This is a genomic window from Bacillus sp. B.PNR1, from assembly GCF_030386235.1.
GTDB lineage: Bacteria > Bacillota > Bacilli > Bacillales > Bacillaceae > Bacillus > Bacillus stercoris.
Window position 1 is genome coordinate 344,433 of sequence record NZ_JANYMN010000001.1, and the last position, 456,243, is coordinate 800,675.

A 456,243-nucleotide genomic window follows, 5' to 3' on the forward strand; every position below is an offset into this window, starting at 1 on the left:
TGATGGCGGAGCTGATGAATCCGCTAATCACAATAACAGCGAAGCTGAGTGCGTATTCCTTAATTTTAATGCTGATCGGCAGCACTTTGCTTACGGTTGCTGCATGCAATAGCGTGACGAGCACCATGCCTGTAACAATGGCCAATGCCGCCCCCATAATGCCAAGAGACGGCCTTGTGGCTAGGACAAAAATAAGACCTGTTTTGACAAGCGCTCCGATTAAGCTGTTCATCATCGCAGCTCCTGCCAAATTAAGCGCCTGCAGCACAGCTTGAAGCGGGCCTTGGAAATAATAAAGCAAAAAAAACGGGGCCATCACTTTTATAAATACAGCTGCGCTTGAGGAACCGTACATCACTCTCATCAGTTCATCCGCAAATACAAATAAAATAACAACTGAAATGCCTCCGCTGAGCAGACAGAGACGCATCGCCTGTTCCAAGCGGTATTCCACCACCTGCAATTTTTTCTGCTCCATTCCTTCACTGATCGCAGGAACAAGCGCGGTCGACAAAGAATATGTAATAAAGCTGGGCAGAGTCAGCAGAGTCATGGCAAAGCCGGTAAGTTCACCGTATTGCTTTGTTGCGGAAATTGTCGCCACACCTGCAATGGCAAGGCTTTGAGCGACGACAATCGGCTCGAAAAACCAAGAAAGGTTTCCGATAAAGCGGCTCCCGGTAGTTGGAAGGGATACGCTCATTAATTGGGTAAAGGTTTGTTTTCCATTTTTAATTGACTGGAAAAAATGCTTTCTGATTTTAATTGTTTTTTTATACTTAAAGCAAACGAATAAATAAAGAAGGGATGCCAGCTCACCTGCCACTGAGGATAGCATGGCCCCCGCTGCAGCATATTCAATTCCGTAAGGGAGAAAAATCGTTGTGCAGACAGCAACGAGTGAAATACGGACGACCTGTTCAAGGACTTGTGACATAGCGAGCGGGTTCATATTCTGTTTTCCTTGAAAGTACCCCCTCAGCACACTCGATATAGCAATAATCGGCACAACCGGCGTAATGGCCAGAAGCGGGTACAGTGTTCGCTTATCTGTCAGCATCGTTTCAGCCATAACCGGGGCGAAAAACAGAAACAGCGGTGTAAAGATGAGGCTGAGCACTCCCGTGATGGTCAGAGACATGACTAAAATGTTTTTCGTTTTTTGATGATCTCCGCGCGCACTGGCTTCAGCGACAAGCTTGCTGATCGCGACCGGCAGACCGAATTGAGTTAATGTAGTGGCCAAGAAAAAGGTAGGCGCCGCCATCATGTAAAGCCCGACCCCCTCTTCACCGATAAAACGAGCGATAACCACCCGGTTGACAAACCCGAGCATTCTTGTAACCATTCCTGCTGCGATAAGAATAAGAGTGCCCTTTAAAAACGTCTGTTTCGCCATTTTTACCCCCTGCCTTCTCAAACTACCTGGAATCATATACAATAAAGATATGCGTATATATCGTCCAAGCATGACAAGTCTTCATGAAAAACAATAAAAAAGGAGCGTGGAATTCATGGAGAAGCATCCCGCAGATCTATATAAAGACCACGTCAGGCCGTTTCTTTACAGCAAACTGGAAGAGTTTAAGATTCTCGGGTATGATGATGTTGAACTTGAAAGTTTGTGGTCATACTTAACAAATAAGAAGTGGAAAAAGAAAATGGAACTGAGCATTTATGAACTGGCGAGTGATATTTTATCAGTGAAAATTGGCGAATTTATGAATTATGCAACCGTTGAGTCATTCAAAACGTCTAATTGGCTGGGCAGTGAAGAAGGACAGGAAGCATTGGAAGAACTGCTGAGATAGCAGATTGATTCGCACAGGTTTAAGGGAGGATATACATAATGAAAAAAGGACGCTTGATTGCGTTTTTCCTTTTCGTTTTATTGATCGGCACGGGCTTGGGCTACTTTACGAAGCCTGCCGCGAACAATATTACGTTAGGATTGGATTTGCAAGGCGGATTTGAGGTGCTGTATGATGTACAGCCTGTAAAAAAAGGTGACAAAATCACAAAAGACGTTCTGGTCAGCACAGTAGAGGCGTTGAACCGCCGGGCCAATGTTCTCGGTGTCAGCGAACCGAACATCCAAATTGAAGGAAATAACCGGATTCGCGTTCAGCTCGCTGGGGTGACAAACCAAAACAGAGCGCGTGAAATTCTGGCAACTGAAGCGCAGCTTTCTTTCAGAGATACGAATGACAAAGAATTGCTGAATGGCTCCGACCTCGTCGAAAACGGAGCTAAACAAACATATGACGCCAAAACAAATGAACCGATTGTCAGCATTAAACTGAAAGATGCTGATAAATTCGGCGAAGTGACCAAAAAGGTCATGAAAATGGCGCCAAACAACCAGCTTGTCATTTGGATGGATTATGAAAAAGGGGATTCCTTTAAAAAAGAGGTTCAAAAAGAGCACCCTAAATACGTATCAGCTCCAAATGTAAGTCAAGAATTAAACACAACAGACGTTACAATAGAAGGGAAATTTACGGTTCAAGAAGCGAAAGATTTAGCCAGCATTTTAAACGCAGGTGCACTTCCTGTGAAACTGACTGAAAAGTATTCGACATCAGTAGGCGCACAATTTGGACAGCAGGCTCTCCATGATACAGTGTTTGCCGGTATTGTCGGTATCGCAATTATTTTCTTATTTATGCTTTTCTATTACCGTCTGCCGGGATTTATCGCGGTGATTACGCTATCCGTTTATATCTACATTACACTCCAGGTCTTTGACTGGATGAATGCCGTACTTACGCTTCCGGGAATTGCCGCTCTCATTTTAGGTGTCGGGATGGCTGTTGACGCCAACATTATTACCTATGAGCGGATTAAAGAAGAGCTCAAGCTAGGAAAGTCAGTCCGCTCTGCCTTCCGTTCAGGAAACAGACGGTCATTTGCGACGATTTTTGACGCGAATATTACAACCATTATTGCAGCGGTTGTGCTCTTTATCTTTGGGACAAGCTCTGTTAAAGGGTTTGCGACAATGCTGATCCTATCGATTTTGACAAGCTTTATCACTGCCGTTTTCTTATCGAGATTTCTACTCGCTCTCCTTGTGGAAAGCAGATGGCTTGATCGGAAAAAAGGCTGGTTTGGCGTTAATAAGAAGCATATTATGGATATTCAGGATACGGACGAAAATACAGAGCCGCATACGCCGTTCCAAAAATGGGATTTCACGAGCAAACGCAAATATTTCTTTATTTTCTCCAGTGCGGTCACGATTGCCGGGATTATTATCCTGCTTGTGTTCAAGCTGAATCTTGGCATTGACTTCGCAAGCGGTGCACGGATAGAAGTGCAAAGTGACCATAAGCTGACGACAGAGCAAGTTGAGAAGGATTTTGAATCTCTGGGTATGGACCCTGATACTGTTGTTCTGTCGGGTGAAAAGAGCAATATCGGTGTTGCCCGTTTTGTTGGAGTGCCTGATAAAGAAACGATTGCCAAAGTAAAAACGCACTTTAAAGACAAATACGGAACAGAGCCGAATGTCAGCACAGTTTCACCGACAGTCGGCAAAGAGCTGGCAAGAAATGCGCTGTACGCAGTTGCTATAGCTTCTATTGGCATCATCATTTACGTTTCAATCCGATTCGAATACAAAATGGCGATTGCCGCAATCGCTTCACTGCTATATGACGCATTCTTTATCGTCACGTTCTTCAGTATTACAAGGCTGGAGGTAGATGTTACGTTCATTGCGGCCGTCTTGACGATTATCGGGTATTCGATTAACGATACAATTGTTACATTTGACAGGATTCGCGAGCATATGAAAAAGCGCAAGCCGAAAACATTTGCCGACCTGAACCATATTGTAAACCTAAGCCTGCAGCAAACCTTTACACGTTCAATCAACACGGTATTAACTGTTTTGATTGTTGTTGTGGCATTGCTGATCTTTGGAGCATCTTCTATTTCTAACTTCTCAATTGCTTTATTGATCGGGCTGTTAACAGGCGTTTATTCCTCTCTCTACATTGCCGCGCAGATTTGGCTTGGATGGAAAGGAAAAGAATTGAAAAAAGATCCGGCGCAATAAAAAAACAAAACAGGCTGTCCTCTGGGGGACAGCCTGTTTTTTGAAGTTTCATTGAACTTAAAACAGGCATTTGCTATAATGACATACGCTTACATTTAAACATATATATGGTGTTAAACGTGTTTGTGACTGGTTTTCAGATATGTAGGAGGGTTTATATATGAGGGTTCGCGAATCAGAGCTGCCGGGCATAGGACAAAAAGTTGAAATGGTTACTAGAAACCGTGATAAAATTTCAATTATCATTCATCATGACGGACGGAGAGAGCTTTACTATTTTGACGAAAACGACCATGAAGAATGTGTTGCCTCCATGCAGCTTGATGACGCTGAAGCAAGGCAGATTTCTGCAATTCTTGGCGGAATGGCATATAAACCGAAAGCAATAGAACAGGTTGAGTTAGCCCTTGATGATTTCATGATAGAGTGGTGTAAAGCGGAAGCAGGAGCGCCTGCCATTCATCAGACGATTGGTGATTTGGATGTGGGGCAGGAATATCATGTGACGGTCATTGCAATGATTAAGAAGAATCAGGATAAACAACTAAATCCGAGCTCTGAAACAATCATTGATGAAGGCGATACACTTGTCATGTCCGGTGAGGGAAGCGGACTGAAGAGGCTGATCCGGGAAAAATTGACCGCAAACATGGCTTAACCTAGTGTTAAGCCATGTTTAAAACCAGTCTTGATAGGGAAAGTTACCTCAATAAAAAGTTTGGGGGAAAGAGAATGAATAAACAATGGACCATTATTTTCGCACTTATTTTTACCTTAATTGTCGCTATTTTTGCAGTCATTAATGTTCGATCCGTAGAAGTTGATTACCTGTTTGGCAGGTCAGAATGGCCGCTTATTCTTGTTATTTTAGGCTCGGTTTTAATGGGAGCGCTCATTGTATTTTCTGTCGGCATTTTTCAGGTGATGAAATTAAAGCGGGAAATCAAAACACTGCGGAAAGAAAATAGAACTGCAATCCATAAACAAGAGGATACCCAGCTTGCTGATCAGATCGACACACAGGATGCTTCAGCCATGATTGAGAAAAAAGACTAGTTTTCGAATATTATTTGAAACCCTTCAGCCTGCTCTAGTATAATAGGGTGGTTGAGGGGTGAATTTATGTTAGCGTCAAAAATGCGATGGGAAATCCAGCGACCAGATCAGGATAAGGTCAAATCACTCACAGAACAATTGCATATAACACCTCTTGTTGCGTCCCTGCTTGTAAAAAGAGGCTTTGATACGGCAGAAAGCGCTAGGCTGTTTTTACATACAAAGGATGCCGATTTTTATGATCCTTTTGAAATGAAAGGCATGAAAGAAGCGGCAGATCGAATAAAACAGGCGATTTCACAACAAGAACAGATTATGATATATGGCGATTATGACGCCGATGGGGTTACCAGTACGTCAGTGATGCTTCACACGCTGCAAAAACTATCGGCTCAAGTTGATTTTTATATACCTGACCGTTTTAAAGAAGGCTATGGACCTAATGAACAGGCGTTTCGTTCGATTAAAGAACGGGGCTTCTCTTTGATCATTACGGTTGATACAGGAATTGCCGCTGTGCATGAAGCGAAGGTGGCGAAAGAACTCGGGCTGGATGTCATCATTACAGATCATCATGAACCGGGACCGGAGCTTCCGGATGTCCATGCGATCGTCCACCCGAAGCAGCCGGGCTGCACTTACCCGTTTAAAGAGCTTGCAGGGGTCGGAGTCGCGTTTAAGCTAGCCCATGCTTTATTGGGTGAACTTCCGGATGAACTGCTTGACCTGGCGGCAATCGGCACCATTGCTGATCTTGTCCCGCTGCATGACGAAAACAGATTAATTGCAACACTAGGACTTGAAAGGCTTCGACGGACAAATCGGCTCGGCTTAAAAGAGCTGATTAAGCTGTCAGGCGGAGACATCGGAGAAGCGAACGAAGAAACAGTCGGATTTCAGCTCGCACCAAGGCTGAATGCCGTCGGAAGAATCGAACAGGCGGATCCCGCTGTTCATTTGCTTATGTCAGAGGATTCGTTTGAAGCGGAAGAGCTTGCCGCAGAAATTGACCAGCTGAACAAAGAGCGCCAAAAAATGGTCAGTAAAATGACGGATGAAGCGATTGAAATGGTTGAACGGCAAGGGCTCGATCAAACTGCAATTGTCGTGGCAAAAGCCGGATGGAACCCGGGAGTCGTCGGGATTGTGGCCTCAAAGCTTGTGGACCGTTTCTATCGCCCTGCTATTGTGCTTGGCATTGATGAAGAAAAGGGGATCGCTAAAGGTTCGGCCCGAAGCATCAGGGGATTTAATTTATTTGAGAGCCTTTCTGAATGCAGGGATATTCTTCCTCATTTCGGCGGCCATCCAATGGCGGCGGGGATGACGCTGAAAGCCGAAGATGTGTCGGATTTGCGAAGCAGGCTGAATGAAATAGCGGACAATACGCTTACGGAAGAGGATTTTGTTCCTGTACAGGAAGTCGACCTTGTCTGCAGCGTCGAGGACATTACAGTTGAAAGCATCACAGAAATGAACATGCTTTCTCCTTTTGGCATGCTGAACCCGAAACCGCACGTTCTCGTAGAAAACGCAGTACTGGAAGATGTCCGCAAGATAGGGGCAAATAAAACTCATGTCAAAATGACGATTAAAAATGAGTCGTCTCAGCTTGATTGCGTCGGTTTTAATAAAGGCGAGCTCGAAGAAGGCATCGTACCGGGATCAAGAATTTCCATTGTCGGTGAGATGTCAATCAACGAATGGAACAATCGGAAAAAACCGCAGCTTATGATAAAGGATGCCGCTGTTTCTGAATGGCAGCTGTTTGATTTAAGGGGAAAACGGACGTGGGAAGATACAGTTTCCGCCCTTCCATCTGCTAAACGGGCCATTGTCTCTTTCAAAGAAGACTCAACAACACTTCTTCAAACTGAAGGCCTTCGTCAAGAAGTGCAGGTCATCAGCTCAGAAGATCAAGCAAAGGCGTTTGACCTCGATGGTGCATATATTGTATTGCTGGATCCGCCGCCTTCGTTGGACATGCTCGCACGTTTGCTGGAAGGAAAGGCGCCTGAGCGGATATATTTTATTTTTCTCAATCATGAGGACCACTTTTTATCGACTTTTCCCGCAAGAGACCACTTTAAATGGTATTATGCGTTCTTGCTGAAAAGAGGCGCTTTTGATGTGAAAAAACACGGTTCAGAGCTTGCAAAACATAAAGGCTGGCCCGTTGAAACAATCAATTTCATGACAAAGGTGTTTTTTGATCTCGGTTTTGTTAAAATAGAGAATGGTGTGCTGTCTGTTGTGAGCGGAGCAAAGAAACGCGACTTAACAGACTCACAAACATATCAGGTGAAACAGCAGCTGATGGAACTGGATCAAAAGCTGAATTATTCTTCTGCTGAAGAGCTGAAGGAATGGCTGAATAAGCTGATGAAACAAGATTCAGAGGCTTATGAAAGTACGAGGAGGACATAAAACAGATGGATTTAAAACAATACGTAACAATTGTACCGGATTACCCGAAAGAGGGCGTGCAATTTAAAGATATTACAACACTGATGGATAAAGGCGATGTATACCGCTATGCCACAGATCAAATTGTTGAATATGCGAAAGAAAAGCAAATCGATTTGGTCGTTGGCCCTGAAGCGCGCGGCTTTATTATCGGCTGTCCCGTTGCTTACGCGCTTGGCGTAGGTTTTGCGCCGGTCCGCAAAGAAGGCAAATTGCCTCGTGAAGTAATCAAAGTGGATTATGGCTTGGAATACGGAAAAGACGTATTAACGATCCACAAAGATGCGATTAAGCCTGGTCAGCGTGTGCTTATTACAGATGACCTGCTTGCGACAGGCGGCACAATTGAAGCGACAATCAAACTTGTTGAAGAACTTGGCGGCGTTGTTGCTGGTATCGCTTTCTTAATCGAGCTTTCTTACCTTGACGGCAGAGATAAGTTGGAAGATTATGACATCTTAACATTAATGAAATACTAAGGATAATCGCATAACGAAAAAAGCACTCCATGTCAGGGTGCTTTTTTCCTATTGTTTTGCATTTATTTTATATAATATTTGGCTAATTGAACTTCTGCTCTTTACATCTTTCGTTTTTTTCTTGATAATAAACTACAATACAGTTTACATTTTAAAAAAGGTGATTCCATGGCGAACGAACAAGTATTGACTGCCGAGCAAGTTATTGATAAAGCGCGAAGCTATCTATCTGATGAGCATATCGCATTTGTCGAAAAAGCATATCTGTACGCTGAAGATGCTCACCGCGAGCAATACCGCAAATCGGGCGAGCCATATATTATTCATCCGATTCAGGTTGCGGGGATTCTCGTCGATCTTGAAATGGACCCTTCCACAATTGCGGGCGGATTTTTGCACGATGTGGTGGAAGATACAGATGTGACGCTCGATGACCTGAAAGAAGCATTTTCCGAAGAAGTGGCAATGCTTGTAGACGGCGTAACAAAACTCGGCAAAATTAAATATAAATCTCAAGAGGAACAGCAGGCGGAAAATCATCGCAAAATGTTTGTCGCTATGGCTCAAGATATCAGGGTCATATTGATCAAGCTGGCGGATCGTCTTCACAATATGCGGACACTGAAACATCTGCCTCAAGAAAAACAGCGAAGAATCTCCAATGAAACGCTGGAAATTTTTGCTCCTTTGGCGCATCGTCTCGGGATTTCAAAAATTAAATGGGAATTGGAAGATACGGCGCTCCGTTATTTGAATCCTCAGCAATATTACAGAATTGTCAACCTCATGAAGAAGAAACGCGCAGAACGTGAGCTCTATGTCGATGAGGTTGTCAATGAAGTGAAGAAACGTGTCGAAGAAGTGAATATCAAGGCTGACTTCTCGGGACGTCCGAAACATATTTACAGCATTTATCGAAAAATGGTGCTGCAAAATAAGCAATTTAATGAAATTTACGATTTGCTGGCTGTCCGTATTCTTGTGAATAGCATAAAGGACTGCTACGCGGTGCTCGGCATCATTCACACATGCTGGAAACCGATGCCCGGAAGATTCAAAGATTATATCGCAATGCCGAAGCCGAATATGTATCAATCGCTTCATACAACGGTTATCGGCCCTAAAGGCGATCCGCTGGAAGTGCAGATCCGCACCTTCGAAATGCATGAAATCGCTGAATACGGGGTTGCGGCTCACTGGGCTTATAAAGAAGGGAAAGCAGCCAATGAAGGCGCAACCTTTGAGAAAAAGCTTTCTTGGTTCCGTGAAATTTTAGAATTTCAAAATGAATCGACAGATGCAGAAGAATTTATGGAATCGCTCAAAATTGATTTGTTTTCTGACATGGTGTATGTCTTTACGCCAAAAGGAGATGTAATCGAACTTCCGTCCGGTTCTGTTCCGATTGATTTTTCTTACCGGATTCACTCTGAAATCGGTAATAAAACAATCGGTGCCAAAGTGAACGGAAAAATGGTTACGCTTGACCATAAGCTTCGGACAGGTGATATCGTTGAAATTCTCACTTCTAAGCATTCCTATGGTCCGAGCCAGGATTGGGTGAAGCTTGCCCAAACATCCCAAGCGAAGCATAAGATCCGTCAATTCTTTAAGAAACAGCGACGTGAAGAAAATGTCGAAAAAGGCCGTGAACTGGTCGAAAAAGAAATAAAAAACCTGGATTTTGAATTGAAGGATGTCTTAACACCGGAGAATATTCAAAAAGTTGCTGACAAATTTAATTTCTCAAATGAAGAAGATATGTACGCAGCGGTCGGCTACAACGGCATTACAGCTCTCCAGGTGGCAAACCGCCTAACAGAAAAAGAGAGAAAACAGCGCGATCAGGAAGAACAGGAAAAGATCGTTCAGGAAGTCACCGGGGAACCTAAGCCATACCCTCAAGGAAGAAAACGGGAAGCTGGTGTTCGCGTCAAGGGCATCGACAACCTCCTTGTCCGTTTATCAAAATGCTGCAATCCTGTGCCGGGTGATGATATTGTCGGCTTTATCACAAAAGGCAGAGGGGTTTCGGTCCATCGCGAAGATTGTCCGAATGTCAAAACGAATGAAGCCCAAGAGCGGCTGATCCCGGTAGAGTGGGAACATGAGTCACAGGTTCAAAAGCGCAAGGAATACAATGTTGAGATAGAGATTCTTGGGTACGACCGTCGCGGATTGCTGAACGAGGTGCTTCAGGCAGTGAACGAAACAAAAACAAATATTTCATCTGTCTCTGGCAAATCGGATCGCAATAAAGTGGCAACCATTCATATGGCGATTTTTATTCAGAACATCAATCACTTGCACAAAGTCGTCGAGCGTATTAAACAGATTAGAGATATCTACTCTGTGCGCCGCGTCATGAACTAAAGGGGTTAGAAAATGAGATTAGTTGTTCAGCGAGTAACAGAAGCAAGCGTTACAGTGGACGAAGAGGTCGTCGGCAAAATTGGACAAGGCCTCATGGTGCTGGTCGGCATCACTCACGATGACACAGAAGAGGATGCAGCTTATTTAGCCGATAAAGTTGTCAATCTCCGTATTTTCGATGACAGTGAAGGAAAAATGAATCTGTCTCTTTTAGATATAGGAGGAGAAATTTTATCTGTCTCACAATTTACGCTTTATGGAGATACGAAAAAAGGGCGCCGGCCGAACTACATGAATGCGGCCAAACCTGATAACGCTTTAGGTCTTTATGAAAAATGGAATGACCTGCTTCGTGAAAAAGGAATCAAAATAGAGACCGGAACGTTTGGAGCCATGATGGATGTTCAGCTTACAAATTCCGGACCGGTCACGCTTATAATGGATTCAAAATAAAAAAAGCTGCCAAGAGGCAGCTTTTTTTATTGGAAGTACTTCTCTAATCCGCTTTCGATCCCATCTGTTACTTTTTCTTGGTATGAATTGCTATGTACAATGGCTTCTTCCTGCGGATGGCTTACATATCCCAGCTCATACAGCATAGCGGGCTGTCTGTTTTCCCGGAGCACATAATAATCCCCGAATAACACGCCGCGATCTGGAATGGAAGACCGCTTTACCACTTCAGAGTGTACATCTGATGCGAGTTCCTGATCTTTGGCAGGGCTGTAGTAGTAAGCAGTACTGCCTCTTGTAGAGGTATCCGCATAGCTGTCATAGTGAATGCTGATAAAGGCGTCAGCGTTGCGATAGTGAGACGTGGAGACCCGTGACTGCAGGCTGACAAAGGTATCATCCTGGCGTGTCACATACACATCTGCCCCAGCCGATCTAAGTTTGCTGGCGAGCAGTTTTGCCGTTTTGATCGTCAGGTTTTTCTCGAATTTCCCCGAATACCCGATCGTTCCGCTGTCTTTTCCTCCGTGTCCCGGGTCAACAATAATCGTTTTATTGTTGAGAGAGCCGTTTCCAGACGGAGAATCAGAGACTGGCGGTTCACCTGCTTCTTCTGCGCTTTTAGATGTTTGGACTACCCAATTGGCTACATAAGCAGTCTGCCCGTTATCAAGTTTGATTTCATACCAGTTTCCCTTTGAACCGGTAATGGCGTATGAATCTCCTTTGGCAGCACGCTCAACGATCGAAGCTGATGTTGACGCATCGCTTCTTAGATTCGTTCCTCCGTACATAATATAGGCTTTTTTAGCGGAGGACGAACTGCCTGCATTTGCCGAATTCTCAGCTGGATCAGAATTAGTCAAAAGGTAATGGCTTGCAACCCAGCCTTTCAGCCCATTCACCTCAATGTGAGCCCAGCCATTTTTCTCGTTGAGAACCGTCAGTTTCGTTCCGCGGTCAAGTTTTGTTATAATTGCCGCGTCATGTGAGGCGGAGGCTCTTACATTTAGTGAAGAAACACCGACTGTGCCCGTGGTTGACGCACCGGAATCCTCGGTTTGGTCACTCTCATTAGATGCTGAACTGCTGCCTCCTGACGTGACATACTCAGATGACACCCATCCGGTGGCATTTTGATAGGAAATCTTGATCCAGCCCGAATCTTTATCAATGACAGATGCTTGGCTGCCTTGCGGGAATTTGCCGATGACTTCGTATGAAGTACCCGGGCCGGTTCTCATCCGCAGATCGGGGTCTGTTGATGTCACAGTGTCACTGCTTCCTGAAGAGCTTGTGCTGGCCTGGTTTTCCTTTGTAATTAGCCAGGAGACTACCCAGCCCTTTTCTCCGGAACCAAGCTGGATCTGCACCCAGTCCCCATCTTCCTTTAAAATGGGATAGCGTTCTCCCTTTTTTACTTCCGCTGTAATGCCGTAGCTAAGCCCCGGGCCGCTTCTGACGTTCATTTCATTTGTTGCGATGACTGCTTCTCCTTGAGCGGCTGTAACGGATGAAAATGTCGGGAAAAGCGCTCCGGTGAAAATAATACATACAATAAGGACAAAGTATTTCTTGCTCATTGTGTCCTCCTTTCAGATGATCATTAAAAAAGCATTCTTGTTTAATATCGTAAAGTCCTTTCTGATTTTTAAATAAAAATAAAATGATTTGTTTATACTAAGCGTAAATACAATCAAAAAGGTGTGCAAATCATGAAATATCATCCAAAAATGGGACGGGCATTTCAAGACGGTGAAGCAAATCTGCATTACAGCGATCACGCAGATCCCGATACGACTGGTTATCTAACGGAAACAGCATCTGAATTTGGTCTTATGTCCAAAGAAGCAGCGCTGAGGAAAAACAACCGGAATAAAGCTTGACAGAGAACCCCAATCCCATTATTATAATAGAAATTGAGTACATAGCAAATGATGAAAGATTTGAACCAATAATGGAGAAGAGTAGGTCAGATTGCATGGCTAGAGAGGAACCCGCCCCAGGCTGAAAGCGGATCCCATTGCGTCTTTCTCGAAACAACACTCCGGAGGTTTCCTGCTGAACGCGTGAATAACGCCATTAGGCAGCGAACGTGAACCTGCGTTAAAGGATCGAGCGGGAATATGAACATATTCCAACTAGGGTGGCACCACGGGTATAACTCTCGTCCCTACTATCATGTATAGTAGGGGCGGGAGTTTTTTTCATTTTCATCATGAACGACAATTGTATATTTTAAAAGGAATACATAAGGAGGTCTACTTATGGGATATAACATTCCAAGAGGAACACAGGATATTCTGCCTGGAGAATCAGATCGCTGGCAGTTTGTTGAACAAATTATGAGAGACACTTGCCGCACTTATCAATATAAAGAAATCCGCACACCGATTTTTGAGCATACAGAACTGTTTGCCAGAGGTGTCGGAGAATCAACAGATATCGTACAAAAAGAAATGTATACCTTCGAGGACCGCAAAGGCAGAAGCCTGACGCTTCGTCCGGAGGGAACAGCTGCGGCGGTTCGCGCTTTTAATGAAAACAAGCTGTTCGCGAATCCTGTACAGCCGACAAAGCTTTATTATGTAGGGCCGATGTTCCGTTATGAACGTCCTCAGACGGGCCGTTACCGCCAGTTTTATCAGTTTGGAATTGAAGCGATTGGCTCGAAAGACCCAGCAATAGACGCTGAAGTGATGGCGCTTGCGATGAGTATTTATGAAAAAGCAGGTTTAGAAAACGTTAAGCTTGTCATAAACAGCCTCGGCGATCAAGCTAGCCGCAAAAGCTACAGAGAAGCGCTCGTGAAACACTTCGAGCCTCGCATCGAAGAATTTTGTTCAGACTGCCAGTCACGGCTGCACACAAATCCGCTTAGAATTTTGGACTGCAAAAAAGACCGTGATCATGAGCTTATGAAATCGGCACCTTCGATTTTGACATATTTAAATGAAGAATCAGCCGCTTATTTTGAGAAAGTGAAACAATACTTAAACGATCTTGGCATTTTGTATGAAATTGATCCGAACCTTGTGAGGGGGCTGGATTATTACAACCACACCGCATTTGAAATTATGAGCAATGCGGAGGGCTTCGGCGCGATTACGACACTTGCCGGCGGCGGACGCTACGACGGACTTGTCGAACAGATCGGAGGGCCTGAAGCACCGGGCATCGGATTTGCGATGAGCATCGAACGCCTGCTTGCCGCAATTGATGCTGAAAAAAGAGAGCTGCCTGTTGATAAGGGAATCGACTGCTATATCGTCACACTCGGCGAAAAAGCAAAGGATTATTCTGTTTCATTGGTGTACAAACTGAGAGAAGCAGGCATTTCCAGTGAAATCGATTATGAAAATAAGAAAATGAAAGGCCAGTTTAAAACAGCTGACCGCTTGAATGCGAGATTTATTGCGATTTTGGGTGAAGATGAGCTGGCCCAAAACAAAATCAATGTAAAGGATGCACAGACGGGCGAACAGATTGAAGTGGCACTTGATGAATTTATACATGTAATGAAGGCAAACCAAAAGGGATAAGGAGTGGAACACATTGTTTGGTAGAACATATTATTGCGGTGAAATAACTGAACAAGCAATCGGTGAATCTGTAACGCTGAAAGGCTGGGTCCAAAAAAGACGGGACCTCGGCGGATTGATTTTTATTGACTTGCGTGACCGTACGGGAATTGTTCAAGTCGTTTTTAACCCTGATGTGTCAAAAGAAGCGCTTGCTATTGCGGAAGGCATCAGAAATGAATACGTGCTTGATATTCAAGGAAAAGTGGTGGCGCGTGAAGAGGGAACAGTTAATCCGAATTTGAAAACAGGCGCGATCGAAATACATGCTGATGGAGTGAACGTATTAAATGCTGCAAAGACACCTCCATTTGCGATTTCTGATCAAGCAGAAGACGTATCAGAGGATGTTCGTTTAAAACACCGTTACTTAGATTTGCGCAGACCAGCTATGTTCCAGACGATGCAGCTGCGCCATAACGTGACGAAAGCTGTTCGCAGCTTTTTAGATGAAAACGGGTTTCTTGATATTGAAACGCCGATTTTAACAGGAAGCACGCCTGAAGGCGCACGTGACTACTTGGTGCCGAGCCGTGTGCATGAAGGTGAGTTCTACGCGCTGCCGCAGTCCCCGCAGCTATTTAAACAGCTTCTGATGGTATCAGGCATTGAACGATATTATCAAATTGCCCGCTGTTTCCGCGATGAAGACTTGCGCGCGGACCGCCAGCCTGAGTTTACGCAAATTGATATTGAAATGTCCTTTATGAGCCAGGAAGACATTATGTCATTGGCTGAGGAGATGATGGCAAAGGTTATGCGTGAAACAAAAGGTGTGGAACTTAAGCTTCCTCTCCCTCGAATGACGTATGACGAAGCAATGAACAAGTACGGTTCTGATAAACCGGATACGCGTTTTAACATGCTATTGACGGATGTGTCTGACATTGTAAAGGATACGGAATTTAAAGTGTTCTCATCAGCTGTAGCAAACGGCGGCGTGGTCAAAGCCATCAACGTAAAAGACGGTGCTGGCGACTACTCCCGAAAAGACATCGACGCTCTTGGCGCTTTTGCTGCAAACTACGGGGCAAAAGGGCTTGCCTGGGTGAAAGTTGAGGCAGACGGAGTGAAAGGCCCGATCGCTAAATTCTTTGATGAAGAAAAGCAGTCTAAGCTGATTGAAGCACTTGATGCTGCTGAAGGTGATTTGCTGCTGTTCGGAGCGGATCAATTCGAAGTTGTGGCCGCATCACTCGGCGCCCTGCGCTTAAAGCTTGGGAAAGAACGCGGACTGATTGACGAAAAATTGTTCAATTTCTTATGGGTCATCGACTGGCCGCTATTAGAGCATGATCCGGAAGAAGGCCGTTTTTACGCAGCGCACCATCCGTTCACAATGCCTGTCCGCGAAGACCTTGAGCTGATTGAAACAGCGCCTGAAGACATGAAAGCACAAGCCTATGACCTCGTTTTAAACGGCTATGAGCTTGGCGGCGGTTCAATCCGTATTTTCGAAAAGGATATTCAGGAAAAAATGTTTGCGCTTCTCGGCTTCTCACCAGAAGAAGCGGCTGAACAGTTCGGATTCCTGCTGGAAGCATTTGAATACGGCGCTCCTCCGCACGGCGGAATCGCACTCGGCTTAGACCGTCTCGTTATGCTTCTAGCTGGACGTACGAACCTGAGAGATACGATTGCATTTCCGAAAACGGCAAGCGCAAGCTGCTTGATGACAGAAGCGCCAGGCGAAGTAAGCGATGCTCAGCTTGATGAGCTTCATCTTTCTATCAAGAAAAAAGTTAAGAACTGAATGTGCAGTTCGATTCTTGAAAATCAAAATCGTCTGTGATATGATTTTGACAAGTTAAATAAAGTCCTGATGTGTTAGTTGTACACCTAGTTTTGACCGAACATTTTTTTGATTTGGGAGCCCGCATTTTTAAATGGCGTACATGCCTCTTTTCATTCGGTAAAGAGGACTTACAAGATTTAAAAGAGGGCACCCACCTGCTGAGAGCGGGTTCAAAACAAAGGAAAGCTGCAACGGCACTATTGGGACTTTATTTTTTGTGCGCAGAAAAACGGCTGCCCATGAATCAGCCATTTTATAGATGAAACCAGAATACGAATGTGGAGTGAGGTTCTTGTTACACCAGTTTTCACGCAATGAATTAGCTATCGGAAAAGAAGGCCTTGAAACGCTGAAAAACAGCACGGTGGCTGTACTTGGGGTTGGCGGAGTCGGATCGTTCGCGGCGGAAGCGCTCGCGCGGTCAGGCGTCGGCCGCATTCTGCTTGTCGACAAAGATGATGTGGATATTACAAATGTAAACCGTCAGCTTCACGCGCTGCTTTCAACTGTCGGACAGCCGAAAGTTGATTTAATGAAGGAGCGGATCGCTGACATTAATCCGGAGTGCGAAGTGATCGCGTTAAAAATGTTCTATACGGAAGAAACGTACGAGCAATTTTTTGACTATAATCTCGACTATGTCATTGACGCGTCAGACACGATTCATTATAAAATCCATTTAATGAAAGAATGTCTGAAACGGGATATTCCGCTCATTTCCAGCATGGGTGCCGCGAACAAAACGGACCCGACACGCTTCCAAATCGCAGATATTTCAAAAACGCACACTGATCCAATTGCGAAGGTCGTCCGTACGAGATTACGCAAAGAGGGCATCAAAAAAGGCGTTCAAGTGATTTTTTCTGATGAAAGCCCGATTGTCATTCGGGAAGATGTCAGAAAAGAAGTGGGAAATGACGAAGCGAAAATCCGTAAAGCGAAAATGCCGCCATCCTCTAATGCGTTTGTGCCGTCAGTCGCAGGCTTGATTATGGGTGGACATGTTGTCATGGATCTTTTGAAAGACATTGAAATCAAACGCGTAAAGGATAAATAACGCATAAAAACAGCCTTGAAGAGCAAGGCTGTTTTTATTTTCTTTTCATTAATTTGTCGTACACCTGCTTTAAGGCGGATTCGAACTTTCCTGTCTGTTTCGGCTTGTAGTATTGCTTATTCTTTAAAGGATCAGGGAGATATTGCTGTTCGACCCATCCATTGTCGTAATTGTGCGGGTATTTATAGTCGATTCCTCTTCCTAATTCCTGAGCTCCTTTATAATGCGCGTCCTTTAAATGCTTCGGTACATCACCGATTTTTCCGGCTCTGATATCAGCCAGAGCCTCATCAATTGCCAGAATGGCTGAGTTTGATTTCGGTGAGAGGCAAAGCTCAATGACTGCGTTGGCCAGCGGGATTCGCGCTTCGGGAAAACCGACTCGCTCAGCGGTCTGAATAGCGTGCAGCACTCTCGGACCGGCTTGCGGGCTTGCTAAGCCGATATCTTCATAGGCGATGACGAGCAGGCGTCTTGCGATGCTCTCCAGATCACCGGCTTCAATTAATCTTGCCAAATAGTGAAGAGCAGCGTTGGCATCAGAGCCGCGGATCGATTTTTGAAAAGCGGACAGCACATCATAATGCGCGTCACCATCTTTATCGTGAGAAAAGCTCTTTTTCTGCAGACATTCTTCCGCAGTGTCTAATGTAATATGAATCACACCGTCTGCTGACTCCTTCGTTGACAACACGGCCAGCTCAAGTGCATTTAAAGCGGAGCGGACATCTCCTCCGCATCCGTGAGCAAAATGCTCCATCGCCTGGTTATCAATGGTTACAGAATATGTGCCGAGGCCTCGATGTTCGTCATGAAGGGCCCTTTCCAGCGCTTGTTTGATCAGTTCAGGTGTTAACGGCTCAAGCTCAAAAATCTGGGTCCGGCTTCTGATCGCCGGATTAATGGCATGATACGGGTTAGCCGTGGTTGCTCCGATCAAAATGATCATCCCATTTTCTAAATAGGGCAATAGAAAATCTTGTTTTCCTTTATCCAGCCTGTGGACTTCATCCAGAATCAAAATCACCTGGCCTGACATTTTGGCTTCCTGGGCGACGATTTCCATATCTTTTTTATTGTTAATGACAGCATTCAGCTTTCGAAAAGCAATACTTGTTGAACCGGCGATTGCTGTGGCGATTGATGTTTTTCCAATTCCGGGCGGCCCGTACAAAATCATGGATGACAAATGTTTTGCCTGGACCATTCTGCCGATAATTTTATCTTCAGCCACCAAATGCTGCTGGCCGATAATATCCTCTATTTTTGTCGGACGCATTCGATATGCCAATGGCTTCATCTATCATCTCTCCTTACTTAATTACAGGGTAACGGAAAACCGTACATTAGAAAAGGGGAAAGGCCCGTTTCCTTTTGCCTCAATGAAAATTCGCTGAAGGTATGTTATAATAACAGTTGGTCTATTAGATAATAAACGGACGAAACATATAGAAATTACCATTATAAATGTGAAAAATCATGAAATAACAGAGGTGTTCATGTTGAAAATATCAACTAAGGGAAGATACGGGCTCACCATTATGATCGAGCTTGCAAAAAAGCATGGTGAGGGCCCGACTTCATTAAAAAGCATCGCACAGACGAATAATTTGTCCGAGCATTATTTGGAGCAGCTGGTATCGCCGCTCCGTAATGCCGGTTTAGTGAAAAGCATCAGAGGCGCATATGGCGGATATGTATTAGGCAGTGAGCCGGATGCCATTACGGCGGGAGATATTATCCGTGTGCTAGAGGGGCCGATCAGCCCTGTTGAAGTGCTGGAAGATGAGGAGCCTGCCAAGCGTGAACTTTGGATTCGCATCCGAGACGCTGTAAAAGAGGTTTTAGACAGTACAACATTAGAGGATCTTTCCAGCTATACAGACGGAGAGCAAGAAGCTTATATGTTCTATATTTAGATCAGAGGTGTAAACATTATGGAACGGATTTATTTAGATCATGCCGCAACATCTCCGATGGATGAGCGCGTGCTGGAAAAAATGATACCGCATTTTTCAGGAAGTTTCGGTAATCCATCCAGTATTCACTCATTTGGCAGAGAATCTCGAAAATGGGTGGATGAAGCAAGAGCGCAGATCGCAGCAGAAATCGGAGCGGCAGAGCAGGAGATCATTTTTACAAGCGGGGGCACGGAAGCTGATAACTTGGCGATTATGGGAACCGCGCTTGCACGTAAAGATCTGGGCAGACATATCATCACGACAAAAATTGAACATCATGCTGTGCTTCACACATGTGAAAAACTTGAGGAAGACGGATTTGACATAACGTATCTGGACGTTGACCAAAATGGAAGAGTCAGTGCAAAACAGGTGAAAGAAGCACTGCGTGATGATACAATCCTTGTGACAGTGATGTATGGAAATAATGAAGTCGGAACAGTGCAGCCGATCGATGAAATCGGTGAGCTGCTGAAGGAACACAAAGCGTATTTTCATACCGATGCTGTTCAGGCGTTCGGGTTGCTGCCAATTGATGTGAAAAACAGCCATATTGATCTTCTGTCTGTTTCTGGGCACAAGCTCAACGGGCCAAAAGGGACAGGCTTTTTATATGCGAGTAAAGATGTGAAGCTTTCACCGCTATTATTCGGAGGAGAGCAAGAAAGAAAACGCCGTGCCGGAACAGAAAATGTTTCGGGCATTGTCGGGCTGAAAGAAGCGATTAAGCTGTCAAGTGAAGAACGGGACGAAAAAAACGAGAAGTATCAATCGTTTAAAGCAATCTTTGCCGACACGCTTAAAGATGCAGGTGTGGCATTCGAGATCAACGGGGACAAAGAGCATAGTCTGCCGCATGTTTTGAATCTTTATTTCCCCGGTGTGTCAGTGGAAGCGCTGCTGGTCAATCTTGATATGGCGGGTGTCGCTGTCTCAAGCGGTTCAGCGTGCACGGCCGGTTCAGTCCTGCCGTCACATGTTCTGACTGCTATGTTCGGGGAAGAGAGTGACAGGCTGACGTCCTCTATTCGAATCAGCTTCGGTCTCGGCAATACGGCTGAGCAAGTGAAAACTGCTGCCAAACATGTGGCCGACGTTGTCAAACGACTGACACAATAAGGTGGCTTAGTTATTGGAGTGAATGAAATGGAAAAACGGCCGGAGGATACAAGAGTCGTCGTCGGCATGTCCGGCGGAGTAGACTCATCTGTGGCGGCCCTGCTGTTAAAAGAACAGGGCTATGATGTAATCGGAATCTTTATGAAAAACTGGGATGACACGGACGAAAACGGTTTTTGCACGGCGACAGAGGATTATGAAGATGTGATCCGCGTCTGCAACCAAATCGGAATCCCGTATTATGCCGTAAACTTTGAAAAGCAATATTATGAGAAGGTATTCCAATACTTCCTTGATGAATATAAAGCAGGCAGAACACCAAACCCGGATGTACTGTGCAACAAAGAAATTAAATTCAAGGCCTTTTTGGAGCATGCATTGTCACTTGGCGCTGACTATTTAGCGACTGGCCACTATGCAAGAGTAGACAGAAGCGGTGGAAAAGTCAGAATGCTGCGCGGCATTGATGAAAACAAGGATCAAACGTACTTCTTGAATCAGCTGACAGAAGATACGCTGAGCAAAGTCATGTTCCCGATCGGCGAACTTCAAAAAAGCCGTGTGCGTGAAATCGCCAAAGAAGCAGAACTTGCAACGGCGACGAAAAAAGACAGTACAGGCATCTGCTTTATCGGCGAGCGTAACTTTAAAACGTTTCTCAGCCAATATCTCCCTGCGCAGCCGGGCGATATGATGACGATGGACGGCGAAGTTAAAGGCCGCCACGACGGGTTGATGTACTACACGATCGGACAGCGTCACGGCCTTGGCATCGGCGGAAGCGGCGAGCCGTGGTTTGCGGTAGGGAAAGATCTTGAAAAGAACATCCTCTACGTAGATCAAGGGTTCCATAACCCGCTTTTATATTCCGACAAAATCACAGCAACAAATATCAGCTGGGTACGTTCGGATATCATGAAGGGCGAAGAGATTTCCTGCACGGCTAAATTCCGTTACCGTCAAGAAGATCATAAAGTGACGGTGCGCATGACTGGCGAAGGTGAAGCGGAAGTCATCTTTGATGAACAAGTCAGAGCTGTAACGCCGGGACAAGCCGTTGTCTTCTATGACGGTGAAGAATGCCTTGGCGGCGGGACAATTGATGATGTGTACAAAGACGGAACAAAATTGTGGTACGTATAAAAGATGAAAAACCTCAACACTGAGTTGGGGTTTTTTAGTGAAAGGAAGATGATCGGTGGATTATAATCAACTCGGTATAGAGGCGATGCAGGAAGGCGATTACGAGAAAGCGGCAGAGGCATTTACAAAAGCGATTGAAGAAAATAAAGAAGACGCGATTCCGTATATCAATTTTGCCAACCTGCTTTCATCCGTAAACGAGCTGGAACGGGCGCTTGCGTTTTATGATAAAGCGCTTGAATTAGACAATAGCGCAGCCACTGCTTATTATGGAGCAGGAAATGTCTATGTTGTAAAAGAAATGTACAAAGAAGCGAAAGACATGTTTGAAAAAGCGCTTCGTGCGGGGATGGAAAACGGCGACCTGTTTTACATGCTCGGAACGGTTCTTGTCAAGCTCGAACAGCCTAAGCTTGCACTGCCATATTTACAAAGAGCGGTTGAGCTGAATGAAAACGATACGGAAGCACGCTTTCAATTCGGGATGTGCTTAGCCAATGAGGGCATGCTGGACGAAGCGCTCAGCCAGTTCTCAGCTGTAACAGAGCAAGATCCCGGGCATGCAGATGCATTTTATAATGCCGGTGTCGCTTATGCTTATAAAGAAAACCGAGAAAAAGCGCTGGAAATGCTGGACAAGGCGATCGATATCCAGCCAGATCATATGCTTGCGCTTCATGCTAAAAAACTGATCGACCCATCATAACAGGCACAGGAGGAGGGACAGCTCGTGCAGCAGCATCCGGATCAGCTTAAACTGGAGGAAGAGCCCTATTTAAAAGGGACAGTTAACACAGTCATCTATCATAATGACACCAATTTATATACGGTTCTGAAAGTGAAAGTCACAGAGACCTCCGAAGCCATAGAAGATAAAGCCGTATCCGTGACGGGCTACTTCCCTGCGCTTCAAGAAGAAGAGACCTACACGTTTTACGGAAAGATCGTAACACACCCGAAATTCGGGCTCCAATTTCAAGCGGAGCATTTCAAAAAAGAGATACCGACGACTAAGGAAGGCATCATACAATATTTATCGAGTGATTTATTCGAGGGAATCGGCAAAAAAACAGCTGAAGAAATTGTGAAAAAGCTGGGCGACAGCGCCATTAACAAAATATTGGCTGACGCTTCAGTGCTTTATGATGTTCCGAGGCTCTCAAAAAAGAAAGCAGACACGCTGGCCGGTGCCTTGCAGCGGCATCAGGGGCTGGAGCAAATCATGATTTCCCTGAACCAGTTTGGCTTTGGCCCGCAGCTGTCCATGAAAATCTATCAAGCCTATGAATCCGAGACGCTTGAAAAAATTCAAGAAAATCCTTATCAGCTTGTGAAGGACGTAGAAGGCATCGGGTTTGGGAAAGCGGATGAGCTGGGCGGCAGAATGGGTCTTTCGGGTAACCATCCTGAGCGGGTAAAAGCTGCGATTCTGTACACGCTTGAAACGACTTGTCTGTCAGAGGGGCACACGTACATAGAAACGGAGCAGCTGATCATCGACACCCAATCACTGTTAAACCAGTCAGCAAAGGAAGATCAGCGCATCACAGAAATGGATGCCGCTAACGCGATTATTGCTCTTGGAGAAAATAAAGACATTGTCATAGAAGATGGACGCTGTTATTTCCCATCGCTGTTTTACGCCGAACAAAACGTTGCAAAGCGTGTAAAACATATCGCAAGCCAAACCGAATATGAGAACCAGTTTCCCGAATCAGAGTTTTTGCTCGCTTTGGGGGAATTGGAAGAACGGATGAACGTTCAGTATGCCCCCAGCCAGAAGGAAGCGATTCAAAAAGCCCTTTCCTCGCCGATGCTTCTTTTAACAGGCGGACCGGGAACAGGGAAAACGACGGTTATCAGAGGGATTGTCGAACTCTACGGAGAGCTTCACGGTGTGTCACTAGACCCGTCAGCTTATAAAAAGGATGAAGCTTTTCCGATTGTTTTGGCCGCTCCGACAGGGAGAGCAGCAAAACGAATGAGTGAATCAACGGGACTTCCTGCAGTCACGATACACAGGCTGCTTGGCTGGAACGGCGCTGAAGGCTTTTCCCATACAGAGGATGAGCCGATTGAAGGGAAGCTGTTAATAATCGATGAAGCCAGCATGCTTGATATATGGCTGGCGAACCATCTGTTCAAGGCGATCCCTGATCATATCCAAATCATCATTGTCGGAGACGAAGACCAGCTGCCTTCTGTAGGTCCGGGCCAAGTGCTGAGAGACCTACTGGCATCCCAGGTGATTCCCACGGTGAGACTGACAGACATCTACCGCCAGGCTGAGGGGTCATCAATCGTCGAGCTTGCCCACCAGATGAAAAATGGATTGCTGCCGAACAATTTGACTGCCCCCACAAAGGACCGATCCTTTATTCGCTGCGGAGGCTCGCAAATTAAAGAAGTTGTTGAAAAGGTTGTCGCCAATGCATTGAAAAAAGGCTATACGGCAAAGGACATTCAGGTCCTCGCTCCGATGTACAGAGGAAAAGCCGGCATCAATGAGTTGAATGTGATGCTGCAGGATATTTTAAATCCTCCTAAAGAAAAACGGAGAGAATTGAAGTTCGGGGATGTTGTCTACAGAACCGGAGATAAAATTTTGCAGCTTGTCAATCAGCCGGAAAACAATGTATTCAACGGAGATATTGGCGAAATTACGTCGATATTTTATGCAAAGGAAAATACAGAAAAAGAAGACATGGCCGTCGTTTCTTTTGATGGCAATGAAATGACGTTTACGAAAAAAGATTTTAATCAATTTACCCATGCGTATTGCTGTTCTATTCATAAATCGCAGGGAAGTGAATTTCCGATTGTGGTTTTGCCTGTTGTGAAAGGCTACTATAGAATGCTCAGAAGAAACCTTCTTTATACCGCGATTACAAGAGCGAAGAAATTTCTCATTTTATGCGGGGAAGAGGAGGCGCTGGAGTGGGGCGTGAAAAATAATGATGCAACTGTCAGACAGACCTCCTTAAAAAACAGGCTGTCCGTACAGGTTGAGGAAATGGATGCCGAGCTTGAGGCTCTCCAAAAAGAGCTCCCATTCAGCGTACACGACGCCAACATTGGCATGGAAGGCATTACACCATTTGATTTTATGAAAGAAGAACAGCTGTAAACATGCTCCCGTGTAAGCGGGAGTTTTTTCATTTGCAGTGGAATTGATTTCATCGTATGAGTCTAAGGCGCAAAGCAAAACCTAAGCCTGTTCAACAAAAGGTGGTTGATCACACTTTGAGAACATGCCATGAAGTAGAAGGATTCCCAGTATACTCAGAACGAACTTCTTGTTATCTCGGGGCAATTTCTGATATTTGTTTTTCTCTGCAGGGAGATTGTCTCGGGTTTATTCTTGCACAAAAACGGTTTTTGCATCATCATCATGCGCTATTACGAGCGTGTGATATCTCTTCCGTTCTTGATGACCGCATATTGGCTTCGGTCAGTTCAGAACAGCTTCTGCCTCTTCCGAAATCATGCTTCACATACGAACAGATGAAAATGAAGCTTGTGAAATCGCAAGAGGGGGATATATTGGGGATGCTGGAAGATGTATACTTTTGTTTGGACAGGGGCATAATCGTAGCATATGAACTCTCGGACGGTTTCTTTTCTGACCTGGCGGGAAGCAAGCGCCAGATCCAAAGAGCGGATTCGCTTGTCGAGGTGCGGAAAGACGAGATCGTTCTGAACGGATAGAGGTGTGAGATATGCTTATATGCCCGAATTGCAAAAGTAAGGATATCGGGAAAATCGGCGTGAACCAATATTATTGCTGGGGCTGTTTTATTGAGCTGACTGTGGCGAAAGGGAAGATTGCAACTCATCAGGTGGAAGAAGACGGAACGTTAAGCAGCTTGGATGATTTGTTTTCTGAGGATGAACGCAGCATCAATTTTTAATCATGAAAGGAGATGCGCAGGATGAATCGGACGATGACTTCTCTTTTGGCAATGGGAGCCGGAGCTCTCGTGTACCGAATGGCGACTCAATCTGACATGCTGAATAATCGAAGCATGAAGCGGATGAGAAGAAGAATGATGAAAATGTTTTAATGCAAAAAGGATACTCTCTAAAGAGTATCCTTTTCTATATTTGCCGGACTGAAAGGGAGTAATTGACTGCCACATACATAAGGCGCCGTAAGTAAATCGAAAAAAATAACCGCCGTCTGATCAGTTCGGGCAAAGCTAAGCAATCACAACAGCAAGCGATGTATCTAATGGGCGGAACCATGCAGCGAAGCGCTTGCGGCATGAAGAACAAAGTCAGTGTAGCTCAGCCCGGTGGAGCACGACGCTTCTATCAGCCGCTTCTGTAATTTCAGATAGCATAGCGGATTTAAAAACACACTAAACGATCTGAAAAAATGTCCACGACTTAGGACTGGCTGAAAACATAAAAGAATAATTCTGTGTAAACCTCAAAAGATATAGGTGAGGTGAAAGCAGATGCTTCAAAAACCGGTGCAGCTTTTGTTATGGGTGGCCATTTGTTTGCTGGTTCTGTTAACAGTCTACGTCTTTTTTATGCTTGATATGTTATGGACACCCTTTTGGTACGTCATAAAAACGATCTTTATTCCCTTGATTATTTCCATTTTTATATCTTATTTATTGCTTCCGGTCACAGAATGGCTGCATGGCAAAGGATTGCCTAGGACTTTGAGCATCTTGGTTATTTATGTTCTTTTTTTTGGCGGGATTGGCTGGGCGCTGTATAAGGGGGTGCCTGTTCTCATCGTGCAGCTGACGGAGTTGTCAGAAAATATACCGATGTTTGCCGAAACGTATAACGTGCTCCTTCTTCATGTGCATAATCATACGGATGATTGGCCTGATGGTATGCATCACCGTATAGATAAAATGATCAGCCAGACGGAGGCGTTTTTTGCTGGAACGATCGAGGGTGCGATCAGCGGAATCCGAAACGTGCTTGATTATTTCTTAATTGCGGCAACGATCCCTTTTCTTGTATTTTATATGGTAAAGGACATTGAGCTAATGAAAAAGACGGTATGGTACCTGACTCCGAAGTCGTGGAGAAAGCGAGGCAGCGCCTTTTTGCGCGATGTGGATGACTCTCTTGGAGATTACATCCGCGGGCAGCTTTTGGTCTGCCTGATTCTCGGCGTGATTGCTGGCTTTACGTTCTGGGTATTTGGGCTTCCGTATCCGCTGATACTCGGCCTTATCTCTGGGATCACGAATGTCATTCCGTATTTTGGCCCTTTCATTGGAGCTGTTCCTGCATTGTTAATTGCGATGACAATCTCAGTGAAGGCGGTTCTTGTTGTGGTGATTACGGTGTTTATTCTGCAGTTTATGGAAGGCAATATCCTTAGTCCGTTCATTGTCGGCAGAAGCCTTAAAATGCATCCGGTCGTAATCATGCTTGCGCTCCTCGCCGGAGGGGAGCTTGCGGGAATCGTCGGGATGATTCTGGCTGTTCCTGCGACGGCTGTTTTAAAAGTGATGATGATCCATTTTTTGCGAATGAGGACAGAGCATTGACATTGGCGTGCCGCTTGTCTATAATTTCTCGTAGAATACATACGAATCTCGAGTGACGGATCTGAGTACGCCGAAGCCCTGTTAAAGAGAGAAGCTCCATAAGCTGAAAGGAGCTTTAGCAGAAGATCGGAGGAAGCTAATCCTGAGTGCAGTTAATCACTGCCGCACATCCTGCGTTACAGGGTTTAAGGTGACGGGCGAATGAAGCCCGTAATCAGGGTGGTACCGCGAGACAGCTCTCGTCCCTGTGTAAACGTTGGTTTGCATAGGGGGAGGGCTTTTTTGCTGTCACTGAAGAGAATTTCGATTTTTATAGAGGAGGAAATACAATGAAACACTTAACTTCTGCGGAAGTGCGTCAAATGTTTTTGGATTTCTTTAAAGAAAAAGGGCATGCGGTAGAGCCAAGCGCGTCATTAGTGCCTCATGAAGATCCCTCACTGCTTTGGATCAACAGCGGTGTTGCGACGCTGAAAAAATATTTTGACGGCCGTGTTGTTCCGGAAAATCCTAGAATCGTAAACGCTCAAAAAGCGATCAGAACAAACGATATAGAAAACGTAGGTAAAACTGCGCGCCATCATACTTTCTTTGAAATGCTCGGAAACTTTTCCATCGGCGATTATTTCAAAGAAGAAGCCATTACATGGGCTTGGGAGTTTTTAACGAGCGATAAGTGGATCGGCTTCGACAAAGAGCTTCTTTCTGTTACGGTTCATCCTGAAGATGAAGAAGCGTATGAGTTTTGGGCGAAAAAAATCGGTATTCCTGAAGAAAGAATCATCCGTCTGGAAGGGAACTTCTGGGATATCGGTGAAGGGCCGAGCGGACCGAACACGGAGATTTTCTACGACCGCGGTGAAGCATATGGTAATGATCCAGAAGATCCGGAGCTTTACCCAGGCGGAGAAAACGACCGTTACTTAGAAGTATGGAACCTTGTGTTCTCAGAGTTCAACCATAACCCTGACGGCACGTACACACCGCTTCCGAAGAAGAACATTGATACAGGCATGGGACTTGAAAGAATGGTATCTGTCATCCAGAATGTTCCGACAAACTTTGATACCGATTTGTTTGTTCCGATCATAAAAGCAACAGAATCGATTTCTGGTGAAACATACGGCAAAGACAATGTGAAGGACACTGCGTTTAAAGTGATTGCCGACCATATCAGAACAGTTGCCTTTGCTGTCAGTGACGGGGCGCTGCCGTCAAATGAAGGCCGCGGCTATGTATTAAGACGCTTATTGCGCCGTGCCGTCCGTTATGCCAAAACGATCAACATCCACCGTCCGTTCATGTTTGATTTAGTGCCGGTTGTCGCAGAAATCATGGCTGATTTCTATCCTGAAGTAAAAGAAAAAGCGGATTTCATCGCAAAAGTCATTAAAACCGAGGAAGAACGATTCCATGAGACCCTTAATGAAGGGCTTGCGATCCTGTCAGAAATGATCAAAAAAGAAAAAGACAAGGGCAGCAGCGTCATCTCAGGTGCTGATGTGTTTAAACTGTATGATACGTATGGATTCCCGGTTGAACTGACTGAAGAATACGCAGAAGACGAGAACATGACGGTTGACCATGAAGGCTTTGAGGAAGAAATGAACCAGCAGCGTGAACGGGCAAGAAACGCCCGCCAGGATGTCGGCAGCATGCAGGTGCAGGGCGGCGCATTGCGCGACGTGACCGATGAAAGTACATTTGTCGGCTATTCTCAAACCAAAGCTGATGCCAATGTCATTGTGCTTCTTCAGGACGGCCAATTAATCGAAGAGGCTCATGAAGGCGAAAGCATTCAATTCATTCTTGATGAAACACCGTTCTATGCAGAAAGCGGCGGTCAAATCGGCGACAAAGGCTATCTCCGCAGCGAGCAGGCAGTTGTGAGAATTAAAGATGTCCAAAAAGCGCCGAACGGCCAGCATGTGCATGAAGGTGTTGTGGAGAGCGGTACTGTTCAAAAAGGCTTGCATGTTACTGCTGAAGTTGAAGACCATATGAGAAGCGGCGTCATTAAAAACCACACGGCAACGCATTTATTGCATCAGGCTCTAAAAGATGTTCTTGGAACTCATGTCAATCAGGCGGGCTCTCTTGTAACTGAAAACCGTCTTCGTTTTGACTTCTCACACTTTGGCCAAGTGACAAAAGAAGAGCTTGACCAAATTGAAAGAATCGTAAACGAAAAAATTTGGGCGAGCATCCCGGTCAATATTGATTTGAAACCGATCGCTGAGGCAAAAGAAATGGGTGCGATGGCTCTGTTCGGCGAAAAATATGGCGATATTGTCCGTGTCGTTCAAGTTGGGGATTACAGTTTAGAGCTGTGCGGCGGCTGCCATGTCAGAAATACAGCAGAAATCGGCTTGTTTAAAATCGTTTCTGAATCTGGAATCGGGGCAGGCACAAGACGGATTGAAGCTGTGACGGGGCAAGGCGCTTACGTCGAAATGAACAGCCAGATTTCTGTATTGAAGCAGACTGCTGACGAGCTGAAAACAAATATCAAAGAGGTGCCGAAACGGGTCGCGGCTCTGCAGGCTGAGCTGAAGGAAGCACAAAGAGAAAATGAATCTCTTCTTGCGAAACTAGGCAACGTGGAAGCAGGAGCGATCCTGTCGAAAGTAAAAGAAGTTGGCGGCGTAAACGTGCTTGCGGAAAAAGTTAATGCAAAAGACATGAACCATCTCCGCACAATGGTTGATGAACTCAAAGCAAAGATTGGCTCTGCGGTGATTGTGCTTGGTGCGGTACAAAACGATAAAGTAAATATTTCTGCCGGAGTCACAAAGGACCTTATTGAGAAAGGCCTTCATGCCGGCAAGCTGGTTAAACAAGCTGCGGAAGTTTGCGGCGGAGGCGGCGGAGGCCGTCCGGACATGGCGCAGGCAGGCGGCAAACAGCCGGAAAAATTAGAAGCAGCTTTGGCTTCTGTAGAAGATTGGGTGAAATCCGTTTTATAATTCGCCCATGTAGTGTAGAATGATGGTAAGATTAGGACCCCAGGCTGAACTTTGCCTGCGAATTTGGGAAAGAGGTGCAAAACGGTGAGCTCGTTTGATAAAACGATGAAATTTAATTTCTCCGATGATTCTGCTGAGACTAACGTAAATGAGGTGCTGATTACTGTGTATGACGCGCTTCAGGAAAAGGGCTACAATCCAATCAACCAGATTGTCGGATACTTGCTGTCAGGTGATCCCGCTTATATTCCTAGGCATCGTGACGCTCGCAATTTAATTCGCAAACTTGAAAGAGACGAATTAATCGAGGAATTGGTGAAGTCTTATTTAGAACAGCATAAAGAGGCGTAAATAAAGAATGAGAATATTAGGACTCGATTTAGGAACCAAAACACTCGGTGTAGCTCTGAGCGATGAAATGGGCTGGACTGCTCAAGGCATTGAGACCATAAAGATAAATGAAGCGGAAGGCGATTATGGTTTATCTCGTTTATCTGAACTGATAAAGGACTATACTATAGATAAAATCGTGCTCGGCTTTCCTAAGAACATGAACGGAACAGTCGGCCCGAGAGGCGAAGCCAGCCAAACATTTGCTAAAGTGCTTGAAACAACGTACAATGTTCCTGTTGTGCTGTGGGACGAGCGTCTTACCACAATGGCGGCTGAAAAAATGCTGATTGCAGCTGACGTAAGCAGGCAAAAACGAAAAAAAGTCATTGATAAGATGGCGGCTGTCATGATTTTACAAGGATATCTCGACAGCTTAAATTAGAGCCAGAGGTGAAAAAAATGGAACACGGCGAAAAAAATATTACAATTGTTGACGAGCAAGGAAATGAACAGCTTTGTGAAGTGCTGTTTACATTTGAAAACGAAGAGTTTGGCAAGTCTTATGTATTGTACTATCCAATCGAATCAAAAGATGACGAAGAAGTAGAAATTCTTGCTTCCAGCTTCACGCCAAACGAAGACGGTGAAAACGGTGAGCTATTCCCGATTGAAACTGACGAAGAATGGGATATGATCGAAGAAACACTAAACACATTCTTAGCGGACGAAGACGAAGAGTAAAACATCGTGCCAAATCAAAGCCGGAGCTATACTGCTCCGGCTTTTTTGTGCTTGATGCAGGCCTCTTTTTGTAATAAATTGCCGAAATACAATGAATCATGTAGTATAAGAGCTGATGGGAGGAGACCTAATGTATATCAATCAGCAAAAAAAATCGTTTTTTAATAAAAAAAGAATCATACTGTCTTCCATTGTTGTGCTGTTTCTCATCATTGGCGGGGCATTTTTATATGGGAAATCATTGCTTGAACCTGTTGAAAATGACAGTAAAACGGCAGTGAATATTAACATTCCGAGCGGTTCGTCTGTTTCAGCCATCGCATCGATATTAAAGAAAAATGATGTCATAAAAAGCGAGAAGGCATTTCAGTACTATGTGAAATATAAAGGTGCTTCCGGGTTTCAGGCCGGATTCTACCATCTGAATAAAGGAATGGATTTAGATGCCATTATTCAGAAGCTGACAAGCGGGGCTACAGGCTACGCTTTTCAAATCACAGTGACTGAGGGAGCACAGCTGACCCAAATCGCAGCTGCTATTGCTGATGAAACGAAATACTCGAAAAAACAAGTCATAGCGAAGCTGGACGATGAAACATTTATCAATCAGCTGAAGAAAGAATTCCCGGACACTGTGACAAACGATGTTTTCAATCAAAACATTAAGCACCCGCTTGAAGGGTACCTATTCCCGGCTACATACCCTTTTAACGATCCGGACACATCACTTGAAGACATTATCAAGGCAATGATCAAGCAGACAAATTCTTATGTGGAAACATATAAATCAGAAATGAAGAAAAACAAACTTTCTGTGCATAAGCTGCTGACGATGGCTTCTTTAATTGAAGAAGAAGCGACAGAAAAAGCCGACCGCCATAAAATTGCGAGCGTCTTTTATAACCGCCTGAAAAAGAAAATGCCGCTCCAAACAGATCCGACCGTCCTGTACGCGGCAGGCAAGCATAAAGATCGGGTTCTTTATAAGGATCTGGAAATCGATTCACCATACAATACGTATAAAAACACAGGACTGACGCCAGGACCGATCGCCAATGCCGGCATGTCGTCATGGGAAGCGGCGCTGCATCCGGATAAAACGGACTATCTGTACTTCTTGGCCAAATCAAATGGTGAGGTCGTATTTACAAAAACGCTAAAAGAGCATAATAAAGCAAAAGAAAAATACATTTCCTCAAAAAATGAGAAATAAAAGGAGAGCAAAAAGCTCTCCTTTTGTTCGCTTTCCGCAAGGTTTTATGATAAAATATATCGGGTTGTTTACCGATGTATCATGATGTATTCAGAGAGTGTCCTGTGCATAAGACTGGGGCACTCCTTTTTAGAACGGGAGGCTGTTTGTAGTGACTGACCGGTATGAACAAATAAATGACTATATAGAAGCATTATTAAAGCCTCGGCCGGATAACGTGAAGAAGCTTGAAGCATATGCAGAAGAACATCATGTCCCGATCATGGAAAAAGCGGGCATGGAGGTGCTGCTTCAAATTTTGTCTCTGAAACAGCCGAAAAAAATACTAGAAATCGGAACGGCCATTGGTTATTCTGCCATTCGAATGGCGCTGGAGCTGCCGTCTGCTGAAATATATACAATTGAACGCAATGAGAAACGGCACGAAGAAGCGGTAAACAATATCAAGGAATTTCAGCTTGATGACCGGATTCATGTTTTTTACGGAGATGCGCTTGAATTAGCTGACGCCGTTCATGTAACTGCGCCTTACGATGTCATTTTTATTGACGCTGCAAAAGGTCAGTATCAAAACTTTTTTCATTTATATGAACCGATGCTTTCACCGGACGGGGTGATTTTAACGGACAACGTGCTGTTTAAAGGTCTGGTGGCAGAGGATTACAGCAAAATAGAACCGAAGAGAAGGCGCAGGCTTATAACAAAAATTGATGAATATAATCATTGGCTGATGAATCATCCGGATTACCAAACTGCGATTATTCCTGTCGGGGACGGACTTGCGATTAGTAAAAAGAAGAGGTGAACGTCATGAAAAAACCAGAGCTCTTAGTGACGCCGACAAGTACGGCTGACATTTTGCCGCTCATACAGGCGGGAGCAACTGCGTTTTTAGTTGGGGAACAGAGATACGGCTTGAGATTGGCCGGAGAGTTTTCTCGTGAAGATGTAACGAAAGCCGTAGAGATTGCCCACAAAGAAGGGGCAAAAGTATACGTTGCTGTAAATGCAATTTTCCATAACGATAAAGTGGGTGAGCTTGGCGAATATCTGGCTTTCTTAGCGGAAGCCGGTGTCGATGCAGCGGTATTCGGCGATCCTGCCGTGCTGATGGCTGCCCGTGAATCTGCGCCTGATCTGAAGCTTCATTGGAGTACAGAAACAACAGGCACCAACTACTATACATGCAACTACTGGGGACGCAAGGGCGCGGCGCGTTCTGTGCTTGCCAGAGAATTAAACATGGATAGCATTGTCGAAATGAAAGAAAATGCTGAAGTCGAAATTGAAATCCAGGTGCATGGAATGACGTGCATGTTCCAATCGAAGCGTTCTTTGATTGGAAACTATTTTGAATATCAAGGAAAAGTCATGGACATTGAAAGAAAGAAAAAAGAATCTGGCATGTTTTTGCACGATAAAGAACGTGATAATAAATATCCGATTTTCGAAGATGAAAACGGCACTCATATTATGAGCCCGAACGATGTGTGCATCATTGATGAGCTCGAGGAATTGATAGATGCCGGAATTGATTCCTTCAAAATTGACGGTGTCCTGAAAACGCCTGAATACTTAATAGAAGTCACCAAAATGTACAGAGAAGCAATTGATTTGTGCGTGGAAGACCGTGACGAATACGAAGCGAAAAAAGAAGACTGGATTGAACGCATTGAAAGCATCCAGCCAGTGAACAGAAAAATCGATACCGGATTCTTCTTCAAGGAAACGGTTTATTAATCAAAAGGAGGTTAAGCTATGACTGCCGTAAATGATAAAATATCCACAATCGTCAATGGTAAACGTGTGATTACGAAAAAGCCGGAGCTTCTCGCACCTGCGGGTAATCTTGAAAAGCTGAAAATCGCTGTTCATTACGGAGCGGACGCGGTCTTTATCGGAGGACAGGAATACGGGCTGCGCTCGAATGCCGATAACTTTACGATCGAAGAAATTGCAGAAGGCGTTGAATTCGCAAAGAAATATGGCGCGAAGATCTATGTAACAACGAATATTTTCGCTCATAATGAAAACATGGACGGGCTTGAAGACTATCTAAAAGCGCTTGGAGACGCCAACGTTGCCGGCATCATTGTGGCGGATCCGCTTATTATCGAAACATGCCGCAGAGTGGCGCCGAATGTTGAGGTTCACTTGAGCACACAGCAGTCTCTTTCAAACTGGAAGGCTGTCCAGTTCTGGAAGGAAGAAGGTCTTGATCGCGTCGTGCTGGCACGTGAAACAAGCGCTCTTGAAATCAGAGAAATGAAAGAAAAGGTAGATATCGAAATCGAATCCTTCATTCACGGCGCAATGTGTATTGCATATTCCGGCCGCTGCGTGCTGAGCAATCACATGACAGCGCGGGATTCCAACCGCGGAGGCTGCTGCCAGTCATGTCGCTGGGATTATGATCTCTACCAAACAGACGGTGCCAACGCCGTTGCTTTGTATGGTGAAGAAGATGCACCATTTGCGATGAGCCCGAAAGATTTGAAGCTGATTGAATCCATTCCGAAAATGATTGAAATGGGAATAGACAGCTTAAAGATTGAAGGCCGCATGAAATCTATTCACTATGTAGCAACTGTTGTCAGCGTATACCGCAAAGTAATCGATGCTTATTGCGCTGATCCAGAAAACTTTGTGATTCAAAAAGAATGGCTTGAAGAGCTCGATAAGTGCGCCAACCGGGACACTGCGACAGCTTTCTTTGAAGGAACGCCAGGCTATGAAGAGCAAATGTTCGGCGAGCACGCCAAAAAAACGACATATGATTTTGTCGGCTTAGTGCTGAATTATGATGAAGACACACAAATGGTCACGCTTCAGCAGCGCAATTTCTTCAAAAAAGGCGACGAAGTGGAATTTTTCGGTCCGGAAATCGAAAACTTTACACATACGATTGAAACCATTTGGGACGAAGACGGAAATGAGCTAGATGCTGCCCGCCATCCCCTGCAAATTGTCAAATTCAAACTAGACAAAAAGATTTATCCGAGCAACATGATGAGAAAGGGGAAGTAACAGCCCATGGGTAAGAATCCAGTAGTCATTGGAATCGCAGGAGGTTCCGGTTCAGGAAAAACGAGTGTCACACGGTCCATTTATGAACAATTTAAAGGACACTCGATTTTAATGATCCAGCAGGACCTTTATTATAAAGACCAAAGCCATCTTCCGTTTGAAGAAAGGCTGAACACAAACTATGATCATCCGCTTGCGTTTGATAATGACTATTTAATCGAGCATATTCAAGATCTATTGAATTATCGCCCGATTGAAAAGCCGATCTATGATTATAAGCTGCACACCCGTTCAGAAGAAACGGTTCACGTAGAGCCAAAGGATGTCATTATCCTTGAAGGCATTCTTGTTCTTGAAGACAAAAGGCTTCGTGATCTGATGGATATCAAGCTTTACGTTGATACGGACGCTGACTTGCGTATCATCAGACGGATTATGAGGGATATTAATGAGCGCGGACGCTCTATTGATTCTGTCATTGAACAATATGTGTCAGTGGTCCGCCCGATGCATAATCAATTCGTCGAGCCGACCAAACGATACGCTGATATTATTATCCCGGAAGGCGGACAGAATCACGTCGCAATTGATCTGATGGTCACAAAAATTCAAACCATTCTTGAACAAAACGCGATTTTGTAATACCATAGCATAGACATAAATAACTCTGACCATATTATGTATAGGCAGGAAGGGAATGTGCGAATTCCCTTCTTTCCCTGTTTATAAACGCGAAATATTTGCAGAACGACAAGATTCAGTTTAAGATAAACAGTACCTATATGGGAGAGAAGAACGAGGACTGCCCTGTGTTCTCATTCTTGTATTTTTTAGTTTATGCTCTCATACATAATCGAAGATGTTGAGGGACAACCAGAAGGAGTGAAGGGACATGGCACAAGAGAAAGTTTTTCCTATGACTGCAGAAGGAAAACAGAAACTTGAACAAGAATTAGAATATTTGAAAACGGTTAAACGAAAAGAAGTAGTAGAGCGCATCAAAATTGCGAGAAGCTTCGGAGACCTTTCCGAGAACTCTGAATACGATTCAGCGAAAGAAGAGCAGGCATTTGTAGAGGGCCGCGTGACGACTCTTGAAAATATGATTCGCAATGCGAAAATCATTGAAGATGACGGCGGCTCTAACGTAGTCGGCTTGGGTAAAACCGTCACTTTCGTCGAACTGCCTGACGGTGATGAAGAATCATATACGATCGTCGGAAGCGCCGAAGCTGATCCGTTTGAAGGGAAAATCTCAAACGATTCACCGATCGCAAAAAGCCTTTTGGGCAAAAAAGTAGATGAAGAAGTCACAGTTCAAACACCGGGCGGAGAAATGCTCGTGAAAATTGTGAAAATTTCATAATATCTGTTTAGCAGCGAAACACCTCGTCCACAATGTGGGTGAGGTGTTTTTTTATGATGATATCGAAACGAATGAAGCTGGCAGTCATCGCTTTTTTGATTGTATTTTTTCTGCTTCTGCTGAGGCTTGCAGAAATCCAGCTGTTCTTCACAGAATCATTTTCTAAAAAGAAAATCAATTTGATTCAAGAAAGTGTGAAACAGCGGACGGAGGAAGTGCTTATTTCAGATGGAAGAGGCTCTTTTTTAGATCGGAACGGGCGGGCGCTGACAGGCCAAAGCGAGCCTGCGGTTGTTTTGTTCCCTTTTCTGCTGACACAGGATTGGCCGATCAAAAAAGTTGCGGACATCCTCGGCATGTCTGAAGACGATTTGCGCCAGACACTAGGTAAGGCAAAAAAACCGGTCATTTTGCAGCAAAAGAAAATCAAAACACTTTCAAAACAATCTATCACAAAAATCAATTCTTTGAAATATCCCGGCATTTACGGCGTATATATGGAGAATGAAGACAAGCCAAGCCTTGCTTCACATACGATAGGGAGCACGAATCAAGATCCGGCGCTGCTCCGAAAGAAATATCCTGACAAGGAGAACCTTCCGATTACGACAGAAATCGGAACAACCGGTTTAGAACGGACATTTGATGAATTTTTGCTTCCGGAACAAGACACAAAGCTTTTATATCATGTGGACGGAAAGGGAAACCCTTTGTTTGGCATGGACGTCAAATATACAGCTGAAGCCAATACATTTTATCCGCTCCAGGTCAAAACAACGATCGATCAAAGCATTCAAAAAGCGATGGAGGAGGTATTGGATGAACAGGGGCTGAAAAAAGGAGGAGCTGTGCTGCTGGACATCGAAAATAGCAGCGTTTTGGGTATTGTAAGCAAACCTAATGCGGATGTGTCCCGGCAAAACACACTTCAAAATTATATGCTGACGCCAATCTATCCCGGATCAGTTTTTAAAACAGTTATTGCAGCGGCAGCAATCGAGAATAATACGGTGAAGCCGAGCAAAACCTTTAATTGCAATTTAAACCTGTACGGGGAACCGGGGGACGACAAAGGAACCTTGTCTTTTGATGAAAGTTTTGCCCAAAGCTGCAATTACACATTTACGAGTCTTGCAGAACAATTAATGAAAAAAGACAGCTCGGTTATTGAAGATATGTCTGAGAAGCTGGCTCTCACTGATCGGGCAGGCTGGGAGGGAAAGCTGTACCACGAAACCGATTTCCGTCAGCTGTATAACGAAAAAAGCGGCGTGATATGGGGGGATGAAAAAGACAAATCAGTCAAAAAAGCCATTGCGCAAACAGCGATTGGGCAGAAAAATGTAAAGGTAACGCCGCTCGAGGTAGCCAATATGATGGCGACAATCGCCCGCGGCGGAGAAAAACGGCAGGTGAAAATTGCCGAACAAATTGAGTATAAGAATGGCACAACGCTCGTTACGTTTAAAGATCAGAAGCTTAAAGGAGAAACGATAGACAAATATACGTCACAGCAGCTTCAAAAAATGCTGCGGCGGGTGGTAGAATCTCCTTCCGGAACGGGCAGAAGGTTTCAAGATCTTCCGTATACTGTAGCAGGGAAGTCGGGCACAGCCCAGACAGGCAAGCTTTCAAAAGAGAAAGAAACGCTTTATGAAAAATGGTTTGCCGGATACTTTCCCGCGGATAAGCCGAAATACGCTCTTGTTGTTTTACACATGGATACACCGGGAGATAAGGCTCTGACAAATTCAGTGTTTTATGATATTGTTAAAAAAGTACACGAAATTGAAATCAATCAGAAATAGAACAACTTCTCAGCACATGTTAAAATATATGCTGAGCCAAGAGGGATAAAGGAGTGCAGAATTATTGAGCAATAATCAATCTCGTTATGAAAACCGTGATAAGCGCAGAAAAGCCAATTTAGTGCTTAACATTTTAATCGCAATCGTATCCATACTAATTGTCGTAGTAGCAGCGAATCTCTTCATTAACAGTCCTTCTAGCAAAGATGTCAGCAAGGATTCTGAAACGACACAAAAACAAGAATCTCCGGCTTCAGGAAAGACGGAAAAGAAATCGGATGAGGATATAAAAGACAGCAAGAAAGATACTTCTGACAGCGAAAAGGATTCTGAGAAGTCTTCAGATTCTGATTCAGATTCCAAAAAAGATGATTCTTCTTCTAAAAAAGATGACTCTGACTCAGATTCAGCAGGTGACGGGCTTAAAGATGCAAAAGTTACAGAAGGCGGCTCATCAAGCGATGTGGAAAAAACGTATGAAAATTCCGACTGGAAAGCAGTTGGAACTGAGCAGACAGGCGAGCATGCCGCTACTTATGATTCAAGCTCACAAGACTGGGCTGAGATGCTAAAAGCCATTTCATATGCAACAGGTGTCTCAACAGATAACATGACGGTGCTCTGGCTTGGAAATAACGGCAGCCCTCAGGATGCCAAAGGCAAGATTTTAGACAAGGCGACTGGGAATAAATATCAAGTCACGATTACATGGGTTGATAAAAAAGGCTGGAAGCCGACAAAAGTAGAAAAGCTAAAATAAACAAAAGCAGCCGGGCTACAACCGGCTGCTTTTGTTTTAGGCTTCTGCTGCGAAATGAACCACCGCGCTATACAATATTCTTCCTTCTGCCACAGCAGTTTGGTGTGAAACAGATTTCACCCGGAGCATGATGGCTTTATTGTTTTCAATTTGTGTATTGATTTTCTTTTCAAGCTCCTGCAATGAAGCCGCTTCAAAAAATTCCACTTTGTCTTTAATCAGATCTAATTGAAAATTCATGTCTTGCCCCTCCAGCTTTCACAAGTCATATGAAGTATAAGCTTTTTTGCAGTCTTTGCGCAATATGAGATGGCATAAAATACACAAAGTGTTTTAGTACCTGCTTTTCAGAAGATGTGGTATGATAGGAACTGTTCCATCGTTAATTCATAGTATACTTATAGGAATTATTAAATATGGAGTGTGACAAATATGGGACGTGAATTTATCCCTCTCTTTGAAGATTGGGCAGCAACTTATGATCAAACAGTACAAGGCTTTGATATTCAGTATAAAGAAGCGTTCAGAGGCTACGATCATATCCTTGATGCCATCGTCAGCAAATCTGGAATGCACGTGTTAGAATTTGGCCCGGGGACCGGGAATTTGACAGCAAAGCTGCTTGATGCGGGCAAAACTGTATTTGGAATCGAACCTTCTCCAGCAATGCGTAAACTGGCTTCTGACAAGCTTTCAGGCAGAACGGAAATCGTAGACGGAGACTTCTTGACATTCCCTAAGCCGCCATTTCAGGCTGATACCATCGTCAGTTCATACGCTTTTCATCATTTAACCGACAAAGAAAAGCGGGCCGCCATAAAGCAATATGGCAAATACCTTCATTTGCATGATAAAATAGTGTTTGCCGATACCGTCTTTGAAGATGCGCAAGCGTATCAACAGGCTATCGATAAAGCCCGTTCTCAAGGCTTCTATCAGCTTGCAAATGATTTAGAGACAGAACATTATCCTACATTGGATGCGTTGAAAGAGATGTTTACAGCTGAAAGTTTTGCAGTCCAATTCACTCAGCAAAACGACTTCGTGTGGATAATGGAGGCGATCAAACGGTAAAATGAAGGGAATGTGAATAGATGAAACTAGCAGTCATCGGAGCAATGGAAGAGGAAGTTACCATCCTAAGAAACAAACTTGAAAATGCAAAAACAGAAACAATCGCACACTGTGAATTTACAACTGGCGAATATGAAGGAACTGAAGTGATTCTTCTAAAATCAGGAATTGGAAAAGTGAATGCTGCTATCAGCACGACGCTTTTGCTTGACCGTTACAAGCCTGATTATGTGATTAACACAGGCTCAGCGGGCGGATTTCATCATACATTGAATGTAGGAGATGTCGTCATTTCCACTGACGTTCGCCACCACGATGTAGACGTAACGGCTTTTGACTATGAATACGGGCAAGTGCCAGGTCTTCCGGCTGCTTATCCGGCGGATGAAAAGCTGATCAGCATCACGGAAGAAGCGGTTTCCGAACTTGACGGCATTCAGGTTGCAAAAGGAACGATTGCAACAGGCGATTCTTTTATGAACGATCCGAAGCGGGTTGAAGAGGTGCGTGCGAGATTTTCTGATCTATACGCGGTTGAAATGGAGGCTGCGGCAGTGGCTCAGGTGTGCCATCAATTTAAAACGCCGTTTGTCGTCATCAGAGCGTTATCAGATATCGCAGGAAAAGAATCACATGTTTCATTTGACCAATTTTTAGAGCAGGCGGCTGTCAATTCAACAGAGCTTGTGTTAAAGGTGATCAAACGAATTCATTAAAACGGAGGCATGTTCTCCTCCGTTTTTCTAAAAACAACCTCTAATAAGGAGGAGGACATACATGACAGTGATTACGGACATTACCGAGCTGATTGGGAATACACCGCTTCTCCGCTTAAAGAACTTTGATGTTCCAGAAGGAGTCGCGGTGTATGCCAAGCTTGAAATGATGAATCCCGGCGGAAGCATCAAAGACAGACTGGGAGATATGCTGATTCGTGACGCGCTCGATTCAGGCAAGGTGAAGCCCGGCGGAGTGATTATAGAAGCGACGGCAGGCAATACAGGGATCGGCCTTGCGCTAAGTGCCAGAAAATATGGGTTGAAAGCGATTTTCTGTGTCCCGGAACATTTCAGCACAGAGAAGCAGCAAATTATGCAGGCGCTTGGAGCATCAATCATTCATACCCCGCGTGAGGACGGAATGCAGGGCGCCATTCAAAAAGCCATGCAGCTGGAGACTGAGATTGAAAATTCTTATTGTGTTTTGCAATTTAAAAACCGAGTAAATCCATCGACTTACTATAAGACGCTTGGACCTGAAATATGGGAAGCGCTTGACGGGAATATTCATACGTTTGTCGCCGGGGCAGGATCAGGGGGCACGTTCGCAGGAACAGCTTCCTTCTTGAAAGAAAAAAATCCAGCAGTCAAAACGGTGATTGTTGAACCGGAGGGTTCGATTTTAAACGGAGGAGAGCCTTACGCTCATAAAACTGAGGGCATCGGCATGGAGTTCATCCCCGATTATATGAATAAGAGCCACTTTGATAAGATCTATACCGTAACAGATGAGAATGCGTTTAGACTTGTGAAAGAAGCGGCAGAAAAAGAAGGTCTGCTGATCGGAAGCTCTTCAGGTGCAGCGCTTTTTGCAGCATTGGAGGAAGCGAAAAAAGCATCCGCGGGAACTAACATTGTTACTGTATTTCCTGACAGCAGCGATCGATATATCAGCAAACAAATATACGAAGGAGGCATCTGATATGAAGAAAAAAACAATGATGATACATGGCGGAATCACAGGTGATGAGAAAACAGGCGCAGTTTCCGTGCCCATTTATCAAGTAAGCACGTACAAGCAGCCGAAAGCAGGGCAGCATACAGGCTACGAGTATTCAAGAACGGCCAATCCGACTCGAACCGCTCTCGAAGCACTTGTGACAGAACTGGAAGGCGGGGAAGCAGGTTATGCCTTCAGCTCAGGAATGGCTGCCATTACAGCAGTTATGATGCTGTTTAACAGCGGAGATCATGTCGTGTTGACTGATGATGTGTACGGCGGAACATACCGCGTGATGACAAAGGTGCTTAACCGTCTTGGCATTGAATCAACATTTGTCGATACGAGCAACAGAGAAGAAGTTGAAAAAGCAATTCGTCCTAACACAAGAGCCATTTATATTGAGACACCGACAAACCCATTGCTCAAAATCACCGACTTGACGCTCATGGCGGATATCGCAAAAAAATCAGGAGTTCTGCTTATCGTAGACAATACCTTTAACACGCCTTATTTTCAGCAGCCGCTTACTTTAGGCGCTGATATCGTGCTTCATAGTGCGACAAAATATCTTGGCGGACACAGTGATGTCGTCGGAGGTTTAGTTGTAACAGCCTCGAAAGAGCTTGGAGAAGAGCTGCATTTTGTGCAAAACTCCACAGGCGGTGTGCTCGGCCCTCAAGATTCCTGGCTTTTGATGAGAGGAATCAAAACGTTGGGACTCAGAATGGAAGCGATCGATCAAAATGCGCGGAAAATCGCAAGCTTTCTTGAGAATCACCCTGCTGTCCAAACGTTATATTATCCCGGTTCTTCAAATCATCCCGGACATGAGCTTGCAAAAACGCAAGGATCTGGCTTCGGCGGCATGATCTCCTTTGATATCGGCAGTGAAGAACGGGTAGATGCGTTTTTAGGAAATCTGAAACTGTTTACCATTGCTGAAAGCTTGGGGGCGGTTGAAAGCTTAATTTCTGTTCCGGCTAGAATGACACATGCCTCTATTCCGAGAGAACGCCGGCTTGAGCTCGGCATTACGGACGGGTTGATCAGAATTTCTGTGGGAATTGAGGATGCGGAAGATTTGCTGGAAGATATCGGCCAAGCGCTTGAAAATATATAACAAATGGATAGAATTACTTTCTCTGTAAGCCGCCGGATTATATTATAATAGTCGTATACTATGAATCTGGCAGGTGATTCTTTTGAATAAAAATAGAATGAAATCTTTAAAAGAAGACTACAAGCATTTTGCTTTTACATTGCTTGCAGTCAGCACTTTTTTATATATAGGCGCAGTTCTCCCTGATCAAGGCTTAACATTAGGCCAGAAATCGACTATGTTTTTAGCGGATTGCGTATTTTTAGCCGGTGCCTTCTTTTGCGCTGACCGTTCACTTATTTACAAGAAGCGTTTGGAGGAAGCCGACGAATAAAAAACAGCCATCATCGCGATGGCTGTTTTTTGTTATTTTTCTCGGAGTTCTTTTCCCATGCCTTTTAAAAACTGAAGGCCGAAGCCGACGGCTCTGTTGATGTCAGGATCGTTCATTGCTTTTAACAGGTCGAGAATCCCGACTTTCTTGTCTTCTTTTAAAAAGCTTTGTGCCTGTTCAGTCCCAGCCATTACGCTTTCTAAAAGCTTTGCTGTAAACTCAGGGTCGGCTTTTGTCAATGCGCCTCCGGCGGCCATCATCGTGTTGATGAGGTTGGTGACAGGCTCACGGGAAACCTGGCCAAGCGCAATCTTGGCAATGTCTTCCTTCGCTCTGAGCATGCTTGTTGCCGCGTCAAAAATTCCTAGATCATTGAGTTCATTCATTAAAGTCATCGTTTTAGAGACGGCGTCCTCGTTTTCCGCCAGCAGCTCTTTCAGTTCTTCTATTTTTTCAAGCTTCATTTGCTCGGCTGTTTTTGTTTCTTTTTTGATCGTCGTAATGGGAGTGGCCATTCGTTTTCCTCCTATCGGTTAATCAGTCAGTCAGATGGACATAGCCCGGGCGGTTCCATTTTCTTTCTGCTTCGACTCCGTTTTGCGGGTGCCGTTTTTTGTTGCGCGGATTTGTTTTTGGAAGCGGCGCTGTTTCACAGCCGCCAAGCAGTTCCATCCGGACCTTTGTCTGTTTATAAGCAGGCGTGTTCGTCCGTTTATCAGCTGCAGGTCCCGTCAAGAAGTTAATCGCTGACTCCTTGTCTGTCGAGTTCATTGGCAGATAGAGTTCATTTTTCCGTACCCGATCTGTGATCAGCGCGTTCAATTTGACTGCTCCGAACGGAGAAACGAGGCGTACAAGCGAACCGTCACAAACACCTCGCTCTTGTGCAAGCTCAGGTGAGATTTCAACGAATACATTCGGCACTTTAGCTTGGATGCCTTTCGATTTATTTGTCATGTTTCCTTCGTGGAAATGCTCCAGCATCCGGCCGTTATTGATATGAAGATCATATTCCTCCGGAAATGCCGCTGGCTCAGTCCAATCAGAAAGGGCAAAGCGGGCTTTTTTGTCAGGGAAATTAAATCCGTCTTCATACAGAAGCGGTGTGCTTTCACCTGTGAAGCTGCCCCATAGGAAGCTGTTCCAGCCTTCTAGCACCTCATAGCTTGCTTTGGCAAACAGAGGAGAAAGGCTCGCCATTTCAGAGAAAATGTCACTTGGATGGCTGTAATTCCAATTCGCTCCTAAACGGTTTGCCACCTCTTGAATAATCCACCAGTCCGGCTTTGCGTCACCAAGCGTCGGAAGCGCCTGATACAATCGCTGCACACGGCGTTCTGTGTTGGTAAATGTTCCGTCTTTTTCAAGTGAAGGAGTGGCCGGCAAGACGACATCGGCATATTGAGCTGTTCTTGACAGGAAGATGTCCTGTACCACGAAGAAATCAAGGCTTGATAAAATATCATGCACATGGTTCGCGTTTGAATCGACCAGTGCCATATCCTCACCGACAAGATACATGGCCTTCATTTTGCCTTCTTCAATGGCATGAAGCATTTGAATATTATCTAAACCAGGCTTTCCTTCAATCTCGACACCATATGCCTCTTCAAATTTAGCGCGGGCTTTGTCATCTGTAATATGCTGATATCCCGGCAGCCAGCCAGGCAATGTTCCCATGTCACAAGCGCCTTGCACGTTATTGTGTCCGCGCAGAGGATAAGCGCCTGCACCCGGACGGCGATAGTTGCCCGTAGCGAGAAGCAGGTTTGATATGGCTGCTGATGTATCAGAACCGCCTGTATTTTGTGTGACACCCATTCCCCAAAGGACACAAGTGCCGTCAGCATCACGGATCATTTCAGCGATTTGAATGATGTTTTCTTTTGAAAGGCCTGTGATGCGTTCTGCATAATCAAGCGTATACGTTTTAAGGGTTTCTTTATAATCTTCAAAGTAATTGACGTTCTCATCAATAAACGCCTGATCGTGCCAGCCTTGGTCGATCATATATTTCGTAACAGCCATCAGCCAAACTTGGTCTGTGCCTTGTTTAGGGCTGATGAACAGATCAGATCGCTCAGCCATCTCATTTTTACGCAGGTCGGCAACAATCAGTTTTTGACCGTGGAGCTTGTGTGCCCGTTTGACGCGTGTTGCGAGCACTGGATGTCCTTCCGCCGGATTGGCGCCGACGATGATGACGAGACCGGCTTTGGCGATATCTTTAATCGTGCCGGCGTCACCGCCCATACCGACAGTGCGGAACAATCCGTCTGTGGCAGGAGACTGACAGTAGCGTGAACAGTTATCGACGTTGTTTGTTTCAAATACCTGACGCGCTAGCTTTTGAATGACGTAGTTTTCTTCATTCGTAATTTTAGATGAAGAGATAAACCCGACAGAGCCTTTACCGTACTGCTCTTTAATTGATCCTAGTCTGCTTGCGACAAGATCGAGGGCCTCTTCCCAAGAAGATTCCACAAAAGCTCCGTTTTTACGGATTAAAGGCTTTGTGATCCGCTCTTCAGAATTGACGAAATCCCAGCCGAATTTCCCTTTGACACATGTGGAAATCGCGTTAACCGGAGCATCAGAAACAGGCTGGATCTTTAGAATATCCCGGCCTTTTGTCCATACTTCAAAAGAACATCCGACACCGCAGAACGTACATACAGTTTTTGTTTTTTTCGTTCTCGTTTCTCGCATTGCCGCTTCAACTTCAGAAATGGCAAAAATGCTGCCATACCCCGGCTCAACATTTTTCACGAGGTCAATCATCGGTTCCATGACATCCTCTTTAATGCCTGTCATAAAGCCAGCCTGCCCGAGCATTGATTTTTCCATCAGTGCATTACATGGACATACTGTGACACACTGACCGCAGCTGACACAAGAAGATTCATTGATCGGAACGCCCTCATCCCAAATAACGCGAGGGCGTTCGCGTTCCCAATCGATTGAGAGTGTTTCATTTACCTGAAGGTTTTGACAGACTTCAACACACTGGCCGCAGGCAATACATTGGTTTGGATCATAGCGATAAAAAGGATGAGACATATCAACCGCGCAAGAAGGATCTTCTTTTGGCGTATATGGGTATTTTTGATGCTCAATCCCCATCATTTCCGCTGTATTGTGCAGCGTACAGTTCCCATTGTTGTTATCGCAAACCGTACAATACAGCAAATGATTTTCAAGAAGGCGGTCCATCGCCTCGGTTTGCGCTTCTTTCACTCGATTTCCCGAAAGATCAATTGACATTCCGTTTTCTGCGACCGTCGCGCATGAACGAACCAGCTTGCCATTTGCTTCTACAATGCAAGTATCACAAGTTTGAATCGGATCAACCTCAGGTACGTGGCAAATCTGCGGGTATTCAATTCCGTTTTCATTTAAAATATCTAAAATTGTGGCCCCTGCTCGTGCTTGAATTTCTGTTCCGTCTACACGGATACTGATCGACTTACCGTCCATCATATTCATATTCCCCTCCATCTTTCTTTCACGAAGTCAAAAAAAGCCATGTATAGATACACCTGTCCTTAATTCTAAGAAGGTGTAAACACACATGGCGGAATAGTTCACTAGCAAGTCTTACTAACAGACCAATCCTTGATTTTTATAAAACGATAGACTCATAACAAGATCCTATTACAAATCCATCAACACTGCTTTTATTATAAAGTGATATTTATTATAATACAATATGGCAGGAAAATTTTAACCAAGTGAAATGTCCTAAGGGGAACCGGGAAAAGCCTTTATAAGGCAATATCGGAAGGGGTAATCAGCATGTCTAAAAAAATTCACGAATTCAATGATATCATTCGAAAGCTTCGCAAAGAATTGTTCGGAAAAGGGCCTGAGCGAATTCATACTGTATTTGTAGAAAACATGGCAGTTTCAACGCTATACGGAAATCTGAGTGCAAGCGAGCAGTTTATCGCCCGTACGCCTGAAGGAAGAGAGATGGTGCATGCGGCTCGGACAAGCCTGATTCAAGACCTTTATTCCAAACAAACGCCAGAAGGGATGGAGGAACTTATGGGAGCTAAGCTAGTCCATTTGTTTTCTGATATTAAAATTGAGGAAAACATCGCTGTATCTGTATTTGTTTTTGACCGAAAAATAGATGATCAAAAAGAAGCTGTGCAAAGCTAGCATATTTGCCATTGACACAAATTTGTCACATTTGATATGATGTTGCTACAGTTATAGAAGGCTAAAGCAATGGAATGTATGCACGAACTGTATATATTCTCTTTCAATATCTTACATACTGCTTGATATTGTTGTATGGGTATGCATACAAGTTAGGCAGCATTCAAACGCCTGGTTTGACACAGGTTATTTGAGTGCTGTCTTTTTTATTGCCTTTCTTGCATAACTGTTAGAAAAGAAGAAGTATGGAGGCGTTTTATTATGGCTTTTCGAAAACCGGATGAAATAGCGGAAGCAGCAATAGAAGCAGGGATGAAAAAAATAAAGCTCCCGCTGCCGTCACTGCTTGTGCTGGGGTTTTTAGGCGGTGCATTTATCGCACTTGGGTATTTGCTTGATATCAGGGTGATCGGTGATCTTCCGAAAGAATGGGGGAGCCTGTCCAGTTTGATCGGTGCAGCAGTATTTCCAGTCGGTCTGATCCTTGTCGTTCTCGCTGGCGCTGAACTGATCACAGGAAATATGATGTCAGTTGCGATGGCGTTATTTTCGAGAAAAATATCAGTAAAAGAGTTGGCGATTAACTGGGGAATCGTCACAGTTATGAACTTAATCGGCGCATTGTTTGTTGCGTACTTTTTCGGGCATTTGGTTGGATTGACTGAAACAGGTCCTTATTTAGAAAAAACGGTTGCCGTTGCCCAAGGAAAACTCGATATGAGCTTTGGAAAGGTTCTCATTTCCGGCATCGGCTGTAACTGGCTTGTATGTCTTGCAGTGTGGCTTTCTTTCGGCGCCCAAGACGCAGCAGGTAAAATCCTTGGCATCTGGTTCCCAATTATGGCTTTTGTGGCTATCGGATTTCAGCACGTTGTCGCCAACATGTTTGTGATCCCTGCTGCCATTTTTACAGGCTCGTTCACGTGGGGGCAGTTTATCGGAAACATCATTCCTGCTTTTATCGGCAATGTCATCGGCGGAGCTGTATTTGTCGGACTCATTTATTTTATTGCATATCATAAGAAAGACCGCTCCAGAAAAGAAATGAAGCAGGTATCATGAGCAACGGGCAAAACCATTCGATGATTTGCACAATTTCAGTCCATTTTTAGAAAAAGATGTTTACAAAATGGAATTTGGTGGATATACTTACAAAGTAAGAAAAAAGAGCAAAGGAGGCTGAACCAAAATGACAATGAGACAACGACGTCAACCTGTACGTGATACACAAGGAAAAGTTCATGGTTTATTCAGCCTGTGGAAGAGTTCGTGTCCTTCCTTAACCGATGCTTATCGCACGCATTAAATTCGGAATAGTCGGACATACGCAACTCCCCGCAGGCAGTAGAGGCATTGGTGTCTTCTTTTGTCTGCGGTTTTTATTTGCCCGCGGCAGAAGGATTGATGCTGCGGGCTATTTCGCTTGGTGCGGACTTTGAAAGGGGGTGAGCTTATGACGATTAACCTATTCTTTTTAACGTTAACGATAAAAAAACGGTTTAAGAGCCTGGAAGAATTCGAACGAGAACAGCAGATTGAGCAGATTTATGATGAAATGAAGGAGTCTCAGTTAAAGCATCTTTATTTAACAAACTGGCGCTAAAAGCAATAAAAAAACTGAAGGGGGAATGGCATATGCTTAGAATGGAATTATTGATGCATTATACAATGGAGAAGGACCAAGTTTAGCGAAACAGCTGTCAAGAAAATGCGCACCTGCATATAGTAAATCAACGTTATTGTGAGGCAGGTGATGGCATCATGAACGATGATCAAAAAAGGCTGCCGTCGATTGGCCATGGTTATGCGTCCATGCCGCATTCCTTCAAACATGGCTATGGAAATCCGTTCCGACAGCAGAGGCTGATGGCAATGCAGCAGCAAAGGCTGTATGTATTCCCTTATCATTGGCATTAGAAAGAGGGCAGAAAACATTTTGTTTTCTGCTTTTTTTGCGGGAAAAATGAAAAAGTTTAGTTCTATCGAAACGTTTTTAGACACATTGCCGTCTAGTTGGTACCTTCCTTCCCTTTTAGAAAAGAAGATGATGTTTATTTTTCGAATATAATAAATAAACATAGGAAACCAAAAGCAGGTGTTTAAAATGCTAGAAAATAGACTCTATAAACGATCGAATCTTTGGAAATTATTTTCTCGGAAATATAAGCAAATTAAAACCATTGAGCATATGATGATTGACTCTATAGATATACAAGGAAATGACAGAATTTTAGAAATTGGAATCGGAAATGGCACTGTTTTTAAAAGCATAGCCAAGAAACTAGACAAGGGGAGCTTAAAAAGCATTGATCCTTCAAAGCGAAAGGTAAGGCAGATATCCCGTGCGAATCGAAAAAACATGGGGAAAGGGGAGGTTTTTCATGGCTTTCCAGAGAACCTTCCCTTTGATGACCGTATCTTTAATAAAGTGTTTTCTTTACATACGGTTCAGAGCTGCACCGATATTAGGCTTGCATTAAGAGAAATTTACAGGGTGCTTCAAATTGACGGCCGGTGTTACATCAGTATTGATGCAAATACCGGTGAAAAAGAAAGAACGTATATTCAACTGTTGAAAGACCAGCATTTCAGGGAACTTTCTGTCATCAGGCGTGATTCCTGTTTATGTATTGTGGCTGTTAAATAAAAAATTTCTCGGGAAATATATCCAAGGTCCTTACATTAGGGATTGGGTATATTTTCTTAATTTTTTATTTTTTGCATATACTTTATATTAAAAAAAGTTTTTTTCATATAAACTTATAACAGAAGAAAGAACAAAGAGGTGATATCAGATAGGGCAGATATTATTTATGAACAAAAGGAATGAATATTCATTCCGCAAACGAATCGGAGGTTGCATTACATGTTATCCGAATCCAGCAGTAAATACGACATGATTATGAAAGCGTCGGTCTCGCTTTTTACAGAAAGGGGTTTTGACGCTACCACTATTCCTATGATAGCTGAACGTGCTCATGTGGGGACAGGGACGATCTATCGTTATTTTGACAGCAAAGAAACACTCGTCAACGTACTGTTTCAAGAAAGCATTCAGCGATTTACAGAAAAGCTGAAGGGAGACATTTTGGAACTGCCTGTCAGAGAAGGCTTCCATCACGTATTTAGCTGTCTCGTTCAGTTTACGAAAGAGAGTGACTATGCGCTTTTTTTTCTTGAAACCAAAAAAGACGCTCATTACTTAAATCATACAAGCAAAAAAATGATAGAAAATCTGACTCAAATGCTTGATGACTATTTTAATAAGGGAAAAGCGGAAGGCGTGATTCGCAGCCTGCCCTCTAATGTGTTAATCGCGATTGTATTAGGGGCGTTTCTCAAGTTATATCAGCTCGTCCAAACAGGTGATATAGAGATGGACACTGGTTTAATTACTGAATTGGAACAGTGCTGCTGGGATGCCATTAAGCTTCAATCATCACAAAAATAGGAAAGGGAGATGTCAATGAAACAGGCAAGCGCAATACCTCAGCCCAAAACATACGGACCTTTAAAAAATCTTCCGCATCTGGAAAAAGAACAGCTTTCTCAATCTTTATGGCGGTTAGCTGATGAATTGGGACCGATTTTCCGTTTTGATTTTCCGGGAGTATCCAGTGTTTTTGTCTCAGGCCACAATCTTGTGGCTGAAGTGTGTGATGAAAGCCGCTTTGACAAGAACCTTGGCAAAGGTTTGCTAAAGGTGCGCGAGTTCGGCGGAGATGGCTTATTTACAAGCTGGACGCACGAACCGAACTGGCAAAAAGCCCACCGCATTTTGCTGCCGAGTTTTAGCCAAAAAGCGATGAAAGGCTATCATTCTATGATGCTGGATATCGCAACCCAGCTTATACAAAAATGGAGCCGCCTTAACCCCAATGAAGAAATTGACGTAGCGGACGATATGACGCGTCTGACGCTTGATACGATTGGGTTGTGCGGGTTTAACTATCGATTCAACAGCTTTTACCGTGATTCGCAGCATCCGTTTATCACCAGCATGCTCCGTGCCTTAAAAGAGGCGATGAATCAATCAAAAAGACTGGGCCTGCAAGATAAAATGATGGTGAAAACGAAACTGCAGTTCCAAAAAGATATAGAAGTCATGAACTCCCTTGTCGATAGAATGATAGCGGAGCGAAAGGCGAATCCGGATGAAAACATTAAGGATCTCTTGTCTCTCATGCTTTATGCCAAAGATCCAGTAACGGGTGAAACGCTGGATGACGAAAACATAAGGTATCAAATCATCACATTTTTAATAGCTGGACATGAGACAACAAGCGGGCTGCTTTCCTTTGCGATTTATTGTCTGCTTACACATCCGGAAAAACTGAAAAAAGCTCAGGAGGAAGCGGATCGCGTGCTAACGGATGACACGCCTGAATATAAACAAATCCAGCAGCTCAAATACATTCGGATGGTGTTAAACGAAACCCTGAGACTGTATCCAACAGCTCCGGCTTTTTCTCTATATGCGAAGGAGGACACTGTTCTAGGCGGGGAATATCCGATCAGCAAAGGGCAGCCTGTCACCATTTTAATTCCGAAGCTGCACCGGGACCAAAACGCTTGGGGAGCGGATGCGGAAGATTTCCGTCCGGAACGGTTTGAAGATCCTTCAAGTATCCCTCATCATGCGTATAAGCCGTTTGGAAACGGCCAGCGCGCTTGTATCGGCATGCAGTTTGCTCTTCAAGAAGCGACAATGGTTCTTGGTCTTGTATTAAAGCATTTTGATTTGATAAATCATAATGGCTATGAACTAAAAATCAAAGAAGCATTAACAATCAAGCCGGATGATTTTAAAATTACTGTGAAACCGCGGAAAACAGCGGCAATCAATGTACAGCGAAGAGAACAGGCAGACATCAAAACAGAAACAAAGCCAAAAGAAACCCAACCTAAACACGGCACACCTTTACTCGTTCTTTACGGTTCAAACCTTGGGACAGCTGAGGGAATAGCCGGTGAACTGGCCGCTCAAGGCCGCCAGATGGGCTTTACAGCTGAAACGGCTCCGCTTGATGATTACATCGGCAAGCTTCCTGAAGAAGGGGCAGTCGTCATTGTTACGGCTTCTTATAATGGGGCGCCGCCTGATAATGCCGCCGGCTTTGTAGAGTGGCTGAAAGAGCTTGAGGAAGGCCGATTGAAAGGCGTTTCCTATGCGGTTTTCGGCTGCGGAAACCGGAGCTGGGCCAGCACGTATCAGCGGATTCCCCGCCTGATTGATGACATGATGAAAGCAAAGGGGGCAACGCGTTTAACAGCGATTGGGGAAGGTGATGCGGCCGATGATTTTGAAAGCCATCGCGAGTCTTGGGAAAACCGCTTCTGGAAGGAAACGCTGGACGCATTTGATATTAACGAAATCGCCCAGAAAGAAGACAGGCCTTCATTGTCGATTACTTTTCTCAGTGAAGCGACGGAAACGCCGGTTGCCAAAGCATATGGCGCGTTTGAAGGGATTGTATTAGAGAATCGAGAGCTCCAGTCAGCTGACAGTACGCGTTCGACCCGCCATATTGAATTGGAAATTCCGGAGGGTAAAACATATAAAGAAGGCGATCATATCGGAATCCTGCCGAAGAACAGCAGGGAGCTTGTTCAGCGGGTTCTCAGCCGATTCGGTTTGCAGTCCAATCATGTAATACAAATAAGCGGAAGCGCTCATATGGCTCACCTGCCGATGGACCGGCCGATTAAAGTAGCGGATTTACTGTCGTCCTATGTAGAGCTGCAGGAACCGGCTTCAAGGCTTCAGCTTCGCGAGCTGGCTTCTTATACAGTCTGCCCGCCGCATCAAAAAGAGCTGGAACAGCTCGTTTCAGATGATGGCACTTACAAAGAGCAGGTGCTTGCAAAACGTCTTACCATGCTTGATCTTTTAGAAGATTATCCTGCCTGCGAAATGCCGTTTGAACGGTTTTTAGCACTTTTGCCATCACTAAAACCGAGATACTATTCCATTTCAAGTTCACCGAAAGCCCATGCAAATATCGTGAGCATGACGGTAGGAGTTGTGAAAGCCTCAGCCTGGAGCGGCCGAGGTGAATACCGGGGTGTCGCCTCTACTTATTTAGCAGAATTGAATACAGGTGATGCAGCAGCCTGCTTCATTCGTACGCCGCAGTCCGGATTCCAGATGCCGGATGACCCTGACACGCCTATGATTATGGTTGGTCCGGGTACAGGAATTGCGCCATTCAGGGGCTTTATTCAGGCAAGATCTGTTTTGAATAAGGAAGGAAGCACGCTTGGTGAAGCACTTTTATACTTCGGCTGCCGGCGCCCGGATCATGACGATCTTTACAGAGAAGAGCTGGATCAAGCGGAACAGGAAGGTTTGGTCACAATCCGCCGATGCTACTCACGCGTCGAAAACGAATCAAAAGGATATGTCCAGCACTTGCTCAAGCAAGATTCACAGAAATTGATGACACTCATTGAAAAAGGAGCCCATATTTACGTATGCGGTGATGGATCGCAAATGGCTCCTGACGTAGAGAAAACTTTGCGATGGGCATATGAAACTGAAAAAGGGGCAAGTCAGGAAGAATCCGCCGATTGGCTGCAAAAGCTGCAAGACCAAAAACGTTATGTAAAAGACGTTTGGACAGGAAATTAATAAAAAATAAAATCCCGCCAATCTGATTGGCGGGATTGCTTTGCATGTGAGAAAACCGGCACGATAATGAAATCTACTGAAAAGGATGTTATAGGGAGTATCGCGCCGGCCTTATTATTCATATCGTCATATAGAGACAAAAGTTTAGTTCTTTTTACCTTATTTTTAAAAATAAATAGTCTAAAAGTCTTGTTTTTGATTTTCGACTCAGGCTTTTGGCATTTTGTTCTTTCTTATTCCTTAAGATCAGTCATCTGTTGAAGATTGATGCTTGAATTGCCGTTCTACATGTTTACGGTAATGAAAGTCATGAATCAGCCGAATGGTCGGCCTGATTAACAGCAGCAAGCTTCCGACCGCAAACAGCCATATCCCTGCAGACTTTAACTGGTCATAGAAAAAGAAAAAGCTTCCAACGAGAAACAAAGCACCGATGATAAAATCGTTTACTGTATAAAGAATCTTATATCGTTTTTTGAAAAAAAGCTCATATCGTTTCAGCTCTTTTTGGATATCATGTTCTTCATTTCCTTTCATTATCATCCCTCCATTCAATTTTGGCTTACCCTTACGTAAACGGCATGTAAACATAAGGGCTGCCTTGCTGAAAGAAGACATAATCAACGATCAGAAACTAAAGTAAAAAAGTGATCCGTATAGGATCTCTTTTTTACGATTTCATCGCCTGAACAATAAGAGCAGTCAAAGCTTTTGCCCCTTTAGGAACCAAGTGAACACCATCAGGGGTAAAATATTCCGGATGCTGAAGGGCTTCTGTATGCCAGTCAACTAACGTAACATTTTGATGTGCGCTTGCCTGGTGCTGTAAAGATTCATTAACTTTGCTTTCCCATTGGCGGGGAACCCGTGTATTGACGAGATAGATATGGGCTTTTGAGAAAGATTGAAGCAGTTGTTCGATTTGGCTGTTTGTAAAGTAGCCATTGGTTCCAAGCTCAATGATGACAGCCTTGTTGGGCTGATTAAAAGACTTGTATTCCTTTGCGAGTTCCAAAGCTTGAGACATTTGTCTTCCCACCTTTCCATCAATCGTCACATTTGAAAGTGACTGATGCAGGTGTGAAGAAATATCAAGCATGACGGAATCGCCTATAGCTAACACTTTTTTCGCAGTGTCTGCGGGTTCTTTCGACTGTTGAGATTGCGTGTCTTTCTTTTTATGAGTCTCTTGCCCATTATTTTTATTTTCCTTTTGTCCTTGCTTGGAGCCTGGTGTTTTTTGTTCAGGATTGTGTTTTTTATCTGCTGCAGCATCCTTTTCATCCCCAGAAGCTTGGCTGGTGTCAGCATTTGTTTCTTGTGAGCTATAGGTCCATTTGGTAGGGTGCTTTTGCTCTCCGGCTAGCCCAGACAGCCCTCCTGCAAAAATAAGTATAGCGAAAATGACGAAACCAATTGACATTTTGCTAATAACAGATGTCGTTTTCCATTCCTTGATTCTATGTATCAAAATACCGCTGAAAAATGTTCTAAATCCCTGTGTCCGTATCGGCTTCTCAATAAAATGATAGGAAAGCTCGGCAAGTATACATGTCACAATAATCTTCAGCACGATATGCCAAAACACAGGGTTTCCGATTTCTTGAACTGGTGTGCTCAACACAATAACAGGGTAGTGCCAAAGATAAATACCGTAAGACCTTGTTCCAAGCCACCGAAGCAGCCTCCATGAAAGGAGCTTGCCTAAAAAGCTGCTCGGATGGCAAACACATGCGATAAGGATTGCGGCAGTGATGCTAATGAATAGCATTCCGCCTCTGTAAAGAAAAGGTTCGTATTCATCTGTGAAATAGACACATAACACTAAAATACAAAATGCCGAAAATTCAGTCGCGTGCAAAGTGTGCTTCAGTTTGCTTGGCAGCCTGTTGGAAGACAGCCTTTTCATCGGCCATACCAAAGCCAAGGCGCATCCGATGAGAAGGTCAAACGAACGAGTGTCTGTGCCATAGTAGACGCGGCTCGGATCTCCGCCAGGTTCATACAGTATGCTCATCATCATGGCTGAACAAAGCGCAAGCAACGATATTACCGCAGCCAATCTGGCACGGCTTTTCAATATGTACATTCCAAAAACGAAAAACATTGGCCATATGATATAAAATTGTTCTTCAATCGCCAGCGACCAAAGGTTTTTTAGAGGTGATGGGGAACCGAAACTATCAAAATATGATAGCTTGTGAAAAATAAACCACCAATTGCTCATATAAAAGAGAGAAGAGATCGCATCCCCGCGTACGGTGTGCAATAGTTCCCGGTCAAACAATACGACCCAAACAACAGTGGAAAAGATCATAAGGTAAGCCGCTGGCAGAAGCCGCCGAATGCGGCGCACCCAAAAGTCCCGAAAATCAAGATTAATATCATTTCCATATGCCGGCAATAGAATGGAGGTAATCAAATATCCGGATAAAACAAAAAAGATATCAACTCCGATAAAGCCTCCGTTAGCCCAATTGAAATTTAGGTGATAAGCGATAACGGACAGGACGGCAAAAGCCCGAAGGCCATCAAGTCCAGGGATGTATCGATGATGCTGTGTCTTGTGATACATGGGTATTCCTCCAATAGTATGCAAATATTCTCGTTTGTTTTTGATAGCGAGGTTACGACCTCAAATAGAAAAGAGAGAAAACATCCATAATCTAAAATGGATGTTTTTTTATTTTATCGAATATAACGTTCTCCCACGAGCAAGTTTGAAATGACGCTGGTTGGAATTTTAAACTCGGTAACGCCCATATAGCCGGGGGCGACTTCATATTCGTCAAATGAGATCATAAGTTTATGGTCCTCAGTAATGTAAAACGTTTGATCAGGAAGAATCGTTTTGAACGGTTCAGCATCTTCATCAGTGAGCCAATATATTTTATTAGGATCTTCCTTCATTTGCTGTTTCATTTGCTCTTTGATGTTTTGACTGATGACTTTGATATAGCGATCATCTTTGAATAAGCTTTTTAATGTAAGTAAAATATCATTCTTTTTGTCAATCGTAATATAACGGCTTTGTGTGTAGGAAGATGCTTGTGTTGTTTCAATATTGCGCCGGATCGAGAGCAAATCTGGCGTGTCTGTGACCGTCTCGTAATCACTGTAGATGCTGAGATGCCCTTTTTTGTTTTTGGATGTGGATTGTATAAACTCTTTATACAGCTGCTGGCTTTCTTTCAAGTATTTCTCGTTAATGCTGTTTTCAAGCTCTTTATTAGAAAGTCCGGACAAAGCAGGTGTTTTGACATCAATGCTTGATTGGTCTTTTTCCTCTTTGATTTCAATAAAGGTGATCGCTTTGACGATTTTGCCGATGACAGGGATCTTAGACATAGCGTGAGCGGCGTCAGGGTTGATATTCACAAGCGCAGTGAATAAAATAGCTGCAGCGATTGCTGCTGATGTCGGCCACATGACGATTCTTTTCTTTTTTGGTTCTTGCTGAAGGGCTTTTTCAACAATGACATCCAATTCTTTAGGAATCGGAACATTTTTATATTCTTCTTTTAATTGCTGTAATCTCTTATCCATTAAGAAAGATCCTCCTTCGTCAACTGAATGCGCATCAGCTTCAATGCTCTGTATAGGCGCGTTTTGACGGTATTCGTGTTTTCTCCTGTAATTTCCGCAATTTCTTCTAATTTGAGGTCTTCAAAAAAACGTAAAATAATAATGGTTTTATAGCGGTAAGGCAATTCGTCAAGCGCTTCATGGAGATCAGTATCCTTGTAATGGTCTTCTTTTCCCTTGCTTAAAAATTCTATCGTTTCGTCGTCCATCACTCTTATCTTTTTTTGTTTGCGCAAAAAATCAATAGCTGTCCGCACCAAAATTTTATAAAACCAGCTTTTTATCGTCTCGGGGTTTCTGACCGTTTCAACTGAGCTCAGCGCTTTTTTTATAGATTCCTGAACAATATCTAATGCGTCATCTTGATTTTTCACATAACTGAAAGCCAACCTGTAGAAATCTTGCTTATGATCAGTTATGCATGCGACAAGCAACGCTTTTGTTGTTTGTTTTTTCTTCATTGCAATAAAGGGCTCCTTTTTGAATATACGTATATCGTAGGCTGTTACCTAGGATAGACGCGGCAGGCTGAAAAATAGTTTGCGCAGAATCACATTTTTTTAAAGAAGTAAATCAGCATGGGGAAGTTTTTATGCATAAAAAAACAAGGCTTATTTCGTACAAGCCTTGTTTTTGGTGTAAACGATGCCAAACGCTATTCCAAGTAATGTTTTTTGAAATCTGAGTGGATAGAAAATTTACGGCGCAATTGAATGAGGTTTTTCCCAAAGCTTTCTTCCAAAAGCTCTCTATGCTTTTTCAGAATTTCCATAAGGTACAGATCATGAATGATCACTTCAGTAATAGGCATGACTAAACCTACATGCATCGTCCATGCGGCACGGCTGTCGTTGCCAAGCGAGACAATGCCCGCAACTACTTCTGAATCATCTCCGCTATAGACAAGCCACCGTCCATCATACTCTTCTGTAATTTCACTGCTCATATCATGCAGGTAAATATTAGCGAAATCAGATACGATGTCTCCGTAAGCAATAATGGTGACAATAACGCCTTGATCTGCCGCCTGTTTGAGCTCTGATTCTATCTCTTCAAAATCCTCTTTCCATATTTCTAAGAGGATTCTTTTTTTGGCGGATAAGATACAGGCCTTCACCTTTTCAAGAATTTCACTGCGGCCGGTGATATTCCAGATGTTTTCCCGGTCATTTGCGGTCTGCTCGAACTTTTCAAAATATTTTTCAGCCTGATCAAAATGTTCTTCCGCTTTGAGCCGGCGGTTTTTAATCAGTTCTTTCGCGGGGACAGGAACATACTGAGGCGTATTTCCATGACTGACAAAAACATCTCCTCTGATCACAAGGCTTTCCAGGACTTCATAAATTTTAGAACGGGGCACTCCGGATTTTTTGGCAACGGCGTAGCCTGTTAAAGGTGATTCTTGCAATAACGCCAAATAAGCTTTCGACTCATATTCTGTAAAATTGAGGTTTTTCAAAATGTCTAACATATTTTCCTTCATATATCCTCCAATATAAAGAGCAATCACTGCCTTTGTAATCGCTATTTTAACAAACCATATTGATTTATTCCAAACGCATTGATACAATTTTTATAAGTAGTTACTTTTGTAGTCACTATATGATTGAGGGGATTTTTAAAGGGGGAGAGAACAATGCACAGCTTACTCGCATACATACCGATCGCTGCCATGATGGTTATCATGCCGGGTGCAGATACGATGCTTGTGATGAAAAATACGCTTCGATATGGCCCGAAAGCCGGACGTTATAACATTCTCGGATTGGCAACTGGACTATCCTTTTGGACGGTGATTGCCATTTTAGGATTATCGGTGGTGATTGCAAAGTCAGTGATTCTTTTCACAACGATCAAATATTTGGGAGCGGCGTACTTAATTTATTTAGGCGTAAAAAGTTTTTTTGCAAAAAGTATGTTTTCGTTAGATGACATGCAGTCCCAAACAAAAAATATGACAAGTTCTCCGAAACGTTATTATAAAACTTCCTTTATGCAGGGATCACTCAGTAACATTCTTAATCCTAAAACTGTTTTGGTGTATGTTACAATCATGCCCCAATTTATCAATTTGAACGGAAATATCAACCAGCAGCTCATTATTTTAGCTTCAATCCTAACCTTATTAGCGGTGTTGTGGTTTCTGTTTCTTGTTTATATTATTGATTACGCGAAAAAATGGATGAAAAACTCGAGGTTCCAGAAAGTGTTTCAAAAAATAACCGGAATGATATTAGTAGGTTTCGGCATCAAAACTGGTTTGAGTTAACACTTAAATGAAGTGAATGAAATTTAAAACTTAGTGTTTGGCCATAAAAAAGACAAGGGAGTGAGTATCCCTTGTCTTTTTTTTTATTTCATCTGATGTCCTCTGCGGGTCTGCACTTTATACAAAATAATCAACAAAACAAACCAGACCGGGGTGACAAACAAAGCAACACGTGTATCATTCGCCAGTGCCAATATGACAAGAATGAATGCAAGAAATGCAAGTGTTAAATAGTTGGATAATGGATAAAAAGGCATTTTAAATTTGTTTGCTTTCGCTTCATGCTGTCTTGTTTTTCGATATTTCAAATGGCAGATCACCGTGATGCCCCAAATAAAAATGAAGCATATTGTAGAAACACTTGTAATCAGTGTAAAGACTTGCTCAGGCATTAAATAATTCAGACTAACGCCAATCAGAATGGCGATGGTTGAAAAGAACAGCGCATTGCTTGGAACGTTAGAAGAAGTCAATTTCTTTAATAGTCCAGGTGCGTGATGATCCTTTGCGAGTGAATAGACCATTCGGCTTGTGCTGAATAAAGCGCTATTGGCAGCTGATGCGGCTGATGTTAATACAACAAAATTGATCAGACTGGCGGCCACAACGATGCCCACAGCAGAGAAGACCTGAACAAATGGGCTTTCGTTTGGATTCAACACATTCCAAGGATAGATACACATAATCACGAAAAGTGCGCCTACATAAAAAAGTAAAATCCGGACAGGGATTTGATTGATGGCTTTAGGGATCACTTTTTGGGGATTTTCTGTTTCACCAGCTGTCAGTCCAACAAGTTCAATACCCACGAAAGCGAAGACGACCATTTGGAACGATAGGATAAACCCATGCCATCCATTTGGGAACATGCCGCCATGGCTCCAAAGGTTGGTAAGGCTGGCAGGGCCGGAAGCTGCGGAAAAACCTTTCACAATCAGGAAAATGCCAGTTACGATCAGGGCCAGTATGGCAATGACTTTGATCAATGCAAACCAAAATTCTAATTCTCCGAAAAGTTTAACGGTGGCAAGATTCATGATCAGCAGGATAATAAGCGCAAGAAGGCCGGGCAGCCATTGAGGCACATCGGGCAGCCAATATTGCGTATAAATGCCGACCGCCGTTAAATCAGCCATCGCGAGGGAAATCCAGCAGAACCAGTAGGTCCACCCAGTAATAAATGCTGCCATGTTTCCTAAATAGTCCCTTACAAAATCCACAAAAGAGTGGTATCCCGCATTTGATAAGAGCAGTTCTCCGAGCGAACGCATAATGAAAAAGCAAAATACGCCGGTGATCAAGTAAGCAAATAAAATGGATGGCCCTGCAAAGTGGATGGATTTACCTGACCCTAAAAATAAACCTGTACCGATTGCACCTCCAATCGCCATTAATTGTATATGCCTGTTTTTAAGGCCTCTAGACAATTTCTGTTGCTGGCCAAAATTGTCTTTGCTAGAATTGCCTATCAATTTTATTTTCCTCCAATAATAAAAAGATGAGTAAAGTTTTAACGGATATTATAACATTTAAAAGAGGAGATGCTTTTATTTTTAAATTTTAAAACTATTTTGAGTTTATGAATAAAACTTGCAGTTCTATTGAATAACAGAATAAACAGGACCGTCATTTGGACGATCTGATAGGCTATTTTTTAATAGGCATCGATTTGAACCATTGTATGCCCGCTATAATGGTGGCCTGCAGGGGATATCGGAGATTTTTCTATCCTAGGTGAATGGCTGTAAGACATCATCATTGCTGATAAGTTTACCGAATCATTAACTTTCCAGATGTATTGTAAAAATGAAGAATTTTTGCATATCGTGCTACTGTGGCGAACACATAGAGTGACCGCCCTTTTTAATTGTGAATAAATCTCCCGGGGGTATTTAGGAAATTTGTCCTGAGCTATAAGGTTCATTTTTTGTCATTGATGATTTTGACATCATTACATTCCTCAAGAATGATAAACTGTTTACTGATTATTACTTTTGAAGGGGACTTGCCCTCAAGAACTGCGAATCTATCATACTAAGATGAGATTCAAATGGTTCAAAATGTAAACATATACGCATAAAAATCAGCTTTGTCAATCTGCTATAGAGACCTTTTTGAACGAAGCAGATCATCTCAAGGCGGACAATAAAATTCGGAATATTCTTGTTAAAGGCTTATCTAATAAGGACAAAGGATGATAGATGTGAAAAGAATAGATAAAATATACCATCAGCTCATGCATAATTTTCATGATTCAACCTTAGATCATCTTTTAAAAATACAAGGGAATTCAGCAAAGGAAATTGCTGAGCAGTTGAAAATGGAGCGGTCCAATGTCAGCTTTGAGCTGAACAATCTTGTCCGGACCAAAAAGGTCATCAAAATTAAAACGTTTCCTGTGCGCTACATCCCAGTCGAGATAGCAGAAAAGGTATTCAGCAAGAAATGGGATACAGGGATGATGGAAGTGAAAGACCTTAAGGTGTTTTCTGGGGATTTAAAACAGAATCATCAACACATTTCCACGAATCCTCTAGAGCTTATGATTGGGGCAAAAGGGAGTTTGAAAAAAGCGATCTCCCAGGCAAAAGCAGCTGTCTTTTATCCGCCTAACGGTCTGCATATGCTCCTTCTAGGGCCGACTGGTTCCGGTAAATCCCTTTTTGCGAACCGAATTTACCAGTTTGCCATTTACTCTGACATTTTGAAGGCCGGCGCACCATTTATTACATTTAACTGTGCAGATTACTACAACAACCCTCAATTATTGCTTTCTCAATTATTCGGACACAAAAAAGGTTCATTTACAGGTGCCGCCGAGGATAAGGCAGGTTTAGTTGAACAGGCCAATGGGGGCATTCTGTTTATGGATGAAATCCACCGTCTCCCTCCTGAGGGACAGGAGATGCTGTTTTATTTTATTGACAGCGGTTCTTATAACAGGCTTGGAGAATCTGAACATAAACGAACATCGAACGTATTGTTTATTTGTGCGACTACAGAAAATCCGAGTTCTGCCCTATTGAAAACATTTTTGCGAAGAATCCCAATGACCATTCATATTCCTTCGCTTGAAGAGCGATCGCTTAAAGAAAGAGTGGAGCTGACAACGTTTTTATTAGGGAAAGAAGCAGAGCGGATTAAGAAGAATCTCAGTGTGCACATCGATGTCTATAATGCGCTTATTCATTCCGCGAAATTTGGGAATGTCGGACAGCTGAAATCAAATGTCCAGTTAGTTTGCGCACACGGTTTTTTGCATAACCTTGACAGAAATGAGGTTATTGAACTGACGGTTCGGGATCTGCCTGATGAAATCAAGCAAGAATGGATGTCCAGCAGCAAAAACATGCAAAGAAGCAAAGCCATTTCAGAATACGTCAATATTACAACGATTATCTCTCCGATTGTAGAAGATGAAACAACAAAAATTGACGAAGACCTCTCCTTTAACTTATATCATTTGATCGAGGAAAAAGTAAAAACGCTTATGAAAGAAGGTTTATCCAAAAAGGATATTAACCAATACATCTTGACTGATGTCCATTTGCATGTCAGAAGTTTTTTTCATCATCAAGCCTTTCAAAAGGACAGCCTGCTGACATTCGTTGAAGATGACGTGATTCAAATGACAAAACAGTTAAAAGAAATAGCTGAACATGAGCTGGATTGCACATTTGACCGTAAATTTATTTATTTCTTGAGTATGCATATTGACGCATTTTTAAAGCGCGGAAAGCAAATTGATGTCTTAAATACACAGGAGACGGATGAAATTCGTGATACGCACGTGAAAGAATATCGGGTGGCGATGATTTTTAAAGATAAAATGCAGGAATATTTTAAAGTGGCTATTCCTGAAATAGAAGTCATCTACTTAACGATGTTAATTCATTCGATCAAATCGTTAAAAGAGAACAAAAGAGTCGGTATTATCGTTGCTGCTCATGGAAACAGCACGGCGAGTTCAATGGTTGAAGTTGCGACAGAACTGTTAGGGAGCACGCCGATTGCAGCAGTTGATATGCCGCTTTCTGTTTCACCTTCGGACATTCTTGAATGCGTAGCAGAAAAAATGAAACAGGTTGATGAAGGCGAAGGTGTGTTAATGCTGGTAGATATGGGCTCGCTTGCGATGCTGGAAAGCAGGCTGGAGGAAAAGACAGGCATTGCCATCAAAACGATCAGCAATGTTACAACCTCAATGGTGCTGGATGCTGTCAGAAAGGTCAACTATTTGAATTTGAATTTGCATGCGATCTATCAATCGGTTACGAAGGATTTTATCGAGTTATGGGAGCGCCAGCCAGCGGCAGCCGGCAAAAAGAAGGCTTTGGTATCCATCTGTACGACAGGCAGCGGAACGGCCAAAAAGCTGGAAGACATTTTAACCACGATCGTAAACAAGGCCTCTGATACCCCGATTCACATATTGACCGTATCATCGATTAAACTGGCCAACAGCATAAAAGAAATCGAAAAAGAGTATGAAATCCTTGCCACAGTCGGAACGAAAGACCCTAAAATGAATGCTCCGCATATATCCTTAGAAGTGTTAATTGAAGGGGAGGGAGAGAAGCTGATTCAACAGGCGATTACAAATGGAAGCATTCCCTTGAGCAATGGATTAAATGAAGCAAATATTATTGTCAGGGAGCTTTGCGAGGATAGCTTGAAAAAGTATCTTGTCTTCTTAAATCCCCATCATGTAACCGAAATGTTAGTAGAGTGGCTGCAAACCGTTCAAGATGAGCTGGGTGTCATTTTCAATAATGCCGTTTTGATCAAAGTCATTATGCATACAGCTTTCGCCTTTGAAAGGGTAATTAAGCAGAATCCGATCGCTTTCTCGGAGGAAGAAGAAATTAATGATCAGATGAAGGAAATGGTGAACGTCACAGAGCGGACACTAGTCCCTTATGAAGAAAAGCTCGGACTTCGCATAAGTGATGATGAAAAATTATTTATAGCCGCCATATTTGCTGAAGAAGTGCATGGCCATCTGTTTTAAAACCAGTTTTTTCATATGAACCTGTATTAAATGGAACACCATTTTAATACAGGTTTATTTTTTTCGTTTTAAGTGTTTCAACAACAAACTGCGATTGGCTGAAATATCAATGAAAACGCTTAACACAAATGTGTTGGCACGATCCTTGCATTATATATGGATGTACAAAACAGGAAAGGAGCAATAGATATGATTTCAGTTATTATCAGTGGTCATGGAGATTTTCCCATAGCATTAAAAGAGTCTTCAGGGATGATATTCGGTGAAGAAAACAACCTGATTGCAGTGCCGTTTTTTAAAGGGGAAGGGATTCAAACGCTGCAGGAAAAATATCATCAGGCGCTCAAGGACATTCCGGAAGAACATGAAGTGCTTTTTTTAGTCGATATTTTTGGAGGGACGCCATATAACGCGGCAGCTTCCATCATTGCTGAGGATCAAAGAATGGATATGGCAGCCGGCGTAAACCTGCCGATTCTGCTGGAGGTATTAAGCTTGAGAGAACATCTGGCTCTCAAAGCTTTGCTGAACAACTTAAAAGCAATGAGTCAGCAAAGCTTTCAAGTGTGCAGTGAACATTTAGAAAAAGTAAAAACAGCCAATCAAGATACAAGAGAGGATGAATTATGATGAACATTGTGTTAGCAAGAATTGATGACCGCTTTATTCACGGCCAAATCCTGACAAGGTGGATTAAAGTACATGCGGCCGACCGAATCATCGTTGTCTCCGATGATATTGCTCAGGACGAAATGAGAAAAACGCTGATCCTATCTGTTGCGCCTTCAAATGTAAAGGCGAGTGCCGTCTCTGTTTCTAAAATGGCAAAAGCCTTTCATAGTCCGCGCTATGAAGGAGTAACAGCCATGCTCTTGTTTGAAAATCCGTCCGATATCGTATCCCTCATAGAAGCAGGCGTACCGATCAAAACCGTAAACGTCGGGGGAATGCGTTTTGAAAATCAACGCAGGCAAATCACAAAATCAGTCAGTGTCACAGAGCAAGATATAAAGGCATTTGAAACATTAAGTGACAAGGGCGTGAAACTGGAATTAAGGCAGCTGCCTTCAGATGCCAGTGAAGATTTTGTACAGATATTACGGAACGTAACAAAATAATCAAGGGGATGAGAATATGTCTTCATTACAAATTATTTTGTTGTTAGTCATTGCAGCAATCACCGGAATCGCAAGTGTATTGGATGAAGGGCAGACACACCGGCCGCTTGTGGCCTGCACGCTAGTTGGCTTGGTGCTGGGGGACTTAAAAACGGGGATTATCCTTGGAGGCACACTGGAGCTGATGGCGCTCGGCTGGATGAACGTCGGGCTTGCCATGGCGCCTGATACGGCGATCGCCTCTGTCATCTCAACCATTTTAGTTATTACCGCTGATCAGGGAATTGGCGAAGGGATTGCTGTCGCTGTTGCTTTGGCAGCTGCGGGTCAGGCGCTGACGATTTTTGTTCGGACGATCACTGTCTTTTTCATTCACCGCGCTGACAAATATGCAAAAGAAGGAAATATAAAAGGAATTGAAATTATGCATATTACCGCAATGGTGTTTCAAGCTTTGCGCGTCATGATTCCTACATTGATTGTTGCTTTAATTAGTGTCAGCGCTGTTCAGGCATTCCTGGGAAATATTCCTGATGTCATTACAAAAGGACTGCAAATAGGCGGAGGCATTATTGTGGTTGTCGGGTATGCCATGGTGATCAATATGATGAATATTCCTTATTTAAAGCCATTTTTCTATATCGGTTTCTTATTAGCGGCGTTTACCGATTTTAACTTAGTGGGATTCGGAGCCCTTGGTCTTTGTCTGGCGCTTTTATATCAGCAGGTGATACAAAAACAAAGCGCTCACGGAGCAGTCGCGGCCGCATCAGACAGTGGCAGTGTTGCTGTTTATGATGACGATGATGACGATCTTGATGCCTAAACAATGAGGGGGGATGAAAAAATGGAGAAAGAAAAACGATTAACGAAAAAAGAAATTTTCAGCATGTTTATTCGTTCAAATTTTTTGCTCGGTTCCTTTAACTTCGAACGTGTGCAGGCAATGGGATATTGTTATGTCATGATACCGGCGATCAAAAAATTGTACGCTCCCGGAGCGAAAAGAAACGAAGCCCTGCAGCGCCATTTGGAATGGTTTAATACACACCCGTGGCTGACAGCGCCTATATTTGGCGTGACGGCAGCCATGGAAGAAGAAATGGCGAACAATAAAGGAATTGATGGAAAAGCGATAAGCGGAATGAAAATCGGTTTGATGGGACCAATAGCGGGCGTAGGCGACCCCATTTTCTGGGGAACGATTCGCCCGGTCTTAGCTGCCTTAGGAGCCTCTCTTGCTTTAGGAGGAAACATTGCCGGTCCTTTGCTATTCTTTTTCTTGCTGAATGCTATAAGATTAAGCACAAAATATTACGGATTAAAGTATGGCTATGTGAAAGGAATGGAGATTCTTCAGGATTTAGCGGGGAATCGCATTCAAAAGCTTACAGAGGGTGCTTCGATTCTCGGGTTATTTGTTATGGGGGCCCTCGTGTCCAAATGGACCACCATCAACATTCCAATCGTTGTATCCAGGATTAAGGATGAAAGCGGCAAAGTAGATGTTCAAACGGTACAAAATGTGTTAGACAGCATTATGCCGGGTGCGCTGCCGCTCGGATTAACGTTATTGGTGGCTTGGATGCTGCGCAAAGGAGTGAACCCTCTTCTCATTATTTGCGGCATCTTTATCATCGGGATTCTCGGGTATTGGGCTGGATTCTTAGCATAAGCTGTGTGAATGAAGAAGAGAGAAACTGCAGCAGTCTTTTAAGATATAAATGATTCGGATAACAGCGAAACAGAAGAGAATTTCCAGAAACGGACCAGCTTGCGCAGCAGTCTCTCTTGAAAGTGTTTAAACATGAAGAGAGGAGCGAAGGAACAAATGAAAAAGAGACTTATTCTAGTCATGATCATGTTCACCCTGCTGTTGACTATGGCATTTTCGGCGGATGCAGCCGATTCAAGCTACTATGATGAGGAATACCGTCCTCAATATCACTTCACACCGGAAGCAAACTGGATGAATGACCCAAACGGAATGGTATATTATGCGGGGGAATATCACTTGTTCTATCAATACCATCCTTACGGGCTTCAGTGGGGGCCAATGCATTGGGGGCATGCCGTCAGCAAAGATTTGGTTACATGGGAGCACCTTCCTGTTGCGCTGTATCCGGATGAAAAAGGCACGATCTTTTCTGGAAGCGCAGTTGTCGATAAAAATAACACAAGCGGTTTTCAAACAGGCAAAGAGAAGCCGCTTGTGGCCATTTATACACAGGATCGGGAAGGCCATCAAGTGCAAAGTATTGCCTATAGCAATGACAAAGGCAGAACATGGACGAAATACGCAGGCAACCCTGCCATTCCAAACCCGGGTAAAAAAGATTTTCGCGATCCAAAAGTCTTTTGGTATGAGAAAGAGAAAAAGTGGGTGATGGTACTGGCAGCTGGTGACCGAATTCTCATATATACATCAAAAAATCTGAAGCAGTGGGCGTATGCAAGTGAATTTGGACAGGGACAAGGAAGCCATGGGGGAGTATGGGAATGTCCGGATTTATTTGAGTTACCGGTAGATGGCAAACCGAATCAAAAAAAATGGGTCTTGCAAGTCAGTGTCGGAAACGGAGCGGTTTCGGGAGGATCAGGCATGCAATATTTTGTAGGGGACTTTGATGGAACTCATTTTAAAAATGAAAACCCGTCAGACAAAGTTCTTTGGACGGATTACGGCAGAGACTTTTACGCAGCTGTATCCTGGTCCGATATTCCATCCAGAGACGGCCGGAGGCTTTGGTTAGGTTGGATGAGCAATTGGCAATATGCGAATGATGTTCCGACATCTCCATGGAGAAGTGCAACGTCTATTCCAAGAGAGTTAAAATTGAAAGCGCTTACTGAAGGGGTTAGAGTAATCCAAACACCAGTAAAAGAGCTGGAAGCCATTCGCGGGACCTCTAAGAAGTGGAAGAATCTGACCATATCGCCTGCAAGTCATAATGTGCTATCGGGGCTATCTGGAGATGCCTATGAAATAAATGCAGAATTTAAAGTAAGCCCTGGTTCAGCTGCTGAATTTGGTTTTAAGGTCCGAACAGGAGAAAAGCAATTTACGAAAGTCGGCTATGACCGAAGGAACGGCAAACTGTTCGTTGACCGGAGCAAGTCGGGCAACGTCACCTTTAATCCGGCCTTTGACACCGGAAAAGAAACAGCACCGCTGAAGCCGGTAAATGGAAAGGTTAAGATGCGCATTTTTGTTGACCGCTCCTCGGTTGAAGTATTTGGGAATGACGGACAGCAGGTCATAACAGATGTCATTCTCCCAGATCGATCAAGCAAAGGGCTTGAATTATATGCTGCAAATGGAGATGTAAAGATAAAATCTTTAAGGATTCACCCTTTAAAAAAGGTATGGGGCACGTCACCTTTTATGTCCAATGTAACCGGCTGGACAACGGTAAATGGCACGTGGGCCGACACAATTGAGGGAAAACAAGGGCGGTCGGATGGCGATTCCTTTATCTTGTCTTCAGCATCCGGGTCAGACTTCACTTATGAATCTGATATCACCATAAAGGATGGAAACGGAAGAGGGGCGGGAGCACTCATGTTTCGCTCTGACAAAGATGCCAAAAACGGTTATCTTGCCAACGTGGATGCGAAGCATGACCTGGTGAAATTCTTTAAATTTGAGAACGGTGTTGCTTCTGTCATTGCTGAATACAAAACGCCGATAGATGTTAATAAAAAGTATCATCTAAAAACAGAGGCCAACGGTAATCGTTTTACAATTTATTTAGATGATCGTCTTGTGATTGATACCAATGATTCCACATTTTCAGAAGGCCAATTTGGTTTGAATGTGTGGGACGCGACTGCTGTCTTTCAGAATGTAAACAAGGAGTCTTAATTTTTAAGAAGGCACAGACCTGAATAATCTGTGCCTTCTCGTTATTTCAACAAATTAATGATTCGCGGTTACATGCTTCCAAATCATCTTAGAAAATCCGTATCAACGTTAATCTGTTTACACTCATGAGGCCCGAAAGATGAAAAACACTGTTCATAGCGACTTGAACAACAGAAGCTGAGGAGCAGTTTTGGTCTATCAATACTGTTCCTCAGCAAATCAGTCATTGTATGTTAAAGGGTTGGCAATTGAATCGCTGTATCAATATTTTTCAAATGCAGCTTGACTTGTTCGTCAGTATTCCAAGGATGGTACCAGCCTTTTTCCATCATATAGCTTGAGAGTTGTTCATGCATATCGAGTGCTTCTTCCAAATGGCGGATAAGGACCTCTTTTACTTCAGGCGTTCCGGCTTCAGTGGCTGCCATCGCATAATTTCTGACTCCGTTTTTTGCTGAAATTAATAAGTCCATAGCAATGATTTGGTCTGTCAGAACGTTCATGCCTGTTAGATATTCAATGATAGGATTCATTTTTCACTCATCTCCTCAACTTGCTTTGCATTAGATAAAATAGCGGCAAATTCCTGCAGCTGTCGGGTTGTGATGTCAACGTCTTGCTGCATGATTTCTTTAAGCTTCGGATCAGATACCAATGCTTTCATTGTTTTAGATTTCGTCAAACAGAGGGTCTTGAAAGCAGTCATTTCCTGGACCTCAAGCACTTCATGTAAGGCGTATTCCATTTCTGTCACCTCCGTTTTTTAAGGCTTTAACACAACTTTTATACAATCATCCATTTTTGCATCAAAAATGTCATAGCCATGCTTGGCTTCACTAAGCGGCAGAACATGGCTGACAACATCTCCCGGGTCAATTTTGCCCGTTGATACGAGCTCAAACATGTACGGCATATAGTGGATCACAGGAGCCTGTCCAGAGCGTATATTGATGTTACGCTGCATGATATCTCCTAACGGAAAACCGTTATATCTGCCCCCGTACACACCTGTAATTTGTATGGTTCCTCCTTTGCGAACAGCCTGGGAAGCAATGACCAATGCACTCATCGTTCCCCCATGAAGCTTTAACCCGCTGGCTAGGAACTCGAGGTCGCTCATTTTCCCATCCATCCCAACAGCGTCAATGACTACATCCGCTCCGCCTTTCGTAATTTCCTTTAAATAATTCCCTGTATTCTCATGGTCTTCAAAATTAACGATTTCTACTTTGTTTGTACGTTTCGCATGCTGTAAGCGATAGTTTACATAGTCAACTGCTATGACGCGTTTTGCGCCTTTTAGCCAACAAAACTTTTGAGCAAACAGGCCGACTGGTCCGCAGCCGAGAACGATTACAGTATCGCCTTTTTTTACGCCGGCATTGTCAACACTCCAAAAGCCGGTGGTCATGGCATCGGCAATCACGCTTAATTTCTCATCGGGCTCCTCACAAGATTCAGGAATTTTAAAATGGGTAAAATTCGCAAAGGGCACTCTTAAATATTCAGCTTGGCCGCCCGGATAACCGCCAGTTTGCCCTGAATAGCCGAAATAAGCACCCATTTCCCCATTGTCATTAGACTGATCACATTGGCTTTCCAGCTGGTTTTTACAAAAAAAACATTCCCCGCAGGCGATTGTAAAAGGGATAATGACGCGGTCACCTTTTTTGACCTTTGTAACCCCTGGCCCAACTTCTTCAACGATTCCCATCGGTTCATGGCCGATGACATAGTCTTCTTGCAGATTAGGAATGAATCCATGGATTAAATGTAAATCTGATCCGCAAATGGCTGTACTGGTGACCTTTATAATCATGTCATCGGATTTTTCAATCTTTGGATCGGGGACATCTTTGACCACAACATTTTTAATGCCTTGATACGTTACTGCCTTCATGCTGTCAAACCTCCAGTATTAGTGTTCATCAGGTGTCCGGTCAAACATCCCTTTTCGATTTGTTTCATCAGGAAAGAGGTTCATATTGCCGACCATGATTGTGTTTTTTGCAGAGAGCTGATCCAGCTTATACTGTTCGCTCAGCTCATATGGATGGAACCATTTTTTGCTGATCATCAGTTCTGTAATCTCTTGGTGCATCGCAATTCCTTGCATCAGCTGTTTCCGCAGCAGGGCTCTTACATCTGGTGACGCGGTTTCTGTCAAAGCTACAGCAGTATTCCGTACGCCTTCCTTAGCTCGTATGAGAAAATCCATCGCGAATGTAGTATCTGCAAGTTCAGGCACATTCAGCGAATTAATAGGGTCTAAATGATCATTATTCAAAGAGGCCTACCTTCCTTTCAATTGATGATTGGCGTTGGGCGGCTTTGAGGGACAGGGGCCTGAAATGAGGCACGCTCATAAACCGCTTGTAATTCAGTAAGGTCTTGAATGGATTGCTGCACATCTTTTTGCATCAAGTCCTTCAGTTCTTGGTCAAACACAAGTCCTTGCATTAACTTTGATTTCGCTATACAAAGTGTTTTAAAGTTCACGATTTCATGTAGGTCTACAGCCTCGTGAGCTGCTAATGTTTGCTGATCCATATTGATGCAACCTCCTTTTATCAACGTTACATTTCCCGAAATGAAGTTGAAGCATACAGAAAGAACACCTTGGTATCATTTTTTGTTGATGTAGAAGCGCTGTTTTTGCTCGTTAGCGTAATTTCTCATGACATATAATAAACTGCACCTTAAATGGTAAGTATATTTTGAACCTAAAAGACGAGTGAAGTTTTTTTATGGAAACTTGACATCATGCTGTCAGGTTTCTTTTTGTATCATTAAAATGTATGACCAGTAAAAAGTATGTTTTATGGGAGGCACACAATATGAAGCTGCTGCAAATTAGACTTTTGGTGAACGATTTTAAGAAAAGCGTCGATTTTTATAAAGATTCATTAGGACTTCCGATAAGTTGGTTAGAGAATGAAATGGAATATGCACTCTTTGATAATGGGGAGACGAAAATAGAGATATTATCTCGAGAAACGATGGCTGAAATCATTGGAGAGGAAAAACAATCTTTGGAAGGAGAAACTCAATCAAAATTTTTGCTTCAGTTTCAGGTAGAAGATGTTGATAAAACGTATGACGATTTACACAAAAAAGGAGCGAAATGTGTGAATAAACCTCATGATCGCAAGGAATGGAGTGCCCGAGTCGCTCACTTCAGAGATCCAGATCATAACCTGATTGAAATATATAAAATGCTATGATTTTTCGACTTGCAAAATGATAGAATCAGCCTTTGATAACGTACCTTGTCCTTTTTATATACGTTCTAGAAAAGAAAACAAAGCCATCACACCCTTTGGACACTGAACTTACAGCATTTACGCTGGTATGTTTGGTGTTCGTTTTTGGTTAGATGAAAAAGGAGAAGTATCCACGAATCGAGGAGAAGCGCGGATACAAGGCAGCAGTACACGGATAGAGTTAATTGGTGGAAATGAACCGCATGATCCAAGTCCTTAATATTAAGCCTGACTGCTATTTATTTTGTATTTTTAATTGTCGAAAACATAGGAATAATTCCACTTTTGAAAGATCTAGTTTATGGTACATTGGTACATATATGGGAGGGGAGGGGGCCTGTGTTCTAAAAGTAGATCCTTAACTGGATGGAAGTAAGTTAAACGTACGGCATTTATAAGGGGAGGGTATAAGGTGAATAAGCTAAAGAGACTAGGTATGCTAATGGTAATGATCGCATCATTGTTCGTTTTTTCTAGTCATGCACTTGCGGCTCAGTATTATACGGTTTCAACAAGCAGCGGTGCGCCTGTAAATATGCGCAGCGGCCCAGGTACAAGTTGGGGAATTGTAACGACCATTCCAAGCGGAACCCGCATCCCGATCTATTGCTACAAAACCGGTACAACTGTAACTGGAAAGTATGGGACGAGTAATATTTGGAATTACACAGAGCGGACGCTTGCAAGCGGCGAGATCGTTCCTGGTTTTGTCTCTGATACTTATATGTATACAGGCTCAGACGGTCCGGTTGTTCCTAAATGCAGCTGGTAGCATTGTTCTATCGATTCTCAAAATGAAGAAATTGAAGAAAGAGGGATGACATTGACTAAACTGAAAATGCTCAGTATGTTAACCGTTATGATTGCATCATTATTCATTTTTTCCAGTCAAGCGCTTGCCGTTCAGTACTTTACTGTCTCAACAAGCAGCGGTGCGCCTGTAAATATGCGCAGCGGTCCAGGTACAAATTATCCTATTATGCTTTCCATTCCGAGCGGCTCCCGTGTTCCTTATTATTGTTATGCTTATGGAACAACAGTGACTGGGAAGTATGGAACGAGTAATATTTGGGACCAAATCCAATGGAAAGATTCCCGGGGGATCGTGAATATTGGATATGTGTCTGACACGTATGTGTACACAGGCTCAGATGGCCCAGTCGGTTACAAATGCAACTAGCGATATACGGATCTCCCTTTTAAGGGTCTATCAGAGAGAAACCATACCAATCACAATAGTTGGTATGGTTTTTGCTATGCTTGCGTCTTCTATTCCTGCATTTGTGGTGATTTTCAAAGTAGCTTCATGATGTTAGACACTGGTTGTTGGTGAGGACAAAATAACCAGCCGCATTAGGGTTGTATCTAATGCTCTAAAATACGAAATTAAGATAGGGAACATCTCACATTGCCGTTCTCGTTATTGAAAAGTTCTCTTGGTCCTTTTATGAAAATTTTAATCAATCCTTAACCCGTATGTTTATTTTTTTCTAACATGTCGTGTAACCTCTCAGAAAATTCTTTATGATGCATGGTGTACCCCGTATGATTTCCGGGGAATTCAACCAATTCTGTTTCCAATTGTTCTGCTAGGGCGTTCGCGCAGCGATAAGGAAAAAGCTCCCGTGAAGCACTTCCGCCAGCTGGGATTATCTTCACCGATGCAGATGTAAACACAGTTTTTAATGCTTCGATATCTAATGTATAGTTGAGAATTCCTTGAATTTCATAATCAGTGAAATACGTTGAATTGCTGAGGAGCCGTTTTGTCAGGACATTCTTTGATTGTTCGTCAATCTCTAATCTTGCTATTAACTTCGTGACTTCACCTCGATGATTTTTCTTAAGGTCCTCCATGAATTGCTCGGCTTGTTTCAGCTCATTTCCATGCAGAAGCTGCAATAGGATTGGTTCGTGCGGGATCATGACACGTACTTGTTCAGGGTGGCGTATGCACAGATCAAGCCCTATAACAGCACCGGAGCTGCTTCCAAATACATAGGCCGGCTTATTGGTGATTTTAGCTAGAAGACGGTGAGCATCGTCGCTGTGTGTTTCCACACGGTAATTCTCAACCTGATGGGCGAGATTGCTGCGGGAATGGCCGCGGCGATCGTAAGTAACAACCGTGTACCAGTTAGCCAGATGATTGGCAACATGATGGAACTTGTCGGCATCACCGCCTCCGCCGTGGACCAAAAGAATGATTGGACCTGTGCCCCGCACCTGATAGTGGATGTTGGCGCCGGGTACTTGCAACGTTCCATTGTATATCGTCATTTGTAAAACCTTCCTTTCTTCTCATCTCCCTTAATTTTACACAATGAGCCAATGGAATCATATGCAGGAAATAACTAAGAAACAAACTCGCCATATAAAAAGCACTGATTATATTTCATCAGTGCTTCCGTTTGGTTTATTTAGAGTAGACAATTTTTTTTATTGTTTCATCAGAGAGGTGATATTCCTCACATAATTGATGAATGGTTTTGCCGTTTTTAAATGCTTTTTTAATAGAAGCGTTTCTGTCATCGATCAGCTTTCTTGTTCCTGAACACGCGCCCCATTTTTGATGAGAGGTTTCAGGTTTAGGGATATATATTGTTTCTCCTTGGACATACTTTTGAATTTCCGATATCAGCTTTTCAGGTAAAATAGCGGTTGCTTTTACATATGCCATTTCTGCCAGCTCCTTATTTTTTATGTTAAATAAGGTGCAAAGCCACTATATCAGAAAAGCTTACTTGGGCGATCTTTTAGAAAGTCTACCCCATGCAAAGTATCGCCTTCCCAATAATAGGCTTTGCATGGGACGTTGCGGAATCTGGCATTCTCATCTTGCTTGCCATTTACATCACCTCCTTACCTATTTTCGATGATCATTTCCATTATAAATTAGAGTAAAGCTTTATGGCATCTTGAAAAGAGTAACATTCAAGTTATATTACTTTGGATTCAAAATATTGACAAAACAATGTATTTTCAACAATAAGACAGTCTCTTCATGTATACTAAGTCTGGATTTACAATATTTAGAAGGAGGCAATAAAATGAATATCAGTTTGAAGAAAAAAGCGGGCTTCTGGAAAAAGGCAGCAATCTCATTACTTGTTTTCACCATGTTTTTTACCCTGATGATGAGCGAAACGGTTTTTGCGGCGGGACTGAATAAAGATCAAAAACGCCGGGCGGAACAGCTGACAAGTATCTTCGAAAACGGCACGACGGAGATCCAATATGGATATGTCGAGCCATTGGGTGACGGGCGAGGCTATACATGCGGACGGGCAGGTTTTACAACGGCTACCGGGGATGCATTGGAAGTAGTGGAAGAATACACAAAGGCAGTTCCGAATAACAAACTGAAAAAGTACCTGCCTGAATTGCGCCGTCTGGCCAAGGAAGAAAGCGATGACATAAGCAATCTTAAGGGCTTCGCTTCTGCCTGGAAGTCGCTTGCAAATGATAAGGAATTTCGCGCTGCCCAAGACAAAGTAAATGACCGTTTGTATTATCAGCCTGCCATGAAACGATCGGATAATGCCGGACTAAAAACAGCATTGGCAAGAGCTGTAATGTACGATACGGTTATTCAGCATGGCGATGGTGATGATCCTGACTCCTTTTATGCCTTGATTAAACGTACGAACAAAAAAGCGGGCGGGTCACCAAAAGACGGAATAGACGAGAAGAAGTGGTTAAATAAATTCTTGGACGTACGCTATGACGATCTGATGAATCCGGCAAATCATGACACCCGTGACGAGTGGAGAGAGTCGGTTGCCCGTGTGGACGTGCTCCGCTCTATCGCCAAGGAGAACAACTACAATCTAAACGGACCAATTCAGGTTCATTCAAAGGAATACGGTCATTTCGTAATCAAATAAGCATTGAATAAAGCGGCATCGTTTCTTGCCGCTGCATTCTCCCCATGATGTGAAAAAGACAAGAGACAAACAAGCTCTTGTCTTTCCTATATATGATCGTTCAGCATAAATATTTTAGAAAAATGTCAGTATCAAGTAATGAATGTATCACCAGGCGTATGCTTCAGGTGTCTCTCCTCCAGGTCCGTTAAAGATACTGTGTGTATTCGATCGACCATCAAACGGTTGCCTGAAAAGTATCGAGAGGCGCTCGAGTTAACTGAATATCAGGGGTTATCACAAAAAGAGCTGAGTGAAAAGCTCGGCATTTCTTACTCGGGAGCAAAATCAAGGGTACAACGCGGAAGGGGAAAATGAAAACAGCTGCTTGAGGGATGCTGTCATATTGAAGCGGATCGATATGGAAATATCGTAGACTTTCGTATTGTAAAGGAATAACTGATGAACAAAGTCAGTTTTCTAATTTAAATGGCCATCCGCTGCCAGATACGATTCTGAAATAGGTAGATGAAGTTCCCGTTGATGTAGGCAAGAGATAGATGTATAATATAAATCGTAACGTTTTCGATTTAATAAAAAGGAGTGTTGGAATGAAGATTTTATTTGCAAAGAGGCTAGGTATATTAACTATAAGTTCATTACTCGTATTGGCAGGATGTCAGACTTCCGATTCATCTAAAGGTGAGTCTAATCAAACAACATCATCCTCAGCAGCTGAAGAAAACTCTTCCAAAGCGCAAGAGCACACATCTGAAAGTCACACACATGAACATTCTCACGATCATAGTCATGCGCATGATAAAGAAACAGAAAAAATGTATGAAGGCTATTTTAAAAACAGTCAAGTAAAAGATCGCCCACTTTCTGATTGGGAAGGAGATTGGCAATCTGTATTTCCATATCTGCAAGATGGTACTCTTGACGAAGTGTTTTCATATAAATCAGAACACGAAGGCGACAAGACAGCTAAAGAATATAAAGAGTATTATAAAAAAGGTTATCAAACAGATGTTGACCGTATTGTAATCCACAAAGATATTGTAACCTTCTTTAAAAATGGAAAAGAATATTCTGGTAAGTATACGTATGACGGGTATGAAATTCTAACATATGATGCGGGCAATAGGGGGGTAAGATACATATTCAGACTAGCTAAAAAAGCGGAAGGGCTTCCTCAGTATATCCAGTTTAGCGATCATAGTATTTATCCGACTAAAGCTAGTCATTACCACCTCTATTGGGGTGATGATCGTGAAGCTTTACTTGATGAAGTCAAAAACTGGCCTACCTACTACCTGTCAAAAATGGATGGGCACGATATTGCCCATGAGATGATGGCTCATTAAATGATGATTATTCTATGAAGTATGGTGCTTTTTTATCATAAAGTATGGAATGAAATGTTTATACGCCCCTGTATTAGCTGCTGACCCTTCGCCAGCAGCTTTTTGTCCTCTTTAGTTTTTGGCGTTTCTTCTCTCCGCTGACGGTGAGTTCTAACAAAATAAAGGTGGTCTATAAGCCCGACAGCATCCAATTAAAAGTCAAGGGAAAATAGTGTGCTGCCCTGATGTTACTAGTTATCATTTTCTCATTTTGTTGAAATAGAAACAATAAATGAATATAATATGGCTAGTGCACCAACTGGTGGGAGGGCAGGCCATGAATAAAGAAGAACAGCTCATATTGAATTTCAGAGACTTATTTAACAAGATGGTGTTGCTTAATAAGTCTAAGATGGAAGACAGTTTGAAGGGGTACAAGCCTTCTGAAGTACATTGTATTGAATCCATTGGGAAAAATGCTGATAGCAATGTGAGAAAACTTGCGGAGTCCCTTTATATGACGAGAGGTGCCATAAGTAAATTAACTAAGAAACTGATAAAAAAAGACCTTATTGAAAGCTACCAGAAGCCGGATAATAAAAAAGAAATTTATTTTAGGCTTACTGCGCAAGGCAAAGTAATTTATAACATCCATGAGGAACTCCATAAAGAGTTTCGAGAACGGGACAAAGTCGTTTTTGAACAAGTTACCGAAGAACAATTTGACAGTATGCTTAGCTTCGTGGAAAAGTACAGTAGGCATTTGGATACTGAAATAAAGAAACAGGGAATAGCTGTTAATTAAATCGGATAAATAGAATAAAGAAACCAAAGTCAGCCCAACTCTATTGTGAATGGGCTGTCTTTTTTTATTCTTAATTTTGTTGACAAGGAAACAATATGGTGATATCTTTTTGTTGACAGGGAAACAAAATGGTTTCTGAGAGGAGAATAATATGTCAAAAGATCAAATAAAGAAATCAGGCTTATCGAAAGAAATTCTCTCGGCTGCCTGGGCAATTGCACTTGGAGCAATTGCTCCAATGCTTGATTCAACTATGGTAAACATTTCCATTGACAAATTAAATAAAGATTTCAGCACGACGTTGGATACCATTCAATGGTCCATTACAGGTTATGTTTTAGCCCTTGCTATTGCAGTTCCTGTATCCGGATGGCTTATGAACAAATTTAACGGAAAGAAAATCTTAATCGGTGCAGTCATAGCCTTTGGTGTAACTTCTGTTTTTGCTGGGGTTAGTTGGAATATTTCTAGCTTTATCTTATTCCGTTTACTTCAAGGGTTTAGCGCTGGGATTATTACCCCGCTTATGTCAACGCTATTGGTTAAAACAGCAGGCCGAGAACATATAGGGAAAGTGATGGCTATTGTCAGCACACCAATGATTTTGGGCCCAATCTTAGGACCTGTAATCGGGGGCTTCATCGTCCAAGCTACATCATGGCATTGGATTTTCTTCATCAACGTGTTCATCGTTTTGATTGCTGCACCACTGATGATGAAAACTCTTCCAGACTTTGAGCCATTCAACAAAAATAGCAAACTTGATATTTTTGGAATTATCAATTTATCCTTAATGAGTGCAGCAATGATATACGGAATTACGAAAGCAGCGGACCATGCATCATTTAACAATAGCGAAACAATCCTATGGACGGGCATCGGCCTCGCATTAGCTGTAATTTACATCGTATATAACCGAATCAGAAAAAATCAAACCGTACTCCCCATAAATTTGTTTGCGCACAAAAACTTCTTAGCATCCAGCGTCGGGTTATTATTAGCGAATATTGCCGTCATGGGACCCATGTTAATACTTCCATTGTTCTTTCAAAACTTCCGTCATTTCACGGCAATCGAAGCTGCGCTAGCATTAATCCCCCAAGGAGTCGGGATGCTTATTACTCGGCCAATGATTGGAAAAATGATTGATCGGGTCGGTGCGAAATACGTCGTTATGGCCAGTCTTGTTCTTTCGCTTATCGGGTCTATTCCACTTATCTTTATCACCGATAAAACGAGTATGATTTGGATTTCCATCATATTATTCATCCGGGGGACCAGTTTTGGAGGAATTATGCTTCCATTGACGAGTGATGCTTATACAGGGCTTGGCAGCAAACAACTTCCAGAAGCAGGTGTCGGTATTCATATTATTGAAAATCTTGGTTCGAGCTTTGGTACGGCTGTTATCGCCACTGTGGTCGCAACTGTCATGCAAGGATTACAACCAACGATTGCGAATGGCTTAAAAGGTTACCATGCTGGGTTCTTAGTATCCACCATTGTCCTTGCTGTAATCTTCATCCCAAGTCTATTCCTCACACATAAAAAAGCTAAATAGAGAAATAGAAATTGTTGGATTGGTGTGTTTGTATCATATTTAATGTGCTGGAAGCGTTTATGAGACTGAATAATCTTTCGCGGTAAGAGGTTAGCAGAAGCAGCGCCGTTACCCAGCCTAAGATACAAAGAAAAAAGAGGCCTGGTTATAGACATTCCAAGCCTCTTCATACTTTTACTCCCTTCACATGTAACATCTCATCTTTTCCGATTTAGTACATTGATCTAGCTATTTTGATATGAAGGTGTCGTCCTTTCTAATAATTGAGTGGATTTGCTCAAAAAAGATCTTAAGGGTAATAACCAGTTGATACTGGCGTAGTGTGCTTATGACAATCTGAAATGGAACCAAGCTAGATGTTAAGTATTTGAGCTTTAATCCATTCAATTTTAAATTTTCAAAAAACGGTAGACAAACGCTTTCAGGAGTTGTATAGTGTTCTCATAAGTTACTTGTAATACAAGTGAACAAGTAACTGAGTATTCGTGTTTCTATCTTAATAATGACTGAGGTGATCGGAGTGAAAGAAATAAGTATTGCGGAACTCCAAGAGAAAGCCATTGAGCTTAGGAAAACAGCGGTAACAATGATTTACGAAGCGCAGTCCGGGCATCCAGGAGGTTCATTATCTGCTGCTGATATCATCACAGCCCTTTATTTTAAAGAAATGAAAATAGATCCCAAAAATCCCAAGTGGGAAGACCGGGACCGTTTTGTCTTATCGAAAGGCCATGTGGCGCCTATTCAATACGCTGCTTTAGCGCTGCGAGGCTTTGTCCCTTATGAAAGCGTATACAAATTAAGGCAGTACGGCTCGCCTTTTCAAGGGCATCCTGATATGAAGAAATGTCCAGGGATCGATATTTCAACTGGCTCACTAGGCCAAGGGCTTTCCTGCGGTGTCGGTATGGCGCTTGCAGGAAAACGAGACGACAAAGATTACCGGGTGTTCGCTATGGTAGGTGACGGAGAATGCCAAGAAGGACAAATTTGGGAAGCGGTTCAAACAGCAGTGAAATACAGCCTTGATAACTTAATTGTTTTTGTCGACAATAACCGTCTGCAAATTGATGGATTCTGTGATGAAGTAATGCCACTTCAAGACATCGAGAAAAAGTTCGAAGTATTTGGTTTTGAAACAAAGCGAATTGATGGACACTCGATGGAAGAGATTGTAGAGACATTAGACATCGTAACAAAAACGAAAAATGGAAAGCCGAAATGCATTGTAGCAGACACGATTAAAGGCAAAGGCGTGTCTTACATGGAAAATATCTGCTCATGGCACGGAGTAGCGCCAAAGGAGAAAGAATACGAACAAGCATTAGAGGAACTGGCAGGAGGTTTAAGATCATGAGCCAAACCGAAAAAGCATTAATCACGAAAAAAGCGACGCGGGAAGCTTTCGGTGATGAAATCGTTCAATTGGGAAAAGAAAATAAAAATATTTACGTAATCGATATCGATATCGGCAAGTCATGCAAAACAGGAGAATTCATAAAACAGCTCCCCCATCAGCATGTGAACGTCGGGATTGCGGAACAGAACGGCGCCGGCCTGGCAGCAGGTTTGGCGACAACAGGTAAAATCCCATTTGTAAGCACTTATGCCGTCTTCGGTTCGCTGCGCATGGCGGAACAAATTCGCCAAGAAGTTTGCTATCCAAATTTGAATGTGAAAATCGCCTGCTCACACGGCGGACTAACGCCGGGCAACGATGGCGGGAGCCACCAGGCGATTGAGGATATGGGCGTCTTAAGATCATTCCCAAATATGACTGTGATCATGGGTGCTGACTACCACTCAACTAGAAAACTGATCAGGCGGGCAGCGAATACGTACGGCCCAATGTATCTGCGTTTTACCCGAGACGCAGTGCCGGTTATTTACGACGAAAATGAAGAATTTATCATTGGAAAAGCCAAACGATTAAAGCACGGAAAAGATATCGCAATCATTGCGAATGGGGATACAGTATATCTTGCCTTAGAAGCGGTCAAACAGCTGGAAGAGCAAGGGATTTATGCAACACTTTTAGACATGCATACAATCAAGCCTTTGGATAGAGAAGCCGTGGTAGAGTGTCTGGATATCGGCAATATCGTGACTGTAGAGGATCACAACATCCTGAATGGGCTGGGAAGTGCTATATGTGAAGTAGCAGCGGAAGAAGGGAGGGGCCGAGTCAAACGAATCGGAGTGCAGGACCGGTTTGGAGAATCAGCTCCTTATGAGAAGCTGCTGGAAATCAACGGCATTACCATTGAAAATATTATAAAAACGGCTAAGGATATGCTTAGAAGATAAAATATGAAAGTGGGAGAACGCCATGTTTACATTAAATGATCAGGTAGCTATCGTGACAGGAAGTGGGTCTGAAAAAGGAATCGGCAGAACCATTGCATTAACTCTTGCCAAACAGGGAGCTTCAATTGTAGTAGCAGATATGAATCAGACAGGTATTCTAAAAACAGTAGAAGCTATCACAGAAAGCGGAGGGAGAGCGGTTGGTGTAGAAGTTAATGTAACGAATAAAGAATCGGTTGACCATATGATAGCCAAAACACTTGAAGAGTTCGGGCGCATTGATATTTTAGTGAATAACGCAGGAATTTCTCAAAAAGTAACGGTACAGGATATGACATTGGAAGATATGACAAGAGTATTCAACGTCAATATGTTTGGGCTGTTCTTGTGCACACAAGCCGTTTTAGAAACAATGAAAAAGCAGCAATATGGCCGTATTATCAATCTTTCTTCTGTATCTGCAAAAAGGGGCGGCGGCGTTTTTGGCGGTGCCCATTACTCCGCTTCCAAAGCAGCCGTATTAGGCTTTTCTAAAAACCTTGCCCGTGAAGTAGGGAAGGATGGTATAACTGTGAATTGCGTAGCGCCTGGCCTTATCAATACCGACATTTGGAAATCACTTTCTGAAGAAGATGCGAAAAAAGTCATTGATAATATCCCCATGGGTCGCCCGGGTGAAACAGAAGAAATTGCCGCCGCAATTACGTTTTTGGCTACTAAGGAAGCAGCCTACATCACAGGAGAAGAAATTGATATTAATGGCGGTTCACACATGGACTAGTGGATCTATGCATAGCAGGTATGTTAAACATGCCTGACCCACTTCTATCAAAGACGAAACAAAACAAGAGAAAAATGTAAGCGTTTAACAAAGAGAGGAGAACTTTTGTTTTTGAAGAAAATGTGATTCTTTTATCTTTGGACAGGGCAGCACCTAGAAGGACAAAACTAGGGTTAAGGGGGAGTCTTTTTGGATCAATTAGCATTAGAGCGTTCAACCACTCGTAAAGTAACAATCCGGTTAATTCCATTTTTATTCTTATGTTTTATTATCGCGATTTTAGACCGAGTTAATATCGGTTTTGCAGCTCTCCAGATGAATGAGGATCTAGGGTTTTCAAATGCTGTATTTGGACTGGGAGCAGGGATCTTCTTTCTTGGTTATTTCATTTTAGAAGTTCCGGGTAGTGCTATCATGACAAAAATCGGGGCGAGAAAATGGATCAGCCGGATTATGATCACGTGGGCCATCATCGCGATATTAATGGCTTTTGTACAAGAACCATGGCAGTTTTATACTGCGCGGTTTTTATTAGGTGCTGCGGAAGCTAGTTTTTATCCATGTATGGTCTTTTATTTGAGTGGATTTTATCAAACGAAACACCATGCTAAAGCAATTGCTGGATTTATGCTGGCCATCCCCGGGGCGAATGCATTGGGTTCTCCGCTTTCTACATTTCTCTTAGGAATTGAATGGCTTGATATATCTGGATGGCAGTGGCTATTTATTTTAGAAGCGATTCCTGCACTTATACTTGGTGTAATTGCATTTTTTTACCTAGATGACAAAATCGAAGATGTGAAATGGCTGAATAAAGATGAAAAGCGGTGGCTTATTAACGTAACAACAAAAGAAAGGATGGAAAAAGAACAGGTAAAGCACTATACATTTGCTCAAGCCTTAAAAGATCGGGATGTGTTAATTCTATCGATCGGCTATTTTTGCTGGATGATTGGATATTACGGCATTAATATGTTCTTGCCGACGATCTCACAAGGATTATCTGAAACGATTTCCCTAAGCACACAGGGGATGGGCTGGCTGTTAGGCGTTATGTATTTCTGCGCTATGGTGGTTATGATTTTCGTTGGAAATCATTCTGACAAGAAAAACGAAAGACTCTGGCACGTAGCTGCTTGTTTAACTGTCAGTGCTGTTGCAATGGTCATTAGCAGCTATGTAGCAAATTCAAGTGTTATATTAGCATTTGTATTTTTAACAATTGCGTTATGCGGCGCTTTTGGTGCCTATTCTCCTTTTTGGGCAATTCCGCCTTCTTTCTTAACAGGAGCTGCAGCGGGTGGTGCGATAGCATTAATCAACAGTATCGGAAATCTTGGCGGATTTTTCGGTCCATACATTGTCGGTTATATTAAGGATATGACAGGTTCTTTTAATATAAGTATGATTTTCTTAGGCCTAAGCATGATCCTAGCTTCTCTAATTCTTGTATTTCTGGTGAAACAGTCTGGAAAAGCGCTTAAAGTAAAAAATGACACATATAAATCCAGCATTGAAAAGTCTAGTTGAAAAAGGTTTGTGATTAAGAGCCAATGGGTGATGTTCATAACGACAGTCATTTTTTGAATATAGAAAACTCAAAATCTTGCAAAGTGTCCATAAAATTAGGGCTAATCAGCGAAAGGATGATCCAGGAATGAATACTGTCATTCGGGCTGTGGTCACAGACGTTGTGGGGAAGCGGCCATCAAGCCTTGATTTGATGAGGGCATTTGTGAAATAAAAATGATTGGAGGCAATAAAACCATGGTACAGAAATCAAAAGTGCAACAAGATACGATTGTATGCCAGGTGTGTGAAAAAGTGATCGATACAGTTTATAGTTCTGAAGGTGTTAAAGTCTTATATGGTATTTGTCAAAGATGTTTAGGACCAGAAGACCAAAAAGGAGAATAGGTAGGTAAAGGCGTATAGAAATGGAGGTCATATTGTAGCCACTATACGCCAGATTTTTTTTAATAAAGGACTTGTTCTAACAGAGTTTAGCTTTTCCAATATCGTTCATATAAGTTCTGCATGTGGGCAGTCATTCGCTCAACAGCTTCTTTTTCGTTACGGTCTTCAATTGCTTTAATAATCAGTTTATGTTCCTGAAAATTCACTTCGCGGTATTCTGAACGAGTAACGGTTCGGTCACGGATAAACCGCCACATTTCCTGCTGCTTCATAGCATTCGTGATAGCGGACATGAAGGTAATAAATAAATCATTATGTGATGCTTTCGCAATCCCCATATGCAATTGTTCGTCAGTTTCAGGAACGTACACACCAGACATCGTTTCTTCTTCCATTTTTTTTATTGTCTTCCTAAGCTCCTGAATATCATCGTCAGTCGCTCTCAAAGCCGCAAATTTTATAATTAAAGGCTCAATGTGCATTCTTGCCTCCACAATATCTTCCGGAGATGCTGACTCCATGGAAGCAGAAATCCCATTGGTTATTGTGGTATTTTTAACAAACACGCCTTCTCCCTGGCGCGAATAAATGACCCCATTCATTTCCAAGGCACTCAAAGCCTGCCTAACCGGCGCGCGGCTGACACCAAACTGCTCACATAATTCCCTTTCTGAAGGCAGTTTATCACCTACTTTAAAAGAACCTAACTGAATTTCCGAAAGGATCTGATTATAAATTTGTATGTATAATTTTTTATTGGAAACAGGATTGAATTTAATAAAAATCATTCCTTTCAATTGTCATACAAGTATATTTATTATATACCTTTCAGATTTGAAGGGCAAAATAATTATTCCTTAAAATGTTCCTGTAATCGGGAACTAAAAGCCTCTGTGCTTACTAATACTACGGAAATCAGAGGAGAATTAAAGCAAAAGAAGATTGATTAGAAGAGATGCCCGTCCAATGACTTTTATCCCTTAAGAGAGCGGTATGCATAGTAGACAACTGTAAAAAACAAATGATGAGAATGTAAAGGGGAGCCTTAATTTTTCGCGCTTATCACGTAGTATGTAGCTGAAAAGAAGGTGAACACAGACAAGTGATTCGTTTTAAAAAGAACCGCCTTCGATCTTAATACGTTGAAGCAGTTTTGCTGTTCAAACAGTTAGCTGTCTTGGCTACCGGGCGGGCTGCTTACCAAAGCTAACTGTTAAATTGAAATAAAAAAAGGGCCTTTTAAAGCCCCTTTAAAGCCCATTGCCGCACTGGTTGCTCAACATGTTTTAATTTTTCACAACGGACAAACTGACACTGTTGCCTGATACTGTTACTTTAGCGAAATCTTGAGTATCAATCACAGGTGTTATTGCTTTGTTGTCGATGGTGATGTTTGTAAAAGATGTTGAAAAATTTGATTTGATAGATTGGCGTGAACCTGTTGTTGCAACTGTAGCGAGCGCTTTCCACTTCGAGATGGAGCCGACATTTGTTTTGCTGATTTCTGAAATAAGACGGCCGTTGTATCCCGCATTGTTCGTGCCCCAGTAGGTAGCGCGGGTATTGCCGTTAAGATTTTTGTAGATGGTAAGTTGTACGGTGCTGCCTGGACGGAAACCTTTCGTATTCGTGAATTGGCTTCCACCTTCGAGGTACTGAACCTGATCCTGTCCTTTTGAACCAACTTTCATATATGGTTTCCATACATTATATTTTTCACTGTACTGAAGCCCGATATCGGATTCTGTGCCTCCGCTAAAGCCAGAGTAGATGTAGGCTGTCCCATTTGAAACTTGAACGGAGCTAGGAAGCTGGATTTTCGTAACTAGAATGGCACCGGTGCTGTTCAAGTAAGCCCTCCCGCCGATTCCATCAGTTAGCTGTGATGCAGCTTCTGCGGTTTTGGGGCTAATAATACCCGGCACATCTACTGCACATGTGCCAAAAAGCACGGTTGCCGTAAGCACACCCGCAAGCAGTCCTTTTTTCATCATCATTGTTTCCCCCTATTATTATAATTAGAAAACGCTATCATCTAGTATTATAAAACATTATGAAAAAAATTCCATAATAAACATGCAAATAGACACAGAATTTACACATTATGACTTTATAGATCTGGCAAACGGTTGATTCGTAATCTCAAATAATGCCCTATGAAGTGTACATTTAACTATAAATTTCTAATGTACTTGTGCTTAAAAGAAATTCAATATAAAAAAGGGGGAGAGAAAAGAGAGGGAAAAATATAAACATAAAAGGGTAATGAAGTGGGCTTTTGAAGCCCACTTCTTAGTTCATATTTCCCTTCAGGAGACTGTCTTTATCATTTTGTACATTTACTGAAAACCCATAATTTGCATTGTTTATAACCAGGAGCCCTTACATTCAATGTCCAACATGACTCCTTTGATTTTCATCTAATATTTCAAACAATGTTTTGTACTTTAATACGATTTCGTGGTCATCGAATTTATGGCCTGAATTGAAAAAGGTGATTGAGCCCGATCCTTTACCAAGCTGGTTACGCTCTGCAAGTATTTTCTTCAACTGTTTTGCAGTACCGACGCTGCCTGAAATAATATCAACTTTTTTTCCAAACAGTTTTTCAAAACTGTTTTTGAAAAACGGAAAATGAGTGCATCCTAACACAATGGTTCCGTATTGTTTCAAATCAAAAGAAGATAGTTCATTCTTTAGATATTTAATGATCTTGTCTTCATTAAAATCAAAGTTCTCAGCAAATTCAACCAGCCCTGGAAGAGCTAAGCAATCAACAAGGTCATGGTGATCAACTTCTTTTACTAGATGATGAAATTTCTCTTCTTTAAGCGTCAAATGAGTAGCAACTACGAGAACTCTTTTTCTTTCCTCCTCACAGTTTTTTATAGCAGGTTTTACAGCAGGCTCTATTCCGATTATCGGAAAGTCGAAGTTTCTCCGAAGATCTTCTATAGCTATGCTAGTAGCTGTATTACATGCAATAACAAGAGCTTTGATATTTTGACTGGCTAGAAATTCAACTGCATTAAAAATATATTCTTTCACTTCTATCTTTGATTTTTCACCGTATGGAACATGTAAAGTGTCCGCATAAAAAATGTAATCTTCATAAGGAAGAACTTTTATGGCCTCATACAATACAGTCATTCCACCTATTCCAGAATCAAAGAAACCTATTTTCATAACTTTTCACGCTTTCTATCTAATCTTTTTTTATCATATGACTTCATATCATTTGAATCAAATGAAAAAGGCTGATTTTAATATTCGAGTTAAATATGGGAGCTATCGATTTTTTGAATAGGCAGCAAAACTTGAGAAGAGAGAGAAGACCAATAGTGAAAACTTGGTGATGTAAATGTGGCGAAACATCAAGATCGCACCAACCAGTCAAGTTTTCGGATTCTGGGCTAGATTCTGGATGATTTTACGGTTCAGGATGCGAAATCACAAAAAAAAGCAAACTGCCTGTCGGAGTTTGCTTGTTGGCTCTATCCAAACAATGAGCTGCACCTATATTTTTATATCCTCTGGGCAAAGCTTATGTAAAAGCTGCTTAACCGACATTTCCTCAGTTAATGATCGTATCCCTTGACCTGCCCATAAAGACATCTGATCATGGTTATTTTGAAGTGAAGCCTGCTGTCTCATTGCCTTTGTTAGTGTATTTTGATAAGGATACGGAAGGGTTTGTGTCTCATACTGTTCTTTTTCTTCCATCCATTTATTTACGATTCCTCTGGCCTCTTTACCTGAAAATAGTTTCGTAAGCTTTGTATCTGCTTCGTTTGCCTCTCGTATTTTCTGTTTATGCACTGGATGTGCGCTGCTCTCGTGACAAATTAAAAAGGCAGACCCAATTTGAACGCCTTGGGCTCCAAGAGTTAAAGCTGCTTTTACTCCTCTGTGGTCTATAATTCCCCCAGCAGCTATGACAGGTACACTCAATGCATCTGCTGCTTGTGGAATCAGAGCCATTAAACCTATGGCAGATTCACCTTTGGAAGGTAAAAATGCTCCGCGATGTCCACCGGCTTCGCTTCCTTGAAGGACGACGATATCCATTCCCCGTTCCTCCATTAACAATGCTTCTTCCACTGTTGAAGCGGTTCCAATTAAACAGCATCCAGCAGTTTTTAGCTCCTTGACTGCGTCTTCCGGAGGCAGATCAAAAGTGAATGAGCAAGCCTTTACCTTGTATCTTAAAATCATATCAATTTTTTGATAGAAATCATCCCACTCTTCTTGCACAGGTGTGAATTGATTTACTTGATTCGCTAACGGTATGTTTTCTTTCCACTTTTTAACCTGGTCTTCTGGCGGCATTTCTAGACCGAGCGGAACAAACACATTAATTTGAAAAGGAGCGTCTGTCAGCTCAAACATTTCTTTTATTTGTTGTTCTAGCAGTTCTGGCTTAAGGTACCCCGATGCTAAACTACCAAGAGCACCTTGATTTGAAACAGCAGATGCCAGTCGAGGCTTTGTAATGCCGCCAGCCATTGGAGCTTGAATAATCGGTTTTGTTAAGGAAAGCTTCTTCATAAATTCATTCATACCGAATCCCCCCGTTAAGACATGACTTTTGAAAAAGTGTCATTTCTCATTTTCCTCAAAACTCGTATTCGCTTAAATATATCGTTTTCCTTCTTTTTGTCAACCAATGTTTTTCTGAAAATGATCTCTCATATTCGTTAAAAAAGCAGTTAAAGCAGGGGTAATGAAAGTGTCTTTTCGCCTGATAAACATGGTTGATACTAAGGAATATTTGTCAGAGATCGTGTGGCTGCGGATGCGGCCTTGTTTTTCGTGCGAAGCAATGATTGAACGAGGCAGCAGCGAAATACCTAAGCCGGCGCTCACACAGCCAATGATCGCTTCAAGAATGCCAAATTCCATTAATTTTAGGGGTAATAAACCTTCTTCTTGCAGGATATGATTGAGCTTTGCTCTGTAAGAACAACCTTCACGCAATACCAGCATTGTTTGTGTTTGAACATCCTGAATGGAAGAAATCTCAGGGTGTGAAGCACTTGTAACAAGAACCAGCTCTTCATCCAATATCTTTTCTTGAACTAAATCAGGGTGTTCAATAGGCCCGGAAATAAAAGCGCCATCTAACTCGTAATGCAAAACTGCTTGTATTTGCTGTTCCGTTGGACCGGTTACCAGGTTAAAATCAACATTTGGATAGAGGTTATGATAATGTGCAAGGAGTTGCGGAAGCCAAACGGCAGCCGTTGTTTCCATTGAGCCAATACGCAAAGGTCCAGAAGGCGCAGATGATTCGCCCATGGCTGCTCTAGCTACTTCAATTGTATGTAGAATTTTTTCTGAGTAAGAAACAAGAATTTGCCCAGAGGGAGTAAGTGTGATTCCTCGACTATGGCGATAGAATAATGTTGTCTGTAAATCGTTTTCTAGCTGTTGTATTTTATTCGTTACGTTCGATTGTGCATAATTTAAAGTCTGGGCAGCCTTGGAAATACTGCCTTCACGAGCAGTAGTGAGAAAAACCTGTAACAACTGAATATTCATATAATCCTCCATGGCTGATATCTGTTTTTGAGATGTCTTTCATCTTAATTTCGAATTATATATGATAGGAGAACTTCATGTAAACTAAAGAGAAGACTAAATCATTTCGTGAGTGGCTCATATACATAAGGTTGTAAATGACGTGCACAAAAATAACACGGTGATATGGATGACAACTTACATAATATTGGAAGGTGAAACTGACAACCATTGATAATGAAAAATCTTTATTTCATAATAAAATCAATAATCGGTTTTAGTGTTAGATGTTAGGCTGTATAAAGAAAAGTCTGGAACGGAGGAATACATGCAATGCGAAGTGAACAGGAAATGATGGATATGTTTTTAGACTTTGCTTTGAACGATGAGAGAATCCGATTGGTCACTTTAGAAGGGTCACGTACAAACAAACATATTCGCCCCGACAACTTCCAAGATTATGACATTTCTTATTTTGTAACTGATATAGAATCTTTTAAAGAAAATGATCAGTGGCTTGAAATCTTTGGGAAGCGTATTATGATGCAAAAACCCGAAGATATGGAGCTTTTCCCTCCCGAATTAGGTAATTGGTTTTCATACATTATTCTTTTTGAGGATGGCAACAAAGTAGATCTAACCCTTATTCCAATTCGTGAAGCAGAAGATTATTTTGCTAATAACGATGGTTTGGTTAAGGTCTTGCTCGATAAGGATACGTTCATCAGCTATGAAGTGACCCCAAATGACCGCCAATATTGGACGAAAAAACCGACTGCAAGGGAATTTGATGATTGCTGTAATGAGTTCTGGATGGTTTCGACTTACGTAGTCAAAGGATTAGCAAGAAATGAAATCCTTTTTGCCATTGATCATTTAAATGAAATCGTCCGTCCTAATCTATTGAGAATGATGGCTTGGCATATCGCATCCCAGCAAGGGTATTCATTTAGTATGGGGAAGAACTATAAGTTTATGAAACGTTACCTTTCAAATAAAGAATGGGAAGAACTCATGTCTACCTATTCTATGAGTAGGTATCAAGAAATGTGGAAGTCTTTATTTACTTGCTATGCATTATTTAGAAAGTATTCAAAAGCTGTATCAGAAAGTCTTGCATATAAGTATCCTGATTACGATGAAGGTATCACTAAGTATACGAAAGGTATTTATTGCTCAGTAAAGTGATAAGAATAGAGATCGTCTTCATATGATATTTGATTCTGGCTGATATGTAGAATTGCAGTATGATTATCATCAGTTCCTGTTTTTATTTCACTCATCCTATACTCTTCTATTCTTAAATGGCTTCACGAGCTTATCAGCATGTTAGTGTAAGCATGGAGATTTTCAGTGATTCATTTACTAGGCAGCACGCTTGTAAAATTTTTGTTCTTTTTAACGAAATGGTGCATTATAATAAACCTATAGATATAGAAAAAACAAAAGAATAAAAAGGAGGATTTTTGTGTTTCAAACCTTAGAGCATTTTTTGAAATCTTGGGAGTTCGAAGCAGATGCTACACAGAAACTATTAAATAGTCTGACTGATGAATCACTTAAACAAGAAATAACTTCACAAAATTGGACTCTAGGCCGTATTGCTTGGCATACCGTTGCTGCCATTCGCATCATTACCTCAAACACAGACTTAACGTTCCAAGCCCCAGCTGAAGATTATCCTGTTCCAACTTCTGCTCAGTTTATTGCTGACAGCTATCATCAAGCCAGTAATGCATTTGTACAGGCATTAAAAACCCAATGGACTGACCATACACTTCAAGAAAATATCAACTTTATTGGACAACAAATGCCCAACGGTTCACTTTTGATGTTTTTGATTCAACATCAAAATCACCATCGAGGACAAATGACTGTTCTCATGAGACAAGCAGGTTTAACTGTTCCAGGTATTTATGGTCCAGCAAAAGAAGAATGGACAAAATTTGGTTTGGAAGCCCCGGAAATGTAATCAAACTTTTTATAAAAAAGTTACGCTATGACAACATATAAGAAGATGTTTTGATCATTCTCTTATCAAAACATGTTCTTTTTTTGTGCGTTTATCAACAATATTTTCCAAACACTTCAAATAACAATGACCTTTCATACCAATGATTTAGGTATGATTTTTCATGCTGTCAAATCTTCTAGATATACATATCTCTATAGATTCCTCTAACAAAATCCATGTCTTTTTTTAACTGCCCGATATGATGTTGGAAGGCAGGTTATTACCGCATCACCACCTAAATTCATACAAAGAGTAAAGCCTCCCAGCGAGAAGCGAGGTCAACATAGTCATTACTTCGTTCGACAAATTCTGCAAATCGTAGACAACCTCCTGATTATTTGGATAATTAACTGGATAGGAGGGGGAAAGTTGTTATATTTCATTATACTTATCATCGTTCTATTAATCGGAGCATTGGTAACTGCAGCAGTCGGTATCATCTCTTCAAAAATGGAGGTAACCTCGCCGAAAACCACAATTGAATCTAAAGAGGAAGAACAGAAAAGTTTTTATACGCTGAAATAAAGGAGAGAAAGAGCATCTCCTACGGGGGTGTTTTTAATAGAGGAGTTGGAAAAACTGAATCAGGCTAATTTACTTTTAAGATTCATCCTTGAAATCGCTGCACTAATCTCCATAGGAGTGTTTGCTTGGATAAGCTTTGATGGTTATTTTAAATATGTTTTAACTTTGGTTTTACCTATTGCAGTTATGATTGTCTGGTCTGTATTTGCAGTACCTCATGATCCTAGTCGAAGTGGACAAACTGTAATACCTGTAAACGGGATAACAAGGTTAGTTATTGAATTATTGATCTTTGCAATGGCTGTTGCAGCGCTTTATTTTAGTCACTTCAAACCAGTTGGCATTATCTTTTTATGTCTTATCATACTGCACTACATCATTTCAGCTGAGCGTATCAAATGGCTTCTAAATCAATAGTCTTTCATTTCAGCACTCCTTATGAGAGTGCTTTTTATTATTCTCTGTCGATTCAGTGGTTCGCAGAATAGATTATTGGCGGTTAATAGCTTGGACACAGTTGCAGTTTAGAACGCATTTTCCAATAAGGAAGGCGCTCATGAAATTCACCATTAAACAATTGTACAAAAGTAAAATTTGTATTTAAAATGTAGTAATAAATAGAAATTCTGCGTAGGAGGGTATCTTGTGGAAGAAAAGAAAAAAGCTTTAATCATTGTGGATGTACAAAAAGCCTTCGATGATAAAAAATGGGGGGAACGAAATAACGTAGAGGCGGAAGAAAACATTAGTAAAATACTAAAATTATGGAGAAAAAAAGGATGGACAGTCATATACATACAACACACTTCTGATAAACCTCATTCTTTATTCCATCCAAAGAATGAAGGGTTTGTTATAAAGGAAATAGTTAAGCCTATGGATGAAGAAGTCATTATAACCAAGAAAGTAAATAGCAGCTTTATTGGTACGAATTTAGAAGAATACTTAAAATTAAATGGAATAACAACTGTGGTAATAACTGGTTTAACCACGCCTCACTGTGTATCAACAACCACAAGAATGAGTGGTAATTTGGGGTTTGATACATACCTGATTTCAGATGCAACAGCAGCCTTCGGAATGAGAGACCAAAATGGTACATATTATGATGCGGCGACTATTCATAATATATCTCTAGCTACATTGCATGATGAATTTGCCACAATAGTAACAACTGATCAATTAATAAATGATGTTATAAAAACTCACTGATGAAAACATTTAATAATAAAGCGGCAGGCGCCTTTCCAATAGGAAGGGCGCTCTGATTCGAATTCCCGCTTTATTTGCTCAACGGAACTATTAACCTCAGGCAGCACAATTTCTGTCCAAACCGCATTTCCACAGTACACAGGCACAAATAGCCAGCCCTTCGCCTTGATTGGCTCATTCATTAAGATATATGGGATGGCTGGGACAATTAAACCCCTTCTGTAGCGCCTGCAAATCTCAGGAGAAAAGCATATGAAGATGTGATGCGTGAACATGGAAGACAGCCTATTACATATGAAGTGTCATTTCATGAAGACTACCAGAACATCATTTCAAAACTATTCGATGAACAGCCTGCAGTTGACGGAATTTTTGCCAGTGATGATATCATGGCTGCCGGAGTCATTACAGAAGCCAAAAAACGTGGAAAAGACGTTCCAGGTCAATTAAAAGTGATTGGTTATGACGGTACAGAAACCATTCAGGCTATTCTGCCGGAATTGACTACAATCCAACAGCCGATTGAATTAATTTCCAAAACAGCCATTGAGATTTTAGAAAAACAAATTGAAGGCGAATTTGATGATTTACCACTTGAAACGTATTTGCCCGTACAGCTTTTCGAAGGCAAGACGACGTAATGAACATGGCAGAAGAGTTCCACGGAGTTAGATGATCTCTTTTTATAGATGGCCTTTTAACGCTTCTAATTGATTTGCTTGTTCTATATTTGATACACATAAAATTAGAAGTAAGAGAAATTGAGAAGGATCATTTGCAGAGGATCTATATCAAGAAGAAAACATACCAAATTGATTTTGGTATGTTTTTATTTATGTATTGAATCTCTTAAAAGCATCCATACATGCTCCCAATGCTGTGTGCGTGTAAGGTACCCGAGACAAACATAGCATCACCAAGTTAGAGGAGTAAACCTTGAGTTTGCTCCTCTTTTTATATGCTAACGATGATTCTTGTGAAGCGATATGGGGAAGATTAAAGACTAATCTGGAATTTTCATAAAAAATATTTTGACATTTCAATGTAAAAAACTTATATTCATATATGAGCATACATTCATATAATTATTTTGCATCACGTTAGAATGCTCAATAACAGATGTAACATCATAACTACATATGTATCAACAAACTTTCGTTAAGGAGGAGATTTTTATGGGTCATAATCATACCGAAGGAGCCAATAAAAAAGTTTTATTGTTCTCTTTTATCATCATTACAGGTTATATGATGATAGAAGCTATAGGCGGATTTCTAACAAATAGTCTGGCGCTTTTATCAGATGCAGGCCATATGCTGAGTGATTCAATCTCATTAATGGTTGCCCTGATTGCTTTTAGATTAGCTGAAAAGAAGGCAAGTCACAATAAGACATTCGGATATAAACGATTTGAGATTCTCGCCGCGGTGATAAACGGGGTTGCATTAATTCTTATTTCCCTTTACATCATTTATGAAGCAATCGAACGTTTCTCTCATCCACCGGAAGTTGCTACAACTGGCATGCTTACGATTAGTATTATCGGGTTAATTGTGAATGTATTGGTTGCATGGATTATGCTGAGAGGCGGAGACACAGAGGGTAACCTGAACATAAGAGGAGCTTATTTACATGTGCTAAGCGATATGCTCGGCTCTGTAGGCGCCATTTTAGCTGCCGTACTTATCATCTTCTTTGGGTGGGGCTGGGCAGACCCATTGGCGAGCGTCATTGTGGCTATTCTTGTTTTAAGAAGCGGTTACAATGTGACTAAAGATGCTATTCACGTATTAATGGAAGGAACACCAGAAAATATCGATGTCACTGACATTATTCATACAATTAAAGAGACAGAGGGAATTCAAGACATTCATGATTTACACATATGGTCTATCACAAGTGGATTAAATGCTCTTTCCTGCCACGCTGTTGTTGCCGATCAACTGACCATTTCAGAAAGTGAAAATATTTTACGCAAAATTGAACATAAGCTTGAGCATAAAGGCATTACGCATGTAACCATACAAATGGAAACCGAAGCGAATCATCACGATAATACGATCCTTTGTCAGGCCAAAATTGAGAAGCCTCTTGACCACCATCACCATTAAATTTTTTCTCTCATTATATAGTGAGGAGATCAATAGCATTTTGCAGATTTTGTCTACTGACAATATAAAATTGATGGAGGGCTTAATATGTACGACACTATCGTAATCGGGGCTGGTCAAGCAGGAATCTCAATAGGGTATTATCTTAAGCAGACCGGCCAAAAGTTTCTCATCTTGGATAAAAGCCATGAGGTTGGGGAGAGCTGGAAAGATCGATATGACTCATTGGTTTTATTTACTTCTCGAATGTATAGCTCATTGCCTGGAATGCATCTTGAAGGAGAAAAGCATGGATTTCCTTCAAAAAATGAAATTGTTGCTTATCTAAAGAAATATGTTGAAAAATTTGAAATCCCAATCCAATTACGGACAGAAGTAATAAGTGTCCTAAAATCAAAGAATCATTTCTTAATAAAAACCAATAAGGAAGAATATCAAGCGAAGAATCTTGTCATTGCTACAGGTCCTTTTCATACCCCTCATATTCCATCAATATCAAAGGATTTAGCCAGTAATATTCATCAATTACACTCGTCACAATATAAGAATTCAAAACAATTGGTAGATGGAAATGTACTAGTAGTTGGTGGGGGGAATAGTGGTGCTCAGATAGCTGTTGAATTATCCAAAGAAAGAGTTACATATTTAGCTTGCAGCAATAAACCAGTTTATTTCCCTTTATTGATTGGAAAAAGAAGCATCTTTTGGTGGTTTGATAAATTAGGAGTTTTACATGCAAGTCATACATCAATATTAGGAAAATTCATTCAAAAGAAAGGAGATCCAATATTTGGGTTCGAATTAAAACATGCCATAAAACAGAGGGAGGTCATCTTAAAAACAAGAGTCATAGGGGGAAAGGAAAATGAAATCGTTTTTAATGATGCATCTTCATTAGAAGTAAATAATATTATTTGGGCTACAGGTTTTAGGAATCCCCTTAGTTGGATAAAAATAAAAGGTGTTTTGAATAAAGAAAATCGAATCATACATCATAGAGGTGTTTCACCTATAGAGGGATTGTACTTTATTGGTTTGCCTTGGCAGCATAGGCGAGGTTCAGCATTGCTTCAAGGCGTTGGAAATGATGCTGAATACATTGTAAAACAAATGAACGGTGAATAAATTGAGTAGAGCAGTAACTCACAAGTTTACTGCTCTATTTTTTTGTGTGAGTAAGTGTCGTTATGTTACGGTGTAAAGCCGCAAAGGTATCGCTGTTGTATCTCTTGACATATTAATAAGAGGTACCTTGGTTCACTGATTGTGCAACCTTCTGCCGTACTTCCCGTGCTAAATGTGTAGCACGTAAGGTTGCCTCCCAAATAGTAGGATGAACTGAAGAATGACTGACTGATAATGCCCGTTGTGTGTATGGGACCATTAGTCTTAGGAGACTTTCTGCCTCGTCTACCGATGACGCGTATTGTTGACCAGATGCTCTTCGCAGGTCTGCTATAGCTGCAGGGAAGTTTGACCATAGGCGAAGTATCGAATTCATGCAGCCTACCATAAGAGGGAAATGAGGAGCGCGTCCTTGTCCGGAGGCTAGAAGCTCTGCTGCACCTAAGGCAGAATAAACGTGATAACTCAATGGAGTAAGGTATTTCGCGTGCACAATATGAAGTTCACGTAATCCCCAGGTATCTGGAAGAAACCTGAATTCTGAACTCATGCCGCATCCTAGAGCAAGCGCCCTGCTAACAACTCTCAAGTCTTTTACCACTGTAGCCATTGACTCTTTGAAGGAGGAGGAGTGTATTGGAATGTGGTGAATAGTAGATAAAAGGCTTCGCATTTCATTATTTGCTTGACTTAAATCAGGGTGTTGACGAAAATCGTAAGAATCATCATACGGTTTGGATTGAAAATGCATATCTTTACCCCTTTCATTGAAGACTTTTAGGCAGGATATGCACCTAGCTTGCTTATTGATCAAGGCAATCGCCCAGATTTAGATGATAAAAGATTACATGCTTACTTGTGAATAAAAAAATCCATCATATATAGAAAGCTTCATGCGATAAGAGCATCCCTACCTTTTATGATCATACACTTTCACTTTATTAAGGGACTCTTTAGTATATGTAAAAAGCGATTTTTTAAATCGCTTTTTTTGCGCAAAATCATGTTAACCTCTAACTTCTTTATCAGTAAGAACTTTTAAAGCATCTCTTACTTTTAATGCGAAGTTGATAGGTTTATCAATTGATTCGAAATGAATATACATCAGTCTTGGTTTATCAAACAACCAGTGATTATGAAGTGACGTGACAATCAGATCATGTTCCCGAAGCACACTAATAAATGGATTGATTTCTTTTTGGAGAATCACGGTTTCACCACTGCAAAGAGCGCGGCCATCTTTTGTCATTGATTCAAATGAAAACAACTGAGGAATGAGTAAAAATGATCTTCCTGGTCTTCCCAGTACTTCTGGTTTTATATTCGTTCGTGATCTCATCACTGTGCAAATTCCATTTTCAAAAGTATGCATGGTTCCACCTAGAATATCGTTGAATTCGTCACAAAGACCATGCTGTTGAATCATTTCACCATCAACTTTTGCTTCCGCACGGACGGTTCTCTTGATAAGAACTTTCATAGCCTCCCTTACTTTTCTTGCAAAGGTGAGAGGTTCGTCTATTGATTCAAAATGCATAAACATCAGACGTGGCTTATCAAACAGCCAATGGTTATGAACGGCAGTTACAATAATACCAAATTCGCGTAACTCACTCATAAACGGATTCACTTCTTCTTGAAGTAAAACAGTCTCACCTAGACATAAAGCTCTGCCATTCCGATCCATGCTTTCAAATGAAAAAGCTTGAGGAATAAAAGGAAATGCTTCTGCTCTTCTTCCAAGTACCACTGGATGAATGTTGTTTCGAAATCTTGTAGCCGTACATACACCATTTACGACACTAGGTGTTGAATTGAGAATCCTTGCAAATTCCCTACAAAGTTGGGATGGCTCCATGCCCATTTCTTCCACTGAATATCTCCTCCTGAATAAATTTACACCTTACTTTAAAGATATGTGGAGATGGAAAAAATGTAACACGGCATGAGTCTATATAGGAGAAATTCAATTGTTATTTAAGTTACAAAATGATCAATATTCCTCTGAAAAAATGAGTAGCCTAATGTCGTATGGTCCAATAATAGTTTTTTTAATATGACAGTATAAAATCTTTTGAGTAAAGAAACCTAATGGAAAAGGTTCGCTGAAAGGAGGAAGAGTATGTGGGGAAGAAAAAAATTGAAAACAAAACATCCTTAGTCTGGAAAATGGCTATTGCATCTGCTGTTTCTTGGGAAGCGGCAAAACTAGTGGGCTCTAAACACCCGTATTTAGCACCTCTATCTGTTATATTATGTTTGCAAACGACCATCGATAAGTCGATTCGATTTTCTTTTCACAGGATTGTGGGAACGGCAATCGGGGTCATGTTAACAGCCTATCTTGTTAGTCATTTACATATGAATGGTTGGATATTGGGTCTTTTAATGCTAGGCGGGACCTACATTGCAAAGTGGTTAAGATTAGATGAAACGGTTTTACATCAGGTTGCCCTCACCATTTTATTAGTATTTACGTTTGAAAGAACATCTAAAGATTATGTGATAGATCGGATCATCGATACGATTATTGGAGTCATTATCGCTATTTTGATTCATATGTTACTTTTTCCGCCAGACTTTACAAAAAAGGCAGCCGAAACTTTTCAAACATTAGCTCATCAGCTTTCTGACATACTTTTAGAACTGTCCAAATGGGTTCAATTAGAGTGGGGACAAGGAAAAGGGAACTTAATGGAGTATAAAATGAACCATCTCCTACAGGAGCTGCATGCGACAAAAGAAATGTTACAAACGGCTTCTCAGAGCGTAAAATTCAACCCAATCAGAAAAAAGCATAAAATCATTCTTTCAAGATATCAAATACAGATGCAAAAGATGAATGCAGGATATGAGTATGTATCAAATATCGCGAAAACGTTAAAAGAATGGGAAAAAGAAGGGACTTTATCTTCAAGTGACAAAATGGAGTTGAGCAATGATTTAAAAATGTTAAGTGAATTTTTTGAGGAATTTAAAGGAATACAACAGGGGCAAATAAACGATTGGAAACACAACATGCTATTGGAATCTCTTCGTTCAAAACTGATGTTGTATCCACCGCCTAATCATAAGGTCTATAAAGACTCTTTTTTTTTAGAAACGACGAAATTGCTGAAAAACCTATAATATTTTTTTAAAAAAAGAATATGGATATACAGATGTAGATGTAATGAGGTAAAAGCGGGGGAATAAAATGGATGATATACACCGGATTTTGGATGCAGTCGCCAATTCTAAGAATGCTATGGTATTGGCTACCATAATTAAAGTAGAGGGGTCCGCTTATAAAAAAGAAGGGGCCTCCATGTTAATTTTAGGGGACAAAACAAGAGTTGGCATGTTATCTGCCGGTTGTTTAGAAGAGGATCTTGTTGAAAGGGCAGAGCAAGTTTGGACTACAGGAGAGCCCTTGATTGTTCATTTTGATATGAGTGAAGAGGACGATTTATCGTGGGGACAGGGAGTTGGCTGTAATGGTGTTTTGACGGTTTTACTCGAGCCTGTAAAAGGGGAATTAGAAAGAAATCTTAGGACAGTAAAGAAATGCTTAGATGTAAAAAAGTCTGTTACTCGAATGAAACGATTCACTAAAAGGTTAGAGCCAAGGGAAGATATGTATATCGTTGAAGATGGCAGCGTGTTTGGAACTGGGGATGTTAAGGAGCTAGGCTGTATTCAAAAACTGAGAAATCAGAATCCCCTTTATGATACAGAAAAGGGAATCAAAAGAGATGAATATACGTCTGATTTATTTTTTATCCATCAGATGGTTCCAAAACCTTGTTTATATGTCTTTGGAGCAGGGGAAGATGCGAAGCCATTAGTTTCTTTGGCAGCTGGTATAGGCTTTCATGTCACAGTGATTGATTGGCGTCCTTCTTTATGTCATAACGGCCATTTTCCTAAAGCCGACGATTTGATTGTAGGAGTACTGGAAGAAGTAATGGAGGGTCTGAGCATTACAGAAAGGGATTTTATCGTCATAATGACACACAGCTTTCAAAAAGATCAGACCATTTTACATAAATTTAAAAATATGGATGTGTTTTATAAAGGTGTATTAGGCCCTAGGAGGCGAACGGAACGACTATTAGGCGGGGCTCAGATTCCAGAAGATATTCATTCCCCCATTGGACTTCCCATTGGGGCACAAGGCCCCGAGGAAATTGCTATAAGTATTGTTGGCGAGATGATTAAAAACATGCGAAAACAAAGGTCTACCTCATGAAAACAGCAGCCATATACTTGGCAGCTGGTACAAGCAGACGTATGGGAACAGATAAGCGAAGTTTATTTCTTAATGGAGCCTCCCTAGGAAGTATGGCTCTTAAAAATGCCTTGTTATCTAAATTAGACCATATTTTCGTTATTACGAGAAAGGGAGATTCACTGCATTGGCTTTCGGCTTTTTTCTTTTTATATCCTATGTCAAATAAATGGAGTCAGGTGGAATGTGAGCAAGCGGGTAAGGGCCAGGGCCACTCCATACAATGTGGTTTAAAAAGAGCAGTAGAGTATGAGGCTGATGCCGTTATCATTCTTCTTGCAGATCAGCCATTTGTCACCACAGATATCATCAATACGTTAATTGATTCCTATCAAAGAGAGCACCACTATTCATTTATAGCTGCTGAAAATCAACATCTGCCTATGCCCCCTATCTTATTTTCAAATCAATGTTTTCCAGTGTTACATCAGTTAAAGGGAGATCAAGGCGCTCGGTATGTCATCCGTGAACGTATTTTAAATACGGGAAAAATGATTAACTTCCAAGACCCTTTGCTTTTTTATGACGTAGATACAGTTGAAGATTACAATTTACTACTGAATAAATTCGGGGAGTGAATGAGTTGGAGTATATCGGGAAAAGTGTTATACGAAAAGAGGCCCTTGAAAAAGTGACAGGAAAGGCGAAATATACAAATGATTTTCAAGAAACAGGGACATTACACGCAAAAATGTTGGTTAGTCCGTATGCTCATGCGAATATTGCTTCTATAGACTTTTCAGAAGCTTGGAAGATTCCTGGAGTGAAAGCGATATTGGGTGATGAACCTTTTCCGCTTGTAGGTGAAGAAATTAAAGACAGGTCGCCGATTGCTTATAAAAAAGTTAGATACCATGGTGAGCCAGTTGCTGTAGTTGTTGCGGAAAATCCAATCATAGCTCAAAAGGCGGCGGATGCCATCAAAGTGTTATATGAACCTCTTCCTGTCGTAAATTCCCCCCGTGCGGCCTTCCAGAAGAATGCTCCTCTCGTCCATGAACATTTGGACCGCTATGAGAAGAAGGAAGGTGTATACCCGGTTCCAAAGACAAATATCGCAAACCTAGATAAAATCAGAAAAGGAAATATAGAAGACGGGTTTAGGGAAAGTGATGTGGTAGCAGAGTTTCAAATTTCCTTTAATCCTTCTGATCACGCTGCTATGGAAACAAGATGCTCGATTGCTGAAATTCGAGCGGATGGAGAGATTATCATCACCACATCCTCTCAAGCTCCTTTTGCCATTAAAAAATTAATGGAGTGGTATTTTGGAATTGAACCTGGAAAGGTTATCGTCAAAACCCCTTTAGTAGGAGGGGCGTACGGGGGAAAAGCAGCAGTTCAGTTAGAGGTTATTGCATATTTGGCATCAAAAGCAGTTGGTGGCCAGCCCGTAAAATTATTTAATTCAAGAGAAGAGGATATGATCACATCTCCTGTTCATATCGGATTGGATGCCATCGTAAAATTAGGAGCAACAAAAGATGGCATCTTAAAGGCGGCAGACATTCAGTTTTTATTTGACGGCGGAGCATACTCCGATAAAGGAGTTGACGTCAGTCGAGCTGGAGTGGTTGATTGTACGGGTCCATACGCGATCGACCATATATGGTGTGATTCATATTGTATGTATACGAATCATCCATATCCCAGTGCATTTAGAGGCTATAGTCATGCTGAAGTTTTATTTGCCTTTGAGCGAACAATGGATGTATTGGCAGAAAAGCTGAACATGGATCCATTAGAACTTCGCTATAAAAATGCCATTCGTCCTGGTGATACTACACCTACTCAAGTTCTTCTCAATTCAAGCACGGTCGGAAATGTACCAAAATGTATTGAAAGATTGAAGGAATTAATGAATTGGGATGAGGGACAGAGAATTGAAATCGGTGATCGGAAGATACGGGCAAAGGGGATCAGCTGTATTTGGAAAACGTCAACATTTGATACAAATGCAACGTCCGGGGTTATTTTAACCTTTAATCCTGATGGAAGCATTAATTTGATGTCAGGGGTAGTGGAAATTGGAACAGGGACAAAAACAGTGTTAGCCCAAATCTTAGCGGAACGAATGAAAATGGACATAAGCAAAATTCATGTAAAAATGCTTATCGATACCCAAACAACACCTGAGCATTGGAAAACTGTAGGCAGCAGAGGGACTTTAATGGGAGGAAGAGCTGTACTGAATGCAGCGGAGGAAGCCATTCGAAAGCTTAAGGACGTGGCATCTTGTGTGTTAAGAGTTCCTGTTGAGGAATTAGAGGTGGCTGATGGAAAGGTTTATTTTTTAGATAATCCTAATGTGAATGTTGAAATAAAAGACATTGCTTACGGATATACATTTCCAAATGGAAATACCATTGGCGGCCAAATCATTGCGAGCGGCAACTACACATTAACCCGGATGACGAATTTAGACCAAGAAACAGGAAAAGGAAAGCCGGGACCCGAGTGGGCTGTAGGCGCTCAGGGAATTGAAGTTGAATTAGATAAACGGGATTATACGTATCGAATTACAAAAGCCTATTCTGTTGTGGATATAGGAACTGTACTGAATGAAAAAGCGGCAAGGGGTCAAGTGATGGGGGGGATGAGTATGGGAATTGCATTTGGAGGAAGAGAAACCTTTGTATTTGATTCATACGGCAGAGTATTAAATCCTCAGCTTAGAACATACCGCCCCCTTCACTATGGAGAGCAGCCTGAATATATCATTGAATTTGTTGAAACACCGCATGTGATTGCGCCTTATGGAGCGCGCGGCGGCGGGGAACACGGACTGTTGGGGATGCCGGCAGCATTGGGAAATTGCCTTTCCACTGCTTTAGGTGTCCAATTGAATCAACTTCCTCTGATTCCTGAACATTTATGGAGGACGCAAGAGGGGTGGAAAGATGATACCGTTTGATTTCGACTATTTTAAACCGAAGACCATTCAAGAAACAACCCGCCTGTTTCACTCTCTTGCGGCCGAAAAGAAAACACCAATGTATTATTCCGGCGGCACAGAAATCATAACATTAGGAAGGTTGAATCTCATCTATACGGATGCAGCTATAGATATTAACGCACTTCCGGAATTTCATACCATCCGTTTTCATGAAAAGTATCTAGTGATGGGAGCAGGTGTGTCATTAACGAAAGTGGAGGAAGAAAATCCGTTTCCGTTATTGAGTAAAACAGTAAGTGAAATCGCGGACCGGACGGCTCGAAATAAAATCAGCCTGGGTGGAAATATTTGTGGGAACATCTATTACCGTGAGGCAGTCTTGCCGTTGTTAATTTCCGATAGTTTGGTAGGAGTCGCAGGGAGAGCAGGGCTTCGTTACCATCCTATTAATAAAGTATTTAACAGGGAAATACAATTACAAAAAGGGGATTTTTTATTTCATATCCTTATAGATCGAACGTATATAGAATCGCCATTTGTAAGTATAAAAAGAAGACAACAGTGGAATGTTGGGTATCCATTGGTGACAGTTTGTGCACTGAAAAAAGATGAAGAGGTTAGAATGGCCTTTAGCGGCGTATGTCCATTTCCTTTTCGTTCTATTGAAATGGAGAAAATGTTCAACGATAAAAGCTATTCATTAGAAGACAGAGTGCGCAGGTCTTTACAGTATCTGCCCAAACCCATTCTTGATGATGTAGAAGGCTCAAGTGAATATCGAATATTTGTCTTGCAACATGCAATCTTGGATGCCTTACATGAATTAGAAGGAGGCCCAAATGTCTAACCCTATTACATTAAAAATAAATGGCAAGGAAAGACGGATTACTGTCAGACCAGCCGATACTTTGTTATATGCCCTTCGTCTTCGTCTTGGATTAACTGGTTCAAAGCCAGGCTGCTTAAATGGCGATTGTGGCGCCTGTACGGTATTAATAGATGGAGTACCGATGAAATCTTGTTTGATGCTTGCAGTAGAAGGTGAAGGTAAGGATATTACTACAATTGAAGGACTTATAAATACGCCAATCCAAAAGGCTTTTATTGAGAAATTTGCGTTTCAATGTGGCTATTGTACCCCAGGTTTTCTAATGAATTGTCATGCTTTAGTGAATACTGAGCCGAACGCTGGCGATGAAACGATAAAAGATTGGCTGCAGTCCAATATTTGCAGATGTACTGGTTATAGGGAGATTGAAGAAGCAGTTAAATCTGTTTTACATACAGAGAAAGGGAATCATTAGCCCGGCATAACTGATTACCAAATATCACGTAAGATTTTTTCTTCTAATGAGATCCTTAAAGCCTGAGATGAACTGAATGTTTCATCCAGGCTTTTTTTAGGTATAACATAGCTTATCCTAGGGGTAATGTATATAGGCAATGATGAGTCAGCTTCCTGTAATGATGAAACGTTTCTTAGCAAACGAAGAAGTGCTTGGAAAACCTACAGCTCTTTCACCATGACTTTTTCGCCATTAAAATCGAGTTCACCATTAAAGTGAAAACCAAACCTTTGATAAAGGCGAAGAGCATGAATATTATTTTCAAATATACTTAAATAAATTCTCTTACATTTATATAGCTCAGCAAGGTGCTGAATGAGAGCTTTAAGCATTTTCTTCCCTAATCCTTTTCCCTGATAGTGTTCGTCGATAAAAAATCGGTCAAGCCAAACTCGTCCATTTTTATTATCTTCATCATACTCAGGAAACAATCCATACATTGCAAAACCGACTAGATCTCCTTCAGAGTAAAGCCCGACAGGTTTATAATAGGGGCATTCTTTCGCATCCTCTAAACATACTTTTGCAGATTCAATATATGATAGTTGATTCTGGCTGACATGCAGATCAAGAATGGCAGCACGATTATCATCAGTTACTGCTTTTATTTTTATACTCATACTACATTCTCCTTATTTTTCTTATCACCCGGTTAGGCTGCGGCTTAAGGTGATGGCAGATGGAATTGATATTGCTAAAACTCTGCATAACTATATTCACGTCAAGCAACATGTAGCCTATCAAATTAAGTACCTTATCTTATTGTGCCTAACCAGGGGCATTCCCTGCAGCCAAATGACTTGACTTTATAGAGAATGAATTAATTCAAAGCTGCAGCATCATTCTTATTTTCTTTCCAAACCATTGTAAGACCAAGGCCGATCACCATAACGAAACCTGCAAATAGGAAAGGGAAATGAATGTTAAGATCAAATAGGATACCGCCTAGAGCGGGGCCAAATATATTTCCCAGGCTGGTGTATGTGGAGTTCATGCCTGCTACGAAACCCTGCTGGTTACCGGCCATATTGGATAAATGAGCAGTTAAGGCCGGACGTAGCAAATCGAACGCCAGAAAAATAAAACAAGTTACAAGCAAAACAGTTAAAAATCCTGACATAACAGTAGACACGAAAGCCAAGATCGCTCCGGTTATTAAGCATAGCTGAATGATTCTTTTCTCTCCAAGTTTGTTGACCAATTTCCCGAAAAGTAAAACTTGAATAACTACCGCCACAATGGAACTAATCGTAATAATGGTTGCAATATCTTTTGGTGTGAAGCCAAATTTATGATCAGAAAACAAGCTGAATACCGTTTCATAAGCTGATAAACCAAAAGCCATTACAAAGACGATAATAAATGCAATGAAATAGACAGGATGAATGGACCTCTTCAAGTCTTTAATGAAATTTGATTCCTTTGTATGAGATGAGAGTTGATGGCGTTCTTCTATTGACAATGACTCTTTTAGTATAAAAACGGAAGTGACAGCTGCTATTAATGCGATGGCGGAGGCGAAGAAAAACGGCATGCGGATGCCAAAGCCGGCAATAAATCCACCCGCACCAGGCCCAATGATAAAGCCTGTGCTAATTGCAGCAGAAACATACCCCATAGCTTTTGACCTTTCCTTTAGGGTTGTCATATCAGCTACATATGCTGTTACCGCGGTCATGATAAAAGCCGCACTTATGCCACCCAAAATCCTCGAAACATAAAAGATTGAAACATGGGTCCCTAATCCGAAAATCAGCTCTGATAAACTGAATATAAGCAACCCGAGAATAATCATTTTTTTTCTCCCGAAACGGTCAACCCATCTTCCCGCAAAAGGTGACGCAATTAACTGAGAAATGGCAAAAGCCGCAACAAGATAACCCATAGTGCTGCCGGATAAATGCATGATTTTCATAAAAGAAGGCATAACCGGAATAATTAAACCGATACCAAGAAATGCTACGAAGATGTTGCTCAATAGTATAATGAAAATCGTTTTTTGCTCACTTATTGATTTTTTCATTTAAATTCCCCTTTACTCAATTGAACCCTTTTACCTATCCTTTTCACTTGAAGCTTTTTTCAAGTACAATCAAATCATAAGGTATATGGTTACCGTATAGTCAAGGAGGTTTTTATGGGCGAAGATGTTAGGAAGTATTTCACAACAGGGGAGTTTTCAAAGCTCTGCCGTGTAAAAAAACAAACCTTATTTCATTATGATGAGATTGGTCTATTCTCACCGGAAATAAAAAAAGAAAATGGGTATAGATATTATTCCTATCATCAATTTGAGATTTTTCAAGTCATCAGACTATTTAAAGAGCTTGGCGTTCCGTTAAAAGAAATAAAGTGTCTAATAAAAGGGAAAACACCAGACAAGATCCTGCATGTTCTAAAAGAAAAATCTGTTGAGATTGATAAAAAAATAAATGAGCTTAAACAGTTGCAAACGATCTTACATACAAAAGTGGCGCTTACTGAACAAGCACTTGAGACTGATTTTTCCTCAATTTCTTTTGAATATTTACATGAAGAAACATTCATGTTAAGCCGAAACACATTAAACTTACGAGAACGAAAATATGTGGCTGCCATTTCAGAACTCATTCATGAAGTTCAACAATATGAATTAGATGAAGGATATCCGATAGGCGGGATCTTTGCACGGGAACAAATATTACAAAAAGACTTCTACAATTACAGTTACTTTTATATAAAAGTAAAAGATGGGATAGAGAACATAAATTATCATGTGCGGCCAAAAGGCCTTTATGCAGTTGGATATGAAATAGGTGGAAACACTGAAGAGGCGTATCGCAGAATCATTGAGTTCATTGAAAAGAATGGAATGCAAATAGGGGAAAATGCATATGAGGAATATATGCTGGATGAGATGGTAGTTGACGGGTATGAAAATACATACGCCAAAATCCTCCTTCAAGTTAAGGAGGTGTAAGATTACGAGATGTTGATATGGAAAAATTGTTATTTTTGTGTGCCCAAGAAGAATATAAACTGGTTACATAAAAGCGAGCCCACAGCCCTACTTCAAAAGCTGCACCATTGAATAAATAGCAATGTCTGTCTTTATTCGCTGGCATAATTATTTGTAAAGTTTTAAAAATTCTAGGCTAGTGAAATTCAACATCCATAAAATGATGAAAAAGTCGGTGATAAATTATTCATCCGTGAATCAAACGGTGATCGAACATTCCATTTTTGTGTTTAATATGAGTTTTCTTGTTAGCACACTCCCTTAATAAATGCATAGGATACTATCACAAAAATTTATAATTGTGGGGATCAAAAAATGTACTATAACCCTTTTTCGCCTCAATGTTATTACTATGTGACTGTACCGATGTATAACGATGGAAGATCTGTTTATTGGACTATTCCAAATGAGATGGAGCGCGTACACAGATGTGCCGATTTGCGCTCTTCATATGAAGATAGAAACCTTCTCTTGAAGGATTATGGACCAAATCCATTTGTTGTAAATATCAATAGAGCCACAAAACAAAACAATACGTTCCGTACGGCTTTATGGACAGGAAAGCATTTTCAAGTTACTTTGATGAGTCTTGGTATTGGAGAAGATATTGGTTTGGAAATCCATCCTAACGTCGATCAGTTCTTACGAATTGAGCAGGGGCGTGGGATTGTCAAAATGGGAAAGAGCAAAGATCATTTGAACTTTCAAAGAAATGTTTATGATGATTCTGCCATTGTTGTACCTGCCGGCACTTGGCACAACGTGATGAATACAGGGAATACGCCATTAAAACTTTACTCCATTTATGCTCCTCCTAACCATCCATTTGGTACAGTTCATGAAACCAAAGCAGATGCAGTGGCTGCGGAAGGTTAGCACAGATATTCACAGAATTCTATGTAATTGGAGTCACATCCAGCATGAAACATAGGGAACCAGTACCTAAGAATTGTTTTTATGTAAATGAAACCCAATGTAATATCCAAGCAGTCTTGTGCTAATTTTAAAAGTAATTGATAAAATAAAGTCGATTTAATAAAATCGGCTTATTTCTTTATTCGAGTCACTTTTAGCAGAATTGGCATTATCGAAATGAATCTATCAACTCAAAGAAAGTAACTTTCACACTTGACTATATACCTATGGGGGTATATTATTGTTTTGTGAATAACAAAGAGTTAATAAGGTGGTGTAAGTCGTATCAATTATTTAGTTATTGCATTCCTGCTTATTTTTGTGATTATCATTGCAACGTATAGACGTTATTATCCTATAACCGGAATCTCCTGTATCCATAAAGATAAATTAAAGCCTATGGACATGACAATATTAGATATTCGCCATTATAACGATGTACCCAATTTTTCGGATGATATTATTTTAAACATCCCATATGCGTATCTAAAACGTTTTTATTTAGAGATTCCACGTGATAAAATACACATAATAGCTCGTGATCGGGTGGAATTAAATTTAGTAGTGCGTTTTCTAAAGCGCAAAGGTATCCATGTAAACAGTTATGAGCTGGCAGCATGTAAATGTGAAAATAAATGAAAGAAAGGATTTCATTGATATATGGAGTATGATCAAAAGATTAAAAACCGTTTACGACGGATAGAAGGACAAATTAAAGGTGTATTGACTATGATGGAACAAGGAAAAGATTGTAGAGAGGTTGTGACCCAATTAGCAGCTTCCCGTAATGCTATCGATCGAGCGATGGGTTTAATTGTGAGCACAAACCTTGAACATTGTGTTCGTGAAAGTTTAGAAAAAGGCGAAGACACACAAAACTTAGTAAAAGAAGCAGTCGACTTGTTGGTAAAGAGCCGATAAAAATTCATCAACCTATATTTAAGGTTGACGAATTTTTATATGCGTAATATTATACCCCTGCCGGTATTTTAAAGAGTTGAATAATAGCAGATCTTTCGAAAAAATTTTTCGGCTTTAATATACCCGCGGGGGTAATTAGTTGGGGGAATAAACATGACAGAACAAACAAAACGCACAACAATTGTTTTATTTAGCGGGGATTATGATAAAGCAATGGCAGCCTATATTATTGCAAATGGTGCAGCTGCCTACGATCATGAAGTGACGATCTTCCATACTTTTTGGGGATTAAACGCTTTGCGTAAAGAAGAACCTGTTCCAGTGAAAAAAGGGTTTCTTGAAAAAATGTTTGGAAAGATGATGCCTCGTGGTGCTGATAAGATGAGCTTATCTAAAATGAATTTTGCAGGTATGGGCCCTAAAATGATTAAAAATGTGATGAAAAAGCATAATGCATTAACATTGCCTCAGTTAATTGAGATGGCTCAAGAACAGGGGGTAAAGCTCGTAGCCTGTACGATGACAATGGATCTTCTTGGTTTACAGGAAAAAGAACTATTAGATGATATCGACTATGCTGGTGTAGCAGCTTATTTGGCAGATGCTGAGGAAGGCAGTGTCAACTTATTTATCTAATGTTACTCATTGCTAAATAAATGAAGGGAGGTTATAGCACTATGGAATGGATAATGGCGTAATGTTCAATATCTTACTCATTTTATTTTTACTATGGTTCGTATTTCGACGTTTTTTATCATTGCAAGGTGTTAGACAAATAACAACTGCTGATTTAAAGTCAGAGCTGAAAAATAAAGACATACAGTTTATAGATGGGCGAACACCTTATGAGTTTCGTACAAGGCATATTAAAGGGTTCAAAAATATTCCCTTGACTAACTTGCCTCATCTAACTAATCAGCTTTCGAAAGACAAAGAAGTTTTTGTTATCTGTCAAAGCGGAATAAGAAGTTTAAAGGCAAGTAACATATTGAAGAAACAAGGATTTAAAAACATCACAAATATAAAAGGGGGTATGAATACATGGTATTAACTTCTAGGGAGAACCTTTTTGCATATTTATATACCCCCACCCCTATATGAGAAAAGGAGGAAAAAATGATGAAAGCAAATATTGTACTAGACGCTAAAGGTTTGGCGTGTCCAATGCCTATCGTAAAAACGAAGAAGAGTATGAAGGATTTAAAAGCTGGTGAAGTATTGGAAATTCAAGCGACAGATAAAGGTTCTACAGCAGATCTGGAAGCATGGGCAAATAGTACAGGCCATGAATATCTAGGTACTGAAGCAGAGGGGGAAATACTTCGTCATTTTCTTCGAAAAGGAGGAGAGCTTTCAGCAGAAAATGCAGCTTCAATTCCTGAGATTTCATTAGAAGCTTTCAAACAGAAAGTGGATAGTGACGAGTCTCTTAACATTTTAGATGTACGAGAGATAGAGGAGTATGAAAATGCTCATATTCCTGGAGTTGTGCATATCCCTCTAGGTGAAGTGGAAAAGCGCTCTAACGAATTAAACAAAAATGATGAAATTTATATTATCTGCCATTCGGGAAGAAGAAGTGAAATGGCGGCCCACACCATGAAAAAACAAGGTTTTAAAAAGGTTATTAATGTTGTCCCCGGTATGCGGGATTGGACTGGTAAAACAGAAAAAGGAGGTATGTAAACATGACCGTTCAAGCACTTACCGCAAAAGAAGTCACACAAAAAATCTTTAACAAAGAATCTTTATTTATTCTGGATGTGCGTAATGAAAATGACTTTAACGATTGGAAGATCGAAGGACATTGTTTTGACTATTTAAATGTACCGTATTTCGATCTTTTAGATGGCGTAGAAGGTATCTTGGAGAAAATTCCTTCTGATAAAGAAGTGCTGGTTGTTTGTGCAAAAGAAGGTTCATCCGTCATGGTATCCGAAATGCTTTCTGAAGCAGGTCATTCTGTATCCTATCTTAAGGGTGGAATGAAAGCATGGAGCGAACATTTAGAGCCGGTAAAAGTCGGGGATTTAAAAGATGGCGGTGAGATGTATCAGTTTGTTCGAATCGGTAAAGGCTGCCTGTCATACATGGTCATTTCCAATGGTGAAGCAGCGATTATTGATGCGACACGTATGGCAGATATTTTTATAGACTTTGCGAAAGAGAAGGGTGCGGAGATTACTCACGTATTTGATACACATCTTCACGCAGACCATATTTCAGGCGGCAGAGTCATTGCTGAAAAAACAAAAGCAACCTACTGGTTACCGCCTAAAGATGCTGAAGAAGTGGCATTCGATTATCAGCCGTTGGAAGAAGGAAATGACATGATCATTGGAAATACAAAGATTAAAATTCAACCGATTTATTCTCCGGGGCACACGATTGGGTCCACTTCTTTCATTGTCGATGATCTGTATCTTCTTTCAGGTGATATTTTGTTTATTGATTCAATTGGCAGACCAGACTTAGCCGGTATGGCAGAAGATTGGGTAGGAGATTTAAGAAAAACGCTTTATAGCCGTTACAAGGCGTTATCAAAGGATTTAATTGTATTACCTGCACACTTTATGATCATTGACGAGCTAAATGAGAATGGAAGTGTTGGTAAAAAACTAAGCACGTTATTTAGCGAGAACCATGGTTTGAACATTGCGGATGAAACAGAATTTAGACACCTAGTAACAGATCATTTGCCTCCGCAGCCAAATGCATACCAAGAGATTCGAGAAACAAACATGGGGAAAATCAGCCCAGATGAAGAAAAACAGCGTGAAATGGAGATTGGTCCAAACCGCTGTGCAATACGGTAACACAAGTTTCTATTAAAAAGAGGAGAGATGAACATGAAATCAGATAAAGTATTAGACGCAAAAGGCCTGGCATGCCCAATGCCAATCGTTAGGACAAAAAAAGCGATGAATGAACTGGAATCAGGTCAAATATTAGAAGTGCATGTAACAGATAAGGGAGCTAAAAGTGATCTTGCAGCTTGGTCTAAATCAGGCGGGCATGACCTTTTAGAGCAAACTGATGAAGGCGATGTATTGAAATTCTGGATTAAAAAAGGCTAATGAATGGAAAGGGTATCGAATAAAAAGATACCCTTTTCCTTTGAAAGGAGGAAACCAAAGTGGATATTGCCTTTATCACAACTCTTTTCACTATAGGGTTTATTGGTGCCTTTATTTCTGGAATGATTGGTATTGGCGGAGCAGTTATTAATTATCCAATGTTATTATACATTCCTTCTTTAGTGGGAGTGATGTCATTAACTGCCCATGAAGTGTCAGGTATAGGGGCTATTCAAGTTTTCTTTGCGACACTTGGCGGTGTTTGGGCTTATCGTAAGAGTGGTCTTCTAAATAAAGCATTAATTCTTTGCATGGGAAGCAGCATCCTTTTAGGGAGTGTATTGGGGAGTTACTTTTCTCATTATATATCTGAAAAAGGAATTAACTTTATATACGGTATTCTGGCTATTTTAGCAGTTATTTTAATGTTTATACCTAAAAAAGGACAAGAACAAAGCGAAGACAAAGAAGTGATATTTAATAAATGGTTGGCTTCGTCCCTAGCGTTTATCATTGGTGGTGTATCGGGTGTTTTAGGAGCTGGCGGCGCCTTTATCCTGGTCCCCTTTATGTTATCAATTTTAAATATTCCTGTTAGAATCACAGTCGCTTCATCTCTTGCGATTACATTTCTTTCATCTATTGGCGCAACAGTTGGAAAAGTAATCACGGGCCAGGTTCTTTTTGTACCGGCTCTGGTTCTTATGATTGCCAGTTTAATTGCTTCTCCTATTGGCGCATCAGTTGGGCAAAAAGTAAATACAAAATTCCTGCAATGGATTTTAGCGCTATTAATAAGTGCGACAGCTATTAAAATTTGGTTAGAGCTGATATGAGTCAGCGGGTAAAATGAAAGATTAAAAGATTCATCACTCGTTGGTTTCTTATTAATGTTATGACACTTGGCCATGTTCAATAGATGTTCCAAGTATTTGATGAAATTCATTTTGATAATGGTGACTTGGACAAGTCTTGATTATAGTACCTTGAAATGCATTTGACTTAGTGGCGTCCAGTGGAATTAGGACAACATTAAGAAAATAAAAAAAACCATAACTTCACCTTTGATCATTTTTTTAAAACGTTTTAATCCTGATTGGTTTAATGGGTATTAATGAGTTAATATAAATTATGTCTATTTTGTATAATAGGCTGTATGGCATGATTTCAAATGCTTGAAACGGCGTGCTTTTGTAACTGATAATATACTACTTTTGTTGAGGGATTCGAACTAAACAGAAGATGCCAAACTATATGGGTATCTTTGTTTGCTTTAGAGTTATTATATTTGAATATCATGACATGGCACCAATGGCAAGTTTGTGTAGCTGCCCTGCTAGTTATACTCAATAGATACGAGAAAGGTTTGTTTTCTCGTTTCGCTTTTTCAAATGCTTCTTCTCCCCAAGGGAACCAGTTTACACGGTTGTGAGCATGTTGAAGTAAGTAAGGAGACTTCTCAGCATTGGGTCTATTGTGCGGGCATGGGATCACCTTCTTTCTTTATGATTTATTATCGAGTATGATTTTCTTTATTTGGTATACCGCAAGCTATATCTTTATAGCATTGTTCTGTGGACTTCTAATCTATTTGTGAATAAAGCAACTACTTATAGGGTACTTCAGATGGAGTCAATATAACTTACCAACAACACATTTGGCGTTTTTTTATTTATCCTACCTAGTGAAGGTCATCTCATTAGGACAAACAGCTGTTACATAGCATTGCCAAGGGGGGATGCACATTCTATGAGGTGATAATCATAAGAGGGTCCGCAAGCTGAACAATGTTATTAACGATGGCTATTATTGAAAATGGAAATGTTGTAAGGGTGTCGTGTAAGCACAAGCGATCAAGAGGGCGAGCATCGACAGCCAGACCGGAGCCTGCATGAAGAAAGCAGGAACGAGGATGCTCTGAAGTTTGACAATGAATGCTTTTCTGGAGAGCTGTTAGAACGTCCGGCTTTGAACTGCTTAAGGGAGGGTGTCAGTAAGGCCCCATAAGCCAAATCATCTGCTATGATCCAGACTGTCTTTCTCGGAGAGCATATCAGTGATGACAAAAATGATGTTCCCCTTCGCCTTCTTCCGCTTTTTCCTTCTCTGCCCGATAAAACTCATGAAACATCTTCATCAGCGCCCGCTTTTCAATCCGCGATACATTTCGGCTGTCCAAGCATATGTTATAAGTTCCGCTGTGTTTAAGTGCGAAGCATGTAACAGGTTTAAATGAAAGCCTGATGTCTAAAGCTTCGGCAATCCGTTCAAAATTAATTTGTTCAGGCTCTGTCATATCAATCTTCCTGTATAAGTTTTCAATCCAATCCTCTAAATGACTGTTTGTATACCTCAAGATGAAAAACCTCTTTAAAGACGACAATCTAAAAATTGGATTCGCTTAAATATTATAGGGAAATCAAGACTTTTTTTCATAGGAAATGCGTCCAAGTAGATGGGGAATGAATCCATTTAATAAGGACTGTTTTCGTAAGTATGATGATTTTAACACGCATCTGGATTTCTCTAGAAAAGTAAAGGTCTTTAGGGATTTATGTCAAAATGATAGTAAGTACCTTATGCAACAAACAGGGAGTTTGGTTGCTTAATAAGGAGGGGGAAGTATGAAAAAAAATATTCACATATTGGGAGCCTCTGGTGCCGGAACGTCAACATTAGGTGCTGCATTATCAAAGCGTTTGCCTCATACGCATCTTGATACTGATAATTACTATTGGTTAGATAAATTCACTAAAAAAAGAGAAATTCCTGAAAGAAGAAAGTTGCTTGAAACAGACTTAACAATAAATGAGAAATGGATTCTTTCTGGTGCAGTGTGTGGCTGGGGCGATAATCTAAAAAGTTATTTTGACCTTGTCGTCTTCTTATGGATTCCACAAGAAATACGGCTTGAGAGATTAAGGCATAGGGAATTTCAGCGTTATGGAAATGAAGTGTTAGCCGGTGGCAGTAAATATGAACAATCAAAAACATTTTTAGAGTGGGCTTCTTTATATGACACTGCTGGAATGGAAGTTAGAAGTAGAGCTTTGCATGAACATTGGATGGCAGATTTATCTTGTCCAGTGCTAAAGATTGAAGGCGATCACTCAGTCAATGAAAGAGTTGACCGTGTCTTGGATTATTTGAATTCTAATTAAACTAACGAATAGCGATTGAAAAAGAAGAACACGCAGCAGATTCACTTGTTCTTGTTGGGGGGCAAATGCTGACAACCCTATTGCTGGTTTAATTAAAGAAGAAGTATAAAACCTGTATTAAAGATGTTACTAGATATCTATGACACAGGTTTTATATTTAGGTAACTAATATCCTTATATATTTAACTTTGCATTTTTTTTATGCAATAGTTCACTCTATTTCTGCTTTCAATTTTTCGAACCACTCTAAATTTACCAAGTGATGTGAACGGGAATTTTCGTTCATACGGCGAAAGTAATCGATTGTGCCGGGAATTTCTTGAGTGATGGACAGGTATTCATCAAGGAGCTCGATTCGAGTTTTAGTCTGATCGATTTGTGATTGGATCAGATCCAGTAATTTATTTTTGTCGAATTCATCGGCAAAGAGTAACGCCCCATAAAATTGCAGGTTCACATATTCCGATTTGGTGCCGTATTTGATCATTAATTTTTCGAATTCTGCCCTTCCCGAATCTGTGACTTTAAAGTTACGGATTTCCCGCCCGCTGGTTGAGTGTTTCTGCTGAATCTGTTCAATCAAACACTTTTCTTCAAGTTGCTGCAGATTGTAATAAAATGAACCTTTGGTGAAGTTAACGATGTACTTGTAATGACGTTTTTCCATTAAGGCCAGAAGTTCATAGCCGTGAGCTCCGGGGTTTTGGATGAGCAAGCCAAGGATAAGTAAGGGAATCATGGTTTCATCACCTTCGCCATCCGCGCCTCAAATTCCGCGTACGTGATTTTACCCGAAGCCAAATCCATACTATGAAGGTAAATCTGTTCTGTTTTAGAATAGTTACCATTCACTTTCAGTGATTGCTCCTCTCCCGAAATGGGTTTCAGGATAGGGTACTTTTTCGAAAAAGCCTCGAAATAGCGGTAACCGAATTTGCGTTGTGAAACTGCGTCTAAATGAATGCCATCAGGATTCGCAGTCAGACCTGCCGCAGTAACAAAATAACAATTCTGTTGTTCATTAGCAAAACGCAGCAATTGTTCATTAACCTGTCGAAATTCAGTCGCGTGCTGTCCAAAACCAGTCTTCCCAAGAAAGTCACCAAGCCCTCCAATTATCAACGGTACCTCATCAAGTTTCAACTCGTTTCTTAGCGTCTCGATGATAAGACTTAATTTCTCGTAATAAGTTTTATGTAGCGAACGATAACTGTCACTCTCGCCTTGGTGCCAAAGGATTCCGCAAATTTGACTGGACCGGAGGGCGAAGCGGGCTTCGGACAAAGCATGCTGAAAAAGGATGCCTTCCGGATGCCAGTCATTCAATGAACTGCCACCTTCCGCACAAGGAATCAAGCCAATTTCTTCATCGGGATGAGCTTTCGACCATGCATCTGCAAAAGATGCCGCCAGGCCAACGCCGGAAACCGGACGGTCGTAATTAATCGGCTCTGTCATCATCTGCCACTGTCCATTGCGCAGCATTTTTATTTTTTCATTATAGATAGGGTCTACTTCATTCAAAAATCCACGGCCCGCCATATTCGACTGCCCCAACATTAAAAAAGACTTTATCATCTTATTTTTCACTTCTTTACATCAATATTTTAGTCTAATTAGACTATAGTCAATTCAGTTTGTCTTGTAAAGTTTTAATAATGTTTTACTTTTATTATTAGTATGTATGAAAAACAAACTAACATTGAACATTTGGTGGATGTATTTTTCTTATCCAACTATCGGGGGCTTTAGTTCAATAACGATATCCCACAATCGGGCGCGATTATTGAACAAGAACTAAAGAAGTGATACATATTAGTCATGTATAATATGTATCACTCTCTATTTTGCATTTTTCATAGGAAATACGTTCAATGATGGAGGTGTATTCCAAATGAAATGGATTGTTAAAAAGGGAGGGCTATGTTGAAGGGGTTAAATATCAATAAAAAATTATTAAAAAGGTTAGCGATTGTACCAATTCTATTCATTTGTTATGTTTTATTTTTAAATCCTGAAGTTATACTTGAAGAGAAATGTCCTAATAAGCCTTATAGTTTAACAATCGTAAAGCACGGGACAGGTATATTTGATAAGAAAATTGTTCTAATATATTACAAGATCCACGGAAAAACAGTAGCTGTTGGGGATTTGGTGTTTTTTGAGAATTTCGGCAGGGATATAGATGTTATTTGGGATACGAATACTGATGATGGAACTTGGTGGATAGATAAAAACGTATATTTAACCATGACCTATGCTAAAAATGTTAAGGGGGAATTAGACAAGAAAGATATTGATTTTGATTATGGTATTGTCCAATAATAGTGGAGTGAAATAGGAATATACACTAAAAGAACCTCCAGTCGCGGTTCTTTTGTGTTTAGATTTAAACGGTTTTAGGAGCAGTTTTTTCTTTCCTTGCAAGTAGCATGATTCCAGAAGATTATCATAAGTATTGCTGGCATTAAGTAGAACAAATCAATACATAACTTGACAACTTAGTAGTAAAACTCGTTGCCATGAGAAAGGTCGAAGTTCTATTCCTTGATGACTTATTTAAACCAATAAACGGTCAACCAAGGGCAACCGACTGGCAGGTTCTTAAACTACCGATATTTAAATCACAAGCCTTTGCTGATTTCTTCGGAGTTAACAATTAATGAGATTTTGGATATAGACGAGGATCTTGGTTCAAGAATTCACCAGATGTGTCGTGATTACATAGTGATTATTAAAGGCGATCGAATGCAATTAAATCATAGGTTAGGTGAATGGGAATGAAGGAGAAAACGAATATAAAAGCAGCTGATGGACTTTATATATTTGGACCTCTAAGTCCTACAGAAGGTAAAGATCTTATGCCAACTATCCGTTTACTTGAGGAAAAAATAAAGCAAATGGAGCGGATGCTGTGTGCTTAAAGCAGTCGTGTCTCTGCTGTTAATTTTACTCTCTGCACCGAGAATAGAAAAAAATTCAACTATGGGAACAGCTTGACGGGAGGTAAGGCCAGTTGGATTGCATTAAGTTCACTGTTTATGGTGTGCCAGTCGCACAGGGGCGGCCGCGTGGATCAATACGAAATGGGAAGGTGCATATGCGTGATCCAGCGAAATCAAAGTATTTCAAACAGTATGAAGCTTTGGTTGCGTCTCAGCATCGACCAGAAACAATTATTACTGGTCCTGTCTCAATGGATGTCAAAGTGTACAGACCAATGCCTAAGTCAGTTTCAAACTCAAAAAAGAATAAAGACAAAGCTGAAAATGGTCTTCTGCGGACTACTACAAAGCCTGATGTTGATAACTATGTAAAGGGTGTAAAAGATGCCCTGAATCATCTTATTTACAAAGATGATAGCCAAGTAGTGGACCTGAAAGTTAGCAAGTTTTATAGTGAAGAGCCGCGAGTGAAAGTCATGATAAAAGAGGTTTCTGCCTGAAATAAAAAAACACCGAAGCGCTTAGCCTCAGTGTTCTAGATATGAACTGGTACTTCTATCAAAACATAGGGGGCGCTTTGAGTTTACAATCCAAGAGAAATAAACATCAAAAAAGACTTCACTATTCAGTAGAAAATGGGGCTGTCAGATGAGGGAAAGGAAGAGATTGGAAGATAAGCCTTAGTAAACATGGAATAAAGTAGTATAATATCCTCCATTATTTGAATGGGGGATTATTATGACAGTACTCTTCAGTCTCTTGTTTTTTTCATATCTATTAGATATTCACATTCCACCAGCTGAATAATTAAGTTTATATCATCGGTTTTAAATTCTAAATTTATTACCAGTGCAATTACCTCTTGGCCGTTAGCCATAGTAATAATTGCACTTTCCTTCAAAAAAGGAATTATAGAGACTCTAAAAAATAGGAAAGTTCAAGTAGAAGCGGGAGGAGGAAACGGGATTAAGGTCGTTGTAGATGAGTTATTAGAAACTACAAAAGTTAATTTAAAAGAAGCATCTGAAAAAGTTGTAAAAGGTGATAAAGCTGTTATTGAAATTCCTGTATTTACAATGTTAAATAATCAACAAATATTAGAAGTTGTAATCAAAAAAGCGCTAATAGATCCAGTAAGAACTATTGAAGATATTTGGAGTGATTTCTTAAAAGGTTTAGAAAATATTACAACTTTTATAGAAGAAAATACTGATTTGAAATTAGAAGGCGATACTTTTCACGTTATGGATGTTTTGTACGAAAATAGAAAAATTTCAAAACAAGCTGCGGATGCTATAAAAGGGTTATTTATCATTTCTCAATCAGTACAAAATGATAGTATGAAAGTAAATATAAATGAAAGAACCATATTTGCAAATAAGGCAAGAGACTATTACGTTCTTTGTGCGGAGTCGCTCGAACAACTTCGTACTGAGTTATCAAAAACACTTGCAGAAGACCTTCAAGCATAGAGGACTTTTTATTTTGGAAGGAGGTGAACAAAATGCCAAGAGAATTGGTAAACGCAAAAATCACACATGTTTCTTATGTCGACAAGGCTGCTAATCAAAAGCAGTTCTTTTTTATGAAGTCAGAAAAACAGCCGGACTTTCAAAAGGAAATCAGAATCCTTGCGAACGAGGCAGACGAGCAAAAACTTGTTTACGGCATTGTTTGTGAACCGGATACAGTTGACGCTCACGGGGATTTCATGACAGCCGCAGAAATTGAGAAGGCAGCTCATGGATTCCTGAAAGATGCCCGTGAAATTGATAAGCAGCATGACTTTAAGGGCGGTGTTGGCGCGGTGGTGGAATCCTACGTCGCGCCTGCAGACTTTGAAATGAATGGGGAAACCATCAAAAAAGGATCATGGGTCCTTATGACAAAGGCTTCTGAAGAAATATGGGAGCAAATCAAAAAAAGGTGAAATTACCGGTTATTCAATGGCAGGGACTGCTGAGACAATTGAAAAACAAAAAGAAAAGCCCGTTTCTCAAGAGAAAACAGATGAGAAAGGGCTTTTTAATTTGCTCAAAAATTTTTTTGTGGGAAAACAACAGCAATCATATGAAGAGCCAGTTACAAAGGCGGGTAGAAAATTTTCCGCTTCAAACCTGCAGGAAATTAAAAATGCTCATGCTGCTCTCGATAACTTGCTGAGCCAGGTTGAGACAGAAGAGGGGGAAGGAGAAATGACTTCGGAGGAAGTAACAAAATCCATTCAAGAAGCTTTAGAGCCAATTGAGAAGCGGCTGACAGAATTAGAAAAAGAATACTAAAAGCAAAGATAAAGAAAAAACAGAAGAAGAGATTGAAAAAGAGGCGAGAAGTTGAAAAAGGCAATAAGCTGTTCAACCGCTTGTTGATCGTATTGAAGCAATCGAAAAAAGCCGCGGAACATCTAAGCAAACTGAAGAATCGGGTTCTGAACAAGTTCAAAAATCAATCTGGTCAGGGTTGTTTTAATGTATAAGGAGGATACGAATGAGAAATCAAGAGGTTATTAATAAAGCAGAAATGACGCTTTCTACTTTAGAGAGTGGCGGGATTATGAATCCTACTCAAGCTTCAACTTTTATTCGAATGGTTCAAGGTACGCCAACTATTTTAAGAGATGCGCGAGTTATTCAAATGGATCATGACACACAGAAAATCGAGAAGACCGGTTTTGGTCAGCGAATTTTAAGGGCAGCTCAAGGGGAGTTGCGCTAACTAAAGATCAAAATTCCATCAACTAGCACAGTTAACTTAAGCACAAAAGAAGTAATTGCTGAAGTTAACATTACCTATGACACCCTTGAAAACAACATCGAAAAAGATGGTCTTCAAAATACAATTATGCAAATGATAGCTGAGCGTGCTGCGGTTGATATTGAAGAGTTGCTAGTAAACGGAGATACCAGTTCGTCAGAATCATACTTAGCTCAGCTTGACGGTATCCGTAAACAAGCTACATCTCATATTGTCGATGCTGCAGGTGAGGAACTGACACGCCAAACGTTCAAGCGAGGATACAAAGCTGTACCTCCAAAATATTTGCGAATTCCACAGGAGTTCCGTTTCTATACATCGCCTGGTATTGAGGTCGAATGGAAAGATCGCGTAGCTGATCGTCAAACAAATTTAGGGGATGCAGCTGTTCAAGGTGGCCTTTCATCTGCTTTTGGTGTTCCGATCAAAGGTATTGCAAATTTACAACCTTATACGATTGGAGAGGGAGATACAGCCACTGACGTTTCTGATATCATCCTTACTCATCCGAAGAACATTATTCTCGGATGCTCTCGTAATATTCGGATTGAAGTAGATAAAGACATTCGCCGTCGTATGTTTATCATTGTTTTGACAGCGAAATTGGATAGTGTTTTTGAAAAAGAGGACGCCGTAGCCAAGATCGTGAAAGTGAAGGAGGGACGAAAGGAACAAATGTCAGACAAGTTCAAAATGCTCTTGCTGCTCTTTATTTTTAACCGGATAAAGGGGCGAAAAATAACGGCATTGATAGCGTTTACGGTCCGAAAACAGCAAATGCAGTCAAGCGATTCCAGTCAATGAATGGTCTGACTGCTGATGGCATTTATGGTCCTAAGACAAAAGCGAAAATTGAAGAGAAATTGAAGGATAACAGAAATTGAGAATACCCTTTATAATCCTATTGTGTCAAATTTATGAAGTTTGATCTAGGTGGGAGGATTTGTTAAATGAAGACGAGTATTATTACAGTGACTTAAATTTAAAAGGGGGAAATGTGAAATGAAAAAGTCGTTAGTATCAATGTTTTTTGTTCTGATTTTAATGTTTACTGCTATGGGAAGTGCTTCAGCTTATGAATTTAAAGGTATGCTACCTCTTAATGACAAGGTAAGTGGATCTTTTGCTGATGCCGCTGCTGCTAAAGAAGGGCATGAGTGGCAATTCCATCCGGGATCAGCCACAAAAGTAAAGTTTTATTTGTCCAAAGATAGTACAACAACTCCATTAAAAGTTAGTATTTACAAAACGGATGTAAATGGTGGTGGGACAACTTTTGTGAATTCTTATGATTCCTCAGAATTATCGAAATATACTATTGCAGTCAGTAAAAGCTATACTTATAGCATGAGGGTTGCTGGATATAGCACTGCAAAAACTGGCGGATCATACACATTGGAAAGTTCTGTAATTCAGTGAACAAAAGGGAGCGATGGCTCCCTTTTAAAGTTACTACATCAGGGTAAACAGCAGGAACAATGATTCCTCGTTTGCTATTGTTCTCGTCATGAATGTACCAATTCTCATCTTCTAACAACTCTTCATCGTAGCGAGTTTCATCAAACTGTCCTTCTAAATAATCTTTTGGGAACTTTACTTGTAACAGGTTTTCTACTTCAATAATTTCCTCGTTACTAACAGGATGCTCTCCGAAATCCCATTGAACCATTTTAATAAACTCCTTTTATCTGTATTTGGAACCTCCGCCCCTTGTTTTTTTGCCTTTTGAAATCTGTTTTAACTGCATTTCTGTAAAGTGTTTTTTCAACTCTGGATTTTTATTAATTTCTTGCTGTAACAGTTCAGTAGCTTTTTTAAATTGTACAGTATCTTTCTGTAGATATAATGATTTATCAATCTTTACTTCGGCAACTGGATCAAAAATTGGGAAGCCATCTTTATCATAAAGTACTCCGGTTACAGGGTGAACATCATTTTTTAAATGTCCATTTTTTAAGTTGGTTGTGACAGTGTTGCCGAATGCATCTTTATGCGTATATGGTGCAACTTGGACGAATTGATCTTGTTTGGCTTGAATCTCTTTTTTAATATAGATGTATTCTTTACATTGTAAGTGTTCTCTATATCTTCAGCTATTCCTATAAGAGCTAGTTCATCTTTATTTTCAGATAAGGATTTGATGTATTTTTTTCCTTTAGAGATTCCTTTATTTACATGGTTAGTTGCTGTCTTTTCTCTAGCTTCCAAAACTTTATCTACCTTAGTTGCGCCAGTTTTGGCGATCTTACTAGATACTTTTACAGCAGATCCTGCGCCTTTTAATCCAACTAGATTGCCGATTACATAGGTAACATAGTGTGCCTTTGAGTAAGTATAAATTTATCATTCTATGAATAAGCTATATTTTTCCATATGATTTTAGCATATGAAGGTGTATTCAACACAGTACTAATTGTTGTGGCAACTTTTTGCTTATCAGAGAGTTGGGAGAATTCCCGGGCGCCGACAGCTAAGTCTTTTAAACCAATTACAGTATCTTTTCCAACATCATAAAGACCGACACCGACTCCTTTGAAGCCCTCAGTGAGTTCATGTGTGTTTTCAATCTGTGTGAAATACCTTTGCTGATCCTCTGTTAGGTTCTCGTAACCAATAGTTTTAGCCATTGAATAGAATTCATCTGAATCAGCATAGTCGTAATTTATCAGTCTTACTTTCAGTTTTTCAATTTCCCGTTCTTTTTCTTCTTTCTTTTTAAGCGTCAAATAAGCTTCTGTACGTTTCTCAATATCGCCTTTTTTCTTATGTATATCACTTTCACGGTATGCCTTGGCGTTGTAGTGGATGGGCGTAGCGTTTTTGCCTTTGCCAGTTGCTTCTTGGAGCTTTTGGAAATCTGACTTGATGAATTGTTCATTTGGTTCTGACATAGCATATTCTGTCAGTAAATCTTCGTCAAGGTCACCTAGTTTTTCAATTGTTTTTTTGAGTTTATCATTGGCATCTGCAAGCTCATCTTTGAAGGTTTCTGTTGAAAACAAGTCGAGCGGGAGGATGTTGTCGATGTCGTTGAGGATATCTTTCATGGCTTTTTTCTGTTCAGACATGATTGACTTTGATTTTTTATGGGCGTTAGCCAGTTCATGTTCTAAAAAAGACTCTTCAATATAAGCATCAGGGAGGCCCTTGTCCTCGACAGCTCCGGCAATGCTGTTAAAGAATGCGATTTTCATGTCAATGTAGTCGATCCATTGATCAGTGACACCAACATGATCGTGATAGAATGCTTTAATGTTATTAGCGCCTTTACCAGAGAATTCGCTGTCGTCAAGTTCAGCGACGCTTTGTAAAGCTTTTCTCAAGTTGACCATTTGCGTCCTTAGTTCTTTATATTCTTTGGCGCGGTCTGCAGCTTCAGACATAAGTGTTTTAGCTTCAAAAAACTTTCATCATCATACTCTCTCATTTAATTGTATAACGAAATATTACCATGGGATAAAGAGGAAGATAACTTAAATTTATCTTGATAGACCATATCAAAGATACTGAATAAAAAGTTTGCGGTTTTTTTGCGGTCATACATATTTTTGGAAATGTTAGAATATTACATAAAAAGGTATATAAGGAGGGGTCTTGTGAATCCGGTTTTATCATCGTCAGAAGTTGGCGTAAAGATCAATGAATGGTATAAAATGATACGTCAATTTAGTGTCCCGGATGCAGAGATTTTAAAGGCAGAGGTGGAGCAAGAGATCAATCAGATGGAGGAAGATGAGTATTTACTTATTTACTTCTCTCTAATGAAATTCCGTCATCAGCTTATGTTAGATTATTTGGAACCAGTTACAACAAGAATCAGGCCAACTATTGACGAACTTCTTGAAAAAATTGAGACTTCAAATAAGGGTATATCTGGCCTGTTGTCGTATTATTCTTTGTTTTTCAGAGGGATGTATGAGTTTGACAAGAAGCAATACATGAAAGCTATCTACTATTATAGAGAAGCTGAAAAGCAGCTTATACATGTCCCTGATGAGATCGAAAGGGCAGAGTTTCATTTTAAGTTAGCTGAAGCATATTATGGTATGAAGCAAAGTCATGTGTCTATGCATCACGTTAAACAAGCATTGGATATTTATAATCAATATGAACTTTATAAGGTGCGAAAAGTTCAATGTATGTTTGTTATCTCAGGGAATTATACTGATTTTAAACATTACGAAAAAAGTCAGCCGCATCTTGAAAAGGCATTAGAGTTATCTAGGGAATTGAATAACAAAAGGTTGATTAGTTCTGCATTATATAATTTAGGCACTAATTTTGCTGACAGTGGTGATTACGAGCAGGCGGAAGTATTCATGAAGCAAGCAGTGGAGATTACAGAAAAAGAAAAGCTCACAAACTTGCCACATTCTTTATTTTCTTATGCAAAAATCCTTTTTAAACAAGGAAAAATGAATGAGGCTATCCAAGTAAGTAAGAAAGGTTTGTCAGCAGCTCTTTATCAAGGTGATGAGCTTTTCGCAAAATTACAGGGATATTTAAAATCTCTTTATGTCGATGCAGTGGACCAACAAGGTGTTAATAAAACAATAGAATACTTAGAAAAAAATAAGAACTATTCATATATTGAAGACATTGCCTGTGAAACCGCAGCTGCTTACGCAAACTCAAAAGAATTTGAAACATCCTATGTATATCATCAGAAAATGCTTGAGACTCAAACACAAATTCAAAGGGGAGAATGCCTGTATGACTTTTAAAAAGAAGGTATGCCTAATCCTGGGTTTGTCACTTGTTTTAGTGTGTGGTTTCGGATCCAACTTAACAGAAAATCAAACTCAAAACACATATCATATTGCCTCTGATCGTTTTCAAACTTGATAATATTACATTCAACCTCCTAATAAATGGAGGTTTTTTATTTGATATCAACAGAAACAATGGAATCCAATGCGATATAATTAGTATCCCCTTTTAAATCCTTGAGGCTTGAGGCATAACCTTACTTTTTTGGGAGAGAAAAAGGCAATAGGGCACGGGACTGACCCCTGTTTTTGAGACAGGGATCAATACACCTTTAAACAGCATTATTACCTTCCTCTGATAATGAAATATAAAAAAGTTACCAGCAACTCTCTGCGGCATCTCGCCGTGTTCAATTGTTTAGTCCTTTTTTTCATAATCTTTACAAATCTGAAAAAGTCATCATCATCCGGCAGGGGCTTGTCATCTTCGCGTCCATTGCGATGCATGTGCGGATCAGAGTGATGTTCATTGTAAAACTCTACGATATGGAATCCACACTTATTCACATAGAAGTTGATATTTCGTTTTTCAAAATAAGGTGTCACGGTTTCCCAAAGCACAGTATCCGGATACTGTGCTTCAATGGCTTTCCAAGCAGAAAGACCAATCCCTTGGCTGTGATATTCTGGAGACACATAGAATAAATCTAGCGAATTATGATGTGTTTGGCTGTTGATACGTACTACTGCACCACCGACCTTCTTACCATCCTGAAGAATATGATATACCACTGCACCGGGAGCATTGAAAGACTCCTGAACATCATTGTCCGATGGAATCGGTCCATCTTCGCAATCACCGAACGTTTCAATCACGGCGAGCGCAAATGCTTCTTGTAATTTTTTTTGGAATTCTGGCAGATCAGACTCCTTTGCTAGTTCCAGAATAACTTTAGGTTCCTTTTTTGTTTTCATGATTGCTCACTCCTTCATTTGCTAAAATATCGAGTCAAGTCGTTCAGTAGAAACATTCCAGCTATTCTACGAGCCCTTTTCACAAAAAGTTTCTTCCGCGGGATTAGTCATTCTTTTCAAATTTTCTCTATCACAAATCACAAAAATAGTCGAATGTGTCGCCGACTATAGGAATGCGCAAAAGATTCATTTTAGATTCGATCTCGACCTATGCAAATTGAGTAAAATCTGGCGAAATTTCTGTCTGGTTTAGCCCAAAGAAGCACTTAATGATATAAAAATAACCAGTCCATACTATTCAAATCTGTCCGTTTAATACCCACTTCCGTCAACAACTAATTTGAAGTCCGTGCAATCTGGGAAAAGGGGTTATTTCTGAATTGATTTTGCCGCATGTGGAGTTGCTTTGGAGCGCTCGCTTACTTTGCCGTACGTCAGCTTGCGCCATATTAATTCCATCGGACCGTACTTAAACCGTCTCAACCACAATGTACTAAAGATCATAAGCACGAAATACACGGCCAGGCTGAACATGAACGTGCCGGCGGATTGAATATGATCCGCAAGACCGAATCCGTACCTGAGGAACAGAACTGTTCCAATGATAGAGTGAAGCAGATAACAGGTCAATGACATCCGTCCAACTTTGGTGAATATCATCATAGGGCCTCGCAGCTGAGGAACGTATAGAAACAGCATTGCAAAAGTGCTCATATAAAACATACTTCCGGTTAAGCCGCCATTTTGACCCAAGACAGAGGAAATGTCCGAAAAATTAAACATGTCTAGCAATATACTGCTTTGTGTTATTAGAAAAGCGATTGTGCTAATGATCCAGATACGCTTCCATATAGGCTTTTTCGCTTCCATGTCTTTGAAAAATTCCATCTTAACAAAGTACACGCCCAGCAGAAACATGAGAAACATGGAATAGATCATAGGGAAAGAGCTGGCAGCCATCGTGACCATATCTGTCCACCGAGTGCTGATGGATTCCATGTAGGTAAGGCTGCTGTGGCTAAACAAAGTAAACTCTGAAAAGTTCGGGTTTTTTGACCCTGCAGTATTGATGACATTGTACAACATTGTGAAAACAGGAGTCAGGAATTGAAACACGATAAGTGCGATAATCCATCTAAGCACCGTTTTGGCCGTGCGTTTATAGAAGGCGAGTAACAGGAAGCCACTTACGGCGTAAAAGGCCAATATGTCACCGACCCAAACAAATGTGATGTGCAAAATGCCAAATCCCAACAGGATAGATAACCTGCGGGCAAACAGCTTGTTGGGACTATCTACCTTCTGTGCGGCTCGATCCATAAAGATCATAAACCCGACTCCGAACAGGAAGGAGAATAACGTAACGAATTTCCCTTCGGCAAACCAGGAAACCAGCGTGTGCAGTACGTCATCGGAAGTCCTTTCGAATCCCTTTACTGAATCTACGATCAGAAAATAATTGACGACAATAATGCCAAGCAAGGCAAATCCGCGTACGATGTCCAGAAAATGAACCCGTTCCCGCAGACTCACCGGTTGCCCGTGTCCTTCTTTTTGTACAGTCATATCAATGCTCCTTTTCCATTTATCATGGCAATGTGTGGTTCGGATCTGAAAATCCTGAGCCTTACAATGGATAAATATAAAGACTGAACCTTAACAATTTATGAAGAGTCATCATTTTTTTAGAAAATGTGATAAATTTGTGGCAGACATCAGCTTTCATAAATTGTTAAGGTTTACGTAGTATCTTAGTAACGTACGTGTTACTTATGAATGATATATAGTAAGGACACACGAGAATTAACATCAAGAATCATGAGGTGAGAGAGACATGACCCATCGAATATTAGTCGTAGAGGATAATGAGGATATTTGTGAACTTTTGGAGGAATCCCTTACGCGTGCAGGCTACGAGGTGCTAAGAGCCAAGGATGGAAAGCGAGCATTGCAACTTGTGGATGATTCGCTTGATTTGGTTGTTTTGGATATTATGATGCCAGGCATTTCGGGAATTGAAACATGTCAGCACATCAGGAAAACCTCTAACGTCCCGATTCTGTTTCTGACGGCCAGATCGAGTACACTCGATAAAACTGAGGGATTACTCGCCGGCGGCGATGATTATATGACTAAACCCTTCTCGGAAGAGGAACTTCACGCTAGAGTGATTGCTCAATTACGCAGATATACTATCTATCAGGAAAAGAAGGAAGAGGAAGAAACATTTCTTATCGGGGGCAAACTAAGAGTGAGCGAAGAATTTAATGAGGTCTGGAAAGAGGAGCAGCAAATCAAGCTTTCAGATCTGGAATATCGTATCCTGAAACTGCTGATGAGCAAACGCAACAAAATATTTTCTGCTCAAAATATATATGAGAGTGTGTGGGGACAGCCTTATTTTTACTGTTCCAACAATACGGTGATGGTGCATATTCGAAAGCTGCGCTCCAAAATTGAGGATGATCCGGCACGTCCGGTTTATATAAAAACTGAATGGGGAAGAGGATATCGATTTGGCGCATCGTAAATTTACGCTAACCAAAAAACTGGCTTTGCTGATCATGGTTGCTGCGATTGTGAGTGGTGTGATCTTTCTGACGTTGCAAAAGATTACAGATGACCTGATCGAGGGATACCTGAGTTCGGATGAGTATTATCACAAGGAGTCAGCGAGATACATTCAAAAATTCAGTCAGTACGTTTCAGAAAATGAGTTGTCTACATCGGATAGAAAAGCGTTTGGCGAGTGGGTCAAAAAAGAAAATTACATTAACCTCACCATATTCAAGGATCAAGAGCTGCAATATGATTCCATTTATTCCGAATCGGATTATGGAAAGGAAAAGCTGACTCAGTATGCTCAAAATCATTCACATCCGGTCAAGTTTAGCGATGGTGAAGGACGAGTCATTATCGACGGTTTCTACTCTTCCCGATATTATGATCTGGCCTTTACATTGGAATTGCTCGGTGCAACTCTCATCTTTTTAATCATTGTTCTCTTCGGCATTCGCCAAAGTCTTCGCTACCTTAAAACGCTTCACCAAGAGATTCATATTCTTGAAGGGGGCCAGCTGGATTACGAGATGACGATAAAAGGGCATGATGAATTAGCGATGATTGCAAAGAGCATTGAGGATCTGCGGAAAGCTTTCTTGGACAAACTTAAAGCTATCGAGGAATTGCAAGCAGAGAGCCGCAGTCTGGTTACCGAAATGTCGCATGATATGCGCACACCGCTGACGTCGCTGATCATGAATCTGGAGTTTGCCAAAAAAGAAAGAGGCGAAGCGGGGGCCAGCAAAGATCGGTATGTAGCCAATGCTTATAGTAAAGCACTGCAATTAAAAAGCTTGTCTGACAATCTGTTTGCGTATTTCCTGCTGGACAGGGAACCTGGGGCCGACCTGGAGACCGTTGCAGTGAAAGAAGTGATCTACGATCTAATATCAGATCAGATTGCCATCCTTCATCAGGAGCATTTCCGGGTCCATATTTCAGGCGAGCTGCCGGAAACCTATATTAACGTGAATGTGGAGGAGCTTGGTCGTGTATTTGATAATGTGATGTCAAACTTATTTAAATACGCAGATCCGAAAGAAGAAATCAGCATCACGTTTGTATCGGATCAAGAAATATTCGAGATTCATGTTAGCAATACGATTAAACTTGCGGATGTAACACCGGAAAGCAACGGACTCGGTGAAAGAAGCATTGCGCGAATGATGTCCCGCATGCAGGGGCAGTTTCACAGTATACAAAAGAATTCTAAGTACTACATTGTGCTACGATTTTGGAACACCAAGATGTAGGCTGAGAATAAAAACCGAATATATTGAAATTAGGAGACAACATGATGAGATTTTCCAACAAATTCAAAAAGGTGCCTTACCTGTTACAAGCGCTTCTCAATGTCTGTCTGTTCTTCCTGGCGTTAGCCTTAAGCGCACTTCTGATCAGCGAGACTTGGTACATTGTGCTATTCGTATACAAGTCACTGTTCAACAAAGTGGACAGCTATTATGAGATGCTTGGAGAACTGCTTATATTCTTCATGTACTTTGAGTTCATTGCTTTGATTATCAAATACTTCAAATCAGACTTTCATTTCCCGCTTCGCTACTTCATTTATATAGGCATCACAGCTGTCATTCGTTTGATTATCATCGATCATGATCAAGCGATCTCAACGTTCTGGTGGGCGATGGCCATTCTTGCAATGATTTGTGGATTCTTTATTGCCAATAGACGAAATTCTGTTGTTGAACATTAATAAATTAGTTCACTTTATGCCGATACGCCGCCGAAATGTCCTAATTGTGAATGGGAACTGGAACAGAATAAAAAATTGATAATCGGTATTTATAACTCTAGCTGTTTTAAGCTCAGAAATCTATAGTGGATCAAATTGAATTGTACTTGTAAGTGGATATCTGAATCTATTTATTGGCTACTTTAACAGACATGTTCCAAATGATATAGCATTAACTGTATGGAGATGAAAATCGTTCTTTATTTTACAAGGAAGAGGTTAAAATTCTTAATAAATAAGATGAAAAAGTTTTGAATGGACATTTATTGTTTTTTTGTTTTTTACTATAATTATACAAACATTTAAAAATGATAACAAATGAATATAGAATGTGTAATGAAAATAAGCTTTCATAACCAATGAGATAGATTTACTATATTGAGGGCCCAGTGATATAGAAAACAGATCGATGGTTCAAGCCATCGGTTTTTTGTTTTCATACTGAAAATCACCTCATTTGGACAAACAGCTGTTACATAGCATACCCAAGGGGTGATGCATTTTATGAAGGTGATAATCATCGAGGGACCGCAAGCTGACAAATGCAATAACGATTGCTATCATTATTTAATAAAACTTTATAGGAAGGAGATCCAGGGTGATAGCAATATATGTAAGGGTATCGACCGAGGAACAAGCGATCAAGGGATCCAGCATTGACAGCCAGATCGAGGCCTGCATAAAGAAAGCAAGGACTAAGGATGTGCTGAAGTATGCCGATGAAGGATTTTTTGGAGAGCTTATCAGTGATAACAAAAATGATGTTCATAACTCTTTCATATATTCTTTCTCTATTTCTTTTAAAGAACTTTAAAAAAATAGAGAAAGCCGGAACATGAGATCCGGCCTCTTCTGCATTATTTCCCCTTCGCCTTCTTCCGCTTTTCCTTCTCTGCCCGATAAAACTCATGAAACATCTTCATCAGCGCCCGCTTTTCAATCCGCGATACATAGCTGCGCGAGATCCCGAGTTCTTTGGCAATCTCACGCTGCGTTTTTTCCTTCTTCAAATCAAGTCCAAATCGCCCGACAATCACTTCCTTTTCACGGTCATCTAAAATGTCAATGTATTGTTTCACTTTTTCAAGCTCCATATTGAGCTGGATCGTATCAATCACATCTTCGTTTTCAGATTTCAAAACATCAATCAGGCTTATTTCATTCCCTTCCTTATCCTGCCCGATCGGATCGTGAAGGGACACATCTTTTTTTGTTTTTTTCAATGCGCGCAAATGCATGAGGATTTCATTATTCATTACAAAAGGGGGGTGCACAGGTTTTCCGTAACTGTTTGATTAAATAAATGTTGAGTCAGTTTCCTGTAATAAATGCTCAAACGTTTCTTAGCAAATGAAGGGGATACCTTAAATAACCAAGCTACATTTTCAATTGCATGTGATTGTATGTACGAAAGATTAATATTACGCAACATGAAAGTTGGAATGCAAAAGTGATATGTAAAATAATTGGACTGCCATTCTAAATAATCAGTCCAAGTTGTTGGCATTGTTTTTTTATCACCTTCATGTCTATATATATGGCAAAATTCATGAGCGAAATCATACCATTGTTCAGTTCGGCTTTTTCGGCTGTCCAGGCATATATTATAAATTCCGCTGTGTTTAAGTGCGAAGCTTGTAACAGGTTTAAATGAAAGCCTGATATCTAAAGCCTCGGCAATCCGTTCAAAATTAATTTGTTCAGGCTCTGTAATATCAATCTTCCTGTATAAGTTTTCAATCCAATCCTCTAAATGACTGTTTGTATACCTCAAGATGAAAAACCTCCTTAAAGACGACAATCTAAAAATTGGATTCGCTAAATATTATAGGGAAAACTAAGACTTTTTTCATAGGAAAATGCATCTAAGGTGAGGGTATATGAATCTGTTTAATAATGGCTGTTTTCGTAAGTATGATGATTTTAACACGCATCTTGATTTCCCTCGAAAAGTAAAGGTCTTTAGGGATTTATGTCAAAATAATAGTAAGTATCTTATGCAACAAACAGGGAGTTTGGTTGTTTAATAAGGAGGGGGATGTATGAAAAAAAATATTCACATATTGGGAGCCTCTGGTGTCGGAACTTCTACATTGGGTGCTGCATTATCAAAGCGTTTGCCTCATACGCATCTTGATACTGATAATTACTATTGGTTAGACAAATTCACTAAAAAAAGAGAAATTCCTGAAAGAAGAAAGTTGCTTGAAAAAGACTTAACAATCAATGAAAAATGGATTCTTTCTGGTGCAGTGTGTGGCTGGGGCGATAATCTAAAAAGTTATTTTGACCTGCTCAGTCAATGAAAGAGTTGACCGTGTCTTGGATTATCTGAGTTCTAATTAAACTAAAGGATAGCAATAGCTGCATCAGAAAATAAATCCAAAAATCAAAGACAGTTCCAGTATGGCATTTAATGAGCTGTTTTTTTATACCACTATCAGTTTGCCTACTATTTTTGGTAGCATCCCCACAACAGAGAAGAGAAGGAAGTTTTTGGTTCAGTTGCCCTAAACCCTGAAACCTGTCCAGCTAGTACTTATGCTGGTTACCATTGAGTGAAAAGCCCTTGCCGATCTTTTTTGTTGGTGTAATCATTAAGTGAATTATTACAATTGCAAATGATAGGGGCAAGGGAAATAAATGGACTTCAAAGGAGTTTAATCATGAAAAATAATGATAAGAAGAAAGAGGTTCAAAGAAAATACAGAGAAGAGATTAAAAAAAAGAAACAAGAGAATGAAGATAATAAAAATTTTATTAAAGAAACAATTATTGTTGTTACGATAATTGTATTGTTTATTTTTTTCACATACACTTTGCAAGGTTTTTAACAAGAAGCCCTCTTTTCCTATTTCGATACTCTGCAATTTCCCTCACAATAAACGCTCAATTTTTTTACATGAGAATATAAAAGAAACATAAATGAAAATATAAATGAGAAAAACAACAAAAAACCCTTGTCATGTAAGGGTTTCTAAAGGGTTCAAAAATCACTTTATAAATGAGGATTTGATTGAGATATAAATGAGAATCTAAATCTTATTAGTAAACAGAATTAAACATAATAAACAGAAATAAATAATAATAAACTAACTGAGTTTATTAATCTGATTTCCGTCTTTCCTTTAATTGCTCCGTTATAATCTCCAAAGCAGCTTGTAAGATTTCATCAGTTATTTCTCCGTCTTTTGCTGCAAGGAAAGTTTCAGGATCGTTTAACACTTTTTTTGCCTCATCCTGAAATACTTTTTCATTGCTTTCTCCTTTAAGAAGATAATCCAAAGAAACATCAAGTATGTTTGAAATATTAATTAAGGTTTTATAGTCAGGCTCACGACTACCTAGTTCATAGGCGGTGTAGGCAGGCCGAGTAATTCCAAGTTTATCAGCCATATTTTGTTGGGTTAGTTTCTTTTGTTTTCTGCACTTTTTCAAGTTTTCGGAGAACATTTTAATCACCTGACTTTTGTTTTTATTCTATATCTCATTGTAACGTAACAAAGAGTTACATATAAGTTTTAGTAACAAAACGATACTTTTTTATGAAAATGCGTTGACAATGTAACGAATCGATACTATTATCTAAGTAACGAAACGTTACATTTTCTGATTAAGGGGGTGAAACCTGATGAGAAAATGGCTTAAGAAAAACCGCTTAGAAAAAGGGTTTACTCAAGAAGAAGTTGCCAAAGCTGCACAGATTGGTAGAGCATACTACACCATGATAGAAAATGGTACTAGGAAGCCTAGTGTTATCGTCTCAAAAAAAATAGGAGAGAAATTAGGCTTTGATTGGACTATTTTTTTTGATGATGTATGTAACGAAACGAAACATAATTCTAAGGATTCAGCATGATTGGAATTTACAAAGGAGGCCTTTTAATTATGAAAGTCATCTTAAAAAAAGGACCGCTGTTTGAACAGGCAGAGGCCAAAGCTTACAAATACCTCAGAGGCATACTTGTTCAGCGCATGAATGAACACCAAGAGAAGCTTGCACAACAAAATAAAAAGGAATCAGCCTAAGTCATATAAACAGCATGGTCTTTTAACTTCAATTTTAAAACTGAAAACTCACTATATCAGGAGGCAAACATATGGAGAACAACCCATACAACATGCGGAATTTACCGCAGATTATGCGTAGTGCCCGAAAGGCTGCAGGTCTTTCCCAATACCAAATCGGCAAGTTACTCGGAGGTAAGGATCAAAGGTATGTTTCAGACGTTGAAAATGGACTTGCCAAGCTCACTCCAGAGTTATGTATTAAGTGGTTTGAGAAGTGCGATGCCTATGAACATATTGATCTTGTCCATTACTTATTTAAACTTCATCCCACAGCCGCTGCTCCTATTGATCCGGCACTTAATGAATGTGCAAGTAATGCGGTGATTAATATGGTTCACCAATTGGAGGAAGCATTACAAGCAACCAAACATTTAGCCCGTTGGCTTACGGATAACCGGCCAGGTAAAACAGAAGAGCTGCCAATGGCAGATATTAAGCAGATTTTTGATTTGATTGCGGCTAACAAAACATTAATTTATTCACTTGTTCGTACTCACGGGTTGAAAATGCAGGAGCTTGCAGATAGGTGGACACGGAAAGCTTTAGTTGATCAAGTTGCTATGGCAAAACAAGAAGGAAGGCAGGCGGTTTCAGTATGAATACAAATCATTTCTTGAAGGCAGATGTTCCTATCGCAAAAAGAAAAATCGAATCAGCAGAAGAGTTAGCAATCATGCTGTCAGAGGCATTGCGTGATGGTGATTATGAAGAAGCGATTAGTCTCGCTGGAAGCATCAAGGTTCTTACTGAGGATATTAGCCGGCTGGCAAACAAAGGACGACTTTATGAAACGGCATTGAAAATGCAACAGCAAGGTATCAACTTAACTGTAGTGAGCAGGTGTATAGGATGATGGTTCATTTTGTTCATAAACCGGCAACTGCTCTGGAAGTTCGTAAATGGTGTGCGATGATTCGTAACAATAGTGAATTCCATCTGTTATGGGATAGACGTGCAGACAAATTCAGAGAGGAGAAAATGAATGGTCGAAAACCCAATGGTCATAAACAACTGGCACGATAAGCTGACCGAAACTAATGTGCAAATATATTTTTACGGTGATGAAGTAACTCCAGTTGATGATTATGTAATTGATGGCGGCGAAATCATTCTCAGAGAGAACTTGGAAAGATATCTAAGGGAGCAACTTGGTTTTGAATTTAAAAATGCGCAATAAAAAAGCCCACTCGGCAAAGTGGACTTCTTTAAAGGCTATCTAAAAAACTCATGTGCAAATATTTTATCAGATAGCCTCAATAAACACAATGGGGGTTAGGATTATGACAAGAAGAGCTGAGGTTCTTGCTAAGACTTCTAAAATGAGCCGCGATGAATGGCTTATTGAAAGAAGAAAAGGAATTGGCGGCTCAGATGCATCTGTTATCTTGGGGTTAAACAAGTGGAAGACACCTTTTGAATTATGGTTAGACAAAACAGGACAGGTCCCTGTAAGTGAATCGCAAAGTGAAGCTGCTTACTTTGGATCATTGCTCGAAGACATTGTTGCAAAAGAATTTGAGATACGTAGTGGCAAGAAGGTTAGACGTAAAAAAGCAATACTCAAACATCCAGAACATGATTTCATTTTGGCTAATGTAGATCGGATGATTGTTGGTGAAAAAGCGATCCTTGAATGTAAAACAACCTCAGCCTACAACTTTAAAGAATGGGAAGACGAAGAAATTCCAGAGAGCTATATCGTTCAGGTCCAGCATTATCTGGGTGTGCTTGGACCTGAATATCGGAAAGCTTATTTTGCTGTGCTGATTGGCGGGAACAAATTTGTCTGGAAAGAGATTGAGCGAGACGACGAGTTAATTGACATGATCTTTAAAGCAGAGATTGAGTTCTGGAATGACAAGGTCTTAGGCGGACAAGCTCCTGCTTTAGATGGTTCAAGTGCGGCGGAGGAATATCTCAAAAAACGATATGCCGAAACGGAAAATAACAAAGCTATTGATTTAACAGCGGCTAATCGAGAACGTATCCAACAATACTTGCTTCTTAAAGAACAGATCTCAGAGCTTCAAAGCCAAGCAAAAGAATTAGAAAACCAGATCAAACACGAAATGAAGGATGCAGAGTATGGGTTTATCGGAAACTACCAAGCTTGCTGGAAGCCTGTTATCTCAAATCGAGTTGACACGAAAAAGCTGAAAGAGCAGTTTCCGGAAATTTACGAGAAGGTCAAAAAGGAAACTCATTTCAGACGTTTTGGAATCAAGGAGGTTAGTTGATTATGGCTACTAATCAATCAATTAAAAACAACATCCAAAAGAAACAAAAAAGCGCACCTGTGCAACAGCAAGGAGCAACCATGAAGGGTTTACTTTCCTCACCATCTGTTATTAAACGATTTGAGGAAGTGTTAGGGAAAAGGGCTACACAGTTTACTGCCTCTATCTTAAGCCTATATAACAGCGAGCAGATGCTGCAGAAAACAGATCCTATGAGTGTCATCTCATCTGCAATGGTAGCAGCTACACTCGACCTTCCTATAGATAAAAACTTAGGGTATGCCTGGATTGTACCTTACGGAGGAAAGGCTCAATTCCAGCTAGGATACAAAGGATATATACAGCTAGCCTTACGAACAGGCCAATATAAATCCATCAATTGCATACCCATTCATGAAGGCGAATTGCAGAAGTGGAATCCGTTGACTGAGGAGATCGAGATTGATTTTGAAAAACGAGAATCAGACGCGGTAATTGGTTATGCAGCTTATTTTGAGTTGATAAATGGCTTCCGAAAAACTGTGTACTGGACAAAGGCACAAGTAGAGAAACACAAAAAGAAATTCAGTAAGTCTGATTTTGGATGGAAAAATGATTGGGATGCGATGGCTCTTAAGACTGTATTAAAAGCAGTTTTGAGTAAGTGGGGGATTCTCTCTGTGGAAATGCAAAAAGCCGTTATTGAGGAAGATGAAACAAGGGAACGGATTGACATTACCAATGAGGCAGACAGTTCAGAAATTATCGATTCCGAGCCTTCAGATAAAGAAGAAACAGAAAAAACAACCTCGCAGGAAGCAGATCCTTTTTGACGGCAAGCCTGTAAATATAAAACAAGATGAACTTCCGTTCGATTGAGGTCGGCATCGTGACATAACTGCACTCTGTGAAAGGAAGTAGGTGATTGACTTGGACATCAAAGCAATGGGGTATGTGGTCATACCCCGACTACCATTCAAAGAGTTTAGAGATGAAAAAATCTATGACCACTTGTTCAAAAGAGCTGAATACAGGGCAAATCAAGAGCTAGAACTTGGGCAGACCATTATCAAAATTGTGGAACTTGCAAAAGATTTTAACTGGTCAGCTGCACAGATCAAATACTCACTAGACCGAATGGAGAAACAGGGATATATCAAATTGCACCGTCTTCCGCAAAAAAGAGGATTCATCGTCACTATACTTCATTATGCAGACTACATACAGCTAGGAAATTACATGAAGAAAAAAGCTTTGGAACCAGCTGAGATTGAACACCAGGAGGTCGATGACAAAATGAAAAATGCCTTTGAGCTATATGAAAACAAAGTTGCTCGGTCAGTCGGCCCGATTGAGGCACAGCGAATTGGATACATGGTCGACGATTATGGTGAAGAAAAAGTGATGGAGGCTATCAAGACAGCGTTTCAATTAAAGGGGAAAGCTGCAAGTTTGTCATATGTTCAAGCCATCTTATCAAATCCATTCACTCAAAAGAGAAAGGAGAAACAATATGGCTATAAACAAAGCAGTCAGTATAGACACCGCATTTCAAACGATCATGCAGGAACTTCGGGAAAAGTCAGCCCGCTTTTTGGGAACAAAACAGGCCGCATCCGAAGAAAAGGCTGAATTTGATTGTCCTTATTGTAAAGACTGTGGAATTGTCGTTTATCGGGTTCATAAGGACACTTCTTGGCATTTAGATGAACAGTTAGACCTTATGGTTCCTAACGAAATGGTACCTGAAGATGATTTTCTGTTAGGTAAGGTTTGTACGCCGGATAAAGCTAGCGAATGGAAAGATACTTATTCAAAGCAGTGCGAGTGTGTGAGACGAAAGAAAATAGCCAGACTCATGGCAGCTAGTGGCATTACAGAAGAGTTTGAAAAGCTTCTCTTTGGTAGCTTCATCACGGATGGTAAACCTGACATGATCAAGGACGCTTATGAGTGTGCAGTGGAATACTATAAAGATTTTCAAAAGATCAAAGGAGAAAGGCAAAACAGTATCGCATTACTTGGACAGCCAGGCAGTGGCAAAACTCATTTGCTCACGGCAATAATGAATAATCTGATCAAGAAAAAATCAGTACACTGCATGTATTTCCCTTATGTAGAGGGCATGGGTGATTTGAAAACTGACTTTGACAATTTAGAAGCCAAACTGGATGCCATGAGAAAGGTCGAAGTTCTATTCATTGATGACTTATTCAAACCAATAAACGGTCAGCCAAGGGCAACCGATTGGCAGGTTGAACAAATCCAGTCAGTCTTAAATTATCGTTATTTGAATCACAAGCCTATGCTGATTTCTTCGGAGTTAACAATCGATGAGATTTTGGAAATTGACGAGGCTCTTGGTTCACGAATTCACCAGATGTGTCGTGATTACATAGTGATTATTAAAGGCGATCGAATGCAATTAAATCATAGGTTAGGTGATTGGGAATGAAAGAGAAAACGAATGTAAAAGCAGCTGATGGACTGTATATATTTGGACCTCTAAGTCCTACAGAAGGTAAAGATCTTACGCCAACTATCCGTTTACTTGAGGAAAAAATAAAGCAAATGGAGCGGATGTTGAGTGCTTAAAGCAGTCGTGTCTCTGCTGACAATTTTACTCTCCGCACCGAGAATAGAAAAAGAAATTCAGCTATGGGAACAGCTTGACGGGAGGTAAAGAACAGTTGGATTGCATTAAGTTCACTGTTTATGGTGAGCCAGTCGCACAAGGACGGCCGCGTGGATCAATACGAAATGGTAAGGTGCATATGCGTGATCCAGCGAAATCAAAGTATTTTAAACAGTATGTGGCATTGGTTGCGTCTCAGCATCGCCCAGAAACAATTATTACTGGTCCTGTCTCAATGGATGTCAAAGTGTACAGACCAATGCCAAAATCAGTTTCAAACTCATCAAAGAAGAAAGAAAAAGCTGAAAAGGGTCTTCTGAGGCCGACTACAAAGCCCGACGTTGATAACTATGTAAAGGGTGTGAAAGATGCTTTGAATTATCTGATATACAAAGATGATAGTCAGGTTGTGGATCTGAAAGTTAGCAAGTTTTATAGCGAAGAGCCAAGGGTGGAGATCAAGATAAAAGAGGTTTCTGCCTAAAAATAAAAAACACCGAAGCGCTTAGCCTCAGTGTTCTTGATATGAACTGGTACTTCTATCATAACACAGGGGGCGCTTTGAGTGTACAATCCAAGAGAAATAAACATCAAAAAAGACTTCACTATTCAGCAGAAAATTGACCCAGGAAAAGTTCAGATCATTGTTTTAGATGGGAATCAGGGAACTGCACATGTCTTAGAAGCTCCTGAGCATGGTAAAACTGTGATCCAGACGGTAAAGGGCAGTTTTGCGCGGGTGGATCATGAGATAGGGTTTAAGGTAAAATAAAAAAGCAGTATAATTCTGCTTTTTTATTTTGTTTTTTAATTTAAGAATTTCTAATCAAATTGGGCTCTGTCACTAGGATTCGGAGCTTTACCAGTAAAACGACAAATAAATCCAATCAGTTGTAAATCATCTATATGCAATCCTTCATTATCGAAATGCCAACTTGAACGTCCATTAGCTTCATTACGTGAGTAGTTACCACCAATTGAAAATGGTCCCCAACCTATGCTACCACCGGAATTCAAGTGGTTTTCGTAAGTACTCCTATCGCTTTGAAATGAATTTGAGTTGATTAAAACTTTACGAACAAACAAGGCTGCAGTAGGATAAGCTACTAGTCGTCCACTCGGAGGAATTTCTCCATTTGAAAGATTTTCCCCTGTATATTCACCAGACCATTTCCAACCCTTTCCTATTATAAAACCTGGATCAAACCATCCTCTTGCTATAGGTACTTGAGTTATTTCAAATTTTATTGTAAATCCGTTACTATCAAATGATGCATAGCTTGAAGCGGTGCTTGAGTTCATATTGCCTCCAGAAGACCAAAATCCTAAATCAAAACCGGCATTTCCTTGCCATGCACTAGAATCTTCTCGACTATAGGAAGAATAACTCCCCTCAGAAAATTCAAATTTACTCCAACCTGTTGAATTCATAAAGTCACCTGGAATCACACTGGTATAATAGAAATCACCATTAGACCCTGTTTGTAGTCCTGCTCTAAATTTATCTTGTATATCAGCTTTTATGGATGCCATATCTCTTTGTGTTACTTGGTCTATATAAGCAATCATTTGTTCGACTTCATTTTTATAACCGTTTGTCACCCAATCATCATATGCAGTTCTTACAGCTTGTCTCAATTCGTTTCCCATGAATCTAAATTCATTGACTGCTTCAGTAGATTCTGCATTATTGAAGGAAATTTGTGCGCTTTTATATTTAAACGCTGCTGCTAAATACGCTTGCTGCTTTTGTTTGTATGCTATATATACTGGACCATCTTCAGTTACTTGTTGTTTTTCACCAGTCACTAAATTTTCCTTTTCTTTTTTCACTGACAGGAGATTTCGGTATCTTTCTACCTTAGCTTTTTCTTCCTCGCTCAATTGCGCAACAGCTACTTTACTCATTCTTAATGTTTCATCAAAGATATTCCAAAGAAGTTCTTGAGAAGTGTGGTAAATGGCTTGTCTAAAGTCAGGTGACATTAATAAGGGCTGTCCAGAAGGCACAAAGTTAGAAAGTATAGCCCAGGCATTTGCATTATCAGCGTAACGTCTTGCTAAGGAAGCACGATCTTCAGCTGATGCACTTGTTATAGGAAGGCTTGCAAAATCAAAAAAATCTTGTTTGAAAGGGATACCTGGTGTTATCCATGTTACATAATTGTCATTATCTACAGGCATATCCTCAATACTTCCAGTGATCACTTCGTACAATTTATTAAGTAGGGATTGCATTAACTTTTTTGGTTCAACAGTTGGCATAATAATTTCTCCTTTATTTTCAAAATTGTTTATTATTAGTTTATCTATCCTATCAATTCCAGATTAATGACGGAGCAGGATTTGGTATTTTCGGTGTTTGTTGTACCAAATAAGCCATCAACCTGACATCAGAATTAGAATGAGTTTCCTCAGTAGATAAGGGATTTGTCCCTGTTGTGGTTGACTCTGGAAGTATAACAGGTCTTAGGTTATTATAATTATTTATAAAATCACGAACGTGATCACTATTGATTAGTTCCAAAATATTATCTGGTCGTAATTCAGGGAATGTTGGGTCAGTGAATCTTTCTTGGATAAGCTTTATCAAATGATCTCCTTCAATTGCCCGAATTAATATTGGTTCCCCTATTTCTTTTAAATCGTCAGTTTTAACAGCAAAATTTCCTATAATACCAAAGGAATTGTTAGAGCTCGTAGAAGGGGGGGATTTCCAACTGATGTATATATTACGAACTAAAATAAGACCAATAATATATCCAGGCAATGTACCATTTGGCCAAGGGATAGCTCCATCCGAAATTAGGGGCTGATCTGGATTACTAAATTTCCACGAACGACTTTTAAATATTTCTGGATGTAGCCAAGAACGTTCAATATCAATTCGAGCAATTTCCATACTAACTTTATCTATTTCGCCATCAACCACTATATTATTGTTTAAAGTAGATTGCATATTTTTAATTTTGTCCGAGGCACTTTCAGCCAGTGACTGAACTTCACTTCCAGACAATGTGAATTTTAACCATCCCTCTTCGTTGTTATACAAATTTTTAGGACGATAGCCAGTCGGCCAAAAAGATCCTAGGGTATCGTTTTGTTGATTAATGGTACTAAAATCGTTTTTCCATGTTGTCCAGCGATATAAAGAACTACTTGTATATTCTGCAGTGAGTATTAATAAAGCAGCTTCTATTTCACCCTTGTACCCGAAACTAATCCATTCTTGTTCAATTTCAGATAATTGTCTTGTTAAATTATTGCAGTTTTCCATAGCTATTTCTTTTAAAACAGAATCTGTAGTACTCATATGTGTTAATTTTGCTTGGTTAAGTTTATCTTCTATGTGGCGATATTTATCTTGATATTTCTTATATACTTGATATTTTTTGGATGGTTGGCTCGGTGAACCAATAATCCTTTTAGAATTAGTCAACCGTGTTTTTTCCTTATTGGTATTCGGTAAATCAGCTAAAGAAACCCTACTTTCAAGGATTTCTTTATAAATATCCCATAAATAAATATCAGTACTACCCCAAGTATCGCTTCTTGTCGGTATTCTGTTAACTCGTCTTGAAAAATTGCCACAAAGATCGGTAATTTCTCTGGCTGAAATTCCTGTCATCGAAGTAGGGAGTTCAAAAGCTAATTCTTGCATATTCCAGCTTTCTGCAATGGGCAAAAAACTTGTTACTTGTCTATCCAGATAGTTTGAAAATATTTGGTCTATTTTAGACAATATAGCAGTACCTAACATTGTAAATGATTTCACCTTTCTAATTAAATTGAATAAGCTAAAATTATTATTAAACGAAAGAATCTCAACTATACTTATTTTTAAAGTAATTATTATTTAGTTGTGTTTAAATACGTTAAAATAAAACAAGAATGTAAAAATACTTATTTTAGTCCAAGATGGAAAGCCTGCGGACACTGAACTTATAGCACTTACGCTGTTTGTTTGGTGTCCGTTTTTTAATTGGAAAAGGAGGACACAATCGTGAGTCGAAAAGAAATTGAAAATCTAATCAATAGCTATCACTGGATGGTGAAAGAAGTTCATCGTTTGCAGAAGGTACTCTATGGTTCGGTAATTCCAATGAAAAATTGGGGTGTTGCTCAATATGGATTAGAAGCTGCTATGCCAAAAGGAAGTCCTGGGAAAAGTCAGGCTGAGCTAAGGCAAATGGATGTGAGAGAGGAACGTCTTTTCAAACGTCTTAAGTATTATGAAGAACTAGTATATGTGGTGGAGTTAGGTGCTGAAAAGATCAAAGGGGAAAAACATAAAGTCATCTATGATTGCATGATGGAGGGGATGAGTTACCGTGCAATAGGTCTTCATCTTGGTATTTCAAGGGAAACTGTACGCAAAATGAAAGACGAATTGATCAGCCAATTATGCCAAGATTGCCACTTTGAGCGTTTGTTGAATCCGAAAAAATCTGTAGTGTAAAATGGGAGGCAGGTCGGCGCTGCAGGTTCTCATCCCCCCCAATATAGTGACAAAGAAAGTTACTGTAACACTGAAGGGAAATCTTCTTTCATGTCGAAATATATGGAGAAAAGAAGATTGGGGGATAAGTATATGAACAATAAGAATTTTAACTTTGAAAATTCTGAAGAAATGTTAAATTTCGCAACTAAGTATGTTAAAGAAAAAGGATTTCAATTGAAATTGTTTCCAGGTCATACTACTGAAAACTCTGATGGTGTTGACGTAACAATAGGTACTTCAGGATTTGTAACTAACAGTAAGAGTCATACTTTCACATTATACTTTGGGTCAAGTGAAGATATAAAAAGGCAAATAGACGAAGTTATAAAAAGTATTGAATAGTATAGCACCCACTGGGGTGTTTTTTATATTCTCTGTATACTGGGTTCAATTAATGTAGGAGCTGATCAAATTGACTAATAGTTTTTCGTTCGACAAATTCTGCAAAATATTCTTTGTCATAATCTCTTGCCGATATTAAGGTAGGAGGTGAAAACATGACAAGAACAATTAATGTTAATCAGCAACATTTGTTAGAACAGTTAGCAGGCGGATCGGTAAACCGTCAATGCACAATAGAAGCTCTAATTGATATTCTCATCGATAAAAAGGTGTTTACCGAAGAAGAATTCGTTAAATATCAAATGCATCATTTAGAACATTCAGCAGATGAGCACTCTGCGGAGCTTTTAGGGATCAGTAAGGAAGATTACATAAAGAGCAGAAGATCATGAGGCATCCTTAGGATGTCTTTTATATTGGTTCAAACGAAGATAATATCGGGTATTAAGAACCAGTACTTATTATTCGAATAATTTGATATTGAAGTATCAAGGAAAAAAACGCCTAAAAACCAAATACTTAGTGTAAAATGATAACAATATCATCTGTTTAAGGGGGGGCACTTATGGAATTGGTAGCTCTTTTTAAAGTATTAAAAATTATATTTGCTGCTTTGCCATGGTTGATAAGTGTAGGAGCTCTCCACCAATTTTTATATAATAAATTTCCAAAGTATTATTTCTTCTTCGTTAAAAAATTTAAAAAATGGAGAGATACGAAGTGGAAATTAACTGTCAGCTTTGATGTGCGTAAAGATGTTGATTTTTTTAGGTCTCTAGAAGGCGTCATCGATGACATTTATAAAAGAAAGCACAGAGTTTTTAATCTGAAAAATAAAAAACAGTATGAATTTTCCGATTATACATTGACTGTTCAATATGATTTGGACTGTCGTGAAGGTGAGTATGTAACTGTTGACCTGTTATTCGGTAATATAACAGCTACAAAGTCAACTGCAGTTGAGAAGCTTAGAAGTTTACGTCGCTTTTTTAGCACGCTCAGTAGTAGGGTTGATTTAAAAAATGAAAACTACAGCATGAAGATCTATTTCATAACTATGAAGAATCCATTTTTCGGTTTAATGATACAAAGGCTTGGACCAGAGCATATAAAATATTTTCACTGTTCCTTTCCGATAAATACGTTATCACAAAAAGCCTTCAACCAGAGAGTAGAACAACAAGAAATCGATCAAGAATTAACAGTTTATAAGGACTATATATCTATAAATCACCATAATTATGATACAATAGAAGATGTTACAAGAAAATGTCTATTGTTGGAGGGGTGATTACATGAGTATTATTAGTATAAATATTTACGATAAACTCAATGATACTGGAGAAGACGAGGAACTTGAGGTATTTTCACACGAAAAGAGAGAAATTATCAATGGTTACAATGAAGAACTAAAGACCTACATACTCATTAATAATATTTCTCCTACTGGATATCAAAATATCCAGATTATTAATGATGAGGTATTTGCTCAGACAGTTAGAGTTAAAGGCGAAGTGGTTCATCAAGTTATAAAACAAGATATGTACCAGGCGTATATTAAAGTGAAAAACAAAAGACAAAGAGGAGTTGGGAATCTTGTTACTCTTTGTAGAAAAGACAGTTCATTAAAGGCAAAAGAAATTCTGGAAGAGAATTTCAATGTCGAGTATGAACAGCACAAATTTGACATACTCAAGATAATAGATGCAGCATCTGACGTTAGAAATGCACGATTTAAAGTAAGAATAGAAACTGTTAGTTCAGTAAGTATGGGTGGGACTAGGGTTCATGATACCCAATACTATTCAGAGATGCTTAGACGCGGACAGTTGTCAGCAGTAATTATAAATTATGACATGCCTCAGCAAGCAGTTACAATTAGGATAAACGTTGATGGAACAGTTCTTTTGTATAATTCTCTTACTGATTTTGAGATACTAGATTTAGTTGAAGACTTGTTAAGTATTGAATAAAAGTTAAACTGAACGCTCTCCTATATTAGGGGGCGTTTTTTTGTCCAGTTTAAAAAATTGATTTTAACATTATGAATAAAATTAAGAGATTACCAAAACAACTTAATCTTTAAGGAGGCGGCAGTGAATGTAGATGGTTGAAAAGCACATACAGGCGTATAAGGATTATGTCAAAGGTATGAAATACAAGGACCTTGCTGAGAAATATGGTGTGTCTGTAAACACAATCAAATCATGGAAACAGCGGCATGGTTGGCAAAGAAAAAAGTGTGCACCCTCTAAGAAAAGTGTGCACACAAAAAAAGTTGGTGCACCGCTTGGTAACAAAAATGCTTTAGGGAATAAGGGCGGCCCACCAAGGGGAAATCAAAACGCTGTGACTCATGGATTCTTCTCGAAATTCCTGCCAGAAGAAACTCTCTCCATCATGGAAGAGATTCAGGAATGCTCACCTGTCGATATGATATGGGATCAGATACAGATTCAATATGCTGCAATTATAAGGGCACAAAAAATCATGTTCGTTTCTGATAAGGAAGAAATGATTAAGGAACAGAAAAAGAAAAAATCTGTCCTATCTGAGACACACGAAGTCGAAGAGGAAGAGTATGAATTCCAATTTTCTTGGGACCGTCATGCAACGTTCTTGAACGCTCAATCTCGGGCAATGGCAGAGCTCAGGAACCTAATTAAACAGTTTGATGAATTAGCCCATGCGGAAGACGAACGACGCTTTAAATTGGAGCATATGCGTTTAAATATCAACAAGAAAAAATTAGAGATTGAAGAGCTTACGGAAGAAGATAAACCTTTTGAGATCACTATTGTAAACAAGAGTGATGACAATGATTAAACAAGTAAATCCCCATTTTAAAGAATTTCTCTTTGATTGGAATCAAAAGTTTCAGTTTCTCGTGGGTGGTTATGGCTCATCTAAAAGTTATCATGTGGCACTCAAGATTGTTTTGAAATTGCTTATAGAAAAGCGGACTGCTCTTGTTATCAGAGAAGTGTATGACACACATAGGGACTCCACATTTTCTCTTTTTGATGAAATTGTAAGTGATCTGAAATTAGATCATATTGTTAGGTGTGTTGCATCCCCTATGCAGATTCGATTTTCAAATGGAAGCAGAATCATCTTTAAAGGGATGGATAAGCCAGCTAAACTAAAATCAATCAATAATATTTCACTCATTTGGATTGAGGAATGTTCTGAAGTGAAGTATGAGGGATTCAAGGAGCTGTTAGGACGTCTTCGTCATCCGACATTGCCGCTCCATATGATTCTCTCAACAAATCCAGTAGGAGAAGATAATTGGACTTTTAAGCATTTCTTCAAGGATGATAGGGAGAAACGCTTTGTGTTAGATGACAAGGAGCTTTATGAAAAGCGGATAATCGTTAGCAACGACACCTATTATCATCACTCAACGGCAGATGATAATCTTTTTCTGCCAGAAAGCTATGTCCAGCAACTTGAAGAATTGAAGGAATACGATCCAGACCTTTACCGAATTGCGCGGAAAGGTCATTTTGGCGTGAATGGAATACGGGTACTGCCGCAATTCGAAGAGCGACCGCATGAAGAGGTTTCGAAGGCTATCGCAGATATTAACCGCCCGCTTAAACGAGTTGGTATGGACTTTGGTTTTGTGGAGTCGTATAACGCTGTTGTTAGGGTTGCTGTGGATCATGAAAAGAAATATCTCTATATCTATTGGGAGTATTACAAAAATGGACTGACGGATGATAAGACAGCCGAAGAACTCAAGGAATTTGCCGAGACTAAAGAATTAATCAAGGCGGATTCAGCAGAGCCAAAGACAATCCGTTATTTTCAGCAACACGGTTTCAATATGGTGGGCGCCCGTAAGTACCAAGGATCACGCCTCCAATACACAAAGAAGATCAAACGGTTCAGGAAGATTATTTGCTCTGATCGTTGCGAGAACACGATTTATGAGCTTAAGCCGCTTACTTATGCTACTGATAAGCTGGGGAACATCATAGAAGACGAGTTTACTATAGACCCGCATACACTATCAGCTATCTGGTACGCTCTCGATGATTATGAGGTAACTGATCTGAAAGAAGAATCAAAAGGAAGACCGCAAAGATCAAGACCAGGAAGGAGGTAAAGCATGTCAAAACAATCTGTTAAAGTACGAGTGATCAAAGCCTCTCCACCTACTGAATCAACTAAACAAATTTATGAAGATGAATTTGCTGACAGCTATGACAGCAATATTTTGCCTCCTCCGTATAACCTAAAGGAATTAAAAATGATTGCTGAGTATTCAACAATCTTACAGCAATGTGTTGATGCCTACAGGACAAATATTGTGGGCTTTGGATTTGATTTTGAGTATTCGTTTGATGTGAATTCGCCAGATGTGACAAATGAAGAAAAAATAGAAGCTGAAAGTGAATGGACAAAGCTTGAAGAGTTCGTTAAATATCTTCACTTTGATGAGTCAGCTGAGACTTTACTCGGATTTGTTATTGAAGACCGAGAAAAGACGGGAAATGGCTTTATTGAGGTCATTCGAAACGGTGAAAATAAGCCAGCTGGTATTGAATATATGGATGTTCAAAATGTTCGGGTTTGCAAACTGTCTGAACCAATCGAAGTTGATTTTACGTACTTCGAACAAGGACAAATGAAATCAATCAAAAGAGAGAAACGATTTCGTAAGTATGTTCAGATGATTGACGGGCGTATGGTTTACTTTAAGGAATACGGCGACCCACGAGTCTTAAATTTAGAGACAGGCCAATATGATGCACAAACTCCATTCGAAAAACGAGCAAATGAAGTGGTTCATTTCAAGATAGGAAGCGGTACTTATGGAAAGCCCCGATGGATCGGTCATATTGTTAATTTGTACGGGGCTCGTAAAGCAGAAGAGCTAAACTTCATGTACTTCAAACAAGGTAGACATATTCCCGCTGCCATTACAATTGAAAACGGAATGTTGTCGGAGGACTCATACACACAATTGCAGGATTACATGAATGGGCTTGAAGGGGTGGAGAATGCTCATAAGTTTCTTTTGCTTGAAGCGGAAGGCATAGCGAAGGGGAAAAACATTCATGGTGATGAAGAGATTGCTCCAGTGAAAGTTGATATTAAATCACTTGCTGAAATCCTTCAAGAGGATGCCTTGTTTCTTGAATATGACCAAAAGAGCAGAGACAAAATTAGATCGGCTTTTCGTTTGCCTCCACTTTATACAGGTGAAGCTCAAGATTACAACAGAGCAACTGCAGATACAGCAAGAAAGATTACTGAGGAACAAGTCTTTCAGCCTGAACGAAAGTTAATTACAGGTAAACTGAACGCTTTATTTCTAAATGATCTTGAGATTCATAAGGTTCGTCTTATGTTGAAAGGGCCTGACTTTAGAGACCCACTTGAGATCGCTAAGGTTTTAACACCGTTTATAACTGCAGGTGCAGTTTCTCCGAATGATTTACGTGATTTGGCTGGACGGGTACTCGGTAAGACGCTTGAAGAATGGCCAGAGGAAGAATACAATAGGCCGCTTGGTAAGAATAGCAATGAGCCCGCTTCTGATCCTTTAGCTACGCTGTTTAAATCTAAGGCCGGTATTCCTGATATGATTGGGTTATTAAAAGATATGCGGGATGTTCTGGAGGATCTGAAGAGATGAACAAAACAGATAAGCTGTTGGAAAATTTAAACGTATTTATTCAAAAAGCCGAGGAAGATGAGAGGAAGAATCTAATGGAGAGTGTACCTGATTTCCCCGGCCTTTCTAAGATACCCAACTTTGTTGAAGAATATGAAAAAGGAATAGCCAAATTGCTCAGACGCCAGCGTAAGAAGTTTTTAGATGGTCTGAATGGTTTTGTAAGCAAAGATTCGAATGAGAGGTTAGAGGCCCTTTTGGTGTTTTTTACTCAGAACCTATTTGCGGAGGATGATTTCGAGGAAGAATTTCAGGAACTGACCGAAGGGTTCTTGCGGCAGACCATTAAAGAACTGGCCGAAGCAATCATGGACTCTATAGATCCAGAAGTGCCTTTTAAAGTCTTATCCAATCGTACGATTAATTGGATTAAGGATTGGTCAAAGAAGTTGGCTGGGATCATGAAGTTAAACACTCATGAAGCTGTGGAGAACACTCTGACAGATGCCATCGAGAACGGTTCATCGATTCAGGACATTGAGTTGACCCTCAAAGACATGCCGCAATTTGATAGGGAGCGAGCTCGTACAACGGCCATCACTGAAGTGCTTGCCGCTTCCTCAGCTGCTCAGCATGAATCATATGCACAATCGCCGGCAGTAAAGAAAAAGAAATGGCGGCACAGCGGAGGGAAGAAGAACAATCCTCGTGAAAATCACATTGATCTTGACGGCACAGTCATTGGAGTAGAAGAAGAGTTTCAGATACCAGGTAGCAGCGAGACTTGTATGTTTCCGAGGGATCCTAAACTATCAGTAGGTGAGCGTGTTCATTGCCATTGTGTTTTATCTCCTGTTGTAGATAAAGAGATTTTAGGATTGTCAGCTGAGGAAAAAGAAGAGATTCGAAGAGAAGCCTTAGCAAACATGGAATAAAATAGTATAATCTCCATATGAAAATAGATTGGAGAATAATATGGATATCGTTAAAACAATACTAACGTCTTGGCCTTTAGCCACAGTAATAATCGTGTTTGCTATCAGGGGAAGTTTGAAAAAAATAATCGAGAATAGACTCTTCAGTTTAAAAGTGGGGAATGTTGAAATCGCCTTTGATAAGCTTATAAAGGAAGCTGACGAGGGACTCAATCACTACGATAAAAATCTACAAGAAAAAATACAATCTAAGAGCGATAAAACTGATGAGGAGCACGGAGATGAACAAACCGAGGCTGATCAAAATGATGATGAAAAAATGCCGCTATTGACACTTAATGAACTGAAAGAAATTAAAAAAAATACAAAAACCCCTAAAGAGGCAATACTTTATTCATGGTTTTTGGTTTCATCTGAATTGAGGGACTTTGCAAATTCAATTGGTGAACAAAATCTTGAAGATGACGTCGATATTATTATGACATTATGGGTTAAGAGAGCTATAACGGATGATTTGGCCAAAGCACTTAATACTTTGAATGAAATATATAATGAATTTAAAGTAGTGAAACTGAAAAAATACCAAGCAAATGAGTTTCTTAAAAAATGTCTTATAGCAAAAAAACAATTACAAATTGCGAAAGAATTTTGGCTTGGAAGGGGGTGAAGACATGCCAAGAGAATTGGTAAACGCAAAAATCACGCATGTTTCCTACGTGGACAAGGCTGCTAATCAAAAGCAGTTCTTTTTTATGAAGTCAGAAAAACAACCGGACTTTCAAAAGGAAGTCAAGGTCATTGCAAAAGAAGCAGATGAGCAAAAACTTGTTTATGGAATCGTATATGAACCAGATACAGTGGACGCCCATGGGGATTTCATGACAGCTGCAGAAATTGAAAAGGCTGCCCATGGATTCCTGAAAGATGCCCGAGAAATTGACAAGCAACATAATTTTCAGGGCGGTGTTGGTGAGGTGGTTGAGTCCTATGTCGCACCGGCAGACTTTGAAATGAATGGGGAAACCATTAAAAAGGGATCATGGGTCCTTGTCACAAAGGCTTCTGAGGAAGTATGGGAGCAAATCAAAAAAGGTGAAATCACCGGTTATTCAATGGCTGGTACCGCCGAGACAATTGAAAAGCAAGAAGAAAAGCCCGTTCCTCAAGTGAAAACAGATGAGAAAGGGCTTTTTAATTTGCTCAAAAACTTTTTTATGGGAAAACAACAGCAAGTATATGAAGAGCCAGTTACAAAGGCGGGCAGAAAGTTTTCCGCTTCAAACCTACAAGAAATTAAAAATGCTCATACTGCTCTCGGTAACTTGCTGAGTCAGGTTGAGACAGAAGAGGAGGAAAAAGAAATGACTTCTGAGGAAGTAACGAAATCAATTCAAGCCGCTTTAGAGCCGATTGAGAAGCGGCTGGCAGATCTAGAAAAAGAAGAAGATCCTAAAAAGAAAGATAAAGAAAAAACAGAAGAAGCGGCTGAAAAAGAAGCTGAGAAGTTGAAAAAAGCTATTACTGATGCTGTTCAACCGCTCGCTGATCGTATTGAAGCAATCGAAAAAAGTCGCGGAACATCTAAGCAAACTGAAGAATCAGGTTCCGAACAAGTTCAAAAATCAATCTGGTCAGGGTTGTTTTAATGTATAAGGAGGATACGGATGAGAAATCAAGAGGTTATAAATAAAGCAGAAATGACGCTTTCTACTTTAGAGAGCGGCGGGATTATGAATCCTACTCAAGCTTCAACTTTTATTCGAATGGTACAAGATACGCCAACTATTTTAAGAGATGCGCGAGTTATTCAAATGGATCATGACACACAGAAAATCGAGAAGATCGGTTTTGGTCAGCGAATTTTAAGGGCAGCCCAAGAGGGAGTTGCGTTAACTAAAGATCAAAAATCAGTTCCATCAACTAGCACAGTTAACTTAAGCACAAAAGAAGTAATTGCTGAAGTTAACATTACCTATGACACACTTGAAAACAACATCGAAAAAGATGGCCTTCAAAATACAATCATGAAAATGATAGCTGAGCGTGCTGCGGTTGATATTGAAGAATTGCTTGTAAATGGAGATACATCTTCGTCCGACTCATATCTTGCACAATTAGATGGCATCAGAAAACAAGCTACATCTCACATTGTTGATGCTGCAGGTGAGGAACTGACACGCCAAACGTTCAAGCGAGGATACAAAGCTGTACCTCCAAAATATTTGCGAATTCCACAGGAGTTCCGTTTCTATACATCGCCTGGTATTGAGGTCGAATGGAAAGATCGCGTAGCTGATCGTCAAACAAATTTAGGGGATGCAGCTGTTCAAGGTGGCCTTTCATCTGCTTTTGGTGTTCCGATCAAAGGTATTGCAAATTTACAACCTTATACGATTGGAGAGGGAGATACTGCAACCGATGTTTCTGATATCATCCTAACTCATCCGAAGAATATCATTCTCGGATTCTCTCGTAACATTCGGATTGAAGTAGATAAGGACATCCGTCGCCGTATGTTTATTATTGTTTTGACAGCGAAATTGGATAGTGTTTTTGAAGAAGAAGACGCAGTAGCCAAGATTGTGAAAGTGAAGGAGTAGGTGGTTTGGTGTGTACACTGCAAAGCTTATTAAAGGCAAAACATACAATGTCATGGGAATAACCTTTCGAGCAGGTGTCAGTCAAACAGTATCAAAAAAACTCTATGAGTATTTAAATGAAAATCCATATTTTATGCTAGTTAAAAACGTTAATAATCAAAAGGATGATCCGATAAATTATACTGAATCGGAATTGAAAGGTATGAATAAAGCAGAGCATGAATCCATTATTTCTAATCTTGGTGGCAATCCGTCTGACTTCAAAAACGCAGATGAAAGAATTGCCTACATCCTTAACCAAATAGATAATAAAGGGGAGTGACCTATGCTGTTAATCACTCCCGATGAATTAAAGAGTTATTCAGTTTTTGAATCTGTAAAGACCAGACCTGACGAGTTGTTAAAACAGGATATACTAGAGGCAACTGCCGATATCATTCTTAAAGTTGGACATGATTTTTCAGATGCAGAGTATATTCCGTTGCCTGAAACGGTTCGACTGGCCCTATTAAAGTTGTCTCAGTTTTATGCTCTTATAAATGGCGACGAGTCAATTATTAAAGGATATACAACTGAAAAAATTGGTGACTATTCTTATACTCTAGGGGATGGCAGTTCTCTTCAAAAACCTGATGTGTATGCATTAATAAAAGATTATGTGAAACCGGCTGACCCTGATATAGAAGGGATTGAAGCGAAAGTGCGGATGAGATCAATATGAGTTATCAATCCTTATTGACTCACAGATGTGACATTTACCATCTGCAGGAGAAAAAAGAAAATAGAAAGCAAAAATTCGGGGTGCCGGTTGAAGATGTTCAACCGGTTTTTTCGTACCCTGATGAGCCGGACATAGAAAATCAGCCGTGTTATTTTACAGAAAAGAGTCAGTCCATTATCCAACAAGAACCGAATGTAGCTATTTATCAATCATTCTTTGTGCATTTCCCTGCTACTGCTGATATTCGAGTAAATGACAGGGCGGTTTGGGGTGGTACTGCTTATAAATTACAGAAGCCCCGCAAAATCAGGAATCATCATTGGGAAGTTACGGCAGTACGAGAGGTTGAATATCTGTGAAGATAAAAGGTCTTGATCAGTTCATTCAATCATTAAACCGTGCTTCTCGTGGAGGATTGAAGGGGAAGTACGAGAAGTGGCTTGAAGCTATGGGTTTTGAGTTCCTAGACATTATCCAAGATGAAATTATCAGGACGAAGACGGTAGACACACGCCGCTTGCTTAATTCCTTTCAGAAAGGTGACCAGGATAATATCTTTTCAATGACAAAAGGCAGCTTAAAGTTGGATGTTGGAACAAATCTGGAATACGCCTCATACGTCAATGATGGTCACTTTACTATCGATCCGTCTAAAAATCAGGATAGACGGTGGGTTCCAGGGCGGTGGAAAGGCGACCGTTTTGAGTATGACCCTGCTGAAAGAAATTCCGGAATGATGCTAAGGTTCCAGTGGATCGACGGTTCTGGTTTTTGGGATAACACCATGGCTATTTTTCAGTTGATGTTTGAGAGAAGCCTTGAGCGGAAGCTGCAACAATGGATCGATGAAGAATTTTAAGGCGGTGCTGCCATGAATCAAGAAGTAGGTTCAATTATGGGCTTTCTATACAAACTGTATCCTGTTCAAGTGTATGAAGAAGAAATACCGCAGGACTTTGCTGTTCCGTCTCTTTACTTTCCACCGGCTTCCACGGTCGATGGGGTAGACACCGTATCCACGTTTCAGAAAGCCTATATTTTAAACGTAAAACTCTTTCACGAAAATGCACAGAAGGCTCATAACGAAGCAGAAAGGATTGCAGATACACTTAGAAGCAAAAGGGGCATGATTCCGCTTATACAAGAATCTGGCGAGGATACGGGGGATTTTATTCGCCTATCTCGAATAGAAACGCGGGTATCAGATGATTACGCGACCATTGTCTTAAACTGGACAAGCCGCTATTGGTATGAGCGGGAAGAACAGCGTTCAATGGATGGTTTTAAATTTAAAAGTGGGGTGAAATGATGGCCACTAAAAAAGAGAAAGCAGAAAATGCTTTTTATATTAAGGATTTGCGAGAGCACAGTCGAGAGCTCTTTGGGGTAAAACCCGAGGTGTTTGAGGGTGCTCTTTTTCATGTTCATAAAACGAGTATTACAAAATCGGAAGCGAAGAAGTTGATTACTCAGTTTCTTCAAAAGGAGGTCAAATAGATGAACGGCGGAACTTTCACACCTGGCAAAGAAAAAGAGCGAGCCGGTATTTACTTTAACTTCAAAACGACCGCGGAGAATCGTGTTTCTGCCGGAGAACGTGGAACAGTTGCGCTGCCGGTAGCGTCCAGCTGGGGTGAGGTTAAGAAATTCATTTCTATTTCTTCAATCGAGGACTTGAATAAAAAAGTGGGGTTGAACATTGATGATCCTTCGTTGTTGCTTTTACGTGAGGCGATGAAAAAGGCAAGTACAGTCTTACTTTATCGTCTGACGGAAGGTCTTCGTGCTTCAGCAGACATTAGTGAAGGTGTAAAGGCTACTGCTCTTTATGGCGGCACTAAAGGTAATGACATCATTATTAGTATTACGGAGAACGTTATTGACTCTTCGAAAGTTGATGTCACTACCTACCTTGATCAGTCAGAAGTGGATAAACAAACAGTGTCTAAAGCTGAAGAGCTTAAACAAAATAACTATGTCACGTTTACGGGGAAAGGGGATTTAACAGTCACTATTCCGTTAACCGGTACGGCCCCTGAAGACGTTAGCGGGGCTCTTTCGGCATCTTCCGGAATCCGCTTGTCAGGCGGGACAGACAAAACACCGACAAATGCCGATTATACAGCTTTCTTGGAAGCAGCTGAAACGGAATACTTTGACACAATCGCTTTACCTGTAGAGGATAACGAGCAATTAAAAGCAACGTTTGTTGCGTTTATCAAACGGCTGAGAGATAACCAAGGGCAAAAGGTTCAAGGTGTTCTTTCAAATTACAAGGGAGACCATGAGGGTATTATCAATGTAACAGGTGGTGTCCTGCTTGAGGATGGAACGGAGATCACTCCTGAAAAAGCTACGGCTTGGGTTGCCGGCGCAAGTGCGGGGGCTACATTTAATCAATCACTTACATTTGTAGAATACGAGGGGGCAGTAGATGTCCTTAACCGAATTGACAACGATGAAATCGTTGAACGATTGGCAAACGGGGAATTCCTATTCACTTATGATTCACGTGATAAATCAGTTTCGGTTGAGAAGGACATTAACTCACTCACAAGCTTAACAGCAGAGAAAAATAAGATGTTCCAAAAGAACAAAATTGTCCGTGTGTTGGATGCAATCAATAATGACCTGACATCTCAATTGAAAGCATTGATCAAGTCTCGTAAAGCAAGCGGCAGTGACGTTCCTGCTACAAATGACGGACTGCAGTTTGTAAAAACGCTGATTACTCAATACTTGAGTGTTCTTCAAGATAACGGGGGCATTACTGATTTTGATTCAGAGAATGACATTACAATTGCTCTGAATAACGATCGTGACGGCTTCCTGATTGATCTCGCTGTTCAACCCGTCGATGCAGCTGAAAAATTCTACTTTAATGTTGAGGTGAAATAGGAATGGCATTAAAAGCGCAAAACACCATTTCAGGTAAAGAGGGCAGGCTGTTTCTTGATGGAGAAGAAATGGCCCATATCAAAACTTTTGAGGCCAATGTGGAGAAAAATAAATCCGAGGTCAATATCATGGGCCGTCGGATGACGGGGCACAAAACGACTGGAGCAAATGGAACGGGAACAGCCACTTTTTATAAAGTGACTTCTCAATTTGTTCTTATTATGATGGATTATGTGAAAAAGGGAAGCGATCCTTATTTCACGTTGCAAGCTGTACTGGATGACGCATCTTCCGGTCGAGGTACTGAACGTGTCACTTTATATGATGTAAACTTTGACTCAGCGAAAATCGCCGGACTTGATGTGGACTCTGAAGCATTAGAGGAAGAAGTACCATTTACTTTCGAAGACTTTGATGTTCCTGAAAAGCTTAAGGAAACTTTTTAAGAATCAACTGTAATGCATTTCAATTCTTCTTGAAAAATTTTAGAGGAAACTCGTATAATCTAGGGAAAACTAGTAGAATCTAATACATAACCACTTGATAACGTTGTGGTAAAGTGGTTAAAATAGTATTATCAATACTATAGGTATTTCACGAATACCTATGTAATGCATTTCATTTCTTTTAGTTTTCCGTGTATTTCTTTCCAAAGAAATGCATAAAATAAAAGAGACCCGGTTGCCGCCGGGTCAGTATAAATGTTGGCCCATCAAGAGGGCTGGCTTAACAACTTCATGAAAGTATTTAGGATAGACTTTACCCTTTAACTTTGCCGAGCTCAAGGGGTGGGTCTATTTCTTCTTTATATAAGTCAACAGGGCAATTATAAATGACCCGAAAGCAAGCATAAGCATTAATGCTTGAAATGTTGACACGTGCATCACCCCCTTTCATGAGGGAGTGTGCCAGACCGCCCTTGAGATGTTGAAAGCCAATATTCATTTATACTAAACCATATTGTACCATAACACTTTCATAATCAGAGGGTTTTTAATAAAAGAAAAAGGGTTAAGGCTTCTATGATCAGGTCGTTTTGAACTCATAGATAAAAAAAGTAACAAATAAAAGATACAAATAATTATATAATCAATATATATTCATGTTATAATGGTGCCAAGCAAAAGTATTGCAATTAATCGCGTAAGTTTATAGGTAGCACTAAATTGCAACAATACAACTTGTTAACGTGTATTTCTTTCTTGAGAAATGCATAAAATAAAAAAAGATAGAGTGCTGCAACACTCTATCTTTTAGGATTTGCTATTTAAGCATCCGTTTGTTTTGGACACTCATTGCTAGCCGCAGGGGTGTCTTTCTTTTTAAATGTGAAAATAAAGGTCAAAAAAGCCAAAACCACAGTCACAACACTGCCAAGTAAATTGGCAAAGTTTATAATGACCATAAATGTTTCATAGGCAGACATATGAATTCACCTCCCTTTTAACGAATATAAATTAAGCAATGATTGTATGGAGGGACTTACATGCTGCATAAGGCAGCTTATCTAGTATTATAACTGAAATAATTGGAAAGGCATATTTTTTATAGAAAATATGCCTTTTTTATTTCCATTTTTGAAAAGGAGCTAATAAACATGAGCGAAAAACAAAACGAAAAAACATATGATCTTTCATTCTTTATGCCAGGAAAAACAATCGAAGCTGAAGAGGTTGAAGTGCCTATCTCAAAGCGGTTTGTAGATAAGCAAGGAAAGGTGATTCCGTTCGTATTCAAAGCTATTACGACAGAACGCATTGATGAGTTGGAGAAAGAAAACACGACATACAAAAATGTAAAAGGCCGAGGTCGCGTAAAGGAGTTGGACAGCCAACGCTTTTATGCTCGTATTGCGGTTGAAACGACTGTTTATCCGAACTTTAAAGCTAAGGAACTACGTGAGGCCTACAAAACAGAAGATCCAGTGGAAGTCGCCAAACGTGTTCTTTCTGTCGGCGGTGAGTATGCAAACTGGCTGAACAAAGCAATTGAAATCAACGGCTTTGATGATGATCTCGAAGACCTTGAAGAAACAGCAAAAAACTAGTAAAGGACGGGGACAAAGAGGCTGTATATCTTTATTACGCGATGCATGAGCTCAAATACGCCCCGTCAGAATTAAGAGAACTATATGAGGCACCGCGACAATTCAAGGCGCTCTTATATGGGTTTATCAGTTATAAGCTTGAGCTGTTAGAAGAAGAAGCGAAGAAGGGAGGTAATTAACTATGGCTAAACTAACAGCCACGTTTGAATTACATGATAAGATTTCCCGCAAGCTTCGAATGATACAAGGCAATGCTGAAAGACTTAAGAGGGCCGCTAATGGCCCTCTTATTTTTGACGCTGAAGACCGGACTGAAAGAGTTATGCGGCGAATTGACCGATCTGCCAACCGTTTGACCGGTCGGGCTCGATCGATTGAAGTGGATTTAGATGATCGAGCTTCAAATGGCTTACATTCTATACGTCAGCAAGCTGAGGATCTTACCGAGAGCCGCCATGAGGTGACGGTTTCCGTAAATGATCTAGCTACACCGCGTTTTCGCTTAATCCGTGGAGGTCTGTCTGATTTGAATCGCTCGCACGCTGAGCCAACTGTTTCAGTTCGTGATCGAGCTTCAAACCAATTAGATGAGATCCGTCGTCAAGTGTCCGATGTAGATAGCGAACATGCAGAGCCAACTGTTTTAATTAAGGATAGAGCTTCAGCGGCTCTTGATGCAATTGAAGCGAAAATAGACAGCTTGAAGGATGCTACCATTACTCTGGCAGTTGCAGGTGGTTTTTCTGCAGGTTCAATTATGGGTTCTGGTAAAAGTACAATGTCTCAGGATGCTTATGTGTCAGCAACTTCAAACGTTAATAAGAAAGATGTTGCAAGAATGACGGATCAGATCTATTTCAATAATAAAGCGGGCAGTTCTCGTGAAGAAGTCAGTGTATCTTTGAGAAACTTATCGCAACAGACAGGAGCATCTAAAAAAGCTCTTGCTGAATTGACTGAGTCGTCAAGTAAGATTGCCCAGCTCATGAATGCTGATCAGGCAGAGGTAGATCGTGCTTTCAGTTCAATGTATAACAACTTGAAATTGTCTGGGAAACAAAGCGGAGACTTAATTGCTTATGTATACCGGAATGCCGGTGACCAGGCTGATGATTTATTAGACACGATGAATGAATACAGTTCCACCTTTAAAGACTTGAAGCTCACAGGCGGGCAGATTGCAAACGCCATGATAAAAGGAACAAAGGGTGGCGCCAGAAACTTCGATAACCTAGCCGATAGTATGCGTGAATTTAACATCCGCCGAACCGAAATGTCTGATAGCCAAGTGGACGCATTTAAAACGCTGTTCGGAGCCAAGGAAACTAAGAAAATGTTCAAGGGCTTCAAAGATGGTTCAATAAGCGGAGAGGAAAGTTTATTTAGGGTGGCAAAAGCACTTTCTAAAGTGAAAGACAAAACAAAGCGGGCTGCTATTGCGACTGAGCTTATTGGAACACAATATGAAGACCTCAAGCAACCGATTTTAGATATGGCTGAGGGTATTGGTACAAGTGCCAAAACAAGCGGTGAATTGGAACGCAGCTTTACGAAACTTCGGGATAATAACCCGATGACACCAGTTAATGATGCAATGAGAGATTTTGAAAGCATATCTAAGGATATGGGAACATCTCTGCTAACTGGATTAGGACCGGCCTTTGATAAAATCAGCTCCTTCATTAACAGTAAAGAAGGTCAGGAAAAACTTAAAGAGATCAAAAAAGATATTGCCGATCTTGGTGAGGAGATAGGTGATAAGTTAAACGTCGCCATTGAGTGGAGCGTCAACCATTGGGATGATTTGAAAACAGCGATTAAAGTTGTGATCCCTTCTTTAATTGGGTTGATTGGTTATTTGAAAATACTACGCCCGCTGTTAAAAGGCATAGGTACTGTCGGGAGTGATGCAGCAGGCGTGATCCGAAAGTTAATTCCAAAACGTACTCCTGAAGCTGGCGCTAATACGCGAAGTGAAAGGAGGAACAGAAACAGTAATCGTAATGCCAGCACAAGGGGCAGAGAATCTAAAACTGCCACAGGTCCAACGAGTTTACCTCGAAGCGGCAGCTTAACATGTTGCTGTTGTAGCGATGGAGGTAAAAATGATCGCATTCGTAGAAGACGAGGGAAAAGAGTTTTAGGTCGACGCGGTAATCCAAACCGAATGAACCCTTCCGACAGTTCAATTGTTGTGTCATTTGAACGGTTGGAGAGAAGGCGTTCCGGTAGAACTGTAGGTACTAATCCAACCAGAGGATCAAGACCAGCAATAACCACTACGAGATCGGAGCTATACACAGCTGGTAGAGCTGCAGGCGGTACATCGAAGTTCGGGAAAGTCTTAAGTCCTCTGAAAAGTGTTGGGAAGTTTGCAAAGGGAGTCCCTCTATTAGGAACAGCGTTAGCGGCAACAGATTTACTTGAGATGAATAAAGACAATGTTGGTGAAAAAATTGGATCAGCTGGCGGTGGTCTTGCTGGAGCTGCTACAGGAGCAGCTATTGGCAGCGTTATTCCTGGAGTGGGAACAGCCTTTGGTGGAATAGTTGGTGGTATAGCGGGCACCATGGGTGGTTCAAGTTTAGGTAAAGCGTTTGATGGTTCAGAAGTAAAAAAGAAACTAGACAGTACATTATTTGATCAAAAATGGTGGTCTGAAAAATGGTCCGGCATTAAGAGTAATGCGAAGACTTCTCTCAATGGGTTAAGTGATACATGGTCTCATGTAAAAGAAAAGGTGAAGTCTACTTTATTTAATAGTGAATGGTGGTCTGAGAAGTGGTCTGGTGTTAAAAGCTGGGCACAAGACAAATGGAATAGTGCATCATCTGTTTGGGAGTCCGTAAAGCGAAAAATAAAATCCACTTTATTTAGTGAGAAGTGGTGGTCAGGAAAGTGGGAAGGCGTAAAAGGTTGGGCTCAAAGTAAATGGGACAGCGCGTCTTCTGTTTGGCAATCTGTTAAAGGAAAACTGAAATCCACTTTATTTAGCGAGAAGTGGTGGTCAGGAAAATGGGAAAGTGTAAAAAGCTGGTCCAAAAATAAATGGGACAATGCTAAATCAATATGGAAAAGTGTTAAGAGTTCCATCTCAGAAACCCTTTTTAGTAAGAAGTGGTGGTCTGAAAAGTGGCAAAGTGTAAAGGAATTGGGAAGCAGTATTTTGGGCGGAGTAAAAGAAGTCGGTGGGAAAGTAGCTTCAAGTGCGAAAAAAACTGCTGGTAAAGCGTGGGGATATGTGAAGAGTGGCGTAAATTATTTATTTGGTACGGGAAAAGAAAAGCCAAAGAAACATGCTACTGGTGGTTACATTACGAAGCCAACAATATCTTGGATTGGTGAAGCAGGTAAAGAGTTTGTTATTCCTGTTGAGAATAATAAAGGTCGCGGCAAAATGCTCCTTTCTCAAGCTGCTTCGAAATTAGGGATGAGTGTAGTTGATGATATAGCGTCTGCTTCATCTGCAGGAGGTGAACCAGCAACTTCCCCGCTAATCCGTAGAGCGGCGGTGACTGCTTCTGTATCTCCTATAATTGACACATCCAGTTTTGATGAACAAGCGACTTCATTTGGTCAACAGTTCACTAAAGGCTTTGATCAAGGAATTGGAGAGAATGTTGTTTCTATGGACGCTTGGAAACAGAAAAACGTTGGCCAGCCAATGAACAATTTAATCTCTTATTCTCCGAATTACGGAAAGCAAGTGGTCAATGGTTATGCTAAAGGTCAGAACAGCACTTCAACCGGTACAGATGGCTTCTTACAGACGAAGGTTAAAACACCATTCCAGAACACCGTAAATAAATCCTCTTCATGGGGAAGTGGAACGGTCAAAGGGTTTGCTTCTGGCCAAAATAGTTCACAAACTGGTACTGATCAATACGTCAGCACTCATATTAACAAGCCGTTTATCCGTTCTAAAGAATCATCAAACGGATGGGGAAGCGGTATGATTGGTAATTTTGTTTCAGGCATGACTTCTAAGGCAAGTGAAGTCCATGAAGCTGCCAAGGAGCTGGCGAAAAAAGTTGAGAAGGCATTTCGTGAAGAGCTTGATATTCATTCACCTTCACGTGTCATGATGAGTCTCGGTCGTTTTGCCTCTATTGGTATTGTAAAAGGTCTGGATTCTGTTGATGTGAAAAAGTTTGCTGAAAAACAAGCAGGCTCACTAGCTGCTGCTTATTCCGGAATGGGCGCAGTAAGCGGGAATGTAAAGCAATGGCTCATGGCTGCTATCATGGCTACAAAGACACCGATGAGCTGGCTCCCAGGGCTAATGACAATTGCTCAGCATGAGTCAGGCGGTAATCCGAAGGCAATCAACTTATGGGATAGTAATGCGAAAGCAGGACATCCATCTCAGGGGCTCATGCAGACAATCCCAAGTACCTTCAACGCACACAAATTGCCGGGCATGAATAACATTCTTAACCCGATTCACAACGCTGCTGCTGCGATTGGCTATATCAAAAGCAGATATGGATCAATTAATAATGTACCAGGCATTAGAAGCATGAGACACGGAGGCCCATATGTTGGCTACGCTAACGGTGGACTTATTACCAAAGAGCAGATTGCACGTGTCGGTGAAGGAAACAAACGGGAATGGATCATTCCAGAGGAGCGAGGCATCCGTGGACGTTATTTATTAGCCCAAGCAGCTAAGGCACTCGGAATGGAAGTCACCGACCCATCTCAAAAAGGTCAAACTGAACTATCTTCCGGTCAAGTAACAGCAGCTACAACAGGTAGTCAGCAAACAACTGTTATAGCATCAGGAGGTAAAGAGGTTATTATTCAGTTTAATGGCGATCAGCATTTTCACAATGATCAAGACATGAACAGTCTTGTAGCTAAGATTAAGCAGGCCCTTGTCGATGAGCTTGAACAGGATATCAACATTGGAACGAAGGGAGTCGTTGCTTTTGACTAAATCCATATATGAATTCTGGATTTCACAAGGGAAGGACAAGCTGCGGCTTCCTGTCCTCCCTGAACAAATTGATATATCCAACACAATTCAAAATGAATCAGTAAAAGTGGCCAGTTTTGGAGAGATCACTTTTATAGATAAACCGGGAGCGAAAGAGATTTCGTTCTCTTCTTTTTTTCCAAAGAAACACAGTCCGCTTGCTGAGTATAAGGGATTTCCTTCTCCTGAAAATGCTATTGCAAAGATCGAGAAATGGGTGAAATCTAAAAAGCCGGTTCAATTCTTAATTACTGGAACGAAAATTAATTTAACTTGCAGTATCGAGGTTTTTTCTTATAGCGAGGGCCAAAAAGATATAGGTGATCGTGATTATGAAATAAAGCTGAAGGAATACAAAACTGCTTCGCCGCGGAAGATCAAGCAGAAGAAAAAGACGAAGAAGAAACGTCCGTCGAAGGCTTCTCCTAAAACGTACACCGTTAAGAAAGGCGATACACTGTGGGACCTTGCCGGCAAATTTTATGGAGACAGCACAAAATGGCGCAAGATCTGGAACGTAAATAAAAAGGCTATGATCAAACGAAGCAAACGGAATATCAGGCAGCCAGGGCACTGGATCTTTCCTGGTCAAAAATTAAAGATACCGCAGTAAGCAGGTGATGACATGATAGAACTTTACGTCATTAAAGAAACGGAATGGCTTGAGCTGGTAACTGAAAATGTTTCTCTTGAGGGACAACGGTATCAGGCACCCCGATCGATCACAGCAAAGATCATAACGAAACAAGGAACCCATTCATATTACAGCGTATCAGAAGGGGATACGGTTCTGTTTAAGTGGAAAGGGAAAGAGCTGTTTCGAGGTATTGTGTTTTCTCGCAATCCGGAAGAACATGGGCTGACCTTTACGGCTTATGACATGCTGCAATATCTGGTTAAGAACAAAGATGTTTATGTGTTCTCCAATAAGCGTGCAGACGAGATTATTAAGCGCCTGGCAAGAGATTTTCAAATCCCAACGACATCTATTGCAAATACGGGTTACACCATTAAATCATTAGTGTTTAAAGATGATACGAGCCTTTATGACATGATTCTGAAAGCCTTGAAACAAACGAAAAGCCAAACCGGAAGGAATTATCAATTATATTCGGCGAAGGGGAAGCTTGGCCTTCGCGCTTGGCCAGATCCGTCTGAAGTATGGGTGTTGGAGACGGGTGTGAACATCACCGGCTATCAATACAGCACTTCAATTAATGACACGGCCACAAAAGTAAAGCTCCGCCGGCAGAAAGACAATAAAACATACACAGCCACTGCAAGTGACAGCTCAGGCATCAGTAAATATGGTGTGCTTCAGTATGTCGAAACGGTTTCTGATAACATTAACCAGGCGCAGCTTCAGGAGCGTGCGAAAGTCAAACAGGCACAGAAAAAAGGTGTTAAAAAAGAACTCAAGAGTATTCAAGCGATTGGCATTCCGGATCTTCAGAGCGGCTTGCCCGTCTATATCTCAATTCCGGAAGTCGAGGTTAAGAAAACATACTGGATCGATACAGACAAACACGAATTTAAAGGATCGACACACACGATGACCATTGATGTGGTTGAGAAAAATTCTATCCCTGATGGTGTTTCCTCATGAGATTAAGTGAAGCAATCAAACATTTGGCTGTCCGTGCAGTTGATTCTGAGTCGCCAGTGGATATTCTACCGGCTGAAGTGGTTTCCGTTTCCCCTGTTGAAATAAGGCTTAATGAAAATGACAAATTAATAATACCTGCTGATTTGATTATTGTTCCAAAGCGGCTGCGGGCCGGTGAAGAAGAAGCATTAAATACAGGTGAGCGTGTGATGATTGTCTCCTTAAAAGGCGGGCAATCATTTTTTATTCTCGACAAAATATAGGAGGTGTTTGGAATGGCTTTGTCTCCGGAAATTGAGTTTGAGGATATAGAAGATGACAGCGAAGTCATAGAGACCTCGCAAACCTACAAAATAGATTTTGAAAATGGCCGTATCACAAATGAAAAGATTACTGGCCTTGAAGCAATCAGGCAGTTTGTATATTTATCTCTTCATACTGAGCGATATGCATATTCTGTTTACAGTCATGACATTGGAAATGAGCTTCAAGAAGTGTTGGCAGATAACGAAACAACAGACGCATATAAGAAAATGGAGATCCCGCGGCTGATAGAGGAAGCACTGATCTATGACGATCGGATTTCTGCTGTTACAGATTTTGAAATAGAAAAACAAGGCGAATCGTTCCGTGTCTCCTTTACAGTCGAGACTGACGAAGGAACATTGGAGATCAAGGAGGTGCTTGGCGAAGATGTTTGAAGATCAAACCTTTGAAGTGATTATGGACCGTATGTTAAACAGCATTTCAGCGGACATTGATACAAGGGAAGGAAGCGTGATTTATAACGCGTTAGCTCCTGCAGCCGCAGAATTGGCCAAGTCTTATATTTGGCTCGATACTGTGCTGGAACTTGTCTTCTCGGACACAGCACAAGGAGAATTTTTAGATCGTCGGGCTACTGAAGCCGGCATCGAGCGAACGGCTGCCACGAAAGCAGTCCGGGCAGCGGAGTTTACTGAAGGAGTAACCATTCCAGTGGGTTCCCGCTTTTTTGTAGATAACCTGTATTTCCAATACACAGCTGACGGGACGTTGGAATGTGAAACAGCGGGGGAAGCGGGGAACGCAAATATTTCCGGCCAGAATCTATTGTCATTAGACACCATACCAGGACTCCAAAAAGCGATCGTGAAAGAGATTCTAATCCCTGGTCGAGAAGAGGAGGATGATGACAGTTTAAGAGCTAGATATTTTACCCGCGTGCGTCGGGAAGCTGTCAGTGCCAATAAAGCTCACTATAAACAATGGGCTGAAGAAGTAGACGGAGTAGGGAAGGTAAAGGTCTTTCCGCTTTGGAACGGGGACGGTACAGTCAAAATTGTCGTGACCAATGCTAACTTGGAACCTGCTTCCGATATTTTAATATCAAAGGTGAAAAACTATATAGATCCTGAACCCGGACAAGGTGAGGGACAAGCGCCAATAGGTGCCTTTGTCACAGTGGAGAGTGCGGTATGGAAAGAGGTTGAGATTTCAGCCGAGGTACTTCCCGAGGTCAATAGCTCTATCGATCAGGTAAAGCAAGAAATCGAATCAGGTGTTTTAAATCTTTTTAAAAAGATTGCCTTTGAAGATAACGTCATCCGTTTATCGCAGATTAATAATATTGTCTACAATTCACCTTCAGTAAGTGATTACGCAAATATTAAAATCAACGGCGTGGCCGAAAATTTGGTTCTGAGTGACGTCGAAATCCCTAAATTGGGGCAGGTGAACATCATTGAGCAAACTCGATGAAATGACTGCTTACCTGCCGCCGTTCCTTACCAAGTTAAAGGAAATGGCTGAACTTCTTAAAGCGGAAGCTCCGGAATTTGAGAAGCAAAATCACAGCATCTTTGATCTGACAGATCAGCTGTTTGTTACTACGGCAACCTGGGGGCTTGAACGATGGGAAAAGATTTTGAACGTACCGCGGGAATCAGGTGACACCGATGAGATCCGCCGATTGCGTCTAATCTCTAAAATGTCCAATATACCGCCCGCAACATATAAGGCCATTGAACAGGCATTGAACCGGTTCCTGAAAAATCCGTCAGCTCAGGTTCGGCTACTTCCTAGAGAGTATCGTTTCAATGTTGATATTGATATAGATGATATGCAGCATATGAGCGAGCTCATAGAAACATTGGAGAATTTGAAGCCAGCTCATTTGGCATATACCTTGCGAGCTGCTTTAAATGAGCCACTCAAGATAAAAGATACTGTCATTTTGAATAACAGAAGGTATCGAAAAGCAAGTGAGCTAAAGGTAGGTTATTCCGTCACGCTCAATAATAACGAGGTGGTCCTTGTATGATTACACAGCTTTATAGAGAGCGTACAGCTGCAGATTTGAAAAATAGAATATCGAAAGTGCTGCTGAATGGAAATGAAACAAAAATTGTGGAACTCACCATTCAGGGTGCCGTTGTCACGGTACTTACTCAACGAGAGGAAGACATCAAACATATTAAGAGTGTTCAGATACTTGATGAACAAAACAACGTAATTACGGAAAGAACAACAAATTTAGACGTCAGTAATAATAGAACGCTAGATTTTAGGATTACTTTTGAGGTGGTGTGACAATGGCTTATGATGCAAAAACAGATTGGCTTCCGGACGATCCGATTAATGAAGATGATGTAAACCGTTGGGAGAAAGGCATTCAAGACGCGCATAAAGATTTAGCAGTACATAAAAATGATATGAACAACCCTCACAATACAACAAAGGCGCAAATCGGGCTAGGGAACGTTGATAATGTACAGCAAGCTTCGAAAAAAGAATTTGAAGAGCATCATAATGATTTACAACGGCACATAACACCAGTAGAGCGGGAGAATTGGAATGCGAAAGAAACAACTGCCGGAGCCCAGGAAAAAGCGGATAAGGCTTTATTGTATGCAAAACATTACGTGGATACCAACTACAAAAATAACAATCTGACGTTAATTACTGGAGACAATGCTATTCAAGATGCAAGAACAGGAGGGGAAGAATATCCGTTAGGACTGACATTAATGGACATTGGTCAGGGAAATACTACAGGCTACCCCTTGGGTTATGGCATTGTCAAAAATGAAAAATATAATAATTACCGATTTACGCAATATTTTTATGGAACAGGAAATGAGTCTGGGACTTACTACGACAGTACAGGAGTTTGGATTAGACACTGGTGGAGTGGTTCAGGCTGGACATCTTGGCAAAAGATATCGGGGTTCGCTCATGCCAATATTGGAACAACAGGCAAGCAACTTCTTATCAAAGGAGAAAAGCAAAAAATTCGTTTTAATCGAAAGATAAAGGACAGTCATAATGCCTTTGACATTAATAATTGCCGGTTTATCTGTCCAAACAGCGGAATGTTTCTAGTCAATGCCGGTGTATATATTGAAAACGTTCAGAGATATGCCAACTATGAATTAGAGATTTACTTAAACGGAACGATTTATAAGAACATAGCACATTATAGAAATAGTCCTGCTAGCCCGTCTGATACCACAGATTTCAATGTAGGAGTATATGGAGCAGCCAATGTTCCAGCTGAGAAGGGGGACTATATAGAGATGTACCTTTATGTGGGTTATGACGGTAATACTTCACGATATATTTCTGATAACTCAGGGTGGTATAACTACTTTGATATCACAGAAATCGGCGGCAGAAATTACCCGAGATTTTAGGAGGTGCTTCTATGATTTTGTATGATGCGATTATGTACAAGTACCCTAACGCAGTACCGAGAAAAGATTTTGAATTACGGAATGACGGGAATGGCTCATACATTGAGAAATGGAATATCAGGGCGCCGTTACCGACTCAGGAAGAATTAGAGGCCTGGTGGGAGGAGTCACAGAAAAAACTGTCTTATGAACCTCCCAATCAGATTGAGCTACTCGCGAAAGAGTTATCTCAGGAAAAGCTAGCTCGTAAACAGCTTGAAGAATTAAATCAAACTTTGGGAAGCGAGCTCTCAAAAATAAAGTTGCAGTTACTTACTCTACAAGGAGGGAGAGATTCATGAATTATTGGGTGCTGGCTTTGCATTATAACTGGGCTTCGTCTGAAATGGTGAAACAGGCAATTCATCTCAAAGATTGCTCGCCCGAAGATTTACAGGAAGGAATAGAGAAAAAACTCATTACAGCTGAACAGTATAAAGAGCTCACAGGGGAAGCCATTTAGGGCTTTTTTATTTTGCCTTAAAGGGGGTGGTTCCGTTGTAAACCCATGCTCACCACTAATGATCTACAATAGCAAGGAGGATTTTTAATGGCATCATATAGTTTTCAATTTCCAACAGATGCAACCGGTAAGCCTGGAGCGGCTAAACCTTACAGGGAAGGGAACCGGGATTTTATAGTACCCGTCGCGGCTATTTCAGGTAATGCGGAGCTGCTGACGAACGCAGTTTTAAAAGCCACTGAAGTATACACGCAATATGGGCAAGATCGATTAGGTCAGGTTTTAATTTCAAAAGTAAAAGGTCATGCTTATTCTGATCGTGAAGGTACCTTATTCATTGAAGAAAGTAACGATATGAATTCATGGACCACAGTCTCTTCATTGGTCGTTAAAGCAAATGCGCTTGGCGAGACTGAATGGGTTCACTTAACTAAACGTTATTTCCGTTTCAGATACGCAAATGGTAACCTGCAGCAATCTGAATTCTTACTTTACCAGTCATTGGGCGCAGGTGAAGAGGATATAAACATTAACCATACTGTTCCTATTACAGCAGTTGCTCCGTTCTCAGTCCAGTTAGATAAAAGCGGGTTAACTAATGATGGTCGTTTAAAAGTTCAGACTGAAGGCCTGAACTTTAGCTCATTAGACACTCAATCAAAAACAATGGATATTGTCTTTCACGATAAAACAGAAACCATAGGTGAGGGTAACCCATTCACCGTTGGATCATTCAAAACGTTACTCATTGAGGTTTATGGGACGGGTGAGACAAGTGAATTGAAGTTCTGGGGTAAATCCTTATCGGGAACAAAAAGAGCCCTTAGAGGGCAGAAAGTGGATGATGGAACGTTTGCCACTAGCACAAAAGGAAAATCTGAAGCCTGGTCTTTTGACATTACTGGTTTTAAAGAAATTGTTATGGAGCTTACATCTTTAACAAATGGAAACTTTTCAGTTAGAGGGACGGCCGTCTCATAAGATCCGGCTGTCCTTTTTTATTTGCCTCGGAGGAGGTGATTAGAAATGGAGGAGACAAGTTTGTTTATCAATTTTGAAACATTAGATTTAGCAAGAGTATATTTATTTGGAGGGGTGAAGTACCTTGATTTACTTCTAGTTCTTAGCATAATTGACGTTTTAACAGGAGTAATTAAGGCATGGAAATTCAAAAAGCTGCGAAGCCGGAGCGCATGGTTTGGATATGTCCGCAAACTACTTAATTTCTTTGCGGTCATTTTAGCAAATGTTATTGATACAGTCCTCAATTTAAACGGCGTCCTAACCTTTGGTACCGTTCTTTTTTATATCGCTAATGAAGGCTTGTCAATAACTGAAAACTTAGCACAGATCGGTGTTAAAATCCCTTCAACAATAACAGATCGATTACAAACAATTGAGAACGAAAAAGAACAGAGTAAGGATAACGCAGACAAAGCTGCTGGCTAAGCCAGTGGCTTTTTTATTATGTAGACAGAAGGAGAGAGGATATATGCCAATCAAAGTTGTTAAAAATCTAGTTTCTAAATCAAAATATGGATTGAAATGTCCTAATCCAATGAAAGCTGAATACATCACTATTCACAACACTGCGAATGATGCTTCAGCAGCCAATGAGATTTCTTACATGAAGAATAACTCTAGCTCAACGAGTTTTCACTTTGCAGTAGACGATAAACAAGTCATTCAAGGGATTCCAACGAATCGTAACGCTTGGCACACAGGAGATGGAACAAACGGTACAGGGAATCGTAAGTCGATTGGTGTCGAAATTTGTTATAGCAAGTCAGGAGGGGCACGATATAAGGCAGCGGAAAAACTCGCTATTAAGTTTGTGGCGCAGCTACTGAAAGAACGCGGATGGGGTGTTGATCGTGTCCATAAGCACCAAGACTGGAACGGTAAGTATTGCCCGCACCGTATTTTGTCAGAGGGAAGATGGGACGAGGTTAAGGCTGCCATTGAAAAAGAATTGAAAGCGCTAGGTGGGAAAACAAGCACAAGTAAAACAAGTACAGCTAAAAAGAAAACAACAAAATTAAGCAGCAAAAAAACGTCATATGCGCTGCCTTCCGGTATTTTTAAAGTGAAGAACCCAATGATGAGAGGCGTGTCTGTCACGCAGATTCAGAAAGCTCTAGCGGCTCTTTATTTCTACCCGGATAAAGGAGCGGAAAATAACGGCATAGACGGCTTTTATGGTCCGAAAACGGCGAACGCGGTTAAACGATTTCAGTTGATGCATGGGCTTTCTGCTGATGGGATTTATGGACCTAAGACTCGAATGAAACTTGAAGCATTATTGAAATAAAAAAAGCCCTCAAGCGAGGGCTTTTTTTATTTTTGGTTCAATACCTTATCAGAAGGTTGATACTTCAGTTTTTTAACTAATTTATCATTGATTGATACTTCATTTCCATCCACAACACCTGAAAACGTAACTTTTTTGTTAGAAGGATCGTAGTGAAAAATGTAATAGTTGTTTTTGTCAGTTTCGTTCTTTACATAAACAGTTTTAAAGAATCCTTTAGGTGCGCTCAAAGAATTAAACATAGGGTAATCCTCTGAGTTAATCTCTTTTTTGGGAATACCATAATCAGCAATATACTGGTCGATCTTATCTTCAGCTACTTTTCGATTGTTAAAATGAACAATTAGGGTGATGCCTCCGATAATAATGATTAGAGCTAAAAGAACAAGAGCTATTTTTTTCATATTATGCTCCTCCAATTTAATATCTATGTACTAAAGATGGTCTATACTTTGATGTGAAGTCATTATTGATTAAATTATAAGGCATAACATACCCTGAACGTTTAACCAAAACACTAGCTGAACCAGAACCATACCAATAAGCATCATAAACCAACTTAGAACAATAACTAGGTGACACACTATAAAGATGTGGCGTTAATTTATAAGCAATATGTATATTCTTTGTAGCAGCTCCTTTAGTAGACCAATAATGTCTATCAGCATATTTCGCTACTTTAGCTGCTAAACTACTATTTTTTAATCTGTAAACCTTTATCCAACCCTTATTATATTTAGACACCCATTGTGAGACAGTTAGTTGTCTATTATTATCGTTTTTGTTTCCATAACCAGGCATATCTAGAATGTGATTGGAGCCATTAGCAATAGCAGAGTGGCCTAAGATACCAGCAGCAGAAGTCGAATTTGTTATGAATATATCTCCGGGTTTAACCTTAAAACTAGATAGTTGGGAAACTTTAACGCTTGTTTTCTTTGTTGATAGTAGCGATACAGCAGGGCTTGAGTTAGATTGTTCACTTAACGTATAAGATGTAAAATCGATATTTTCGTCTTTAGGTTCTTGACCATAATTATTTAATTTAATCCATTCTGCATAGCTTAGCGAAGGCTCTAAAACATTCTGCTCGATACCGGCATCGTATACTTTTTTAAATTCTTTATTTTCCTTTAACCAGTCATCATAACTTAACTCCTGTTGATTAATAACTCCCTCTTTAATTGCTTGATTATAAATTGCGTTATAATCGATTTGCTCTTCTGCCTTTATGTGCATTGGTATTATACCAGAGCAAATGGTTACCAGCATTAAAATTAGAATAATACTGCTTTTTTTCATACTTATTACCTCAATTCTATTTTATTTCTATTACTGCAAACCCTAATTTGTAAGGGTCTAAAGTAACAGAAATAACGATACCATATTTTTGCTATCAATTTCCTTAAAATTCCCTTAACAAACTAAAATAATAATTAAGAAAAGTTTTTTAAGGAAAACAGGCTTGTAGGTATGGGAGAATACTTTATTCGAATGATGAAATAAATAAAACGACAGATTATTCTAAAACATTAGTTAGAATAAAATAATGGAGGACATAGTTTTCGATGGGAAAAATAATTGTAGATGGGAAAGACTTTGAAAATAAAGAAGGATTACATGATGCATTAAAATATAAATTAGACTTCCCAGACTACTATGGGAAAAATTTAGACGCTTTATGGGATTGCCTTACAGGGTGGATAGAATTGCCGCAAACTTTAGTTTGGAGAAATTTTGAGTTGAGTAAAAAGTTTTTAGGTTCATACGCTGATGATGTATTAGAAGTTTTACAAGAGGCTCAAGAGGAATTAGAAGGTGAGTTTAAAATAATAGTAGAGTAGACTTTCTTTTTTAGTTTTGTGAATTTGAAAAGAGTACCTTAGGCTGTTCAAGAATGCTGCTGAGTATTTTATTGACATTAAAAATGTTTATTGAGTAAGTAGGTACCCATAATAACATTTTACGATTCTAAAACTAAGGCGAAACTTGAAGCATCTTTGAATTAAAAAGGCCCTCTCATAAAATGGGGGCCTTTCATTGTACTCCCTGATGGTATAGCCGGCATGAGGTCTCTATTCAAGCAGGTATTATTTATTGCGCTCAATTAATTATATTACATACAAAAAAGCACTTGATACCTTAAATGCATACAAGTGCTTATCTTGAAATTAACTCTATTCAACCGGCCCCATAAATTCTGTAATAATAAGAATATGTTCTCTTATTTTTACCTTTTTTAGATTTTCCACTTTTTCAGATCCACCTAGACCTAGTAAGGGAGTGTATCCGAAACATTCGTCATAATCAGGTCTACCATATTTACTGCAAGCTTCAGGATATGGTGCCCACATTAATTCATCATTCATAAAATCATTATCCTTTAAATCATCAAGAAAGAAATCAAAGCCCGATGAAACAACGTGAACGAATCCTTTCCTAAAGTTCAGCAAGTTAACATATTTATCTTTTTCCCACACTATAATATCACCCATTGAGGTGGTGAAAATAGGAATTGCTTGCTCGTACCTTATATAACACCTTTCTAAAATATCCAAATACTCATCTGGATTAATTACTTTTAAAAAACCGTTTAATAATGTTCCAAAACCATATTTATTCCATACTTCTATCAGTTCTCCAGGAAGTTTATCTTTATACTTTAAGATAATCCTTTCATCAACTGTATTGTGTTTTATAAAGTTCTTAAAGGTATCCAATTAAAATGCCCCCTTTATTTATTGGCTCAACTTTACATTCAAATAAGTATTCTTTATTTCTTCAGGTGACATATTCTTTGCCATTTCCCTAATTTGCTCATCAACAATATCAATTCTATATTTCCATTGTGATCCCAAGGAGGAATTAACTCTTTTATCTCCTAAACCACCAATATTGTCTGCCCTTCCTCCTGCTATTTGATCTGGATTGTGAAGCGCAGCTTGTGTATCCATCCATTCTGAAGCCTGCTTAGTCGCATCGGCTCTTGAAAGTCCTTGCTTTCGTAGTTCAGCAATTTTATCTTTAAGTGCTTCTTGTCTAGCCATTTTTTGAGCAGCATTTCCTTCAATAGCTCTACCTTCAGCAATATATCTTTCTCTATTTCTCAAATATTCGTCAACTGTTAATTCGTTCATCCCTTTTTCTTGGTCTTTTAGTTGTCTTGCAAATTCTTCAGGATCATGTTTTATATTTCTTTTAAAATTAACTTCAACTTCTTTTATTCTCGGCACATCATCTAAATGCCTTACATTACCCGTACCCTTATTGTTAGAACGTTCAGATCTTCTGAGAACACTCTCTTTTTTATCTTCCGCAATACTTTTTAGTAGTGGAGTATTTTTTACATTAATGGTATTCTCAGCATCTTGAAGGATTCCTTCTAATGCAGGAGTATACCGGTTAACAGGAGATTTGACAAACTGTTTTACAGACTTTCCACCTTTCTTAATTGTATCACTAGCTGTTTTCCCAACTTTAGCAAGATCCTTCGAGCCTGTTGAGACAGAGGACTTTCCACCTTTCAATAACAGAAGACTTCCGCCCAAATAAGTAACATAGTGCAGCCGTGTGTATGCATCCCCGTGAATCATTTTTGTATCCCAATTATCCTTCAATGTGTCGACCATACTTTGAAAGGCAGCTTGATAGTCGTATTCCAGAACTGTATCCAGCACTTTTTGAGGATCCTTGTTTAAGTTGTCAATTGTCCAACCGATATTCCATCCGAATTGAATGGCTCCTTCACCGGTATCCTTGGCAAGATCATATACACCAACAATCGCACCTTTGGCGCCATCACCTATGATTCGTAACACTTCTTTTCCGTTATCCATGAAAGCTTTACGCTGTTCAAGAAATGAAACAAATTCAAGCTGTGCAGGGGTAAGATTCTCATAGCCGACCTTCTTGGCAATTTTTAAGTATTCATCCGGGTCAGTCACTCCGTCAGCTAGCTTTTTCTTTAAATCTTTAATTTCCCGTTCTTTTTCTTCTTTCTTTTTAATCGTCAAATAAGCTTCCGTTCGCTTTTCAATATCGCCTTTTTTCTTATGTATGTCGCTTTCACGGTATGCCTTGGCGTTGTAGTGGATGGGCGTAGCGTTTTTGCCTTTGCCCGTTGCTTCTTGGAGCTTTTGGAAGTCTGACTTGATGAATTGTTCATTAGGTTCTGACAGGGCATATTCTGTCAGTAAATCTTCGTCAAGATCACCTAGTTTTTCAATTGTTTTTTTGCGTTTGTCATTGGCATCTGCAAGCTCATCCTTGAAGGTTTCTGTTGAAAACAAGTCGAGCGGGAGGATGTCGTCGATATCGTTTAGAATATCTTTCATGGCTTTTTTCTGTTCAGACATGATGGACTTTGATTTTTTATGGGCGTTAGCCAGTTCATGTTCTAGAAAAGACTCTTCAATATAAGCATCAGAGAGGCCTTTGTCCTCGACAGCTCCGGCAATGCTGTTAAAAAATGCGATTTTCATATCAATGTAGTCGATCCATTGATCAGTGACACCAACATGATCGTGATAGAATGCTTTCATGTTATTAGCGCCTTTACCTGAGAATTCGCTGTCGTCCAGTTCAGCAACGCTTTGTAAAGCTTTTCTCAAGTTGACCATTTGCGTCCTTAGTTCTTTATATTCTTTGGCGCGGTCTGTAGCTTCAGACATAAGTGTTTTAGCTTCAAAGACTTTCATAATCATACCCTCTCATTTAATTATATAACAAAATATTACCATGGAAGAAAGAAGAAACGAACTTAAAATTATCTTGATTGACCATATCAAAGATACCGAATAAAAAGTTTGCGGTTTTTTTGCGGTCCAAACACTTTTTAGAAATGTTAGAATATTACATAAAAAGACATAAAAGGAGGGATCATGTGAATCCGGTTTTACCTTCCTCACATGTAGGGGTTAAGATTACCGAATGGTATAAGATGATACGTCAGTTTAGTGTTCCGGATGCTGAAATTTTAAAAGCGGAAGTTGAAAGAGAAATTAAACAGATGGAAGAGGATGAGTATTTACTAATATATTATTCACTCATGAGCTTTCGACACCAACTTATGCTCGACTACTTAGAGCCAGAAAAAAAGTATAGAACAGCACGTCCAACCATCTCAGAATTACTTGAAAAAATTGAAGCTCCCCAAAAGAAATTAACCGGTCTCCTGAAATATTACTCACTATTTTTCCGCGGTATGTACGAATTTGATCAGCAAGAATTTGTGGAAGCTATAAACTATTACCGTAAAGCTGAAAAAGAACTTTATGCTGTTACTGATGAAATCGAACAAGCTGAATTTCATTTTAAAGTAGCAGAAGCTTATTACAACATGAAACAAACCCACGTTTCCATGCATCACATTTTAAAGGCACTAGAGATTTATGATCAGAATCCGCTGTATACTGTAAGGAAAATTCAAAGCTTGTTTGTAATCGTAGGTAACTATCTCGATTTTAAACATTATGAAAAAGGGTTAAAACATCTTGAAGAAGCCCTGAAGCTTTCTAAGGAATTAGGGCACGACAGACTAATAAGTTCTGCTCTTTATAATTTAGGCGAATGTTATCATTACATGGGACAACCAAGTAAAGCCGAGGGATATTTGAAAGAAGCAGCAGAAGTTGCAGAAAAAGCAAATTTAAGAACACTCCCTCACACGCTCCATTCTTTGGCCACTGTTTTATTTAAACAACAAAAGTTCAGTGAAGGACAGAAGGTTCTGCAGCAAGGGATTCAAACAGCACAAAAATTTAATGATGAACTTTTCTTATCAATGAATAAGTTTCTGAATGCCTTATATATTGAGTCTGTTGATAAACAGGGTATCCTCAATATATTGAATGATCTTAATGAAAGTCACATGTTCTCATTTACGGAACACATAACGCTGCTAACTGCAGAATATTATAGAGAAGGCGGAGAATTTGAAGAATCCAGTTTTTTCTATGATAAAATGGTTGAAGCGCAGCTTCAAATTCAGCGAGGTGACTGTTTATATGAATATTAAAAAAGGTGTTTGCGTATTTCTCTCTGCTGTTATTGTAACTACTGGTTTATTTGCGTTTACTGCGGCTTCTGAACAATCTAACCAGCATAGTGAGGCCCATAAGACTAATGCTGAAATGCAAATGGCAGGTATCAGATTACAGACTTAATCTATAAAAACCCTCTCATACTTGAGAGGGTTTTTTGGAAAAATGCAAGTTAAGGGTGAAGTTATATTAAAAATAAAATAACTTTATAATATTTTGAAACTAAAAACAACATAATTATCTTTTTGTTCAAAGTCTGTAAGGTAGGTAATTACAATATTAACTTTACGCCCTGTATATTGTTTTGTTTTCGCATCCCATTCTTTTAAAGTGATCTTATCGCCTAACTGAAAATTCCTATCATTTTTTCTAATTTCAAATGTTTTAATTTCTTTAATTACTGGATTAAAGTACTCTTTATTAATTTTAAGATTATGATGCATTCTCTTACCTCACCCTTTGAAGAAAAACATTTTAATCAGTTATAAAATTAATTAAATCAATTAAAGGTTTATCTTCATTATATATAAATAGTTTTATTTTTTTATTACGTGAATATTCTTTTGCTCGTTTTATCTCACATTTTTGAAGTTCCTCGATCAATTCAAGTGAATAACTTAAATTATCCCTAGATAGAAGGCGCTCTCGAATAATTGAAGGACGGTGTTGTACAAGGATAATTTTTGTCATTTTAGTATTTTCGAAAGTACTAAGAGGTAAAGGGAATATAACTTTGTTTTTATTTAATAAGCAAAAGTGTCCATCCAACAACAAAAATGTTTTTTTTAGATTTAGCTTATACAATTCATTTTTCCATAACTCCTGGTTACCAGAAATACCAGCTGTGTTTTTTTCAGATATCGGTATTTTTTTCCCGGCTCTTCTAATTAGATCACTAATTGAAATACATTCAATGTCAATTAAACTTTCTAGTTTTGAAGCTAGGGTTGATTTTCCAACACCGTGTACTCCTGCTAAGAAAATATAATCCATCAAAGTCCTCCTTCTGTGTAACAAAAGGATTGTGGAGCTACTTTTATTTTATTATCGAATTCATTTAAATCCAAAGGCATGTCATACTGTTTAAAATTTTTAATTTGAATTGCGAAACCAGTTCGTTTTCCCTTGAAATAATTTTTGAAATATTTATATGTTATTCCTGAATAGTCCTTTGTTTTTGTCCATATAATATCTGGGTTGTCAATTAAAATAGTCTCAATATCAAATTCACCTACGACTTTCCCAAATGGTTTAGTAGCATAGACTACTACCGAAGAGATATCATCTCTTTTAAAAATTTGTTTTCTATATTCGAATTTTTTTTTACCAGAAACAATTTCATCAACAAATTCTGGTTTAATTGATAATAAAACTTTCATTAATTTCACCTAACTTTAGAATCTTTTCAAAGGCTTGATCAGTAAGTTTAATAAAGCCAGCATAAGCGTTTCTCTCAATTATGCCGTTAGTAATTAAATGATGTCTAATAATACGTTTGGGTAGTGAAATATTATAAAGCATTTTAATTATATATGGATACTTTTTTGTATACCAAAATTTTTCTAAATCTTCTTTACTAAATATGGTTCCTTTCCCACAATAACTAATGAACTCTTCCATGGTATTAAACTCATGGATATTTCTATTCTCAATAACTGTACAGATTGAAGTAGCCACAGCAGAAAACTCTGCTCTCTTTCCACTTTCTGCAGTTCTATATATAACGATTAGATCACCGCGGGTAAGCTCATCCAGTCCCTTCATGCCAGATAAGTAAACTTTTTCGATTGTATTAGTAAAAGAAAGATCTTCAATTTTATGATTCCGTTCTGTATTTAACTTGGAATTGGGGAATAACTTCGTATGCCATATCGGATATATAGATAATATATATTTATTTTTATTTTGTGTATCGATACGTGGAAAATCCATAAATATATCATTCGTTTTTTCTAATGTTTTTATGTATATCAATTCACCATTATTTTTCCTACCCCATAAAGTAAACCCGAATTTTTCAAATAACTTTATTAGTGGTTTTTGTTTCTCAAAAACTGTAACATAACATTCTGAGTAGTGCTCATCTATCATTTTTTTAAGTATTATTCCAATAAAACGGTGTCCAAGAACAGTGCCATGTGCTTCTATTTTAAAAGTACCAATTTTGAGACGTCTTTTTTTTTCAAAAATAGGATTGATTGTTTCATCAGATTCAAACTCTTCTTTCAAGTATAGAAAACCTAACAACCTATCTTCTTTAAGTATATAAGCTTTTTCCCCTTGCATTGCTTTTTTTTGAAACCACTTTTCAAAGCCAACGTAATCTTCGATAAGGCTGGAGAAAAAGGGATCATAAACATCCAACTCTGAAAATTGAACATATTGAATAACATCGTTAAACATAAATCCTACCTCCTATAATAAATCAAGACAATCCCGTATTCAAACAAACGTTCTCATTCGGGTGGTTAATTATGTTAAATTATATCATTATTTGACGACTAAGATTAACCCAATTTTAATCATAAAAGGTCATCATTTGGACAAACAGCTGTTACATAGCATTACCCAAGGGGTGATGCATTTTATGAAGGTAATAATCATCGAGGGATCGCAAGCTGACAAATGCATTAACGATTGCTATCATTATTTAATAAAACTTTATAGAAAGGAGATCCAGGGTGATAGCAATATATGTAAGGGTATCGACCGAGGAACAAGCGATCAAGGGATCGAGCATCGACAGCCAGATCGAGGCCTGCATAAAGAAAGCAGGGACTAAGGATGTGCTGAAGTATGCCGATGAAGGATTTTCTGGAGAGCTTTTAGAACGTCCGGCTTTGAATCGCCTGAGGGAGGATGCAAGCAAAGGACTTATAAGTCAAGTTATTTGTTATGATCCTGACCGTCTTTCTCGGAAATTAATGAATCAGCTTATCATTGATGATGAACTGCGAAAGCGAAACATACCCTTGATTTTTGTAAATGGCGAGTATGCCAATTCTCCAGAGGGTCAATTGTTTTTCGCAATGCGCGGGGCAATTTCAGAATTTGAAAAAGCCAAAATCAAAGAACGGACTTCAAGCGGCCGACTTCAAAAAATGAAAAAAGGCATGATTATTAAAGATTCCAAACTATATGGCTATAAATTTGTTAAAGAGAGAAGAACTCTTGAGATATTTGAAGAGGAAGCCAAAATTATTCGAATGATTTTTAACTATTTCACCGATCATAAAAGCCCTTTTTTCGGTAGAGTAAATGGTATTGCTCTACATTTAACTCAGATGGGGGTTAAAACAAAAAAAGGCGCCAAAGTATGGCACAGGCAGGTTGTTCGACAGATATTAATGAACTCTTCTTATAAGGGTGAACATAAGCAGTATAAATATGACACTGAGGGTTCTTATGTTTCAAAACAGGCAGGAAACAAATCTATAATTAAAATTAGACCTGAAGAAGAGCAAATAACTGTGGCAATTCCAGCAATTGTTCCAGCTGAACAATGGGATTATGCTCAAGAACTCTTAGGTCAAAGTAAAAGAAAACACTTGAGTATTAGCCCTCACAATTACTTGTTATCGGGTTTGGTTAGATGCGGGAAATGCGGAAATACCATGACAGGTAAGAAAAGAAAATCACATGGTAAAGACTATTATGTGTATACTTGCCGGAAAAATTATTCTGGAGCGAAGGACCGCGGCTGCGGAAAAGAAATGTCTGAGAATAAATTGAACCGGCATGTATGGGGTGAAATTTTTAAATTTATCACAAATCCTCAAAAGTATGCTTCTTTTAAAGAGATTGAACAATCAAATCACTTGTCTGATGAATTAGAACTTATTCAAAAAGAGATAGAGAAAACAAAAAAAGGCCGCAAGCGTCTTTTAACGCTAATCAGCCTAAGTGATGACGATGATTTAGATATTGATGAAATCAAAGTACAGATTATTGAGCTGCAAAAAAAACAAAACCAGCTTACTGAAAAGTGTAACGAAATTCAATCAAAAATGAAAGTATTAGATGATACAAGCTCAAGCGAAAATGCTCTAAAGAGAGCCATCGACTATTTTCAATCAATCGGTGCAGATAACTTAACTCTTGAAGATAAAAAAACAATTGTTAACTTTATCGTGAAAGAAGTTACCGTTGTGGATTCTGACACCGTATATATTGAAACGTATTAAAGAGGGGGGTATGCACCCCCCTTTTGTAATTACAATCTCATTTTCAATACACCTCGCAGCATACGTCGCCAGCTTTGTCCCTTTACCAGCGGAATAGCTTTCAATTCCTTTTATCAGCCCGATCGTTCCGATGGAGATTAAGTCCTCTGCATCCTCACCTGTATTTTCAAATTTTTTTACAATATGGGCGACCAAGCGAAGATTATGCTCAATCAGCATGTTTCTGGCATGTTCATCCCCTTTAGCCATGAGCTCTAAGTATTTTTTTTCCTCGCTGCTTGAGAGCGGTTGTGGAAAGGCATTGTTTTTCACGTAAGATACTAAAAAGACAAGCTCTTTAACAACAAAGCCGAGCGCTGCGAAAACACCTGTCACCATCGTCACCTCCACAAAAGTATGTAGGCAAAAGCCTATATGTAAATGTATGTGGGCGGGAGGCTGTCTGTGTCTGTACCGGGAAATTTCTCGCAGGGGAGCCTGGCTTTTGTAAACAGCATACTACCTTCAAATTTTAAAAATAATCTATATCATGCGCCCATACATTGAAATGAACAAATGTATGGGGGGATGGGAATGAAAAAATGGATGGCAGGCTTGTTTCTTGCTGCAGCAGTTCTTCTTTGTGTAATGGTTCCGCAGCAGATCCAAGGCGCTTCTTTGTATGACAAAGTGTTATATTTTCCGCTGTCTCGTTATCCGGAAACAGGCGATCATATTAGAGATGCGATTGCAGAGGGACATTCTGAGATTTGCACCATAGATAGAGATGGAGCAGACAAAAGGCGGGAGGAATCATTAAAGGGTATTCCGACGAAGCCGGGCTATGATCGGGATGAGTGGCCGATGGCGGTCTGCGAGGAAGGCGGCGCAGGAGCTGATGTCCGATATGTGACGCCTTCTGATAATCGCGGGGCCGGCTCATGGGTAGGGAATCAAATGAGCAGCTATCCTGACGGCACCAGAGTGCTGTTTATTGTGCAGTAGTAAAGAAGAGGCTCTTTCTTGAGCCTCTGTTGTTACAACCCTTCGCCGTGCTGAATGTTCGGGGGATAGGTTTCTGCTTTTCGCCAATATTGGCGTGTGCCCTCGTCCCGTACAACAATGCCCAATTGTGCCAGTTCGAGGCGGAATTCTTCAATATCGTCTTTTTCTTCGTCCTCCAGCGCTTTGTGCCGAGCTTTTAATAAGGCATGGGCGCCTTGCGATAGGTCAGGTGCATCAGGAATCCATCGGCGAAATTGATCTGTAAACGGATCACCATCTGCTGCCCATTCGTAATGATGCTGTTTAAAGGCCTTCTCAACGTTTACTGGTTTTTCATCAATTTCTTCCCGTACCAATTCATATCCGGCTGTTCCTAGGAGGACAAGCTGTTTGTGATCCATAAATACAAGAGCGATGTCACCGGAATGAATTGATTGCACTTTTTTTCCTTTCATGAATTCCACTGTGTGATCTGTAATCTTGACAGACAGCAGCATTGCAATAACAGAATGAGCGAACCAAATCCCTGCAGTCATACCGAGAAGAGCAGTGATAAATGCAGCTGTTGATCCCTGAAAAGAGGTGATGAGCCGAAGCGGTCCTTCAAAAGGAATCCACGGGAGGGATAATGCCCATTTCGCAATCTGCGGGATAAAATACCCGATGGTAAGACCGATCATTGCAAATGCAGCGTATAAAAGGAATATAGCGGTTTTCGTAACACCAATAAGAGTATAAGATTGATTCTGCAACATGACACCTTCTTTTACTGAAAATTCTCTTCCCATATTTTAACTCAATGAGATGGTAAATCAAGGATAAAGTAAAAATTATGGATTTAAAGAGGGTTCTGAAATGGAACTGGCAGGTACAGCAGGTCATGAAAAACATATTAAAATGGGCAGAAGATGTAGTTTCATTTGTTTTCCTGCGTATCAAATACAAAGGGAACATAAAAAGTAAAGGCTTTTGACAATCAGGAAGAACAGGCATGAAAATCGGATTAATCGGCTTAGGGAAAATAAACATAGGAAAGCAATTCATAGAGATGATGCAGTTTTGCGTGATGTTTGACCTTTATTAAGAAAAGTCGATATGATTATCGTTAAAAAGAATCGATCTACCGCTACAATTAAATGAAAGAAGCGGTATCCATTATCTCGATGCCGGTACGGCGGGCGGAATGAAGGCGCAACATGGAGCCTGTTTTATGGTGGGGGGTGATCATAAAGCATGGGAGATTGTAGAACTGCTTTTTCGGGACACCGCCGTCGGAAGCGGGAAGCGGACATTTTTGAAAAATGATCCATAGGTGAAGGGAAACGGACGGCGAAAACCACGCTTGATCTGCAGACCGCAACTCCTGTGGTCGCACGTCGCTGCCCCTCGAAATAAATTTGGAAGCCATGCGACGGAAAAAAAGTAAGGGGGCGAACAAGCCTCCTTATTTTTTTGGCACCTTCAGAAGATGAGGGAACTTTTTATATATGACCAGCATGATGATCAGAATGTACGCACCGTAAATGCTGATAGACAATAATTTATTGCTGGTGAAGTTGGCACCTGCAATGGTGACAACAACAATATTGGGGATTTTCCCTATGAAAGATGCAAAGAAAAAAACATGCCAGCGAACCTGACTCAGTCCGCAGATCACGTTCATTATAAGGGAAGGTATGACCGGTATCAGCCTTCCTAATAAAACAGCGGTAAAAGCATTTTTGTTGAAGGAAGCCTCGTAGCTTTGTATGGCAGGATATGCCTGAACTTTTCTTCTGGCCCAATCCCTAAAACTGTACCTGGCGAGAAAAAACAGCAATATTGTACCAAGCATTGAGCCGGTCAGTGTAATCCAAATTCCATTTGCCGTCCCGAACACAGCGCCATTTAAAGCAGCAACTAAAGCAAACGGCACTATTGGGAAAAAAACATCGACAGCAATCAGCAGCATACTAAATAAAACGGAAAATATCCCCCCTGCTTTGATTGCATCAAGCCAAGCTTCTTTTTGAAAAAAACCGACTGCAATGATAGCGATAATCACAAGTATACCTATTCCCTTTTTTAACATAGTCTATGTCACTCCCAACTTAGATGATGTCAGGAGCCAAAATCTCCGTCATCTAAATTAGTATAACTGGTGTCATTTCAGCCGTTCAACTGAAAACCAGGTTAAGAACATAATTCTTTTTAGTTCATAAAAAAGGCTGTCCGTCTATCTCTCTGTTTTCTTAACATAGGGGAGATAGAAAGGGTAACCATAACCTTAAGGGATAAGCTGTATCTTAACGTATTTATTTCCTTTGGTTTGTGTGTTTTTCAGATTAGAGAGAAGGGAATTTAAAAATAAAAAGTCATCTGCTGCGCCGCAATGAAAGCAGAATGATATTCACTGAGGGGGACACGTTAACTATAGGAAAAAACAGTGTTAGCAAAAAAACTCTTCGTTGAACGAAGGGAAACAGAGGTATAACATTAAGGTGAGGCTTTTGGGGGTGTAAAGATGAAACATTTTATCATCCTTTTCCTTCTGTTGTTCGTTACAGCAGGGTGCGAGGGAATGGGATACGAAGACGTTGTAGCATTTGGTGACAGCAATACGCGTGGCTCTAATTGGGATTATCGCGATTATCCAAAAGCACAGCAGTGGGTCAATATACTTAAAACAGCTGAACGCGGTAACCTTGATATACTCAATGCGGGAATCGGAGGACAGACGACAGAGGATGCCCGTCTTCGGTTTCAGACAGATGTGCTGGATCAAAAACCGAAGTATTTGTTTATTATGTTCGGCACAAATGACGCCGCCATACTGACTGAGGGAAAACCGAGAGTGTCGAAGCAGCGTTTTAGAGAAAATCTGGTTTATTTTATTGAAGAAAGCAGAAAACACGGGATCAAGCCAATCTTAATGACGTGTATTCCGATTATAGAAGGTAATGGGAAGCATCATCTGTTTTACTATTCCAGATATAAAGCAGCTGCTTTTGAACCAAAAGGCGGAGCAAGGAAATGGCACGACTCATACAACGATATTACAAGAGATGTGTCGAAGCGCCTGAATGTCCCTCTTGTAGATAACTGGAAGCATTTTATAGAAGCAGACGGCGGAAAAGCAACTGATGAAGCGCTTATCCAATCCGGTCTTATAGATCCTTCAGGCAATCATATGACACCTAAAGGGGCAAGGATCGTATATGAAGGAATACAAGATGGGCAGATTCTGCAGCGTTGAGCCGGACAACCGCCTAGTCCGATTTATTTCTCCTACATAGGCTGTTATAAAACCTTATTAAGGAGGCGCTTCACATGTATGGCGCAGGCAGAGCATATGGATACGCTTTTATTGTTGTTTTAGTTGTTGTTCTCCTGGTTGTGGGCGGCATATACTGGTTAGCATAATAACCGGCCCTTTAAAACACTCTTTTTAGGGGTGTTTTTTGCTGAAAATAGTAGTAAAGCGCGCAGCCGAAGTGATATAATATCAGTCATCTGAGTAAAAAAAGGAAATACGCCCGGAAAAAATAGACAAATTCCTATTAAGAAGATACGGAAATAATATGTCCGAGCGATCTTCTTTTTATTTCGTTTTCAATTAACTCGATAAAGTCACGGTTTAAATTCATCTCGGTGGCTTTGAAATAAGATTCTATTAGTAATTCATCAGACAGTTTTCTCATGCTAGGAACCCAATTAATGGGAGAGGCACCTCCTTAAAAGTTGGAATCATTCATGATCTTAACGCATACAATGATAAGTTGCGTTTATCTGAGGTTGAAGTTATCTTTAATCTACCATGAAATGAATATAAGAACAATCGTTCTGTTATCCACACCAAAAAGTGGATAACTTGTGAGTATCGTGTTTATAATTTGTCTAAAGAGTGATGTAATAAGAGTGGATAGTGTGTGTAAATTTATCCACACCTGGTGAAGAAACCCAATTTTTGTCGAAATTTTTTTGCTCAGTTTTTCTTTAGGCGCAAGTTCGATTTTTTTCGACAATCATATTAAGGAGAAAGAAAAGGGAAGGGTGCGGGTTTTGTTAAAAAAGTTTTTTTTACCTGACGAGTTTGTAAAAAATATTTTTCATATTACACCTGAAAAATTAAAGGAACGAAATGTAAAAGGGATTATTACTGATCTGGATAATACGCTTGTTGAATGGGACAGGCCGAACGCGACGCCGCGCTTGATCGAGTGGTTTGAAGAAATGAAGGAACACGGCATTAAAGTGACAATCGTCTCTAATAATAATGAAAGAAGAGTGAAACTTTTCTCTGAACCGCTTGGAATCCCATTCATCTATAAAGCAAGAAAACCGATGGGTAAAGCCTTTAATAGAGCGGTGCGCAATATGGAGCTGAAAAAAGAGGACTGCGTGGTCATCGGAGACCAGCTGCTGACCGATGTACTCGGGGGAAACCGAAACGGCTACCATACGATTTTGGTCGTGCCTGTCGCTTCCTCTGACGGATTCATTACGCGCTTTAATCGCCAGGTTGAACGCAGAATACTGAGTGCTCTCAAACGAAAAGGGCACATTCAGTGGGAGGAGTAAGAAATGGAAAAGGTTGTTTGTATCGGATGCGGAGTTGCAATCCAAACCGAGAACAAAACAGGTCTGGGGTACGCGCCGCCTGCATCGCTTACGAAAGAAAATGTGATTTGCCAGCGTTGTTTCAGACTGAAAAACTACAATGAAATACAAGATGTTTCCTTAACGGATGATGATTTTTTGAACATCCTTCACGGTATTGGGGAAACGGACTCTCTTGTCGTAAAAATAGTTGATATTTTTGATTTTAACGGCAGCTGGATTAATGGGCTGCAGCGCTTGGTGGGGGGGAACCCTATCTTATTAGTTGGCAATAAAGCGGATATTTTGCCTAAGTCACTGAAAAGAGAGCGTCTGATTCAGTGGATGAAACGTGAAGCGAAAGAGCTTGGCTTAAAACCTGTTGACGTATTTTTGGTCAGTGCAGGACGCGGCCAGGGAATCAAAGAAGTCATTGATGCGATTGAGCATTACCGCAACGGCAAAGATGTCTATGTTGTCGGATGTACAAATGTAGGGAAGTCCACCTTTATTAACCGGATTATTAAAGAAGTGTCAGGTGAAGAAGATATTATTACAACATCCCAATTTCCTGGCACAACCCTTGATGCGATTGAAATTCCGCTGGATGACGGCTCAGCGCTTTATGATACTCCGGGAATTATCAACAACCATCAAATGGCGCATTATGTCAATAAGAAGGATCTGAAAATACTATCCCCTAAAAAAGAGCTGAAGCCTCGCACTTTCCAGCTTAATGATCAGCAAACACTGTATTTTGGCGGACTTGCAAGGTTCGATTATGTGTCTGGGGAAAGATCTCCTTTTATTTGCTATATGCCAAATGAGCTGATGATTCATAGAACAAAACTTGAAAATGCAGACGCGCTTTATGAAAAGCATGCAGGGGAATTGCTCACGCCTCCGGGTATAGATGAAATGGATGAGTTTCCGGAATTGGTCGCCCATACGTTTACGATAAAAGACAAAAAGACAGATATCGTTTTCTCTGGGTTAGGCTGGGTTACTGTCCATGACGCCGATAAAAAGGTAACTGCATACGCTCCAAAAGGCGTTCATGTATTTGTTCGGCGCTCATTAATTTAAGAAAAGGGGAGAGGAGTATGAAAAAGCTGTACGGGGTTATCGGAAATCCGATTGGCCATTCCATGTCACCTGATATTCATAACGCATCATTGAAAGATCTTGGGCTTGACGGGCATTATCATGCCTTCAAGGTGGAAGAGAATGATCTGGAGGATGCGGTAAAGGGAATTAAAGCTCTAGGCGTACAAGGAATCAATGTGACTGTCCCGCACAAGGTTTCTATTATGGATTATTTGGATCATATTGATGAGAGTGCAAAAGTGCTTGGTGCCGTAAACACGGTCAGAAGAGAGGGAGACAAGCTTGTCGGATACAATACCGACGGGGAAGGCTTTGTAAAGTCATTAATGAAGATATTAGACAAGCCCATCTCTGAACTGTCATTTTTAATGATCGGCGCGGGCGGAGCGGCGAGAGCCATCTTTACAACAATTGTCCGTAATAGCCCAAAAAAATTTGACATTTGCAACCGGGCGCTGGAAAAAGCAAAGCGGCTTACAGAATCCACTCCCTCGTTTCACAATAAAGAAGTATTAAGCATAAAAGAAGCAGAAGAACGTCTTGAGCAGTATGATGTGATCATCCATACAACATCAGTGGGCATGTATCCGAATGTGGATGAAGTGCCGCTTTCATTACAGCGTGCCGCAAGCAGTGCTGTCGTATGTGATATCGTGTATAATCCAATTCAGACGGCCCTTTTAAAAGAAGCAAGCCAGAAAGGCTTAAAAACACTCGATGGTGTGGGCATGTTTGTTGAACAGGCGGCATTATCCTTTCAATTATGGACTGGACAAGAGCCTGATATTGAAAAAATGAGATCAATTGTAATAGGAAAATTAGGAGGAACAGAATGTTAACAGGTAAACAAAAACGTTTTTTGCGTTCAAAAGCGCATCATTTAACGCCGATTTTTCAAGTAGGTAAAGGCGGAGTAAACGACAACATGATTAAACAAATTGCTGAGGCACTTGAAGCGAGAGAGCTGATTAAAGTCAGTGTTCTCCAGAATTGCGAAGAGGATAAAAATGATGTGGCGGACGCTCTTGTAAAAGGAAGCCGCTCTCAATTGGTGCAGACAATCGGCAATACAATTGTGTTATATAAGGAATCAAAGGAAAATAAACAAATCGAGCTTCCTTAAAGGTGGTTGAAATGAAGAAAATCGGAATTTTCGGAGGCACGTTTGATCCTCCGCATAATGGTCACCTCTTAATGGCGAATGAGGTGCTGTACCAGGCGGGGCTTGATGAAATTTGGTTTATGCCCAATCAAATTCCGCCGCATAAACAGGACGAAGACTATACCGACAGCTTTCATCGCGTGGAAATGCTGAAGCTTGCGATTCAATCCAATCCGTCCTTTAAGCTGGAGCTTGTGGAAATGGAAAGAGAAGGGCCATCATATACCTTTGATACCGTTTCTTTATTGAAGCAGCGTTATCCAAATGATCAGCTGTTCTTTATTATCGGTGCTGATATGATTGAATATTTGCCGAAATGGTATAAGCTGGACGAGCTGCTGAACCTCATTCAATTTATTGGAGTAAAGCGCCCCGGTTTTCATGTTGAAACCCCTTATCCGCTTCTCTTTGCAGACGTTCCGGAATTTGAGGTATCATCAACTATGATAAGGGAACGGTTTAAAAGCAAGAAGCCCACTGACTACTTAATCCCTGATAAAGTGAAGAAGTATGTAGAGGAGAATGGTTTATATGAATCGTGAGGAGGCACTTGCATGCGTGAAACAGCAATTGACCGAACATCGATATATCCACACGATTGGCGTGATGAACACGGCGATCGAACTTGCGGAGCGTTTTGGAGCCGATTCTAAAAAAGCGGAAACAGCGGCGATCTTTCATGATTATGCCAAATTCCGCCCAAAAGAAGAAATGAAACAAATTATTGCGCGAGAAAAAATGCCTGCGCATTTATTGGATCATAATCCGGAGCTCTGGCACGCTCCGGTCGGCGCGTATTTGGTCCAAAGAGAAGCGGGTGTCCAAGATGAAGACATTCTTGACGCCATCAGGTATCATACCTCAGGGCGCCCTGGCATGACACTTTTAGAAAAAGTCATTTACGTTGCCGATTACATTGAGCCTAATCGGGCATTTCCCGGTGTCGATGAGGTGCGTAAGCTTGCTGAGACAGATTTGAATCAAGCGCTGATTCAGTCCATTAAAAATACAATGGTTTTTCTTATGAAAAAAAATCAACCGGTTTTTCCAGACACATTTTTAACGTATAACTGGCTTGTGTCTGGCAACTGAACAGGAGGAATTTGTGAATGAACCAAAAGGCCATTTTAAAGCTCGCAGCTGCGGCATGCGACGATAAACGGGCAGAGGATATTTTAGCACTGGATATGGAAGGCATTTCTCTAGTTGCTGATTATTTTTTGATCTGCCACGGAAATTCAGATAAACAGGTGCAGGCGATTGCCCGTGAAATCAAGGATCAGGCTGATGAAAACGGCATTCAAGTCAAAAAGATGGAAGGCTTTGATGAAGCAAGATGGGTGCTCGTTGACCTTGGCGATGTGATTGTTCATGTCTTCCACAAGGACGAAAGAAGCTACTATAACCTTGAAAAGCTGTGGGGAGACGCTCCGCTCGCAGATCTTGACCTTGGAATGAACCAATGATTTATCAAGGCTTTGCAAGCGTGTATGACGAGTTGATGTCACACGCGCCTTATGATCAATGGACAAAATGGATTGATGCATCTCTCCCGGAAAAAGGCCGTGTTCTTGATCTTGCATGCGGCACGGGAGAAATCTCCATCCGGCTTGCCGAAAAAGGTTTCGAGGTTATAGGCATCGATCTCAGCGAGGAGATGCTTTCCTTCGCCCAGCAAAAGGTATCTAGTAGCCAGCCTATTCTATTTCTTCAGCAGGATATGAGAGAGATTTCCGGCTTTGACGGTCAGTTTGATGCTGTTGCGATATGCTGTGACTCATTAAATTATTTAAAAACAAAAAATGATGTAATCCAAACCTTTAAAAGTGTGTTTCGGGTGTTAAAGCCTGGAGGCATTTTGCTGTTTGATGTACATTCATCTTATAAAATTGCAGAAGTTTTTCCGGATAGCACATTTGCTGACCAGGACGAAGATATCAGCTATATTTGGCAGAGCTTTGCTGGAAGTGAAGAGCTTTCTGTCATTCATGATATGTCGTTTTTTGTTTGGAACGGAGAAGCATATGACCGCTTTGATGAGACACACGAGCAAAGAACGTTCCCAGTGGATGAATACGAAGAAATGCTGAAGAACACCGGCTTTCAGCTCCATCACGTGACAGCTGATTTTACGGATTCCGAGCCATCAGCACAATCAGAACGCCTATTTTTCAAGGCGCAGAAACCAAAAACCATCGTTTCCTAAAACGATGGTTTTTTAAAATGCTTTTTTACGCTTTTGCAGTACAGACAAAAGTATGACATACTCGCCTACACATGAAACTGCTTTTTCACTGCGGAAATATCCTCCTCGTACTTCATATGAGTATTTTGAAATACCCGATGAAACATATCCTGCACACCGCTTTCCAGCGCTTTAATGCCTTCTCCCGTTACGCCGCCTTTAACGCAAACCTTTTCCTGTAATGCAGGCAGGGTGTACAATTCGGTTTCTAACAGTTTTCCCATTCCGACAAGCATTTCCTTACACATCAAAATCGCGTCCTGTTTAGACACTGACGTTTCCGAAACAGCTGCATCTATAAACCGCTGAATCAGATAGCTCATAAAAGCGGGGCCGCAGCTTACGATGTCTGATGCAACTCTCGTAATGTCACTTTCAATTTGCAGCGGATGAGAAATATGCTGCATCAACTCATTGATTTTCGCTTTTGCAGATTCGCCGCAGCTTGTGCCGAAAGTGACGAGAGAAACACCTGCCAGCGCCCTGTTCGTAATACTTGGGATCACTCGCGCCACTTGACACGGCACATATTGTTCGAGCTGTTCGGTTTGAACGGGGCTTGTAATTGAAATGAGAATATGATCTTTTCTTAAATAAGGTAACGCTCTTGCCAGTAAAGGATATATATCAAGCGGCTTAACACAAATAAAAATCATCTCGTTTTCAGAAACGAGCTTTTCGAGACTTTCGGTAACGTTGATGCTGTTGTAGCGATTTTTTATGTGCAACGCTTTTTCAATTGTGCGGTTTGTGATTGTCATGTTTGAGGGATCGGCTGCTTTTGATTCAATAAATGATTCTATAAGGATCGTACCCATATTTCCTGTGCCGATAAAGCCTATCTTCAATGGTTTCCCCTCCTTTGAGCTATTATCCTCTAAACCATATGTGTTATGAAAATAAAATATGACGAAAGCGGGGAACATGCACGATGAATTGGTTGAATCAGCATAAGAAAGCAATGATTTTAGCGGCTTCTGTAGCTGTTTTCACAGCAATTATGATCTTTCTAGACAGCGGGAGAAACAAAGAGCCGGTGAAGCAGGCTGTACCAACTCAGACAGTAAATACAGAGGTAAAGCAGGAAGCAGGCAAAGATGAGCCAAGCGAAGCAATTGTGATAGACATCAAAGGTGCTGTTCATCATCCTGGCGTTTATGAAATGCGAACAGGGGACAGAGTATCTCAGGCAATTGAGAAAGCAGGCGGAACCAATGAGCAAGCAGATGAAGTGCAAGTGAATTTGGCGGAGATTCTGCAGGACGGGACAGTGGTGTACATCCCGAAAAAAGGAGAGGAAACAGCAGTGCAGCAGGGTGCCGGAGGAGCTGTCCAAAGCGGTGGAGGGAAGGGGATGGTAAATATCAATACAGCCACCTTAGAGGAGTTACAAGGCATCTCAGGGGTGGGGCCATCCAAAGCTGAAGCTATTATTGCATACCGGGAAGAAAATGGGCGTTTCCAGACTATTGAAGATATCACGAAGGTTTCAGGAATAGGCGAAAAGTCATTTGAGAAAATAAAGTCTTCCATTTCAGTAAAGTGATTTGACGGTCATGCATTATGATAGGTAAACTAAAGGTCAGGCAACACAACATATGGAGGGAACAACGTGGAACGAATTTCATGGAATCAATACTTTATGGCTCAAAGCCATTTATTGGCGCTGCGCAGCACCTGTCCGAGATTATCTGTCGGCGCTACTATAGTCAGAGACAAACGCATGATTGCAGGAGGCTATAACGGGTCGATCGCGGGCGGTGTACATTGTGCCGACGAAGGGTGCTTAATGATAGATGATCATTGTGCAAGAACGATTCACGCTGAAATGAATGCGATTCTACAATGCTCTAAGTTTGGGGTACCGACTGATGGAGCGGAGATTTATGTGACGCATTATCCGTGCATTCAATGCTGCAAATCTATTATTCAAGCGGGTATCAAAACGGTTTATTATGCTGAGGATTACAAAACAAATCCGTATGCGCAGGAATTATTTGAACAGGCGGGTGTAACTGTTGAACAGGTTGAACTCGATGAAATGATCGTTGATTTGAAAAACAGGGAAAAGCTTTCATTTGTAGCGGGTCTTATAGGGAAATTGGCCGATGCCGGTTTAGCGGAGGAAGAATTGAAAAAGATACATGAACAGGCGAATACACTTTTCACGAGCTACGTGTGATGAATGCGTAATTCGCGTTTGTTATTGCCTTTGGCGGCAGCTTCGGCAACGGCTGGAATTACTGCCGCCGCTTATTTCCCCGCTACTTTTCTATTCATCCTCTTTCTCCTCATCATTTTAATCAAAACGAGGCACGCTTTTCTCATTATTGTTTGTTTCTTCTCTTTTATATTGTTTTTTGTACTGTATGCAGTCACAGATTCTCAGAATGTCTCTTCCTATCGGCAGGGAACCTATCATTTCAAGGCAGTGATTGACACTATTCCCAAAATTGACGGCGACCGTATGTCTATGATCGTTAAGACACCTGATAAGGAAAAATGGGCTGCTGTGTATCGCATTCAGTCAGCTGATGAAAAAGAACAGCTGTTATACATAGAATCAGGAATGTCATGTGAGTTGACTGGTACATTGGAAGAACCGAATCACGCAACTGTGCCGGGTGCATTTGATTATAACGAGTATCTTTATCGGCAGCATATTCATTGGAACTACTCTGTCACGTCTATCCAAAACTGCAGCGAACCTGAAAATTTCAAGTATAAGGTGCCCAGCTTGAGAAAACATATCATATCATTCACAAACAGCCTTCTGCCTCCTGATTCGGCAGGAATTGTACAGGCACTTACAGTTGGTGACAGATTTTATGTGGAGGACGAAGTGCTTACCGCGTATCAAAAGCTTGGTGTTGTCCATCTCTTGGCGATTTCAGGGCTCCACGTTGGGATTTTGACAGCGGGATTGTTTTTTATCATGATCCGTGTCGGTATAACAAGAGAAAAGGCGTCAATTCTGTTGCTATTATTTCTGCCGCTCTATGTGATGTTGACCGGCGCTGCTCCTTCAGTGCTTCGCGCCGCTTTAATGTCAGGTGTTTACTTAGCTGGAAGTCTCGCCAAATGGCGTGTCCGCCCGGCAACGGCAATCTGTCTCTCATATATCGTCCTGCTGCTCTTCAATCCTTATCATCTCTTTGAAGCCGGTTTTCAGCTATCGTTCGCCGTCAGTTTTTCTTTAATTCTTTCCTCTTCTATTTTTCAGCAGATAAAAACCTCCTTGGGTCAGCTGGCAATTGTATCACTCATCGCTCAGCTCGGATCGCTTCCGATTCTCCTGTATCATTTTCATCAGTTTTCAATCATCAGCATACCGATGAATATGTTGTTGGTTCCATTTTATACGTTCTGTATTTTGCCGGGGGCTGTAGCAGGTGTTCTTCTATTAAGTCTTTCCTCTTCATTTGGCAGATTGTTTTTCAGTTGGTTTGATTTCTTGATAAGCTGGGCCAATAAGCTGATCACAAAAATCGCAGAAATTGATGTGTTCACGCTTATCATCGCACGTCCCGCGCCTGTTCTTCTCTTTTTATTCACAGTGACGATCATCCTATTGCTGATGTCGATTGAAAAACGCTCCTTTTCTCAGTTGATGGTAACCAGCGGCATTTGCTGCTCGGTGCTGTTTCTTCTCTTTGCATCTCCGCGTCTTAGTCCCGAAGGAGAAGTGGATATGATTGATATTGGGCAGGGCGACAGCATGTATGTAGGTGCTCCGCATCAGCGGGGACATGTCTTAATCGATACTGGCGGCACTTTGTCTTACTCGTCAGAGCCTTGGCGTGAAAAACAACATCCGTTTTCACTGGGAGAAAAGGTGCTGATTCCGTTTTTAACTGCTAAAGGAATCAACCAGCTTGATGCTTTAATTCTGACGCACGCTGACCAAGATCATATCGGAGAGGCGGAGACCTTGCTGAAGCACCACAAAGTAAAGCGCCTCGTGATTCCGAAAGGGTTCGTTTCTGAACCTAAAGATGAAAAAGTGCTGCAGGCAGCCAAAGAAGAGGGAGTGGCAATTGAAGAGGTGAAGCGAGGCGACGTGTTGCAAATAAAGGATTTGCAGTTCCATGTACTGTCGCCTGAAGCACCTGATCCGGCAAGCAAAAATAATTCATCTCTCGTTCTGTGGATGGAAATGGGCGGTATGAGCTGGATCTTGACGGGTGATCTGGAGAAAGAAGGGGAACAAGAGGTGATGAAGGTGTTTCCGAATATAAAAGCAGATGTGTTAAAGGTGGGGCACCATGGGAGCAAAGGCTCTACCGGTGAAGAATTCATCAAACAGCTTCGGCCGAGTACGGCCATTATCTCAGCCGGGAAAAACAATCGGTATCACCATCCTCATCAAGAAGTTCTGCAGATATTACAGAGACATTCTATCCGTGTGCTGCGTACAGATCAAAACGGAACGATCCAATATAGATATCAAAACAGAGTTGGAACCTTTTCTGTCTATCCTCCATATGATACATCAGATATAACAGAGACGAACTAAAAAAAGACTGCCGAGAAATCAGCAGCCCGGGCAGTCGCTGTTATGAACCAACCAGGTGAATAACCGTTGCCATGACAAACAAGAAGGCGAAAAATCCGAAGGACACAACAAAACCAACAGCTGAGTCTACAGCATCATTTCGTTTGCTTTGAACGTTTTTTTCAAAATCATTCAACTTTATCCCTCCTGACTGATTTAAGTATAATCGAATCGTTTTGAAAAATCTAGAAGCTTAGGTAACGTTTTCTGTTCTGGTGATTATCGCCTTTTTACAAGCTGTCCCGGGGGCTTGCGAACAGGCGTTTAATATAAATGGGGAAGCAGCAGTCAGGCTTCCTCTTTACTATTTTGTAAACTCAATTTAGGATAGAAGGGGATGATGAAAGAGAGGAAGTCGTACAACAATGGTATTTGATGTGTGGAAAAGCCTGAAAAAAGGAGATGTCCATCCGGTTTATTGCTTATACGGAAAAGAGACATATCTGCTGCAGGAAACCGTCAGCAGGATCAGACAGACGGTCGTTGATCAGGAGACAAAGGATTTCAATCTATCCGTTTTCGATCTGGAAGAGGACCCGCTGGATCAAGCAATTGCAGATGCTGAAACGTTTCCGTTTATGGGGGAGCGGCGTCTTGTCATTGTGAAAAATCCATATTTTTTAACAGGTGAAAAGAAAAAAGAAAAACTGGAGCACAACATAAGTGCGCTTGAATCGTATATACAATCGCCTGCGCCTTACACAGTTTTTGTCCTGCTTGCTCCGTATGAAAAGCTTGATGAGCGGAAAAAGCTGACGAAAGCGTTAAAGAAGCACGCGTTTATGATGGAGGCGAAGGAATTAAACGCAAAGGAGACAACAGACTTTACTGTCAACCTTGCAAAAACAGAGCAAAAAACGATTGGCACTGAAGCAGCGGAGCATTTGGTTCTGCTTGTGAATGGACATCTGTCATCGATTTTTCAGGAGATTCAAAAGCTCTGCACGTTTATTGGAGACCGTGAAGAAATTACGCTGGATGATGTGAAAATGCTTGTTGCTAGAAGCCTTGAACAAAATATTTTTGAGCTGATCAATAAAATCGTCAACCGAAAACGAACTGAGAGTCTGCAAATTTTTTATGATTTGCTTAAACAAAATGAAGAACCGATCAAGATCATGGCGCTTATTTCGAACCAGTTCCGACTGATTCTGCAGACAAAGTACTTTGCGGAACAGGGGTACGGACAAAAACAAATCGCTTCTAATCTAAAAGTTCACCCATTTCGGGTAAAGCTGGCGATGGATCAAGCGAGGCTTTTTTCAGAGGAGGAGCTCCGTTCTATCATTGAGCAGCTTGCCGTCATGGACTATGAGATGAAAACCGGTAAAAAGGACAAGCAGCTCCTGCTCGAACTGTTCCTTTTACAGCTGTTAAAAAGAAATGAAAAAAACGATCCCCATTATTGAGGATCGTTTTTATATTATGCAGAAAGTCCGTTCACTTTTTTCGCTAGTCTTGATTTGTATCGAGCTGCGGTATTTTTGTGTACAAGACCTGTTTTCACTGCTTTATCAATACGTTTAGCTGCTTCAGTAAGAGCAGTTTTCGCTTTGTCAGCTTCGTTGTTGGCAACAGAAGCTTCAACTTGTTTGATTGCAGTACGCATAGCAGATTTGATTGTCGCGTTATGAACGCGGCGTTCGTTGTTTGTTTTTGTACGTTTAATCGCTGATTTAATGTTTGGCATGTGTTTCACCTCCTAAGATACAACCTGTAGCACAGTGTCTTAAGGTTAAATCTTCTTCACAATAGAACAAATTGTATTCTATCAAACACATCTTTAGATTGCAATATAAATGTAAAGTATTTTTCATTGAAGGCTCTCTTTTTAGCATGATTCATTCAGCAAATGGCAACAATATAGGTACTTAATGTGAAGGAGGCCCCTGTATGAAAAAGAGTGAGCTGGATGTGAATCAGTATTTGATACGTACCGATTTGGCAGTGGAAACGAAGGAAGCAATGGCCAATCAGCAGGCTGTGCCGACAAAAGAAATTAAAGGATTTATTGAAAAAGAGCGTGATCACGGCGGCATTAAAATCCGCACAGTTGATGTTACAAAGGAAGGCGCGGAGCTTTCGGGAAAAAAAGAAGGGCGCTATTTAACGCTGGAGGCACAGGGAATCAGGGAGAATGATTCGGAAATGCAGGAAAAGGTCTCTGCTGTCTTTGCAGAGGAATTCTCGGCTTTTCTTGAAAACCTTAATATCTCAAAAGATGCGAGCTGTTTGATCGTTGGACTCGGCAACTGGAACGTGACACCTGACGCGCTTGGGCCGATGGCTGTAGAAAATCTGTTGGTAACAAGGCACTTATTTAAGCTTCAGCCGGAAAACGTACAGGAAGGGTATAGGCCTGTCAGTGCATTTGCACCGGGTGTCATGGGGATTACAGGAATCGAGACAAGCGACATTATTAAAGGTGTGATTGAGCAATCGAAGCCTGATTTTGTCATTGCTATTGACGCATTGGCGGCACGGGCGGTGGAAAGGGTCAACACAACCATTCAGATATCGGATACAGGCATTCACCCAGGATCTGGGGTGGGGAATAAACGAAAAGATTTAAGCAAAGACACACTTGGTGTTCCGGTGATTGCTATCGGTGTTCCGACAGTAGTTGATGCCGTGACAATTGCCAGCGACACGGTGGACTACATATTAAAACATTTTGGCAGAGAAATGAAGGATAACAGTCCGTCAAGATCACTTGTTCCAGCTGGCATGACGTTTGGGAAAAAGAAAGTGCTCACTGAAGAAGATCTTCCAGATCAAAAGCAGCGCCAATCGTTTCTGGGTATTGTCGGAACCCTTCATGAAGATGAAAAACGGCAGCTTATTCACGAGGTGCTTTCGCCTTTAGGGCACAACTTAATGGTTACGCCGAAGGAAGTCGATTCATTTATCGATGACATGGCAAATGTTTTGGCGAACGGATTAAACACAGCGCTTCATGAAAAAGTATCACAAGAAAACAAAGGCTCCTACAATCACTAAACAGTTCTACTTCCTCTAGCTTGTTCATAGAGTAATTACTAGACAAGCGCTGGAGGGATTCAATGAGAAATAAACGCAGAAACAGACAAATTGTTGTTGCGGTAAATGGGGGGAAAGCGGTAAAAGCCATCTTTCTATTTATCGTAAGCCTTATCGTGATTTTTGTTCTATCCGGTGTGCTGACGTCTCTCCGGCCGGAACTCAGGCCGTCGTCCGACTCTTTTTATGGGATTGCTGAAGAATTGCCGGGTGACGTGTTTGCACACTTGCTGCGGATGGAAAACCATTATTTTGCTTCTGACCTTTCTGAAACCGACAGCTCATTTCATCTTTCGCGTCTATCTTTAAAGCTGGCGACGAGCATTAACCTCGAAGATCCGCGGAGCTTTCTCGGCCGGGAGCTGCCGGGGTTTGCACAATTTGATACCGAGATTCTGTTAGCTGGACAAGGCACGGATTATACGAATATGCCTGCGGAATCGCCGCCGCCGTCTAAGGTGATGGAAGAAGAAAGAGAAGCGAATTTGGCAGAGATTGAAAAACAGCAGACGCAATCAGACAATGGGCAAAAAGATCCACCGAAACAAACAACAGGTGACAAAAAGGTCGTGTTTATCTATCATACGCACAATACGGAATCATATCTCCCTCTATTAAAAGGCGAGACTAATCCTGATATGGCGCGCCATTCTAAAGCCAACGTCACGCTTGTAGGAGATATGTTCGGAAAAGCGCTTGAATCCCAAGGTATCGGAGCCACAGTGAATAAAACCGATATACAGTCGAAATTGAATAAAAAAGGCTTAAACTATGCAAGGTCTTATGATGAATCAAGACCGGTCGTGAAAGACGCTCTCACTACAAATAAAAATCTGCAATATATCATTGATATCCACAGAGACTCACGACGCAAAAAAGACACGACCGCAACGATTAAAGGGAAAAGCTATGCCAGGGTATCCTTTGTCGTCGGGAAAAAAAGCAAAAACTTCGAAGAAAACTATAAAATTGCGAGCGAGCTTCATAAACTGATGGAGAAAAAATACCCTGGACTAAGTACAGGTGTCTTTTCCAAAGGTTCGCCAGGCGATAACGGTGTTTACAATCAAGATTTAACCGACAGAGCGCTTTTGCTCGAATTTGGCGGAGTAGATAATAATCTCGAAGAGCTGCAGCGTGCGGCTAACGCGGCAGCGGATGTATTCAGCGAAATGTATTGGGATGCTGAAAAGGTCAACGCGAAGAGCGGTGAGACGAAAAAACAATAAGAAATAGGTGGTTGATTTGATTGCATACTTTGGAAAGTGCTTACTGCTTGTTACGATCATGTTTTTAGGCGTTCTGTTTGGCATGCAGCAGGCAAACAATGGAATGCTGAGTATGAAAGGCTATCATGACCCTTCATTGAAGGGGGCGTTTACGCTCACCGACGGAAAAGGGAATGAAAAAGAAGCCTCGATTCTAGGAGAAACAGTCACAGCAAAAGATTTAGAAGAAAAACAAAAAGAGCTTGAACAGGTGGAAACATTCAATATGTTCTCAAAAGCCGGAAAAGCGCTTTCGGATACCGTAACCAATACTGCCCAGTCAATGTATGAATGGATACGGGATATGAATCAATAGGTACGTGGAAGAGAAAAGCAGCCCAGATATGACGGGGGACTTTTCTCTTTCTTGTTTTACATTGAATCTTTACAATCCTATTGATATAATCTAAGCTAGTGTATTTTGCGTTTAATAGTAGGAGTGATAGATTGTGACAGATAAAGAAAAGCGTTTAGAGAGGCAGTCGAGAATACGGAATTTCTCTATCATTGCCCATATTGACCACGGAAAATCGACCTTAGCGGATCGTATTTTAGAAAAAACGTCGGCAATCACTCAACGAGAAATGAAAGAACAATTGCTCGATTCTATGGATCTTGAACGTGAGCGGGGCATAACCATTAAGTTAAACTCTGTTCAGCTTAAATATAAAGCAAAAGACGGAGAGGAATATATTTTTCATCTGATCGACACGCCGGGACACGTCGACTTCACGTATGAAGTATCCCGAAGCCTTGCTGCCTGCGAGGGAGCGATTCTAGTCGTGGATGCAGCCCAGGGGATTGAAGCGCAGACGCTCGCCAATGTCTACTTAGCGCTTGACAACGATCTTGAAATCCTTCCGGTCATCAATAAAATCGACCTTCCGAGCGCCGAACCGGAACGCGTACGCCAAGAGGTAGAAGACGTTATCGGCCTTGATGCGTCAGAAGCCGTGCTTGCTTCCGCAAAAGCAGGAATCGGGATCGAGGAGATTTTAGAGCAAATCGTAGAAAAGGTGCCCGCTCCGACCGGAGATCCAGAGGCACCGCTAAAAGCGCTGATTTTCGACTCGCTTTATGACGCCTACCGCGGTGTCGTGGCGTATATCAGAGTTGTAGAAGGAACGGTAAAGCCGGGTCAAAAAATCAAAATGATGGCAACCGGCAAAGAATTCGAAGTAACAGAGGTCGGCGTGTTCACGCCGAAAGCGACTCCGACAAATGAACTGACTGTCGGTGATGTAGGCTTCCTGACTGCATCAATTAAAAATGTCGGTGACACACGTGTCGGTGATACGATAACGAGCGCTGCCAATCCTGCAGAAGAAGCGCTGCCGGGATACCGCAAGCTAAACCCGATGGTGTACTGTGGTTTGTATCCGATTGATACAGCGAAGTACAATGATTTAAGGGAGGCCCTTGAAAAGCTTGAGCTGAATGATTCCTCCCTTCAATATGAAGCGGAAACTTCGCAAGCGCTTGGATTCGGGTTCCGCTGCGGATTTTTAGGCATGCTCCACATGGAGATCATTCAGGAGCGTATTGAGCGTGAGTTCAATATCGACCTGATTACGACAGCGCCAAGTGTTATCTATGACGTGTATATGACAGACGGCGAAAAGGTCGTTGTCGACAACCCTTCCAACATGCCGGACCCTCAAAAGATCGAACGGGTTGAGGAGCCATACGTAAAAGCGACGATGATGGTGCCGAATGACTATGTCGGCGCTGTAATGGAGCTTTGCCAAGGAAAACGCGGCAATTTCATTGATATGCAGTATTTAGACGCAAACCGTGTCAGCATCATTTATGATATGCCATTAGCGGAAATCGTATATGAGTTTTTTGACCAGCTGAAATCAAGCACTAAAGGCTATGCGTCCTTTGATTATGAACTGATCGGCTACAAACCGTCTAAACTTGTCAAGATGGACATTATGCTGAACGGAGAAAAAATCGACGCCCTTTCTTTTATCGTGCATCGCGATTACGCGTACGAACGCGGAAAAGTAATTGTAGAAAAACTGAAAGAGCTCATTCCGCGCCAGCACTTTGAAGTACCGATTCAAGCGGCGATCGGCCAGAAAATCGTGGCCCGCTCTACCATAAAAGCAATGCGTAAAAACGTATTGGCTAAATGTTACGGAGGGGACATCTCGCGGAAACGAAAGCTTCTTGAAAAACAAAAAGAAGGAAAACGCCGAATGAAGCAGGTCGGCTCAGTTGAAGTGCCGCAAGAAGCATTTATGGCGGTCCTGAAAATGGACGACAGTCCGAAAAAATAATAGAAGCCGCCGCAGTCCTGTACTGCGGCTTCTTTCTGTAAAGAAGGTGAATCCGTTGAAATCAGCTTATATCCATATTCCATTTTGTGAGCATATTTGCCACTACTGCGATTTCAATAAATATTTTATTCAAAGTCAGCCTGTCGACGAGTATTTAAACGCACTCGAACAGGAAATGATAAATACAATAGCAAAAACTGGGCAGCCAGACCTCAAAACAATCTTTATCGGAGGAGGCACGCCGACCTCCCTGTCTGAGGAACAGCTCAAAAAGCTGATGGACATGGTCAATCGCGTGCTGAAGCCATCAAGCGACTTATCGGAATTTGCTGTAGAAGCGAATCCGGACGACTTGTCCGCAGAGAAATTAAAGATATTAAAAGAAGCAGGCGTAAACCGCCTCAGCTTTGGTGTTCAAACATTCGAAGACGATCTGTTAGAAAAAATCGGCCGAGTGCATAAGCAAAAAGATGTATTCGCCTCTTTTGAAAGAGCGCGGGAAATCGGTTTTGAGAATATCAGTCTTGATCTAATGTTCGGGCTCCCGGGGCAAACCCTCAAGCATCTGGAACATTCCATAAACACTGCTTTATCACTGGATGCCGAGCATTATTCCGTATACTCCCTTATTGTAGAACCGAAAACGGTATTTTATAATTTGATGCAAAAAGGGCGGCTTCATCTTCCGCCGCAGGAGCAGGAAGCTGAAATGTATGAGATGGTGATGAGCCGGATGGAAGCTCACGATATTCATCAATATGAAATCAGCAACTTTGCTAAGGCGGGCATGGAATCCAAGCACAATCTGACGTATTGGAGCAACGAACAATATTTCGGTTTCGGAGCAGGGGCCCACGGATATATCGGCGGCACACGAACAGTGAACGTCGGACCTGTTAAGCATTACATTGACCTGATTGCTGAAAAGGGTTTTCCGTACAGAGATACACATGAAGTGACAACAGAAGAACAGATTGAGGAAGAAATGTTTTTAGGTTTGAGAAAAACAGCCGGAGTCAGCAAAAAACGATTCGCAGAAAAATACGGCCGTTCCCTGGATGAACTTTTCCCAAACGTATTAAAAGACCTCGCTGAAAAAGGGCTGATTTACAATTCGGAGTCTGCCGTTTATTTGACCCATCAAGGGAAATTATTAGGCAATGAAGTTTTTGGCGCTTTTTTGGGTGAGTTATAATTGACATTTTTCTTGTGGTTTGATACTTTTGTTATAGAATTAGCACTCACTTATTGAGAGTGCTAACAGAGGTGATGATGATGTTAACAAATCGTCAGCTGCTGATCCTTCAGGTTATAATCAACGATTTTATTAAATCGGCACAGCCGGTAGGATCGAGAACTCTTTCGAAAAAAGATGAAATCACATTTAGCTCTGCAACAATTAGAAACGAGATGGCTGACTTGGAGGAATTGGGCTTTATTGAAAAAACCCATTCATCCTCAGGGCGTGTTCCGTCAGAAAAAGGGTATCGGTACTATGTTGACCATTTGCTGTCACCCGTTAAACTGACGAAAAGCGACCTGGACCAAATCCACTCGATCTTCAAAGAGAAAATTTTCGAGCTGGAGAAGACAGTTCAAAAATCAGCGCAAATTTTGTCCGATCTGACGAATTACACATCCATCGTACTCGGGCCGAAGCTGAGTGAGAATTACCTTAAACAGATTCAAATCATACCGATTCAGCCTGATATGGCGGTAGCGATTCTCGTTACCAATACGGGGCATGTGGAAAACAAAACGATTAACTTTCCGGCCAAAATGGATCTGTCTGATATTGAAAAACTGGTAAATATACTGAACGACCGTTTAAGCGGCGTTCCAATGGATGAACTGAATGAGCGCATATTTAAGGAAGTTGTCATGTACCTAAGACAGCACATTAAGAACTATGACAATATACTCGATGCGCTTCGATCAACCTTTCATTCCACAAATCACGTCGAAAAGTTGTTTTTTGGCGGAAAAATCAATATGCTAAATCAGCCGGAGTTCCATGATATTACCCGTGTTCGGTCGCTGCTTTCATTAATTGAGAAGGAACAGGATGTTCTTAAGCTGGTTCAATCCCCGCACACGGGAATTTCGATTAAAATCGGAAAAGAAAACGACTATGAAGAGATGGAAAACTGCAGTCTGATTACGGCATCTTATTCCGTTGACCAGAAACAGATCGGCTCAATTGCGATCATCGGTCCGACCCGCATGAATTATTCCAGGGTTGTCAGCCTGCTTCAGCATGTGACTTCGGACTTGTCAAAAGCATTAACAAATTTGTATGATGAATAAGGGAATTTTGGCAAATTTTATCGAAGGGCAGCACCTGTCCTTCTCCTTATACTTTGAGGGAGGTGAACACAATGTCAGAAGAAAAACAAACCGTTGAACAAAACGAAACAGAAGAGCAAGAAATCATTGAAGAACAAGCTGCCGCCGATGAACAGCAAGAGGAAACAAATGAAAGCGAACTTCTTCAAAATCAAATTAACGAATTGCAAGGTTTGCTTGAAGAAAAAGAAAACAAACTTTTGCGTGTTCAAGCAGACTTTGAAAACTATAAACGACGCAGCCGTTTAGAGATGGAAGCGTCCCAAAAATACCGTTCTCAAAATATCGTGACTGATTTGCTGCCGGCTCTTGACAGCTTTGAACGAGCGCTGCAGGTTGAAACCGACAATGAACAGACGAAAAGTTTGCTCCAGGGAATGGAAATGGTCCACCGTCAGCTCGTAGAAGCCTTGAAAAAAGAAGGCGTCGAAGCCATCGAAGCTGTAGGGCAGGAATTTGATCCTAATCTGCACCAAGCCGTTATGCAGGCTGAAGACGAAAATTACGGCTCCAACATTGTTGTTGAGGAAATGCAAAAAGGCTATAAGCTGAAGGATCGCGTCATTCGCCCTTCCATGGTCAAAGTGAATCAATAATTACATAGCAGGAGGTTATTCAAGTGAGTAAAGTTATCGGAATCGACTTAGGAACAACAAACTCATGTGTGGCAGTGCTTGAAGGCGGCGAGCCTAAAGTTATTGCTAACGCTGAAGGAAACCGCACAACGCCATCAGTTGTTGCATTCAAAAACGGCGAACGCCAAGTAGGGGAAGTGGCTAAACGCCAATCTATCACAAACCCTAACACAATCATGTCTGTTAAACGCCATATGGGTACTGACTATAAAGTGGAAATTGAAGGAAAAGATTACACTCCTCAAGAAGTGTCTGCTATCATCCTTCAACACCTTAAATCATACGCTGAAAGCTATCTTGGCGAAACAGTATCAAAAGCAGTTATCACAGTTCCTGCTTACTTTAACGATGCTGAGCGTCAAGCGACAAAAGACGCTGGTAAAATTGCAGGTCTTGAAGTAGAACGTATCATCAACGAACCTACTGCAGCAGCGCTTGCATACGGACTTGATAAAACAGATGAAGATCAAACGATCCTAGTATACGACCTTGGCGGCGGTACATTCGACGTTTCAATCCTTGAACTTGGCGACGGTGTATTCGAAGTTCGTTCAACTGCCGGTGACAACCGTCTGGGCGGGGACGATTTTGACCAAGTCATCATCGATCACCTTGTATCTGAATTCAAAAAAGAAAACGGCATTGATCTGTCAAAAGACAAAATGGCGCTTCAACGTTTGAAAGACGCAGCTGAAAAAGCGAAAAAAGATCTTTCCGGCGTATCTTCTACGCAAATTTCTTTACCGTTTATCACAGCTGGAGAAGCAGGACCGCTTCACCTTGAACTTACATTAACTCGCGCTAAATTTGAAGAGCTTTCTTCTCATTTAGTAGAGCGCACAATGGGTCCTGTCCGTCAAGCGCTTCAAGATGCAGGACTTTCTGCAAGCGAAATCGACAAAGTCATCCTTGTCGGCGGATCAACTCGTATCCCTGCCGTACAAGAAGCAATCAAAAAAGAAACTGGAAAAGAAGCGCATAAAGGCGTAAACCCGGATGAAGTTGTAGCGCTTGGTGCTGCGATTCAGGGCGGCGTTATCACAGGTGACGTAAAAGACGTGGTTCTTCTTGACGTTACACCGCTTTCTCTCGGTATCGAAACAATGGGCGGCGTGTTCACAAAACTGATCGACCGCAATACGACGATCCCGACAAGCAAATCTCAAGTGTTCTCAACTGCTGCTGATAACCAAACAGCTGTTGATATCCATGTTCTTCAAGGTGAGCGCCCAATGTCTGCCGACAACAAAACACTCGGCCGCTTCCAGCTTACTGATATCCCGCCAGCACCGCGCGGCGTACCGCAAATCGAAGTTTCTTTCGATATTGACAAAAACGGTATCGTAAACGTAAGAGCGAAAGACTTAGGCACAGGAAAAGAACAAAATATTACAATCAAATCTTCTTCAGGTCTTTCTGATGATGAGATCGAACGCATGGTAAAAGAAGCGGAAGAAAATGCTGACGCTGATGCGAAGAAAAAAGAAGAAATCGAAGTCCGCAACGAAGCAGATCAGCTTGTTTTCCAAACTGAGAAAACATTAAAAGATCTTGAAGGCAAAGTGGATGAAGAACAAGTGAAAAAAGCCAATGATGCCAAAGACGCTTTAAAAGCGGCGATTGAGAAAAACGAATTTGAAGAGATCAAAGCGAAAAAAGATGAGCTTCAAGCAATCGTCCAAGAGCTTTCTATGAAGCTTTATGAAGAAGCTGCTAAAGCACAGCAAGCTCAAGGCGGAGCAAGCGCTGAAGGCAAAGCGGATGACAACGTTGTCGACGCTGAATACGAAGAAGTAAACGACGACCAAAACAAAAAATAAATTCTTTTTAAAGTCAGTCCCGCTTCCGGGGCTGACAGAAAAGAACACATTTCATAATCTGATTCAATGATTAGAAAGTCAAAGTCAGGCATCTCTTGGCTTTGACTTTTTTTCTTGCCCGGGATAAAAGGAATTGAAAAATCATAATTCAAAATGATACAATCTAATTTATGTGAGAAATTCGGGAGAGTGAAGCGAGATGAGTAAGCGTGATTACTATGAAGTGCTGGGAGTAAGTAAGAGCGCTTCAAAGGATGAAATTAAAAAAGCTTATCGGAAGCTGTCAAAAAAATATCATCCTGATATTAACAAAGAAGCCGGATCAGATGAAAAATTTAAAGAGGTAAAAGAAGCGTACGAAGCGCTGTCAGATGACCAAAAACGTGCGCATTACGACCAATTTGGGCATACTGATCCTAATCAGGGCTTCGGCGGCGGAGGTTTTGGCGGCGGCGATTTCGGCGGCTTTGGTTTCGATGATATTTTCTCAAGTATTTTCGGCGGAGGAACAAGACGAAGAGATCCAAACGCTCCGCGCCAAGGTGCCGATTTACAATATACGATGACCTTGTCGTTTGAGGATGCCGCTTTCGGTAAAGAAACAACGATTGAAATTCCGCGCGAGGAAACGTGCGACACATGTAAAGGCTCAGGTGCGAAACCTGGAACAAACCCGGAAACGTGCTCCCACTGCGGAGGCTCCGGCCAGTTAAACGTGGAGCAAAATACGCCGTTTGGAAAAGTCGTGAACAGACGGGTCTGCCACCACTGTGAAGGTACGGGCAAAATTATTAAAGACAAGTGTGCGGATTGCGGCGGCAAAGGAAAAATCAAAAAACGCAAAAAAATCAACGTGACAATTCCAGCCGGTGTAGATGACGGACAGCAGCTTCGTCTCTCGGGACAGGGTGAACCAGGAGTAAACGGCGGCCCTGCCGGGGATTTATTTGTCGTGTTCCATGTGCGCGCCCACGAGTTCTTCGAGCGTGACGGCGATGATATTTACTGTGAAATGCCGTTAACGTTTGCTCAGGCTGCTCTTGGAGATGAGGTAGAAGTTCCGACGCTGCATGGAAAAGTGAAATTGAAAATTCCAGCCGGTACACAAACGGGAACGAAATTCAGATTAAGAGGAAAAGGCGTTCAAAATGTCAGGGGCTATGGACAGGGTGACCAGCATATCGTCGTCCGCGTCGTTACGCCGACAAACCTGACAGATAAACAAAAAGACATTATCCGCGAATTTGCCGAGGTCAGCGGAAACCTGCCTGATGAACAGGAAATGAGTTTCTTTGACAAGGTAAAACGCGCATTTAAAGGCGATTAATTATTGGATGAGGAGTTGGTAGTTTTGAAATGGTCCGAATTAAGCATTCACACAACACATGAAGCGGTCGAACCTATCTCAAATATATTGCATGAAGCTGGTGCAAGTGGGGTTGTGATAGAGGACCCGCTTGATTTAATTAAAGAACGTGAGAATGTGTACGGGGAAATCTACCAGCTCGACCCCAATGATTATCCTGATGAGGGTGTCATTGTCAAAGCATATCTGCCGGTTAACAGTTTTCTAGGCGAAACTGTAGACGGCATTAAAGAAACGATTAATAATCTCCTTCTTTACAATATTGATTTGGGCAGAAATCACATCACCATTTCTGAAGTAAATGAAGAAGAGTGGGCGACTGCCTGGAAAAAGTATTATCATCCTGTGAAAATTTCTGAAAAGTTTACGATTGTGCCGACGTGGGAGGAATATACACCGGTCCATACTGATGAACTGATTATTGAAATGGACCCGGGAATGGCTTTCGGCACAGGGACACACCCGACAACCGTGCTCTGCATTCAGGCGCTTGAACGCTTTGTGCAAAAGGGTGATAAGGTGATTGATGTTGGTACAGGTTCCGGAATTTTAAGTATTGCGGCTGCAATGCTTGAGGCTGAATCGGTTCATGCCTACGATCTTGATCCCGTAGCTGTAGAAAGTGCACGCCTCAATCTCAAGCTGAACAAAGTGAGCGATATTGCACAAGTGAAGCAAAACAACTTGTTAGACGGGATTGACGGTGAACATGATGTGATTGTGGCCAACATTTTGGCTGAAGTCATTCTTCGCTTTACTTCACAAGCGTACAGCCTGTTAAAAGAAGGCGGACATTTTATTACGTCAGGTATCATCGGCCATAAAAAACAAGAAGTAAAAGAAGCATTGGAACAAGCTGGCTTCACCATTGTAGAAATCCTTTCAATGGAAGATTGGGTCAGCATTATTGCGAAAAAATAACAGTTAGTAGGTGTCACAGCGTATGCAACGATATTTTATCGAGCTCACGAAGCAGCAAATAGAGGAAGCGCCGGCTTTTTCGGTTACCGGCGAAGATGTTCATCATATTGTGAACGTGATGAGAATGAATGAGGGAGATCATATCATCTGCTGCTCTCAAGACGGCTTCGAGGCAAAATGTGAACTTCAATCTGTTTCCAAAGATAAAGTGTCCTGCCTTGTGATAGAATGGACGAATGAAAACAGAGAGCTTCCGATAAAGATCTATATTGCGAGCGGCCTCCCGAAAGGTGATAAGCTTGAATGGATTATCCAAAAGGGGACTGAGCTCGGAGCTCATGCCTTTATTCCCTTCCAAGCCGCGCGTTCTATTGTCAAGCTGGATGACAAAAAGGCGAAGAAAAAGCGGGAAAGATGGACGAAAATTGCGAAGGAAGCGGCTGAACAATCGTACCGTAACGAAGTGCCGCGAGTGATGGATGTCCATTCTTTTCAGCAGCTTCTTCAAAGGATGCAGGATTTCGATAAATGTGTCGTTGCATACGAGGAGTCATCGAAGCAAGGGGAAATAAGCGCATTCAGCGCGGTTGTAAGCAGCCTTCCGAAAGGATCATCTCTTTTGATCGTATTTGGTCCCGAAGGCGGTTTAACAGAAGCGGAGGTTGAACGGCTCACTGAGAAAGACGGTGTGCCGTGCGGCCTTGGACCGAGAATTTTAAGGACAGAAACCGCTCCGCTATATGCGTTGAGTGCGATTTCTTATCAAACAGAGTTATTAAGAGGTGATCAGTAATGGCAACTGTTGCTTTCCATACGCTTGGCTGTAAAGTCAACCATTATGAAACAGAAGCAATCTGGCAGCTTTTCAAAGAAGCGGGCTATGAAAGAAGAGACTTTGAACAAACAGCTGATGTATATGTCATTAATACATGTACAGTAACTAATACTGGAGATAAAAAAAGCCGCCAAGTGATCAGACGCGCCATTCGTCAAAATCCTGACGGTGTCATCTGTGTCACAGGCTGCTACGCACAAACCTCACCTGCTGAGATTATGGCGATCCCTGGTGTCGATATTGTAGTTGGAACACAGGACCGTGAAAAAATGCTTGGCTACATTGACCAATACCGTGAAGAACGCCAGCCGATTAACGGCGTCAGCAACATCATGAAAGCAAGAGTATATGAAGAGCTCGATGTGCCTGCTTTCACGGACCGGACAAGAGCGTCATTGAAAATACAAGAGGGCTGCAATAATTTCTGCACATTCTGTATCATTCCGTGGGCGCGCGGCCTGCTACGCTCCCGCGACCCTGAAGAAGTCATTAAACAAGCGCAGCAGCTTGTCAATGCGGGCTATAAAGAAATTGTTCTTACAGGTATTCACACGGGCGGTTACGGCGAAGATATGAAAGATTACAACTTCGCTAAGCTTTTGAGCGAATTAGACTCTCGTGTAGAAGGCGTGAAACGGATCAGAATTTCTTCAATCGAAGCCAGTCAAATCACTGACGAAGTGATCGAAGTCTTAGACCGCTCAGATAAGATAGTGAATCATTTGCATATTCCTATCCAATCCGGCTCAAACACAGTGCTTAAACGGATGAGACGCAAATATACAATGGAATTCTTTGCAGACCGTTTAAACAAATTGAAAAAAGCACTGCCAGGCTTAGCCGTTACTTCTGATGTTATTGTTGGGTTCCCTGGTGAAACAGAAGAAGAATTTATGGAAACCTATAACTTTATTAAAGAACATAAATTCTCTGAACTGCATGTTTTCCCTTATAGTAAACGTACAGGAACACCAGCTGCGCGAATGGAAGACCAAGTGGATGAAAACGTGAAAAACGAACGTGTGCACCGCCTGATTGCTCTTTCTGACCAGCTTGCAAAGGAATACGCTTCTCAGTATGAAAATGAAGTGCTTGAGATTATCCCTGAGGAAGCGTTTAAGGAAACAGAAGAAGAAAATATGTTTGTCGGTTACACAGACAATTATATGAAGGTTGTTTTCAAAGGCACGGAAGATATGATTGGCAAAATTGTAAAAGTCAAAATCCTAAAAGCAGGTTATCCTTACAACGAAGGACAATTTGTCCGTGTTGTTGAGGATGAAATAACTGAACATATGCGTTTGTCTTCTTAACCTAAAAAACCGGTGCATTTAAAATGTCCCGGTTTTTTATTTAGCTGGGATTAGAAGGTGAATCAATCGGTAAAACAAGTTTGTAAGCGGAAGAAATAAAAGAGCTGTCACTACATTAAATAAAAGGCTGAAATGAGCAATCCTTTGGGCGGGATCGGGTGATAACTGTTCTACAAAGCCAGTCGCTGCGGTCAGAAAAGGCAATACTAGAGCCACGCCTAGCACATTAAACACTACATGGGCATACGCTGTCTGTTTCGCCGCATATCCGCCGGATACAGCCGCCATGACAGCTGTAATGCATGTCCCGATATTTGATCCGAGCACAACGCTCATCGCCTGTGTCAATCCGATAATCCCTTCATTCATAAAACTCATTAAAATGCCGATACAGACAGAGCTGGAATGAATGATGGCAGTTAACACCATTCCGATGAGCAAAGCTGACCAGTTCGAATCGTTAACGTGGTATAAAACGTCGGCTCCCGTTTTCAGCTTTGTCAGCGGCCCGGCAAGATGGCTGAATCCACTGATGCAAAAGAAGATGATGCCCAATCCGAGGAAACTTGTTCCCAGCTGTTTTAAAGGATACCTGCCAGTCAGAAAAAACAATAAACCGCCTATTAAAAGAACCCAAATCAAAATATCCATTTTGATGGCAATAAATTCAGTTGTAAAAGTAGAGCCAACATTTGTCCCCAGAATCATCGGTATCGTCCGCTTAAAAGAAAGAACGCCCGCACTGACAAAGCCGATGACAATGACCATAAAGGCTGAACTGCTCTGAAGTATCCCCGTAAATACAATGCTGATAAGAAACGCTTTTAATGGGTGGTCCGTAAATAATAGCAAACGGTCTTCAATTTTTGAGTACGCCATCGATATTAAGCCTTTTCGAAGCATATTCATGCCTGCGAGAAAGAATAATATAAGAGCTGTAAAACTGATCAGAATCAACATCCTATTCACCAACCCCTTTCTATCATTATATAGACAGGCAGTCTCACTCATGACGGAAAAGTGAACTGACTTAGTTGACCTGACTGATGGCTTATATTATAATGTCAAAGTACATGTTTATATGTGTAACTTAAAGGTAGTCGATTGGTGTATTCGGAGGGAGGGAAAGAGAATGTCAAAAACGGTCGTTAGAAAAAACGAATCGCTTGAAGATGCTCTTCGTCGCTTCAAACGCAGTGTATCAAAGACAGGTACTTTGCAAGAAGCAAGAAAGCGTGAATTTTATGAAAAACCTAGCGTAAAGCGCAAGAAAAAGTCTGAAGCTGCTAGAAAACGCAAATTCTAAAAGAGGGTGGATTTATGAGTCTTCTTGAGCGTCTCAACCAGGATATGAAGCTGTATATGAAAAACCGTGAGAAAGACAAACTGACTGTCGTTCGAATGGTTAAGGCTTCACTTCAAAATGAAGCAATTAAGCTTAAGAAAGACAGTTTGACCGAGGATGAGGAACTCACTGTCCTTTCTCGTGAACTTAAGCAACGTAAAGACTCCCTCCAGGAATTTTCAAACGCTAATCGTTTAGATTTAGTAGATAAAGTTCAAAAAGAGCTGGACATTTTAGAAGTTTATTTACCTGAGCAGCTGTCAGAAGATGAGCTGCGTACAATCGTAAATGAAACTATTGCAGAGGTCGGTGCGAGCTCAAAAGCGGACATGGGCAAAGTGATGGGGGCAATTATGCCTAAAGTAAAAGGTAAAGCTGACGGAAGTTTAATTAATAAGCTTGTGAGCAGTCAACTGTCTTAAATGGCAAAGAAAAGGACATCTTTCTAAGAGAGATGTCTTTTTTTATACATAAAAAAATGAAACCTTTGATACATTTGTTACGTATGAAGAGAAGGCACTTATTATAAAAGGAAGGAGGGATACACAGCCCTTGCTTCAAATCAAAGGATTCCGTGCTGTTCTTTTGAGTATATTTTTACTTTCTTTATTTGGCGTACAGCTGAACGCAAAAGCAGAAAAACAAACTGTATATGTGATCCCGGTTGAGAAAAATGTCGAACAGGGTCTCGCCTCGTTTTTGTCCCGTTCGTTACAAGATGCAAAGGATGCACATGCAGCCCACATTATTCTTGATATCAATACACCGGGGGGATTAGTCAAATCTGCTATTGATATGGCGGATGTGATCACCGAAAGCGAGATCCCCGTAACTGCATATGTAAACAAACGCGCGTTGTCTGCTGGTGCATACATTGCGCTGCAAGCCGATCACATTTATATGGCGCCTGGCGGAAAAATGGGAGCCGCCGCGATTATTGATGGCCAAGGCAATGCTGCTGACCAAAAAGCTGAATCACTTTGGCTGGCAGAGATGGAAGATGCCGCAGTGAAAAATAATCGCGATCCAAAATATGCGCTCGCAATGGCTGACCCGGATATAGATGCCAAGGAAGTCGGCGCGCCTAAGAGAGATCTGCTGACACTTAACGCAGACAAGGCGATGGAGGTAGGCTATTCAGAAGGCACTGCTGACAATGTATCCGCGCTCGTAAAGAAGCTTGGGTTCGAAAAAGCGCAGATCAGCTATGCAAAGGAAAGCTTTGCGGAAAAAACAGCAAGATGGCTGACGAGTCCGGTCATTGTCCCCATTCTGCTGACTATCGCTTTTTTAGGTCTGACAGTAGAGCTTTTTTCCCCGGGTGTCGGCCTCCCTGGAACGGCTGGATTCATTGCGTTATTGCTGTTTTTCTACGGTCATCTCGCAGCAGGCCTTGCCGGGTATGAGACGGTTCTCCTCTTTATCGCAGGGGTGATCCTCATCCTGCTTGAGATTTTCCTTCCTGGAGGAATCATTGGTTTACTTGGCTTGGGGTCGATTATTGTGAGCCTGTTTTTAGCCGCGGGGAGCTTCACTGTCATGGCGGTTTCTCTCTTGATCGCCACAGCTGTTTCAATTACAGCTTTTATTTTACTGACAAGGGTGTTGGGAAAGCGTATGAAATTCTTTAGAAAATTGATATTAAATGATTCTACAAATACCGAGAGCGGCTACGTATCAAATCAAACGCGGACGGACCTAATGGGAAAGGTGGGTATAACCTCTACACCGCTGCGTCCTTCCGGTACCGTCATTATTGACGATGAACGCCTTGACGTTGTTTCGGAGGGATCGTTTACAGAAAAAGATAAGAAAGTAAAAGTGATTAAAGTAGAAGGCTCACGTATTGTCGTGAGAGAAATTTAAATAGAAACGAGGAGAAGTTATATGGATCCGTCAACATTTATGATTCTGGCAATTGTCGCAGTTGCGATCATTGTTTTGGCTGTATTTTTTACATTTGTTCCTGTAATGCTTTGGATTTCAGCTTTAGCAGCCGGAGTGAAAATCAGCATTTTCACCCTGGTTGGGATGAGACTTCGCCGCGTCATACCGAATCGGGTTGTTAACCCGCTGATTAAAGCGCATAAAGCGGGACTTAATGTTGGAACAAACCAGCTTGAAAGCCACTACCTGGCCGGAGGTAATGTTGACAGAGTTGTCAACGCGCTTATCGCCGCCCAGCGAGCTAACATTGAACTCACATTCGAGCGTTGTGCTGCCATTGATCTTGCAGGCCGGGACGTGTTGGAAGCTGTTCAAATGAGCGTTAATCCTAAGGTCATTGAAACGCCGTTCATTGCCGGTGTGGCCATGGACGGTATTGAAGTGAAAGCGAAAGCGAGAATCACAGTAAGAGCGAATATCGAACGTCTCGTCGGGGGAGCGGGGGAAGAAACCATTGTTGCCCGTGTCGGTGAAGGGATCGTCTCTACAATCGGTTCATCCGAAAATCACAAAAAAGTGCTTGAAAACCCCGACATGATTTCTCAGACGGTACTAGGAAAAGGATTGGACTCAGGAACGGCATTTGAAATTCTCTCGATTGATATTGCTGATGTTGACATCGGCAAAAACATCGGTGCGATTTTACAAACTGATCAGGCCGAGGCTGATAAAAACATCGCGCAGGCAAAAGCGGAAGAACGACGTGCAATGGCTGTCGCTCAAGAACAGGAAATGCGCGCCCGCGTAGAAGAAATGCGCGCGAAAGTGGTAGAAGCCGAGGCGGAAGTGCCGCTTGCGATGGCGGAAGCCTTGCGTGAAGGGAATATTGGCGTCATGGATTACATGAATATCAAGAACATTGATGCTGACACAGATATGCGTGATTCATTCGGCAAGCTGACGAAAGACCCGTCGGATGAAGACCGCAAATCATAATCTCTCTAAGAAGGGAGAACGCTGATGGAAGATCTACTGACAAATCCGCTTATTATTGCAGCGATCATCGGAATTATTTCTGCGATTTTCGGCAAAAAGAGCAAAGAAGAAAAGCAAAACAGCCAAAAAAGAAAAATACCTCAACAGGTGCAAACTGCTTCCCCTCAAAAGAAGCAGTCAAAAGAAGAAGCTCCTGCACCTATCCCTAACCGTATGGAACAGGCAAGACGGGAAGCGGAAGAAAGACGCAGGGAAACAGAAAGAAATCTGAAAGGGCTGGAACGAGATCTTGCTGCTGCCAAACAAAAAGCGGTATACACAAAACAAAAAATGCTCCAGGTGAATAAAGACACCGTGGTACAGGGGATCGTTCTAGGAGAGGTATTCGGACCTCCAAGGGCGAAAAAACCTCATCATACGATGCGCCCGGCCCGTAAAAATTAAAGTGTTAGAACCTCCTTTCAAATCATACATATGAGATGAAAGGGGGTTCTTTTTGTATGGGGCAAAGAAAGAATCGTGTGAAAGCTTGGCTGACAAGAGCATTGGAAATTCCCCCGGACGTTATGATGGATCTGCCGAGGATTACAATGGTTGGCAGACTTCATATCTACATAGAAAACCACAGAGGCCTTTTGCTTTTCAGCGAGAATGAAGTGAGGCTGATGCTGAAGCAGGGCCAGTGCATCATATCTGGTAAAAATTTTGTCATCAAGGCGATTCTTCCGGAAGAAATACTTTTGGAGGGTACGATTGATGTCGTTCGATATGTTGAGTCATAAAGCCGAGGGGGAAATGTTGTGAAAAATAAATGGCTGTCTTTTTTTTCGGGTAAGGTCCAGCTTGAATTGACGGGAAGAGGGATTGAGCGGCTCCTTAATGAATGCACAAGACAGGGGATTCCAGTCTTTCATGTCAAAAAAAAGAAAGAAGCCGTATCGTTATATATACAGCTTCAGGATGTACATGCCTTTCGGCGGGTGAGAAGTAAATTTAAATGTAAAGCCCGATTTATCAATCGGAAGGGTTTTCCCTTCCTGTTGCTGAAATCAAAGCTGAATATAGGGTTTACGATCGGTTTTGCGATTTTTTTCATCCTTTTGTTTCTGCTTTCCAATATGGTGTGGAAAATTGATGTGACAGGCGCTAAGCCTGAAACAGAGCATCAAATGAGGCAGCATCTTAATGAAATCGGCGTCAAAAAGGGCCGGCTGCAGTTTTTAATGATGTCGCCCGAAAAAATACAGAAATCATTAACCAATGGAATAGACAATATCACCTGGGTCGGCGTTGATCTGAAGGGGACGACCATTCACATGAAAGTTGTGGAGAAAAATGAGCCCGAAAAAGAAAAGTATGTTAGCCCGCGCAATATTGTCGCCAAAAAGAAAGCAACGATTACGAGAATGTTTGTGCAAAAAGGGCAGCCCATGGCCGCCATACACGACCATGTTGAAAAGGGACAGCTGCTTGTTTCTGGGCTGATTGGCAGTGAAGACCATCAGCAGGAAGTCGCCTCAAAAGCAGAAATTTACGGAGAAACCTGGTATAGATCAGAAGTGACAGTCCCGCTTGAAACATTATTTAACGTCTATACGGGCAAAGTAAGGACAAAGCACAAGCTTTCTTTTGGCTCGTTGGCAATCCCGATCTGGGGGATGACGTTTAAAAAAGAGGAATTGAAGTATCCAAAAACAGAACAAGAAAAGCACTCGCTTCATTTTCTCGGATTTAAGCTCCCTGTATCCTATGTCAAAGAGCAAACAAGAGAAAGTGAAGAGGCTTTGCGAAAATATACGAAAGAAGAAGCAGTTCAAGAAGGCATTAAATTGGGTAAACAGGATGTAGAGGATAAAATAGGCGAAAACGGCGAGGTGAAAAGTGAAAAAGTTTTGCACCAGACTGTTGAGAATGGTAAAGTAAAGTTGATTATTCTCTACCAAGTTATAGAAGATATCGTTCAAACCACACCTATTGTCAGGGAGACTGAAGAATGACAGAACATTTACTTGCGATGAATCAAAAACTGAAAAACCCGGACGAGGCGCTTTCACTCTTCGGGAACCAAGATTCTTTTTTGAAATTGATGGAGAAAGATCTGAATGTAAATATCATTACGCGCGGCGAGACGATTTATGTTTCAGGCGATGATGAATCGTTTCAGATTGCAGACAGGCTGCTGGGATCACTCCTCGCTTTAATTCGCAAGGGGATAGAGATCTCTGAACGTGATGTGATTTACGCCATCAAAATGGCAAAGAAGAATGAACTTGAATACTTTGAAAGCATGTATGAAGAAGAAATTACAAAAAACGCAAAAGGCAAATCAATCCGTGTAAAAACAATGGGACAGCGGGAATACGTGGCCGCTATGAAGCGGAATGACCTTGTATTCGGCATTGGTCCGGCGGGAACCGGGAAAACGTACCTGGCTGTCGTAAAAGCAGTCCATGCTTTAAAAAACGGACATATTAAAAAAATCATTTTAACAAGGCCTGCCGTGGAAGCCGGTGAAAGCCTCGGTTTTCTCCCAGGTGACCTAAAAGAAAAAGTAGATCCTTATTTGCGCCCGCTGTATGACGCTCTCCATGATGTGCTTGGTGCAGATCATACAGAACGTCTGATGGAAAGAGGCATCATTGAAATTGCTCCGCTTGCATATATGAGGGGACGGACGCTCGATGATGCTTATGTTATACTTGATGAAGCACAGAATACCACGCCTGCTCAAATGAAAATGTTTTTGACGAGACTGGGTTTTGGCTCTAAAATGATCATTACAGGTGACGTTAGCCAAATTGACCTGCCGAAAGGCGTCAAATCGGGACTTGCAGTAGCGAAGGAGATGCTGAAAGGAATAGACGGCATTTCTATGATTGAGCTAGACCAGACAGACGTGGTCAGACATCCGCTTGTTGCGAAAATTATTGAAGCATACGATAAGCAAAATTAATGCTGAATGACCCGATCGCGCGTTATCGGGTCATTTTTATGATTGCTTGTGGGCTTGATGTTTCAAGAGGAGGTTCTTGTGTTGAAAAAGAAGGCTAAGACCAAAAGCAGCTCAAAAAAATGGAGCAATTTTAAAAATGCCCGCTCCATGCATGTACTGCTGTATCTTCTGCTGGCTGCCATTATGTTTGCTTTGCTCTTTGTACATGTTAAGCCGGAAACACTTGATTTGGACCTGTTTTCAGTCAGCGACAAGACCATTTATGCTCCGGCAACCGTGGAAGATCAAAAAGCCACGGAGGAAAAAAAGCAAGCCGCTGAGGACGCGGTTGAGGATCAATATACATTAAAAAAAGAATACACAGATAATCGGATAGACCTTGTGTCATCAATATTCGACAGTATCAGTGAAGTGAAAAAATCATCGGAAGAAAGCAGCAAATCCCCATCGGAAAAATCAATGGTCAAATCCGTAAAGGATAAATTGACGTCAGATGTGAATGATTCCATATCCGAGGACTCCATCAAGACATTGCTGAAAGCAGACAGTGAAGACTTTTCTTTTGTCAGAGATACGGTCATTACCGCAGTAAATACGGTCATGAGCAGTGAAATCCCTTCGGATAAGCTATCTGATGCAAAGGATAAAGTAGAAAAAGAGCTAAAGAGCAATTCTATTCCATCTAAATACTTGGGAGCTGCGACAGAAATCGGGCGTTTTGCTATTATTCCGAATTACGTCTTCGATCCGAAAGCAACAGAGGCAAAGCGGCAGGAAGCGTCAGACAATGTCCAGCAAGTTCAAATCAAACAGGGGCAAGTGCTCGTGGAAGAAAATGACCTTATTGATCGGGAAGTGTACAGAAAACTTGAGCTGACCGGGTTATTAAATAACTCAAATCTCTTTAAGCCGATCAGCGGGCTATTGATTATGATCGGACTGTTCATTGCAACACTTGTATATTATTTTGAAAAACAGAAACAAAACCTAAAGTTTAAAAACCAATCCATTCTGCTATTCTCTATTATCACAACACTTTTGCTTGTGATCATGGAGGTTGTCAGTTTGTTTCAGAAGATGGAATATAATAATATCGGCTATCTGGTTCCCATTGCGGCCGGGGCCATCTTAATCAAACTGCTGATGAATGAACGCATTGCCATTTTGGGAAGTATCATTCTTGCGATTTGCGGGAGTATGATGTTTAATCAGGGTGTGACAGGAACATTCAATTATGTCATAGGGATTTATTATTTGATTAGCGGCATTTCAGGCGTTTTATTTTTAGGAAAACATAATGCAAGGTCAAAAATTTTGCAGACCGGACTTTTCGTTGCGTTTATTAATATGGTTGTTGTTCTTTCCTTATTATTGATCCAGAACACCGCACTGTCGGGTCTTGAAATCGGCACGTTAATGCTCATGGGTGTTGTGTCGGGGTTTGCATCATCGGTATTGATCATCGGCCTGATGCCGTTTTTCGAGACAGGCTTTGGCATTTTATCCACCATGAGGCTGCTCGAGCTGTCTAATCCTAACCATCCGCTATTGCGCAAAATACTGACAGAAACACCAGGTACATATCATCACAGTGTAATGGTCGCCAATTTATCAGAGGCAGCCTGTGAAGCGGTTGGGGCTAATGGTTTGCTTGCAAGAGTCGGCGCATATTATCACGATCTCGGAAAAACAAAGCGCCCGCAATATTTTATTGAAAACCAAATGAATATTGACAATCCGCATGACAAACTGTCTCCTCAGCTGAGTAAAAATATTATCATCTCGCATACGACTGACGGTGCGAACATGCTGAGAAGCTATAAATTTCCGAAAGAGCTTGTCGATATTGCTGAGCAGCATCATGGAACCTCGCTTTTAAAGTTTTTTTACTATAAAGCGAAGGAAAAAGGCGACCAGATTACAGAGGAAGAGTTCCGTTATCCGGGGCCGAAGCCGCAGTCAAAGGAAGCCGCAATTATATCAGTGGCCGACAGTGTTGAAGCGGCCGTCAGATCCATGCATAACCCAAATCCTGAACGAATTGAAAAGCTTGTCCGGGGTATTATATCCGATAAGCTTCAGGACGGACAGTTCAGTGAATGCGATTTGACATTTAAAGAGCTGGATACAATCGCAAAAACGCTCTGTGCAACATTAAAAGGAATTTTCCACTCCCGGATTGAATATCCGGAGGCTACTAAGAAGGTGAAATAGATGAGTTTACTGATTGATATCGTTGATGAAACAGGAAGCGTCTCAGAAGAGATGCTCAAAGAAGTAGAAAATCTGCTTCAATTTGCTGCTGAGCGTGAAGGCGTTCAGGATCAGGCTGAGGTTTCTGTCACGATCGTTACCAATGATGACATACAGCAGATTAACAAAGAATACCGGGGAAAGGATACACCGACAGATGTCATCTCATTTGCTCTTGAAGAAGAGGGAGAAGGCGAGGTCGAAATCGTGGGCGCCGAGATGCCTCCGGTTTTAGGTGATATTATCATCAGTGCCGATCGCACAAGAGAGCAGGCAGAGGAGTATAATCATTCTTTTAAAAGAGAGCTCGGATTTCTTGCCGTACACGGATTTCTGCACCTTTTAGGATATGACCATATGACGAAAGAGGAAGAAGAGGAGATGTTTACTAAGCAAAAGGATTTGCTGGACGCTTATGGACTCAAGAGATCATAGAAATGAGCTGAAGCGATTCTACAAAAGCTTTGTGCATGCAGGCCGGGGAATCTGGAAAACAGCGCGGACGGAGCGGAATTTCCAATTTCATGCCGCAGCCGCCTGCGTTGTTCTCATTTGCGGCTTCCTTGTAGGACTCAGCACGATAGAGTGGGTGATTATATTCCTTTTGATTGGCGGAATGTTTTCGCTTGAGCTTTTAAATACAGCCGTTGAACATACGGTTGATTTAATAACTGACAAACATCACCCTCTTGCTAAAGCGGCCAAGGACGCTGCCGCCGGGGCTGTTTGCGTTTTTGCCGTCATTTCGTGTATCATTGGTTTACTTATTTTTTTGCCAAAGCTGTAATGGCTGAAAATTCTTACATTTATTTTACATTTTTAGAAATGGGCGTGAAAAAAAGCGCGCGATTATGTAAAATATAAAGTGATAGCGGTACCATTATAGGTAAGAGAGGAATGTACACATGAACAGACAAGAATTAATAACAGAAGCTTTAAAAGCGCGTGATATGGCATATGCGCCGTATTCCAAGTTCCAAGTAGGAGCCGCTCTTCTTACCAAGGATGGAAAAGTGTACAGAGGCTGCAACATTGAGAACGCTGCATACAGCATGTGCAATTGCGCTGAGCGTACCGCTTTATTTAAAGCTGTTTCTGAAGGGGATACAGAGTTTCAGATGCTGGCCGTTGCGGCTGACACCCCTGGACCGGTATCTCCGTGCGGAGCCTGCCGCCAGGTGATTTCTGAGCTTTGCACAAAGGACGTTGTTGTCGTACTGACTAATTTACAAGGACAAATAAAAGAAATGACTGTGGAAGAATTACTGCCAGGCGCATTTTCATCGGAGGATTTACATGACGAACGAAAGCTTTAAATCAGGATTTGTATCCATTATTGGAAGACCAAACGTAGGAAAGTCTACATTTTTGAACAGAGTCATAGGGCAAAAAATCGCGATCATGAGCGATAAGCCCCAAACGACGAGAAACAAGGTGCAAGGGGTATTAACGACAGGCACATCACAAACCATTTTTATTGACACACCAGGGATTCATAAACCTAAGCATAAGCTCGGGGACTTTATGATGAAAGTGGCGCAAAATACATTAAAAGAAGTTGATTTGATCTTGTTTATGATCAATGCCGAGGAAGGCTACGGGAAAGGCGACGAATTCATCATTGAGAAATTGCAGCAGATGTCTACGCCTGTATTTTTGATCGTAAACAAAATTGATAAAATTCATCCCGACCAATTGCTTTTGTTAATTGACGAATACCGCAGACGTTATCCTTTTAAGGAAATTGTTCCGATTTCTGCTCTAGAAGGAAATAACATCGAAACATTGCTCGCTCAGATTGAAGCGTATTTGCCGGAAGGGCCGCAATTCTATCCGAGTGATCAGGTCACCGACCACCCAGAGCGATTTATCATTTCTGAATTAATCAGGGAAAAGGTGCTGCATTTGACGAGAGAAGAAATCCCGCACAGCATTGCGGTGGCCATCGAATCCATCAAAGGGCAGGACAACGGTTCTGTGCATGTAGCGGCAACGATTGTGGTCGAGCGGGATTCCCAGAAAGGCATCGTAATTGGTAAAAAAGGAAGTCTACTGAAAGAGGTCGGAAAAAGAGCGAGGGCGGATATTGAAGCACTGTTAGGCTCCCGTGTCTACCTTGAATTGTGGGTGAAAGTGCAGAAAGATTGGCGCAATAAAATGTCCCAGCTTCGCGATTTTGGCTTTAAAGAGGACGAATATTAATCTCTTGCCGTGTGGGACATTATCTCACAGGAAAAAGGATACATTAGCAAATTTTGTTTAACATGAAATGGAGGACATCTGGTCAAGATAAAGGTAAGAATTTGGAATTTAGGTAAGCTAGTTTAACTACAGAAAGGTGGGTTTCTTGTGTTGAATTTTACCTGGAACGTATTTTCTCAAACAGGAAATGTTGATACGTATCTTCTTTTTAAAGAACTGGAAAAAGAGAACATGGAAAGACCCGAAGAACTAGAAGATGAGCTAGCCCGATTTGATTATCCAATTTTATAAACCTCTTGGCCGCTCCTGCTTTAGGAAGGTGCGGAAATGCTGACAAAATGTGAAGGGATCGTTCTTCGCACAAATGATTACGGAGAGACGAATAAAATCGTAACATTACTGACAAGAGAACACGGAAAAATAGGTGTTATGGCACGAGGCGCCAAAAAACCGAACAGCCGTTTATCAGCAGTCAGCCAGCCCTTTTTGTATGGTTCATTTTTAATGCAAAAAACATCAGGCCTCGGAACGCTTCAGCAGGGGGAAATGATCCTCAGCATGAGAGGCATCAGGGAAGACTTGTTTTTAACAGCCTATGCCGCATATATTGCTGAATTAGTCGACAGAGGCACAGAGGAAAGAAAGCCAAATCCTTATTTATTTGAATTTATATTAGAATCACTAAAACAGCTGAATGAAGGAACAGATCCGGATGTTATCACCTTCATTGTTCAAATGAAGATGCTCGGTGTCATGGGGCTGTATCCTGAGCTGAATCATTGTGTACATTGTAAAAGCCAAGACGGAACTTTTCACTTTTCTGTCCGTGATAATGGTTTTATATGCCATCGCTGTTTTGAAAAAGATCCTTACAGGATTCCGATTAAACCGCAAACAGCAAGGCTGTTGAGACTCTTTTATTACTTCGATCTGTCGAGGCTGGGCAATGTGTCCTTAAAAGAGGAAACAAAAGCTGAATTAAAGCAAGTGATTGATTTGTATTACGAAGAATATTCAGGGTTATATTTAAAATCAAAGCGCTTTTTAGATCAAATGGAAAGCATGAAACATCTTATGGGTGAAAACAAAAGTTGACATCTGGTCCATCTTTTTATATGATCATTTATTATAAAATATGTTGCAGTGAGAGAAAGAAGTACTTGCGTTTACCTCATGAAAGCGACCTTAGGGCGGTGTAAGCTAAGGATGAGCACGCAACGAAAGGCATTCTTGAGCAATTTTAAAAAAGAGGCTGGGATTTTATTCTCAGCAACTAGGGTGGAACCGCGGGAGAACTCTCGTCCCTATGTTTGCGGCAGGCAAGCATAGAGACGGGAGTTTTTTGGTTGCTGCCGCAGTCATTTTATGAAAGAAAAGTGGAGGTGCTTGAAATGAATATTCAAGACATGATTCTTACCTTGCAAAAGCATTGGTCCAGTCAGGGCTGTGTGCTTATGCAGGCTTACGATGTAGAAAAAGGAGCCGGCACGATGAGCCCGTATACATTTTTGCGCAGCATCGGCCCTGAGCCGTGGAAAGTGGCTTATGTAGAGCCTTCAAGACGCCCTGCAGACGGCCGATACGGGGAGAACCCAAACAGATTGTATCAGCATCATCAGTTCCAGGTCATTATCAAACCGTCTCCTGATAACATTCAAGAGCTGTATTTAGATTCCTTGCGGGCTCTCGGAATTGATCCGCTTGAGCACGATATTCGTTTTGTTGAAGACAACTGGGAGAATCCGTCTTTAGGCTGTGCGGGTCTTGGCTGGGAAGTATGGCTTGACGGAATGGAAATTACACAATTTACGTATTTCCAGCAGGTCGGAGGACTTGAATGTAAACCGGTTTCAGTAGAAATTACGTATGGAATCGAGCGTCTCGCGTCTTATATCCAGGATAAAGAAAATGTTTTCGACTTGGAATGGACGACAGGGTTTACAGTAAAAGATTTATTCATGATGGCTGAATATGAGCATTCCGTTTATACATTTGAAACGTCAGACGTCGATATGCTGTTCCAACTGTTCAGCACATATGAAAAAGAAGCGATCAAGCAAATGGATAACGGACTTGTTCATCCAGCATATGACTATGTGCTGAAGTGCTCGCACACCTTCAATCTTCTTGACGCCAAAGGTGCGATCTCTGTTACCGAGCGGACGGGCTATATCGCAAGAGTGCGGAATTTAGCTAGAAAAGTAGCAAAAACCTATTATGAGGAACGAGAAAAACTAGGGTTCCCAATGCTTAAAGGGGAGGGTTCTTCTCATGAGTAAACAGGATTTACTTTTAGAGATCGGATTAGAGGAAATGCCGGCGCGCTTTTTGAATGAAAGCATGGTTCAGCTTGGCGAGAAGCTGACAGGCTGGCTTAAAGAAAAAAATATTACTCACGGTGATGTGAAGCTCTTCAATACACCGAGACGTCTTGCTGTGTTCGTTAAGGATGTTGCAGAAAAGCAGGATGATATAAAAGAGGAGGCAAAAGGGCCTGCGAAAAAAATTGCCCTAGATGCAGACGGAAACTGGACAAAAGCGGCAATCGGCTTTTCAAAAGGCCAAGGCGCGAATGTGGAAGACCTGTACATCAAAGAAGTAAAAGGCACAGAGTATGTATTCGTGCAAAAATTCCTAGCCGGCCAAGAAACGAAATCGCTGCTGCCAGAACTAAGCGGTTTAATTACAAGCTTGCATTTCCCGAAAAACATGCGCTGGGGAAATGAAGATTTGCGTTATATCCGACCAATCAAATGGATTGTCGCTTTATTTGGACAGGATGTCATTCCATTTTCGATCACAAACGTTGAATCTGGACGAACAACACAGGGACACCGTTTTCTCGGACATGAAGTATCAATTGAATCACCTTCAGCTTATGAAGAGCAGCTGAAAGAACAGCATGTTATTGCTGATCCTAGCGTCCGAAAGCAAATGATTCAATCTCAGCTGGAGGCAATGGCTGCAGAACACAATTGGAGCATTCCGGTTGACGAAGACCTTCTTGATGAAGTGAATCATTTAGTAGAATACCCGACAGCTCTTTACGGTTCATTTGAATCTGAGTTTCTTTCAATTCCTGAGGAAGTGCTTGTCACGACAATGAAAGAGCATCAGCGCTACTTCCCTGTCAAAGACAAAAACGGTGACTTGCTGCCTCACTTTATCACAGTCCGAAACGGCAACAGCCACGCGATCGAAAATGTGGCTCGAGGCAATGAGAAAGTGCTGCGCGCGCGTTTGTCTGATGCTTCATTCTTTTACAAGGAAGATCAGAAACTGAACATTGATGCAAACGTGAAGAAGCTTGAAAACATTGTGTTCCATGAAGAGCTTGGTTCTCTAGCTGATAAGGTTAGAAGAGTCACATCAATCGCAGACAAGCTTGCCGTTCGTCTTCAGGCTGATGGAGATACGTTAAAACATGTGAAGCGAGCTGCTGAAATTTCTAAATTCGACCTTGTCACGCATATGATATATGAATTCCCTGAACTTCAAGGAATTATGGGCGAAAAGTATGCGAGAATGCTTGGTGAAGATGAAGCTGTGGCTGCGGCAGTCAATGAACATTATATGCCTAGATCAGCTGGCGGAGAAACGCCTTCTACTTTTACAGGAGCTGTTGTAGCAATGGCGGATAAGCTTGACACAATCGCTTCATTCTTCTCAATCGGCGTTATTCCGACCGGTTCTCAGGACCCTTACGGACTGCGCCGCCAGGCAAGCGGTATTGTTGCGATTCTTCTTGACCGCAACTGGGGAATTTCATTTGAAGAGCTGCTTACTTTCGTTCAAACTGATAAAGAAAATGAACTGCTGGATTTCTTCACTCAGCGCCTGAAATATGTCTTGAATGCTGAACAAATCAGACATGATGTCATCGACGCCGTGCTGGAAAGCTCTAAGCTTGAGCCATACTCAGCGCTGCATAAAGCGCAAGTACTGGAACAAAAGCTTGGTGCACCTGGCTTTAAGGAAACAGCTGAAGCGTTAGGCCGAGTGATCTCTATCAGCAAAAAAGGAGTCCGCGGAGACATTCAGCCTGATCTGTTTGAAAATGAATACGAAGCAAAGCTGTTTGATGCCTACCAAACAGCGAAGCAAAATCTGCAGGAAAACTTCAGCAAAAAAGATTATGAGGCGGCGCTTGCTTCACTTGCAGCCTTAAAAGAACCGATTGATGCTTACTTCGACCATACAATGGTTATAGCGGATAATGAGGCATTAAAGGCAAATCGTTTAGCGCAAATGGTAAGCTTGGCGGATGAGATCAAGTCCTTTGCGAATATGAATGCCCTTATTGTAAAATAAAGAGAGAAAAGGCGGTTGCTGTGTGATCGGTAATCGTCTTTTCCCCATTTATAAGTTTTTTGTTTGATTACAAGATATTTACGCTATAATATGGATTATTATTTCTTTACATAGCTATGAAGTGAAAAGGTGGTGAGTACGATCGAACTAAATAAACGGCAAGAACATATTTTGCAGATTGTAAAAGAAAACGGGCCGATTACAGGGGAGCATATTGCAGAAAAGCTGAACCTTACCAGGGCGACATTGCGTCCGGATTTAGCCATACTCACCATGTCAGGATTCCTCGAGGCGCGCCCGAGAGTCGGTTATTTCTATACGGGAAAAACCGGCACACAGCTTTTAGCGGATAAACTCAAAAAGCTTCAGGTGAAAGACTTTCAATCTATCCCCGTAGTGATTCACGAAAACGTTTCTGTGTACGATGCGATTTGCACCATGTTTTTAGAAGATGTAGGTACTCTGTTTGTGGTGGACCGCGATGCTGTTTTAGTCGGGGTGCTTTCACGAAAGGACTTGCTCAGAGCGAGCATTGGCCAGCAGGAGCTTACATCGGTCCCTGTTCACATCATCATGACAAGGATGCCGAACATTACGGTGTGCAGACGTGAGGATTATGTAATGGACATTGCAAAGCACTTAATAGAAAAACAAATTGATGCGCTGCCTGTCATCAAAGATACCGATAAAGGCTTTGAAGTGATCGGCAGAGTGACAAAAACAAATATGACAAAAATACTTGTCAGTTTATCTGAAAATGAAATCCTATAAGATTGCAAACTAACGGGGGGATAATATGAATAACCGCATCATCTATGTTGTATCGGATTCCGTCGGTGAAACGGCCGAATTGGTAGTAAAAGCAGCACTCAGCCAATTTAACGGATCGGCGGATGATACACATGTAAGAAGAATTCCTTATGTTGAAGATATAGGCACTATCAATGAAGTGATTTCACTTGCAAAGGCAGACGGCGGCATTATCTGTTTTACACTCGTGGTGCCGGAAATCAGAGAATATTTGATAGCCGAAGCGGAAAAAGCAAATGTTTTATATTATGATATTATCGGCCCGTTAATTGATAAAATGGAAACGGCCTACGGTTTAACAGCGAAATACGAACCGGGGCGGGTCCGCCAGCTTGATGAAGATTATTTCAAAAAAGTGGAGGCCATCGAGTTTGCAGTTAAATACGATGATGGACGTGATCCAAGAGGGATTTTAAAAGCTGATATCGTTTTGATCGGCGTCTCAAGAACGTCTAAAACACCGCTGTCTCAATATCTCGCACACAAGCGCCTGAAGGTTGCCAATGTTCCGATTGTACCTGAGGTTGATCCACCGGAAGAACTTTTTAACGTTGATCCGAAAAAATGCATCGGCTTAAAGATTAGCCCTGATAAACTGAATCATATCAGAAAAGAACGCTTAAAATCACTCGGGCTTAATGATAAAGCGATTTATGCAAATATCAACCGAATCAAAGAGGAACTGGAGTATTTCGAAAAGATTGTGGATCGGATCGGCTGCCAGGTTGTTGATGTTTCAAATAAAGCGGTTGAAGAAACAGCGAATATTATCCATCATCTCAAAACAAAAAACTTATAACTCAGGACGCTCTATCCTGGGTTTTTGGCTATGCCAAAAGGGAATAATGAAAAACAATAGCTTCTTTGCGAAGTTTGTATTATAATAAAAAATTGTGATAAAATGATTAATTTTAGGTTTAAGGATCGTGTGATACGAATAAACTATTATGGGTAAGATGTCAAGAATTTCTCCCGGAAATTTTTCGACAAATTCATATACATCCGCAATAATAAAGGATGTGCGATTTTGCTTGCTTTTATGCAGGAGTTTAATGGAGGGATGGAGAATTACTCTTCTTAATGAACAAGAAAAGACGATTTTTGTCGATGCTGATGCTTGTCCGGTAAAAGATGAAATTTTACAAACAGCATCCGAGTATGAAGTTCAAGTTCTTTTTGTCGCTTCATTTGAACATTATCAGCTTTCCAGAAGCAATGAAGAAAAATGGAAGTATGTTGATCCTCATAAAGAAGCTGCTGATTTATATATCGCAAATCACGTAAAACCGGGAGATATTGTTGTGACGCAGGACATCGGATTAGCATCTCTGCTGTTGAACAGAAATGTCTCCGTTATGTCGGAAAGAGGTCGTCTTTACAAAGAAGACACGATTGATTTTGCTCTTGAGAGCCGTCATTTTTCCGGCAAACAAAGGAGAAAAGGCGTATACGCCAAAGGGCCTAAAAAATTGAATAAAGAAGATCGAGAACGATTTATTACACTGCTGCAAAAAATCCTGTCGAACGATGAAGGGATTTTGCACTAAAGCATCGAATAATGTACGACGGAGTGTTATAAGATGGGAAATCGGATACCAGATGAAATTGTGGATCAGGTGCAAAAGTCGGCAGATATCGTTGAAGTCATAGGTGATTATGTTCAATTAAAAAAGCAAGGCCGAAACTACTTTGGACTCTGTCCTTTTCATGGAGAAAGCACACCTTCGTTTTCCGTATCGCCCGACAAACAGATTTTTCATTGCTTTGGCTGCGGAGCGGGCGGCAATGTTTTCTCTTTTTTAAGGCAGATGGAAGGCTATTCATTTGCCGAGTCGGTTTCTCACCTTGCTGACAAATACCAAATTGATTTTCCAGATGATATAACAGTCCATTCCGAAGCTCGGCCAGAGTCTTCTGGGGATCAAAAAATGGCTGAGGCACATGAGCTCCTGAAGAAATTTTACCATCATTTGTTAATAAATACAAAAGAAGGTCAAGATGCACTGGATTATCTGCTTTCCAGAGGCTTTACGAAAGAGCTGATTGATGAATTTCAGATTGGCTATGCTCTTGATTCTTGGGACTTTATCACGAAATTCCTTGTGAAGAGGGGATTTAGTGAGGCGCAAATGGAAAAAGCGGGTCTTCTGATCAGACGCGAAGACGGAAGCGGATATTTCGACCGCTTCAGAAACCGTGTCATGTTTCCGATCCATGATCATCACGGGGCTGTTGTTGCTTTCTCAGGCAGGGCTCTTGGCAGCCAGCAGCCTAAGTATATGAACAGCCCTGAAACCCCGCTTTTTCATAAAAGTAAACTGCTTTACAATTTCTATAAGGCCCGACTTCATATCAGAAAGCAGGAAAGAGCAGTCTTATTTGAAGGGTTTGCCGATGTCATATCGGCTGTAAGCTCGGGTGTAAAAGAAAGCATAGCCACGATGGGAACGTCTCTTACAGATGATCATGTCAAGATCCTGAGAAGAAACGTCGAAGAAATCATTCTTTGCTATGACTCTGATAAAGCCGGTTATGAAGCCACCTTAAAAGCTTCGGAGCTTCTGCAAAAAAAAGGGTGCAAAGTCAGAGTTGCAATGATTCCTGACGGATTGGACCCTGATGATTACATCAAAAAATTCGGCGGGGAAAAATTTAAAAACGACATTATTGACGCCAGTGTCACCGTAATGGCATTTAAAATGCAATATTTCCGAAAAGGAAAGAACCTGTCCGATGAAGGCGATCGCCTGGCTTACATTAAAGACGTACTGAAAGAAATCAGCACGCTTTCAGGGTCTCTAGAGCAGGAAGTCTATGTAAAACAGCTTGCTTCAGAGTTTTCGCTTTCACAGGAGTCTTTAACTGAGCAGCTGTCTGTTTTCAGCAAGCAAAACAAACCTGCTGACAATGGCGGTGAAACAAAAACACGGCGAGCGCATTTAACGACAAAAGCAAGGCAAAAACGTTTGCGCCCGGCGTATGAAAATGCAGAAAGGCTGTTACTCGCTCACATGCTTCGAGATCGGAGCGTCATCCAAAAAGTGATTGACCGGGTAGGGTTTCAATTTAATATTGATGAGCACCGAGCATTAGCCGCTTATCTTTATGCTTTTTATGAAGAGGGAGCCGAGCTGACGCCCCAGCATCTGATGGCCAGGGTGACAGATGATCATATAAGCCAGCTCTTGTCTGATATATTAATGCTTCAGGTTAATCAAGAGCTTAGCGAAGCTGAGTTATCAGATTATGTAAAAAAAGTGTTGAATCAAAGAAATTGGTCAATGATAAAAGAAAAAGAGGCGGAAAGAGCCGAAGCCGAAAGGCAAAAAGATTTTTTAAGAGCTGCTTCTCTGGCTCAAGAAATCGTTACATTGAACCGATCTTTAAAATAACTGGAAAACTGATGAGAAGCATTTATTGGCAATGATTCCTTGCGGAGGAGCAAATAGATCGCTTAACCTCATCATGAATTGTCATTTCATTATTCGCACATTTGTTAAAGGCAGTTCATATAGAAAACGCCTGAATGGACCGAATAAGAATCATACCGCTTATAGAATTCGTTGCAAGCTTTGGAAGGAGGGATCCATAATGGCTGATAAACAAACCCACGAGACAGAATTAACATTCGACCAAGTAAAAGAGCAATTAACAGAGTCTGGTAAAAAACGTGGCGTTTTGACATATGAAGAAATCGCTGAGCGTATGTCCAGCTTTGAAATTGAATCAGACCAAATGGATGAGTATTATGAATTTTTAGGTGAACAAGGTGTTGAATTAATTAGTGAGAATGAAGAAACAGAAGATCCTAATATTCAGCAGCTTGCCAAAGCCGAAGAAGAATTTGACCTTAATGACCTTAGTGTACCGCCTGGCGTTAAAATCAATGACCCAGTTCGTATGTATTTAAAAGAAATCGGTCGGGTTAACCTTCTATCTGCAAAAGAAGAAATCGCCTACGCTCAAAAGATTGAAGAAGGTGACGAAGAATCTAAACGCAGATTGGCTGAAGCGAACCTGCGGCTTGTTGTCAGTATCGCAAAACGGTATGTCGGACGCGGTATGCTGTTCCTCGACCTGATCCAAGAAGGAAACATGGGTCTGATGAAAGCCGTTGAAAAATTTGATTATCGCAAAGGTTATAAATTCAGTACGTATGCTACGTGGTGGATCAGACAGGCGATTACACGCGCTATTGCCGATCAGGCGAGAACGATCCGGATTCCCGTTCATATGGTGGAAACCATTAATAAATTAATCCGTGTGCAGCGTCAATTGCTTCAAGACTTAGGCAGAGAACCAACACCTGAAGAAATTGCGGAAGATATGGATTTAACGCCTGAAAAAGTACGCGAAATCTTAAAGATTGCACAAGAGCCGGTATCACTGGAAACACCGATCGGTGAAGAGGATGACTCACACCTTGGTGATTTTATTGAAGACCAAGAAGCAACTTCACCTTCAGATCACGCCGCATACGAGCTGTTAAAAGAGCAGCTGGAAGATGTACTTGATACGTTAACTGATCGTGAAGAAAATGTATTGCGTCTTCGATTCGGTCTTGATGATGGCCGTACAAGAACATTAGAAGAGGTCGGCAAAGTATTTGGAGTGACGAGAGAGCGTATTCGACAAATCGAAGCCAAAGCGTTGCGGAAACTAAGACATCCTAGCAGAAGTAAACGTTTGAAAGATTTCCTCGAATAAGATGGAACGGGTCTTGCAGATCCGTTCTTCTTTTTTAAAAAAGATATATGGATAATATGCCTTTATTTTACTGAAAAATGATGTCATTTGCAAATGAACATTGTGATGAAAAATTTCAAAATCTAATTCCATATTTTCTATTGTAAGCGTATACAATACATTATACAATAGAATAAAAAGGATATTAGAGAAATAGGCATGTCTCTATTCAATTTTGTATAAAGTGTGAATAAAAAACTTTTGTATAGCAATCCATTTACTTTTTGTTAAAATAAGTTAGAATTAGAAGTGTTTACATAGGGGGAAGGATCAAAAAGGGGGAAGGGAAATGAAATGGAACCCGCTTATTCCATTTTTACTGATCGCTGTTTTAGGAATTGGTCTAACTTTCTTTTTATCAGTAAAAGGACTTGATGACTCTCGGGAGATTGCAAGCGGAGGAGAAAGCAAATCTGCTGAAAAGAAAGATGCAAACGCTTCACCAGAAGAAATTTACAAGGCAAACTGCATCGCATGCCACGGTGAAAATTATGAAGGTGTTTCGGGTCCGAGCTTAAAAGGTGTAGGGGATAAGAAAGATGTCGCTGAAATTAAAACAAAGATCGAAAAAGGCGGTAATGGAATGCCTTCCGGTCTTGTTCCGGCAGATAAGCTGGATGATATGGCAGAGTGGGTGTCAAAAATTAAATAAAAGAACTATATTTCTCTTTATACATTCACAGGCCGCCGAGATGTTCTCGACAGCCTTTTATTTTTGACGGCCGCGTGCAGACCCGAATCAAAAGAAACAAACTAAAAATCATTCGCTCAGCTTGGATTCCGGGCTGATTTTTTATATGATAGTAAAGGAAAAAATGATTGAGAAAAGTTGTGATGACAAGTGAATGAATTAAAATTATCTAAACGATTGCAAACAGTAGCGGAGTACATACCGAATGGAGCGGTGATGGCCGATATCGGGTCTGACCACGCATACCTTCCTTGTTATGCGGTGCTGAATCATAAAGCCAGCGGAGCGATTGCCGGAGAAATAACAGAAGGCCCGTTTTTGTCTGCAAAGCGGCAGGTTGAAAAATCAGGCTTAAACTCGCACATTTCTGTAAGGCAGGGAGACGGACTGGAAGTGATTAAAAAAGGTGAAGCTGATGCCATTACGATTGCCGGAATGGGCGGGGCTTTGATCGCTCACATTTTAGAAGCGGGTAAAGACAAATTAACGGGGAAGGAACGCCTTATTTTACAGCCGAATATTCATGCTGTTCATATCAGGGAGTGGCTTTATAAAGAAGGGTATGCGCTGATAGATGAAGTGATCCTTGAAGAGGACGGAAAATGCTATGAGGTGCTGGTTGCCGAAGCGGGAGACAGAGATGCGGCTTATGACGATATTTCTTTATCAGCCGGGATGCTCGTCGGTCCTTTTTTGGCAAAAGAAAAAAATGCTGTCTTTTTGAAAAAGTGGACACAAGAGCTTCAGCACACTCAAAACATTTATGAGCAGATTAGACAAGCCGCAGGCACAGAGCAAAATAAACAAAAATTAAAGGAGCTCTCCGATCGAATGGAGCTGTTAAAGGAGGTAATCGATCATGGCTAAAAGCGTTAATGGGCAGCAGATCATCCAGCTGTTTGAACAATTTTCCCCGAAAGCCTATGCGGTCGAAGGAGATAAAATCGGCCTGCAAATCGGCACCTTAAATAAACCGATTAAAAATGTGATGGTTACACTTGATGTGTTGGAGAGCGTTGTCGATGAAGCGATTGAAAAAGAGGTTGATTTGATTATTGCACACCATCCTCCTATTTTTCGGCCGCTCAAGCATATTTCAACAGATCAGCCTGCCGGAAGGTTAATTGAAAAGTGTTTGAAGCATGATATTGCTGTTTATGCAGCTCATACAAATTTAGACGTTGCGGACGGCGGCGTGAATGATTTGCTTGCTGAAGCACTAGAGCTGCGTGAGACGGAAGTGCTGGCGCCTACTTATACGGATCCTCTGAAAAAGCTGGCCGTCTACGTGCCGAAGGAATATGAAGAGCAGGTCAGAGCCGCGCTTGGAAATGCTGGCGCCGGCCATATCGGCGAATACAGCCATTGCGCGTTTTCGTCTGAAGGGATCGGCAGCTTCAAGCCATTGGACGGAGCTAAGCCTTTTATCGGTGAAGTAGGAGAGCTTGAGCTTGTTCATGAAGTAAGGCTTGAGACTGTATTTCCTAAAAGCATCGAAAAAGCTGTTATCAATGCAATGATAAAAAGCCATCCATACGAAGAAGTCGCGTACGACATCTATCCTGTTGAACAGTCTCCCGCCGAAAAAGGGCTCGGCCGTGTCGGAACCCTTAAAAATGAGATGACGCTCAAGGAATTTGCTTTATATGTGAAAGACAAGCTTGATGTCAATGGTGTCAGAATGGTGGGAGATGCTGACAGTATGGTGAAAAAGGTAGCTGTTCTTGGCGGAGATGGGAACAAGTATATTCACCATGCAAAACGAAAGGGCGCCGATGTTTACGTTACAGGAGATTTATATTTCCATGTGGCCCATGATGCGATGATGCTTGGTCTGAATGTGGTTGATCCGGGCCATTACGCGGAAAAAATCATGAAAGAAGGCGTCACGAGAAAGCTGACATCAATGTGTAATGATAAAAAATATGACGTGAATATCTTTGTTTCTGAAACAGATACAAATCCATTTACATTTCTATAAAAAAACTGAGGCTTTTACAGCCTCAGTTTTTTGCTTTTACTTTTGGAAGTATTTTTTTGAGCGGTACATTGTGATCAGTTGTCCAAGTTGATGGATCTTCGTGATCGAACTGCTCCAAAAAGCGAATGACTTCTTTTGTGATCGGCGTAGGTGTTGAAGCTCCCGCTGTAACTGCAACGGTATTAACGCCTTTCAGCCATTCAAGCTTTAATTCGCTTAAGTCGCCGATCCGGTATGCTTTTGTGCCGGCTATTTCCTCTGACACTTGAGCAAGCCGATTTGAATTGTTGCTTTTCGGGTCTCCAACAACGATTGTTAAGTCTGCTTTTTTCGCCTGCTCTGATACAGCTTCCTGCCGCACTTGAGTAGCAAGGCAAATCTCTTGGTGATATTCGACATGAGGATATTTTTCTTTGACAAGCTCCATAATGTCGTGAACATCCCATTGAGACATGGTTGTTTGATTCGTCACGATTAACTTATCTGCTTGGATATCAAGGTTTTTTACATCTTCTTCTGTTTCAACTAAGTGAACGATTTCCGGCGCTACGCCAACGGCTCCCTCAGGCTCCGGATGCCCTTTTTTGCCGATATAGATCACGTGATATCCTTTTTCTTTCATCTCTAAGATTAGATTATGAGTTTTCGTCACATCCGGACATGTAGCATCAATTGCTACCAATCCTTTTTCGTCTGCGATTCTTCTGACTTCGGGAGAAACACCGTGCGCAGTGAAAATGACAGTTCCTTTGTCAACCTGCTTTAGAATGTCCAGACGGTTAGAGCCGTCCAATGTAAAGATCCCTTCCTCTTCAAAAGCATCAGTGACGTGTTTATTATGAACAATCATCCCGAGTATATAGATGGGTCTTGGCAAACTTTTATCTAGTGCCGCATTTTTGGCAATGACCATAGCATCAACAACGCCATAGCAATAGCCGCGCGGCGAAATTTTAATTACGTCCATTTTCGGTTGTCCTCCAATACTGAAGTGAGTAAAGGCAATATAAAAAGCCGTAATCAAACGGCTTTATTCTTGCATTCTTCTGATCTCATTATAGCCAATCTCACTTCAGATATCAAAGAATGTTAAATATATAATCTCGGTTTTGAACTGCCTGATGTTCTTTTCGAGGCAGGAGAGGCAGCTTCTTTTTTCTTCGGAGCAGATGTTTTTGATTCTTGCTCTTTATTGTCAGGTGTTTTTGATTTCTTAGGCAGAGAAGAACTTTTTGGTTTTGATTTTTTGTTCCCGTCTGAGGTTTTTGTTTCATCCTCTTTCTCTTTTTCTGATGATTCATCTGAATCCGATTGTTTTTTACTTTCCTCATCGCTCTCTGTCTCTGTATCATCACTTTTACTTAATTGGCTGTACAGCTTCATCAATGACGGCAGATTGCGGACTAAAGGGCCGTACTGCTGGATCATAGGGGTGACTTGCTGCGCCATGCCGAGTACTTTTTGCACATTTCCAAGCATACTGGATAAAGATGCAGGATTGGCGATATTTTGAATGCCTTGCAGACCTGCACCTCCGCTCGCTGCTGCACCTGCTCCAGGAACGCCGGGAACGCCGGCGCCGCCAGCGCCTCCTCCGCCGGGGAGGAACTTTGACAGCATCCCTTTTAAGCCTCCGCCCGCACCATTTCTCGCTCCGGCATTTGCCTGAGGAAGAAATTGTCCCGCTTGCTGAAAACCCTGCTGCTGTGCTCCAAATGAAGGCCCTCGCATATTAGGCGGTCTTCTCCCCATCATTCGCTGATTTGGCATAGGGCGGGGCGGTCCGGGCTGTGGATAATTTCTCATTGGCTGCTGCGGTGAAAACATACTTGTACCTCCTTTCAGCTCTCTCTGCTATTAGAATATGCAGGGGCTGCGGTATTTGCTTTACATAACTGAATAAAACAAACACCTTGCAAACGTGGTGTTTTTAAGCGAAATCGGGTATAATGTGATGATGGACACATAATGTGCCGCTTTAAGGAGCTGGGAAAAATGAAAGAAACGAAATTTGAACTTTATGAATTGAAACCGTTTATTATAGATGCAGTACATCGCCTTGGTTTTTACGAACCGACCGATATCCAGAAAAGGCTGATTCCTGCAGTGCTAAAAAAAGAAAGCGTCATCGGCCAGTCTCAGACGGGAACTGGAAAAACCCACGCTTATTTACTGCCTTTATTAAACAAAATCGATCCTGCTAAGGATGTCGTTCAGGTTGTTATTACGGCTCCGACAAGAGAGCTTGCCAACCAGATTTATCAGGAAGCGCTTAAAATCACGCAGGGTGAAGAAGGAAGTCAGATTCGCTCGAAATGTTTTATCGGAGGCACCGACAAACAAAAATCAATTGATAAATTGAAAATACAGCCGCATCTTGTTGTCGGTACACCCGGACGGATTGCTGATTTAATCAAAGAACAGGCGTTAAGTGTTCATAAAGCGGAAGCTCTTGTTATTGATGAAGCGGATTTAATGCTGGACATGGGATTCCTTGCAGATGTAGATTACATCGGTTCCCGTATGCCTGAGGATCTGCAAATGCTTGTGTTCTCAGCGACCATACCGGAAAAGCTGAAACCATTTTTAAAGAAATACATGGAAAATCCAAAATACGCCCATGTGGAGCCAAAGCAGGTGACTGCTGCGAAAATTGAGCATATCCTTATCCCTTCGAAACATCGTGACAAGGACAAGCTCCTTTTTGACATCATGTCGCATCTGAATCCATACCTGGGGATTGTGTTTGCCAACACGAAAAACACGGCTGACCATATTGCCCAGTATCTGACTGGCAAAGGCATGAAAATCGGCCTGCTGCACGGCGGATTAACACCACGTGAGCGGAAAAAAGTCATGAAGCAGATTAATGATTTAGAATTCACTTATGTCATTGCAACTGACCTTGCTGCAAGAGGCATTGATATTAAAGGTGTCAGCCATGTTATCAACTATGAGCTGCCGGATGATCTCGATTTCTATGTTCACCGTGTGGGCAGAACGGCCCGAGCCGGCTCATCAGGACAAGCGATGACCATTTATGAGCTTTCTGATGAGGATGCATTAGTAAAACTTGAGAAAATGGGCATCGAATTTGATTACTTAGAGCTTGAAAAGGGCGAATGGAAAAAAGGCGATGACCGCCAGCGCCGCAAAAAGCGTAAAAAAACGCCGAACGAAGCAGACGAAATTGCTCATCGTCTCGTGAAAAAGCCGAAGAAGGTTAAGCCTGGATATAAAAAGAAAATGAGCTATGAGATGGAGAAAATCAAGAAAAAACAGAGAAGAAACCAATCTAAGAAAAGAAAGTAGGGGAACCTGTTGTTGAGAATAGGCTCACACGTCTCTATGAGCGGAAAACATATGCTTCTGGCAGCAAGCCAGGAAGCAGTCTCTTATGGGGCGAACACGTTTATGATCTATACAGGCGCACCGCAAAATACGCGCCGAAAGAAAATTGAAGACTTAAATATAGAAGCAGGCCGGGCACATATGCAAGAAAACGGCATTGACGAGATTATCGTACATGCGCCTTATATTATTAATATTGGCAACACGACAAATCCGTCCACTTTTGAGCTGGGTGTTGATTTTCTTCGTTCTGAAATTGAACGGACAGCAGCCATCGGAGCGAAGCAAATTGTCCTTCATCCTGGCGCTCATGTAGGGGCAGGAGCTGAAGCCGGCATCAAAAAAATTATTGAAGGCTTAAATGAAGTGATTGATCCGAATCAAAATGTCCAGATTGCATTAGAAACAATGGCAGGTAAAGGATCAGAATGCGGCAGAAGCTTCGAGGAGCTTGCACAGATTATCGAAGGCGTTACACACAATGAGCATTTGTCAGTGTGCTTTGACACGTGCCATACACATGATGCCGGGTATAACATTGTTGAGGACTTTGACGGGGTGCTGAGTGAGTTCGATAAAATCGTCGGCATTGACCGTATTAAAGTACTTCATATCAATGACAGCAAAAACATCAAAGGCGCGAGAAAAGACCGCCATGAAAATATCGGCTTTGGTGAAATAGGTTTTGACGCTCTGCAATATGTTGTTCACCATGAGCAGTTAAAAGACATTCCTAAAATTCTAGAAACACCGTATGTAGGTGAGGATAAAAAGAACAAAAAACCGCCATACCGTTTTGAGATCGAAATGCTGAAAGAAAAACAATTTGATGATACATTGCTCGAAAAGATTTTACAGCAATAAAAAATGGGGGATAACACCCCCATTTTTTAGCTTGTGAATTGTTTGAATAGTTCATTAACGGTTTGAGCTGTTTCTTTCGATGTAATTGTCTCTACTTGTTTCAACAGCCGCATCCGTTCACTCTCATTAAAGATGTTTACATTTTTGCCGTTTAACAGGTTCGCCACTTCAACGGCCTGCAATCTTGTTAAGCTGATTCCGTATTGTTTTGAGTACTTCAGCAAATCGTCAGCAGTAGCCTGATTAAGCCGCTGCAAAATAATTCTTTGAAATAAAATCATCGATCATTCCACCTCCAGACTTAATGTATGGGCAAATCAGTAAAATGTGTCAGTGTTTAATGGTAAAATAGATTTATAATGTATTTAAAATAGTTATTGCAGGAAAGGAGATTTTATGACCCCAACAAAACAACATAAGAAAGAAACATTTTCCCATTTTATTTTCAGGGTCTTTATGATTCTGGCAGGAGCTGCATCTGCGGCTGTAAGTATCGAATTATTTTTAATCCCCAATGATTTTATTGATGGCGGGATCATCGGTGTATCACTTATTTTAGACCACCTCTTTATATCAAACCCCTTTCTGAATTTCGCTTTTTTCGTTGTCATATTAAATATTCCTTTTATGATCTTCGGATATAAATATATCGGTAAGACCTTCCTTGTCTCTACGTTTATAGGGATTGTCGGGCTTGCCGTTATTGAATCCTCACTTCACCATGTAGAAGCCTTTACAACCCAGCCTATTTTGGCTACTGTGTTCGGAGGTCTTTTGCTCGGCTTTGGCGTCGGGCTCGTTATACGAAACGGAGGTTCAATGGATGGCACTGAAATCCTCGGTATTTTGCTGACGAAAAAGCTGCCTTTTTCAGTGGGTGAGTTCGTTATGCTCATCAATGTTTTCATTTTCATTTGGGCTGGTTTTGAGTTTGGTCCTGAGCAAGCGATGTACTCTTTCATGACTTATTACATTGCGATGAAAACCATTGATGCCGTCATCCAAGGGCTTGATGAAACAAAAGCGGTCATTATTGTATCTGATCAGTATGATGAGATTTCGGATGCTATTTTGCACCGTCTCGGCCGGGGAACAACAAAGCTGAAGGGCAAAGGCGGATATACGGACGAAGAAAAGGACGTGATTTACGCGGTTGTCACAAGGCTGGAAGTGACAAAGCTCAAATCAATCGTGTTTGAAGTTGATCAAAATGCATTCATCACAATTATGAATACTCATGAAACGAGAGGCGGAAAATTCAAAAACGCAATCCACTAGGCTTTCATTTACTTTTATTCATTTTATGGGTATAATTTTATCTGCAGTAAAGAAAATGGCTTGCTGACAGACAGCTGCCATTTTCTTTTTCATACATGGGATACGTTCTTAAGCAAAGCGAAAAGGGGGACCCTTCATGAACGTACAAGAAGCGCTGAACCTACTAAAAGAAAACGGATATAAATATACAAACAAACGGGAGGATATGCTGCAGCTTTTCGCTGATTCAGACAGATATCTTACCGCTAAAAACGTACTGTCTGCATTAAATGATGATTATCCAGGCTTAAGCTTTGATACAATCTACAGAAACCTTTCTTTATATGAAGAACTTGGGATTTTGGAAACAACTGAGCTGTCTGGTGAAAAGCTCTTCCGATTTAAGTGTTCATTCACTCATCACCATCATCATTTTATTTGTCTTGCCTGCGGCAAAACAAAGGAAATTGAATCATGTCCGATGGACAAGCTTTGTGATGATTTGGATGGCTATCAGGTCAGCGGGCATAAATTTGAGATTTACGGCACTTGCCCTGATTGTACAGCGGAAAACCAAGAAAACACTACTGCGTAATGCGTATATATGAAAAAGGGGCCCGGTTTGGGCTCCTTTTTTAGTTATTGACACGTATCAAGTGGTGCTTGTTGTTGTTCATCCATTGGACGGCTTCCAGCCAGTTGTTCACTCTGATGATGCTTGAATCAATCGGAAGCTGATTATAAGGGGAATTAAACAAAATCACCGGAATTCCGGCTTCCTTCGCAATCATCATGGCGTTTCCATGATGATCCTCAAAAAACAGGTCGATGTTATGGTTTTTGACCGCTTCAACTTTGTGATGACCGCCAACGAGTTCGATGTGATCATAATGAATGTTTTGTCTGTCAAACCATTCATAGGTAACATCAGTTAAATGAGTCCGTCTCGCTGTAATATAAATAAGCTTGTGCTCCTCTTTGAGGAGGTCAAGTGACTGTTTTGCATGCTGTGCAAGCAATGCTTCCTTATATATGATCGCTTCATTTTGATTCATCCAATCCCAAAATTCTTCCTGGGTAATGTTTAACAATTTTGTTAAATCATAATCCGTCATATCGTTTAATGAAATGGAAAGATTAAACGAACGGTTCAAATAAGGGACGAATGTATCCTGAGCCGTAATTGTGCCGTCAATATCTATTCCTAAGCGTAACATGCCCACACTCCTTCAGTTTCATCCTTTCAAGTGTAACATAAACAATTGACATTAACAGAAAAGTTTAGCAAACATGAATCAGGCAAAATGGATCAAACTATAAAAGCTCCTTTAATAAAACAGAAGGGGGAATTGAAGGTGGCATACGATTACGAAAAGCGTGATAACAACAGTTACTATGTTGATCATGGATCTGAAGGAACAAATATTACCCGCGACAATGACGGTTTTTTTGAGGAAACAGCTGCTGAAATTGCAGAGCCTTATCGTGCTGCTGACCGCAGCAATGACCGAGATAACGATCGCAGCGGCGGCAATGTCAATGAAGGACGGGGAATAGGATATATTGCTTTAGCCTTGTCCATTATTTCATTGTTTGTACTGCCTGTTTTATTGGGAGCTGCCGGTATTATTGTCGGCTATATCGCAAGAAGAAGAGGTGCTCAAGGTCTGGGTGCTTGGGCAATGGGTATCGGTGTCGTTTCATTAGTGCTTGGAATATTTATTATTCCATTTTTCTAACACAAAAAAGCTTGACGGGTTCCCGTCAAGCTTTTTGTGTTTCTTCTTTTAAATTTGCTTTTTCAGCTTCAAGCTTTGCATAGTGTTCCTCAGCAAGAATGTCAATTTCTTTTTTGAGTTCCTCAACCATCGTTTCCTCGGGAACCTTACGGACAATTTTTCCTTTCCGGAACAGCAGTCCTTCACCGCGTGCGCCGGCGATTCCGATATCAGCTTCTCTCGCTTCACCAGGTCCGTTTACAGCGCAGCCGAGAACAGCCACTTTAATCGGCGCTTTTATCTTAGAGATATATTCTTCCACTTCATTGGCAATGCTGATCAGGTCAATCTCAATACGGCCGCAAGTCGGGCATGAAATGAGCGTGGCAGCATTGGACGCTAAACCGAAAGATTTCAGAAGCTCCCTTGCTACTTTTACCTCTTCCACAGGGTCTGCGCTTAATGAAATGCGCAGGGTGTTTCCGATGCCTTTGCTTAAAATGGCGCCGAGCCCTGCTGCGCTTTTTACTGTGCCGGCAAACAGTGTTCCTGACTCGGTGATGCCGAGGTGCAGCGGGTAGTCAAACGCTTTTGCCGCTTTTTCATAGGCCTCGATCGCAAGGTTCACATCAGATGCCTTCATGCTGACGATAATATCGTGAAAATCAAGATCTTCAAGAATTTTAATGTGATGAAGTGCACTTTCTACCATTCCGTCGGCAGTCGGGTAACCGTATTTTTCTAAAATCCGTTTTTCAAGTGAACCTGCGTTTACTCCGATTCTGATCGGAATGCCCTTATCTTTGGCCGCTTTAACAACCGCTTCCACTTTTTCGCGACGGCCGATGTTGCCGGGATTGATTCGGATTTTATCTGCGCCGCCTTCAATGGCCTTCAACGCAAGTTTATAATCGAAATGTATGTCAACAACGAGAGGGATGGAAATGCGCTTTTTAATATCCGCAATGGCGTTTGCCGCCCGTTCATCCGGACATGCTACCCGAACAATTTGGCATCCGGCTTCAGCCAAACGGTTAATTTCCGCAACCGTTGCTTCTACATCATGTGTTTTAGTTGTTGTCATGCTTTGGATGACAACTTCATTGTTGCCGCCTATTGTTAAAGGTCCCACTTTGACGGGACGCGTTTTTGTACGATGTGTGATTTCACTCACTTGCAATCGCTCCTTAATTGTAGTTGCCGCTTCTAGATATAACAATTCTAGTATGGTTTATGTGAATTTATTTTACAAATTACATTGTAACAGTGTCTTCGCCGAACTGACAAGAAATTAACGTTAAATTAAGGGTAGACCGGGAATTTGTACGCTGTTCCGGCTTGAATGGCGTTGGCTTTCACATTCGGATTCAGTGCTTCAAAATCCTTTACAATGTCATCTGGGGAACCTGCTGACCCGACTATCGACATAACCGTATCACCCGGCTTTACCTTCACCGTTTTATATGCTGGTTCTTGTGAAACAGTTTTTGCTGATGCTTCATAGACAGGGAGGTCCTGAATGGGTATCGTTCCAATTTTAAGGTCATAAAAAAGAATAAAAAGAATAAAAACAATACTGCATACTAAGGTGAGACGCTTCATCGCTTTTCCTCCCGCATACGAAATTTTATACCATAGTATGCTTGTCCATTTAGAATCATGACAAAAGAAAAGAGACTGCGAATGCAGTCTCGGTTTATACAGGAGCTTTTTTGGACGGAATCTCTTTTAAAACGAGAAACAGGATGACAAAGTTGACAAACCAGTTAAGCAAAAATTCACTTGGAACGGTTGCTTCTAATGCCCGCATGATTGTAAAGAATACAGTCGAAAGGGTGATGGAATAAGCAGAAAGCTTCCAAAGCTGATGATAGGATAGATGTTTTTTCTGCGAATTCTTAATGATTAACCCGATAAGCGCTAAGAATGACACTTCAATAAATTTCCCCGCCGCTGTTACGAGAAAAATAAGTGCTGAGAGAACAGTTACGATCATCGCTTTATTTTGGTTTAAACCTGCAATGACATCTTTTTTCTGTAACTCTGACGGCATCATTGAGTAAGGCATTTCTTGGGCTTGTCCGTCAATGGCCAAAACAAATTTGTTCTGAAGGATGCCGATCGCGTTTTGTTTTGCTTCAATTTGTTTCGTGCCATAGGCGTCTGTCGGATCGAACACGATAACGAAACCATTTGCCTGAGATTCCGTGGCTTTTTTCTCATCCGTTTGAAGTTTGCCGTTTGAAATTGTGAAATCAGGGAAATCTTTGTTTAAAACAGTTTTAAAGCCATTCATTGATTTTACGGTCCCTGTACTTACATAATAAGCGGTAGGGATTGCAAACAGGACAGAGAGCAAAAATACATAAAGAATCGCTTTACCGATTCCTTGAAATCTTGTTTTTGCAATATCACGGGGAGAGTATGTACTTTTAATGAAAAGCTGAAACACATTCACTATCTTCACTTCCTAGCTAAACTAATATATGTTGCTTATTGTATCGTTGCATGCGTGTGAATACAAGGAAGATATGAAGAAGGCAGATGTAAAATGGGAGGATGGAAACTATGGATATGTTGTATTGGCTGTTAATTGCAGCGGTTTTTATCATCGCCTTTATCGGGCTGGTGTATCCTGTTATTCCGAGTGTAGTATTTATTGTTGCCGGATTTATATTATACGGATTTTTATTTTCATTCAGTCCGTATTCCTATATGTTCTGGCTCGTTGAGGCAGTTTTTGCTGCAGTATTATTCGCGGCAGATTACGTGTCTAATCTGCTTGGAGTGAAAAGGTTCGGAGGAAGCAAGGCCGCCATATGGGGAAGCACGATCGGTTTATTAATCGGACCTTTTGTCATTCCGGTTGCAGGGATCATATTGGGTCCGTTTATCGGTGCTGTTTGTGCAGAACTTATCGTCCATCAGAAGGACTTAAAGTCAGCGTTTAAAATTGGCCTCGGTTCACTCATTGGTTTTTTAACAGGCGTCATTGCAAAGGGCATCATACAGCTTTTGATGATCGGATATTTTTTATGGACGGTCCTATAAGAAATACTGGCGGGAGGTTTAATGGTGCTGATTATCGGTTAAAGTGAAATATGTCCGCTGAAATGAGCCAAATTGTGAGCTTTTTCATTGATTACAATGCATTCTTTTGTTACATTGAATGAAGAAAGGCTCGCTGTGAAGCGGCATTTCAGTACATATATATTAAGGAGGAATTATCATGGCTTACGAACTTCCAGAATTACCATATGCGTACGATGCTTTAGAACCGCATATCGACAAGGAAACTATGACTATTCACCATACGAAACACCACAACACATACGTTACAAATTTAAACAAAGCGGTTGAAGGAAACACTGCTCTTGCAAACAAATCAGTTGAAGAGCTTGTTGCAGATCTTGATTCTGTTCCTGAAAACATCCGCACTGCAGTCCGCAACAACGGCGGCGGACACGCGAACCACAAATTATTCTGGACACTTTTATCTCCAAACGGCGGAGGCGAACCGACTGGCGCGCTTGCTGAAGAGATCAACAGTGTATTTGGAAGCTTTGACAAATTCAAAGAGCAATTCGCAGCTGCAGCGGCTGGACGCTTTGGTTCTGGCTGGGCATGGCTTGTTGTGAACAACGGCAAACTTGAAATCACAAGCACGCCAAACCAAGATTCTCCACTTTCAGAAGGCAAAACGCCTATCTTGGGTCTTGACGTTTGGGAGCATGCTTACTATCTTAACTATCAAAACCGCCGTCCTGATTACATTTCAGCTTTCTGGAAAGTTGTAAACTGGGATGAAGTGGCTCGTCTATACAGCGAAGCAAAATAATGACACAAACAAGGTCCTCAATAAAGGACCTTGTTTTTTTATGTCTTCTTTTTACATATCTCGGTTTGAGTGAGACAGACTAAGGGATAGTAAAGGGGAGTCAGTAATGAGCAAACTAAAAAAAGTGATAGGCGATGTAGACGTAAACAAAGGGTTACTCTTTCTGCTGACCATTGGCGGGCTTTACTCGCTGGGAATTGCACTGTCCAATACATTTGTTAATGTGTATCTTTGGAAGCAGTCAGGGAAATTTATTGATTTGGCGATATATAATTTATCCGTTGTGACAATGCAGCCGATAACCTTTTATTTGGCTGGACGGTTAGCCAAAAAAATAGACAGGGTGTTTATTTTAAGATTCGGCGTCATTTTCTTAGCTGCCTTTTATTTAAGTGTGCTTTTAGCCGGAGAAACGGCGGCCAGCCGTCTCGTGCTGATCGGAGCGGTGCTCGGAGTGGGCTATGGCTTTTATTGGCTAGCGTTTAACGTGCTGACCTTTGAAATAACAGAGCCGGATACGCGAGACTTTTTCAACGGGTTTATGGGCATTCTGTCTTCCTCTGCAGGAATGATCGGCCCGATTGTAGCGGGATTTGTGATCTCAAGGCTTGAAAATAATACGGGTTATACAGTCATTTTCAGTCTCTCCCTCAGCTTATTTGCCCTCGCTGTCGTGATGAGCTTTTTCTTAAAACGGAGAGAATCAAAAGGCCGTTTTATGCTGAGCAAAGTATTTGGAGAGCGCCATAGCAATATGAATTGGCGGAGAATCACGAATGCGCATTTTTTTCAGGGTTTGAGAGAAGGGATTTTTGTCTTTTTAATCAGTGTGTTTGTATTTATTGAGACAAACAGCGAACTTGCCCTCGGTACATTCGGTCTTGTCAATTCAGCTGTTTCCTTCTTTGCCTACTACTTTGCATCCAGGCTGATTAAGAAAAAGGCCAGAAAAAAATCGATTTTGCTGGGCGGACTTATTTTGTATGGCGCGCTGTTTTTGATTCTGTTCCATATGAGCTTTTCGACATTATTAACGTATGGCGTTTTTATTGCCATCGGCTATCCTCTGTTGCTTGTGCCATATGTATCACTTACATATGATGTGATAGGGCGCGCGAGGCATGCCAGAAAAGCAAGAATTGAATATATCGTGCTAAGGGAAATGTTTTTGAACGCCGGCAGAATTGTTTCGATTTTATGCTTCCTCCTGATCGTGGCCCTTCTGAAAGAGGACGTGGGAATTCCTTTGTCACTTGCGATATTAGGTATAGGACATCCTTTGATTTATTACTTTGTCAAGGATATCCGTTTTAAGGAGAAGGAAGGGGAAAATGAAACCATGGAAGAAGACGGCCAAAAACGGGTAACAGAACCGACCCTTTTAAAAGGCGAGAGATAATTTTTTTGCCAAAAAGGGGTTATCTGTAGAAAAAAGTCGAAAAAACCTTTAAAATGAAAACTGGCACTCTTACTGAGTGTCTTTTCTTTCTGTAAATAGAAAAAGGTGATGTTATGAGGAGAAATAAACCAAAAAAACAAAATCATAAAGAGAAAAAGAAGTCGCTTCCGATCCGGCTGAATATTTTATTTTTAGCTGCCTTTGTTATATTCACCTGGATCATTGTGGAATTGGGCATTAAGCAGATCGTGCAAGGCGATGATTACAAAAATCAAGCGAATAAGCAGGAACAAAGTGAAGTCAGCTCAGCGGTGCCGCGCGGGAAAATTTATGATCGAAACTTTAATGCCATTGTGACAAACAAGGCTTTAAATGCAATCACATACACAAGATCTAAATCGACCACGCAAGAACAGCGCTTAAAGATCGCAAAAAAGCTGTCTGACATGATCAAAGTCGATACAAAAAAAGTAACAGAACGGGATAAAAAAGATTATTGGATTTTGACTAGACCGAAAGAAGCAAAAAAGCTGATTAGCTCTAAAGAAAGACAGCAGGTTGAAGACAAAAAAATATCCGATGACGATTTATACCAGCTTCAGCTAAAACGGATTACTGATAAGCAGCTGAATGAATTGACGGATAAAGATATGCAGATCCTCGCTATCAAAAGACAGATGGATTCTGGCTATGCATTGACCCCTCAATATATCAAAAACGAAGATGTATCAGCGAAGGAAATGGCAGTGGTAAGTGAACATTTAGACGAACTGCCGGGTGTTGATGTCACCTCCGATTGGGAACGTGAATATCCGTATAAAAACCTTCTTCGCTCAGTGCTCGGAAGTGTTTCCAGCTCTAATGAAGGATTGCCGTCCAACTTGCTCGACCATTATCTGTCGCTTGGCTACAGCCGTAATGACAGGGTCGGAAAAAGCTATTTGGAATACCAATACGAAAGCCTTCTGCAGGGCCAAAAAGCCAAAGTCGAAAATATCACAGATTCAAACGGCAATGTCACGGGAACAAAAACGGTATCTGAAGGCAAAGCCGGTAAAGATCTCGTACTTACGATTGACATTGATTTGCAAAAAGAAGTGGAAAAAATCATTGAGAAGAACCTCAAATCTGCTAAAGCAAGACCAAGCACTCAATTGTTAGACCGGGCATTCGTTGTGATGATGGACCCAAGAAACGGTGAAGTGCTTTCAATGGCGGGCAAGCAGATTAAACAAGAAAATGGGAAATATAAAATTGATGATTATGCTTTAGGTACAATGACGTCATCTTACGCCATGGGTTCAGCAGTCAAAGGCGCAACAGTCTTGACAGGCCTTCAAACCGGAGCCATCAATCTAAATACAGTTTTTCAGGATGAACCATTGTATATTGGACAGGATAAAAATGGTAAAAAATCATGGACTAACTTAGGACCGGTCAATATTCAAAGAGCCTTAGAGCAGTCTTCCAACGTATTTATGTTTAAAACTGCGATTGCGCTCGGAAAAGGTGAATATAAACCGCACCAGGCTTTACCGATTGATACAACGGCCTTTGATACGTTCCGTAATTATTTCAGTCAATTTGGATTAGGTGTCAAAACTGGAATTGATCTTCCGAATGAAATGACAGGCTATAAAGGAACAGACAGATTGACGGGATTCTTGCTTGACTATGCGATCGGCCAATACGACACGTATACACCGCTGGAACTCGCGCAATACGTATCAACGATTGCAAACGGCGGATATCGCTTAAAGCCTCAGCTTGTAAAGGAAGTCAGAGAACCTGATGCTAAAAGAGGGATCGGTGCTGTCGTACAATCCGTTCAGCCGGAAGTGCTGAATAAAATCGACATGAAGAGTGAATATATTAAAGAGGTGCAGGCCGGATTCAGACGGGTGATGACAAAAGGGACAGCTGCCAGCCAATTTGCTTCAGCGTCCTATCAGCCTGCCGGTAAAACAGGAACAGCACAATCGTTCTATGATGGACCTGATAAATCAAAAACAGGAACAGCGACTTATAATACGACACTTGTTGCCTATGCACCAGCTGATAATCCTGAGATTGCGATCTCTGTAGTAGTCCCTTGGGCTTATATTGATTACAGCGCTAAATATACCATTACAAACGAAATCGGCAGGGAAGTAATGGATAAATATTTTGAGCTGAAATCGAAGCAGGACAAAGAAGATACGCAACAAAAGAATAAAAACAAAATCGAAGAAAATGCAGAAAACACAACGTCTTCTGATAACTAAAAAGAAACGCTCACATAATGTGGGCGTTTTTTTTATACAAAAAAACGCATTGATTTACAAAACCTTAACATTCGATTCAAACCCTTTTTACATAGAACCTTTACTCTATACGTGTAGGACAAATTACACATTATACGCAGGGGGAATTCAGGAAATGAAAAAAAACAAATTGGTGCTTATGCTTCTGATGGCTGCTTTTATGATGATTGCAGCTGCATGCGGAAATGCAGGAGAAAGTGAAAAATCGAATAGCGATTCTGCAAAAGGAGAAGAAAAGGCATCAGGTTCTTTAACCATTTCTGGTTCATCGGCTATGCAGCCGCTAGTACTTGCAGCCGCGGAAAAATTTATGGAAGAAAACCCTGATGCTGATATACAGGTACAAGCTGGCGGTTCTGGAACAGGGCTTTCTCAAGTCTCTGAAGGAGCTGTTCAAATCGGGAATTCAGACGTTTTTGCTGAAGAAAAAGAAGGCATCGATGCAAAAGCGCTAGTCGATCATCAAGTCGCAGTAGTTGGTATGGCAGCAGCTGTAAACCCTAATGCTGGTGTGAAGGATATTTCAAAAGATGAATTGAAAAAAATCTTCACTGGCAAAATCAAAAACTGGAAAGAGCTTGGCGGCAAAGACCAAAAGATTACACTTGTAAACCGTCCTGATTCTTCTGGCACACGTGCTACATTTGTGAAGTATGCGCTTGATGGAGCAGAACCTGCAGAAGGCATTACTGAAGATTCCTCCAACACAGTGAAAAAGATCATTGCTGATACTCCGGGAGCGATTGGATATCTTGCATTCTCATATTTAACAGATGACAAAGTAACTGCGCTATCTATTGATGGAGTTAAGCCTGAAGCGAAAAATGTAGCAACTGGCGAGTATCCAATCTGGGCTTATCAGCATTCTTATACAAAAGGTGAAGCGACAGGTTTAGCTAAAGCGTTTCTCGATTATCTAAAGAGTGAAGACATTCAAAAAAGCATTGTTACTGACCAAGGCTACATTCCGGTTACTGATATGAAAGTGACACGTGATGCCAAAGGGAAGCAAAGCTGATCTTAATAAAAAGAGGAGTGCGGGGACAACCGTTTCTCCTCTTAACACATTCATAGGAGTGTAAAAAATGATAAACAATAGAGAAAATATGTCTGTGAGCGAGCGTTTAATCAGCTCGAGGCAAAATCGGCAATTGGATGAAGTGCGTGGAAGAATGATGGTGACAGCATGTGCGCTCATTATGATTGCGGCATCTGTGGCGATCACCATTTTCCTCGGCATTAAGGGGCTGCAATCTTTTCTTGTAAATGGTGTAAGCCCAATTGAATTCTTAACGAGCTTAAATTGGAATCCTACAGATAGTGATCCGAAATACGGAGTGCTGCCATTTATTTTTGGCTCGTTTGCAGTAACGATTCTTTCTGCTCTGATCGCTGCTCCGCTTGGCATTGCAGGAGCGATTTTCATGACAGAAATTGCCCCGAATTGGGGGAAAAAAGTGCTGCAGCCTGTGATTGAGCTTTTAGTCGGCATTCCATCTGTTGTTTATGGATTCATAGGTCTTACAGTATTGGTGCCGTTTATCGCCCAGTTCAAATCGAGCGGGACAGGGCACAGTTTATTGGCGGGAACGATTGTCCTTTCCGTCATGATTCTGCCGACCATTACATCAATTTCTGCTGACGCAATGGCTTCTCTTCCGAAGAGCTTAAGAGAGGGTTCTTACGCGCTTGGTGCGACGAGATGGCAGACGATCAGAAAAGTACTTGTGCCTGCGGCTTTTCCAACATTAATGACAGCTGTTGTGTTAGGCATGGCTCGGGCGTTCGGTGAAGCTTTGGCTGTTCAGATGGTCATAGGAAATACAAGAGTATTGCCGGAAAGCCTGTTTGACACTGCGGGAACGCTGACAACAATCATCACGCTGAATATGGGCCACACCACATATGGAAGTGTTGAAAACAATACGCTGTGGTCAATGGGGCTTGTGCTTCTGACGATGTCATTCTTGTTCATCCTGCTTATTCGCTACTTGTCATCTAGGAGGAAAGTGTAATGAACCGCAAAATAACAGATAAACTGGCGACCGGAATGTTTGGTTTGTGTGCAGCCATTATCGCTGCCATTTTAGTAGGTTTGTTTTCCTATATTATTATAAACGGTGTTTCTCAGCTCAGTTTTCATTTTATTACGACAAAATCGAGCGCCATTGCAGCCGGAGGAGGCATACGTGACCAGCTGTTTAACTCCTTTTATATTTTATTGATTACGATGCTGATTACAATCCCGCTCGGTGTGGGAGGCGGAGTGTTCATGGCTGAGTATGCGCCTAATAACAAAGTGACTGATTTCATCAGAACATGTATCGAGGTGCTTTCATCTCTCCCGTCTATTGTCATTGGAATGTTTGGATTATTGATGTTTGTCAATTTAACAGGCTGGGGATATACGATCATAGGCGGAGCGCTTGCGTTAACTGTTTTTAACCTTCCCGTGATGGTGCGTGTGACAGAAGACGCGATTCGTTCAGTCCCTAAGGACCTGAAGGAAGCCTCTCTCGCTTTAGGTGTATCACGCTGGCATACCGTAAAAACCGTTTTAATTCCAAGTGCGATCCCTTCTATCATTACTGGAGCCATTTTAGCGTCAGGAAGGGTGTTCGGAGAAGCGGCAGCATTATTATTTACAGCCGGCCTGACAACACCGCGTCTTAATTTTACGGAGTGGAATCCGTTTTCGGAAACATCGCCGCTTAATATTTTCAGGCCCGCTGAAACACTTGCGGTCCACATTTGGAACGTAAATACGCAAGGAATGATTCCGGATGCTGAAGCGATTGCCAATGGTGGTTCTGCTGTGCTGGTGATTTCTGTTCTTGTGTTTAATCTCGCAGCGAGATGGCTTGGCACGATGATCTACAAAAAGCTTACGGCAAATTAGTACGGAAAGAGGCGAAAAACATGTCTGAACAAATGGTAAAAGAAAAACCTGAGCGAGCTGTTATTGTTCCGAAGCAGAACCACGTGCTTGAAGTCAAAGACCTGTCTATTTTTTACGGAAATAAACAAGCGGTTCATCATGTGAACATGGATATTGAAAAGAATGCGGTGACTGCTTTAATTGGGCCGTCGGGATGCGGAAAATCTACTTTTTTGAGAAATATTAATCGAATGAATGATTTAATTCCTTCTGCAAGAGCTGAAGGTGAAATTCTTTATGAAGGATTAAATATATTGGGCGGCAATATTAATGTCGTCAGCTTGAGAAGAGAAATCGGAATGGTTTTTCAAAAACCAAATCCTTTTCCGAAATCGATCTATGCAAATATCACACATGCATTGAAATATGCCGGAGAGCGTAATAAAGCGGCCTTAGATCAAATTGTGGAAGAGAGTTTAACAAAAGCAGCGCTCTGGGATGAGGTGAAGGATCGTTTACATTCATCCGCACTCTCGTTATCCGGCGGCCAGCAGCAGCGTTTATGCATTGCGAGAACGCTTGCGATGAAGCCGGCTGTTCTTCTGCTTGATGAACCAGCTTCAGCGCTTGATCCGATTTCAAATGCAAAAATAGAGGAATTAATAACAGAATTGAAAAGAGAATACTCGATTATTATAGTCACACACAATATGCAGCAGGCTCTGCGGGTTTCTGATCGGACGGCATTCTTTTTAAACGGCGAGCTTGTAGAATACGGACAGACTGAACAGATCTTCACGAGTCCGAAACAGCAAAAGACAGAGGATTATATTAACGGGAAATTCGGATAGGAGGGCGGCAATGAGTATTGCTACCGAAGCTGTAATGAAACAGGAAGTCTATCAAGTCAATGGAATGAACTTATGGTATGGACAGCATCATGCTTTGAAAAATATCAATTTGAGCATACATGAAAACGAGGTCACGGCGATTATCGGGCCATCGGGATGCGGGAAATCGACCTTTATCAAAACATTGAATTTAATGATTCAAATGACGCCGAATGTAAAGCTTGCAGGTGAGCTGAACTATAATGGCAGCAACATTTTAAAAGATAAAGTGGATATCGTGGATTTGCGAAAAAATATCGGTATGGTATTCCAAAAAGGGAACCCGTTTCCCCAATCTATTTTTGATAATGTGGCTTACGGACCGAGAGTCCACGGCACCAAAAATAAAAAGAAGCTTCAAGAAATTGTGGAAAAATCATTGAAAGACGTGGCGCTATGGGGTGAGGTGAAGGATCGATTGCATACGTCCGCTCTTTCCTTGTCAGGCGGCCAGCAGCAGCGTCTTTGTATCGCCAGGGCACTTGCGACCAATCCAGATATTTTGCTGATGGATGAACCGACATCTGCATTAGATCCAATCTCAACAAGAAAAATTGAAGAACTCATTCTTGAGCTGAAAAATAAATATACGATTGTCATTGTCACGCATAACATGCAGCAGGCAGCAAGGGTTTCTGATCAAACCGCCTTTTTCTATATGGGCGAGCTTGTTGAATGCGACAATACGAATAAAATGTTCTCTAACCCGCAGGACCAAAGAACCCTCGATTACATTACAGGAAAGTTTGGTTGAAAAAAACAGGCTGAGTCTTCAGCCTGTTTTTTATCGTGTTAACGTTTTTACGAGCTTTTTAAAGCTCATATCTGATTTTACTTTAAACTCGCCGGCACGGATTTCTTTGTGATAGCCGGCATCAATGACATAGTCATTAAAGTCTTGAGCCGAGGAGATAATGCCTTCTTTTTCAAGAAGAGCAGATACATCTGCAGTGCTCATGCCGTCTTTAATTTTCAGTTTGTACGTTTTGACCTTGTCTGTTTTCGTGTCTGATCCGCTGTTATTGGTCAAGGATTTCTCTTTTGAATCGAGAAGTTTTTGATATTCATCGCGATTCACAGAAACCATTTTTTTAGAATCAAGGTAATTGTTCACGTCTTGTTCGGTTACTGTTTTATTTTCTTTTACAGCAGCGGCCTGGTCTTCGTCAGTCAGATAAAAAACAGCTGCAAGAACGGCTGTCGCTAAAATGATGCCGCCAGCAAATGCCTGAATGCCTCGTTTTGTCATACGAGCACCTTCTCGTTATCTTTGATAATCGTATTTACGTCTTCAACTGATACATGCTCAGCTTTAGCAATCGCTTCAGCGGACATGCCGTTATTATATTTAGAAAGTATTTGTTTAGCGATTTTTTGATTGATGTCACTCTGCTTTGATTTGCGGATGACAAGGTTTGTTTCCAGTAATTCTTCCTCAAGCACGGTCATTTTCTTTTTGAGCTTGTAAATTTCCTGCATCGCAGAAAGCTGCAGAGTTTCGAGCTCTTGTTCTACATCTTTCATCGGGTCTCTTTGAGAATATGAGAATGCAATTAGCGCTATACTGACGATAAACAACGCAATAATAGCAATTTCCACGTTTCATCACCTTCTATTCTTTTTTTATCCTTCTTTTTTATACCATAAAACCAATAGTTTCTAAAGGAATTCGCGAAAAAAACGAGATTTTGTCGAGAAATCTTTCTTTGCTTCTTCTCTATGTAATGGTTTAATAGGATCACTAAGTGAACGATAGGAAAGGAGAATGTTAGGAGTCCATGGATAAACACCCATTTCCCTATAATATACGACATAAGCTTTCTTTTTTTAGGGACACATTCGACATGAACATTCAAAACGCTCACACCTTGACCGTATGCTGGGAAATCTCAGAAGAAACAATGCGGCTGGCTGAAGCGGTCCTTTTCGAAAAAACGCAGGATATGGTAAAAGAATTGCGCATTGTCATCAAAAGAAAAGATAACGAAGCTGTCAGGACTAAACGCACACCGTATGATAAAGGGGAATGGACGATTGGACAGGCGGCTGGTGATGCTGTATATCGGGCTGAATACAGAATGGTTAACTCCATGAATGTCTCTCTCAAGCTTGCCTGCACAGACGACATCTATCTTGAAGAAAATGGGATTCGTCATATAAACAGCTTTCAGATTGAGGAGGCACACACCAGGTGGGAGGCGCAATTTTCTGCATACACCTGTTATGGAGAAGGAGAAAAAGAACGGTGAACATTCTCATGCTTTCACTCGAACATCCCGATGTCCCGAAAAGCGGGCTCGGTGTCCATTTAAACCGTCTCATTTCCTATTTAAATCCTCATATCAACATGACGGTTTGTACTCCGAGCAGGCAGTTGTCTTCATATGCGAAGTTTGAAGATTACATAGCCGATGCTAACTCTACAATGGTTCGCCAGGTGTTATCCGGCAATGAACGCTTTGATCTGATTCATGCGCATGATGACTCAACAGCTCCTGCCGCCCAGTATTTGAAACAACGGCTTGGCCTTCCGCTTGCTGCGACAATCCACGGTCTTGAAAGCGAAAGGAAGAAGGTGTGCCGAGAAGTCCCACACCCATACAGGCTCAAGACCGAACAGCTCCTTATAGAGTCCGCTGATGCTTTGATCGTATTAAGCACATTTATGAAGCGGTCTCTTAATAAGGCAGCACATAAAAAAACAACCGTTATCCCGAGCCCTGCATCTATGGAGGAAGAGAAGGGGAAAATCCCAAGAAGCATAAATAGAAGATTCCTCTTTTCATATGGAAGGTTCGTTCCGGAAAAAGGATTTTCTCAGCTGTTAAAGGTGTTTGCCATCTTGAAGCAGCGGCAGCCTGACCTCTATCTAGTGCTGGCCGGGGAGGGTCCGTCTTTGTCCTCCTATGAGAAATTGGCTGCGGCATTGAACCTAGAGGATCGTGTCATGTTCCTGCCGTTCCTGAATGGGAAAGACATTAGAATGTTACTGTCTCACTGTGAAATGGCAGTTTTCCCTAGTTCTTATGAACCGTTTGGGCTTGCCGCACAGGAAAGCATGGAACAAGGTGTGCTGACTGTCGTTTCTCAGTCGGGTGGTTTTTGTGATTATGCCGTTCATGACAAAACGGCAATCATCGCTGATTTTACGCTCGTACAGGAAGCGGTGGATCTGCTGGACCGTTTTTTAAAAGACCGGGAAAACGCCTGCCGGATAAAGGAAGCTGGCAGACAACAAGTGTTTAAGCTCCACCACCCCCGACTCATTACGTCATCATATGTGCAGCTTTATGAGCGTATCATCAATAATTCAGCAATTCATTGAAAAACAGCCTAGCATTCCGTCCATTATAGTGGTATTATATATAAGTCTGAATAAGTAAATGATTTTAGTTTGGAGGGAAAATAATGCGCGTTAATATTACTTTGGCTTGCACTGAATGTGGTGAGCGTAACTATATTTCTAAAAAGAACAAACGCAACAATCCAGACCGCGTTGAATTTAAAAAATATTGCCCACGTGATAAAAAATCTACGTTACACCGTGAAACAAAATAACAGCTTTGCTGTTTGAGGTGTAAGAAAAAAGCCAGAGCTTTGAAAAAGGTTCTGGCTTTTTTTCTATTCCGAGGGGGATGAGAGATGAAATCACAATTAAGAAAACAGACGATGGCGGCACTGTCTGCTTTACCAAATGAAGATCTGCTTCAAAAAACGGACCGTATGTATAAGGATTTGTTTTCTCTGCCGGACTGGCAAAATGCCAGCACCATTGCCGTCACCATTTCCAGAGGACTAGAGATACCGACGCGTCCTGTCATTGAGCAGGCTTGGGAGGAAGGAAAGCAAGTTTGCATCCCCAAATGCCATCCGGACACGAAGAAAATGCAATTTCGCGCATATCAGACTGATGATCAGCTCGAAACCGTTTACGCCGGACTCCTTGAGCCGATAATTGAAAAAACAAAAGAAGTAAACCAATCACAAATTGACTTGGTGATCGTTCCAGGTGTTTGTTTTGATGTTAACGGGTTTAGGATCGGCTTTGGAGGCGGTTATTATGATCGTTTTTTAAGTAAATATCAAGGAAAGTCAGTCTCTCTGCTTTTCGAGTGTCAGCTGTTTGCGCACGTACCCCGTCTGCCGCATGACATGCCGGTACATAAGCTGATAACAGAGGATCGCATCATTTCTTGTTATTCATAACTTTCCTGCCTCTTTTCCAAGAATAAATCAGGTAGAATAACAAACCCTATTGGCAGGAGGGATATCATGAAAAAACTTTTGATTTATGCCATTTTTGCTGTTTCTGCCGTCATGTTTTACCAAAATCGCTACCGTCTTATGAATACTGTACTCAGCCAGCCAGGAATCAGGCGGTCTTTTATCCATTTGTTTTTAAGAATTCCGTTTATCCGCAATAAGTTTATACAGCAAGCTTTCTAAAATCCCGTGAAAAACGGGATTTTTTGCTTTCAGTAGGCGTTTCGGACCGCCAGCTGTTATAATGAAAAAAAACTATTGGAGCGGTAAATATGTTTTTGCTGGAGTATACATATTGGAAAGTGGCAACGCACCTGGTTAAAAGGGGGTATGGCGTCATACAAGCCGGCGAGTCAGATGAAATATGGCTGGAAGCGCCGGACAAGTCCTCTCATGATCTAGTTCGTCTGTATAAGCACGATCTTGATTTCCGTCAAGAAATGGTTAGAGACATCGAAGAGCAGGCCGAACGAGTAGAAAGAGTCAGAAATCAATTGGGCAGACGAAGGATGAAGCTGCTGAATGTATTTTTTTCAACTGAAGCCCCTGTTGATGACTGGATAGAAATTGACAAACGACCTTTTGAGAAGGGAACTGTGTCAGTTGAGCCTGTGATCGTTAGAGGATCGATGCTACGAGATGATCTTCAAGCAGTTTTTCCATCATTTCGTACAGAAGAAAACGTTTCGTTTGAAGACACGCAAATGGCAAGGGAACGCTTCCTTTCGTTAGTGCAGAAACAAGAAGAACAGAGAAAAACTGAAGCGGCGGTTTTTCAAAACGGAAAACCCATTTTTACATATTTATTTATTGCGCTTCAGGTCCTAATGTTTTTCGTGCTCGAAATAAACGGGGGCAGCACAAATACGGAGACGCTGGTCGCTTTTGGAGCAAAGGAAAACAGCCTGATTGCACAAGGAGAATGGTGGCGTCTTCTGACACCGATCGTGCTTCACATTGGCATAGCGCATTTAGCTTTTAATACGCTGGCTTTATGGTCGGTTGGTACAGCGGTTGAGCGCATGTATGGATCGGGCAGGTTTCTGCTGATTTATCTGGCGGCTGGCATTACGGGATCGATTGCGAGCTTTGTGTTCAGCCCGTATCCTTCAGCAGGCGCATCAGGAGCCATATTCGGATGCTTAGGCGCACTGCTGTATGTAGCTTTGTCAAATCGGAAAATGTTTTTGAGAACTATAGGAACCAATATTATTGTCATTATTATCATCAATCTGGGCTTTGGTTTTGCGGTTTCGAATATTGATAATTCGGGACATATTGGCGGCTTGATTGGCGGCTTTTTCGCCGCTGCAGCACTGGGGCTGCCCAAAGCCGGAGCCTTGGGAAAAAGATTGTTGTCAGCGGTTATACTGATTGCTTTGGCGGCTGGATTTTTATATTACGGATTGCATTCGCCTTCCCACCAGGAGTCAGCGCTGATTCAGCAGGCAAGCGAGCTTTATCAGGAAGGAAAGTATGAAGAAGTAACGGAATTGCTAAACGGAGAAGCAGAGCAAAAAGATGCCTCTGCCGATCTGTTGAAAATCCTGGCGGTTTCTGATATTCAACTCGGCGAATATGATCAGGCGGTTTCCCTTTTGGAACGAGCAGTGAAAAAAGAACCTAAAGACCATGCTTCATATTACAATTTAGCCGTATTGTATTTGGAAAATAATGAGCTTGGCCAAGCAGAAAAGGCCATACGGACGGCTGTAAAACTGAAGCCGAAGGAGAAGCGCTACAAAGAGCTCCAGCAGCAAATTGAAAACAATAAAGAATCATAAAGGCGGAATAGGTAAGGGGGCTGGCTTTTTTGTCAGCGTTTTCTTCTTGACGGACCGCTTCCATATGAATACGCTTATGTTAAGTTAAGATCAAGAAATGGTGAGGGAAAATGGATACATTTTATGATGTGCAGCAGCTGTTAAAAACGTTTGGCCACATTGTTTATTTTGGAGACAGAGAGCTTGAAATTGAGTTTATGTTAGATGAATTAAAGGAATTATACATGAACCACATGATTGAAAAGGAGCAGTGGGCCAGAGCGGCAGCTGTCCTTCGAAAAGAATTGGAACAAACAAAAAACGTTAAGAGATTTTTATAAAGGCTAAGGTGATAAAAATGGATGAGATTTGGTTTGCGGGCGTTGACCTGGGAGGGACGACGATTAAACTCGCTTTTATTAATCAATATGGTGAAATTCAGCATAAATGGGAAGTCCCGACTGATAAAACCGGCGACACCATTACCGTTACAATTGCAAAAACAATCGACAGCAAGCTGGATGAGCTGCAAAAACCGAAGCACCTCATTAAATACATCGGAATGGGCGCACCAGGTCCTGTAGATATGGCGGCAGGAGTTGTGTATGAAACCGTAAATCTAGGATGGAAAAATTACGCTTTAAAAAACCATTTGGAGACAGAGACCGGCATCCCAGCAGTGATAGAAAATGACGCGAATATTGCTGCGCTTGGGGAAATGTGGAAAGGAGCGGGTGATGGCGCAAAGGACGTCATTCTCGTGACGCTTGGCACAGGAGTTGGAGGCGGCATTATTGCAAATGGTGAAATTGTACATGGCATAAATGGCGCAGGCGGAGAAATCGGCCATATTTGCAGCATCCCTGAAGGCGGAGCGCCTTGCAACTGCGGCAAGACGGGCTGTATCGAAACCATTGCATCGGCAACAGGAATTGTAAGAATTGCAAAAGAAAAAATAGCGAATGCTAAGCAGACGACACGTTTAAAAGCAACTGAACAATTGTCAGCGCGGGATGTGTTTGAAGCGGCTGGTGAAAATGACGAAATTGCCCTTGAGGTGGTTGATTATGTAGCCAAGCACCTTGGTTTGGTGCTCGGAAATTTGGCAAGCTCGCTTAATCCGTCAAAAATCGTTCTTGGCGGCGGCGTATCGAGAGCCGGAGAGCTGCTGAGATCAAAAGTAGAGAAAACATTCCGCAAATGCGCGTTTCCGCGGGCAGCCCAAGCTGCTGATATTTCAATCGCAGCGCTTGGAAATGATGCCGGCGTTATTGGAGGCGCTTGGATCGCTAAAAACGAATGGCTAAAACACCAAAATTGTTAAAATTGTGTAAATGAAATTGATTTTTTGTTGTGCTCAGGTTAAGATTTAATTTGATGTGTTAATGAGAATGTTGGGAATTGACTGATTTTTTTGAGCGTGCTGCATAGGAGGTTGAAATGCGAAAAACATTTTTTTCGAAGATTTCATTTATGCTGATTGCCATTTTATTGATGTGGCTGAAAACGTATGCTGTTTACAAAACCAGTTTTCATATTAAAATCGACAATCTAACACAGGAATTTATTCTGTTTATCAACCCATTGAGTTTTTTGTTGCTTATTTTTGGCCTCAGCCTGTTTTTAAAAGGCAAAAACAGAAATCGTTACATTATCGCGATGAGCTGTCTTGTCACGTTTGTATTGCTGGCTAATATGGTTTTTTACCGTTTTTACAATGATTTCTTAACAATCCCTGTTCTTTTTCAAACGAGCAATATGGGTGATCTCGGAAGCAGCATCGGAACACTTCTTGAACCGACAGACCTCCTATTGGGTGTAGATATTGCGGTTTTAATATGGCTTCACATCCGGCAAAAAGCTTTTCAATCGGACATTCCCTCTACGAAAAATGAACGGGCGGCTTATTTTTTGTTCGTTGCTTCTGTTTATTTCTTCAATCTGGGCTTGTCTGAGGCGGAAAGACCTCAGCTGTTGACACGCTCATTTGACAGAGAAATGCTTGTTAAAAACATTAGCCTGTTTAATTTTCATATTTACGACGGTGTTCTTCAGTCAAAGCAATCCGCACAGAGAGCGTTGGCAGATAGCAACAGCCTGACGGAAATTGAAAACTATGTAACCGCTAATGCGAAAGATGCCAACAAAAGGTTATTCGGCGCTGCAAAAGGAAGGAATGTCATTCTCGTATCCTTAGAGTCAACGCAAAGCTTCGTGATTAATGAAAAAGTGAATGGAGAAGAAATCACGCCTTTTCTGAATGACTTTATAAAACAGAGCTACAACTTTAATAATGTTTACCACCAAACAGGCCAGGGGAAAACCTCGGATTCTGAATTTATCGTGGACAATTCACTGTATCCGCTTGGACGAGGTGCCGTGTTTTTTACGAATGCGGGCAATCAATATATGGCAGCTCCTGAAATTTTGAAAAACAGCGGATATTATTCAGCGGTGCTTCACGCTAATAATAAAAGCTTTTGGAATCGTGATTTAATGTACGACTCATTTGGATATGATTCGTTTTTTGATAGTAACTCGTATGATGTTACGGACGAAAATTCAGTCGGCTGGGGACTAAAGGATAAAGAATTTTTTGAGCAGTCTTCAGAGCTGATGAAAAATCTGCCTCAGCCGTTTTACTCAAGGCTGATCACACTGACGAACCACTTCCCATTTGATCTTGATGAAGAGGATCAACTGATTGATGAATATGATTCAAGCAGCCAGACGCTAAATAAGTATTTTCCGACAGTGCGTTATCAGGATGAGGCGCTGAAACGGTTTATCGAAAAGCTGAAGGAAGACGGGTTATACGACAACTCTGTTATTGTATTATACGGTGACCATTATGGTATATCGGAAAACCATAATGAAGCAATGGGGCAGTTTTTAGGAAAAGAAATAACCCCATTTGAAGAGGTGCAGCTCCAAAAAGTGCCGCTTGTCATTCATATTCCGGGTATTACCGATAAAAAGCCGCAAACCATAGAAACAGTAGGCGGGCAGATTGATATCAGGCCGACGCTGATGAATCTTTTAGGAATTGATACGAAAGATCAAATTCAATTCGGCAACGATCTGCTTTCGGACGAAAAACTGGACTTTACGGTGCTCCGGGACGGGAGCTTTATCACGGATCAGGTTGTATATACAGACGGTGCGTGTTATGACAAAGAGACGGGAAAACCGTTAGAAGAGACACAACAATGTGAAGCATTTGCTGATAAAGCGAAACAAGAGCTATCACTTTCTGATGAAATCATTTATGGAGATTTGTTGCGATTTTATGATCAGAAAAGGCTGGACAATTCGTCAAAACGGAAAGAAAAACAAATGCTTGATCAAGCATCGTAATCATAATGTCTCCCGCATCAAAGTGAGCGGGAGGCTTTCTTTTTTTAAGTGCGCTGTCATATAGTAACAAAAAAGGGGGATGATGATGGCGTTTATTACGGTGAAGCCTGAGATCAAGAACAATTTGTCCAGAGTGGCGAGAGAGCTGAAGATAGACGAGGAATTGCTTAGACGTGCAAATCGTACCGCACAGGAACACCAATTGTATTGCCCTGGTTATGTGATAGAAGAGCATAGTGGCAAGGAGCTTCAAACCATACAGGACATAAAGCGTTTTTTACAGCCTCGGCAGCTGGACTTTTCTGATAAATGGATTGAACAAGAGAAAATCTACGATGATTCAGCTGTTGAAAAGGAACTAAAGAAGATCATTGATGTGTTTCCGTTTGTCTCATGCAGGGAAATTGGCCGTTCTGTACTCGGAAGGCCTATCTGGGAGCTGAAGGCTGGTGGGGAGCATACTGTAAAAAAGGTCCATATGAATGCATCATTTCATGCGAATGAGTGGATTACTACGTCTGTCCTGCTAAAATGGTTTAAGGAATACTGTATGTCATTATGCCGCAACTCGCCCTTCTTCGGCTTTTCTCCCATACAGCTGTTTAGCAGTACATCCTTATCCCTCGTTCCTCTTGTCAATCCGGATGGCGTTGATCTTGTCTTAAACGGATCAGAAGTTATGGGAGCCAGAAGAGATGAGCTCGAGAGGCTAAATGAGCATCGTCCGAATTTTAATGAATGGAAGGCGAACATAAACGGGGTTGATTTAAATAAACAATTCCCTTCGTTATGGGAAATTGAAAAATACCGAAAACCGACAGCACCCAGCTACCGCGATTTTCCGGGAATCTCTCCGCTTACAGAGCCGGAATCCATTGCGATGTACCGGCTGATAACGGAGAATCCGCCTGACAGACTGCTGGCTCTCCATACTCAAGGGGAAGAAATTTATTGGGGCTATAAAGGCCTTGAGCCTGAAGAATCTGCCGCTGTTATAAAGGATTTTGAGGAGATAAGCGGGAACATTTATAAGGGAGTAAGGGATATAGACAGCTACGCGGGATTTCGCGATTGGTTTATTCACCACTATTTTAAAGAAGGGTACACGGTGGAACTTGGAAAAGGCCGAAATCCTTTGCCGTTTCAGCAGTTTTCACATATTTATAACGCCACAAACGGCATCTTGTGGAGAGCGTTATTTTTTCATGAGTAACTAAAACTTTTTCTTTTTTCTGCCGAAGCAAATATGAGACAATAAAGAGGATCGGAGGGGAAGGCTGATGAGATCAGTTTGTTTCATTCTGCTGTCGGCATTGCTCTTTAGTTTATCGGCATGCGAACCATCTCATCAGCAGCAAAAACAGGCATCAGCGGCAAAAGATGAGGAAAAAGATATCATACCGCTTTCCGCGGAAAAAGCGGACGGGGCGGAAGGCTGGCTGAATAACAGCACCATTTTATATACTGCGTCTAATCCGACGAAAACAGAGCTTTTTGCGTACCGCATCTTTACAGGCAAAGCGAAAAAGCTCTATCAAACGGATGGTCAAATCGTTGATGTTCAAATTAATGCGAGGGAGCAGATGATTCTGCTGCAAATCACACATAGCCAAAAGACAGCAGTGGTTTTGCTTAATGCAGACGGAGAGACGCTTTACGAAAAAGATTACGAAACATATGAACTGGAGGCTGCTTGGAATCAGTATGATCCTTATCAAATAATGGTGACGGAATTCAGTGAGAACTGGGATTTCCATACATATCAGGTGAATGCTAAAAAAGACGAGTCTTTCTTAAGTCCGGTACAGGTTCCGTTCATTCATTGGACATCCAAAAATACATTTGATTATGTAAAAGAGGGAAGAGACGAAAAAACAGGGCCTTTATATACGTTTAATACAGTCTCTAAGACGGAGCAAAAGCTTGAGGATAACGTTCTGTTCTTCGATTCTTTCCATCAAATGAGTTTTACTGTGAAGTCAGCTTCCGGAGAGAAAGGGACGTATCAGTTTGAAACGCCGCATACAAAATCACCTGTTACAGTGAAATGGCCGCTCCAAACGAAATATACAAGTTTGGCTCCAATGGAGTATGACTATGATGAAGCGGGAGGCCTGTTTTATACGTTCAAACAAAGCGGTGATGCTTATAAGCTTGCTGCAATCAATGTGGCATCGGGTGAGACAAAAGATCTTGTCTCTCTGCGGGAAATGGAGCCGATTCAAATATCTCCGAACGGGAAATATGCGTTATACGGCTTTCATTTTGAGCAAATCATTTTATTGAAATCACATAAAACGAAGCAACTCATTATTGATCAAAAGGAGATGGAGTAACGATGGCTATCGCAGATGTGACCATTATCCCAATCGGTACGGAAACACCCAGTGTCAGTGCTTACGTGGCCGATGTGCAAAAGATTTTAGAAGGATATCAAGCTGAAGGGAAAATCAAATATCAGCTGACACCGATGAGTACGCTGATTGAAGGTGAACTCAGTGACCTTTTCACAGTCATTCAGGCCATTCACGAAGCGCCATTTCAAAAAGGATTGCACAGAGTGGCAACGAATATCCGCATTGATGACAGACGTGACAAAAAAACGACGCTTGAGAGCAAAATAGAAAGTGTCAATAAACATTTACAGCCATAAAAATAAACCTGTATCCCATCGGATACAGGTTTTAATGTGCGGTTGGATAGCCGCTGTTTATGACGGTCATCACGGTAAACCAGCCAAAGACAAATAAGGTGGCGCCGGCTAATAAAAACCCGAGTATATTTTTATTTCTAACAGAACGCAAGACTCCCCATAAAGCGAAAAGAGCGACAAGGCCGAAAATCACGACAAGTAACATAACACAGCCCCCTTTACATTGAAAAACCTGCAATTCTTTCCAGTTTTATTCTACCTGTTTTTTATAGGTTTGTCGATAGCGTTTTCATTGCGATTGTTTGAATCTTTTTTAAAAAACCCTCATAATAAGAGCATAAAAAAGAAAGAGGTGATAATAGTGAAATGGAGACGAATGCCAGTAGGGCCGATTCAAGCGAACGCATATTTTCTCATCAGCGATGATCAATGCCTGATTTTTGATCCGGGCGGCGAGGGACATAAAATCAATCAATACATAAAAGAAAAAGGGCTGACGCCTTTAGCCATTTTGCTTACACATGCCCATTTTGACCACATTGGGGCGCTTGATGAAGTGAGAGAAAAATGGGATATTCCTGTTTACTTACATCAAAATGAAAAAAATTGGCTTACGGATGCCTCTCTAAACGGCTCCGGCATGCTGCGAGGGATAGAAGTTACAGCTAAGCCTGCAGATCATCTGATTGAAGGCGACGGTGAGTTGAATATCGGGCCGTTTCATTTGGAAACATTATTTACGCCGGGACATTCACCAGGCAGTGTGTCTTACTATGTGAAAGACGCAGACTTGGTGATCTCAGGAGATGTTCTGTTTCAAGGCGGTATAGGGCGTACGGATTTAATAGGCGGCGATCAAGAGACGCTGCTGACATCCATTCATGAAAAACTGCTTACGCTGCCGGAACATACGCTGGTGTTAAGCGGCCATGGACCTGAAACAGACGTACTGACTGAGCAGGATCAAAATCCGTTTTTAAATGGGTTTTCATTGTAAAAAAAGAGACAAACCGATAAGGTTTGTCTCTTTTTGCATTTAATGGCCTCCGCCGCCGGGCACCATAATAAAAATCGAGTAATATGTAAAGCCGGCGAAGAAAATCGTTAAATAAGCGCCAAAAATATAAATATACATGCGTTCAGTTAAGTTCAAATACGATAGGAACACAAATAAAATCGTCTGTCCAAAAAATAAAAGGGAAGCATCTTTCATATCACCTAAATAAAACATGACTGCAAAAATTCCCGTCCAAAATCCTAACACCCGGAACATGCGATTCATTTTTTATCCCCTCCCGAGAGTCCCTCTGACTGTTATTATAATAGATCACACCTAGAAATGTAAACATTTTCATGATTAATATACATATGGAATTTGTCCTTTTGATGCGTTCTCTAATGTATGAATATTTTTTAAAAAATAATCCGAAAAAATTTCTGTAAATGGTTTAAATGAAAAATGATCCGGGTAGTTATTCTACAAAGAGATGGTTAACTGAGGAGGAAAATAAACAATGGAACAACAATTAACTTTTTACTCATACCCAAGCTGCACGTCATGCCGAAAAACAAAACATTGGCTTAAAGCACATCAAATTGAATTTAACGAACGGCACTTATTCAGAGAAACCCCAACAATAGATGAATTAAAGTACATCTTATCGTTAACGACAGAAGGCATTGATGAAATTTTAGCGACACGAAGCCAGACCTTCAAAAATTTAAATTTAAACATCGAAGAAATGACGGTAAATGAGGTGCTGGAACTTTTAATCGAGAAGCCAAAGCTTTTGCGACGCCCAATTCTAGTGGATAACAAAAAGCTGGTGATCGGTTACAATCCGGGAGAACTGTTGAAATTATCAAAGAAGAAAACGGTTCATCAATCTGCATGATGAAAAACCGAAGATCCGCTGATTTATACGAATCAGCTTATCTTCGGTTTTTCACCTGTTCAGAAACTGGGCTAGCTGGATTCGAACCAACGATCACGGAGTCAAAGTCCATTGCCTTACCGCTTGGCTATAGCCCATTGAATGTAAACATAGTATGTGTAAAGGCAGATGCGTTATACATATAAAGCATAATTTTCAAATACAGGAGGTAACTCATTAAGATGGCAGCTCTTGATCAGCACTTAACAGAGCACAAAGAAGATATCACGCAACAATGGCTGGAAGTTTGTACGTCAAAAGGCAGCTGGCTGTATTCGGCGAAAGATCAGCAAAAACTAGCACAAAAGTTAAAAGACCAACATGAATTATTGGTGACCATCGTAGCAAAATCCCTTGGAAAAGAAGACGTAACGGAGGAGCTCAATCGATGGTCTCTTCAATGCGCCAGAGACCGTGCCGTTCATGAAGTGACGGTAACAGAAAGTGTCGGCCAGTTTAACGCCTTCAGGCACATTATGTTTGAATGGATTCAAAAATTCAGCGAAGCTTCTTCTCAAGAAATCAGCATTCAGGATTTTTATGAATGGAGCCGGATCTTGAATCAAAACATTGATAGGATCATCGAAGTGTTTACGGAGGAATATCATCAGGTGACCATAATACAATTAAACGCGCAAAAAGAAATGATTAATGAATTGAGTGCGCCGATTATGCCGATCACTGAGGGAATAGGGATTCTTCCGCTTGTCGGTGAAATTGATACCTACAGAGCGAGGACGATTTTGGAGTCGGTGCTGGAGCAGTGCTCAGCGTTAAAGCTCTCGTATTTATTTTTAGATATTTCTGGCGTTCCTATCGTTGATACCATGGTGGCCTATCAAATTTTTAAAGTGATTGACAGCACCAAATTGCTCGGGATTGAGACGATTATTTCAGGAATCAGGCCGGAAATTGCCCAAACTGTCGTGAAGCTGGGTCTGGATTTTTCGAATGTGAAAACCGAGCAAAGTCTTGCTAAAGCTCTGGCCAATAAAGGATTTAAAATAAAAGAGTGTTGATGCTTTTGCCATTCATTCTGAAAGTAGAAGCTGAACAGCCTTTCTCAGGCTATTCAGCTTTTTTTACTTCTATAAATAAAATGTGATGGCTGTCGATGTCTTTTACCTTAAAAGAGTAGCCGTCATATTCGATGACACTTTCAGGCTCAGCGTCTATGTTTTGTGTCAGAAACCAGCCGCCCAAGGTGTCTACTTCCGCGTCTGATAAATCTGTACCAAGCAGGCTGTTGACGTCGGTGATTAATAATTTTGCATTTAATAAATAGTGATCCTTTCCAAGTTCGCGTATATGAGGCACTTCATCCGCATCAAATTCATCACGGATTTCTCCTACAATTTCTTCGATAATATCCTCGACAGTGACCAAACCGGAAGTCCCGCCGTATTCATCTATTAGGATCGCCATATGAGTGCGTTCCTTTTGCATTTTCAGCAGTAGTTTATAAATAGGAATCGTCTCAATGACATGGATAACCGGCTGAACGAAAGGTTCAATTTGATGCTTTTTGAGTGAAAAATCTTTCGTCAGCATGGAAAACAACACTTCTTTCATATTAATCACGCCAATGACGTTATCTTTATCCTCTCTTACAACTGGATACCGCGTATATTTTGTTTGCTTGACTGTTTCCTGAAGATTTGAAATGGAGCCTTCATCTAGTGATAAACTGACCATTTCATTTCGCGGCACCATAATTTCCTTTGCCATTCGTTTATCAAAGGTGAAGATATTATTCATGTACTTTAATTCACTTTTTCTGATCTCACCGCTTTTATAGCTTTCAGCCAATAGGACCCGCAGCTCTTCTTCTGTATATGCCAGTTCATGCTCTGATGCCGGTTTCAGTCCGAACACTCCTGTAATCAATCGGGCAGAGTGGTTCAGCAGCCAAATGAATGGAAACATGATCTTATAAAACCAAATAAGCGGTTTAGCGAACAACAATGTAATGCTCTCTGCCTTTTGAATGGCGAAACTCTTTGGCGCCAGCTCCCCGATCACGACATTTAAATACGTAACCGCTAAAAACGCGATGACGAGTGAAAGTAGGTGTGTAAGCGATTCATTTAAGCCTGCTTTATGAAAAAGCGGCCGAAGCAGAGTTTGCACCGTCGGCTCTCCAAGCCATCCCAATCCTAAAGCTGCGACTGTGATGCCCAGCTGACAGGCTGATAAATATTCATCAAGGTGAGTGATGACATGCTTTGCCGCTTTAGCACCTTTCTTTCCTTTTGCGACAAGCTGATCAATTCTGGATCGCCGCACTTTTACAATTGAAAATTCTATGGCGACAAAAAATCCTGTTAACAAAATGAGAATAGCGACTGCTAGTAAATTGACAAATTCCAAAACAAATGCCTTCTCCAAGGAAGGCATGCACCTCCCTTTTCCGATGTCTTTCTCCATTCCATACCACCTGAAAATGCTCATAAAACATGTGTCAGAGCCGCACAATGGTTTAGTGACGCCGTTATTGGGCAATTAAAGTATAAAGAACAAAAGTTTGGAGGAGCTTGACATGAAGGCACATAAGGGAAAAGATTGGTTTTGGTACCAAATGGGGCCTCAGGAAAGAAGTAAGGCAAGGGATCTCATTCACTTTTCTCACTGGCCTCAGTGTGAAAAGTGGTTTGAAAATAACCATCACGTTAATTTTTTGCGAGTAGATACAACTGAAACGGATAATGAAGCGGTATTTGGGTCGATTGTTTATGATCAGGGGCTTGGTGAAGAAAAAGACCATACTGTTTTTCACTTTTATATCACCAGACAATATTTTTTTACAATCAACTTTGACTTTGCGATTTTGAGAGAGATTAAAGGAAAAGAAGTTGTCCGGCAAATGGAAAGAGCGGACAATGCGATAGAGGGGTTTTTAATTCTTCTCGGCGAACTAATGAATGCGTATTTAATCGGTGTCGATGAATTTGAAGTAAAGCTGAGAAAGTTGCGATGGCAAATTAAAGACGACAATAGCAAAAGCATTTTAAACCGTGTCCATCTCCTGCGCCATGAACTGATGATTTGGAAAAATTTAATATTAAGCGCCAAAAAAATTGAAATGGCATTGAAAGAAACCTTTTTACCTCAAAATGAAGGGAAAAAGGATTATCAGCGGACACACCAGAAAATTGACAGAGGATTTACATACATCAGCGAATTTGAAGGGGAGCTGAACAATCTGCTGCATTCAGAGGAAGTCATTACCTCACACAGGGGGAATGAAATTGTAAAAGCATTGACCATTTTCACGACGCTATTTACGCCGATTACAGCTCTGGGCGCCTTATGGGGGATGAACTTTTCAGTAATGCCGGAGCTGAATTGGAAATATGGATACCTCTTTTCTCTCTTATTGATTGTCACATCTACGGTTCTGATCTACCTATATTTGAGGAAAAAAGGCTGGACGGGAGATATGCTGCAGGAGCGGAAGAAGAAAAGGGAATCTCGAAAAAGGCGGACCTTATAAGATGTTTCATATTTTGTGCAGCGGATAAAGAATAAATAGAACACGGTAAAGGAGGAATGAACATGAAAATAAGAGACATCATGACGAAGAATGTAGAATGCTGTGAGCCAGACGCTTCAATCACGGAACTAGCGAAAAAGATGAGAGACTCCAATGTCGGTTCTATTCCAATCTGTGAAAATGGCACGCTTCAGGGGATTGTATCTGATCGGGATATTGTGACGAGATGCTTAGCTGAAAATCAGATGGATGCAAAAGCAAGTGATATCATGAGCACTGACATCGTATCGGGCCACCCTGATATGTCTGCTGAAGAAGCGGGGCAGCTTATGGCTAAGCATCAAATCCGCCGTTTACCGATCCTTGAAAATGGGCACATTACCGGTATCGTTGCCTTAGGCGATCTTTCTGTTGAGAAAGATACTGATCAAAAAGCCGGAGAAGCATTAAGTGAAATTTCTAAAACAGCATAATGAAAATGGAATAAAGCAGGCATGGTGACCATGTCTGCTTTTTTATATTGGGAAAATAATAATGAAAGGAGTACATTCCAGTTGAAAGTCTTTTTTCTGCCAGCAGGAATTGATTTTTCAGCCTATAATGCCTTCACAAAATCACGTTTTTCCTGTTTGATTATCGCCTCTTTTTTTCCTACAATACGCATGGAAAGGAGAGGGAATCAAATTGGATTCAATAGAAAAGATAAGCAAAAACTTGATTGAAGAGGCATATCTAACAAAGGCTTCTGATATTCACATCGTGCCGAGGGAGCGAGACGCTATCATTCATTTTCGGGTCGATCATGCCTTGCTGAAAAAAAGGAACATGAAAAAAGAAGAGTGCGTAAGACTGATTTCACATTTTAAATTTCTTTCTGCAATGGACATAGGGGAAAGGCGAAAGCCGCAAAACGGTTCGCTTACGTTAAAGCTGAAAGAGGGAAATGTTCATTTAAGAATGTCAACGCTCCCCACAATTAATGAAGAAAGCCTCGTGATCAGAGTGATGCCTCAATACAATATCCCTTCGATTGATAAACTGTCGTTATTTCCAAAGACAGGAGCCACATTACTCTCATTTTTAAAACATTCCCATGGCATGCTCATTTTTACCGGGCCGACTGGTTCAGGGAAGACTACCACATTATACTCTCTGGTTCAATACGCAAAAAAACACTTTAATCGAAATATTGTTACATTAGAGGACCCTGTTGAAACTAGGGACGACGACGTTCTTCAGGTTCAGGTGAATGAAAAAGCCGGTGTAACTTATTCCGCAGGTCTGAAGGCAATTTTGCGCCATGACCCCGATATGATTATTTTAGGTGAGATCAGAGATGCGGAAACAGCTGAAATTGCGGTGCGGGCAGCGATGACGGGACATCTGGTACTGACGAGCCTTCATACGAGAGATGCAAAGGGCGCAATTTACAGGCTGCTTGAATTCGGTATCAATATGAATGAAATTGAACAGACCGTCATTGCAATAGCGGCTCAGCGCTTGGTTGATTTGGCTTGTCCATTTTGTGAAAACGGATGTTCATCAGTATATTGCCGTCAGTCACGAAATACCAGAAGAGCTGGCGTTTATGAGCTTCTTTATGGGAAAAACCTTCAGCAATGTATCCAGGAGGCAAAAGGAAATCATGCAAATTACCAATATCAAACACTTCGTCAAATTATCAGAAAAGGAATTGCGCTCGGCTATTTAACGACAAACAACTATGACCGGTGGGTTTATCATGAAAAAGATTAGAAAAACCTGGCCGTTAAAGGATCAGGCCCGGTTATTAAAGCGGCTCGGAGAAATGACGGCAAGCGGATATACACTTCTGGATGGATTGCGCCTGATGGAACTTCAGATGAATAAGAGGCAGTCAGCTGACTTGACTGATACGGTCACTCGTTTGAGGGAAGGGGCTCCGTTTTATCAAGTATTAAAGCGTTTGTCATTTCATAAGGAAGCTGTAGGTATTTGTTATTTTGCTGAAACACATGGTGAACTGCCTGCCTCCATGATCCAGAGCGGAGAGCTGCTTGAACGAAAAATTGCACAGGCAGACCAGCTGAAAAGGGTGCTGCGCTATCCGCTTTTCCTCATCTTCACCGTTGCTGTCATGTTTTATATGTTACAGTCCATCATCATTCCTCAATTTTCCGGTATCTATCAATCGATGAATATGGAAACCTCACGTTCAACCGATATGCTTTTTGCTTTTTTTCAGCATATTGATCTTGTGATCATTTTGCTGATTCTTTTTTCAGCTGGTATCGGGATTTATTATTGGTTTGTGTTTAAGAAAAAATCACCTGCCAGGCAAATGCTTATTTGTGTCAGGATTCCTTTTGTCGGAAAGCTTGTCAGACTGTTTAACAGCTACTTTTTTTCTTTGCAGCTAAGCAGCCTTTTAAAATCAGGCCTCTCCATTTATGACAGCCTTCATGCATTTAAACATCAAACGTTTCTCCCTTTCTACCGCTGCGAGGCAGAACACGTGATTGAACGGCTAAAAGCCGGTGAATCAATTGAAGCGGCTATTTGTGGGAGCCCTTTTTTTGAAACTGATTTTTCAAAAGTCATATCCCATGGCCAGCTGAGCGGCCGTCTAGATCGTGAGCTTTTCACATACAGCCAGTTCATATTGCAGCGGCTGGAGCATAAGGCGCAAAAATGGACAGGCATCCTTCAGCCGATGATTTATGGATTTGTTGCTGCAATGATCTTACTTGTGTATTTATCTATGCTTTTGCCTATGTATCAGATGATGAATCAAATGTGAAAGGAAGAGGCTGATGAATGAAAAAGGATTTACACTTGTTGAAATGTTGATCGTGCTCTTCATTATTTCCATATTGCTTTTAATTACAATACCGAACGTGACGAAACATAATCAAACCATTCAAAAAAAGGGCTGTGAAGGCTTACAAAACATGGTTAAAGCACAAATGACTGCATTTGAGCTTGATCATGAAGGACAAACTCCGAGCCTTGCCGATTTGCAGTCAGAGGGCTATGTGAAAAAGGATGCTGTCTGTCCAAATGGGAAGCGCATTATCATCACTGGCGGAGAAGTTAAGGTTGAACATTAAACTAAACGAGGAGGAGGGGTTTACCCTTTTAGAAAGTTTGCTTGTGTTAAGTATAGCCTCTATCCTCCTAATTGCCGTCTTCACCACACTTCCTCCTGCTTATGAGAATACAGCTGTCCGACAGGCAGCATGGCAGCTGAAAAATGATATGATGCTCGCACAGCAGACTGCGATTTCCAGTCAACAAAGAACAAAAATTCTCTTTCACAAAAAAGAATATCAATTAGTCATGGGTGATACGGTAATTAAACGTCCTTATGCAACGGGACTTTCTATAAAACCGCTGACATTAAAAGACCGTTTGGAATTTAATGAGAAAGGGCACCCGAATGCAGGCGGGAAAATACAAGTAAAAGGCTATGCGACTTATGACATAACAGTTTATTTAGGGAGCGGGAGAGTCAATGTGGATAGGAAGTAAAGGTTTTTCTACAATAGAAACAATGTCTGCGCTAAGCCTATGGCTGTTTGTGCTGCTGACAGTTGTCCCCTTGTGGGACAAGCTGATAGCTGATGAAAATATGTCGGAATCACGAGAAATCGGTTATCAGATGATGAATGAGAGCATTAGCAAATATGTCATGACTGGTGAAGGAGCCGCGTCAAAAACGATGACAAAGAACAACCAGACCTATGCTATGACGTGGGAGGAGGAGGGCGAATATCAAAACGTATGCATCTCAGCGGCAGCTTATAAAGAGAAATCATTTTGCCTCAGCATTCTGCAGACAGAATGGCTACACGCTTCTTAACGTATTATTTTCTCTCTCTGTCTTTTTGCTCATATCAGGATCGTTAGCGACGATTTTCCATCTGTTTTTATCTCGACAGCAGGAGCATGGCGGTTTCACACAGCAAGAATGGATGATTTCGATAGAACAGATGATGAATGAATGCAAGGAGTCACAGGCAGTTAAGACAGCCGAGCATGGGAGCGTTTTAATTTGCACCAACCTTTCCGGGCAAGACATCCGTTTTGAAGTTTATCATTCTATGGTAAGAAAAAGAGTGGATGGCAAAGGGCATGTTCCCATTTTAGATCATATTACAGCTATGAAAGCTGATATTGAAAATGGTGTTGTTTTGCTGAAAATTGAGAGTGAGAAAAAAGTGTATCAAACTTCTTTTCCGGTTTATTCGTATTTAGGAGGAGGGTGAATGTACCGTACGAGAGGGTTTATTTATCCAGCAGTTCTTTTTGTGTCAGCGCTTGTGCTGTTAATCGTGAACTTTACTGCTGCTCAATATATTTCACGCTGCATGTTTGAGAAGGAAACGAAAGAATTATATACAGGAGAGAATTTGCTTCAGAATGGTGCGCTTCTTTCAATTCGGCATGTCCTTGAGCAACAGAAAGGGCAGAAGGGTACGCAGCAATTTCCATATGGACAGGTTTCTTATTATATTCACGATACATCAATAAAAGAGCAAAAAGAAATCAACTTAAAAGTGTTGACGGAGTCGGGAACAGAAAGAACTGCACTGATCGTGTTTGATCAAAAACAGAAAAAAATGCTGAGCTGGACAGAATAAAGCAGTGGAAAGGGTATAAAAAAAGTCATATGAGACAACACTTCATAATAATTGAATGATGAGGTGATCACGTGAAAACGAATGATTATGTGAAATATATGACGCAGCAATTTGTCAAATATATAGATACTCCGAGAGATGAGCGAAAAGAACGAAAAGAGGTGCGGAAAGAAACAAAAACGCCCGCTTCCCAGCAGTGGTTCGGTATTTTACCCTATGGCTTCCGTCTTTGGCTCAAGCGGAAAAAATAACCGTAAATTAACGAATAAGGTCCTTCAAAAATGGAGGACCTTATTGATATTCTTCTAAAATGGCAATTTTATTGACCTTTTGGCTATAAGGATCAAATGAAATCGTCACAAAAACACCGAATTCTTTTGACCCTTCCCTCAAAGTTAAATGGTATTGCTTCACTGCTTCATCTTTTCTTTTGCGGTCCCATACTTTTTGTTTGAACAGTACTTGTGCGAGCGGGTACCTTTTTTTTGCTTCTTTAACAGCGATTTCTTCCCATTTGGACATGTGGCGGGCGGTTACGAGCGGTGCGTCTTCTGCGTGAGCGGCAGCGGTGCCGAAGACGAGAAGAGATAGACAAATCACACATTGTTTGATCATCATGCTGTCACCCTTTCTTTGTTTATTATTACCAAATTAGAGCGGGATATGCATTTAATTTCTCACATAACAATCCCAAAAATTTCTAAAAAATTGAAAACGTGAGCAATATGGAGCGAGACTTTGTAATATGGCGAAATCATTCTTTTAAACGAACAAAATGGTTGATTTTGATGTTTTTAAATCTATAAATCGTTGATTATACTCTATTTGTGTAGTTCTTTAAAGAGAACGATTGTCATATCAAGTTACAGTGTTTTACAGGAGGTAAGATATGTTTCGATTGTTTCGCAATCAGCAAAAGGCGAAGACAAAACTGAAAGTGCTGCTTATCTTTCAGCTTTCAGTCATTTTCAGTCTGACTGCCGCAATATGCTTACAATTTTCCGATGATACAAGCGCTGCTTTTCATGATATTGAAACGTTGGATGTCTCACTTCAAACGTGTAAAGACTTTCAGCATACAGATAAAAACTGCCATTATGATAAACGCTGGGATCAAAGTGATTTGCACATATCAGATCAAACAAATACGAAAGGGACTGTATGCTCACCTATTACCTTATTTGCTGAGCTCAAAAATACAGGTGAGAAACTTAATAAATCAAAGTGGAAGTGGGAGCTTCATAAGCTGGAAAATGCCCGCAAACCGTTAAAGAATGGGAATGTGATCGAAAAAGGGTTTGTCTCCAATCAAATTGGCGATTCACTTTATAAAATTGAGACGAAGAAAAAAATGAAACCCGGCATTTATGCATTTAAAGTATATAAACCGGCCGGCTACCCGGCAGACGGCAGTACATTTGAGTGGTCGGAGCCTATGACGCTTGCAAAATGCGATGAAAAACCGACAGTTCCTAAAAAAGAAACGAAGTCGCACGTCAACAAGGAAACAACACAAAAGGATATACAGAAAAAAACAATTAAAGAAGAAACATCTCAAGAAGCTGTAATAAAAGAAAATGAAACTCAAACAGATCAGAAGGAAAGCGGGGAAGAGGATGAAAAAAGCAATGAAGCTGATCAGTAATATTCTTTATGTGATCATCTTTACTCTTATTATAGTGCTGACACTTGTCGTGATTTCAACACGTTCATCCGGGGGAGAGCCGGCAGTGTTTGGGTACACGTTGAAATCAGTTCTGTCAGGTTCGATGGAGCCGGAGTTCAATACAGGTTCCTTAATATTGGTCAAAGAAATCACTGATGTGAAAGAGCTCCAAAAAGGTGACGTTATTACATTTATGCAGGATGCAAATACGGCGGTCACCCACAGAATTGTTGGCATCACTAAGCAAGAAGACCATTTGTTATTTAAAACAAAAGGTGATAATAATGCTGCAGCCGATTCAGCGCCTGTATCCGACGAAAATGTTCGCGCGCAATACACAGGTTTTCAGCTTCCATATGCCGGCTATATGCTTCATTTTGCCAGCCAGCCGATTGGAACGGCAATTTTATTAATTGTTCCTGGCGTGATGCTGCTAGTGTACGCTTTTGTGACGATCACCAGCGCCATCAGAGAAATTGAAAGAAAGACAAAAGCCTTGGAAACAGATACAAAGGACAGCACCATGTCCACTTAACCTCAGTTGTAAACCTGGCAACAGGTTTCGATATAAAAATATTCAATAAAAGGGGAGTTAGCCATGGGTATGAAAAAGAAATTGAGTTTAGGAGTTGCTTCTGCGGCATTAGGATTAGCTTTAGTTGGAGGAGGAACATGGGCAGCATTTAACGATATTAAATCAAAGGATGCTACTTTTGCATCAGGTACGCTTGATTTATCTGCTAAAGAGAATTCAGCGAGTGTGAACTTATCAAATCTAAAGCCGGGAGATAAGCTGACAAAGGATTTCCAATTTGAAAATAACGGCTCACTTGCGATCAAAGAAGTTTTAATGGCACTTAATTATGGAGATTTTAAAGCAAACGGCGGCAGCAATACATCTCCGGAAGATTTTCTCAGCCAGTTTGAAGTGACATTATTGACAGTTGGAAAAGAGGGCGGCAATGGTTACCCGAAAAACATTATTTTAGATGATGCGAACCTTAAAGACTTGTATTTGATGTCTGCTAAAAATGATGCAGCGGCTGCTGAAAAAATTAAAAAACAAATTGACCCTAAATTCTTACATGCAAGCGGTAAAGTCAATGTAGCAACAATTGACGGTAAAACCGCTCCTGAATATGATGGTGTTCCAAAAACACCAACTGATTTCGATCAGGTTCAAATGGAAATCCAATTCAAAGATGATAAAACAAAAGATGAAAACGGGCTTATGGTTCAAAATAAATACCAAGGCAACTCCATTAAGCTTCAATTCTCGTTCGAAGCTACACAGTGGAACGGCCTGACAATCAAAAAGGACCATACTGATAAAGACGGTTACGTGAAAGAAAATGAAAAAGCGCACAGCGAGGATAAAAATTAAAAACAGCAATAAAAAGAGGCGGCCCAGTATATTGTATACTGGGCCGTCTCCATGTTTATTGACAAAAGAGGAGTTAGTGCCTCTGCTCAGGCACTACTCCTCTTTTTGGGATTTTCTCCATTTTTGATAATCTAAAAATTCACGAAATTGTTTTTTCGATACCCCGGATGTCATTGCATCGCGAACCAATTTCTCCCATTCACTATCTAATTGACCATCGTATTCGGTTTCATGTTTCTCATCGAGCAAAGTATGAACCGAGACGTCCAGAACAGCGGAGACTTTTTCGAGAAATTGAATGGAGGGGTTCGTTTGTAGATTTCGTTCTATTGAGCTTAAATAAGACTTCGCTACCCCAGCTTTTTCAGCTAGTTCTGATAGTGAGTAGCCTTTTTCTTTACGGTATTGTTTAATACGCTGGCCAATCAATGTCATCACCTTCCTTGTGATATTATAGCACATTCAGAAAGGATTTACGGTATGACTTCTGGCTGCCGGACCAGGATGAGCAGACTTTTTGTTTAAAAGTAAATATTTTCGTATTTCTTCCGGGCTGATATTTGCCTCTTTGGCTTCCACCATTAATTCAACCCATTCTTGATCCAATTCAAAGTGCTCTTGTTTTGCATTTTTCATGCAGTTTCTCCTCCTAAAATACTTGTTTATGTATTTCAGCCAGTCCGGCCATGACTCATTGTATGCTTCATTAGTCTCTGGAAGTCATTTGCCATTACAATTACCAGAATTTTTTTCCAATATACTTTTATTATAATCGCATTTTCTTAAAAAAAACGAGAATGGTGTCGAATGGTAAAAAAGTTAGCTTGAAATATTATTTTGCAGATAAAACAATCCGCCATTTTCAATTTCAACTGAAATCTTTGGTTGATACAACGTTTTCAGCGCCTGTTTTTCTAGATGGTATTCTTCTGGTTTTTCTTCTATATGCTCGTAAAACTTATCAAGCAATGTCATATCATTTCTCCACCTGTTAACCGCTTGTTCCGCCCAGTCGGACGGCTCCTGCATAGCGGATTTGGAAATATAGTTTTCCATACGTTTAAGCCCGCTTTCTGGTTTGATCATAGGTGAAATAGTGAAGCAATAGTCACATATTTGAGATGTCAGTGAAAGCTGGGTCAGCTTGCTTTGAAAATCTTCAATAATCGTTCCAGAGACTAGGTGAAGACCTAGTGACAATAGCTTATCCTTTTTCATGTCGGACTGGTATGAAATCGTGACATTTATACCAAGCCAAGGCTGAAGTGGGACTTTGGCTCCGGCTGATTCAATTTTCTCATACATTCTGGTAAATCTCCCATTTTGTTTAACAGCTTTAAATATTTGAAAAAGGCGCGGGGCCCCAAAATATATAAATTCGCCATCTAGGTCTTTTGGCGCATTTTCTTTATCTGTAATAAAGGTGATTTTCATTGGATTCGGATCACCGCCTGTCTTCTCACGCCAATGCCAATAGAAAGGGCGGTTCATGATCTGTTTGTCCATTTCAACTGTAAGCTGTACTGTCATATAGCCTAAGCCTTGATCGACGATTTGGCAGCTGTTTGCTTGAAAAAAACGCAGCAGAAAATCGTGAACCTCTCGCTGTCTCACTACTAAAACCTCCTTACAGGCTAAGATCCTCTTTTTTCAGCAGGCTGCTGTTTTTTATAAGACAAAAATGAGGTTAAGTTATCCATTTTTATTTTCATTTCTTCTTCTGTTGCTGAGTGATACAAAATGTCATGAAGGTGTTCTTCAAAATTGTTCACTTGAATTTTCGTTAAAATATCATCAAGTTCGCCAACCACTTTTTCAAACAAATGAATTTTTTCATATAAAAGCTTTAGAATATGCTCTTCCACCGTATGTTTTGTTGCCATGTTATAAATGTGCACGTCACGCTCCTGCCCTAGCCTGTGAATTCTTCCGATTCTTTGCTCAAGTCGCATCGGGTTCCATGGCAAGTCATAGTTGATCATGTGATTGCAAAATTGAAGGTTAATCCCCTCACCGCCTGCTTCAGTTGCAATAAGAACTTGAATCTTTCCGCGGAAAAGGTCCTTCATCCAGTCTTTTTTCCCGCGTTTAAATCCGCCTCTAAACGGCACAGAACTGATCCCGTTTTGTTGAAGAAACCACTGCAAATAAATCTGGGTTGCCCGGTATTCTGTAAAAATGATGACCTTATCGTCAATCTTTTTGATTAAATCAACGACTTGAAGCGCTTTAGAATTTTGTGTCACTTGATTGATGCGCTCTATTAAAACTGAAATCGTATGCTCATCAATGGCAGGTGCTTGTTTCTCTTTTTGATCAAGCATTTTTTTCAGCGTCATATATACCGCTTCTCTGCTTGAACAGCATTCTCTTTGCAAGGTCATAATTGAGAACATGCTGGCCGGCTTATTGATACTTTCCTTCAAGCGAGAAATTTCATCATAAAGGGCCTGCTCTGAAGGAGAAAATTCAATCGGCACTGTTTCAACATGGCGCTGTTTCCAATTCAGCCCGGTATCATGCCGCCTATTACGGATCATGACTTTATTCACAAGATCTTTTAAATGTTCATGCGCTTCTAAACTGGTTTTCTTGTTGGCGAACTCCTCCTGAAAGTGATTCTGGCTGCCTAAATGCCCCGGTTTTAGTAAGGACACCAAATTGAAAATCTCTTCGATACGGTTCTGAATTGGCGTCGCGGTAAGAAGCAGGCAATATTTTTTTACGAGATTCCGGACAAATTCATAGTTCTTCGTTTTGCTATTTTTCAGTTTGTGTGCCTCATCAATAATGACAAGGTCATATGGGATAGACAGAACGATTTCGCGATGGGGCGAGCGCTTTGCGGTGTCTATTGACGAGACGACAATATCGCATTGTTCCCACACATAGCTTTTCTTTTGTTCAACAGCCGGAATCAAAAATTTTTCCTGAAGCTCTTTGACCCACTGTGACACAAGGGAAGCGGGCACAAGGATCAAAATTTTTTTTGCTAACCCGCGAATCATATACTCTTTTAAAATTAAACCGGCTTCAACCGTTTTCCCGAGGCCGACCTCATCTGCTAAAATCGCTTTCCCGTTCATTTTTTCAACCACTTTTTGCGCCACCTCAAGCTGGTGTGGGAGCGGCGTAAAGGAAGGCAGGTATAAAGGAGCACGTAAGCCTTCAAACTCTGGAATTGCTAATGTTTTCTGGATTTCTGCAGAGAGTTTGTATAGTTCCCAGTTCGCCCAAGGGCCATCGTTTTTCAGCCTTTCAGCAAATTCTTCAGGCCATTTTGCATCGTAGATCATTTCTGCATTCATTGCTTTGAAACCGCCTTTCTTATTCTTCGATTCTTAAGATGAACAATATAAGAAAAATCTGCCCAAATTGCTGTTGCCCAGCATATAGTGATGATGGTAGGATATGAGTATGTATTTGATGTAAGATATTGCTATAGTATGTCCACAACAGCATGAAAATATGAGCGAATGACAGCAAGGGGAGAGACCTGACCGAAAACCTCGGGATACAGGCGCCGAAGGAGCAAACTGCTGAGTGAATCTCTCAGGCAAAAGAACTCTTGCTCGACGCAACTCTGGAGAGTGTTTGCGCGGATGCGCAAACCACCAAAGGGGACGTCTTTGCGTATGCAAAGTAAACTTTCAGGTGCCAGGACAGAGAACCTTCATTTTACATGAGGTGTTTCTCTGTCCTTTTTTGTATGTTTTTTAGCTGCGCCGTTGAAAAAGGGGAGGAATTAGATGCTGAAAAGAACGCCGTTATTTAACCTGTATAAGGAATATGGAGGAAAAACGATTGATTTCGGAGGCTGGAAGCTGCCTGTCCAATTTTCTTCTATAAAAAAAGAACACGAGGCTGTCCGAACTGCAGCCGGTTTGTTTGATGTATCCCATATGGGAGAAATCGAAGTATCAGGAAACGATAGTCTGTCTTTTTTGCAAAGGCTGATGACAAATGATGTTTCCGCGTTAACACCGGGACGTGCTCAATATACGGCGATGTGTTATCCGGATGGCGGAACCGTCGATGATTTGCTTATCTATCAAAAAGGAGAAAACCGCTATCTGCTTGTCATTAATGCTTCTAATATAGATAAAGACTTGGCTTGGATGAAAGAACATGCAGCAGGTGATGTGCAGATTGACAATCAGTCAGATCAAATCGCGCTCTTGGCTGTACAGGGGCCGAAAGCAGAAGCAATCTTAAAAAATCTGACAGCTGCAGATGTGTCTGCCTTAAAGCCGTTTGCGTTTATGGATGAAGCCGATATTAGCGGCTGCAAAGCGCTTATTTCCCGAACTGGCTATACGGGTGAAGACGGGTACGAAATTTACTGCCGCAGTGATGATGCTGTTCATATTTGGAAAAAAATCATTGATGCAGGGGATGCATATGGACTGATTCCATGTGGTCTCGGAGCACGTGATACGCTTCGATTTGAAGCGAAGCTCCCGTTGTATGGTCAGGAGCTGACCCGGGATATTACACCGATTGAAGCAGGTATAGGCTTTGCCGTAAAGCACAAAAAGGAGTCTGACTTTTTCGGGAAATCAGTATTGAGTGAACAAAAAGAAAACGGAGCGAAGCGTAAACTTGTCGGTCTCGAAATGATTGACAAAGGGATACCGCGGCACGGATATGAAGTTTTTCATAATGGCAAATCCGTAGGAAAGGTGACAACCGGCACGCAGTCACCCACATTAGGGAAAAACGTCGGCCTTGCCTTAATTGCTTCGGAAGCGAGTAATATCGGGACTGTTGTAGATGTAGAGATTCGCAAAAAATTAGTGAAAGCAAAGGTTGTCAAAACACCATTTTATAAACGCTAATATTTTTCTTGGAGAGAGGAGTCAACACATGAAGCACCGTTATTTGCCCGCAACAGAAAAGGATAAACAGGAAATGCTTGCCGCGATCGGCGTAAGCAGCGTCGATGATTTATTTGCTGATATACCGGAGAACGTCAAATATAAAAAAGAGTATCAAATCAAAAAAGCGAAATCAGAAACGGAATTAACAAGAGAACTGACAAATCTGGCCTCTAAAAATCGTGATACCGTACAATATGCTTCTTTCTTGGGAGCGGGTGTATATGACCACTATCAGCCTGTCATTGTGGATCATGTCATTTCGCGCTCTGAGTTTTATACCGCATATACGCCTTATCAGCCAGAGATTTCACAAGGAGAGCTTCAGGCGATTTTTGAATTCCAAACGATGATCTGTGAGCTGACGGGAATGGATATCGCCAACTCCTCTATGTATGATGGCGGTACAGCTTTGGCAGAAGCAGCAATGCTTGCTTCAGGCCACACGAAAAAGAAAAAAATCGTTGTGTCAAAAACCGTGCATCCTGAATCACGGGAAGTGCTGAAAACGTACGCAAAAGGTCAGTATATCGAAGTTGTTGAAGTACCCGCTGCAGATGGCGTTACAGATCTTGATGCTTTGCGCCAAACCGTTTGCGAGGACACAGCCGCAGTGATCGTTCAATACCCGAATTTTTTTGGCCGGATTGAGCCGTTAAAGGATATTGAGCCTATTGCTCATCAAGGGAAATCCATGTTTATTGTATCAGCCAACCCGCTTGCACTTGGCCTCCTCACGCCACCTGGCAAGTTTCACTCTGATATCGTCGTCGGTGATGCGCAGCCTTTCGGCATTCCTTCAGCATACGGCGGCCCGCACTGTGGCTTTTTTGCCGTTACGAAAAAATTGATGAGAAAGGTGCCGGGCCGCCTCGTCGGGCAAACGGAAGACGAAAACGGGAAAAGAGGCTTTGTGCTTACATTGCAAGCCAGGGAGCAGCATATTCGCCGGGATAAAGCAACATCAAATATTTGCTCGAACCAAGCGTTAAATGCGCTGGCGGCATCAGTGGCCATGACTGCTCTCGGAAAAAACGGTGTAAAAGAAATAGCCCGCCAAAATCTCTTAAAAGCCAACTATGCAAAGCAAGAAGCAAAAAAAGCAGGCCTTACCGTTATGTTTGACGGATCGATGTTTAATGAATTTGTCATCAAACTGAAGGAACCAGTGAGAGCTGTGAACCAGCGTTTGCTGGCAAAAGGAATGATTGGCGGATATGATCTTGGGCTGACGTACCCGGAGCTAAACTGTCATATGCTGGTTGCTGTAACGGAGCTGAGAACAAAAGAAGAAATTGACGCACTCATTCAGGAATTGGGGGATCGCCATGAGTAATCAGGATCAGGCACTTATTTTTGAGCTTTCCAGAGAAGGCCGTATCGGCTACAGTCTGCCGGAGCTCGATGTACCGGAAATCGAATTGGAGGGCCTCTTGTCAGACACCTATATTCGTGACGAAGACGCAGCGCTGCCGGAGGTTTCAGAGCTGGATATCATGCGCCATTATACGGCGCTCTCCAAACGCAATCACGGAGTGGATTCCGGCTTTTACCCGCTCGGTTCTTGCACGATGAAATACAATCCGAAAATCAATGAGAAAATCGCGCGTATTCCCGGTTTTGCTGCGATTCACCCCCTTCAGGATGAAAGCACGGTACAAGGCGCGTTAGAGCTTTTATATGATTTAAGCAAGCACCTTGAAGAAATAACGGGAATGGATGAAGTAACGCTTCAGCCTGCTGCCGGAGCGCACGGTGAATGGACGGGGCTGATGATGATCCGCGCCTATCATGAAGCGCGCGGGGATTTCAAACGGACGAAAGTCATTGTCCCTGATTCCGCGCACGGGACGAATCCTGCATCAGCGACAGTAGCAGGCTTTGAAACTGTTACGGTGAAATCGAATGAAAATGGTCTTGTTGATTTAGAGGATTTAAAAAGAGCAGTGAATGAAGAAACTGCAGCTCTTATGCTGACGAATCCGAACACGCTCGGCTTGTTTGAGGAACAGATTACAGAGATGGCGGAGATTGTTCACGAAGCGGGAGGGAAATTGTACTATGACGGCGCTAATTTAAATGCCGTTTTAAGCAAAGCGAGACCTGGGGATATGGGATTTGACGTGGTGCACCTCAACCTGCATAAAACATTCACAGGCCCTCATGGCGGCGGAGGCCCCGGCTCAGGCCCTGTCGGCGTAAAACAAGATCTGATTCCGTATTTGCCAAAACCCGTTTTAGTCAAAAAAGAAGGGCGCTTTACGTTTGATTATGACCGCCCTCATGCGATCGGCCGCGTGAAGCCGTATTACGGCAACTTTGGCATTAATGTCAGAGCGTATACGTACATCCGTTCCATGGGGCCTGACGGGTTACAAGCTGTTACTGAGAACGCAGTGTTAAACGCCAACTATATGATGAGAAAGCTCGCGCCTTATTACGATCTTCCGTTTGACCGCCATTGCAAGCATGAATTTGTATTGTCAGGGAAGCGGCAGAAAAATCTGGGAGTGCGTACGCTTGATATTGCAAAACGGCTGCTTGATTTCGGCTATCATCCGCCGACAATTTATTTCCCGCTTAATGTTGAAGAATGCATCATGATTGAGCCGACAGAGACAGAATCAAAGGAAACACTGGATGCGTTTATTGATGCTATGATTCAAATCGCAAAAGAAGCGGAGGAGAATCCGGAGCTTGTTCAGGAGGCGCCGCATACAACGATTGTAAAACGAATGGATGAAACAAAAGCGGCGAGACACCCGGTGCTCAGATACGAGGCGGAAGAGAAATAAATAAAAACAGCTGTCTGCCAGACAGCTGTTTTGCTTTATTTCTTCGCTTTAATCTTTCCGCCCCATTTTTTAAAGCCGCCTTTTAGGTTATAAATCTCAGTGCAGCCGTTTTTGCGCAGGGTTTGTGCCGCGCGTCCGCTGCGGACACTGTTTTGGCAGTATAGGTAAACAGGCTTGTCCGGACGGATTTCATTTTTTCTCTGTTTCAGCTGAGACAGCGGGATGTTGCGGGCGCCCAAAATATGTCCGCCCTCAAACTCATTCGGTTCACGAACGTCAATAAGCTGCGCTTTGCGGTAACCCGCGCGGAATTCTTCTTCGGTAAGTGTTTTCATAATACGCTGCTGATAAACATATGAAGCAATCATATAGACAATAAATGCAGCAAAAATAATCAAAACGATCATATTAGACAATGTGATTCTACTCCTTTAGCATATAAAATCAAAACCCTGCTTCATAAAACAAGGTCATAGAGCCGTTTTCGACAAATACTATTATAGTAAAGCACAGCGTGATTGTCATCTATAATGGAACTAAAATATTTTTCATTTTCCCGGCAGTTTGATAAACTGATTCTATTAAAACGGTAAGGAAGGTCTTAAAATGCAAAAAGAAACTTGGCGGTTTATAGACTCAGGCAATGCAAGTCCTGCATTCAATATGGCGCTTGATGAAGCGCTTTTATATTGGCATAGCGAGAAGAAAATTCCCCCGGTTATCCGTTTTTATGGCTGGAATCCGGCGACGCTTTCTGTAGGGTATTTTCAAAATATTAAAAAGGAAATCAATTTTGAAGCAGTACATAAGTATAATCTCGGATTCGTCAGACGCCCGACCGGAGGGAGAGGCGTTCTGCACGATCAGGAATTGACATACAGCGTGATTGTTTCGGAAGAGCACCCCGAAATGCCGGCGACTGTTACTGAGGCATACAGGGTTATTTCAGAAGGCATACTTCAAGGCTTTAGAAATCTCGGCCTGGATGCTTACTTTGCCATCCCGAGAACCGAAAAAGAAAAAGAAAGCTTAAAAAATCCGCGGTCATCCGTTTGTTTTGACGCGCCTTCGTGGTATGAGCTAGTGGTTGAGGGCCGCAAGGTGGCGGGAAGCGCACAAACGAGACAAAAAGGCGTGATTCTTCAGCATGGCTCCATTCTTCTTGATTTGGATGAGGACAAGCTGTTCGATCTGTTCTTATATCCAAGTGAAAGAGTAAGAGAGCGGATGCAGCGCAATTTCAAAAATAAAGCGGTCGCCATTAATGAACTCACCGAAAAACGGGTGACGATGGATGAGGCTCGTAAAGCCTTTAAAGAAGGATTTGAAACAGGTCTTAACATTCATCTGGAGCCGTACGAACTTTCTCAGGAAGAGCTTGACTTCGTTCATCACTTGGCTGAAACAAAGTATGCTTCAGATGAATGGAATTATAAGCGGTAAACAGGGCTTTTGACCCGCGGAGCATCCTTGTTTTTTCAAGTTCATTAGTGTAAACTTGTAATGGTTTATAAAGTTAAGGTGCTTTTTGGGAGGGTTTCGATGACAACACCAAGTATGGAAGATTATATTGAACAGATTTATATGCTGATTGAAGAAAAAGGATATGCACGAGTTTCCGATATCGCGGAAGCATTGGCAGTCCATCCCTCCTCTGTAACAAAAATGGTTCAAAAACTAGATAAAGACGAATATTTAATTTATGAAAAATATCGCGGTCTCGTGTTAACGTCTAAAGGGAAAAAAATAGGCGAACGGTTGGTATACAGACATGAATTGCTTGAGCAGTTTTTAAGAATCATTGGTGTTGATGAAGAGAAAATATATAACGATGTCGAAGGAATCGAACATCATTTAAGCTGGAACAGCATTGATCGCATCGGGGATCTTGTTCAATATTTTGAAGAAGATGATACCCGTAAAAAAGATCTGAAATCAATCCAAAAGAAAACAGAACATCATAATCAGTAAAAAGGCGGTCTCAAAGGAGGCCGTCTTTTTTGACGCGGTGCGCCACCCGTCATTCGTTGGTCTATTTCTTCGCGTGTTTTCTTAAAATGGTAATAAACGATCAGATGGAGGGGGAGGGAATGAGATGTATATTGACGGTGTGTTTTCCGGCGGAGGAGTAAAAGGCATTGCGCTTGCAGGTGCTTATGAAGCGCTTGAGGAAAAAGGCTTCCGCTTTAAAAGGGTTGCGGGTACAAGCGCGGGCGCCATTATTGCCGCTTTTATTGCGTCAGGTTACACCAGTAAGGAAATCCACGCTTTAATTGAAGAAGTGGACGGAGAGAAATTGCTGGATCAGAGGTACTCTTTTCTCCCCTTAAAAATGCTCCAGTGGGTGTCCATATACTGGCGTCTTGGATTATACAAAGGCGATACGATAGAAAAATGGATTGCTGATCTGTTAAGAGCGAAAGGCATAAGGGTTTTCGGCGATTTGCAGAAAGGGTCTCTGCGCCTTATTGCTTCTGATCTGACAAACGGCACCATGATTGTTTTGCCGGACGATTTGCCCCGTTACGGGTTAAATCCCGATATGTTCCCGGTTGCCAGAGCGGTCAGAATGAGCTGCAGCATTCCGTATTTTTTTGAACCGATAAAATTAAAAACGGACACAGGCACCGCCACGGTTGTTGACGGTGGTGTGTTAAGTAATTTCCCCATCTGGCTGTTTTCAAAGGAAAGAAAGCGGCCTGTGATCGGTGTGACGCTTGCGCCGCGTGAAAGGGAACGTCCGAAAAAAAATATCCGCAACGCTTTCGAACTGTTCGGCGCCCTGTTTGAAACGATGAAGGATGCCCATGACGCAAGACACATAGCATCACGCTATGAACAAAATATTATTTTTCTCCCTGTTGATGACGTAATGGCGACTGATTTTCATTTAACGCAACAAAAAAAACTAGCCCTGATTGAGCTAGGTAAAAGACGGACAGAGCTGTTTTTAAAGCAGTGGACCTATTAAAAAAGCGCTCTGTTTTTCTTTTTATTTTTTTTCCCTTCTATAACAGTCAGCTGAGTCTGGCTTTTTTTCTTGAGAATCATCGGCTTAGGCTTGCTGGCGCTCGGAACGCTTCGCAGGTGGCTGACACGTCCCTTATGTCCGGCGCGGTGTTTTGCTTTTTGTTCTTTCATCCGGCGCCGCGATTGTTTCGCCGCTTTTTTAAAGGCTGCTCCTTCGCTGCCCACATTTCGATTCATTACATATTTCACAATAAAATAAATAATGATACCTGCCACGATGACGGTAACCGCCATTTTTGCCATTTCCCCGGGATTGGTTACCAGCACATAGAGGAAACCGAACGCTCCCAGCGCAATTAATACAGCAACAATAGGTTGTACACGATGATTCATAACTGTCCACCTCCGAAAGTAGTAGCAGGGCAACGGATTTTAGATGACGTTGTGAGAAGGCTTCTGATTTTGCTCAGACAATTCTTCGAGTCTGAGAAGTTCGTTAAAGCTTTCAATGGCAACTTCAACCTGGTCATCCTTAGGTTCCTTCGTAGTTAACAGCTGAAGCCAAAGTCCCGGGTACCCTAGTAATTTCAGACCGCGAATATCACGCACTTTGTTTGTCAGCTGCAGAACTTCAAAGGATATACCAAGTACGACCGGTATCAGTGCGACACGATCTATCACACGCAGCCAAAGCGGATCTGTCGGAACGAGTAAATAAACAAACATGCCGACAATAATCGTAAATAAAATAAAGCTTGATCCGCAGCGGTAATGAAGCCGAGATTGGTTTTGGACATTCTCCACAGTAATTGGCAAATTCTGTTCATAACAGTTTATGACTTTATGTTCGGCTCCATGATATTGAAACACTCTTTTAATGAGCGGTGTCATGGACAAAAAATAGATGTAACCGAGCAGCAAAATCAACTTAAACAGGCTTTCAACCGCGATTTGAGCTATGTCCGATGAAAAAATCGGCCTTGTCAGTTCAGCTAAGAAAACCGGAACCAATGTAAATACGAATTTACTGAACAAAAATGAAAGGACGCCGATAACCGCGAGGCTGAGATACATAGACAGTCCAGACGATTTTTTTTCTTCCTGCTCAAGTGTCTCGTCTTCAGATGGATCGAGCCCGTAACGTTCGCTTGAAAAATTCAAATGTTTTGTGCCGTTTGCACTCGCTTCGATAATGGCCGCGATCCCCCGTAAAAACGGTATCTTTTTTACGATGTTCAGTTTCGGATTGTGTTTGCGGGGAAGCTTAAAAAAGTTCATGCTTCCATCCGTTCTTCTGATGGCTGTAACGTAATGATGCTTTCCGCCAAACATAACGCCTTCCACAACAGCCTGCCCGCCGTAAGCGGGCGGAATTTTATGTTTTGACATATTATCAACCTGCCTATTTCTTTAGGATTGCTAACCATTTCCTTTCACTCTATTGTACAGGAAACAGCGCTAAACCTCTAGATTGACAGGCTGAAAAATTGCCATAGCCTTGCTTTTTCTACATGCATTATACCCGTTATTTTCAAATTTTACTCGCAGCTGTCAAAAAGTGTGAGCTTTTTTATTGACATTTCATTTTTTGGGCACACTTTAACTGGAGGTGCCATGATGACAAGCGAAAAAGATACAGAACAAAATGAAGAATTGAATGAGAAGCAAGGGCCGCCTGTTTCGATGGCCGGCAGGGTGGCAGCAACAGGTTTTTGCGGAGGCGTATTATGGAGTTTCGTTGCTTATATCGCATATTTGTTTCATTTTTCTGAAATCAGTCCGAATATGATTTTGCAGCCGTTTGTGCTCGGAGAGTGGAAAAAACATGGACTAGGAACGGTGATCAGCATCATTTTGATTGGAGTGATTTCAATTGGCGCAGCGTTTCTTTATTTTCTTCTATTGAAACGTTTAAAAACAATGTGGCCGGGTATTTTATACGGCTTGGTGCTTTGGCTGCTCGTGTTTTTTGTTTTTAATCCGATTTTTCCAGATGTGCGCACGGTGAACGAACTGACATCAGATACCATTATTACGACGATTTGCATTTATTTGCTTTACGGGCTGTTTGTCGGGTATTCCATTTCATTTGAATACAATGAGCTGAATTCGGAAAAGCTGGCACGTGCGCTGGGAATGCATAGAGAATAGTGTATAAACCTTTTCCAGTATGATAAAATGTTCACGAGAAGTGAACATTTTTTGCATGAGAAACCCTCGCGAAAAGGAGAGATTATGTGCCTCATTTTTTGATTTTGAACGGACCGAATGTCAATCGGCTTGGGAAGCGTGAGCCTGAAGTATTCGGCCGCCAGACGCTGACCGATATTGAAACAGATTTATTTCAATTTGCTGAAGCCTTACATATCCAGCTCACTTTCTTCCAGTCTAATCACGAAGGTGATTTGATCGATGCGATACATGAGGCTGAGGAGCAATACAGCGGGATTGTTCTGAACCCCGGCGCCCTGATCCATTACAGCTATGCGATCAGGGATGCTGTTTCAAGCATCAGTCTTCCTGTGGTTGAGGTGCATTTATCAAACTTATACGCCAGGGAAGAATTACGGCATCAGTCGGTTATCGCTCCGGTTGCGAAAGGGCAGATTGTCGGTCTTGGAGCTGAAGGCTACAAGCTTGCTGTTCGCTACTTATTAAGCCAGCAAGGGGGAGAATAAGGATGAAGCTAGAGAAATTAAGAAACCTTTTTGAACAGCTGGGAATTGACGGCATGCTGATTACAAGCAGCACGAATGTACGCTATATGACAGGGTTTACAGGTTCTGCGGGTTTGGCTGTTATATCGGGTGACAAAGCAGCGTTTATTACGGATTTTCGTTATACAGAGCAGGCAAAGGTTCAGGTAAAAGGTTTTGAGATCATTGAACATGGCGGCAGCCTGATTCAGACCACTGCCGACACTGTGGAATCGTTCGGCATCAAGCGTCTCGGCTTTGAACAGAACAGCATGACATATGGCACTTACGCTTCATACAGCGCCGTTATCAGTGAGGCCGAATTAGTGCCTGTGGCTGAATCCGTGGAAAAGTTGCGCTTGATTAAGTCTAGTGAAGAGATTAAGATATTAGAGGAAGCTGCGAAGATTGCAGATGATGCCTTCAAACATATCTTGACGTTTATGAAACCCGGCATTTCTGAAATCGCTGTTGCCAATGAGCTGGAATTTTATATGAGAAGCCAGGGAGCTGACAGCTCTTCTTTTGATATGATTGTCGCCTCGGGCCTTCGGTCAAGCCTTCCTCACGGTGTGGCCAGTGACAAACTGATTGAAAGCGAAGACCTTGTTACGCTTGATTTTGGCGCTTATTATAAAGGATATTGTTCTGATATTACCCGTACGGTCGCTGTGGGTCAGCCCAGTGATCAATTGAAGGAGATCTATCAGGTTGTATTTGATGCTCAGGCGCTCGGCGTCGCACATATTAAGCCGGGAATGACAGGAAAAGAGGCTGACGCCCTCACAAGGGATCACATTGCGGCAAAAGGCTACGGTGAATATTTCGGTCATTCAACCGGGCACGGGCTCGGCATGGAAGTTCATGAATCGCCGGGATTATCCGTCAGATCTTCAGCTATCCTTGAACCGGGCATGGTGGTCACAGTGGAGCCGGGCATTTACATACCAGAAACAGGCGGTGTCCGTATTGAAGATGACATCGTGATTACAGAAAACGGCAACCGGACAATCACCCATTCCCCAAAAGAACTTATTATTTTGTGATTGTAATATAGGAGGACATTAAACATGATTTCAGTTAACGATTTCCGTACAGGATTAACAATCGAAGTAGATGGCGGCATTTGGCGCGTCGTTGACTTCCAGCACGTAAAACCTGGAAAAGGTGCGGCATTTGTCCGCTCTAAACTTCGCAACCTTCGCACTGGCGCCATTCAGGAAAAAACCTTCCGCGCTGGTGAAAAAGTAGCGAAAGCGCAAATCGAAACAAAAACAATGCAATATCTATATGCAAACGGTGATCAGCACGTATTTATGGATACTTCTTCTTATGAGCAGCTTGAACTGAGCGCAACTCAAATCGAAGAAGAATTAAAATACCTGCTTGAAAACATGTCTGTGCATATCATGATGTACCAGGATGAAACACTTGGCATCGAACTTCCAAACACAGTTGAGCTGAAAGTTGTTGAAACTGAACCTGGTATTAAAGGTGATACAGCATCAGGCGGTACAAAACCTGCGAAAACTGAAACCGGGCTTGTTGTAAACGTGCCGTTCTTTGTGAATGAAGGCGACACACTTGTTGTCAATACATCAGACGGTTCTTACGTTTCAAGAGCATAGAAAGAAAAAAAGAAGTCTGTTCCCAAATTGGGAGCAGGCTTTTTTTGTGCCCAAAAACAGAATCTTTCTTTTATACGAAAATGACAAGACTACTTCAGCAAGCTAGAGCATATCATATAAAAAAACAGGAGGTTGGGAGAGTGCTATGAAATTTTTTCTTGGAAATATCAATTCTACTGTTTTAACAATGGCGGGATTACGAGTTTTATCCTCTATGATTGAGCTGACTGCAGCCATTATCATGCTTGTGACAAACGATGTCCGGAAGGCGGTTGTGGTTAACAGCATTCTTGCAATTGTAGGGCCGTTGATTTTTATCATTACGATGACAGTCGGAATCTACCAAATTGCCGGGCAGCTTTCGTATGCAAAGCTGATTCTGATTTTCACGGGTGTTGTTTTGATTTTGGCGGGTGTTCATAAATAAGGAGAGGCTTGTCATAAAGTCTGCCTCACATCATACATTTTAAAGAAGCCAATCGGTAGAAAGGAGGAGGCTCTGTTGAATGAAATCGCTGAGGTTCTCCCTGAATCCATGAAAAACGCCCTTTCTGAAATACCGGAACAACAATGGCTGGAAATCGAAGAAGTCAGAATCCGGGTCAACCGCCCTATTGAATTGATTCGAAAAGGACAACCTGTTTTTTTATCCTATGCGGGTACGGCCGAGGATGCCCATCTGATCCTGAGCCGGCTCAGCAACTATAGCATGTATACACTTGAAGAAGAGCTGAAGAAAGGGTATGTCACGATCAGAGGCGGTCACAGAGTCGGACTGGCAGGCAGAGTCATTACGGAAAACGGAGGTGTGAAAGGACTCCGTGACATCGCATCTTTTAATATACGAATTGCCAGGCAAAAGCTGGGGATTGCGGAGCCGCTGCTTCCGTACTTATATCAAACCAGCTGGCTGAATACGTTGATTATCGGACCGCCCCAAACCGGCAAAACAACACTTCTTCGGGACCTTGCGAGGCTCTCGAGCACCGGCAAAAACCGCATGCTGCCCGTAAAGACAGGCATCGTCGATGAACGGTCAGAAATTGCCGGATGTCTGCGCGGCATTCCGCAGCATCAATTTGGACAGAGAATTGACGTATTAGACGCCTGTCCAAAGGCTGAGGGGCTGATGATGATGATTCGATCCATGAGTCCTGAGGTGATGATTGTCGATGAAATCGGGCGTATGGAAGATACAGATGCGCTTCTGGAGGCGTTGCATGCAGGTGTTTCAGTAATCGTATCGGCGCATGGCTGGAGCATATCCGATCTCATGAAGCGGCCTTCATTGAAGCGTTTGTGGGAAGAAAGAGCCTTTGACCGCTATTTGGAATTATCAAGAGCAAAAGGGCCGGGCACAGTGAGCCGCATTTATGACAAAGACGGACATGTGCTGTCTAGGACGACGGACGTGAAAACATGCTGAAGCTGCTGGGCGCAGTATTCATTGTGGTAGCGACAACATGGACAGGTTTTGAGATGGCGAAGATTTATACAGAACGGCCGCGGCAAATCCGCCAGCTGCGTGCGGCGCTTCAATCCCTCGAGGCTGAAATCATGTACGGCCATACACCGCTTCATACCGCTTCACAGCAGATTGCCAAGCAGCTCGCACAGCCTGTTTCAGCTCTTTTTTCCGCATTCAGTGATCAGCTGGAAAAGGGAAGCGATTCCGCGAAAACGGCGTGGGAGCAAAGCTTAAAAAAGGTATGGGACACCATGTCTTTGAAAAAAAGCGAATACGAGGTGCTAAAGCAGTTTGGCGAGACGCTCGGGATTCATGATCGAATCTCACAGCAAAAGCACATCAAGCTGGCGCTGACACATTTGGAAACCTCAGAAGCGGATGCTGAGCAGGCGCAAGCGAAAAACGAAAAGATGATAAAAAGTTTGGGCTTTTTAGCGGGCTTGTTACTCATTCTTCTATTGATGTAAACATGAGGGGAGCAAAAATAAAATGGGAGTAGATGTGAATGTCATATTTCAAATCGCCGGAGTGGGAATCGTGGTCGCTTTTTTACACACGATATTGGATCAGATGGGCAAGAAAGAATACGCTCAGTGGGTGACGCTGTTAGGTTTTATCTATATTTTATTTATGGTGGCCACCATTGTAGATGACCTATTTAAAAAGATAAAAGCTGTGTTTTTATTCCAAGGATAGGGGGGCTTGCAGATTGACATTGTTCAAATTGTAGGTTTAGGGCTGATCGCCACCTTCCTTTCTTTAATAGTAAAAGAACAAAAGCCGACTTTTGCTTTTTTAATCGTCGTTTTTGCCGGATGTGCCATTTTTCTTTATTTAGTAGACCAAATCTACGAGATTATACGAATGATAGAAAAAATCGCGATTAATGCAAATGTCAACATGGTCTATGTTGAAACCATTTTAAAGATTATCGGAATCGCCTATATTGCTGAATTCGGGGCACAGCTCACAAAAGATGCCGGTCAAGGAGCCATCGCCTCGAAAATAGAATTGGCGGGAAAAATTTTAATTCTCGTTATGGCTGTGCCTATTTTAACCGTCATTATCGAAACGATTCTCGGACTTATACCTTCTATGTCATAACCGAAAGGAGGCGGTAGATTGAAGCGTTTTCGATGGGTTTTGCTTTTGGCCGTGCTGATCATAGCAGGGCGTGCAGAAATTGTACAAGCAGCCGGTAATGACGAACAAACGGAAGATCATGCTGAAACGGCCGAGCAATTAGCGGAAAGGACAGCAGCCTCGCTTGAAACAGATAAGATCGGAGAATTTTGGAATGATATTATGACAGAATACGGCGGACTGCTGCCGGAAAGCCAAAAAGGCAGTTTAATCGAGTTTATCAACGGCGAGAAATCATTCTCACCCCAAGAATGGCTGAAAGCTCTCTTTTCTTATTTGTTCCATGAAGTGCTAGCCAATGGAAAGCTGCTGGGCACATTGATTTTGCTCACGATTTTTTGCGTCATTCTGCAGCTTCTGCAAAATGCGTTTCAGCAAAGCACTGTCAGTAAGGTCGCTTACTCAATTGTGTACATGGTGCTGATTATCCTTGCGCTGAACAGCTTTCATGTGGCAATCAATTATGCAACTGAGGCCATTCAGACGATGACCAGCTTTATCCTGGCACTCATTCCGCTCCTCTTGGCGCTTTTGGCTTCCTCAGGCGGAGCTGTATCTGCTGCCTTCTTTCATCCTGTTATCCTCTTTCTGATGAACACGAGCGGCCTCTTGATTCAAAATATCGTCATGCCGCTGATTTTCTTATCAGCGATTCTGAGCATTGTCAGCACAATGACCGAACAATACAAAGTAACGCAGCTGGCCAACCTGCTCAGAAATATCGCCATCGGAGCACTGGCTGTTTTTCTTACCATCTTTCTCGGCGTCATCTCTGTTCAGGGAGCCTCAGCTGCAGTGACAGACGGCATTACGCTCAGGACGGCTAAATTCATAACCGGAAATTTTATTCCAGTGCTTGGCCGGATGTTTACAGACGCAACAGATACAGTAATCAGCGCCTCCTTACTGCTGAAAAATACGGTAGGGATTCTGGGTGTCGCTATTTTGATCTGTATCGCGGCATTTCCGGCAATCAAAGTGCTTTCCCTCGCTTTTATTTATAAGCTGGCAGCCGCGATTCTTCAGCCGCTTGGAGGCGGGCCCGTCATCACCTGCCTCGACGTCATCAGCAAAAGCGTCATCTATATTTTTGCAGCTCTCGCCATTGTGTCCCTCATGTTTTTTTTAAGCCTTACTGTCATAATCACAGCCGGGAACCTCACGATGATGATGAAATAAAGGAGGCAGGCGAATGAGTTTTTTAACAGAATGGCTTACCACCATCGTGTTGTTTATCCTATTTGCAATTGTGATTGATATGCTGCTGCCAAGCTCCAGCATGCAAAAGTACGCAAAAATGGTAGTCAGCCTGCTCTTGATTGTCGTCATGCTTACGCCAATTTTTAAACTTTTCAAGACAGACCCCGAAGTCATCTTTGAATACCTCACAAAAAACGAGCAATCAGAGTCTGCCGACATAAAAAATCAAATCAATTCAAAAAAAATAGAAATACAAGCTTCCCAGCGCGCATATATTCTAGAAGAAATGGCTGTCCAACTAAAAAAGAAAGCGGAGGAGAGATTCAGTCATGATGAATATAAAGTAGGCAGCATCAAACTCACGGCAGGAGAAAAGGTAGGTTCAGAAGAGGATATTAAAACAATCAGCGTGTATATGGCCCCGTCTTCTGAAAAAACGGTCCAAACGGTCGCGCCGGTCCACATTGATACAGATCATGCATACGTAACGAAAGAAGCAGCCGAACAAAAAGAAGCCAAACAGATCCAAACGCAGCTCGCGGACATTTGGGAAATCGGAAGTAAGAAAATTACGGTTCATATGGAAGGCGGGGAGAGTGTCGGCAATGAATAAAAACGGATTATGGAATGTATTGAAAAAGCAGTTTCTTCCGGGGCAAACGAAGGACGGCGAAAAGCCGAAGCTGACCAAATATCATTACTTTCTGTTCGTTTTTGTTCTCGGAGTTTCCTTTATGCTTGTCAGCCAGTTGTTTTCTTCACCTGAGAAAACAGAAAACGCCAAAACGATAACGGCCGTATCCTCACAAAATTCTGGAGGCAGCAAAGAGAAAACAGCTGAAGTGTTTAAAGCCTCAAAATCTGACGAGCCTAAAAACTCGATCGATGATTATGAAAAAGAATACGAAAATCAGCTGAAAGAAATTCTTGAAACAATCATTGGAGTGGATGATGTCTCGGTTGTCGTGAATGTTGATGCAACGTCCCTGAAAGTATATGAAAAAAACAAATCAAACAAAAATACGACCACTGAAGAAACAGACAAAGAAGGTGGAACAAGAAGTGTTACAGACCAGACATCGGAGGAAGAAATCGTCATGATCAAAAACGGCGATAAAGAAACACCAGTCGTCGTCCAAACGAAAAAACCTGATATACGGGGTGTACTCGTTGTTGCTCAAGGAGTGGACAACGTTCAAATAAAACAAACCATTATTGAAGCGGTGACACGGGTCCTGGATGTTCCAAGCCACCGGGTTGCGGTTGCCCCTAAAAAAATAAAGGAGGATTCATAAATGCTTAAAAAACAAACCGTTTGGCTATTAACAATGCTCAGTCTTGTCGTGGTGTTAAGCGTCTACTATATCATGTCGCCGGAAAGCAAAAACGCCGTGCAAATGCAAAGTGAAAAAAGCGCGTCTGACAGTGGAGAGGTCGCAACTGAAAAAGCGCCTGCCAAGCAAGACACGAAGGAAAAAAGCGGTACAGAAACTGAAAAAGGAAAAGAAGATGGAACAAAGGGAACGAAAGATTCATCAGCAGACAAGGAAACATCCGCTGAAGCCAGTGAAAAAGGAACTGTTGTTACGGAAACAGCCGATGATGATCTGTTTACAACGTACCGTCTGGATTTAGAAGATGCCAGAAGCAAAGAAAGAGAAGAGCTGAATGCCATTGTGTCAAGCGATGATGCAACAGCCAAGGAGAAAAGCGAAGCATACGATAAAATGACGGCTCTCAGTGAAGTGGAAGGAACAGAAAAACAGCTGGAAACGCTGATTAAAACACAAGGTTACGAGGATGCGCTCGTCAATGCTGAAGGAGATAAAATCAATATTACAGTCAAATCAGACAAACACTCCAAATCGAAGGCGACAGCCATTATCGACCTTGTTGCAAAAGAAATCAAAACAATGAAAGATGTCGCTGTCACATTTGAACCCTCTAAATAAGAATGAGGAGAAAAAAGCCCGCTAAACAAGCGGGCTTTTTGCGTTGCTATCATATTAGAGTTGAATTCAAAAGTCCGCTCCTGTAAGATGAACATAGTATGTACTTTTAGTAGTAACCTATAAAAAAAGAAATTTCATACATAGGAGTGCGATTGAATGTTAAATATCAAAGAAATCCACGAGCTGATTAAAGCAATTGACGAGTCTACAATTGACGAATTCGTATATGAAAATGAAGGTGTATCCTTAAAACTGAAAAAACACGAAGCAGGCACTGTTCAAGTCATGCAGCAGGCGCCGGCAGCACCTGTACAGGCACAGGCTCCGCAGGCAGTTCAGCCGCAAGCGCAGCAAGCAGCGTCTGCACCTGCCCAAGAAGCACCAAAGCAAGATGAGAATCTACATAAAATCACTTCACCAATGGTAGGAACATTTTATGCATCTTCATCACCGGAAGCTGGCCCGTATGTAACAGCCGGTTCAAAAGTGAATGAAAACACAGTTGTCTGCATTGTAGAAGCGATGAAGCTTTTCAACGAAATCGAAGCAGAAGTGAAAGGCGAAATCGTTGAAGTATTAGTAGAAAACGGCCAGCTGGTCGAATACGGACAACCTCTATTTCTTGTAAAAGCAGAGTAAGGAGACTGAACATGATTAAAAAGCTATTGATCGCCAACAGAGGAGAAATTGCTGTCAGAATCATCAGAGCCTGCAGAGAGCTCGGTATTGAGACTGTCGCTGTTTATTCAGAAGCTGATAAAGATGCCCTTCATGTTCAAATGGCCGATGAAGCTTTTTGTATCGGGCCAAAAGCATCAAAAGACAGCTATTTAAACGTTACAAATATTGTGAGTGTTGCAAAGCTGACTGGCACGGACGCTATTCATCCGGGATATGGATTTTTAGCTGAAAATGCTGATTTCGCTGAATTATGTGAAGAAGTGAATGTCACGTTTGTCGGCCCGAGCGCTGACGCCATTTCAAAAATGGGAACAAAAGACGTTGCGCGGGAAACGATGAAACAGGCCGGCGTGCCAATCGTACCGGGTTCACAGGGAATTATAGAAAATGTGGAAGAAGCGGTTTCGCTTGCTAATGAAATTGGGTATCCTGTAATTATAAAAGCCACCGCAGGCGGAGGCGGAAAAGGAATCAGAGTTGCCCGCACTGAAGAGGAACTGATTAATGGCATTAAGATTACACAGCAGGAAGCTGCAACAGCATTCGGAAATCCAGGCGTATACATCGAAAAATACATAGAAGATTTTCGCCATGTTGAAATCCAAGTGCTTGCCGATAACTACGGAAACACCATCCATTTGGGAGAACGCGACTGCTCGATCCAAAGACGCCTGCAAAAGCTTTTGGAAGAATCACCATCTCCAGCCCTTGATTCAGAAATCAGGGAGCAGATGGGAGATGCAGCAGTAAAGGCTGCAAAAGCGGTTGGCTACACAGGTGCTGGAACAGTTGAATTTATCTATGACTACAATGAACAGCGCTATTACTTCATGGAAATGAACACGAGAATCCAGGTAGAGCACCCAGTCACAGAAATGGTGACGGGAACGGACCTGATTAAGGAACAAATCAAGGTGGCATCAGGAATGGAACTGGACCTTAAGCAAGAAGATGTTGAATTTGAAGGCTGGTCCATCGAATGCCGAATCAACGCAGAAAACCCAAGTAAAAATTTCATGCCGTCACCTGGTGAAATTAAAATGTACCTGCCTCCTGGCGGTCTTGGTGTCCGCGTCGATTCAGCTGCGTACCCGGGCTATTCCATCCCGCCGTACTATGACAGCATGATTGCAAAGGTAATCACATACGGAAAAACGAGGGATGAAGCAATTGCCCGCATGAAACGCGCATTGAGCGAATTCGTCATCGAAGGCATTGAGACAACAATCCCGTTCCATTTAAAACTGCTTGAACACGAAACATTTGTGAGCGGAGAGTTTAATACGAAATTTTTAGAAACATATGATGTAATGGGCTCATAATTTTTACGGAGGTGAATTGAATGAAAGACAACAGCTTGCTTAAAATGGATCAAGAAGATACGCATTTAGGTAAGGTTGAGATTGCACCGGAGGTCATTGAGGTCATTGCCGGCATTGCAGCATCAGAAGTTGATGGGGTTGCCGAAATGCGCGGAAACTTTGCGACAGGCGTCGTCGAGCGCTTTGGCAAAGTGAATCATGGCAAAGGCGTCAAAGTCGACCTGGCGGATGCCGGAATTACGATCGATGTATACTGTGTCGTTACATTTGGCGTTTCGATTCCGAAAGTTGCAGCGTCCGTTCAGGAAAACATTCGTCAAACCTTATTAAATATGACGTCTCTTTCGATTAACGAGATTAATATTCACATCGTCGGCATTCAATTTGACACAAAAGCCCAGGAAGTCCAAATCGACGAAGAAATGTAAATGGCTTAACACGAAACCAAGGGGAGGGCGGCCCTTTGGTTTTTTTACACGTTACCCTTTATTTCAAAGCATGAAGAAAGCCGGCTCAAAAGCCGAGTTTCTTCATGAACGTGAAATCCGAATGATCATATTAAGGTTTATGAAAATATTCGGTAATAGGGTGAAAAAACCTTGATTTCAATATGCGGATACGAAAAAAATATGTTATGATCTCTTTGTGGCTTAACGACAAGCGGATAAAGAGGATCAAAGGAGAAAGAAAATGAAAAGACGAACAGCAAGAGAAAAAGCTTTGCAGGCACTATTTCAAATTGATGTCAGCGATATTGCAGTGAATGAAGCCATAGAACACGCACTGGATGAAGAAAAAACAGATCCTTTCTTTGAACAGCTTGTACACGGGGTATTGGAACACCAAGACCAGCTGGATGAAATGATCTCCAAGCATCTGGTGAATTGGAAGCTCGATCGGATAGCCAATGTTGACCGTGCGATTTTGCGCCTGGCAGCATATGAAATGGCATATGCCGAAGACATTCCGGTGAATGTCTCCATGAACGAAGCGATTGAGCTGGCAAAACGGTTTGGTGATGACAAAGCGACAAAGTTTGTAAACGGGGTTCTTTCTAACATTAAATCTGATATTGAACAATCATAGGAGGAAAGAAAATGACTGCAACAATCATCGACGGAAAAGAAACGGCTAGAGAAAAACGCGAACAATTGGCAAAAGAGGTAGAAGAGCTTAAAAAGCAAGGTGTCACTCCCGGACTGGCGGTTATTTTGATTGGAGATGATCCTGCTTCTCACTCTTACGTGCGAGGAAAGAAAAAAGCGGCTGAAACAATGGGAATGAATTTCAAGCTCGATCAATTTGACAGCAGCCTCACTGAAGCTGAACTGCTTTCCATTATTGATCAATATAACCAAGACCCTGAGTTTCACGGCATTCTCGTTCAGCTTCCGCTTCCAGATCATATTTCTGAAAAAGCGGTGATCGAACGTATCTCTCCTGATAAAGATGTAGACGGGTTTCATCCGTTAAACGTAGGGAAAATGCTGCTTGGTGAAGATACGTTTCTCCCTTGCACGCCTCATGGAATTGTTGAGCTTTTGAAGAAAACCAATATCGACCTTTCCGGTAAAGAGGTTGTTGTAGTCGGCCGAAGCAACATTGTCGGCAAACCTGTCGGCCAGCTTTTATTAAATGAAAACGCGACGGTTACTTACTGTCATTCAAGAACAGAAAATATTACTGAGCATACGAAAAAAGCGGACATCCTGGTGGTGGCAGTGGGAAGAGCCAACTTCATCAGTGCAGACCAGATCAAAGAGGGCGCTGTTGTCATTGACGTCGGCGTTAATCGTCTGGAAAGCGGAAAGCTTTGCGGAGACGTTGAATTTGAAGGGGCAAAGGAAAAAGCGTCCTTCATCACGCCGGTTCCAGGCGGAGTAGGTCCGATGACCATCACGATGCTTGCGCATAATACTGTTAAATCTGCGAAACGTACGTTATCATAGATAATTGGAGATATTCACAGGCGGGGCGTATTGCCCGCCTTGAATATGAGCACGATACCCGCTTCTTCAGGCTCCTAAAGCCAGGGCGGGTTTTTCTTTAGTTATGGTGCAGGAATGCTTAGGAGAGGAGTTTTTAGACATGGGTGAAGCAGCGTATGTTACCGTCTCAGCGCTGACGAAGTATATAAAACGAAAATTCGATGTAGATCCTCACCTAGAAAATATTTGGATTAAAGGCGAATTATCGAATGTAAAGATACACACACGAGGCCACATTTATTTCACTTTGAAAGACGAAAACGCAAGAATGCAGTCGGTGATGTTCGCTAGACAAAGCGAGCGTCTGCCTTTTAAACCTGAAAACGGTATGAAAGTGCTGGTCAGAGGCGGAATTTCCGTATATGAACCGAGCGGAAACTATCAACTATATGCCAAAGAAATGCAGCCTGACGGGGTCGGAGCGCTCTATTTAGCGTACGAAGAATTAAAAAAGAAGCTTGCCGGAGAAGGTTTATTTGACGACCGCTACAAAAAACAAATCCCCGCATTTCCAGCCACAATCGGGGTTGTGACATCTCCAACGGGTGCCGCTGTCAGAGACGTTATTACAACTCTAAAAAGAAGATATCCCCTTGTGAAAGTCATTGTTCTTCCAGCGCTCGTACAAGGCGAAAATGCGAGCAGATCCATTGTTACGCGCATTGAAGAAGCAAATGAAAAAGAGATGTGCGACGTATTAATTGTCGGGAGAGGCGGCGGTTCGATAGAAGAACTGTGGGCATTCAATGAAGAAATTGTAGCTCGCGCAATCTTTGCTTCCAATATTCCAATTATATCGGCAGTTGGGCATGAGACGGATTTTACGATCAGTGATTTTGTCGCAGATATCAGAGCAGCGACGCCGACAGGGGCAGCTGAGATTGCCGTGCCTCATACCACTGATTTAATCGAACGGACAAAAACAGCGGAAGTCAGGATGACAAGAGCGATGCAGCAGCATCTCGGCCAGAAAAAAGAACGGATTCAAACGCTGCAATCGTCCTATGCCTTTCGTTTTCCAAAGCGATTGTATGCGCAAAAAGAGCAGCAGTTTGACCTCGCGTACCAGCAGTTTCAAGCACAGCTGACCGCTCTTTTAGATCGGAAAAGCAGACAGTTGGAGCGGGAAACGTACAGATTAGAGGCACTGCATCCTCATGAACAGCTGAAGCAAGCAAAAACACGCTACGAGGAACAGACGAATCAGCTGAGAAAAAATATGAATATCCAAATGAAGCAGCTGCATTCCCAATTCCAAACAGTTCTTGGCAAGCTGAATGCACTAAGTCCTCTTCAAGTGATGGAAAGAGGATACAGTCTTGCTTATAAAGAAGATAAACTCATTAAAAGTGTCAATCAGATAGAAGAGAAGGACCGGCTAGAAGTGAAGCTGACGGATGGCGTGCTGGCCTGTGAAGTATTAGAAAAGAGAGGGGAAGAAAAATGACAGACGTGAAAAAAAATGAAAACATGACATTTGAAGAAGCGATGAAAGGGCTTGAGAGCATTGTCTCAAAGCTTGAAGAGGGGGATGTGCCTCTAGAGCAAGCGATTAACTATTTCCAAGAAGGCATGGCTTTATCCAAAATGTGCCATGAAAAGCTGCAAAAAGTCGAAAAGCAAATGGACTTCATTTTAAAAGAAGACGGCGAACTGGCACCTTTCAGTGTTCAGGAGGAAGACGAAGGTGACAAATAAATTAACGAGTTTTCTGGCGGACCGGAAAAAAACAATTGAAAATCAGCTTTCTGTCTATACAGAAAAGCTTGATATGCCGGACTCATTAAAGAAATCTATGCTGTATTCTCTAGAGGCCGGCGGAAAGCGGTTGCGTCCTCTGATTGTACTGGCTGTATTAAACGCATATGGAAAAAGCGAACAAGACGGCATTCCGGTCGGCTGTGCTGTCGAAATGATTCACACATATTCGCTAATTCATGATGATCTTCCATGCATGGATGATGACGATTTGCGCCGCGGGAAGCCGACAAATCATAAAGTATTTGGTGAAGCGACAGCAGTATTAGCGGGTGACGGACTGCTCACGGAAAGCTTTAAGCTCATCACCTCCCACGTGTCAGACGAGGTGTCAGCAGAAAAGCGCCTTCGGCTTGTCAATGAACTGATTTCAGCGGCAGGCACCGAGGGCATGGTCGGGGGACAAGTCGCTGATATGGAAGCGGAAAACCGCCAAGTCACGCTTGAAGAGCTGGAATCCATTCATGAACGGAAAACTGCCAAGCTTCTAGGTTTTTGTGTAATCGCCGGCGCGATTTTGGCGGATGCACCTGAGGAAGACATTGAAACCCTGCGTACCTTCAGCAGCCACATTGGAATCGGTTTTCAAATCAGAGACGATATTTTAGATTTAGAAGGCAGTGAAGAGAAAATCGGCAAACGTGTCGGCTCGGATACCACAAATGACAAATCGACTTACCCATCACTTCTTTCACTGGAAGGGGCCAAACGTAAATTGGAGGCTCATATAAAAGAGGCGAAGCGATTAATCGGCGGACTATCTCTTCAAAAAGACCTTTTGTATGAGCTTTGTGATTTAATTGCGGCAAGAGATCACTAAAACGATCCTAATTTGAAGCGGCTGCACGAGATATGGTAAAATGTAAGCAGTTTATATGAAAAATGAAAAGGAAAGCGCGTTTGTCTTTTTTTATGTCCGAGATGATTGTCCAGCTCGGCATTCTGGAAGACATGTGTCATTGCAGAAATTCATGCTGAAAGTGAGTTGATCCGCTTTGGATCTTTTATCAATACAGGACCCGTCGTTTTTAAAAAACATGTCCATTGATGAATTAGAGAAATTAAGTGATGAAATCCGTCAGTTTTTAATTACAAGTTTATCCGCTTCCGGCGGCCACATCGGCCCAAACTTAGGTGTCGTAGAGCTTACTGTTGCACTGCATAAGGAATTTAACAGCCCGAAAGACAAGTTTTTATGGGATGTAGGCCATCAGTCGTATGTCCATAAGCTGCTGACAGGTCGCGGAAAAGAATTTGCGACGCTTCGCCAGTACAAAGGGCTTTGCGGATTTCCAAAGCGGAGCGAAAGCGAGCACGATGTTTGGGAAACCGGGCACAGCTCGACTTCTCTGTCAGGCGCGATGGGAATGGCAGCTGCGCGTGATATTAAAGGAACGGATGAATATATTATTCCGATTATTGGGGACGGCGCGCTGACCGGCGGAATGGCGCTTGAAGCCCTTAATCACATCGGCGACGAGAAAAAAGACATGATTGTCATTCTTAATGATAATGAAATGAGTATTGCACCAAATGTCGGCGCCATTCATTCTATGCTCGGACGGCTTCGCACTGCGGGGAAATACCAGTGGGTCAAAGATGAGCTTGAATACCTATTTAGAAAGATTCCGGCAGTTGGAGGCAAGCTTGCCGCGACAGCTGAACGGGTCAAAGACAGCCTGAAATACATGCTCGTCTCCGGAATGTTTTTCGAGGAGCTTGGTTTTACGTATTTGGGCCCGGTGGACGGACATTCTTATCATGAGCTGATTGAGAATCTTCAATACGCCAAAAAAACGAAAGGCCCTGTTCTCCTGCATGTCATCACGAAAAAAGGGAAGGGGTACAAACCGGCTGAGACCGATACAATTGGAACATGGCACGGTACCGGACCATACAAAATTAATACCGGTGACTTTGTAAAACCGAAAGCCGCAGCTCCTTCATGGAGCGGCCTTGTCAGTGGAACTGTGCAGCGAATGGCGCGCGAGGACGGACGCATTGTAGCCATTACGCCGGCTATGCCTGTCGGTTCAAAGCTTGAAGGGTTCGCAAAGGAATTCCCTGACCGGATGTTCGACGTAGGAATCGCAGAACAGCATGCCGCAACAATGGCTGCAGCTATGGCGATGCAGGGTATGAAGCCGTTTTTGGCAATTTACTCAACCTTCCTGCAAAGGGCATATGACCAAGTCGTTCATGACATCTGCCGCCAAAACGCCAATGTGTTTATTGGAATTGACCGTGCAGGACTCGTTGGCGCAGATGGAGAGACACATCAAGGCGTGTTTGATATTGCGTTTATGCGTCACATTCCAAACATGGTCTTAATGATGCCGAAAGACGAAAATGAAGGCCAGCACATGGTTCATACAGCACTTAGCTATGACGAAGGTCCGATAGCGATGCGTTTTCCGCGCGGAAACGGACTCGGCGTAAAAATAGATGAACAGTTGAAAACGATTCCGATCGGTACGTGGGAGGTGCTGCGTCCAGGGAACGATGCTGTCATCTTAACATTCGGTACAACAATTGAAATGGCGATTGAGGCAGCCGAAGAGCTGCAGAAAGAAGGCCTTTCGGTGCGTGTTGTGAATGCGCGTTTTATTAAGCCGATTGATGAAAAGATGATGAAGAGTATCCTAAAAGAAGGCTTGCCCATTTTAACAATTGAAGAAGCGGTCTTAGAAGGCGGTTTCGGAAGCTCGATTTTAGAATTCGCTCATGATCAAGGTGAATATCATACACCGATCGACAGAATGGGTATTCCTGATCGATTTATTGAACACGGAAGCGTAACCGCGCTTCTAGAGGAAATTGGACTGACAAAACAGCAGGTGGCAAACCGTATTAGATTACTGATGCCGCCAAAGACACACAAAGGAATTGGATCATGACGTCAAAGAAAGAACGATTAGATGTATTATTAGTGGAAAGAGGGCTGGCGGAAACGCGTGAAAAAGCCAAAAGAGCCATTATGGCGGGGATCGTCTATTCAAACGAAAACCGCTTGGACAAGCCTGGAGAAAAAATTGACCGCGACCTTCCGTTAACCGTCAAAGGAAACCCGCTGAGGTATGTGAGCAGAGGCGGTTTAAAGCTCGAAAAAGCGCTGAAGGAATTTCCCGTCTCTGTCAAAGATAAAATTATGATTGATATTGGCTCCTCCACTGGCGGTTTTACGGACTGCGCTTTGCAAAATGGAGCTAAACAGTCATACGCTGTGGATGTAGGCTATAATCAGCTTGCGTGGAAGCTCAGACAGGATGAACGGGTCGTCGTGATGGAACGGACGAACTTCCGTTATGCAACACCGGCAGACTTTACAAAGGGCATGCCGGAGTTTGCCACAATAGATGTGTCCTTTATTTCCCTGCGGCTCATCCTTCCTGTCCTTAAAACATTGCTCGTACCGGGCAGCGACTGCATGGCTCTTGTTAAGCCTCAGTTTGAAGCAGGACGGGAATCGGTCGGCAAAAAAGGGATTGTCAGAGATCCTAAAGTGCATGCTGATGTGCTCAAGCGAATGATCAGTTTTTCTGCCGCTGAAGGCTATATCTGTAGAGGCCTGTCATTTTCTCCGATCACGGGAGGAGACGGAAATATTGAGTTTCTCCTTCATTTGTATTGGCCGGGAGAGGGACAGGCAGGTCAGGAACTGCCGGAAGAAGAGATCATGCGCGTTGTAGAAGAGGCACATACGACGTTAAAAGAAAAAAAAGCAGATGTACCGGAATAATAGTGCGCTATTATTCCTTTTTTCTGCATTCATGTACAATGTGCAGAGAATCATATAACATAAAAGAACAGATAAGCTGGAAATAGAGGTGCTTACATGAACAAAGGCCAGAGGCATATTAAAATCAGAGAGATCATTACGAGCAATGAAATCGAAACGCAGGATGAATTGGTCGACATGCTGAAGCAGGATGGCTACAAAGTGACGCAAGCGACGGTATCACGGGATATTAAAGAACTTCACCTTGTAAAAGTGCCTACGAATAATGGTTCTTACAAATACAGTCTTCCGGCGGACCAGCGTTTCAATCCGCTTTCAAAGCTAAAGCGGGCATTGATGGACGCATTTGTGAAAATAGACTCAGCAAGCCATATGATTGTGCTGAAAACGATGCCGGGCAATGCCCAGGCAATCGGGGCGCTGATGGACAATTTGGACTGGGATGAAATGATGGGGACCATTTGCGGAGATGATACGATTTTAATTATTTGCCGGACTCCTGAAGATACAGAAGGCGTAAAAAACAGGCTGCTTGAACTGCTGTAACAGAAAAACTAACAAAGATAAGAGGTGTAATGCTGTTTGTTAGCTGAACTATCGATTAAAAACTTTGCCATTATTGAGGAACTGACGGTTTCTTTTGAACGCGGGCTTACGGTTTTAACAGGAGAAACCGGAGCCGGCAAATCCATCATTATAGATGCCATTTCTCTTTTAGTCGGAGGCCGCGGATCATCTGAATTTGTTAGATATGGGGAAGCGAAAGCAGAACTTGAAGGGCTGTTTCTTTTGGAGAGCGGCCATCCCGTTTTAGGCGTATGCGCTGAGCAGGGAATCGACGTTTCAGACGAAATGATCGTCATGAGAAGAGATATCAGCACGAGCGGAAAAAGCGTTTGCCGTGTCAATGGCAAGCTTGTCACGATTGCCTCGCTAAGAGAGATCGGCAGGCTTTTATTAGATATTCACGGGCAGCACGATAACCAGCTGTTAATGGAAGACGAAAATCATCTCCAGCTCTTGGACAAGTTTGCCGGAGCCGAAGTGGAAAGCGCGCTACAAGCGTATCAGGAAGGGTACCAGCGGTATACGAAGCTGCTCAAAAAGCTAAAACAGCTTTCTGAAAGCGAACAGGAAATGGCCCATCGCCTTGATCTCATTCAATTTCAGCTCGAAGAAATCGAATCAGCAAAGCTTGAGATCAACGAAGATGAACAGCTTCAAGAAGAGCGTCAGCAAATTTCAAACTTTGAGAAGATATATGAATCGCTGCAAAATGCATATAATGCGCTTCGCAGTGAACAGAGCGGATTGGACTGGGTCGGAATGGCATCAGCCCAGCTTGAAGATATATCTGATATTAACGAACCGCTGAAAAAACTGTCTGAGAGTGTTTCGAACTCCTACTATCTGCTTGAGGACGCTACATTTCAGATGAGAAATATGCTGGATGAGCTTGAATATGATCCGGAACGCCTGAACTATATTGAGACGCGGCTCAATGAAATCAAACAGCTGAAACGAAAATACGGTGCCACTGTCGAGGACATTTTGGAATATGCTTCTAAAATTGAAGAAGAAATTGACCAAATTGAAAACAGGGACAGCCACCTCCAAAGCCTGAAAAAGGAGCTTGACTCCGTTGGCAAGGATGTCGCAGTGGAAGCGGCAAATGTTTCTCAAATCCGGAAAACATGGGCGAAAAAACTGGCTGATGAGATTCATCGGGAATTAAAAAGCCTGTACATGGAAAAATCAACGTTTGATACGGAATTCAAAATCAGACAAGCGTCACGCAATGAAGAGGCACCGGTTGTAAACGGCCAGCCTGTTCAGCTGACTGAACAAGGGATCGATCTGGTGAAGTTTTTAATTTCAACCAATACAGGCGAGCCGCTGAAATCTCTTTCGAAAGTCGCTTCAGGTGGAGAGCTGTCACGGGTGATGCTTGCCATAAAAAGCATTTTTTCCTCACAGCAGGATGTGACATCGATCATTTTTGATGAGGTTGATACCGGTGTAAGCGGCAGGGTCGCACAGGCAATCGCTGAGAAGATCCATAAAGTGTCAATAGGATCACAAGTGCTTTGTATTACACACTTGCCTCAGGTGGCTGCCATGGCCGATACGCATCTTTATATTGCGAAGGAGTTAAAAGACGGCAGAACGACGACACGTGTCAAGCCGCTTTCTAAGCAGGAAAAAATAGTGGAAATCGGACGCATGATTGCAGGTGTCGAGGTAACCGATTTAACGAAACGCCATGCGAAAGAACTTTTAAAACAAGCGGATCAAGTCAAAACAACTGGGTAAGCTGCGCGAAAAGCGCAGCTTATTTTTTTGTTTACATCCATTCGTTCATCAGTATATCCAATGTTTTTCTTCATATGACAGTTATAAATAAGCCTCCAAAAGGCAAAATTAAATGATGTAGCAGCAAGTCATAAAGAAGGTGTGGGATAGGAGCGAGGAGAGTGAAGTAGTGAATGCCCGATAACATCAGAAAAGCAGTAGGTTTAATTCTCCTTGTTTCGTTATTAAGTGTAGGTTTATGCAAACCGCTAAAAGAGTATTTACTGATTCCAACGCAAATGAGAGTATTTGAATCCCAAACACAAGCGATTGAAACAAGCTTATCGGTAAACGCTCAGACATCAGAATCGTCAGAAGCGTTTACAGTAAAGAAAGATCCGCACGAAATTAGGGTGACAGGCAAAAAGTCAGGTGAGTCAGAATTAGTATACGATCTTGCCGGATTTCCAATAAAAAAAACAAAAGTGCAAGTTCTTCCTGATTTAAAGGTTATACCTGGCGGACAATCAATCGGTGTAAAACTTCATTCCGTCGGTGTTCTTGTCGTCGGATTCCATCAAATCAATACAAGTGAAGGTAAAAAATCTCCGGGAGAAACAGCCGGAATTGAAGCGGGCGACATTATTATTGAGATGAATGGACAGAAAATTGAAAAAATGAACGATGTAGCCCCATTTATCCAAAAAGCCGGAAAAACCGGTGAATCTTTAGATTTACTGATCAAACGTGACAAACAAAAAATCAAAACAAAGCTGATTCCACAAAAGGATGAACAAGAAGGCAAATACAGAATCGGATTATATATCAGGGATTCTGCTGCCGGCATTGGCACTATGACCTTTTATGAACCGAAAACAAAAAAATATGGAGCACTTGGACACGTGATTTCCGATATGGACACAAAGAAACCAATTGTGGTGGAGAATGGAGAAATCGTTAAATCCACTGTAACATCAATTGAAAAAGGGACAGGCGGTAATCCGGGAGAAAAACTGGCGCGATTTTCCTCAGAACGCAAAACGATCGGGGATATTAACAGAAACAGCCCATTCGGGATTTTCGGCACGCTGCATCAGCCGATTCAAAACAACATTTCAGATCAAGCACTGCCGGTTGCATTTTCTACTGAAGTCAAAAAAGGGCCGGCTGAAATTTTAACGGTCATTGATGATGACAAGGTGGAAAAATTTGATATTGAAATCGTCAGCACAACGCCGCAAAAATTCCCTGCGACAAAAGGAATGGTGTTGAAAATTACTGATCCAAGGCTGTTGAAAGAAACAGGGGGCATCGTACAGGGGATGAGCGGAAGCCCGATCATTCAAAATGGAAAAGTGATCGGAGCTGTCACCCATGTGTTTGTAAATGACCCGACAAGCGGCTACGGTGTTCATATTGAATGGATGCTGTCAGAAGCAGGAATCGATATTTACGGAAAAGAAAAAGCAAGCTGACTGCCGGAGTTTCCGGCAGTTTTTTTGTTTTGATCCCTCTTCACTTCTCAGAATACATACGGTAAAATATACAAAAGAAGATTTTTCGACAAATTCACGTTTCCTTGTTTGTCAAATTTCATTTTTAGTCGAAAAACAGAGAAAAACATAGAATAACAAAGATATGCCACTAATATTGGTGATTATGATTTTTTTAGAGGGTATATAGCGGTTTTGTCGAATGTAAACATGTAGCAAGGGTGAATCCTGTTAACTACATTTGGGGAGGAAGAAACGTGGAGAAAATTAAAGTTTGTGTTGCTGATGATAATCGAGAGCTGGTAAGCCTGTTGAGTGAATATATAGAAGGACAGGAAGACATGGAAGTGATCGGCGTTGCTTATAACGGACAGGAATGCCTGTCGTTGTTTAAAGAAAAAGATCCCGATGTGCTCGTATTAGATATTATTATGCCGCATTTAGACGGACTTGCGGTTTTAGAGAGGCTGAGGGAATCAGATCTGAAAAAACAGCCGAATGTCATCATGCTGACAGCCTTTGGACAGGAAGATGTCACGAAAAAGGCCGTCGATTTAGGCGCGTCCTACTTTATTCTCAAACCGTTTGATATGGAAAACCTTGTTGGTCATATCCGCCAAGTCAGCGGAAATGCCAGCAGTGTGACGCATCGTGCGCCATCATCGCAAAGCAGCATTATACGCAGCAGCCAGCCTGAACCAAAGAAGAAAAATCTCGACGCGAGCATCACAAGCATTATCCATGAAATCGGCGTCCCAGCCCATATTAAAGGCTATCTCTATCTGCGTGAAGCAATCTCAATGGTATACAATGACATCGAATTGCTCGGCAGCATTACAAAAGTCCTCTATCCGGACATCGCCAAAAAATTCAACACAACCGCAAGCCGTGTAGAAAGAGCGATCCGCCATGCAATTGAAGTGGCATGGAGCAGAGGAAACATTGATTCCATTTCCTCGCTGTTCGGTTATACTGTCAGCATGACAAAAGCTAAACCGACAAACTCAGAGTTCATTGCGATGGTTGCGGATAAGCTTAGATTAGAACATAAGGCTTCTTAAACATGTGGATATTATGTGATAATTAAATCAAACGTCTTTTATTTATTGGTTTGCGCTGATAAATAGGAGGCGTTTTGTTTTTGGGGACATTTGTTATCATAGGTGATGGATATGAAAAATTTATTTTCCGTAAGGGAGGTATGTGTTTGAAAAATATGGTCTGCTGATTGCTTTATTTATTCTTGCGCTTTGCGTCAATTCGAACATCATTACAGATTCACGCTTACTAGGCACCCTGATTGACTTTATCTCATTTACAGTCATGGTTTCATGTGTTCTCGCTGCTTGGATTATCAAAAACAAACAATCAGGATCAAATTGAAACCTTTCTCCTGCAAAATCGTAAGTAAAACGTATTGATGTAAAAAGGAGACATACGAATGAAAAAGAAAAAAACAAGAAAGCGTGATGGACTTTTCCTAGATTTTCTTTTTGAAGTAGGTGGGGAGCTCTTTCTTTTGCTGTTTCGGTGTGTACATAAACTATTTATATAAAGGGAAAAAAGACTGCCGAATCCGTTTCGGCAGTCTTTTCATATTAATCTTTATAAGGCACCCAGCCAGGCGTGTTCACAATGGCTTGCCATAGCGGTTCAGGCAAATGATATTTTTCTTTATCTGTGCCTTTGATTACTGTTTCGATTTGCTTTTCACGGCCTTCTTTTACTTTTACCGCCCAGTCAGGGTCAACTAAAACTTCTCGTCCCATTGCGACTAGTGGAATACCGTTTTCGATGACGGCCAGCGCGTCATCTGCGGAATGGATGGAACCGACGGCGATCAGCGGCACTTTGTTTCCGACACGTTCATTCAATAAGTCCATGCGTGTGCGAGTTGGATCTGCACCGCGGCGTGCTTTTGAGTTCACGTCCATCAGTGAAATATGAAGATAATCCAATTCTTTATCCCCTAAAGCGTCAACAAGCGTAAAGGTTTCAGTCATTGTCAACCCTGGTGTCTCAGGTTCTTCCGGAGACAGACGGTAGCCGACTAAGAACGCGCCCTTCGCATGTTCTGAAGCGGCTTTTTTCACTTCATCGACAATAGCGAGCGGGAAGGCTAATCGTTTTTCATCGCTTCCTCCCCAGCGGTCCGTGCGCTGATTGGTTTTTGGAGAATAAAACTGCTGAATCAAGTAGCCGTTTGCACCGTGAATTTCGACACCGTCAAAGCCGGCTTCAATGGCTCGTCTTGTCGCTTCTCCAAACGCCTTCACAATGTGTTCCACTTCTTCTTCTGTTAATGCGCGAGCAATTTGTTTGCCGTTATCAAACACGTCACTTGGCCCCACAACATCCTGTTGAGGAACGAGCTCAGATGGGCATTCGATGCCGCCATGATGAATTTGCACAACGGCTTTAGCGCCTTGTGCCTGAATGGCTTGTGCTAATGTTTTTAAACCCGGAATGTTGGAATCGTCGTGGATGGCCGGCTGCCCAGGAAATGCTTTTCCGTCCGGTGTGACATTTGCGCAGGCTGTAATCACCATTCCCATCTCTTTTGAACGAGGGATGATGTAGTCAAGCTCTGCTTCAGAAATTGTACCGTCTTCATTAGAAGCGTAATGAGTCATTGGTGCGACTGCGATCCGGTTGTCGATTGTAACACCGCTTTTAAACGTGAAGGGTTCAAACAGCGGCTTATACTTAGGATTCATTTGATCATCTTCTTTCGTTTGGATTCGCACATATTCTAGCCTATATGTAAAAATTAATGCAATTGATCTGCTTTACCGGCTGAATATCTTGAGTGCAGAGTGATATTTTCGCCGCTCTTTTTCAGGGCCTTTGTAGCCGCCGCTGATTTGGTGGCCGATGGAGCATGTGATGAGAGCGGCCGCCAGCAGCAGAACGAATTTTTTCAAGGAAATATCCTTTCAAAGGTTACGCCTGGCTGATCTAGCAGTCAAACCATTTGCTCACCCAATTCACAAATTTTTAAAAATGAATAAAAAGTTGCTTCTTTCCGCTAATTTTTTCTAATTAGCGCCTCATTTAGAGCCATCCTCATAGACAAATCTGCTCGTTATCTTTCTAACAACAGGAAATGATCGGGTCGTATAGCCCTTTTGAAAATCATGGAACTTGATCGCCTGCATTCATGTTGTCTTTACAAATCCGCCATTCTGGTCAAAGATAAAAGCCAAACATCAGGAAGAGGTGATCGTGTGAAACAAACGGTTCTTTTGCTATTTACTGCGCTTTTTCTTTCGGGATGCAGTGTAGCAAGTGCGGATGACTCAGCACCAAGGTTTACCGAAGAGGGAAAATTTATTGGCTCGGCTGATCCTCATACGATTGCGGTTTCTCTTAATGGAGAAGAAACCATGATACAAGTTCCGAAGGATAAACGTGATGAATGTGAATCCTTGCCAGACCAGACAAAAGTTTTGGTGAAATATACAAAGAAGGAAAATGGGACTTTACAGCTGGAAGATATTCAGCTGCGAAAGAATTCGTCATAAAGAGACCGGAGGGAGAAAGTTGAGAATGTTATGGAGGAGCTTGGCGCTGTGTGGATTGGCTTTGACACTCGCGCCTTGTGCACAGGCAGCAGAGCCGATAGAAGGGAAAACCGTGTATATTGATGCCGGACACGGCGGTGAAGACAGTGGAGCGGTCGGAAACGGGCTCTTTGAAAAGGATATTAATTTGGCTGTTTCAGAGCATGTGACGGACAAGCTGAAAGAGGAGGGAGCCAATCCTGTTGCATCCAGATCAGACGATCATTTTCTGACCTTGGAGGAAAGAGTGACTAAGGCAAGTGCCAATCACGCTGATCTTTTTGTCAGCATTCATGTAAATTCCGGGGTTGCTTCAGCTTCAGGAACAGAAACGTATTTTCAATCTGATTATGAAGGGGAAAACAGCCGGCGTCTGGCAGCCGATATTCAGTCGCAGCTCGTTTCATCCTTACAAACGAGAGACAGGGGCGTGAAAGAATCAGACTTTTACGTCATTACATATTCACAAATGCCAAGTGTGTTGGCGGAGCTTGGGTTTATCACGAACAGCTCTGACGCGGACAAGCTGGGAAATGAAGAATACCAGCAAAAGGCAGCAGATGCGATTGTCAACGGCATTGATTCTTATTATGATCAGTAGATGAATATAGCCTTAATCCTAGAGTGGATCCTACAAAATAAGTATAATGGAGAAAACTTAGGGCTTGAGGTGAAACGATGACAAAGATTTTTGCCCACCGGGGGGCATCAGGACACTTTCCCGAAAATACAATGCTTGCATTTGAAAAAGGAATTGAAGCCGGAGCGGACGGGATAGAGCTTGATGTACAACTGACAAAAGACGGACGCATTGTTGTGATTCATGATGAAAGGCTTAACCGCACGACATCGCTTAAAGGATTCGTGAAGGATACAGACTATGATGTGATCAAGACTGCGAATGCGGCCGCTGGTCATGATCAGGCGTACAGCGATCTGAAAGTGCCACTATTAGAAGACGTGCTCTCGTGGGCAGTAAAAAAGGATTTTCTCATCAACATTGAATTGAAAAACAGCGTGATCCGCTATGAGGGAATGGAAGAAAAAGTGCTGGAGGCAGTGAAGCGATTCAATATAGAGGAGAGAGTCATCCTATCCACATTTAATCATGAAAGTGTAGCACTATGCGCTCAGCTTGCGCCCCATATCGAACGGGCGGTATTAACTGCAGATGTGCTTTATCAGCCGGATCAATATATCGCGTCTATTCCAGCTACCGGCTATCACCCGAAGCTAAACAGCCCCGGGGCCACAGATGAAGTGCTGAAGAAAATGAGGAGCAGTTCGATTAAGGTAAGACCGTATACAGTCAATCGGCCGGAAGATATGAAGCGCCTCATTGAACTGGGAGCAGACGGCATGTTTACCGATTTTCCTGCAAAGGCTGCGGCATTGCTGAAAAATGAATAGTTGCTTTAGAAGAAGGCTGTTGACACAGCCTTCTTTTTTCATACATTTGTGCCCGTTTCAAAGCATACATTCATAGAAGACAACTAGAATTTGTAAGCGCTGTCTATCTTCTGAATGAGGTGAAACCATGAGGAAAACAGTCATTGTAAGTGCTGCAAGAACGCCATTTGGCAAATTCGGCGGAGTATTGAAAGAGGTGAAAGCTGCCGAGCTTGGGGGCATTGTGATGAAGGAGGCGTTGCAACGGGCTGGAGTCTCTGGAGATGATGTAGAAGGAAATGTCATGGGCATGGTTGTCCAGGCCGGCTCAGGACAGATCCCTTCCCGTCAAGCTGCCCGTCTTGCTGGAATGCCTTGGAGTGTGCCGTCAGAAACACTGAATAAAGTCTGTGCTTCGGGTCTTCGCGCTGTCACTTTATGTGATCAAATGATTCGGGCGCAGGATGCGGACATACTTGTTGCCGGGGGGATGGAAAGCATGAGCAATATTCCGTATGCCATTCCCGCTGGACGCTGGGGAGCACGGATGGGGGACGGCGAGCTAAGGGATTTAATGGTGTATGACGGATTAACGTGCGCATTTGACGAAGTGCATATGGCTGTTCACGGAAATACAGCGGCCAAGGAATATGCAATTTCACGAAGAGAGCAGGATGAATGGGCGTTGAGAAGCCATGCGCGGGCAGCTAAAGCAGCCGATGAAGGGAAATTTCAGGATGAAATTGTTCCCGTCAACTGGATCGGTCGAAAAGGAAAATCAAACGTTGTTGATAAGGATGAAGCGATTCGCCGTGACACAAGTCTGGATCAGCTCGCGAAACTTTCTCCGATTTATACAAGTGATGGTTCGATCACAGCCGGCAATGCTCCCGGGGTCAATGACGGAGCTGGCGCATTCGTGCTGATGTCGGAGGAAAAAGCAGCTGAGCTTGGCAAACAGCCTCTGGCTACAATTCTTGGTTTTTCAACTATGGGAATGCCAGCGCATGAACTGGCGGCAGCACCGGGGTTTGCCATTAATAAGCTCCTGAAAAAGAACGGTTTAACTGCCCAAGATATTGACTTGTTTGAAGTAAATGAAGCGTTTGCATCTGTTGTGTTAACATGTGAAAAAATCGTAGGTTTCGATCTTGAAAAAGTAAATGTGAACGGCGGTGCGATCGCGCTTGGCCACCCGATCGGCGCGAGCGGGGCGAGAATTCTCATGACGCTCGTTTACGAATTAAAGCGACGGGGAGGGGGACTGGGTGTTGCCGCCATTTGCAGTGGGGCAGCCCAAGGAGATGCCGTCTTAGTGCAGGTTCATTAAAACATGATGAAAAAGGGGATTTAAATGGAAATCAAACAAATCATGGTAGCTGGCGCAGGTCAGATGGGAAGCGGCATTGCACAAGCAGCTGCTGACGCAGGTTTTTATGTGCGGATGTACGATGTGAGTCCGGAAGCTGCGGAGGCAGGATTGAAGCGGCTGAAGAAACAGCTGGCCCGTGACGCTGAGAAAGGAAAAAGGACCGAGGCGGAAGTGAGGAGTATCATCAGCCGCATTTCGATTTCTCAAACGCTTGAGGAGGCAGAGCATGCGGACATTGTGATTGAGGCTATCGCTGAAAACATGGCGGCGAAAACCAAAATGTTTAAAACACTTGATCGCATTTGCCCGCCTCATACGATTTTGGCCAGCAATACATCTTCCTTGCCTATTACAGAGATCGCTGCTGTGACAAATCGGCCTCAACGGGTCATTGGCATGCATTTTATGAATCCCGTCCCTATGATGAAGCTGGTTGAAGTAATACGCGGCTTGGCTACATCAGAGGAAACGGCCTTAGATGTTATGGCATTAGCGGAAAAGATGGGGAAAACACCGGTTGAAGTCAATGATTTTCCGGGGTTTGTTTCCAATCGTGTGCTTCTTCCAATGATTAATGAAGCCATCTATTGCGTGTATGAGGGAGTGGCGAAGCCGGAGGCAATAGACGAGGTGATGAAGCTTGGCATGAATCATCCGATGGGTCCGCTTACATTAGCGGATTTTATCGGACTGGATACGTGTTTATCCATTATGGAAGTTCTTCACTCGGGCCTTGGCGATTCTAAATACCGTCCTTGCCCGCTGCTCCGCAAGTATGTCAAAGCAGGCTGGCTTGGCAAAAAGAGCGGACGCGGTTTTTATGAGTATGAGGAGAGGACTTCCTGAAGTCAATTCCATCGGGGGTGGCCGAGTTGCATATAACCCAAGAGCAAGTCATGATGCGAAAAATGGTGCGTGATTTTGCCCGAAAAGAAATTGCTCCCGCTGCGGAAATTATGGAGAAAACGGACGAATTTCCCTTTCAGCTGATCAAAAAAATGGGTGAACACGGGCTGATGGGAATACCGGTGCCGGAACAGTACGGCGGTGCCGGGGCGGACGTTGTTTCTTATATTTTGGCGATTCATGAGATTTCAAAAATCAGCGCGGCTGTCGGCGTGATTCTCTCCGTTCATACCTCGGTCGGCACAAATCCGATTCTGTACTTCGGCAATGAGGAACAAAAGATGAAATATATACCGAAGCTTGCTTCAGGAGACCATTTAGGGGCCTTTGCGCTGACGGAGCCTTACTCAGGATCGGATGCCGGAAGCCTTCGCACAACGGCAATTAAAAAGAACGGCAAATACGTATTAAACGGATCGAAAATATTCATAACGAATGGCGGAGCAGCTGATATCTATATCACATTTGCTTTAACGGCTCCGGATCAAGGCAGGCACGGGATTTCGGCTTTTATTGTTGAAAAAAACACACCCGGTTTTACCGTTGGGAAAAAAGAAAAAAAGCTGGGGCTTTATGGCTCTAATACTACGGAACTGATTTTTGATAACGCAGAAGTGCTTGAAGCTAATTTGCTTGGCAAAGAGGGTGACGGCTTCAACATTGCCATGGCGAATTTAAATGTCGGCCGGATCGGCATTGCGGCACAGGCGCTCGGTATTGCAGAGGCGGCTCTTGAGCATGCCGTTGCTTATGCGAAGCAGCGAGTGCAATTTGGAAGGCCGATCGCAGCCAATCAAGGCATATCATTTAAGCTGGCTGACATGGCGACTAGGGCTGAGGCGGCAAGGCATCTTGTCTACCACGCCGCAGACCTCCATAACCGCGGCCTGGCATGTGGAAAAGAGGCGTCTATGGCTAAACAATTTGCTTCCGATGCAGCGGTGAAGGCGGCGTTAGACGCCGTCCAAATTTATGGGGGATATGGCTATATGAAGGATTACCCCGTTGAGCGGCTGCTTCGCGATGCAAAGGTGACGCAAATCTATGAAGGGACGAATGAGATTCAAAGACTGATTATTTCCAAGTATTTACTTGGCGGGACCCGATAACCAAAAAAACGCAAAAACGGAGGTTGAGGATATGGAGGAGAAACAGCACTACTCTCCAGGGTTGGACGGTGTGATTGCGGCAGAAACTCACATTTCTTATCTTGACACGCAGTCCAGCCAGATTTTGATACGAGGCTATGATTTAATAGATCTTTCTAAAACAAAAAGTTATCTGGAGCTTGTCCATTTATTGCTGGAAGGGAGGCTGCCGGAAGAAAGTGAAAGAGAGACGCTGGAAAGTAAAATAAACAGTGCGTCAAGCCTGCCTGCTGATCATCTCCGTCTGCTTGAGCTGCTCCCTGAGCACACGCATCCAATGGATAGCCTGCGTACCGGCCTGTCGGCACTTGCCGGTTATGATCGGCAAATTGATGATCGGTCTCCTTCCGCTAACAAGGAGCGCGCATATCAGCTTCTTGGGAAAATGCCTGCCCTCACTGCTGCCAGCTACAGGATCATCAATAAAAAAGAGCCGATTCTTCCGCTTCAATCCCTGTCCTACAGTGCGAATTTTCTATACATGATGACAGGCAAATTGCCGTCCTCATTGGAAGAACAGATTTTTGACCGATCGCTCGTCCTGTATAGTGAGCATGAGATGCCGAATTCAACTTTTACGGCCAGAGTCATCGCATCTACTCACTCGGATCTTTATGGCGCTTTGACAGGAGCTGTCGCTTCCCTGAAAGGGAATCTTCACGGAGGGGCAAACGAAGCTGTAATGTATATGCTTTTGGAGGCAAAAACGACGTCTGAATTTGAGCAGCTTCTGCAAACAAAACTGAAAAGAAAAGAAAAAATCATGGGCTTCGGCCACCGTGTGTATATGAAAAAAATGGATCCGAGAGCACTCATGATGAAAGAGGCGCTGCAGCAATTATGCGATAAAGCCGGTGACCATCGTTTATATGAGATGTGTGAAGCAGGTGAGCGGCTGATGGAGAAGGAAAAAGGGCTTTACCCGAACTTGGATTACTATGCTGCCCCGGTTTATTGGATGCTCGGCATACCGATCCCTTTATATACGCCTGTCTTTTTCAGCGCGAGAACATCCGGTTTATGCGCTCATGTGATTGAACAGCATTCCAATAATCGACTCTTCCGTCCCCGTGTCAGTTACATGGGTCCGCGATATCAAACAGAATCATGAAAGGAGCTGGCAGAATGCAGAAAACGGATCGTGTTATCGAAGAAATCACAGACTATGTGCTTGAGAAAGAGATTACAAGTTCCGAAGCGTATACAACAGCGGGGCATGTATTGCTGGATACCCTGGGCTGCGGGATTTTGGCGCTGCGGTATCCAGAGTGCACAAAGCTGCTTGGGCCGATTGTTCCAGGAACGACTGTGCCAAATGGAAGCAAAGTGCCGGGAACGTCCTATGTTCTCGATCCTGTGAGGGCAGCGTTTAATATCGGCTGCATGATTCGCTGGCTCGATTACAACGATACGTGGCTGGCAGCGGAGTGGGGGCATCCATCCGATAACTTGGGAGGCATCCTTGCTGTTTGTGATTATGTATCAAGAGTGAGGCTGTCTGAAGGAAAAGAGCCTTTAACGGTACGCGACGTACTCGAGATGATGATTAAAGCGCACGAAATTCAAGGCGTCCTTGCGTTAGAAAACAGCCTGAATCGAGTGGGTCTTGATCATGTGCTGTTTGTTAAAATTGCGACAACAGCTGTTGCAGCAAAGCTTTTAGGCGGCGGGAGAGAAGAAATCAAAAATGCGCTTTCGAATGCATGGATTGACAATGCAGCATTAAGAACATACCGGCATTCACCAAATACAGGCTCTCGCAAATCATGGGCAGCAGGAGATGCAACGAGCAGAGGTGTTCATTTGGCGCTGATGTCGTTAAAAGGGGAAATGGGGTATCCGACAGCATTGAGCGCACCGGGTTGGGGGTTCCAGGACGTTTTATTCAATAAGAAAGAGATCAAGCTCGCCCGTCCGCTCGACGCTTATGTCATGGAAAATGTGTTATTTAAAGTGTCTTATCCAGCAGAATTTCACGCTCAAACAGCGGCGGAGTGCGCCGTTATTTTACATCCGCGGGTAAAGGACCGAATTGATGAGATCGATCGTATTGTCATCAGTACGCATGAATCCGCTATCCGAATCATTGATAAAAAAGGCCCGCTTCACAATCCGGCAGACCGTGATCACTGCCTCCAATATATTACAGCAATCGGTTTGCTTTTTGGTGATATCACCGCACAGCATTATGAAGCTGAAACTGCGAGTGATCCGAGAATAGATAAATTACGTGATAAAATGAAGGTGACTGAAAATACAGCATATACCGAGGATTATTTGACACCTGATAAGCGTTCTATTTCAAATGCCGTTCAGGTTCATTTTAAAGACGGAACGAGCACGGAAATGGTGGAATGTGAGTTTCCTCTTGGCCACCGTTTTCGAAGAGAGGAGGCAGTGCCAAAACTGCTGGAAAAGTTTTCTGGCAATCTCAAAAGCCATTTTCCTGATAAACAGTGCAAACACATTTATGAGCGCTGTACCAGCGAGACTTTACAAACGATGCGCGTAAATGAATTCGTAGACATGTTCTGCATGTAAAAGGAGGATTTGTGTCATGTCGTGGATCGTCAATCAGCAATCGTCACAAGAAGAGCTTGCCGGGCGTTTCCGCAAGCTGATGTCGGCGCCGGACATTCTTCAAATTCCCGGCGCCCATGACGGGATGGCAGCGTTGCTCGCGAAGGAGGCCGGTTTTTCTGCTATATATTTGTCTGGTGCAGCTTATACAGCCAGCAGGGGACTTCCTGATCTAGGGATCATTACGTCGGCAGAAATGGCGGATCGGGCCAAAGACCTTGTGCGTGCTGCTGATCTGCCTCTGCTTGTGGATATCGATACGGGATTTGGCGGTGTGTTAAATGCCGCCCGAACCGCCCGGGAGATGCTTGAAGCCAGGGTAGCAGCCGTTCAAATAGAAGACCAGCAGCTCCCAAAAAAATGCGGGCATTTAAATGGCAAACAGCTCGTTCCGATCAAGGAAATGGCGCAAAAAATAAAAGCCATGAAACAAGCGGCACCCACCCTTATTGTTGTTGCCCGCACAGATGCCAGGGCGCAGGAAGGGCTTGATGCTGCAATAAAACGGTCAGCTGCCTACATTGAGGCGGGAGCAGACGCGATTTTCCCGGAAGCGCTCCAGGCAGAGAATGAATTCCGCCAGTTTGCTGAGCATATCTCCGTTCCGCTCCTTGCGAATATGACGGAGTTTGGGAAAACGCCGTATTATCGTGCTGATGAATTCGAAGATATGGGGGTTCGCATGGTGATATATCCTGTCACCTCGCTTCGAGCGGCGGCAAAAGCTTATGAGCGGATATTTGGTTTGATGAAGGAGCACGGCTCACAAAAAGAAGGACTTCATCATTTGCAGACACGAAAAGAACTGTACGATACCATCTCTTATTATGACTATGAGGCATTAGATAAAACGATTGCCAAGACCGTTTTGCCTGACGAATAGTGCGACAAAAAAAGCCGGAGCATTCTCCGGCTTTTTTGCAGTTATCGTTTTCTGAATCGCGGGCTGACTTGATTGCGTTTTCTGTCTCTGTATAGAATGAACCCGGCCAGCACATAGAGGCCGATCGCGAAAAAGATGAATCCTGACAACCCTTGGAGCCAAAGAGCTGAAAATGGCTTTATTGCATGGCCGAAAAGTGTATCTCTCATCAGTTTAATGCCTAAAGCGGAAATGGCCCCGGGGATGACTAATATCAAAAGCGCAAGAAGTCGGCTCATCTTCAGAAAACCCCTTTATCTTTTCATTTCCTTTATTGTCCAGCGGAAAAAATATTTTGTCAAGAGAAGAAAACGTGGTAACATAGGGTTGTGCAAATTATTGCAACGGAATAATTAGGTGTGCAAATTTTTTCATACAAAGGGGTATCGGGATGCAAAAGGTACTGATAGTAGGTGCCGGCAAAAGGGGAACGGCGTTATTACATATTCTGATCAAAACAGCCATCATAGATATCATTGCCGTAGTTGACAAAGACCCCAAGGCGCCGGGATTGAAAGAAGCAGAACAGTATGGGATTGCCGTTTCATCTGATTGGAAACCTTACATACAACAAAAACCGGATATCGTCATTCATACCACCGGCGATCAAGCCGTGTTTGACGAACTCCTTCAAAGAAAGCATGAAGATACCATTGTCATGCCGGGGAAAATGGCATACATCGTTTTTCAGCTGATGGAAGAAAAGCAGCACCTGATTCAAATGCTAAAAGAGCAAACATACAAACACGACAGAATTTTTAATTCCACCCATGACGGGATGATTTTTATTGATATCAATGAAGAGATCATTCTCTTTAACCATATGGCCGAAAAAATGGTCGGGAAAAAACGCGAGGAAGTCATCGGACGGCCAATAAAAGAAGTCATTCCGAGCACTAAGATGCCGCGGATTTTAAAAACAAGAGTGCCTGAATACAACCAGAAGCAGCTTTTAGGCGATCATTTGCAAATTGTGACCACAAGGCTGCCGATTATTGATGAAGGCGGACGTCTGCTCGGGGCTCTTTGTGTGTTTAAAGATATCACCGATGCGGTCGAGCTGGCGGAGGAAGTGACCAACTTAAAGCAGGTCCGTACGATGCTGGAGGCGATTATCCAATCCTCCGATGAGGCGATTTCTGTCGTTGATGAAAACGGCATCGGGCTCCTAATCAATAAAGCATATACGAAAATGACCGGGCTATCTGAAAAAGAAGTTATCGGCAAGCCTGCAAACACGGATATTTCCGAAGGCGAAAGCATGCATTTAAAGGTGCTTGAAACAAGACGCCCTGTCCGCGGTGTCAGAATGAAGGTCGGCCCGAATGAAAAAGAGGTCATCGTCAATGTAGCACCGGTGATTGTGGACGGTATTTTGAAAGGCAGCGTCGGTGTGATTCACGATGTGTCCGAAATTAAAATGCTGACAGCGGAGCTTAACCGCGCCAGGCAAATTATTCGCACGCTTGAAGCGAAATACACGTTTGACGACATTATCGGCAAAAGCGAGCAAATGCTGGTTGCGCTTGAGCAGGCGAAGCTCGGTGCGAAAACGCCGGCAACGATTTTGTTGCGCGGAGAGTCAGGAACAGGAAAAGAACTGTTTGCCCATGCCATCCATAACGAAAGTGACCGGAAGTACAATAAATTTATTCGCGTAAATTGTGCAGCCCTTTCTGAAAACCTGCTCGAATCAGAATTGTTCGGCTATGAGGATGGTGCGTTTTCAGGGGCGAAGCGGGGCGGTAAAAAGGGTTTATTTGAAGAAGCAAATAACGGCAGTATTTTCTTAGATGAAATCGGTGAGCTGACACAAAATATGCAGGCCAAATTGCTGCGCGTCCTTCAAGAAAAGGAAATCGTCAGAGTGGGCGGCACGAAAGCGATCCCTGTCAACGTCAGAGTGATCGCGGCAACAAATGTAAATATTGAAAAGGCGATGGCGGATGGAAAGTTTCGCGAAGACCTGTATTACCGGATCAACCGCTATCCGATCTCCATTCCGCCTTTGCGGCAGCGGTTGGAGGACATTGAAGCATTAAGCGTCAGACTTATCCAAAAGATCAACCGGGATTACGGCAGGAATGTAAAAGGGCTCTCGCAGCAAGCCTTGCGCGCCTTATCTGATTACCATTGGCCTGGGAATGTCCGCGAGCTTGAAAATGTCCTTGGACGAGCCATGATTTTTCTCAATCCGCATATGGAATGGATTGAAAAAGATCATTTGCCTATATTTGAACTTGAGCAAAAAGAAAATGACACAGATCAGAGGACAGGTTTTGATTTTCCGGATATTGAAGGCGAAAAGCTGTCTGTCGCAGTAGAAAAATTTGAAGCGCATTTGATCCAGCAAACGCTCGAAAAGCATCATTTTAACCGGACAAAATCAGCGAAAGCCCTCGGTGTCAGCATTCGGAATTTATATTACAAAATGGATAAATATGGCCTTGCAAATGAAGGCATGCAATAATCTGCAGAATAAACGCAAACTTCTGCACGAATGTGTCAATATACCAGGTATGACAGCACCCTTAAGAGCTGGCACGGAACTTGCATAATAAAAGGCGGAGTCGAAACAAGAAAGGTGGTAGCAGATGAAGCTGAAAGATTTAATCGGCAAAGCGTCGATGCACAAAAACAAGACCATTGCGGTTGCTCATGCTGAGGATGAGGAAGTGATCCGGGCTGTAAAGCTGGCTGCCGAGCACCTATCCGCCCGTTTTTTGTTAACGGGCGACAGCAAAAAACTGAACGAGCTGACATCATCCATGCAAGGTCATCAAGTGGAAATCGTCCATGCCGATACACCTGAGGAGTCGGCGAAATTAGCGGTTCGTGCTGTACATCATAAAACAGCGGACGTTTTAATGAAAGGAAATGTGCCGACTTCTGTTTTGCTTAAAGCGGTATTAAACAGACAGGAAGGGCTTCGGTCATCAAGTGTCCTTTCCCACGTGGCTGTCTTTGATATACCGGATTTTGACAGGCTGATGTTTGTGACAGATTCGGCAATGAATATCGCTCCCTCGCTGGAAGAGCTTCGGCAGATTTTGCAAAATGCCGTTCATGTGGCCCATGCAGTAGGGAACAATATGCCAAAAGCAGCAGCTTTGGCAGCGGTCGAAACGGTGAACCCAAAAATGGAAGCGACCGTGAATGCAGCGGCTCTAGCTCAAATGTTCAAAAGAGGCCAGATCAAAGGCTGTATTGTTGATGGACCGCTCGCTTTGGATAACGCAGTTTCACAAATTGCCGCGGCTCAGAAAAAAATTTCGGGAGACGTAGCGGGCAACGCAGATATCCTTCTCGTCCCAACAATTGAGGCCGGCAATATTTTATATAAATCACTGATTTATTTTGCCAAAGCCAGCGTGGCGGCTGTCATTACAGGAGCCAAAGCGCCGATTGCCTTAACAAGCAGAGCGGACTCTGCCGAAAATAAACTGTATTCCATTGCGTTGGCAATATGCGCATCCGAAGAATACACACATTAGGAGGAACGAACATGGAACTTTTTAAATATATGGAGAAATATGATTACGAACAATTGGTATTCTGCCAAGATGAACAATCAGGCTTAAAAGCGATTATCGCGATTCATGATACAACACTCGGTCCAGCACTTGGCGGAACGAGAATGTGGACATATGAAAATGAAGAAGCTGCAATTGAAGACGCGCTCAGACTGGCAAGAGGCATGACCTATAAGAACGCGGCGGCAGGCTTAAACCTGGGCGGCGGAAAAACAGTCATTATCGGCGATCCTCGCAAAGACAAAAATGAGGAAATGTTCCGCGCGTTTGGCCGCTATATTCAAGGGCTGAACGGCAGATACATCACAGCTGAAGATGTGGGTACAACGGTCGAGGATATGGATATCATTCATGATGAAACAGACTATGTCACAGGGATTTCTCCTGCGTTCGGCTCGTCCGGAAATCCTTCCCCAGTCACAGCGTACGGGGTGTACAGAGGAATGAAGGCAGCAGCTAAAGCTGCTTTCGGAACCGACTCTCTTGAAGGGAAAACCATTGCTGTACAGGGTGTTGGGAACGTAGCCTATAACCTTTGCCGCCACCTGCATGAAGAAGGGGCAAACTTAATCGTTACGGATATCAACAAACAATCTGTACAGCGTGCAGTTGAAGATTTTGGCGCCCGTGCAGTTGATCCGGATGATATTTATTCACAAGACTGCGATATTTACGCGCCGTGTGCCCTTGGTGCGACTATTAACGACGACACGATTAAACAGCTGAAGGCGAAGGTGATCGCAGGTGCGGCCAACAACCAATTAAAAGAAACACGCCATGGTGATCAAATTCACGAAATGGGCATCGTTTATGCACCGGATTACGTGATTAACGCGGGCGGTGTCATTAACGTCGCAGATGAGCTTTACGGTTATAATGCTGAACGCGCACTGAAAAAAGTAGAAGGCATTTACAGCAATATCGAGCGTGTACTCGAGATTTCTCAGCGTGACGGCATTCCGGCATATTTAGCGGCTGACCGCTTGGCAGAGGAACGGATTGAACGCATGCGCCGCTCAAGAAGCCAGTTTTTGCAAAACGGCCACAGTGTATTAAGCAGACGTTAAGAAATTGATCTGGAGGTTATGAAAGTGCTACATGACGAAAAACGCATTCTCACAATTAATCCAGGCTCAACTTCAACGAAAATCGGTGTTTTTCATAACGAACGAAGCATTTTTGAAAAAACATTGAGACACAACATAGAAGAGCTGCAGCGATTTGACCAAATTATTGATCAATATGAATTTCGCAAAAACCATATTCTCGAAACGCTTCATGAACAGGGAATCAATATCTCAAAGTTTGATGCAGTCTGCGCAAGAGGCGGCCTTCTCCGGCCGATTGAAGGCGGGACTTACGTAGTGAACGATGACATGATTGAGGACTTGAAAAGCGGCTACGCCGGCCAGCATGCTTCTAATCTCGGCGGCATTATCGCGCGGGAAATTGCTGACGGCCTGAATATCCCTTCGTATATCGTCGACCCTGTTGTCGTAGACGAAATGTCAGTGCTCGCAAAAGTTTCAGGCATGCCTGAAATTGAAAGGAAAAGCATTTTTCACGCGTTAAACCAAAAAGCTGTCGCCCGTAAAGCGGCAGCCTCTCTTGGCAAACGATATGAGAACATGAAAATGATTATTACCCATATGGGCGGAGGTATTACAATTGGCGTCCATGACCGCGGGCGAGTCGTGGATGTCAATAACGGCCTTCATGGAGAGGGGCCGTTCAGTCCTGAACGTGCAGGAACGGTGCCTGCGGGGGATCTTGTTGATCTATGTTTTTCAGGAGAATATACAAAAGAAGAAATCATGAAAAAACTGGTGGGCACCGGCGGGCTTTTAGGCTATCTCGGTACAAATGATGCCGTAAAAGTGGAACAAATGATTCAGGGGGGCGATGAAAAAGCCCGCTTCATTTATGATGCCATGGCATATCAGATAGCAAAGGAAATCGGAGCAGCAAGCGCGGTTTTAAAAGGTGAAGTTGAAGCAATTGTGCTGACGGGGGGCCTTGCGTACGGCAAAAGCTTTGTTTCTACTATCAGATCATACATAGATTGGATTTCAGACGTTTTAGTCTATCCGGGTGAAAATGAATTGCAGTCTCTTGCCCAAGGGGCGCTCAGAGTATTGCAGGGCGAAGAGCAATCCAAACAATATCGTATTGAATAGACAGACAGGAGTGAGTCACCATGGCAACTGAGTATGATGTAGTCATTCTGGGCGGCGGTACCGGCGGTTATGTTGCGGCCATCAGAGCTGCTCAGCTCGGCTTAAAAACAGCCGTTGTTGAAAAGGAAAAACTCGGGGGAACATGTCTGCATAAAGGTTGTATCCCGAGTAAAGCGCTTCTTAGAAGCGCAGAGGTATACCGGACAGCGCGTGAAGCCGACCAGTTCGGAGTAGAGACGGCTGGCGTGTCCCTCAACTTTGAAAAAGTGCAGCAGCGCAAGCAAGCCGTTGTTGATAAGCTTGCAGCGGGTGTAAACCATTTAATGAAAAAAGGAAAAATTGACGTGTACAAAGGATACGGTCGTATCCTTGGACCATCAATCTTCTCTCCGCTGCCGGGAACAATTTCTGTTGAACGGGGAAATGGCGAAGAAAATGACATGCTGATCCCGAAACAAGTGATCATTGCAACAGGATCAAGACCGAGAATGCTTCCAGGCCTTGAAGCGGATGGTAAGTCTGTACTGACTTCAGATGAGGCGCTTCAAATGGAGGAGCTGCCAAAATCAATCATTATCGTCGGCGGAGGTGTTATCGGTATCGAATGGGCGTCTATGCTTCATGATTTTGGCGTGAAGGTAACAGTTATCGAATACGCGGATCGCATATTGCCGACTGAAGATCTAGAGATTTCAAAAGAAATGGAAAGTCTTCTTAAGAAAAAAGGCATCCAGTTCATAACAGGGGCAAAGGTGCTGCCTGACACAATGACAAAAACATCAGATGATATCAGCATTCAAGCGGAAAAAGACGGAGAAACCGCCACCTACTCTGCTGAAAAAATGCTTGTTTCCATCGGCAGACAAGCAAATATCGAAGGCATCGGCCTAGAGAACACCGATATTATCACTGAAAATGGCATGATTTCAGTCAATGAAAGCTGCCAAACGAAGGAGTCTCATATTTATGCAATCGGAGACGTAATCGGTGGCCTGCAGTTAGCTCACGTTGCTTCGCATGAGGGAATCATTGCTGTTGAGCATTTTGCAGGCCTCAATCCGCATCCGCTTGATCTGACGCTGGTACCGAAGTGCATCTACTCAAGCCCTGAAGCTGCCAGTGTCGGCTTAACAGAAGATGAAGCGAAGGCGAACGGGCATAATGTCAAAATCGGGAAGTTCCCATTTATGGCGATTGGAAAAGCGCTTGTATACGGTGAAAGCGACGGTTTTGTCAAAATCGTGGCGGATCGAGATACCGATGATATTCTCGGCGTTCATATGATTGGCCCGCATGTCACTGACATGATTTCTGAAGCGGGTCTTGCCAAAGTGCTGGACGCTACGCCGTGGGAGGTCGGGCAAACGATTCACCCGCATCCGACACTTTCTGAAGCAATTGGAGAAGCAGCGCTTGCCGTAGATGGCAAAGCCATTCATTTTTAAAAGCATAAAGGAGGGGCTTGAATGAGTAAAAACCGACATCAAGCACTAGGGCTGACTGATCAGGAAGCCGTTGATATGTATAGAACCATGCTGTTAGCAAGAAAAATCGATGAAAGAATGTGGCTGTTAAACCGTTCTGGCAAAATCCCATTCGTAATCTCTTGTCAAGGACAGGAAGCAGCACAGGTAGGAGCGGCTTTCGCACTTGACCGTGAAATGGATTATGTATTGCCGTACTACAGAGACATGGGTGTCGTGCTCGCGTTTGGCATGACAGCAAAGGACTTAATGATGTCCGGATTTGCCAAAGCGGCGGATCCGAACTCGGGAGGCCGCCAGATGCCGGGACATTTCGGACAAAAGGAAAACCGAATTGTGACGGGGTCATCTCCAGTTACAACGCAAGTGCCGCACGCAGTCGGCATTGCGCTTGCGGGACGGATGGAGAAAAAGGATATCGCAGCCTTTGTTACATTCGGGGAAGGATCTTCAAACCAAGGCGATTTCCATGAAGGGGCAAACTTTGCCGCTGTTCATAAGCTGCCTGTGATTTTCATGTGTGAAAACAATAAATACGCAATCTCAGTGCCTTACGATAAGCAAGTCGCATGCGAGAACATTTCTGACCGTGCCGTAGGCTATGGGATGCCTGGCGTCACTGTGAATGGAAATGATCCGCTGGAAGTTTATCAAGCGGTTAAAGAAGCACGCGAACGGGCACGCAGAGGAGAAGGTCCGACATTAATTGAAACGATTTCTTACCGCCTTACACCGCATTCCAGTGATGACGATGACAGCAGCTACAGAGGACGTGAAGAAGTAGAGGAAGCGAAAAAAAGTGATCCCCTGCTTACTTATCAAACTTACTTAAAGGAAACAGGCCTGCTGTCCGATGAGATAGAACAAACCATGCTGGATGAAATTATGGCAATCGTTAATGAAGCGACGGATGAAGCGGAGAACGCTCCTTATGCAACTCCTGAGTCAGCGCTTGATTATGTGTATGCGAAGTAGGGAGGAAGAACAAATGTCAGTAATGTCATATATTGATGCAATCAATTTGGCAATGAAAGAAGAAATGGAACGAGATTCTCGCGTCTTCGTCCTTGGGGAAGATGTAGGGAGAAAAGGCGGTGTGTTTAAAGCAACAGCCGGACTCTATGAACAATTCGGGGAAGAACGCGTGATGGATACACCGCTTGCTGAATCTGCGATCGCAGGAGTTGGTATTGGAGCGGCAATGTACGGAATGAGACCGATTGCTGAAATGCAGTTTGCCGATTTTATTATGCCGGCGGTCAACCAAATTATTTCTGAAGCGGCTAAAATCCGCTACCGCAGCAACAATGACTGGAGCTGTCCGATTGTCGTCAGAGCGCCATACGGCGGAGGTGTGCACGGTGCCCTTTATCATTCTCAATCAGTCGAAGCGATTTTCGCCAATCAGCCCGGACTGAAAATTGTCATGCCTTCAACACCATATGACGCCAAGGGCCTTTTAAAAGCCGCAGTTCGTGACGAAGACCCAGTGCTGTTTTTTGAGCACAAACGGGCGTATCGCCTGATAAAGGGAGAGGTTCCAGCAGATGATTATGTCCTGCCAATCGGAAAGGCGGACGTAAAACGGGAAGGCGACGATATCACAGTGATCACATATGGCCTGTGTGTCCACTTCGCCTTACAGGCTGCAGAACGTCTCGAAAAAGATGGCATTTCAGCACATGTGGTAGATTTAAGAACGGTTTACCCGCTTGATAAAGAAGCCATCATCGAAGCTGCGTCCAAAACTGGAAAGGTTCTTTTGGTCACAGAAGATACAAAAGAAGGCAGCATCATGAGCGAAGTAGCCGCAATTATATCCGAGCATTGTCTGTTCGACTTAGACGCGCCGATCAAACGGCTTGCAGGTCCTGATATTCCGGCTATGCCTTATGCGCCGACAATGGAAAAATACTTTATGGTCAACCCTGATAAAGTGGAAGCGGCGATGAGAGAATTAGCGGAGTTTTAAAGACGTAAGGAGGATACAATCATGGCAATTGAACAAATGACGATGCCGCAGCTTGGAGAAAGCGTAACAGAAGGGACGATCAGCAAATGGCTTGTCGCCCCCGGTGATAAAGTGAACAAATACGATCCGATCGCGGAAGTCATGACAGATAAGGTAAATGCAGAGGTTCCGTCTTCTTTTACTGGAACGATAACAGAGCTTGTGGGAGAAGAAGGCCAGACCCTGCAAGTCGGAGAAGTGATTTGCAAAGTTGAAACAGAAGGCGCGAATCCGATCGAACAAAAACAAGAACAGCCAGAAGCGCCAGAATCCGCTGGGACGCCTGCTGCAAATAGTGCCGAAGCAACCGATCAGCCCAATAAGAAGCGTTACTCGCCAGCTGTACTCCGTTTAGCCGGTGAACACGGCATTGACCTTGATCAAGTGACGGGAACAGGTGCCGGCGGGCGCATCACACGAAAAGATATTCAGCGCTTAATTGAAACAGGCGGCGTGCAAGAACGGAAGGCTGAGGAGCCGAACACAGCAGCTCCTGCACCGAAGTCTGCACCAAAACCTGAGCCAAAAGAAGAGACTTCATATCCTGCGTCTGCAGCAGGTGATATAGAAATCCCTGTCACAGGCGTAAGAAAAGCAATTGCTTCCAATATGAAGCGCAGCAAAACAGAAATTCCGCATGCTTGGACGATGATGGAAGTCGACGTCACAAATATGGTTGCATATCGCAACAGTATAAAAGATTCCTTTAAGAAGACAGAAGGCTTTAATTTAACGTTCTTCGCCTTTTTTGTCAAAGCAGTCGCTCAGGCGTTAAAAGAATTCCCGCAAATGAATAGCATGTGGGCGGGGGACAAAATTATTCAGAAAAAGGATATCAATATTTCAATTGCAGTTGCCACAGAGGATTCTTTATTTGTTCCGGTGATTAAAAACGCTGATGAAAAAACAATTAAAGGCATTGCGAAAGACATTACCGGCCTTGCTAAAAAAGTAAGGGATGGAAAGCTCACTGCAGATGACATGCAGGGAGGCACGTTTACCGTCAATAACACAGGTTCGTTCGGCTCTGTTCAGTCGATGGGCATCATCAACTATCCTCAGGCTGCGATTCTTCAAGTAGAATCCATCGTCAAACGCCCGGTTGTCATGGAAAATGGCATGATTGCTGTCAGAGACATGGTTAATCTGTGTCTGTCCTTAGACCACAGAGTGCTTGACGGTCTCGTGTGCGGACGATTCCTGGGACGAGTGAAACAAATTTTAGAATCTATTGACGAAAAGACATCTGTTTACTAAATAAGCAAAAAGAGCATTTTTGAAGTTTTGTTTCAAAAATGCTCTTTTTCTATGCAGTATTATTCTGCGATTCGTATTTTCATTTCGACCCGATATTCTTCTTGTTTTTTCGGGGAGTAATGAACCGGTATAATTAACTCGTATACATCACTGACAACTGTTAATTGGCGGTCTGCGATATACTTGATAAGCTTCTGTAAGTTGAGAAAATAATGTTCAGGCGAAAAATTGTACGCGATACACACATATCTTCCTTTAGGAATCGTTGTGATTTCCATATCCGGCGTAATGGCTGAAATTTGTTTATTCGTCAGTACAGGCGTGAAAATATGACGGTAAGTCATTTCATCAATGCTGGTGTAGGGCTGAAAAGAAAAAGTGGCGCCGTAGCTATTGTTCGTAAATCCATCTGCTGATTCGATAAATTTTTTTAATTTGCTGTAGGAGGCGTTGAGCACGTTTTCAGGCCCGATTCCTTCTGCCTCTGTCTGAATAATCCGTATTTCTTCTTCATCTAAAACAAACACCTCACCGAGCGCGGGATATTCCATCTGCCGTTTCATCCGTTTTTTCACCAACGAAATCGTTTGCTCCAGTGCTGATAAAAAGTCTAATTTCTCCCTGATTTGCCGCTCCTGCTCTGTATAAAAAGCAAACAGTTCTTCCATCTCTAAGTCCTGTGCTTTTTTCATTTCTTCTAGAGGGGTGCCGATATATTTCAATGATTTGATCAAATCCAGATGAATGAGCTGAGAATCTGTATAATAGCGGTAGCTGGTATCCGGGTCGACGTAGGCGGGTTTAAATAAATCAATTTTATCGTAATAACGGAGCGCTTTAATCGACACGTTTGCCAGTTTTGAAACTTCTCCAATTGAGTAATACGATTCCTTCATGCCATCACTCCTTTTATCACCAGTATAAAGAAGAAGCGTATTCTTTGCAGTACACAAAGAATACGCTTTTGATCATGTGCTGGCTTTAAGGTGTGCAGGCGCTTTCCAAGCAATCGTCAGTGCAATGCCTATAGCTAAGGTAACCGTTGCAAAGTAGAAAGGATAGTTTACATCAAGATCGAACAGCATTCCACCGATAATAGGCCCGAATACATTGCCGATACTTGTAAACATTGAATTCATACCGCCGGCAAATCCTTGTTCATTTCCCGCAATCTTTGACAGGTAAGTCGTTACCGCAGGCCTCATGAGATCAAATCCGACAAAAACGGTGACTGTAACCAGCAGAATCGCAATATATGAATTTACGGTTGTCAGCAAGAATACCAGACTCGTTGAGAGAATTAAGCTGTACCGAATCAAATGAATTTCGCCAAACCATCTTGTGAAGCGGTCGAATAAGACGACTTGCGTAATGGCGCCCACAATCGCTCCTCCTGTAATCATAATGGCAATGTCGCTGGCCGTAAATCCGAATTTATGATCCACATATAATGCAAATAAAGATTCAAATGATGCTAAACCAAAAGACGAAATCAAGATAATGAGAAAAGCAATGAAGTACATGGGCGCAAAAATCCGCTTGAAGCCTGTCTTTTGCCCTTTTATTTCCTGATTTTCAGGGTTCCGTTCTGGCTCGCGCAGCGTGAGCATTGATAAAATGGCTGCTAACAGTGCAAAAGCGGCCGCAAAGAAAAAAGGCAGCCGGGAGTGGACTTCTGCTAAAAATCCCCCGATGCCGGGACCAATAATAAATCCTGTTGAAATAGCGGCTGACATATAACCGAGCGCTTTCGGCCGTGTTTTAATGGTCGTGATATCTGCGATAAAAGCCGTGACCCCAGGCATAATGAAGGCAGCGCTGATACCGCCTAGCATACGGGAGATAAATAACATCTCAACTGTTTTTCCAATGCCAAATAAAAACTCCGACACACTAAAGAAAAACAGGCCGATCACGATCATAATCTTGCGTCCGAAGCGATCAACCCAGCGCCCGGCTATGGGTGAAACAATGAGCTGCGTAATAGCGAAGCAGGCAACCATATAGCCGACCGCGGTCCCTGATAAATGCAATTCATTCATAATGGTCGGCGTTACAGGAATCACAAGCCCGATCCCCAAAAAAGCAATAAATAAATTGGTTAATAATATCGTTAAGGTAATATTTTTCTTCTCCATATGACTTCCCCTTTTTCAAGTGTGTATCCCTTATACTGTAAGACCTCCTCCTAGGGGAGAGTCAACGGATTTGCAAAATCTTTCTAAGCCCTTAAGACAGTTAATCATTTGCGGGAACAAGCATGTCGATATGCTGCGGCAGGACCTGAATGACTGCGGGTGTATGTGTATAAACTTCTCCATCCATATCCGCCTTTTTGGCAGTGTCTGTTTCAATCTCGATTCGAGAGGCCTGGACATAGGACAGCTCTCCGGTAAAACGATCAATTGTGCCCTGTTCCATGCTCATCAGCTCCCGCAACGCGGTGAGGTTGGTGTTGCGGCAAATGAGGACATCGAGTAAGCCGTCTTCAATACTGGCATCGGGTAGAGGAATTCGATTTGTTCCAATGTATTGGCCGTTCATCACAAGCAGCATAACGGCTTCTTCTTTAATTTCTTCTCCATCAATTTTTAATCTCATCGGAAACGATGCAGCGGATGAGACGGTTCGCAATGCACTTGTAAAATAGCTGATTTTCCCCAATAATGCTTTTTCTGTTTCGTTGATTTGATTCGACGTTTCTGCAATTAAGCCGATCCCCCAGAAATTTAAAAAATAACGGTCGTTCATCTGACATACGTCTACGCTGGTTTTTTTTCCTGACATAAGTGCTTCCGCGGCCTTTGCAAGATTTTGAGGGATGCCAAGCACTCTTGAAAAGTCATTGCACGTGCCGCCGGGCAAAATTCCGACCGCGGGTTTTCTTTCTAGAGCGCTGATAGCATTTATGCATTGATGGATCGTGCCGTCGCCGCCGAGAATGAAGACGGTGTCGACAGAATCATCAATGGATTGGCAAAAATGATACGCATCATCCTTTTTCTTTGTCTGCTTAATAATCACCTCATCTAAATGGTGAGATAAAACCGGCACGACAGCACCAAGTGCTTTTTCTATATTTTTGTTGCCGGCATTTCCGTTATGAATCAGTAATGCTTTCCGTTGGCTCATATACAACTGCTCCTTTATTTTACTTCTGGTTATATAATCCCCTTTTTCTGTAAGCAGTAAACGAAAAGCAAAAAAAGTGCACGGCGAAGCAAAGTCATTTGCCGATTTGGACGTTTCCTTGCTATCATAAGAACAGATGATGAAAAAGGAGAGGTCTTCATTGAACATGGACTTTAATTTATTTATGAATGATATTGTACGCCAAGCGAGACAAGAAATAACAGCTGCCGGATACACCGAGCTGAAAACAGCCGAAGAGGTAGACGCGGCACTTACGAAAAAAGGCACGACGCTCGTCATGGTAAACTCTGTTTGCGGATGCGCCGGAGGAATTGCAAGACCGGCAGCATACCACTCCGTTCACTATGATAAAAGACCTGATCAGCTCGTGACCGTTTTTGCCGGACAGGACAAAGAAGCGACAGCGCGTGCCCGCGACTATTTTGAAGGATATCCGCCATCTTCTCCGTCCTTTGCGATTTTGAAAGACGGAAAGATCATGAAAATGGTAGAGCGCCATGAAATTGAAGGCCATGAGCCGATGGCCGTAGTGGCAAAGCTGCAGGGAGCCTTTGAAGAATATTGTGAAGAAGTATAAGACAAAAAACCCGGATACTCAAAGTTTCCCGGGTTTTTTTGTGCATAAAATTCCAAGGGTATATGAATAAATATTAACGAATTATTCAATCGGATTGTACAGTGATTTTATTTTTATCTAGTAATATCAAAAGAGATCACTGGAAAGATAAGCTTGAAGATAATTTTTAAAAATAGTATTGCATAAAAATAAGAAACTGTTTAAAATACAAATTAACGAATAAATATTCAGATACACCAAAAGTAATGAATATGGGGGAAATGGATCATGAAAAAAATACTCTTATTACTTGTAGCTGCCTGCATCACCTTTGCATTAACTGCATGCGGTTCAAGCAATTCAGGTTCAGAAAGCGGAAAGAAAAAAATAATTATGGGTACTTCGGCGGATTACAAACCGTTTGAATATAAAGAAGGCGATGATATTGTCGGCTTTGATGTGGAGTTGGCAAAAGCACTGGCGAAGAAGGCTGGCTATGAAATTGAAGTGCAGGATATGGACTTCAACAGCTTAATTACAGCGCTTAAATCAAAACAAGTTGATCTCGTTCTGTCAGGAATGACACCGACGCCTGATCGTAAAAAACAAGTTGATTTTTCTGAGGTGTACTACACAGCGAACCATATGATTGTCAGCAAAAAAGACAGCGGCATTCAATCTTTGAAAGACCTGAAAGGAAAAACGGTTGGCGTTCAGCTTGGCTCTATTCAGGAAGAGAAGGGGAAAGAGCTTTCTCCGGAATATGGTTTTAAAACAGAAGACCGCAACAGAATTTCTGATTTGGTGCAGGAAATCAAATCTGACCGCTTCGATGCCGCGATTATTGAAGACATTGTTGCAGAAGGGTATTTCAAATCAAATGATGACCTGCAAGGCTTCGTGATTCCTGATGCGAAAGCGGAAGAGGCCGGTTCAGCAATTGCTTTCAGAAAGGACAGTGAACTGACAGACAAATTCAATAAAGCGCTCAAGGAAATGAAAGATAACGGAGAGCTTGAGAAATTGAAGAAAAAATGGTTCACTGACGAGAAGTAAAAAAAGCGGCTCAACTTTTTCGTTGAGCCTTTTTATTGAATAGGAAATCTTTTTTCCTGTAAGAAAAGGAGACAAAGGCTATGAATTTGGATTTTTCAGCAACGATCCCCCAAATTCCTTTTATATTAGAAGGCTTGGCAATTACATTAAAAATTGTTGTTGTATCTGCTATTATCGGACTTATACTCGGTATTGTGCTAAGCTTATGCAAGATCAGCACATTCCGCCCGCTGATCTGGATCGCTGATTTTTATACATCAGTGTTCCGAGGCACACCTTTAGTGCTGCAGCTTATGATTGTCTATTTTGGACTTCCTCAGCTGCTCGGATTTCAAATTGACCAGTTTTGGGCTGCGGTTGTCGCATTGTCTTTGAATTCCGCCGCTTATGTATCGGAAATTATCAGAGCCGGAATCAACGCCATTGATAAAGGGCAAAAAGAAGCGGCTGTCGCACTGGGTGTCCCGTACGGCAAAATGATGAAGGATCTGCTTTTGCCGCAGGCCTTCAAAAATATATCCCCTGCAATTGTGAATGAATTAATTACGTTAACAAAAGAATCGGCGATCGTCACCGTCATCGGGCTTGGTGATGTCATGAGACGCGCATATCAAGCTGGCGCCGCCACTTACAATTACCTTGAGCCGCTCATTATCGCGGGATTGATTTATTACGTGCTTGTCTTGATTTTAACGTTTATCGGCAAGGCTGTAGAAAGGAAGCTGAAATCCAATGATTAAGGTTGAAAAGCTGTCAAAATCATTTGGGAAACACGAAGTATTAAAAAATATTTCAACAACAATCGCTGATGGCGAGGTTGTTGCCGTGATCGGTCCTTCAGGCTCAGGCAAATCAACGTTCCTACGCTGTTTAAACCTGCTGGAAAAGCCAAACGGCGGAACCATTACAATAAAAGATACAGAGATTACGAAGCCGAAAACCAACACATTAAAGGTTCGGGAAAACATCGGGATGGTTTTTCAGCATTTTCATCTCTTTCCGCACAAAACGGTTCTCGAAAATATCATGTACGCGCCTGTCAATGTAAAAAAAGAATCAAAACAGGCTGCACAAGAGAAAGCTGAGGACCTGCTCCGCAAAGTCGGTTTGTTTGAAAAGCGAAATGACTATCCAAACCGCTTGTCTGGCGGACAAAAACAGCGTGTCGCGATTGCCAGGGCTCTTGCGATGAATCCGGACATCATGCTGTTTGACGAGCCGACCTCCGCCCTTGATCCGGAGATGGTCAAAGAAGTGCTGCAGGTGATGAAAGAGCTAGTCGAAACAGGCATGACCATGGTGATTGTCACACATGAAATGGGCTTCGCAAAAGAAGTGGCAGACCGCGTGCTGTTTATGGATCAAGGAACGATTGTCGAGGACGGCAATCCGAAGGAATTTTTTCTTTCGCCAAAATCCAAAAGAGCGCAGGACTTTTTAGAGAAAATATTATAGAATATAGAAAAAAAGAAGAAGGCTGATCGCTTCTTCTTTTTTATTGAAGAAACAAATAGAAATGGAGTCCGACATGTTTAAAATTGGTTACCGCACAATAAAGACCGCGCTAGGAACAGCTTTGGCTATTTATATAAGCCAGCTATTGCATTTGCAAAACTTCGCATCAGCAGGAATCATCACCATTTTGTGCATTCAAATCACACAAAAACGGTCGCTTCAGGCGTCATGGGCCCGCTTTGCGGCATGCTGTCTGGCAATTGTTTTTTCTTATCTCTTTTTCGAGCTCATTGGCTACCACCCGTTTGTGATCGGAGCGCTTCTTCTGATATTCATTCCGATAACGGTTCTGTTAAAAATTAACGAAGGTATCGTCACCAGTTCTGTTATTATCCTTCATTTATACATGTCCGGCGGCATTACGCCTGCTTTCATCTGGAATGAAGTTCAGCTGATTACAGTCGGCATCGGCGTCGCTCTATTGATGAACTTGTATATGCCAAGTCTTGACCGGAAGCTGATTGCTTACCGCAAAAAGATAGAGGATAACTTTGCTGTCATTTTCGCAGAAATAGAACGGTATTTGTTAACTGGTGAGCAAGATTGGTCAGGAAAAGAAATTCCGGAAACGCACCAGCTCATTACGGAGGCCAAAAACCTGGCTTATCGAGATGTGCAAAACCACATTTTGCGTTACGAAAATCTGCATTATCATTATTTTAAAATGAGAGAAAAGCAATTTGAAATTATTGAACGCCTTCTCCCTAAAGTGACATCGATCTCCATCACGGTAGATCAGGGAAAAATGATCGCTGAATTTATTCACGATTTGCGGGAGGCGATACACCCTGGGAACACGGCGTATAAATTTCTGAAAAGGCTTGCTGACATGAGAAAAGAATTTGAGGAGATGCCGCTTCCAGCGACTAGAGAGGAATTTGAAGCGAGAGCCGCTCTCTTCCATCTTCTCGGCGAAATGGAACAATATTTAGTGATTAAAAGTTATTTTAAAGGAATAAAAGCGCAAAAATCACTCGGATGATTCGCATGAGCTCTTCCTTCATTGGTCAACCTAATGAAAAAGGAGGAGCTTATGCGTTTTTTCTTATGTTCGATATTTATGATGATTTCACCGATTTGGCCGCTCGGCGAAAATCCGCTGCCGGGTGATCCGTATGTTATTGTCAACAAGCGAACAAATGAACTTGCTGTTATCCTCGACAACAAAGTAGAAGGCGTGTACAGTGTGGCCACTGGAAAAACAGATGATTTGACGCCTGAAGGAGAGTTTTCGGTAACGGTAAAAGCGGAAAATCCTTACTACAGAAAGAAAAATATTGAAGGAGGATCTCCTGACAACCCGCTTGGGGCAAGATGGATCGGATTTGACGCGAAAGGAACGGACGGGCGGATTTATGGAATTCATGGGACAAACCGAGAGGAATCAGTAGGAAAATTTGTGTCAAACGGCTGTATACGTATGCATAACGATGAGGTCGTTCATTTGTTTCAAACGATACCAGTAGGAACGAGAGTGCTGATCACAGACGACAATCGCTCTTTTGAGGAGATTGCCATCGAGCATAAAGCTCTGATAAAAAAGCAGGATGTTCCCATTGAATAAGGCTGCCCTGCTTTTTTATCGTTATAAAAACATGATGATTCCTGAGAGTACAGTTGAAAGAATAAAAACTCCCAAAATCACGATCAAAACGCTTTTCATCAGTTTTTGAGACATGATTTTCACTCCTTACACAATCTGTCTATATTTTAGCGTGTTTTGAATGGACGGACAAGCGATATCTATTAGCGAAAGCAGGGATGCAAATGAACAGGCTTGACCATATCGGGATAGCAGTTTTTTCGATAAAAGATGCAAGACGCTTTTATGAAAATGTATTGGGGCTTGCATTTCTTCATCAAGAAACGGTTGAAGAGCAAAAGGTGAAAGTTGCTTTTTTTCAAGCGGGAAGTGTCAAACTTGAGCTGATAGAACCGTCGACAGCTGACAGCCCCATCCGTTTATTTTTGGAGAAGAAAGGGCAGGGGCTGCATCATATTGCATTTTTGTGCAACAGCCTATCTGAACAGCTCAAAGCATTGTCTGACCAGCAAGTTCAATTGATTGACAGGTATCCAAGACAGGGAGCGAACGGGAAAAAGATCGCGTTTATTTCCCCTCGAGAAACAAATGGTGTTCTTGTAGAGCTTTGTGAACCGAAAGGAGACCAACACAATGAACATGAATGAGCACATTGATCATTTATACACGAAACGCAGACAGGCAGAAGAGGGCGGTGGACTGGAAAAGCAGGCTCAGCAGCGGCAAAAGGGAAAGCTCACCGCCCGGGAAAGGATCATATTTCTACTTGACCAGAACAGCTTTATCGAATTACACCCCTTCATGGAAAGTCAAGTGTTAACAAGAGAACAGCGCATGTTAGGGGATGGGGTCGTGACAGGGTATGGCACAATTGACGGACGCTCAGTTTATGTATTTGCGCAAGACTTCACTGTGTTTGGCGGTGCTCTTGGCGAAACCCATGCCAAAAAAATTTGCGCTTTGATGGACCTGGCAGCAAAAAATAAGGCGCCGATTATCGGGCTGAATGACTCAGGTGGTGCGAGAATTCAAGAGGGTGTGGTATCATTAGATGGATACGGTCACATATTTTACCGAAACGTCTTATATTCCGGAGTCATTCCGCAAATATCGGTTATTTTAGGGCCGTGCGCTGGAGGCGCTGTATATTCTCCGGCACTCACAGATTTTATATTTATGGCTGAACAGACCGGCCGGATGTTTATTACCGGCCCGAAGGTGATTGAAAAAGTGACAGGGGAACAGGTCGATGCGGAGAGCTTAGGCGGAGCGGGGATACATAATGCCGTCAGCGGAAACGCCCACTTTTCCGGCCATACGGAGAAGGAGGTTCTGACAGGGGTGAGAAAACTGCTGTCTTATTTGCCGCTGAATGGCCGGACAACAGAGCCGAAGCCAGAGAAAGAGGCCTCCAGACCGTTATTAAACCGTTTCGTGCCTGCTGACACGACAAAACCGTATGATGTTCGGACGGTGATTAAGGAGCTGGCCGATCCACAGTCTTTTTTTGAGATTCAGCCATTTTTTGCGAAGAACATTGTCATCGGATTTGCAAGGCTGGGTGAAAAAGCAATCGGCATTGTTGCGAGCCAGCCAAAGCATCTGGCGGGAAGCCTGACGATTGACGCTGCTGATAAAGCAGCAAGGTTCATCCGTTTTTGTGACGCATTTGATATCCCGCTGTTGACTGTTGAGGATGTCCCGGGATTTCTCCCCGGTATTCAGCAGGAGCACAACGGAATCATCAGACACGGAGCAAAATTATTGTTTGCTTATGCAGAAGCGACTGTCCCAAAAATCACGCTCATTATCAGAAAAGCATATGGCGGCGCCTATGTGGCCATGAACAGCAAAGCAATCGGAGCGGACCTTGTATTTGCATGGCCGAATGCTGAAATTGCGGTGATGGGTCCAGAAGGTGCGGCATCGATTTTGTATGAAAAGGAAATCAAAGCTTCAGCTGACCCGCAAAAGGCGAAACGCCAAAAAACAGCTGAATACAAAAAGCAAAACGCCGGCCCATACAAAGCGGCCGCTTGTGGAATGGTCGATGACATTATTTTGCCGGAAGAATCAAGGGGAAGACTGATTCAAGCTTTTCATATGCTTGCACATAAGACAGAAGAGAGACCGAAAAAAAAGCACGGTAACATACCGCTTTAATATGGAGGGACTTACAAATGGTGAATGAAAAACGCCTGCTGGAAGAGTTTTTAGAGCTTGTCCAAATTGATTCAGAAACAAAACACGAAGCAGAAATCTGCAAAGTGCTGAAACGAAAATTTTCTGATTTAGGTGTGGACGTTAAAGAAGACGATACAATGGATATCACTGGCCACGGAGCCGGTAATCTGATTTGCACATTAAAAGGGACAAAGCAAACAGATACGATCTACTTTACATCTCATATGGACACAGTTGTACCCGGTAACGGCGTAAAACCAGTTGTAGAGAACGGTTACGTCAAAACAGACGGCACGACGATTTTAGGTGCTGATGATAAAGCGGGACTGGCTGCAATGTTTGAAGCGATTAAGGTGCTGAAAGAAGAAAACATTGAGCACGGAACGATTGAATTCATCATCACAGTTGGTGAGGAATCTGGCCTGATCGGAGCGAAGGCGCTTGACCGTTCTATGATTACAGCATCCTACGGCTATGCCCTTGACTCAGACGGGAAAGTCGGAAATATCATTGTGGCTGCGCCGACACAGGCGAAGGTAAGAGCGGCAATTTTCGGGAAAACCGCGCACGCCGGGGTTGAACCTGAAAAAGGCATTTCTGCGATTACAATCGCTAGCAAAGCCATTTCAAAAATGCCATTGGGCCGTATTGATGAAGAAACAACAGCAAATATCGGCCGGTTTGAAGGCGGCACGCAAACAAACATTGTGTGCGACGAAGTCCATATTCTTGCTGAAGCACGCTCTTTAGTTCCTGAGAAAATGGAAGCTCAGGTTCAAAAAATGAAAGCTGCTTTTGAAGAAGCTGCTGCTGATATGGGCGGACGCGCAGAAGTCGAAATTGAAGTCATGTATCCTGGCTTCAAATATCAAGATGGCGACCAAGTTGTTGAAATCGCGAAAAAAGCGGCTGCTAAAATCGGACGTCCAAGCGAGCTGCAAACAAGCGGCGGCGGAAGCGACGCGAACGTAATCGCAGGTCATGGCATCCCGACGGTCAACCTTGCTGTCGGTTATGAGCAAATTCATACAAAGAATGAAAAAATGCCGATCGAAGAACTCGTCAAAACGGCAGAAATGGTTGTTGCCATTATTGAAGAGGCGGCAAAATAAAAAAAGAAAACCCGAATGCGATTTCCTGCATCGGGTTTTTTTAGCTCCATTTCCTAAGCGGCCAAAATAACACGTCCTGTTTTTTAGCGTAATGAAGCAAGGGGTCTGCCTCTAGCAACGTAATGCCGTGAGCATCTGTCACCGTATTGACTGAAATTTTCGCTTCAGCGTTTTGCAGCAGCCATGGGTGATGGTGGATGTCTTCGTAATAGAGTTTATTTCGGTAGGCAGTGTAGAGTCTATACCGTTCCGTCAGCCAAAAATCAAGTGAATCCTTTTCCGCTGTAAAAGGAGCTGAAACGGGCCGGTATGCGGCGCGGAATACTGCTTCTCTGCCGTCTCTCCGCTTGCTGACATAGTCAATGCCATCAACGTTTTTGTCAGCTTTCATATCAGCGTGAACATAAGGCAAATGAAAGAACGTGCGAGCGCCCAAAACCGCCAGCCGATGATCGGCATCTAAGCTGAAAAAATAAATGCCGGGCTTGCCTTTATATGTGACATAGGTGCGGAGGTTAAGCTCAGGAAATGCACGCGCACCGGGAATGGGAGGAAGGTAACGCGCCCTTAGGTTCGTGAGCATAAAGGGAAGCATGCTGATCCAAGCTTGCCCGTTGTATGTATCTAATTCTAATACGGACGGTACCAAAGCGCGAAGGATAGAAACATCAACAGGCCAGTGGGCAAATAAGACATCATTCCAGGTTTGTCTCATGATCCAGATTCCTTCAGGCACAGAAATGTTTTTTTGCTGAAAACGTTCCGCCAACGTATATGCTCCTTTCGTTTGGAGGTGAGTAAAGGTATTCCCGATTTCCTTCTTTTTAAACGAGACCGCTGTTTTTTTAGGATGGCCATCTCTGCTTCAGCCATAACAAAAGAGGCTGCCTGCGCGGTGAATGCTTCGCAAGCAACAAAAAAACAACCCCGGCTTGTCGCGCGGGGTTGCTTCATTATTTCACCGGCTCAGTAAGAGCGGCAGTTTTTTTATTTTTATGGTGCGTCATCTGAAGGACGACGTTTTGGACTGTCAAGAATAGCCCGCTTGTGAACCAGTACAACGGCAGCGCTGCCGGGACATTAAGCGAGAAAATCGTCATCATCACTGGGAAGATGAACACCATCAATTTTGCGGATTGCTGCGCCGCAGGGTTTTGCGGGACAGCGGAATATTTCGCGCTCAGTTTTTGGGCGACATAGGCCTGGATAAAGTACATAGCTCCCGCACTAAGAGACACGAGAATATCTGATTGTCCTAAACTGAACCATAAAAACGAGTGTGACGCAATTTCAGGTGTGGAGCGAATCGCGTAATAAAATCCAATCACAATAGGAAACTGAATCAGCATTGGGAGGCATCCCATGGCAAGCGGATTGATGTTGTTCTCTTGATACAGCTTCATCATTTCCATTTGCAGCTCTTTTTGCTTTTCAGGGTCCTTCGTCTTTTTCAGTTTGGCCTGAATGCTGTCAACCTGAGGTTTAATAACCGCCATTTTTTCTTGAAACATACGCTGTTTTTTGAACTGATTGACAAACAAGGGCAGTACAACCAAACGCACAATAATCGTTACGAGAATAATAGAGAGTCCGTATTCTCCATGAAACAGCCCGGCAACCCCCTTAAGCAGCGCGGAAAACGGTTCGATTAAATAATCGTGGAAAAACCCTACGTTGCTGAGGCCTCCCACCTGATTCGTCGCCGCGAAGGCAGCATTGCCCGAGCATAATACGATCAAAAAGATACCCATAGCCATAAGTTTTTGATATGTTTTTAGCAATTTTGTTCTCCTCCTTTTTATAAATGCGGTTTATAAAAGAAGAGAACTGGCGTCTTCATCATCGTTCACAGGCGAATTCATGCGGAAGACTTTACGTATCCAAGTTGTAATGCGATGATATATAATAATAAGAAAGTCTGTTCGGTTAATGTGAAAGACTGTCTGATGTTCATCTGTTCGTTTGGATTTCCAATGCTCGCCGGCACGGCACTCTCGTAAGAGGAATGCAATCCCGATTGCCGTCAGAGCAGGAAGAATAATTGTGAAAAAATCGACTAAGAATAAAACGTCATTTATCGATTCCACAAACATTTTAATCACATCCATTCAGTACCTTCATTTTACTATATGTACAAGCCGTTGTCTAATGAACGAAAAGGAGATTTGTTTATGCCGGGAAAGAGCCGAATTATTTTCCATATTGATATGAATAGCTTTTATGCATCGGTTGAAATGGCATATGACCCGGCTCTCCGGGGAAAGCCGGTCGCAGTTGCCGGAAACGTAAAGGAGCGAAAGGGCATTGTGGTGACATGCAGCTACGAAGCAAGGGCGCGCGGCGTCAAAACAACAATGCCGGTTTGGCAAGCGAAGCGCCATTGTCCAGAGCTCATCGTTCTTCCGCCGAATTTTGACCGCTATAGAAACTCTTCCAGAGCCATGTTTACTATTCTCCGTGAATATACTGACCTGGTGGAGCCTGTCTCCATTGATGAGGGCTATATGGACATGACCGATACACCATACAGCAGCCGAGCGCTGGAGACGGCAAAAGAAATCCAAAGCAGATTGCAAAAAGAGCTGCTGCTTCCGTCAAGCATAGGAATCGCGCCGAATAAATTTCTCGCTAAGATGGCGTCTGATATGAAAAAACCGCTTGGAATTACGATTTTAAGAAAGAGGCAAGTGCCCGACATCCTTTGGCCGCTTCCTGTTGGAGAGATGCACGGAGTTGGCAATAAGACAGCGGAAAAACTGAAAGGACTCGGTATTCATACAATCGGAGAGCTAGCTGCTGCTGATGAACACTCGCTGAAGCGCCTGCTTGGCATCAACGGTCCGCGCCTTAAAAATAAAGCAAACGGCATTCACCATGCGCCGGTTGACCCGGAGCGCATTTACGAATTTAAAAGCGTCGGCAACTCATCGACACTTTCACATGATTCCAGTGATGAAGAGGAGCTGTTAGGCGTTTTCAGAAAACTTGCCGCTTCCGTGAGTGACCGTTTACAGCGCAAGGAAGTCATGGCTTCAAAGCTATTTATTATGATTAGATATGCGGATTGGAAAACCATTACGAGAAGCATCACGCTGAGAAATCCGATTGATCAAAAAAATGAAATCTTGAAAGAAGCAGAGCACCTCTTTTTTAAGCACTGGAATAAAAAACCTGTCAGGCTGCTTGGCATTACCGGAACCGATTTGGTAGAAAAAGAGCAGGCCTATAAGCAGCTCGATTTGTTCAGCTTTAATGAGGATGCGAGGGATGAGCCCATTCAGCAGATAATGGAAAAGCTGAATGAAAAGTACGGATCTAAACTGATCAGAAAAGGTGCAAGGTTAAAAAAAGAGGAGAGCAAAACGAAGGGAACAAGCTTTAATAAAGATTTTTTTCAGGATGAAAAGAAAAGCTGAATCGCTTGAAAAAAAGGGTGAAAGTATGGTAATTTCTTTATTATAAATATCATTTTATTTTAATTTAAATTTTAAAATGATTAAACGTTTGCAGAAGGGACGTTAGAATATGTCAAAACAACAAATCGGCGTTATCGGACTTGCGGTCATGGGTAAAAATCTGGCTTTAAATATCGAAAGCCGGGGATTTTCTGTTTCTGTTTACAACAGATCTAGCAGTAAGACTGAGGAGTTTTTGCAAGAGGCAAAAGGAAAAAATGTTGTTGGCACATACAGCATTGAAGAATTTGTCCAATCCTTGGAAACACCGCGCAAAATCTTATTAATGGTTAAAGCGGGAACTGCAACAGATGCGACAATTCAATCTCTTCTTCCTCATCTAGAGAAGGATGATATTTTAATTGACGGCGGAAATACATATTATAAAGATACACAGCGCCGTAACAAAGAACTCGCTGAAAGCGGTATTCATTTTATCGGAACAGGCGTTTCCGGCGGAGAAGAAGGGGCGCTTAAAGGGCCTTCTATCATGCCTGGCGGACAAAAAGAAGCACATGAGCTTGTGAAACCGATTCTTGAAGCCATTTCTGCAAAAGTTGACGGAGAACCTTGTACGACATATATCGGTCCTGATGGTGCCGGCCATTATGTAAAAATGGTGCACAACGGTATTGAATATGGAGATATGCAGCTGATTTCTGAATCTTACTTCATTCTGAAACAGGTGCTGGGCCTTTCAGCTGATGAGCTTCATGAAGTTTTCGCTGAATGGAATAAAGGAGAGCTTGACAGCTACCTGATTGAGATTACAGCTGACATCTTCACGAAAAAAGACGAAGAGACAGGCAAACCGCTTGTTGATGTGATTCTCGATAAAGCAGGGCAAAAAGGAACAGGAAAATGGACAAGCCAAAGCGCACTTGACTTAGGTGTTCCGCTTCCGATTATTACTGAATCTGTATTCGCGCGTTTTATCTCAGCTATGAAGGAAGAGCGTGTGAAAGCGAGCGGACTTCTTTCAGGACCGGAAGTGAAGCCTGTTACGGAAAATAAAGAAGAGCTGATTGAAGCGGTCAGAAAAGCGTTGTTCATGAGTAAAATCTGCTCATACGCGCAAGGATTTGCCCAAATGAAAGCTGCTTCTGAAGAATATAACTGGGATTTGAAATATGGTGAAATCGCTATGATCTTCCGTGGCGGCTGCATCATTCGTGCAGCGTTTCTTCAGAAGATCAAAGAAGCTTACGATCGCGAGCCTGAGCTTGACAACCTGCTTCTTGACAGCTACTTCAAGAATATTGCAGAAAGCTACCAAGGAGCGCTTCGCCAGGTGATTTCACTTGCAGTTGCCCAAGGTGTGCCGGTGCCATCATTCTCAAGCGCATTAGCTTATTATGACAGCTACCGTACAGCCGTACTGCCTGCAAACTTAATCCAAGCACAGCGTGACTACTTTGGCGCTCATACGTATGAGCGTACTGATAAAGAAGGTATTTTCCATACTGAATGGATGAAGTAATCAATAGAACCCCCCGAACCTCAAGAGCTTCGGGGGGTTTTGTTATTAAAGAGAGTGCTATACCTCTGTGGCAGCTGCAAAAAAGCCGAAAATGCTCACAAGCATTTTCGGCTCTTTTCTTATTATATATTCCACCAGTGCAAGCCGTCTTTCGCCAAAAGATCATCTGATTCTTTCGGTCCCATTGAGCCTGATTCGTAGTTAGGAGATAAGGTTTTGTTTGCTGCCCATGTTTCAGAAATGGAGTCGACAAAGCTCCAAGAAAGGGCAACTTCATCCCAGTGTGCAAAGTTTGTTGCATCGCCAAGAAGACAGTCGTGAATTAGTTTTTCATATGCTTCAGGGGTGTTCAACTCGTCATTGCAATTGCTGCAATAATCGAGTTTGATTGGCTGCGCGTGTGCTGCACCGCCAAGCTTTTTAGCATTTAAGTAAAGTGTAATGCCTTCTTCAGGCTGAATATGAATGACAAGCAAGTTCGGATTCATGTTGTTTTCATTGCCGTAGTACAGGTTCATCGGAATGTCCTTAAATTGAACGACAATTTTTGTGGACTTTTCTTTCATTCGTTTTCCGGTACGGATATAGAATGGAACACCAGCCCATCTGAAGTTGTCGATCAAGAGCTTGCCGGCAACAAAGGTTTCTGTATTGGAGTCAGGAGCGACATTATCTTCTTCTGTATAAGAAGGAACAGGCATACCGTCAATTTCACCGGCTTGATATTGTCCGCGCACAAAGTACTCATCCACTTCATCTTTTGCAATAGGGCGCAGTGCTCTCAGCACCTTCACTTTTTCGCTGCGGATTTCTTCTGTGTTCAATTTGATCGGCGGCTCCATTGCAAGGAGGGCAACCATCTGCATAATATGGTTTTGCACCATGTCGCGCAGGGCGCCTGATTTTTCGTAATATCTTGCACGGTCTTCTACGCCAAGTGATTCACTAGACGTAATTTGAATGTTTGAGATGTAGCGGTTTGTCCAAAGCGGTTCGAAAATCGCATTGGCAAATCGAATCACTTCAATGTTCTGAACCATTTGTTTGCCTAGATAATGGTCGATTCTGTAAATTTGATCTTCCGTAAATGCTTCGCGGATTTCTTTATTCAATGCCTGTGCGCTTGGCAGATCATGGCCGAACGGTTTTTCGATGACAAGGCGGGACCAGCCGGTTGTAGCTGTTACACCCTCTGATTTTAATGTTTTTGCAATTGTTCCAAAGAATTCAGGAGCCATTGCCAAGTAGAACATTCTGTTGTTCGGGATTTGATATGTATCTTCCAGCTGGTTAAGCAATACGTTAAGCTCTTGATAAGAACCAGGGTTTGTCACGTCAAACGGGTGATAGTAAAAATGAGACGTGAAATCATCTATATGCTTATCTGCAGATGAGGAAATGGATGTTTTAACAGTTTGGCGAAGATCCTCATTAGACCACGGTCTTCTTCCAACTCCTACCACTGCAAACTCTTCTCCGATTTGTCCGTTTTGATATAGACGGTGAATAGACGGATACAATTTTCGTTTTGCTAAATCTCCAGTTGCACCGAATATGACAATTACTGCTTTTGGTTGTTGGTTTGTTTTCACTAAAAGTACCTCACTTTATTCGAAGCTTTATTTTAGTACACCCCGTATATTTCCTTCATTTTAAATCTAAAATTCAACGAAAGCAAACATTTAAGCCCTTTTTTAAGCAGAATGCTGAAAAAATGTTTCTAGCACGAAAGGATTGTTCTTTTGAGAGGCAAGATTCACATTTTGCGCTTGATCCTGTATTCTTGTAGGTATCTGGTTCTAGTAGGAGGAAGGAAACGTGGAATTACTTTTTTTAGGGACGGGAGCCGGCATTCCCGCCAAGACGAGAAACGTCACCTCTATCGCATTGAAATTGCTTGAAGAAAGGCGTTCGGTATGGCTTTTTGACTGCGGGGAAGCCACACAGCATCAAATTTTACATACAACGATTAAACCTCGTAAAATAGAGAAAATCTTTATTACACACATGCATGGTGACCATGTATACGGACTTCCGGGGCTTCTGGGGAGCCGTTCCTTTCAAGGCGGAGAGGACGAGCTGACAGTGTACGGACCTAAAGGGATCAAAGCGTTTATTGAAACAAGCCTTGCCGTCACGAAAACCCATTTGACATATCCGCTTGCGGTCCAGGAAATTGAAGAAGGAATCGTGTTTGAAGACGATCAGTTTATTGTCAAAGCGGTTTCTGTTATTCATGGCGTAGAAGCCTTCGGGTACCGTGTGCAGGAAAAAGACGTAACGGGTGCCCTGAAGGCGGATGTATTAAAAGAAATGAACATCCCGCCCGGACCCGTGTATCAGAAAATCAAAAAATGCGAAACGGTAACGCTTGAAGACGGACGCATCATCAATGGGAGTGATTTTCTGGAGCCTCCCAAAAAAGGAAGATCTGTTGTGTTCTCCGGAGATACGAGAGTTAGCGACAAACTAAAAGAGCTTGCAAGAGATTGTGATGTGCTTGTTCATGAAGCAACCTTTGCTAAGGAAGATCATAAACTGGCTTATGATTATTATCACAGCACAACGGAACAAGCGGCTGTAACAGCGAAAGAAGCAGGAGCAAAGCAGCTCATTTTAACCCATATCAGCGCAAGATATCAGGGAGATGCCTCTTTGGAGCTTCAAAAAGAAGCGGTTGACGTTTTCCCAAATAGTGTGGCGGCATATGATTTCTTAGAGGTACCCATCCCGCGAGGCTGAAGGCATACTTATTTGACAATTTGCCATTACGTTGTATAATAAAGCGTAATCATTACGTTTTGAAAAGGAGATGTGAACGATGAGAGTCAATGTTACTTTAGCTTGCACTGAAACGGGAGACCGAAATTACATCACAACAAAAAATAAACGCACCAATCCAGATCGTTTGGAGCTGAAAAAATATTCACCGCGTCTGAAGAAATATACCCTTCACCGTGAAACAAAATAACAAAAAAGACCGGGCGTCTCTTACGGCCCGGTCTTTTTTTACGTTAATTGACTGCCTGGTAAAGAGGGGCAGCCTGCTGGCACGCTGCGCACCATACGTCATAAATAGCCAAATGAACGATATGAGGTTCATCATGATGGATGTTGTGGGAGCTGTTTTTAGCTTGAATCCAGCCGCTTTGGTTGGATAGAGACAATATGCTGCTGTGCAAGTTTTGCCATTCCTGTTCAGCAGCGAATTTCTCAGTCCGTTCTCCTGATGACAATACAAGGAGAGGCATGTTTCCTAAATGGATTTGCCGCTGTTTGAGCTCCTGCAGACTTTTTGAAAATTCTGCAGGTGTGCCCTCAAGCATCATCTTTCTCGTATATGATTTGTGCATCTCTTCGGGTATAAAGGTGAAGCTGGCGCAATCTCCTAAAGCTGGATCAAGAAGGACCATGCCGATAATATCATACTTGTTTTTGCAGGCCCATAAGCCGGTGATGACAGCTCCGTATGAGTGTGAAACAGCCAGATAAGGAGGTTTTACATCTGCTGCTTTAAGCAAACTCTCCAATTCTTTCACTTGTTGTTCAGCTGTTCGTTTCGCTCTGCTTCGCCCGCTTTTCCCTATGCCCGCCCGATCATATGTGAAAATGCCAAATTCATCATCAATGTCCGCCATTAATGGTTTCCACGTCTCAGAAGAAGTACCGTAGCCGGCCTCAAAGACAATCGTTACACCGCTTGTTCCTTTCCGGTGCTGTGTATGAAACGCACATCCGTCAATTGTATATGTCTTTTCCATCCAAGCTGATTTCATTGGAGTCATCTCCTCTAATTGGTTCTACTAGGGAGACGGAGAACATTAGCCGATCGTTTCTCTAAAAATAAAAAAAGAGATATCCGGCAGTGGATATCTCTCATAGGCATTACCAGCCTCTTTCGTATTGAACAGGGGCTGGAATCTCTGTATTGAGCTGTTTCGCGGCGGTTCTTGCAAAGAATGGATCCCGCAAAAGCTCTCTGCCGATAAAGATGAGGTCGGCACGTCCGTTTTGCAGAATTTCTTCAGCCATTGAACCGTCTGTAATCATGCCGACGGCACCAGTCGCCATGTCCGCCTGTTCACGGATTTTCTCGGCGAAGCTGACCTGATAGCCAGGGAATACATTAATGTCTGCGTGAACAAGGGCGCCTGAACTGCAGTCGATTAAGTCAACACCCTGCTCCTTCATCCATTTTGCAAAACCGATGTTATCGGCGATGTCCAATCCTTTATCTGTATAGTCTGAAGCAGATACACGGACAAATAATGGCCCGTCCCATACTTGTTTGACTTCATCGATGATCTCTCTCAAGAAACGATAGCGGTTTTCAGGTGAGCCGCCGTATTCATCTGTGCGATGGTTGGAAAGCGGAGATAAAAATTCGTGAATTAAATATCCGTGCGCCGCATGAATTTCAATCACATCAAAGCCGGCTTCTTTTGCGCGGGCAGCCGCTTGCTTAAACTCCTGGATCGTTTCTTTTACTTTTTCTGCTGACATTTCTACTGGTGTTGCTGATTGTTCGTCAAACGCAATCGCCGATGGAGCGAAAATGTCTCCTTCAAGCTCAGCTTTACGTCCGGCATGGGCAAGCTGAATGCCGATTTTTGAACCTTGTTCTTTGACCTGCTCAGTCAGTTTGGCAAAGCCTTCAATATGCTCGTCGCTCCAAATGCCTAAGTCTTGGTCTGTGATTCGACCCTGAGGGTTAACTGCTGACGCCTCTACAATAATCAGTCCGACTTGGCCGATTGCACGCGATATGTAATGCGCCATGTGGAACGGCGTTAATTTTCCGTCCTTTTCATGAGAAGAATACATGCACATTGGCGACATAACAATGCGATTTTTTAATGTCATATCTTTAATTGTAATAGGTGTGAATAATTTTCTGGGCATTTCTTTCGCCTCCCGTAAGGTTTTTAGAGATTGATTATATCAAGTCATTTCTTTCGCGTCATATAAACTGCTCAAAAGAACCGTTTTTGTCAAACATTTCTGTATAATAGACAAGAAATCATTTTATTTTTCAGTTTATCAGCGTTTTTATTCATAGGAGGGACGGAAATCGATGAATTGGCAGACGAAGGACGAATTGCGAGGACTTTTAACTTCTCTTGTGCAATACGAAAGCATCACTGGTTCGAAGGGCGAGGCAGCACTTGCGGAATATCTTTATTTTATTTTGAAAGACAAGCCTTATTTTCAAAAACATCCAGATGATGTAACTCTTCATACGATGGACGATGGCAGATCTTTTCTTACGGCTTTAGTCAAAAAGAAGAAAGTCAAAAAGACAGTGCTACTGTTGAGTCATTTTGATGTTGTTGACATAGAGGATTACGGAGAATTTAAACATATGGCTTGCAAGCCTGCTGAGCTTTTGAGTTCCTTTTTAGAGAAAAAAGAGCTGCTTCCTGAACGTGTGAGAAGAGATGCTGAAAGCGGAGACTGGCTGTTTGGCAGAGGGACGATGGATATGAAAGCGGGGCTTTGTGTTCAGTTGTCGATGCTGGAGCGGGCAATGAACGGCCATTTTGAGGGCAATCTGCTGTTGATAACAGTTCCGGACGAGGAAGTGAATTCAAGAGGCATGATTGAGGCGGTTCCTGTATTGAAGGAAATGGAGAAAAAGCATGATATCACATTAACCGCTTGCCTGAATGCTGAACCGATGTTTGAAAAATTCCCCAGCGACCAGCAGCAATATTTTTATACAGGAAGCATTGGCAAGGTGCTTGCGGGATTTTTCTGCAAGGGAATTGAGACACATGTCGGAGAGCCGTTTTCAGGCCTAAACGCGAATTTAATGGTATCTGAGATTAACCGTTTGCTTGAACTGAATGCTGATTATTGTGAAAAGGTTGATGGTGAGGTCACTCCGCCGCCGGTAAACTTAATGCAAAAGGACTTGAAAGAGGCATATTCAGTTCAGACACCGCATACAGCTGTCACATTATTTAATGTGCTGTCAATGAGACGCTCGGCTAGTGAGCTGCACCAGATGCTGCTGAAAACCGCAAAACAGGCGGCGGAGGAAATCATGTCGAACGTTCGGAAGAAAACACAGAGTTTTCAGCAATTTGAGCCATTTCAGCCGATTGAACGGGCCGTCACTGTTTTGACATTTGATGAGCTGGTCGCGCGTGCAAAAAAACGTGCTGGAATTTCGGAAACAGACCGAGCTCTTAATTATGCCTTTGCTAACAGGGGGGAGCTTGGAGACAGGGATTTTTCGACGAAAATTGTTTCTGAGATTGCTTCGCTTTGTAAGGAGGATGCCCCGTTTATTGTTCTTTTTTATAGTCCGCCGTTTTATCCGGCCGTTTCGTCAAAGGACGATCAATTGATTAGACATACAGCTGATCAGCTTATGCAGTATGCGGTTAACAGATACGGCATTGCGTTGCGGGAGGTTCAGTACTTTCCCGGACTATCGGACTTGAGCTATCTTCAGCTGGAAAAGCAGGAGGTTGACGCATACACAAGCAATATGCCGCTCTTTAATAGAGGATATTCATTGCCAAGCGGCAAAGAACAGGCTTTATATGTCCCCGTTTTAAATGTCGGTCCGGCTGGCAAAGACCCGCACAAATGGACGGAAAGATTGTATATGCCTTATTCCTTTGAAGTGCTTCCCGATTTGCTTTCATTTACGATCTCCGCACTATTAAAGCAATCGGAAACAGCCGGCCAGCAGCTGTAGAAAAAGAAAGACAGAAGGCCCTATCCTTCTGTCTAATGCCTCTCTAAAGCCGCTCCGGCAAACTGTTCTTTGATTTCTGCGCTCCGTTTAGCGGTCTCTTCAATACAGTGAATAATCGCTTCTTCAAAGCGGGAGTCCTGTAAAGCACGAAGGCCTGCCTCTGTAGTGCCCCCAGGACTGGTGATTTCCTTGCGCAGCTGTGCAGGCTGTTTGCCGCTTTGAAGGAGCATATCAGTTGCCCCTGCCATTGTCTGCAAAATGAGTGCTTTTGCCGTTTCTTTATCTAATCCTACTTTTTGCGCCGCTTTTTCCATCGCCTCAATATAACGATACACGTAGGCCGGGCCGCTGCCTGCGATTGCAGTGACGGCGTCAAGGTGACGCTCCTCAACCAGTGTGGCATCGCCGATTGTTTCCAATAGAGCCTTTGCAGCAGCAATATCGTCTTGGCTTGCTTCCGCGCTTACGGAAAATCCGGTTGCTGATTTTCTTATTGCCGCTGATGTATTCGGCATGACGCGAATGACAGCCAGCTTTCTGCCGAAATAATGCTGAATGGTTTCGATGGTAAGGCCTGCAAGTACTGAAATCACCAGCTGGTCCTTGAGATACGGCCGGATGCTGTCGATGCTTTCCGCCGCGTCTTTCGGTTTGAAAGCGAGGATGATGATATCGGTGTGAGTGAAAAACTCATTTTTATCTCTGCATGGACGCACGCCATACGCTTCCTTTAATTCAATCAGACGCTCGTCATTTGAGCGGTTTGTAATATAGATATGTTCTGATTTTGTGATGCCGCTTTGCAAAATACCGTTGATCATTGCTTCAGCCATTGACCCGGCGCCGACAAATCCTATTTTTTTCATTGATATCCTCCTTCTATCAGAACAACAAAAAACCTTTTCATCACGTAAAGGACGAAAAGGTTCGCGGTACCACCCTCATTAGCACAAATTGTGCTCAGCTCAAATCCCGTAACGCGGGAAACGTTTAGGTTTTCCTAACCGCGACTTGAGGGCAGGTTCTACAAACAAGCGGGCCGCAATACCTTTCAGCCGGGGGTATCGCTCTCTTAGGCCATTGCCTTGTATACTATTCCTCGTCATAGCGTTCCAATGTTCTCGTTTTAGTTTGTTGTTCATTATGCAATGGCGGACAAGCTAATGTCAATAGCTTTTTCAAAAAGGTCTGTTCTCATTCAGCAATAATGACATAAGACCGAGAAAAAGCTAAAATATGAATAATGAATGAAGACAAGGAGCGAAAGGATGACAACTGAAGATGTAATTGCGATCCGCATCCCGACGCCGTTTGCTGTCGGCGATGTTATCGTTTACCTCGTAAAAGGTGATGCGCTGACACTTATCGATGCCGGGCCGAATACAAAAGAGGCTGCCAGCGCCTTACAAGAGCAGCTTGCTGCTGTAAATGTGAAAATGTCAGATATCGAGCAGGTTGTACTGACTCACCATCATGCTGACCATGCAGGCTTGCTTGATGTCTTTTCAGATGAAATCGAAGTGATTGGGCATGCCTTCAACGAACCTTATATCAGCCGAAATCAAGCCTTTATGGATTGGCAAAAACGTTTTTTTCAAAAGCTGCTGCCTGAATTAGGCGTTCCATTTGATACGGGGAAGGCGGAAAAGCTGATTCGGTCAGCGTATGCATTTTCCTGTACGAGATCTCTGACAAAAACAATCAGTGAAGGTATGGGCATTGACGGGCTTGAGGGCTGGTCTGTGTTGGAGATGCCTGGACATGCTGAATCGCATATCGTTCTTTTCCATGAAAAAAGCGGAAGGATGCTTGGCGGAGATCTACTGCTGGCCAACAGCTCGTCTAATCCGATTATAGAAGCGCCGAAAGCGGGAGACGTCAGGTCAAAGCCTTTAGTGGATTATCAGCGGTCTTTGCGCAGGCTGTCTCAACTTGAGCCAACAATCGTATTTCCTGGTCACGGCGAGCCAATCACCAGTGTCCAAGCGCTGATTGAGAAGCGTTTTGACAAGCAGAGGAATCGAACGGAGGATGTGCGTCGCATGTTGGCTGAAAAGCCGATGACCGCTTTTCAGGTCTGTCAGCAGCTTTTTCCTGCTGTATATGAAAAGGAATTGTTTTTAACAATGTCAGAAACGGCAGGGCATCTTGATGTGTTGGAGGCTGAAGAAGCCATCACGTCATATTGGGAAGGAAACATCGCATACTTTAGAACAATGAAGAGGTGAAATGGGTGAAACATATAGCGGGAAAAAGGATTTGGATAACCGGTGCTTCAGGAGGGCTTGGAGAAAGAATCGCATACTTATGCGCGGCTGAAGGAGCCCATGTCCTGCTGTCGGCTAGACGTGAGGATCGTTTAATAGAAATCAAAAGGAAAATAACCGAGGAATGGAGCGGACAGTGTGAGATCTTTCCTCTGGATGTCGGCCGCCTAGAGGATATCGCCCGGGTCCGTGATCAGATCGGCTCGGTTGATGTTCTGATCAACAATGCGGGCTTCGGTATATTTGAAACGGTTTTAGACTCGACATTGGAAGACATGAAAGCAATGTTTGATGTAAATGTGTTCGGCCTGGTCGCCTGTACAAAAGCGGTGCTCCCGCAAATGCTTGAGCAAAAAAAGGGCCATATCATCAATATCGCCTCTCAAGCGGGGAAAATCGCAACACCGAAGTCTAGCCTGTATTCCGCGACAAAACATGCCGTGCTAGGATACTCAAATGCTTTGCGGATGGAGCTGTCGGGAACCGGCATTTATGTGACAACAGTCAATCCAGGACCGATTCAGACGGACTTTTTTTCCATTGCTGATAAAGGCGGGGACTACGTCAAAAATGTCGGCCGCTGGATGCTTGATCCTGATGACGTGGCAGCTCAAATTACAGCTGCAATTTTTACGAACAAACGGGAGATCAATCTTCCGCGTTTAATGAATGCCGGCACTAAGCTGTATCAGCTGTTTCCAGCTCTCGTTGAAAAGCTGGCAGGACGCGTGCTCATGAAAAAATAATGATGGAACTGCCTGTGGTGGAATGATTGTTGCTCACGAGGCAGTTTTTGATAGTGGAAGGGAGAGATTGTTGAATGTCAATTCATTCAGATGTCCTTCATGTTCTGCTCAAAGATCCGTTTATTCAGAAACTGATTGATGCAGAGCCTGTATTCTGGGCAAATTCAGGCAAGAAAGAGAAGCGGCCATTACCCCATGCAGATGAGTGGGCAACCGAGATCGCGGAAGCGGAAGAAAGACTGCGGCGCTTTGCCCCTTATATTGCCGAGGTGTTTCCTGAGACGAAAGGAGCTAAAGGGATCATCGAGTCTCCGCTTTTTGAGATGCAGTATATGAAGGAAAAGCTGGAAGCGGCATATCAGCAGCCATTCCCGGGAAGATGGCTTTTAAAGTGCGACCACGAACTTCCGATTTCAGGATCGATTAAAGCGCGGGGCGGGATTTATGAAGTATTAAAGCATGCAGAAGATCTGGCGCTTCAAGAAGGAATACTTCAGGAAACCGATGATTACCGCATCTTACGGGAAGACCGGTTTGCCGCGTTTTTCTCCCGCTATTCGATTGCTGTCGGTTCAACAGGAAACCTGGGTTTAAGCATTGGCATCATTGGCGCGGCACTCGGGTTTCGCGTGACAGTGCATATGTCGGCCGATGCTAAGCAGTGGAAAAAGGATCTCCTCCGCCAAAAGGGTGTCACTGTTATGGAGTACGAAACAGATTACAGTGAAGCGGTGAACGAAGGGAGACGGCAGGCGGAACAAGATCCATTCTGTTATTTTATTGATGATGAACATTCTCGTCAGCTGTTCTTAGGATATGCTGTTGCTGCAAGCCGATTAAAAACACAGCTTGACAATATGAATATACAGCCAAGTCTCGAAACGCCCTTGCTTGTGTATCTGCCGTGCGGAGTCGGCGGAGGACCGGGTGGTGTAGCCTTTGGGCTGAAGCTTTTATACGGAGATCATGTTCACGTGTTTTTCGCAGAACCAACTCAGTCACCGTGTATGCTGTTAGGGCTTTATTCAGGACTTCACGAGCAGATCTCCGTCCAGGATATCGGTCTGGATAATCGGACGGCTGCTGACGGACTTGCCGTAGGGAGGCCGTCAGGATTTGTCGGCAAGCTGGTTGAACCGCTTCTGAACGGCTGTTATACGGTAGAGGACAATATGCTTTATACTTTGCTTCATATGCTGGCTGTATCTGAAAATCAATATTTAGAGCCATCTGCTCTTGCCGGCATGTTGGGGCCAGTTCAACTTTATTCGACAGAAGAGGGAAGGCGCTATAGTCAGAAATATAATATGGAGCATGCCGTACATATCGTCTGGGGAACGGGAGGAAGCATGGTTCCAAAAGAGGAAATGGCTGCGTATAACCGAATCGGTGCTGATTTGCTAAAAAACGAAATGAAAAAATAAGCAGACAGTGAAAAGGTTTTCCGTTACAATCTTTGTAAGGGTTTTAACCTACAGAGAGTCAGGTGTAAACAGTGAAAAATAAAGAGCTTAACTTACATACTTTATATACACAGCACAATCGAGAGTCTTGGTCTGGTTTTGGGGGACATTTGTCGATTGCTGTATCTGAAGAAGAGGCAAAAGCGGTGGAAGGGCTCAATGATTATCTATCTGTTGAAGAAGTGGAAACGATCTATATTCCGCTTGTTCGGCTGCTCCATTTGCATGTCAAGTCTGCTGCTGAACGCAATAAGCATGTCAATGTTTTTTTGAAGCACCCTCATTCAGCCAAAATCCCGTTTATTATCGGCATCGCCGGCAGTGTCGCAGTTGGAAAAAGCACGACGGCGCGGATCTTGCAGAAGCTGCTTTCGCGTTTGCCTGACCGTCCCAAAGTGAGCCTTATCACAACAGATGGTTTTTTATTTCCTACTGCTGAGCTCAAAAAGAAAAATATGATGTCAAGAAAAGGGTTTCCTGAAAGCTATGATGTAAAGGCGCTGCTCGAATTTTTGAATGACTTAAAATCAGGAAAGGACAGCGTAAAGGCCCCGGTGTATTCCCATCTAACCTATGACCGCGAGGAAGGTGTGTTCGAGGTTGTAGAGCAGGCGGATATTGTGATTATTGAGGGCATTAATGTGCTTCAGTCCCCCACCTTGGAGGATGACCGGGAAAACCCGCGTATTTTTGTTTCCGATTTCTTCGATTTTTCGATTTATGTGGATGCGGAGGAAAGCCGGATTTTCACTTGGTATTTGGAGCGTTTTCGTCTGCTTCGGGAAACTGCTTTTCAAAATCCTGATTCATATTTTCATAAATTTAAAGACTTGTCCGATCAGGAGGCTGACGAGATGGCAGCCTCGATTTGGGAGAGTGTTAACCGGCCGAATTTATATGAAAATATCCTGCCGACTAAATTCAGATCAGATCTCATTTTGCGTAAGGGAGACGGGCATAAGGTCGAGGAAGTGCTGGTAAGGAGGGTATGAAACTGTGCATCATCTGGAACTGTATGTCTCTGATTTGGAGACGTCAAGGCGGTTTTGGGGCTGGTTCTTAAAAGAACTTGGCTATAAAGAGTACCAAAAATGGAGCTCAGGCATCAGTTGGAAGAAAGATGGTTTTTACCTAGTAATTGTGCAGGCGAAAGAGCCTTTTCTAGAGCCGGAATACCATAGATGCCGAGTCGGTCTGAACCATCTCGCATTTCATGCTGAAACCAAGCAGCAAGTTGATCAGATGACCGAAAAATTAATAGCAAAAGGCTATCGTGTGTTGTACCGAGACAGACATCCTTTTGCCGGAGGAGACGGGCATTATGCAGTTTATTGTGAGGATCCGGACCGGATTAAGGTAGAGCTCGTTGCCCCAAGCTGTTAATCGTGATCTTTGGACAGGCTGTTTAGCTTTTTCTCAATGCGATCCAGCTGCGCTTTTCGGTTTTTCGCATACTTGAAGCCTGTAACAGCCGCAAAGATGACTGCGGCAAATAGGATAAATACAAACAGCTGAAACATCACATCGCCTATATTCATGTTCTTCACCTCATGTTTGCGGGAGAGATTCATTTTCTCCCGTTTATTATTTAAAGCTGCTTTTCCAGACGGGCACCGTGTTTTGTGGTTGCCGTTTTCATCTGCCGATAGGCGACCGCTAAAAATGGCAGTCCGAGCAGGGTAATGCCGCTCAGGACAGAAAAAATAAAAATTGGCCGGCCAGCGCCAAACAGGTCTATACATATCCCTCCGACCCAGGGGCCGATGACGTTTCCGAGCTGGGAAAAACCGATTGCCCCGAAATAAGTGCCTTTTAATCCTGGTTTTGCAATCTGGTCTACAAACAAATCCATCATAGAGAACAAAAGCACTTCGCCGATTGTAAAAGTGATGACAATCATCACAAGTGATGAAACACCGTGTGATACGGTGAAAATGGCCATGCTGATACTAACCATCACATTACCGAGTATCAGAGAGCAAAGCGGCGAAAAACGTTTTGCAAAATGGACAATGGGGAATTGCGTCGCCAACACAACGATTGCGTTTAATGTCAGCATCAGTCCGTACAGCTTCGTTCCATTGCCGATCAAGGGGTTCTGCGCCATATACTGAGGGAATGTGGAACTAAATTGTGAGTAGCCGAAGGTGCATAGCGTAATGCCAACCAAAGCAATTGTAAAAAGATAATCCTTTTGTGTGACCATAAACGCTTCCCTTACGCTCATATGTCGGGACTGGTCTGATGCTGATAAAGAAGGATGTTTTTTAAATTGGCTGGCAAGCACAAGTCCGTATAGTCCGTAAATGACTGCAGGCACCAAAAAGGGCGTGGTCGATTGCGATGAGCCGAAATACAGGCCTAGCACGGGTCCGAAGACAACGCCGATATTAATAGCTGCATAGCGTAAATTAAAAACAAGCAGTCTTGTTTTTTCTTCTGTCATATCAGACAGCAAAGCCTTTGAAGCGGGCTCAAACAGTGATTTGCAAAGGCCGTTTAATGCGTTGACTACAAAAAACACCCAGAGATGAGATGCTGCTGCAAACCCCATAAATACCAGCATCCATCCAAAAATGGACACAAGCATCATGTTTTTTCTGCCGAATTTATCGGAGATATATCCGCCGTAAAAGCTTGCGAGGATGCCGACTGAGGAGCTTGCGGCAATGACCAGCCCTGCATAGGAAGCTGATGCACCTTGGACGGCTGTCAAATAAATCGCTAAAAAAGGAATGCTCATCGATGTTGCCATTCTGCCAAAAATGGTTCCGATTATAATTGTCCAGCTGATCGGGTGGATATCTTTCCATTGCTTCATGAATTATATTCTCTCCTGTATGTAAGATCTTTCTCTATCATATATGAAAAAATTCCCTTATCCAATAGATGATTCAAAATATTTCGTTATTGACACGTCGTATGTCTGTGGATTGTATGGATGGCAATACATTATGTGTTGACGGCGTACATGGCTACTATTGAAATTGAGGGTGATGAGAAGGAAGATCACGATATATCCGATGAAAAGCAAAGCGATTGGTCAGGAGGGTGTCTGTTTGAAACAGTAAAGGAGTTTAAGCCGCCGGGATGCCGGAGCATATCGGCAGCAAAGCCGGATATGAGATCAAGAAGTACGCGGAAAACCGTCATGCCGCATGACAGAAGAGAGAGCGAATCTCTTCGGTTGAATCAAGGATGGCAATCGTGGACAGCTTATTCCGTTTTGAGCGAGCATTGAAGGGCTGTCGTATGGCTTTGAGACTGTTTCTTTGTTATATCAGGCGGTGTTTTCAAAGGGAAGCCGCATCAGCGGCTGAAAGTACTGGCAGTCATACGTTTAAGAGAACAGGCCTTGGTTTGTGACATAGTCATAAATGATATCTTCTATATGCGCATGCAAATCCTCATCTGGTTCTTCATTCCGTCTCTCTTCTAGAGCTGCTTTCAGGCTTTGTTTTTCATACGGGCTTAACGGATCTATAGCAACGTTTCTGCCGTATTGACGCAGTGCCTGTCCCATCATTTTTTCAACAAATTTCTCCATTATGACTCTCCTATCCTTATGCTTCGCTTTTATTCTACTAAATGTTTTTCTTCTCTCAAACCCTTGGATCATATTTTCTGTCAGACAAGAATCATTTACCAGTATAAAACGAACATACTTTCGCATATAATGAAAAACGAACATAAGTTCTTTTTAGAGGTGTGTATGATGAAAGAAAAAGTGATTTTTCTCGTTGACATGCAATCGTTTTATGCATCTGTAGAGAAAGCGGAAAATCCACATTTGAAAAATAAGCCCGTCATTGTTTCGGGGGATCCTGAAAAAAGGGGCGGAGTTGTACTGGCTGCCTGCCCGCTGGCGAAACAAAAAGGTGTGGTGAATGCTTCACGGCTGTTGGAGGCACAGGAAAAGTGTCCTGAGGCTGTTGTGCTCCGGCCGCGTATGCAGCGGTATATTGATGTATCACTGCAAATTACGGCTATTCTAGAGGAGTATACAGACCTTGTGGAGCCTTATTCCATCGATGAACAGTTCATGGACATTACAGGCAGCCAGAAGCTGTTTGGGACGCCGATGGAGATCGCGAAAAGCATTCAGGGCAGAATCATGCGGGAGATCGGCGTTTATGCGCGGGTTGGAATCGGCCCTAACAAAGCGCTGGCCAAAATTGCGTGTGACAATTTTGCCAAAAAGAATAAGAACGGTATTTTTACCTTAACGAAAGAAAATATAAAAACCGAAATGTGGCCGCTCCCGGTGGGCAGCATGTTTGGCGTCGGGAGCCGCATGAAGCATCATTTAAATCGAATGGGCATCAGCACGATCGGCGGGCTCGCGGCTTTTCCGCTCGATCTTTTAAAAAAGAAATGGGGCATTAACGGCCACGTGCTGTGGATGACGGCAAACGGAATTGACTATTCCCCTGTATCAACTTCATCTCTAGACGGGCAAAAGGCGATCGGCCATGGAATGACTCTCCCGAGAGACTACGAACACTTTGACAAAGAAATCAAGGTCGTATTGCTGGAGCTGAGTGAAGAAGTGTGCAGGCGAAGTCGAAACGCCGGGGTAATGGGGCAGACGGTGTCAGTGAGCTGCCGGGGTGCTGATTTTGATTGGCCGACGGGCTTCAATCGGCAAGTGAAGCTGGCGGAACCGACTAATTCTACGCAAGATGTATATGAGTCTGTATGCCGGCTGTTTCTTACATTTTGGGACGGGAAACCCGTCCGCCGCCTCGGTGTCAATCTGTCTCAGCTCTCATCTGATGACATATGGCAGCTCAATTTATTTCAGGATTATGCAAAGAAAATGAGCCTAGGCTATGTGATGGACGGCATTAAAAATCGATTCGGCGATACAGCAATCATCAGGGCGGCGTCATTGACAGCGGCAGGCCAGGCATTTGAACGTGCGGCTAAAATAGGGGGGCACTATAAATGAACGATCATTTAAAAAGGGGCAACCTGCTGTGGGAAGGAAGCAGGATGTTTCTGCCGGAACATAAGCAAAGCCTGCTGGAGAGAAAGCGGCATAAACAGAAGCTGCAAAAGCCGACCCTTGATCCCGATAAGCTGGAAGAGATGAATCAAACGCTTTGCACCGCGATGGAGTTTGCTCAGGATATCACTGTCAGCTGCTTTCAGGATGGTGAAATTGTCTGCTGCACCGGGAAAATCTGCCGGTATGAAGAGTTTGAAAAAGCAGTATGGATAAAAGGAGATGAGGAACAGCTTTATAAGCTGAAACTTGATCAAGTGCTTGATATTGTGCTGTAAAGTCTCTCCTCCTGCTTGGGGGAGAAATGTGTAAAATGATCAAATATTGTTCCCTCGGCAGTCTGGAAACGTATGATACAGGAAAGAAGGCATTTACAATTCCAGCCAGGCAAAATATAATTTTTATATTGTGAGAAAAAGAGCTGACATTCGTTTTGCCAGACGGAGGGAGATCAAATCGTAATGGATATTCGAACAATCACGTCTTCAGATTATGAAATGGTAACGTCTGTAATGAATGAATGGTGGGGCGGCAGACAGCTGAAAGAAAAATTGCCGAGACTATTTTTTGAGCATTTTCAGGACACAAGCTTTATTACATCTGAACATAACAGCATGACCGGATTTTTAATCGGATTTCAATCGCAATCGGATCCTGAAACGGCGTACATTCATTTTTCCGGTGTGCATCCGGATTTCAGAAAAATGCAAATTGGAAAACAATTATACGATGTATTTATTGAAACAGTAAAACAAAGAGGATGCACCCGGGTGAAGTGCGTCACTTCACCAGTGAATAAAGTATCAATCGCATATCACACAAAATTGGGGTTTGATATTGAAAAGGGCACCAAGACGGTAAATGGCATCTCAGTGTTTGCAAACTATGATGGCCCTGGCCAAGACAGGGTACTGTTTGTCAAAAACATATGAGGGGGAAATATGATGGATTTTTTATCAAAAACACCTGAGCCTCCTTACTATGCCGTCATTTTTTCTTCTGTCAAAAGCGAAACTGACACAGGATATGGAGAAACGGCAGAGCGGATGGTATTGCTTGCGGCGGATCAGCCTGGATTTTTAGGCGTGGAAAGCGTTCGTGAAGCGGATGGAAGGGGCATCACAGTTTCCTATTGGGACAGTATGAACGCAATTATCCTTTGGAAGCATCACACTGAACATCAAGCGGCAAAAGAAAAAGGAAAAAGTGTTTGGTACGAGTCGTATGCAGTCCGCGTCTCAAAAGTCGAAAGACAGCGGCTGTTTCAGGAGAACACGAATGATTGAATTTCTTCAGCATAAGGAAGACACAATAGCCCGTGAGATTATAGCCGTACAGATCCCATCTTACATAAAGGAAACAGAGATTATCGGTTTTGACGGCATTCCCGCTTTACAAGAGAAGGTGAAGGATATTCAAGCATCTCATGAACGGTTTGCGGGATACCGGAAAAACGGCAAGCTGATCGGTGTCATTTCATATGAAAAAAACATGCATCATCTCACCATTTGCAGGCTTGTTGTGCATCCTGACGGTTTTAGAAAAGGAATTGGACGAGCACTTCTGCAATTTGTCATTGATCAGAACGAAGACGCTGAGAAAATCGAAGTAGTCACAGCCGAGAAAAATATCCCGGCCGTGTCACTCTATACACAGGCGGGATTCCAAAAAGCAGAAACCGTCAAAGCAGCGCAGGGTCTATTGCTGTCGGTCTTTTATTTGTATCCGAAAAGAAAAGTTGAGGTCGTTCCCTACAACGAAAAATGGACGAAAGGTTTCGATGAAGAAAAAGAACGGCTGAAGCGGGTGTTCGGGCCGGAGATGATCGCCGTTCATCATATCGGAAGCACATCGATACCGAACATGGCAGCGAAGCCAATCATTGATATGTTAATTGAAGTCAGGAGCATTGAGGCCGTGAGCCAATTTGATGAACAAATGAAGGCTATCGGCTATATGCCAAAAGGTGAGAACGGCATAGCGGGCAGGCGTTATTTCCAAAAGGGCGGAAATAAACGAACCCATCATGTCCATCTGTACGAACAGGGAAACCCTGCTATTGAAAGGCATCTGTTATTCAGAGATTATCTCAGAGCTCATCCGAGCATAGCAAAAGAATACGCCGTTCTCAAAAAACGGCTGGCGGCCCAGCATCCCGACAGCATCAAACAGTACATGCAAGGGAAAGATGAATGGATCAAGACTGCAGAAGAAAATGCGAAGCGGTGGAAAAAAGGCAGAAACCATGCGAATGGCAGTGTTGTATGCTACAATAGCGAAAATGATGAAAACGGGGGTTTCACCTTATGAACATACATGTGACAGATGCAGCGAAACAGGCACTGCAGCAGGCGTTCGACGCCAACCCGGGAAAAAAAGCCCAGCTTCGTTACGATGCAGAAGGATGCGGCTGCGCGGTAAGCGGTGTACCGACAATCTGGCTGACAGAAGAATTAACGGGACAGTGCGAGCAGTTGGAAACGAACGGCATTCCGCTGTATATCCAATCGTCGCAAAAAGTGTTTTTTGACGATCAAATGACGATCGATTACAATGAAAAAGCCAAAACATTGGCGCTGAAAAGCCCGGCTGAAATGCTCAGCCCCAGAATGAGCATATTAGTAAAGTAGGAGACGCGAAACGTGGAACAAAAGCTGAAAGCAATGAAGAACACAGCACAAAATAAAACGTGGGTATCCTTCCTGAATCAAAACCATCCCTATACCTTGCTTCACTGGTCAATTGGAGGAGCAGAATCCGTCAAGAAAGATGTTTGGCTATTGCAGGATGAAATGACCTTCGAGACGCAGGAGTTTACAACGATAGACCTTGCGATTGAATGGATCAGAGAACATATGGATGATATTACCGACGTTTTGTGAAATAAAAAAGCGAAAGAGCCGACGAGGCCTTTCGCTTTTTTATTATGTTGAGACCTTCATTTTGTCTAAAAACTCCTGCACCGTTTTTCGGTACGTGTCCCGGTTTTTGGTGTATGACATGGCATGTTCACCGTTCTCGGCGATATACAGCGCTTTCGGTCCGGTTTTCTTTTCGTAAAGCCGCTCGGTTGAAGAAACAGGAATGTAATCATCATCCTGACTGTGAATAAAGAGGACCGGCTTTTCGATTTGATCAATGACAGCAAGCGGAGATACTTCGCGAGCGCGATAGCCGCCCCTCAGCTTCAAAAAGAAGTCGGCGATAGGGAGCAGGGGCCAAGACGGGAGCCTGTATTCCGTTTTCAGCAGATAGGCAAGCTGTTCATCAAAACATGCGAACGGACAATCGGCAATATAAAAATCAGCGCCATCTTCACAGTGTGCGCCAGCGTAAAGCAGAGCGGTCACAGCTCCCATCGATTCACCGTGAATTCCGATCAATCCGCGATGATTTGTTTTGTTTTTGAGCCAGCTGACAACCTCATTGAGATCATCTTTTTCATAAAACCCGTAGCTGGTCGTCTTTCCGCCGCTTTGGCCATGCCGGCGGTGATCATAAATAAGTACATTCCAGCCGAGATCAAGAAATAAATGCATATACTTAAGAGAATTCAGCACATTCATCGTTACTCCGTGGCAGATGATGATGGTGTTTTGAGTGTCATGCGGTGCGACATGGTATCCCTTTATGGTATACCCGTAAGCGGATGGAATCTCAAAAGCGGTTTTCTCCATTTGTTCAAATGATTCGAACACATCATGTCCGTCGTCTTTCTCTCTTTTGATAATGTCTTCGTCCGTTTTTTTCTTGATGAATAGAATCATGTTCGAAAAAACAATTCCGATCGCGATGACAGCAGTTAAGAGAGCGCCAATGGCCAAAAGGATTTTCTTCAAAAGACACAGCACCTTTCAACGAAATATATAGGTCATTCGTGTGTAAGATCATTATACCTAAACACTGCTGCGCTGAGAAAGTTATCAGAAGAGAGTTTGCTTGTTCAGCTTATATGCTCCGTGATAAACTGGCTTCAAAACAAAACATGGGGGAAGTCTGCATGAAAAAACAAAAATCAGCTGACAAACACCAGCTAAAAGACGGCCTTCAATCCGATATCAAAGCAAAGCTTATGGAGATGAAGAGCCAATTGAAGGAAGAGGATGAAAAGAGGCAGGAAAGAGAAAAAGCAGAACAGATCAGAAAGAAAAAAGAGATCGAAAAAAATAAAAGTTTTGAACAACTCCTAAATGAAAGCCAAATGGATTGGCATCGATATAAATAAATCGGCCACCTATACAGAGGCTGGTTTCAAGCGTGTCGACAAACACTTGTGTACCTTGTCAAGCCTGTGAGTCGGCAGCTTCAATGCATGCCTTTTCTAACGTGCATGGTTTTCAATCGCGGTCAACAAAATGAAATCAGCACCCTTAGGGTGCTGATTTTTCTATTAAGAGCGGTGGGCTTCATAAACGTCTTGTTTCGTATGAGATTGAAGCGCTTTGATTTCCTCTTCTGTTAAACGCCGAGCGTTTGCTGCCTGAATGTTTTCTCGTAACTGCTCAACCTTACTGGCGCCTGTAATCACTGAAGCGACAGCTGGCTGTGCTAACAGATACTGCAGCGACTTTTCTGTCATTGAAAGGTCGGGAGCCACTTCCTCCATTTCCTTGCGGGCATTTGTCAGTTCCTCAAATGAATAGGACAAGTACCCGTTTTGTTTCATGCTGTCTGCCGCTTGATCAAGGGGTCTTTCGGTTAAGAGCCCTTTGGCAACAGGGCCTCTGGCGACTACGCTGATTTGATGCTCCTCTAAAAGCGGGAGCCATTCCTCAGGGCGTCTGTCAAACAAGCTGAATTGCATCATGATGCTGACGATGTTTGATTTCTTTACATATTCTTTTATCACATTCGGGCGGATGGAAGAAATGCCATAGTAGCGGATGACACCTTCTTGTTTTAATTCCTCAAACGCCTCGATCGTTTCATCAATGTTATCCTCTATCGTGCCGCCGTGTAGCTGATAAAGGTCGATATAATCAGTTTTCAGCCGTGTAAGGCTCTTTTTTACCGCTTCTTTTATGTAAGCTTTTGAAGGGTCCCAATACCAGCCCTCGCTCCCGTCATCCCAACGGTTTCCCGCTTTTGTTGCCAGAATAATATCTTGGCGTCTGTTTTGGATCGCATCACCGACGATTTCTTCGTTGCGTCCCCGGTCATACAAATCCGCTGTGTCCAAATAGTTGATGCCGAGCTCGATCGCTTCATCCAAAATGGACAATGCTTTGTTTTTTTCAGTTCCAAGAGACATACAGCCGAGTCCGACTTCGCTTATTTCTAAATCAGATGTACCCAGTTTGCGCTTTCTCATGTGCACACTCCTTTTTTTAGGCTTTGTATTGACCGTAATATAAAGGAGCCAAAGTTTCAACTTTTACGGCTTTGAGACCCATTCTTTTACATATTGAAATGTGTGTCCATACTCTTTTAACTTTGCCCGAATTTCCCATGCTTTTCCGACTAAGACAACACCTTTTGGCATGCGGTACACTTTCACGAAAAGGCCTCCTTTTCTCTAGTATGATAAAATGTATGGGGCATCATATAGAGACAGAACGGGAGATGAAGAAATGAAATCATTAGAAGAAAAAACAATTGCCAAAGAACAGATCTTTTCAGGTAAAGTTATTGATCTATTTGTCGAGGATGTAGAGCTGCCAAACGGCAAAACGAGTAAACGTGAAATTGTGAAACACCCTGGAGCAGTAGCGGTATTAGCCGTCACAGATGAAGGGAACATTATCTTGGTCAAACAATTCCGTAAGCCGCTTGAGCGGACAATCGTTGAAATTCCAGCCGGAAAGCTTGAAAAAGGTGAGGAGCCGGAGTATACGGCACTTCGGGAACTTGAGGAGGAAACCGGCTATACAGCAAAAAAACTGACAAAAATAACTGCGTTTTATACCTCTCCCGGCTTTGCTGATGAAATCGTTCACGTATTTCTTGCTGAGGAGCTTTCTGTACTCGATGAAAAACGGGAGCTTGATGAGGACGAGTTTGTTGAAGTGATGGAGGTGACGCTTGAAGATGCGCTAAAGCTGGTTGAATCGCGTGAAGTATATGATGCTAAAACTGCCTATGCGATTCAATATCTTCAGCTGAAAGAAGCGCTCCAAGCACAAAAATGAAAAAGATTTACGCGGATTTGCACATTCATATCGGCCGGACCTTTACAGGAAGGGCTGTCAAAATAACAGGCGCCAAAACATTAACGCTGGACCGAATTTTGGTTGAAGCCAGTGAACATAAAGGAATTGAACTCCTCGGTATTATTGACTGTCATTCTCCGGAAGTCATTCTAGAGCTTGAGAAAGGCATTTCATCTGGAAAATATCGCGAGCTTGACGGGGGAGGAATCCGTTATCGCAGTACGACTCTTTTATTGGGGAGCGAGCTGGAGATTTATGATGAAGACTGCAGCGGGCCGATCCATGTGCTTGTATTTATGCCGAAGCTGGCTGATATGAAGCAGTTTTCAAACTGGCTTTCAGCCAGGCTGAAGAATATTCATTTAAGCTCACAGCGGATATATGAAACGGGCTTAAACCTGCAACAAAAAGTCAAGGAAATGGGCGGTCTTTTTATCCCCGCCCATATCTTTACACCGCATAAAAGCTTATATGGAAAAGGGGTTAAATCAAGCTTAACTGAGGTTTTTGATCCGTCAATGATAGATGCGGTGGAGCTTGGATTAAGCTGTGATACAGACATGGCTTCACACATATCTGAATTGAATCCGTATCCTTTTTTAACAAATTCTGATGCGCATTCGTTGGGGAAAATCGGCAGAGAATATAATGAACTATATGTGCAATCAGCTGATTTTACTGAGTTTGCTCTTGCATTAAAAGGGCAAGATGAAAGGAAAATGATCGCAAATTACGGCTTGGACCCGTTATTGGGGAAATATTATCAGACGGCTTGCGAAGCGTGCGGAGAACCTGCAGTGAGCGGGGAAAAATCGTGCGCGAATTGCGGCAATGCCAGATTTACCAAGGGAGTCAGCGAAAGATTGCGTGAATTGAGTGATCAGCCTGAAGTTCGCGTCCCGCGTCCGCGGTATGTACATCAGATCCCCCTGCAATTTGTTCCGGGTGTAGGCCCGAAAACGCTGGACAAGCTAAAAAAAGCCTTCGGAACAGAAATGGCTGTTCTTCATGAGGCTGCAGAAGAAGATTTGGCTCGCGTTGTCCCGCCAAAAACCGCGGCGCTTATTGTAAAAGCGAGATCCGGAAAACTGGAATTGAAAGCCGGAGGAGGAGGAACCTACGGTAAAATTAAACCGTGAGTTAAAGATTAACTCAGTTCCTCCTGTACTTTTCTTTTTGTCCGTATAAAGGTAATCAGCTGGATGATTTCATCTTCACTCAGCGGCTTGCCATCAACAGAAATGGTAAAGTCAAGGCTGCTCCACGTGGCCAATTCAATGGTCTGGGGAGCAGTCTGCTTTTGTTTCTCACGGCCTAAAAGTTCATCGCAGGTTGTGTCAAAGAGGTCAGCAAGCATGGCAAGTGCCTCAAGAGAAGGCCGTCGGTAGCCTGACTCGTAGCCGGCATATGTGCTTTTTGCGATGCCTAGAAGGTCAGCTGTATATTGAAGTGACCAATTTTTCTTTTTTCTCAATTCAGTTAAACGATCTAGATTCATGAACTTCCGCTCCTTTTTCACCTTGAGCTGATTATATCATATAGGTATTAGGAAGTGTACGCGAATTGAATAATAATGTCTTGCGTATTTTATTTTCCGTGTCTATAATTGCATTAAAAGTATGCGAAAAGCGAATACCTTCTCGCAACCCATCTTTAGATACAGTGAAGAGGTGCATGGTATGAAAAAATTATTGATGTTGACAACTGGGGGAACGATTGCTTCAGTTGAAGGGGAAAATGGGCTGGCTCCCGCGGTCAAGGCTGATGAATTACTAAGTTACGTATCAAAACTTGATAACGATTACACGATGGAAACTCAGTCGCTTATGAATATAGACAGCACCAATATGCAGCCTGAATACTGGGTGGAAATAGCCGAAGCCGTTAAGGAAAATTATGATGCCTATGACGGGTTTGTTATTACTCACGGTACAGATACAATGGCCTATACATCTGCCGCACTATCATATATGCTGCAGCATGCCAAAAAGCCAATCGTCATCACCGGCTCGCAGATTCCGATCACGTTCCAAAAAACCGATGCCAAAAAAAATATTACAGATGCCATTCGCTTTGCCTGTGAAGGCGTGGGCGGCGTTTACGTTGTATTTGACGGCAGAGTCATTCAAGGAACGCGTGCGATCAAATTAAGAACGAAAAGCTACGACGCATTTGAAAGCATCAATTACCCATATATCGCTTTTATCAATGAAGACGGGATCGAATACAACAAACAAGTAACGGAACCTGAGAACGAAACCTTTGCAGTTGATACTTCACTTTGCACAGATGTATGTCTGCTGAAGCTGCATCCAGGCTTAAAGCCCGAAATGCTTGATGCCCTGAAAAGCATGTACAAAGGGATTGTCATTGAAAGTTATGGCAGCGGAGGGGTGCCGTTTGAAGGCAGAGACATTTTGTCAAAAGTGAATGAGCTGATTGAAAGCGGCATTGTCGTCGTCATTACAACTCAATGTCTGGAAGAAGGCGAAGACATGAGCATTTACGAGGTAGGCCGCAGAGTCAACCAAGACTTAATTATCCGATCAAGAAATATGAACACAGAAGCCATTGTGCCAAAATTGATGTGGGCACTAGGTCAGTCTTCGGATCTTCCTGTCGTCAAGAGAATTATGGAAACGCCGATAGCTGATGACGTTGTCCTGTAAAATGTAAAAACGATAACCAGCAAAGAGAAAGAAGGTTAAAGATTATGTTAAACGGCCAAAAAGAATATCGCGTGGAAAAAGACTTCCTTGGGGAAAAACAAATTGAGGCAGATGTTTATTACGGAATTCAGACGCTCCGTGCTTCTGAAAATTTCCCGATTACGGGATACAAAATCCATGAAGAAATGATTAACGCACTGGCGATAGTAAAAAAAGCCGCGGCTCTTGCCAACATGGACGTGAAACGGCTGTATGAAGGAATTGGCCAAGCTATCGTACAAGCCGCTGATGAGATTCTGGAAGGCAAGTGGCACGATCAGTTTATCGTCGATCCGATTCAGGGCGGTGCCGGAACTTCTATGAACATGAATGCGAATGAGGTTATCGGAAACCGGGCTCTTGAAATCATGGGACATAAAAAGGGAGATTATATCCATTTAAGCCCAAACACACATGTGAATATGTCACAGTCTACAAACGATGTGTTCCCGACTGCGATTCATATTTCCACATTGAATCTCTTGGAAAAACTGCTGAAAACAATGGAAGACATGCATAGTGTGTTTAAGCAAAAAGCACAGGAGTTTGATTCTGTTATTAAAATGGGCCGGACACACCTTCAAGATGCGGTTCCAATTCGTCTTGGCCAGGAATTCGAAGCGTACAGCCGTGTTCTGGAGCGTGATATTAAACGAATCAAACAATCGCGCCAGCACCTGTATGAAGTCAACATGGGCGCAACTGCTGTTGGTACAGGGCTAAACGCTGATCCTGAATATATTAAACAGGTAGTAAAGCACCTTGCTGATATCAGCGGTCTTCCTCTTGTCGGCGCTGATCATCTTGTTGATGCAACACAAAATACAGATGCGTATACAGAGGTATCAGCTTCATTAAAAGTCTGCATGATGAACATGTCGAAGATCGCAAACGACCTGCGCTTAATGGCGTCAGGACCGCGCGCGGGCCTTGCGGAAATTTCTCTGCCTGCACGTCAGCCGGGGTCATCCATTATGCCGGGAAAAGTCAATCCGGTTATGGCGGAGCTGATCAACCAAATTGCGTTCCAGGTTATTGGAAACGACAATACAATCTGCCTTGCTTCAGAAGCAGGACAGCTTGAATTAAACGTCATGGAGCCCGTGCTTGTCTTTAATTTGCTTCAATCTATCAGCATCATGAACAACGGCTTCCGCTCGTTCACTGATAATTGCTTAAAAGGCATCGAAGCCAACGAAAAGCGCTTGAAGCAATACGTAGAAAAAAGTGCAGGAGTCATCACTGCAGTCAATCCGCATCTTGGGTATGAAGCGGCAGCTAGAATTGCCCGGGAAGCAATTATGACAGGGCAATCTGTCCGCGATCTTTGCCTGCAGCATGATGTGCTGACAGAAGAAGAATTGGATATCATTTTAAACCCATATGAAATGACAAAACCAGGTATCGCTGGGAAAGAACTATTAGAAAAATAAAATTTGAACAAAAAACAGCTTATTCATCTCGGGATATTCCGATGAATAAGCTGTTTACAACATAGGGATGAGGAAGTATAGTATACGTGTTGCACTATTTATTGAAAGCGTTTTAGCTTTTTACATGAAGGGGGACTTCTTTTGAAGGATGTAAGACTGCCAACACTATTTGAAATTATTATTGTACTAGGATCATTTTTAGCACTTGTCATGTCGTTTACCGTCTTTTTAGACTTGCCGATACAGCTCGCGCTTTTCATTTCCTGGTTTATCGCAATGATTCTCGGAATCAGACTCGGTTATACTTATAAAGATATGCAAAATGCGATCCTGCATGGAATATCAAATGGGCTTGAAGCCGTTCTGATTCTTGTTTCAGTAGGAGCGCTTATTGGAACATGGATCGCTGGTGGAATTGTGCCCACACTAATTTACTATGGTTTAGAATTTATTCACCCTAGCATCTTTTTACTTGCAACGCTGATTATTTGTTCAATTATGTCTGTCGCAACAGGTACGTCATGGGGAACAGTCGGAACTGCCGGCATTGCCATGATCGCAATTGGAGAGGGGTTAGGCATTCCGCTTCCTCTTGTAGCCGGTGCTATCCTTTCAGGCGCTTATTTCGGGGACAAGCTGTCTCCTTTGTCTGACAGCACGGTTCTTGCTTCTTCGCTATCTAAAGTAGATGTGTTAGACCACGTCAGAGCAATGCTCTTTTTATCTGTGCCAGCATATGTGATTACAGCTATTCTCTTTACAATTACTGGTTTTATGTACGGCGGGAAAAATATTGACCTTGATAAAGTTGACTTCTTGAAATCATCTTTGCAAAATACGTTTGACATTCATATTTGGATGCTGATCCCGGCTGTTGTTGTTATTGTCTTATTGGCGATGAAAAAACCATCAATGCCGGTTATCGTGATTGGTGCGTTACTTGGTGCAATCTGGGCTGTTGCTTTCCAAGGCATGAATCCTGCGGACGCTATCGCTACCGCATACAACGGATTCTCCATTAAAACAGATGTTGAATTTTTGAATGGCCTGTTAAACCGCGGCGGAATTGTCGGAATGCTCAGTTCCCTTGTCGTGATTATCTTTGGACTTGGTTTTGGCGGACTGCTAGAAAAGCTTGGCGTCTTAAAAGTGATCGTTTCTATGTTTGAAAAGAAGCTGACATCACCGGGCAATGTGACTTTATCTACGCTGATCGTAGCGTTTTTAGCAAACATCTTCGGCTGTGCGATGTATGTATCTCTTATTTTGACTCCGAAAATTATGGAAGACAGCTATGATCGTTTGAATCTCGATAGAAGGGTGTTATCCCGTAACTCAGAGGTCGGAGGTACATTAACTTCAGGTATGGTTCCTTGGTCTGATAACGGGATTTACATGGCGGGAATACTAGGAGTTTCTACCTTCTCATATCTGCCGTTTATGTGGCTCAGTTTTGTAGCAATAGGTCTTGCCATTATCTATGGTTATACAGGAAAATTTATATGGTATACGAAAAACAATACAGTTAAAGCTGAAAAACTAGGCTAATAGGGGAGGATACTGAATGATAGCGAAACACATGATTCGGACACTGATGATCGAAACGCCTTCGGTTCCCGGAAATCTTGGAAGGGTGGCTACGGCAATCGGCCTTCTGGGCGGGGATATTGGTGAAGTGGAGACTGTAAAAGTCGGCCCCAATTACACAATGCGGAATATTACCGTTCAAGTGGAGAATGAAGAACAGCTTCAGGAAGTGATCGCGGCTGTCCAGGCCCTCGGAGAAGGGATCAGACTTCACACCGTATCTGATGAAGTTCTGTCCGCACATGAAGGCGGAAAAATCCAAATGAAAAGCAAAATGCCGATCCGTTCACTGGCAGAGCTGGGGCGTGTCTATACACCAGGTGTTGCAGATGTGTGCCGATTGATCGAAAAAGAACCTGAAAAGGCTTCTATATATACAACGATCAGCAATTCTGTCGCGATTGTAACCGATGGAACCGCTATTTTAGGTCTTGGAAATATCGGCTCTGTCGCAGGCATGCCTGTCATGGAAGGAAAGGCTGCTTTATTTGATCAGCTGGCGGGCATTAGCGGCATCCCGATATTGCTTGATACGAGTGATCCGGAAGAAATCATCAAAACGGTAAAACATATTTCTCCTGGTTTTAGCGGCATCCTTTTAGAGGATATCGGTTCGCCGCATTGCTTTGAAATCGAAGACCGCCTAAAAGAGGAGCTGAACATCCCTGTTATGCACGATGACCAGCATGGTACAGCTGTAGTGACGCTGGCAGCTGCCATCTCAGCATGCAGGAGTGCGGGGGTTGACCTCAAGGAAGCGAAAGTGGGGCAAATCGGCTTGGGCGCAGCAGGCGTCGCCATCTGCCGGATGTTCATGGCCTATGGCGTGAAAGCAGTGTACGGAACAGATAAATCAGAGGCGGCAATGAACCGTCTTGAACAATACGGCGGACATGCAGTTTCCAATATTGAGGAGCTCATGGAAACATGTGATATTGTCATTGCTACAACTGGAGTTCCGGGGTTAATCAAACCGGCATTTGTACGTTCCGGCCAAGTGATCTTGGCATTATCAAATCCGAAGCCGGAAATTGAGCCGGAGGCCGCACTGCAGGCTGGCGCTGCATATGCAGCTGACGGGCGTTCTGTTAATAATGTACTCGGTTTTCCTGGAATTTTTAGAGGAGCGCTTAACGCAAAGAGCAAGGAAATTAATCATGATATGCTTGTCGCAGCAGCAGAGGCCATCGCAGCCTGCACAAAACAAGGCGATGTGGTCCCTCAGCCGCTTGATTCAAAAGTCCATCATGAGGTAGCAGCAGCTGTCGAGCATGCAGCTCTTACAGCAGTAAAATAAAAGTAGCTAAACAGCACCTTAGCAGGGTGCTGTTTTTTCTTATCCGTGTTCAATTTTGTTATCATTACTAAATAAGGGAGTGATCACATGGCAAAAAGCCAGGCAAAAAAGAAGCGGGAGCATCGACTGAGAAACGGCGGACGTGACGTCTTATCATCAAGAGGCAGTACACCATCTTTCAGCACACATGAAAGAATGACAAAAAGCAAAAAAGAGATTTTGAATAAACGCAAGCATAAGAATCCTTATGATCATACGGTAGTTGATGATAAGGATTTTTTTCGTCCAAAAAAACCGCCTAGCATTCTTCTCTATCGTTTCTTTTTGAAAAGGGGCATCTTTTTGTGTTTCTTTCATACAATCTATTAAATCAAATCAATAGAGCGGGCGGGAGGAAACGGTATGCGAAAAATCTCTTATAAGGACATGTTTCTCAGGCACGTCAAAGATCATCTCTCTCTTTATATATTTGTTTCAGTGCTGTTTTTCATGGGTGTCATCTTTGGCGCGATCATTGTCAACAGCATGACCATCAGCCAGAAAGAAGATTTATATTACTATTTAAGCCAATTTTTCGGACAGCTTTCGGATGGAAAACAAGCAAGTGCATCTGATATGTTTGGACAAAGTATCTTTCATAATGCAAAATATTTAGGGCTGATGTGGATATTGGGGATTTCCGTCATTGGCATGCCGATTATTTTTATCATGATCTTTCTGAAAGGGATCGTCGTCGGCTTTACTGTCGGGTTCCTTGTCAATCAGATGGGAGTAAGCGGGTTTTTTCTATCATTTGTCTCCGTTTTGCCGCAAAATGTGCTGCTGATTCCGGCGTATCTCATTATGGGTACGTGTGCGATTGCGTTTTCTTTAAAGTTAATCAGGCAGCTGTTCGTGAAACGAAGCCTGCATGACGCGCCGATTCAATGGTTCGGACGGTATGCCTTTGTGCTGCTGGTTATTCTGCTTTTAGCGCTGATTTCGTCTCTCTTTGAAGCATACTTATCTCCTGTATTAATGGAAAAGCTTACATCGAAATTTTTTTAAAATAATTATTAAAAGAAAATCGTTTTATTTATCAGTTTATAATAATTATAGTTGGAACTCTGCGCTTATTTTGTTATAATGAGTCATGGAATGCGGCGTAGGAGGGAAAGACATGGAAAACCGTATTGATCGAATTAAGAAACAACTGCACTCATCCAGCTATAAACTTACGCCCCAGCGTGAAGCGACAGTAAGAGTGCTGCTTGAAAACGAAGAAGACCATTTAAGCGCAGAAGATGTATACCTCCTCGTAAAAGAGAAATCTCCTGAGATCGGTCTCGCTACAGTATACCGTACGCTTGAATTATTAACTGAATTAAAAGTCGTTGATAAAATTAACTTTGGAGACGGCGTATCCCGTTACGACCTTCGGAAAGAGGGCGCAGCCCACTTTCATCACCACTTGGTGTGCATGGAGTGCGGGGCCGTTGATGAAATTGAAGAAGATTTGCTTGAAGACGTGGAAGAAATCATTGAACGTGATTGGAAATTTAAGATTAAAGATCATAGATTAACGTTTCACGGCATTTGCCACCGCTGTAACGGAAAAGAAACTGAATAGACGGTGCCGAGCGCGAACCTTTTCTCATGGGGAAAGGGTTTTTTGCTGTTTCTATGTATAAAACCTTTCTGATTTGGCATATGGTTTATATAACTGGAACCATAGGGAAAGGATCGATTAGGACATGGGAAGATTCCTGAAAACAACTGTCGATGCATTGAAAGTTTTCATCCTGTTTACCGGTTTTACCGCTTTGTTCTATTATGCTATGATATGGGTGAATCAAGAGTATGAAAACTATCATCGGTACGATAAACCGGAAGGCTCCGCTGTAAAAGTTGTGGAAATGGATCAGGATGAAAAAGGCGGATGGTTCGACCGGTTGATCTTTTTTTACCAAAACGGGGAGTAGATCAAGAGTGAAAGATCAAATAAAGGATTTCATCCACTATGTCATGGTAGAGAGAGGGCTCTCTCAAAATACGATCGTATCCTATGAACGTGACTTGAAAAGCTATTCTCTCTACTTAACAGAAACCCTTCATGTTACGGATTGGAATCACGTGACCCGCATACATATTATCCAATACTTAAAGCACTTGAAGGACTCGGGGAAATCCGGGAAGACATCGGCGCGGCATTTGGCATCCATTCGCTCTTTTCATCAATTTCTGCTCAGGGAAAAAGTGACGGACAAGGACCCTTCCGTTCATATCGAAACACAAAAGACCGAACGGGCGCTTCCGAAAGTGCTCGCACTCAATGAGGTCGAGCGATTATTGGACACGCCTAAGCTGACGAGCCCTTTCGGCTATCGGGATAAAGCAATGCTGGAACTGCTTTATGCGACAGGCATACGAGTCAGTGAAATGATTGAATTGAAAACGTCTGATGTTCATTTATCTATGGGGTTTGTCCGATGCTTCGGCAAAGGAAGAAAAGAGAGGATCGTGCCAATTGGTGAAGCAGCCGCTTCCGCCATTGAGGAATATATGACAAAAGCCAGGGGGAAATTGTTAAAGAACAATGTGTCTGACGCCCTCTTTTTAAATCATCACGGCAAACAGATCAGCCGCCAGGGATTTTGGAAGAACCTGAAGAAAATCGCGTTGGAAGCCGGGATTAAGAAAGAGCTGACTCCGCATACACTCAGGCATTCCTTTGCGACGCATCTGCTTGAGAACGGGGCAGATTTAAGAGCGGTTCAGGAAATGCTCGGTCATGCGGATATATCCACGACGCAAATTTATACGCATGTGACGAAAACAAGGCTGAAGGATGTGTACAAGCAGTTTCATCCGCGTGCATAGCCGCAGATGGCTGCGGCTTTTTTGTTTAGAGCGACAGAAAATATTGAAGTTTCTCATTATTTCCAAATGCATTGTCAACGGGGATGAAAACGGTTTATACTTGAGTTGTCAGACCTCTTAGCGATACAATAGACGTATAGAAAAAAAGGAGGCTTTCAAGATGCCTGCATACAAATATAATCGTGTGTTTTTAATTGTGATGGACTCAGTCGGAATTGGCGAAGCGCCGGATGCCGCTGACTTTAATGACGAAGGCGCTCATACGCTCGGGCATATTGCCGAGCATATGAACGGATTACATATGCCGAATATGGCAAAACTCGGCCTTGGTCTTATCGAAGATATCAAAGGTGTAGAAAAAACAGAACATCCGCTTGCGTATTATGGAAAAATGCAAGAAGCGTCAAACGGCAAAGATACAATGACCGGCCATTGGGAGATTATGGGCTTATACATTGATAAACCGTTTAAAGTGTTCCCGGAAGGCTTTCCTGATGAATTGCTTCAAGAGCTGGAAAAGAGATCTGGACGCAAAATAATCGGAAACAAGCCGGCTTCAGGCACGGCGATTTTGGATGAGCTTGGCCAGGAACACATGGAAACAGGAGCTTTAATTGTTTACACGTCTGCTGACTCTGTTCTGCAAATTGCCGCTCACGAAGAGGTTGTGCCGCTTGAAGAGCTGTACCGCATTTGTGAAACGGCGAGAGAACTGACGCTTGATCCGAAGTATATGGTTGGCCGCATTATTGCAAGGCCGTTCGTCGGAGAGCCGGGGCAATTCAAACGGACGCCAAACCGCCATGACTATGCGCTTAAGCCGTTTGACCGCACTGTCATGAATGAATTGAAGGACAGCGGCTTAGAAGTGATTTCAATTGGTAAAATCTCTGATATTTACGACGGAGAAGGCATTACTTCTTCACGGAGAACGGTTTCTAATATGGACGGAATGGACAAGGTGATCGATACGCTGGGAGAAGACTTTACGGGTCTCAGCTTTGCGAACCTTGTTGATTTTGACGCCTTATTCGGACACCGCCGTGACCCTGAAGGCTACGGACGCGCGCTTGAAGAATTTGATGCGCGGCTTCCGGAAGTGTTTGAAAAAATGAAAGAAGATGATCTGTTGATTATTACAGCAGACCACGGCAATGATCCGATTCATCATGGGACTGACCATACACGCGAGTATGTGCCGATTCTCGCTTACAGCAAAAAACATAAAAAAGCGCAAATGCTGCCGCTCGCAGATACATTTGCCGATATCGGCGCAACGATCGCTGATAATTTCCAAACAAATAAACCGAAATACGGGAAAAGCTTTTTATCTTTATTACAATAGGGGGACTGTTTCTTGAAGGACAGAATTGAACGCGCAGCCGCTTTTATTAAACAAAACCTGCCGGAATCTCCGAAGATCGGCCTTATTTTAGGCTCAGGTCTTGGCATTTTGGCGGACGAAATCGAAAATCCGGTCAAGCTGAAATATGAAGACATACCTGAATTCCCGGTATCTACTGTTGAAGGGCATGCGGGACAGCTTGTGCTAGGCACTCTTGAAGGAGTTTCCGTCATTGCAATGCAAGGCCGCTTTCATTTCTATGAAGGCTACTCAATGGAGAAAGTGACATTCCCAGTACGCGTGATGAAAGCGCTCGGCGTGGAAGCATTGATCGTTACAAATGCCGCAGGCGGTGTCAACACTGAATTCCGTGCGGGAGACTTAATGATTATTACCGATCATATCAACTTTATGGGGACAAACCCGTTAATCGGGCCAAACGAAGCTGATTTCGGCGCCAGATTTCCAGATATGTCTTCAGCCTATGACAAAGAGCTATCCAGCTTGGCTGAAAAGATTGCGAAAGACCTTAATATTCCAATTCAAAAAGGCGTGTATACTGCTGTGACAGGACCTTCTTACGAAACACCGGCAGAAGTCCGTTTCTTAAGAACGATGGGCTCTGATGCAGTCGGCATGTCTACTGTTCCGGAAGTCATTGTGGCGAATCATGCGGGAATGCGGGTTCTTGGCATTTCCTGCATCTCTAACGCGGCAGCCGGAATTCTGGATCAGCCTTTAAGTCACGATGAAGTAATGGAAGTGACTGAAAAAGTAAAAGCTGGATTTTTGAAGCTTGTTAAAGCGGTCGTCGCTCAATACGAATAAAAAAGAATCAAAGCAGGACCAAAAGACAGCTGTGTCGGATATCACACAGCTGTCTTTTTTTGTGCCCAAAATTCGAAACATTTTCCATCAGTGGCGTATAAAACCATCCCGCTTGGAAAAAATAAAAAGGATTATGAAATGGAGGGCTTTTGAGATGAAACGTCTTTTATCCACTTTGTTGATTGGTATAATGCTGCTTACATTTGCACCGTCTGCATTTGCAAAACAAGACGGAAAACGCACATCGGAGCTTGCTCATGAAGCGAAGTCTGCGGTGCTGATAGAACGTGACACGGGAAAAGTGCTTTACAACAAGAACAGTAATGAGAGACTGGCGCCTGCAAGCATGACGAAAATTATGACGATGCTTTTGATTATGGAAGCTTTAGATAAAGGCAAAATCAAAATGAGTGATAAGGTCCGTACAAGCGAGCATGCGGCGTCAATGGGCGGCTCACAGATCTTCCTTGAGCCCGGCGAAGAAATGACTGTCAAAGAAATGCTGAAGGGTATCGCAATCGCTTCAGGAAATGACGCTTCTGTAGCCATGGCTGAATTTATTTCCGGCTCTGAAGAAGAATTTGTGCAGAAAATGAACAAAAAAGCAAAAGAGCTGGGATTGAAAAATACATCCTTCAAAAACCCGACCGGATTGACAGAGGAAGGACATTACAGCTCTGCTTATGACATGGCAATCATGGCTAAGGAATTATTGAAATACGAATCAATTACGAAGTTTACCGGCACCTATGAAGATTACCTGCGTGAAAATACAGATAAAAAGTTTTGGCTTGTGAATACGAATCGCCTGATCAAGTTTTACCCTGGTGTAGACGGCGTCAAAACAGGCTATACAGGTGAAGCGAAATATTGTCTGACTGCTTCGGCTAAAAAAGGGAACATGCGGGCCATCGCAGTTGTATTTGGAGCGAGCACACCTAAAGAAAGAAACGCGCAAGTGACAAAGATGCTTGATTTCGCCTTTAGTCAATATGAAACGCATCCTTTATATAAACGAAATGAAACAGTAGCAAAAGTAAAGGTCAAAAAAGGGAAACAAAAATTGATCGAACTCACTACATCTGAGCCGATTTCAATATTGACGAAAAAAGGCGAGGATATGAACAATGTGAAGAAAGAAATCAAAATGAAGGACAATATCAGTGCTCCGATTCAAAAAGGCCAAGAGCTTGGCACTCTTGTTCTGAAAAAGGATGGAGAAGTACTCGCTGAAAGTCCAGTTGCTGCAAAAAAAGATATGAAGAAAGCCGGGTTTATCACATTCTTGAAGCGGACGATGGGAGACTGGACAAAATTTAAGTAATTATGCCGAATGACCACTAGTTTTGTCACGGTGAAGGAATTCATTCCGTCGAAATCGAAACACTCATTATCCGATCATATCAAGGAGGAATGAGCATGAGCCTTGGAATTGACATGCATGTCAAAGAATCTGTGCTTTGTATTCGATTAACAGGCGAACTCGATCACCATACGGCTGAAACCCTGAAACAAAAAGTGACTCAATCATTGGAGAAGGATGATATTCGCCATATCGTGCTGAACCTAGAGGACCTTACCTTTATGGACAGCTCGGGGCTTGGCGTCATTTTAGGAAGATACAAGCAAATTAAGCAAATTGGCGGAGAAATGGTCGTTTGCGCTATCTCTCCTGCGGTGAAGCGGTTGTTTGATATGTCAGGTCTGTTTAAAATTATCCGATTTGAACAATCTGAGCAGAAGGCTCTGCTTACACTGGGGGTGGCATCATGAAAAATGAAATGCACCTTGAGTTTTCTGCCCTCAGCCAGAATGAATCATTCGCCCGTGTGACAGTTGCTTCATTTATAGCCCAGCTGGACCCGACAATGGATGAATTGACTGAAATCAAAACAGTCGTGTCAGAGGCTGTCACGAATGCGATTATCCATGGATATGAAGAAAACTGTGACGGAAAAGTTTACATTTCTGTAACGCTGGAGGATCATGTCGTATATATGACGATTCGTGATGAAGGCTTGGGCATAACAGATCTTGAAGAAGCCCGCCAGCCTTTATTCACGACTAAGCCTGAGCTTGAGCGTTCTGGAATGGGCTTTACCATTATGGAAAATTTCATGGATGATGTCAGTATCGATTCATCGCCTGAAATGGGAACAACGATTCGCTTAACAAAGCACTTATCAAAAAGCAAAGCGCTTTGTAATTAAGGAGATTTGTTATGGATGTGGAGGTTAAGAAAAACGGCAAAAACGCTCAGCTGAAGGATCATGAAGTAAAGGAGTTAATCAAACAAAGCCAAAATGGCGACCAGCAGGCAAGAGACCTCCTCATAGAAAAAAACATGCGTCTTGTTTGGTCTGTCGTACAGCGGTTTTTAAACAGAGGATATGAGCCTGACGATCTCTTCCAGATCGGCTGCATCGGGCTGTTAAAATCTGTTGACAAATTTGATTTAACCTATGATGTGCGTTTTTCAACGTATGCAGTGCCGATGATTATCGGAGAAATCCAGCGGTTTATCCGTGATGACGGAACCGTAAAAGTATCAAGGTCATTAAAAGAGCTCGGAAACAAAATTCGGCGCGCCAAGGATGAGCTTTCGAAAACACTGGGCAGAGTGCCGACGGTGCAGGAGATCGCAGACCATTTGGAGATTGAAGCAGAAGATGTTGTACTGGCCCAAGAGGCGGTAAGGGCTCCATCTTCAATCCACGAAACCGTTTATGAAAATGACGGAGATCCGATTACCCTGCTTGATCAAATCGCTGACAACTCAGAAGAAAAATGGTTTGACAAAATTGCGCTGAAAGAAGCGATCAGCGATTTGGAGGAAAGGGAAAAATTAATCGTTTATCTCAGATATTATAAGGACCAGACACAGTCCGAGGTGGCTGAACGGCTCGGGATCTCTCAAGTACAGGTTTCCAGACTTGAAAAGAAAATATTAAAACAGATCAAGGTTCAAATGGATCATACGGATGGCTAGTCTGCAGTGCAGGCTAGCTTTTTTGTGTGTAAAAGCGTGGTAATTTATGGTCTTTTCGAGCGGATGAATGAGAACAAAATCGAACCACATACTACATATATAACCACCGAAAGATGGTGATCAATGATGGAACGACGAATATTTATCCGGCTTCGCCACCGGGTGCTGGCACATCCAGGGGATATCATTACCGTTGGAGATGCCGCGCAAATAGAAGGGCAGCTTCAGCTGAAAAAGAAACTTTCGGCTATGCCGCTTTATCAAGTGAGCGAAAAAGATAAAAATATCGTAATTCTGGATATCATACAGGTCCTCAAAGCCATTCACTTACAAGATCCGACACTTGATGTTCAAACAGTAGGCGGAGCAGAAGCCATTGTTGAAATTCAGTATCGAAAACGGAAATTATCAACGGTTCTGTTTATCGGTGTCTGGCTGCTTCTGTTTATCGGATCGTGTCTTGCCATCATGAACTTTCATGAGGATGTAAGCATGAGAGATGTTCATATCGCACTATATGAAATCATAACCGGAGAGAGGAATGACTATCCATATTTGCTTCAAATCCCATACAGCATCGGTTTGGGACTGGGGATGATCGTGTTTTTCAACCACATATTTAAAAAGCGCCTAAATGAAGAGCCCAGCCCGCTGGAGGTTGAGATGTTTAACTATCAGCTTGATCTCGATCAATATGTGGCCATGCACGAGAATCAAGAAACCATAAAGGATCTGCATGATCGTTAGTGTATTGTTCATTATTTTTGTCGGGCTCGGCGGAGGCATAACGGTGGGGGCAGGTTTCGTTGCTTTTTTAACCGTAATGGGGATCATTCCGCGGCTGATGCAGCTCACCAAAACAATGAGATTTGTCCAGGCTTATGAAGCGGCTGTTATTCTTGGCGCGGTTTGCGGGGGATGGGAGACGCTTCATATGAATCATCTTTATCTGACAAAATGGATAGCTGTGCCGGTCGGACTTCTGGCAGGTTTGTTTGTCGGGATGCTAGCGGCTGCCCTTACAGAGGTTTTAAATGTCCTGCCGATTTTGGCAAAACGAATCGGGCTCAGAAGTAAAATCATTATTCTGTTAATGGCCATCGTGATTGGGAAAATCGCGGGATCTTTATTTCATTGGCTGTACTTTATTGACCATTCATAAGGAGGTTTCAAGATGACAAACATTAAAGAAAATTACAAATCCAAAGTAAAAACATATCAGCCTAAGCCGCCTTACGTCTGGAACTGTGTAAAAGCCTTTTTGGTGGGCGGGCTGATTTGTGCAATCGGGCAAGGTCTGCAAAATTTCTACATCCATTTTTTTGATTTTAATGAAAAAACCGCAGGAAATCCAACGGCTGCAACGCTGATATTAATTTCTGCCCTGCTTACAGGGTTCGGCATCTATGACAGAATCGGACAATTCGCAGGCGCCGGTTCAGCCGTACCTGTCACAGGATTTGCCAACAGCATGGCAAGCGCCGCACTTGAATATAAAAGCGAAGGGTTAGTGCTTGGCGTAGCGACTAATATGTTTAAACTGGCAGGAAATGTTATTGTTTTCGGGGTTGTGGCTGCATACATCGTTGGAATGATTCGGTTTGCTTTTGAGAAACTGATGTCATAGGAGGAGAAGATAATGAAATTAACAGGAAAGCAAACCTGGGTATTTGAACATCCCTTATTTGTGAACTCAGCGGGAACGGCAGCAGGACCAAAGGAAAAAGACGGACCGCTCGGCTCTCTATTTGATAAAACCTATGACGAAATGCATTGCAATCAAAAAAGCTGGGAAATGGCGGAACGGCAGCTAATGGAAGACGCTGTAAATGTTGCGCTTCAAAAAAACAATCTGACAAAAGATGATATTGATCTATTGCTGGCAGGCGACTTGCTGAACCAAAACGTGACGGCTAACTACGTGGCAAGACATTTAAAAATCCCGTTTCTTTGTATGTTTGGCGCTTGTTCAACATCAATGGAAACAGTGGCTGTCGCGTCAGCGTTAGTTGACGGCGGGTTTGCCAAAAGGGCACTCGCTGCCACCAGCAGTCACAATGCAACGGCGGAAAGACAGTTTCGCTATCCGACAGAATACGGAGGCCAAAAACCGGACACTGCCACTTCTACTGTAACCGGAAGCGGCGCAGTTGTCATCAGTCAGACACCGAGTGATATTCAAATCACAAGTGCGACTGTCGGAAAGGTTTCTGATTTAGGAATTACAGATCCTTTTGATATGGGATCGGCCATGGCTCCGGCTGCAGCTGATACAATTAAGCAGCACTTTAAAGATCTAAACCGGACAGCGGATGACTACGATCTTATCCTGACAGGTGATCTGTCAGGCGTCGGTTCTCCAATCGTAAAAGATCTCTTAAAAGAAGATGGTTATCCAGTCGGCACAAAGCATGATGATTGCGGGCTTCTGATTTATACCCCGGATCAGCAGGTCTTTGCCGGGGGGAGCGGCTGTGCTTGTTCAGCGGTTGTCACCTACTCTCATATTTTTAAGCAGCTGAGAGAAGGAAAATTAAACCGTGTATTTGTCGTGGCGACCGGTGCGCTGTTAAGCCCGACGATGATCCAGCAAAAAGAAAGCATCCCGACTATCGCCCACGGGGTTGTATTTGAGCGTGCAGGAGGTGCATCTTAACATGGATTATCTTTTGGCTTTTGTATGTGGCGGTGCCATTTGTATCGTCGGCCAGCTGCTTTTGGACATTTTCAAATTGACGCCAGCTCATGTCATGACAACATTCGTTGTAATCGGTGCCATATTAGATGGTTTCGGCATTTACGATAAATTTATTGAATTTGCCGGAGGAGGCGCCACCGTTCCGATCGTCAGCTTTGGTCACAGTCTTTTGCACGGTGCCATGCATCAGGCGCATATACACGGATTTATCGGAATCGGCATGGGAATTTTTGAGCTGACATCTGCCGGTATCTCAGCCGCCATTCTCTTCGCTTTTATCGTAGCTGTTATTTTCAAACCGAAAGGATAATGCCGACATGACAACAAAACGCAAGGTCATACTGGTAACAGACGGGGATGTGTATGCCGCTAAAACAATTGAATACGCCGCAAGAAAAGTAGGCGGCCGATGTATTTCACAATCGAAAGGAAACCCCTCCACCCGCAGCGGCGCCGAGCTCGTCAAGCTGATCGCCTCAGCACCGTATGATCCTGTTTTTGTCATGTTTGACGACTCCGGCCTTCAAGGAGAGGGTCCGGGAGAAGCCGCTCTGACCTATGTCGCGACCCATCCGTCTATTGAAGTGCTCGGTGTGATTGCGGTCGCGTCAAAAACACATCAGGCTGAATGGACCAGGGTCGATGTAAGCATTGACCGCAATGGAGAAGTAACTGAATATGGCGTCGATAAAGTCGGGGAAAGAGAATTTGATGACCACAGAATGAGTGGAGATACTGTCTATTGCCTTGATAAACTTGATCTCCCGCTTATTGTCGGTATCGGGGATATTGGGAAAATGGGCAGAAAAGACGATATCTCAAAAGGGTCGCCAATCACCATGAAAGCGGTCGAGTTTATTTTAGAAAGGAGCGGGTATCATGCCGGACCACAAGGAAGAGAAAATTCGGGTTTATCGGAATCCAGCTAAAAATGAAGAGTACTTCAAAAAACGTGTCGGGATGGGGACAAGCTATGATGTAGGTGTTCGCAAGCTCATTATTTTAGACAAAGAGATCCAGCTTTACTATCTAAATGGATTATGCGATACGGCTTATATTATTCATTTAATGAGAGAGCTTGTTGCCATTAACAATCGGAAAGAAGATCCTGATGAGCTGGTCGATATTGTCGAAAACAGATTGCTTAACGCCCAGGTCGAAAAAGTAAAAACCTTGGATGAAACCACCGACCAAGTGCTGTCCGGGCTTGTCGCAGTCATTGTTGAAGGCGCAGGCTTCGCATTTATCATTGATGTCAGGAGCTATCCGGGCAGAAATCCGGAAGAACCAGATACGGAAAAGGTAGTCAGGGGAGCCAGAGATGGATTTGTTGAAAATATCGTCGTCAATACGGCCCTTCTCAGAAGGCGGATCAGAGACGAACGCCTTCGAGTCAAGATGACGAAAGTTGGCGAGCGGTCAAAGACGGATTTAAGCATTTGTTATATAGAAGATATAGCTGATCCGGATCTGGTTGAGATCGTGGAAAAGGAAGTTGCTTCCATTGATGTCGATGGATTAACAATGGCCGACAAAACTGTCGAGGAATTCATTGTTAATCAAAACTATAATCCTTTTCCGCTCGTGCGCTACACAGAAAGACCGGATGTGGCCGCGAATCATGTTCTTGAGGGCCATGTTGTCATTATAGTGGATACATCGCCTAGTGTGATCATTACCCCGACGACTTTATTTCACCACGTGCAGCATGCGGAAGAATATAGGCAGGCGCCTTCAGTCGGGACCTTTTTAAGATGGGTCAGATTTTTCGGTATTCTTGCTTCTACTTTATTTCTTCCGATCTGGTTTCTCTTTGTGCTTCAGCCTGATCTGCTCCCGGACAATATGAAATTTATCGGTTTAAATAAAGATACGCATATCCCGATCATCCTGCAAATATTTTTAGCGGACTTAGGAATCGAGTTTCTCAGAATGGCTGCCATTCACACCCCGACAGCTTTATCGACAGCAATGGGTTTAATTGCCGCTGTTCTGATCGGGCAGATTGCGATTGAAGTCGGCCTTTTTTCGCCTGAGGTGATTCTGTACGTCTCACTTGCGGCGATTGGAACCTTTACGACGCCTAGTTATGAATTAAGCTTGGCAAACAAAATGAGCCGCCTTGTCCTCATGATACTCGTTGCCTTATTTCATATAAAAGGGCTCGTTATTGGATTTACAGTGCTAATTATTGCCATGGCAAGCATCAAATCCCTTCAGACACCGTACTTATGGCCGCTGATTCCCTTTAACGGAAAGGCGCTGTGGCAGGTTCTTGTCCGCACAGCGAAACCTGGCGCAAAAGTTAGGCCCAGTATCGTTCACCCCAAAAATCGCTTAAGACAGCCTACCAATTCATAATCGCATTGAAACTGACTGAAGAGTATGATAATGTATGTCTTAATTATGAAGGGACAGTCCGTAAAACTGTCCTTTCATCCATAAGCGGAGAAAGAGGGAATGACATTGTTCTTACACGGCACAAGCAGACAAAATCAACATGGTCATTTAGAAATCGGAGGTGTGGATGCTCTCTATTTAGCGGAGAAATATGGTACACCTCTTTACGTATATGATGTGGCTTTAATACGTGAGCGTGCTAAAAGCTTTAAGCAGGCTTTTATTTCCGCAGGGCTGAAAGCACAGGTGGCATATGCGAGCAAAGCATTCTCATCAGTTGCAATGATTCAGCTCGCTGAGGAAGAGGGACTTTCTTTAGATGTCGTATCCGGAGGAGAGCTTTATACGGCTGTTGCGGCAGGCTTTCCGGCAGAACGCATTCACTTTCATGGAAACAATAAAAGCAGGGAAGAACTGCGGATGGCGCTTGAGCACCGTATCGGCTGCATTGTGGTGGATAATTTCTATGAAATTGCGCTACTTGAAGACCTATGTAAAGAAACGGGACACTCCATCGATGTTCTGCTTCGGATCACGCCTGGAGTAGAAGCGCATACGCATGACTACATTACGACGGGACAAGAAGATTCAAAGTTTGGTTTCGATCTTCATAACGGACAAACTGAACGGGCGATTGAACAAGTATTACAATCGGAACACATTCAGCTGCTGGGTGTCCATTGCCATATCGGATCGCAAATTTTTGATACGGCCGGTTTTGTGTTAGCAGCGGAAAAAATCTTCAAAAAACTAGACGAGTGGAGAGATTCATACTCATTTGTATCCAAGGTGTTGAATCTAGGAGGAGGTTTCGGCATCCGTTATACGGAAGAGGATGAACCGCTTCACGCCACTGAATACGTCGAAAAAATTATCGAAGCTGTGAAAGAAAATGCTTCCCGTTACGGTTTTGATATCCCGGAAATTTGGATCGAACCAGGCCGTTCTCTCGTAGGAGACGCAGGCACAACCCTTTATACGGTTGGCTCACAAAAAGAAGTGCCGGGTGTCCGCCAGTATGTGGCAGTAGACGGAGGCATGAACGACAATATTCGTCCTGCGCTTTACCAAGCTAAATATGAAGCTGCGACAGCCAATCGGATCGGAGAAGCGCATGACAAAACGGTATCGATTGCTGGAAAGTGCTGTGAAAGCGGAGATATGCTGATTTGGGATATTGACCTGCCGGAAGTAAAAGAAGGCGATCTTCTTGCCGTTTTTTGTACAGGCGCTTACGGATACAGCATGGCCAATAATTATAATCGTATTCCGAGACCTGCCGTTGTATTTGTCGAAAACGGTGAGGCTCATTTAGTCGTGAAGCGAGAAACATACGAAGATATTGTAAAACTTGATCTGCCATTTAAAACGAGTGTAAAGCAATAAAAAAAGCGCCGATTTTTCGGCGCTTTTCTTATTTAAAGATAGATACAATCGCATTCCAGATAGATACGAAGAAATCAATGACTTTCTGGATGAAGTTTTTGCCTTCATCTGATTCTATGAATTTCGTAATCTTATCTTTCGCTTTATCAAGCTGGTCACTGACCTGTCCCCAGTTAATGTCAGCGTTTTTCATCTTATTGAATAGGGAGACAAGCTGATTCTTTTGGCTGTCTGTAAGTGTGACGTTTAAATCAGAAGCTGCGTCGTCCACTTGTTTTTCGATGTCAGCTTTATTATCAGGCACCCCGTTTTTAGCAAACTCTTCTTTGATTTTTGCGATCAGGGCTGCCGCATTTTCGTTACCGATTTTGTCTCCAAGCTCTGATGTCGTGACAAGCTCTTGGTTGGCGACTTGCTTAACATCCTCTGAGATCGCTTCGTCGGAAGAAACCTCATACGCCTTAATCAATCCGGTTAAAGCCGCAGTCCCGGATACTTCAAACGGCGCTGTAACATACACCTTCGCATCTTTAACACCGGCTGTCATCAGCGCATTCAGGTACATTTCATCTGTAATGCCGCTGATATTATGTGTCTCAACATTCAGTCCAGAGCCTTTTTTGGCAATCGTTATGGACGAGGAAGAAATCGCTCTTGATCCGATTTGCGCGTTCGATATATATTTTCCTAAATATTCATGTTCTTCCTTATTGGTCACGGTTACCGTTGTGGCATTATTAGGGACATTCATTTCATCAAGCACTTTTTGTTTGTCGGATTCTGACAAATCAGCACCAAGTGTTACAATGACATCTCCAACTGCGGCATCCGCGAGACTGACCTTCGGAACCATCAGCAGCAAAACGGCCGCTGCCAGCATTCCAATCCAAATTTTCTTCAAAGCAGTTTGACCTCCTTCAACTTCACAAGCAGCTGGCTAGAGCTGCTTTGTGAGGACCTGAATCATAATGAAAATACAGTTCCGTTAGGTTAGACGGAGATATAGAGATTCAGGTTTCATTTTTATTTTTTAGTAAAGCCGGGAGATTCGTTTTCCCCCGAAAGGTGTGGTATAATAGCCGCGACAAGGAGAGACAGGCTATAACCTATCATACATAATCTCCTTTGAAAATTAAAATAAAGAAAGTAGGCATACAATTGAAAACAGGTTACTTTTTATTAGAAGACGGAAACAAAATTGAATTTGAACTTTACCCTGAAGCTGCACCGGGTACTGTCGCAAACTTTGAAAAGCTTGCGAACGAAGGCTTTTATGACGGCCTTACATTCCACCGAGTGATTCCTGGCTTCGTCAGCCAAGGCGGCTGCCCGCACGGATCTGGTACTGGCGGCCCAGGATACACAATCAAATGTGAAACAGAAGGAAACCCGCATACACATGAGGCGGGCGCACTTTCTATGGCACATGCCGGAAAAGACACTGGCGGCAGCCAATTTTTCATCGTTCATGAGCCACAGCCTCATTTGAACGGTGTTCACACTGTATTCGGTAAAGTAACAAACGGATTAGAATTCGCGAAAAACATGTCTAACGGCGATGTCATGAAAGAAGTTCGCGTAGAAGGCTAATCGGCAGGCAAAAGGCTTCCTCTTAGAGAGGAAGCTTTTTTGTTGGCCAAATGGTCAATAAAAAACCGCCGAATGCTGATGGCGGTTGGTAAACCAGGTGTTAAGGAAGGAGTTTCTCAATCCCTAAATAAATACATTAAAAAGTTTTGGTGACGTTCTGATCAGTAAATTGATGATTAATCATTTTAGCCTTGCTTACGAAGTTATTTTCAAAAACAATACCTGTGTTTAAACCTCCGGAGCCAAACACAGATTTGGACAAAGTTAATGGCCTGATCATAAAAGCGCCGCCTACGTTAACTACGCCGTTGCCGGAAATGTTGTTTATATTAATAGGATAATCAATCATACCATCCAAATCTCCTTTCATATTATTCTACTTTTTATATGTATTAGTGCTAGAGTCAATAAGCATAAACTTATTGGTAAAAATATTTAAATGAAGCCTCTTTTTTTCGGTTTTTGAAAAATGTGCATAAAAAAGAGCTTCTTTAAAGCTTCCCGAAACCCAAGTATTTGTCTGTGCTTTTATTCTCTCTGAAAATGGCGGCTTTTTTTCTAGATAATGCTAAGATTAACTTCTAGTTGACTACAAATAGATATACATTACAAGCGGCTCTTCAAATAACCAGTGAGGACGCATGCTGTAGCCGTGATGTTCCTTTCTTGTAAGAGAACGGTTTCTCCTAAATTTAATAAACTGCTATGATGACCCTCAAATGAAAACATGGGGGAGATAAGGTAGTCACTCCCTTAACCGTATATGTTAGATTTTTCAAACCAAACAAACACCTGACTTGGACGTTGACCAGAACCGCCCTTGGCAAACAATCTGCATCAATATGTATGGACAAGGATAGGTTGCGTTTTTTTATCCAGATAAGATCCCGTCGGAACTACTGAAAATAAAATTGAGCGATTATACAAAAGTGGATTGGGAATGATAAAAGGATAAAAAAGGTTAAGGAGAAACACATGCAAGTTTTGACGGGGTTACTTGAACAGCATGGATATGCCGTCTTGTTTATTGTGTTAATGTTAGAGCTTATCGCTTTACCTGGACCTGGAGAGTTTCTGATGGGCTATGCGGGTGTTCTCGTGTTTCAAGATAAGTTAAACTGGGCGCTAAGCATGTTAGCGGCAGGATTGGGAAGCTGTGCGGGAGTGAGCATTTCGTATTGGATCGGGTATAGACTGGGCCCTGCCATTTATAAATATGGAGAACGGATTCATTTTGGAAAGGACAGGATGGAAAAAACATCACGCTGGCTTGCACATTACGGAAACAAATTATTTCTTATTGCTTACTTTATACCAGGTGTGCGCCATGTCGCCGGCTATGCTGCAGGCATTACTCATATCCGATTTAGACAGTATGCCATCTATGCGTATTGTGGTGCATTTCTTTGGACCGGCACATTCATTTCACTTGGAAAGTTACTCGGACCGGACTGGGAACAGTTTCATGCCGCAATCAAAAAGTATGTATTGATCGTGAGTTTGTTTGCTGCTATTCTGATCTTGCTTTTCTACCTGGTCAAGACGCAAAAAAGCAAGATCAGAGAGTTGATCATAGCGGGATTGGTGAAGGGGGCAAGACAATTTCACACCCTTCGCCGTTTAAGGCTTCTGATCGTGTTCACAGCTTTATTGTTTTTGATGTTTGTGCTGTTAATGGGAAGCTTGGTTGAAAATTATATTAATAATGAATTTAAGCCGTTTGATACGATCGTTACACTTGTTGTGACAGTTCTTTTTAACTCACAGTGGCAGTATTGGATGGCAGTATTCGGGGTTTTTGCGTCGAGAGATGTTCTATTAGCCGTTATTGTTGTAACTTTTCTTTGGACAGTATTCAAAGGGCAAGACCGGAAAATCGAACTCTCTTTCTTATTTTTCCTAGTCATTGGCGGAGAGCTTTATGAAGAGGGAATCAGGCGGCTCTTTCATTCCCTTCATCCTGTCCATGCTCCTTTGGAAAGTCACGTCTTATACCCGTTTCCAAGCGAACAGACGTTAACGGCATTTGTCATTTTTGGTTTTTGCGCTTATCTCTTTGTGCGTCATTCTCACAAAGCTCGTCTGCAAACTGTTACATTTTTATCGTTGCTTGTCGTTTTGTTCCTCATCGGGCTGAGCCGTGTGTACTTTCATGAACAGTATCCTAGTGATGTTGTTGGGGGCTACGCCTTCGGCGGTGTTTGGCTCAGTTTGAATGTTTTCGTCATGGAGCTCTTCCGTTTCTCCAGAAGATTTAGCAAGCTGAGAAACGAACCCGATTAGTATGTAGGACGGGTGATTAAAATTAAGAAAACTTTAAAGTTGTACGATTCATTGAGATTGGTATTTTGTAGTAAAATAAATCAAAACAAACGTGATGTATGAAAAGGGGTTCTATATATGGACAACAAAGGCTGTATAAAATGCGGCAGCACTGAAGCCGGACAAAAAGAAATAGCCACAACCGGCACGGGTTTATCAAAGCTGTTTGACGTGCAGCATAACCGATTTCTAGTGGTTTACTGTAAGAATTGCGGATATTCAGAGTTTTATAATAAAGAGTCTTCAACGGCCGGGAATATATTGGATTTATTTTTTGGAGGCTGACAATGTTTTTCGAACTTCACTGATTTAAACATATCATGAAAGCAAAACGGATGCCTGTTATGTCACCTATGAAATAAGCTGCCCGTAACCTCTGTCCCTGTGCAGGATAAGGATGCTGACGTTGATGCCCGCCCAGGTTATGTTGAACTAAGCAGCTGAAGTTCAATTTCTCAAGCGACATTTGAGGAGTGATCGACAAGAAAAAATAGGCATGAAGAAGATGAAGATTAACAGTTTGTAAAATCACTTCAATGGTCCTAATGGGATTTCTTTTCGATTCGTGATAACATAAATTGAAGACCGTTGTTTATTGGAGGAAATCAGTTGAAATCAGAAAATGTTTCGAAGAAAAAATCCATTTTAGAATGGGTTAAAGCAATTGTGATAGCTGTCATTCTTGCTTTGCTCATCCGCAACTTTATTTTTGCGCCGTATGTCGTTGATGGTGACTCTATGTATCCTACACTTCACAACCGTGAAAGGGTCTTTGTCAATATGACAGTCAAATACATCGGCGAGTTTGATAGAGGAGACATCGTTGTGTTAAACGGAGATGATGTTCACTACGTCAAACGCATTATCGGCCTTCCCGGCGATACAGTTGAGATGAAAAATGACCAGCTCTATATCAACGGGAAAAAGGTGGACGAACCTTATTTGGCAGCTAATAAAAAGAGAGCGAAACAGGACGGTTTTGACCATTTGACCGATGATTTCGGCCCGGTTAAAGTGCCTGATAACAAGTATTTTGTGATGGGTGACAACCGTCGGAATTCCATGGACAGCCGTAACGGACTTGGCCTCTTCACGAAAAAACAAATTGCGGGTACGTCAAAGTTTGTTTTCTACCCGTTTAACGAAATGCGCAAAACAAATTAGAGTCAAGCAGACCCATTGGGGCTGCTTTTTTTATATCTTTTTTATGGTTATCCCCCAAAACCAGAACATAAATTCGTATATCTATAGAAAAGAAATTTTTGCAGAAATGTGAAACATATTCCCGTTATGCATCGTTATATTAATAATTTACGAGAATTAACGGTTTTTTATTCATGAAAAAAAGGAATAACTCATATGAATGAATAGATTCATATTGGCTGGAGGTTTAGATATGGGAAGAATAAAAACCAAGATTACCATTCTGTTAGTGCTTTTGCTTTTACTTGCAGGCGGTTATATGTACATAAATGATGTTGAGCTGAAGGATGTCCCGACAGCAATCGGACAAACCTTGTCCTCGGAAGAAGAGGAATACACCATCCAAGAATATAAAGTAACGACAATCAACGGCTCAGAGTATCATGGAGTAGCAGAAAACGGAACGAAAATCATCTTCAACGGAAAAAAATTAAATCAGGATTTATCTGATATAAAAGAAGGTGACAAGATTAAGGCGTACTTCAGCAAATCAAAGCGGATCGATGGATTAATCAAGGTTGCAAAAGTGAATGATTAACAAAACATCACCTTTCAGATCGAAGGGTGATGTTTTTGTTTTTCTCAAATTGTAAGTTTATTTCATTGCGTACTTTTAGAAGGATCGCTATAATAGCCAATAAGGACAAATGAATAAAGATTGTATCCTTCGGGGCAGGGTGGAAATCCCGACCGGCGGTAGTAAAGCGAATTCGCTTTAGAGCCCGTGACCCGTGTGCATAAGCACGCGGTGGATTCAGTTTAAGCTGAAGCCGACAGTGAAAGTCTGGATGGGAGAAGGATGATGAGCCGCTATGCAAAAAGTTTAAAAATGCATAGTGTTATTTCCTATTGCGTAAAATACCTAAAGCCCCGGATTTTTCATAAATTCGGGGCTTTTTTTGACGGTAAATAACAAAAGAGGGGAGGTAAACAAATGGAAGAGTATTATATGGAACTGGCATTAGATCTTGCGAAGCAGGGCGAAGGACAGACCGAATCAAATCCGCTCGTCGGCGCTGTTGTCGTAAAGGACGGACAAGTTGTCGGAATGGGCGCCCATTTAAAATATGGGGAAGCTCATGCAGAAGTTCATGCTATCCATATGGCTGGAGCACATGCAGAGGGGGCCGACATTTACGTTACACTCGAACCGTGCAGCCATTACGGAAAAACACCGCCATGTGCAGAATTGATTATCAATTCTGGCATCAAAAGAGTGTTCGTGGCGATGAGAGATCCTAACCCGCTTGTGGTTGGAAGAGGGATCAGCATGATGAAAGAAGCCGGCATTGAGGTAAGTGAAGGCATCCTGCCAGACCAGGCGGAGAAGCTGAATGAAAAATTTCTGCACTTTATGAGGACAGGCCTTCCGTACGTCACACTAAAAGCGGCCGCAAGCCTTGATGGCAAGATAGCTACCAGCACGGGTGACAGCAAATGGATCACATCAGAGGCTGCAAGACAGGATGCTCAGCAATACAGGAGAACACACCAAAGCATTCTAGTCGGAGTTGGGACGGTGAAAGCCGACAATCCGAGCTTAACTTGCAGACTGCCGAATGTAACAAAACAGCCGGTTCGGGTTATACTTGATACCGTACTCTCGATTCCTGAGGACGCTAAAGTGATTTGCGATCAATTAGCGCCGACATGGATTTTTACAACGGCACGCGCAGACGAGGAAAAGAAAAAACGGCTTTCCGCTTTCGGAGTGAACATATTTACACTGGAAACCGAGCGCATTCAAGTTCCCGATGTTTTGAAAATCCTAGCGGAAGAAGGCATCATGTCGGTGTATGTGGAAGGCGGTTCAGCTGTTCACGGAAGCTTTGTCAAAGAAGGCTGTTTTCAAGAAATCATCTTCTATTTTGCCCCTAAACTAATCGGAGGAACGCTTGCTCCCAGCTTAATCTCCGGTGAAGGTTTTCAATCAATGAAAGATGTCCCCTTATTACAATTCACTGATATAACCCAAATCGGCCGTGATATCAAACTGACGGCCAAACCGACAAACGAGTAGGATGGTGACCATGTTTACAGGAATTATCGAAGAAACAGGCACAATCGAGTCCATGAAAAAAGCAGGGCATTCAATGGCCTTAACAATTACATGCTCAAAGATTTTAGAGGATGTTCATCTTGGCGACAGCATTGCAGTGAATGGTATTTGTCTGACTGTCACTGATTTTACAAAAAATCAATTCACAGTGGATGTTATGCCTGAAACAGTCAAAGCTACGTCACTGAATGATTTATCAAAAGGAAGCAAAGTAAATCTGGAAAGAGCGATGGCGGCAAATGGCCGTTTCGGAGGCCATTTCGTCTCAGGCCATGTCGACGGAACTGCGGAAATCACACGAATTGAAGAGAAAAGCAACGCAGTTTACTATGATTTAAAAATGGACCCGTCTTTAACCAAAACATTGGTTTTAAAGGGATCAATTACCGTGGATGGCGTGAGCTTAACCATTTTCGGCCTGACAGAAGACACAGTGACGATTTCTTTAATACCGCATACGATCAGCGAAACGATCTTTTCAGAAAAAACGATCGGCTCTAAAGTGAATATCGAATGCGATATGATCGGAAAATATATGTATCGATTTTTGCATAAAGCCAATGAAAATAAGACCCAACAAACCATTACAAAAGCCTTCTTAAGCGAAAACGGCTTTTAGAGAGGAAGATTTGCATGTTTCATCCGATAGAAGAAGCACTTGACGCTTTAAAAAAAGGCGAGGTCATCATCGTTGTAGATGATGAAGACAGAGAAAACGAAGGAGACTTTGTGGCTCTAGCCGAGCATGCAACGCCGGAAGTCATTAACTTTATGGCGACACACGGAAGAGGGCTGATCTGCACGCCTCTCAGTGAGGAAATTGCAGACAGGCTTGATCTTCACCCTATGGTTGAGCATAATACAGATTCTCACCATACTGCCTTTACCGTAAGCATAGACCATCGTGAAACGAAAACAGGTATCAGCGCTCAAGAAAGATCATTCACTGTCCAAGCTTTGCTGGACAGCAAATCCGTGCCATCTGATTTTCAGCGTCCGGGGCACATTTTTCCTCTGATTGCAAAAAAAGGAGGTGTCCTGAAAAGAGCGGGCCACACAGAAGCTGCTGTTGATCTTGCTGAAGCCTGCGGATCTCAAGGAGCCGGCGTCATTTGTGAAATTATGAATGAAGACGGAACGATGGCAAGAGTGCCTGAGCTCATTGAAATTGCGAAAAAGCATCAGCTGAAAATGATCACGATTAAAGATTTGATTCAATACCGTTACAATCTGACAACACTAGTCGAGCGTGAAGTTGACATTACGCTGCCTACTGATTTTGGCACATTCAAGGTTTACGGATACACAAATGAGGTAGATGGAAAAGAGCATGTCGCATTTGTGATGGGGGATGTGCCGTTCGGAAAAGAACCGGTATTGGTTCGGGTGCATTCAGAATGTCTCACAGGTGATGTGTTTGGGTCTCATCGCTGTGACTGCGGTCCGCAGCTTCACGCCGCGCTGACCCAAATTGCCGCAGAAGGCCGCGGAGTGCTTCTGTATTTGCGCCAAGAAGGACGAGGCATCGGTTTAATCAATAAATTAAAAGCTTATAAGCTTCAGGAACAAGGCTATGACACCGTCGAAGCCAATGAGGCGCTTGGATTCCTGCCGGATCTTCGCAACTATGGCATCGGTGCACAAATTTTACGCGACCTCGGTGTGCGGAATATGAAGCTTTTGACGAATAATCCGCGGAAAATCGCAGGCCTAGAAGGCTACGGACTCAGTATTTCAGAAAGAGTGCCGCTTCAAATGGAGGCGAAAGAGCACAATAAAAAATATTTGCAAACCAAAATGAACAAGCTGGGTCATTTACTTCATTTCTAATCACAAATATCACAAAAAAGGATGGGAATCATATGAATATCATACAAGGAAATTTAGTTGGTACAGGTCTTAAAATCGGAATCGTAGTAGGAAGATTTAATGATTTTATTACGAGCAAGCTGCTGAGCGGTGCAGAAGATGCGTTGCTCAGACACGGCGTAGACACAAATGATATTGATGTGGCTTGGGTTCCAGGCGCATTTGAAATACCGTTTGCTGCGAAAAAAATGGCGGAAACAAAAAAATATGACGCTATTATCACACTAGGCACTGTCATCAGAGGCGCGACGACTCATTATGATTATGTCTGCAATGAAGCTGCAAAAGGCATCGCGCAAGCCGCAAACACTACTGGAGTACCTGTCATCTTTGGAATTGTGACAACTGAAAACATCGAACAGGCTATCGAGCGTGCCGGCACAAAAGCGGGCAACAAAGGTGTAGATTGTGCTGTTTCTGCCATAGAAATGGCAAATTTAAACCGCTCATTTGAATAATTTGCTGAAAACAGTTTAAAAATATGGCGAAAATGATATAATGTGAGAAAACGGATCACCTATTCGTATCCGTTTAATAGCAGACTGGACATTTTGGATATAGAGGGGTTTTTATGTTAATTCGTTATAAAAAATCGTTTGAAAAGATTGCGATGGGACTTCTTTCGTTTATGCCGAATGAAAAAGACCTTAAGCAGCTTCAGCAGACAATTAAGGACTACGAAACGGATACAGACCGCCAGCTCTTTCTTTGGAAAGAGGACGAGGATATCGTCGGAGCAATCGGAGTCGAAAAAAAGGATTCTGAGGTAGAGATCCGGCATATCAGTGTGAATCCTTCTCATCGCCATCAAGGAATCGGAAAACAGATGATGGATGCTTTAAAGCATTTATTCAAAACGCAAGTGCTGGTTCCAAATGAATTAACGCAGAGCTTTTTCGAACGTTGTCAAGATCAGCAGGATCAAGACATTTCATACAATAATTAAGCAGAGGCCGTGATCAGCCTCTGCTTTTTTTTCTGCGTTCTATTTCTTTTTCACGTTCGCGGATGACGTCAGTCCGATCCCGCAAACGGTGTTTGTCGATAAGAAATGTGTCGCTAAGTGTGCTGGGCTGCCCCCATGTATACTTTTTATTCTTGCATTCGTTTTGGCAAGCTTCCTTTAATTTCTCATCTTTGATCGGCAGCATAATGCTTTTATAGGCAGAGCCGGTTTCGATTTGTTCATAAACCGTTTGCATAAGCTCGAGCAAATGCCCATGATCGAGCCCTAAGTCTTCGACTGCCTGGTGTTCTGCTTGAAGAATCCCGATGCTGTTCGCCATCAGTCTTTTGGCCCCGGCTGTATTCTGCCTTCTGTGATGATATAAAGCAACTGCAAGCTGAATAAAGCCGACCCAATAGCGTTTTCGTTTCTTTGGCGGATCTTCCTTCCAATATTCTTCTAATATTTCATGGCATTCAAAATAATCCCGTGTCGCGTGAAACTCAACGAGATAATCTATATAAGCTTTTGGATACAAGGTGCTTCCTCCTTTAATGTCTTTTAGTGTAACACAGGAAGGATAAAAGGAAAAAAGAACGCTCAGCCAACGCATTTCGCGTTTTGAATATTCTGTACAAACTGCTTCAAAACAGGAAATGAAATAGTATTGGACGAGAGCTTTTTGGTGGCTTATACTAAAGGGTAGCCAGTTTTACCGGCAATGAGAGTGATACTTGAAAATGGTGAGATGATGGAAGAATATCAAGTGAAAATTGATACGTTTGAGGGCCCATTGGACCTGTTGCTTCATTTAATCAATCGTCTTGAAATTGACATATATGATATACCTGTGGCGAAGATCACTGAACAATATTTATTATATGTACATACAATGCGCGTGCTTGAGCTCGATATTGCCAGCGAGTATTTGGTTATGGCCGCCACGCTGCTCAGCATTAAAAGCAGAATGCTGCTTCCGAAGCAAGAGGAGGAGCTTTTTGAAGATGAATTACTTGAAGAAGAGGATCCGCGTGAGGAACTGATTGAAAAGCTGATTGAGTATAGAAAATATAAAGATGCGGCGAAGGATTTAAAAGAACGGGAAGAAGAAAGACAAAAATCGTTCACGAAACCGCCGAGTGATTTGAGTGAATACGCAAAAGAAATAAAACAGTCTGAGCAAAAGCTCTCTGTTACGGTCTATGATATGATCGGGGCTTTTCAAAAAGTGCTGAAACGCAAAAAAATAAACAGGCCGATGGAAACGACGATTACCAGACAGGACATACCAATCGAAGACAGAATGAACGAAATCGTGCACAGCCTGAAATCAAGAGGAACGAGAATCAACTTTATGGACCTGTTTCCATATGAGCAAAAAGAACATTTAGTAGTGACCTTTCTAGCCGTTCTCGAGCTGATGAAAAATCAGCTGGTTCTCATTGAACAGGAGCAAAATTTTTCAGATATTTACATTACGGGGAGTGAATCCATTCATGGGGCTTGATATCGTGAATTGGAAAGCTATAGTGGAAGCCCTTCTTTATGCGGCAGGCGATGAAGGGCTCACAAAAAAGCAGCTGTTAACGGTGCTTGAAATCGAAGAGCCTGAACTGAACACCATCATGGCGGAAGTGGCGGACGAATACCGCGGGGATACAAGAGGCATTGAACTGATTGAGTATGCAGATACGTACATGCTCTCTACCAAAAAAGACTTTGCACCTTACTTGAAAAAACTGATTGAAGTGCCGTCAAAGGGCCTTTCTCAAGCATCTTTAGAAGTGCTGGCCATTGTTTCATACAAACAGCCAATTACGAGAGCAGAAATTGAAGAAATCAGAGGAGTAAAATCAGAGCGGATTTTACACAGTCTCGTCGCGAAGGCGTTATTATGTGAAGTGGGACGTGCTGACGGTCCGGGACGTGCCATTTTATACGGTACAACGCCGACTTTTCTTGAACAATTCGGTCTAAAAACACTGGACGAGCTTCCGCCGCTGCCTGAAAATGCGGAAGAAGACGTTCTTCAAGAAGAAGCAGATTTATTTTTTGAAAACTTTAACCAAACCTTCGAAGATATAAAATAGAAGTTTAATGAATCGCGCTTTTTCATCATCATAAGATATAAGGAAGAAGCTATCATGAAAGAAGCAAAATGTGAGAGACAAAGACATGAGGGGAAGATACCAAACGAAATGGGACATTCGATTGTGCGAGCGCAGACTCAAAAAACAGGCGAATTCTTATCAATGGTTGTCAATACCGTGAACGATTACTTAAATCAAACGACGCTGGAATCCTTACAGGCTGAATTGCCTATTGAAAAAGGATACTGCTGTGATGTGCTGAGCACTTTGAGAAGAATGGCAGTATTTTGTGAAGGAGGCGCAGAAGCGTGCCGCCGTCTCCTGATGCAGGAGCCTTTTCAGGAAGCCAGAGCGGAAAAAACACTTTATAATGTGTATCACCAATGCATTGAAGAGTTCTTTATGCCGAAAAAAGACACGTGGTGTGAAAATAGCCGGGCGTCTTATACAGGGGTCAGCGCAATTGAATTTTATCATGCTGTTCCTGCGTCGCTTGAGCAATTACTATTGCCGTTGAGCGCAGCCTTTCTGAAGATGAGGGAAGAGCTGGCTCATTACGAAGCGTCCGGATCAAGCATGGCGCCAATCAGATAACGTTTACTCTCCCTTTTTAAGGGAGAGTTTTTTATGTTTGCTTTCAGAAATAGAATTGTTATTCATAACTGATGGACATGCGCATAAACTTGTACAAACCACCACAAGGACGTGAGCAAACATGCGCATTTTCAAAAAAGCAGTATTCGTGATTATGATTTCTTTTCTGATTGCCACTGTAAATGTGAATACAGCACATGCAGCTATAGATGTCAGTGCAAAAAGCGCGATCATTATCGACGGAGCGTCAGGCAGAGTGTTATTTGCCAAGGATGAGCATCAAAAAAGGCGTATTGCCAGCATCACAAAAATTATGACCGCCGTCCTCGCTATCGAATCCGGCAAAATGGATCAAACGGTGACGGTTTCGGCAAATGCTGTCAGAACAGAAGGTTCCGCCATTTATTTAACAGAAGGTCAAAAAGTGAAATTAAAAGATCTTGTGTATGGCCTGATGCTAAGATCAGGAAACGACGCCGCTGTCGCGATTGCTGAGCATGTCGGTGGGAGCCTCGATGGGTTTGTTTATATGATGAATCAAAAAGCCGAGCAGCTTGGTATGGAGAACACCCGTTTTCAAAACCCGCACGGCTTGGACGACCATGAAAATCATTATTCAACAGCCTATGACATGGCCATTTTAACTAAATATGCTATGAAACTGAAAGACTATCAAAAGATTTCAGGCACAAAAATATACAAAGCGGAAACGATGGAAAGCGTATGGAAAAACAAAAATAAACTGCTGACCATGCTTTATCCATACAGCACAGGAGGAAAAACAGGCTATACAAAACTTGCAAAACGGACACTGGTTTCAACGGCTTCAAAGGATGGCATTAACCTGATAGCCGTCACCATTAATGACCCTGATGATTGGGATGACCATATGAAAATGTTTAATTATGTGTTTGATCACTATCAAACCTATTTAATTGCAAAAAAAGGGGACATTCCAAAGCTGAAAGGCACATTTTATGAATCGAAGGCTTTTATCAAACGAGATATTACCTATTTGCTGAACGAAGAGGAAAAAGAAGATGTGAAAATTAATACCACGCTGCTCAAGCCAAATAAAGCATGGAAAAAAGATGCCTCGAAAATTCCTGACATCGTAGGGCATATGGAGATCATGTTCAACAATGAAACCATCGCAAAAGTGCCAATCTATTATGAAAATGAACGTCATAAAAAACCGAAGAAACAATTTTTTGAAACGTTTAAGTCAATCTTTCTGAATGCGGCAGGCGGAGCAAAATGGTCAATATAATTTGGGTCAGTTTAACTGTGATCGGACTTGTTTTTGCGATGTGCAACGGAACTCTGCAAGATGTAAATGAAGCCGTGTTTAAGGGTGCGAAAGAAGCCGTTACGATCTCATTTGGATTGATGAGCGTGCTTGTTTTCTGGCTTGGCTTAATGAAAATAGCTGAGCAGTCAGGGCTTTTGGATATTTTCAGCCGGATGTGCAGGCCTTTTATATCTAAGCTGTTCCCTGATATACCGCCGGATCACCCGGCGATGGGCTACATTTTATCTAATCTTATGGCGAATTTCTTCGGCCTCGGAAATGCAGCAACTCCGCTTGGCATTAAAGCAATGGAGCAAATGAAAAAGCTGAATGGAGACCGATCGGAAGCAAGCCGGTCGATGATTACGTTTTTAGCTGTCAATACGTCCTGCATCACTCTCATTCCGACAACGGTGATCGCTGTCCGGATGGCTTATTCCTCCAAAACACCGACAGATATCGTCGGACCAAGCATTTTGGCAACGCTCATTTCCGGAATCGGCGCTATTATCATTGACCGGTATTTTTATTATCGCCGCAAGAAGAAGGGGAGGTAAGCGGATGGAAATCATCAACTGGATGTCTTTAGCGATGATTCCGATCATTATTGCCGGCATACTTCTTTATGGGACGATCAAAAAGGTTCCCACATATGAATCGTTTGTCGAAGGAGGCAAAGAGGGGATAGAAATCGCCTTTTCTATTATCCCCTATTTAGTCGGAATGCTTGTCGCGATAACTGTTTTCCGATCATCAGGCGCGCTTGATTTTATAATGGATCTTTTAAAACCGGTTTTCTCTGCTATCGGCATCCCCGGTGAGGTGGTACCGCTTGCTCTGATCCGCCCGATCTCCGGTACGGCCGCACTCGGAATGACGACCGATTTAATCGCAGTATACGGGCCCGATTCCTTTATCGGCAGACTGGCTTCCGTCATGCAGGGATCTACAGATACAACGCTTTACGTACTGACAGTGTATTTTGGTGCAGTCGGTATTAAAAAAATGGGTGATGCATTAAAGGTGGGACTTCTTGCCGATTTAATCGGCGTAGTTGCATCAATCATCATCGTTACGTTATTATTTGGGAGCGCCTGAAAACGGCGTTTTTTTTAGATTTGGTATAGGGATTTGAAAAAGCTTGTTTGTTATGGTTGAAAAAAGTAAGATAATACTTGAGGTGAAAGACATGGAAAGACTGCAAAAAGTAATTGCTCATGCCGGAGTTGCGTCGCGCAGAAAGGCAGAAGAGCTGATTAAAGAAGGAAAAGTAAAGGTGAACGGCAAAGTAGTAACAGAGCTCGGTGTTAAGGTCACCGGTTCTGATCAGATTGAGGTAAACGGGTTAAAGGTTGAACGCGAAGAGCCGGTTTACTTTCTCTTATATAAACCGAGAGGCGTTATTTCTGCAGCGCAAGATGATAAAGGACGCAAAGTGGTGACGGACTTTTTTAAAAATATTCCGCAGCGCATTTATCCGATTGGACGCCTGGATTATGATACGAGCGGTCTTTTGCTTTTAACCAATGACGGCGAATTCGCCAATAAGCTGATGCACCCTAAGTATGAAATAGACAAAACATACGTGGCGAAGGTGAAAGGAATCCCGCCTAAAGAGCTGCTCAGAAAGCTGGAGCGCGGAATTAGGCTGGAAGAAGGCAAAACAGCGCCTGCTAAAGCGAAGCTATTGTCTTTGGATAAGAAAAAGCAGACAAGCATTATTCAACTGACGATCCATGAGGGACGCAACAGACAGGTGCGCCGCATGTTTGAAGCGATCGGACATGAGGTAATCAAGCTGAAGCGTGAGGAATACGCGTTTTTAAACCTGCGAGGCCTGCACACGGGAGATGCCAGAGAACTTACGCCTCATGAAGTAAAAAGACTCAGAGCACTGGCGGAGCACGGTAAAAACGCTTTCTAAATTTCACATAACCTTCAAAAAGTAAGAAATGTGAAATGAACTTGCAATGATATAATTGAATGGATCTGCAATAGGGGGAAGGGGGCAGTGGACAATGAAGAAAAAAAGGCGATTATTCATTCGGACCGGCATCCTTCTCGTTTTAATATGCGCACTTGGCTATACCATTTACAACGCTGTATTTGCCGACAAAGAGAGTATATCCGAAGGGTCCGACGCACCGAATTTTGTCCTTGAGGATACGAATGGGAAACGTATCGAGCTCAGTGACTTAAAAGGGAAAGGTGTTTTTTTGAATTTCTGGGGTACATGGTGTGAACCATGCAAAAAAGAATTTCCTTATATGGCAAACCAATATAAGCATTTTAAAGACCAAGGTGTTGAAATTGTCGCTGTAAATGTTGGGGAGTCAAAGATAGCAGTACATAATTTTATGAAATCCTACGGAGTCAATTTCCCGGTTGTTCTGGATACAGATCGCCAAGTGCTTGATGCCTACGACGTATCTCCGCTTCCGACAACCTTTTTGATTAATCCGGAAGGAAAAGTTGTCAAGGTGGTGACCGGCACTATGACAGAAAGCATGATACACGATTATATGAATCTCATAAAACCCGGAGAAGCTTCGGGATGAAGCAAGTCAAATGTGAATGCGGACATATAAACCCGGTCGGAACCGTTTTATGTGAATCGTGCGGAAGGGCTCTCCAGGAAACTCAGCCTCCGCTCGCTGATATGAGATATGACGGAAGCGCAAGACGTTCGCAAACCTACAACAAAACAATTATCGATAAAATTTGGAATTTCTTTTCCTCGGTTAAGGTGGGAATATGGCTTATTGTCATAACCCTTGCTGCATCAGCGTTCGGCACCATTTTTCCCCAGGAAGCCTATCTGCCTCCAGGCGCACAGGCCGAGACTTATTACAAGGAGCAGTACGGCGTGTTTGGCCAGCTTTATTATTTGCTCGGGTTTCATCATTTATATGGTTCCTGGTGGTATTTGCTGCTCATTGCCTCGATCGGCATTTCGCTCGTGATTTGCAGCCTTGACCGTGTCATTCCGTTGTACAGAGCATTAAAAAACCAGGGCATCAGAAGGAACCCAGCTTTTTTAAGAAGGCAGCGCTTGTTCAGTGAAACGGCTACTGTACTGACCGAAGAAGCAAAAGAAAAGATAGTTGCCCTATTAAAGAAAAAACATTATAGAATCAGAGAAAAAGAGGGCAGCATTCTTGCTGAAAAAGGGCGTTTTTCCCGCTGGGGCCCGTATGTCAACCACATTGGATTGATCATCTTTCTGATTGGTGCGATGCTGAGATTTGTGCCAGGCATGTACGTCGATGAGACGCTTTGGGTCAGAGAAGGCGAAACCGCAGCAATTCCGGGTACAGACGGGAAATACTACTTGAAAAACAATCAATTCAGCGTAGAGACCTATAACAGCAAAACGGAAAAAAAGGTATTTGCAGATGCCATTGACAGAGTCGGGGACGGGAGAGTGGCAAAGAACTTTCAAACCGATGCCGCTCTCTACAAGAGAGAAGGAAAAATTGTTTATGGCGAGAAGCCGAAGCTGAAAAAAATAACTGAAGAAGACATCCGTGTCAATCAGCCGCTGCGCTTTGATTCTTTTTCCGTTTACCAGGTGGATTATAAAGAAAATCAGCTTGACCAAATGGTGTTCCAGCTGATTGATAAAAAAACAAAAAAATCTTTTGGAAGCCTGAAGATTAACCTTCTGGATCCAGATTCGGTCTATGATCTTGGCAACGGTTACAAAGTGGAAATCGCCAGCTACCTGCCAGACTTCTATTTTAATCAGGACGGAGAACCAAGCACGAAAACAAAGATCCCTAACAACCCGGCTTTTGTCTTTAATATCATAACGCCGGATAAACCAAAGGGTGAAAGGAGCTTTGTCGCCATCCAAGAAACCATCGAAGGATCAGGCAGCAATAAATACAAGCTGAAATTTGACCATGTCGAAACGAAAAACATTACTGGGCTTACAGTCAGAAAGGATCTGACACTCTGGGTGCTTGCTGTCGGTGGAGCCATTTTTATGATCGGTGTCATTCAAGGTATGTACTGGCAGCATCGAAGAATTTGGCTGCACTCACAGGACGGCTCAGTCATGGTGGCGGGGCATACCAATAAAAACTGGTTTGGCCTGAAGAAGGATATAGCATTTATATTGGCTGATTCCGGACTGACTGAACCGGCGGACCAAAAAGAATTAATCAAAACACAGAAATAGGCGAAAAGGGAGTGATGTCATGGCAGAGCTGAGCGGAAATTTTCTTTATGCGGCCTTTCTTGTGTATTTAATCGCTGTCCCGATTTTCGGCGGGGCCATACGAGGAAATAAAGATAAAAAGGGTAGGCAAAACCGATGGGCCAACATTGGAATCACTCTTTCTGTTGTCGGGTTTATTTGCCACCTTGGGTATTTCATCACAAGGTGGGCTGCCAGCGGCCATGCGCCGGTCAGCAATATGTTTGAGTTCACCACCGCTTTTGGCATGATGCTTGTTTTGGCGTTTATTATTCTTTATTTTATTTATAGATTGCCTTCATTAGGCCTGTTTACGCTGTCAATCGCTTTACTGCTGATTGCCTACGCCAGCATGTTTCCGACAGATATCTCGCCTTTAATTCCTTCGCTCCAAAGCAATTGGCTGTATATTCACGTAACAACGGCCGCGCTTGGGCAAGCTATACTTGCTATCAGCTTTGTCGCTGGTGTCATCTTTCTTTTGAAGCATGTAGACCAGACAAAACCAAGTAAAAAAACCTTCTGGCTTGAAGCGATTATGTTTATCCTGGTCACAACCGTCGCCTTTATTGCGATCACATCAGCATTTCGTCTTGCGGGCTATGAAGCGGAGTTTAACTGGGTGGATAAAAATAAAGAAAAAAGCGTGATGGTGTACGAAATGCCTGCGCTTGTCGGTCCGCATCAGGGAGAGCTTTTGACCGAGGGGAGAATGGAACCGCTTGTTGATCTTCCCGCGCTTTTCTCAGGCAGAAAAGTGAACACTGTCATTTGGTCATTTGGAGCAGGTCTTGTGTTGTATGGGGCTCTCCGTCTGATCATCAGAAAAAGAATCAGCGCTCTTTTACATCCGCTTGTGAAAAACGTCAATCTTGATCTGGTGGATGAGGTTGGGTACAGGGCCGTATCAATCGGGTTTCCGGTATTTACGCTCGGCGCACTGATCTTTGCGATGATTTGGGCTCAGCTCGCGTGGACGAGATTTTGGGGCTGGGACCCTAAGGAAGTATGGGCGCTGATCACGTTTTTGTTTTATGCGGCTTACTTGCATTTAAGACTGTCAAGAGGCTGGCACGGTGAGAAGTCAGCATGGCTGGCCGTAATCGGTTTTGCTATTATTATGTTTAATTTAATATTCGTAAATCTAGTGCTTGCCGGACTTCATTCTTATGCATAGTCCTTTGAAAGCGATACAGTTCTCAAACTTTCTCACGATTTGATAAAATGAAAGTAACAGAAGGAAAGCAGGGGGAAAACATGGACCAAACGAACGAAACAAAAATATTAGTAGTAGATGACGAAGCCAGAATTCGCCGCCTTTTAAGAATGTATCTTGAACGTGAAAATTATGTTATAGATGAAGCGGAAAATGGTGATGAAGCCATTGCCAAAGGGCTTGAGGCCAATTATGACCTGATTTTGCTTGATCTGATGATGCCGGGAACTGACGGAATTGAAGTGTGCCGGCAAATTCGCGAAAAAAAAGCGACACCCATTATCATGCTGACCGCAAAAGGAGAAGAAGCAAACCGGGTGCAGGGGTTTGAAGCGGGAACAGATGATTATATTGTTAAGCCATTCAGCCCGAGAGAAGTCGTGCTGCGGGTAAAGGCTCTTTTGAGAAGAGCATCCCAAACCTCTTATTTCAATGCCAATACACCGACGAAAAATGTGCTCGTGTTTTCACATTTGTCTATTGACCATGATGCTCACCGCGTAACGGCTGATGGAACGGAAGTAAGCCTGACGCCAAAAGAGTATGAACTTCTATACTTCTTAGCGAAAACGCCTGACAAGGTGTATGATCGGGAAAAGCTTCTGAAAGAAGTGTGGCAATATGAGTTTTTTGGTGATTTACGGACAGTGGACACTCACGTCAAACGCCTGAGAGAGAAGCTGAACAAGGTATCTCCGGAAGCTGCGAAAAAAATTGTCACCGTATGGGGTGTAGGTTATAAATTTGAGGTCGGCGCTGAATGAAATTTTGGAAAAGCGTAGTAGGCAAGCTGTGGTTTACGATCCTTTCACTCGTCTTGATCGTATTGTTCATTTTAACGGTTCTTTTGCTGGAGTTTATTGAAAACTACCATGTGGAAGAAGCTGAGAATGATTTAACACAGCTTGCGAATAAAGTAGCTGTCATCTTGGAAAATCACGAGGACCAGGCACTGGCACGATCAATCACTTGGGAGCTCGCTGATAACTTAACAAGCATTGCCATCATCCAGGATGAGAAAAAGTACTGGTATTCTCCCAATGACAAAAATCGCCTGTCGTCTATTACGGTTGAGCAAATACAGCATGACAAAGACTTAAATAAAGCTCTCCGAGATCATAAAAAAGTAAGCAAACGAACGGGACTGAGCGATACAGATACGGATAATGAACGCTTGATTGTAGGTGTCCCGTATGAAAAAGACGGAAAGAAAGGCATGGTCTTTTTATCCCAGTCTTTGCTTGCCGTTAAAGATACAACAAAACATACGACCCGCTATATTTTTCTTGCCGCGGGGATCGCGATAGTGCTGACCACATTTTTCGCATTCTTTTTATCAAGCAGGGTCACGTACCCGCTCCGAAAAATGAGAGAAGGCGCGCAGGATTTGGCGAAGGGCAAGTTCGATACAAAAATCCCGATTTTAACCCAGGATGAAATCGGTGAACTGGCGACCGCTTTTAATCAAATGGGCCGGCAGCTTAACTTTCATATCAATGCACTCAATCAAGAAAAAGAGCAGCTTTCTAACATTTTGAGCAGTATGGCTGACGGGGTTATTACCATTAATATTGACGGTACGATTCTTGTGACCAACCCGCCGGCTGAACGTTTTCTTCAGGCTTGGTATTATGAGCAGAACATGAATATCAAAGAAGGCGACAACCTTCCGCCTGAAGCAAAAGAACTGTTCCAAAATGCTGTCAGCACTGAAAAAGAACAAATGATTGAGATGACGCTGCAAGGCAGATCATGGGTGCTTTTGATGTCGCCGCTTTACGCGGAATCGCACGTCAGAGGAGCAGTTGCCGTACTGCGTGACATGACTGAAGAACGCCGCCTTGATAAACTGCGGGAGGACTTTATCGCAAATGTCAGTCATGAGCTGAGAACACCGATCTCTATGCTACAGGGATACAGTGAAGCGATTGTCGATGACATTGCAAGCTCTGAAGAAGACCGGAAAGAAATCGCCCAAATCATTTATGACGAATCGCTCCGAATGGGCCGACTAGTTAATGATTTGCTTGATTTAGCCCGAATGGAATCAGGCCATACAGGTTTGCATTATGAAAAAATCAATGTCAATGAATTTTTAGAGAAGATTATTCGGAAGTTTTCCGGTGTTGCTAAAGAAAAAGATATTGCTTTACATCATGACATTTCTCTCGCAGAAGAGGAATTTATGTTTGATGAAGACAAGATGGAGCAGGTATTTACCAATTTGATCGATAACGCGCTGCGTCATACTTCATCTGGCGGCAGCGTCTCCATCACAGTCCATTCTGTAAAGGATGGATTGAAAGTTGATATCAAAGACTCCGGATCCGGCATACCAGAAGAAGATCTGCCATTTATCTTTGAGCGGTTTTATAAGGCAGATAAAGCGCGGACAAGGGGCAGAGCAGGAACCGGTCTAGGGCTGGCTATCGTTAAAAATATCGTGGAAGCCCACAACGGATCGATTACTGTGCACAGCCGAATAGATAAAGGAACAACATTTACTTTTTATATTCCGACAAAACGGTAAAATCGAGTCTGAATTTGCCGAAGAATCTTGTTCCATAAGAAACACCCGCTGATTGAGCGGGTGTTTTTTTTATAGCCAACATTAATAAAATTTAAGGATATGTTAATATAAATTCCCTTCCAAATTCCAGTTTCTCGTAATATAGTTGTAATGTAACTTTTCAAGCTATTCATACGACAAAAAAGTGAACGGAGGGGTTTCAAATGGAAGAAACCTTTCAATTATTATATGATACATATCATCAAGATTTGTACCAATTTTTATTTTATATGGTAAAGGATAAAAACCAGACAGAAGATCTTCTTCAAGAGGTTTATATCCGTGTATTAAATTCTTATCATACGTTTGAAGGAAGAAGCAGTGAAAAAACATGGCTTTTGTCTATCGCACGCCATGTAGCGATAGACTGGTTCCGTAAACAGCAAACGATCAGACAGCGTATACTTGGCACATTTGACTGGGATACACAGGATGTCAGGGATCAGCAATTGCTTCCGGACGAACTTGCGGTTCAACATGAAAATGCCCGGGAAATTTATGCTGCACTTGATCAATGTACGATCGATCAAAGAGCTGTGATTATCTTGCGGTTTATTCAGGGATATTCAATACAGGAAACAGCCAAAGCTCTGCGCTTCTCGGAAAGCAAAGTAAAAACGACCCAACACAGAGGGCTCAAAGTACTTCGGAAACATATGGAGCTTTTGAGGGAGGAGCTAATGGATGATGAAGTCAGAATGGAACGAAGAACAGATAAAGGAGTTGCTAAGTCAACTTCCGGCAGTTAAAGACCATCGTTCGCCTCAGGATATTTACAAGCGGCTGACGATGGCAAAGCGTAAAAAAAAGCCCGCTGTCAGGTGGATTGGCCCCGCGTGTGCCGCTGCAATTGCGGTTTATATCGCCTTCATTATTTCTCCTCATTTCTTTGATCAGGCACAGCCTCAACAAAAAGAAGCGTCCCAAGAGCACGCAGTAACGAAAACTGAGACAGAAGACAGCCCAAAAGCTGCATCATCCCTGGATCAGACATCGTATGTTGTACCTGAAAAGGAACAAGACAATTACATCACTGTAGCGGTTGCTGATGCCGATACATCCGCAATCATACCCATCAGCATCCAAAAAACAAATGCAGACCAAACGATACAGGATATGCTGTTTGTAAGTAGTGAATTGGATATCTTTGATCATGCCATTACGATTCCATCCTTCATAGATGAAGTAGAAATAAAGGAAAACCCAAAGCAGAAGGAATTAAGTATACGAGTCCATCAGCCTATTACGGCTTTTTCTGTAAAAGATGATACACTGTTAAAAAAATTGCTGAAAGAATCCTTAAAATGGAGTCCTTATGAAAAAGTAAAATTTCTTTCGGATCAAAATGAGCCTGGGGTTCGGATTGGCTCATATGGCACTTTTACGGAAATTACGATTCCCAAACAGTCAAAACGATCCTACTTCTTGTACCAAAATAAACAGGGACAAGACTTTCTCGTTCCGTCAAAAAATTCTTTTGATACAGTAAAAGAAGCGATTATGGAAATGGAATCGAGCAGCCAAGAAGATACGAGACCTCTTATTCAAGCGGGTGCTGTCCAATCTGTAACGAAGAAACAGAAACACTTATATATCCGCTTCTCAAAGGACTCAGAAGTTGATGATTCTATTGCCGGTATTTTAATGATTGAGGGACTACTTTTAACTGCAAAAGAGTTTGGCTTCACAGAAGTGACCTTTACGGAAACCAGAACGAAAAAAATCGGCAAATATGACATATCAGATGCAATACCGGTGCCAGCTGCTCCAAATCCGATTTTCTTAAACTAAAAAGGGCCTTTTGAGGCTCTTTTTTAGTTGCTGTTCATATAATAGAAATTTTCAAAAAAAAGTTGTGCGTGTATAATAAAACAAGGTAACGATTGAAAGGATTTGAGACAAGTGAACGTGTTAACGATTAAAGGAGTTTCCATCGGAGAAGGGATGCCGAAAATCATCGTTCCGCTGATGGGAAAAACGGAAGAACAAATTTTGAATGAAGCAGAAGCTGTAAAACTTCTGAATCCGGATATTGTAGAGTGGCGAGTTGACGTATTTGAAAAAGCGAATGACAGAGAAGCGGTCACAAAGATGATTTCTAAGCTTCGTAAGTCTTTAGCGGACGAGCTATTTCTATTTACATTCAGAACCCATAAAGAAGGAGGAAGCCTGGAAATAGACGAAAGCTCCTATCTTGCTTTGCTGGAATCGGCAATCCAAACAAAAGACATCGATCTGATAGACATCGAATTATTTACAGGAGATGCACAGGTAAAATCGTTAGTATCGCTGGCGGAAGAAAACAACGTCTATGTGGTGATGTCAAATCACGACTTTGAAAGAACACCTGCAAAAGATGAAATTCTTTCCAGACTTCGAAAAATGCAGGATTTAGGCGCGCATATTCCAAAAATGGCTGTCATGCCGAATGATACTGGAGATCTTTTAACGCTGCTTGATGCGACGTATACAATGAAAACAAAATATGCAGACCGTCCCATTATTACAATGTCAATGGCTGCAACAGGGCTCATCAGCAGGCTGAGCGGTGAGATTTTTGGATCGGCTTGTACTTTTGGCGCGGGAGAAGAGGCGTCGGCACCAGGCCAAATACCTGTTTCTGAGCTAAGGAGTGTCTTAGACATTTTGCATAAAAACACACGAGAATAGAACAATAAAAAAACTCAAGCTATATAGCTTGAGTTTTTTTGATTATGGCAGATCTATGAGCTTCACAGACACAATATCAGGGACATTTGTTAGTTCTTTCACAATTTTATCTTCCAGATGTCTGTCAAAGGAAAGCATCATGATGGCTTCTCCGCCTTTTTCCTTACGGCCAACCTGCATGGTTGCAATGTTAATATCGTTATCCCCGAGAATACGTCCTACTCGGCCAATCACACCTGTTGTATCTTGATGCTGGATATATACCAAGTGACCTGTCGGATAAAAATCGATATTAAATCCGTTGATCTCGACAATACGTTCCCCGAAATGAGGAATATACGTAGCCGTTACAGTAAAGGTGCTTCGGTCTCCTGTCACTTTTACGCTGATGCAGTTATCATATCCAGATTCAGAAGAGGAAATTTTTTCACTGAAGCTAATGCCGCGTTCTTTTGCGACACCTCCGGCATTGACCTCATTAACAGTAGAGTCAACGCGCGGTTTTAAAAAGCCTGACAAAAGGGCTTTTGTAATGAACGATGTTTCAAGTTTGGCAATTGTGCCTTCATATTGAATGGCAACATCCTGTACCGGTTCTTTCATGCACTGTGATACAAGGCTGCCAATTTTTCCTGCAATTTGATGGTAGGGTTTAATTTTAGCGAATTCATCTTTTGTCATAGCAGGCAGGTTAATAGCTGACATAACAGGTAGACCTTTTGCGAACTGCAGAACTTCTTCTGACACTTGTGCCGCGACATTGAGCTGTGCTTCTTTCGTTGATGCTCCCAGGTGAGGAGTGGCAATGACTAATGGATGATCAACGAGTTTGTTGTCAACTGGCGGTTCAACTTCGAAAACGTCAAGCGCCGCTCCGGCAACATGCCCGCTTTCCAAAGCTTCGAGAAGTGCAGCTTCATCGATAATACCGCCTCGCGCACAGTTAATTAAGCGAACACCTTTTTTCGTTTTTGCAATCGTTTCTTTATTCAATAAGCCTTTTGTTTCTTTTGTTAAAGGCGTGTGAACAGTTATAATATCCGCACTTTCTAGCACTTCTTCAAATGTACGGCTGTTTACGCCGATTTTTTTCGCTCTTTCTTCCGTTAAGAAAGGATCAAAAACGTGCACAGTCATACCGAACGCTCTCGCACGCTGTGCAATTTCGCTTCCGATTCGGCCTAATCCTACAATACCAAGTGTTTTTCCATAAAGCTCTGAACCGACGTAAGCTGTACGGTTCCACTCTCTGGATTTCACTGAGATATTAGCCTGAGGAATATGTCTCATTAAAGAAGAGATCATCGCAAATGTATGCTCAGCTGTTGAAATGGTGTTGCCGTTCGGAGCGTTGATCACGATTACCCCGTGTTTAGTTGCCTCATCAATATCGATATTATCGACACCGACACCGGCTCTTCCGACAATTTTTAAAGAAGTCATTTTGTTGAAAAGGTCTTCTGTTACTTTTGTCGCGCTTCGCACCAAAAGAGCATCAAAAGTATGTAATTCATCTTCTGCATCTGCTACGTTTTTTTGAACGATTTCAATAAAGTCTGATTCAATAAGTGGCTGTAAACCGTCGTTGCTCATTTTGTCTGAGACCAATACTCGAAACATCGTTAGATTTCCTCCTAAATTGACAAACTAAATATCTGATAATTTAACATATTCTCAAAAGAGTGTCAACGTGTATTGACGCAGTAAAGGATAAAAGTAAAGCCTAATATATCAATGTTCTGACAGCTTATAGACAATATTTATAATTTGAAGCAATTCTCTATACAGCCAACCAGTTATCGTTTATAATGGAACTAAATTTCATATGATCAATCTTCGGGGCAGGGTGAAATTCCCTACCGGCGGTGATGAGCCAATGGCTCTAAGCCCGCGAGCTGTTTTTACAGCAGGATTCGGTGAGATTCCGGAGCCGACAGTACAGTCTGGATGGGAGAAGATGGAGGTTCATAAGCGTTTTGAAATTAAAGTTTTCAAACGTTTCTTTGCCTAGCCTAATTTTCGAAACCCCGCTTTTATATATGAAGCGGTTTTTTTATTGGCTGGAAAAGGACCTTTCCGTTTTCGAGTAAGATGTGATCGAAAAGGAGAGAGTGAAGTGAAAGTAAAAAAATTAGTTGTGGTCAGTATGCTGAGCAGCATTGCATTTGTTTTGATGCTGTTAAATTTCCCGTTTCCGGGTCTTCCGGATTATTTAAAAATCGATTTTAGCGATGTTCCCGCTATTATTGCCATTCTGATTTACGGACCTTTGGCGGGTATTGCCGTAGAAGCGATAAAAAATGTTCTTCAGTATATCATTCAGGGAAGCATGGCAGGAGTTCCTGTAGGGCAAATTGCGAATTTTATTGCAGGAACACTCTTTATATTGCCGACTGCTTTCTTATTTAAAAAGCTCAACTCAGCAAAGGGCTTGGCTGTCAGCCTGCTTTTGGGAACTGCAGCGATGACCATTTTGATGAGTATTTTAAATTATGTTCTGATTCTTCCTGCATACACGTGGTTTTTACATTCACCGGCATTATCCGACAGCGCGCTGAAAACAGCAGTCGTTGCGGGTATCCTGCCGTTTAACATGATAAAAGGTATTGTGATTACGGTTGTTTTCTCACTTATTTTTATCAAGCTTAAGCCTTGGATTGAGCAGCAGCGAAGTGCGCATATCCATTAAATAAAAAAGCTCCCGCCGGGGAGCTTTTTTTGTTACTTCTATTCAAATTTAAGCGGGTCGCCTTCAAATGGCTCATCCGCCACTTTGATGGAATCAGTAGGGCATCCTTCAAATGCGTCAATCATATCTTCTTCCAGTACCTCAGGAACTTCGACAACACCTTTGTTTTCGTCAAGCGTTACGAACGCGATGCCTTCATCATCGTAATCGTAAATGTCTGGTGCAGCAGCTCCGCAAGCGCCGCATGCAATACATGTATCTTTGTCTACGATTGTGTACTTTGCCATGAATAAAACCTCCCAGATTGTTCTTGGTGGAACAAATGGATCAATCTTTATAATTTAATCAATTTAACACCTATTCCTCTTACTTATTGTAATGATGTTGCTGCCACATTTCAACAGAAAAATGATTGAGAATGCTTATCACATAAGGGGTTATCTACATAACATCCCCCTTAATGATGACTTTAAACGTCGATTTCTGTTTGAAATCTGTTAAAATAAAAAGAGCAAATCAACGATTTTTGTCAGGAAGAATGTGGGTGAATAGGTTGTCATTAAATTACTTCGATATTATGGTTCTCGATTGCCTTTGCAAAATAAATGGGGAACGGTCGGGAAGCGCTGTTTTTCACCTATTCAAAGGCAAGAGATCGTCACAAACCATTCAAGATGCCGGCTTATTTCAGACTGCAAAATACTTTGGAATGGCGGCGCAATGTTCGAGAAACGATATTTCTGCGTCGCTTGACAAGCTTGAAAAGCATTCATATCTCGCGCCTTTGTCTGAAACAGATACATACAAAGTAACAGCCAGCGGCGAAGGAGTTTTGAGGCATGCCCTTAGTGAGCGGCCTTGGCCCGTTCATTGCCACGGTGCTCATTATCAGCAGGCTGCCAGCGTGCTTTGGAAAAGGCTTTCGCTGCTTGTGCAGGTCTTATCCCATAAGCAGAAAGGGAGCAGGCGATATATTCCTGTCACAAAGGATTACAAGACACTTCACTGGGTAAAGAAATACCTGTCCCGGCATACGGATCATAAAGAGATGGCAAGGAGCCTTTTCGCCATGCTTGAGGCGCATTTGAAAAAGATCGAAGACAAAGCAGCGCAAATTTTTGTCTACTCCTTAACCTCGCACGATCGGATCGGTTATACGAGCAGGCAGCTTGCTGACACGCTGAAAGAAGATGAATGGTATGTCTATATCATGTTTTGGGCTTCGGTACATTATTTTATTCATTCTCTTCCCGAGTGTGAAGATGCTTTGTTAAAGGATCTACTTTCTGATGTGCATTTAGATAATGCCCTGACAGAGTCAACGAGGAAAACATGGCAGATGGTCAAACAAGGGTTCCCGATACATCGAATTGCCGAAATCAGAAAGCTGAAAACAGCGACGATCGAAGACCATATTGTTGAGATTTCTCTTCACGAGCCTGCGTTTATAATTAATGACTATGTATCAGCAGAAGATCAAATCCAAATTGCAGCGTTTGCCAAACGGATGCGGACGAACAAAATCAAACAAATTCGTGACGGTCTGGGGCAGCGGTTCAGCTACTTTCAAATCAGACTGGCATTGACAAAGCAGGTGCAGCAATATGAGTAGATTACAGCAAACGTTACATCATTATTTTGGTTTTACTTCCTTTAAAAAAGGGCAGGAGGACATTATTAGAAGTATTCTCAGCGGGAAGGATACCATTGCAATGCTCCCGACTGGGGGAGGGAAATCGCTTTGCTACCAGCTGCCTGGTTATATGCTTGACGGCATGGTATTAATCGTTTCTCCACTGCTTTCTTTAATGGAAGATCAGGTGCAGCAGCTGAAAGCCCGAGGAGAAAAGCGTGCGGCCGCTTTGAACAGCATGCTTAACAGACAGGAAAGACAATTTGTTTTAGAACATATTCATCGCTATAAATTTTTGTACTTGTCCCCTGAGGCTCTGCAGTCTCCATATGTATTGGAAAAATTGAAAAACGTTCCGATCAGCCTTTTTGTTATTGATGAAGCACATTGTATATCTGAATGGGGCCACGACTTCAGGCCTGACTATTCAAAGCTCGGACAACTGAGAAAAATACTGGGACACCCGCCCGTTTTGGCATTGACTGCTACGGCTACAAAGGATACGCTGCAAGATGTCATGAACCTGCTAGAGCTGCAGCATGCTGACCAGCATCTCAACTCAGTCAACCGCCCGAATATCGCACTGAGGGTTGAAAATGCGGCGGATGCGGCCGAAAAAATAGATAGGGTCATTCAGTTGGTTGAAAACCTGCAAGGTCCAGGAATTGTTTATTGTCCGACACGGAAATGGGCCGAGGAATTAGCTGGTGAAATTAAAAGCAAAACAAGCAGCAGAGCAGACTTTTACCATGGCGGTTTGGAGTCAGGTGACAGAATTTTAATTCAGCAGCAGTTTATTCATAACCAGCTTGATGTGATATGTTGTACGAATGCGTTTGGAATGGGTGTCGATAAACCTGATATCAGATATGTGATTCATTTTCACCTTCCGCAGACGGCTGAAGCTTTTATGCAGGAAATCGGCAGAGCGGGCCGCGATGGAAAGCCGAGTGTCAGCATTTTGCTCCGGGCGCCAGGGGATTTTGAATTGCAGGAGCAGATTATCCAAATGGAGAGTGTCACAGCTGAAGAAATCGCCGACGTGATCCGTGTGCTAGAGAAGACGGAGGAGCGGGATGAGAGAAGACTGCGTGACGTATTAATGCAGTATGGCGCCGGAGAGACACAGGCCCGTATGATGATTCATCTCTTTATGCAGGGGAAAACGTCAGTTGAACTGATGAAGAAAGAAATTTCATACCGCATGGAGCTGAAGCTGGAAAAAATGCGCCGTGTATCTTTTCTGCTTCAGCGTGAGGGCTGTTTAAGGCAGTCACTGTTAACCTACTTTGATGAATCGTACGAGCCAGATGCCGGAAACTTCCCGTGCTGTTCTCATTGCGGTTTTGATTTATCCTTGTATGAACAAATAGGGGAACGGAGTAAAATGGCGCCATTAGACAGCTGGAGTTCGGAATTGCACCGGATATTCAGCTTGCAGACTGTAGGTGAGCTGAACTGAAACAGCAAAAAGATTATATTCAGCATATGTCTGACCGTGATATGCTGAAGCAGTTATATTTGACGCAGCTACTCATCATCTTTGCCGCAGCTGCAGCAGGGCTGTTCTTTTTTGAGGATATACGGGACGTACTAAAGCTCTGGGACATTCACGATATGCGAATCATCTGGTATGGTGTTTCTATAGCGGTTATTGTTATTTTAGCCGATATGGCAATAATGAAATGGTGCCCACATCATTTATACGATGACGGCGGAATCAATAAAAAAATATTCAGTAAGAGGTCAATCCCTCATATTATATTTTTAACGCTTCTGATTGCTTTCGCGGAAGAAATGTTATTCAGAGGAGTGCTGCAGACTCATATCGGTTTATGGGCGGCCAGCCTTATCTTTGCCGTTCTGCACTTTCGGTATTTGTCAAAATGGCTGTTATTTATTATGGTGACAGCAATCAGCTTTTTACTTGGTCTGATGTATGAATGGACCGGTAACTTATTTGTTCCGATGACGGCACATTTTATCATTGATGCCGTGTTTGCCTGTCAGATTCGTTTTCAACATGTGAGGAGGGATAAACATGACGAACATGTCGAGAGTAGAGAGAAGAAAAGCCCAGAATCTTTATGAAGATCAAAATGCCGCATTGGCGGACGATTATGTCGATGATGATGGTGAAAGCCTCCCGACAAGACAATCCGTAAAAAATCAAAGAGAACAGAAAAAAAAGCAAGGCAAAACAAAAACGCCATTATTTACAGTACTCGCTGTACTATTTGTATTTGTGCCGGTTATCGTTTTAGTTACCTTATTTTATTTAAAGAGCCACCCGGATAATCATGACGATTATGAAGATGTTTTTATCGACAGCAGCCAAAGCAAATACGAGGTTGTCCCGAAATCAGAGGATAAAAACAATGCCGACACTAAAGACACCAAAGAGACAGCACTGCAAAAGGAGTCAAAAAAAAAGCTTGAGGATTCAAAGGCGAAAGAGCCGGCAAAATCAGCTGCTGATCAAAAACAGACTGCTGTAGCGGAAAAAGAAGACTCGGCAAATAAGGAGGAAGCAACCGCCGCGGCTGCTTCCTCTTCCCAATCAACAGTACAACGGCAAGAACAGCAACAGCAGCCGGCTGAGCCAGCTCAACCTGAGCCGAATCGCATTGTCAAGCACACCGTTCAAAAGAAAGAAACGCTATACCGCATTTCCATGAAGTATTATAAAAGCCGGACAGGAGAAGAAAAAATTCGGGCGTATAATCATCTGAATGGAAATGATGTTTACACCGGACAAGTTTTGGACATCCCCTTAATGGATGAATAGGGCATTTTTTTTCTTTTACGTTCATATATTGTAGCAATGAAAATGGACAAGGTGTGAAGCGTATGGAATCCTTATGGAATCAGCTGGATCAGTTTACAGACGCGCCGACCAAACAGATGCTCCAAGCGCTGGTGAAGCGAAAACAAAAATTTGAAAATTATGCGTTGCAATGCCGCAGATGGCGATGGGCTTCACTTATTTGCTTAGGCTTATTATGTCTTATGATTATGCTCAAAAGCCCGGCGCCTCAGCTCGTTCTTCAAGAAATGCTCAGCCATACCTTTTATTTATTTTGGATGATGGCAACCGCTTTTGCATACTGCACTTCATATTACTTTAAGAAAAAGGAAGAAAAAGCTGAGGGTGATTTCCATAAACTGAGATGCGAAATTATTCAGAAAAGCACTGATCTTTGGCCGCAGCCGGATAAATGGAAGGCGAGAGAGTCTGTTTTTCAAATGATGAAGCACAGATATGACATTAATCTATATTTTGAAAGTAAATAAAATCGGGCGTTTTCTCAAACGGTAGAAACGTCTTTTTTTATTGTCCGTCTTATTGATAAGTTCTAAAAAAGAATGGAGAGTTTTTATGAAGCTATCAGTGAAAATTGCCAGTGTGCTGACTGTTGCGGCAGCGGCAATGACGGCAAAAATGTATTCAACTGCAAAAGGCAACCATTTAAAAACACATACGTTTCCTTTATCAAAAATGAAGGGCAAGCCGCCACTTACCATCTTTTTTATTTCGGATATTCACAAACGTCTTATCGATCAAGACCTTTTGGAAAAAGCGCGAAGCCATGCCCCTCACCTCGTAATCATCGGCGGAGATTTAGCTGAGGGCGGGGTGCCTATTGCGAGAATTGAGGAAAACATCAAAAGGCTCGCTGATTTAGGAGTTCCTGTTGTATTTGTGTGGGGGAATAATGATTATGAAGTCAAACAGCATAAGCTGTATTCCATATTCAAAGCGCACGGTGTCATCACTCTGAGGAATGAGTCAGTTCCGTTTTCGTACAACGGCCATACGATTGCGATTGCCGGGGTTGATGATATCAGGATGGAGATGGATCATTATGAGGAAGCCATTAAAGAACTTGACAAAAGCCAGCTGAATATTCTAGTTTGTCATAATCCGGAGATTCATGAGCAAATCAATGAAGGTGACGGTATTGATGTGATATTCAGCGGACATACCCATGGAGGTCAGATCAGGTTTGGGAAATTTGGCCCTTATGAACTGGGGAAAACAGGCATTGTTAAAAATGCGGCTTATCTGATCAGCAACGGCTACGGCACGACAAAAGTGCCTCTGCGTTTAGGTGCTGAGCCTGAAACACACATTGTGACTCTTTGCGGACCAGAGTAACTTCTAAAAAGCGAAAATCCATATGGCAATAAAAACTGCATTGTGCTTGTCTTACTAGTGAACTCAGTGTAAACTGATAACAATTAAGAACCTATGACTCATCATCTCATATAATGTGTTATATGATTTGTGTGCAAGTAGAGGCAGGAGGGAACGTTATGCGGCTTGAGCGTCTGAATTATAATAAGATCAAAATCTTTTTAACCCTCGATGATTTGACAGACCGGGGATTGACAAAAGAAGACCTCTGGAAGGACTCATTTAAAGTCCACCAGTTATTTAAAGATATGATGAATGAAGCAAATACAGAGCTCGGCTTTGAAGCGAATGGACCGATTGCAGTGGAAGTGTATTCTCTCCAAGCACAAGGGATGGTCGTGATCGTAACAAAGAACCAAGACGCCGATTCAGAAGACGATGAGTATGATGATGATTACATCGAAATGCAAGTCAAGCTTGATGAAAGCGCGGACATCATATATCAATTCCATTCCTTTGAAGATATCATTCAGCTTTCAGAAAGCTTACAGCGAATCGGTATCACAGGGGGAACTGTCTACCACTATGACGGGCAGTACTTTTTAAGCCTTGAAGATCTGGGGTCACATACGGCTGAGGGGGTTGTGGCGGTTCTGGCTGAATACGGCAATCCGACAACTTTAACGATTTATCGCCTGCAAGAGTATGGTAAGCTCATTATGGACGGTAATGCCGTTGAGACGATACAAACTCATTTTTCATAAGAATGCAACGGAAAACTGCTGATTTCACAGCAGTTTTTTTTCGGTAAAAAACATGGAAAAACATAACGTTTATTCTATGCACAGATCAGATGAAGGTGTATACTATTCTCTGAAAGGGAGCATGTGAGAAACAGAAGATTCTAGGAGGTTAACTCAAATGGCAGCCGATCGAAACACCGGTCATACAGAAGAGGACAAACTTGATGTATTAAAATCAACCCAAACCGTAATACATAAGGCTCTGGAAAAATTGGGGTATCCCGAAGAGGTATACGAACTGTTAAAAGAGCCGATGAGGTTATTAACGGTAAAAATACCTGTTCGTATGGACGACGGTTCAGTAAAGATTTTCACAGGTTATCGTGCGCAGCACAATGACTCTGTCGGTCCGACGAAAGGCGGGATACGTTTTCACCCGAACGTAACAGAAAAAGAGGTGAAGGCGCTTTCAATTTGGATGAGTTTAAAATGCGGCATAATTGATCTTCCATATGGCGGTGGTAAAGGCGGAATTGTTTGTGATCCAAGGGATATGTCGTTTAGAGAGCTGGAGCGTCTGAGCAGAGGGTATGTCAGAGCGATCAGCCAAATTGTCGGCCCGACAAAAGACGTGCCGGCGCCGGATGTATTTACAAACTCACAAATCATGGCTTGGATGATGGATGAGTATTCAAGAATTGATGAATTTAATTCGCCTGGATTTATTACAGGCAAGCCGCTTGTGCTTGGCGGATCTCACGGGAGAGAATCTGCGACAGCAAAAGGTGTAACCATCTGTATTAAAGAAGCGGCCAAGAAAAAAGGCATCGATATTAAAGGTGCGCGTGTCGTTGTCCAAGGCTTCGGAAACGCGGGAAGCTATTTGGCAAAATTCATGCATGATGCGGGAGCAAAGGTTGTCGGCATCTCAGATGCATATGGCGGACTTTATGATCCGGAAGGTCTTGATATCGATTATTTACTCGACCGACGCGACAGCTTCGGTACTGTAACAAAGCTTTTCAACGATACCATTACGAACCAAGAGCTGCTGGAGCTTGATTGTGATATTCTCGTTCCTGCTGCGATTGAAAATCAAATTACAGAAGAAAATGCCCATAATATCCGGGCTAAAATTGTCGTTGAAGCGGCGAACGGGCCAACAACGCTTGAAGGAACAAAAATTCTTTCAGACCGAGACATTCTGCTTGTACCAGACGTGCTGGCAAGTGCCGGTGGCGTAACAGTTTCTTATTTTGAATGGGTTCAGAATAACCAAGGCTTCTACTGGAGTGAAGAAGAGGTAGAAGAAAAATTAGAAAAAATGATGATCAAGTCATTTAACAATATTTACGAAATGGCTAATAACCGAAGAATTGACATGAGGCTAGCTGCATATATGGTCGGCGTACGCAAAATGGCTGAAGCTTCGCGTTTTAGAGGCTGGATATAAGTTGATGATTTGCATAAAAATAAAAAATCTCCTATGATAAAATAGGAGATTTTTTTATTCGGAAATAGAAAATATGAAGTGAAATGCCAATCGCAGGAGTTGACAGAAATGATTCAAGAAAAAGCAATTATTATAGGTGGAGGACCTTGTGGACTATCTGCTGCCATTCACCTAAAACAAATTGGCATTGATGCCCTCGTCATCGAAAAAGGCAATGTCGTTAACAGTATTTACAATTATCCGACACATCAAACCTTTTTCAGCTCAAGTGAAAAGCTCGAAATCGGAGATGTGGCATTTATTACAGAAAACAGGAAGCCTGTCAGAATTCAGGCTTTATCGTATTACCGGGAAGTCGTTAAACGGAAAAACATCCGTGTTAATGCGTTTGAAATGGTGCATAAAGTGACGAAAACAGAAAATAACGCATTCGTTATTGAGACGTCAAAAGAGACCTACACGACGCCATATTGTATCATCGCCACAGGCTATTATGATCATCCAAACTATATGAATATACCCGGTGAGGATTTGCCGAAAGTATTTCATTATTTTAAAGAAGGCCATCCGTATTTTGATAAAGATGTTGTGGTCATCGGCGGGAAAAATTCAAGCGTGGACGCCGCCCTTGAACTCGTGAAATCTGGAGCGCGTGTCACAGTTTTATATAGGGGCAATGAGTATTCGCCAAGCATTAAGCCGTGGATCTTGCCCGAATTTGAAGCGCTCGTCAGAAACGGTACAATCCGTATGGAATTTGGCGCCTGTGTCGAAAAAATCACCGAGGATGAAGTTGTGTTTCGTTCCGGAGAGAAAGAGCTCATTACCATTAAAAATGATTTTGTGTTTGCCATGACAGGCTATCATCCTGACCATCAATTTCTTGAAAAAATTGGTGTGGAGATTGATAAAGAAACAGGACGTCCATTTTTCAATGAAGAAACAATGGAGACGAACGTTGAAGGTGTCTTTATTGCCGGGGTTATTGCTGCGGGAAACAATGCAAATGAAATATTTATTGAAAACGGCAGGTTTCATGGAGGGCAAATCGCAGCGGAAATCGCCAAAAGAGAAAACCACTAAAGATGAGGAGCATATGATGCATTCGTATGCTCTTTTTGTTTTTTTACGTGCAGACAGATGTAAAATGATAAACAACATGGTAGGATAGACGTAGGAATATAAAGGAAAGAGGTTGCCTGATGTTTGCAATCATCTCTGCAGGAATTGCCCCCGGCATCGCGCTGTTAAGTTATTTTTATTTAAAAGATCAGTATGATAATGAACCTGTACATATGGTGCTTCGGTCGTTTTTTCTCGGGGTTGTTCTTGTATTTCCCACAATGTTTATCCAGTATGTACTTGAAAAAGAGAATGTAGGAGGCGGAAGCTTTTTCGTTTCTTTTTTATCTTCAGGGTTTTTAGAGGAATCATTAAAATGGTTTATACTGATGATCAGTGTTTACCCGCACGCCCATTTTGATGAGCATTATGATGGGATTGTGTACGGTGCAAGTGTATCACTCGGTTTTGCAACCCTCGAAAATATTCTTTATTTAATTGGCCACGGTGTGGAGCATGCGTTTGTCAGAGCGCTCCTGCCTGTTTCATGCCATGCCTTGATTGGTGTGATAATGGGATTTTACCTCGGAAAAGCGCGCTTTTCCGCTGATAAGGCGCGTGTGAAGTGGCTTGTTCTTTCTTTAGTTCTCCCATCCCTTTTGCATGGATCATATGATTTTATCCTGACAGCGCTTAGTAATTGGATTTATTACATGCTTCCATTTATGGTATTTTTATGGTGGTTTGGTTTGCGTAAAGCGAAAAAAGCCCGTTCCGTTAATATGATGCAAGTATAGAAGCCGCACAGCAATCGTGCGGCTTTTTTGTGTACAGTTTTTACAAAAGAGATTTTATGTTCTGAGGGATAACAAGGAAAGAGTGTATAAAAATAACCTCGTTACAGAAAATACGATTACACTTAAAAATTTGCTGTAGGAGGCTTGAAAAGATGAAGTCCAAAGGATCGATTATGGCATGTCTCATCCTTTTTTCCTTTACAATAACGACGTTTATTAATACTGAAACGATCTCTGCCTTTTCGAATCAGGTCATTCAAAGAGGGGCAACAGGGGATGATGTGGTCGAGCTTCAGGCGCGTCTTCAATACAACGGATATTATAACGGAAAAATTGACGGGGTTTATGGATGGGGAACATACTGGGCAGTTCGAAATTTTCAGGATCAATTCGGGTTAAAAGAGGTTGACGGCCTTGTCGGGGCTAAAACAAAGCATACCTTAATATGTAAATCTAAGTATTATCGTGAATATGTTATGGAACAGCTCAATAAAGGGAACACATTCACGCATTACGGAAAAATTCCGCTGAAGTATCAGACGAAACCGTCAAAAGCAGCAACACAAAAAGCAAGACAGCAAGCGGAAGCGAGGCAGAAACAGCCTGCGGAAAAAACAACGCAGCAGCCTAAAGCGAATGCGAATAAACAGCAAAACAATACACCAGCAAAAGCAAGAAAACAGGATGCGGTAGCAGCGAACATGCCTGGTGGATTTTCCAACAACGATATCAGGCTGCTTGCTCAAGCGGTTTATGGCGAAGCCCGGGGCGAGCCATACGAGGGGCAGGTTGCGATTGCAGCAGTCATTTTGAACCGTTTGAACAGCCCGTTATTTCCAAATTCAGTGGCGGGGGTTATTTTTGAGCCGCTTGCCTTCACAGCAGTAGCCGACGGGCAAATTTACATGCAGCCGAATGAAACGGCCCGAGAAGCGGTGCTGGATGCCATCAATGGCTGGGACCCGTCAGAGGAAGCACTTTACTACTTTAATCCGGATACGGCTACAAGTCCGTGGATTTGGGGGCGTCCGCAGATTAAAAGAATCGGTAAACACATTTTCTGTGAGTAGCAGATATGAGAAAGCATAAAAAGAGGTGTGATAAATGATCAGAGGAATTTTAATCGCCGTGCTTGGTATTGCAATAGTCGGTACAGGCTACTGGGGATACAAAGAACACCAGGAAAAAGACGCAGTTCTTCTTCATGCTGAAAATAACTATCAGCGGGCGTTTCATGAGCTTACCTATCAGGTGGATCAGCTTCATGATAAAATCGGAACAACACTTGCCATGAACAGCCAAAAATCACTGTCGCCTGCATTGATTGATGTGTGGAGGATTACTTCTGAAGCACATAACAGCGTCAGTCAGCTGCCGCTTACATTAATGCCGTTTAATAAAACGGAAGAGCTATTATCAAAGATCGGTGATTTCAGCTATAAAACGTCAGTCAGAGATTTGGACCAGAAGCCCCTTGATAAAAACGAGTATACATCACTAAATAAGCTTTATCAGCAGTCTGAAGATATCCAAAATGAATTGCGCCATGTTCAGCACCTTGTCATGAGCAAAAACCTTCGCTGGATGGACGTAGAAATGGCACTGGCTTCAGACGAAAAACAAAGTGACAATACAATTATCAACAGCTTTAAAACTGTCGAAAAGAATGTTGGTGCATTCTCCACTGGCACTGACCTTGGCCCAAGTTTCACCAGCACGAAAAAAGAAGAAAAGGGCTTCAGCCACCTGAAGGGAAAGCAAATTTCCGAACAGGAAGCAAAACAAATTGCTGAGCGCTTTGCCCCTGATGACAATTATTCAATTAAGGTGGTAAAGAGCGGAAAAAAAACAAATCGCGATGTATATAGCATCAGCATGAAAGACCCAGATCATAAAGCAGCGATTTATATGGATATCACGAAGAAGGGCGGGCATCCGGTATATTTGATCCAAAACAGAGAAGTGAAAAACCAGAAAATCAGTTTGAATGACGGATCGAACCGAGCGCTCGCATTTTTAAAGAAAAACGGATTTGAAACAGATGATTTGGAAATTGATGAAAGTGCCCAATATGATAAAATCGGCGTATTTTCATATGTCCCTGTTGAAAATAAAGTCCGGATGTACCCGGAGGCAATCCGCATGAAAGTGGCCTTGGATGACGGTGAGGTTGTCGGTTTTTCAGCAAGAGACTTCCTAACATCCCACAGAAAAAGAACTATACCTAAGCCGGCAATTACTGAAGCAGAGGCAAAATCTAAATTAAATAAAAATGTACAAGTGAGAGAAACAAGGCTCGCTTTAATTACAAATGAACTTGGTCAAGAAGTGTTATGCTATGAAATGCTCGGAACCATTGAAAATGACACATTTAGAATGTATATAAATGCCAATGATGGCACAGAAGAAAAGGTTGAAAAATTAAAAAATGCAGAGCCTATATATAAAGACCTATAAAAAACAGGAGGAAAGGACTAAATGTCTTTTCCTTTTTTTCATTACGTGCTTTAATAAAAACGTGAGTATAATGAATACGAAAGAGTGAAGTCAATGATAGAGATTGGAGAAAATGTACTTTTAGAATATATAGAAGAAAATGAATTGAAAAAGGCAAAAACTAAGGCGGTAAGCATCGAAAACAATGAGCTTTTGATCGCGTATCCGGTTGATGTAGTTACAGGGCGAACTGTGATTTTACATAATGATATGGAAGTAACGGTAGAGTTTGTGGGTAAAGACGAAGTTCCTTACCGCTTTTCAAGCCGTATAAAAGGCAAAGTGAAGGACAAACTTCAAATGATCTGTCTTGAAGTGCCTCCCCGTGAAAAAATGAAAAGAATCCAGCGCCGCCAGTATGTAAGAACTGATGCGGTATTAGATGTGCAAATTCAGCCGGCAAATGAAGAAGAATTCCGCACACTATCCTATAACATTAGTGCAGGCGGCATCGCCGTGGTTTTAGCTGATGGACGTTCTTTTCAAGCCGGGGAATCATTGCGCCTGATCATCTGTCTTTCTGAAGAGGAGCACACACGTCAAATAGAAACAGAAGCGGTTGTCAGACGTCTCTTTGATGACCCAAAGTCAGGAAAACGCAAAATGACTTTAGAGTATTCAGAAATTGCAGCAAGTGACCAGCAGGCTCTGCTTCAATACTGCATTCGGCGCCAGTTAAAAAAGAGAAGAAAAGCCCGAATGGAATAAACATCGTCAAACACTTCCATACTATTAGTAATGGAGGTGCTCCAATGAAAACATTTGAACGGCTGCTGATCAAATTAGTGTTCATTCAGGCCATCATTTTACTTGGTGTCCAATTTCTTTTTCACTATCAGCATATTGAACCATACGTATCAAAAGTGATTCAATATGAAGGGGTGGATAAAATGGCGGAAAACAATAGGATTGAAACGTTCAAACATTAATTATTCATCAATTTTTCACCCTTTTTCATAAAGTTCATGATACAATCCATAGAGGAGAAAAGAGCAAGGAGAGGAATTATGGAAAAGAAATTATCGATTGCAATCGACGGCCCGGCAGCTGCAGGGAAAAGCACTGTCGCCAAAATTGTGGCTGAGAAAAAATCGTACATATATATTGATACAGGAGCAATGTACCGGGCGATAACGTACGCGGCTTTACAAGAAAACGTTGAGCTGACAAATGAAGAAAAATTGGCTGAGCTATTAAAGCGGACTGACATTGAACTGATTACGACAAAAGAAGGACAAAAAGTGCTTGTAAACGGCACTGATGTAACTGAGGCGATCAGAACAGATGAAGTCAGCAACCAGGTTTCAATTGCGGCCAAGCATAGAAGTGTCAGAGAAGAAATGGTGAAACGCCAGCAGCAGCTTGGGGAAAAAGGCGGCGTTGTCATGGATGGTCGTGATATTGGAACTCACGTGCTGCCAAATGCAGAGGTGAAAATCTTTCTTTTGGCATCTGTTGAAGAGAGAGCGAAACGCCGTTATGAAGAAAATGTAAAAAAAGGCTTTGATGTCAACTACGAAACTTTAATTGAGGAAATTGCAAGAAGAGACAAGCTTGATTCAGAGCGTGAGGTATCTCCGCTGCGTAAAGCAGAAGACGCTCTTGAAATCGACACAACATCGCTTTCCATTCAAGAGGTAGCTGATAAAATCCTCGAGGCGGTGGAGCAAAAGTCCCGCTGAGGATGGCAAATGCCACTTTTTTTGAATTTTTCAACGAAGATAGAATGTTATTGCTTGACAAACCTGTCCTTTTATTAGAAGTTAATACTAATAAAACTTTTTATTGATCATTCAAAAAACTTTTTTGGATGATTCTTTAATACATATTCGGCTAAAAGCGGGCATGTTATATGTTCAGCTTTCAAACCGTTTTAATTAAGCTGTGTAGGTTTGGACCAAGGAGGTTATTCAAATGACAGAGGAAATGAATCAAATTGATGTTCAAGTGCCAGAGGTTGGAGATGTAGTTAAAGGGATTGTCACAAAGGTAGAGGACAAGCATGTAGATGTAGAAATTATCAATGTTAAACAATCCGGTATTATTCCAATCAGTGAATTATCAAGTCTTCATGTAGAGAAAGCATCGGATGTTGTTAAAGTAGACGACGAGCTTGACCTGAAAGTAACAAAAGTGGAAGACGATGCTTTGATTTTATCTAAACGTGCTGTTGATGCAGACCGCGCTTGGGAAGACCTTGAGAAAAAATTTGAAACAAAAGAAGTGTTTGAAGCTGAAGTAAAAGATGTCGTGAAAGGCGGCCTTGTCGTTGATATCGGCGTTCGCGGTTTTATTCCGGCATCGCTTGTTGAAGCACATTTCGTTGAAGATTTCACTGACTATAAAGGAAAAACACTGTCTCTGCTCGTTGTAGAGCTTGACCGTGATAAAAACCGCGTGATCCTTTCACACCGTGCCGTTGTTGAAAGTGAACAAGCGAATAAAAAACAGGAACTTCTTCAGTCTCTTGAAGTTGGAAGTGTACTTGATGGTAAAGTGCAGCGCCTGACTGACTTTGGCGCGTTTGTAGATATCGGCGGCATCGACGGACTTGTGCACATTTCACAACTTTCTCACTCACATGTAGAGAAACCGTCTGACGTTGTTGAAGAGGGACAAGAAGTAAAAGTGAAAGTGCTATCGGTTGACCGCGATAATGAACGTATTTCATTATCAATCAAAGATACACTGCCTGGACCTTGGAGCCAAATCGGCGAAAAAGTGAAGCCTGGCGATGTGCTTGAAGGAACTGTGCAGCGTCTTGTAAGCTTCGGTGCCTTTGTTGAAATCCTTCCAGGTGTTGAAGGTCTCGTTCATATTTCTCAAATTTCCAATAAACACATCGGCACGCCGCATGAAGTCCTTGAAGAAGGACAGACTGTAAAAGTGAAGGTTCTTGATGTGAATGAAAATGAGGAGCGCATTTCATTAAGCATGCGTGAACTTGAAGAAACGCCTAAAGCTGATCAGGAAGATTACCGTCAATATCAAGCGAAGGAAGAAACAAGCACTGGCTTCCAGCTTGGAGATCTGATCGGAGATAAGCTGAATAAACTAAAATAACTGGTGATAAACGTGACTCGAGCAGAACGAAAAAGACAACACATCAATCATGCCTTGTCCACCGGCCAAAAGCGGGAAACAGGTCTTGATGATATTACGTTTGTTCACGTCAGTCTGCCCGATCTTGCATTAGAACAAGTAGATATTTCCACAAAAATCGGCGAACTTTCAAGCAGTTCGCCGATTTTTATCAATGCAATGACTGGCGGCGGCGGAAAACTTACATATGAGATTAATAAATCGCTTGCGCGAGCGGCTTCTCAGGCTGGAATTCCCCTTGCTGTGGGATCGCAAATGTCAGCATTAAAAGATCCATCAGAGCGTCTTTCCTATGAAATTGTTCGAAAGGAAAACCCAAACGGGCTGATTTTTGCCAACCTGGGAAGCGAGGCAACGGCTGATCAGGCAAAGGAAGCAGTTGAGATGATTGGAGCAAACGCACTGCAGATCCACCTCAACGTGATTCAGGAAATTGTGATGCCTGAAGGAGACAGAAGCTTTAGCGGAGCACTGGAACGTATTGAACAAATTTGCAGTCATGTCAGTGTACCAGTCATTGTGAAAGAAGTCGGATTCGGTATGAGCAAAGAATCAGCAGGGAAGCTGTATGAAGCTGGTGCTGCAGCTGTTGACATTGGCGGTTATGGGGGGACGAATTTCTCGAAAATTGAAAATCTCCGAAGGCAGCGGCAAATCACCTTTTTTAATTCGTGGGGCATTTCAACAGCTGCAAGTTTGGCGGAAATCCGCTCTGAGTTTCCCGCAAGCACCATGATCGCCTCTGGCGGCCTGCAGGATGCACTTGACGTGGCAAAGGCAATTGCGCTGGGAGCCTCTTGTACCGGAATGGCAGGGCATTTTTTAAAAGCGCTGACTGACAGTGGTGAGGAAGGACTGCTTGAGGAGATTCAGCTGATTCTTGAGGAATTAAAGATGATTATGACCGTGCTGGGCGCCAGTACGATTGCCGATTTACAAAAGGCGCCTCTTGTGATCAAAGGTGAAACCCATCATTGGCTCACAGAAAGAGGGGTCAATACATCAAACTATAGTGTGCGATAAATGATAAAAGCCCAAAACCATATGTGGTTTGGGCTTTTTGCATTATGATTTTCGTTTTTTGAATCTTCCGTTTTGTTCAAGGCTTGTCGCTCCGTCATAGTGAATGGACTGGTCGCGGTCTGATTCGACTCTTCCTGAAGCTTTGAGTTTTTTTTCCTGTCTGTCTTTTCCCATGATCATACTCCTTAATTGTGAGAGAGATTGTTTAAAAAATGCGCTTGGGCTCCATACTGGAAATATGGAGGAAGTGTAAAATGGAACAATTTTATTACTATTGGTCAATGTGGTTTCTGTGGGTTCTGACAACATTTATTATCGAAAAGACAAAAAGACGATTTGCCGTCTCTGTCTTTATTTTAACTAATATTATTCTTAGCATACATGACATCGCTTTATATTTTTCCCTTAACGCTGCATATATGATGTTTTTCGTTTGCGGGTGTGTCTATGCCGGGTATTTAGAAATGTATCGTTTCCGTTACATTCTAGTCTGTCTGACGCTTGTTGCCGCGTATGCGTTTGTTTATCTTTTTGCATTATATGACCCGGTTTGGTTCATCATAAAACCTGAGTGGGCTGCCGTTATATTAATAGTGCTTTTGACAGCTTCTGTTGAAAGGGATTTTGAGAAGCAGCTTGCCTTATTTGTCCTCGGAATGTGCCAAGGGGAACTGGTGTATTCATTTGTGATTCAGAAGTTGGCCGGGGCTTTGGCTGTCGGCGGCTTTCAATGGCTGAATGCGTGTTCTGCGGGGATGATATTGCTGTTTGGCATATCTAAATACGAACAGCTCGCAAGCCAGATTGGTCAGAAAAGCAAAAGATCAAACAAAGGAGCTACCAAAATGTCATGAGTGATTACATCTATCCGATTATTGCGGGGGTCATCGCCGGTATTGCAACAAGGCTTTATATGCTGAAAACGGATTATCGCCAGTATCCGACCTATATTCATGGGAAAGTGATTCATATCGCTCTGGGGATGATAGCGGCTGGTTTAGGTGCAATTATTATGCCGGCGCTTTTGCAGCAGGAATTTACGGCCATCACATTTTTAACGTTGGCAGCGACGCAATTTAGAGATGTTCGAAACATGGAGCGGAACACATTGACACAAATGGATTCGTATGAACTTGTCTCGAGGGGAAGCACATATATTGAGGGGATTGCTATTGCGTTTGAAAGCAGAAATTATATTGTGATCTTTACAGCACTTTTGACAACTTCCGCGTATGTGTTTTTATCCATCTGGGCTGCAGTCATAGCGGCTGTCGTTTGTTTCTTACTGGCCATGAAATTTATGTCTGGCAGTGTGTTAAAGGATATTGTAGACATCGAGTACATAAAGCCGCGCTTTGACGGTCCGGGCTTGTTTGTTGATAATATTTATATGATGAATATCGGGCTTCCAGAGAAACAGGAACTGATTTTAAAGCATGGCATGGGCTTTATTTTGACGCCAAAAAACTTTAATTCAGCAGCGACGATAGCCAATTTAGGGCAGCGTCAGGCGATTTTATTTGATGTTTCAAATGTGCTCGGGGTTTATCGAGATTCAGGAGAGCCGTCTCTGTCCCCAATTGCAAAACGGGATTTAAATGACGGGAGAGTGGCAGTTTTTGTTCTGCCGCAAATTCACCATCCCGAAACGGCAGTACAGATTATTAGCAATGTTCCAACCCTGGAAAATGCGATTAGAATGCCGACAGAGTTTATCAAGAATCAGGATAAGGTGATAGGATGAGTGAATCTCTCACGAAAGTGATTTTGTCTGTGATTACGACAAATCGAAACCGGGCTGCAGGGGGAGCGCCTGTCTTTTTTTGCAATGACCAAAAGGAGATGGAGCTTTTCGCTAAAAATCTTGAGGCAATCCTTGATGGAATAGCGCATAGAATCGGAGATGACGTGTATTTGATCGTGAAACATTTTTAAGAATAGTTGTGATCCCAGTAAAAACTGATATAATAAATGAGTTAAGCCCTTCCTCTGAAGGGTTTCTTTTCATAAAAGTGAATGAAATGATTTTAATAACCGGTTGAAAATTTATGTAAAAATGAAAGCGGCTGGATCGAAAGGAAGGGTACTATGGGTAAACCTGTCGTAGCCATTGTCGGGAGACCAAATGTAGGAAAATCCACAATCTTTAACCGGATTGCGGGAGAAAGAATTTCAATAGTAGAAGATACCCCTGGCGTGACAAGGGATCGGATATACAGCTCGGCTGAATGGCTGAATTATGATTTTAATTTGATTGATACGGGCGGTATTGATATTGGTGATGAGCCGTTCTTAGCTCAAATTCGCCAGCAGGCTGAAATCGCCATGGATGAAGCGGACGTGATCGTTTTTATGGTGAACGGCCGTGAAGGCGTGACAGCTGCTGATGAAGAAGTAGCGAAAATTTTGTACCGCACAAAAAAGCCTGTTGTTTTAGCGGTTAATAAACTGGATAACACAGAAATGAGAGCGAATATTTATGATTTTTATTCGCTAGGCTTTGGCGAGCCATATCCAATTTCGGGAACACACGGACTCGGACTGGGTGATTTACTGGATGCCGTTGCAGAGCATTTTAAAAACATTCCAGAAACGAAATACAATGAGGAAGTTGTTCAATTCTGTCTGATCGGACGTCCAAATGTCGGAAAGTCCTCACTTGTGAACGCCATGCTCGGCGAAGAACGCGTTATTGTCAGCAACGTGGCTGGAACGACAAGAGATGCTGTTGATACGTCATTTACTTACAACCAGCAGGAGTTTGTCATTGTCGATACTGCAGGTATGCGAAAAAAAGGGAAAGTCTATGAAACGACTGAGAAGTATAGTGTACTGCGGGCGCTGAAAGCGATTGACCGCTCAGAAGTCGTGGCGGTTGTGCTTGATGGCGAAGAAGGCATTATTGAACAGGACAAGCGTATCGCCGGTTATGCACACGAAGCGGGCAAGGCCGTCGTAATCGTCGTAAACAAATGGGATGCTGTTGACAAAGATGAGAGCACGATGAAAGAATTTGAAGAAAATATTCGCGATCATTTTCAATTTTTGGATTATGCGCCAATCCTATTTATGTCTGCCTTAACGAAAAAACGTATCCATACGCTGATGCCTGCGATTATCAAAGCAAGTGAAAATCATTCACTTCGAGTTCAAACGAACGTCTTAAATGATGTCATCATGGATGCTGTGGCAATGAATCCGACACCGACTCATAACGGTTCGCGTTTGAAAATTTACTATGCGACCCAAGTGTCGGTGAAGCCGCCAAGCTTCGTTGTGTTTGTAAATGATCCTGAATTGATGCATTTTTCATACGAACGGTTTTTAGAAAACCGAATCAGAGACGCGTTCGGTTTTGAGGGGACACCAATCAAAATATTTGCAAGAGCTAGAAAATAAAAAGGTGTGAATCAAACATGAAAAAAGTCACAATGCTTGGAGCGGGGAGTTGGGGAACAGCACTGGCTTTAGTTCTAACTGATAATGGAAATGAAGTGTGTGTGTGGGCTCACCGTGCAGATTTAATTCATCAAATTAATGAGTTGCATGAAAACAAGGATTATTTGCCGAATGTTAAGCTGTCTACATCCATTAAAGGAACAACAGATATGAAAGAGGCTGTGGCAGACGCAGATGTCATTATCGTTGCGGTTCCGACAAAAGCGATTCGGGAAGTGCTGAGGCAGGCAGTCCCTTTTATAACGAAAAAGGCAGTCTTTGTCCATGTCAGCAAGGGGATAGAGCCGGATTCACTCCTGCGCATTTCTGAAATTATGGAAGTAGAGCTTCCGAGTGATGTCAGAAAAGATATCGTTGTCCTTTCCGGTCCGAGTCATGCGGAAGAAGTAGGGCTGCGGCACCCTACAACTGTTACTGCATCTTCAAAAAGCATGAAAGCAGCGGAAGAGGTGCAGGATTTATTTATTAATCACAATTTTCGGGTGTACACAAATCCTGATGTTATCGGAGTTGAAATCGGAGGGGCTTTAAAAAATATTATCGCCCTTGCCGCAGGAATTACAGACGGTTTAGGGTACGGTGACAACGCCAAAGCTGCCTTGATTACACGCGGACTTGCCGAAATCGCGAGACTCGGAACGAAAATGGGCGGGAATCCCTTGACGTTTTCTGGATTGACAGGAGTAGGCGATCTAATTGTGACATGCACAAGTGTTCATTCCAGAAACTGGCGTGCGGGCAATTTGCTCGGAAAAGGGTACAAGCTTGAAGACGTTCTTGAAGAGATGGGAATGGTAGTCGAAGGCGTCCGAACGACGAAAGCGGCTTACCAGCTTTCGAAGAAATATGATGTCAAAATGCCGATTACAGAGGCGCTCCATCAGGTTCTATTCAACGGACAAAAAGTGGAAACCGCTGTTGAATCTTTAATGGCGAGAGGGAAAACCCACGAGATGGAGGATTTAGTAAATACGTTTGAAAATCAAGTGAAGTAAAAGTGCCAATCGTATAATGAATCGCATATCTTAATTGAACGAAAGCCCGAAAAACAGAAGAATACCCAAGTCTTGGGATCTCCTGAAACATTTTGCCGATTTAGGCAATAGAGGATGCATCTGTGTGCCAAGTCGCATACTATAGCATCGAAGTCCAAGAGAGTGTTTCTTAAACGTGCAGGTGAATATAGTCAAGTTGACTGAAGCGAAGGTCCCCCTCTTTGCTTCAGTTTTTTTGGTTCTATCAAAGGATGGAAAATCTGGTTGATCTTTTCCGGTGCTGTATATTAAAATAAAATATAACGCTTACATCATACATATCGGGGAGGCGCACGTCATTGAATCTGGCATTGATGAAAATGTGGTTTGCTCTAGGGTCCATGGGTTTGATGTTTCTGGCTGTCGCTTCCATCTATTTCAGTCGTTTTAAGTGCCAAAACCGTTTTTTGAAGATTACGATTTCATCATTCGCTTACATGTGTATGCTCATATCTGGAATTATTGTGTTTGTCGTGGTTTTTAGCGGCCCTGTCAATGAATAAAGCTGTAAAAGGAAGTGCTGTATGGGTAAACTGAAGTGCGCTATCATTTTTGCGGCAGTCGTGTTTTTATCCGGTTGTTTGTATCCGAATGAACGGAAAAGCAGTGTGCATGCCATTCCTTATCAAGACCAGCTGCAGCAGGTTCAGTCTGCTGTTGATGAATTTCAAAAGGCAAATGGAGGGCTGCTTCCGATTCAAACCAAAGATATGTCGACTCCGCTATATCAAAAATATCCGATAGACTTTAACCGGTTAGCGCCAAGATACATAGCTGAACCTCCGAGTACGGCATATGAAAGCGGGGGAGACTATCAATACGTGCTTGTTGACGTAGAGAACGATCCGACTGTTAAATTAATTGATCTGAAGATGGCTGAAAAAATTCGCGATGTGAAATTGCGTATCCAAATGTACCGTCAGGAGCATCAATATCCGCCTTACAAGGATGTGCTATCTCATGATTTATTTACACTCGATGAGAAGAAGCTGGGGGATGGAAGCTCTCTTACAGTGACAAGCCCAATCTCAGGGGATTCCTTGCCGCTTATGATTGACGGAGACGGAGAAATATATGCCGATTACCGGACTGAGCTGGCTTCTTATCTCAAAAAAAGCAAAAAAACGTTTAAACCCGGAACTGAAATCCAGGATATAATTTGGCAAGAAACCCCCTTTGTCCCCGCGTTTTCTGTGAAATATACGGTAAATGACAAGCAGGAACCTGTTTTTTTAGAAAATGATATGAAAAAGGAATGAACCTTTCTCCCTTGCATACAAATAGGGAGAAAGGTTTTTTTATACTTTAATAGATTGAGGATGAGAAATTTTCTAAAGATGTCATATTCAAATAGGACAACGTCATACACATATAGTGTCCTGTGTTTGATTGAAAGAGCTTAATAAAATTGATAAGGATAGGAAGTCCGGGAGGGGATCACTTGGAAAAGGTCGATATTTTCAAGGATATCGCTGAACGAACAGGAGGCGATATATACTTAGGAGTCGTAGGTGCTGTCCGTACAGGAAAATCCACGTTTATTAAAAAATTTATGGAGCTTGTGGTGCTCCCGAATATCAGTAACGAAGCAGACCGGGCCCGAGCGCAGGATGAACTGCCGCAAAGCGCAGCCGGCAAAACAATTATGACTACAGAGCCTAAATTTGTTCCGAATCAGGCGATGTCTGTTCATGTGTCAGACGGACTCGATGTGAATATAAGATTAGTAGATTGTGTAGGTTACACAGTGCCCGGCGCTAAAGGGTATGAAGATGAAAACGGGCCGCGGATGATCAACACGCCTTGGTACGAAGAACCGATCCCATTTCATGAGGCGGCTGAAATCGGCACACGAAAAGTCATTCAAGAACACTCGACCATAGGAGTTGTCATTACGACAGACGGCACCATTGGGGATATCGCCAGAAGTGACTATATAGAGGCTGAAGAAAGAGTCATTGAAGAGCTGAAAGAGGTTGGCAAACCCTTTATTATGGTCATCAACTCAGTCAGGCCGTATCACCCGGAAACGGAGGCTATGCGCCAGGATTTAAGCGAAAAATATGATATCCCGGTATTGGCAATGAGTGTAGAGAGCATGCGGGAATCAGATGTGCTGAGTGTGCTCAGAGAGGCCCTCTACGAGTTTCCGGTGCTTGAAGTGAATGTCAATCTCCCAAGCTGGGTAATGGTGCTGAAAGAAAACCATTGGCTGCGTGAAAGCTATCAGGAGTCCGTGAAGGAAACGGTTAAGGATATTAAACGGCTCCGGGACGTAGACAGGGTTGTCGGCCAATTTAGCGAGTTTGAGTTCATTGAAAGTGCCGGCTTAGCCGGAATTGAGCTGGGCCAAGGGGTGGCAGAAATTGATTTGTATGCGCCTGATCATCTATATGATCAAATCCTGAAAGAAGTTGTGGGCGTTGAAATCAGAGGAAGAGACCATCTGCTTGAGCTCATGCAAGACTTCGCCCATGCGAAAACAGAATATGATCAAGTGTCTGAGGCCTTAAAAATGGTCAAACAGACGGGATACGGCATCGCAGCGCCTGCTTTAGCTGATATGAGTCTTGATGAGCCGGAAATTATAAGACAGGGCTCGCGATTCGGTGTGAGGCTGAAAGCTGTCGCTCCGTCGATCCATATGATCAAAGTTGACGTCGAAAGCGAATTCGCCCCGATTATTGGAACGGAAAAACAAAGTGAAGAGCTTGTACGTTATTTAATGCAGGACTTTGAGGATGATCCGCTCTCCATTTGGAATTCCGATATATTCGGAAGATCACTGAGCTCAATTGTGAGAGAAGGGATTCAGGCGAAGCTGTCACTCATGCCTGAAAACGCACGGTATAAATTAAAAGAAACGTTAGAAAGAATCATAAACGAAGGCTCTGGCGGCTTAATCGCCATTATCCTGTAATACCGGTAGACCTCTTTATAGAATGGGAGGTCTTTTTTCTTTGCTCTTAATAATGGAAAAGGATCAAGGAATAGGATGAAAAAAGTAAAAAAAGGAATATTTGTTCGATAAATCACGTTAAATCCTTGACGAGCAAGGGATTGACGCTTTAAAATGCTTGATATGGCTTTTTATATGTGTTACTCTACATACAGAAATTCTTCACTTTGTTGGACAAACATTCCTCAGAGTGCAGTTTTTCTTAAAAAGCCGTTTAATTGTCTTTCTCTTGCCTGCTCTTATTTTTTTCTGAGACAGGTTTAGAATCAGACTGAACTGTGAAGAAATGATAATAAACGAACTGAATGTATTCCTTTTGGGAGGAGGTGAAAGGCATGAACAAAACAGAACTTATCAATGCGGTTGCAGAAGCAAGCGAATTGTCTAAAAAAGACGCTACAAAAGCAGTTGACTCTGTTTTTGATACGATCTTAGATGCACTTAAAAACGGTGATAAAATCCAACTGATCGGTTTTGGTAACTTCGAGGTGCGTGAACGTTCTGCACGTAAAGGACGCAACCCTCAAACAGGTGAAGAAATCGAAATTCCTGCAAGCAAAGTACCTGCTTTCAAACCAGGTAAAGCGCTTAAAGACGCAGTTGCCGGAAAATAATTGTGAATATAGATCGTGTATGCATCTAGCTTACATACACTTTATTTCTTCACAGAAAAGCCCCTTTCTAAGGGGCTTTTCATATTTCAAGAGCATGGGCTTCCTGACAGGGCATTCACTTTGCTTTTAGCGGGGCATGTGTGCTAGAATCGAAATTAAATGTATTCATTGGTGGAGGACATAGAACATGAAAGAAGTTAATAAAGAGCAAATCGAACAAGCTGTTCGTCAAATTTTAGAAGCGATCGGAGAAGACCCGAATAGAGAAGGGCTTCTTGATACTCCGAAAAGAGTCGCAAAGATGTATGCCGAAGTATTCTCCGGCTTGAATGAAGATCCAAAAGAACATTTCCAGACTATCTTCGGTGAAAACCATGAGGAGCTTGTTCTTGTAAAAGATATCGCGTTTCATTCTATGTGTGAGCATCACCTGGTTCCCTTTTATGGAAAAGCACATGTTGCATATATACCGCGAGGCGGAAAGGTCACCGGACTCAGCAAGCTGGCACGTGCCGTTGAAGCCGTTGCAAAGCGTCCGCAGCTTCAGGAACGCATCACTTCGACAATCGCGGAAAGCATCGTAGAAACGCTTGACCCGCATGGCGTAATGGTTGTGGTTGAAGCAGAACACATGTGCATGACGATGCGCGGTGTAAGAAAACCGGGTGCAAAAACTGTCACTTCAGCAGTCAGAGGCGTTTTTAAAGATGATGCCGCTGCCCGTGCAGAAGTACTGGAGCATATTAAACGTCAGGACTAATAAAGATAGAGGGTGCTATAAATGAATCAAAAGCATTCAAGTGATTTTGTCGTCATTAAAGCGGTTGAGGATGGAGTAAACGTGATCGGCCTGACAAGAGGAACAGACACAAAGTTTCACCATTCCGAAAAACTCGACAAGGGAGAAGTGATCATCGCTCAGTTTACAGAGCATACTTCTGCCATCAAAGTCAGAGGAGAGGCACTGATTCAAACCGCGTACGGAGAAATGAAAAGCGAAAAAAAATAAGCTGGCTGTCCCCGCTGTTAAAAGCAAATGCTCGCAAACAGCGGGAGGATACAGCCAATTTCTTTTTTTTATGCTATAATGATATCTGCGTAAGCGAATGAAAAGATAAGACTCTTACATAGATTAAGAAATAAATGTGAATTTGGGGACAAGGGTGATATTTTTGCAAGACATCTACGGAACTTTAGCCAATTTGAACACAAAATTAAAACAAAAGCTGTCTCATCCTTATTTAGCGAAGCATATTTCTGCGCCGAAAATTGATGAGGATAAGCTTCTTCTTTTTCATGCTTTATTTGAAGAAGCTGACATAAAAAACAACGACAGAGAAAATTATATTGTAACAGCGATGCTTGTACAAAGCGCCCTTGATACCCATGATGAAGTGACGACAGCTAGAGTCATAAAACGAGACGAAAACAAAAACCGCCAATTGACTGTTCTCGCGGGCGATTATTTCAGTGGGCTGTACTACTCTTTACTATCTGAAATGAAGGATATCTACATGATTCGGACGCTTGCTACAGCTATCAAAGAAATCAATGAACATAAAATTCGCCTATATGACCGTTCTTTCAAGGACGAAAACGATTTTTTCGAAAGTGTCGGCATCGTTGAATCAGCTTTATTCCATCGTGTGGCAGAACACTTCAACCTTCCGCGCTGGAAAAAGCTGTCGAGTGATTTTTTTGTATTTAAGCGGCTTATGAACGGGAATGATACATTTCTGGACGTGATCGGCAGTTTTATACAGCTTGGAAAAACAAAAGAAGAGATATTAGAAGATTGTTTTAAAAAAGCGAAAAACAGCGTTGAGTCACTTTTGCCTCTAAATTCTCCTATTCAGAACATTTTATTAAACCGTCTGAAGACAATCAGCCAAGATCAAACCTATCATCAGAAAGTGGAAGAAGGGTAAACCATTATGCAGGACTCAAAAGAACAGCGCGTACACGGAGTATTTGAAAAAATATATAAAAACTATGACCAAATGAACTCTGTCATCAGTTTTCAGCAGCATAAAAAATGGCGCGATAAAACGATGCGCATCATGGATGTAAAAGAAGGCGCCAAAGCACTCGATGTATGCTGCGGAACGGCTGACTGGACGATCGCTCTTGCAAAAGCGGCCGGCAAAAGCGGCGAGATCAAGGGCTTGGATTTCAGTGAAAATATGCTGAGTGTCGGCCAGCAGAAAGTAAAAGACGGCGGATTCAGCCAAATCGAACTGCTGCATGGAAATGCGATGGAGCTTCCTTTTGATGATGATACATTTGATTATGTCACCATTGGCTTCGGACTCCGCAACGTCCCTGATTACTTGACTGTATTGAAAGAGATGAGACGTGTAGTGAAGCCGGGCGGCCAGGTTGTATGTCTGGAAACGTCTCAACCGGAAATGTTCGGATTCAGACAGGCTTACTTTATGTACTTTAAGTACATTATGCCGTTTTTCGGAAAACTGTTTGCGAAGAGCTATAAAGAATATTCTTGGCTTCAAGAATCAGCCAGAGAATTCCCTGGAATGAAGGAACTGGCAGGCCTGTTTGAAGAGGCGGGCTTGAAAAATGTTAAATATCATTCGTTTACTGGCGGAGTCGCTGCCACGCATATCGGATGGAAATGAAAACACAGATGTTTGGGTGAATGATATGAAATTTAAAATGGCCTACTCTTTTTTAAATGACGATATTGATGTAATCGAAAGAGAACTTGAACAAACCGTACGTTCCGATTATCCGCTTTTAAGCGAGGCGGGGCTTCACCTGCTGCAGGCCGGAGGGAAACGTATTCGGCCTGTTTTCGTACTGCTTTCAGGCATGTTTGGCGATTACGATATTAATAAGATTAAATATGTGGCTGTCACTCTGGAAATGATTCACATGGCATCTCTGGTTCATGATGATGTCATTGATGATGCGGAGCTTCGCCGAGGGAAACCGACAATCAAAGCAAAGTGGGACAATCGTATTGCGATGTACACAGGCGATTATATGCTTGCGGGATCTCTTGAAATGATGACGAGAATTAACGAACCGAAAGCCCATAGGATTTTGTCGCAGACGATCGTTGAAGTTTGTCTAGGAGAAATCGAGCAGATCAAAGACAAATACAACATGGAACAAAACCTCAGAACATATCTCCGCCGTATTAAAAGAAAAACGGCTCTTTTGATCGCGGTCAGCTGCCAGCTCGGTGCCATTGCGTCTGGCGCTGATGAGAAGATTCATAAGGCGCTGTACTGGTTTGGATATTACGTCGGTATGTCTTACCAAATTATTGATGATATTCTTGATTTCACTTCAACTGAAGAAGAGCTGGGTAAACCCGTTGGAGGAGATTTGCTTCAAGGGAACGTCACATTGCCAGTGCTGTATGCCCTGAAAAATCCAGCATTAAAGAACCAGCTTAAATTGATTAACAGTGAGACAACGCAGGAACAGCTTGAACCAATCATTGAAGAAATCAAAAAAACGGATGCCATTGAAGCATCTATGGCAGTAAGCGAAATGTATTTGCAGAAAGCTTTCCAGAAATTAAATACGCTTCCCAGAGGTCGCGCGCGCTCGTCTCTTGCAGCCATCGCAAAATATATCGGTAAAAGAAAATTTTAATTTTTGTAGATATTAAGAAATTTCTCCGCCCCGGATTGATTAATTATCAGAAAGATGTTACGATTTCGGTGTGCAGTGTGAAAGCCTATACATACATAATGATGGGGTGGAGAATATGATGGAAAAGACTTTTATCATGGTGAAACCAGACGGTGTCCAACGTCAGCTCATTGGGGACATTTTATCTAGATTCGAACGTAAGGGCTTACAATTAGCTGGTGCCAAGTTAATGAGAGTGACTGAACAAATGGCTGAGAAACACTACGCCGAACATCAAGGGAAGCCTTTCTTCGGAGAGCTCGTTGAGTTTATTACTTCAGGACCTGTATTCGCAATGGTGTGGGAAGGCGAAAATGTCATTGAAGTGACGAGACAGCTGATCGGAAAGACAAATCCTAAAGAAGCTTTACCTGGTACGATTCGGGGAGATTATGGCATGTTTGTCGGGAAAAACATCATCCACGGCTCTGATTCTCTCGAAAGTGCAGAACGCGAGATTAACATTTTCTTTAAGAATGAAGAATTAGTGTCATATCAGCAGCTTATGGCAGGCTGGATCTATTAATCATTGTGAAAATAT

General features: G+C 42.3%; 505 protein-coding genes, 1 tRNA gene, 1 other RNA gene, 22 pseudogenes, 3 riboswitches and 2 other annotated features (1 of these 534 cut by a window edge). Of the genes and pseudogenes, 421 read left to right on the plus strand and 108 right to left on the minus strand.

Annotation, left to right across the window (positions count from 1 at the left end):
* Positions 1–1,399, minus strand: partial view of a stage V sporulation protein B gene (gene spoVB, locus NZD81_RS01810; RefSeq protein WP_040082292.1) — the 5' portion only. Its footprint begins 158 nt before the window's first position; the window shows 1,399 of its 1,557 coding nt (coding positions 1–1,399); its start codon is at positions 1,397–1,399; its stop codon lies beyond the left edge, outside the window.
* A 115-nt stretch (positions 1,400–1,514) separates the two neighbouring features.
* On the opposite strand from spoVB, the gene comN reads away from it, so the two are divergent.
* The 8 genes from comN (at position 1,515) to dtd (ending at position 10,890) form a co-directional block, all read left to right on the plus strand.
* Positions 1,515–1,811, plus strand: a complete 297-nt coding sequence (gene comN / locus NZD81_RS01815) for a post-transcriptional regulator ComN (protein WP_282372909.1) — start codon at positions 1,515–1,517, stop codon at positions 1,809–1,811.
* Positions 1,812–1,849: 38 nt separating this feature from the next.
* Positions 1,850–4,063: a protein translocase subunit SecDF gene (secDF, locus tag NZD81_RS01820; RefSeq protein WP_282372908.1), complete on the plus strand. Its 2,214-nt coding sequence runs from the start codon at positions 1,850–1,852 to the stop codon at positions 4,061–4,063.
* A 160-nt stretch (positions 4,064–4,223) separates the two neighbouring features.
* Positions 4,224–4,721, plus strand: a complete 498-nt coding sequence (locus NZD81_RS01825; protein WP_069149975.1) for a cation:proton antiporter regulatory subunit — start codon at positions 4,224–4,226, stop codon at positions 4,719–4,721.
* Between the two features lie 74 nt (positions 4,722–4,795).
* A complete protein-coding gene (locus tag NZD81_RS01830) occupies positions 4,796–5,119 on the plus strand; it encodes a LapA family protein (RefSeq protein ID WP_136654285.1) in 324 nt (107 codons plus the stop codon).
* Positions 5,120–5,185: 66 nt separating this feature from the next.
* Positions 5,186–7,546, plus strand: a complete 2,361-nt coding sequence (gene recJ / locus NZD81_RS01835; protein ID WP_289859260.1) for a single-stranded-DNA-specific exonuclease RecJ — start codon at positions 5,186–5,188, stop codon at positions 7,544–7,546.
* A gap of 5 nt (positions 7,547–7,551) precedes the next feature.
* Positions 7,552–8,064: an adenine phosphoribosyltransferase gene (locus NZD81_RS01840; protein WP_014477521.1), complete on the plus strand. Its 513-nt coding sequence runs from the start codon at positions 7,552–7,554 to the stop codon at positions 8,062–8,064.
* A gap of 168 nt (positions 8,065–8,232) precedes the next feature.
* A complete protein-coding gene (gene relA, locus NZD81_RS01845; RefSeq protein ID WP_003229747.1) occupies positions 8,233–10,437 on the plus strand; it encodes a GTP diphosphokinase in 2,205 nt (734 codons plus the stop codon).
* Positions 10,438–10,449: 12 nt separating this feature from the next.
* The gene (gene dtd, locus NZD81_RS01850; RefSeq protein WP_282372902.1) at positions 10,450–10,890 is read left to right on the plus strand and encodes a D-aminoacyl-tRNA deacylase; all 441 of its coding nucleotides are present in this window, start codon (positions 10,450–10,452) and stop codon (positions 10,888–10,890) included.
* A gap of 26 nt (positions 10,891–10,916) precedes the next feature.
* Here the strand turns inward: dtd and NZD81_RS01855 are convergent, their stop codons facing one another.
* Positions 10,917–12,473: an N-acetylmuramoyl-L-alanine amidase family protein gene (locus tag NZD81_RS01855; protein WP_282372900.1), complete on the minus strand. Its 1,557-nt coding sequence runs from the start codon at positions 12,471–12,473 to the stop codon at positions 10,917–10,919.
* A 132-nt stretch (positions 12,474–12,605) separates the two neighbouring features.
* Between NZD81_RS01855 and NZD81_RS01860 the strand changes: the two genes are divergently transcribed.
* The 5 genes from NZD81_RS01860 (at position 12,606) to NZD81_RS01880 (ending at position 17,323) form a co-directional block, all read left to right on the plus strand.
* A complete protein-coding gene (locus NZD81_RS01860) occupies positions 12,606–12,776 on the plus strand; it encodes a YrzK family protein (RefSeq protein WP_014664807.1) in 171 nt (56 codons plus the stop codon).
* A 59-nt stretch (positions 12,777–12,835) separates the two neighbouring features.
* Positions 12,836–13,068, plus strand: a binding site (T-box leader).
* A gap of 89 nt (positions 13,069–13,157) precedes the next feature.
* Complete coding sequence (gene hisS, locus NZD81_RS01865; RefSeq protein ID WP_040082301.1) at positions 13,158–14,432, plus strand: histidine--tRNA ligase; 1,275 nt, start codon at positions 13,158–13,160, stop codon at positions 14,430–14,432.
* A 13-nt stretch (positions 14,433–14,445) separates the two neighbouring features.
* On the plus strand, positions 14,446–16,224 hold the full coding sequence (aspS, locus tag NZD81_RS01870; protein ID WP_069149972.1) for an aspartate--tRNA ligase: 1,779 nt from the start codon (positions 14,446–14,448) through the stop codon (positions 16,222–16,224).
* 60 nt (positions 16,225–16,284) lie between these two features.
* Positions 16,285–16,477, plus strand: a non-coding RNA gene (gene ssrS / locus NZD81_RS01875) — 6S RNA.
* 81 nt (positions 16,478–16,558) lie between these two features.
* On the plus strand, positions 16,559–17,323 hold the full coding sequence (locus tag NZD81_RS01880) for a tRNA threonylcarbamoyladenosine dehydratase (RefSeq protein WP_014664803.1): 765 nt from the start codon (positions 16,559–16,561) through the stop codon (positions 17,321–17,323).
* Between the two features lie 34 nt (positions 17,324–17,357).
* Here NZD81_RS01880 and NZD81_RS01885 read toward each other — a convergent pair whose 3' ends face one another.
* Positions 17,358–18,623: a replication-associated recombination protein A gene (locus NZD81_RS01885; RefSeq protein ID WP_147772305.1), complete on the minus strand. Its 1,266-nt coding sequence runs from the start codon at positions 18,621–18,623 to the stop codon at positions 17,358–17,360.
* A gap of 202 nt (positions 18,624–18,825) precedes the next feature.
* On the opposite strand from NZD81_RS01885, the gene cymR reads away from it, so the two are divergent.
* The 21 genes from cymR (at position 18,826) to NZD81_RS01990 (ending at position 39,282) form a co-directional block, all read left to right on the plus strand.
* The gene (cymR, locus tag NZD81_RS01890) at positions 18,826–19,242 is read left to right on the plus strand and encodes a cysteine metabolism transcriptional regulator CymR (protein WP_289859263.1); all 417 of its coding nucleotides are present in this window, start codon (positions 18,826–18,828) and stop codon (positions 19,240–19,242) included.
* Positions 19,243–19,260: 18 nt separating this feature from the next.
* Positions 19,261–20,403, plus strand: a complete 1,143-nt coding sequence (locus NZD81_RS01895; protein ID WP_289859265.1) for a cysteine desulfurase family protein — start codon at positions 19,261–19,263, stop codon at positions 20,401–20,403.
* 27 nt (positions 20,404–20,430) lie between these two features.
* Positions 20,431–21,546 (plus strand): tRNA 2-thiouridine(34) synthase MnmA, encoded by a 1,116-nt coding sequence (gene mnmA / locus NZD81_RS01900; RefSeq protein WP_004398509.1) that lies wholly within the window; start codon positions 20,431–20,433, stop codon positions 21,544–21,546.
* A gap of 85 nt (positions 21,547–21,631) precedes the next feature.
* Positions 21,632–22,252, plus strand: coding sequence for a tetratricopeptide repeat protein (locus tag NZD81_RS01905; RefSeq protein ID WP_206696623.1), 621 nt, complete (start codon positions 21,632–21,634; stop codon positions 22,250–22,252).
* Positions 22,253–22,276: 24 nt separating this feature from the next.
* A complete protein-coding gene (recD2, locus tag NZD81_RS01910; RefSeq protein ID WP_071581513.1) occupies positions 22,277–24,673 on the plus strand; it encodes an SF1B family DNA helicase RecD2 in 2,397 nt (798 codons plus the stop codon).
* A 56-nt stretch (positions 24,674–24,729) separates the two neighbouring features.
* On the plus strand, positions 24,730–25,254 hold the full coding sequence (locus tag NZD81_RS01915; protein WP_082032957.1) for a PRC-barrel domain-containing protein: 525 nt from the start codon (positions 24,730–24,732) through the stop codon (positions 25,252–25,254).
* Between the two features lie 11 nt (positions 25,255–25,265).
* The gene (locus NZD81_RS01920) at positions 25,266–25,457 is read left to right on the plus strand and encodes a hypothetical protein (protein ID WP_003225893.1); all 192 of its coding nucleotides are present in this window, start codon (positions 25,266–25,268) and stop codon (positions 25,455–25,457) included.
* A gap of 21 nt (positions 25,458–25,478) precedes the next feature.
* Entirely contained in the window at positions 25,479–25,610 is a 132-nt protein-coding gene (locus tag NZD81_RS01925; protein ID WP_014664797.1) for a DUF3918 family protein, read from the plus strand.
* Between the two features lie 396 nt (positions 25,611–26,006).
* On the plus strand, positions 26,007–27,068 hold the full coding sequence (locus NZD81_RS01930) for an AI-2E family transporter (protein ID WP_289859270.1): 1,062 nt from the start codon (positions 26,007–26,009) through the stop codon (positions 27,066–27,068).
* Positions 27,069–27,397: 329 nt separating this feature from the next.
* Positions 27,398–30,034, plus strand: coding sequence for an alanine--tRNA ligase (gene alaS / locus NZD81_RS01935; RefSeq protein ID WP_147772302.1), 2,637 nt, complete (start codon positions 27,398–27,400; stop codon positions 30,032–30,034).
* Between the two features lie 84 nt (positions 30,035–30,118).
* On the plus strand, positions 30,119–30,385 hold the full coding sequence (locus NZD81_RS01940) for an IreB family regulatory phosphoprotein (RefSeq protein ID WP_003225903.1): 267 nt from the start codon (positions 30,119–30,121) through the stop codon (positions 30,383–30,385).
* A gap of 7 nt (positions 30,386–30,392) precedes the next feature.
* Positions 30,393–30,809 carry a Holliday junction resolvase RuvX gene (gene ruvX, locus NZD81_RS01945; RefSeq protein WP_003229795.1) on the plus strand — a complete coding sequence of 139 codons (417 nt, stop codon included), beginning with the start codon at positions 30,393–30,395 and terminating at the stop codon, positions 30,807–30,809.
* Positions 30,810–30,826: 17 nt separating this feature from the next.
* Positions 30,827–31,108, plus strand: coding sequence for a DUF1292 domain-containing protein (locus tag NZD81_RS01950; RefSeq protein WP_014664792.1), 282 nt, complete (start codon positions 30,827–30,829; stop codon positions 31,106–31,108).
* 130 nt (positions 31,109–31,238) lie between these two features.
* Positions 31,239–32,321, plus strand: coding sequence for an endolytic transglycosylase MltG (gene mltG, locus NZD81_RS01955; RefSeq protein WP_040082307.1), 1,083 nt, complete (start codon positions 31,239–31,241; stop codon positions 32,319–32,321).
* Between the two features lie 151 nt (positions 32,322–32,472).
* Complete coding sequence (locus NZD81_RS01960; RefSeq protein WP_040082308.1) at positions 32,473–33,126, plus strand: O-methyltransferase; 654 nt, start codon at positions 32,473–32,475, stop codon at positions 33,124–33,126.
* A gap of 5 nt (positions 33,127–33,131) precedes the next feature.
* Positions 33,132–34,061 (plus strand): peptidase U32 family protein, encoded by a 930-nt coding sequence (locus NZD81_RS01965; RefSeq protein ID WP_040082309.1) that lies wholly within the window; start codon positions 33,132–33,134, stop codon positions 34,059–34,061.
* Positions 34,062–34,079: 18 nt separating this feature from the next.
* Complete coding sequence (locus NZD81_RS01970; protein ID WP_003229802.1) at positions 34,080–35,348, plus strand: peptidase U32 family protein; 1,269 nt, start codon at positions 34,080–34,082, stop codon at positions 35,346–35,348.
* A 6-nt stretch (positions 35,349–35,354) separates the two neighbouring features.
* A complete protein-coding gene (gene udk, locus NZD81_RS01975) occupies positions 35,355–35,990 on the plus strand; it encodes a uridine kinase (RefSeq protein ID WP_003225916.1) in 636 nt (211 codons plus the stop codon).
* Between the two features lie 250 nt (positions 35,991–36,240).
* Positions 36,241–36,714, plus strand: coding sequence for a transcription elongation factor GreA (gene greA / locus NZD81_RS01980; RefSeq protein ID WP_004399078.1), 474 nt, complete (start codon positions 36,241–36,243; stop codon positions 36,712–36,714).
* A gap of 53 nt (positions 36,715–36,767) precedes the next feature.
* On the plus strand, positions 36,768–38,522 hold the full coding sequence (locus NZD81_RS01985) for a peptidoglycan D,D-transpeptidase FtsI family protein (protein WP_289859275.1): 1,755 nt from the start codon (positions 36,768–36,770) through the stop codon (positions 38,520–38,522).
* A 64-nt stretch (positions 38,523–38,586) separates the two neighbouring features.
* Positions 38,587–39,282, plus strand: coding sequence for a YrrS family protein (locus NZD81_RS01990; RefSeq protein ID WP_040082312.1), 696 nt, complete (start codon positions 38,587–38,589; stop codon positions 39,280–39,282).
* Positions 39,283–39,318: 36 nt separating this feature from the next.
* Here the strand turns inward: NZD81_RS01990 and NZD81_RS01995 are convergent, their stop codons facing one another.
* Entirely contained in the window at positions 39,319–39,522 is a 204-nt protein-coding gene (locus NZD81_RS01995) for a YrzA family protein (protein ID WP_014477495.1), read from the minus strand.
* Positions 39,523–39,714: 192 nt separating this feature from the next.
* On the opposite strand from NZD81_RS01995, the gene NZD81_RS02000 reads away from it, so the two are divergent.
* The 5 genes from NZD81_RS02000 to NZD81_RS02020 all read left to right on the plus strand — a co-directional run bounded on the left by NZD81_RS02000 (position 39,715) and on the right by NZD81_RS02020 (position 43,511).
* On the plus strand, positions 39,715–40,356 hold the full coding sequence (locus NZD81_RS02000) for a class I SAM-dependent methyltransferase (protein ID WP_289859278.1): 642 nt from the start codon (positions 39,715–39,717) through the stop codon (positions 40,354–40,356).
* Between the two features lie 20 nt (positions 40,357–40,376).
* Complete coding sequence (gene mtnN / locus NZD81_RS02005; RefSeq protein ID WP_014664785.1) at positions 40,377–41,072, plus strand: 5'-methylthioadenosine/S-adenosylhomocysteine nucleosidase; 696 nt, start codon at positions 40,377–40,379, stop codon at positions 41,070–41,072.
* Positions 41,073–41,133: 61 nt separating this feature from the next.
* Positions 41,134–42,057 (plus strand): O-acetylserine dependent cystathionine beta-synthase, encoded by a 924-nt coding sequence (locus NZD81_RS02010; RefSeq protein ID WP_282372880.1) that lies wholly within the window; start codon positions 41,134–41,136, stop codon positions 42,055–42,057.
* 1 nt (position 42,058) lies between these two features.
* Positions 42,059–43,198, plus strand: coding sequence for a bifunctional cystathionine gamma-lyase/homocysteine desulfhydrase (locus NZD81_RS02015; RefSeq protein WP_168781154.1), 1,140 nt, complete (start codon positions 42,059–42,061; stop codon positions 43,196–43,198).
* 82 nt (positions 43,199–43,280) lie between these two features.
* Complete coding sequence (locus NZD81_RS02020) at positions 43,281–43,511, plus strand: YrhC family protein (protein ID WP_003237358.1); 231 nt, start codon at positions 43,281–43,283, stop codon at positions 43,509–43,511.
* 32 nt (positions 43,512–43,543) lie between these two features.
* On the opposite strand, the gene NZD81_RS02025 is transcribed toward NZD81_RS02020, so the two are convergent.
* Both NZD81_RS02025 and fdhF read right to left on the minus strand, forming a co-directional pair.
* A complete protein-coding gene (locus NZD81_RS02025) occupies positions 43,544–44,026 on the minus strand; it encodes a helical membrane plugin domain-containing protein (RefSeq protein WP_014664782.1) in 483 nt (160 codons plus the stop codon).
* A gap of 22 nt (positions 44,027–44,048) precedes the next feature.
* Complete coding sequence (gene fdhF, locus NZD81_RS02030; RefSeq protein WP_289860541.1) at positions 44,049–46,991, minus strand: formate dehydrogenase subunit alpha; 2,943 nt, start codon at positions 46,989–46,991, stop codon at positions 44,049–44,051.
* A gap of 315 nt (positions 46,992–47,306) precedes the next feature.
* Here fdhF and NZD81_RS02035 point away from each other — a divergent pair, with 315 nt between their 5' ends.
* The 7 genes from NZD81_RS02035 to cypB all read left to right on the plus strand — a co-directional run bounded on the left by NZD81_RS02035 (position 47,307) and on the right by cypB (position 54,306).
* Positions 47,307–47,675, plus strand: a complete 369-nt coding sequence (locus tag NZD81_RS02035) for a Na-translocating system protein MpsC family protein (protein ID WP_014664781.1) — start codon at positions 47,307–47,309, stop codon at positions 47,673–47,675.
* A gap of 261 nt (positions 47,676–47,936) precedes the next feature.
* Positions 47,937–48,737, plus strand: coding sequence for a formate/nitrite transporter family protein (locus tag NZD81_RS02040; protein WP_282372870.1), 801 nt, complete (start codon positions 47,937–47,939; stop codon positions 48,735–48,737).
* Between the two features lie 391 nt (positions 48,738–49,128).
* The gene (locus NZD81_RS02045; protein WP_004399102.1) at positions 49,129–49,278 is read left to right on the plus strand and encodes a YrzI family small protein; all 150 of its coding nucleotides are present in this window, start codon (positions 49,129–49,131) and stop codon (positions 49,276–49,278) included.
* A 155-nt stretch (positions 49,279–49,433) separates the two neighbouring features.
* Entirely contained in the window at positions 49,434–49,592 is a 159-nt protein-coding gene (locus NZD81_RS02050; RefSeq protein ID WP_134975278.1) for a hypothetical protein, read from the plus strand.
* 187 nt (positions 49,593–49,779) lie between these two features.
* The gene (locus tag NZD81_RS02055) at positions 49,780–50,322 is read left to right on the plus strand and encodes a class I SAM-dependent methyltransferase (RefSeq protein ID WP_103030735.1); all 543 of its coding nucleotides are present in this window, start codon (positions 49,780–49,782) and stop codon (positions 50,320–50,322) included.
* A gap of 219 nt (positions 50,323–50,541) precedes the next feature.
* Complete coding sequence (fatR, locus tag NZD81_RS02060; RefSeq protein WP_282372866.1) at positions 50,542–51,126, plus strand: transcriptional regulator FatR; 585 nt, start codon at positions 50,542–50,544, stop codon at positions 51,124–51,126.
* 15 nt (positions 51,127–51,141) lie between these two features.
* Positions 51,142–54,306 carry a bifunctional cytochrome P450/NADPH--P450 reductase CypB gene (cypB, locus tag NZD81_RS02065; protein WP_282372864.1) on the plus strand — a complete coding sequence of 1,055 codons (3,165 nt, stop codon included), beginning with the start codon at positions 51,142–51,144 and terminating at the stop codon, positions 54,304–54,306.
* A gap of 246 nt (positions 54,307–54,552) precedes the next feature.
* Here the strand turns inward: cypB and NZD81_RS02070 are convergent, their stop codons facing one another.
* The 5 genes from NZD81_RS02070 to NZD81_RS02090 all read right to left on the minus strand — a co-directional run bounded on the left by NZD81_RS02070 (position 54,553) and on the right by NZD81_RS02090 (position 59,374).
* Entirely contained in the window at positions 54,553–54,843 is a 291-nt protein-coding gene (locus tag NZD81_RS02070; protein ID WP_040082329.1) for a YrhK family protein, read from the minus strand.
* Between the two features lie 133 nt (positions 54,844–54,976).
* Complete coding sequence (gene oatA / locus NZD81_RS02075; RefSeq protein ID WP_282372861.1) at positions 54,977–56,881, minus strand: peptidoglycan O-acetyltransferase OatA; 1,905 nt, start codon at positions 56,879–56,881, stop codon at positions 54,977–54,979.
* 113 nt (positions 56,882–56,994) lie between these two features.
* On the minus strand, positions 56,995–57,852 hold the full coding sequence (gene rsiV / locus NZD81_RS02080) for an anti-sigma-V factor RsiV (protein WP_282372859.1): 858 nt from the start codon (positions 57,850–57,852) through the stop codon (positions 56,995–56,997).
* Positions 57,852–58,352, minus strand: a complete 501-nt coding sequence (sigV, locus tag NZD81_RS02085; protein ID WP_071577201.1) for an RNA polymerase sigma factor SigV — start codon at positions 58,350–58,352, stop codon at positions 57,852–57,854. Before sigV ends, rsiV begins: the two co-directional genes overlap by 1 nt.
* A gap of 194 nt (positions 58,353–58,546) precedes the next feature.
* Entirely contained in the window at positions 58,547–59,374 is an 828-nt protein-coding gene (locus NZD81_RS02090; protein WP_014664770.1) for a TrmB family transcriptional regulator, read from the minus strand.
* Positions 59,375–59,527: 153 nt separating this feature from the next.
* Here NZD81_RS02090 and NZD81_RS02095 point away from each other — a divergent pair, with 153 nt between their 5' ends.
* Positions 59,528–60,160: a LysE family transporter gene (locus tag NZD81_RS02095; protein ID WP_103030731.1), complete on the plus strand. Its 633-nt coding sequence runs from the start codon at positions 59,528–59,530 to the stop codon at positions 60,158–60,160.
* Between the two features lie 83 nt (positions 60,161–60,243).
* On the opposite strand, the gene NZD81_RS02100 is transcribed toward NZD81_RS02095, so the two are convergent.
* The gene (locus tag NZD81_RS02100; RefSeq protein WP_069149951.1) at positions 60,244–61,632 is read right to left on the minus strand and encodes an amino acid permease; all 1,389 of its coding nucleotides are present in this window, start codon (positions 61,630–61,632) and stop codon (positions 60,244–60,246) included.
* 38 nt (positions 61,633–61,670) lie between these two features.
* Positions 61,671–61,739 (minus strand): annotated as a pseudogene (locus NZD81_RS02105) (hypothetical protein); the annotation flags it as partial.
* A gap of 624 nt (positions 61,740–62,363) precedes the next feature.
* On the opposite strand from NZD81_RS02105, the gene levR reads away from it, so the two are divergent.
* From levR to sacC, 7 genes are all read left to right on the plus strand, one after another.
* Complete coding sequence (gene levR, locus NZD81_RS02110; protein ID WP_282372854.1) at positions 62,364–65,171, plus strand: transcriptional regulator LevR; 2,808 nt, start codon at positions 62,364–62,366, stop codon at positions 65,169–65,171.
* A gap of 189 nt (positions 65,172–65,360) precedes the next feature.
* Complete coding sequence (gene levD, locus NZD81_RS02115; protein ID WP_014664766.1) at positions 65,361–65,801, plus strand: PTS fructose transporter subunit IIA; 441 nt, start codon at positions 65,361–65,363, stop codon at positions 65,799–65,801.
* A complete protein-coding gene (gene levE / locus NZD81_RS02120; RefSeq protein WP_069150778.1) occupies positions 65,801–66,289 on the plus strand; it encodes a PTS fructose transporter subunit IIB in 489 nt (162 codons plus the stop codon). The genes levD and levE overlap by 1 nt, the downstream gene beginning before the upstream one ends.
* A 16-nt stretch (positions 66,290–66,305) precedes the next feature.
* Positions 66,306–67,115, plus strand: coding sequence for a PTS fructose transporter subunit IIC (levF, locus tag NZD81_RS02125; protein ID WP_014664764.1), 810 nt, complete (start codon positions 66,306–66,308; stop codon positions 67,113–67,115).
* Positions 67,116–67,136: 21 nt separating this feature from the next.
* Positions 67,137–67,964: a PTS fructose transporter subunit IID gene (levG, locus tag NZD81_RS02130; RefSeq protein WP_040082343.1), complete on the plus strand. Its 828-nt coding sequence runs from the start codon at positions 67,137–67,139 to the stop codon at positions 67,962–67,964.
* Between the two features lie 116 nt (positions 67,965–68,080).
* A complete protein-coding gene (locus tag NZD81_RS02135) occupies positions 68,081–68,212 on the plus strand; it encodes a hypothetical protein (RefSeq protein ID WP_231560761.1) in 132 nt (43 codons plus the stop codon).
* A complete protein-coding gene (gene sacC, locus NZD81_RS02140) occupies positions 68,151–70,154 on the plus strand; it encodes a levanase (protein ID WP_282374352.1) in 2,004 nt (667 codons plus the stop codon). Before NZD81_RS02135 ends, sacC begins: the two co-directional genes overlap by 62 nt.
* A gap of 233 nt (positions 70,155–70,387) precedes the next feature.
* On the opposite strand, the gene NZD81_RS02145 is transcribed toward sacC, so the two are convergent.
* Genes NZD81_RS02145 through NZD81_RS02165 form a run of 5 tightly spaced genes read right to left on the minus strand, consistent with a single transcriptional unit; the run spans position 70,388 to position 72,704 of the window.
* The gene (locus NZD81_RS02145; RefSeq protein ID WP_040082347.1) at positions 70,388–70,687 is read right to left on the minus strand and encodes a spore coat protein; all 300 of its coding nucleotides are present in this window, start codon (positions 70,685–70,687) and stop codon (positions 70,388–70,390) included.
* Positions 70,684–70,899: a hypothetical protein gene (locus NZD81_RS02150; protein ID WP_282372839.1), complete on the minus strand. Its 216-nt coding sequence runs from the start codon at positions 70,897–70,899 to the stop codon at positions 70,684–70,686. Before NZD81_RS02150 ends, NZD81_RS02145 begins: the two co-directional genes overlap by 4 nt.
* 18 nt (positions 70,900–70,917) lie before the next feature.
* Positions 70,918–72,054 carry a zinc-dependent alcohol dehydrogenase gene (locus NZD81_RS02155; RefSeq protein ID WP_282372837.1) on the minus strand — a complete coding sequence of 379 codons (1,137 nt, stop codon included), beginning with the start codon at positions 72,052–72,054 and terminating at the stop codon, positions 70,918–70,920.
* An 18-nt stretch (positions 72,055–72,072) separates the two neighbouring features.
* Entirely contained in the window at positions 72,073–72,441 is a 369-nt protein-coding gene (locus NZD81_RS02160; protein WP_009967868.1) for a spore coat protein, read from the minus strand.
* Positions 72,442–72,458: 17 nt separating this feature from the next.
* Entirely contained in the window at positions 72,459–72,704 is a 246-nt protein-coding gene (locus NZD81_RS02165) for a hypothetical protein (RefSeq protein ID WP_014664758.1), read from the minus strand.
* Between the two features lie 287 nt (positions 72,705–72,991).
* Between NZD81_RS02165 and NZD81_RS02170 the strand changes: the two genes are divergently transcribed.
* The 4 genes from NZD81_RS02170 (at position 72,992) to NZD81_RS02185 (ending at position 74,597) form a co-directional block, all read left to right on the plus strand.
* Entirely contained in the window at positions 72,992–73,378 is a 387-nt protein-coding gene (locus NZD81_RS02170) for a VOC family protein (protein ID WP_014664757.1), read from the plus strand.
* Positions 73,379–73,505: 127 nt separating this feature from the next.
* The gene (locus NZD81_RS02175; RefSeq protein ID WP_014664756.1) at positions 73,506–73,637 is read left to right on the plus strand and encodes a hypothetical protein; all 132 of its coding nucleotides are present in this window, start codon (positions 73,506–73,508) and stop codon (positions 73,635–73,637) included.
* Positions 73,638–73,829: 192 nt separating this feature from the next.
* Positions 73,830–74,189, plus strand: coding sequence for an SH3 domain-containing protein (locus NZD81_RS02180; RefSeq protein ID WP_040082353.1), 360 nt, complete (start codon positions 73,830–73,832; stop codon positions 74,187–74,189).
* 51 nt (positions 74,190–74,240) lie between these two features.
* The gene (locus tag NZD81_RS02185) at positions 74,241–74,597 is read left to right on the plus strand and encodes an SH3 domain-containing protein (protein ID WP_014664754.1); all 357 of its coding nucleotides are present in this window, start codon (positions 74,241–74,243) and stop codon (positions 74,595–74,597) included.
* Between the two features lie 287 nt (positions 74,598–74,884).
* On the opposite strand, the gene NZD81_RS02190 is transcribed toward NZD81_RS02185, so the two are convergent.
* On the minus strand, positions 74,885–75,697 hold the full coding sequence (locus tag NZD81_RS02190) for an alpha/beta hydrolase (RefSeq protein WP_282372834.1): 813 nt from the start codon (positions 75,695–75,697) through the stop codon (positions 74,885–74,887).
* 136 nt (positions 75,698–75,833) lie between these two features.
* The gene (locus tag NZD81_RS02195) at positions 75,834–76,106 is read right to left on the minus strand and encodes a CD3324 family protein (RefSeq protein ID WP_277988899.1); all 273 of its coding nucleotides are present in this window, start codon (positions 76,104–76,106) and stop codon (positions 75,834–75,836) included.
* 361 nt (positions 76,107–76,467) lie between these two features.
* Between NZD81_RS02195 and csn the strand changes: the two genes are divergently transcribed.
* The 10 genes and pseudogenes from csn (at position 76,468) to NZD81_RS02245 (ending at position 86,000) form a co-directional block, all read left to right on the plus strand.
* Positions 76,468–77,304 carry a chitosanase gene (csn, locus tag NZD81_RS02200; RefSeq protein WP_040082357.1) on the plus strand — a complete coding sequence of 279 codons (837 nt, stop codon included), beginning with the start codon at positions 76,468–76,470 and terminating at the stop codon, positions 77,302–77,304.
* Positions 77,305–77,499: 195 nt separating this feature from the next.
* Positions 77,500–77,742, plus strand: a pseudogene (locus NZD81_RS02205) (sigma factor-like helix-turn-helix DNA-binding protein); the annotation flags it as partial.
* A 152-nt stretch (positions 77,743–77,894) separates the two neighbouring features.
* Positions 77,895–78,650, plus strand: a complete 756-nt coding sequence (locus NZD81_RS02210; RefSeq protein ID WP_282372829.1) for a metal-binding protein ZinT — start codon at positions 77,895–77,897, stop codon at positions 78,648–78,650.
* Between the two features lie 316 nt (positions 78,651–78,966).
* On the plus strand, positions 78,967–79,434 hold the full coding sequence (locus NZD81_RS02215) for a MarR family winged helix-turn-helix transcriptional regulator (RefSeq protein ID WP_038829673.1): 468 nt from the start codon (positions 78,967–78,969) through the stop codon (positions 79,432–79,434).
* Positions 79,435–79,585: 151 nt separating this feature from the next.
* Complete coding sequence (locus tag NZD81_RS02220; RefSeq protein WP_136654268.1) at positions 79,586–80,995, plus strand: MDR family MFS transporter; 1,410 nt, start codon at positions 79,586–79,588, stop codon at positions 80,993–80,995.
* Between the two features lie 520 nt (positions 80,996–81,515).
* Positions 81,516–82,352 carry a transketolase gene (locus NZD81_RS02225; protein ID WP_014664745.1) on the plus strand — a complete coding sequence of 279 codons (837 nt, stop codon included), beginning with the start codon at positions 81,516–81,518 and terminating at the stop codon, positions 82,350–82,352.
* Entirely contained in the window at positions 82,349–83,302 is a 954-nt protein-coding gene (locus tag NZD81_RS02230; RefSeq protein ID WP_014664744.1) for a transketolase family protein, read from the plus strand. The genes NZD81_RS02225 and NZD81_RS02230 overlap by 4 nt, the downstream gene beginning before the upstream one ends.
* Before the next feature lie 22 nt (positions 83,303–83,324).
* A complete protein-coding gene (locus NZD81_RS02235; protein WP_014664743.1) occupies positions 83,325–84,083 on the plus strand; it encodes an SDR family NAD(P)-dependent oxidoreductase in 759 nt (252 codons plus the stop codon).
* 189 nt (positions 84,084–84,272) lie between these two features.
* Positions 84,273–85,613 carry an MFS transporter gene (locus NZD81_RS02240; protein ID WP_014664742.1) on the plus strand — a complete coding sequence of 447 codons (1,341 nt, stop codon included), beginning with the start codon at positions 84,273–84,275 and terminating at the stop codon, positions 85,611–85,613.
* 237 nt (positions 85,614–85,850) lie between these two features.
* Positions 85,851–86,000, plus strand: a complete 150-nt coding sequence (locus tag NZD81_RS02245) for a GapA-binding peptide SR1P (RefSeq protein ID WP_014664741.1) — start codon at positions 85,851–85,853, stop codon at positions 85,998–86,000.
* Positions 86,001–86,086: 86 nt separating this feature from the next.
* Here NZD81_RS02245 and NZD81_RS02250 read toward each other — a convergent pair whose 3' ends face one another.
* From NZD81_RS02250 to NZD81_RS02270, 5 genes are all read right to left on the minus strand, one after another.
* Positions 86,087–86,788 (minus strand): FadR/GntR family transcriptional regulator, encoded by a 702-nt coding sequence (locus tag NZD81_RS02250; RefSeq protein ID WP_038829685.1) that lies wholly within the window; start codon positions 86,786–86,788, stop codon positions 86,087–86,089.
* 498 nt (positions 86,789–87,286) lie between these two features.
* Positions 87,287–87,994 (minus strand): YrpD family protein, encoded by a 708-nt coding sequence (locus NZD81_RS02255; RefSeq protein ID WP_040082365.1) that lies wholly within the window; start codon positions 87,992–87,994, stop codon positions 87,287–87,289.
* Positions 87,995–88,388: 394 nt separating this feature from the next.
* Positions 88,389–89,186: a glutamate racemase gene (gene murI / locus NZD81_RS02260; protein WP_289859294.1), complete on the minus strand. Its 798-nt coding sequence runs from the start codon at positions 89,184–89,186 to the stop codon at positions 88,389–88,391.
* 330 nt (positions 89,187–89,516) lie between these two features.
* The gene (locus NZD81_RS02265; RefSeq protein ID WP_289859295.1) at positions 89,517–90,560 is read right to left on the minus strand and encodes a nitronate monooxygenase; all 1,044 of its coding nucleotides are present in this window, start codon (positions 90,558–90,560) and stop codon (positions 89,517–89,519) included.
* 99 nt (positions 90,561–90,659) lie between these two features.
* On the minus strand, positions 90,660–91,541 hold the full coding sequence (locus NZD81_RS02270; RefSeq protein WP_289859296.1) for a glutamate biosynthesis transcriptional regulator GltR: 882 nt from the start codon (positions 91,539–91,541) through the stop codon (positions 90,660–90,662).
* 312 nt (positions 91,542–91,853) lie between these two features.
* On the opposite strand from NZD81_RS02270, the gene aadK reads away from it, so the two are divergent.
* The 8 genes and pseudogenes from aadK (at position 91,854) to NZD81_RS02310 (ending at position 98,507) form a co-directional block, all read left to right on the plus strand.
* A complete protein-coding gene (aadK, locus tag NZD81_RS02275) occupies positions 91,854–92,708 on the plus strand; it encodes an aminoglycoside 6-adenylyltransferase AadK (protein WP_136654261.1) in 855 nt (284 codons plus the stop codon).
* A gap of 280 nt (positions 92,709–92,988) precedes the next feature.
* Positions 92,989–93,492, plus strand: a complete 504-nt coding sequence (locus NZD81_RS02280) for a DinB family protein (RefSeq protein WP_289859299.1) — start codon at positions 92,989–92,991, stop codon at positions 93,490–93,492.
* Between the two features lie 411 nt (positions 93,493–93,903).
* Positions 93,904–94,059: a hypothetical protein gene (locus NZD81_RS02285; protein WP_176465956.1), complete on the plus strand. Its 156-nt coding sequence runs from the start codon at positions 93,904–93,906 to the stop codon at positions 94,057–94,059.
* Positions 94,060–94,104: 45 nt separating this feature from the next.
* Positions 94,105–94,476: a YrdB family protein gene (locus NZD81_RS02290; protein WP_081483681.1), complete on the plus strand. Its 372-nt coding sequence runs from the start codon at positions 94,105–94,107 to the stop codon at positions 94,474–94,476.
* Positions 94,477–94,704: 228 nt separating this feature from the next.
* Positions 94,705–95,271: a cysteine hydrolase family protein gene (locus NZD81_RS02295; RefSeq protein ID WP_014664728.1), complete on the plus strand. Its 567-nt coding sequence runs from the start codon at positions 94,705–94,707 to the stop codon at positions 95,269–95,271.
* Positions 95,272–95,498: 227 nt separating this feature from the next.
* A pseudogene (locus NZD81_RS02300) lies at positions 95,499–95,912 on the plus strand (substrate-binding domain-containing protein); the annotation flags it as partial.
* A gap of 534 nt (positions 95,913–96,446) precedes the next feature.
* A complete protein-coding gene (locus NZD81_RS02305) occupies positions 96,447–97,382 on the plus strand; it encodes a cation diffusion facilitator family transporter (RefSeq protein ID WP_014664724.1) in 936 nt (311 codons plus the stop codon).
* 87 nt (positions 97,383–97,469) lie between these two features.
* Positions 97,470–98,507, plus strand: coding sequence for a flavin-containing monooxygenase (locus NZD81_RS02310; RefSeq protein WP_014664723.1), 1,038 nt, complete (start codon positions 97,470–97,472; stop codon positions 98,505–98,507).
* A gap of 1,006 nt (positions 98,508–99,513) precedes the next feature.
* On the opposite strand, the gene NZD81_RS02315 is transcribed toward NZD81_RS02310, so the two are convergent.
* Complete coding sequence (locus NZD81_RS02315; RefSeq protein WP_040082378.1) at positions 99,514–100,380, minus strand: DUF1259 domain-containing protein; 867 nt, start codon at positions 100,378–100,380, stop codon at positions 99,514–99,516.
* A gap of 296 nt (positions 100,381–100,676) precedes the next feature.
* On the opposite strand from NZD81_RS02315, the gene NZD81_RS02320 reads away from it, so the two are divergent.
* From NZD81_RS02320 to NZD81_RS02345, 6 genes are all read left to right on the plus strand, one after another.
* Complete coding sequence (locus NZD81_RS02320; RefSeq protein ID WP_289860542.1) at positions 100,677–101,636, plus strand: FUSC family protein; 960 nt, start codon at positions 100,677–100,679, stop codon at positions 101,634–101,636.
* A gap of 67 nt (positions 101,637–101,703) precedes the next feature.
* Positions 101,704–102,738, plus strand: a complete 1,035-nt coding sequence (locus NZD81_RS02325; RefSeq protein WP_289859304.1) for an XdhC family protein — start codon at positions 101,704–101,706, stop codon at positions 102,736–102,738.
* Positions 102,735–103,355 carry an NTP transferase domain-containing protein gene (locus tag NZD81_RS02330; protein ID WP_071581480.1) on the plus strand — a complete coding sequence of 207 codons (621 nt, stop codon included), beginning with the start codon at positions 102,735–102,737 and terminating at the stop codon, positions 103,353–103,355. The genes NZD81_RS02325 and NZD81_RS02330 overlap by 4 nt, the downstream gene beginning before the upstream one ends.
* Positions 103,356–103,360: 5 nt before the next feature.
* Positions 103,361–105,691, plus strand: coding sequence for a xanthine dehydrogenase family protein molybdopterin-binding subunit (locus NZD81_RS02335; RefSeq protein ID WP_069149927.1), 2,331 nt, complete (start codon positions 103,361–103,363; stop codon positions 105,689–105,691).
* Positions 105,678–106,520, plus strand: a complete 843-nt coding sequence (locus NZD81_RS02340) for an FAD binding domain-containing protein (protein ID WP_040082383.1) — start codon at positions 105,678–105,680, stop codon at positions 106,518–106,520. Before NZD81_RS02335 ends, NZD81_RS02340 begins: the two co-directional genes overlap by 14 nt.
* Positions 106,513–106,977: a (2Fe-2S)-binding protein gene (locus NZD81_RS02345; protein ID WP_040082384.1), complete on the plus strand. Its 465-nt coding sequence runs from the start codon at positions 106,513–106,515 to the stop codon at positions 106,975–106,977. The genes NZD81_RS02340 and NZD81_RS02345 overlap by 8 nt, the downstream gene beginning before the upstream one ends.
* 203 nt (positions 106,978–107,180) lie before the next feature.
* On the opposite strand, the gene bltD is transcribed toward NZD81_RS02345, so the two are convergent.
* Both bltD and blt read right to left on the minus strand, forming a co-directional pair.
* Positions 107,181–107,639, minus strand: a complete 459-nt coding sequence (gene bltD, locus NZD81_RS02350) for a spermine/spermidine acetyltransferase (RefSeq protein ID WP_038829690.1) — start codon at positions 107,637–107,639, stop codon at positions 107,181–107,183.
* Between the two features lie 200 nt (positions 107,640–107,839).
* On the minus strand, positions 107,840–109,042 hold the full coding sequence (gene blt, locus NZD81_RS02355) for a multidrug efflux MFS transporter Blt (protein WP_289859306.1): 1,203 nt from the start codon (positions 109,040–109,042) through the stop codon (positions 107,840–107,842).
* Positions 109,043–109,156: 114 nt separating this feature from the next.
* Between blt and bltR the strand changes: the two genes are divergently transcribed.
* The 10 genes and pseudogenes from bltR to NZD81_RS02405 all read left to right on the plus strand — a co-directional run bounded on the left by bltR (position 109,157) and on the right by NZD81_RS02405 (position 115,766).
* Positions 109,157–109,978 carry a multidrug efflux transcriptional regulator BltR gene (bltR, locus tag NZD81_RS02360; protein WP_014664713.1) on the plus strand — a complete coding sequence of 274 codons (822 nt, stop codon included), beginning with the start codon at positions 109,157–109,159 and terminating at the stop codon, positions 109,976–109,978.
* Between the two features lie 354 nt (positions 109,979–110,332).
* Entirely contained in the window at positions 110,333–110,893 is a 561-nt protein-coding gene (locus NZD81_RS02365; RefSeq protein ID WP_289859308.1) for a cupin domain-containing protein, read from the plus strand.
* Positions 110,894–111,253: 360 nt separating this feature from the next.
* On the plus strand, positions 111,254–111,571 hold the full coding sequence (locus NZD81_RS02370) for a sulfurtransferase (RefSeq protein WP_289859309.1): 318 nt from the start codon (positions 111,254–111,256) through the stop codon (positions 111,569–111,571).
* Positions 111,572–111,592: 21 nt separating this feature from the next.
* Complete coding sequence (locus tag NZD81_RS02375; RefSeq protein ID WP_003237170.1) at positions 111,593–111,853, plus strand: metal-sensitive transcriptional regulator; 261 nt, start codon at positions 111,593–111,595, stop codon at positions 111,851–111,853.
* A 153-nt stretch (positions 111,854–112,006) separates the two neighbouring features.
* Entirely contained in the window at positions 112,007–112,489 is a 483-nt protein-coding gene (locus tag NZD81_RS02380; RefSeq protein ID WP_040082387.1) for a DsrE/DsrF/DrsH-like family protein, read from the plus strand.
* Positions 112,490–112,535: 46 nt separating this feature from the next.
* Positions 112,536–112,904: a rhodanese-like domain-containing protein gene (locus tag NZD81_RS02385; RefSeq protein ID WP_289859312.1), complete on the plus strand. Its 369-nt coding sequence runs from the start codon at positions 112,536–112,538 to the stop codon at positions 112,902–112,904.
* A gap of 65 nt (positions 112,905–112,969) precedes the next feature.
* On the plus strand, positions 112,970–113,539 hold the full coding sequence (locus NZD81_RS02390) for a sulfurtransferase TusA family protein (protein ID WP_014664709.1): 570 nt from the start codon (positions 112,970–112,972) through the stop codon (positions 113,537–113,539).
* Positions 113,511–114,669, plus strand: a pseudogene (locus tag NZD81_RS02395) (MBL fold metallo-hydrolase). The gene NZD81_RS02390 and the pseudogene NZD81_RS02395 overlap by 29 nt, the downstream one beginning before the upstream one ends.
* A gap of 33 nt (positions 114,670–114,702) precedes the next feature.
* Positions 114,703–114,930 (plus strand): sulfurtransferase TusA family protein, encoded by a 228-nt coding sequence (locus tag NZD81_RS02400; RefSeq protein WP_014664707.1) that lies wholly within the window; start codon positions 114,703–114,705, stop codon positions 114,928–114,930.
* Positions 114,931–114,989: 59 nt separating this feature from the next.
* A complete protein-coding gene (locus tag NZD81_RS02405) occupies positions 114,990–115,766 on the plus strand; it encodes a sulfite exporter TauE/SafE family protein (protein ID WP_040082393.1) in 777 nt (258 codons plus the stop codon).
* 460 nt (positions 115,767–116,226) lie between these two features.
* Here the strand turns inward: NZD81_RS02405 and NZD81_RS02410 are convergent.
* Together NZD81_RS02410 and NZD81_RS02415 are read right to left on the minus strand one after the other, a co-directional pair.
* A pseudogene (locus NZD81_RS02410) lies at positions 116,227–116,424 on the minus strand (DUF255 domain-containing protein); the annotation flags it as partial.
* 601 nt (positions 116,425–117,025) lie between these two features.
* A pseudogene (locus tag NZD81_RS02415) lies at positions 117,026–117,286 on the minus strand (ImmA/IrrE family metallo-endopeptidase); the annotation flags it as partial.
* Between the two features lie 268 nt (positions 117,287–117,554).
* Between NZD81_RS02415 and NZD81_RS02420 the strand changes: the two are divergent.
* Positions 117,555–118,091, plus strand: a complete 537-nt coding sequence (locus NZD81_RS02420) for an ATP-binding protein (RefSeq protein WP_282372784.1) — start codon at positions 117,555–117,557, stop codon at positions 118,089–118,091.
* A gap of 211 nt (positions 118,092–118,302) precedes the next feature.
* On the opposite strand, the gene NZD81_RS02425 is transcribed toward NZD81_RS02420, so the two are convergent.
* Both NZD81_RS02425 and NZD81_RS02430 read right to left on the minus strand, forming a co-directional pair.
* Positions 118,303–118,830, minus strand: coding sequence for a PadR family transcriptional regulator (locus NZD81_RS02425; protein ID WP_282372782.1), 528 nt, complete (start codon positions 118,828–118,830; stop codon positions 118,303–118,305).
* Positions 118,827–119,669: a sialate O-acetylesterase gene (locus tag NZD81_RS02430; protein WP_282372781.1), complete on the minus strand. Its 843-nt coding sequence runs from the start codon at positions 119,667–119,669 to the stop codon at positions 118,827–118,829. Before NZD81_RS02430 ends, NZD81_RS02425 begins: the two co-directional genes overlap by 4 nt.
* Before the next feature lie 345 nt (positions 119,670–120,014).
* Between NZD81_RS02430 and NZD81_RS02435 the strand changes: the two genes are divergently transcribed.
* The 9 genes and pseudogenes from NZD81_RS02435 (at position 120,015) to NZD81_RS02475 (ending at position 125,209) form a co-directional block, all read left to right on the plus strand.
* Entirely contained in the window at positions 120,015–120,416 is a 402-nt protein-coding gene (locus tag NZD81_RS02435) for a hypothetical protein (RefSeq protein ID WP_289859313.1), read from the plus strand.
* Between the two features lie 170 nt (positions 120,417–120,586).
* A pseudogene (locus NZD81_RS02440) lies at positions 120,587–120,875 on the plus strand (ATP-binding protein); the annotation flags it as partial.
* Positions 120,866–121,015, plus strand: a complete 150-nt coding sequence (locus tag NZD81_RS02445) for a hypothetical protein (RefSeq protein WP_080478253.1) — start codon at positions 120,866–120,868, stop codon at positions 121,013–121,015. The pseudogene NZD81_RS02440 and the gene NZD81_RS02445, both read left to right, overlap by 10 nt.
* Before the next feature lie 92 nt (positions 121,016–121,107).
* Positions 121,108–121,536: a RusA family crossover junction endodeoxyribonuclease gene (locus NZD81_RS02450; RefSeq protein WP_282372776.1), complete on the plus strand. Its 429-nt coding sequence runs from the start codon at positions 121,108–121,110 to the stop codon at positions 121,534–121,536.
* Between the two features lie 576 nt (positions 121,537–122,112).
* Positions 122,113–122,508, plus strand: coding sequence for a hypothetical protein (locus tag NZD81_RS02455; protein WP_282372774.1), 396 nt, complete (start codon positions 122,113–122,115; stop codon positions 122,506–122,508).
* Positions 122,509–122,540: 32 nt separating this feature from the next.
* Positions 122,541–123,505 (plus strand): annotated as a pseudogene (locus NZD81_RS02460) (XkdF-like putative serine protease domain-containing protein).
* Between the two features lie 18 nt (positions 123,506–123,523).
* Positions 123,524–124,450: pseudogene (locus NZD81_RS02465) on the plus strand (phage major capsid protein); the annotation flags it as partial.
* 2 nt (positions 124,451–124,452) lie between these two features.
* Positions 124,453–124,674, plus strand: a pseudogene (locus NZD81_RS02470) (peptidoglycan-binding domain-containing protein); the annotation flags it as partial.
* A gap of 118 nt (positions 124,675–124,792) precedes the next feature.
* Positions 124,793–125,209: a hypothetical protein gene (locus tag NZD81_RS02475; protein WP_024122142.1), complete on the plus strand. Its 417-nt coding sequence runs from the start codon at positions 124,793–124,795 to the stop codon at positions 125,207–125,209.
* A gap of 265 nt (positions 125,210–125,474) precedes the next feature.
* Here the strand turns inward: NZD81_RS02475 and NZD81_RS21185 are convergent, their stop codons facing one another.
* Together NZD81_RS21185 and NZD81_RS02485 are read right to left on the minus strand one after the other, a co-directional pair.
* Entirely contained in the window at positions 125,475–125,846 is a 372-nt protein-coding gene (locus tag NZD81_RS21185) for an HNH endonuclease (RefSeq protein WP_354669333.1), read from the minus strand.
* Between the two features lie 417 nt (positions 125,847–126,263).
* Positions 126,264–127,173 (minus strand): annotated as a pseudogene (locus NZD81_RS02485) (ribonuclease YeeF family protein); the annotation flags it as partial.
* A gap of 213 nt (positions 127,174–127,386) precedes the next feature.
* Between NZD81_RS02485 and NZD81_RS02490 the strand changes: the two are divergent.
* The gene (locus NZD81_RS02490; RefSeq protein ID WP_289859316.1) at positions 127,387–128,514 is read left to right on the plus strand and encodes a Rap family tetratricopeptide repeat protein; all 1,128 of its coding nucleotides are present in this window, start codon (positions 127,387–127,389) and stop codon (positions 128,512–128,514) included.
* A 408-nt stretch (positions 128,515–128,922) separates the two neighbouring features.
* Here the strand turns inward: NZD81_RS02490 and NZD81_RS02495 are convergent.
* Positions 128,923–129,474: pseudogene (locus tag NZD81_RS02495) on the minus strand (GNAT family N-acetyltransferase); the annotation flags it as partial.
* Between the two features lie 369 nt (positions 129,475–129,843).
* Positions 129,844–131,040, minus strand: coding sequence for a DUF418 domain-containing protein (locus tag NZD81_RS02500; protein ID WP_289859317.1), 1,197 nt, complete (start codon positions 131,038–131,040; stop codon positions 129,844–129,846).
* A gap of 268 nt (positions 131,041–131,308) precedes the next feature.
* Here NZD81_RS02500 and yrkP point away from each other — a divergent pair, with 268 nt between their 5' ends.
* The 5 genes and pseudogenes from yrkP to NZD81_RS21230 all read left to right on the plus strand — a co-directional run.
* The gene (gene yrkP / locus NZD81_RS02505; RefSeq protein ID WP_147772263.1) at positions 131,309–132,004 is read left to right on the plus strand and encodes a two-component response regulator YrkP; all 696 of its coding nucleotides are present in this window, start codon (positions 131,309–131,311) and stop codon (positions 132,002–132,004) included.
* Entirely contained in the window at positions 131,991–133,289 is a 1,299-nt protein-coding gene (gene yrkQ / locus NZD81_RS02510) for a two-component system sensor histidine kinase YrkQ (protein WP_147772262.1), read from the plus strand. The genes yrkP and yrkQ overlap by 14 nt, the downstream gene beginning before the upstream one ends.
* A gap of 44 nt (positions 133,290–133,333) precedes the next feature.
* Positions 133,334–133,750, plus strand: a complete 417-nt coding sequence (gene psiE, locus NZD81_RS02515; RefSeq protein ID WP_003246154.1) for a phosphate-starvation-inducible protein PsiE — start codon at positions 133,334–133,336, stop codon at positions 133,748–133,750.
* 543 nt (positions 133,751–134,293) lie between these two features.
* Positions 134,294–134,472, plus strand: a pseudogene (locus tag NZD81_RS02520) (hypothetical protein).
* Positions 134,430–134,534 (plus strand): annotated as a pseudogene (locus NZD81_RS21230) (recombinase family protein); the annotation flags it as partial. The pseudogenes NZD81_RS02520 and NZD81_RS21230, both read left to right, overlap by 43 nt.
* Here the strand turns inward: NZD81_RS21230 and NZD81_RS21235 are convergent.
* The 3 genes and pseudogenes from NZD81_RS21235 to NZD81_RS02535 all read right to left on the minus strand — a co-directional run.
* A pseudogene (locus tag NZD81_RS21235) lies at positions 134,517–134,647 on the minus strand (hypothetical protein); the annotation flags it as partial. The pseudogenes NZD81_RS21230 and NZD81_RS21235 sit on opposite strands and share 18 nt — an antisense overlap.
* Positions 134,647–135,045: pseudogene (locus NZD81_RS02530) on the minus strand (sigma-70 family RNA polymerase sigma factor); the annotation flags it as partial. The pseudogenes NZD81_RS02530 and NZD81_RS21235, both read right to left, overlap by 1 nt.
* Positions 135,045–135,563, minus strand: a complete 519-nt coding sequence (locus NZD81_RS02535; RefSeq protein WP_129093413.1) for an ImmA/IrrE family metallo-endopeptidase — start codon at positions 135,561–135,563, stop codon at positions 135,045–135,047. The gene NZD81_RS02535 and the pseudogene NZD81_RS02530, both read right to left, overlap by 1 nt.
* Positions 135,564–135,831: 268 nt before the next feature.
* Between NZD81_RS02535 and NZD81_RS02540 the strand changes: the two are divergent.
* Together NZD81_RS02540 and NZD81_RS02545 are read left to right on the plus strand one after the other, a co-directional pair.
* Positions 135,832–136,086 (plus strand): annotated as a pseudogene (locus NZD81_RS02540) (P-loop NTPase family protein); the annotation flags it as partial.
* Between the two features lie 369 nt (positions 136,087–136,455).
* Positions 136,456–136,623, plus strand: coding sequence for a hypothetical protein (locus tag NZD81_RS02545; protein ID WP_021480134.1), 168 nt, complete (start codon positions 136,456–136,458; stop codon positions 136,621–136,623).
* 271 nt (positions 136,624–136,894) lie between these two features.
* On the opposite strand, the gene sknR is transcribed toward NZD81_RS02545, so the two are convergent.
* Complete coding sequence (gene sknR / locus NZD81_RS02550; RefSeq protein WP_289859321.1) at positions 136,895–137,242, minus strand: transcriptional regulator SknR; 348 nt, start codon at positions 137,240–137,242, stop codon at positions 136,895–136,897.
* A gap of 175 nt (positions 137,243–137,417) precedes the next feature.
* Between sknR and NZD81_RS02555 the strand changes: the two genes are divergently transcribed.
* From NZD81_RS02555 to NZD81_RS02615, 13 genes and pseudogenes are all read left to right on the plus strand, one after another.
* Positions 137,418–137,648 (plus strand): helix-turn-helix transcriptional regulator, encoded by a 231-nt coding sequence (locus NZD81_RS02555; RefSeq protein ID WP_080332276.1) that lies wholly within the window; start codon positions 137,418–137,420, stop codon positions 137,646–137,648.
* Between the two features lie 29 nt (positions 137,649–137,677).
* Positions 137,678–137,818 carry a hypothetical protein gene (locus NZD81_RS02560; RefSeq protein ID WP_088679343.1) on the plus strand — a complete coding sequence of 47 codons (141 nt, stop codon included), beginning with the start codon at positions 137,678–137,680 and terminating at the stop codon, positions 137,816–137,818.
* A 71-nt stretch (positions 137,819–137,889) separates the two neighbouring features.
* Entirely contained in the window at positions 137,890–138,459 is a 570-nt protein-coding gene (locus NZD81_RS02565) for a helix-turn-helix domain-containing protein (protein WP_163259829.1), read from the plus strand.
* Positions 138,456–138,713 carry a YqaH family protein gene (locus NZD81_RS02570; RefSeq protein ID WP_268396063.1) on the plus strand — a complete coding sequence of 86 codons (258 nt, stop codon included), beginning with the start codon at positions 138,456–138,458 and terminating at the stop codon, positions 138,711–138,713. The genes NZD81_RS02565 and NZD81_RS02570 overlap by 4 nt, the downstream gene beginning before the upstream one ends.
* Entirely contained in the window at positions 138,710–138,883 is a 174-nt protein-coding gene (locus NZD81_RS02575) for a hypothetical protein (RefSeq protein ID WP_289859327.1), read from the plus strand. Before NZD81_RS02570 ends, NZD81_RS02575 begins: the two co-directional genes overlap by 4 nt.
* Entirely contained in the window at positions 138,843–139,037 is a 195-nt protein-coding gene (locus NZD81_RS02580; protein ID WP_289859328.1) for a YqaI family protein, read from the plus strand. The genes NZD81_RS02575 and NZD81_RS02580 overlap by 41 nt, the downstream gene beginning before the upstream one ends.
* Positions 139,038–139,137: 100 nt before the next feature.
* Positions 139,138–140,097 (plus strand): YqaJ viral recombinase family nuclease, encoded by a 960-nt coding sequence (locus NZD81_RS02585; RefSeq protein ID WP_289860544.1) that lies wholly within the window; start codon positions 139,138–139,140, stop codon positions 140,095–140,097.
* A 2-nt stretch (positions 140,098–140,099) separates the two neighbouring features.
* Positions 140,100–140,955, plus strand: a pseudogene (locus NZD81_RS02590) (recombinase RecT).
* A gap of 75 nt (positions 140,956–141,030) precedes the next feature.
* Positions 141,031–141,708 (plus strand): DnaD domain protein, encoded by a 678-nt coding sequence (locus tag NZD81_RS02595; RefSeq protein ID WP_289860545.1) that lies wholly within the window; start codon positions 141,031–141,033, stop codon positions 141,706–141,708.
* On the plus strand, positions 141,590–142,531 hold the full coding sequence (locus tag NZD81_RS02600; RefSeq protein ID WP_289859330.1) for an ATP-binding protein: 942 nt from the start codon (positions 141,590–141,592) through the stop codon (positions 142,529–142,531). Before NZD81_RS02595 ends, NZD81_RS02600 begins: the two co-directional genes overlap by 119 nt.
* Positions 142,522–142,671: a hypothetical protein gene (locus NZD81_RS02605; RefSeq protein ID WP_101169936.1), complete on the plus strand. Its 150-nt coding sequence runs from the start codon at positions 142,522–142,524 to the stop codon at positions 142,669–142,671. The genes NZD81_RS02600 and NZD81_RS02605 overlap by 10 nt, the downstream gene beginning before the upstream one ends.
* Positions 142,672–142,766: 95 nt before the next feature.
* Complete coding sequence (locus NZD81_RS02610) at positions 142,767–143,195, plus strand: RusA family crossover junction endodeoxyribonuclease (RefSeq protein WP_289859334.1); 429 nt, start codon at positions 142,767–142,769, stop codon at positions 143,193–143,195.
* Between the two features lie 81 nt (positions 143,196–143,276).
* Positions 143,277–143,483 (plus strand): XtrA/YqaO family protein, encoded by a 207-nt coding sequence (locus NZD81_RS02615; protein WP_268417565.1) that lies wholly within the window; start codon positions 143,277–143,279, stop codon positions 143,481–143,483.
* Between the two features lie 50 nt (positions 143,484–143,533).
* Here NZD81_RS02615 and NZD81_RS02620 read toward each other — a convergent pair whose 3' ends face one another.
* Together NZD81_RS02620 and NZD81_RS02625 are read right to left on the minus strand one after the other, a co-directional pair.
* The gene (locus tag NZD81_RS02620; RefSeq protein WP_289859336.1) at positions 143,534–144,976 is read right to left on the minus strand and encodes a hypothetical protein; all 1,443 of its coding nucleotides are present in this window, start codon (positions 144,974–144,976) and stop codon (positions 143,534–143,536) included.
* A 52-nt stretch (positions 144,977–145,028) separates the two neighbouring features.
* Positions 145,029–146,471, minus strand: coding sequence for a hypothetical protein (locus NZD81_RS02625; protein ID WP_289859337.1), 1,443 nt, complete (start codon positions 146,469–146,471; stop codon positions 145,029–145,031).
* Positions 146,472–146,714: 243 nt separating this feature from the next.
* Between NZD81_RS02625 and NZD81_RS02630 the strand changes: the two genes are divergently transcribed.
* The 20 genes from NZD81_RS02630 to NZD81_RS02725 all read left to right on the plus strand — a co-directional run bounded on the left by NZD81_RS02630 (position 146,715) and on the right by NZD81_RS02725 (position 160,783).
* Entirely contained in the window at positions 146,715–147,170 is a 456-nt protein-coding gene (locus NZD81_RS02630) for a sigma-70 family RNA polymerase sigma factor (RefSeq protein WP_289859338.1), read from the plus strand.
* A gap of 132 nt (positions 147,171–147,302) precedes the next feature.
* The gene (locus NZD81_RS02635; RefSeq protein ID WP_289859340.1) at positions 147,303–147,554 is read left to right on the plus strand and encodes a hypothetical protein; all 252 of its coding nucleotides are present in this window, start codon (positions 147,303–147,305) and stop codon (positions 147,552–147,554) included.
* 155 nt (positions 147,555–147,709) lie between these two features.
* A complete protein-coding gene (locus NZD81_RS02640; RefSeq protein WP_044455020.1) occupies positions 147,710–147,946 on the plus strand; it encodes a hypothetical protein in 237 nt (78 codons plus the stop codon).
* A gap of 173 nt (positions 147,947–148,119) precedes the next feature.
* A complete protein-coding gene (locus tag NZD81_RS02645) occupies positions 148,120–148,845 on the plus strand; it encodes a hypothetical protein (protein WP_044455018.1) in 726 nt (241 codons plus the stop codon).
* 4 nt (positions 148,846–148,849) lie between these two features.
* On the plus strand, positions 148,850–149,527 hold the full coding sequence (locus NZD81_RS02650) for a hypothetical protein (protein WP_258173516.1): 678 nt from the start codon (positions 148,850–148,852) through the stop codon (positions 149,525–149,527).
* 133 nt (positions 149,528–149,660) lie between these two features.
* Complete coding sequence (gene terS / locus NZD81_RS02655) at positions 149,661–150,380, plus strand: phage terminase small subunit (RefSeq protein WP_289859343.1); 720 nt, start codon at positions 149,661–149,663, stop codon at positions 150,378–150,380.
* The gene (locus NZD81_RS02660; protein WP_289859345.1) at positions 150,373–151,668 is read left to right on the plus strand and encodes a PBSX family phage terminase large subunit; all 1,296 of its coding nucleotides are present in this window, start codon (positions 150,373–150,375) and stop codon (positions 151,666–151,668) included. Before terS ends, NZD81_RS02660 begins: the two co-directional genes overlap by 8 nt.
* Positions 151,669–151,671: 3 nt before the next feature.
* Entirely contained in the window at positions 151,672–153,204 is a 1,533-nt protein-coding gene (locus tag NZD81_RS02665; RefSeq protein WP_289859347.1) for a phage portal protein, read from the plus strand.
* Entirely contained in the window at positions 153,201–154,118 is a 918-nt protein-coding gene (locus NZD81_RS02670) for a phage head morphogenesis protein (protein ID WP_289859348.1), read from the plus strand. The genes NZD81_RS02665 and NZD81_RS02670 overlap by 4 nt, the downstream gene beginning before the upstream one ends.
* Positions 154,119–154,158: 40 nt before the next feature.
* Entirely contained in the window at positions 154,159–154,785 is a 627-nt protein-coding gene (locus NZD81_RS02675) for a hypothetical protein (protein ID WP_289859349.1), read from the plus strand.
* 4 nt (positions 154,786–154,789) lie between these two features.
* The gene (locus NZD81_RS02680) at positions 154,790–155,764 is read left to right on the plus strand and encodes an XkdF-like putative serine protease domain-containing protein (RefSeq protein WP_289859350.1); all 975 of its coding nucleotides are present in this window, start codon (positions 154,790–154,792) and stop codon (positions 155,762–155,764) included.
* Between the two features lie 18 nt (positions 155,765–155,782).
* Positions 155,783–156,718, plus strand: coding sequence for a phage major capsid protein (locus NZD81_RS02685; RefSeq protein ID WP_289859352.1), 936 nt, complete (start codon positions 155,783–155,785; stop codon positions 156,716–156,718).
* Positions 156,719–156,728: 10 nt separating this feature from the next.
* Complete coding sequence (locus NZD81_RS02690) at positions 156,729–157,040, plus strand: YqbF domain-containing protein (protein ID WP_289859353.1); 312 nt, start codon at positions 156,729–156,731, stop codon at positions 157,038–157,040.
* Positions 157,041–157,043: 3 nt separating this feature from the next.
* The gene (gene yqbG / locus NZD81_RS02695) at positions 157,044–157,439 is read left to right on the plus strand and encodes a protein YqbG (protein ID WP_289859355.1); all 396 of its coding nucleotides are present in this window, start codon (positions 157,044–157,046) and stop codon (positions 157,437–157,439) included.
* Positions 157,436–157,798 (plus strand): YqbH/XkdH family protein, encoded by a 363-nt coding sequence (locus tag NZD81_RS02700; protein WP_289859357.1) that lies wholly within the window; start codon positions 157,436–157,438, stop codon positions 157,796–157,798. Before yqbG ends, NZD81_RS02700 begins: the two co-directional genes overlap by 4 nt.
* A complete protein-coding gene (locus NZD81_RS02705) occupies positions 157,795–158,298 on the plus strand; it encodes an HK97 gp10 family phage protein (protein ID WP_289859359.1) in 504 nt (167 codons plus the stop codon). Before NZD81_RS02700 ends, NZD81_RS02705 begins: the two co-directional genes overlap by 4 nt.
* Before the next feature lie 12 nt (positions 158,299–158,310).
* Entirely contained in the window at positions 158,311–158,748 is a 438-nt protein-coding gene (locus tag NZD81_RS02710) for a phage tail terminator family protein (protein WP_289859361.1), read from the plus strand.
* The gene (locus NZD81_RS02715; RefSeq protein ID WP_268417595.1) at positions 158,745–158,936 is read left to right on the plus strand and encodes a YqzN/YkzM domain-containing protein; all 192 of its coding nucleotides are present in this window, start codon (positions 158,745–158,747) and stop codon (positions 158,934–158,936) included. The genes NZD81_RS02710 and NZD81_RS02715 overlap by 4 nt, the downstream gene beginning before the upstream one ends.
* The gene (locus NZD81_RS02720) at positions 158,937–160,337 is read left to right on the plus strand and encodes a phage tail sheath family protein (RefSeq protein ID WP_289859364.1); all 1,401 of its coding nucleotides are present in this window, start codon (positions 158,937–158,939) and stop codon (positions 160,335–160,337) included. It abuts the gene before it with no gap.
* Between the two features lie 2 nt (positions 160,338–160,339).
* Positions 160,340–160,783 (plus strand): phage tail tube protein, encoded by a 444-nt coding sequence (locus tag NZD81_RS02725; RefSeq protein ID WP_015714312.1) that lies wholly within the window; start codon positions 160,340–160,342, stop codon positions 160,781–160,783.
* Between the two features lie 348 nt (positions 160,784–161,131).
* Here NZD81_RS02725 and bsrH read toward each other — a convergent pair whose 3' ends face one another.
* Positions 161,132–161,221 carry a type I toxin-antitoxin system toxin BsrH gene (bsrH, locus tag NZD81_RS02730; protein WP_075058862.1) on the minus strand — a complete coding sequence of 30 codons (90 nt, stop codon included), beginning with the start codon at positions 161,219–161,221 and terminating at the stop codon, positions 161,132–161,134.
* Positions 161,222–161,604: 383 nt separating this feature from the next.
* Complete coding sequence (locus NZD81_RS02735; protein WP_268284202.1) at positions 161,605–161,763, minus strand: hypothetical protein; 159 nt, start codon at positions 161,761–161,763, stop codon at positions 161,605–161,607.
* Positions 161,764–161,934: 171 nt separating this feature from the next.
* Here NZD81_RS02735 and NZD81_RS02740 point away from each other — a divergent pair, with 171 nt between their 5' ends.
* From NZD81_RS02740 to NZD81_RS02815, 16 genes are all read left to right on the plus strand, one after another.
* Positions 161,935–162,384: a phage tail assembly chaperone gene (locus NZD81_RS02740; protein WP_268472373.1), complete on the plus strand. Its 450-nt coding sequence runs from the start codon at positions 161,935–161,937 to the stop codon at positions 162,382–162,384.
* Between the two features lie 41 nt (positions 162,385–162,425).
* Positions 162,426–162,563, plus strand: a complete 138-nt coding sequence (locus tag NZD81_RS02745; RefSeq protein ID WP_289859369.1) for a hypothetical protein — start codon at positions 162,426–162,428, stop codon at positions 162,561–162,563.
* A gap of 2 nt (positions 162,564–162,565) precedes the next feature.
* Positions 162,566–167,323: a phage tail tape measure protein gene (locus tag NZD81_RS02750; RefSeq protein WP_289859370.1), complete on the plus strand. Its 4,758-nt coding sequence runs from the start codon at positions 162,566–162,568 to the stop codon at positions 167,321–167,323.
* Positions 167,316–167,975: a LysM peptidoglycan-binding domain-containing protein gene (locus NZD81_RS02755; protein ID WP_289859372.1), complete on the plus strand. Its 660-nt coding sequence runs from the start codon at positions 167,316–167,318 to the stop codon at positions 167,973–167,975. Before NZD81_RS02750 ends, NZD81_RS02755 begins: the two co-directional genes overlap by 8 nt.
* 12 nt (positions 167,976–167,987) lie before the next feature.
* Positions 167,988–168,968 carry an XkdQ/YqbQ family protein gene (locus NZD81_RS02760; protein WP_289859373.1) on the plus strand — a complete coding sequence of 327 codons (981 nt, stop codon included), beginning with the start codon at positions 167,988–167,990 and terminating at the stop codon, positions 168,966–168,968.
* Positions 168,965–169,231 (plus strand): DUF2577 family protein, encoded by a 267-nt coding sequence (locus tag NZD81_RS02765; RefSeq protein WP_019715084.1) that lies wholly within the window; start codon positions 168,965–168,967, stop codon positions 169,229–169,231. Before NZD81_RS02760 ends, NZD81_RS02765 begins: the two co-directional genes overlap by 4 nt.
* Before the next feature lie 12 nt (positions 169,232–169,243).
* Complete coding sequence (locus NZD81_RS02770) at positions 169,244–169,669, plus strand: DUF2634 domain-containing protein (protein ID WP_289859375.1); 426 nt, start codon at positions 169,244–169,246, stop codon at positions 169,667–169,669.
* Entirely contained in the window at positions 169,662–170,708 is a 1,047-nt protein-coding gene (locus NZD81_RS02775) for a baseplate J/gp47 family protein (protein ID WP_289859376.1), read from the plus strand. Before NZD81_RS02770 ends, NZD81_RS02775 begins: the two co-directional genes overlap by 8 nt.
* Positions 170,692–171,270: a YmfQ family protein gene (locus tag NZD81_RS02780; RefSeq protein ID WP_289859378.1), complete on the plus strand. Its 579-nt coding sequence runs from the start codon at positions 170,692–170,694 to the stop codon at positions 171,268–171,270. Before NZD81_RS02775 ends, NZD81_RS02780 begins: the two co-directional genes overlap by 17 nt.
* Positions 171,267–171,539 carry a hypothetical protein gene (locus tag NZD81_RS02785; protein ID WP_095252398.1) on the plus strand — a complete coding sequence of 91 codons (273 nt, stop codon included), beginning with the start codon at positions 171,267–171,269 and terminating at the stop codon, positions 171,537–171,539. Before NZD81_RS02780 ends, NZD81_RS02785 begins: the two co-directional genes overlap by 4 nt.
* A gap of 2 nt (positions 171,540–171,541) precedes the next feature.
* Positions 171,542–172,642, plus strand: a complete 1,101-nt coding sequence (locus NZD81_RS02790) for a hypothetical protein (RefSeq protein ID WP_289859385.1) — start codon at positions 171,542–171,544, stop codon at positions 172,640–172,642.
* Between the two features lie 11 nt (positions 172,643–172,653).
* Complete coding sequence (locus tag NZD81_RS02795; RefSeq protein ID WP_289859387.1) at positions 172,654–172,983, plus strand: XkdW family protein; 330 nt, start codon at positions 172,654–172,656, stop codon at positions 172,981–172,983.
* Positions 172,980–173,144, plus strand: a complete 165-nt coding sequence (locus tag NZD81_RS02800) for an XkdX family protein (protein ID WP_289859389.1) — start codon at positions 172,980–172,982, stop codon at positions 173,142–173,144. Before NZD81_RS02795 ends, NZD81_RS02800 begins: the two co-directional genes overlap by 4 nt.
* An 87-nt stretch (positions 173,145–173,231) precedes the next feature.
* Positions 173,232–174,125: a phage-like element PBSX protein XepA gene (gene xepA / locus NZD81_RS02805; protein ID WP_289859391.1), complete on the plus strand. Its 894-nt coding sequence runs from the start codon at positions 173,232–173,234 to the stop codon at positions 174,123–174,125.
* A gap of 45 nt (positions 174,126–174,170) precedes the next feature.
* Positions 174,171–174,593, plus strand: a complete 423-nt coding sequence (locus tag NZD81_RS02810) for a phage holin family protein (protein WP_032725170.1) — start codon at positions 174,171–174,173, stop codon at positions 174,591–174,593.
* A gap of 43 nt (positions 174,594–174,636) precedes the next feature.
* Positions 174,637–175,455 carry a peptidoglycan recognition protein family protein gene (locus NZD81_RS02815; RefSeq protein ID WP_289859397.1) on the plus strand — a complete coding sequence of 273 codons (819 nt, stop codon included), beginning with the start codon at positions 174,637–174,639 and terminating at the stop codon, positions 175,453–175,455.
* 26 nt (positions 175,456–175,481) lie between these two features.
* Here the strand turns inward: NZD81_RS02815 and NZD81_RS02820 are convergent, their stop codons facing one another.
* Both NZD81_RS02820 and NZD81_RS02825 read right to left on the minus strand, forming a co-directional pair.
* Positions 175,482–175,859, minus strand: coding sequence for a DUF3139 domain-containing protein (locus NZD81_RS02820; protein ID WP_289859399.1), 378 nt, complete (start codon positions 175,857–175,859; stop codon positions 175,482–175,484).
* Positions 175,860–175,875: 16 nt separating this feature from the next.
* Positions 175,876–176,757 (minus strand): hypothetical protein, encoded by an 882-nt coding sequence (locus NZD81_RS02825; RefSeq protein ID WP_032725167.1) that lies wholly within the window; start codon positions 176,755–176,757, stop codon positions 175,876–175,878.
* Positions 176,758–177,023: 266 nt separating this feature from the next.
* Here NZD81_RS02825 and NZD81_RS02830 point away from each other — a divergent pair, with 266 nt between their 5' ends.
* Entirely contained in the window at positions 177,024–177,299 is a 276-nt protein-coding gene (locus NZD81_RS02830) for a barstar family protein (RefSeq protein ID WP_289859402.1), read from the plus strand.
* A 333-nt stretch (positions 177,300–177,632) separates the two neighbouring features.
* Here the strand turns inward: NZD81_RS02830 and NZD81_RS02835 are convergent, their stop codons facing one another.
* A complete protein-coding gene (locus NZD81_RS02835) occupies positions 177,633–178,175 on the minus strand; it encodes a T6SS immunity protein Tdi1 domain-containing protein (RefSeq protein WP_289859404.1) in 543 nt (180 codons plus the stop codon).
* A gap of 18 nt (positions 178,176–178,193) precedes the next feature.
* Positions 178,194–180,152 carry a T7SS effector LXG polymorphic toxin gene (locus tag NZD81_RS02840; protein ID WP_289859405.1) on the minus strand — a complete coding sequence of 653 codons (1,959 nt, stop codon included), beginning with the start codon at positions 180,150–180,152 and terminating at the stop codon, positions 178,194–178,196.
* Positions 180,153–180,295: 143 nt separating this feature from the next.
* Between NZD81_RS02840 and NZD81_RS02845 the strand changes: the two genes are divergently transcribed.
* Together NZD81_RS02845 and NZD81_RS02850 are read left to right on the plus strand one after the other, a co-directional pair.
* Positions 180,296–181,471, plus strand: coding sequence for a response regulator aspartate phosphatase (locus tag NZD81_RS02845; RefSeq protein WP_374953989.1), 1,176 nt, complete (start codon positions 180,296–180,298; stop codon positions 181,469–181,471).
* Positions 181,461–181,619 (plus strand): hypothetical protein, encoded by a 159-nt coding sequence (locus NZD81_RS02850; protein WP_167470882.1) that lies wholly within the window; start codon positions 181,461–181,463, stop codon positions 181,617–181,619. The genes NZD81_RS02845 and NZD81_RS02850 overlap by 11 nt, the downstream gene beginning before the upstream one ends.
* An 83-nt stretch (positions 181,620–181,702) precedes the next feature.
* Here NZD81_RS02850 and NZD81_RS02855 read toward each other — a convergent pair whose 3' ends face one another.
* The 4 genes from NZD81_RS02855 to NZD81_RS02870 are packed head-to-tail and all read right to left on the minus strand — an operon-like array spanning position 181,703 to position 183,899.
* Positions 181,703–181,939 carry a DUF3850 domain-containing protein gene (locus NZD81_RS02855; RefSeq protein ID WP_103804248.1) on the minus strand — a complete coding sequence of 79 codons (237 nt, stop codon included), beginning with the start codon at positions 181,937–181,939 and terminating at the stop codon, positions 181,703–181,705.
* Positions 181,940–181,970: 31 nt separating this feature from the next.
* Positions 181,971–182,489 carry an ATP-binding protein gene (locus NZD81_RS02860; RefSeq protein WP_289859420.1) on the minus strand — a complete coding sequence of 173 codons (519 nt, stop codon included), beginning with the start codon at positions 182,487–182,489 and terminating at the stop codon, positions 181,971–181,973.
* On the minus strand, positions 182,489–182,875 hold the full coding sequence (locus NZD81_RS02865) for an ASCH domain-containing protein (protein WP_129508140.1): 387 nt from the start codon (positions 182,873–182,875) through the stop codon (positions 182,489–182,491). The genes NZD81_RS02860 and NZD81_RS02865 overlap by 1 nt, the downstream gene beginning before the upstream one ends.
* A complete protein-coding gene (locus tag NZD81_RS02870; RefSeq protein WP_212082281.1) occupies positions 182,853–183,899 on the minus strand; it encodes a hypothetical protein in 1,047 nt (348 codons plus the stop codon). Before NZD81_RS02870 ends, NZD81_RS02865 begins: the two co-directional genes overlap by 23 nt.
* A 184-nt stretch (positions 183,900–184,083) precedes the next feature.
* Between NZD81_RS02870 and NZD81_RS02875 the strand changes: the two are divergent.
* Together NZD81_RS02875 and spoIVCA are read left to right on the plus strand one after the other, a co-directional pair.
* A pseudogene (locus NZD81_RS02875) lies at positions 184,084–184,262 on the plus strand (hypothetical protein).
* A complete protein-coding gene (gene spoIVCA / locus NZD81_RS02880; protein ID WP_234398263.1) occupies positions 184,220–185,680 on the plus strand; it encodes a site-specific DNA recombinase SpoIVCA in 1,461 nt (486 codons plus the stop codon). The pseudogene NZD81_RS02875 and the gene spoIVCA overlap by 43 nt, the downstream one beginning before the upstream one ends.
* Before the next feature lie 27 nt (positions 185,681–185,707).
* Here spoIVCA and NZD81_RS02885 read toward each other — a convergent pair.
* Positions 185,708–186,058 (minus strand): annotated as a pseudogene (locus NZD81_RS02885) (sigma-70 family RNA polymerase sigma factor); the annotation flags it as partial.
* Between the two features lie 195 nt (positions 186,059–186,253).
* Between NZD81_RS02885 and nucB the strand changes: the two are divergent.
* Positions 186,254–186,664, plus strand: coding sequence for a sporulation-specific Dnase NucB (gene nucB, locus NZD81_RS02890; protein WP_069149902.1), 411 nt, complete (start codon positions 186,254–186,256; stop codon positions 186,662–186,664).
* Between the two features lie 32 nt (positions 186,665–186,696).
* On the opposite strand, the gene NZD81_RS02895 is transcribed toward nucB, so the two are convergent.
* On the minus strand, positions 186,697–187,419 hold the full coding sequence (locus NZD81_RS02895; RefSeq protein WP_282372762.1) for a YqeB family protein: 723 nt from the start codon (positions 187,417–187,419) through the stop codon (positions 186,697–186,699).
* A gap of 295 nt (positions 187,420–187,714) precedes the next feature.
* On the opposite strand from NZD81_RS02895, the pseudogene NZD81_RS21240 reads away from it, so the two are divergent.
* A pseudogene (locus NZD81_RS21240) lies at positions 187,715–187,946 on the plus strand (NAD(P)-binding domain-containing protein); the annotation flags it as partial.
* Between the two features lie 162 nt (positions 187,947–188,108).
* Here the strand turns inward: NZD81_RS21240 and NZD81_RS02905 are convergent.
* Positions 188,109–188,735 (minus strand): TVP38/TMEM64 family protein, encoded by a 627-nt coding sequence (locus NZD81_RS02905; protein WP_103030674.1) that lies wholly within the window; start codon positions 188,733–188,735, stop codon positions 188,109–188,111.
* Positions 188,736–189,167: 432 nt separating this feature from the next.
* On the opposite strand from NZD81_RS02905, the gene NZD81_RS02910 reads away from it, so the two are divergent.
* Positions 189,168–189,899 carry an SGNH/GDSL hydrolase family protein gene (locus NZD81_RS02910; RefSeq protein WP_014664678.1) on the plus strand — a complete coding sequence of 244 codons (732 nt, stop codon included), beginning with the start codon at positions 189,168–189,170 and terminating at the stop codon, positions 189,897–189,899.
* 304 nt (positions 189,900–190,203) lie between these two features.
* On the opposite strand, the gene sda is transcribed toward NZD81_RS02910, so the two are convergent.
* Positions 190,204–190,344, minus strand: coding sequence for a sporulation histidine kinase inhibitor Sda (gene sda, locus NZD81_RS02915; protein ID WP_003226124.1), 141 nt, complete (start codon positions 190,342–190,344; stop codon positions 190,204–190,206).
* Positions 190,345–190,705: 361 nt separating this feature from the next.
* Between sda and NZD81_RS02920 the strand changes: the two genes are divergently transcribed.
* Genes NZD81_RS02920 through NZD81_RS02955 form a run of 8 tightly spaced genes read left to right on the plus strand, consistent with a single transcriptional unit; the run spans position 190,706 to position 195,717 of the window.
* Positions 190,706–191,224 (plus strand): YqeG family HAD IIIA-type phosphatase, encoded by a 519-nt coding sequence (locus NZD81_RS02920; RefSeq protein WP_003226126.1) that lies wholly within the window; start codon positions 190,706–190,708, stop codon positions 191,222–191,224.
* A gap of 3 nt (positions 191,225–191,227) precedes the next feature.
* Positions 191,228–192,328 carry a ribosome biogenesis GTPase YqeH gene (yqeH, locus tag NZD81_RS02925; RefSeq protein ID WP_282372758.1) on the plus strand — a complete coding sequence of 367 codons (1,101 nt, stop codon included), beginning with the start codon at positions 191,228–191,230 and terminating at the stop codon, positions 192,326–192,328.
* A 17-nt stretch (positions 192,329–192,345) separates the two neighbouring features.
* The gene (gene aroE, locus NZD81_RS02930) at positions 192,346–193,188 is read left to right on the plus strand and encodes a shikimate dehydrogenase (RefSeq protein ID WP_282372756.1); all 843 of its coding nucleotides are present in this window, start codon (positions 192,346–192,348) and stop codon (positions 193,186–193,188) included.
* Positions 193,182–193,472 carry a ribosome assembly RNA-binding protein YhbY gene (gene yhbY, locus NZD81_RS02935; protein ID WP_014664674.1) on the plus strand — a complete coding sequence of 97 codons (291 nt, stop codon included), beginning with the start codon at positions 193,182–193,184 and terminating at the stop codon, positions 193,470–193,472. Before aroE ends, yhbY begins: the two co-directional genes overlap by 7 nt.
* An 11-nt stretch (positions 193,473–193,483) precedes the next feature.
* Entirely contained in the window at positions 193,484–194,053 is a 570-nt protein-coding gene (locus tag NZD81_RS02940; protein ID WP_014477393.1) for a nicotinate-nucleotide adenylyltransferase, read from the plus strand.
* The gene (gene yqeK / locus NZD81_RS02945) at positions 194,043–194,603 is read left to right on the plus strand and encodes a bis(5'-nucleosyl)-tetraphosphatase (symmetrical) YqeK (RefSeq protein ID WP_014664672.1); all 561 of its coding nucleotides are present in this window, start codon (positions 194,043–194,045) and stop codon (positions 194,601–194,603) included. Before NZD81_RS02940 ends, yqeK begins: the two co-directional genes overlap by 11 nt.
* Before the next feature lie 17 nt (positions 194,604–194,620).
* The gene (rsfS, locus tag NZD81_RS02950) at positions 194,621–194,977 is read left to right on the plus strand and encodes a ribosome silencing factor (RefSeq protein ID WP_014664671.1); all 357 of its coding nucleotides are present in this window, start codon (positions 194,621–194,623) and stop codon (positions 194,975–194,977) included.
* Entirely contained in the window at positions 194,974–195,717 is a 744-nt protein-coding gene (locus NZD81_RS02955) for a class I SAM-dependent DNA methyltransferase (protein WP_282372751.1), read from the plus strand. Before rsfS ends, NZD81_RS02955 begins: the two co-directional genes overlap by 4 nt.
* A gap of 65 nt (positions 195,718–195,782) precedes the next feature.
* Here the strand turns inward: NZD81_RS02955 and comER are convergent, their stop codons facing one another.
* A complete protein-coding gene (gene comER / locus NZD81_RS02960; RefSeq protein WP_004398597.1) occupies positions 195,783–196,604 on the minus strand; it encodes a late competence protein ComER in 822 nt (273 codons plus the stop codon).
* A gap of 83 nt (positions 196,605–196,687) precedes the next feature.
* Between comER and NZD81_RS02965 the strand changes: the two genes are divergently transcribed.
* From NZD81_RS02965 to NZD81_RS02975, 3 genes are all read left to right on the plus strand, one after another.
* Entirely contained in the window at positions 196,688–197,302 is a 615-nt protein-coding gene (locus NZD81_RS02965) for a helix-hairpin-helix domain-containing protein (RefSeq protein WP_282372749.1), read from the plus strand.
* 66 nt (positions 197,303–197,368) lie between these two features.
* The gene (locus NZD81_RS02970) at positions 197,369–197,938 is read left to right on the plus strand and encodes a ComE operon protein 2 (RefSeq protein WP_014664668.1); all 570 of its coding nucleotides are present in this window, start codon (positions 197,369–197,371) and stop codon (positions 197,936–197,938) included.
* Between the two features lie 3 nt (positions 197,939–197,941).
* Complete coding sequence (locus NZD81_RS02975; RefSeq protein ID WP_282372745.1) at positions 197,942–200,272, plus strand: DNA internalization-related competence protein ComEC/Rec2; 2,331 nt, start codon at positions 197,942–197,944, stop codon at positions 200,270–200,272.
* Positions 200,273–200,312: 40 nt separating this feature from the next.
* Here NZD81_RS02975 and NZD81_RS02980 read toward each other — a convergent pair whose 3' ends face one another.
* Positions 200,313–200,447, minus strand: coding sequence for a YqzM family protein (locus NZD81_RS02980; protein ID WP_003229983.1), 135 nt, complete (start codon positions 200,445–200,447; stop codon positions 200,313–200,315).
* A gap of 76 nt (positions 200,448–200,523) precedes the next feature.
* On the opposite strand from NZD81_RS02980, the gene NZD81_RS02985 reads away from it, so the two are divergent.
* Positions 200,524–200,637, plus strand: coding sequence for a hypothetical protein (locus NZD81_RS02985; RefSeq protein ID WP_134975484.1), 114 nt, complete (start codon positions 200,524–200,526; stop codon positions 200,635–200,637).
* 39 nt (positions 200,638–200,676) lie between these two features.
* On the plus strand, positions 200,677–201,720 hold the full coding sequence (gene holA / locus NZD81_RS02990; protein ID WP_014664666.1) for a DNA polymerase III subunit delta: 1,044 nt from the start codon (positions 200,677–200,679) through the stop codon (positions 201,718–201,720).
* Positions 201,721–201,734: 14 nt separating this feature from the next.
* Here holA and rpsT read toward each other — a convergent pair whose 3' ends face one another.
* Positions 201,735–202,001: a 30S ribosomal protein S20 gene (gene rpsT / locus NZD81_RS02995; protein WP_003229989.1), complete on the minus strand. Its 267-nt coding sequence runs from the start codon at positions 201,999–202,001 to the stop codon at positions 201,735–201,737.
* 203 nt (positions 202,002–202,204) lie between these two features.
* Here rpsT and gpr point away from each other — a divergent pair, with 203 nt between their 5' ends.
* From gpr to mtaB, 12 genes are all read left to right on the plus strand, one after another.
* Positions 202,205–203,311 carry a GPR endopeptidase gene (gene gpr / locus NZD81_RS03000; RefSeq protein WP_136654231.1) on the plus strand — a complete coding sequence of 369 codons (1,107 nt, stop codon included), beginning with the start codon at positions 202,205–202,207 and terminating at the stop codon, positions 203,309–203,311.
* Positions 203,312–203,373: 62 nt separating this feature from the next.
* Entirely contained in the window at positions 203,374–204,579 is a 1,206-nt protein-coding gene (gene spoIIP / locus NZD81_RS03005) for a spore autolysin SpoIIP (RefSeq protein WP_040082576.1), read from the plus strand.
* 16 nt (positions 204,580–204,595) lie between these two features.
* A complete protein-coding gene (locus NZD81_RS03010) occupies positions 204,596–204,934 on the plus strand; it encodes a YqxA family protein (protein WP_014664663.1) in 339 nt (112 codons plus the stop codon).
* A gap of 133 nt (positions 204,935–205,067) precedes the next feature.
* Entirely contained in the window at positions 205,068–206,903 is a 1,836-nt protein-coding gene (gene lepA / locus NZD81_RS03015) for a translation elongation factor 4 (protein WP_014664662.1), read from the plus strand.
* Positions 206,904–206,958: 55 nt separating this feature from the next.
* A complete protein-coding gene (gene hemW, locus NZD81_RS03020; protein ID WP_134975323.1) occupies positions 206,959–208,098 on the plus strand; it encodes a radical SAM family heme chaperone HemW in 1,140 nt (379 codons plus the stop codon).
* Positions 208,099–208,178: 80 nt separating this feature from the next.
* Positions 208,179–209,210, plus strand: a complete 1,032-nt coding sequence (gene hrcA / locus NZD81_RS03025; protein WP_003226167.1) for a heat-inducible transcriptional repressor HrcA — start codon at positions 208,179–208,181, stop codon at positions 209,208–209,210.
* Positions 209,211–209,281: 71 nt separating this feature from the next.
* Positions 209,282–209,845 carry a nucleotide exchange factor GrpE gene (gene grpE / locus NZD81_RS03030; RefSeq protein WP_014664659.1) on the plus strand — a complete coding sequence of 188 codons (564 nt, stop codon included), beginning with the start codon at positions 209,282–209,284 and terminating at the stop codon, positions 209,843–209,845.
* A gap of 23 nt (positions 209,846–209,868) precedes the next feature.
* On the plus strand, positions 209,869–211,704 hold the full coding sequence (gene dnaK / locus NZD81_RS03035) for a molecular chaperone DnaK (protein ID WP_014664658.1): 1,836 nt from the start codon (positions 209,869–209,871) through the stop codon (positions 211,702–211,704).
* 199 nt (positions 211,705–211,903) lie between these two features.
* Positions 211,904–213,031, plus strand: coding sequence for a molecular chaperone DnaJ (gene dnaJ / locus NZD81_RS03040; RefSeq protein WP_014114461.1), 1,128 nt, complete (start codon positions 211,904–211,906; stop codon positions 213,029–213,031).
* A 24-nt stretch (positions 213,032–213,055) separates the two neighbouring features.
* Positions 213,056–213,991: a 50S ribosomal protein L11 methyltransferase gene (prmA, locus tag NZD81_RS03045; protein WP_282372729.1), complete on the plus strand. Its 936-nt coding sequence runs from the start codon at positions 213,056–213,058 to the stop codon at positions 213,989–213,991.
* 22 nt (positions 213,992–214,013) lie between these two features.
* Positions 214,014–214,784, plus strand: a complete 771-nt coding sequence (locus NZD81_RS03050) for a 16S rRNA (uracil(1498)-N(3))-methyltransferase (RefSeq protein WP_282372727.1) — start codon at positions 214,014–214,016, stop codon at positions 214,782–214,784.
* Positions 214,784–216,139 carry a tRNA (N(6)-L-threonylcarbamoyladenosine(37)-C(2))-methylthiotransferase MtaB gene (mtaB, locus tag NZD81_RS03055; RefSeq protein WP_069149893.1) on the plus strand — a complete coding sequence of 452 codons (1,356 nt, stop codon included), beginning with the start codon at positions 214,784–214,786 and terminating at the stop codon, positions 216,137–216,139. Before NZD81_RS03050 ends, mtaB begins: the two co-directional genes overlap by 1 nt.
* 36 nt (positions 216,140–216,175) lie before the next feature.
* Here mtaB and NZD81_RS03060 read toward each other — a convergent pair whose 3' ends face one another.
* On the minus strand, positions 216,176–217,099 hold the full coding sequence (locus NZD81_RS03060; RefSeq protein ID WP_014664654.1) for a Na/Pi symporter: 924 nt from the start codon (positions 217,097–217,099) through the stop codon (positions 216,176–216,178).
* Between the two features lie 172 nt (positions 217,100–217,271).
* Here NZD81_RS03060 and rpsU point away from each other — a divergent pair, with 172 nt between their 5' ends.
* The 25 genes from rpsU (at position 217,272) to NZD81_RS03185 (ending at position 240,314) form a co-directional block, all read left to right on the plus strand.
* Positions 217,272–217,445 carry a 30S ribosomal protein S21 gene (gene rpsU / locus NZD81_RS03065; RefSeq protein WP_003152957.1) on the plus strand — a complete coding sequence of 58 codons (174 nt, stop codon included), beginning with the start codon at positions 217,272–217,274 and terminating at the stop codon, positions 217,443–217,445.
* Between the two features lie 14 nt (positions 217,446–217,459).
* Positions 217,460–217,906, plus strand: a complete 447-nt coding sequence (locus NZD81_RS03070) for a GatB/YqeY domain-containing protein (protein ID WP_040082586.1) — start codon at positions 217,460–217,462, stop codon at positions 217,904–217,906.
* 130 nt (positions 217,907–218,036) lie between these two features.
* The gene (locus tag NZD81_RS03075; RefSeq protein WP_282372722.1) at positions 218,037–219,350 is read left to right on the plus strand and encodes an NfeD family protein; all 1,314 of its coding nucleotides are present in this window, start codon (positions 218,037–218,039) and stop codon (positions 219,348–219,350) included.
* Between the two features lie 21 nt (positions 219,351–219,371).
* Positions 219,372–220,367, plus strand: a complete 996-nt coding sequence (gene floA / locus NZD81_RS03080) for a flotillin-like protein FloA (protein WP_014664652.1) — start codon at positions 219,372–219,374, stop codon at positions 220,365–220,367.
* 24 nt (positions 220,368–220,391) lie between these two features.
* The gene (locus NZD81_RS03085; RefSeq protein WP_014664651.1) at positions 220,392–220,811 is read left to right on the plus strand and encodes a hypothetical protein; all 420 of its coding nucleotides are present in this window, start codon (positions 220,392–220,394) and stop codon (positions 220,809–220,811) included.
* A 56-nt stretch (positions 220,812–220,867) separates the two neighbouring features.
* A complete protein-coding gene (gene yqfC, locus NZD81_RS03090; RefSeq protein ID WP_003237082.1) occupies positions 220,868–221,149 on the plus strand; it encodes a sporulation protein YqfC in 282 nt (93 codons plus the stop codon).
* Positions 221,150–221,167: 18 nt separating this feature from the next.
* Positions 221,168–222,364, plus strand: a complete 1,197-nt coding sequence (gene yqfD, locus NZD81_RS03095) for a sporulation protein YqfD (RefSeq protein WP_282372718.1) — start codon at positions 221,168–221,170, stop codon at positions 222,362–222,364.
* On the plus strand, positions 222,361–223,320 hold the full coding sequence (locus tag NZD81_RS03100) for a PhoH family protein (RefSeq protein WP_014477373.1): 960 nt from the start codon (positions 222,361–222,363) through the stop codon (positions 223,318–223,320). The genes yqfD and NZD81_RS03100 overlap by 4 nt, the downstream gene beginning before the upstream one ends.
* Before the next feature lie 78 nt (positions 223,321–223,398).
* The gene (gene pgpH, locus NZD81_RS03105; RefSeq protein WP_080488017.1) at positions 223,399–225,534 is read left to right on the plus strand and encodes a cyclic-di-AMP phosphodiesterase PgpH; all 2,136 of its coding nucleotides are present in this window, start codon (positions 223,399–223,401) and stop codon (positions 225,532–225,534) included.
* Complete coding sequence (ybeY, locus tag NZD81_RS03110; protein ID WP_014664648.1) at positions 225,535–226,008, plus strand: rRNA maturation RNase YbeY; 474 nt, start codon at positions 225,535–225,537, stop codon at positions 226,006–226,008.
* Positions 225,989–226,360, plus strand: a complete 372-nt coding sequence (locus NZD81_RS03115; RefSeq protein WP_069149890.1) for a diacylglycerol kinase family protein — start codon at positions 225,989–225,991, stop codon at positions 226,358–226,360. The genes ybeY and NZD81_RS03115 overlap by 20 nt, the downstream gene beginning before the upstream one ends.
* Before the next feature lie 118 nt (positions 226,361–226,478).
* Positions 226,479–226,889: a cytidine deaminase gene (locus NZD81_RS03120; protein WP_014664646.1), complete on the plus strand. Its 411-nt coding sequence runs from the start codon at positions 226,479–226,481 to the stop codon at positions 226,887–226,889.
* A complete protein-coding gene (gene era / locus NZD81_RS03125; RefSeq protein ID WP_282372713.1) occupies positions 226,870–227,775 on the plus strand; it encodes a GTPase Era in 906 nt (301 codons plus the stop codon). Before NZD81_RS03120 ends, era begins: the two co-directional genes overlap by 20 nt.
* A 147-nt stretch (positions 227,776–227,922) precedes the next feature.
* Complete coding sequence (locus NZD81_RS03130) at positions 227,923–228,066, plus strand: YqzL family protein (protein ID WP_003230053.1); 144 nt, start codon at positions 227,923–227,925, stop codon at positions 228,064–228,066.
* 36 nt (positions 228,067–228,102) lie between these two features.
* The gene (recO, locus tag NZD81_RS03135) at positions 228,103–228,870 is read left to right on the plus strand and encodes a DNA repair protein RecO (protein ID WP_014664644.1); all 768 of its coding nucleotides are present in this window, start codon (positions 228,103–228,105) and stop codon (positions 228,868–228,870) included.
* 39 nt (positions 228,871–228,909) lie between these two features.
* Positions 228,910–229,084 (plus strand) — a binding site (T-box leader).
* Positions 229,085–229,166: 82 nt separating this feature from the next.
* The gene (gene glyQ / locus NZD81_RS03140; protein WP_040083765.1) at positions 229,167–230,054 is read left to right on the plus strand and encodes a glycine--tRNA ligase subunit alpha; all 888 of its coding nucleotides are present in this window, start codon (positions 229,167–229,169) and stop codon (positions 230,052–230,054) included.
* A complete protein-coding gene (gene glyS, locus NZD81_RS03145) occupies positions 230,047–232,086 on the plus strand; it encodes a glycine--tRNA ligase subunit beta (RefSeq protein ID WP_282372712.1) in 2,040 nt (679 codons plus the stop codon). The genes glyQ and glyS overlap by 8 nt, the downstream gene beginning before the upstream one ends.
* 132 nt (positions 232,087–232,218) lie before the next feature.
* Positions 232,219–232,857, plus strand: coding sequence for a transcriptional regulator CcpN (gene ccpN, locus NZD81_RS03150; protein WP_003237058.1), 639 nt, complete (start codon positions 232,219–232,221; stop codon positions 232,855–232,857).
* Positions 232,858–232,882: 25 nt separating this feature from the next.
* Positions 232,883–233,695 (plus strand): pyruvate, water dikinase regulatory protein, encoded by an 813-nt coding sequence (locus NZD81_RS03155; protein ID WP_014664641.1) that lies wholly within the window; start codon positions 232,883–232,885, stop codon positions 233,693–233,695.
* A gap of 253 nt (positions 233,696–233,948) precedes the next feature.
* On the plus strand, positions 233,949–234,443 hold the full coding sequence (locus NZD81_RS03160) for a YaiI/YqxD family protein (protein WP_071578553.1): 495 nt from the start codon (positions 233,949–233,951) through the stop codon (positions 234,441–234,443).
* A 33-nt stretch (positions 234,444–234,476) separates the two neighbouring features.
* Entirely contained in the window at positions 234,477–236,288 is a 1,812-nt protein-coding gene (gene dnaG / locus NZD81_RS03165; protein WP_282372709.1) for a DNA primase, read from the plus strand.
* 199 nt (positions 236,289–236,487) lie between these two features.
* The gene (gene rpoD, locus NZD81_RS03170) at positions 236,488–237,603 is read left to right on the plus strand and encodes an RNA polymerase sigma factor RpoD (RefSeq protein WP_003226225.1); all 1,116 of its coding nucleotides are present in this window, start codon (positions 236,488–236,490) and stop codon (positions 237,601–237,603) included.
* A gap of 328 nt (positions 237,604–237,931) precedes the next feature.
* Positions 237,932–238,294, plus strand: a complete 363-nt coding sequence (cccA, locus tag NZD81_RS03175) for a cytochrome c550 (RefSeq protein ID WP_003230068.1) — start codon at positions 237,932–237,934, stop codon at positions 238,292–238,294.
* Between the two features lie 255 nt (positions 238,295–238,549).
* Positions 238,550–239,200 carry a tRNA (adenine(22)-N(1))-methyltransferase TrmK gene (gene trmK, locus NZD81_RS03180; protein ID WP_041521385.1) on the plus strand — a complete coding sequence of 217 codons (651 nt, stop codon included), beginning with the start codon at positions 238,550–238,552 and terminating at the stop codon, positions 239,198–239,200.
* Positions 239,193–240,314, plus strand: a complete 1,122-nt coding sequence (locus NZD81_RS03185; RefSeq protein ID WP_069149884.1) for a Nif3-like dinuclear metal center hexameric protein — start codon at positions 239,193–239,195, stop codon at positions 240,312–240,314. Before trmK ends, NZD81_RS03185 begins: the two co-directional genes overlap by 8 nt.
* Positions 240,315–240,336: 22 nt before the next feature.
* Here the strand turns inward: NZD81_RS03185 and NZD81_RS03190 are convergent, their stop codons facing one another.
* Positions 240,337–241,281: a 4-hydroxy-3-methylbut-2-enyl diphosphate reductase gene (locus tag NZD81_RS03190; RefSeq protein WP_069839503.1), complete on the minus strand. Its 945-nt coding sequence runs from the start codon at positions 241,279–241,281 to the stop codon at positions 240,337–240,339.
* 122 nt (positions 241,282–241,403) lie between these two features.
* Positions 241,404–242,141 (minus strand): YqfQ family protein, encoded by a 738-nt coding sequence (locus NZD81_RS03195; RefSeq protein WP_103030661.1) that lies wholly within the window; start codon positions 242,139–242,141, stop codon positions 241,404–241,406.
* Between the two features lie 168 nt (positions 242,142–242,309).
* On the opposite strand from NZD81_RS03195, the gene cshB reads away from it, so the two are divergent.
* Together cshB and NZD81_RS03205 are read left to right on the plus strand one after the other, a co-directional pair.
* On the plus strand, positions 242,310–243,626 hold the full coding sequence (gene cshB, locus NZD81_RS03200) for a DEAD-box ATP-dependent RNA helicase CshB (RefSeq protein ID WP_041521384.1): 1,317 nt from the start codon (positions 242,310–242,312) through the stop codon (positions 243,624–243,626).
* A gap of 9 nt (positions 243,627–243,635) precedes the next feature.
* The gene (locus NZD81_RS03205) at positions 243,636–244,529 is read left to right on the plus strand and encodes a deoxyribonuclease IV (protein WP_040082607.1); all 894 of its coding nucleotides are present in this window, start codon (positions 243,636–243,638) and stop codon (positions 244,527–244,529) included.
* Between the two features lie 26 nt (positions 244,530–244,555).
* Here the strand turns inward: NZD81_RS03205 and NZD81_RS03210 are convergent, their stop codons facing one another.
* Positions 244,556–244,810 (minus strand): DUF2624 domain-containing protein, encoded by a 255-nt coding sequence (locus NZD81_RS03210; RefSeq protein ID WP_282372704.1) that lies wholly within the window; start codon positions 244,808–244,810, stop codon positions 244,556–244,558.
* Positions 244,811–244,925: 115 nt separating this feature from the next.
* Here NZD81_RS03210 and NZD81_RS03215 point away from each other — a divergent pair, with 115 nt between their 5' ends.
* Together NZD81_RS03215 and zur are read left to right on the plus strand one after the other, a co-directional pair.
* Positions 244,926–245,807 (plus strand): YitT family protein, encoded by an 882-nt coding sequence (locus NZD81_RS03215; protein WP_282372703.1) that lies wholly within the window; start codon positions 244,926–244,928, stop codon positions 245,805–245,807.
* A 136-nt stretch (positions 245,808–245,943) separates the two neighbouring features.
* Complete coding sequence (zur, locus tag NZD81_RS03220) at positions 245,944–246,381, plus strand: zinc uptake transcriptional repressor Zur (RefSeq protein WP_004398578.1); 438 nt, start codon at positions 245,944–245,946, stop codon at positions 246,379–246,381.
* Between the two features lie 40 nt (positions 246,382–246,421).
* On the opposite strand, the gene NZD81_RS03225 is transcribed toward zur, so the two are convergent.
* Positions 246,422–247,003, minus strand: a complete 582-nt coding sequence (locus NZD81_RS03225) for a nucleotidase (RefSeq protein ID WP_014664629.1) — start codon at positions 247,001–247,003, stop codon at positions 246,422–246,424.
* 132 nt (positions 247,004–247,135) lie between these two features.
* On the opposite strand from NZD81_RS03225, the gene NZD81_RS03230 reads away from it, so the two are divergent.
* Positions 247,136–247,525 (plus strand): DUF308 domain-containing protein, encoded by a 390-nt coding sequence (locus NZD81_RS03230; protein WP_080478340.1) that lies wholly within the window; start codon positions 247,136–247,138, stop codon positions 247,523–247,525.
* 25 nt (positions 247,526–247,550) lie between these two features.
* Here NZD81_RS03230 and ispG read toward each other — a convergent pair whose 3' ends face one another.
* The 3 genes from ispG to NZD81_RS03245 all read right to left on the minus strand — a co-directional run bounded on the left by ispG (position 247,551) and on the right by NZD81_RS03245 (position 249,962).
* Entirely contained in the window at positions 247,551–248,684 is a 1,134-nt protein-coding gene (ispG, locus tag NZD81_RS03235; protein ID WP_080487989.1) for a flavodoxin-dependent (E)-4-hydroxy-3-methylbut-2-enyl-diphosphate synthase, read from the minus strand.
* A 122-nt stretch (positions 248,685–248,806) separates the two neighbouring features.
* On the minus strand, positions 248,807–249,106 hold the full coding sequence (locus NZD81_RS03240; protein WP_040082610.1) for a LysM peptidoglycan-binding domain-containing protein: 300 nt from the start codon (positions 249,104–249,106) through the stop codon (positions 248,807–248,809).
* A gap of 94 nt (positions 249,107–249,200) precedes the next feature.
* Complete coding sequence (locus NZD81_RS03245) at positions 249,201–249,962, minus strand: DUF1189 domain-containing protein (protein WP_103030659.1); 762 nt, start codon at positions 249,960–249,962, stop codon at positions 249,201–249,203.
* 110 nt (positions 249,963–250,072) lie between these two features.
* On the opposite strand from NZD81_RS03245, the gene NZD81_RS03250 reads away from it, so the two are divergent.
* The 9 genes from NZD81_RS03250 to pstB (NZD81_RS03290) all read left to right on the plus strand — a co-directional run bounded on the left by NZD81_RS03250 (position 250,073) and on the right by pstB (NZD81_RS03290) (position 259,566).
* A complete protein-coding gene (locus tag NZD81_RS03250) occupies positions 250,073–250,555 on the plus strand; it encodes a DUF456 domain-containing protein (RefSeq protein WP_014664624.1) in 483 nt (160 codons plus the stop codon).
* A 178-nt stretch (positions 250,556–250,733) separates the two neighbouring features.
* Positions 250,734–251,342 carry a superoxide dismutase SodA gene (sodA, locus tag NZD81_RS03255; RefSeq protein ID WP_069839500.1) on the plus strand — a complete coding sequence of 203 codons (609 nt, stop codon included), beginning with the start codon at positions 250,734–250,736 and terminating at the stop codon, positions 251,340–251,342.
* A 106-nt stretch (positions 251,343–251,448) separates the two neighbouring features.
* Positions 251,449–252,741 carry an MFS transporter gene (locus NZD81_RS03260; RefSeq protein ID WP_014664622.1) on the plus strand — a complete coding sequence of 431 codons (1,293 nt, stop codon included), beginning with the start codon at positions 251,449–251,451 and terminating at the stop codon, positions 252,739–252,741.
* Between the two features lie 113 nt (positions 252,742–252,854).
* Positions 252,855–255,005: a penicillin-binding protein 2A gene (pbpA, locus tag NZD81_RS03265; protein WP_014664621.1), complete on the plus strand. Its 2,151-nt coding sequence runs from the start codon at positions 252,855–252,857 to the stop codon at positions 255,003–255,005.
* A 154-nt stretch (positions 255,006–255,159) separates the two neighbouring features.
* Positions 255,160–256,062, plus strand: a complete 903-nt coding sequence (locus NZD81_RS03270) for a phosphate ABC transporter substrate-binding protein (protein WP_014664620.1) — start codon at positions 255,160–255,162, stop codon at positions 256,060–256,062.
* 67 nt (positions 256,063–256,129) lie between these two features.
* A complete protein-coding gene (gene pstC, locus NZD81_RS03275) occupies positions 256,130–257,059 on the plus strand; it encodes a phosphate ABC transporter permease subunit PstC (protein ID WP_040082615.1) in 930 nt (309 codons plus the stop codon).
* Positions 257,059–257,943: a phosphate ABC transporter permease PstA gene (pstA, locus tag NZD81_RS03280; protein ID WP_014664618.1), complete on the plus strand. Its 885-nt coding sequence runs from the start codon at positions 257,059–257,061 to the stop codon at positions 257,941–257,943. The genes pstC and pstA overlap by 1 nt, the downstream gene beginning before the upstream one ends.
* 20 nt (positions 257,944–257,963) lie before the next feature.
* Positions 257,964–258,773, plus strand: a complete 810-nt coding sequence (gene pstB / locus NZD81_RS03285) for a phosphate ABC transporter ATP-binding protein PstB (protein ID WP_014664617.1) — start codon at positions 257,964–257,966, stop codon at positions 258,771–258,773.
* Between the two features lie 10 nt (positions 258,774–258,783).
* Positions 258,784–259,566 carry a phosphate ABC transporter ATP-binding protein PstB gene (gene pstB, locus NZD81_RS03290; RefSeq protein ID WP_095431699.1) on the plus strand — a complete coding sequence of 261 codons (783 nt, stop codon included), beginning with the start codon at positions 258,784–258,786 and terminating at the stop codon, positions 259,564–259,566.
* A gap of 30 nt (positions 259,567–259,596) precedes the next feature.
* Here pstB (NZD81_RS03290) and NZD81_RS03295 read toward each other — a convergent pair whose 3' ends face one another.
* Together NZD81_RS03295 and NZD81_RS03300 are read right to left on the minus strand one after the other, a co-directional pair.
* Complete coding sequence (locus NZD81_RS03295; RefSeq protein ID WP_014664615.1) at positions 259,597–260,061, minus strand: endolytic transglycosylase MltG; 465 nt, start codon at positions 260,059–260,061, stop codon at positions 259,597–259,599.
* The gene (locus NZD81_RS03300) at positions 260,058–260,411 is read right to left on the minus strand and encodes a hypothetical protein (RefSeq protein WP_014477348.1); all 354 of its coding nucleotides are present in this window, start codon (positions 260,409–260,411) and stop codon (positions 260,058–260,060) included. Before NZD81_RS03300 ends, NZD81_RS03295 begins: the two co-directional genes overlap by 4 nt.
* 179 nt (positions 260,412–260,590) lie before the next feature.
* Here NZD81_RS03300 and NZD81_RS03305 point away from each other — a divergent pair, with 179 nt between their 5' ends.
* From NZD81_RS03305 to NZD81_RS03360, 12 genes and pseudogenes are all read left to right on the plus strand, one after another.
* The gene (locus NZD81_RS03305; RefSeq protein ID WP_103030658.1) at positions 260,591–261,061 is read left to right on the plus strand and encodes a hypothetical protein; all 471 of its coding nucleotides are present in this window, start codon (positions 260,591–260,593) and stop codon (positions 261,059–261,061) included.
* Entirely contained in the window at positions 261,058–262,137 is a 1,080-nt protein-coding gene (locus NZD81_RS03310; protein WP_282372682.1) for a glycosyltransferase family 4 protein, read from the plus strand. Before NZD81_RS03305 ends, NZD81_RS03310 begins: the two co-directional genes overlap by 4 nt.
* Before the next feature lie 83 nt (positions 262,138–262,220).
* The gene (rpmG, locus tag NZD81_RS03315; protein WP_003153056.1) at positions 262,221–262,370 is read left to right on the plus strand and encodes a 50S ribosomal protein L33; all 150 of its coding nucleotides are present in this window, start codon (positions 262,221–262,223) and stop codon (positions 262,368–262,370) included.
* Positions 262,371–262,454: 84 nt separating this feature from the next.
* Positions 262,455–263,018 (plus strand): 5-formyltetrahydrofolate cyclo-ligase, encoded by a 564-nt coding sequence (locus NZD81_RS03320; protein ID WP_282372680.1) that lies wholly within the window; start codon positions 262,455–262,457, stop codon positions 263,016–263,018.
* Between the two features lie 66 nt (positions 263,019–263,084).
* Entirely contained in the window at positions 263,085–263,258 is a 174-nt protein-coding gene (locus tag NZD81_RS03325; protein WP_003230126.1) for a hypothetical protein, read from the plus strand.
* A gap of 89 nt (positions 263,259–263,347) precedes the next feature.
* On the plus strand, positions 263,348–264,859 hold the full coding sequence (gene yqgP, locus NZD81_RS03330; RefSeq protein WP_289859534.1) for a rhomboid protease YqgP: 1,512 nt from the start codon (positions 263,348–263,350) through the stop codon (positions 264,857–264,859).
* Between the two features lie 110 nt (positions 264,860–264,969).
* Positions 264,970–265,186: pseudogene (locus tag NZD81_RS03335) on the plus strand (YqgQ family protein).
* A gap of 10 nt (positions 265,187–265,196) precedes the next feature.
* Positions 265,197–266,162: a glucose kinase GlcK gene (gene glcK / locus NZD81_RS03340; RefSeq protein WP_071581444.1), complete on the plus strand. Its 966-nt coding sequence runs from the start codon at positions 265,197–265,199 to the stop codon at positions 266,160–266,162.
* A 116-nt stretch (positions 266,163–266,278) separates the two neighbouring features.
* The gene (locus NZD81_RS03345) at positions 266,279–268,195 is read left to right on the plus strand and encodes an LTA synthase family protein (RefSeq protein WP_014664606.1); all 1,917 of its coding nucleotides are present in this window, start codon (positions 266,279–266,281) and stop codon (positions 268,193–268,195) included.
* An 82-nt stretch (positions 268,196–268,277) separates the two neighbouring features.
* Complete coding sequence (locus tag NZD81_RS03350; RefSeq protein ID WP_282374351.1) at positions 268,278–269,408, plus strand: M14 family metallopeptidase; 1,131 nt, start codon at positions 268,278–268,280, stop codon at positions 269,406–269,408.
* A gap of 67 nt (positions 269,409–269,475) precedes the next feature.
* Positions 269,476–270,531, plus strand: a complete 1,056-nt coding sequence (locus NZD81_RS03355) for a YqgU-like beta propeller domain-containing protein (RefSeq protein ID WP_014664604.1) — start codon at positions 269,476–269,478, stop codon at positions 270,529–270,531.
* 2 nt (positions 270,532–270,533) lie between these two features.
* Positions 270,534–270,848: an MTH1187 family thiamine-binding protein gene (locus NZD81_RS03360; protein ID WP_282372671.1), complete on the plus strand. Its 315-nt coding sequence runs from the start codon at positions 270,534–270,536 to the stop codon at positions 270,846–270,848.
* Positions 270,849–270,879: 31 nt separating this feature from the next.
* On the opposite strand, the gene NZD81_RS03365 is transcribed toward NZD81_RS03360, so the two are convergent.
* Complete coding sequence (locus NZD81_RS03365) at positions 270,880–271,053, minus strand: DUF2759 domain-containing protein (protein WP_003230141.1); 174 nt, start codon at positions 271,051–271,053, stop codon at positions 270,880–270,882.
* Between the two features lie 156 nt (positions 271,054–271,209).
* Here NZD81_RS03365 and NZD81_RS03370 point away from each other — a divergent pair, with 156 nt between their 5' ends.
* Positions 271,210–271,845, plus strand: a complete 636-nt coding sequence (locus tag NZD81_RS03370; RefSeq protein ID WP_014480263.1) for an MBL fold metallo-hydrolase — start codon at positions 271,210–271,212, stop codon at positions 271,843–271,845.
* A gap of 39 nt (positions 271,846–271,884) precedes the next feature.
* Here the strand turns inward: NZD81_RS03370 and NZD81_RS03375 are convergent, their stop codons facing one another.
* Positions 271,885–272,130 carry a DUF2626 domain-containing protein gene (locus NZD81_RS03375; RefSeq protein ID WP_003226300.1) on the minus strand — a complete coding sequence of 82 codons (246 nt, stop codon included), beginning with the start codon at positions 272,128–272,130 and terminating at the stop codon, positions 271,885–271,887.
* A 232-nt stretch (positions 272,131–272,362) separates the two neighbouring features.
* On the opposite strand from NZD81_RS03375, the gene mgsR reads away from it, so the two are divergent.
* Positions 272,363–272,743 (plus strand): transcriptional regulator MgsR, encoded by a 381-nt coding sequence (gene mgsR, locus NZD81_RS03380; RefSeq protein WP_014664601.1) that lies wholly within the window; start codon positions 272,363–272,365, stop codon positions 272,741–272,743.
* A 66-nt stretch (positions 272,744–272,809) separates the two neighbouring features.
* Here mgsR and NZD81_RS03385 read toward each other — a convergent pair.
* Positions 272,810–272,880: transfer RNA gene (locus NZD81_RS03385), tRNA-Gln, on the minus strand.
* Positions 272,881–272,964: 84 nt separating this feature from the next.
* On the opposite strand from NZD81_RS03385, the gene rsbRD reads away from it, so the two are divergent.
* Positions 272,965–273,801 (plus strand): RsbT co-antagonist protein RsbRD, encoded by an 837-nt coding sequence (gene rsbRD / locus NZD81_RS03390; RefSeq protein WP_014664600.1) that lies wholly within the window; start codon positions 272,965–272,967, stop codon positions 273,799–273,801.
* A gap of 49 nt (positions 273,802–273,850) precedes the next feature.
* Here rsbRD and NZD81_RS03395 read toward each other — a convergent pair whose 3' ends face one another.
* Positions 273,851–275,179, minus strand: a complete 1,329-nt coding sequence (locus NZD81_RS03395; protein WP_069150775.1) for a hemolysin family protein — start codon at positions 275,177–275,179, stop codon at positions 273,851–273,853.
* 142 nt (positions 275,180–275,321) lie between these two features.
* Between NZD81_RS03395 and corA the strand changes: the two genes are divergently transcribed.
* The 10 genes from corA to NZD81_RS03445 all read left to right on the plus strand — a co-directional run bounded on the left by corA (position 275,322) and on the right by NZD81_RS03445 (position 281,148).
* Entirely contained in the window at positions 275,322–276,275 is a 954-nt protein-coding gene (corA, locus tag NZD81_RS03400; protein ID WP_282372667.1) for a magnesium transporter CorA, read from the plus strand.
* A gap of 62 nt (positions 276,276–276,337) precedes the next feature.
* Positions 276,338–276,748 carry a CBS domain-containing protein gene (locus tag NZD81_RS03405; RefSeq protein WP_041521379.1) on the plus strand — a complete coding sequence of 137 codons (411 nt, stop codon included), beginning with the start codon at positions 276,338–276,340 and terminating at the stop codon, positions 276,746–276,748.
* A gap of 211 nt (positions 276,749–276,959) precedes the next feature.
* Complete coding sequence (comGA, locus tag NZD81_RS03410; protein WP_041521378.1) at positions 276,960–278,030, plus strand: competence protein ComGA; 1,071 nt, start codon at positions 276,960–276,962, stop codon at positions 278,028–278,030.
* Positions 278,017–279,054 carry a competence type IV pilus assembly protein ComGB gene (gene comGB, locus NZD81_RS03415; protein ID WP_282372665.1) on the plus strand — a complete coding sequence of 346 codons (1,038 nt, stop codon included), beginning with the start codon at positions 278,017–278,019 and terminating at the stop codon, positions 279,052–279,054. The genes comGA and comGB overlap by 14 nt, the downstream gene beginning before the upstream one ends.
* A 13-nt stretch (positions 279,055–279,067) precedes the next feature.
* Positions 279,068–279,364 (plus strand): comG operon protein ComGC, encoded by a 297-nt coding sequence (gene comGC, locus NZD81_RS03420; RefSeq protein ID WP_003230162.1) that lies wholly within the window; start codon positions 279,068–279,070, stop codon positions 279,362–279,364.
* Entirely contained in the window at positions 279,354–279,785 is a 432-nt protein-coding gene (gene comGD, locus NZD81_RS03425) for a competence type IV pilus minor pilin ComGD (protein ID WP_014664593.1), read from the plus strand. The genes comGC and comGD overlap by 11 nt, the downstream gene beginning before the upstream one ends.
* Positions 279,769–280,116 carry a competence type IV pilus minor pilin ComGE gene (comGE, locus tag NZD81_RS03430; protein ID WP_014664592.1) on the plus strand — a complete coding sequence of 116 codons (348 nt, stop codon included), beginning with the start codon at positions 279,769–279,771 and terminating at the stop codon, positions 280,114–280,116. Before comGD ends, comGE begins: the two co-directional genes overlap by 17 nt.
* Positions 280,117–280,141: 25 nt before the next feature.
* Positions 280,142–280,522 (plus strand): ComGF family competence protein, encoded by a 381-nt coding sequence (locus NZD81_RS03435; protein WP_014664591.1) that lies wholly within the window; start codon positions 280,142–280,144, stop codon positions 280,520–280,522.
* Positions 280,523–280,897, plus strand: a complete 375-nt coding sequence (comGG, locus tag NZD81_RS03440; protein WP_071578591.1) for a competence type IV pilus minor pilin ComGG — start codon at positions 280,523–280,525, stop codon at positions 280,895–280,897.
* Between the two features lie 71 nt (positions 280,898–280,968).
* Complete coding sequence (locus tag NZD81_RS03445) at positions 280,969–281,148, plus strand: YqzE family protein (RefSeq protein ID WP_014480252.1); 180 nt, start codon at positions 280,969–280,971, stop codon at positions 281,146–281,148.
* 40 nt (positions 281,149–281,188) lie between these two features.
* Here NZD81_RS03445 and NZD81_RS03450 read toward each other — a convergent pair whose 3' ends face one another.
* Complete coding sequence (locus NZD81_RS03450; RefSeq protein ID WP_014664589.1) at positions 281,189–281,515, minus strand: YqzG/YhdC family protein; 327 nt, start codon at positions 281,513–281,515, stop codon at positions 281,189–281,191.
* A gap of 271 nt (positions 281,516–281,786) precedes the next feature.
* Between NZD81_RS03450 and tapA the strand changes: the two genes are divergently transcribed.
* From tapA to tasA, 3 genes are all read left to right on the plus strand, one after another.
* A complete protein-coding gene (gene tapA / locus NZD81_RS03455; RefSeq protein WP_282372662.1) occupies positions 281,787–282,542 on the plus strand; it encodes an amyloid fiber anchoring/assembly protein TapA in 756 nt (251 codons plus the stop codon).
* Entirely contained in the window at positions 282,526–283,098 is a 573-nt protein-coding gene (gene sipW, locus NZD81_RS03460) for a signal peptidase I SipW (protein ID WP_014664587.1), read from the plus strand. The genes tapA and sipW overlap by 17 nt, the downstream gene beginning before the upstream one ends.
* 63 nt (positions 283,099–283,161) lie before the next feature.
* On the plus strand, positions 283,162–283,947 hold the full coding sequence (gene tasA, locus NZD81_RS03465; protein WP_014664586.1) for a biofilm matrix protein TasA: 786 nt from the start codon (positions 283,162–283,164) through the stop codon (positions 283,945–283,947).
* A 93-nt stretch (positions 283,948–284,040) separates the two neighbouring features.
* Here tasA and sinR read toward each other — a convergent pair whose 3' ends face one another.
* The 4 genes from sinR to NZD81_RS03485 all read right to left on the minus strand — a co-directional run bounded on the left by sinR (position 284,041) and on the right by NZD81_RS03485 (position 287,255).
* Positions 284,041–284,376 (minus strand): transcriptional regulator SinR, encoded by a 336-nt coding sequence (gene sinR / locus NZD81_RS03470; RefSeq protein ID WP_003226345.1) that lies wholly within the window; start codon positions 284,374–284,376, stop codon positions 284,041–284,043.
* Between the two features lie 33 nt (positions 284,377–284,409).
* The gene (gene sinI, locus NZD81_RS03475; RefSeq protein WP_003230187.1) at positions 284,410–284,583 is read right to left on the minus strand and encodes an anti-repressor SinI; all 174 of its coding nucleotides are present in this window, start codon (positions 284,581–284,583) and stop codon (positions 284,410–284,412) included.
* A gap of 183 nt (positions 284,584–284,766) precedes the next feature.
* The gene (locus NZD81_RS03480; RefSeq protein WP_014664585.1) at positions 284,767–285,561 is read right to left on the minus strand and encodes a YqhG family protein; all 795 of its coding nucleotides are present in this window, start codon (positions 285,559–285,561) and stop codon (positions 284,767–284,769) included.
* Positions 285,562–285,581: 20 nt separating this feature from the next.
* The gene (locus NZD81_RS03485) at positions 285,582–287,255 is read right to left on the minus strand and encodes a DEAD/DEAH box helicase (protein WP_069149860.1); all 1,674 of its coding nucleotides are present in this window, start codon (positions 287,253–287,255) and stop codon (positions 285,582–285,584) included.
* A gap of 168 nt (positions 287,256–287,423) precedes the next feature.
* A riboswitch (glycine riboswitch) is annotated at positions 287,424–287,525 on the plus strand.
* A gap of 171 nt (positions 287,526–287,696) precedes the next feature.
* Between NZD81_RS03485 and gcvT the strand changes: the two genes are divergently transcribed.
* From gcvT to gcvPB, 3 genes are read left to right on the plus strand one after another with little or no spacing between them, the layout of a single operon-like run.
* Complete coding sequence (gcvT, locus tag NZD81_RS03490) at positions 287,697–288,785, plus strand: glycine cleavage system aminomethyltransferase GcvT (RefSeq protein WP_282372661.1); 1,089 nt, start codon at positions 287,697–287,699, stop codon at positions 288,783–288,785.
* Between the two features lie 28 nt (positions 288,786–288,813).
* Positions 288,814–290,160, plus strand: coding sequence for an aminomethyl-transferring glycine dehydrogenase subunit GcvPA (gene gcvPA, locus NZD81_RS03495; RefSeq protein WP_289859565.1), 1,347 nt, complete (start codon positions 288,814–288,816; stop codon positions 290,158–290,160).
* Positions 290,153–291,619 carry an aminomethyl-transferring glycine dehydrogenase subunit GcvPB gene (gene gcvPB, locus NZD81_RS03500; RefSeq protein ID WP_206868985.1) on the plus strand — a complete coding sequence of 489 codons (1,467 nt, stop codon included), beginning with the start codon at positions 290,153–290,155 and terminating at the stop codon, positions 291,617–291,619. Before gcvPA ends, gcvPB begins: the two co-directional genes overlap by 8 nt.
* A 35-nt stretch (positions 291,620–291,654) precedes the next feature.
* Here the strand turns inward: gcvPB and NZD81_RS03505 are convergent, their stop codons facing one another.
* Complete coding sequence (locus tag NZD81_RS03505) at positions 291,655–292,035, minus strand: rhodanese-like domain-containing protein (protein WP_014664580.1); 381 nt, start codon at positions 292,033–292,035, stop codon at positions 291,655–291,657.
* Between the two features lie 190 nt (positions 292,036–292,225).
* Here NZD81_RS03505 and lipM point away from each other — a divergent pair, with 190 nt between their 5' ends.
* The 3 genes from lipM (at position 292,226) to NZD81_RS03520 (ending at position 294,590) form a co-directional block, all read left to right on the plus strand.
* Positions 292,226–293,062, plus strand: a complete 837-nt coding sequence (gene lipM / locus NZD81_RS03510; RefSeq protein WP_014664579.1) for an octanoyltransferase LipM — start codon at positions 292,226–292,228, stop codon at positions 293,060–293,062.
* A gap of 99 nt (positions 293,063–293,161) precedes the next feature.
* A complete protein-coding gene (gene mntR, locus NZD81_RS03515) occupies positions 293,162–293,590 on the plus strand; it encodes a transcriptional regulator MntR (protein ID WP_289859570.1) in 429 nt (142 codons plus the stop codon).
* Positions 293,591–293,714: 124 nt separating this feature from the next.
* On the plus strand, positions 293,715–294,590 hold the full coding sequence (locus tag NZD81_RS03520; protein ID WP_014664577.1) for a patatin-like phospholipase family protein: 876 nt from the start codon (positions 293,715–293,717) through the stop codon (positions 294,588–294,590).
* Here the strand turns inward: NZD81_RS03520 and NZD81_RS03525 are convergent.
* Positions 294,587–294,982, minus strand: a complete 396-nt coding sequence (locus NZD81_RS03525; protein ID WP_289859574.1) for an SA1362 family protein — start codon at positions 294,980–294,982, stop codon at positions 294,587–294,589. The two genes, NZD81_RS03520 and NZD81_RS03525, sit on opposite strands and share 4 nt — an antisense overlap.
* Before the next feature lie 39 nt (positions 294,983–295,021).
* On the minus strand, positions 295,022–295,978 hold the full coding sequence (locus tag NZD81_RS03530; protein ID WP_014664575.1) for a DUF1385 domain-containing protein: 957 nt from the start codon (positions 295,976–295,978) through the stop codon (positions 295,022–295,024).
* 225 nt (positions 295,979–296,203) lie between these two features.
* On the opposite strand from NZD81_RS03530, the gene NZD81_RS03535 reads away from it, so the two are divergent.
* The 28 genes from NZD81_RS03535 to NZD81_RS03670 all read left to right on the plus strand — a co-directional run bounded on the left by NZD81_RS03535 (position 296,204) and on the right by NZD81_RS03670 (position 319,332).
* Positions 296,204–296,740, plus strand: coding sequence for a YqhR family membrane protein (locus tag NZD81_RS03535; RefSeq protein WP_014664574.1), 537 nt, complete (start codon positions 296,204–296,206; stop codon positions 296,738–296,740).
* Between the two features lie 86 nt (positions 296,741–296,826).
* Positions 296,827–297,267 (plus strand): type II 3-dehydroquinate dehydratase, encoded by a 441-nt coding sequence (gene aroQ, locus NZD81_RS03540; protein WP_289859581.1) that lies wholly within the window; start codon positions 296,827–296,829, stop codon positions 297,265–297,267.
* Between the two features lie 2 nt (positions 297,268–297,269).
* Entirely contained in the window at positions 297,270–298,331 is a 1,062-nt protein-coding gene (gene papA, locus NZD81_RS03545) for an aminopeptidase PapA (RefSeq protein ID WP_289859583.1), read from the plus strand.
* A gap of 24 nt (positions 298,332–298,355) precedes the next feature.
* Entirely contained in the window at positions 298,356–298,913 is a 558-nt protein-coding gene (gene efp / locus NZD81_RS03550) for an elongation factor P (RefSeq protein ID WP_003226377.1), read from the plus strand.
* A 145-nt stretch (positions 298,914–299,058) separates the two neighbouring features.
* Positions 299,059–299,340 (plus strand): YqhV family protein, encoded by a 282-nt coding sequence (locus tag NZD81_RS03555; protein WP_014664571.1) that lies wholly within the window; start codon positions 299,059–299,061, stop codon positions 299,338–299,340.
* 75 nt (positions 299,341–299,415) lie between these two features.
* Complete coding sequence (gene spoIIIAA, locus NZD81_RS03560) at positions 299,416–300,339, plus strand: stage III sporulation protein AA (RefSeq protein ID WP_147772227.1); 924 nt, start codon at positions 299,416–299,418, stop codon at positions 300,337–300,339.
* Entirely contained in the window at positions 300,333–300,848 is a 516-nt protein-coding gene (gene spoIIIAB / locus NZD81_RS03565) for a stage III sporulation protein SpoIIIAB (RefSeq protein ID WP_282372650.1), read from the plus strand. Before spoIIIAA ends, spoIIIAB begins: the two co-directional genes overlap by 7 nt.
* Before the next feature lie 22 nt (positions 300,849–300,870).
* Complete coding sequence (spoIIIAC, locus tag NZD81_RS03570) at positions 300,871–301,077, plus strand: stage III sporulation protein AC (RefSeq protein ID WP_003153142.1); 207 nt, start codon at positions 300,871–300,873, stop codon at positions 301,075–301,077.
* Between the two features lie 6 nt (positions 301,078–301,083).
* The gene (gene spoIIIAD, locus NZD81_RS03575; protein WP_071578608.1) at positions 301,084–301,485 is read left to right on the plus strand and encodes a stage III sporulation protein AD; all 402 of its coding nucleotides are present in this window, start codon (positions 301,084–301,086) and stop codon (positions 301,483–301,485) included.
* Between the two features lie 18 nt (positions 301,486–301,503).
* Positions 301,504–302,703, plus strand: a complete 1,200-nt coding sequence (gene spoIIIAE, locus NZD81_RS03580) for a stage III sporulation protein AE (protein ID WP_289859590.1) — start codon at positions 301,504–301,506, stop codon at positions 302,701–302,703.
* A 13-nt stretch (positions 302,704–302,716) separates the two neighbouring features.
* Positions 302,717–303,337: a stage III sporulation protein AF gene (gene spoIIIAF, locus NZD81_RS03585; protein ID WP_069149853.1), complete on the plus strand. Its 621-nt coding sequence runs from the start codon at positions 302,717–302,719 to the stop codon at positions 303,335–303,337.
* Positions 303,330–304,019, plus strand: coding sequence for a stage III sporulation protein AG (spoIIIAG, locus tag NZD81_RS03590; protein ID WP_040082663.1), 690 nt, complete (start codon positions 303,330–303,332; stop codon positions 304,017–304,019). Before spoIIIAF ends, spoIIIAG begins: the two co-directional genes overlap by 8 nt.
* Entirely contained in the window at positions 304,020–304,676 is a 657-nt protein-coding gene (gene spoIIIAH, locus NZD81_RS03595) for a stage III sporulation ratchet engulfment protein SpoIIIAH (RefSeq protein ID WP_003230250.1), read from the plus strand.
* A gap of 156 nt (positions 304,677–304,832) precedes the next feature.
* On the plus strand, positions 304,833–305,315 hold the full coding sequence (gene accB / locus NZD81_RS03600) for an acetyl-CoA carboxylase biotin carboxyl carrier protein (RefSeq protein WP_014664564.1): 483 nt from the start codon (positions 304,833–304,835) through the stop codon (positions 305,313–305,315).
* A gap of 11 nt (positions 305,316–305,326) precedes the next feature.
* Positions 305,327–306,679 (plus strand): acetyl-CoA carboxylase biotin carboxylase subunit, encoded by a 1,353-nt coding sequence (gene accC, locus NZD81_RS03605; RefSeq protein WP_014664563.1) that lies wholly within the window; start codon positions 305,327–305,329, stop codon positions 306,677–306,679.
* 20 nt (positions 306,680–306,699) lie between these two features.
* Positions 306,700–307,107 carry a fatty acid biosynthesis protein YqhY gene (gene yqhY / locus NZD81_RS03610; protein WP_147772226.1) on the plus strand — a complete coding sequence of 136 codons (408 nt, stop codon included), beginning with the start codon at positions 306,700–306,702 and terminating at the stop codon, positions 307,105–307,107.
* A gap of 262 nt (positions 307,108–307,369) precedes the next feature.
* Positions 307,370–307,765, plus strand: a complete 396-nt coding sequence (gene nusB / locus NZD81_RS03615; protein WP_003230256.1) for a transcription antitermination factor NusB — start codon at positions 307,370–307,372, stop codon at positions 307,763–307,765.
* Positions 307,766–307,776: 11 nt separating this feature from the next.
* Positions 307,777–308,628 carry a bifunctional methylenetetrahydrofolate dehydrogenase/methenyltetrahydrofolate cyclohydrolase FolD gene (folD, locus tag NZD81_RS03620; RefSeq protein ID WP_003226403.1) on the plus strand — a complete coding sequence of 284 codons (852 nt, stop codon included), beginning with the start codon at positions 307,777–307,779 and terminating at the stop codon, positions 308,626–308,628.
* A 139-nt stretch (positions 308,629–308,767) separates the two neighbouring features.
* A complete protein-coding gene (xseA, locus tag NZD81_RS03625) occupies positions 308,768–310,114 on the plus strand; it encodes an exodeoxyribonuclease VII large subunit (RefSeq protein WP_041521376.1) in 1,347 nt (448 codons plus the stop codon).
* Positions 310,111–310,365: an exodeoxyribonuclease VII small subunit gene (locus tag NZD81_RS03630; RefSeq protein WP_003226409.1), complete on the plus strand. Its 255-nt coding sequence runs from the start codon at positions 310,111–310,113 to the stop codon at positions 310,363–310,365. Before xseA ends, NZD81_RS03630 begins: the two co-directional genes overlap by 4 nt.
* Positions 310,355–311,245 carry a polyprenyl synthetase family protein gene (locus NZD81_RS03635; protein ID WP_071578614.1) on the plus strand — a complete coding sequence of 297 codons (891 nt, stop codon included), beginning with the start codon at positions 310,355–310,357 and terminating at the stop codon, positions 311,243–311,245. The genes NZD81_RS03630 and NZD81_RS03635 overlap by 11 nt, the downstream gene beginning before the upstream one ends.
* Positions 311,246–311,420: 175 nt before the next feature.
* Entirely contained in the window at positions 311,421–313,322 is a 1,902-nt protein-coding gene (gene dxs / locus NZD81_RS03640; protein WP_148343644.1) for a 1-deoxy-D-xylulose-5-phosphate synthase, read from the plus strand.
* The gene (locus tag NZD81_RS03645; protein ID WP_040082669.1) at positions 313,319–314,164 is read left to right on the plus strand and encodes a TlyA family RNA methyltransferase; all 846 of its coding nucleotides are present in this window, start codon (positions 313,319–313,321) and stop codon (positions 314,162–314,164) included. Before dxs ends, NZD81_RS03645 begins: the two co-directional genes overlap by 4 nt.
* 96 nt (positions 314,165–314,260) lie before the next feature.
* Positions 314,261–314,710 (plus strand): arginine repressor ArgR, encoded by a 450-nt coding sequence (gene argR / locus NZD81_RS03650; RefSeq protein WP_003230265.1) that lies wholly within the window; start codon positions 314,261–314,263, stop codon positions 314,708–314,710.
* A gap of 36 nt (positions 314,711–314,746) precedes the next feature.
* A complete protein-coding gene (gene recN, locus NZD81_RS03655; RefSeq protein ID WP_134975350.1) occupies positions 314,747–316,477 on the plus strand; it encodes a DNA repair protein RecN in 1,731 nt (576 codons plus the stop codon).
* 173 nt (positions 316,478–316,650) lie between these two features.
* Positions 316,651–317,931: a SpoIVB peptidase gene (gene spoIVB, locus NZD81_RS03660; RefSeq protein WP_014664555.1), complete on the plus strand. Its 1,281-nt coding sequence runs from the start codon at positions 316,651–316,653 to the stop codon at positions 317,929–317,931.
* A gap of 275 nt (positions 317,932–318,206) precedes the next feature.
* Entirely contained in the window at positions 318,207–319,010 is an 804-nt protein-coding gene (spo0A, locus tag NZD81_RS03665) for a sporulation transcription factor Spo0A (protein WP_003226427.1), read from the plus strand.
* A 142-nt stretch (positions 319,011–319,152) separates the two neighbouring features.
* Positions 319,153–319,332 (plus strand): hypothetical protein, encoded by a 180-nt coding sequence (locus NZD81_RS03670; RefSeq protein WP_014664554.1) that lies wholly within the window; start codon positions 319,153–319,155, stop codon positions 319,330–319,332.
* Between the two features lie 215 nt (positions 319,333–319,547).
* Here the strand turns inward: NZD81_RS03670 and NZD81_RS03675 are convergent, their stop codons facing one another.
* Together NZD81_RS03675 and NZD81_RS03680 are read right to left on the minus strand one after the other, a co-directional pair.
* Positions 319,548–320,666, minus strand: a complete 1,119-nt coding sequence (locus NZD81_RS03675) for an NADH-dependent flavin oxidoreductase (protein WP_041521374.1) — start codon at positions 320,664–320,666, stop codon at positions 319,548–319,550.
* A 72-nt stretch (positions 320,667–320,738) separates the two neighbouring features.
* Entirely contained in the window at positions 320,739–320,879 is a 141-nt protein-coding gene (locus NZD81_RS03680; RefSeq protein WP_373922682.1) for a hypothetical protein, read from the minus strand.
* 297 nt (positions 320,880–321,176) lie between these two features.
* On the opposite strand from NZD81_RS03680, the gene NZD81_RS03685 reads away from it, so the two are divergent.
* From NZD81_RS03685 to prpB, 9 genes are all read left to right on the plus strand, one after another.
* Entirely contained in the window at positions 321,177–321,473 is a 297-nt protein-coding gene (locus NZD81_RS03685) for a hypothetical protein (protein WP_282372638.1), read from the plus strand.
* A gap of 19 nt (positions 321,474–321,492) precedes the next feature.
* Positions 321,493–322,113 carry an N-acetylmuramoyl-L-alanine amidase family protein gene (locus NZD81_RS03690; RefSeq protein WP_083252872.1) on the plus strand — a complete coding sequence of 207 codons (621 nt, stop codon included), beginning with the start codon at positions 321,493–321,495 and terminating at the stop codon, positions 322,111–322,113.
* A gap of 77 nt (positions 322,114–322,190) precedes the next feature.
* Positions 322,191–322,922, plus strand: a complete 732-nt coding sequence (locus tag NZD81_RS03695; protein ID WP_103032325.1) for a glycerophosphodiester phosphodiesterase — start codon at positions 322,191–322,193, stop codon at positions 322,920–322,922.
* A 127-nt stretch (positions 322,923–323,049) separates the two neighbouring features.
* The gene (locus NZD81_RS03700) at positions 323,050–324,231 is read left to right on the plus strand and encodes an acetyl-CoA C-acetyltransferase (RefSeq protein WP_040082676.1); all 1,182 of its coding nucleotides are present in this window, start codon (positions 323,050–323,052) and stop codon (positions 324,229–324,231) included.
* A gap of 24 nt (positions 324,232–324,255) precedes the next feature.
* Complete coding sequence (locus NZD81_RS03705; RefSeq protein ID WP_282372634.1) at positions 324,256–325,119, plus strand: 3-hydroxybutyryl-CoA dehydrogenase; 864 nt, start codon at positions 324,256–324,258, stop codon at positions 325,117–325,119.
* 26 nt (positions 325,120–325,145) lie between these two features.
* Complete coding sequence (locus NZD81_RS03710) at positions 325,146–326,288, plus strand: acyl-CoA dehydrogenase (RefSeq protein WP_136654199.1); 1,143 nt, start codon at positions 325,146–325,148, stop codon at positions 326,286–326,288.
* Between the two features lie 31 nt (positions 326,289–326,319).
* Positions 326,320–327,438: a citrate synthase gene (gene mmgD, locus NZD81_RS03715; protein WP_172640358.1), complete on the plus strand. Its 1,119-nt coding sequence runs from the start codon at positions 326,320–326,322 to the stop codon at positions 327,436–327,438.
* Between the two features lie 14 nt (positions 327,439–327,452).
* Complete coding sequence (locus NZD81_RS03720) at positions 327,453–328,868, plus strand: bifunctional 2-methylcitrate dehydratase/aconitate hydratase (protein ID WP_282372623.1); 1,416 nt, start codon at positions 327,453–327,455, stop codon at positions 328,866–328,868.
* Positions 328,869–328,884: 16 nt separating this feature from the next.
* Positions 328,885–329,790 (plus strand): methylisocitrate lyase, encoded by a 906-nt coding sequence (gene prpB, locus NZD81_RS03725; RefSeq protein ID WP_282372621.1) that lies wholly within the window; start codon positions 328,885–328,887, stop codon positions 329,788–329,790.
* A gap of 41 nt (positions 329,791–329,831) precedes the next feature.
* On the opposite strand, the gene NZD81_RS03730 is transcribed toward prpB, so the two are convergent.
* Positions 329,832–330,068, minus strand: coding sequence for a DUF2627 domain-containing protein (locus NZD81_RS03730; protein WP_014664541.1), 237 nt, complete (start codon positions 330,066–330,068; stop codon positions 329,832–329,834).
* Positions 330,069–330,220: 152 nt separating this feature from the next.
* Between NZD81_RS03730 and NZD81_RS03735 the strand changes: the two genes are divergently transcribed.
* The 8 genes from NZD81_RS03735 to bfmBB all read left to right on the plus strand — a co-directional run bounded on the left by NZD81_RS03735 (position 330,221) and on the right by bfmBB (position 340,291).
* On the plus strand, positions 330,221–332,299 hold the full coding sequence (locus tag NZD81_RS03735) for a sigma 54-interacting transcriptional regulator (RefSeq protein ID WP_282372617.1): 2,079 nt from the start codon (positions 330,221–330,223) through the stop codon (positions 332,297–332,299).
* 124 nt (positions 332,300–332,423) lie between these two features.
* Positions 332,424–333,323: a phosphate butyryltransferase gene (gene yqiS / locus NZD81_RS03740; protein WP_071578631.1), complete on the plus strand. Its 900-nt coding sequence runs from the start codon at positions 332,424–332,426 to the stop codon at positions 333,321–333,323.
* A gap of 11 nt (positions 333,324–333,334) precedes the next feature.
* Entirely contained in the window at positions 333,335–334,429 is a 1,095-nt protein-coding gene (gene bcd / locus NZD81_RS03745; RefSeq protein WP_014664538.1) for a branched-chain amino acid dehydrogenase, read from the plus strand.
* An 18-nt stretch (positions 334,430–334,447) separates the two neighbouring features.
* Positions 334,448–335,539 (plus strand): butyrate kinase, encoded by a 1,092-nt coding sequence (buk, locus tag NZD81_RS03750; protein ID WP_040082688.1) that lies wholly within the window; start codon positions 334,448–334,450, stop codon positions 335,537–335,539.
* 20 nt (positions 335,540–335,559) lie between these two features.
* On the plus strand, positions 335,560–336,984 hold the full coding sequence (gene lpdA / locus NZD81_RS03755; RefSeq protein WP_069149838.1) for a dihydrolipoyl dehydrogenase: 1,425 nt from the start codon (positions 335,560–335,562) through the stop codon (positions 336,982–336,984).
* Between the two features lie 21 nt (positions 336,985–337,005).
* Positions 337,006–337,998: a 3-methyl-2-oxobutanoate dehydrogenase subunit alpha gene (gene bfmBAA, locus NZD81_RS03760; RefSeq protein WP_069149837.1), complete on the plus strand. Its 993-nt coding sequence runs from the start codon at positions 337,006–337,008 to the stop codon at positions 337,996–337,998.
* Between the two features lie 13 nt (positions 337,999–338,011).
* A complete protein-coding gene (gene bfmBAB / locus NZD81_RS03765; RefSeq protein ID WP_004398638.1) occupies positions 338,012–338,995 on the plus strand; it encodes a 3-methyl-2-oxobutanoate dehydrogenase subunit beta in 984 nt (327 codons plus the stop codon).
* A gap of 21 nt (positions 338,996–339,016) precedes the next feature.
* On the plus strand, positions 339,017–340,291 hold the full coding sequence (gene bfmBB / locus NZD81_RS03770) for a branched-chain alpha-keto dehydrogenase complex dihydrolipoyllysine-residue (2-methylpropanoyl)transferase (protein WP_014664534.1): 1,275 nt from the start codon (positions 339,017–339,019) through the stop codon (positions 340,289–340,291).
* A gap of 59 nt (positions 340,292–340,350) precedes the next feature.
* Here the strand turns inward: bfmBB and bmrR are convergent, their stop codons facing one another.
* From bmrR to NZD81_RS03785, 3 genes are all read right to left on the minus strand, one after another.
* Positions 340,351–341,187 carry a multidrug efflux transcriptional regulator BmrR gene (bmrR, locus tag NZD81_RS03775; RefSeq protein ID WP_014664533.1) on the minus strand — a complete coding sequence of 279 codons (837 nt, stop codon included), beginning with the start codon at positions 341,185–341,187 and terminating at the stop codon, positions 340,351–340,353.
* A gap of 72 nt (positions 341,188–341,259) precedes the next feature.
* The gene (gene bmr, locus NZD81_RS03780) at positions 341,260–342,429 is read right to left on the minus strand and encodes a multidrug efflux MFS transporter Bmr (protein ID WP_069149835.1); all 1,170 of its coding nucleotides are present in this window, start codon (positions 342,427–342,429) and stop codon (positions 341,260–341,262) included.
* Between the two features lie 100 nt (positions 342,430–342,529).
* Positions 342,530–343,423, minus strand: a complete 894-nt coding sequence (locus NZD81_RS03785; protein WP_014664531.1) for a diacylglycerol kinase family lipid kinase — start codon at positions 343,421–343,423, stop codon at positions 342,530–342,532.
* A 160-nt stretch (positions 343,424–343,583) separates the two neighbouring features.
* Here NZD81_RS03785 and brxB point away from each other — a divergent pair, with 160 nt between their 5' ends.
* The 6 genes from brxB (at position 343,584) to NZD81_RS03815 (ending at position 348,135) form a co-directional block, all read left to right on the plus strand.
* Positions 343,584–344,021: a bacilliredoxin BrxB gene (brxB, locus tag NZD81_RS03790; protein ID WP_014664530.1), complete on the plus strand. Its 438-nt coding sequence runs from the start codon at positions 343,584–343,586 to the stop codon at positions 344,019–344,021.
* A gap of 267 nt (positions 344,022–344,288) precedes the next feature.
* Positions 344,289–345,056 carry an arginine ABC transporter substrate-binding protein ArtP gene (artP, locus tag NZD81_RS03795; RefSeq protein WP_014664529.1) on the plus strand — a complete coding sequence of 256 codons (768 nt, stop codon included), beginning with the start codon at positions 344,289–344,291 and terminating at the stop codon, positions 345,054–345,056.
* Positions 345,057–345,136: 80 nt separating this feature from the next.
* Complete coding sequence (gene artQ, locus NZD81_RS03800) at positions 345,137–345,796, plus strand: arginine ABC transporter permease ArtQ (protein ID WP_014664528.1); 660 nt, start codon at positions 345,137–345,139, stop codon at positions 345,794–345,796.
* On the plus strand, positions 345,789–346,511 hold the full coding sequence (artM, locus tag NZD81_RS03805; protein ID WP_014664527.1) for an arginine ABC transporter ATP-binding protein ArtM: 723 nt from the start codon (positions 345,789–345,791) through the stop codon (positions 346,509–346,511). The genes artQ and artM overlap by 8 nt, the downstream gene beginning before the upstream one ends.
* Positions 346,512–346,584: 73 nt before the next feature.
* Positions 346,585–347,553, plus strand: a complete 969-nt coding sequence (locus NZD81_RS03810) for an aromatic acid exporter family protein (protein WP_014664526.1) — start codon at positions 346,585–346,587, stop codon at positions 347,551–347,553.
* A gap of 51 nt (positions 347,554–347,604) precedes the next feature.
* Positions 347,605–348,135 (plus strand): L,D-transpeptidase, encoded by a 531-nt coding sequence (locus tag NZD81_RS03815; protein WP_282372600.1) that lies wholly within the window; start codon positions 347,605–347,607, stop codon positions 348,133–348,135.
* A gap of 21 nt (positions 348,136–348,156) precedes the next feature.
* On the opposite strand, the gene prli42 is transcribed toward NZD81_RS03815, so the two are convergent.
* A complete protein-coding gene (gene prli42, locus NZD81_RS03820; RefSeq protein ID WP_041521370.1) occupies positions 348,157–348,249 on the minus strand; it encodes a stressosome-associated protein Prli42 in 93 nt (30 codons plus the stop codon).
* Positions 348,250–348,338: 89 nt separating this feature from the next.
* Between prli42 and mce the strand changes: the two genes are divergently transcribed.
* From mce to NZD81_RS03835, 3 genes are read left to right on the plus strand one after another with little or no spacing between them, the layout of a single operon-like run.
* Entirely contained in the window at positions 348,339–348,761 is a 423-nt protein-coding gene (gene mce, locus NZD81_RS03825; RefSeq protein WP_014664524.1) for a methylmalonyl-CoA epimerase, read from the plus strand.
* A complete protein-coding gene (locus NZD81_RS03830) occupies positions 348,754–350,277 on the plus strand; it encodes an acyl-CoA carboxylase subunit beta (protein WP_282374350.1) in 1,524 nt (507 codons plus the stop codon). Before mce ends, NZD81_RS03830 begins: the two co-directional genes overlap by 8 nt.
* Positions 350,278–350,294: 17 nt before the next feature.
* Positions 350,295–351,410, plus strand: coding sequence for a tripeptidase T (locus NZD81_RS03835; protein WP_003230352.1), 1,116 nt, complete (start codon positions 350,295–350,297; stop codon positions 351,408–351,410).
* A 40-nt stretch (positions 351,411–351,450) separates the two neighbouring features.
* On the opposite strand, the gene NZD81_RS03840 is transcribed toward NZD81_RS03835, so the two are convergent.
* The 3 genes from NZD81_RS03840 to mifM form a co-directional block, all read right to left on the minus strand.
* Complete coding sequence (locus tag NZD81_RS03840) at positions 351,451–352,179, minus strand: YqjF family protein (protein WP_282372595.1); 729 nt, start codon at positions 352,177–352,179, stop codon at positions 351,451–351,453.
* 184 nt (positions 352,180–352,363) lie between these two features.
* Positions 352,364–353,191, minus strand: a complete 828-nt coding sequence (locus tag NZD81_RS03845) for a membrane protein insertase YidC (RefSeq protein ID WP_014664521.1) — start codon at positions 353,189–353,191, stop codon at positions 352,364–352,366.
* A 30-nt stretch (positions 353,192–353,221) separates the two neighbouring features.
* Positions 353,222–353,509: a membrane protein insertion/folding monitor MifM gene (mifM, locus tag NZD81_RS03850; RefSeq protein WP_080478337.1), complete on the minus strand. Its 288-nt coding sequence runs from the start codon at positions 353,507–353,509 to the stop codon at positions 353,222–353,224.
* 72 nt (positions 353,510–353,581) lie between these two features.
* Between mifM and NZD81_RS03855 the strand changes: the two genes are divergently transcribed.
* Both NZD81_RS03855 and gndA read left to right on the plus strand, forming a co-directional pair.
* Entirely contained in the window at positions 353,582–354,826 is a 1,245-nt protein-coding gene (locus tag NZD81_RS03855; RefSeq protein ID WP_282372594.1) for a DNA polymerase IV, read from the plus strand.
* A 109-nt stretch (positions 354,827–354,935) separates the two neighbouring features.
* The gene (gene gndA / locus NZD81_RS03860) at positions 354,936–356,345 is read left to right on the plus strand and encodes an NADP-dependent phosphogluconate dehydrogenase (protein ID WP_014664518.1); all 1,410 of its coding nucleotides are present in this window, start codon (positions 354,936–354,938) and stop codon (positions 356,343–356,345) included.
* Positions 356,346–356,467: 122 nt separating this feature from the next.
* Here the strand turns inward: gndA and zwf are convergent, their stop codons facing one another.
* On the minus strand, positions 356,468–357,937 hold the full coding sequence (zwf, locus tag NZD81_RS03865; protein WP_040082697.1) for a glucose-6-phosphate dehydrogenase: 1,470 nt from the start codon (positions 357,935–357,937) through the stop codon (positions 356,468–356,470).
* A 226-nt stretch (positions 357,938–358,163) separates the two neighbouring features.
* Between zwf and rnz the strand changes: the two genes are divergently transcribed.
* Together rnz and rpmG (NZD81_RS03875) are read left to right on the plus strand one after the other, a co-directional pair.
* Complete coding sequence (gene rnz / locus NZD81_RS03870; protein WP_282372593.1) at positions 358,164–359,087, plus strand: ribonuclease Z; 924 nt, start codon at positions 358,164–358,166, stop codon at positions 359,085–359,087.
* Positions 359,088–359,166: 79 nt separating this feature from the next.
* Entirely contained in the window at positions 359,167–359,316 is a 150-nt protein-coding gene (rpmG, locus tag NZD81_RS03875) for a 50S ribosomal protein L33 (protein WP_003226511.1), read from the plus strand.
* Between the two features lie 43 nt (positions 359,317–359,359).
* Here rpmG (NZD81_RS03875) and NZD81_RS03880 read toward each other — a convergent pair whose 3' ends face one another.
* Positions 359,360–360,121 (minus strand): alpha/beta fold hydrolase, encoded by a 762-nt coding sequence (locus tag NZD81_RS03880; protein WP_014664515.1) that lies wholly within the window; start codon positions 360,119–360,121, stop codon positions 359,360–359,362.
* Positions 360,122–360,230: 109 nt separating this feature from the next.
* Positions 360,231–361,247 (minus strand): NADPH dehydrogenase NamA, encoded by a 1,017-nt coding sequence (gene namA / locus NZD81_RS03885; protein WP_282372592.1) that lies wholly within the window; start codon positions 361,245–361,247, stop codon positions 360,231–360,233.
* A gap of 172 nt (positions 361,248–361,419) precedes the next feature.
* Between namA and NZD81_RS03890 the strand changes: the two genes are divergently transcribed.
* Positions 361,420–363,054 (plus strand): M20/M25/M40 family metallo-hydrolase, encoded by a 1,635-nt coding sequence (locus NZD81_RS03890; RefSeq protein ID WP_289859650.1) that lies wholly within the window; start codon positions 361,420–361,422, stop codon positions 363,052–363,054.
* 32 nt (positions 363,055–363,086) lie between these two features.
* Here NZD81_RS03890 and proC read toward each other — a convergent pair whose 3' ends face one another.
* Positions 363,087–363,920, minus strand: coding sequence for a pyrroline-5-carboxylate reductase (gene proC / locus NZD81_RS03895; RefSeq protein WP_069839174.1), 834 nt, complete (start codon positions 363,918–363,920; stop codon positions 363,087–363,089).
* Between the two features lie 402 nt (positions 363,921–364,322).
* On the opposite strand from proC, the gene NZD81_RS03900 reads away from it, so the two are divergent.
* The 5 genes from NZD81_RS03900 to NZD81_RS03920 all read left to right on the plus strand — a co-directional run bounded on the left by NZD81_RS03900 (position 364,323) and on the right by NZD81_RS03920 (position 368,913).
* Complete coding sequence (locus NZD81_RS03900) at positions 364,323–365,282, plus strand: MBL fold metallo-hydrolase (RefSeq protein ID WP_103032304.1); 960 nt, start codon at positions 364,323–364,325, stop codon at positions 365,280–365,282.
* Between the two features lie 5 nt (positions 365,283–365,287).
* Positions 365,288–366,067, plus strand: coding sequence for an SDR family NAD(P)-dependent oxidoreductase (locus tag NZD81_RS03905; RefSeq protein WP_040082706.1), 780 nt, complete (start codon positions 365,288–365,290; stop codon positions 366,065–366,067).
* A gap of 74 nt (positions 366,068–366,141) precedes the next feature.
* Entirely contained in the window at positions 366,142–367,491 is a 1,350-nt protein-coding gene (gene dsdA / locus NZD81_RS03910; protein ID WP_282372583.1) for a D-serine ammonia-lyase, read from the plus strand.
* Positions 367,492–367,562: 71 nt separating this feature from the next.
* Positions 367,563–368,522 carry a type I pantothenate kinase gene (coaA, locus tag NZD81_RS03915; RefSeq protein WP_003245966.1) on the plus strand — a complete coding sequence of 320 codons (960 nt, stop codon included), beginning with the start codon at positions 367,563–367,565 and terminating at the stop codon, positions 368,520–368,522.
* A gap of 4 nt (positions 368,523–368,526) precedes the next feature.
* Positions 368,527–368,913 carry a VOC family protein gene (locus NZD81_RS03920; RefSeq protein WP_172640350.1) on the plus strand — a complete coding sequence of 129 codons (387 nt, stop codon included), beginning with the start codon at positions 368,527–368,529 and terminating at the stop codon, positions 368,911–368,913.
* Here NZD81_RS03920 and NZD81_RS03925 read toward each other — a convergent pair.
* On the minus strand, positions 368,910–369,068 hold the full coding sequence (locus tag NZD81_RS03925) for a hypothetical protein (RefSeq protein ID WP_041521369.1): 159 nt from the start codon (positions 369,066–369,068) through the stop codon (positions 368,910–368,912). The two genes, NZD81_RS03920 and NZD81_RS03925, sit on opposite strands and share 4 nt — an antisense overlap.
* Before the next feature lie 50 nt (positions 369,069–369,118).
* Complete coding sequence (locus tag NZD81_RS03930) at positions 369,119–370,351, minus strand: MDR family MFS transporter (protein WP_282372582.1); 1,233 nt, start codon at positions 370,349–370,351, stop codon at positions 369,119–369,121.
* 120 nt (positions 370,352–370,471) lie between these two features.
* On the opposite strand from NZD81_RS03930, the gene NZD81_RS03935 reads away from it, so the two are divergent.
* The gene (locus NZD81_RS03935; RefSeq protein ID WP_282372581.1) at positions 370,472–370,771 is read left to right on the plus strand and encodes a hypothetical protein; all 300 of its coding nucleotides are present in this window, start codon (positions 370,472–370,474) and stop codon (positions 370,769–370,771) included.
* Between the two features lie 99 nt (positions 370,772–370,870).
* Here NZD81_RS03935 and NZD81_RS03940 read toward each other — a convergent pair whose 3' ends face one another.
* Entirely contained in the window at positions 370,871–371,077 is a 207-nt protein-coding gene (locus NZD81_RS03940) for a YqzH family protein (RefSeq protein ID WP_003226541.1), read from the minus strand.
* 165 nt (positions 371,078–371,242) lie between these two features.
* On the opposite strand from NZD81_RS03940, the gene NZD81_RS03945 reads away from it, so the two are divergent.
* The 7 genes from NZD81_RS03945 to NZD81_RS03975 all read left to right on the plus strand — a co-directional run bounded on the left by NZD81_RS03945 (position 371,243) and on the right by NZD81_RS03975 (position 375,420).
* Positions 371,243–372,481, plus strand: a complete 1,239-nt coding sequence (locus tag NZD81_RS03945) for a DNA polymerase IV (protein WP_282372578.1) — start codon at positions 371,243–371,245, stop codon at positions 372,479–372,481.
* Positions 372,478–372,816 carry a YolD-like family protein gene (locus tag NZD81_RS03950; protein WP_136654184.1) on the plus strand — a complete coding sequence of 113 codons (339 nt, stop codon included), beginning with the start codon at positions 372,478–372,480 and terminating at the stop codon, positions 372,814–372,816. The genes NZD81_RS03945 and NZD81_RS03950 overlap by 4 nt, the downstream gene beginning before the upstream one ends.
* A gap of 183 nt (positions 372,817–372,999) precedes the next feature.
* Positions 373,000–373,470 carry a GNAT family N-acetyltransferase gene (locus NZD81_RS03955; RefSeq protein ID WP_040082714.1) on the plus strand — a complete coding sequence of 157 codons (471 nt, stop codon included), beginning with the start codon at positions 373,000–373,002 and terminating at the stop codon, positions 373,468–373,470.
* A gap of 9 nt (positions 373,471–373,479) precedes the next feature.
* Positions 373,480–373,824 (plus strand): antibiotic biosynthesis monooxygenase family protein, encoded by a 345-nt coding sequence (locus NZD81_RS03960; RefSeq protein WP_069149822.1) that lies wholly within the window; start codon positions 373,480–373,482, stop codon positions 373,822–373,824.
* Positions 373,817–374,848: a bifunctional GNAT family N-acetyltransferase/GrpB family protein gene (locus NZD81_RS03965; RefSeq protein ID WP_136654183.1), complete on the plus strand. Its 1,032-nt coding sequence runs from the start codon at positions 373,817–373,819 to the stop codon at positions 374,846–374,848. The genes NZD81_RS03960 and NZD81_RS03965 overlap by 8 nt, the downstream gene beginning before the upstream one ends.
* Complete coding sequence (locus NZD81_RS03970; protein WP_014664499.1) at positions 374,845–375,168, plus strand: iron-sulfur cluster biosynthesis family protein; 324 nt, start codon at positions 374,845–374,847, stop codon at positions 375,166–375,168. Before NZD81_RS03965 ends, NZD81_RS03970 begins: the two co-directional genes overlap by 4 nt.
* Positions 375,169–375,180: 12 nt before the next feature.
* Positions 375,181–375,420: a YqkC family protein gene (locus NZD81_RS03975; RefSeq protein ID WP_014664498.1), complete on the plus strand. Its 240-nt coding sequence runs from the start codon at positions 375,181–375,183 to the stop codon at positions 375,418–375,420.
* A gap of 42 nt (positions 375,421–375,462) precedes the next feature.
* Here the strand turns inward: NZD81_RS03975 and NZD81_RS03980 are convergent, their stop codons facing one another.
* On the minus strand, positions 375,463–376,377 hold the full coding sequence (locus NZD81_RS03980; protein ID WP_095431487.1) for an alpha/beta hydrolase: 915 nt from the start codon (positions 376,375–376,377) through the stop codon (positions 375,463–375,465).
* Between the two features lie 161 nt (positions 376,378–376,538).
* On the opposite strand from NZD81_RS03980, the gene NZD81_RS03985 reads away from it, so the two are divergent.
* Entirely contained in the window at positions 376,539–376,763 is a 225-nt protein-coding gene (locus tag NZD81_RS03985) for a YqkE family protein (RefSeq protein ID WP_014664496.1), read from the plus strand.
* Between the two features lie 165 nt (positions 376,764–376,928).
* Here the strand turns inward: NZD81_RS03985 and NZD81_RS03990 are convergent, their stop codons facing one another.
* Together NZD81_RS03990 and mciZ are read right to left on the minus strand one after the other, a co-directional pair.
* Complete coding sequence (locus NZD81_RS03990) at positions 376,929–377,849, minus strand: aldo/keto reductase (protein ID WP_136654182.1); 921 nt, start codon at positions 377,847–377,849, stop codon at positions 376,929–376,931.
* Positions 377,850–377,912: 63 nt separating this feature from the next.
* Positions 377,913–378,035 (minus strand): Z-ring formation inhibitor MciZ, encoded by a 123-nt coding sequence (gene mciZ, locus NZD81_RS03995; protein ID WP_069149817.1) that lies wholly within the window; start codon positions 378,033–378,035, stop codon positions 377,913–377,915.
* 73 nt (positions 378,036–378,108) lie between these two features.
* Between mciZ and nudF the strand changes: the two genes are divergently transcribed.
* Both nudF and NZD81_RS04005 read left to right on the plus strand, forming a co-directional pair.
* Complete coding sequence (gene nudF, locus NZD81_RS04000; RefSeq protein ID WP_136654181.1) at positions 378,109–378,666, plus strand: ADP-ribose pyrophosphatase; 558 nt, start codon at positions 378,109–378,111, stop codon at positions 378,664–378,666.
* The gene (locus NZD81_RS04005) at positions 378,663–379,826 is read left to right on the plus strand and encodes a TIGR00375 family protein (RefSeq protein WP_282372568.1); all 1,164 of its coding nucleotides are present in this window, start codon (positions 378,663–378,665) and stop codon (positions 379,824–379,826) included. The genes nudF and NZD81_RS04005 overlap by 4 nt, the downstream gene beginning before the upstream one ends.
* An 8-nt stretch (positions 379,827–379,834) precedes the next feature.
* Here the strand turns inward: NZD81_RS04005 and ansR are convergent, their stop codons facing one another.
* A complete protein-coding gene (gene ansR / locus NZD81_RS04010; protein WP_014664491.1) occupies positions 379,835–380,185 on the minus strand; it encodes an HTH-type transcriptional regulator AnsR in 351 nt (116 codons plus the stop codon).
* A gap of 181 nt (positions 380,186–380,366) precedes the next feature.
* Here ansR and ansA point away from each other — a divergent pair, with 181 nt between their 5' ends.
* The 23 genes from ansA to lysA all read left to right on the plus strand — a co-directional run bounded on the left by ansA (position 380,367) and on the right by lysA (position 400,217).
* Positions 380,367–381,356, plus strand: coding sequence for an asparaginase (ansA, locus tag NZD81_RS04015; RefSeq protein WP_282372567.1), 990 nt, complete (start codon positions 380,367–380,369; stop codon positions 381,354–381,356).
* A gap of 44 nt (positions 381,357–381,400) precedes the next feature.
* A complete protein-coding gene (gene aspA / locus NZD81_RS04020; protein ID WP_014664489.1) occupies positions 381,401–382,828 on the plus strand; it encodes an aspartate ammonia-lyase in 1,428 nt (475 codons plus the stop codon).
* Positions 382,829–382,969: 141 nt separating this feature from the next.
* Complete coding sequence (mleN, locus tag NZD81_RS04025) at positions 382,970–384,376, plus strand: malate-H+/Na+-lactate antiporter MleN (RefSeq protein ID WP_014664488.1); 1,407 nt, start codon at positions 382,970–382,972, stop codon at positions 384,374–384,376.
* 16 nt (positions 384,377–384,392) lie between these two features.
* Positions 384,393–385,712, plus strand: a complete 1,320-nt coding sequence (locus NZD81_RS04030) for a malic enzyme-like NAD(P)-binding protein (RefSeq protein ID WP_289859662.1) — start codon at positions 384,393–384,395, stop codon at positions 385,710–385,712.
* Positions 385,713–385,799: 87 nt separating this feature from the next.
* Entirely contained in the window at positions 385,800–386,081 is a 282-nt protein-coding gene (locus NZD81_RS04035; RefSeq protein ID WP_282372563.1) for a hypothetical protein, read from the plus strand.
* Positions 386,082–386,114: 33 nt separating this feature from the next.
* A complete protein-coding gene (gene spoIIM, locus NZD81_RS04040; protein ID WP_282372562.1) occupies positions 386,115–386,759 on the plus strand; it encodes a stage II sporulation protein M in 645 nt (214 codons plus the stop codon).
* Positions 386,760–386,871: 112 nt separating this feature from the next.
* On the plus strand, positions 386,872–387,321 hold the full coding sequence (fur, locus tag NZD81_RS04045) for a ferric iron uptake transcriptional regulator (protein WP_003223972.1): 450 nt from the start codon (positions 386,872–386,874) through the stop codon (positions 387,319–387,321).
* 124 nt (positions 387,322–387,445) lie between these two features.
* The gene (locus NZD81_RS04050) at positions 387,446–387,673 is read left to right on the plus strand and encodes a YqzK family protein (RefSeq protein WP_014664484.1); all 228 of its coding nucleotides are present in this window, start codon (positions 387,446–387,448) and stop codon (positions 387,671–387,673) included.
* Positions 387,674–387,680: 7 nt separating this feature from the next.
* A complete protein-coding gene (gene xerD / locus NZD81_RS04055) occupies positions 387,681–388,571 on the plus strand; it encodes a site-specific tyrosine recombinase XerD (protein ID WP_014664483.1) in 891 nt (296 codons plus the stop codon).
* A 160-nt stretch (positions 388,572–388,731) separates the two neighbouring features.
* The gene (gene deoB, locus NZD81_RS04060; RefSeq protein ID WP_134975378.1) at positions 388,732–389,916 is read left to right on the plus strand and encodes a phosphopentomutase; all 1,185 of its coding nucleotides are present in this window, start codon (positions 388,732–388,734) and stop codon (positions 389,914–389,916) included.
* A gap of 12 nt (positions 389,917–389,928) precedes the next feature.
* Positions 389,929–390,744 carry a purine nucleoside phosphorylase I, inosine and guanosine-specific gene (locus NZD81_RS04065; RefSeq protein ID WP_040082727.1) on the plus strand — a complete coding sequence of 272 codons (816 nt, stop codon included), beginning with the start codon at positions 389,929–389,931 and terminating at the stop codon, positions 390,742–390,744.
* A gap of 154 nt (positions 390,745–390,898) precedes the next feature.
* Positions 390,899–392,068 (plus strand): D-alanyl-D-alanine carboxypeptidase DacF, encoded by a 1,170-nt coding sequence (dacF, locus tag NZD81_RS04070; protein WP_282372561.1) that lies wholly within the window; start codon positions 390,899–390,901, stop codon positions 392,066–392,068.
* A 95-nt stretch (positions 392,069–392,163) separates the two neighbouring features.
* The gene (spoIIAA, locus tag NZD81_RS04075; RefSeq protein WP_014664479.1) at positions 392,164–392,517 is read left to right on the plus strand and encodes an anti-sigma F factor antagonist; all 354 of its coding nucleotides are present in this window, start codon (positions 392,164–392,166) and stop codon (positions 392,515–392,517) included.
* Entirely contained in the window at positions 392,514–392,954 is a 441-nt protein-coding gene (gene spoIIAB / locus NZD81_RS04080) for an anti-sigma F factor (protein WP_014664478.1), read from the plus strand. Before spoIIAA ends, spoIIAB begins: the two co-directional genes overlap by 4 nt.
* Positions 392,955–392,965: 11 nt before the next feature.
* The gene (sigF, locus tag NZD81_RS04085) at positions 392,966–393,733 is read left to right on the plus strand and encodes an RNA polymerase sporulation sigma factor SigF (RefSeq protein ID WP_003230458.1); all 768 of its coding nucleotides are present in this window, start codon (positions 392,966–392,968) and stop codon (positions 393,731–393,733) included.
* Positions 393,734–393,859: 126 nt separating this feature from the next.
* Positions 393,860–394,480 (plus strand): stage V sporulation protein SpoVAA, encoded by a 621-nt coding sequence (gene spoVAA, locus NZD81_RS04090; protein WP_040083772.1) that lies wholly within the window; start codon positions 393,860–393,862, stop codon positions 394,478–394,480.
* Positions 394,470–394,895: a stage V sporulation protein SpoVAB gene (gene spoVAB, locus NZD81_RS04095; RefSeq protein WP_003230463.1), complete on the plus strand. Its 426-nt coding sequence runs from the start codon at positions 394,470–394,472 to the stop codon at positions 394,893–394,895. Before spoVAA ends, spoVAB begins: the two co-directional genes overlap by 11 nt.
* Positions 394,896–394,907: 12 nt before the next feature.
* Positions 394,908–395,360, plus strand: coding sequence for a stage V sporulation protein AC (gene spoVAC / locus NZD81_RS04100; RefSeq protein ID WP_003223947.1), 453 nt, complete (start codon positions 394,908–394,910; stop codon positions 395,358–395,360).
* 12 nt (positions 395,361–395,372) lie between these two features.
* Positions 395,373–396,389 (plus strand): stage V sporulation protein AD, encoded by a 1,017-nt coding sequence (gene spoVAD / locus NZD81_RS04105; protein WP_014664476.1) that lies wholly within the window; start codon positions 395,373–395,375, stop codon positions 396,387–396,389.
* A gap of 1 nt (position 396,390) precedes the next feature.
* On the plus strand, positions 396,391–396,741 hold the full coding sequence (spoVAE, locus tag NZD81_RS04110; protein WP_014664475.1) for a stage V sporulation protein AE: 351 nt from the start codon (positions 396,391–396,393) through the stop codon (positions 396,739–396,741).
* 7 nt (positions 396,742–396,748) lie between these two features.
* Positions 396,749–397,360, plus strand: a complete 612-nt coding sequence (gene spoVAEA / locus NZD81_RS04115) for a stage V sporulation protein SpoVABEA (RefSeq protein WP_014664474.1) — start codon at positions 396,749–396,751, stop codon at positions 397,358–397,360.
* Positions 397,311–398,792, plus strand: a complete 1,482-nt coding sequence (gene spoVAF, locus NZD81_RS04120; RefSeq protein ID WP_014664473.1) for a spore germination protein SpoVAF — start codon at positions 397,311–397,313, stop codon at positions 398,790–398,792. The genes spoVAEA and spoVAF overlap by 50 nt, the downstream gene beginning before the upstream one ends.
* Before the next feature lie 105 nt (positions 398,793–398,897).
* Complete coding sequence (gene lysA / locus NZD81_RS04125) at positions 398,898–400,217, plus strand: diaminopimelate decarboxylase (RefSeq protein WP_040083773.1); 1,320 nt, start codon at positions 398,898–398,900, stop codon at positions 400,215–400,217.
* A gap of 28 nt (positions 400,218–400,245) precedes the next feature.
* On the opposite strand, the gene NZD81_RS04130 is transcribed toward lysA, so the two are convergent.
* Positions 400,246–401,118 (minus strand): DUF1002 domain-containing protein, encoded by an 873-nt coding sequence (locus tag NZD81_RS04130; protein ID WP_148343671.1) that lies wholly within the window; start codon positions 401,116–401,118, stop codon positions 400,246–400,248.
* 257 nt (positions 401,119–401,375) lie between these two features.
* On the opposite strand from NZD81_RS04130, the gene NZD81_RS04135 reads away from it, so the two are divergent.
* Entirely contained in the window at positions 401,376–401,807 is a 432-nt protein-coding gene (locus NZD81_RS04135; protein WP_148343672.1) for a peptidylprolyl isomerase, read from the plus strand.
* A gap of 136 nt (positions 401,808–401,943) precedes the next feature.
* On the opposite strand, the gene NZD81_RS04140 is transcribed toward NZD81_RS04135, so the two are convergent.
* Positions 401,944–402,156 (minus strand): spore germination protein, encoded by a 213-nt coding sequence (locus NZD81_RS04140; RefSeq protein ID WP_014664471.1) that lies wholly within the window; start codon positions 402,154–402,156, stop codon positions 401,944–401,946.
* Positions 402,157–402,782: 626 nt separating this feature from the next.
* Between NZD81_RS04140 and NZD81_RS04145 the strand changes: the two genes are divergently transcribed.
* From NZD81_RS04145 to ribT, 9 genes are all read left to right on the plus strand, one after another.
* Positions 402,783–404,090 (plus strand): VTT domain-containing protein, encoded by a 1,308-nt coding sequence (locus NZD81_RS04145; protein WP_069839190.1) that lies wholly within the window; start codon positions 402,783–402,785, stop codon positions 404,088–404,090.
* A gap of 117 nt (positions 404,091–404,207) precedes the next feature.
* Entirely contained in the window at positions 404,208–404,414 is a 207-nt protein-coding gene (locus NZD81_RS04150; RefSeq protein WP_003230483.1) for a zinc ribbon domain-containing protein, read from the plus strand.
* 324 nt (positions 404,415–404,738) lie between these two features.
* Complete coding sequence (gene sipS / locus NZD81_RS04155; RefSeq protein ID WP_014664467.1) at positions 404,739–405,293, plus strand: signal peptidase I sipS; 555 nt, start codon at positions 404,739–404,741, stop codon at positions 405,291–405,293.
* Positions 405,294–405,525: 232 nt separating this feature from the next.
* The gene (locus NZD81_RS04160; protein ID WP_136654175.1) at positions 405,526–405,870 is read left to right on the plus strand and encodes a hypothetical protein; all 345 of its coding nucleotides are present in this window, start codon (positions 405,526–405,528) and stop codon (positions 405,868–405,870) included.
* Positions 405,871–405,991: 121 nt separating this feature from the next.
* Positions 405,992–406,136: riboswitch (FMN riboswitch) on the plus strand.
* A 130-nt stretch (positions 406,137–406,266) separates the two neighbouring features.
* Positions 406,267–407,352 (plus strand): bifunctional diaminohydroxyphosphoribosylaminopyrimidine deaminase/5-amino-6-(5-phosphoribosylamino)uracil reductase RibD, encoded by a 1,086-nt coding sequence (gene ribD, locus NZD81_RS04165; RefSeq protein WP_289859675.1) that lies wholly within the window; start codon positions 406,267–406,269, stop codon positions 407,350–407,352.
* Between the two features lie 10 nt (positions 407,353–407,362).
* Positions 407,363–408,010: a riboflavin synthase subunit alpha gene (ribE, locus tag NZD81_RS04170; protein ID WP_014664463.1), complete on the plus strand. Its 648-nt coding sequence runs from the start codon at positions 407,363–407,365 to the stop codon at positions 408,008–408,010.
* A 14-nt stretch (positions 408,011–408,024) separates the two neighbouring features.
* Complete coding sequence (locus NZD81_RS04175; protein WP_289859676.1) at positions 408,025–409,221, plus strand: bifunctional 3,4-dihydroxy-2-butanone-4-phosphate synthase/GTP cyclohydrolase II; 1,197 nt, start codon at positions 408,025–408,027, stop codon at positions 409,219–409,221.
* Positions 409,222–409,253: 32 nt separating this feature from the next.
* The gene (ribH, locus tag NZD81_RS04180; protein WP_003223915.1) at positions 409,254–409,718 is read left to right on the plus strand and encodes a 6,7-dimethyl-8-ribityllumazine synthase; all 465 of its coding nucleotides are present in this window, start codon (positions 409,254–409,256) and stop codon (positions 409,716–409,718) included.
* Positions 409,719–409,831: 113 nt separating this feature from the next.
* Positions 409,832–410,206 (plus strand): GNAT family N-acetyltransferase RibT, encoded by a 375-nt coding sequence (ribT, locus tag NZD81_RS04185; RefSeq protein WP_014664461.1) that lies wholly within the window; start codon positions 409,832–409,834, stop codon positions 410,204–410,206.
* A gap of 13 nt (positions 410,207–410,219) precedes the next feature.
* On the opposite strand, the gene NZD81_RS04190 is transcribed toward ribT, so the two are convergent.
* Positions 410,220–410,744, minus strand: a complete 525-nt coding sequence (locus NZD81_RS04190; protein WP_282372544.1) for a DUF309 domain-containing protein — start codon at positions 410,742–410,744, stop codon at positions 410,220–410,222.
* Between the two features lie 213 nt (positions 410,745–410,957).
* On the opposite strand from NZD81_RS04190, the gene scpA reads away from it, so the two are divergent.
* The 15 genes from scpA to aroD all read left to right on the plus strand — a co-directional run bounded on the left by scpA (position 410,958) and on the right by aroD (position 424,837).
* Positions 410,958–411,713 (plus strand): segregation/condensation protein A, encoded by a 756-nt coding sequence (gene scpA / locus NZD81_RS04195; RefSeq protein WP_014664459.1) that lies wholly within the window; start codon positions 410,958–410,960, stop codon positions 411,711–411,713.
* Positions 411,703–412,296, plus strand: coding sequence for an SMC-Scp complex subunit ScpB (scpB, locus tag NZD81_RS04200; protein ID WP_014664458.1), 594 nt, complete (start codon positions 411,703–411,705; stop codon positions 412,294–412,296). Before scpA ends, scpB begins: the two co-directional genes overlap by 11 nt.
* A gap of 54 nt (positions 412,297–412,350) precedes the next feature.
* Positions 412,351–412,890: a YpuI family protein gene (locus tag NZD81_RS04205; protein ID WP_014477219.1), complete on the plus strand. Its 540-nt coding sequence runs from the start codon at positions 412,351–412,353 to the stop codon at positions 412,888–412,890.
* 121 nt (positions 412,891–413,011) lie between these two features.
* Entirely contained in the window at positions 413,012–414,160 is a 1,149-nt protein-coding gene (gene dacB / locus NZD81_RS04210) for a D-alanyl-D-alanine carboxypeptidase DacB (protein WP_172640344.1), read from the plus strand.
* Complete coding sequence (gene spmA / locus NZD81_RS04215; protein WP_014664456.1) at positions 414,148–414,738, plus strand: spore maturation protein SpmA; 591 nt, start codon at positions 414,148–414,150, stop codon at positions 414,736–414,738. The genes dacB and spmA overlap by 13 nt, the downstream gene beginning before the upstream one ends.
* A 4-nt stretch (positions 414,739–414,742) precedes the next feature.
* On the plus strand, positions 414,743–415,279 hold the full coding sequence (spmB, locus tag NZD81_RS04220) for a spore maturation protein SpmB (protein ID WP_014664455.1): 537 nt from the start codon (positions 414,743–414,745) through the stop codon (positions 415,277–415,279).
* Positions 415,280–415,370: 91 nt separating this feature from the next.
* Positions 415,371–416,105 carry a 23S rRNA pseudouridine(2605) synthase RluB gene (gene rluB / locus NZD81_RS04225; RefSeq protein WP_014664454.1) on the plus strand — a complete coding sequence of 245 codons (735 nt, stop codon included), beginning with the start codon at positions 415,371–415,373 and terminating at the stop codon, positions 416,103–416,105.
* A 94-nt stretch (positions 416,106–416,199) separates the two neighbouring features.
* Complete coding sequence (gene resA, locus NZD81_RS04230; RefSeq protein WP_014664452.1) at positions 416,200–416,739, plus strand: thiol-disulfide oxidoreductase ResA; 540 nt, start codon at positions 416,200–416,202, stop codon at positions 416,737–416,739.
* Positions 416,736–418,364, plus strand: a complete 1,629-nt coding sequence (resB, locus tag NZD81_RS04235) for a cytochrome c biogenesis protein ResB (RefSeq protein WP_289859677.1) — start codon at positions 416,736–416,738, stop codon at positions 418,362–418,364. The genes resA and resB overlap by 4 nt, the downstream gene beginning before the upstream one ends.
* Before the next feature lie 19 nt (positions 418,365–418,383).
* Positions 418,384–419,559 carry a cytochrome c biogenesis protein ResC gene (gene resC / locus NZD81_RS04240; RefSeq protein ID WP_014664450.1) on the plus strand — a complete coding sequence of 392 codons (1,176 nt, stop codon included), beginning with the start codon at positions 418,384–418,386 and terminating at the stop codon, positions 419,557–419,559.
* 80 nt (positions 419,560–419,639) lie between these two features.
* Positions 419,640–420,362 carry a DNA-binding response regulator ResD gene (resD, locus tag NZD81_RS04245; protein ID WP_040082743.1) on the plus strand — a complete coding sequence of 241 codons (723 nt, stop codon included), beginning with the start codon at positions 419,640–419,642 and terminating at the stop codon, positions 420,360–420,362.
* Positions 420,359–422,128: a sensor histidine kinase ResE gene (gene resE / locus NZD81_RS04250; protein WP_040082745.1), complete on the plus strand. Its 1,770-nt coding sequence runs from the start codon at positions 420,359–420,361 to the stop codon at positions 422,126–422,128. The genes resD and resE overlap by 4 nt, the downstream gene beginning before the upstream one ends.
* Before the next feature lie 203 nt (positions 422,129–422,331).
* Entirely contained in the window at positions 422,332–422,916 is a 585-nt protein-coding gene (gene sigX, locus NZD81_RS04255) for an RNA polymerase sigma factor SigX (RefSeq protein WP_069149801.1), read from the plus strand.
* Positions 422,852–423,958: an anti-sigma-X factor RsiX gene (rsiX, locus tag NZD81_RS04260; protein WP_282372535.1), complete on the plus strand. Its 1,107-nt coding sequence runs from the start codon at positions 422,852–422,854 to the stop codon at positions 423,956–423,958. Before sigX ends, rsiX begins: the two co-directional genes overlap by 65 nt.
* 111 nt (positions 423,959–424,069) lie before the next feature.
* A complete protein-coding gene (aroD, locus tag NZD81_RS04265; RefSeq protein ID WP_147772189.1) occupies positions 424,070–424,837 on the plus strand; it encodes a type I 3-dehydroquinate dehydratase in 768 nt (255 codons plus the stop codon).
* A gap of 42 nt (positions 424,838–424,879) precedes the next feature.
* Here aroD and serA read toward each other — a convergent pair whose 3' ends face one another.
* Positions 424,880–426,457, minus strand: coding sequence for a phosphoglycerate dehydrogenase (gene serA / locus NZD81_RS04270; RefSeq protein WP_014664444.1), 1,578 nt, complete (start codon positions 426,455–426,457; stop codon positions 424,880–424,882).
* A 208-nt stretch (positions 426,458–426,665) separates the two neighbouring features.
* Positions 426,666–426,800: riboswitch (FMN riboswitch) on the plus strand.
* 153 nt (positions 426,801–426,953) lie between these two features.
* Here serA and fmnP point away from each other — a divergent pair.
* On the plus strand, positions 426,954–427,526 hold the full coding sequence (fmnP, locus tag NZD81_RS04275) for a riboflavin transporter FmnP (RefSeq protein WP_014664441.1): 573 nt from the start codon (positions 426,954–426,956) through the stop codon (positions 427,524–427,526).
* A 38-nt stretch (positions 427,527–427,564) separates the two neighbouring features.
* Here the strand turns inward: fmnP and NZD81_RS04280 are convergent, their stop codons facing one another.
* Positions 427,565–427,813 (minus strand): ferredoxin, encoded by a 249-nt coding sequence (locus NZD81_RS04280; RefSeq protein WP_003225461.1) that lies wholly within the window; start codon positions 427,811–427,813, stop codon positions 427,565–427,567.
* A gap of 266 nt (positions 427,814–428,079) precedes the next feature.
* On the opposite strand from NZD81_RS04280, the gene NZD81_RS04285 reads away from it, so the two are divergent.
* The 17 genes from NZD81_RS04285 to fni all read left to right on the plus strand — a co-directional run bounded on the left by NZD81_RS04285 (position 428,080) and on the right by fni (position 443,973).
* Complete coding sequence (locus NZD81_RS04285; protein WP_069150772.1) at positions 428,080–429,138, plus strand: YpbB family protein; 1,059 nt, start codon at positions 428,080–428,082, stop codon at positions 429,136–429,138.
* Entirely contained in the window at positions 429,131–430,621 is a 1,491-nt protein-coding gene (locus NZD81_RS04290; protein WP_103032277.1) for a RecQ family ATP-dependent DNA helicase, read from the plus strand. Before NZD81_RS04285 ends, NZD81_RS04290 begins: the two co-directional genes overlap by 8 nt.
* A gap of 26 nt (positions 430,622–430,647) precedes the next feature.
* Positions 430,648–431,250 carry a CPBP family intramembrane glutamic endopeptidase gene (locus NZD81_RS04295; RefSeq protein WP_187360239.1) on the plus strand — a complete coding sequence of 201 codons (603 nt, stop codon included), beginning with the start codon at positions 430,648–430,650 and terminating at the stop codon, positions 431,248–431,250.
* The gene (locus NZD81_RS04300) at positions 431,201–431,947 is read left to right on the plus strand and encodes a LysM peptidoglycan-binding domain-containing protein (protein ID WP_206868965.1); all 747 of its coding nucleotides are present in this window, start codon (positions 431,201–431,203) and stop codon (positions 431,945–431,947) included. The genes NZD81_RS04295 and NZD81_RS04300 overlap by 50 nt, the downstream gene beginning before the upstream one ends.
* 62 nt (positions 431,948–432,009) lie before the next feature.
* Positions 432,010–432,453 (plus strand): YpbF family protein, encoded by a 444-nt coding sequence (locus NZD81_RS04305; RefSeq protein ID WP_136654167.1) that lies wholly within the window; start codon positions 432,010–432,012, stop codon positions 432,451–432,453.
* Between the two features lie 85 nt (positions 432,454–432,538).
* Positions 432,539–433,318 (plus strand): metallophosphoesterase, encoded by a 780-nt coding sequence (locus NZD81_RS04310; RefSeq protein ID WP_040082753.1) that lies wholly within the window; start codon positions 432,539–432,541, stop codon positions 433,316–433,318.
* Between the two features lie 158 nt (positions 433,319–433,476).
* Positions 433,477–434,061 carry a genetic competence negative regulator gene (locus NZD81_RS04315; RefSeq protein ID WP_003230533.1) on the plus strand — a complete coding sequence of 195 codons (585 nt, stop codon included), beginning with the start codon at positions 433,477–433,479 and terminating at the stop codon, positions 434,059–434,061.
* Positions 434,062–434,218: 157 nt separating this feature from the next.
* Entirely contained in the window at positions 434,219–435,493 is a 1,275-nt protein-coding gene (gene gudB, locus NZD81_RS04320) for an NAD-specific glutamate dehydrogenase (RefSeq protein ID WP_014664433.1), read from the plus strand.
* A 108-nt stretch (positions 435,494–435,601) separates the two neighbouring features.
* Positions 435,602–436,576 (plus strand): YpdA family putative bacillithiol disulfide reductase, encoded by a 975-nt coding sequence (locus NZD81_RS04325; RefSeq protein ID WP_069839207.1) that lies wholly within the window; start codon positions 435,602–435,604, stop codon positions 436,574–436,576.
* 119 nt (positions 436,577–436,695) lie between these two features.
* Complete coding sequence (gene prsW, locus NZD81_RS04330) at positions 436,696–437,352, plus strand: glutamic-type intramembrane protease PrsW (RefSeq protein WP_014664431.1); 657 nt, start codon at positions 436,696–436,698, stop codon at positions 437,350–437,352.
* A 152-nt stretch (positions 437,353–437,504) separates the two neighbouring features.
* Positions 437,505–438,422, plus strand: a complete 918-nt coding sequence (gene sleB / locus NZD81_RS04335; RefSeq protein ID WP_014664430.1) for a spore cortex-lytic enzyme — start codon at positions 437,505–437,507, stop codon at positions 438,420–438,422.
* 34 nt (positions 438,423–438,456) lie between these two features.
* Complete coding sequence (ypeB, locus tag NZD81_RS04340; RefSeq protein WP_014664429.1) at positions 438,457–439,809, plus strand: germination protein YpeB; 1,353 nt, start codon at positions 438,457–438,459, stop codon at positions 439,807–439,809.
* A 93-nt stretch (positions 439,810–439,902) separates the two neighbouring features.
* The gene (locus NZD81_RS04345; RefSeq protein WP_040082756.1) at positions 439,903–440,556 is read left to right on the plus strand and encodes a cyclic di-GMP receptor DgrA; all 654 of its coding nucleotides are present in this window, start codon (positions 439,903–439,905) and stop codon (positions 440,554–440,556) included.
* A 44-nt stretch (positions 440,557–440,600) separates the two neighbouring features.
* Complete coding sequence (locus NZD81_RS04350; RefSeq protein ID WP_052438154.1) at positions 440,601–440,777, plus strand: YpfB family protein; 177 nt, start codon at positions 440,601–440,603, stop codon at positions 440,775–440,777.
* Positions 440,778–440,855: 78 nt separating this feature from the next.
* Positions 440,856–441,530 (plus strand): (d)CMP kinase, encoded by a 675-nt coding sequence (cmk, locus tag NZD81_RS04355; protein ID WP_040082757.1) that lies wholly within the window; start codon positions 440,856–440,858, stop codon positions 441,528–441,530.
* 232 nt (positions 441,531–441,762) lie between these two features.
* Positions 441,763–442,911, plus strand: coding sequence for a 30S ribosomal protein S1 (gene rpsA, locus NZD81_RS04360; RefSeq protein WP_014477197.1), 1,149 nt, complete (start codon positions 441,763–441,765; stop codon positions 442,909–442,911).
* A gap of 12 nt (positions 442,912–442,923) precedes the next feature.
* The gene (gene fni, locus NZD81_RS04365; RefSeq protein ID WP_289859678.1) at positions 442,924–443,973 is read left to right on the plus strand and encodes a type 2 isopentenyl-diphosphate Delta-isomerase; all 1,050 of its coding nucleotides are present in this window, start codon (positions 442,924–442,926) and stop codon (positions 443,971–443,973) included.
* Positions 443,974–444,015: 42 nt separating this feature from the next.
* On the opposite strand, the gene NZD81_RS04370 is transcribed toward fni, so the two are convergent.
* A complete protein-coding gene (locus NZD81_RS04370) occupies positions 444,016–444,147 on the minus strand; it encodes a YpzI family protein (protein ID WP_003225499.1) in 132 nt (43 codons plus the stop codon).
* 80 nt (positions 444,148–444,227) lie between these two features.
* Between NZD81_RS04370 and NZD81_RS04375 the strand changes: the two genes are divergently transcribed.
* The 15 genes from NZD81_RS04375 (at position 444,228) to ndk (ending at position 456,228) form a co-directional block, all read left to right on the plus strand.
* Positions 444,228–444,827: a YphA family membrane protein gene (locus NZD81_RS04375; RefSeq protein ID WP_069149793.1), complete on the plus strand. Its 600-nt coding sequence runs from the start codon at positions 444,228–444,230 to the stop codon at positions 444,825–444,827.
* Complete coding sequence (locus tag NZD81_RS04380) at positions 444,824–445,717, plus strand: YIEGIA family protein (protein ID WP_282372513.1); 894 nt, start codon at positions 444,824–444,826, stop codon at positions 445,715–445,717. The genes NZD81_RS04375 and NZD81_RS04380 overlap by 4 nt, the downstream gene beginning before the upstream one ends.
* On the plus strand, positions 445,714–445,908 hold the full coding sequence (locus NZD81_RS04385) for a capping complex subunit for YIEGIA (RefSeq protein WP_004398137.1): 195 nt from the start codon (positions 445,714–445,716) through the stop codon (positions 445,906–445,908). The genes NZD81_RS04380 and NZD81_RS04385 overlap by 4 nt, the downstream gene beginning before the upstream one ends.
* 153 nt (positions 445,909–446,061) lie before the next feature.
* Positions 446,062–447,372 (plus strand): ribosome biogenesis GTPase Der, encoded by a 1,311-nt coding sequence (gene der, locus NZD81_RS04390; protein ID WP_014664422.1) that lies wholly within the window; start codon positions 446,062–446,064, stop codon positions 447,370–447,372.
* 17 nt (positions 447,373–447,389) lie between these two features.
* Positions 447,390–448,427, plus strand: coding sequence for an NAD(P)H-dependent glycerol-3-phosphate dehydrogenase (locus NZD81_RS04395; RefSeq protein WP_040082759.1), 1,038 nt, complete (start codon positions 447,390–447,392; stop codon positions 448,425–448,427).
* A gap of 338 nt (positions 448,428–448,765) precedes the next feature.
* The gene (locus NZD81_RS04400; RefSeq protein ID WP_014664420.1) at positions 448,766–448,969 is read left to right on the plus strand and encodes a DUF2768 domain-containing protein; all 204 of its coding nucleotides are present in this window, start codon (positions 448,766–448,768) and stop codon (positions 448,967–448,969) included.
* 21 nt (positions 448,970–448,990) lie between these two features.
* Positions 448,991–449,725, plus strand: coding sequence for a hypothetical protein (locus NZD81_RS04405; protein ID WP_040082760.1), 735 nt, complete (start codon positions 448,991–448,993; stop codon positions 449,723–449,725).
* A gap of 182 nt (positions 449,726–449,907) precedes the next feature.
* Positions 449,908–451,386, plus strand: a complete 1,479-nt coding sequence (gene spoIVA / locus NZD81_RS04410) for a stage IV sporulation protein A (RefSeq protein WP_014664418.1) — start codon at positions 449,908–449,910, stop codon at positions 451,384–451,386.
* Positions 451,387–451,760: 374 nt separating this feature from the next.
* Positions 451,761–452,039, plus strand: coding sequence for a non-specific DNA-binding protein Hbs (gene hbs / locus NZD81_RS04415; protein ID WP_003153447.1), 279 nt, complete (start codon positions 451,761–451,763; stop codon positions 452,037–452,039).
* Positions 452,040–452,226: 187 nt separating this feature from the next.
* Positions 452,227–452,799 (plus strand): GTP cyclohydrolase I FolE, encoded by a 573-nt coding sequence (folE, locus tag NZD81_RS04420; RefSeq protein WP_003225516.1) that lies wholly within the window; start codon positions 452,227–452,229, stop codon positions 452,797–452,799.
* Positions 452,800–452,820: 21 nt separating this feature from the next.
* On the plus strand, positions 452,821–453,048 hold the full coding sequence (gene mtrB / locus NZD81_RS04425; protein ID WP_003230576.1) for a trp RNA-binding attenuation protein MtrB: 228 nt from the start codon (positions 452,821–452,823) through the stop codon (positions 453,046–453,048).
* 163 nt (positions 453,049–453,211) lie between these two features.
* Complete coding sequence (hepS, locus tag NZD81_RS04430) at positions 453,212–453,967, plus strand: heptaprenyl diphosphate synthase component 1 (protein WP_014664416.1); 756 nt, start codon at positions 453,212–453,214, stop codon at positions 453,965–453,967.
* 6 nt (positions 453,968–453,973) lie between these two features.
* Positions 453,974–454,675: a demethylmenaquinone methyltransferase gene (gene menG / locus NZD81_RS04435; protein ID WP_071580461.1), complete on the plus strand. Its 702-nt coding sequence runs from the start codon at positions 453,974–453,976 to the stop codon at positions 454,673–454,675.
* A 25-nt stretch (positions 454,676–454,700) separates the two neighbouring features.
* Positions 454,701–455,663, plus strand: coding sequence for a heptaprenyl diphosphate synthase component II (gene hepT, locus NZD81_RS04440; protein ID WP_003246013.1), 963 nt, complete (start codon positions 454,701–454,703; stop codon positions 455,661–455,663).
* 115 nt (positions 455,664–455,778) lie between these two features.
* On the plus strand, positions 455,779–456,228 hold the full coding sequence (gene ndk / locus NZD81_RS04445) for a nucleoside-diphosphate kinase (RefSeq protein WP_010886554.1): 450 nt from the start codon (positions 455,779–455,781) through the stop codon (positions 456,226–456,228).
* The last annotated feature ends 15 nt before the right edge of the window (positions 456,229–456,243 follow it).

What these genes read in the sequence shown, in the direction of transcription:
- comN (WP_282372909.1), top strand. Translation starts at nt 1,515, where the DNA reads ATGGAGAAGCATCCCGCAGATCTATATAAAGACCACGTCAGGCCGTTT.
- secDF (WP_282372908.1), top strand. Translation starts at nt 1,850, where the DNA reads ATGAAAAAAGGACGCTTGATTGCGTTTTTCCTTTTCGTTTTATTGATC.
- NZD81_RS01825 (WP_069149975.1), top strand. Translation starts at nt 4,224, where the DNA reads ATGAGGGTTCGCGAATCAGAGCTGCCGGGCATAGGACAAAAAGTTGAA.
- NZD81_RS01830 (WP_136654285.1), top strand. Translation starts at nt 4,796, where the DNA reads ATGAATAAACAATGGACCATTATTTTCGCACTTATTTTTACCTTAATT.
- recJ (WP_289859260.1), top strand. Translation starts at nt 5,186, where the DNA reads ATGTTAGCGTCAAAAATGCGATGGGAAATCCAGCGACCAGATCAGGAT.
- NZD81_RS01840 (WP_014477521.1), top strand. Translation starts at nt 7,552, where the DNA reads ATGGATTTAAAACAATACGTAACAATTGTACCGGATTACCCGAAAGAG.
- relA (WP_003229747.1), top strand. Translation starts at nt 8,233, where the DNA reads ATGGCGAACGAACAAGTATTGACTGCCGAGCAAGTTATTGATAAAGCG.
- dtd (WP_282372902.1), top strand. Translation starts at nt 10,450, where the DNA reads ATGAGATTAGTTGTTCAGCGAGTAACAGAAGCAAGCGTTACAGTGGAC.
- NZD81_RS01855 (WP_282372900.1), bottom strand. Translation starts at nt 12,473, where the DNA reads ATGAGCAAGAAATACTTTGTCCTTATTGTATGTATTATTTTCACCGGA.
- NZD81_RS01860 (WP_014664807.1), top strand. Translation starts at nt 12,606, where the DNA reads ATGAAATATCATCCAAAAATGGGACGGGCATTTCAAGACGGTGAAGCA.
- hisS (WP_040082301.1), top strand. Translation starts at nt 13,158, where the DNA reads ATGGGATATAACATTCCAAGAGGAACACAGGATATTCTGCCTGGAGAA.
- NZD81_RS01885 (WP_147772305.1), bottom strand. Translation starts at nt 18,623, where the DNA reads ATGAAGCCATTGGCATATCGAATGCGTCCGACAAAAATAGAGGATATT.
- NZD81_RS01895 (WP_289859265.1), top strand. Translation starts at nt 19,261, where the DNA reads ATGGAACGGATTTATTTAGATCATGCCGCAACATCTCCGATGGATGAG.
- mnmA (WP_004398509.1), top strand. Translation starts at nt 20,431, where the DNA reads ATGGAAAAACGGCCGGAGGATACAAGAGTCGTCGTCGGCATGTCCGGC.
- NZD81_RS01905 (WP_206696623.1), top strand. Translation starts at nt 21,632, where the DNA reads ATGCAGGAAGGCGATTACGAGAAAGCGGCAGAGGCATTTACAAAAGCG.
- NZD81_RS01915 (WP_082032957.1), top strand. Translation starts at nt 24,730, where the DNA reads ATGAGTCTAAGGCGCAAAGCAAAACCTAAGCCTGTTCAACAAAAGGTG.
- NZD81_RS01920 (WP_003225893.1), top strand. Translation starts at nt 25,266, where the DNA reads ATGCTTATATGCCCGAATTGCAAAAGTAAGGATATCGGGAAAATCGGC.
- NZD81_RS01925 (WP_014664797.1), top strand. Translation starts at nt 25,479, where the DNA reads ATGAATCGGACGATGACTTCTCTTTTGGCAATGGGAGCCGGAGCTCTC.
- NZD81_RS01930 (WP_289859270.1), top strand. Translation starts at nt 26,007, where the DNA reads ATGCTTCAAAAACCGGTGCAGCTTTTGTTATGGGTGGCCATTTGTTTG.
- alaS (WP_147772302.1), top strand. Translation starts at nt 27,398, where the DNA reads ATGAAACACTTAACTTCTGCGGAAGTGCGTCAAATGTTTTTGGATTTC.
- ruvX (WP_003229795.1), top strand. Translation starts at nt 30,393, where the DNA reads ATGAGAATATTAGGACTCGATTTAGGAACCAAAACACTCGGTGTAGCT.
- NZD81_RS01950 (WP_014664792.1), top strand. Translation starts at nt 30,827, where the DNA reads ATGGAACACGGCGAAAAAAATATTACAATTGTTGACGAGCAAGGAAAT.
- mltG (WP_040082307.1), top strand. Translation starts at nt 31,239, where the DNA reads ATGTATATCAATCAGCAAAAAAAATCGTTTTTTAATAAAAAAAGAATC.
- NZD81_RS01965 (WP_040082309.1), top strand. Translation starts at nt 33,132, where the DNA reads ATGAAAAAACCAGAGCTCTTAGTGACGCCGACAAGTACGGCTGACATT.
- NZD81_RS01970 (WP_003229802.1), top strand. Translation starts at nt 34,080, where the DNA reads ATGACTGCCGTAAATGATAAAATATCCACAATCGTCAATGGTAAACGT.
- udk (WP_003225916.1), top strand. Translation starts at nt 35,355, where the DNA reads ATGGGTAAGAATCCAGTAGTCATTGGAATCGCAGGAGGTTCCGGTTCA.
- greA (WP_004399078.1), top strand. Translation starts at nt 36,241, where the DNA reads ATGGCACAAGAGAAAGTTTTTCCTATGACTGCAGAAGGAAAACAGAAA.
- NZD81_RS01985 (WP_289859275.1), top strand. Translation starts at nt 36,768, where the DNA reads ATGATGATATCGAAACGAATGAAGCTGGCAGTCATCGCTTTTTTGATT.
- NZD81_RS01995 (WP_014477495.1), bottom strand. Translation starts at nt 39,522, where the DNA reads ATGAATTTTCAATTAGATCTGATTAAAGACAAAGTGGAATTTTTTGAA.
- NZD81_RS02000 (WP_289859278.1), top strand. Translation starts at nt 39,715, where the DNA reads ATGGGACGTGAATTTATCCCTCTCTTTGAAGATTGGGCAGCAACTTAT.
- mtnN (WP_014664785.1), top strand. Translation starts at nt 40,377, where the DNA reads ATGAAACTAGCAGTCATCGGAGCAATGGAAGAGGAAGTTACCATCCTA.
- NZD81_RS02010 (WP_282372880.1), top strand. Translation starts at nt 41,134, where the DNA reads ATGACAGTGATTACGGACATTACCGAGCTGATTGGGAATACACCGCTT.
- NZD81_RS02015 (WP_168781154.1), top strand. Translation starts at nt 42,059, where the DNA reads ATGAAGAAAAAAACAATGATGATACATGGCGGAATCACAGGTGATGAG.
- NZD81_RS02025 (WP_014664782.1), bottom strand. Translation starts at nt 44,026, where the DNA reads ATGGCCACTCCCATTACGACGATCAAAAAAGAAACAAAAACAGCCGAG.
- fdhF (WP_289860541.1), bottom strand. Translation starts at nt 46,991, where the DNA reads ATGATGGACGGTAAGTCGATCAGTATCCGTGTAGACGGAACAGAAATT.
- NZD81_RS02035 (WP_014664781.1), top strand. Translation starts at nt 47,307, where the DNA reads ATGTCTAAAAAAATTCACGAATTCAATGATATCATTCGAAAGCTTCGC.
- NZD81_RS02040 (WP_282372870.1), top strand. Translation starts at nt 47,937, where the DNA reads ATGGCTTTTCGAAAACCGGATGAAATAGCGGAAGCAGCAATAGAAGCA.
- NZD81_RS02045 (WP_004399102.1), top strand. Translation starts at nt 49,129, where the DNA reads ATGACGATTAACCTATTCTTTTTAACGTTAACGATAAAAAAACGGTTT.
- NZD81_RS02055 (WP_103030735.1), top strand. Translation starts at nt 49,780, where the DNA reads ATGCTAGAAAATAGACTCTATAAACGATCGAATCTTTGGAAATTATTT.
- fatR (WP_282372866.1), top strand. Translation starts at nt 50,542, where the DNA reads ATGTTATCCGAATCCAGCAGTAAATACGACATGATTATGAAAGCGTCG.
- cypB (WP_282372864.1), top strand. Translation starts at nt 51,142, where the DNA reads ATGAAACAGGCAAGCGCAATACCTCAGCCCAAAACATACGGACCTTTA.
- NZD81_RS02070 (WP_040082329.1), bottom strand. Translation starts at nt 54,843, where the DNA reads ATGAAAGGAAATGAAGAACATGATATCCAAAAAGAGCTGAAACGATAT.
- oatA (WP_282372861.1), bottom strand. Translation starts at nt 56,881, where the DNA reads ATGTATCACAAGACACAGCATCATCGATACATCCCTGGACTTGATGGC.
- rsiV (WP_282372859.1), bottom strand. Translation starts at nt 57,852, where the DNA reads ATGGATAAGAGATTACAGCAATTAAAAGAAGAATATAAAAATGTTCCG.
- sigV (WP_071577201.1), bottom strand. Translation starts at nt 58,352, where the DNA reads ATGAAGAAAAAACAAACAACAAAAGCGTTGCTTGTCGCATGCATAACT.
- NZD81_RS02090 (WP_014664770.1), bottom strand. Translation starts at nt 59,374, where the DNA reads ATGAAGGAAAATATGTTAGACATTTTGAAAAACCTCAATTTTACAGAA.
- NZD81_RS02095 (WP_103030731.1), top strand. Translation starts at nt 59,528, where the DNA reads ATGCACAGCTTACTCGCATACATACCGATCGCTGCCATGATGGTTATC.
- levD (WP_014664766.1), top strand. Translation starts at nt 65,361, where the DNA reads ATGATTTCAGTTATTATCAGTGGTCATGGAGATTTTCCCATAGCATTA.
- levE (WP_069150778.1), top strand. Translation starts at nt 65,801, where the DNA reads ATGAACATTGTGTTAGCAAGAATTGATGACCGCTTTATTCACGGCCAA.
- levF (WP_014664764.1), top strand. Translation starts at nt 66,306, where the DNA reads ATGTCTTCATTACAAATTATTTTGTTGTTAGTCATTGCAGCAATCACC.
- levG (WP_040082343.1), top strand. Translation starts at nt 67,137, where the DNA reads ATGGAGAAAGAAAAACGATTAACGAAAAAAGAAATTTTCAGCATGTTT.
- sacC (WP_282374352.1), top strand. Translation starts at nt 68,151, where the DNA reads ATGTTCACCCTGCTGTTGACTATGGCATTTTCGGCGGATGCAGCCGAT.
- NZD81_RS02145 (WP_040082347.1), bottom strand. Translation starts at nt 70,687, where the DNA reads ATGAATCCTATCATTGAATATCTAACAGGCATGAACGTTCTGACAGAC.
- NZD81_RS02150 (WP_282372839.1), bottom strand. Translation starts at nt 70,899, where the DNA reads ATGGAATACGCCTTACATGAAGTGCTTGAGGTCCAGGAAATGACTGCT.
- NZD81_RS02155 (WP_282372837.1), bottom strand. Translation starts at nt 72,054, where the DNA reads ATGAAGGCAGTAACGTATCAAGGCATTAAAAATGTTGTGGTCAAAGAT.
- NZD81_RS02165 (WP_014664758.1), bottom strand. Translation starts at nt 72,704, where the DNA reads ATGGATCAGCAAACATTAGCAGCTCACGAGGCTGTAGACCTACATGAA.
- NZD81_RS02170 (WP_014664757.1), top strand. Translation starts at nt 72,992, where the DNA reads ATGAAGCTGCTGCAAATTAGACTTTTGGTGAACGATTTTAAGAAAAGC.
- NZD81_RS02175 (WP_014664756.1), top strand. Translation starts at nt 73,506, where the DNA reads ATGTTTGGTGTTCGTTTTTGGTTAGATGAAAAAGGAGAAGTATCCACG.
- NZD81_RS02190 (WP_282372834.1), bottom strand. Translation starts at nt 75,697, where the DNA reads ATGACGATATACAATGGAACGTTGCAAGTACCCGGCGCCAACATCCAC.
- csn (WP_040082357.1), top strand. Translation starts at nt 76,468, where the DNA reads ATGAATATCAGTTTGAAGAAAAAAGCGGGCTTCTGGAAAAAGGCAGCA.
- NZD81_RS02210 (WP_282372829.1), top strand. Translation starts at nt 77,895, where the DNA reads ATGAAGATTTTATTTGCAAAGAGGCTAGGTATATTAACTATAAGTTCA.
- NZD81_RS02215 (WP_038829673.1), top strand. Translation starts at nt 78,967, where the DNA reads ATGAATAAAGAAGAACAGCTCATATTGAATTTCAGAGACTTATTTAAC.
- NZD81_RS02220 (WP_136654268.1), top strand. Translation starts at nt 79,586, where the DNA reads ATGTCAAAAGATCAAATAAAGAAATCAGGCTTATCGAAAGAAATTCTC.
- NZD81_RS02230 (WP_014664744.1), top strand. Translation starts at nt 82,349, where the DNA reads ATGAGCCAAACCGAAAAAGCATTAATCACGAAAAAAGCGACGCGGGAA.
- NZD81_RS02235 (WP_014664743.1), top strand. Translation starts at nt 83,325, where the DNA reads ATGTTTACATTAAATGATCAGGTAGCTATCGTGACAGGAAGTGGGTCT.
- NZD81_RS02245 (WP_014664741.1), top strand. Translation starts at nt 85,851, where the DNA reads ATGGTACAGAAATCAAAAGTGCAACAAGATACGATTGTATGCCAGGTG.
- NZD81_RS02250 (WP_038829685.1), bottom strand. Translation starts at nt 86,788, where the DNA reads ATGATTTTTATTAAATTCAATCCTGTTTCCAATAAAAAATTATACATA.
- NZD81_RS02255 (WP_040082365.1), bottom strand. Translation starts at nt 87,994, where the DNA reads ATGATGAAAAAAGGACTGCTTGCGGGTGTGCTTACGGCAACCGTGCTT.
- murI (WP_289859294.1), bottom strand. Translation starts at nt 89,186, where the DNA reads ATGAAAATAGGTTTCTTTGATTCTGGAATAGGTGGAATGACTGTATTG.
- NZD81_RS02265 (WP_289859295.1), bottom strand. Translation starts at nt 90,560, where the DNA reads ATGAATGAATTTATGAAGAAGCTTTCCTTAACAAAACCGATTATTCAA.
- NZD81_RS02270 (WP_289859296.1), bottom strand. Translation starts at nt 91,541, where the DNA reads ATGAATATTCAGTTGTTACAGGTTTTTCTCACTACTGCTCGTGAAGGC.
- aadK (WP_136654261.1), top strand. Translation starts at nt 91,854, where the DNA reads ATGCGAAGTGAACAGGAAATGATGGATATGTTTTTAGACTTTGCTTTG.
- NZD81_RS02305 (WP_014664724.1), top strand. Translation starts at nt 96,447, where the DNA reads ATGGGTCATAATCATACCGAAGGAGCCAATAAAAAAGTTTTATTGTTC.
- NZD81_RS02310 (WP_014664723.1), top strand. Translation starts at nt 97,470, where the DNA reads ATGTACGACACTATCGTAATCGGGGCTGGTCAAGCAGGAATCTCAATA.
- NZD81_RS02320 (WP_289860542.1), top strand. Translation starts at nt 100,677, where the DNA reads ATGGCTATTGCATCTGCTGTTTCTTGGGAAGCGGCAAAACTAGTGGGC.
- NZD81_RS02325 (WP_289859304.1), top strand. Translation starts at nt 101,704, where the DNA reads ATGGATGATATACACCGGATTTTGGATGCAGTCGCCAATTCTAAGAAT.
- NZD81_RS02330 (WP_071581480.1), top strand. Translation starts at nt 102,735, where the DNA reads ATGAAAACAGCAGCCATATACTTGGCAGCTGGTACAAGCAGACGTATG.
- NZD81_RS02340 (WP_040082383.1), top strand. Translation starts at nt 105,678, where the DNA reads ATGATACCGTTTGATTTCGACTATTTTAAACCGAAGACCATTCAAGAA.
- NZD81_RS02345 (WP_040082384.1), top strand. Translation starts at nt 106,513, where the DNA reads ATGTCTAACCCTATTACATTAAAAATAAATGGCAAGGAAAGACGGATT.
- bltD (WP_038829690.1), bottom strand. Translation starts at nt 107,639, where the DNA reads ATGAGTATAAAAATAAAAGCAGTAACTGATGATAATCGTGCTGCCATT.
- blt (WP_289859306.1), bottom strand. Translation starts at nt 109,042, where the DNA reads ATGAAAAAATCAATAAGTGAGCAAAAAACGATTTTCATTATACTATTG.
- bltR (WP_014664713.1), top strand. Translation starts at nt 109,157, where the DNA reads ATGGGCGAAGATGTTAGGAAGTATTTCACAACAGGGGAGTTTTCAAAG.
- NZD81_RS02365 (WP_289859308.1), top strand. Translation starts at nt 110,333, where the DNA reads ATGTACTATAACCCTTTTTCGCCTCAATGTTATTACTATGTGACTGTA.
- NZD81_RS02375 (WP_003237170.1), top strand. Translation starts at nt 111,593, where the DNA reads ATGGAGTATGATCAAAAGATTAAAAACCGTTTACGACGGATAGAAGGA.
- NZD81_RS02380 (WP_040082387.1), top strand. Translation starts at nt 112,007, where the DNA reads ATGACAGAACAAACAAAACGCACAACAATTGTTTTATTTAGCGGGGAT.
- NZD81_RS02385 (WP_289859312.1), top strand. Translation starts at nt 112,536, where the DNA reads ATGGATAATGGCGTAATGTTCAATATCTTACTCATTTTATTTTTACTA.
- NZD81_RS02390 (WP_014664709.1), top strand. Translation starts at nt 112,970, where the DNA reads ATGATGAAAGCAAATATTGTACTAGACGCTAAAGGTTTGGCGTGTCCA.
- NZD81_RS02400 (WP_014664707.1), top strand. Translation starts at nt 114,703, where the DNA reads ATGAAATCAGATAAAGTATTAGACGCAAAAGGCCTGGCATGCCCAATG.
- NZD81_RS02420 (WP_282372784.1), top strand. Translation starts at nt 117,555, where the DNA reads ATGAAAAAAAATATTCACATATTGGGAGCCTCTGGTGCCGGAACGTCA.
- NZD81_RS02425 (WP_282372782.1), bottom strand. Translation starts at nt 118,830, where the DNA reads ATGATTCCCTTACTTATCCTTGGCTTGCTCATCCAAAACCCCGGAGCT.
- NZD81_RS02430 (WP_282372781.1), bottom strand. Translation starts at nt 119,669, where the DNA reads ATGATAAAGTCTTTTTTAATGTTGGGGCAGTCGAATATGGCGGGCCGT.
- NZD81_RS02435 (WP_289859313.1), top strand. Translation starts at nt 120,015, where the DNA reads ATGTTGAAGGGGTTAAATATCAATAAAAAATTATTAAAAAGGTTAGCG.
- NZD81_RS02445 (WP_080478253.1), top strand. Translation starts at nt 120,866, where the DNA reads ATGGGAATGAAGGAGAAAACGAATATAAAAGCAGCTGATGGACTTTAT.
- NZD81_RS02455 (WP_282372774.1), top strand. Translation starts at nt 122,113, where the DNA reads ATGTTAAATAATCAACAAATATTAGAAGTTGTAATCAAAAAAGCGCTA.
- NZD81_RS02475 (WP_024122142.1), top strand. Translation starts at nt 124,793, where the DNA reads ATGAAAAAGTCGTTAGTATCAATGTTTTTTGTTCTGATTTTAATGTTT.
- NZD81_RS02500 (WP_289859317.1), bottom strand. Translation starts at nt 131,040, where the DNA reads ATGACTGTACAAAAAGAAGGACACGGGCAACCGGTGAGTCTGCGGGAA.
- yrkP (WP_147772263.1), top strand. Translation starts at nt 131,309, where the DNA reads ATGACCCATCGAATATTAGTCGTAGAGGATAATGAGGATATTTGTGAA.
- psiE (WP_003246154.1), top strand. Translation starts at nt 133,334, where the DNA reads ATGAGATTTTCCAACAAATTCAAAAAGGTGCCTTACCTGTTACAAGCG.
- NZD81_RS02545 (WP_021480134.1), top strand. Translation starts at nt 136,456, where the DNA reads ATGAAAAATAATGATAAGAAGAAAGAGGTTCAAAGAAAATACAGAGAA.
- sknR (WP_289859321.1), bottom strand. Translation starts at nt 137,242, where the DNA reads ATGTTCTCCGAAAACTTGAAAAAGTGCAGAAAACAAAAGAAACTAACC.
- NZD81_RS02560 (WP_088679343.1), top strand. Translation starts at nt 137,678, where the DNA reads ATGAAAGTCATCTTAAAAAAAGGACCGCTGTTTGAACAGGCAGAGGCC.
- NZD81_RS02565 (WP_163259829.1), top strand. Translation starts at nt 137,890, where the DNA reads ATGGAGAACAACCCATACAACATGCGGAATTTACCGCAGATTATGCGT.
- NZD81_RS02570 (WP_268396063.1), top strand. Translation starts at nt 138,456, where the DNA reads ATGAATACAAATCATTTCTTGAAGGCAGATGTTCCTATCGCAAAAAGA.
- NZD81_RS02575 (WP_289859327.1), top strand. Translation starts at nt 138,710, where the DNA reads ATGATGGTTCATTTTGTTCATAAACCGGCAACTGCTCTGGAAGTTCGT.
- NZD81_RS02580 (WP_289859328.1), top strand. Translation starts at nt 138,843, where the DNA reads ATGGTCGAAAACCCAATGGTCATAAACAACTGGCACGATAAGCTGACC.
- NZD81_RS02600 (WP_289859330.1), top strand. Translation starts at nt 141,590, where the DNA reads ATGGCTATAAACAAAGCAGTCAGTATAGACACCGCATTTCAAACGATC.
- NZD81_RS02620 (WP_289859336.1), bottom strand. Translation starts at nt 144,976, where the DNA reads ATGCCAACTGTTGAACCAAAAAAGTTAATGCAATCCCTACTTAATAAA.
- NZD81_RS02625 (WP_289859337.1), bottom strand. Translation starts at nt 146,471, where the DNA reads ATGTTAGGTACTGCTATATTGTCTAAAATAGACCAAATATTTTCAAAC.
- NZD81_RS02635 (WP_289859340.1), top strand. Translation starts at nt 147,303, where the DNA reads ATGAACAATAAGAATTTTAACTTTGAAAATTCTGAAGAAATGTTAAAT.
- NZD81_RS02640 (WP_044455020.1), top strand. Translation starts at nt 147,710, where the DNA reads ATGACAAGAACAATTAATGTTAATCAGCAACATTTGTTAGAACAGTTA.
- NZD81_RS02645 (WP_044455018.1), top strand. Translation starts at nt 148,120, where the DNA reads ATGGAATTGGTAGCTCTTTTTAAAGTATTAAAAATTATATTTGCTGCT.
- NZD81_RS02650 (WP_258173516.1), top strand. Translation starts at nt 148,850, where the DNA reads ATGAGTATTATTAGTATAAATATTTACGATAAACTCAATGATACTGGA.
- terS (WP_289859343.1), top strand. Translation starts at nt 149,661, where the DNA reads ATGGTTGAAAAGCACATACAGGCGTATAAGGATTATGTCAAAGGTATG.
- NZD81_RS02660 (WP_289859345.1), top strand. Translation starts at nt 150,373, where the DNA reads ATGATTAAACAAGTAAATCCCCATTTTAAAGAATTTCTCTTTGATTGG.
- NZD81_RS02665 (WP_289859347.1), top strand. Translation starts at nt 151,672, where the DNA reads ATGTCAAAACAATCTGTTAAAGTACGAGTGATCAAAGCCTCTCCACCT.
- NZD81_RS02670 (WP_289859348.1), top strand. Translation starts at nt 153,201, where the DNA reads ATGAACAAAACAGATAAGCTGTTGGAAAATTTAAACGTATTTATTCAA.
- NZD81_RS02675 (WP_289859349.1), top strand. Translation starts at nt 154,159, where the DNA reads ATGGATATCGTTAAAACAATACTAACGTCTTGGCCTTTAGCCACAGTA.
- NZD81_RS02680 (WP_289859350.1), top strand. Translation starts at nt 154,790, where the DNA reads ATGCCAAGAGAATTGGTAAACGCAAAAATCACGCATGTTTCCTACGTG.
- NZD81_RS02685 (WP_289859352.1), top strand. Translation starts at nt 155,783, where the DNA reads ATGAGAAATCAAGAGGTTATAAATAAAGCAGAAATGACGCTTTCTACT.
- yqbG (WP_289859355.1), top strand. Translation starts at nt 157,044, where the DNA reads ATGCTGTTAATCACTCCCGATGAATTAAAGAGTTATTCAGTTTTTGAA.
- NZD81_RS02700 (WP_289859357.1), top strand. Translation starts at nt 157,436, where the DNA reads ATGAGTTATCAATCCTTATTGACTCACAGATGTGACATTTACCATCTG.
- NZD81_RS02710 (WP_289859361.1), top strand. Translation starts at nt 158,311, where the DNA reads ATGAATCAAGAAGTAGGTTCAATTATGGGCTTTCTATACAAACTGTAT.
- NZD81_RS02715 (WP_268417595.1), top strand. Translation starts at nt 158,745, where the DNA reads ATGATGGCCACTAAAAAAGAGAAAGCAGAAAATGCTTTTTATATTAAG.
- NZD81_RS02720 (WP_289859364.1), top strand. Translation starts at nt 158,937, where the DNA reads ATGAACGGCGGAACTTTCACACCTGGCAAAGAAAAAGAGCGAGCCGGT.
- NZD81_RS02725 (WP_015714312.1), top strand. Translation starts at nt 160,340, where the DNA reads ATGGCATTAAAAGCGCAAAACACCATTTCAGGTAAAGAGGGCAGGCTG.
- bsrH (WP_075058862.1), bottom strand. Translation starts at nt 161,221, where the DNA reads ATGCACGTGTCAACATTTCAAGCATTAATGCTTATGCTTGCTTTCGGG.
- NZD81_RS02735 (WP_268284202.1), bottom strand. Translation starts at nt 161,763, where the DNA reads ATGTCTGCCTATGAAACATTTATGGTCATTATAAACTTTGCCAATTTA.
- NZD81_RS02740 (WP_268472373.1), top strand. Translation starts at nt 161,935, where the DNA reads ATGAGCGAAAAACAAAACGAAAAAACATATGATCTTTCATTCTTTATG.
- NZD81_RS02745 (WP_289859369.1), top strand. Translation starts at nt 162,426, where the DNA reads ATGCATGAGCTCAAATACGCCCCGTCAGAATTAAGAGAACTATATGAG.
- NZD81_RS02750 (WP_289859370.1), top strand. Translation starts at nt 162,566, where the DNA reads ATGGCTAAACTAACAGCCACGTTTGAATTACATGATAAGATTTCCCGC.
- NZD81_RS02760 (WP_289859373.1), top strand. Translation starts at nt 167,988, where the DNA reads ATGATAGAACTTTACGTCATTAAAGAAACGGAATGGCTTGAGCTGGTA.
- NZD81_RS02765 (WP_019715084.1), top strand. Translation starts at nt 168,965, where the DNA reads ATGAGATTAAGTGAAGCAATCAAACATTTGGCTGTCCGTGCAGTTGAT.
- NZD81_RS02770 (WP_289859375.1), top strand. Translation starts at nt 169,244, where the DNA reads ATGGCTTTGTCTCCGGAAATTGAGTTTGAGGATATAGAAGATGACAGC.
- NZD81_RS02775 (WP_289859376.1), top strand. Translation starts at nt 169,662, where the DNA reads ATGTTTGAAGATCAAACCTTTGAAGTGATTATGGACCGTATGTTAAAC.
- NZD81_RS02785 (WP_095252398.1), top strand. Translation starts at nt 171,267, where the DNA reads ATGATTACACAGCTTTATAGAGAGCGTACAGCTGCAGATTTGAAAAAT.
- NZD81_RS02790 (WP_289859385.1), top strand. Translation starts at nt 171,542, where the DNA reads ATGGCTTATGATGCAAAAACAGATTGGCTTCCGGACGATCCGATTAAT.
- NZD81_RS02795 (WP_289859387.1), top strand. Translation starts at nt 172,654, where the DNA reads ATGATTTTGTATGATGCGATTATGTACAAGTACCCTAACGCAGTACCG.
- NZD81_RS02800 (WP_289859389.1), top strand. Translation starts at nt 172,980, where the DNA reads ATGAATTATTGGGTGCTGGCTTTGCATTATAACTGGGCTTCGTCTGAA.
- xepA (WP_289859391.1), top strand. Translation starts at nt 173,232, where the DNA reads ATGGCATCATATAGTTTTCAATTTCCAACAGATGCAACCGGTAAGCCT.
- NZD81_RS02810 (WP_032725170.1), top strand. Translation starts at nt 174,171, where the DNA reads ATGGAGGAGACAAGTTTGTTTATCAATTTTGAAACATTAGATTTAGCA.
- NZD81_RS02815 (WP_289859397.1), top strand. Translation starts at nt 174,637, where the DNA reads ATGCCAATCAAAGTTGTTAAAAATCTAGTTTCTAAATCAAAATATGGA.
- NZD81_RS02820 (WP_289859399.1), bottom strand. Translation starts at nt 175,859, where the DNA reads ATGAAAAAAATAGCTCTTGTTCTTTTAGCTCTAATCATTATTATCGGA.
- NZD81_RS02825 (WP_032725167.1), bottom strand. Translation starts at nt 176,757, where the DNA reads ATGAAAAAAAGCAGTATTATTCTAATTTTAATGCTGGTAACCATTTGC.
- NZD81_RS02830 (WP_289859402.1), top strand. Translation starts at nt 177,024, where the DNA reads ATGGGAAAAATAATTGTAGATGGGAAAGACTTTGAAAATAAAGAAGGA.
- NZD81_RS02840 (WP_289859405.1), bottom strand. Translation starts at nt 180,152, where the DNA reads ATGAAAGTCTTTGAAGCTAAAACACTTATGTCTGAAGCTACAGACCGC.
- NZD81_RS02845 (WP_374953989.1), top strand. Translation starts at nt 180,296, where the DNA reads ATGTTAGAATATTACATAAAAAGACATAAAAGGAGGGATCATGTGAAT.
- NZD81_RS02850 (WP_167470882.1), top strand. Translation starts at nt 181,461, where the DNA reads ATGAATATTAAAAAAGGTGTTTGCGTATTTCTCTCTGCTGTTATTGTA.
- NZD81_RS02855 (WP_103804248.1), bottom strand. Translation starts at nt 181,939, where the DNA reads ATGCATCATAATCTTAAAATTAATAAAGAGTACTTTAATCCAGTAATT.
- NZD81_RS02860 (WP_289859420.1), bottom strand. Translation starts at nt 182,489, where the DNA reads ATGGATTATATTTTCTTAGCAGGAGTACACGGTGTTGGAAAATCAACC.
- NZD81_RS02865 (WP_129508140.1), bottom strand. Translation starts at nt 182,875, where the DNA reads ATGAAAGTTTTATTATCAATTAAACCAGAATTTGTTGATGAAATTGTT.
- NZD81_RS02870 (WP_212082281.1), bottom strand. Translation starts at nt 183,899, where the DNA reads ATGTTTAACGATGTTATTCAATATGTTCAATTTTCAGAGTTGGATGTT.
- nucB (WP_069149902.1), top strand. Translation starts at nt 186,254, where the DNA reads ATGAAAAAATGGATGGCAGGCTTGTTTCTTGCTGCAGCAGTTCTTCTT.
- NZD81_RS02895 (WP_282372762.1), bottom strand. Translation starts at nt 187,419, where the DNA reads ATGTTGCAGAATCAATCTTATACTCTTATTGGTGTTACGAAAACCGCT.
- NZD81_RS02905 (WP_103030674.1), bottom strand. Translation starts at nt 188,735, where the DNA reads ATGTTAAAAAAGGGAATAGGTATACTTGTGATTATCGCTATCATTGCA.
- NZD81_RS02910 (WP_014664678.1), top strand. Translation starts at nt 189,168, where the DNA reads ATGAAACATTTTATCATCCTTTTCCTTCTGTTGTTCGTTACAGCAGGG.
- sda (WP_003226124.1), bottom strand. Translation starts at nt 190,344, where the DNA reads ATGAGAAAACTGTCTGATGAATTACTAATAGAATCTTATTTCAAAGCC.
- yqeH (WP_282372758.1), top strand. Translation starts at nt 191,228, where the DNA reads ATGGAAAAGGTTGTTTGTATCGGATGCGGAGTTGCAATCCAAACCGAG.
- aroE (WP_282372756.1), top strand. Translation starts at nt 192,346, where the DNA reads ATGAAAAAGCTGTACGGGGTTATCGGAAATCCGATTGGCCATTCCATG.
- yhbY (WP_014664674.1), top strand. Translation starts at nt 193,182, where the DNA reads ATGTTAACAGGTAAACAAAAACGTTTTTTGCGTTCAAAAGCGCATCAT.
- NZD81_RS02940 (WP_014477393.1), top strand. Translation starts at nt 193,484, where the DNA reads ATGAAGAAAATCGGAATTTTCGGAGGCACGTTTGATCCTCCGCATAAT.
- yqeK (WP_014664672.1), top strand. Translation starts at nt 194,043, where the DNA reads ATGAATCGTGAGGAGGCACTTGCATGCGTGAAACAGCAATTGACCGAA.
- rsfS (WP_014664671.1), top strand. Translation starts at nt 194,621, where the DNA reads ATGAACCAAAAGGCCATTTTAAAGCTCGCAGCTGCGGCATGCGACGAT.
- NZD81_RS02955 (WP_282372751.1), top strand. Translation starts at nt 194,974, where the DNA reads ATGATTTATCAAGGCTTTGCAAGCGTGTATGACGAGTTGATGTCACAC.
- NZD81_RS02965 (WP_282372749.1), top strand. Translation starts at nt 196,688, where the DNA reads ATGAATTGGTTGAATCAGCATAAGAAAGCAATGATTTTAGCGGCTTCT.
- NZD81_RS02975 (WP_282372745.1), top strand. Translation starts at nt 197,942, where the DNA reads ATGCGTAATTCGCGTTTGTTATTGCCTTTGGCGGCAGCTTCGGCAACG.
- holA (WP_014664666.1), top strand. Translation starts at nt 200,677, where the DNA reads ATGGTATTTGATGTGTGGAAAAGCCTGAAAAAAGGAGATGTCCATCCG.
- rpsT (WP_003229989.1), bottom strand. Translation starts at nt 202,001, where the DNA reads ATGCCAAACATTAAATCAGCGATTAAACGTACAAAAACAAACAACGAA.
- gpr (WP_136654231.1), top strand. Translation starts at nt 202,205, where the DNA reads ATGAAAAAGAGTGAGCTGGATGTGAATCAGTATTTGATACGTACCGAT.
- spoIIP (WP_040082576.1), top strand. Translation starts at nt 203,374, where the DNA reads ATGAGAAATAAACGCAGAAACAGACAAATTGTTGTTGCGGTAAATGGG.
- hrcA (WP_003226167.1), top strand. Translation starts at nt 208,179, where the DNA reads ATGTTAACAAATCGTCAGCTGCTGATCCTTCAGGTTATAATCAACGAT.
- grpE (WP_014664659.1), top strand. Translation starts at nt 209,282, where the DNA reads ATGTCAGAAGAAAAACAAACCGTTGAACAAAACGAAACAGAAGAGCAA.
- dnaJ (WP_014114461.1), top strand. Translation starts at nt 211,904, where the DNA reads ATGAGTAAGCGTGATTACTATGAAGTGCTGGGAGTAAGTAAGAGCGCT.
- NZD81_RS03050 (WP_282372727.1), top strand. Translation starts at nt 214,014, where the DNA reads ATGCAACGATATTTTATCGAGCTCACGAAGCAGCAAATAGAGGAAGCG.
- mtaB (WP_069149893.1), top strand. Translation starts at nt 214,784, where the DNA reads ATGGCAACTGTTGCTTTCCATACGCTTGGCTGTAAAGTCAACCATTAT.
- NZD81_RS03060 (WP_014664654.1), bottom strand. Translation starts at nt 217,099, where the DNA reads ATGTTGATTCTGATCAGTTTTACAGCTCTTATATTATTCTTTCTCGCA.
- rpsU (WP_003152957.1), top strand. Translation starts at nt 217,272, where the DNA reads ATGTCAAAAACGGTCGTTAGAAAAAACGAATCGCTTGAAGATGCTCTT.
- NZD81_RS03070 (WP_040082586.1), top strand. Translation starts at nt 217,460, where the DNA reads ATGAGTCTTCTTGAGCGTCTCAACCAGGATATGAAGCTGTATATGAAA.
- floA (WP_014664652.1), top strand. Translation starts at nt 219,372, where the DNA reads ATGGATCCGTCAACATTTATGATTCTGGCAATTGTCGCAGTTGCGATC.
- NZD81_RS03085 (WP_014664651.1), top strand. Translation starts at nt 220,392, where the DNA reads ATGGAAGATCTACTGACAAATCCGCTTATTATTGCAGCGATCATCGGA.
- yqfC (WP_003237082.1), top strand. Translation starts at nt 220,868, where the DNA reads ATGGGGCAAAGAAAGAATCGTGTGAAAGCTTGGCTGACAAGAGCATTG.
- NZD81_RS03100 (WP_014477373.1), top strand. Translation starts at nt 222,361, where the DNA reads ATGACAGAACATTTACTTGCGATGAATCAAAAACTGAAAAACCCGGAC.
- ybeY (WP_014664648.1), top strand. Translation starts at nt 225,535, where the DNA reads ATGAGTTTACTGATTGATATCGTTGATGAAACAGGAAGCGTCTCAGAA.
- NZD81_RS03115 (WP_069149890.1), top strand. Translation starts at nt 225,989, where the DNA reads ATGGACTCAAGAGATCATAGAAATGAGCTGAAGCGATTCTACAAAAGC.
- NZD81_RS03120 (WP_014664646.1), top strand. Translation starts at nt 226,479, where the DNA reads ATGAACAGACAAGAATTAATAACAGAAGCTTTAAAAGCGCGTGATATG.
- era (WP_282372713.1), top strand. Translation starts at nt 226,870, where the DNA reads ATGACGAACGAAAGCTTTAAATCAGGATTTGTATCCATTATTGGAAGA.
- recO (WP_014664644.1), top strand. Translation starts at nt 228,103, where the DNA reads ATGCTGACAAAATGTGAAGGGATCGTTCTTCGCACAAATGATTACGGA.
- glyQ (WP_040083765.1), top strand. Translation starts at nt 229,167, where the DNA reads ATGAATATTCAAGACATGATTCTTACCTTGCAAAAGCATTGGTCCAGT.
- glyS (WP_282372712.1), top strand. Translation starts at nt 230,047, where the DNA reads ATGAGTAAACAGGATTTACTTTTAGAGATCGGATTAGAGGAAATGCCG.
- NZD81_RS03155 (WP_014664641.1), top strand. Translation starts at nt 232,883, where the DNA reads ATGAATAACCGCATCATCTATGTTGTATCGGATTCCGTCGGTGAAACG.
- NZD81_RS03160 (WP_071578553.1), top strand. Translation starts at nt 233,949, where the DNA reads ATGGAGGGATGGAGAATTACTCTTCTTAATGAACAAGAAAAGACGATT.
- dnaG (WP_282372709.1), top strand. Translation starts at nt 234,477, where the DNA reads ATGGGAAATCGGATACCAGATGAAATTGTGGATCAGGTGCAAAAGTCG.
- rpoD (WP_003226225.1), top strand. Translation starts at nt 236,488, where the DNA reads ATGGCTGATAAACAAACCCACGAGACAGAATTAACATTCGACCAAGTA.
- cccA (WP_003230068.1), top strand. Translation starts at nt 237,932, where the DNA reads ATGAAATGGAACCCGCTTATTCCATTTTTACTGATCGCTGTTTTAGGA.
- trmK (WP_041521385.1), top strand. Translation starts at nt 238,550, where the DNA reads ATGGCCGATATCGGGTCTGACCACGCATACCTTCCTTGTTATGCGGTG.
- NZD81_RS03185 (WP_069149884.1), top strand. Translation starts at nt 239,193, where the DNA reads ATGGCTAAAAGCGTTAATGGGCAGCAGATCATCCAGCTGTTTGAACAA.
- NZD81_RS03190 (WP_069839503.1), bottom strand. Translation starts at nt 241,281, where the DNA reads ATGGACGTAATTAAAATTTCGCCGCGCGGCTATTGCTATGGCGTTGTT.
- NZD81_RS03195 (WP_103030661.1), bottom strand. Translation starts at nt 242,141, where the DNA reads ATGTTTTCACCGCAGCAGCCAATGAGAAATTATCCACAGCCCGGACCG.
- cshB (WP_041521384.1), top strand. Translation starts at nt 242,310, where the DNA reads ATGAAAGAAACGAAATTTGAACTTTATGAATTGAAACCGTTTATTATA.
- NZD81_RS03210 (WP_282372704.1), bottom strand. Translation starts at nt 244,810, where the DNA reads ATGATTTTATTTCAAAGAATTATTTTGCAGCGGCTTAATCAGGCTACT.
- NZD81_RS03215 (WP_282372703.1), top strand. Translation starts at nt 244,926, where the DNA reads ATGACCCCAACAAAACAACATAAGAAAGAAACATTTTCCCATTTTATT.
- zur (WP_004398578.1), top strand. Translation starts at nt 245,944, where the DNA reads ATGAACGTACAAGAAGCGCTGAACCTACTAAAAGAAAACGGATATAAA.
- NZD81_RS03225 (WP_014664629.1), bottom strand. Translation starts at nt 247,003, where the DNA reads ATGTTACGCTTAGGAATAGATATTGACGGCACAATTACGGCTCAGGAT.
- NZD81_RS03240 (WP_040082610.1), bottom strand. Translation starts at nt 249,106, where the DNA reads ATGAAGCGTCTCACCTTAGTATGCAGTATTGTTTTTATTCTTTTTATT.
- NZD81_RS03250 (WP_014664624.1), top strand. Translation starts at nt 250,073, where the DNA reads ATGGATATGTTGTATTGGCTGTTAATTGCAGCGGTTTTTATCATCGCC.
- sodA (WP_069839500.1), top strand. Translation starts at nt 250,734, where the DNA reads ATGGCTTACGAACTTCCAGAATTACCATATGCGTACGATGCTTTAGAA.
- NZD81_RS03260 (WP_014664622.1), top strand. Translation starts at nt 251,449, where the DNA reads ATGAGCAAACTAAAAAAAGTGATAGGCGATGTAGACGTAAACAAAGGG.
- pbpA (WP_014664621.1), top strand. Translation starts at nt 252,855, where the DNA reads ATGAGGAGAAATAAACCAAAAAAACAAAATCATAAAGAGAAAAAGAAG.
- NZD81_RS03270 (WP_014664620.1), top strand. Translation starts at nt 255,160, where the DNA reads ATGAAAAAAAACAAATTGGTGCTTATGCTTCTGATGGCTGCTTTTATG.
- pstC (WP_040082615.1), top strand. Translation starts at nt 256,130, where the DNA reads ATGATAAACAATAGAGAAAATATGTCTGTGAGCGAGCGTTTAATCAGC.
- pstA (WP_014664618.1), top strand. Translation starts at nt 257,059, where the DNA reads ATGAACCGCAAAATAACAGATAAACTGGCGACCGGAATGTTTGGTTTG.
- pstB (WP_014664617.1), top strand. Translation starts at nt 257,964, where the DNA reads ATGTCTGAACAAATGGTAAAAGAAAAACCTGAGCGAGCTGTTATTGTT.
- pstB (WP_095431699.1), top strand. Translation starts at nt 258,784, where the DNA reads ATGAGTATTGCTACCGAAGCTGTAATGAAACAGGAAGTCTATCAAGTC.
- NZD81_RS03295 (WP_014664615.1), bottom strand. Translation starts at nt 260,061, where the DNA reads ATGACAAAACGAGGCATTCAGGCATTTGCTGGCGGCATCATTTTAGCG.
- NZD81_RS03305 (WP_103030658.1), top strand. Translation starts at nt 260,591, where the DNA reads ATGGATAAACACCCATTTCCCTATAATATACGACATAAGCTTTCTTTT.
- rpmG (WP_003153056.1), top strand. Translation starts at nt 262,221, where the DNA reads ATGCGCGTTAATATTACTTTGGCTTGCACTGAATGTGGTGAGCGTAAC.
- NZD81_RS03320 (WP_282372680.1), top strand. Translation starts at nt 262,455, where the DNA reads ATGAAATCACAATTAAGAAAACAGACGATGGCGGCACTGTCTGCTTTA.
- NZD81_RS03325 (WP_003230126.1), top strand. Translation starts at nt 263,085, where the DNA reads ATGAAAAAACTTTTGATTTATGCCATTTTTGCTGTTTCTGCCGTCATG.
- yqgP (WP_289859534.1), top strand. Translation starts at nt 263,348, where the DNA reads ATGTTTTTGCTGGAGTATACATATTGGAAAGTGGCAACGCACCTGGTT.
- glcK (WP_071581444.1), top strand. Translation starts at nt 265,197, where the DNA reads ATGGATGAGATTTGGTTTGCGGGCGTTGACCTGGGAGGGACGACGATT.
- NZD81_RS03345 (WP_014664606.1), top strand. Translation starts at nt 266,279, where the DNA reads ATGCGAAAAACATTTTTTTCGAAGATTTCATTTATGCTGATTGCCATT.
- NZD81_RS03350 (WP_282374351.1), top strand. Translation starts at nt 268,278, where the DNA reads ATGATGGCGTTTATTACGGTGAAGCCTGAGATCAAGAACAATTTGTCC.
- NZD81_RS03355 (WP_014664604.1), top strand. Translation starts at nt 269,476, where the DNA reads ATGAGATCAGTTTGTTTCATTCTGCTGTCGGCATTGCTCTTTAGTTTA.
- NZD81_RS03360 (WP_282372671.1), top strand. Translation starts at nt 270,534, where the DNA reads ATGGCTATCGCAGATGTGACCATTATCCCAATCGGTACGGAAACACCC.
- NZD81_RS03365 (WP_003230141.1), bottom strand. Translation starts at nt 271,053, where the DNA reads ATGTTACTTGTCGTGATTTTCGGCCTTGTCGCTCTTTTCGCTTTATGG.
- NZD81_RS03375 (WP_003226300.1), bottom strand. Translation starts at nt 272,130, where the DNA reads ATGAATCGCATGTTCCGGGTGTTAGGATTTTGGACGGGAATTTTTGCA.
- mgsR (WP_014664601.1), top strand. Translation starts at nt 272,363, where the DNA reads ATGGAACAACAATTAACTTTTTACTCATACCCAAGCTGCACGTCATGC.
- rsbRD (WP_014664600.1), top strand. Translation starts at nt 272,965, where the DNA reads ATGGCAGCTCTTGATCAGCACTTAACAGAGCACAAAGAAGATATCACG.
- NZD81_RS03395 (WP_069150775.1), bottom strand. Translation starts at nt 275,179, where the DNA reads ATGCCTTCCTTGGAGAAGGCATTTGTTTTGGAATTTGTCAATTTACTA.
- corA (WP_282372667.1), top strand. Translation starts at nt 275,322, where the DNA reads ATGAAGGCACATAAGGGAAAAGATTGGTTTTGGTACCAAATGGGGCCT.
- NZD81_RS03405 (WP_041521379.1), top strand. Translation starts at nt 276,338, where the DNA reads ATGAAAATAAGAGACATCATGACGAAGAATGTAGAATGCTGTGAGCCA.
- comGB (WP_282372665.1), top strand. Translation starts at nt 278,017, where the DNA reads ATGAAAAAGATTAGAAAAACCTGGCCGTTAAAGGATCAGGCCCGGTTA.
- comGC (WP_003230162.1), top strand. Translation starts at nt 279,068, where the DNA reads ATGAATGAAAAAGGATTTACACTTGTTGAAATGTTGATCGTGCTCTTC.
- comGE (WP_014664592.1), top strand. Translation starts at nt 279,769, where the DNA reads ATGTGGATAGGAAGTAAAGGTTTTTCTACAATAGAAACAATGTCTGCG.
- comGG (WP_071578591.1), top strand. Translation starts at nt 280,523, where the DNA reads ATGTACCGTACGAGAGGGTTTATTTATCCAGCAGTTCTTTTTGTGTCA.
- NZD81_RS03450 (WP_014664589.1), bottom strand. Translation starts at nt 281,515, where the DNA reads ATGATGATCAAACAATGTGTGATTTGTCTATCTCTTCTCGTCTTCGGC.
- tapA (WP_282372662.1), top strand. Translation starts at nt 281,787, where the DNA reads ATGTTTCGATTGTTTCGCAATCAGCAAAAGGCGAAGACAAAACTGAAA.
- sipW (WP_014664587.1), top strand. Translation starts at nt 282,526, where the DNA reads ATGAAGCTGATCAGTAATATTCTTTATGTGATCATCTTTACTCTTATT.
- tasA (WP_014664586.1), top strand. Translation starts at nt 283,162, where the DNA reads ATGGGTATGAAAAAGAAATTGAGTTTAGGAGTTGCTTCTGCGGCATTA.
- sinI (WP_003230187.1), bottom strand. Translation starts at nt 284,583, where the DNA reads ATGAAAAATGCAAAACAAGAGCACTTTGAATTGGATCAAGAATGGGTT.
- NZD81_RS03485 (WP_069149860.1), bottom strand. Translation starts at nt 287,255, where the DNA reads ATGAATGCAGAAATGATCTACGATGCAAAATGGCCTGAAGAATTTGCT.
- gcvT (WP_282372661.1), top strand. Translation starts at nt 287,697, where the DNA reads ATGCTGAAAAGAACGCCGTTATTTAACCTGTATAAGGAATATGGAGGA.
- gcvPA (WP_289859565.1), top strand. Translation starts at nt 288,814, where the DNA reads ATGAAGCACCGTTATTTGCCCGCAACAGAAAAGGATAAACAGGAAATG.
- gcvPB (WP_206868985.1), top strand. Translation starts at nt 290,153, where the DNA reads ATGAGTAATCAGGATCAGGCACTTATTTTTGAGCTTTCCAGAGAAGGC.
- lipM (WP_014664579.1), top strand. Translation starts at nt 292,226, where the DNA reads ATGCAAAAAGAAACTTGGCGGTTTATAGACTCAGGCAATGCAAGTCCT.
- mntR (WP_289859570.1), top strand. Translation starts at nt 293,162, where the DNA reads ATGACAACACCAAGTATGGAAGATTATATTGAACAGATTTATATGCTG.
- NZD81_RS03520 (WP_014664577.1), top strand. Translation starts at nt 293,715, where the DNA reads ATGTATATTGACGGTGTGTTTTCCGGCGGAGGAGTAAAAGGCATTGCG.
- NZD81_RS03525 (WP_289859574.1), bottom strand. Translation starts at nt 294,982, where the DNA reads ATGAATCATCGTGTACAACCTATTGTTGCTGTATTAATTGCGCTGGGA.
- NZD81_RS03530 (WP_014664575.1), bottom strand. Translation starts at nt 295,978, where the DNA reads ATGTCAAAACATAAAATTCCGCCCGCTTACGGCGGGCAGGCTGTTGTG.
- NZD81_RS03535 (WP_014664574.1), top strand. Translation starts at nt 296,204, where the DNA reads ATGATGACAAGCGAAAAAGATACAGAACAAAATGAAGAATTGAATGAG.
- papA (WP_289859583.1), top strand. Translation starts at nt 297,270, where the DNA reads ATGAAGCTAGAGAAATTAAGAAACCTTTTTGAACAGCTGGGAATTGAC.
- efp (WP_003226377.1), top strand. Translation starts at nt 298,356, where the DNA reads ATGATTTCAGTTAACGATTTCCGTACAGGATTAACAATCGAAGTAGAT.
- NZD81_RS03555 (WP_014664571.1), top strand. Translation starts at nt 299,059, where the DNA reads ATGAAATTTTTTCTTGGAAATATCAATTCTACTGTTTTAACAATGGCG.
- spoIIIAB (WP_282372650.1), top strand. Translation starts at nt 300,333, where the DNA reads ATGCTGAAGCTGCTGGGCGCAGTATTCATTGTGGTAGCGACAACATGG.
- spoIIIAC (WP_003153142.1), top strand. Translation starts at nt 300,871, where the DNA reads ATGGGAGTAGATGTGAATGTCATATTTCAAATCGCCGGAGTGGGAATC.
- spoIIIAF (WP_069149853.1), top strand. Translation starts at nt 302,717, where the DNA reads ATGAGTTTTTTAACAGAATGGCTTACCACCATCGTGTTGTTTATCCTA.
- spoIIIAG (WP_040082663.1), top strand. Translation starts at nt 303,330, where the DNA reads ATGAATAAAAACGGATTATGGAATGTATTGAAAAAGCAGTTTCTTCCG.
- spoIIIAH (WP_003230250.1), top strand. Translation starts at nt 304,020, where the DNA reads ATGCTTAAAAAACAAACCGTTTGGCTATTAACAATGCTCAGTCTTGTC.
- accB (WP_014664564.1), top strand. Translation starts at nt 304,833, where the DNA reads ATGTTAAATATCAAAGAAATCCACGAGCTGATTAAAGCAATTGACGAG.
- accC (WP_014664563.1), top strand. Translation starts at nt 305,327, where the DNA reads ATGATTAAAAAGCTATTGATCGCCAACAGAGGAGAAATTGCTGTCAGA.
- yqhY (WP_147772226.1), top strand. Translation starts at nt 306,700, where the DNA reads ATGAAAGACAACAGCTTGCTTAAAATGGATCAAGAAGATACGCATTTA.
- nusB (WP_003230256.1), top strand. Translation starts at nt 307,370, where the DNA reads ATGAAAAGACGAACAGCAAGAGAAAAAGCTTTGCAGGCACTATTTCAA.
- folD (WP_003226403.1), top strand. Translation starts at nt 307,777, where the DNA reads ATGACTGCAACAATCATCGACGGAAAAGAAACGGCTAGAGAAAAACGC.
- xseA (WP_041521376.1), top strand. Translation starts at nt 308,768, where the DNA reads ATGGGTGAAGCAGCGTATGTTACCGTCTCAGCGCTGACGAAGTATATA.
- NZD81_RS03630 (WP_003226409.1), top strand. Translation starts at nt 310,111, where the DNA reads ATGACAGACGTGAAAAAAAATGAAAACATGACATTTGAAGAAGCGATG.
- NZD81_RS03645 (WP_040082669.1), top strand. Translation starts at nt 313,319, where the DNA reads ATGACGTCAAAGAAAGAACGATTAGATGTATTATTAGTGGAAAGAGGG.
- argR (WP_003230265.1), top strand. Translation starts at nt 314,261, where the DNA reads ATGAACAAAGGCCAGAGGCATATTAAAATCAGAGAGATCATTACGAGC.
- spoIVB (WP_014664555.1), top strand. Translation starts at nt 316,651, where the DNA reads ATGCCCGATAACATCAGAAAAGCAGTAGGTTTAATTCTCCTTGTTTCG.
- NZD81_RS03675 (WP_041521374.1), bottom strand. Translation starts at nt 320,666, where the DNA reads ATGAATCCTAAGTATAAGCCGCTGTTTGAACCCTTCACGTTTAAAAGC.
- NZD81_RS03695 (WP_103032325.1), top strand. Translation starts at nt 322,191, where the DNA reads ATGACAAAGATTTTTGCCCACCGGGGGGCATCAGGACACTTTCCCGAA.
- NZD81_RS03700 (WP_040082676.1), top strand. Translation starts at nt 323,050, where the DNA reads ATGAGGAAAACAGTCATTGTAAGTGCTGCAAGAACGCCATTTGGCAAA.
- NZD81_RS03705 (WP_282372634.1), top strand. Translation starts at nt 324,256, where the DNA reads ATGGAAATCAAACAAATCATGGTAGCTGGCGCAGGTCAGATGGGAAGC.
- mmgD (WP_172640358.1), top strand. Translation starts at nt 326,320, where the DNA reads ATGGAGGAGAAACAGCACTACTCTCCAGGGTTGGACGGTGTGATTGCG.
- NZD81_RS03720 (WP_282372623.1), top strand. Translation starts at nt 327,453, where the DNA reads ATGCAGAAAACGGATCGTGTTATCGAAGAAATCACAGACTATGTGCTT.
- prpB (WP_282372621.1), top strand. Translation starts at nt 328,885, where the DNA reads ATGTCGTGGATCGTCAATCAGCAATCGTCACAAGAAGAGCTTGCCGGG.
- NZD81_RS03730 (WP_014664541.1), bottom strand. Translation starts at nt 330,068, where the DNA reads ATGAGCCGACTTCTTGCGCTTTTGATATTAGTCATCCCCGGGGCCATT.
- NZD81_RS03735 (WP_282372617.1), top strand. Translation starts at nt 330,221, where the DNA reads ATGCAAAAGGTACTGATAGTAGGTGCCGGCAAAAGGGGAACGGCGTTA.
- yqiS (WP_071578631.1), top strand. Translation starts at nt 332,424, where the DNA reads ATGAAGCTGAAAGATTTAATCGGCAAAGCGTCGATGCACAAAAACAAG.
- bcd (WP_014664538.1), top strand. Translation starts at nt 333,335, where the DNA reads ATGGAACTTTTTAAATATATGGAGAAATATGATTACGAACAATTGGTA.
- buk (WP_040082688.1), top strand. Translation starts at nt 334,448, where the DNA reads ATGAAAGTGCTACATGACGAAAAACGCATTCTCACAATTAATCCAGGC.
- lpdA (WP_069149838.1), top strand. Translation starts at nt 335,560, where the DNA reads ATGGCAACTGAGTATGATGTAGTCATTCTGGGCGGCGGTACCGGCGGT.
- bfmBAA (WP_069149837.1), top strand. Translation starts at nt 337,006, where the DNA reads ATGAGTAAAAACCGACATCAAGCACTAGGGCTGACTGATCAGGAAGCC.
- bfmBAB (WP_004398638.1), top strand. Translation starts at nt 338,012, where the DNA reads ATGTCAGTAATGTCATATATTGATGCAATCAATTTGGCAATGAAAGAA.
- bfmBB (WP_014664534.1), top strand. Translation starts at nt 339,017, where the DNA reads ATGGCAATTGAACAAATGACGATGCCGCAGCTTGGAGAAAGCGTAACA.
- bmrR (WP_014664533.1), bottom strand. Translation starts at nt 341,187, where the DNA reads ATGAAGGAATCGTATTACTCAATTGGAGAAGTTTCAAAACTGGCAAAC.
- bmr (WP_069149835.1), bottom strand. Translation starts at nt 342,429, where the DNA reads ATGGAGAAGAAAAATATTACCTTAACGATATTATTAACCAATTTATTT.
- NZD81_RS03785 (WP_014664531.1), bottom strand. Translation starts at nt 343,423, where the DNA reads ATGAGCCAACGGAAAGCATTACTGATTCATAACGGAAATGCCGGCAAC.
- artP (WP_014664529.1), top strand. Translation starts at nt 344,289, where the DNA reads ATGAAAAAAATACTCTTATTACTTGTAGCTGCCTGCATCACCTTTGCA.
- artQ (WP_014664528.1), top strand. Translation starts at nt 345,137, where the DNA reads ATGAATTTGGATTTTTCAGCAACGATCCCCCAAATTCCTTTTATATTA.
- artM (WP_014664527.1), top strand. Translation starts at nt 345,789, where the DNA reads ATGATTAAGGTTGAAAAGCTGTCAAAATCATTTGGGAAACACGAAGTA.
- NZD81_RS03810 (WP_014664526.1), top strand. Translation starts at nt 346,585, where the DNA reads ATGTTTAAAATTGGTTACCGCACAATAAAGACCGCGCTAGGAACAGCT.
- NZD81_RS03815 (WP_282372600.1), top strand. Translation starts at nt 347,605, where the DNA reads ATGCGTTTTTTCTTATGTTCGATATTTATGATGATTTCACCGATTTGG.
- prli42 (WP_041521370.1), bottom strand. Translation starts at nt 348,249, where the DNA reads ATGTCTCAAAAACTGATGAAAAGCGTTTTGATCGTGATTTTGGGAGTT.
- mce (WP_014664524.1), top strand. Translation starts at nt 348,339, where the DNA reads ATGAACAGGCTTGACCATATCGGGATAGCAGTTTTTTCGATAAAAGAT.
- NZD81_RS03830 (WP_282374350.1), top strand. Translation starts at nt 348,754, where the DNA reads ATGAATGAGCACATTGATCATTTATACACGAAACGCAGACAGGCAGAA.
- NZD81_RS03835 (WP_003230352.1), top strand. Translation starts at nt 350,295, where the DNA reads ATGGTGAATGAAAAACGCCTGCTGGAAGAGTTTTTAGAGCTTGTCCAA.
- NZD81_RS03855 (WP_282372594.1), top strand. Translation starts at nt 353,582, where the DNA reads ATGCCGGGAAAGAGCCGAATTATTTTCCATATTGATATGAATAGCTTT.
- gndA (WP_014664518.1), top strand. Translation starts at nt 354,936, where the DNA reads ATGTCAAAACAACAAATCGGCGTTATCGGACTTGCGGTCATGGGTAAA.
- rpmG (WP_003226511.1), top strand. Translation starts at nt 359,167, where the DNA reads ATGAGAGTCAATGTTACTTTAGCTTGCACTGAAACGGGAGACCGAAAT.
- NZD81_RS03880 (WP_014664515.1), bottom strand. Translation starts at nt 360,121, where the DNA reads ATGAAATCAGCTTGGATGGAAAAGACATATACAATTGACGGATGTGCG.
- namA (WP_282372592.1), bottom strand. Translation starts at nt 361,247, where the DNA reads ATGCCCAGAAAATTATTCACACCTATTACAATTAAAGATATGACATTA.
- NZD81_RS03890 (WP_289859650.1), top strand. Translation starts at nt 361,420, where the DNA reads ATGAATTGGCAGACGAAGGACGAATTGCGAGGACTTTTAACTTCTCTT.
- proC (WP_069839174.1), bottom strand. Translation starts at nt 363,920, where the DNA reads ATGAAAAAAATAGGATTTGTCGGCGCCGGGTCAATGGCTGAAGCAATG.
- NZD81_RS03900 (WP_103032304.1), top strand. Translation starts at nt 364,323, where the DNA reads ATGACAACTGAAGATGTAATTGCGATCCGCATCCCGACGCCGTTTGCT.
- dsdA (WP_282372583.1), top strand. Translation starts at nt 366,142, where the DNA reads ATGTCAATTCATTCAGATGTCCTTCATGTTCTGCTCAAAGATCCGTTT.
- NZD81_RS03925 (WP_041521369.1), bottom strand. Translation starts at nt 369,068, where the DNA reads ATGAATATAGGCGATGTGATGTTTCAGCTGTTTGTATTTATCCTATTT.
- NZD81_RS03930 (WP_282372582.1), bottom strand. Translation starts at nt 370,351, where the DNA reads ATGAAGCAATGGAAAGATATCCACCCGATCAGCTGGACAATTATAATC.
- NZD81_RS03935 (WP_282372581.1), top strand. Translation starts at nt 370,472, where the DNA reads ATGGCAATACATTATGTGTTGACGGCGTACATGGCTACTATTGAAATT.
- NZD81_RS03940 (WP_003226541.1), bottom strand. Translation starts at nt 371,077, where the DNA reads ATGGAGAAATTTGTTGAAAAAATGATGGGACAGGCACTGCGTCAATAC.
- NZD81_RS03945 (WP_282372578.1), top strand. Translation starts at nt 371,243, where the DNA reads ATGATGAAAGAAAAAGTGATTTTTCTCGTTGACATGCAATCGTTTTAT.
- NZD81_RS03950 (WP_136654184.1), top strand. Translation starts at nt 372,478, where the DNA reads ATGAACGATCATTTAAAAAGGGGCAACCTGCTGTGGGAAGGAAGCAGG.
- NZD81_RS03955 (WP_040082714.1), top strand. Translation starts at nt 373,000, where the DNA reads ATGGATATTCGAACAATCACGTCTTCAGATTATGAAATGGTAACGTCT.
- NZD81_RS03960 (WP_069149822.1), top strand. Translation starts at nt 373,480, where the DNA reads ATGATGGATTTTTTATCAAAAACACCTGAGCCTCCTTACTATGCCGTC.
- NZD81_RS03965 (WP_136654183.1), top strand. Translation starts at nt 373,817, where the DNA reads ATGATTGAATTTCTTCAGCATAAGGAAGACACAATAGCCCGTGAGATT.
- NZD81_RS03970 (WP_014664499.1), top strand. Translation starts at nt 374,845, where the DNA reads ATGAACATACATGTGACAGATGCAGCGAAACAGGCACTGCAGCAGGCG.
- NZD81_RS03985 (WP_014664496.1), top strand. Translation starts at nt 376,539, where the DNA reads ATGAAAAAACAAAAATCAGCTGACAAACACCAGCTAAAAGACGGCCTT.
- NZD81_RS03990 (WP_136654182.1), bottom strand. Translation starts at nt 377,849, where the DNA reads ATGAGAAAGCGCAAACTGGGTACATCTGATTTAGAAATAAGCGAAGTC.
- nudF (WP_136654181.1), top strand. Translation starts at nt 378,109, where the DNA reads ATGAAATCATTAGAAGAAAAAACAATTGCCAAAGAACAGATCTTTTCA.
- NZD81_RS04005 (WP_282372568.1), top strand. Translation starts at nt 378,663, where the DNA reads ATGAAAAAGATTTACGCGGATTTGCACATTCATATCGGCCGGACCTTT.
- ansR (WP_014664491.1), bottom strand. Translation starts at nt 380,185, where the DNA reads ATGAATCTAGATCGTTTAACTGAATTGAGAAAAAAGAAAAATTGGTCA.
- ansA (WP_282372567.1), top strand. Translation starts at nt 380,367, where the DNA reads ATGAAAAAATTATTGATGTTGACAACTGGGGGAACGATTGCTTCAGTT.
- aspA (WP_014664489.1), top strand. Translation starts at nt 381,401, where the DNA reads ATGTTAAACGGCCAAAAAGAATATCGCGTGGAAAAAGACTTCCTTGGG.
- NZD81_RS04030 (WP_289859662.1), top strand. Translation starts at nt 384,393, where the DNA reads ATGATAGCGAAACACATGATTCGGACACTGATGATCGAAACGCCTTCG.
- NZD81_RS04035 (WP_282372563.1), top strand. Translation starts at nt 385,800, where the DNA reads ATGGCAAAAAGCCAGGCAAAAAAGAAGCGGGAGCATCGACTGAGAAAC.
- spoIIM (WP_282372562.1), top strand. Translation starts at nt 386,115, where the DNA reads ATGCGAAAAATCTCTTATAAGGACATGTTTCTCAGGCACGTCAAAGAT.
- fur (WP_003223972.1), top strand. Translation starts at nt 386,872, where the DNA reads ATGGAAAACCGTATTGATCGAATTAAGAAACAACTGCACTCATCCAGC.
- NZD81_RS04050 (WP_014664484.1), top strand. Translation starts at nt 387,446, where the DNA reads ATGGGAAGATTCCTGAAAACAACTGTCGATGCATTGAAAGTTTTCATC.
- deoB (WP_134975378.1), top strand. Translation starts at nt 388,732, where the DNA reads ATGCCTGCATACAAATATAATCGTGTGTTTTTAATTGTGATGGACTCA.
- dacF (WP_282372561.1), top strand. Translation starts at nt 390,899, where the DNA reads ATGAAACGTCTTTTATCCACTTTGTTGATTGGTATAATGCTGCTTACA.
- spoIIAA (WP_014664479.1), top strand. Translation starts at nt 392,164, where the DNA reads ATGAGCCTTGGAATTGACATGCATGTCAAAGAATCTGTGCTTTGTATT.
- spoIIAB (WP_014664478.1), top strand. Translation starts at nt 392,514, where the DNA reads ATGAAAAATGAAATGCACCTTGAGTTTTCTGCCCTCAGCCAGAATGAA.
- sigF (WP_003230458.1), top strand. Translation starts at nt 392,966, where the DNA reads ATGGATGTGGAGGTTAAGAAAAACGGCAAAAACGCTCAGCTGAAGGAT.
- spoVAA (WP_040083772.1), top strand. Translation starts at nt 393,860, where the DNA reads ATGGAACGACGAATATTTATCCGGCTTCGCCACCGGGTGCTGGCACAT.
- spoVAB (WP_003230463.1), top strand. Translation starts at nt 394,470, where the DNA reads ATGATCGTTAGTGTATTGTTCATTATTTTTGTCGGGCTCGGCGGAGGC.
- spoVAC (WP_003223947.1), top strand. Translation starts at nt 394,908, where the DNA reads ATGACAAACATTAAAGAAAATTACAAATCCAAAGTAAAAACATATCAG.
- spoVAD (WP_014664476.1), top strand. Translation starts at nt 395,373, where the DNA reads ATGAAATTAACAGGAAAGCAAACCTGGGTATTTGAACATCCCTTATTT.
- spoVAE (WP_014664475.1), top strand. Translation starts at nt 396,391, where the DNA reads ATGGATTATCTTTTGGCTTTTGTATGTGGCGGTGCCATTTGTATCGTC.
- spoVAEA (WP_014664474.1), top strand. Translation starts at nt 396,749, where the DNA reads ATGACAACAAAACGCAAGGTCATACTGGTAACAGACGGGGATGTGTAT.
- spoVAF (WP_014664473.1), top strand. Translation starts at nt 397,311, where the DNA reads ATGCCGGACCACAAGGAAGAGAAAATTCGGGTTTATCGGAATCCAGCT.
- NZD81_RS04140 (WP_014664471.1), bottom strand. Translation starts at nt 402,156, where the DNA reads ATGATTGATTATCCTATTAATATAAACAACATTTCCGGCAACGGCGTA.
- NZD81_RS04145 (WP_069839190.1), top strand. Translation starts at nt 402,783, where the DNA reads ATGCAAGTTTTGACGGGGTTACTTGAACAGCATGGATATGCCGTCTTG.
- NZD81_RS04150 (WP_003230483.1), top strand. Translation starts at nt 404,208, where the DNA reads ATGGACAACAAAGGCTGTATAAAATGCGGCAGCACTGAAGCCGGACAA.
- NZD81_RS04160 (WP_136654175.1), top strand. Translation starts at nt 405,526, where the DNA reads ATGGGAAGAATAAAAACCAAGATTACCATTCTGTTAGTGCTTTTGCTT.
- ribD (WP_289859675.1), top strand. Translation starts at nt 406,267, where the DNA reads ATGGAAGAGTATTATATGGAACTGGCATTAGATCTTGCGAAGCAGGGC.
- ribE (WP_014664463.1), top strand. Translation starts at nt 407,363, where the DNA reads ATGTTTACAGGAATTATCGAAGAAACAGGCACAATCGAGTCCATGAAA.
- NZD81_RS04175 (WP_289859676.1), top strand. Translation starts at nt 408,025, where the DNA reads ATGTTTCATCCGATAGAAGAAGCACTTGACGCTTTAAAAAAAGGCGAG.
- ribH (WP_003223915.1), top strand. Translation starts at nt 409,254, where the DNA reads ATGAATATCATACAAGGAAATTTAGTTGGTACAGGTCTTAAAATCGGA.
- ribT (WP_014664461.1), top strand. Translation starts at nt 409,832, where the DNA reads ATGTTAATTCGTTATAAAAAATCGTTTGAAAAGATTGCGATGGGACTT.
- scpA (WP_014664459.1), top strand. Translation starts at nt 410,958, where the DNA reads ATGGAAGAATATCAAGTGAAAATTGATACGTTTGAGGGCCCATTGGAC.
- scpB (WP_014664458.1), top strand. Translation starts at nt 411,703, where the DNA reads ATGGGGCTTGATATCGTGAATTGGAAAGCTATAGTGGAAGCCCTTCTT.
- NZD81_RS04205 (WP_014477219.1), top strand. Translation starts at nt 412,351, where the DNA reads ATGAAAGAAGCAAAATGTGAGAGACAAAGACATGAGGGGAAGATACCA.
- dacB (WP_172640344.1), top strand. Translation starts at nt 413,012, where the DNA reads ATGCGCATTTTCAAAAAAGCAGTATTCGTGATTATGATTTCTTTTCTG.
- spmA (WP_014664456.1), top strand. Translation starts at nt 414,148, where the DNA reads ATGGTCAATATAATTTGGGTCAGTTTAACTGTGATCGGACTTGTTTTT.
- spmB (WP_014664455.1), top strand. Translation starts at nt 414,743, where the DNA reads ATGGAAATCATCAACTGGATGTCTTTAGCGATGATTCCGATCATTATT.
- rluB (WP_014664454.1), top strand. Translation starts at nt 415,371, where the DNA reads ATGGAAAGACTGCAAAAAGTAATTGCTCATGCCGGAGTTGCGTCGCGC.
- resA (WP_014664452.1), top strand. Translation starts at nt 416,200, where the DNA reads ATGAAGAAAAAAAGGCGATTATTCATTCGGACCGGCATCCTTCTCGTT.
- resB (WP_289859677.1), top strand. Translation starts at nt 416,736, where the DNA reads ATGAAGCAAGTCAAATGTGAATGCGGACATATAAACCCGGTCGGAACC.
- resC (WP_014664450.1), top strand. Translation starts at nt 418,384, where the DNA reads ATGGCAGAGCTGAGCGGAAATTTTCTTTATGCGGCCTTTCTTGTGTAT.
- resD (WP_040082743.1), top strand. Translation starts at nt 419,640, where the DNA reads ATGGACCAAACGAACGAAACAAAAATATTAGTAGTAGATGACGAAGCC.
- resE (WP_040082745.1), top strand. Translation starts at nt 420,359, where the DNA reads ATGAAATTTTGGAAAAGCGTAGTAGGCAAGCTGTGGTTTACGATCCTT.
- sigX (WP_069149801.1), top strand. Translation starts at nt 422,332, where the DNA reads ATGGAAGAAACCTTTCAATTATTATATGATACATATCATCAAGATTTG.
- rsiX (WP_282372535.1), top strand. Translation starts at nt 422,852, where the DNA reads ATGATGAAGTCAGAATGGAACGAAGAACAGATAAAGGAGTTGCTAAGT.
- serA (WP_014664444.1), bottom strand. Translation starts at nt 426,457, where the DNA reads ATGTTTCGAGTATTGGTCTCAGACAAAATGAGCAACGACGGTTTACAG.
- NZD81_RS04280 (WP_003225461.1), bottom strand. Translation starts at nt 427,813, where the DNA reads ATGGCAAAGTACACAATCGTAGACAAAGATACATGTATTGCATGCGGC.
- NZD81_RS04290 (WP_103032277.1), top strand. Translation starts at nt 429,131, where the DNA reads ATGAGTAGATTACAGCAAACGTTACATCATTATTTTGGTTTTACTTCC.
- NZD81_RS04295 (WP_187360239.1), top strand. Translation starts at nt 430,648, where the DNA reads ATGTCTGACCGTGATATGCTGAAGCAGTTATATTTGACGCAGCTACTC.
- NZD81_RS04300 (WP_206868965.1), top strand. Translation starts at nt 431,201, where the DNA reads ATGACGAACATGTCGAGAGTAGAGAGAAGAAAAGCCCAGAATCTTTAT.
- NZD81_RS04305 (WP_136654167.1), top strand. Translation starts at nt 432,010, where the DNA reads ATGGAATCCTTATGGAATCAGCTGGATCAGTTTACAGACGCGCCGACC.
- NZD81_RS04310 (WP_040082753.1), top strand. Translation starts at nt 432,539, where the DNA reads ATGAAGCTATCAGTGAAAATTGCCAGTGTGCTGACTGTTGCGGCAGCG.
- NZD81_RS04315 (WP_003230533.1), top strand. Translation starts at nt 433,477, where the DNA reads ATGCGGCTTGAGCGTCTGAATTATAATAAGATCAAAATCTTTTTAACC.
- gudB (WP_014664433.1), top strand. Translation starts at nt 434,219, where the DNA reads ATGGCAGCCGATCGAAACACCGGTCATACAGAAGAGGACAAACTTGAT.
- NZD81_RS04325 (WP_069839207.1), top strand. Translation starts at nt 435,602, where the DNA reads ATGATTCAAGAAAAAGCAATTATTATAGGTGGAGGACCTTGTGGACTA.
- prsW (WP_014664431.1), top strand. Translation starts at nt 436,696, where the DNA reads ATGTTTGCAATCATCTCTGCAGGAATTGCCCCCGGCATCGCGCTGTTA.
- sleB (WP_014664430.1), top strand. Translation starts at nt 437,505, where the DNA reads ATGAAGTCCAAAGGATCGATTATGGCATGTCTCATCCTTTTTTCCTTT.
- ypeB (WP_014664429.1), top strand. Translation starts at nt 438,457, where the DNA reads ATGATCAGAGGAATTTTAATCGCCGTGCTTGGTATTGCAATAGTCGGT.
- NZD81_RS04345 (WP_040082756.1), top strand. Translation starts at nt 439,903, where the DNA reads ATGATAGAGATTGGAGAAAATGTACTTTTAGAATATATAGAAGAAAAT.
- NZD81_RS04350 (WP_052438154.1), top strand. Translation starts at nt 440,601, where the DNA reads ATGAAAACATTTGAACGGCTGCTGATCAAATTAGTGTTCATTCAGGCC.
- cmk (WP_040082757.1), top strand. Translation starts at nt 440,856, where the DNA reads ATGGAAAAGAAATTATCGATTGCAATCGACGGCCCGGCAGCTGCAGGG.
- rpsA (WP_014477197.1), top strand. Translation starts at nt 441,763, where the DNA reads ATGACAGAGGAAATGAATCAAATTGATGTTCAAGTGCCAGAGGTTGGA.
- NZD81_RS04370 (WP_003225499.1), bottom strand. Translation starts at nt 444,147, where the DNA reads ATGGGAAAAGACAGACAGGAAAAAAAACTCAAAGCTTCAGGAAGAGTC.
- NZD81_RS04375 (WP_069149793.1), top strand. Translation starts at nt 444,228, where the DNA reads ATGGAACAATTTTATTACTATTGGTCAATGTGGTTTCTGTGGGTTCTG.
- NZD81_RS04380 (WP_282372513.1), top strand. Translation starts at nt 444,824, where the DNA reads ATGAGTGATTACATCTATCCGATTATTGCGGGGGTCATCGCCGGTATT.
- NZD81_RS04385 (WP_004398137.1), top strand. Translation starts at nt 445,714, where the DNA reads ATGAGTGAATCTCTCACGAAAGTGATTTTGTCTGTGATTACGACAAAT.
- der (WP_014664422.1), top strand. Translation starts at nt 446,062, where the DNA reads ATGGGTAAACCTGTCGTAGCCATTGTCGGGAGACCAAATGTAGGAAAA.
- NZD81_RS04395 (WP_040082759.1), top strand. Translation starts at nt 447,390, where the DNA reads ATGAAAAAAGTCACAATGCTTGGAGCGGGGAGTTGGGGAACAGCACTG.
- NZD81_RS04405 (WP_040082760.1), top strand. Translation starts at nt 448,991, where the DNA reads ATGGGTAAACTGAAGTGCGCTATCATTTTTGCGGCAGTCGTGTTTTTA.
- hbs (WP_003153447.1), top strand. Translation starts at nt 451,761, where the DNA reads ATGAACAAAACAGAACTTATCAATGCGGTTGCAGAAGCAAGCGAATTG.
- folE (WP_003225516.1), top strand. Translation starts at nt 452,227, where the DNA reads ATGAAAGAAGTTAATAAAGAGCAAATCGAACAAGCTGTTCGTCAAATT.
- mtrB (WP_003230576.1), top strand. Translation starts at nt 452,821, where the DNA reads ATGAATCAAAAGCATTCAAGTGATTTTGTCGTCATTAAAGCGGTTGAG.
- menG (WP_071580461.1), top strand. Translation starts at nt 453,974, where the DNA reads ATGCAGGACTCAAAAGAACAGCGCGTACACGGAGTATTTGAAAAAATA.
- hepT (WP_003246013.1), top strand. Translation starts at nt 454,701, where the DNA reads ATGAAATTTAAAATGGCCTACTCTTTTTTAAATGACGATATTGATGTA.
- ndk (WP_010886554.1), top strand. Translation starts at nt 455,779, where the DNA reads ATGATGGAAAAGACTTTTATCATGGTGAAACCAGACGGTGTCCAACGT.